Source organism: Candidatus Neomarinimicrobiota bacterium (assembly GCA_021734025.1).
Lineage (GTDB): Bacteria > Fidelibacterota > JAANXI01 > JAANXI01 > JAANXI01 > JAANXI01.
In genome coordinates this window covers 57672-519044 of record JAIPJS010000001.1, presented here as the reverse complement: position 1 = coordinate 519044, position 461373 = coordinate 57672, and the positions used below count along the sequence as shown (strand labels likewise).

The 461373-nt window shown below is 47.8% G+C and carries 356 protein-coding genes, 8 tRNA genes and 1 pseudogene (2 of these 365 running past the window's edge); 48 read left to right on the top strand and 317 right to left on the bottom strand.

What is annotated here, in order from left to right; all coding sequences use genetic code 11:
- From K9N57_02055 to K9N57_01870, 38 genes are all read right to left on the bottom strand, one after another.
- Positions 1-1822, bottom strand: partial view of a family 43 glycosylhydrolase gene (locus tag K9N57_02055; protein MCF7802951.1) — the 5' portion only. It extends 467 nt beyond the left edge of the window; 1822 of the gene's 2289 nt are visible here — the first part of the coding sequence; the start codon lies at positions 1820-1822; the stop codon falls past the left edge of the window.
- Between the two features lie 85 nt (positions 1823-1907).
- On the bottom strand, positions 1908-3836 hold the full coding sequence (locus K9N57_02050) for a T9SS type A sorting domain-containing protein (GenBank protein MCF7802950.1): 1929 nt from the start codon (positions 3834-3836) through the stop codon (positions 1908-1910).
- A gap of 164 nt (positions 3837-4000) precedes the next feature.
- Positions 4001-6724 (bottom strand): DUF4982 domain-containing protein, encoded by a 2724-nt coding sequence (locus K9N57_02045; GenBank protein ID MCF7802949.1) that lies wholly within the window; start codon positions 6722-6724, stop codon positions 4001-4003.
- A 128-nt stretch (positions 6725-6852) separates the two neighbouring features.
- Entirely contained in the window at positions 6853-8709 is a 1857-nt protein-coding gene (locus tag K9N57_02040; protein ID MCF7802948.1) for a sialate O-acetylesterase, read from the bottom strand.
- Positions 8710-8926: 217 nt separating this feature from the next.
- Positions 8927-10453 carry a T9SS type A sorting domain-containing protein gene (locus K9N57_02035; protein MCF7802947.1) on the bottom strand — a complete coding sequence of 509 codons (1527 nt, stop codon included), beginning with the start codon at positions 10451-10453 and terminating at the stop codon, positions 8927-8929.
- Positions 10454-11048: 595 nt separating this feature from the next.
- Positions 11049-14966 (bottom strand): T9SS type A sorting domain-containing protein, encoded by a 3918-nt coding sequence (locus K9N57_02030; GenBank protein ID MCF7802946.1) that lies wholly within the window; start codon positions 14964-14966, stop codon positions 11049-11051.
- A 29-nt stretch (positions 14967-14995) separates the two neighbouring features.
- Positions 14996-16765 (bottom strand): T9SS type A sorting domain-containing protein, encoded by a 1770-nt coding sequence (locus K9N57_02025; protein ID MCF7802945.1) that lies wholly within the window; start codon positions 16763-16765, stop codon positions 14996-14998.
- A 74-nt stretch (positions 16766-16839) separates the two neighbouring features.
- Positions 16840-19857, bottom strand: coding sequence for a TonB-dependent receptor (locus K9N57_02020; GenBank protein ID MCF7802944.1), 3018 nt, complete (start codon positions 19855-19857; stop codon positions 16840-16842).
- Between the two features lie 824 nt (positions 19858-20681).
- A complete protein-coding gene (locus tag K9N57_02015) occupies positions 20682-21713 on the bottom strand; it encodes a LacI family transcriptional regulator (GenBank protein MCF7802943.1) in 1032 nt (343 codons plus the stop codon).
- 173 nt (positions 21714-21886) lie between these two features.
- Positions 21887-21960, bottom strand: a tRNA-Arg gene (locus tag K9N57_02010).
- 106 nt (positions 21961-22066) lie between these two features.
- Positions 22067-22621: an HDIG domain-containing protein gene (locus K9N57_02005; protein ID MCF7802942.1), complete on the bottom strand. Its 555-nt coding sequence runs from the start codon at positions 22619-22621 to the stop codon at positions 22067-22069.
- A 1-nt stretch (position 22622) separates the two neighbouring features.
- A complete protein-coding gene (locus K9N57_02000; GenBank protein ID MCF7802941.1) occupies positions 22623-23501 on the bottom strand; it encodes an alpha/beta fold hydrolase in 879 nt (292 codons plus the stop codon).
- 256 nt (positions 23502-23757) lie between these two features.
- Positions 23758-24195, bottom strand: a complete 438-nt coding sequence (locus tag K9N57_01995; protein ID MCF7802940.1) for a hypothetical protein — start codon at positions 24193-24195, stop codon at positions 23758-23760.
- A gap of 11 nt (positions 24196-24206) precedes the next feature.
- Positions 24207-24497 carry a hypothetical protein gene (locus K9N57_01990; protein ID MCF7802939.1) on the bottom strand — a complete coding sequence of 97 codons (291 nt, stop codon included), beginning with the start codon at positions 24495-24497 and terminating at the stop codon, positions 24207-24209.
- Positions 24498-24809: 312 nt separating this feature from the next.
- Positions 24810-25823 carry an ABC transporter ATP-binding protein gene (locus tag K9N57_01985; protein MCF7802938.1) on the bottom strand — a complete coding sequence of 338 codons (1014 nt, stop codon included), beginning with the start codon at positions 25821-25823 and terminating at the stop codon, positions 24810-24812.
- Between the two features lie 495 nt (positions 25824-26318).
- On the bottom strand, positions 26319-27050 hold the full coding sequence (locus K9N57_01980; protein MCF7802937.1) for a hypothetical protein: 732 nt from the start codon (positions 27048-27050) through the stop codon (positions 26319-26321).
- Positions 27050-27931 (bottom strand): hypothetical protein, encoded by an 882-nt coding sequence (locus tag K9N57_01975; protein ID MCF7802936.1) that lies wholly within the window; start codon positions 27929-27931, stop codon positions 27050-27052. The genes K9N57_01980 and K9N57_01975 overlap by 1 nt, the downstream gene beginning before the upstream one ends.
- Positions 27932-27934: 3 nt before the next feature.
- On the bottom strand, positions 27935-28573 hold the full coding sequence (locus K9N57_01970; GenBank protein MCF7802935.1) for a hypothetical protein: 639 nt from the start codon (positions 28571-28573) through the stop codon (positions 27935-27937).
- An 8-nt stretch (positions 28574-28581) separates the two neighbouring features.
- Positions 28582-29769, bottom strand: a complete 1188-nt coding sequence (locus tag K9N57_01965) for a hypothetical protein (protein MCF7802934.1) — start codon at positions 29767-29769, stop codon at positions 28582-28584.
- 15 nt (positions 29770-29784) lie between these two features.
- Positions 29785-30912, bottom strand: a complete 1128-nt coding sequence (locus K9N57_01960) for a hypothetical protein (protein ID MCF7802933.1) — start codon at positions 30910-30912, stop codon at positions 29785-29787.
- Complete coding sequence (locus tag K9N57_01955) at positions 30912-32720, bottom strand: glutamate mutase L (GenBank protein MCF7802932.1); 1809 nt, start codon at positions 32718-32720, stop codon at positions 30912-30914. Before K9N57_01955 ends, K9N57_01960 begins: the two co-directional genes overlap by 1 nt.
- Positions 32721-33063: 343 nt before the next feature.
- On the bottom strand, positions 33064-33348 hold the full coding sequence (locus K9N57_01950; GenBank protein MCF7802931.1) for a hypothetical protein: 285 nt from the start codon (positions 33346-33348) through the stop codon (positions 33064-33066).
- Positions 33348-33773 (bottom strand): hypothetical protein, encoded by a 426-nt coding sequence (locus tag K9N57_01945; protein MCF7802930.1) that lies wholly within the window; start codon positions 33771-33773, stop codon positions 33348-33350. Before K9N57_01945 ends, K9N57_01950 begins: the two co-directional genes overlap by 1 nt.
- A gap of 11 nt (positions 33774-33784) precedes the next feature.
- Entirely contained in the window at positions 33785-34816 is a 1032-nt protein-coding gene (locus K9N57_01940) for an ABC transporter permease (GenBank protein ID MCF7802929.1), read from the bottom strand.
- Between the two features lie 115 nt (positions 34817-34931).
- A complete protein-coding gene (locus tag K9N57_01935) occupies positions 34932-35915 on the bottom strand; it encodes an ABC transporter permease (GenBank protein ID MCF7802928.1) in 984 nt (327 codons plus the stop codon).
- Between the two features lie 30 nt (positions 35916-35945).
- On the bottom strand, positions 35946-37661 hold the full coding sequence (locus tag K9N57_01930) for a peptide-binding protein (GenBank protein ID MCF7802927.1): 1716 nt from the start codon (positions 37659-37661) through the stop codon (positions 35946-35948).
- Between the two features lie 16 nt (positions 37662-37677).
- Positions 37678-38496, bottom strand: coding sequence for a phosphatidate cytidylyltransferase (locus tag K9N57_01925; protein ID MCF7802926.1), 819 nt, complete (start codon positions 38494-38496; stop codon positions 37678-37680).
- A gap of 155 nt (positions 38497-38651) precedes the next feature.
- A complete protein-coding gene (locus tag K9N57_01920; GenBank protein ID MCF7802925.1) occupies positions 38652-39179 on the bottom strand; it encodes a septal ring lytic transglycosylase RlpA family protein in 528 nt (175 codons plus the stop codon).
- The gene (locus K9N57_01915) at positions 39127-40038 is read right to left on the bottom strand and encodes a dihydroorotate dehydrogenase (protein ID MCF7802924.1); all 912 of its coding nucleotides are present in this window, start codon (positions 40036-40038) and stop codon (positions 39127-39129) included. The genes K9N57_01920 and K9N57_01915 overlap by 53 nt, the downstream gene beginning before the upstream one ends.
- A 3-nt stretch (positions 40039-40041) precedes the next feature.
- A complete protein-coding gene (locus tag K9N57_01910; protein MCF7802923.1) occupies positions 40042-40833 on the bottom strand; it encodes a dihydroorotate dehydrogenase electron transfer subunit in 792 nt (263 codons plus the stop codon).
- On the bottom strand, positions 40826-42814 hold the full coding sequence (locus K9N57_01905) for a tetratricopeptide repeat protein (protein ID MCF7802922.1): 1989 nt from the start codon (positions 42812-42814) through the stop codon (positions 40826-40828). Before K9N57_01905 ends, K9N57_01910 begins: the two co-directional genes overlap by 8 nt.
- Complete coding sequence (locus K9N57_01900; protein MCF7802921.1) at positions 42807-43556, bottom strand: NAD-dependent deacylase; 750 nt, start codon at positions 43554-43556, stop codon at positions 42807-42809. The genes K9N57_01905 and K9N57_01900 overlap by 8 nt, the downstream gene beginning before the upstream one ends.
- Positions 43557-43619: 63 nt before the next feature.
- Positions 43620-44855 (bottom strand): amidohydrolase family protein, encoded by a 1236-nt coding sequence (locus tag K9N57_01895; GenBank protein ID MCF7802920.1) that lies wholly within the window; start codon positions 44853-44855, stop codon positions 43620-43622.
- Positions 44840-45904 carry a hypothetical protein gene (locus K9N57_01890; GenBank protein MCF7802919.1) on the bottom strand — a complete coding sequence of 355 codons (1065 nt, stop codon included), beginning with the start codon at positions 45902-45904 and terminating at the stop codon, positions 44840-44842. The genes K9N57_01895 and K9N57_01890 overlap by 16 nt, the downstream gene beginning before the upstream one ends.
- Before the next feature lie 165 nt (positions 45905-46069).
- Positions 46070-48328 (bottom strand): hypothetical protein, encoded by a 2259-nt coding sequence (locus K9N57_01885; protein ID MCF7802918.1) that lies wholly within the window; start codon positions 48326-48328, stop codon positions 46070-46072.
- Entirely contained in the window at positions 48329-50230 is a 1902-nt protein-coding gene (locus K9N57_01880; GenBank protein ID MCF7802917.1) for a diguanylate cyclase, read from the bottom strand.
- Positions 50231-50269: 39 nt separating this feature from the next.
- Positions 50270-51253, bottom strand: coding sequence for a methylenetetrahydrofolate reductase [NAD(P)H] (gene metF, locus K9N57_01875; GenBank protein MCF7802916.1), 984 nt, complete (start codon positions 51251-51253; stop codon positions 50270-50272).
- 119 nt (positions 51254-51372) lie between these two features.
- Complete coding sequence (locus K9N57_01870; GenBank protein ID MCF7802915.1) at positions 51373-52509, bottom strand: hypothetical protein; 1137 nt, start codon at positions 52507-52509, stop codon at positions 51373-51375.
- Between the two features lie 262 nt (positions 52510-52771).
- Here K9N57_01870 and K9N57_01865 point away from each other — a divergent pair, with 262 nt between their 5' ends.
- The 16 genes from K9N57_01865 to idi all read left to right on the top strand — a co-directional run bounded on the left by K9N57_01865 (position 52772) and on the right by idi (position 70925).
- Positions 52772-54163, top strand: a complete 1392-nt coding sequence (locus K9N57_01865) for a sigma-54 dependent transcriptional regulator (GenBank protein ID MCF7802914.1) — start codon at positions 52772-52774, stop codon at positions 54161-54163.
- A gap of 319 nt (positions 54164-54482) precedes the next feature.
- On the top strand, positions 54483-54893 hold the full coding sequence (locus tag K9N57_01860) for a hypothetical protein (GenBank protein ID MCF7802913.1): 411 nt from the start codon (positions 54483-54485) through the stop codon (positions 54891-54893).
- 60 nt (positions 54894-54953) lie between these two features.
- Entirely contained in the window at positions 54954-56291 is a 1338-nt protein-coding gene (locus tag K9N57_01855; protein ID MCF7802912.1) for a type II secretion system F family protein, read from the top strand.
- Position 56292: 1 nt separating this feature from the next.
- Positions 56293-58152: a Flp pilus assembly complex ATPase component TadA gene (tadA, locus tag K9N57_01850; protein ID MCF7802911.1), complete on the top strand. Its 1860-nt coding sequence runs from the start codon at positions 56293-56295 to the stop codon at positions 58150-58152.
- Positions 58153-58155: 3 nt separating this feature from the next.
- Positions 58156-58659, top strand: coding sequence for a hypothetical protein (locus K9N57_01845; GenBank protein ID MCF7802910.1), 504 nt, complete (start codon positions 58156-58158; stop codon positions 58657-58659).
- Positions 58660-58673: 14 nt separating this feature from the next.
- Positions 58674-59228 carry a hypothetical protein gene (locus K9N57_01840; GenBank protein MCF7802909.1) on the top strand — a complete coding sequence of 185 codons (555 nt, stop codon included), beginning with the start codon at positions 58674-58676 and terminating at the stop codon, positions 59226-59228.
- A gap of 8 nt (positions 59229-59236) precedes the next feature.
- Positions 59237-60289 carry a hypothetical protein gene (locus K9N57_01835; protein MCF7802908.1) on the top strand — a complete coding sequence of 351 codons (1053 nt, stop codon included), beginning with the start codon at positions 59237-59239 and terminating at the stop codon, positions 60287-60289.
- Entirely contained in the window at positions 60282-61544 is a 1263-nt protein-coding gene (gene tadA, locus K9N57_01830; protein MCF7802907.1) for a Flp pilus assembly complex ATPase component TadA, read from the top strand. Before K9N57_01835 ends, tadA (K9N57_01830) begins: the two co-directional genes overlap by 8 nt.
- A 17-nt stretch (positions 61545-61561) precedes the next feature.
- On the top strand, positions 61562-63199 hold the full coding sequence (locus K9N57_01825) for a hypothetical protein (GenBank protein ID MCF7802906.1): 1638 nt from the start codon (positions 61562-61564) through the stop codon (positions 63197-63199).
- Positions 63196-64251 carry a hypothetical protein gene (locus K9N57_01820; protein ID MCF7802905.1) on the top strand — a complete coding sequence of 352 codons (1056 nt, stop codon included), beginning with the start codon at positions 63196-63198 and terminating at the stop codon, positions 64249-64251. Before K9N57_01825 ends, K9N57_01820 begins: the two co-directional genes overlap by 4 nt.
- A 22-nt stretch (positions 64252-64273) precedes the next feature.
- Positions 64274-65407, top strand: coding sequence for a type II and III secretion system protein (locus tag K9N57_01815; protein ID MCF7802904.1), 1134 nt, complete (start codon positions 64274-64276; stop codon positions 65405-65407).
- Between the two features lie 63 nt (positions 65408-65470).
- Entirely contained in the window at positions 65471-65881 is a 411-nt protein-coding gene (locus K9N57_01810; GenBank protein ID MCF7802903.1) for a response regulator, read from the top strand.
- A 103-nt stretch (positions 65882-65984) separates the two neighbouring features.
- Positions 65985-66971, top strand: coding sequence for a diphosphomevalonate decarboxylase (gene mvaD, locus K9N57_01805; protein MCF7802902.1), 987 nt, complete (start codon positions 65985-65987; stop codon positions 66969-66971).
- Complete coding sequence (locus K9N57_01800; protein MCF7802901.1) at positions 66968-68047, top strand: hypothetical protein; 1080 nt, start codon at positions 66968-66970, stop codon at positions 68045-68047. The genes mvaD and K9N57_01800 overlap by 4 nt, the downstream gene beginning before the upstream one ends.
- Positions 68048-70324: a hydroxymethylglutaryl-CoA reductase, degradative gene (locus K9N57_01795; GenBank protein ID MCF7802900.1), complete on the top strand. Its 2277-nt coding sequence runs from the start codon at positions 68048-68050 to the stop codon at positions 70322-70324. It abuts the gene before it with no gap.
- Between the two features lie 43 nt (positions 70325-70367).
- Positions 70368-70925, top strand: coding sequence for an isopentenyl-diphosphate Delta-isomerase (idi, locus tag K9N57_01790; protein ID MCF7802899.1), 558 nt, complete (start codon positions 70368-70370; stop codon positions 70923-70925).
- Positions 70926-71225: 300 nt separating this feature from the next.
- On the opposite strand, the gene K9N57_01785 is transcribed toward idi, so the two are convergent.
- Positions 71226-72089 carry a mechanosensitive ion channel gene (locus K9N57_01785; protein ID MCF7802898.1) on the bottom strand — a complete coding sequence of 288 codons (864 nt, stop codon included), beginning with the start codon at positions 72087-72089 and terminating at the stop codon, positions 71226-71228.
- A gap of 648 nt (positions 72090-72737) precedes the next feature.
- On the opposite strand from K9N57_01785, the gene K9N57_01780 reads away from it, so the two are divergent.
- Complete coding sequence (locus K9N57_01780) at positions 72738-74285, top strand: hypothetical protein (GenBank protein ID MCF7802897.1); 1548 nt, start codon at positions 72738-72740, stop codon at positions 74283-74285.
- 567 nt (positions 74286-74852) lie between these two features.
- On the opposite strand, the gene K9N57_01775 is transcribed toward K9N57_01780, so the two are convergent.
- The 84 genes from K9N57_01775 to larE form a co-directional block, all read right to left on the bottom strand.
- Positions 74853-75554 (bottom strand): flagellar motor protein MotB, encoded by a 702-nt coding sequence (locus K9N57_01775; GenBank protein ID MCF7802896.1) that lies wholly within the window; start codon positions 75552-75554, stop codon positions 74853-74855.
- A 13-nt stretch (positions 75555-75567) separates the two neighbouring features.
- Positions 75568-76404 carry a MotA/TolQ/ExbB proton channel family protein gene (locus K9N57_01770; protein MCF7802895.1) on the bottom strand — a complete coding sequence of 279 codons (837 nt, stop codon included), beginning with the start codon at positions 76402-76404 and terminating at the stop codon, positions 75568-75570.
- A gap of 6 nt (positions 76405-76410) precedes the next feature.
- Positions 76411-77517, bottom strand: a complete 1107-nt coding sequence (locus K9N57_01765; protein MCF7802894.1) for an HD-GYP domain-containing protein — start codon at positions 77515-77517, stop codon at positions 76411-76413.
- Positions 77518-77529: 12 nt separating this feature from the next.
- Positions 77530-78135 carry a protein phosphatase CheZ gene (locus tag K9N57_01760; GenBank protein MCF7802893.1) on the bottom strand — a complete coding sequence of 202 codons (606 nt, stop codon included), beginning with the start codon at positions 78133-78135 and terminating at the stop codon, positions 77530-77532.
- The gene (locus K9N57_01755) at positions 78128-78508 is read right to left on the bottom strand and encodes a response regulator (protein MCF7802892.1); all 381 of its coding nucleotides are present in this window, start codon (positions 78506-78508) and stop codon (positions 78128-78130) included. Before K9N57_01755 ends, K9N57_01760 begins: the two co-directional genes overlap by 8 nt.
- Before the next feature lie 51 nt (positions 78509-78559).
- Positions 78560-79420 carry a hypothetical protein gene (locus K9N57_01750; GenBank protein ID MCF7802891.1) on the bottom strand — a complete coding sequence of 287 codons (861 nt, stop codon included), beginning with the start codon at positions 79418-79420 and terminating at the stop codon, positions 78560-78562.
- Positions 79420-80343, bottom strand: a complete 924-nt coding sequence (locus K9N57_01745; protein MCF7802890.1) for an HDOD domain-containing protein — start codon at positions 80341-80343, stop codon at positions 79420-79422. Before K9N57_01745 ends, K9N57_01750 begins: the two co-directional genes overlap by 1 nt.
- Before the next feature lie 75 nt (positions 80344-80418).
- A complete protein-coding gene (locus K9N57_01740; protein MCF7802889.1) occupies positions 80419-80622 on the bottom strand; it encodes a helix-turn-helix domain-containing protein in 204 nt (67 codons plus the stop codon).
- A gap of 172 nt (positions 80623-80794) precedes the next feature.
- Positions 80795-81319 (bottom strand): flagellar biosynthesis anti-sigma factor FlgM, encoded by a 525-nt coding sequence (locus tag K9N57_01735; GenBank protein MCF7802888.1) that lies wholly within the window; start codon positions 81317-81319, stop codon positions 80795-80797.
- A gap of 15 nt (positions 81320-81334) precedes the next feature.
- Positions 81335-81802 (bottom strand): flagellar protein FlgN, encoded by a 468-nt coding sequence (locus tag K9N57_01730; GenBank protein MCF7802887.1) that lies wholly within the window; start codon positions 81800-81802, stop codon positions 81335-81337.
- A gap of 4 nt (positions 81803-81806) precedes the next feature.
- Positions 81807-82202 (bottom strand): flagellar export chaperone FliS, encoded by a 396-nt coding sequence (gene fliS / locus K9N57_01725; protein MCF7802886.1) that lies wholly within the window; start codon positions 82200-82202, stop codon positions 81807-81809.
- A gap of 35 nt (positions 82203-82237) precedes the next feature.
- Positions 82238-85312 (bottom strand): flagellar filament capping protein FliD, encoded by a 3075-nt coding sequence (gene fliD, locus K9N57_01720; protein MCF7802885.1) that lies wholly within the window; start codon positions 85310-85312, stop codon positions 82238-82240.
- Between the two features lie 2 nt (positions 85313-85314).
- Entirely contained in the window at positions 85315-85710 is a 396-nt protein-coding gene (locus K9N57_01715; protein ID MCF7802884.1) for a flagellar protein FlaG, read from the bottom strand.
- A 105-nt stretch (positions 85711-85815) separates the two neighbouring features.
- Complete coding sequence (locus K9N57_01710; protein MCF7802883.1) at positions 85816-86928, bottom strand: flagellin; 1113 nt, start codon at positions 86926-86928, stop codon at positions 85816-85818.
- Between the two features lie 207 nt (positions 86929-87135).
- Complete coding sequence (locus K9N57_01705) at positions 87136-89094, bottom strand: glycosyltransferase (GenBank protein MCF7802882.1); 1959 nt, start codon at positions 89092-89094, stop codon at positions 87136-87138.
- Positions 89095-89099: 5 nt separating this feature from the next.
- The gene (locus tag K9N57_01700) at positions 89100-92876 is read right to left on the bottom strand and encodes a GSCFA domain-containing protein (GenBank protein MCF7802881.1); all 3777 of its coding nucleotides are present in this window, start codon (positions 92874-92876) and stop codon (positions 89100-89102) included.
- A gap of 303 nt (positions 92877-93179) precedes the next feature.
- Positions 93180-94058: a flagellar hook-associated protein FlgL gene (gene flgL, locus K9N57_01695; GenBank protein ID MCF7802880.1), complete on the bottom strand. Its 879-nt coding sequence runs from the start codon at positions 94056-94058 to the stop codon at positions 93180-93182.
- Positions 94058-94324 carry a carbon storage regulator CsrA gene (gene csrA / locus K9N57_01690; protein MCF7802879.1) on the bottom strand — a complete coding sequence of 89 codons (267 nt, stop codon included), beginning with the start codon at positions 94322-94324 and terminating at the stop codon, positions 94058-94060. Before csrA ends, flgL begins: the two co-directional genes overlap by 1 nt.
- A complete protein-coding gene (locus K9N57_01685; GenBank protein MCF7802878.1) occupies positions 94324-94770 on the bottom strand; it encodes a flagellar assembly protein FliW in 447 nt (148 codons plus the stop codon). The genes csrA and K9N57_01685 overlap by 1 nt, the downstream gene beginning before the upstream one ends.
- Positions 94771-94777: 7 nt before the next feature.
- Positions 94778-96187: a flagellar hook-associated protein FlgK gene (gene flgK, locus K9N57_01680; protein MCF7802877.1), complete on the bottom strand. Its 1410-nt coding sequence runs from the start codon at positions 96185-96187 to the stop codon at positions 94778-94780.
- 9 nt (positions 96188-96196) lie between these two features.
- Entirely contained in the window at positions 96197-96715 is a 519-nt protein-coding gene (locus tag K9N57_01675; GenBank protein MCF7802876.1) for a flagellar protein FlgN, read from the bottom strand.
- On the bottom strand, positions 96712-97149 hold the full coding sequence (locus K9N57_01670) for a rod-binding protein (protein MCF7802875.1): 438 nt from the start codon (positions 97147-97149) through the stop codon (positions 96712-96714). The genes K9N57_01675 and K9N57_01670 overlap by 4 nt, the downstream gene beginning before the upstream one ends.
- Before the next feature lie 10 nt (positions 97150-97159).
- The gene (locus K9N57_01665) at positions 97160-98284 is read right to left on the bottom strand and encodes a flagellar basal body P-ring protein FlgI (protein ID MCF7802874.1); all 1125 of its coding nucleotides are present in this window, start codon (positions 98282-98284) and stop codon (positions 97160-97162) included.
- A gap of 2 nt (positions 98285-98286) precedes the next feature.
- Positions 98287-98853 carry a flagellar basal body L-ring protein FlgH gene (locus K9N57_01660; GenBank protein ID MCF7802873.1) on the bottom strand — a complete coding sequence of 189 codons (567 nt, stop codon included), beginning with the start codon at positions 98851-98853 and terminating at the stop codon, positions 98287-98289.
- Positions 98850-99722, bottom strand: a complete 873-nt coding sequence (gene flgA / locus K9N57_01655) for a flagellar basal body P-ring formation chaperone FlgA (protein MCF7802872.1) — start codon at positions 99720-99722, stop codon at positions 98850-98852. Before flgA ends, K9N57_01660 begins: the two co-directional genes overlap by 4 nt.
- A 129-nt stretch (positions 99723-99851) precedes the next feature.
- Complete coding sequence (gene flgG / locus K9N57_01650) at positions 99852-100640, bottom strand: flagellar basal-body rod protein FlgG (GenBank protein MCF7802871.1); 789 nt, start codon at positions 100638-100640, stop codon at positions 99852-99854.
- Positions 100641-100662: 22 nt separating this feature from the next.
- Entirely contained in the window at positions 100663-101397 is a 735-nt protein-coding gene (locus tag K9N57_01645) for a flagellar hook-basal body protein (GenBank protein ID MCF7802870.1), read from the bottom strand.
- A 223-nt stretch (positions 101398-101620) separates the two neighbouring features.
- Positions 101621-103132: a response regulator gene (locus K9N57_01640; protein ID MCF7802869.1), complete on the bottom strand. Its 1512-nt coding sequence runs from the start codon at positions 103130-103132 to the stop codon at positions 101621-101623.
- A gap of 6 nt (positions 103133-103138) precedes the next feature.
- Positions 103139-103504, bottom strand: a complete 366-nt coding sequence (locus K9N57_01635; protein ID MCF7802868.1) for a response regulator — start codon at positions 103502-103504, stop codon at positions 103139-103141.
- Positions 103494-106064, bottom strand: coding sequence for a PAS domain S-box protein (locus K9N57_01630; GenBank protein MCF7802867.1), 2571 nt, complete (start codon positions 106062-106064; stop codon positions 103494-103496). The genes K9N57_01635 and K9N57_01630 overlap by 11 nt, the downstream gene beginning before the upstream one ends.
- A complete protein-coding gene (locus K9N57_01625; GenBank protein ID MCF7802866.1) occupies positions 106057-106905 on the bottom strand; it encodes a GAF domain-containing protein in 849 nt (282 codons plus the stop codon). Before K9N57_01625 ends, K9N57_01630 begins: the two co-directional genes overlap by 8 nt.
- Positions 106906-107037: 132 nt before the next feature.
- Positions 107038-108306: a response regulator gene (locus K9N57_01620; protein MCF7802865.1), complete on the bottom strand. Its 1269-nt coding sequence runs from the start codon at positions 108304-108306 to the stop codon at positions 107038-107040.
- A gap of 1 nt (position 108307) precedes the next feature.
- Positions 108308-109393, bottom strand: a complete 1086-nt coding sequence (locus K9N57_01615; protein MCF7802864.1) for a hypothetical protein — start codon at positions 109391-109393, stop codon at positions 108308-108310.
- Between the two features lie 7 nt (positions 109394-109400).
- A complete protein-coding gene (locus tag K9N57_01610) occupies positions 109401-110771 on the bottom strand; it encodes a hypothetical protein (GenBank protein ID MCF7802863.1) in 1371 nt (456 codons plus the stop codon).
- Between the two features lie 16 nt (positions 110772-110787).
- Positions 110788-111087 carry a hypothetical protein gene (locus K9N57_01605; protein MCF7802862.1) on the bottom strand — a complete coding sequence of 100 codons (300 nt, stop codon included), beginning with the start codon at positions 111085-111087 and terminating at the stop codon, positions 110788-110790.
- Between the two features lie 6 nt (positions 111088-111093).
- Positions 111094-111876: a FliA/WhiG family RNA polymerase sigma factor gene (locus tag K9N57_01600; protein MCF7802861.1), complete on the bottom strand. Its 783-nt coding sequence runs from the start codon at positions 111874-111876 to the stop codon at positions 111094-111096.
- Positions 111877-111890: 14 nt separating this feature from the next.
- A complete protein-coding gene (locus K9N57_01595; protein ID MCF7802860.1) occupies positions 111891-112127 on the bottom strand; it encodes a hypothetical protein in 237 nt (78 codons plus the stop codon).
- A gap of 4 nt (positions 112128-112131) precedes the next feature.
- The gene (locus K9N57_01590) at positions 112132-112986 is read right to left on the bottom strand and encodes a P-loop NTPase (protein MCF7802859.1); all 855 of its coding nucleotides are present in this window, start codon (positions 112984-112986) and stop codon (positions 112132-112134) included.
- Positions 112983-114089, bottom strand: coding sequence for a flagellar biosynthesis protein FlhF (flhF, locus tag K9N57_01585; protein MCF7802858.1), 1107 nt, complete (start codon positions 114087-114089; stop codon positions 112983-112985). Before flhF ends, K9N57_01590 begins: the two co-directional genes overlap by 4 nt.
- Positions 114086-116143, bottom strand: coding sequence for a flagellar biosynthesis protein FlhA (flhA, locus tag K9N57_01580; GenBank protein ID MCF7802857.1), 2058 nt, complete (start codon positions 116141-116143; stop codon positions 114086-114088). The genes flhF and flhA overlap by 4 nt, the downstream gene beginning before the upstream one ends.
- 2 nt (positions 116144-116145) lie before the next feature.
- Positions 116146-117207 (bottom strand): flagellar biosynthesis protein FlhB, encoded by a 1062-nt coding sequence (flhB, locus tag K9N57_01575; protein ID MCF7802856.1) that lies wholly within the window; start codon positions 117205-117207, stop codon positions 116146-116148.
- Between the two features lies 1 nt (position 117208).
- Complete coding sequence (gene fliR, locus K9N57_01570) at positions 117209-117979, bottom strand: flagellar biosynthetic protein FliR (protein ID MCF7802855.1); 771 nt, start codon at positions 117977-117979, stop codon at positions 117209-117211.
- 2 nt (positions 117980-117981) lie between these two features.
- Complete coding sequence (fliQ, locus tag K9N57_01565) at positions 117982-118245, bottom strand: flagellar biosynthesis protein FliQ (GenBank protein ID MCF7802854.1); 264 nt, start codon at positions 118243-118245, stop codon at positions 117982-117984.
- A 9-nt stretch (positions 118246-118254) separates the two neighbouring features.
- Complete coding sequence (gene fliP, locus K9N57_01560) at positions 118255-119031, bottom strand: flagellar type III secretion system pore protein FliP (protein ID MCF7802853.1); 777 nt, start codon at positions 119029-119031, stop codon at positions 118255-118257.
- A complete protein-coding gene (locus tag K9N57_01555; GenBank protein MCF7802852.1) occupies positions 119028-119486 on the bottom strand; it encodes a flagellar biosynthetic protein FliO in 459 nt (152 codons plus the stop codon). The genes fliP and K9N57_01555 overlap by 4 nt, the downstream gene beginning before the upstream one ends.
- A 459-nt stretch (positions 119487-119945) precedes the next feature.
- The gene (gene fliN, locus K9N57_01550) at positions 119946-120857 is read right to left on the bottom strand and encodes a flagellar motor switch protein FliN (GenBank protein ID MCF7802851.1); all 912 of its coding nucleotides are present in this window, start codon (positions 120855-120857) and stop codon (positions 119946-119948) included.
- Positions 120850-121887 carry a flagellar motor switch protein FliM gene (fliM, locus tag K9N57_01545; GenBank protein ID MCF7802850.1) on the bottom strand — a complete coding sequence of 346 codons (1038 nt, stop codon included), beginning with the start codon at positions 121885-121887 and terminating at the stop codon, positions 120850-120852. The genes fliN and fliM overlap by 8 nt, the downstream gene beginning before the upstream one ends.
- Positions 121888-121895: 8 nt before the next feature.
- Positions 121896-122456, bottom strand: a complete 561-nt coding sequence (locus K9N57_01540) for a flagellar basal body-associated FliL family protein (protein MCF7802849.1) — start codon at positions 122454-122456, stop codon at positions 121896-121898.
- Positions 122449-123210, bottom strand: coding sequence for a flagellar motor protein MotB (locus K9N57_01535; GenBank protein MCF7802848.1), 762 nt, complete (start codon positions 123208-123210; stop codon positions 122449-122451). The genes K9N57_01540 and K9N57_01535 overlap by 8 nt, the downstream gene beginning before the upstream one ends.
- Entirely contained in the window at positions 123191-123997 is an 807-nt protein-coding gene (locus K9N57_01530) for a flagellar motor protein (protein ID MCF7802847.1), read from the bottom strand. Before K9N57_01530 ends, K9N57_01535 begins: the two co-directional genes overlap by 20 nt.
- 77 nt (positions 123998-124074) lie before the next feature.
- Positions 124075-126153 carry a flagellar hook-basal body complex protein gene (locus K9N57_01525; GenBank protein ID MCF7802846.1) on the bottom strand — a complete coding sequence of 693 codons (2079 nt, stop codon included), beginning with the start codon at positions 126151-126153 and terminating at the stop codon, positions 124075-124077.
- Positions 126154-126273: 120 nt separating this feature from the next.
- On the bottom strand, positions 126274-126678 hold the full coding sequence (locus K9N57_01520; protein ID MCF7802845.1) for a hypothetical protein: 405 nt from the start codon (positions 126676-126678) through the stop codon (positions 126274-126276).
- Between the two features lie 31 nt (positions 126679-126709).
- Positions 126710-127408, bottom strand: a complete 699-nt coding sequence (locus K9N57_01515) for a flagellar hook assembly protein FlgD (GenBank protein ID MCF7802844.1) — start codon at positions 127406-127408, stop codon at positions 126710-126712.
- Between the two features lie 460 nt (positions 127409-127868).
- Positions 127869-130631 carry a flagellar hook-length control protein FliK gene (locus K9N57_01510; GenBank protein ID MCF7802843.1) on the bottom strand — a complete coding sequence of 921 codons (2763 nt, stop codon included), beginning with the start codon at positions 130629-130631 and terminating at the stop codon, positions 127869-127871.
- On the bottom strand, positions 130628-131275 hold the full coding sequence (locus K9N57_01505) for a hypothetical protein (GenBank protein MCF7802842.1): 648 nt from the start codon (positions 131273-131275) through the stop codon (positions 130628-130630). The genes K9N57_01510 and K9N57_01505 overlap by 4 nt, the downstream gene beginning before the upstream one ends.
- Positions 131276-131278: 3 nt before the next feature.
- Complete coding sequence (fliJ, locus tag K9N57_01500) at positions 131279-131731, bottom strand: flagellar export protein FliJ (GenBank protein ID MCF7802841.1); 453 nt, start codon at positions 131729-131731, stop codon at positions 131279-131281.
- A complete protein-coding gene (fliI, locus tag K9N57_01495) occupies positions 131728-133041 on the bottom strand; it encodes a flagellar protein export ATPase FliI (GenBank protein ID MCF7802840.1) in 1314 nt (437 codons plus the stop codon). The genes fliJ and fliI overlap by 4 nt, the downstream gene beginning before the upstream one ends.
- Positions 133042-133047: 6 nt before the next feature.
- On the bottom strand, positions 133048-133779 hold the full coding sequence (locus K9N57_01490) for a hypothetical protein (protein MCF7802839.1): 732 nt from the start codon (positions 133777-133779) through the stop codon (positions 133048-133050).
- Positions 133763-134788, bottom strand: a complete 1026-nt coding sequence (gene fliG / locus K9N57_01485; protein MCF7802838.1) for a flagellar motor switch protein FliG — start codon at positions 134786-134788, stop codon at positions 133763-133765. The genes K9N57_01490 and fliG overlap by 17 nt, the downstream gene beginning before the upstream one ends.
- 5 nt (positions 134789-134793) lie before the next feature.
- Positions 134794-136344 carry a flagellar M-ring protein FliF gene (fliF, locus tag K9N57_01480; GenBank protein ID MCF7802837.1) on the bottom strand — a complete coding sequence of 517 codons (1551 nt, stop codon included), beginning with the start codon at positions 136342-136344 and terminating at the stop codon, positions 134794-134796.
- A 16-nt stretch (positions 136345-136360) separates the two neighbouring features.
- Complete coding sequence (gene fliE / locus K9N57_01475) at positions 136361-136681, bottom strand: flagellar hook-basal body complex protein FliE (protein MCF7802836.1); 321 nt, start codon at positions 136679-136681, stop codon at positions 136361-136363.
- The gene (locus K9N57_01470) at positions 136681-137028 is read right to left on the bottom strand and encodes a hypothetical protein (GenBank protein ID MCF7802835.1); all 348 of its coding nucleotides are present in this window, start codon (positions 137026-137028) and stop codon (positions 136681-136683) included. The genes fliE and K9N57_01470 overlap by 1 nt, the downstream gene beginning before the upstream one ends.
- A complete protein-coding gene (gene flgC, locus K9N57_01465) occupies positions 137029-137529 on the bottom strand; it encodes a flagellar basal body rod protein FlgC (GenBank protein ID MCF7802834.1) in 501 nt (166 codons plus the stop codon).
- 15 nt (positions 137530-137544) lie between these two features.
- Positions 137545-137946: a flagellar basal body rod protein FlgB gene (gene flgB / locus K9N57_01460; protein ID MCF7802833.1), complete on the bottom strand. Its 402-nt coding sequence runs from the start codon at positions 137944-137946 to the stop codon at positions 137545-137547.
- 201 nt (positions 137947-138147) lie between these two features.
- Complete coding sequence (locus K9N57_01455) at positions 138148-139527, bottom strand: sigma-54 dependent transcriptional regulator (GenBank protein ID MCF7802832.1); 1380 nt, start codon at positions 139525-139527, stop codon at positions 138148-138150.
- Between the two features lie 105 nt (positions 139528-139632).
- A complete protein-coding gene (locus K9N57_01450; protein MCF7802831.1) occupies positions 139633-141303 on the bottom strand; it encodes a FapA family protein in 1671 nt (556 codons plus the stop codon).
- Entirely contained in the window at positions 141287-141553 is a 267-nt protein-coding gene (locus K9N57_01445) for a hypothetical protein (protein MCF7802830.1), read from the bottom strand. The genes K9N57_01450 and K9N57_01445 overlap by 17 nt, the downstream gene beginning before the upstream one ends.
- 190 nt (positions 141554-141743) lie before the next feature.
- Positions 141744-142814, bottom strand: coding sequence for a chemotaxis response regulator protein-glutamate methylesterase (locus tag K9N57_01440; protein ID MCF7802829.1), 1071 nt, complete (start codon positions 142812-142814; stop codon positions 141744-141746).
- Positions 142811-143257: a chemotaxis protein CheX gene (locus K9N57_01435; GenBank protein MCF7802828.1), complete on the bottom strand. Its 447-nt coding sequence runs from the start codon at positions 143255-143257 to the stop codon at positions 142811-142813. Before K9N57_01435 ends, K9N57_01440 begins: the two co-directional genes overlap by 4 nt.
- Entirely contained in the window at positions 143217-143639 is a 423-nt protein-coding gene (locus K9N57_01430) for a response regulator (protein MCF7802827.1), read from the bottom strand. Before K9N57_01430 ends, K9N57_01435 begins: the two co-directional genes overlap by 41 nt.
- A 20-nt stretch (positions 143640-143659) precedes the next feature.
- A complete protein-coding gene (locus K9N57_01425) occupies positions 143660-144499 on the bottom strand; it encodes an HDOD domain-containing protein (GenBank protein MCF7802826.1) in 840 nt (279 codons plus the stop codon).
- Entirely contained in the window at positions 144496-145002 is a 507-nt protein-coding gene (locus K9N57_01420) for a chemotaxis protein CheD (GenBank protein MCF7802825.1), read from the bottom strand. Before K9N57_01420 ends, K9N57_01425 begins: the two co-directional genes overlap by 4 nt.
- Positions 145003-145015: 13 nt before the next feature.
- Positions 145016-145864 (bottom strand): protein-glutamate O-methyltransferase, encoded by an 849-nt coding sequence (locus K9N57_01415; protein MCF7802824.1) that lies wholly within the window; start codon positions 145862-145864, stop codon positions 145016-145018.
- Between the two features lie 117 nt (positions 145865-145981).
- The gene (locus K9N57_01410) at positions 145982-147883 is read right to left on the bottom strand and encodes a response regulator (GenBank protein ID MCF7802823.1); all 1902 of its coding nucleotides are present in this window, start codon (positions 147881-147883) and stop codon (positions 145982-145984) included.
- A gap of 244 nt (positions 147884-148127) precedes the next feature.
- Positions 148128-150110, bottom strand: coding sequence for a hypothetical protein (locus K9N57_01405; protein ID MCF7802822.1), 1983 nt, complete (start codon positions 150108-150110; stop codon positions 148128-148130).
- A gap of 6 nt (positions 150111-150116) precedes the next feature.
- Positions 150117-151763 (bottom strand): MCP four helix bundle domain-containing protein, encoded by a 1647-nt coding sequence (locus K9N57_01400; GenBank protein ID MCF7802821.1) that lies wholly within the window; start codon positions 151761-151763, stop codon positions 150117-150119.
- A 134-nt stretch (positions 151764-151897) separates the two neighbouring features.
- Positions 151898-152416 carry a chemotaxis protein CheW gene (locus K9N57_01395; protein ID MCF7802820.1) on the bottom strand — a complete coding sequence of 173 codons (519 nt, stop codon included), beginning with the start codon at positions 152414-152416 and terminating at the stop codon, positions 151898-151900.
- Positions 152417-152450: 34 nt separating this feature from the next.
- Entirely contained in the window at positions 152451-155189 is a 2739-nt protein-coding gene (locus K9N57_01390; protein ID MCF7802819.1) for a chemotaxis protein CheA, read from the bottom strand.
- Positions 155190-155443: 254 nt separating this feature from the next.
- Complete coding sequence (locus K9N57_01385) at positions 155444-157192, bottom strand: response regulator (protein ID MCF7802818.1); 1749 nt, start codon at positions 157190-157192, stop codon at positions 155444-155446.
- Positions 157182-158168: an HDOD domain-containing protein gene (locus tag K9N57_01380; protein MCF7802817.1), complete on the bottom strand. Its 987-nt coding sequence runs from the start codon at positions 158166-158168 to the stop codon at positions 157182-157184. The genes K9N57_01385 and K9N57_01380 overlap by 11 nt, the downstream gene beginning before the upstream one ends.
- A gap of 330 nt (positions 158169-158498) precedes the next feature.
- Entirely contained in the window at positions 158499-159494 is a 996-nt protein-coding gene (locus tag K9N57_01375) for a Gfo/Idh/MocA family oxidoreductase (protein MCF7802816.1), read from the bottom strand.
- Positions 159495-159517: 23 nt separating this feature from the next.
- The gene (gene larC / locus K9N57_01370) at positions 159518-160753 is read right to left on the bottom strand and encodes a nickel pincer cofactor biosynthesis protein LarC (GenBank protein MCF7802815.1); all 1236 of its coding nucleotides are present in this window, start codon (positions 160751-160753) and stop codon (positions 159518-159520) included.
- A gap of 9 nt (positions 160754-160762) precedes the next feature.
- Entirely contained in the window at positions 160763-161560 is a 798-nt protein-coding gene (gene larB, locus K9N57_01365) for a nickel pincer cofactor biosynthesis protein LarB (protein MCF7802814.1), read from the bottom strand.
- On the bottom strand, positions 161557-162408 hold the full coding sequence (gene larE, locus K9N57_01360) for an ATP-dependent sacrificial sulfur transferase LarE (protein MCF7802813.1): 852 nt from the start codon (positions 162406-162408) through the stop codon (positions 161557-161559). The genes larB and larE overlap by 4 nt, the downstream gene beginning before the upstream one ends.
- Positions 162409-162844: 436 nt before the next feature.
- Between larE and K9N57_01355 the strand changes: the two genes are divergently transcribed.
- A complete protein-coding gene (locus K9N57_01355; protein ID MCF7802812.1) occupies positions 162845-164431 on the top strand; it encodes an OmpA family protein in 1587 nt (528 codons plus the stop codon).
- A gap of 80 nt (positions 164432-164511) precedes the next feature.
- Here K9N57_01355 and K9N57_01350 read toward each other — a convergent pair whose 3' ends face one another.
- The 5 genes from K9N57_01350 to K9N57_01330 all read right to left on the bottom strand — a co-directional run bounded on the left by K9N57_01350 (position 164512) and on the right by K9N57_01330 (position 168583).
- A complete protein-coding gene (locus K9N57_01350; protein ID MCF7802811.1) occupies positions 164512-165447 on the bottom strand; it encodes a hypothetical protein in 936 nt (311 codons plus the stop codon).
- A gap of 172 nt (positions 165448-165619) precedes the next feature.
- Positions 165620-166861, bottom strand: a complete 1242-nt coding sequence (locus K9N57_01345) for a DUF418 domain-containing protein (GenBank protein ID MCF7802810.1) — start codon at positions 166859-166861, stop codon at positions 165620-165622.
- A 61-nt stretch (positions 166862-166922) separates the two neighbouring features.
- Positions 166923-167795 (bottom strand): alpha/beta hydrolase, encoded by an 873-nt coding sequence (locus K9N57_01340; GenBank protein MCF7802809.1) that lies wholly within the window; start codon positions 167793-167795, stop codon positions 166923-166925.
- 518 nt (positions 167796-168313) lie between these two features.
- Positions 168314-168445, bottom strand: coding sequence for a GIY-YIG nuclease family protein (locus K9N57_01335; protein MCF7802808.1), 132 nt, complete (start codon positions 168443-168445; stop codon positions 168314-168316).
- A gap of 65 nt (positions 168446-168510) precedes the next feature.
- Positions 168511-168583, bottom strand: a tRNA-Ala gene (locus K9N57_01330).
- A gap of 202 nt (positions 168584-168785) precedes the next feature.
- Between K9N57_01330 and K9N57_01325 the strand changes: the two genes are divergently transcribed.
- Positions 168786-170597: a peptidylprolyl isomerase gene (locus K9N57_01325; protein MCF7802807.1), complete on the top strand. Its 1812-nt coding sequence runs from the start codon at positions 168786-168788 to the stop codon at positions 170595-170597.
- Between the two features lie 87 nt (positions 170598-170684).
- Here K9N57_01325 and K9N57_01320 read toward each other — a convergent pair whose 3' ends face one another.
- The 3 genes from K9N57_01320 to K9N57_01310 all read right to left on the bottom strand — a co-directional run bounded on the left by K9N57_01320 (position 170685) and on the right by K9N57_01310 (position 174339).
- Positions 170685-172748 (bottom strand): amino acid permease, encoded by a 2064-nt coding sequence (locus K9N57_01320; protein MCF7802806.1) that lies wholly within the window; start codon positions 172746-172748, stop codon positions 170685-170687.
- A 50-nt stretch (positions 172749-172798) separates the two neighbouring features.
- On the bottom strand, positions 172799-173284 hold the full coding sequence (locus tag K9N57_01315; protein MCF7802805.1) for a dCMP deaminase family protein: 486 nt from the start codon (positions 173282-173284) through the stop codon (positions 172799-172801).
- Between the two features lie 266 nt (positions 173285-173550).
- A complete protein-coding gene (locus tag K9N57_01310; GenBank protein MCF7802804.1) occupies positions 173551-174339 on the bottom strand; it encodes an SDR family oxidoreductase in 789 nt (262 codons plus the stop codon).
- A gap of 316 nt (positions 174340-174655) precedes the next feature.
- Here K9N57_01310 and K9N57_01305 point away from each other — a divergent pair, with 316 nt between their 5' ends.
- Entirely contained in the window at positions 174656-175711 is a 1056-nt protein-coding gene (locus K9N57_01305) for a flippase-like domain-containing protein (GenBank protein ID MCF7802803.1), read from the top strand.
- A gap of 208 nt (positions 175712-175919) precedes the next feature.
- On the opposite strand, the gene K9N57_01300 is transcribed toward K9N57_01305, so the two are convergent.
- The 30 genes from K9N57_01300 to K9N57_01155 form a co-directional block, all read right to left on the bottom strand.
- Positions 175920-176405 carry a hypothetical protein gene (locus K9N57_01300; GenBank protein ID MCF7802802.1) on the bottom strand — a complete coding sequence of 162 codons (486 nt, stop codon included), beginning with the start codon at positions 176403-176405 and terminating at the stop codon, positions 175920-175922.
- Between the two features lie 253 nt (positions 176406-176658).
- On the bottom strand, positions 176659-177660 hold the full coding sequence (locus K9N57_01295) for a prenyltransferase (GenBank protein ID MCF7802801.1): 1002 nt from the start codon (positions 177658-177660) through the stop codon (positions 176659-176661).
- 46 nt (positions 177661-177706) lie between these two features.
- A complete protein-coding gene (locus K9N57_01290; protein ID MCF7802800.1) occupies positions 177707-178666 on the bottom strand; it encodes a calcium/sodium antiporter in 960 nt (319 codons plus the stop codon).
- A 46-nt stretch (positions 178667-178712) separates the two neighbouring features.
- Positions 178713-179492 (bottom strand): enoyl-CoA hydratase/isomerase family protein, encoded by a 780-nt coding sequence (locus tag K9N57_01285; GenBank protein MCF7802799.1) that lies wholly within the window; start codon positions 179490-179492, stop codon positions 178713-178715.
- 38 nt (positions 179493-179530) lie between these two features.
- A complete protein-coding gene (gene ltaE, locus K9N57_01280; GenBank protein ID MCF7802798.1) occupies positions 179531-180556 on the bottom strand; it encodes a low-specificity L-threonine aldolase in 1026 nt (341 codons plus the stop codon).
- A 254-nt stretch (positions 180557-180810) separates the two neighbouring features.
- On the bottom strand, positions 180811-182064 hold the full coding sequence (gene murA / locus K9N57_01275) for a UDP-N-acetylglucosamine 1-carboxyvinyltransferase (protein ID MCF7802797.1): 1254 nt from the start codon (positions 182062-182064) through the stop codon (positions 180811-180813).
- 11 nt (positions 182065-182075) lie between these two features.
- Positions 182076-183785: a DNA repair protein RecN gene (gene recN / locus K9N57_01270; protein MCF7802796.1), complete on the bottom strand. Its 1710-nt coding sequence runs from the start codon at positions 183783-183785 to the stop codon at positions 182076-182078.
- Positions 183782-184186, bottom strand: a complete 405-nt coding sequence (locus tag K9N57_01265) for a VanZ family protein (GenBank protein ID MCF7802795.1) — start codon at positions 184184-184186, stop codon at positions 183782-183784. The genes recN and K9N57_01265 overlap by 4 nt, the downstream gene beginning before the upstream one ends.
- Positions 184173-185744, bottom strand: coding sequence for an NAD(P)H-hydrate dehydratase (locus tag K9N57_01260; protein ID MCF7802794.1), 1572 nt, complete (start codon positions 185742-185744; stop codon positions 184173-184175). The genes K9N57_01265 and K9N57_01260 overlap by 14 nt, the downstream gene beginning before the upstream one ends.
- 4 nt (positions 185745-185748) lie before the next feature.
- Positions 185749-186114, bottom strand: coding sequence for a holo-ACP synthase (acpS, locus tag K9N57_01255; GenBank protein ID MCF7802793.1), 366 nt, complete (start codon positions 186112-186114; stop codon positions 185749-185751).
- 218 nt (positions 186115-186332) lie between these two features.
- Positions 186333-187703: a tetratricopeptide repeat protein gene (locus tag K9N57_01250; protein ID MCF7802792.1), complete on the bottom strand. Its 1371-nt coding sequence runs from the start codon at positions 187701-187703 to the stop codon at positions 186333-186335.
- A 122-nt stretch (positions 187704-187825) separates the two neighbouring features.
- Positions 187826-187909 (bottom strand) — tRNA-Leu (locus K9N57_01245).
- Positions 187910-187922: 13 nt separating this feature from the next.
- Positions 187923-188342 carry a preprotein translocase subunit SecG gene (gene secG, locus K9N57_01240; protein MCF7802791.1) on the bottom strand — a complete coding sequence of 140 codons (420 nt, stop codon included), beginning with the start codon at positions 188340-188342 and terminating at the stop codon, positions 187923-187925.
- A gap of 10 nt (positions 188343-188352) precedes the next feature.
- Positions 188353-189123: a triose-phosphate isomerase gene (gene tpiA / locus K9N57_01235; GenBank protein MCF7802790.1), complete on the bottom strand. Its 771-nt coding sequence runs from the start codon at positions 189121-189123 to the stop codon at positions 188353-188355.
- 28 nt (positions 189124-189151) lie between these two features.
- Entirely contained in the window at positions 189152-190345 is a 1194-nt protein-coding gene (locus K9N57_01230; protein MCF7802789.1) for a phosphoglycerate kinase, read from the bottom strand.
- Positions 190346-190360: 15 nt separating this feature from the next.
- Complete coding sequence (locus tag K9N57_01225; GenBank protein MCF7802788.1) at positions 190361-191395, bottom strand: 6-phosphofructokinase; 1035 nt, start codon at positions 191393-191395, stop codon at positions 190361-190363.
- A 117-nt stretch (positions 191396-191512) separates the two neighbouring features.
- Entirely contained in the window at positions 191513-192007 is a 495-nt protein-coding gene (locus K9N57_01220; GenBank protein MCF7802787.1) for a ComF family protein, read from the bottom strand.
- A 233-nt stretch (positions 192008-192240) separates the two neighbouring features.
- Positions 192241-193122 (bottom strand): ROK family protein, encoded by an 882-nt coding sequence (locus K9N57_01215; GenBank protein MCF7802786.1) that lies wholly within the window; start codon positions 193120-193122, stop codon positions 192241-192243.
- 54 nt (positions 193123-193176) lie between these two features.
- On the bottom strand, positions 193177-194616 hold the full coding sequence (locus K9N57_01210; GenBank protein MCF7802785.1) for a GWxTD domain-containing protein: 1440 nt from the start codon (positions 194614-194616) through the stop codon (positions 193177-193179).
- A 13-nt stretch (positions 194617-194629) separates the two neighbouring features.
- A complete protein-coding gene (smc, locus tag K9N57_01205) occupies positions 194630-198157 on the bottom strand; it encodes a chromosome segregation protein SMC (GenBank protein MCF7802784.1) in 3528 nt (1175 codons plus the stop codon).
- Between the two features lie 23 nt (positions 198158-198180).
- Positions 198181-198525 carry a histidine triad nucleotide-binding protein gene (locus tag K9N57_01200; GenBank protein MCF7802783.1) on the bottom strand — a complete coding sequence of 115 codons (345 nt, stop codon included), beginning with the start codon at positions 198523-198525 and terminating at the stop codon, positions 198181-198183.
- The gene (locus K9N57_01195; protein MCF7802782.1) at positions 198522-199268 is read right to left on the bottom strand and encodes a 16S rRNA (uracil(1498)-N(3))-methyltransferase; all 747 of its coding nucleotides are present in this window, start codon (positions 199266-199268) and stop codon (positions 198522-198524) included. Before K9N57_01195 ends, K9N57_01200 begins: the two co-directional genes overlap by 4 nt.
- A 7-nt stretch (positions 199269-199275) precedes the next feature.
- A complete protein-coding gene (locus K9N57_01190) occupies positions 199276-199908 on the bottom strand; it encodes a hypothetical protein (GenBank protein MCF7802781.1) in 633 nt (210 codons plus the stop codon).
- Positions 199898-200317 (bottom strand): ATP-binding protein, encoded by a 420-nt coding sequence (locus K9N57_01185; GenBank protein MCF7802780.1) that lies wholly within the window; start codon positions 200315-200317, stop codon positions 199898-199900. Before K9N57_01185 ends, K9N57_01190 begins: the two co-directional genes overlap by 11 nt.
- Before the next feature lie 221 nt (positions 200318-200538).
- Positions 200539-202119 (bottom strand): PAS domain S-box protein, encoded by a 1581-nt coding sequence (locus K9N57_01180; protein MCF7802779.1) that lies wholly within the window; start codon positions 202117-202119, stop codon positions 200539-200541.
- A 56-nt stretch (positions 202120-202175) separates the two neighbouring features.
- Positions 202176-202249 (bottom strand) — tRNA-Thr (locus K9N57_01175).
- A 662-nt stretch (positions 202250-202911) separates the two neighbouring features.
- Positions 202912-202984, bottom strand: a tRNA-Ala gene (locus K9N57_01170).
- A 69-nt stretch (positions 202985-203053) separates the two neighbouring features.
- Entirely contained in the window at positions 203054-204487 is a 1434-nt protein-coding gene (locus K9N57_01165) for an insulinase family protein (protein MCF7802778.1), read from the bottom strand.
- A 74-nt stretch (positions 204488-204561) separates the two neighbouring features.
- A complete protein-coding gene (locus tag K9N57_01160) occupies positions 204562-205908 on the bottom strand; it encodes an insulinase family protein (GenBank protein MCF7802777.1) in 1347 nt (448 codons plus the stop codon).
- A gap of 107 nt (positions 205909-206015) precedes the next feature.
- Positions 206016-207164 carry a phosphodiester glycosidase family protein gene (locus K9N57_01155; protein MCF7802776.1) on the bottom strand — a complete coding sequence of 383 codons (1149 nt, stop codon included), beginning with the start codon at positions 207162-207164 and terminating at the stop codon, positions 206016-206018.
- Between the two features lie 149 nt (positions 207165-207313).
- On the opposite strand from K9N57_01155, the gene trmB reads away from it, so the two are divergent.
- A complete protein-coding gene (gene trmB / locus K9N57_01150) occupies positions 207314-207994 on the top strand; it encodes a tRNA (guanosine(46)-N7)-methyltransferase TrmB (protein ID MCF7802775.1) in 681 nt (226 codons plus the stop codon).
- A 189-nt stretch (positions 207995-208183) separates the two neighbouring features.
- Entirely contained in the window at positions 208184-209407 is a 1224-nt protein-coding gene (lhgO, locus tag K9N57_01145; protein MCF7802774.1) for an L-2-hydroxyglutarate oxidase, read from the top strand.
- A 607-nt stretch (positions 209408-210014) separates the two neighbouring features.
- On the opposite strand, the gene K9N57_01140 is transcribed toward lhgO, so the two are convergent.
- The 6 genes from K9N57_01140 to mce form a co-directional block, all read right to left on the bottom strand.
- Positions 210015-210683, bottom strand: coding sequence for a fumarylacetoacetate hydrolase family protein (locus K9N57_01140; GenBank protein MCF7802773.1), 669 nt, complete (start codon positions 210681-210683; stop codon positions 210015-210017).
- Positions 210680-212932, bottom strand: coding sequence for a phosphoribosylformylglycinamidine synthase subunit PurL (purL, locus tag K9N57_01135; GenBank protein MCF7802772.1), 2253 nt, complete (start codon positions 212930-212932; stop codon positions 210680-210682). The genes K9N57_01140 and purL overlap by 4 nt, the downstream gene beginning before the upstream one ends.
- A gap of 27 nt (positions 212933-212959) precedes the next feature.
- Positions 212960-214084: a hypothetical protein gene (locus K9N57_01130; protein ID MCF7802771.1), complete on the bottom strand. Its 1125-nt coding sequence runs from the start codon at positions 214082-214084 to the stop codon at positions 212960-212962.
- A 373-nt stretch (positions 214085-214457) separates the two neighbouring features.
- Positions 214458-215471: a M20/M25/M40 family metallo-hydrolase gene (locus tag K9N57_01125; protein MCF7802770.1), complete on the bottom strand. Its 1014-nt coding sequence runs from the start codon at positions 215469-215471 to the stop codon at positions 214458-214460.
- A gap of 1186 nt (positions 215472-216657) precedes the next feature.
- A complete protein-coding gene (gene uvrC, locus K9N57_01120; protein MCF7802769.1) occupies positions 216658-218514 on the bottom strand; it encodes an excinuclease ABC subunit UvrC in 1857 nt (618 codons plus the stop codon).
- A gap of 42 nt (positions 218515-218556) precedes the next feature.
- Positions 218557-218967 carry a methylmalonyl-CoA epimerase gene (gene mce, locus K9N57_01115; GenBank protein MCF7802768.1) on the bottom strand — a complete coding sequence of 137 codons (411 nt, stop codon included), beginning with the start codon at positions 218965-218967 and terminating at the stop codon, positions 218557-218559.
- A 224-nt stretch (positions 218968-219191) separates the two neighbouring features.
- Here mce and K9N57_01110 point away from each other — a divergent pair, with 224 nt between their 5' ends.
- The 3 genes from K9N57_01110 (at position 219192) to K9N57_01100 (ending at position 222191) form a co-directional block, all read left to right on the top strand.
- Complete coding sequence (locus tag K9N57_01110) at positions 219192-219371, top strand: hypothetical protein (GenBank protein ID MCF7802767.1); 180 nt, start codon at positions 219192-219194, stop codon at positions 219369-219371.
- A 117-nt stretch (positions 219372-219488) separates the two neighbouring features.
- Positions 219489-220817 (top strand): BNR repeat-containing protein, encoded by a 1329-nt coding sequence (locus tag K9N57_01105; GenBank protein MCF7802766.1) that lies wholly within the window; start codon positions 219489-219491, stop codon positions 220815-220817.
- Between the two features lie 168 nt (positions 220818-220985).
- Positions 220986-222191 carry a glycoside hydrolase family 88 protein gene (locus K9N57_01100; GenBank protein MCF7802765.1) on the top strand — a complete coding sequence of 402 codons (1206 nt, stop codon included), beginning with the start codon at positions 220986-220988 and terminating at the stop codon, positions 222189-222191.
- Here the strand turns inward: K9N57_01100 and K9N57_01095 are convergent.
- The 14 genes and pseudogenes from K9N57_01095 to K9N57_01030 form a co-directional block, all read right to left on the bottom strand.
- Positions 222170-222343 carry a hypothetical protein gene (locus K9N57_01095; GenBank protein MCF7802764.1) on the bottom strand — a complete coding sequence of 58 codons (174 nt, stop codon included), beginning with the start codon at positions 222341-222343 and terminating at the stop codon, positions 222170-222172. The genes K9N57_01100 and K9N57_01095 overlap by 22 nt on opposite strands.
- A gap of 75 nt (positions 222344-222418) precedes the next feature.
- Positions 222419-224368 carry a glycoside hydrolase family 97 protein gene (locus K9N57_01090; protein MCF7802763.1) on the bottom strand — a complete coding sequence of 650 codons (1950 nt, stop codon included), beginning with the start codon at positions 224366-224368 and terminating at the stop codon, positions 222419-222421.
- Between the two features lie 142 nt (positions 224369-224510).
- Positions 224511-226451 (bottom strand): alpha-N-arabinofuranosidase, encoded by a 1941-nt coding sequence (locus tag K9N57_01085; protein ID MCF7802762.1) that lies wholly within the window; start codon positions 226449-226451, stop codon positions 224511-224513.
- A gap of 76 nt (positions 226452-226527) precedes the next feature.
- The gene (locus K9N57_01080) at positions 226528-228534 is read right to left on the bottom strand and encodes an alpha-L-arabinofuranosidase (GenBank protein MCF7802761.1); all 2007 of its coding nucleotides are present in this window, start codon (positions 228532-228534) and stop codon (positions 226528-226530) included.
- Between the two features lie 448 nt (positions 228535-228982).
- The gene (locus K9N57_01075) at positions 228983-230041 is read right to left on the bottom strand and encodes an arabinan endo-1,5-alpha-L-arabinosidase (GenBank protein ID MCF7802760.1); all 1059 of its coding nucleotides are present in this window, start codon (positions 230039-230041) and stop codon (positions 228983-228985) included.
- A gap of 477 nt (positions 230042-230518) precedes the next feature.
- Positions 230519-231559 carry an arabinan endo-1,5-alpha-L-arabinosidase gene (locus tag K9N57_01070; GenBank protein MCF7802759.1) on the bottom strand — a complete coding sequence of 347 codons (1041 nt, stop codon included), beginning with the start codon at positions 231557-231559 and terminating at the stop codon, positions 230519-230521.
- A 74-nt stretch (positions 231560-231633) separates the two neighbouring features.
- Positions 231634-234189, bottom strand: coding sequence for a tetratricopeptide repeat protein (locus K9N57_01065; protein ID MCF7802758.1), 2556 nt, complete (start codon positions 234187-234189; stop codon positions 231634-231636).
- 123 nt (positions 234190-234312) lie between these two features.
- The gene (locus tag K9N57_01060; GenBank protein MCF7802757.1) at positions 234313-235989 is read right to left on the bottom strand and encodes an alpha-N-arabinofuranosidase; all 1677 of its coding nucleotides are present in this window, start codon (positions 235987-235989) and stop codon (positions 234313-234315) included.
- A gap of 229 nt (positions 235990-236218) precedes the next feature.
- Positions 236219-237772, bottom strand: coding sequence for an alpha-N-arabinofuranosidase (locus K9N57_01055; protein MCF7802756.1), 1554 nt, complete (start codon positions 237770-237772; stop codon positions 236219-236221).
- 408 nt (positions 237773-238180) lie between these two features.
- The gene (locus K9N57_01050; GenBank protein ID MCF7802755.1) at positions 238181-239170 is read right to left on the bottom strand and encodes a PorV/PorQ family protein; all 990 of its coding nucleotides are present in this window, start codon (positions 239168-239170) and stop codon (positions 238181-238183) included.
- Positions 239171-239264: 94 nt separating this feature from the next.
- The gene (locus tag K9N57_01045; protein ID MCF7802754.1) at positions 239265-241493 is read right to left on the bottom strand and encodes a fibronectin type III domain-containing protein; all 2229 of its coding nucleotides are present in this window, start codon (positions 241491-241493) and stop codon (positions 239265-239267) included.
- A 73-nt stretch (positions 241494-241566) separates the two neighbouring features.
- Positions 241567-244593, bottom strand: coding sequence for a TonB-dependent receptor (locus K9N57_01040; protein ID MCF7802753.1), 3027 nt, complete (start codon positions 244591-244593; stop codon positions 241567-241569).
- 765 nt (positions 244594-245358) lie between these two features.
- Positions 245359-246498: a galactose mutarotase gene (locus K9N57_01035; GenBank protein ID MCF7802752.1), complete on the bottom strand. Its 1140-nt coding sequence runs from the start codon at positions 246496-246498 to the stop codon at positions 245359-245361.
- An 81-nt stretch (positions 246499-246579) separates the two neighbouring features.
- Positions 246580-248157: pseudogene (locus K9N57_01030) on the bottom strand (alpha-N-arabinofuranosidase).
- A 491-nt stretch (positions 248158-248648) separates the two neighbouring features.
- On the opposite strand from K9N57_01030, the gene K9N57_01025 reads away from it, so the two are divergent.
- On the top strand, positions 248649-249689 hold the full coding sequence (locus tag K9N57_01025; protein MCF7802751.1) for a LacI family transcriptional regulator: 1041 nt from the start codon (positions 248649-248651) through the stop codon (positions 249687-249689).
- Between the two features lie 47 nt (positions 249690-249736).
- Here the strand turns inward: K9N57_01025 and cydB are convergent, their stop codons facing one another.
- The 24 genes from cydB to K9N57_00905 all read right to left on the bottom strand — a co-directional run bounded on the left by cydB (position 249737) and on the right by K9N57_00905 (position 280165).
- Complete coding sequence (gene cydB, locus K9N57_01020; GenBank protein MCF7802750.1) at positions 249737-250753, bottom strand: cytochrome d ubiquinol oxidase subunit II; 1017 nt, start codon at positions 250751-250753, stop codon at positions 249737-249739.
- 9 nt (positions 250754-250762) lie between these two features.
- The gene (locus K9N57_01015; protein ID MCF7802749.1) at positions 250763-252118 is read right to left on the bottom strand and encodes a cytochrome ubiquinol oxidase subunit I; all 1356 of its coding nucleotides are present in this window, start codon (positions 252116-252118) and stop codon (positions 250763-250765) included.
- 539 nt (positions 252119-252657) lie between these two features.
- Positions 252658-253515, bottom strand: a complete 858-nt coding sequence (gene tatC, locus K9N57_01010) for a twin-arginine translocase subunit TatC (GenBank protein ID MCF7802748.1) — start codon at positions 253513-253515, stop codon at positions 252658-252660.
- A gap of 2 nt (positions 253516-253517) precedes the next feature.
- Positions 253518-254060: a hypothetical protein gene (locus K9N57_01005; protein MCF7802747.1), complete on the bottom strand. Its 543-nt coding sequence runs from the start codon at positions 254058-254060 to the stop codon at positions 253518-253520.
- Positions 254047-255114: a PQQ-binding-like beta-propeller repeat protein gene (locus tag K9N57_01000; GenBank protein MCF7802746.1), complete on the bottom strand. Its 1068-nt coding sequence runs from the start codon at positions 255112-255114 to the stop codon at positions 254047-254049. Before K9N57_01000 ends, K9N57_01005 begins: the two co-directional genes overlap by 14 nt.
- Positions 255114-257936, bottom strand: a complete 2823-nt coding sequence (locus tag K9N57_00995; GenBank protein MCF7802745.1) for a BamA/TamA family outer membrane protein — start codon at positions 257934-257936, stop codon at positions 255114-255116. Before K9N57_00995 ends, K9N57_01000 begins: the two co-directional genes overlap by 1 nt.
- A gap of 7 nt (positions 257937-257943) precedes the next feature.
- Positions 257944-258888 carry a methylmalonyl Co-A mutase-associated GTPase MeaB gene (meaB, locus tag K9N57_00990; protein ID MCF7802744.1) on the bottom strand — a complete coding sequence of 315 codons (945 nt, stop codon included), beginning with the start codon at positions 258886-258888 and terminating at the stop codon, positions 257944-257946.
- 99 nt (positions 258889-258987) lie between these two features.
- Entirely contained in the window at positions 258988-259947 is a 960-nt protein-coding gene (locus K9N57_00985; GenBank protein ID MCF7802743.1) for an acetyl-CoA carboxylase carboxyltransferase subunit alpha, read from the bottom strand.
- Between the two features lie 126 nt (positions 259948-260073).
- Positions 260074-262119, bottom strand: a complete 2046-nt coding sequence (locus K9N57_00980) for a glycosyltransferase (protein MCF7802742.1) — start codon at positions 262117-262119, stop codon at positions 260074-260076.
- A gap of 10 nt (positions 262120-262129) precedes the next feature.
- Entirely contained in the window at positions 262130-262843 is a 714-nt protein-coding gene (locus K9N57_00975) for a polyprenol monophosphomannose synthase (GenBank protein MCF7802741.1), read from the bottom strand.
- A complete protein-coding gene (gene rfbD / locus K9N57_00970) occupies positions 262831-263748 on the bottom strand; it encodes a dTDP-4-dehydrorhamnose reductase (protein MCF7802740.1) in 918 nt (305 codons plus the stop codon). Before rfbD ends, K9N57_00975 begins: the two co-directional genes overlap by 13 nt.
- 26 nt (positions 263749-263774) lie before the next feature.
- Entirely contained in the window at positions 263775-264242 is a 468-nt protein-coding gene (purE, locus tag K9N57_00965) for a 5-(carboxyamino)imidazole ribonucleotide mutase (GenBank protein MCF7802739.1), read from the bottom strand.
- A gap of 86 nt (positions 264243-264328) precedes the next feature.
- Complete coding sequence (locus tag K9N57_00960) at positions 264329-265339, bottom strand: DUF4837 family protein (protein MCF7802738.1); 1011 nt, start codon at positions 265337-265339, stop codon at positions 264329-264331.
- Positions 265332-266219, bottom strand: coding sequence for a class I SAM-dependent methyltransferase (locus K9N57_00955; protein MCF7802737.1), 888 nt, complete (start codon positions 266217-266219; stop codon positions 265332-265334). Before K9N57_00955 ends, K9N57_00960 begins: the two co-directional genes overlap by 8 nt.
- Positions 266212-268359 carry a ribonuclease R gene (gene rnr, locus K9N57_00950; GenBank protein MCF7802736.1) on the bottom strand — a complete coding sequence of 716 codons (2148 nt, stop codon included), beginning with the start codon at positions 268357-268359 and terminating at the stop codon, positions 266212-266214. The genes K9N57_00955 and rnr overlap by 8 nt, the downstream gene beginning before the upstream one ends.
- A 137-nt stretch (positions 268360-268496) precedes the next feature.
- On the bottom strand, positions 268497-270215 hold the full coding sequence (locus K9N57_00945; GenBank protein MCF7802735.1) for a BamA/TamA family outer membrane protein: 1719 nt from the start codon (positions 270213-270215) through the stop codon (positions 268497-268499).
- Entirely contained in the window at positions 270154-273600 is a 3447-nt protein-coding gene (locus tag K9N57_00940) for a hypothetical protein (protein ID MCF7802734.1), read from the bottom strand. The genes K9N57_00945 and K9N57_00940 overlap by 62 nt, the downstream gene beginning before the upstream one ends.
- Before the next feature lie 20 nt (positions 273601-273620).
- The gene (locus K9N57_00935; protein ID MCF7802733.1) at positions 273621-274583 is read right to left on the bottom strand and encodes an NHL repeat-containing protein; all 963 of its coding nucleotides are present in this window, start codon (positions 274581-274583) and stop codon (positions 273621-273623) included.
- On the bottom strand, positions 274561-275505 hold the full coding sequence (locus K9N57_00930; protein MCF7802732.1) for a zinc ribbon domain-containing protein: 945 nt from the start codon (positions 275503-275505) through the stop codon (positions 274561-274563). The genes K9N57_00935 and K9N57_00930 overlap by 23 nt, the downstream gene beginning before the upstream one ends.
- A gap of 140 nt (positions 275506-275645) precedes the next feature.
- Complete coding sequence (locus K9N57_00925) at positions 275646-276530, bottom strand: DUF2520 domain-containing protein (protein MCF7802731.1); 885 nt, start codon at positions 276528-276530, stop codon at positions 275646-275648.
- Between the two features lie 11 nt (positions 276531-276541).
- Positions 276542-277081, bottom strand: a complete 540-nt coding sequence (gene amrA / locus K9N57_00920; protein MCF7802730.1) for an AmmeMemoRadiSam system protein A — start codon at positions 277079-277081, stop codon at positions 276542-276544.
- Positions 277078-277914, bottom strand: a complete 837-nt coding sequence (gene amrB, locus K9N57_00915; GenBank protein MCF7802729.1) for an AmmeMemoRadiSam system protein B — start codon at positions 277912-277914, stop codon at positions 277078-277080. The genes amrA and amrB overlap by 4 nt, the downstream gene beginning before the upstream one ends.
- Before the next feature lie 13 nt (positions 277915-277927).
- Complete coding sequence (locus K9N57_00910) at positions 277928-279118, bottom strand: outer membrane protein transport protein (protein ID MCF7802728.1); 1191 nt, start codon at positions 279116-279118, stop codon at positions 277928-277930.
- 42 nt (positions 279119-279160) lie between these two features.
- Entirely contained in the window at positions 279161-280165 is a 1005-nt protein-coding gene (locus K9N57_00905; GenBank protein MCF7802727.1) for a hypothetical protein, read from the bottom strand.
- Between the two features lie 149 nt (positions 280166-280314).
- Here K9N57_00905 and K9N57_00900 point away from each other — a divergent pair, with 149 nt between their 5' ends.
- The 6 genes from K9N57_00900 to K9N57_00875 all read left to right on the top strand — a co-directional run bounded on the left by K9N57_00900 (position 280315) and on the right by K9N57_00875 (position 283314).
- Entirely contained in the window at positions 280315-280464 is a 150-nt protein-coding gene (locus K9N57_00900; protein ID MCF7802726.1) for a hypothetical protein, read from the top strand.
- Between the two features lie 72 nt (positions 280465-280536).
- A complete protein-coding gene (locus K9N57_00895; protein ID MCF7802725.1) occupies positions 280537-281436 on the top strand; it encodes a hypothetical protein in 900 nt (299 codons plus the stop codon).
- An 81-nt stretch (positions 281437-281517) separates the two neighbouring features.
- Positions 281518-281590: transfer RNA gene (locus tag K9N57_00890), tRNA-Gly, on the top strand.
- 135 nt (positions 281591-281725) lie between these two features.
- Positions 281726-281799, top strand: a tRNA-Cys gene (locus K9N57_00885).
- Between the two features lie 35 nt (positions 281800-281834).
- Positions 281835-281920 (top strand) — tRNA-Leu (locus K9N57_00880).
- A gap of 200 nt (positions 281921-282120) precedes the next feature.
- Positions 282121-283314 (top strand): tyrosine-type recombinase/integrase, encoded by a 1194-nt coding sequence (locus K9N57_00875; protein MCF7802724.1) that lies wholly within the window; start codon positions 282121-282123, stop codon positions 283312-283314.
- A gap of 514 nt (positions 283315-283828) precedes the next feature.
- On the opposite strand, the gene K9N57_00870 is transcribed toward K9N57_00875, so the two are convergent.
- From K9N57_00870 to K9N57_00815, 12 genes are all read right to left on the bottom strand, one after another.
- On the bottom strand, positions 283829-286474 hold the full coding sequence (locus K9N57_00870) for an Ig-like domain-containing protein (protein ID MCF7802723.1): 2646 nt from the start codon (positions 286472-286474) through the stop codon (positions 283829-283831).
- Between the two features lie 33 nt (positions 286475-286507).
- Entirely contained in the window at positions 286508-287335 is an 828-nt protein-coding gene (locus tag K9N57_00865; GenBank protein MCF7802722.1) for a PorV/PorQ family protein, read from the bottom strand.
- Positions 287336-287498: 163 nt separating this feature from the next.
- Entirely contained in the window at positions 287499-291833 is a 4335-nt protein-coding gene (locus K9N57_00860; protein MCF7802721.1) for a VWA domain-containing protein, read from the bottom strand.
- Positions 291834-292096: 263 nt separating this feature from the next.
- Complete coding sequence (locus tag K9N57_00855; GenBank protein MCF7802720.1) at positions 292097-294997, bottom strand: T9SS type A sorting domain-containing protein; 2901 nt, start codon at positions 294995-294997, stop codon at positions 292097-292099.
- Entirely contained in the window at positions 294987-296318 is a 1332-nt protein-coding gene (locus tag K9N57_00850) for an O-antigen ligase family protein (protein ID MCF7802719.1), read from the bottom strand. The genes K9N57_00855 and K9N57_00850 overlap by 11 nt, the downstream gene beginning before the upstream one ends.
- Positions 296319-296858: 540 nt before the next feature.
- Positions 296859-300497 (bottom strand): S8 family serine peptidase, encoded by a 3639-nt coding sequence (locus K9N57_00845; GenBank protein MCF7802718.1) that lies wholly within the window; start codon positions 300495-300497, stop codon positions 296859-296861.
- A gap of 164 nt (positions 300498-300661) precedes the next feature.
- Positions 300662-303853, bottom strand: coding sequence for a T9SS type A sorting domain-containing protein (locus tag K9N57_00840; GenBank protein ID MCF7802717.1), 3192 nt, complete (start codon positions 303851-303853; stop codon positions 300662-300664).
- Positions 303854-304142: 289 nt separating this feature from the next.
- Entirely contained in the window at positions 304143-306983 is a 2841-nt protein-coding gene (locus K9N57_00835) for a T9SS type A sorting domain-containing protein (GenBank protein MCF7802716.1), read from the bottom strand.
- 56 nt (positions 306984-307039) lie between these two features.
- Positions 307040-307375, bottom strand: a complete 336-nt coding sequence (locus K9N57_00830) for a T9SS type A sorting domain-containing protein (GenBank protein ID MCF7802715.1) — start codon at positions 307373-307375, stop codon at positions 307040-307042.
- A 1115-nt stretch (positions 307376-308490) separates the two neighbouring features.
- Positions 308491-311913, bottom strand: a complete 3423-nt coding sequence (locus K9N57_00825) for a T9SS type A sorting domain-containing protein (protein ID MCF7802714.1) — start codon at positions 311911-311913, stop codon at positions 308491-308493.
- A 284-nt stretch (positions 311914-312197) separates the two neighbouring features.
- Positions 312198-314888, bottom strand: coding sequence for a PQQ-binding-like beta-propeller repeat protein (locus K9N57_00820; GenBank protein MCF7802713.1), 2691 nt, complete (start codon positions 314886-314888; stop codon positions 312198-312200).
- Between the two features lie 340 nt (positions 314889-315228).
- Positions 315229-315561: a hypothetical protein gene (locus tag K9N57_00815; GenBank protein ID MCF7802712.1), complete on the bottom strand. Its 333-nt coding sequence runs from the start codon at positions 315559-315561 to the stop codon at positions 315229-315231.
- Between the two features lie 134 nt (positions 315562-315695).
- Here K9N57_00815 and K9N57_00810 point away from each other — a divergent pair, with 134 nt between their 5' ends.
- Entirely contained in the window at positions 315696-316439 is a 744-nt protein-coding gene (locus K9N57_00810) for an abortive infection family protein (protein MCF7802711.1), read from the top strand.
- Positions 316440-316618: 179 nt separating this feature from the next.
- Here K9N57_00810 and K9N57_00805 read toward each other — a convergent pair whose 3' ends face one another.
- From K9N57_00805 to K9N57_00795, 3 genes are all read right to left on the bottom strand, one after another.
- Positions 316619-317527, bottom strand: a complete 909-nt coding sequence (locus tag K9N57_00805; protein ID MCF7802710.1) for a homocysteine S-methyltransferase family protein — start codon at positions 317525-317527, stop codon at positions 316619-316621.
- 154 nt (positions 317528-317681) lie between these two features.
- Positions 317682-318554 carry a hypothetical protein gene (locus K9N57_00800; protein MCF7802709.1) on the bottom strand — a complete coding sequence of 291 codons (873 nt, stop codon included), beginning with the start codon at positions 318552-318554 and terminating at the stop codon, positions 317682-317684.
- Positions 318555-318618: 64 nt separating this feature from the next.
- The gene (locus K9N57_00795; GenBank protein MCF7802708.1) at positions 318619-319008 is read right to left on the bottom strand and encodes a hypothetical protein; all 390 of its coding nucleotides are present in this window, start codon (positions 319006-319008) and stop codon (positions 318619-318621) included.
- 338 nt (positions 319009-319346) lie between these two features.
- Between K9N57_00795 and K9N57_00790 the strand changes: the two genes are divergently transcribed.
- From K9N57_00790 to K9N57_00780, 3 genes are all read left to right on the top strand, one after another.
- Complete coding sequence (locus tag K9N57_00790; protein ID MCF7802707.1) at positions 319347-319826, top strand: hypothetical protein; 480 nt, start codon at positions 319347-319349, stop codon at positions 319824-319826.
- Positions 319827-319957: 131 nt separating this feature from the next.
- Positions 319958-320578, top strand: coding sequence for a hypothetical protein (locus K9N57_00785; GenBank protein ID MCF7802706.1), 621 nt, complete (start codon positions 319958-319960; stop codon positions 320576-320578).
- A complete protein-coding gene (locus tag K9N57_00780; protein ID MCF7802705.1) occupies positions 320557-322041 on the top strand; it encodes a DUF2779 domain-containing protein in 1485 nt (494 codons plus the stop codon). The genes K9N57_00785 and K9N57_00780 overlap by 22 nt, the downstream gene beginning before the upstream one ends.
- A 56-nt stretch (positions 322042-322097) precedes the next feature.
- On the opposite strand, the gene K9N57_00775 is transcribed toward K9N57_00780, so the two are convergent.
- The 13 genes from K9N57_00775 to K9N57_00715 all read right to left on the bottom strand — a co-directional run bounded on the left by K9N57_00775 (position 322098) and on the right by K9N57_00715 (position 337389).
- Complete coding sequence (locus tag K9N57_00775) at positions 322098-323078, bottom strand: hypothetical protein (GenBank protein ID MCF7802704.1); 981 nt, start codon at positions 323076-323078, stop codon at positions 322098-322100.
- On the bottom strand, positions 323078-324964 hold the full coding sequence (locus tag K9N57_00770; protein MCF7802703.1) for a DUF3696 domain-containing protein: 1887 nt from the start codon (positions 324962-324964) through the stop codon (positions 323078-323080). Before K9N57_00770 ends, K9N57_00775 begins: the two co-directional genes overlap by 1 nt.
- Before the next feature lie 57 nt (positions 324965-325021).
- The gene (locus K9N57_00765) at positions 325022-325291 is read right to left on the bottom strand and encodes a transposase (protein MCF7802702.1); all 270 of its coding nucleotides are present in this window, start codon (positions 325289-325291) and stop codon (positions 325022-325024) included.
- 112 nt (positions 325292-325403) lie between these two features.
- The gene (locus tag K9N57_00760; protein MCF7802701.1) at positions 325404-326456 is read right to left on the bottom strand and encodes a hypothetical protein; all 1053 of its coding nucleotides are present in this window, start codon (positions 326454-326456) and stop codon (positions 325404-325406) included.
- Positions 326453-329599, bottom strand: coding sequence for an EVE domain-containing protein (locus tag K9N57_00755; GenBank protein ID MCF7802700.1), 3147 nt, complete (start codon positions 329597-329599; stop codon positions 326453-326455). Before K9N57_00755 ends, K9N57_00760 begins: the two co-directional genes overlap by 4 nt.
- A gap of 60 nt (positions 329600-329659) precedes the next feature.
- Entirely contained in the window at positions 329660-330691 is a 1032-nt protein-coding gene (locus K9N57_00750; GenBank protein ID MCF7802699.1) for a hypothetical protein, read from the bottom strand.
- A 116-nt stretch (positions 330692-330807) separates the two neighbouring features.
- The gene (locus K9N57_00745; GenBank protein MCF7802698.1) at positions 330808-331329 is read right to left on the bottom strand and encodes a GIY-YIG nuclease family protein; all 522 of its coding nucleotides are present in this window, start codon (positions 331327-331329) and stop codon (positions 330808-330810) included.
- Positions 331330-331387: 58 nt separating this feature from the next.
- On the bottom strand, positions 331388-332767 hold the full coding sequence (locus K9N57_00740; GenBank protein ID MCF7802697.1) for a hypothetical protein: 1380 nt from the start codon (positions 332765-332767) through the stop codon (positions 331388-331390).
- Between the two features lie 35 nt (positions 332768-332802).
- Entirely contained in the window at positions 332803-333093 is a 291-nt protein-coding gene (locus tag K9N57_00735; GenBank protein MCF7802696.1) for a DUF4145 domain-containing protein, read from the bottom strand.
- A gap of 18 nt (positions 333094-333111) precedes the next feature.
- On the bottom strand, positions 333112-333513 hold the full coding sequence (locus K9N57_00730; protein MCF7802695.1) for a hypothetical protein: 402 nt from the start codon (positions 333511-333513) through the stop codon (positions 333112-333114).
- 61 nt (positions 333514-333574) lie between these two features.
- Positions 333575-334036 carry a DNA-processing protein DprA gene (locus K9N57_00725; protein MCF7802694.1) on the bottom strand — a complete coding sequence of 154 codons (462 nt, stop codon included), beginning with the start codon at positions 334034-334036 and terminating at the stop codon, positions 333575-333577.
- Between the two features lie 67 nt (positions 334037-334103).
- A complete protein-coding gene (locus K9N57_00720; protein MCF7802693.1) occupies positions 334104-334325 on the bottom strand; it encodes a hypothetical protein in 222 nt (73 codons plus the stop codon).
- 43 nt (positions 334326-334368) lie between these two features.
- A complete protein-coding gene (locus tag K9N57_00715; protein MCF7802692.1) occupies positions 334369-337389 on the bottom strand; it encodes a hypothetical protein in 3021 nt (1006 codons plus the stop codon).
- 138 nt (positions 337390-337527) lie between these two features.
- Between K9N57_00715 and K9N57_00710 the strand changes: the two genes are divergently transcribed.
- Entirely contained in the window at positions 337528-337674 is a 147-nt protein-coding gene (locus K9N57_00710; protein MCF7802691.1) for a hypothetical protein, read from the top strand.
- 34 nt (positions 337675-337708) lie between these two features.
- Here the strand turns inward: K9N57_00710 and K9N57_00705 are convergent, their stop codons facing one another.
- The 3 genes from K9N57_00705 to K9N57_00695 form a co-directional block, all read right to left on the bottom strand.
- Positions 337709-341038, bottom strand: a complete 3330-nt coding sequence (locus K9N57_00705) for an NgoFVII family restriction endonuclease (protein MCF7802690.1) — start codon at positions 341036-341038, stop codon at positions 337709-337711.
- Between the two features lie 178 nt (positions 341039-341216).
- Positions 341217-346775 (bottom strand): PKD domain-containing protein, encoded by a 5559-nt coding sequence (locus K9N57_00700; protein MCF7802689.1) that lies wholly within the window; start codon positions 346773-346775, stop codon positions 341217-341219.
- A 285-nt stretch (positions 346776-347060) separates the two neighbouring features.
- Positions 347061-347483, bottom strand: a complete 423-nt coding sequence (locus K9N57_00695; GenBank protein ID MCF7802688.1) for a DUF1232 domain-containing protein — start codon at positions 347481-347483, stop codon at positions 347061-347063.
- Positions 347484-347630: 147 nt separating this feature from the next.
- On the opposite strand from K9N57_00695, the gene K9N57_00690 reads away from it, so the two are divergent.
- The gene (locus tag K9N57_00690) at positions 347631-347870 is read left to right on the top strand and encodes a helix-turn-helix domain-containing protein (GenBank protein MCF7802687.1); all 240 of its coding nucleotides are present in this window, start codon (positions 347631-347633) and stop codon (positions 347868-347870) included.
- 40 nt (positions 347871-347910) lie between these two features.
- Here the strand turns inward: K9N57_00690 and K9N57_00685 are convergent, their stop codons facing one another.
- From K9N57_00685 to K9N57_00620, 14 genes are all read right to left on the bottom strand, one after another.
- Positions 347911-348528, bottom strand: coding sequence for a tyrosine-type recombinase/integrase (locus tag K9N57_00685; GenBank protein MCF7802686.1), 618 nt, complete (start codon positions 348526-348528; stop codon positions 347911-347913).
- Positions 348525-348677 carry a hypothetical protein gene (locus tag K9N57_00680; GenBank protein ID MCF7802685.1) on the bottom strand — a complete coding sequence of 51 codons (153 nt, stop codon included), beginning with the start codon at positions 348675-348677 and terminating at the stop codon, positions 348525-348527. The genes K9N57_00685 and K9N57_00680 overlap by 4 nt, the downstream gene beginning before the upstream one ends.
- Positions 348678-348680: 3 nt before the next feature.
- The gene (locus K9N57_00675; GenBank protein MCF7802684.1) at positions 348681-348884 is read right to left on the bottom strand and encodes a zinc ribbon domain-containing protein; all 204 of its coding nucleotides are present in this window, start codon (positions 348882-348884) and stop codon (positions 348681-348683) included.
- Complete coding sequence (locus K9N57_00670; protein MCF7802683.1) at positions 348884-349195, bottom strand: hypothetical protein; 312 nt, start codon at positions 349193-349195, stop codon at positions 348884-348886. The genes K9N57_00675 and K9N57_00670 overlap by 1 nt, the downstream gene beginning before the upstream one ends.
- Positions 349173-349967 carry a hypothetical protein gene (locus tag K9N57_00665; protein ID MCF7802682.1) on the bottom strand — a complete coding sequence of 265 codons (795 nt, stop codon included), beginning with the start codon at positions 349965-349967 and terminating at the stop codon, positions 349173-349175. The genes K9N57_00670 and K9N57_00665 overlap by 23 nt, the downstream gene beginning before the upstream one ends.
- Positions 349945-351072, bottom strand: a complete 1128-nt coding sequence (locus K9N57_00660; GenBank protein MCF7802681.1) for a hypothetical protein — start codon at positions 351070-351072, stop codon at positions 349945-349947. The genes K9N57_00665 and K9N57_00660 overlap by 23 nt, the downstream gene beginning before the upstream one ends.
- A gap of 19 nt (positions 351073-351091) precedes the next feature.
- Positions 351092-351928, bottom strand: coding sequence for a hypothetical protein (locus K9N57_00655; GenBank protein ID MCF7802680.1), 837 nt, complete (start codon positions 351926-351928; stop codon positions 351092-351094).
- Positions 351925-352197 carry a hypothetical protein gene (locus tag K9N57_00650; GenBank protein MCF7802679.1) on the bottom strand — a complete coding sequence of 91 codons (273 nt, stop codon included), beginning with the start codon at positions 352195-352197 and terminating at the stop codon, positions 351925-351927. Before K9N57_00650 ends, K9N57_00655 begins: the two co-directional genes overlap by 4 nt.
- A gap of 312 nt (positions 352198-352509) precedes the next feature.
- Positions 352510-353037, bottom strand: coding sequence for a hypothetical protein (locus K9N57_00645; GenBank protein MCF7802678.1), 528 nt, complete (start codon positions 353035-353037; stop codon positions 352510-352512).
- Complete coding sequence (locus K9N57_00640; protein ID MCF7802677.1) at positions 353030-353269, bottom strand: hypothetical protein; 240 nt, start codon at positions 353267-353269, stop codon at positions 353030-353032. The genes K9N57_00645 and K9N57_00640 overlap by 8 nt, the downstream gene beginning before the upstream one ends.
- Positions 353238-353519: a hypothetical protein gene (locus K9N57_00635; protein MCF7802676.1), complete on the bottom strand. Its 282-nt coding sequence runs from the start codon at positions 353517-353519 to the stop codon at positions 353238-353240. The genes K9N57_00640 and K9N57_00635 overlap by 32 nt, the downstream gene beginning before the upstream one ends.
- Positions 353516-353659 carry a hypothetical protein gene (locus tag K9N57_00630; protein MCF7802675.1) on the bottom strand — a complete coding sequence of 48 codons (144 nt, stop codon included), beginning with the start codon at positions 353657-353659 and terminating at the stop codon, positions 353516-353518. The genes K9N57_00635 and K9N57_00630 overlap by 4 nt, the downstream gene beginning before the upstream one ends.
- Positions 353660-354034: 375 nt before the next feature.
- Positions 354035-354640, bottom strand: coding sequence for a hypothetical protein (locus tag K9N57_00625; protein MCF7802674.1), 606 nt, complete (start codon positions 354638-354640; stop codon positions 354035-354037).
- Between the two features lie 118 nt (positions 354641-354758).
- The gene (locus K9N57_00620; GenBank protein ID MCF7802673.1) at positions 354759-355127 is read right to left on the bottom strand and encodes a hypothetical protein; all 369 of its coding nucleotides are present in this window, start codon (positions 355125-355127) and stop codon (positions 354759-354761) included.
- 242 nt (positions 355128-355369) lie between these two features.
- Between K9N57_00620 and K9N57_00615 the strand changes: the two genes are divergently transcribed.
- Positions 355370-355666 (top strand): transposase, encoded by a 297-nt coding sequence (locus K9N57_00615; protein ID MCF7802672.1) that lies wholly within the window; start codon positions 355370-355372, stop codon positions 355664-355666.
- A gap of 217 nt (positions 355667-355883) precedes the next feature.
- Here K9N57_00615 and K9N57_00610 read toward each other — a convergent pair whose 3' ends face one another.
- The 3 genes from K9N57_00610 to K9N57_00600 form a co-directional block, all read right to left on the bottom strand.
- Positions 355884-356174 (bottom strand): hypothetical protein, encoded by a 291-nt coding sequence (locus K9N57_00610; GenBank protein MCF7802671.1) that lies wholly within the window; start codon positions 356172-356174, stop codon positions 355884-355886.
- Positions 356175-356335: 161 nt separating this feature from the next.
- On the bottom strand, positions 356336-357721 hold the full coding sequence (locus K9N57_00605) for a DUF3987 domain-containing protein (GenBank protein ID MCF7802670.1): 1386 nt from the start codon (positions 357719-357721) through the stop codon (positions 356336-356338).
- An 11-nt stretch (positions 357722-357732) separates the two neighbouring features.
- Positions 357733-358647 (bottom strand): DUF6371 domain-containing protein, encoded by a 915-nt coding sequence (locus K9N57_00600; protein ID MCF7802669.1) that lies wholly within the window; start codon positions 358645-358647, stop codon positions 357733-357735.
- A gap of 342 nt (positions 358648-358989) precedes the next feature.
- On the opposite strand from K9N57_00600, the gene K9N57_00595 reads away from it, so the two are divergent.
- Positions 358990-360312 (top strand): hypothetical protein, encoded by a 1323-nt coding sequence (locus tag K9N57_00595; GenBank protein MCF7802668.1) that lies wholly within the window; start codon positions 358990-358992, stop codon positions 360310-360312.
- A gap of 490 nt (positions 360313-360802) precedes the next feature.
- Here the strand turns inward: K9N57_00595 and K9N57_00590 are convergent, their stop codons facing one another.
- The 36 genes from K9N57_00590 to K9N57_00415 all read right to left on the bottom strand — a co-directional run bounded on the left by K9N57_00590 (position 360803) and on the right by K9N57_00415 (position 413051).
- The gene (locus K9N57_00590) at positions 360803-362011 is read right to left on the bottom strand and encodes an anaerobic sulfatase maturase (GenBank protein MCF7802667.1); all 1209 of its coding nucleotides are present in this window, start codon (positions 362009-362011) and stop codon (positions 360803-360805) included.
- A gap of 166 nt (positions 362012-362177) precedes the next feature.
- Entirely contained in the window at positions 362178-363215 is a 1038-nt protein-coding gene (locus K9N57_00585; GenBank protein MCF7802666.1) for an alcohol dehydrogenase catalytic domain-containing protein, read from the bottom strand.
- A gap of 46 nt (positions 363216-363261) precedes the next feature.
- Positions 363262-364260, bottom strand: coding sequence for an aldo/keto reductase (locus K9N57_00580; protein MCF7802665.1), 999 nt, complete (start codon positions 364258-364260; stop codon positions 363262-363264).
- A 39-nt stretch (positions 364261-364299) separates the two neighbouring features.
- On the bottom strand, positions 364300-365331 hold the full coding sequence (locus K9N57_00575) for an aldo/keto reductase (protein MCF7802664.1): 1032 nt from the start codon (positions 365329-365331) through the stop codon (positions 364300-364302).
- Positions 365332-365383: 52 nt separating this feature from the next.
- Entirely contained in the window at positions 365384-366598 is a 1215-nt protein-coding gene (locus K9N57_00570) for an ABC transporter substrate-binding protein (protein ID MCF7802663.1), read from the bottom strand.
- A 334-nt stretch (positions 366599-366932) separates the two neighbouring features.
- Positions 366933-367517 carry a cupin domain-containing protein gene (locus K9N57_00565; GenBank protein MCF7802662.1) on the bottom strand — a complete coding sequence of 195 codons (585 nt, stop codon included), beginning with the start codon at positions 367515-367517 and terminating at the stop codon, positions 366933-366935.
- A gap of 10 nt (positions 367518-367527) precedes the next feature.
- Positions 367528-368736 carry a hypothetical protein gene (locus K9N57_00560; protein MCF7802661.1) on the bottom strand — a complete coding sequence of 403 codons (1209 nt, stop codon included), beginning with the start codon at positions 368734-368736 and terminating at the stop codon, positions 367528-367530.
- On the bottom strand, positions 368729-369802 hold the full coding sequence (locus K9N57_00555; protein MCF7802660.1) for an NAD-dependent epimerase/dehydratase family protein: 1074 nt from the start codon (positions 369800-369802) through the stop codon (positions 368729-368731). The genes K9N57_00560 and K9N57_00555 overlap by 8 nt, the downstream gene beginning before the upstream one ends.
- Before the next feature lie 25 nt (positions 369803-369827).
- Positions 369828-370910 (bottom strand): hypothetical protein, encoded by a 1083-nt coding sequence (locus tag K9N57_00550; GenBank protein MCF7802659.1) that lies wholly within the window; start codon positions 370908-370910, stop codon positions 369828-369830.
- Positions 370911-370928: 18 nt separating this feature from the next.
- Entirely contained in the window at positions 370929-373277 is a 2349-nt protein-coding gene (locus K9N57_00545; GenBank protein ID MCF7802658.1) for a T9SS type A sorting domain-containing protein, read from the bottom strand.
- Positions 373278-373328: 51 nt separating this feature from the next.
- The gene (locus K9N57_00540; protein MCF7802657.1) at positions 373329-374978 is read right to left on the bottom strand and encodes an endo-1,4-beta-xylanase; all 1650 of its coding nucleotides are present in this window, start codon (positions 374976-374978) and stop codon (positions 373329-373331) included.
- 30 nt (positions 374979-375008) lie between these two features.
- Positions 375009-376484, bottom strand: a complete 1476-nt coding sequence (locus K9N57_00535) for a sulfatase-like hydrolase/transferase (GenBank protein MCF7802656.1) — start codon at positions 376482-376484, stop codon at positions 375009-375011.
- A gap of 22 nt (positions 376485-376506) precedes the next feature.
- Entirely contained in the window at positions 376507-378051 is a 1545-nt protein-coding gene (locus K9N57_00530) for an endo-1,4-beta-xylanase (protein MCF7802655.1), read from the bottom strand.
- 196 nt (positions 378052-378247) lie between these two features.
- Positions 378248-379921: an endo-1,4-beta-xylanase gene (locus K9N57_00525; protein ID MCF7802654.1), complete on the bottom strand. Its 1674-nt coding sequence runs from the start codon at positions 379919-379921 to the stop codon at positions 378248-378250.
- A 2-nt stretch (positions 379922-379923) separates the two neighbouring features.
- Positions 379924-381591: an endo-1,4-beta-xylanase gene (locus K9N57_00520; protein MCF7802653.1), complete on the bottom strand. Its 1668-nt coding sequence runs from the start codon at positions 381589-381591 to the stop codon at positions 379924-379926.
- Between the two features lie 306 nt (positions 381592-381897).
- Positions 381898-384108, bottom strand: coding sequence for a GH92 family glycosyl hydrolase (locus tag K9N57_00515; protein ID MCF7802652.1), 2211 nt, complete (start codon positions 384106-384108; stop codon positions 381898-381900).
- A gap of 113 nt (positions 384109-384221) precedes the next feature.
- Complete coding sequence (locus tag K9N57_00510) at positions 384222-385505, bottom strand: MFS transporter (protein MCF7802651.1); 1284 nt, start codon at positions 385503-385505, stop codon at positions 384222-384224.
- The gene (locus K9N57_00505; GenBank protein ID MCF7802650.1) at positions 385498-387630 is read right to left on the bottom strand and encodes a beta-galactosidase; all 2133 of its coding nucleotides are present in this window, start codon (positions 387628-387630) and stop codon (positions 385498-385500) included. Before K9N57_00505 ends, K9N57_00510 begins: the two co-directional genes overlap by 8 nt.
- Positions 387631-387661: 31 nt before the next feature.
- Entirely contained in the window at positions 387662-388588 is a 927-nt protein-coding gene (locus K9N57_00500; GenBank protein ID MCF7802649.1) for a sugar phosphate isomerase/epimerase, read from the bottom strand.
- Positions 388589-389070: 482 nt separating this feature from the next.
- A complete protein-coding gene (locus K9N57_00495; GenBank protein ID MCF7802648.1) occupies positions 389071-390231 on the bottom strand; it encodes a Gfo/Idh/MocA family oxidoreductase in 1161 nt (386 codons plus the stop codon).
- Positions 390228-391793, bottom strand: a complete 1566-nt coding sequence (locus tag K9N57_00490; GenBank protein ID MCF7802647.1) for a DUF6259 domain-containing protein — start codon at positions 391791-391793, stop codon at positions 390228-390230. The genes K9N57_00495 and K9N57_00490 overlap by 4 nt, the downstream gene beginning before the upstream one ends.
- Positions 391794-391933: 140 nt before the next feature.
- The gene (locus K9N57_00485) at positions 391934-392398 is read right to left on the bottom strand and encodes an ureidoglycolate lyase (GenBank protein MCF7802646.1); all 465 of its coding nucleotides are present in this window, start codon (positions 392396-392398) and stop codon (positions 391934-391936) included.
- 16 nt (positions 392399-392414) lie between these two features.
- A complete protein-coding gene (locus K9N57_00480) occupies positions 392415-393869 on the bottom strand; it encodes a beta-galactosidase (GenBank protein MCF7802645.1) in 1455 nt (484 codons plus the stop codon).
- A 62-nt stretch (positions 393870-393931) separates the two neighbouring features.
- Positions 393932-394345: a D-ribose pyranase gene (gene rbsD, locus K9N57_00475; GenBank protein MCF7802644.1), complete on the bottom strand. Its 414-nt coding sequence runs from the start codon at positions 394343-394345 to the stop codon at positions 393932-393934.
- 15 nt (positions 394346-394360) lie between these two features.
- Entirely contained in the window at positions 394361-395293 is a 933-nt protein-coding gene (gene rbsK, locus K9N57_00470) for a ribokinase (GenBank protein ID MCF7802643.1), read from the bottom strand.
- Between the two features lie 21 nt (positions 395294-395314).
- Entirely contained in the window at positions 395315-398578 is a 3264-nt protein-coding gene (locus tag K9N57_00465; protein MCF7802642.1) for a hypothetical protein, read from the bottom strand.
- A gap of 34 nt (positions 398579-398612) precedes the next feature.
- The gene (locus K9N57_00460; protein ID MCF7802641.1) at positions 398613-399620 is read right to left on the bottom strand and encodes a PorV/PorQ family protein; all 1008 of its coding nucleotides are present in this window, start codon (positions 399618-399620) and stop codon (positions 398613-398615) included.
- A gap of 62 nt (positions 399621-399682) precedes the next feature.
- Positions 399683-401884 carry a hypothetical protein gene (locus K9N57_00455; protein MCF7802640.1) on the bottom strand — a complete coding sequence of 734 codons (2202 nt, stop codon included), beginning with the start codon at positions 401882-401884 and terminating at the stop codon, positions 399683-399685.
- 50 nt (positions 401885-401934) lie between these two features.
- On the bottom strand, positions 401935-404727 hold the full coding sequence (locus tag K9N57_00450) for a TonB-dependent receptor (GenBank protein MCF7802639.1): 2793 nt from the start codon (positions 404725-404727) through the stop codon (positions 401935-401937).
- Positions 404728-404830: 103 nt separating this feature from the next.
- Positions 404831-405784 (bottom strand): zinc-binding dehydrogenase, encoded by a 954-nt coding sequence (locus tag K9N57_00445; protein ID MCF7802638.1) that lies wholly within the window; start codon positions 405782-405784, stop codon positions 404831-404833.
- 143 nt (positions 405785-405927) lie between these two features.
- Positions 405928-407739 (bottom strand): T9SS type A sorting domain-containing protein, encoded by a 1812-nt coding sequence (locus K9N57_00440; GenBank protein MCF7802637.1) that lies wholly within the window; start codon positions 407737-407739, stop codon positions 405928-405930.
- A gap of 122 nt (positions 407740-407861) precedes the next feature.
- On the bottom strand, positions 407862-408683 hold the full coding sequence (locus tag K9N57_00435) for a carbohydrate ABC transporter permease (GenBank protein MCF7802636.1): 822 nt from the start codon (positions 408681-408683) through the stop codon (positions 407862-407864).
- 29 nt (positions 408684-408712) lie between these two features.
- A complete protein-coding gene (locus K9N57_00430) occupies positions 408713-409705 on the bottom strand; it encodes a sugar ABC transporter permease (protein MCF7802635.1) in 993 nt (330 codons plus the stop codon).
- Positions 409706-409711: 6 nt separating this feature from the next.
- Positions 409712-411046 carry an ABC transporter substrate-binding protein gene (locus tag K9N57_00425; protein ID MCF7802634.1) on the bottom strand — a complete coding sequence of 445 codons (1335 nt, stop codon included), beginning with the start codon at positions 411044-411046 and terminating at the stop codon, positions 409712-409714.
- A 16-nt stretch (positions 411047-411062) separates the two neighbouring features.
- Positions 411063-411908: a hypothetical protein gene (locus K9N57_00420; GenBank protein MCF7802633.1), complete on the bottom strand. Its 846-nt coding sequence runs from the start codon at positions 411906-411908 to the stop codon at positions 411063-411065.
- Between the two features lie 96 nt (positions 411909-412004).
- Entirely contained in the window at positions 412005-413051 is a 1047-nt protein-coding gene (locus K9N57_00415; protein ID MCF7802632.1) for a LacI family transcriptional regulator, read from the bottom strand.
- Positions 413052-413328: 277 nt separating this feature from the next.
- Between K9N57_00415 and K9N57_00410 the strand changes: the two genes are divergently transcribed.
- From K9N57_00410 to K9N57_00390, 5 genes are read left to right on the top strand one after another with little or no spacing between them, the layout of a single operon-like run.
- Positions 413329-413835: a flavodoxin domain-containing protein gene (locus K9N57_00410; protein MCF7802631.1), complete on the top strand. Its 507-nt coding sequence runs from the start codon at positions 413329-413331 to the stop codon at positions 413833-413835.
- A 25-nt stretch (positions 413836-413860) separates the two neighbouring features.
- Complete coding sequence (locus tag K9N57_00405) at positions 413861-414862, top strand: aldo/keto reductase (GenBank protein MCF7802630.1); 1002 nt, start codon at positions 413861-413863, stop codon at positions 414860-414862.
- Between the two features lie 36 nt (positions 414863-414898).
- Entirely contained in the window at positions 414899-415999 is a 1101-nt protein-coding gene (gene ugpC / locus K9N57_00400; GenBank protein MCF7802629.1) for a sn-glycerol-3-phosphate ABC transporter ATP-binding protein UgpC, read from the top strand.
- 26 nt (positions 416000-416025) lie between these two features.
- Positions 416026-417009: a ketol-acid reductoisomerase gene (gene ilvC / locus K9N57_00395; GenBank protein MCF7802628.1), complete on the top strand. Its 984-nt coding sequence runs from the start codon at positions 416026-416028 to the stop codon at positions 417007-417009.
- 11 nt (positions 417010-417020) lie between these two features.
- Positions 417021-417992 carry an aldo/keto reductase gene (locus K9N57_00390; protein MCF7802627.1) on the top strand — a complete coding sequence of 324 codons (972 nt, stop codon included), beginning with the start codon at positions 417021-417023 and terminating at the stop codon, positions 417990-417992.
- A 20-nt stretch (positions 417993-418012) separates the two neighbouring features.
- Here the strand turns inward: K9N57_00390 and K9N57_00385 are convergent, their stop codons facing one another.
- The 4 genes from K9N57_00385 to K9N57_00370 form a co-directional block, all read right to left on the bottom strand.
- Entirely contained in the window at positions 418013-420619 is a 2607-nt protein-coding gene (locus tag K9N57_00385; protein ID MCF7802626.1) for a hypothetical protein, read from the bottom strand.
- Positions 420620-420810: 191 nt separating this feature from the next.
- Positions 420811-421680 carry a sugar phosphate isomerase/epimerase gene (locus K9N57_00380; protein ID MCF7802625.1) on the bottom strand — a complete coding sequence of 290 codons (870 nt, stop codon included), beginning with the start codon at positions 421678-421680 and terminating at the stop codon, positions 420811-420813.
- A gap of 22 nt (positions 421681-421702) precedes the next feature.
- Positions 421703-422458 carry a phytanoyl-CoA dioxygenase family protein gene (locus tag K9N57_00375; protein MCF7802624.1) on the bottom strand — a complete coding sequence of 252 codons (756 nt, stop codon included), beginning with the start codon at positions 422456-422458 and terminating at the stop codon, positions 421703-421705.
- A 60-nt stretch (positions 422459-422518) separates the two neighbouring features.
- Positions 422519-423361, bottom strand: coding sequence for an AraC family transcriptional regulator (locus K9N57_00370; protein ID MCF7802623.1), 843 nt, complete (start codon positions 423359-423361; stop codon positions 422519-422521).
- Between the two features lie 147 nt (positions 423362-423508).
- Here K9N57_00370 and K9N57_00365 point away from each other — a divergent pair, with 147 nt between their 5' ends.
- Both K9N57_00365 and K9N57_00360 read left to right on the top strand, forming a co-directional pair.
- Positions 423509-425761, top strand: coding sequence for a hypothetical protein (locus K9N57_00365; GenBank protein ID MCF7802622.1), 2253 nt, complete (start codon positions 423509-423511; stop codon positions 425759-425761).
- Entirely contained in the window at positions 425758-426678 is a 921-nt protein-coding gene (locus tag K9N57_00360) for a glycyl-radical enzyme activating protein (protein ID MCF7802621.1), read from the top strand. The genes K9N57_00365 and K9N57_00360 overlap by 4 nt, the downstream gene beginning before the upstream one ends.
- Positions 426679-427079: 401 nt before the next feature.
- Here the strand turns inward: K9N57_00360 and K9N57_00355 are convergent, their stop codons facing one another.
- The 17 genes from K9N57_00355 to katG all read right to left on the bottom strand — a co-directional run bounded on the left by K9N57_00355 (position 427080) and on the right by katG (position 448570).
- Positions 427080-429557 (bottom strand): chitobiase/beta-hexosaminidase C-terminal domain-containing protein, encoded by a 2478-nt coding sequence (locus K9N57_00355; GenBank protein ID MCF7802620.1) that lies wholly within the window; start codon positions 429555-429557, stop codon positions 427080-427082.
- Between the two features lie 42 nt (positions 429558-429599).
- On the bottom strand, positions 429600-430679 hold the full coding sequence (locus tag K9N57_00350) for a glycoside hydrolase family 43 protein (GenBank protein ID MCF7802619.1): 1080 nt from the start codon (positions 430677-430679) through the stop codon (positions 429600-429602).
- Positions 430680-430715: 36 nt separating this feature from the next.
- Positions 430716-431708: a nucleoside hydrolase gene (locus K9N57_00345; protein ID MCF7802618.1), complete on the bottom strand. Its 993-nt coding sequence runs from the start codon at positions 431706-431708 to the stop codon at positions 430716-430718.
- Positions 431709-431802: 94 nt separating this feature from the next.
- Positions 431803-431919 carry an MscL family protein gene (locus K9N57_00340; protein ID MCF7802617.1) on the bottom strand — a complete coding sequence of 39 codons (117 nt, stop codon included), beginning with the start codon at positions 431917-431919 and terminating at the stop codon, positions 431803-431805.
- The gene (gene mscL, locus K9N57_00335) at positions 431919-432173 is read right to left on the bottom strand and encodes a large conductance mechanosensitive channel protein MscL (protein ID MCF7802616.1); all 255 of its coding nucleotides are present in this window, start codon (positions 432171-432173) and stop codon (positions 431919-431921) included. The genes K9N57_00340 and mscL overlap by 1 nt, the downstream gene beginning before the upstream one ends.
- 336 nt (positions 432174-432509) lie before the next feature.
- Entirely contained in the window at positions 432510-432776 is a 267-nt protein-coding gene (locus tag K9N57_00330; protein ID MCF7802615.1) for a hypothetical protein, read from the bottom strand.
- Entirely contained in the window at positions 432773-433195 is a 423-nt protein-coding gene (locus tag K9N57_00325; GenBank protein ID MCF7802614.1) for a GAF domain-containing protein, read from the bottom strand. Before K9N57_00325 ends, K9N57_00330 begins: the two co-directional genes overlap by 4 nt.
- A 26-nt stretch (positions 433196-433221) precedes the next feature.
- On the bottom strand, positions 433222-435321 hold the full coding sequence (locus K9N57_00320) for an AAA family ATPase (protein MCF7802613.1): 2100 nt from the start codon (positions 435319-435321) through the stop codon (positions 433222-433224).
- A gap of 27 nt (positions 435322-435348) precedes the next feature.
- Positions 435349-438990, bottom strand: a complete 3642-nt coding sequence (locus K9N57_00315; protein ID MCF7802612.1) for a PAS domain S-box protein — start codon at positions 438988-438990, stop codon at positions 435349-435351.
- A 142-nt stretch (positions 438991-439132) separates the two neighbouring features.
- Positions 439133-439510, bottom strand: coding sequence for a response regulator (locus tag K9N57_00310; protein MCF7802611.1), 378 nt, complete (start codon positions 439508-439510; stop codon positions 439133-439135).
- A 130-nt stretch (positions 439511-439640) separates the two neighbouring features.
- On the bottom strand, positions 439641-440276 hold the full coding sequence (locus K9N57_00305) for a response regulator transcription factor (protein ID MCF7802610.1): 636 nt from the start codon (positions 440274-440276) through the stop codon (positions 439641-439643).
- Between the two features lie 16 nt (positions 440277-440292).
- Entirely contained in the window at positions 440293-442860 is a 2568-nt protein-coding gene (locus K9N57_00300) for a PAS domain S-box protein (GenBank protein ID MCF7802609.1), read from the bottom strand.
- A gap of 261 nt (positions 442861-443121) precedes the next feature.
- Positions 443122-443259 carry a hypothetical protein gene (locus K9N57_00295; protein MCF7802608.1) on the bottom strand — a complete coding sequence of 46 codons (138 nt, stop codon included), beginning with the start codon at positions 443257-443259 and terminating at the stop codon, positions 443122-443124.
- Positions 443256-443621 (bottom strand): DUF2200 domain-containing protein, encoded by a 366-nt coding sequence (locus tag K9N57_00290; protein MCF7802607.1) that lies wholly within the window; start codon positions 443619-443621, stop codon positions 443256-443258. Before K9N57_00290 ends, K9N57_00295 begins: the two co-directional genes overlap by 4 nt.
- 91 nt (positions 443622-443712) lie before the next feature.
- Positions 443713-443982: a hypothetical protein gene (locus K9N57_00285; GenBank protein MCF7802606.1), complete on the bottom strand. Its 270-nt coding sequence runs from the start codon at positions 443980-443982 to the stop codon at positions 443713-443715.
- A gap of 79 nt (positions 443983-444061) precedes the next feature.
- Entirely contained in the window at positions 444062-445321 is a 1260-nt protein-coding gene (locus tag K9N57_00280; GenBank protein ID MCF7802605.1) for a DUF4153 domain-containing protein, read from the bottom strand.
- Positions 445322-446368: 1047 nt separating this feature from the next.
- Complete coding sequence (katG, locus tag K9N57_00275; GenBank protein MCF7802604.1) at positions 446369-448570, bottom strand: catalase/peroxidase HPI; 2202 nt, start codon at positions 448568-448570, stop codon at positions 446369-446371.
- A 562-nt stretch (positions 448571-449132) separates the two neighbouring features.
- Here katG and K9N57_00270 point away from each other — a divergent pair.
- Entirely contained in the window at positions 449133-449606 is a 474-nt protein-coding gene (locus K9N57_00270) for a PAS domain-containing protein (protein ID MCF7802603.1), read from the top strand.
- Between the two features lie 437 nt (positions 449607-450043).
- Here the strand turns inward: K9N57_00270 and K9N57_00265 are convergent, their stop codons facing one another.
- The 7 genes from K9N57_00265 to K9N57_00235 form a co-directional block, all read right to left on the bottom strand.
- Positions 450044-451387, bottom strand: a complete 1344-nt coding sequence (locus K9N57_00265) for a hypothetical protein (protein MCF7802602.1) — start codon at positions 451385-451387, stop codon at positions 450044-450046.
- A gap of 351 nt (positions 451388-451738) precedes the next feature.
- Positions 451739-454609: a S8 family serine peptidase gene (locus tag K9N57_00260; protein MCF7802601.1), complete on the bottom strand. Its 2871-nt coding sequence runs from the start codon at positions 454607-454609 to the stop codon at positions 451739-451741.
- Positions 454610-455078: 469 nt separating this feature from the next.
- On the bottom strand, positions 455079-456821 hold the full coding sequence (locus K9N57_00255) for a PAS domain-containing protein (protein MCF7802600.1): 1743 nt from the start codon (positions 456819-456821) through the stop codon (positions 455079-455081).
- 16 nt (positions 456822-456837) lie between these two features.
- Positions 456838-457473, bottom strand: a complete 636-nt coding sequence (locus tag K9N57_00250; protein MCF7802599.1) for a response regulator transcription factor — start codon at positions 457471-457473, stop codon at positions 456838-456840.
- 71 nt (positions 457474-457544) lie between these two features.
- Entirely contained in the window at positions 457545-458192 is a 648-nt protein-coding gene (locus tag K9N57_00245) for a response regulator transcription factor (protein MCF7802598.1), read from the bottom strand.
- Between the two features lie 363 nt (positions 458193-458555).
- A complete protein-coding gene (locus K9N57_00240; protein ID MCF7802597.1) occupies positions 458556-459227 on the bottom strand; it encodes a response regulator transcription factor in 672 nt (223 codons plus the stop codon).
- Positions 459208-461373, bottom strand: partial view of a PAS domain-containing protein gene (locus K9N57_00235; GenBank protein ID MCF7802596.1) — the 3' portion only. Its footprint extends 429 nt past the window's final position; 2166 of the gene's 2595 nt are visible here — the last part of the coding sequence; its start codon lies beyond the right edge, outside the window; its stop codon occupies positions 459208-459210. Before K9N57_00235 ends, K9N57_00240 begins: the two co-directional genes overlap by 20 nt.

Here is a 461373-nt window from a genome sequence, read left to right as displayed (position 1 = left end):
ATTCCGCGATTTTCCGGCCAGTATCAATAGAGTCAAGCCACACTTCTACGACTCCGCCGCCCGTTGCAACCGTGGCTGATATATACAGGGAATCCGGCGCCCGGTGATAATCGGTACCAAACTCCGGATATACCGAGCTTCCAAATTCCACACCCGCATACATGGCCCAGTCCCCGGAATGAATATATCTCAAAACGTTCCCATCCCGCGCAACACCAGTTTTGTTTGCGGGATATTCGGCTTCGACAGGTGAATAGGCATCCCGATAAATATAGAGGTCGAAAACGGCTTCCTCTCTTCCGCGAACATACAATCCCTGCTGGTTCCCGGTGAAATCATTGAATTGCGTCTGCTCCCTGTCTAACTCAACCGCATTTATCGGTTCTCCGATTTGCGTCCACTGGTCACCTCCTGCACTATAATAACCGGAAATTGTGTGACCATGTCGGATCAATCGCAACCATACAACTGAACCGATCGTGTTTTCAACTTCATAGACTGTCGAATTAAAACTGAACCCCAGGACTGGCCCCGTACTATCAAGAGAGGTGTACACTTTTGCTTTGAGGTTTTCAGGCCCGTTAATAATCCGGAGACCGGCATTTTCCGAACTAGTATTCGGCTCAAAGTCCACCCTGGTTATCAAGGAATAATTATGCTCGCCGTCATTTTTTACTACAGTGGTCTCCCCCCGGTACGGAGTTAAAGTCAGCCATCCCGGCCTGTCAGTCAACGACCAGGAATTATCGGGCGTATATCCCAGAAAGGACCACTCCGGATTCAACGTAGTAGTTCTGAACATATCTGATTTGGGCACCATCCAGGGAATCCCGCTACTAGGCAGATCGGGGGTTGACACGGCCTTGCTCGACGGGAAATCAATATTAGGATCGCCGTTCACATCATACTGAAGCTGGCTCAGGAGTCCCTGACGCCCATGTGCCATCCAGTCGCTGCCAATACCCTGATAATATGCGTGCGATATCACCCAGCTGGTCCCGTCATCCAACATGACTGCCGGCGAAATATGGTTCGGCCTGTTAAATTCATCCGGTGTTCCAGAAAATATATCGGATCCACGCTGCAGGATTTTCCAATCGGATTCATCCTGTGATAAGGTATCGCTACGCATAGCGTACTGGGCGCCGGCCAGATGCTGCGCGAAACTATAGTAATAATACCCATTGTACTTCCACATAACCGGACCTTCAGCCCAGCCATAGGGATTCCCTTCAGAGTCCGGATTCAGCCAGGTTAAATCCAGGACTTTGCCCGTGGGTTGACCTTCGTCATTCAGTTCAACGATATGATTATTCTCACGGCCGTGTTTCACCAACAAATACCAGGTATTATAATCGTCATCGATAAAGATCGAATTATCAACCCCTAGTCCCGAGAGTTCTTGAGGTACTTGAACACGGGTGGGGCTACTCCAGGGACCTTCCGGCTGCTCTGCTGTGACGAAATACATACTACCACCTCCGCGGCCGAAGAAATGCCAGTATTGGTCGTTATACCGAATCAGATGCCCACCCCAGATGCCGCCGCCCGGCTCGTCACCATATTCGCTCCATGACGCCGAAACCGGCTGCGAAATTACCTCCCAGTGCACCAGATCAGTCGAATGGTATATTTTAGGGGTGGGATTAAACGAAGAGCCCGAAGTATAAAAATGATTCCAGACTTTCGTCAGCGTGGGATCCGGGTGATCACCCGGGATAACCGGATTGACGAAGGTGTCAAAAGAGGGGGATCGCGGAAAGGCGTTTGGCAGGAAGACTGCCATCATAATCACTGCAAGTATGATCTCTGTTTTTCGCATAGATGAAACTCCCCGATGTAGTTATCCTGCTTATGTGATAGCTTCAGAACCCGCAACAATATGGAAGTTCCTCTGCATTAATTTTTCATCTGGAAACAACAGTCGTGATACTCATCGGTGGTAATGTTGCCGTGAAATTTCCGTCTGTAACCTGGATTGGGGTGCGTTCTTCGACATTTTGTGTCTTTGTTGTTGTATACGGGATCACACTATTAATCACCCCGCCATTAAACTCGAATTGCTGATCGACTGCTTGCTCCCCATTGTTAATCGCAACTATCACAGCGGTGTCACCCTTGTACGCAGACACAGAGACATATTTAGTGGGATGTTCTGTCACGTCCACTCTATGGTAGCCGGGACGGATAAACCTACTAAATTGTGACATCACGTAACCCTTTTTCGTGATTGCCCCTTTTCTAAGATATGTTCCATCGCCAATTGGTCCATAATACCGCACTATGTACCACCAAACATATGCACTCATATTTGCATTCATACTTTTCAAGATGCTTTCGGCAGTCTGCATGGCACCAGTCCACCCTGTGTCAACGCTAACGTTGGTTGGGGGATTACCGCTGTTTATCAAATATTCAGTCATCCATACTTCTTTTTCCTTTTGTTCAGCGAGTGGATAAGATTCCAAGCCTCCTCCGTAGATATGTCCGCAGATTATATCTGTATTCGCAGAGGCTTGGGAATCGTTTAAAATGGGATCGGAATAGGATCGATCGAAATGGTACGATTCCGGAGCCATAACGTTCGTACCCGTGATAGCATGGGCATGGTCTCTCATGAACGTGAACATTTCACCCGAAGTCCATTGCGTCCATTCTCCAATATCCGGTTCATTTTGAACTGAAATCCCATAAACAGGTACGTCATTATCAGCCATATAAGCGACAAAAGAATCCAGATGGGCTGCATATGCATCATACATATCATACCGGACCCTGTAGTCACCCTCTTCATTAAATGTTTCCCGCATTTCAACCGGGGCATGCCAGGGAGAAGCAATGATAGTGGCGCCCATTTTATGAGCCGTCTTTGCCGCGGCAATACTTCGGCTCCAATTATCACTGTTTGATTCAACCATAAGCCGTAAAATCGTAAATCCGAGCTGCCCCTCTCCGATACCGAATGCAGTTTCAACTTCACCCGAAGTCATATCGGGACGCCATGCAAGTATATTTGATCCTCCGAACCCCCGGATAAGTTGATGAGTGCTGTCCAACTGGACAACTGCCGGTTTCACAATGATTTTTTCGTCCACGGTAAAATCAATGGTGGTATCATTCCTGACGGATATTCCGGTGAACTCTGTCGTTTCAATCCTGGGATAAGATCGGTCCGTGCTTTCTATGCGGACGTTATAATCTGATGCGCGGATTCCCGATACCGGTTTTTCGAAGCCGGAGAGATGAGAATCAATGCCTGGAGTAAATAAGACGTCCGGACTTCGGAATCCGGTTCCCATCACCATTTTTTTCACCTGTGTTTCATGACCAGCCTGTAATCGATAAAAGTACACTCCTGCCGGAACGCTTCGGCCGAATTTATTGAGTCCGTCCCACATTACGCTGTATGCTCCCCTGGATCTTTCGCCCAGAGAAATACTCCGGACTTCCCTTCCGAGCAGGTCATAGATAGTCAACCGTACCTCAGCGGAGTTCTTTAATTGGTACGGTATGGATGTAGTCGATGTAAACGGATTAGGGTAATTTTGCGCCAACTCAAAGCTAGTCGGCTGAGTATCTTCGCGATCGATTGATGTAGGAATCTGCAATGAATATTGGCCCGACCTGTCGGTGGTGGCAGAATGCTGAATCGTGGTATCACTCAAGTCGATAAATGTCACCAGGGCATTCCGGGCCGCGTCCGCAGGGGTGGTGACTGTTCCGTTGACATCCAGGGATTGTGCCAGCAACAGGAGCACCGGGGCAAATAATATAGCCCAAAAAATCATTGGCCGGAGGATAACACATGATGATTTATACGGTTTAAAAACACTCATAGCATTCCATTAATTAATTGAACTACTCAGGATAATACCCAGGTAATTCACCATTTAAATAAATCAATCCGCTCACAGAATTCATTGCATTGAAATTCACAATTGGATTCCAAAAGAAGTTTTGGCTAAAAGCCCTTCAAATTTCCTCAAAACTCCTGCTACAATTATTCTACGAACACAGTAACCCGGGACTTTTTCAATCCCGGCGATTCTATCGTCACTGTCACTTCCCCAGCATTCACTGACCCCGAGCGCACGATTGCAAGTACCCGCCCGTTGAATGCGTGACGCTCATGTGAGGGGAACGGCGTCATGTTGGTTGGGTCTCCATTATCGGTAGCGACTATTTCTCCCGGTCCTTCAATGGAGAAGGTGATTTTGTTATCTGCCGTAGGTACGGTTAAGCCGTTGCTGTCCGCCACTGTCACTTCGATGAAAGACAGGTCCCTGCCATCGGCTTTAATCACCGAGCGGTCGGCTGCGGCCACAAGGTGAGAAGGCTCCCCTGTTGTAATCACAACATCCTCAGCCCACTGTTTTCCATCCTTGTATGCAACCACCCGCAGTTCACCTGGTTGATATTTCACATCATCCCAGCGAAGACGGTATTGGTACTCATCCTTCGACTCGCGTCCGAGTGATCTGTCATTCAGGAACAATTCTGCCTCATCTCCTGACGTAAAAACGTGCACTGGCGTGACCTCCCCAATCCGATCCGGCCAGTTCCAATGCGGCAGGATGTGCGCCATTTTGTGATCCGGGCGCCAGCGGGATTGATACAGGTAGAACCTGTCTTTTTTAAATCCGGCCAGATCGATGATGCCAAAATATGAGCTGCGGGCACCGTAATATGGCGTTGGTTCGCCCAGGTAATCCCAGCCAGCCCATACGAACCCGCCTGCTACGTAGGGATGCTGTTCCAAGGATCGAAAAACCTTGTCTGCCGATGACCCAAACTCAGCGGTATACAATTCATACGCGCTGACATACTGGTTTTCCGGATCACCACCGGTGCTGTCGCTTACCGGAGCGCTAATTCCGTCGTAGACCGGGAATATATATGTTCCACGGGAACTGAGTGCGGCGGCATTTTCGCTGCTGATAATTACCTTCTCCGGATACGTCTGGTGAAATGATGGATAAAGCGGCTCCGTATTAATGCCTTCCAGATGATCGTACGCCGGTGCATTCCGGATTCCCTCTCCCTGATAATTCAGGCTGATAATCTCAACAGGATCGGGGAATCCCATTGGTGGTTTGGCAAAGTTCATAGACGTGGTGGTCGGACGGGTTGGGTCTTCCCCCTTTACGATATTATTCAGGCTGTCGGCCAATTTTGCGCCCTCCCTGTCTGTGTACTGCTCACCCACCTCGTTACCGGTACTCCACATGATGACCGATGGGTGGTTTCGGTCGCGACGTACAAGGGCACGCAAGTCCTGCTCGTGCCAGTCCGGGAAGATGAGGTGGAAATCCAGAGGTGTTTTCTTCCGTTTCCAGACGTCAAAGGTTTCATCTATGACAAGAAAGCCCATTCGGTCGGTCAACTCTAAAAATTCCGGAGCAGGCGGATTATGGGCCGTACGGATGGCATTTACGCCCATCTCCCTGAATTTTTCGAGCTGCCGCTCGGCCGCTCGTTTGTTGAAAGCCGCTCCCAATGCACCGAGATCATGATGTTTATTCACCCCCTTGATGTAAATATGTTCGCCATTGACAAACAGACCTTTGTTTGGATCGAATTTCAGCGACCGGATACCGAACTTTGTCTCATACCGGTCAACTATTTTATCTTTTTGTTTAAGGGTGGTAACCGCTACGTACATACGGGGCGTTTGGCTGGGCGGCGGACCCCAAAGATTTGGATCTTCAATAGTAACAGACCCGTTAATTTGACCATTTCCATTAGCTGATATTTTCGCCTCCATTGGATTCACTGAGGCGACCTGTTTTCTGCTATTCTCATTATTTTTGTCTATAGCAAAGATGTCTGTTAGGGCTACTACTTTGGCTGATCTGCTAGATTCATTATCGATGGTAACTTTTACGCTAATCGTAGCTGAATTTTCGGTAACGTCGGGGGTAGTGACAAATGTTCCCCAGTGCCCTATGTGAACTGGATTGGTTTTCACCAACCAGACATTTCGATACATTCCTCCGCCAGGATACCAGCGCGAGGAGTGGTTCGGATTATCCAGCCTGATAGCCAGTTGATTTACCCTGCCAGGTTTCATGTACGGCGTCAGATCCAGGCGCCAGGACGCATAACCAAATGGCCAGCCGCCTACCAGGCGCCCGTTCAGCCAGACCATGGCGTAGGACATAGCACCGTCGACATCCAGGAAGAACAATTTATTTGCATCAGATGCCGGGATCTCCAGTTTCTTGCGGTACCAAGCCACGCCGGGACTGGGCAAGCGTCCCATACCACCACTGACTTCGGTATCCCAACCCTCCAGAAAAGGTCCATCGATAGCCCAATCATGTGGCAAATCGACCTGTTCCCATGCATTGTCATCAAAATTAAGTTGAACGAACGGAAAATCGCCTCCCGGATTACCTTCCGGGCGCTCATACCGTTTGGCGGGATCAGCGATAAAATCGTTGCCGGTAGGTATAATCCAGGGTTTCAGCACTTTGTTTTTCGAGACTACTCCCTCCGCTTCAGTAGGTTTGGAGTCTGCTGGTTTATCGTCATCGTGCTCTTTAACCTCGGGCCGCACGTCGTATATCAGGCTGTCCGCCATGGCCCGCGAGTCGTATTTAAAAAAACGCCAGCCTTTATTGATCGCAATACGTTCTCGGGGAACGTTCCCGGAGTTTGTCGCGGTAATTTGTGCAAACGGAATGGTTGCCAGGCATAGCAGGATAGTCATTACCTTCCACATATTCGAACCTCTGGCTCGACCCAAGGATTTTAGGAATCCGATGGATTCATACGGATTTTGTACCATTTTAATCCTTTTGATGAGCAGGAATGGCAAAATTGACGGTTTATCTCTGTATTTTCTATGGATCACTTCTCAATGCCTTCCCAGGAATCCGTCCTGAAGGGTGCGGCAGGCAGGCCTTCCTTGTTATACAGATTGGCATCCTTTGGATTATCCGCCCAGGCATACCGCACGGCCACCGGATTTTCCACCTGCTCACTCCAGACGACAACCTGATCTCCTCTGATTTTGGCATCGGCCCAGACGAATTTTTTATCGGGGCCGGCAATCGCAAAGCCATGGAGTGCTTCATCGCCTATAGCCACCAAGCCGCTCCCGGTATGTGTGAAGGACAGAATTATCTTTTGACCCTCTTTCGTCAAAGATTCGTAAATCGGCCCCGAGTACACGATATCATCGTTACCGTAGGCCACCTTTTGCGCAACACGGGCCAGCCGGTCTCCCACATCCTTTTTGTTTAGGGGATGGATATCGTTCCACTCACCGATATCGATCGTTACTGCCATCCCGGTATTCGGCAGCGACAAGGCCTTCATCTGGGATTCCCGGAGCAGGGCCCAGTTACTTTCGGTGGGTTGCGGGTTGGCCTCCATAAAATTCGGGAGCTGAACAAAGAGGAACGGTAATGTTTCCTGGTGCCAGTGCCCGCGCCAATCCCGGATTAATGAGGTGAAGAGCTCCCTGTATTCAACTGGCCTGCTGGTATTCGACTCCCCCTGATACCAGATAACACCCTTGATACGAAAATCCAGAAGAGGAGCAATCATTGCGTTGTATAATCCCACCGGTTTCCAGCGAATAAAAGTCTGGCCCCGCAGCGGTTCCATCCTGGCACCAAGTTTATATTGCCACTCCCCCTTCAAATCTATGGTATCGCCTGCTGCAATAATCTTGTAAGGCTTGTCGACCGCGAACCCGCCTCGACCGCGGTTGTTAATGACCCTGAGCACAATCACATTTGTACCTTCTTTCAGAACGCCAGCAGGAATTGCGTATCGTCGCGGCGGATATTGATAACTTGTAGTCCCGACGAATTCCCCGTTTACAAAAGTCGAATCCGCATCGATAATTCTTCCGAGTTTTAAACGGGCCGGATTATTGGCCATGGACGCCGGGACCTCCACTTCCTTTCGAAACCAAACAACACCATTCACTGATCCCAGACTTTCGTTCGCCCAGTAACCCGGTATCGACATGGTTGACCAATTCGTGGGGTGAAACTCGGAGCTATACCACGGTCCTGTCGGGTTTTTGTAGCCCCTATCTTTTTCGCGTAATACTTGATACCATTGATCGATCCGTTTCTGATCTTCCCTGCGTATTCTCTGTATCAGCGTACTATCCTTGAATCGCTGAGCTTCATTGTAGTATTCCGGAAACTGCTTCAGCCCCTCTTCGCTAATCCATGCCTGGGCCGGCGATCCGCCTAACGCAGAATTGATTAATCCGACCGGTATTTCATATTGTTCATGTATCGCTTTGCCGAAAAAGTAGGATACCGCTGAAAAATTCAGCACCTGATCAGGTGTCGTTTTTTTCCATTTTCCACCAGGAAGATCAGATTGCGGACCGCTGAAATTATAGGTATCCGGTACTTCGAAATACCGAATCTCGGGATATTTTGCAGTGGCTATCTCGTCTTCATAGAGCGGACTCACCCGCTGCATGTTTAGTTCCATATTGGACTGGCCTGAACAGACCCAGATGTCGCCGATTAATATATCCCGAATCTTCAGCCTGTTATCGCCGCTGATTTCCATGGTATACGGTCCACCGGCACGCATTTTTGGTAAAGTAATCTGCCAGCGCCCCTCACTGTCTGCATTGGTGGTATAGGTCGAATCGATAAAATGGAGAGTGACCTCTTCACCCTGTGATGCCCATCCCCAAATATCGACGGCCGTATCTCTCTGCAAAACCATACCGTCACTAATCAGCTTGGGGAGTTGCACCGCTCCATCTGCAACAGAAAGGGACAGAGTGAGAACAGCGATAGTCAGGAAATGGAATTTTAATAAACGCTTCACGATAACACTCTCATTTCTTTTTCAAAAAAAACAGGATCCAGTCTATTCTCTCCGCTGTCCGGAGGGGCTCATTTGATAAACAATCGCAATACGTTTTCACTGGTATTAGTTTTTATTTTAGTAACACCAATTTTTTCATTTGGGTATGTCCCCCGGCCATCATTTTGTAAAAATAAATCCCCGACGGAAGGTCGAAGGCGTGAAAGGTCACTTTATGCTGTCCGGCGGAATACTTCCCGTTGGCTAATTGGGCAACCTGCCTTCCGAGAGAATTATATACCACGAGGGTCACATCTCTATCCTGATTCAGCATAAATTCAATCGTTGTCTCCGGATTAAACGGGTTCGGGTAGTTTTGGGACAGGTGAAATGTCTTAGGAACTTTGGAAGATTCGGTTACCCCGGTTACTCTATCTTCAGAAACAAATGTTGTAACACTCTCTTTGTCAAGAGTGGCGGTGAAACTACCCCCGGATACAGTGATATCTGTTACCTGTTCGGCATTTTTCCTTTCAGAGGTCACATATCGGCTGAAATACGAAGCCGATCCACCATCCAGGGTGAAGGTCTGTTCTTGTGAAGAATCACCAGTATTGATGGCTACGATTACAATTGTGGAATCGGTTGTATAGGCACTCACATATACCTGTGCCCTTGGTTCAACTGAGGCATTCACCCGGATATATCCCGGACGTATAAACCGGGAATATTGTGACATAATATTGCCGCGCTTTGTAATTTCACCTTTTTCCGAATTATCTTCAATATCATCTCCCTGCCAGTCTTCCCCATCGTGGATTGGACCGTAAAACCGGACGATGTACCACCAGATATACGCGTTCATACCCGAGACCATACAATCATGAATTTCTTTCCCGGTACCTAATACGGCGCTCCACGAAATGTCGGTATCCAAGTGCTCGGTCATCCACAATTCTTTCCCCTTTTCCCACGCTAACGGGTACGGATCAAGCCCTCCTCCGTATAAATGGCCGCCAACAATAGATAAGTGGGCGGCAGCAATAGAGTCATTCAGAATCAAATTTGAAATCGTCTTGTTGAAATTATAGGATTCAGGAGCAATTACGGGAACACCGATTGATTCGGCATTCTCTTTCAAAAACCGCGTCATCTCCTCGGCATTCCAGTCGCAAGATTCATAGCTCACTTCAACATCAGGTTCGTTCTGAACCGAAATAGCGTACAACGGCACACCATTGTCAGCCATATAATCGGCGAATGATTTTAAATGTGCTGCATAATCGTCGTAAGAATTTTCACTGAGCCTGCCACCGATCGTGCTATTATTGGATTTCATATGCGCCGGAGGCGACCACGGTGAGGCTATGATTTTTGCTCCCATAGAATGAGCAGCCTGGGCCGTAGCCAGGTTTTGGCTGTATTCATTTTCCTGGAGAGGAATTCTGAGCCGAAGGATTGAAAAGCCTAACTGTCCCTCGGCAGTTCCAAAGGCCTTTTGAATCTCTCCGGATGTCATATCTGGTCGCCACGGAAGTATATTTGCCGCCCCAAATCCACGGATAACCTGTTCCGTGCTGTCCAGATAAATTGTTGCCGGACTACTGGTCCTTGCATCAACCTGTACCGCACATATTAATACTGCGGTAATTGAAAACAAATACGTCCGGATACTTATTCTTAGCCATCTCCCTTGATTTTTCAACTAAAGCCGTCCTTTCCACTACGTCGGCAATCTGTGGTAAAATAATTAGAGTCTCTTATGACTGAAGCACCTTTGGTGAAGTCGTATTTCTATTTTGCATATTCAAGACTTTTGTTCTTTCCCGGAAGATCCTGTGAGCGAATGCGTTCTCAGCCAACGGACTCCATATCGAATCACTTATAGTTCAAATTCTTAAATAAGAAGCCTGTCCTCCCCTAAGATGTAATAGCATCCTAACTTGGTATTTTGAGATTTGGCAATTGGATAAAAACAAAAAATAGCGGGAGTAAAAAAATACCGATGAAGCAATAGAGTAAAAACAATTATGAACCATAGCTCCCAACGCTACCCCATGAGATGAATATACTGGTGACTACGACAATGATTGTCATTGCAGCCCTGAGTTACAGGTAATTTTCATTCTTTGATTCAAACCAACCCCTTACACGATAGTAAATAGCCTGTCCATTAACTGGACAGGCTACTTACTTCGTGATATGTTACCGATTTCTTCCCTACAAGGGAGAGAGCGATAACATGATGAAAGACATTATTTCAGCAGAGTTAGCTTCTTCACACTCTCAAAGTCACCAGCGGTGATCTTATAGAAATAGATACCAGAGGCTAAATGAGAAGCGTTGAAGTTTATTGAATGATACCCTGCATCCATATTGGTATTGACAAGTTTTTCTACCATCTGTCCCCGGATATCATACACCACCAGGCTAACATCGGCCTGCTTCGGTAATGCGAAGTCAATGGTCGTGACCGGGTTGAACGGGTTCGGATAGTTCTGATTTAACGCAAACTCATCGGGAATTGCGTTATCACCAGGATCAATACCAGTCGGAACTTCTATCGGATCCCCAAGGTCTACAAATACATCCCTGATTTCCAGTGCGGTGGTTGTACTATTGTTCGTGGCAAACGCAATGGAATTGAACATATCAGTAGCCAGCGGGTCGTGATCGTCGATAGCTGTGCTCCAGAACTTATAGTTATCATCATCCTTGATCAGCTTGAACCGGAGTTCGCTGGTTCCGTCACTTTGAGGTTGGACGGAGATCTCGAAATTATATGTTCCTGCGCCTGCAACAGCGTCCGCCGGCCATTGCATTTTGCTGCCCAGGACATAATCATTCGAACCGTTTGTGCTCAGCCACGGTCTGTCAACCACGGCACCAAAGGTTCCGGTTTCTCCAATACCCTGCCAGCTGACCAGATCGGCATCGCCGCTCAGCGGAAGAAGCAGGTAACCGGAGCTATAATCCTCAGTACCATTCCAGACATAGCCATGCGCTTCTGTTGAATCCAGGGTACCGGCGCTGTCGCTCTGAAAGAGCCCGAACCGGAAACTGCTCCAGTCTTCAAATCCGCCATCTACGAATGTGACGCTACCCTTGACAATGATTGCTTCCTCCGTTGACGGTTTGACCGGTCCACCAAAACCACCCCGGACCGCTGACCAATTGGTAGCAGCATCACCGGAAATCGTTGTGTTGCCATCAAGTTCTCCAGGAGTCAGAGTCCAGGTTCCACCACCGAACCGATCGCCGATAAAGCCCCAGTCTTCAACGTAAAAGGCTTCAAACGGAGGCTCAGGTACCGTGATTGGGTCACCACGATCAACCTGTACAGCCATCAGGTTGAATGCACTCATGTTTGTTTCAATACCATCACCAACACCAAAAGCAACACCGTTGAACTTCGTGGAGACCTGCGCAGTGTCGATAACTGTTCCGCCGAACCAGTAGAGCGAATCCACATGATACATGAACCAACGGACTTCATTTGTGCCATCGCCCTGCGGCTGCACGGAAAAAGCGAAGTCATAGACGCCCTCGGCAATCTCTGCCCGGCGTGGTGCCTGATTGATTGCGGCAATAGGCCCACCGTTATTACTCCAGGTACTGTTCCAGCCGCCACCACCATTAATCGTCCAGATCGTCCCTGCTCCACCGCCGCCGTTGGCCATGTCGGTCGTTCCAGAGCGTGGTGTCAGTTCGTAGCCGTAATGGAGATTGCCTTCCAGTTCCCACATCGCCGAGTCGGTATATTGATAATTCAACGTACCGCCATCAGGATTGCTAAGAGAATCCGTCTGGAGGGTCAGCGCATACCGTAAAGGAACATAGCTAGCGCCAGGTCCACCATCGACATACTCAAACTGACCATTTACAATAATTGCCTCTTCGGTTGTGGCTTCAACTTCGGTTCCAAAACCGCCACGAATAGTCGCCCAGGTCGGCGGTGGTCCATCGGATCCCATACCGGCATCCCCTACACGCGTGGTTGAGTCATTCAGGATTGGCCAGCCGTCTCCGCGGTTGGTTGCACCCCAGTCAGATACATAAAAGGACTGGAACGGTGCCTCTGGTACGATGATGGGAGCACCACGGTCTACTTGGACGGCCATGACGTTAAATGCGCTCATGTTTGTTTCAATACCGTCACCGACACCAAATGCGATACCGTTAAATTGCGTGGTAACCTGTGCAGTATCAATGACTGTACCACCAAACCAGTAGCTCTCCTTATCCGTATGGAACATATACCAACGGACTTCATTGGTGCCGTCGCCCTGCGGCTGCACGGAAAAGGCGAAGTCATAGACGCCTTCGGCAATCACTGCCCGGCGTGGTGCCTGCTCGATCGCGGCAATTGGCCCACCGTTATTACTCCAGGTACTGTTCCAGCCACCGCCACCATTAATCGTCCAGATCGTTCCTGCTCCACCGGCGCCGTTAGCCATGTCAGTCGTTCCAGAGCGTGGTGTCAGTTCGTAGCCGTAGTGGAGATTGCCTTCCAGTTCCCACTTCGCCGAGTCGGTATATTGATAATTCAACGTGCCACCATCCGGATTACTCAGTGAATCCGTTTGCAGGGTCAATGCATAGCGCAGGGGAACGTAGCTTGTACCTGGGCCTCCATCGACATATTCAAACTGTCCACTTACAATAATGGCTTCCTGGGTGGTTGCCTGGACTTCTGTCCCGAATCCACCACGAATCGTTGCCCAGCTCGGCGGCGGTCCATCGGATCCCATGCCACCATCTCCAACACGGGTGGTGGAATCGTTTAAAATCGGCCAGCCGTCTCCGCGGTTGGTTGCTCCCCAGTCTGATACATAAAAGGAGCTGAACGGTTTTGTTGGAATAGCAATGGGACTTCCAAGTTCGGCTTTGACATCACTGAGGCTAACGCTGTTAAGAGTAGACTCTGAGATACCGTTTCCGCCGTTGATGCCAACGCATATCCCGTTCAGTTTTGTTGTTACTTGCATCGTATCGATTGCGCTACCGGCGAACCAATAGCTGTTGTCCGGTTTCGTCAAGAACCATCTTACCTCATTAGTACCATCACCCTGCGGCTGGATGGAGAAGGCAAAATCGTATACACCGGCAGTCATTTCCGCACGGCGAGGAGCCTGGTCATAGACGCCCATAGTCATGGTACCTCCACTCCAGGTGCTGATCCAGCTGCCACCATTAACTGCCCAAACAGAGCCGTTTCCACCCTGTCCGCTGGTCTGATCGTTCGCACCAACACGTGGTGAAAACATGTAACCGAAGGTCGTATCTTCCCTGCCGGTCCATGCAACAGAGTCTGTGCCTGTATACTGCAATACTCCGGCGCTGTCATGGTGGAACAGTCCGTACCGAAGCGGACTCCAGCTTGTCAGGCCACCGCCAACTAACTCCAGTTTTCCCGTAACTACGATGGCTTCACTCGTAGTCGCCGTCAATGTATCAGAAAAGGCGCCGCGGATCGCAGCCCACTGACCATCCGGCGGGCCACCGTCTCCCATAGTAACTTCGCCGGCTCCAACGCCGCTAATTCCCCAATCGGCATTACCGCCTGATCTGCCACCAAGGAATCCCCAAGTATTGACTTCCGTGTTTCTTAATTCTATATCGTCCAAGTAATAAATAGTGGTATTACCGTCGCCATCAGCACCGGAGGCGTGCATGCCCAGCGCTATGTAAACAGTATCGGTCAGGCTAGAACTATTGGCAATATCGATACGAATGGTTTCCCAGTCCGTGGATGCGCCTTTCGCACGGTAATACGATCCGAGCGCAACGTCCGCCTCACTATTATTAAACACAGCGGACGGCTCGGTATCATACGCTTCAACGTAGATATCCTTCCAGCCGACGTCCCCCTGGGCAAAGAATCCCTTGAATTTTATTTGGGTATAATCAGCCAGAGTTGCACCGGACGGCAGGACAACCTCCATTACCGGAGCGGCATTATAGTTGTGTACGATACATTTGAGCGCGTTGCTTCCAGACGCAACGGTATCATCCACCACCACTGCTTCGAGATCGGTCTCATACCACCCGATCGTGTGGAGGGAATCACCAACGGTGTACTCCTCAAAATTCTCACCCTGTGCCTGGAGTGAACCAGCACTTAAAAACATTACGGAGAAAATGAGGGTAAATAAAACGCTAATCCGTTTCATAGATTTACCTCTTTCCTTTTATGGTTTAGTTATTTTAAGAGAACCAGTTTCTTGGTAAACGATACGTCATCACTCTGCAGACGGTAGAAATAGACCCCGCTGGGCAAATCGGTTCCATCAAAAGTTGCCGTATATGTACCCGCTGCTTTCCGGCCTTCATACAGCGTTACAACTTCTTGACCAAGACTGTTGTAGACAGCCAATACCACATGATCCGTCTTAGGAACGCTGTATTTTATACTGGTGGTCGGATTAAATGGATTGGGGTAGTTCTGTTCCAGAGTAAACGCCGTAATGGTTCCATCAGATTGTGGAGAAAGTCCAGTTGTCGGATCTTTACCGGTTTCCATCCAGGTATGTATGCGATCGACTTCGTCAGATCTCTGTGCTTTCCACTCTTCATATTTATCCGGGAACCAGTGATACAGGTCACCAAGCGGAAATTCTCCCATACCGGCTGTCAGCAGGGTATCATTTTCGTATGCCATATTTTCCGGGAGTGGCCAGGTTTGATTATATCCTGCTTCCGGCTTATAAGCCCAATTCGTATCTTCGTTCGTATCCCATTTTTTCAGGAGCCAGGCCTTCAGGCTATCATGGTTGGTTGCCGGTTCAATGAACCGTGGATTCACATCTTCATAGAGAAAAGCTCTGTTCATCAGGGGGTGCACCCTGTTCCCATCTGCATCGGTGGAATCCATAAAATCCATCGTCGCCTGGTTTAACATTGGCTGGGGCATTGGAATTAAATCTTCTTCCCTGTTTTGGTATTTTTCTTTGCTATACGGATTATTTTCCATCCAGTCTAACAGCCAATCTTCATAGATATAGCTGGAATGGGTATATAATATCTGCCGTTCAGGATCGGTAAAATCCACCTCAAAACCGAAGGAATCGACCTCTGCAATTGAAAAAACGCCGCCGTTCGGTTCTGCGCCCTCCGGTACCTGTGCCGGGATATATCCATACATAAACGGATTCACAAAGATAGAATTCGTCACATGCATGTTATGCCACCAGCCGGATTCCAAAGAAAACATGGCAATATTCAGGAAGGTACAGTGGTTAAAATGGACATTATCGCTCCATTCGGCGCCTTCCTGCATGAGTACATAACCCATATTTGCGAAGGTGGTGTTTTCAAACAGGACACTATCAATATGCCAGCCGCTGGATTGATACGGAAACGAAACCGCGCGGCCGTAATACCTGAAATGCGGATCGACGTTATTCCTGAAATAGCTATTTTTGAAAATCCCCACAAAGTGATCGGCTGTTATACTGACCGAACCGCTGCCATTTGTTGTGCTAGGGGCATAATCAAAAATGACTCCCTCAAAAACACCGCGTTCCTGTTCGTCCGGATCAGGATCATCGGCAAAACGTAATGCCGAACCGATCTGGTTTCCCTGCACGTCGGCATATCGCAGCCAGACGTTCTTCAGGGTAATATCTCCATAGGTAAGAATATTGTATTCCGTATCGATACCACCGCTGGAGGTCCACATAATCTGCGGAGGAGCACTCGCCTGGGTGGTTCCGGGTGTCGGCCCGACGATTTCCAGCGTTTCTCCGACGTCAATCTCTATGGTGGATGTTAATACGTAATAATCATACGAGGTCAATTTAAATACCGTGTTATTAATTGACCCATCAGCTTGGGCGGCTTCAATTGCATCATTCAGGGTACCCTCCTGACCGGATTCAATTGCCCCTTGTACATACACTGTATCCTTCTGTGCATGCAAGGGCACCGCTCCTATCACTGTAATACACAGCAATATTAGCAATTTCCTCATAGTTCTCTCCTCCTTTACTGAGTTCTCATTATCCCCGCAACACCGACATTTTTTTCACACGTTCGACAGCCGTATTAATACCTGAGGCGAATGCCTAAATTTGCTGTCATACCATAATTTTGGACATTAGTAAATCCGTCAATCGACCGTTGTGCTGAAATATTTCTCTCATCGTTCAGGTTGGTAATATCCAGGAAAATTTCTGTTCCCTGCCACGGCAGCTGCTGCCGCGCCGACAAATCAACACGAAAATAATCTTTTGTATAACCGTCCTGTTGTGGATACCGGCCGACATAGCTCACGGAATTCCCCTGATAGATAATCGACAACCGGGTGGAAAACCCTTTGTAGTCGTATCCGATATATGAGTTAACAACATTCTCCGGCTGATCGACGAGACGACCGGTTCTGGAACTGTCGATAAAGGTAAATGTTGGTGGCCGGGTAGTATAATCGGCAATCAGGTCATATAATGGATAGCGGGTTTCCGATTCGATATAGCTGTAGTTTACACCGAAAACCATGCCATCGAACGGAAAAGGGAGATACCATAAACTTGTCTGGAGATCCAACTCCAGCCCCTGTACCGTCGCTTTATATGGGCTATTGATATATTTATGGAGGGTAATTCTGGCGTCTGGATTCGGTCCCGGATTTTGAAATCGCTCAATAGAATCGAGCCCGGCTTCTTTTGTATATTCATTCAGTTCAAAAGAGGAACTATAGGTAAAATCTTCGATAGTTTTATGAAACGCACCAATGGAAAGTAAGCCCAACTTACTTCCATGAAACGAAACATTCACATCATGATTAAAAGCCTCAGCAGGTTTCAGATTGGGATTACCTGCATATACCTGGTTGCTTTGGGTAATAGTATATTTTGGGGATAACTGATGGTAGTCAGGTCTGGCAAGGGTTTGAGTATAGGCATATCGGATATCCATCCAACCGAATGGAGAATATCGAACCTGCCCCATCGGAAGCCAGAATTCGTTTTCAGGCTTAGCGGTAACAGGGTACATGACCTGAGTCTGGGGATTTCTTCTGTCCCGGGCATTGTATGCAAAATATTCCGACGTGACCTTCTCATAGCGCGCGCCGCCGATTATCATGAATTTCAGGATGTTAATCCGCGACATCAGGTACCCGGCATAGTAGTTCTCCGTATATTCGTAATCATTAGCCAGCCGCTGATAGGGACCATCAAACCATCCACCGGGATCTGTGGCGGAGCCAGCCGACTCGAACTCTGGGTTGCCGTGGAGATAATCTATCATATTGTTCAGCATGCCAGCGCGTGGCGCATAATAGAATTGGCCAAACCTGTCATTCAGGAATGGAGAATAGAGATCATCGTCTCTCGCAGTGAATTCAGCCGCGGGAAAGAGGCCGTTTGAATTCGACTCTAAATCAAAATTGGAGGCCAGGGAGTCCATCATCCTGTATTGAATAGAACCGGGATTGTTCGCTCCACTTAAGCCGGCGTACGGCGTCGACTGATCATTTGTGTTTACCTGGTAATCATACTGTCCGCCGAATTTGATATATCCATTAATGCGAGAAAACAGATTAAACGGAACGATAAAATCACCCTTAAATGTAGATTTTTGTTCTTGATACGTACTGTTAAACAGGCTAACTGAGCGGACAACAGCCGTTGAATCACCGAAATAATTCACCAGGTGCGGCAGACTGTCCGGTACCACGTTATCTTCGACATTATTTGATTGTATTCCACCGGTCTGGTTAAAAGAATAATACGGCGAATCATTTAGTTTATTGGTGGATGATGTATAGGCGACAGCTATATCGGTCGACATAAACCCTAAATCGTAATCGAGCTTCAGGGAATTTACCTGCTGGTCGATGGTATTTTTCCCATGGCGGAATGACCAATTAATATCACCGCCCGAATAATCCAGTCCCTGGTTATAATCGTTATAATCCGAATTCAACCGGGCAAACATATTTACGGCTTTGAGATTTCCGGAAGGCAACATATAGTCCAATATCAGATTTGCCCCATATCGGTTCCTTCTTTCAATATGCCGGTTCATGGTAACACTTGACACCCGGACCGGGGGAAAACCATTCGGTGAAATCTCTGTAGAACGTGTACTATACGAGGCAGTCATGTTATCTGCATCCCGGTCGTATGATTCGGCATTGACCAGCGCATAAACGCCGAGTAATTCGTTATAGAACCGATCGCTTCCAGACAGGACCGCACGATAATTTCCGTATGTATTACTTTTTGCGGTGTACCCAGATTGCCAAAGCATGTTGAAATGTCGCTCAGAGGGTGCTTCCCGCAGCTCCATATTTACTGTACCACCTATGGAGTTTGCATTCATATCGGGCGTCAGGGATTTAAAAAGTGAAATTGTTCTTATCATATAAGGAGTTACCATTGTGAGATCGACACTTCGGTCATTATTCAGGTTGCCTGAAGTGTTTTCGAGTGAAGATACTCCAATCTGTGAACTTCCCGTGGCGGAGAGCTTAATCCCTTCGATTTCAATGGAATTATACTTCGGCGAGAGCCCCCTGATGACAACCTTATTTGCTTCGCCTGAACTTTTCTGCGTTGAAACCCCCGGCAACCGTCCGATGGCTTGTGCAGCGTTAAAATCCGGCAGTTCCCTGATTTTTGCCTCTGACACGACATTGGATATTTTATCGGATGAGAGTTGCTGGTTAATCGCCTGTAACTGTCCTTTCGACTGCGCAGTCACCACAACCTCTTCTCCGCGCACGGTCTCATGTACCATCTCAAAATTCACTATCGTCCGTTCGCCCGCCTCAACAGTTATCTCTCTCTCTATTCGCTTGTACCCGATATAGGCGACAGTTAAAGTGTGTGTACCGGCGGGAACCCCATTAATCTGATATTGACCATGGAGATCGGTCGCCGCCCCCATAGGATTATTACCAAGAATTACGACATTGGCACCGGCCAGCGGTTCTCCGGATTCTGAATCCTGGACGAGACCTCGTACTGTTCCTGACTGGGCTTGCAGGGAGTAAGCTGTAATGAAGATTGTTAATACACTTATGCCAAATACCTGCGTAATTTTCTTAAATCTTTTCATCGGAAATTTCCCCTACCTGTTGGATAAAAGAGGTAATCAGAACGAAATGGATTCTCTCAAACAAATATGAAAAACCTAAAACGGTTGTCGTCATATTGTTCCCAATTTTTCAGAATGTTATATCAGGGTCTGGTATACGCAGATTGTCAGCACCAGATTTATATACCGAGCGCCTATGCTCTCAATCTTAAATTGTTTAGAAACGCGGAATCAGACATGGAAGAGCTCCCATGCTTTTTGTCACGTTAGTACGGACATTGCAATGAATAACTCTGATTATTCACCCATAAAACCCGTACTAACAAATTGATAAATAATAGGATAGCCACCTATTATATCAAAAAAGTAGTCTCATTTATGGTGCAGGGAGATTAAATAGGTTCGATCCTTATTGAACCGTTTCAATAATGAGGAATTTTAACGAAAAAGGCAAGTAAAAAATGTCAAAGGTGAATCAAATATGGTGCCCGGTAAAGCAATTGGGATACACTTTTAATCCCTGCCTCATAGAATGTTTAGTATATTGCCTCGTCTGATTAGCCTGCACACAGAAATTATTTCCTCATCAAGTGAAACCACATAAGTGAATTTGTAGGTGCAGGACTTTCATGGCGGAATCCGCCCAGATGCTGTCCCTGAAGGGTGACGGACAAGGAACTCAGGCTGTGAAGCTTTGAAACTGCAATTTATCTGTTTCAGTTACAAATGTTTACCGAATTAACGTAGAATTATAGAACACAGCAAATAATATTGGATAATTATTGGTTAGATGATTACAGGATTGTTTGTTACAAATTATTAGTAAACCGCACCTCACGGAAAAGTCAGGACTCGATACTCCGTGTCGAATCCCGAACTACAAATTCAGTTTCCAGTACAGTGCGCTCAACCGGGAGTATTTTTGGCGACTCGATATTCTTTATTAGAAGCTCGGCCGCCTTCTGCCCTATCTCGTATTGAGGAGCCCTGATGGTGGTGAGCGGCACGGGATAATTCCTGGCGTAGTAGATATCATCGTTGCCGATAATTGAGACCTCATCAGGCACCTTGATATCTAATTCTTTCAGCGCCATAATGACCGCAAGTGCCTGCTGATCATTGAAACAGACAATCCCAGTTGGATATTCGGATCTTTCCCTCTTTTGAAAATATTCTTTTGTCTTTACAAAACTTTCGTCATAACTGGAGCCAACCGATACAATCATATCATTGGAAAACACCAACGAACTTTCGCTGAACGCGTGACGAAAGCCCTCTATGCGTTCTTGCGTGTGTGATGACTGTGGCGGTCCGGCAAAATGGACAATATCTCTGTGGCCATTATCAATCAGATATTTGACGGCTTTCTTTATCGCAGCAATATTATCAATCGCAACCACATTTGCATGAATACCCTTAACATCTTCCAGCAGGACAAACGGAAAATTAATGCGTTTCAGTTTAAACAGGTGCTCAATCTCTACGGTGCCCTCTACAATAGGGGCAATAATTGCCCCGCGAATATCTTTGGCTGAAAATAGATGAGAGAACTGCTGCTCGCTTTCATGATCATTTTCGGAACTGGTCACAACAAGTGAGTATCCCTTACTTTTCGCATAATCACGGACACCGGTGGCAATTGAGGTATAAAACGGATAATTCAAATCTTTAATTATGATACCGATACTTTTAAGGAGTTTCCCGTTTTTTAAATTTCGCGCAACGCCTTTGGGACGGAAATTTAATTCCTTCATTATTGCCAGAATCCGATCCCGGGTGGCGGGTTTTACAATATTTTTTCCATTAATAACGGCGGACACTGTCCCTTTGGAAACACCCGCCTTATTGGCTACATCTTCGATAGTGACCTTGTTCATTTTAAAACCTGCTAGTGTAATTATTGAACTGCATCAAAACGTTTCAAATTTTCCAAATTTTATATTAATCGGATGAGCGCAGATTATCAACATATTTCTAAAATAATGATTCCAGCGATGGTTCAGATATTTATGCGTAATCCGAATAATGTGAAAAAATATTTTGCTCATTGTACCCATAGCAGGATTCGAACCTGCGACACCCGGCTTAGGAAGCCGGTGCTCTATCCAACTGAGCTATATGGGCGTGTTTTAGAACTTCAGTGTTATCGTGTTCAGGTATTCACGTGTTAAAGTGCTTCATCCCGAACGGCAAAAATATACACTCAATACTGGTCGATTTGAAGCGAAAACTAAATCTCCAGGTCTTCACGCACACTCTGCAGCGCTTCGATGACATGCCGGATATGGTCATTCAGATTAATCCCAAGATCATCGGCTCCTGCGCGGATGGCGTCCCTGTCCACGGAGGCGGCAAAGCTGGATTGCTTCAGCTTTTTTGTTACCGATTTGACCTTCATATCACCAATACCGTTGGGGCGAACCAGCGCGACTGCAACGATAAATCCCGAGAGCTCATCGACGGCGTAAAGCGTTTTCTCCATCAGCGTCTCCCGGCTAACGCCTGTGTAATCCGCGTGGCTCAGGATTGCACGGGTAATCTCTTCGGGATAGCCATGATCCCTGAGTATCTCCACACCGACGAACGGATGTTCATCCTTGGTCGGGTGTTTCTCATAATCCATGTCATGCAGCAGACCGACGATGCGCCATTTCTCCACATCTTCATCGAAATACTCAGCATACCATTGCATCCCAGCCTCGACCGCCAAAGCATGTTTACGCAGGTTTGTCGATTTAGTCTGTTCATGCAGTAATGTCAATGCATCTTCTCGTGAAAATTCCATATCATCTCCCTTCCCTGTGCATGAATTTGTCAATTATTCGAATATCCGGCATACTCAATTCCTCCGGAACATAATGATTGGCGCCAAAGATACGGTGCACCTCCGCATCCGGATATATTGTCCGCCAAATCGCTAATTGGTATCTGTCAAATATAAGATCCTGCATTCCCCAGAGAAATAGTTTCGGGATATTATCCAGCCGGGTCCGGGATTCCCAGAGATGGCGGAGCCAATTTTCAGATGAATGCAGTGAGCGGAGCATTTGCCAGGTGGCGTATCTTGACTCCCTGGAATGTAGTGGGCGTGTGTATTGTGAACGGGTTTTCCGGATAAAGTGCAACGGATTTGAAAATCCGAACGGCATGATAAATTTGGCAAAAACGTTTTGTTGAATATGCAATTGAAGCGTCCATCCAGAACCGAGAAGCGAGCTAAACAGATTAAACTTAGCGAACTGTCTGACAGGCCACATGAAACTATTAAAAACCAGTATATTACGGATTTCTTCGGGGTGACTTAAAGCATAGGATAGCCCAATTGGTCCACCCCAATCATGTACTACAAGAGTAACCTGCGGAAAACTAAAGTGTTGAATGAACTCGGCAATAACTTTCGCCTGATTTTCCGGAGCATAAGAAAAAGTTTTTGGGGCTTCTGACAAGCCAAACCCCAACAAGTCCGGTGCGATGCATCGGAAGTTCTTCGAGAGCTTCCGGATTAATATACGGTACAAAAAAGACCAGGTAGGATTGCCGTGGATAAAAACAATGACGGGGCCGCTGCCTTCGTCAACGTAATTTATTTCACCGAATGAACCGTTGAAACGACGTGGATTGAACGGATATTGGTTTCTATCGAGCCATTCGGGGAGTGGACTCATTTTTTAAAATCCAAGTTATTGCATGGAGGGAAGGGATTGTGTCTATTCAACAAAGAGCATTTTCGTACAGGTCACTGTCGTTGCACTTAAATCGCTTTACGCAGGGATACGCCATGGCGTGTCCCTGCAGATGGTGCTTCCAATGCCCTCGAGTTGAAGCTGTTATCCAAGTAAATGAGTTCTTATGAAGTTCCTAGTTGATATCATTTTTCTTGTAGCACAGGTTTATGATACGGCTCTACACAATATTTTATGCTCACCCCACCGTATCCGCCGCCGGAAACCATTGCAGGCTTTCGATATACGGTAAATAGCGGAGCGCCGACTTCTTGCGGCGTTTCATAAACAGATACCAGGTATCGCCTGTTCGTTCGACGTGATAACAGTCCCAGCGATTACGACCTGCCTCCGCAAGCGTCGAATCGATGACCGCCACATCAGACGTGCTGATTTTCAGGGTCTTGTATTCGATGGCAAACAGGTTTTCCACCTGCTCTTCGGTGAGGTTCTTCAACCGATCTGGCAAGGGTTCGGCCTTTTTTGACAATTTATCTATGGATTTTTTCGCTTGCTCCCGGACGGTGTCCACCGCTTCTTCGGTGGTCGTGTCACATCCGGCAACTATCATAATAAGTAAAGTAATACTTAAGGTAACAAGGCGGATTCTACTCTTTTTACGCAAAGTTTTCGTCATATTCGTTCGCTTTAATTTCCGGCAAGCAGTACCCCGATTTTATTTTCGTACTCTGGAAAGTACCGGGCAATCACCGGCAGTTCGAATTGACTCAGAATCGCCTCCTTCGGCTCACGCGCCAGCAGAAACTCGAAGGAGGTCTCCACCAGCTGCTCCGGAGTATAGTCCCCACTGGTCAACTTCCGGCAGTATGATTTATCTACTTTTACTGTGTGGCTGCTTGACGAATCGGATTCGGAAACGGTCACGTTTGCAGTCCAGCCGGTGTCGGATTCGGAAATATCTACGGAGATATGTGCCATGGTTTATCTCAGTGTTACGGTTTAAGGTGTTACAGTGTTCATGTGTTCAAGTTAAAAGCGTGTTAAAGTGTTTTCAGCAGGCTTTGTTCGTAGTTCGTAGTTGGTAGTTAGTTTGTTTGTTGTTGGAGTATTTAATTCGCGTATTATTCGTGTCTCTTCGCTGCTAAATGCTGTTGTTTCCAAATTTCGAGTTTCCTGTGTCCATTCTCCCTTTTCCTATCTCCGTCCAAACAACATCGATTAAGAGTACGATTAAGAGTAAGATTAAGAAACAGCACCACCCTTATACCCTTATATACCCTTATACCCGTTTTACGAGTATTCCTCCCACTCCCGCAGTTCCGTTGTTGCCTTGTTGATATAGTGACATCGCGCCGTGTGCTCGGGATCTCCGCCATTGCTCTGCAGTTCCGGCTCACGATTCTCACAATCTGCGCCATCATTCAGTGGACAACGCGTATGGAATTTACATCCGCTGGGGAAATCCGTGGGATTCGGGACCACGCCTTCGATGACAGCCAGACGATCCTTTTTCTGGTTCAGCACAGGCATGGATTTTAGCAACCCGATGGTATACGGATGCTTGGGCTCTTTAAAAATCTGTTCCGTGGTTCCCTGCTCCACGACTTTTCCGGCATACATGACCATCACCCGGTCCGCCACCTCGGCAATCACGCCGAGATCATGCGTAATCATAATGACGGCCATTTCGAGGCGCTCCTGAAGTTCCTCGATTAAATCGAGGATTTGGGCCTGTACCGTAACATCCAGCGCGGTAGTCGGCTCGTCGGCAATCAGGAGATTCGGATTACACGACAATGCCATGGCAATCATCACCCGCTGGCGCATGCCGCCGGAAAGTTGGTGCGGATACTCGTCTATACGCTGTTCCGGTGCCGGAATTCCCACCATGTTGAGCATTTCAATGGCGCGTTTCCTGGCTTCCTTCTTTCCCACCTTCTGATGCAACCTGACGGCCTCCATAATCTGGCTGCCACAGGTGAAGACCGGATTCAGCGACGTCATTGGTTCCTGAAATATCATCGAAATCTCGTTGCCACGGATCTGCCGGAGGTGTGAATCCTTCAGCGCAAGAACATCTCTGCCATTAAAGGTAATCTGCCCTTCGACAATCTTCCCGGGAGGCTCAGGAATCAAGCGCATTACCGAAAGATTCGTAACACTCTTACCGCAGCCGGATTCGCCAACGATACCCAGCGTCTCGCCCTTATCGACATAAAACGAGACGCCGTCAACCGCTTTGGACGTCCCCTCATCCGTGTAGAAATATGTTTTTAAATCAGTAACTTCGAGTAAGTGAGTCATTTAACACCAGTGTTTTAGTGTTTTTTTAAAAAAGTGTGTTTCAGTGTTAAAGTGTTACTGTGCTATCGTTTAAAACTGCCACGTGTCCGATGTCCATAGTCTCGCGCTTAATGGGTTTTGTTAATTGTTAGTAGTAATTCTTCATTTATATTGCATTTTTTTAACCTGTATTATTCATAAATGTGGTTTTGGAACATACAAGCCAAATGCCGGCAACGCTTTCGATACGAATTTCCGTATATCGGTGACCAAGGTACTCTCAGTAGAGACACGCCATGGCGTGTCTCTACAACAGCTTGTTTTTCCATCAGGTCCCGTAATTAGTTCTATGCGATAATTCCAATTTCATGAATTATTCAGGTTAATTAAAAAGTTTTCCCTCAACAAGCAACAACTATCCTCGAACAGATTTTTCCTTTCTTCCTTTATCCCTATCCCCCTTATACCCTTATACCCTATTCCCATTATTACCCTTATTCCCCTATACCTTTTCTATCAAAATTGCTCCTTTGGATCGACCTTGCCCGTAATCGCCAATACAATAAACGCAATAATCATCAAGACGCCGATAATTACCGTCGGGATCCAGTTGACGATGCCGAACTGCGCCCGGTCAATGAACAGCGAAATTCGCGCCATCACCGTGTTACCATAGGATGCGCCGAAGGAAATCATCAACAGGTAAATCCCGATTTTTGAGACGATCCCCAGTGCGCCGGTGTGCTCTTTCGAGAAGAAAAAGTAGAACAATACGCAAATGACTCCAAGGATAAAGATCGGGTTGGAGAGAATTTCCAGAAACGTAATGAGCCCGGCATTCTCCGTAAATGCGGCAATCGCTTCCCGATCGATAAACGGCAGGATATTGCTCCGTATCTGAATAATCAGATCCCCACCGCCGAAGCCGAAAATGGCGAGTCCCGCAAAGATTCCGACCACCGCTGCCATGCCCCAGCGACTCAGGTAACTGTATCTGTCCGAGAGACGCATAAAGAGCACCAATCCCAGGAACAAGGGGAGTAATAACCACGGATCGGAAAACCGCAGCAGCGGCTCGAACAGGTTCGGCAACAGCACGTTCCGCACCTGCAGCACTACCCAGTATCCGGTGGCCACGCCGACGAACAGGTGCTCGGCGAATTTATAAAAGGGATTATCCCGGTAGAGAAAGCTGAAAATCGCCAGCGTCAGGAAGACCTGAATCCATATGCCCAGTGTTTCCCACATCAGAAGCGCCCTCCCCGGTTTCGGTTTTTGTTACGTCTATTCAGGATGTACAGGATATTCCCGAGCAGAATAAACAGTATGATCACAAGATGTCCCAGCGATTGGGCATCCATACCACTGGTGGCAATACCCTGTTTTCCGATAAGCTCCTCATATTCAGCCGCACCCTTGAGCCCCTCTAGCATTCCGGCCAGCTGTCCGGAGTTATAATAGGGATAGTACTCCGGAGCACTCACGCCGGTGGTGCCGCTTACCATCAATACGTCAAATACGGAGACCACCTGCTGCACCCATTCCTTGGTGCCGGGATAGCCGGCGGAGACGTTCACCAGGATGGCGATGTCTCTGTAATTCTTAATGCCTTCCATGATCGGAAGCGAATCAATCGGCGTCCCAAAGAAGTCTGTCGGGAACGTCTTCGGGATACTCTCCCCCATACTTGCCATAACAATCTCACGACCTTCCTTGTAACCAAGGTTGACGTAATCCACACCGTATTCCGCACCATACTGCTCTTCAGCAACTTCCTCAAAAGCACGCTGCAGCAATGGCGGGCCGGCTGGAAATAGGCCGAGGCCAATAATTTTCAATCCACGATCTTCCGAGAAGAAATGATGCAGAATCGCTTCAGTCATCGGATACAATTCAGCTTTCGATGCCGGGTCATAATCGTTCGGAAAAAGCACCACCGAGCTGTCCGGAATACTTTCGATAGCATCGTGAAAGTCCTCCACCTGCGGACTCACCTGAATCGGAAGACCCAGTGGCCATATCAGCGGGAGAATGATCGTGATGGCGATCGCCAAAAACACGATCCGGCGATCCATGCGTTCAATCTTTTCCAGCATAGTCGGTTCGGTATTCCTGTTTCGGTTGGCCATGACTTAATCCCTCCCGTAGGGACGTTCAATCCCCAGTATAATCTTCAAGCTGGTCGAGATTGCCCCGAGCGCTACGCCGATCATGATGCCCCGCTTTCCTACATTCTGCAAGGTTTCCATAATCCAGGTCCGCAGTTCCATGGAACCCGGCAGGAGAATTCCACCTAACGGCACGGCGCCAATCATTACAATCACAGCGGTAACCGCCAATAGCGTGGCCTCCAGCGATCGCACTTTAAACGCCCTGAACGCCGCGGAGGCGATAAAAAATGCCAGCAGACTGTACATGGTTGCCATCATTGGAACGTACATATTGTCGAACATCCAGAGGAACGGACTCCCCTTTTCCATGCCACCGATTCCCCAGGCCTCCGGGAGCAGACCAAAGGTCAGCATTACAATCATTGTTATGATCGTAACGATGCTAAACCGCCAGTCCTCGTCTTTGCGCTGAACTTTGTGCCCATGCACGCGCATCACATTGAGCGCACCAAGAATGTATGCGAACGCCACGACGATAAGTCCCCACTCCTGCACCTGGTTGGCGCGGTCGGAGAACCATCCCCACGGCACGAAATAGTTAATGACCATCATCGCCCCAAAAAAGAAAGCGATCATCGTCGGTATGGATCGTCTGGCCATAATTTATCCTATATCTGCAGTAGTTGACTGAACAAGTGAATGCCAAATGTTTCGAGAATGGCGCCGATTCCAATGAAGCCGATAGCCAGGATTTTCATCCAGTCTGCGGCTTTGAGCGGACCAAGCAGTTTGGGATCATCGCTGAGATAGGCCGATGCTGCGTAGAACTCCTCACCAATGAGAGTGTAATCGCACGCCACCACGAAGAACGGCAACTGGTGGATGTTCCCGGTTCCGGCAATCTGGATTGAACCGGTCAAAAAGCCGGTTTCCGCCAAAATCAGGGACTCGGCATAAAATGACCCCAGGTAGATGTTGGTAGCCGGCTTCTCCCGGAGAATGACCCCTGAGACACCAGCTGCCGCCGCAAACTGTTCATCGGAATAATACCGTACGATGTCCTGGTTATACAGATCCGGACGACCGGCATCCATGTAGCCCTGGCGGACGGTCTCCTCGGCCAGCGGGACGACAAACGCCTTCCCCACCGTCACGATGAGCGGCGTCTCGTATTCTGCCACGAGCTGAGTGACATAGCGTAAAATTACCATACTGTAGAGCGTCTGGATATTGTTCGCCTCATCGATGCCCGGCATGTATAGTACCGGTTTTCCCATCTCCGTGGCGCGTCCCACCGACTCTTCCAGCGCCTCAAGTCCCGGCAATGTCCGGATATAAATTTCCCGGCCCTTCCGGGATGCGCGGATAAAATACAGGGTTAGTACAAAATATATCCCAAGGATGATGAAGACGTTCAGGCGCCCCCAGTTGAAAAACGATATTTGCGGAGAGATCCCTTCACTTGCAGCGGACATGGCCTGATATGAACCGTCATATAATCCGACTTTATAAAAATACGTCTCCTTTGGGCTGACGAGATAGTCATTTTCCTCATCAGCTTCATCCGTGTATGAGTTGGTCAACGGGGGGACGGTTCCGACCTGCTCAAACGGGCCGGACTGATTTGTTGACCGGTAGATACGCACCCGTATCAGGTCGTCTGCCGAAACGCCTTCAGGCAGTTCCCATGATATTTCCACCGCATCCCCGGCATCGTTGGGAACATCGCTGACCTCCACATTTTGTGCCGGTTTCAGGGTGGACTGTCCTTGCCCGCCGATCTGTATCTGTGCCAGGCCCATCGCCGGGATAAGCAACAAAATTAACCAGATATATGTGAATCTCGCCCGCAGCATAGGCGATCCTTTCGGTTAGTCTTTCTCGATGATTTCCACGTTGGCGCGGGGGATGGTAACTTCTTCTCCGTTTTCGAATTTTGCTTTAAGCGTCCGGACTTTGGCTTCCGTTGGCAGTGCCACCAGCTCAGAGGGTAATTCCGTCACCGTACCGATATGTCCAAAATACGGCTCGCGAATGGCCCGGATCTGTGTACCGACTGACATGGAACCGGCCACGATGTCTTCCGTCGCCTCAGACTCGTCTGATATGTCCTGGGTAATAATTACCTCCGGGCGAATGACCCCCGCCCGAATTTGCGTGGCGCCATTAATTGACGCCTTCTTTCCTTCATGCTGCCTGAGCAGCTGAAAAGTCCTGTTCGCCATGGCAATTTTGCCAAATCCCTCGGTAATCACTATCGAAAGCGGAATATCTTCCGAACCGGTAATTGCTACGCCGATATCGTATCCCAGCAATTCTTTTAAATCCGTATCATCGATTCCCCCGGCGACAATGCCCTTGACACCAGCCTTTTTCGCCTTTTGAATGGCCCCAAGGGTCACCATATCTCCGCCGATAATAATCTTCCCGGCATGCGAATCCTTGATCATTGTACCGGTGAGCGTCCGTTCCGGCGCATTTACGACGACAGCGATTTCTCCGTTTGTTTCACCACCGATTCCAAATATCCCCTGAATAAAGGCACAATTCGTTTCGAGTACCACGCCTTCGTTCTCTAAAATATCGACGACTTTGCCATCGACATACGCTTTTAACTCAACGGGTACTGGCGCCTGCCGTATAATCACCTGTCCGGTGACGTCCGAAACACTTTCGATGGTTCCATCCACGGGTGCTTTTGCCGTACTGGTGAACAACCCAAAGAAGGAGGACGATTCAGCGATAACTTCGTTCATCTCGACCTTTTCCCCGATTTCTTTGGTCATGCAGTGGGGTGCATCCTCGGCAACAATCCCGAGCCGGTTTACGATGTTCAGCGGAGTAACCGCACCCGGCAGTTCTGTCCTGGCGACTATGTCATCGGCTTTGACTTGATCGCCTACCTCAACTATTACATCACCTGTTAAGGGTAATCGCCTGGTTTTACGTAATTTTGTGCGTGCCGTAACGCGTAAACCTGGAGTATATGCGTGTGCCATTATTCCTCGTCCGGATAAATATTCATCGATTCATACCAGTGAAGCAATTTGGATAATCGTTCGCTTTCGTCGTCTGGTAAGCCAAATGGACGACGCCCCCTGGCGTCAAAAGTCAATCCGACGATGCCGCCCCGGAGTTCAACCTTGATCGGCGAGTTTTTGCCTTTGCCCAGATCGAGTCCGTTCAGCGGCGTAATTTCTCCGGTGGCTGTACCTTCAAAGGTTAACGGATATGTAATTAAGTCACCATAGGGCAAAGTCTCAGATATCGATTCTCCGGATGAGAGTTCCAGATCTATCTTCAGTGCCTCCTTTGGCTTTCTCATACTGCCAAACGGTGCGATGCAGGTGCCCAGCCGGATCAAGCAGTCTTTTTCAAAAACCTGTGTAGCCGCTTGTCGGTGTAGCGTGGATAAAACGCCGAGTTGGGGCATCATAAATATGGAATCTACGGCGAGTTCGGTGATCCCTTCCGGCAGAAACGCATCGATCATCATAAGCATGGCCTGTTGCCGGCGTGGCGCGTGAGACAACACGCCACCGCTGCCAACGATGAGGTCAAGCGATTCCAAATTCACAAGTGTTTCCCCGGCCATGCTCTGGTCGAATGTATCAGAGATATCTCTGGCGCGTTGTACGCCCTTCAGGCTGGTTGCGAATGATTTATGTTGCTCAAACGCCAGACGGAGTGCTTCGCGGGCTATGGCCTGCTCTATTTTCAACTCTGTGAGTGTCTGAGGAATAGTTGTTGGCCGGATCATTTTGTTGACGATCCGATTCCGGAGATCCGCGTTGTCGATTTCGAACGGCACCCAGCGCAGGATATTTTCCAGGCCGGATTCCGCCAACACATTCGCCACGCTGTAGCTCATGCCGAGATTGGCGCTCACCGTTCGATTAAAGGTCTCTTCAAACACGCTAAAGACATCCGTCGTAGCTCCACCGATGTCTACGCCCACAACATCGATTTCTTCATCTTCCGCGATAGCCTGGATGAGCAGCCCCACCGCGCCTGGAGTCGGCATAATCGGCGCATCTGTCAGATGCATTAGCTTTTTATAGCCCGGCGCCTGCGCCATCACGTGCTCCATAAAGAGATCGTGTATTTTTTCCCTGGCCGGAGCGAGGTTTTCTTCTTCCAGCGTCGGCCGGAGGTTATCCACCACCTGCAGGTCGGTGACGTCTTCCAGTCTCTCGCGAATTTTATCTCTGGCTTCCTTATTACCTGCGTAAATCACCGGAAGCTTGTATCCGGAGCCCAGCCTCGGCTGCGGTTTAGCGGCTTCGATCAGTTCCGCCAGCTCCACCACATGCTTCACTGTGCCGCCGTCGATGCCCCCGGAGAGCAAAATCATATCCGGGCGAAGGTGACGGATGCGTTCGATGCGCTCGTGCGGCAGGCGCCCGTCATTGGAGGCAATCACATCCATCACGATTGATCCGGCGCCAAGGGCTGCCCGTTCGGCGGATTCGGCGGTCATGGTTTTGACGACGCCGGAGACCATCATCTGGAGGCCACCACCGGCAGAGCTGGTGGAAATATAGATGTCCACACCGTTCATGCCATCGCTGGGAGTCTGTATGTCACTGTTTTTGAGGATTTGCCGGCCACTAAGTTCTTCCACTTCCTCAATTGCATTGATGACGCCCCGGGTGACGTCCTCAAACGGCGCCTCTACCGTGGTTGGCGCCTCGCCGCGCACCCGCAAGCGGAATTCATCTCCGACTTTTTCGATCAGGATGGCTTTGGTGGTCGTACTGCCACAATCGGTAGCGAGAATTACATTAATATTTTCTGGTATGCTCATTTATCCTATTCTTTTAGAAGTTATTCTATCTATAGGTTAGGCTATAACCCTTGTAACGAAATTTTAATAACCTCACCCTCAATCCCTCTACTTTATAAAGAGAGGGAAGTAAGTTTTATTTGACATTGAAAAAGTTTTAAAGTCCCTTTCCTCATCATCCAAAATTCGTTTTAATCTCAGAGAATCCTTGGTGGAATCCCCTGGGATGAACCACGTAAGGGTTTTTCCTTTCTCCTTTCTCCTTTCTCCTTCCTCCCTTTTCCCTTCTTTTCTCCTCCGTTTCGCCCGCTTCAACCCGCCGCGCGGACTTAAATCGGAAGACCAAGGTTTGTACCCCTATACCTTATACCTCTATACCCTTTTTCCCTTCTTCCTTTTCCTCTATAGCTCGCATCAAATATTCCAGGTTTTCACGCTTCTCCAGGAACTTCCGAAAGGCATCGATATCGGCGGCATTGAAAAAAACGTTCAGAAACGGATGGAACATCAGCATGGCCTGGCTCCCGATAAAATTCAGCGGGCGGACGCTCTCCAGGAAAAGCAGCATCGGAACGGTCATCTTGTATTTGACGACCTTTTCCGCAACGGTATCAACCAGTTTTTGCTGATGTGCCGTAACTTCAGCCATTAGTCAGTTCTCTTAAGTTGTGATTCCAGGATTGACGCGACTTCTTTCTTCTTTCGGTTTGTCATCAGATATACGCCGCGAATCCGGTCGTACATCGTATCCCCTTGCATCCGGTTCAACTGTATTCCGTTTTCTGCTACTGTGAATGAGCGGTAATCTTCTAATGTATATTCGTATTGCCTCCACGGACGCCGGACGGTTATTCCATCTTTGGAAACCGTGTAATGCGTTGAAAAAAAATATCGGTGCAGCGAGAGCAAAAAAATTCCCAGATAGAGTAATGTCCAGTTGGCGCTGCCGGTCAGAAGTGCCAGACTGTAAGCCACGCCGATGACGATGATGCTGACCATCAATGTCTGCAATAGATTCCTTCGCATGGGATGGATAGTCCACTCCACGGTTTCGTTGTCAGCCAGTCCTGTCACGTTATAATTTGTCAGTCACGGAGCCGGGGATCGAATGCATCCCGGAGCGCATCGCCGACGATATTAAACGAAACAACGGTCAGAACGATGGCAAAGCCCGGAAATGTTGCGATCCACCAGGCATCTATGAGATTCTTCCGGCCGAGGTCCACAATATTGCCCCAACTCGGCGTCGGAGGTTGTACTCCAAGTCCCAAAAAGCTTAAGCCTGCTTCCACCAAAATTACAATCCCGATGTTGAGCGTGGCGTAAACGATAATCGGCGCCATGGTATTCGGTATCAGGTGTTTAATCAGGATTTTTATGGTGCGCTGCCCCAGTGCCCGGGTTGCAAGAATAAATTCCTGCTCTTTGAGCGAGAGCACCTGTCCCCTGACGAGACGGGCGACGCCCATCCAGCCAGTCAGGCCAAGGACTGCAATAATCCAGAAAATAGATGGCCCCACAAAGGCAATTACAATCAGGATCAGAAAAAGCCGCGGAAATCCGAGCATCAAATCGACCAGTCGCATGAGTGCGCTGTCGATCCATTTACCGAAGTACCCGGCTACCACCCCGATGATTGAGCCGATGCCCACGGACAGTGTCATCGAAACAAAGCCGATGAACAGCGAAATCCGCGATCCGTAGATAATCCGGCTCAGGAGATCCCGGCCAAAACCGTCTGTGCCCAACAGATAGCCTGAAGTCAGCGACGGCGCTAAAAACCGCGTATTGAGTACATCCGCCTGGGATATGGGATCATGGGGCGAAATCAGGGGCGCCAAAAGCGCAACGCTATAGAGAATTCCCAAAATCACGATTCCCCACATCCCGCGTCGGTTCTTTTTAAATCGCCGGATTCCAATCTGCCATTCACTGATACCTGCGTCAGCGTCGGGCGTGACAAAATCCTGCAATAATTTAATATTGAGCCAAAACGAAGTCAGAAAAAGAGCAAACAAATAGATGCTCGCCAGATAGATATCCCAGGCTGCCCCGGTGAAGACACTAAAGACCGTTTCCGGTTGCCAAATAAAGAATATCACCGGGAGAAAAAACATGCCGGATAATACTGCGCCACTTCCCCTGCTTCCCCGCCTCATTAAACTGATACCGGGCAGCAGATATTCCCATGCTGCGAAACTCATATTTGACTGTCGATATGTAATTTCCGGATTATTCACCACCGCCTCCGTCTCCGTAGCGAACCCGGGGATCAACGGCTGCGTACAATATATCCGCAAGGAGATTCCCGAGGGTGACCATAATATAAATAATAGCAACGACGGCAATAGCCACAGGATAATCTCTGGCAAAAATTGCTGTCAGCATGACCCGCCCCATTCCTGGCCAGGCAAACACAATCTCCGTAATAATGCTGCCACTGAAAATAAAGGGAATGGAGAGACCGAACAGGGTTACGACGGGTAATATGGCATTTCGGGTGGCATGTTTAAAATTTACGACGCGCTCACTGAGTCCCTTGGCCCGGGCTGTCCGGATAAAATCCTGCCGGATAGTCTCCAACATGCTGCCGCGCATATACCGCATTGTACTGGCTGCGGATGCGACACCAAGCACGAACACCGGCAATATCAGATGCACCACCCTGTCCCAGAATTGTCCCCAGGCCGACATGTACTCGTAATTAATGGAGGTCATTCCCCCTGTGGGCAGCCATCCAAGAACATACGAGAATATAAGGATCAGCATCAGGCCAAGCCAAAATCGAGGCATCGAGTAGAAAAATAGCGAGACAATGGTCATAACATCATCGGATTTTGAATACTGTTTTATGGCGGAAAATATCCCGAGTACCACTCCGATCAGCAGCGCTACCATCAGCGCTAATCCGTTCAGGATAAGCGTATTGTAGATTGCATCTTCGATAACATCCGCAACCGGACGGGACCGGTCAAAGGAAATACCGAAGTCTCCCTGCACGAATGAGGTAAGCCACCGCCAGTACTGGACATGCAACGGCTTGTCCAGTCCAAATTTCTTCAGCATGAGTTCTTTAACTTCCGGGTCAAAATCCGGATTAATATACTGTGTTGTGGGATCACCTGGCGCCAGCCGCATGATAAAAAAGGTCAGAGTCAATCCCAGCCAAATCATCGGGATCGCGACTCCGATGCGGCGAATAACATATGTCAACATAAGCGGTTTACCCGTCCGGCGTTCAGAATTTTAATATTTCCGCTCATCTGCCGGAACCCACCAGTCCCGAACATTCACATACGTGCCACGCTGATCCATGATCACGTCTTTGAAGCGCTTGTGCAGACCGTGACCGGATTTTGTATAGAAAAGCCAGGTGTAAGGCTGATCTTCGATAAGGATACGCTGCGCCTTACTCCAAAGTTCTTTTGCTCTCTCGCGATCCATCTCAAATTTGGCCTGATCGTTAATCCGATCGAACTCCGGATTGCGGTAGGAGGGGAAGTTAAATTTATCCAGCACGGACCTGGAATGGAAGGTAGTGGTCATATCCACTTTCAGGCCGACGCTCCATCCGGCAAGTGCGGCTTCAAACTGCTTCTGATCCAGGTTGTCAAAGAAGGTCACGCCCTCTTCCATACGGATTTCCATCTTGACCCCCACCTTGGACAACATATCCTGGATCAGCGTACAAGCCTGCTCCCTGCGCTCGTTCCCCGTATTTGTTTTCATAATGAATTGAAATTTCCGGCCGTCTTTGTCCCGAATACCATCTCCGTTGCTGTCTATCCATCCAGCATCTGAAAGGAGCTGCCTGGCCTGCTCTGGATCGTATTCGATCCTGGGGAGGCTTTCATCGTACGCCCAGAGGATTGGCGCAATCGGTCCGCGCATTTCCACGAGCAACCCGTAACCGATAGCTTCCCGGATGAGCTCCCGGTCAATAGCGTGAGTCATTGCACGCCGTATTTTCGCATCGGCAAAAAATGGATTCGGGATCTGATCAAACGATTCAACCGTCGTATGGACATCCGGGTCATATTTTTCCGGATCGATAGTATTCCAGGCCACATAATCGTAGGTCCGGCCCATGAATTCATAGGGCTTGATGTCGGTCTTCCCGGCTTTGAAGTTTTTCTTCAGCTGCTGGAATTCTTTCATTGGCACATTTTCCAACATATCGATTTCGCCGGTTTTGAGTTGGGTCAATAAGGCCGTTCTGTCCGGAACGATTCGGTAGACAATGCGGTCCAGGTGCGGTTTGCCTTCTTCGTAATAATCAGGATTTGCCTCTAGTTCGATCTGCTGCTGCTGGCGCCAGCTCTTCAACTTGTAAGGACCATTACCTATGGGATCTAAATTGTATTCGGCCGTCGCAAGATTTTCGGGCTTAATATCTCCCAGAAGATGTTCCGGGATAATGGGGCCGACGGTTGCGTCCATCATTTGATACGGGTACACGCGATCAAAGGTAAAAACAACTGTCGTGTCGTCAACGGCGGTTACATCTGTAATATAATCTTTCCAGCGAATAGCACTCCAGGCAACCCTGGGATCGACGGCAACCTCATGAGAAAATACCACATCTTTGGCAGTCGTCTTTTCCCCGTCCGCCCAGTAGACGTCGTTACGGAGATGGAAAGTCAGTGTTTTCCGGTCCTCTGAGAATTCCCACGATTTTGCCAGCCGGGGAGAATATGTCAATAAATCCTTATTGATGTCCGCCAGCGTCATAAAAATCAGGCTTTCGATATTACTTGCTTGTACAGTGGTAGATATATAGGGATTGAGCGCCTTTACATCGCTGATCAACCCGACAATAAGCGTACCGCCCTGCGGAATCCTTTGGCCATCCGGCATCGTAACAAACCGGATATCCTCAGACATTTTTTTATCACCACCGCCGCCACACGCCATAAAAACGACACCGGCGAGCGCAACCAGAATAATAAGTGATTTACGCATAACTCCCCTCCATCTCTTAAAATACGTCAAGTTGAATTGCGATAAATATTAACGGACTGACGACCAGCAACGAATCAAACCGATCCAATACCCCGCCATGCCCCGGTATCAGTGAGGACGAATCCTTGATATCCGTCCGGCGCTTCAGCCAGGATTCCATAAGATCACCGGCTTGTCCGGAGATTCCAATGATTATCGCAAGTATGACTGCCATCCGTAGTGTAATTCCCGGGACCAACTCCGAAAAATAGACCCCAAAAACGAATGCCATTGCACCTAACAATCCGGCGACAGCCCCCTCCACTGATTTTTTTGGACTCACTTTTTCGAATAGCCGGTGTTTCCCGAATCGAATTCCAAGAAAATATGCTACGGTATCACAGATCCAGACCCCAGCGAAAATTAAAATTACTAGCTGTCCGGTGAAAATGTAGTCGTTGAATACCCCACTTTCCCTGATACCTATCATGCTTCCGGCACCAACCCCGAGATACAATAACCCAAACAGGGTTACTGATACATTCTGAAGGGGCTGCTCCGAAGTTGTGACCATCTCAAGGAAAAGGCTAAGAAGAGTTGCACTGATTAAAATAGTTATGATTAAGGCAGGGGTTCCGATATAAAATGCCCAGAGGATACCAAGAGTAGCGATCCCTCCAATAAAACGGCTCGGAACGATATCCAATGTTTTTGCCATGGAAAATAATTCAGACAGGCCAAGGAGCGCCACTGCCGCAACGAAGGCCAGAAAATAATACTGCCCAAACCAGATGGCGGCAAGTATCAGCGGTATACCGATAATGGAAACTGTGATCCGTTGAATCGCTTCGCTCAAGAATGCTCCGATATATTCCAACAACCAGGCAAGCCAGGTTTTAACACGTCCGATTCTTTACGGAAACAACTGACTTTGCGGCGCTTTATTCGGGTTATTTGAAGAACTGATATTAACGAAATTCGCTGCTGTTTTCAAGAATATTCCACCCAAATTCACCGGGCATATTTTCCGTCCCCCAGCTCCACGATTTCGATTCGTACCTTCCCGGTACCGGCCGCGACCATCCCCAATTTTTTTGCGGCTCCATAGGATAAATCCAGCACGCGTCCGGGAATAAATGGCCCCCGATCATTTATGCGTACCAGAACAGACATTTCGTTATTGAGGTTTGTCACCCGTACAACAGTATTAAACGGTAACGTCTTGTGCGCGGCAGTAATGCCGTACATATCGAAGGTTTCTCCATTGGCGGTTTGCTTCCCGTGAAAATCATCGGCGTAATAGGAAGCGATTCCGACGAAGGACTGTCCTACGCGAAATTTTGAGCTCAGTTTAGGCGGCGATTGTTTCTTGGTCTTCTTAGTTGTCTTTGACTTTGATTTGGACGGCGTCGATGTGAACCGCGGCGATGGTGTGCAGTCATATAATCCGGCGGCAACAACCAACAGCACACCTATTTTAATAAACCTATTCATGTGCGATTCCGATAATTTCTTCCAGAGTGGTAAAATCGTGTTCATCGAGCCACTTGGTAATCTCCGGGACCAATTTGGGACCCAGTCCGGGATCGCGATAATTCAAGGTCCCGATCTCTATGGCCGACGCACCAGCCATCAGGAATTCGATAATGTCTGCGGCCGTTTTAATGCCTCCGATGCCTATAATCGGCACGTCCACCGCTTCAGATACCTTAAAAACCTGGGCAATCGCCACCGGCTTTATTGCGGGTCCTGAGAGCCCGCCAAACACCGTACTCAGCACCGGCTCCTGTCGTTCAATGTCTATTTTACTACCGACAAGCGTATTAACCAGAGAAAGTATATCCGTTCCCCCGTTTACAGCCGCCTTTGCCATAGACTGAATCGAAGTCACGTTAGGCGAGAGCTTAGTTATAATCGGACGGTCTGTCAATGCCCGGAGTTGTGAGATGAGCTTTTCCAGATGAGGCTCCGATACCCCGAATTCCATGCCGCCCTCTTTTACATTCGGACACGACACGTTGATTTCATATCCGTCAATACCCTCTTCGGCATCCAGCAGCTCCAGCACCCGGCAATACTCTTCCATTTTGCTCCCGGCAATGTTGACAATCAACACCATATCTTTTTCACGGACAATCGGCAATTTCTCCCGGATGAATGCCTCGACACCAATATTCGCCAATCCGATGGAATTAAGCATGCCGCTGGATGTTTCCACGATTCGCGGCGGCGCATTCCCTTCCCTGGGCTGCCCTGTTAGTGATTTGGTGACAATGCCACCAAATGCGCCGAGGTCCACGTAGTCCGGCAGCTCATCGCCATATCCAAAGGTGCCACTGGCGGTCATAACAGGGTTTTTGAGCGTCAATTGGTCAAGATAGGTCGTGAGGTCTGCCATAGACTATTCCGTAAAAGCCAGATTTTCAGCGTTGAAGATAGGACCGTCCTTGCACACCAGCGCATACGTCTTGTGCGGCGGCCGCTGTTCGATTGAGCAGCCCTGGCACAGTCCGATACCGCATGCCATTTCCCGCTCTATAGATAATTGGAGTGAAATATTGCGATCTGCACAAATTCGCGCAACCGCTTTCATCATTGGTTCGGGGCCGCAGCTATACGCGACGAATTTTTGTCCGCCCGGGGCCTTGTCCAGATATTCAACCAACTGCTCCGTCACCAGTCCATGGTACCCCAGGGAGCCGTCATCGGTTGTCAGGAATAATTCGGTATCGGGATCCTCCCGGTAATAATGCTCATTTTTGTTTAAGGCTCCCATGAATAGTACCGGATGAATCCCTTTTTCAACGAAGAAGTCCCGTAGTATTACGAGCGGAGCGAAGCCAAGACCGCCACCAATCAGAAGCGGAATGCCCTCCTCTTCCGGATTAACGGAAAACTGATTTCCCAGTGGGCCAATGATGTTCGCCGTGTCTCCCGGTTGCAACCCCGCCATTTGATAGGTTCCGATACCAATAGCCTTGTAAATGATTTCAATCAGTTCGCCCGAGACTCTGGCCACGCTAAATGGGCGTCGCCACAGGGGTTCTCCGTCGGGATTTGTGAGAATATTGATAAACTGTCCTGGTTGGTTTACTGCGGAAATTTGCGGGGCTTTGAGCCTCATCCAGAAAATTTCGTTGGCTACTTCGTCATTTGCAACGACAGGCGCCTGGCGTAAAACGGTATTATTCATTTTCAAGTATTGTATCCGTGGTATCAGAGGTAACCGGCAAATCGGAGACGCCGCCGGAGCCAGTATCAGGTTCAGCTGGTGTGGCCAGTGCGGTTTGGATAGATGTCAAATCCCGGAGTCGGGCGGAAACAGTACTAGACATTTCGTGCTGCGGATATTGGTCCCGGAATTGCTGATATCGTGATACAGCCGAATCCAGCACCATGAGTTTGTTTTCGTAAAGCCATCCCGTAACATAAAGCGCTTTGGGGCCGTATTTAGACTCCGGATAGCTCCTGTAAATAGATTCGAGGAGTTCCCTGGCCTTAGAATATTGATTCCGGACAATGAGGGAATCAGCCGTATTATATCGCTGCTTTAAATCGGATACCACAGACGGCGTTGTCGGTTTCTCTATCAAGTCTTTTCCATCGTACTCAATGAGTGCCCTGGCATCCGGATAGTTTTCACGGACCCGCATTACTAAGTTCTCCGCCCGTTCAGGCCTGTTCAGGACGTTTTGATAGGTGTATGCCTGCAATAGCAGCGCTTTTGCCTTAAATTCAGTATCTGGCGCAATGTTCAGTAAACTGTCACAGATTGCGAGACCTCTGTGTGGTTTATTTAAATCGAATATGAATAACTCGGCGATAGCGTATCTTTTCTCAAGATAACTGTCCAATCCCTGGATAGAGTCCTGCTTCATCAACCATGGACGGATTTCGTCGAAGGTAAATGCTGCTGTTTCTTCCTCTTCGCCCTGTCCCAGGGATAGAAACTCGGAACCTGACTCCGAGCCGACCGGTGCATCGGATACAGTAGATTCTTCTTTCTCCATCAGTGAATCTGACTCCGCACTCACCGTATCCTGCTTGGATTCCAGCATCTCCGGATGTTCTTTAGCAATATACGTCTGAATAAAATTGTCCCGATGGGTTTTCTGCAGAGTTTCTAACTTTTGCAATTGCCCGATTGACCGGCTTTTTTCCCGGGCTTCGGTTATAAACCTGTTCTCTTTGCCGATTCTAACTGTGTTGTCGAAATGCACCTTGGCCGAGTCATATTCCATCTGCTCAAATGCAATCTTTCCAAGATAATAATACCCGGTTGCTGCGGAAACAGTATTGGGATAATTCTGTGTCACATATTGATAGGAGCTTTTGGCTTTTACCGTATCGCCTGTCTGCTCATAAATCAATCCGCGTTCAATTTCCAGTTGGGGATAAAACTCCTGGTACTCCTCACCGGCCAGCCACGATTGTAGTCGCTCCATAGCCCTGTCATATTTCCCCTGTTTTCTGTACACCGTTACCATTTGGACGCGGATTTGGCGATCAAACTGAGGTTTGCGTGTAAAATCCGCAGCCTGATTAAAAAAGCGTTCCGCCTCGTCATACTGATTGTTATCCATCGCCCACTGCCCGGTACGCCAAGCGGCGTCCGCCTTTACTTCGTTATCCTCGGCGATGGCAATAGCGGACTGTACGGCTTCCAGCATCAGATCGGAATTGCCTTCGGCCTTTTCTAAATCCGACAAAGCTAACCAGGCCTGAGCCCGAAGCGACTTCTGATCGCTATTTTCTATGATAGATTCGAACTCATGCCGCGCTAACGGATATTCCTCCAACTGGAAATAGGCTTTCCCAAGAAAAAGCCTGGCTTCTCCCCGCAATGAACTGTTAGGAAAGTTACTGTTTAAATCGTTGAGATAATCACGCGCCAACCCGGGTTTGTCCAGATAATAGTACGATTTCCCGATTAACAGATAGGCCTCAGCCACATACTTTGAATCCGGATATTCAGTCAGGATTTTTTTTCCTTTCTGGACGGCACGCTGAAAATGGTCTTCTGTCTCGCGGGAGACCGTGCTGCTCTGGCGGAGATCCTTCCGGTAGGATTCATACCCTGTATTGTAGGCGGTTCGGGCGTTATAGACGGTATTAAAGTAGATACATCCGGTGAGAAACAATGTAATAAGAATTAATGGTAAGAATTTATTCACTCTGTATCCAGTGTCTATATTGATTCATAAGTTCAGGTAAAGCTATACCAGATTGTTCCCGAATTGTTTCATCGGCGATCAAAGAAATATCGGTATGCTCCGGGTTGATTTCAACCAGATAAGCATCGTGCCCTTTCGCCGTCCGTGGAATCCCTGCAGCGGGATAGACAACAGCTGAGGTTCCGATTGAAAAAAGCACATCTGCGGTCGCTGCGTGACGCTCCGCTTCCTGGATAGCATCCACTGGTAACGATTCGCCAAACCATACGACATCCGGGCGAATATATCCCTCGCATTCATCGCACGTCGGGACACCCTGGCCGTTTTTCATATTTCCGTAATCGTATCGCTTGCCACAATCAATGCAATAATTTCTGTAGATGTTTCCGTGCAGTTCAATCACATTATTGCTCCCGGCACGCTGATGCAGTCCGTCCACATTCTGAGTAATAATTGTGACGTAATCGAACAAGGTCTCCATCTCCGCCAATGCTTGGTGCCCCGGATTAGGTTTGACGTTATCGATGATCTCACGTCGATGAGCGTACCATTCAGAAACCCGGTCCGGATTATCCATAAATGCATCGAAGTTGGCCAGTTCTTCCGGCTTCATCTTTTTCCAGAGCCCCTCTTCACCGCGAAATGTCGGGATGCCGCTTTCGGCTGAAATCCCCGCCCCTGTCAAAGCGACTATATGTTTCGCAGATTCTAACTGTTCAAACAGAAATGGATCGACCTCCATAGTTTGTTCAGGCATCTTTTGGTCCTTCATAAATTGTCTGAGTAATGATTTAAACATAACATCCTATCGATATGACTCATTTACGATATGACCATTAACCATGACTATATCCGGTAAGGATAATGATTCCAACGGCGGTTCGCTAAAAATATTCAAATCGGCATCTTTGCCGACCTCGATTGTGCCCAGTCTGTCCTCCACATGTAACATTTCTGCTGGGATTGTTGTTATGGTTTTCAACGCCTGTTCCGTGGACATGCCAAGCCGTTGAAGCAATGCAGCTTGATATACCAGGTTTTGCACGCCGGCGAGACCGTCGTCGTTGTATTGGTCAACCTGGAGATGGAACCGAAAGTTCCGCTGAAATAAGGAATCGGCTTTCTCTATTGATACGGCCGGTAGAAATCCTTCCGGGTTATATTGAGTCAATGGGCCGGTAATAATCTGAGGCTGCCAGTCCGAAAATCGCTCCCAAAACATATCGATCTGTTCCATTCCGACAAAAACCGGGGAGAAATCATAGTCTTCCCGCAGCGACAGTCCACGCTCAATCTCCGTGGGCGTATTTGCATAGATAAAGACGGGAATTTCCTGGTTTATGGTCCGAATAAGCATTTGGGTGTGCCCGTCGATATCAAAATCGGAATAGCCCGATTGAAAGTCTTCCCGCGCTTCCCGAATTCGGTTGGCCTCCCGAAGCCAGTTTCTAATCAGAATTATGGATTCCACCTCCGAGGCTAAACTTCGTTCCCGTGCTTGTACGTTGGGGTGCGAGGCCCGGATTAAATTGATACTCAACGCGCTCATTTCATTTACAACCCGGTCCAGATACCGGTCGCCAGCAGTCTTCACTAAGGTACCAACCCCAGGGATGGGGCGATCCGGTTGGGGCATTATGTTGGCGGCGGTTATCCCATGCAGTATAGCTTCCGAAAATGCCGGATTGCTGATATCTACTACATCCATCATCCGGAATCCTGGAGTTATCGGCTGACGATTTACCAGATCCGTTTCGTTGTCGGTATCCAATCCAAGGGTAGTGTTGGCGAGAATAAATCCCGGGGTAATATATTTGCCGACAGCTTCCAGGACTATGGCATCTTTGGGGATAGTAATCCGACGGCCAACATAGGTAATTTTGCCGTTTTCCAGCCGGATAATGCCATTTTCGATAATTTCGTCGTTCAGAGTGTAAATCGTGCCGCCTTCGATATACATCGGCTCTGGCTGCGCATTCGCCAGGATCGAAAGGCCAAGGCCTACCGCCAGTAATATTACGAATTTTAGTCTCTGGCCCATACCTGTCTTCCCTGAACAATAGTCATCGAAATTTTGCTCATCATATCCATCGGCGTTCCGGATAGTACCAGTAGATTTGCTCTGGCGCCCTTCTGCAAAACCCCGACGGGATGTACCAAATCTACCAATTGATTGCTGACCGAGGTGACTGCCCGCAGAGCCTCACCTGGTGGAATGCCGTACTGAACAGTCTGCTGTGCCTGGTAGTAAAGCGTCCATTCCGGTTGGGTTGGCGCAAACGTAGCTATGGCAAACGGAATACCGTATTCCAGCAATTGGGACGGAATTGAATAATACCTGTTCTTTTCTGTATCAAGACTCAATGTGGACGGCCCGATGATTAATGGGGGAAAAGTCTCCAAATCTCTAGTGGACAACGTACGGATATATTCCGTACTCCGGTTGCCACCGCCAAAATAATACTGAACATCATGTGGCGCCAGCATTTCAGTAACCAGGGAATAGTGCACCGGATTATCCAATACAAGATACAGGGGTATCCCCTTCTGTACGGTTTTTACGAGGAATTCCTTCTCGCTCAAGGGGGTAAAATCCAGCCCCTGGTATGCCGGATTCCTCAACTGGCGTATTGCTTCCCGCAATCGATACATCTTTTGCAGCGAATTGAATTGGAGCGAGGCATCGTCAGTGCCAACAAGGGATATCTGGTAGTCCAAAGTATCTACGAGAATGTTGGGCCCCCCAAGGGAATCCGGAGCTATTTCCACTAGTGATGAATAGCCACCAAAGAGGGAATCTGTTGGCGGGCGAACAGCGACGGTTGTGATTCCATGCGATAACAGTGACTGGATTTGTTCGCCGGTAAAATTCATCCAGTCCGAGACGGACAAATCGTAAAGGTTGCGTCGGCCGGATTCCTGCATACTCACTGATGTGTGTAAGTCCACTAACCCCGGAGAAACAACTTTCCCTTTCAGATCGATATACGTGGCAGCTGTATCAGAAGTATCCAACTGAGTACCGACATAACTGATTAATCCGTCTTTTACCTTTAGAACTCCGTTTTCGATAATTCCGGCATCAGTCATTGTGTACAGCGTACAGTTATGGTAAACGGTGGAGAGACTATCAGCAAAAGATTCACCACAAGGGAAACTCGTCGCGAAAACCAGAAGGAACATGAATATGGAGAGCCGCGTTCGCAAAAGTCTTGTCTTTATGTTATATCGTGATGTGCATTTAACACGTTCAATTTATCTATTTTCTGCTCTGTTCTGTAACGTCAGAAGATAGGCCCCGGCGCCAAAACCGACCATCGGAAACGCCCCGCGATAGTCTGTGGTGTATTCGTCATACAACTCACCAATCAAGCCGTAATTCGCCAGAGACTGTTCGGTGACCCAGTCAAGGACTTCCGTACCCCGGAACCGTTCGCCCAGCAGGAACCAGCCCCCCGCCATCCGTAAATCCAAAAATACCCATTCCTGTGTATCATACCATTCCTTGCTGGCAAGTCGCATGTATCCGGGACCGGTTCTCGGCATTTTAAGATAGGTGTTGAAGGCCTGCATTGTATTCCGTAGTCGTGGTTCGAAATCCTCTCCTGCCAACCAGTGGATAGCGGACACAGCAGAGCCATCAACATATTCCTCCGGCAGCGAAGATTCCAAATTCCCCTTTATGACGTCTTTTTTCGAATCAACAAGATAGAGCCGAAATCCCTGGGACAGTCGGTTTGCCGCCTTCAAATACCGGCTAGCAGCAGATTCATCATTTACCGCCAGTGCCATATTGGCTGCCGCATCCAAACCCTGGATAGCCCAAACTGTGGTAAAGGTAAAATGTTTTCCCGGCAGATGGCGCTCCCAGGGACCGCTCTCACTCCTGATTAATCCGTAACTGTCAATACTTTTGACGAGCGGGTCTGCAATCTCCCCTGCAATAGTGTCCCAGTGCTCACGCAGAAATGCCACATCACTGGTAGCGTCGAAATAATTACCCAGCGTGGACAGAAACAATCCAAATCCGTCAAGTTCAATATTGGGACCGTCATCATTCTGACCCGACCATTCGGCTCCATTCCCGTAATACCGGCAAACGGAAATCCGGTACGGCGTCTGTATTCCGTAATCTTTTCCCTGCCAGAGGAAGTGCTGATACTTCCCCGCATCTGCTCGGAGTTGAAAACGGAGCGCATCACGCGCCTCAGAAAAGTGTCCAGTCTGGATCAAAGCCTCCACCGCATAGGCCATATCCCGAACCCATGTGATATTCCATTTGCCCGGTGGCAGTGATGCCAAAATTTGTCCGTGTGAGGCCCCCTGCTCCCGGACCTGTGCCATCTTCAATATCGCCGATGACTGCCTGGCTAATTTTTCTTCCATTTTATTTAATCCGGACGGAAGCCTCTCCTGCCCATGCCATTCTGCCCAGAATTCGCGTTCAGTGTACAAACTGTTCATGCCGGGATATTTGGTCATATATTCCCGGACAATCGGCAGGATGACGTTCTTCCCCTTGGGATGCATACCAAGGATATCGACCTGGACGGATCGATCCGCACTATACTCGTAGGTTTGGCTTAAATGGACGGCCGCCGGATCGAGATCGGAAATATTGAAGTCAATCCGGGAATTCCGGGCACCGGGACCAGTGAGTTCAGCAATATTGACAACCAATCTATCCCCGGAGGTGAGCGGAGTAAAGTGATAGGTGCTTAAGGTCAGAGAAGAATTCAATTGAAATTTTCCGCTGATAATTCCTGTTCCGGATTCATAGCGTACCTGATCCGGGGAAAAAGACGAGAGCTGATACTGCCCGGTATCGGTGTAAACAGTGAATCCTGCTTCAGACAGTAAATCCAGTGTGGGAGTTTCCGGATTGTACTGTTGGTAAATATGGTCCAACCACTGAGTAATTCTATGTTTTTCAGCGTTATAGACTATTGCAGTTAAACCATTGCTTGAAGGAATTTTATAGATAGATTTATGTGGTATAGAATTCACCTGATGCACTTTTTTAATTTGCTCTTCTGTATAGAGGCCGACAGGTCCGCGATAAATTCCGCCGGTTCCCCCGGTATCATACACCCTAATTGCCAGAAGGTTTTCAGTTTTAAGCAGCCCGGACGACAGCGGATATTTCCGGAACGAATAATGTTCAGACTGGACTTTCGGGGGAAATTTACCGGTTTGACCGAGTAATCCCCCGTTGAGATAAACCTGATCCACATCCGAGATAAACCCCGCTACCAGATAATACCTTTTATTCGATTCCCTGATATGTTCGGGCGCCACAAACCGGACCCGATACCAGCCATATCCGTTAAATTCTTCACCTAAACTTTCCGGCACTTTTACCGATTGCCAGACAGAGTCGGACTCAAATGCCGGTGAGGACCAGCTCGGATCGTCACCTGCATGAAATTTCCAGTTTCCCTGGATTGGAAATTGACCGTACCCGTACGACATCACACCGAGGAAAACGATGAAGACAGTAATGTGTCTTAACATCTAGGCTACCTCAGCTGCAATGCGGTCATAATCAATAACCCGGTTTCTGCCACTTTCTTTGGCATAATACAGCGCCTTGTCTCCCTGCTCTACCAGATCCTGTGTATTGACATGCTCTTCTTTGGCTAAATGACTGATTCCGATACTCACCGTGATTTGAATCTCAGGAGTATTTTTCGCCGCATCGCCTGTAAGCTCAAACGCATGCTCTTCGATGCGTTTTCTGAGACGCTCGGCAAATATCTGTGCTCCCTCAATATTCGTCTCCGGCAGAATCATTGCGAACTCTTCACCACCATAGCGGATCGGGATATCGATATTCCGGGATGAATCACGGATAATCCAGGCAAGGTTTTTAATGATTTCATCGCCATTCAGATGGCCGTATGTGTCGTTGACCGATTTAAAGTGATCGATATCCAGGATCAGAAACGAGAGCGGATTTTCATATCGCTGGGAACGCTCGATTTCCTTTTGAATTTGCTCTTCGAAGAAGCGTCGGTTGTATAAGCCGGTCAGACTGTCTTTTATCGCGAGCTCCTTGACCTGCTGGAATACTTCCAGGTTGTTTATGACGTGCAACACCAGCGCTACGCGGGCACTAAAGGTGGCAAACAGACGGATTTCTTCGGTGGTATAGCTGTTCTTACCGCACGAGCTGATGAATAGTAACCCGAGCAGTTCCTGATCCGGAGTCTTCAGCGGAATACTGATATTCGCCTTCCAGGGAGACGGGATTTCAGGAGCCGAATCCGGCAACGGCTCGCCATCCCACCCATGTATTTTCTTATGGATAGGTTTATCATCGAAATCTTCACCCGTTTCATTCTCAAACTGTCGTATAACTTCGCCGGTAATTGATTCCTCTACCGGATCGTTCAAGTGGTAATTCGTGTGGATAAATATTTTGGTATTGGTTTCCTGATAAACGCTAAGGAAGCCCAGATCGAACCCGATTATTTCTTTCAGATCGTCAAATATGGACTCTACAAATTCTTCGAAATCCTGCGTCGTGGCTACCTTTTTGCTCATCTCATACAAAAACTTTAGTCCGCGATCCTTGAGCTCGGCAGAATCTTCGAGTTCTTTCACATAGTTATAGAGGTTTATTTCCGTCTCACTCAGTGGAAAATTCGGAGAAAAAATCAGGGAGACCTGCCCAAACTTTTCGGAACTAATGTCTTCGTTTGACGCGACCGGGATCGCAGTCACATTATATAGTAAATCCCGTTCCGAATTTCTAAGATCAATCTGAGTATAGCCCACGCCAAATTCTCTTATCTCGCTTAAAACATCCCCGGTAAACTGGTCGAAATCCAGATCCGGAAAAACGTCCATAAACTTTTTCTTTCCAATTCCCTGCTGTTCGAAATGGCAGAGATTAAGTCCTGCCTCATTTCCATCCAGAATTTCGCCGGATTCCAAATCGACCCGGATCGTTGCCAGCTGGGATGCAATCTGCTTTTGTTCCCCCTCGGAACGCGGGTCCATATTTTCAAGTTGCTCTAGCAGTAACTCTCTTGCCCGTTTCCGGTCATATTCCTTCGCTGCCGCATTCAGGATATCCTTGAGTTGTTCGATCTGGAAAGGCTTCCGGAAAAACCGAAATACCGCACCCTGATTGATAGCATCCATTGCCGACTCGAGATCAGCGTAACCGGTCATCATTATTCTGACAATCTGCGGATATTGTTCTTTCAGGATATTTAACAGCTCAATACCGGTCATTTCCGGCATTTTATGATCCGCAACTACGATATGGATATCGCTTTCTTCAACTATTTCCAGGGCCTTTTGCGGCGAATCCACTGTGCGGGTCGGATACGTCCAGTTATGGGCAAGCTCTTCCAGAAACTGCAAAAAGTCTGTATCGTCGTCTACAAACAAAATAGCATGTTTCATGAATCGATGGCCCTTGACTTGATATGAGACGCTGTCGGCTTAACCCTTGCCTGGCACAGCGAATAACTCACTGGTGCCGGTAACCTTTCGGACAACCTGCGAGGCGACTGTAGAGCTTTGCATTATGTAAAAATGGATTGCCGGTACCCCGGCTTCTAACAATTCCATGGTTTGGTTTAACGCCCATTCAATGCCGATTTCACTCACCGAAGCGCCCTCGGCAGCCGCAACTTCCTGTGATAATTCCTCCGGCAGATCAATATGAAAGTACCGGGGTAAAAAACTAATGTGACGCTTGGAGGTTAATATTTTCAGGCCGGGGATGATCGGAACCTCAATTCCGGCTTCCCGACAGCGGTCCAAATAATCAAAGTATCGCTGATTATCGAAAAACATTTGCGTCACAATATAATCCGCACCGGCTTCAATCTTGGCTTTTGTCTGTTGGATGTCCCAGTCGAGATTGGGCGCCTCGAAATGCTTTTCCGGATAACCGGCGACTCCGATACAAAAGTCAGTTGGCGTTGCATTGGCGAGATCTTCCAGGTAATTGCCATTATTCATTTCATGGATCTGATTAACCAGGTCTATGGCATATTCATTCCGGGTACGGCCATCCTGCAACTCTTTTTGGTAACCGGGATCGTCACCGCGGATTGCCAGCACATTTTCAATGCCGAGGTAGTTCAGTTCAATGAGCGCATCTTCGGTCTCCTGGCGGGTGAACCCCTGGCAGAGCAAGTGCGGAACCGCATCAACCTTGAACCGGTGCTCGATGGCTGCGCACAGGCCGATGGTACCTGGGCGTTTCCGCTTAATCCGCTTTTTATAGACTCCGCCCGGTTGTTTCTGTAGGTCTATTTCGGCTGCATGGCTTGTTACATCAATGAATGGCGGGTTAAACGGCATGATACTTTCAATGGTATCAAAGACTCCCTGGATGCTCCCGCCGCGTTTCGGTGGGATAATTTCGTAGCTGATCAACGGCTCCGACGCGCGTTCGAGATGCTCTATAACCTTCATTCGGAATCCTGTGTCTGGATGTCAGATGATTCTCCCTGAAACCCTGATATATCATACCAGTTCGGGCAGTACAAAAATATAGATTTTTACTACTGTAGAATCAACTTGATTTCACCGGATCAAAACCAGAAATGTCCCTGTAATATCACCTCGGAATGGGCGTAATCGGGATCCGCTGCTACCCGGACTAATCGGAACTGTGGTTTAAATTCTACATAGGCCACCGGAATAATATCGAGCCCGAATCCGATCCGGGTGAGACTGTTCTCCGTGAATTCTATATTTTCGTCGTAAAAATGGTGCTCAATCCCGACATCGAGTCCGTCCATCACCTTATACGTGATCTCCGAGTACGTGGCCATCCCGGTCGCGTCCGGTTCCGCATAATCAGCAGTTACATCCACCTCTCCGAGGAGCGTGAATTTTCCCCAATTAATACCGCCATAGATGCCGGCCATGGAATAAGTCCTTCCTATCCCGATAGCATCCCCGTTATAAAGGCTCCCGCCTACCAATGCATTTATATCGCCAACCCAGAAGGCGTGCTTTACCGACAGCGTCGTCGAATAGGATGTTCCGTTGCGAGGCTTGCCCAGGCTACCGGTAACCTCTAGTCCAAAAGGCTTGAGGGTCGCTTCTACACCAACGGTTTGATTTGTTGGCTTCCAGTGCAGGCCCTGTCGATCTGTTGGGATATTTGCGACCGGTTCCGGTGTTGCAATCCCGCCGACGTTTCCGCCGCGGACAAATGCAGTATGGTCCTCAAGCCGTAATCCATATGCGGGTAAAAATTGCCCCAGACGAAAATATCCGTTATCGTTGTCAAATTCGTATTGCCCCCATACATCCGTGGCGGCAAAATTTCGAAAAAGCGATTGTTCGAGGAAGAGTTGAAACCGTTCAGCAGGAACAATGTTGAGGTAGGCGTCTGCCTGCATCGGAAAAAACGCGTGCTCAGAACTCCCGTTTTGATTGTACCGATAGTACTGTACTCGGATGTCAGTGCCCAGCCGGACAAATTCATTGAGTTGTCCTGTGAAGTCTTCGCTGCCAAAATCGCCCCATTCTTCCATGGGAAGCACCTGGCGGGAATAGTAATCCGAACCGTAACTATTCCGCAGCCCACTTCCCTGGCTGTTGACGTGACACTGTCCGCAGGTCACGCCATCTCTGACCGCAAATTTGGGCAGACTATACGCAAAAGTAAATATTCCCGTTATCAGGACAACAAAACCGATTGTGATGACAGATCTCATAGGGGAACCCTTTTTGTCTGTGAGTTGAAACAAAAAATGCTGAAGTAATTTTTATTAAGCAATTTTCAGATTACAATCAAATTGATTTTCCTTTGGGAGTCGTCATTATCAGGTTTTATTTTATCCTTGAACATGGGAAGGTGTGATTCAAGACAAACGTTCATTTTATATATACGCTCTTTGCTTGTGAACTAATCTATCGAGAACTAAATTAACTTCACTTTTTAGAAACCAATGATATTCAGGAATATCGTTCCAGCCCATGAATCAAAGCGCAAGGCAACATAAGCGAAATAAGGTGCTCGTTGTCGACGATGATGCGTCGATAACCGAGATTATTGAAGAACACCTGTCCGACCTTGGATACCGGGTCTTCACAGCGGCCGATGCGCCGTCTGCCCGAGACAAGTTCAGTGAACATGCCATCGATGTTGCCCTGCTTGATATTAATCTGAAAAAAGACAGCGGGCTGGATCTCTTACGGGATTTCAAATCCGAGCGACCGGAAATCGTCGTAATCATGATCAGCGCTATTTCCGATATCAAGACCGTCGTAAAATCGATTCAGCAAGGTGCATACGATTATTTAGTCAAACCGATCATCGACCTGAATCAGGTCAACCTCCGCATCGAAAAAGCGTTCTCCGAGCAGGAACTCAAGTCCGAAAATTTGGCGCTGAAAAACGAACTCTCCCGGCAGAAGGATATTCCGGAGATGCAGAGCCGGTCCCCCGCCATGGCCAAGGTGAAGGACATGATCAAAACCGTCGCACAGTACGATTCCACGGTATTAATTACCGGCGAGTCCGGTACCGGCAAAGAAGTCGCCGCCCGCAACGTCCACAAACACAGCGACCGGGCGGAAAAGCCGTTTATTGCAGTTAACTGTGGCGGTATTCCATCAAGCCTTCTTGAGAGCACGCTCTTCGGGTACGAAAAAGGCGCCTTTACCGGGGCGAATAAGCGCACACGGGGTCTGTTTGAAGAGTCAAATAACGGGACCATTTTCCTGGATGAGGTTACCGAAACAGATGCAGACTTCCAGGTAAAATTGTTGCGGGTGCTCGAAGATAGTACTATCAGGCGGGTTGGCGGGACCGAGGAAATTACACTTGATCTCCGCGTTATTGCCGCAACCAATAAAGATTTGAAGCAGTATGTGGATGACGGCAAATTCCGCGAGGACCTCTATTACAGATTGCACGTAGTGAATATTTCGCTACCGCCGCTCCGGCAGCGCACCGAAGATATCCCGCTCATCGTGGATTACCAGGTGGATCGCCTTGCAGAAAAGTTAGGACGTGAGAATTTGACCATCGAACCCGAGGTGATGGAGAAATTTCAGGAATACAACTGGCCCGGGAATATCCGCGAGCTGATTAATATTCTGGAAAGCGCGATTATCATGTCCAATTCCGAGGCCATTACTTACTCGGATCTTCCCTCCCATTTTAAGACCGAACTGCAGAGTCAGTCATTCACGCCGATTGACGGGAACGACTATCAATCGGCGAAGACGGAATTTGAGCGCGTGTACTTTACCTCACTTTTAAGTACGGCCGATAATAACATTACCAAAGCGGCAGAAATCGCAGGGATCACCCGCCAGCATCTGTACCACAAGATGAAGGAACTGGATATTAAGAAGAACTGATTCCAATTAAGTAATTCCCGCCTCCCCTTCTTCACTTTTTTCTGCACCTCATTTTTTAGTCAAAAGAGTTTTCCTCTTATTTCTTACCTGCACACTGATTACAAATCTTGACTTGTGTTAAAAAATATTTACACACCCCGCCAAGTGTAAGATTTATATGACGTCCTCTAAAAGACATATCGACCGAAAGGAAGAAAATTAAAAATTTTATCTCCTTGTTTTTATAAGTACTTAAAACTACCCAAAATATGTTTGGCATACGGTTTGAAAATGTAAATAGTGAATATGTGACACAACAACCCAAACAAGGAGAAATGAAATGGGACAGCAACAATTACTCTTAATCGTTCTCGGCGCAATCATCGTTGGTATCTCAGTAGTCGTTGGAATTAACATGATGGGAACCGCCTCGGACAACGCCAACCTGGATGCAGTCAGGGCGGACCTTCTGAATATAGGTAGTTCAGCACAGGGATGGTTTAAGCGACCTGAAATGATGGAAGGGGGCGGGAATTCGTTTAATGGATTGGATTTCAGCTATATCACTTTCGGTAGTGATACAACTTACAACAACAATCTTACTGCTAAAAACCAAAATGGAGTATATGATATGGTTGCAGACTCAGCACAAGTTACTGTGACTGCGACTCCCGCATCAGGTGGAGCGCAAAGTATTACTGCGACTGTAACTGCAGGCAATGTTGAAATTGTAACAACTCCTAACCCTTAAAAGATAGTTAAAATTTTGAAGCCTCTCCATTTCATTGGAGGGGCTTCTTTCCTTATGCCTATGACCAAATATAGATATACAGGTAATACCAGGCAGAATAAAACTATTCAGATAGAGTTTGAAGCTGCCAAAAAAAATGAAGCCAGAAAAAAAGTAGCCCTTTTTGAAAAAAAGAGGGGACTTGTTGATGGCAATTTAGAAGAAGAACGTATCTTCATCTATAAAGTCAGCAAAAACGGCGGAAAGCCCGTCAAGGGTGAACAGCGCGCCTACAACGCCACCGAACTCACTAATGCGTTAGAAAACCTTGGTTATGAAGTTCACCGGGTAGAGAAGAAGCTTTTCAACTTTAAGGGAAGCGTACCGACTTCTGAAGTCGTCTCCTTTATTAGTTTGTCTGCCGATCTCCTGAAACAAAAACTCAGATTTGACGAAATCCTGAAGTTAATTAGTGAAGATGTCACTAATAAGCGGATGAAGCAGACAATCAAGGAGATAGAAAAGGATTTAAAGGACGGAAAAGACGGTGACCAGGTTTACGGCAAACACCAGGGTATTTTCGGCAAATTTACCACCTATATGCTGAGTGTTGCCTCCACCAGTGGAAACATGGCAGAGGTGTTCGAGAGTACCGCAAAATTTTTGGAGCGGGATGCCGAATTTAAAAAGAACCTTCGAAAATCATTATTAATGCCAATGATAACCCTTTTTGCGGTCTTCGGCGTAGTGATTGCCTATGTCGCGTATATATTCCCCAAAACAGCGGAAATGTTCGTCAAGTTCGATATTGATCTGCCGCCGATGACAGCAGCGACGATGGATTTCAGCAACTATTTAGAAGCCAACTGGATCATTTTAACTATCAGCACTCTTCTCCCCATCATTATTGCTGTAATATTTTTCCAGACTAAAAAGGGGCGGCTCTGGTTTGACAAACATATCATTAAAATTCCTATCATCGGTACTCTTCTCCATCGCACAAGTATCGAAATTTTTTCGCGGGTTTTTTACACCCTATACAGTGGTTCTGGTGAAAATGTCGATGTGATTCGAATTGCAGCTGAAGCCAGCAGAAACAATTACATCGAGCACCGGATCAAATCTATTGCCATACCAATGATGCTTAAGGACGGCGCCGGTCTTCTGGAATCACTGGAAGCTACCGGGGTATTTCCAAAGACAGCCCTCAGCCGGTACCGGCTTGGCTTTGAATCGGGCACCCTGAAAGACAATGCGAAGCAGCTTGCGGATTATTACGAGGCACAGACCTCTCACAAAATGGAACAGACCATAACGTCAATCAATGCCGTAATTAGTCTCTTTATAATGATAGTGATGATCGCCATTACTGTAATTTCCTCTGAGACAGCGGTTATACAACCTAACTCACCAATTTAATATGAACTTTCGCTTTTCAAAACAGCCGGAAATAGACGACTCCCCTTCCCTGGATTTTCCGAAATCCAGGGGGACGGATGTACGGGTCCCCTCCACCGAAAAACCCAGGCATCTCGGCCGTATTTTGCTACGACGTGGAATTATTACCGAGTCCCAACTCCAAACGGCATTGTCGGTTCAGGAAAGGGAATCCGGGGACAGCCAGCGGAGCCTGGGATTAATTCTCAATAACGACCTGGGCGTCGATCGCCATGAAGTAATGTCCGAAATTGCACGAATTTACGCCTTCCGTATCGTGGGACAGCGCGGTGAGTCCTTTCCGGAAGAGCAGATAGAATTCATTAAGGGGATCCTTGAAGATCTTGACAAGGATACCGTCTCACGGATGGTGCATCACAAGGTTATTCCGTACGAGATGAACCGGAACGCCCTGGTTTTTGCCGCAGCCGATCCGACGGCGCCCGGTATCTCCCCCATTATTTCCGATCTCAATTTTAAGCAGTACGAAATCGCGTACTGCCGGCTGGAAGTCCTGAACCATCTAATCGAGCAGGTCTACGAGGAGAAGAATGAATATCTGGATCTGCTGGATGACATGGAGTTCACGGATGCGGAGGTGGCCGAGCAAACCAATCAAATTGACGAAGAGGAACTGGACGCCGAGATCAACCGGAGCATGCTCAATTCCCTGGTGGAAGGTATGCTGCTGGAATCGGTCCGGCGCGGTGTCAGCGATATCCATGTGTTGCCCAAAGAAGGCAACGTCACCGAAGTCCATTTCAGAATCGACGGAAAACTCCAACTCTGGCACCGACAGGAAGGGGTAAAGCCGGAGGCGATCTCAGCCGTAATCAAGGATAAAACCCGGAACGTGGATCGATTCGAGCGGGATTCATCGCAGGACGGGTTCATCCAGCGTGTCGTGGATAACCATCAGATCCGGTATCGTGTCTCAATCCTCCCAATCGTTGGACAGGAATTCAGCCGGAAGCTTGAATCAGTCGTTATCAGGGTTCTCGATGACCGAAAAGTCATCACGGACCTGAACAAGCTCGGTCTCCAGGAACAGGCGCATAGCGACTTTCTCAAGGCGATCACCAAGCCGTCCGGTATCGTAATTATTACCGGGCCAACTGGTAGCGGTAAGTCCACTACCCTGGTCGCGGCGATTTCCCATATCATCGATCCCAGTATCAATGTGCTTACCGTGGAAGAGCCGGTGGAATATTTAATCCGGGGCGCCCGGCAGCTGAAACTGGGCGACCATATGACCTTCGATCAGTCGCTCCGCGGCATCCTCCGGCACGATCCGGATGTGGTGTTGGTCGGGGAGATCAGGGATCTGAAGACGGCAGAGATTTCCATCAAACTGGCGAACACGGGACATCTTACTTTTTCAACTCTGCATACGAATGATGCACCGAGCGCGATCTCCCGTCTCTACAAGATGGGCGTTGAGCCGTTTCTAATCGCCAATGCCGTGAACCTGGTGATGGCCCAGCGGCTTGTCAGAAAACTTTGCGATCATTGCAAAACCCCCATCGAAGATATGCACCCCGATGTGCCGTTGAACCTCGGCTTCACCGAAGAGGAAGTGTTGGAAACCACATTCTATAAACCGGTCGGCTGTGATAAATGCCATAACGGCTACAAAGGCAGAACCGCCATCATGGAAGCCCTCTCCTTCACGAAAGGCATCAGGAATGCCATCCTGAATGCAGGCGAGCAGATCGACGAGGAGCGGATAAAATCCATGGCCATTGGCAACGGAATGCTCACGCTGCGTGCGTCCGGAAGAGAACGTGTGAAGGAAGGCGTCACTTCCCTGGAAGAAGTTGCAGCTATTACGGTGGAGGATTGATTTATGAGCAGCGGCGCAGAACTTTTACTAGTGCTCGGAGCTCTGACCATCTTTTCTTTATCTACGTTGAACATCAACGCAGTACTGAGCCAAAACAACGAAATGATGGTGGAACAGGAATACTCCTATGCCGCCATTGCCCTGGGACAAAGCTATATTGATTCATTCCGTTCCCTGGCGTTTGATGAAGCGACACTTGGCGGAACGATTCCGACAAACATCCCGAACGATTTTTCCAATTCCAGCAATTTTGGCGGCAACGGCGAAGGCGAAGATATCCCTGATTTCGATGACTTTGATGACTACGATGAGTATCAGGTGGCTGATACGACCCAGCACGGCGTATTCCAGATATCGGTTGATGTTATTTATGTCGACGCTTCCGCCCCGGATTTGAATGCCGGGACAAAAACATCACATAAACGAATGTTTGTGACTATTGATAGTCCGTATCTGAATGACACAATCACCCTGAGTTACATGAAAAGCTACTACCAAAACCTTTAAATGACCGAATCGCAATGAATCTTAACCTGATCGCAAGTTTCGTTATCGGAGGGCTCATACTCCTCTCCATCCTGGATGTAAATAACAATATCCGGGAACAGGGAGTTGTGAGCGCCGCCGATTATCAGGTCAAAACACATACATCGACAGTCGCTGAAGTACTGAGCGAGGATATCCGAAAGGTCGGATACCTGTACGACGGCAACTCTCCCGTTGAAACTATTACTGCCACCAGTATCACATTTCATGCGGACGTTACCGGGGATGACTCCTCTGATACGATTAAATGGATTTTCGATACCTCCAGACCGGATATGGCCACCTCAAATCCCAGCGATACAGTCCTCCATCGGATTGTCAACGCCGATTCCACCGATTTTTCCGGCGGAGTTAACGGATTTGCGCTGACCTTTTATGACAGCCTGGGTGTGCAGACAACAAATCCGGCTACCGTAAAAAAAATACGGATCGTTTTGACCTGTGAGAGTCTGATGCCGATGGACGGTACCCGATATGCGAGATCCGGGTGGCAAAAGACCTTTCGCCCAATCAATCTGGATAAACTGTAGGGAAATAAATGGGACGCGCACTTCTACTCATCGTATTAGGACTTATGGTAGCATCGGCGATCGCGCAGATGTCTTTTCAGGATCGCCAGCAAATGCTTCTTGACCGTTCTGCGACGTATGCCAGAGATGCCGAAACGCGCAATCTTGCAAACTCCGGACTAGAGATCGCTCTGAAGGAACTCGCCGATGACAATTCATGGCGGACCGGTATCAGTAACCTCTCCATTGGGAACGGGACGGTTAACGTGACTGTTGACGATGAATCCACAAATCCCCAACTCCTGGCAAACCAGGTACAGATAACGTCGGTTGCTGATATTGACGGCGAATCATCACAAGTCCGGGGGACCCTTGAATTTGACGGGGGGATTCCTCCAATCCCTGCTCCTATGGGAATTTACAGCAATAACATCACGTTTAACATGAGTGGTAATTCCATATTGATCGACGGCAATGATACGAATGCTGATGGATCTGCGGGGCCGGAAGATGGAGTTCCGGGACTGACTGTGGGTGGGCAAGCCGCAGAAGATTCAATTTATAGTACTTTGACGAGCAGTCAGTTAAATAATATACGTGGCCCGAATGGGTCGCCGAGTATCGAGCAAAGTCCCGGGGACAACTCTGACCTGCAGGGGTACATCGATACCTACACAACCTATGCCGATACGGTAATCTCCTCAGATCTAAATAGTACAACGATTGGCACACCAGGCAATCCAATGATCTCCGTTGTGAATGGCGATGTGCATATTTCGTCAGTACATGGCGCAGGCGTATTGGTTGTCACGGAGGGGAACTCTATCCGGATCACCGGGGATTTTAATTACAAAGGTCTGATTATCCTTCAGGGGAATACAAACTTTGAGGCCGATATCTATGGCAACACAAATATTAACGGGGCGATTCTGTTTTCCTCCACAGATCCAACAGCTAATTTTGATCTCGACCTTCGCGGGAATGTCAACATGATCTACGGAAGTCAATCATTGGTGAAATTAGAAAAAGAATTGTCAGATCAAATTGACAGCGAATTACGGCAGGTTTCACGGTATGAATAATACGATACAACAGCAGAAAATTCCTGATATCTCTGATATTATCGGTAGAACAAAAAAATTGACCTCAGAGATTTCGGATCATGTATCGGGAGCGGAACTCCAGGAGCAGATCGGGCAGATTTATCTCGCCCAGCCGGAGACATTCCGCAGCTCTCTCAGGAGATTTTTGCACGACTCCCTGCGGCAGATGGAGCCCCAGGATGCCTCTGATATGGACATTGGCGGTCCGGGATGCGCGGGTAAAATCTGGTACCGAATCCATGGCGAGAAGAAACCCGTCTCAAATAACACACCACTCCCTCACATCACCACTGATTTTTTATGCCAGGCATTATTGACGGGACGCCAGCGTGCTCTGCTTTTAGAGGGCAAGAATGTTGATTTCTCTTATTCCCTGCCCTCCCTCAATGGAAAAGCCTCCCAACGATTTCGCGCAGACATGTATTTTGATCTGGGACATCTCGCGCTGAATGTCCGAAGAATTTCGTCGGAAATCCGGCCCTTTAAATCGCTGGGATTTCATCCGGCCGTGGCGCAATTACTCAGTGTAGATTATCAATCCTCCGGGTTAATTCTGGTGACGGGAATATCGGGGGCCGGAAAGTCCTCGACTCTGGATACAATCATAGATGCCAATAACCGGACTGCCAATACGCATATCGTCATCATCGCTTCCCCGGTGGAACTCGTCCATACACCACAGAAAGCCATTATTCGTCACCGGGAGGTCGGGCGGGATGTGCGTTCCTTTAAGTCAGGGACCGTGGAAGCCCTGCGCCAGGATCCCGATATCATCGTCATCGGTGAGTTACGCGACCCTGAGACGATCATCACCGCCCTGGAGGTTGCGGATTCCGGGCATAAGACTTTCAGCACCTTACACACAGCCTCCGCGATTGAAAGTATTGACCGGATTGTGGCGGAAACGCCCCCAACCGAACAGGATCGGGTCCGCCACAGACTGGCCGATGTCCTTACGGTGGTCATCAGTCAAAAACTTATCCGGGATAAAGCCGGCAAGCCGGTATTAGCTAAAGAAGTTCTGGTAAATAATTCTTCTGTTCGGGCTGCAATCCAGAATAATAACACAAACGACATTTACCAGATATTACAGGAAGGCAGCGAGTCGGGCATGCACACCCTGGAACAGGATCTGAAACGATTGGTGGATCAGGGGACAATTGAGGCCAAAACAGCCATCAGCCATGCCAACAATAAGAAACGAATGCGTCAGTTACTGCAATATCTTGATTAATTTTAACGGGATTATACGTGGGTAAAAAACAAATTACAGGTTTATGTATAGATGGCCCCAATCTTCGGGTCGCGGTTCTTGAACAGCGGAAAAACCAGTTACACCTGGTGAAGCTTAAGACGGTAGAATTCCAGCAGCCGGTGATGGCGTATCCGTTTGAGGAATCTGTACCGGAACCGGTTGAAGCCGGTATAGAAGAGGAAAATCCCGGAGACTTCTCCTTTGAAGAGGCCTCGAACGGAGCCTTTGAATCAGAGTCAGCGGAGGACGATCTATTTGATCTTGAAGCAGCATACGACGATGCTGATGTAGAGGTCGATCAGGACACCGATCAGCTGGTCCGACTGCTGCAGTCCCTGGATTCCAAAAAGCACAAATTTGCGATGAGTCTCCCGCTGGGCTCCACAATCATCCACCCCATAGAGCGCCGTAATTTCCAGGAGGCTAAGAAAAAGGAGATTCGCCATACCGTCGAGGAACGCATTAAATCGGTGTACGAGCCATCGGAGGCTAATGTCCAATACGCGTATGACGTTCAGGATGATGGTCAGATGCTCCTGGTCTCCCGGGAAGGTGAAATTCCGCAAATTGAACACCTGGATCGGGTGGCTGAACTTCAGTCTTCAAAAATTCATTACGAAACCATTCACCCGGATGAAGCCGGGATCATCGGCCTGGTTCGGACTAATTATGACCTGGCACCTGGGACAATCTCGGCGATTGTCCATACCGGGTTTGAATCCAGTCGGATCATATTTTTACGCGGCAAGGAAGTACTAACTATTCTGCCGCTTATTCATCGGGGACAGCAGTCCGACGACGTGGTGCAAGCCTGCCTGAGTAAAATCCTGCTGGAACTGGATCAGAACAACCTCCCTGGCCTCCACCAAATAATCATGGTCAATGGGAGTCTGCGGGAGCGTCATTTCGAATTTATCCAGGATCATCTTCCGGAAGTCACCCTGGAACCGCTGAAATTTGACCCGGAACTTATCCAAATTGATGGAGAGCATCAGCAGCAGCTTCGGTTTTATCTCCCGGCGATTGCAGCGGCATGGAAGGCACAGAATTTCCAGGCTGATGACTTCCCTGTACTCTCTCTAATTCCGGACCGGATTCGTGAACGCCAAAAAACGTTTAAGCTGGCCTGGCATGGTATGGTATTGCTTCTCTTGATTGCCCTGACCCCCATTTTGTTTAACAAGGTGTATCAGGATAAAATGACGGAGCGACAGCAAACCGCCCAGCAGGCGATGAACGCCTGGCGACAAGCTGAGATTTCCAGACCGTTTGTCTCAGAGGTCGATGCACTCGTCTCCTCAATCTCCTCTATAAATGCAGACATGGAAATGCTTGATACACTGAGCATTGGAAGCAAGCAGTGGACCCGGGATCTTTCCTGGATCAGCGAAGCAGTCGAAAGCGTGAACAGCTGCTGGATTGATAAAATGGTCACCGTCGACGACGAGGTCATAATCGAAGGATTTGCACGGTATAGAAACAGAGTTCCTCGTCTGGCTGCAATGTTTTCCGGTGTGGAAATAAAAGAAGTCGTGGAGGTGAGTCGTCGGGACGTTCAAGTCTACAAATTTATCCTGCGAATCAATGATATTACGAAAGCACCCGAATCTTTGGAAATGGACGGCAACTCATGAAACATGCGATACGTAATTCACTGATTCTATTCGGGATATTGGTTTTACTCTATGCTGGTGGTTGGGCGTATCTCCACTACATCATTGAGCCAAAAATCCAGGCAGTGAAAGAAACGAAAACGACGCGGGAACAGGAATTGGCAGAGATTAATAATACCATCTCGAGATATGGCGACATGAAGCTGAAATTAAGCGAGATCCAGCAACGGTACACCAAATTTCCCAAAGACCTTTTCCCCGCACCGGAACAAAGTGTGATTTACGGGTTTATAAACGCGCTGAGCACAGGTCGGGCGTATATCGATTATAATCTGAAATACGTAAATACTGAATACCACGATGGCTACGGCATTGTAAAAACCAGTCTGGTAGGAAACGGCTACTTCCATAACCTTTTTCGATTTATATCGGCTATCGAAGGGTCACGCCCCCTGACTAAAATTACGGCGTTATCTGTGACGTCCATAGACGAAACCGGCTCCCTTGGCAAGGTCGATATCCGCATGGAGATCAAGAGTTACTTTTACCATCAGAAGTCCGATAAGAGTGATTCTCAGAGATGGATCAAAACGGCATCCTCCACCGTTTGGGATGGACAGAATTCAGAGAATCCCCCCGTTGATGTATTAAAGCGTGGTTTGCCGATTGCTGCTGTTGCCTCGGATGGTGACTGGACCAAGGTCAGCACGAATAACAGCACTGGTTGGGTACAATCAGAAAACCTGACCAGCAATCCCGGCGACATTCCATATCCCTCTTCCAGGGTTGCCTCAAGCACCGGGTATAATCCATTTTATCCGCATATCCATACCGTACCAAAGAATCAGGAAAATCTGGTCGATGTGTCAAAAAGCAGTCTGCTCGGATTAACGGCCGAAACCGCGTACCTCATCGATCAGAACAATCAGATGCGACAGATTTCCAGAGGAGACGAAGTCTACCTCGGATACTTCGCTAGCATCAATCAAAAGGAACAAACGGCGACATTTCGCCTGAATAAAGGCGGTATACGTGAGCGGGTAACGTTGCAGGTTGACCAAAAATCTAATTGACATTTTTAGCAAGGAATTCCTAATGAAGAAATCGATATTATTCGCAATTTGCTTTCTTGTAATCAGAGCATTGTTTGCTCAGCCGGCCAATATCCCGGTCGAGCCCCGGAATCCCGATGAAATTGTGACTCTCAGCCGGGAAACTACCTTCGATCAGGCCATTCAGATACTGAATAGCTTTGCCCGGGAATATGAACAGCGCATCATTATTAATAGAACCTCCTTTCAACAGCCTATCGGTGTCAATATCCCGGCGATGCCCTGGCAACAAGCACTCCGCTATATCACAGCCGCGAATGGCCTCATCCTCGAGGAAAAAAAGGATTATTACGAAATCCTGCCTCAAACTCCTGAGCAGGCAGCGTCTAAATCATCGGCATCCCGCCAGTCCTTTTACGGGACGGATTCCAAAGAAATAAGAATCTCTGCGACCTTTTTTGAGGGGCAGCGACGACTCCTGCGTGAAATCGGGGTAGACTGGTCGACGCTGAATAACGGGAAAGTGTCTATTGCAAGTCAGGGTGCGCAAAATGTTTCATCTCCCATGTTCGAGGTCGGGATCCCATCACTGAATCCGGGTGATTTAGCCAGAATTGCCGGTACCGGCTGGGATATCAGAGCTCTGTTCAGCACGTTTGAAGCAGCGAATAAGGGTGAAATCCTGTCGTCTCCGACAATAAAGGTTCTAGACGGGGAAACCGGGCGAATTCAGGTCGGCCAGGATTTCTCCATTAACCAGGTCGATTTTGCCGGGAACACGGTAACCCAGTTCTTTAGCACCGGAACCATACTAGATGTCACACCAGAAGTCGTGGAAATCAACGATACAACGTTTATTCACATGGACATCAGTGCGGAAAAAAGTTCGGCCCAGCCCGACCCCGTCAGCACGATTATCAACAAGCAACAGGCGAGTACCCAGATCTTGCTGCTCAGCGGCGAGGAGACTCTCATCGCTGGGTTGTACCGAAACGAAGAATCATCAGTCAGGCGCGGAATTCCCTATCTGAAAAATCTTCCGTGGTGGTTCTTTGGGCTCCGGTTTCTGTTTGGATATGATTCCAAAGATAGTATTGAGCAGGAGTTGGTTATCCTGATTAAAGCCGAGTTGATTCCGAGTATCTCCGAGCGCTACAGCGATAAGTCTAAACCTTAATCTGACTATCCCCCACGCATCTCTATACGCTGCGCGTAATAGACAAGATGCGGGAAATGGGCAATGGAAACAAAAATCTTGGTCGTGAATAAAGATGAAGCAACCCGTAAACTATTTCTCGGTATTTCGGAGGAATTTGAAGTGCCGATTGATGTTTTCGCCAACTGGTACGACGGGCTGACTGCGCTGCTGAAAAAGGAATATGGCCTCATTTTCATCGATACGAATTTGGGGGACCTAACCGGGTTGGAATTTCTCCGGCTGGTGAACGGACTAGATTTGAGTGCGGCGACTGTTTTACTTTCTGCATCTCTGGAGAAGGAACTTTTCCATGAACGATCCGACATCAGAGCCGATGTTTATCTGGAGCGCCCCATTTCCGTTATCGATGTACTCAATAATATCGTAACCTTCACACAATCAGATAGATTGCAACAGCTTCTGAAAAAGAAAAACATTCCCCGAAAACGTTAATTCCATCGCCTGTTCAGTCCCCCTTTTCCTCATAGAAATTTAGTAGTTACTCTCTTCCGAAATCTTTTTACATTTCAAATTGATAATTAAACGGAACGGCCAGATGCAGGCAACAGCCAAAGCACATCCAAACATTGCTCTCATCAAGTATTGGGGGAAGCGAAATGCAGAACTCAACCTGCCCGCAACCGGTTCGATATCAATGACGCTGGATGCACTTTGGACTGAAACGACTGCGCGGTTTGACAAGACTTTTGATCAGGATATCTTAATTTTAGATGGCACCCAAGCAACGCAAAATGCCACATCCCGGGTGAGTCAATTTCTTGATATATTTCGCAGTCTATCCGGTACAGACCAGTTTGCACGTGTCGAATCCGTAAACAACTTCCCTACTGCTGCCGGACTGGCTTCATCGGCATCAGGATTTGCTGCACTTGCTCTCGCTGCCTCTACATCACTGGGGTTGGACTTAGCGCCAACTAAACTATCCGAGTTAGCACGACGGGGATCGGGTTCCGCCGCACGCTCGATCTATGGCGGATTTGTGGAAATGTCCCCAGGCGAAAAATCAGACGGTGCTGACGCATTTGCAACACAACTCTATGCAGAGTCCTTTTGGGATGTTCGTCTCCTGGTGCTTATCATGTCCGATGCAAGCAAACAGGTGAGCAGCACGGATGGTATGAACCGCACAATGGCAACGTCGCCCTATTACTCCGCCTGGAAAAGCACAATTCCCACAGATCTTGATGAGATGCGGGTGGCTCTCAAGAGGAAAGATATTCACCGGGTCGGTGAACTCGCTGAACATAGCTGTTTGAAAATGCACGCCTCTTCCATGGCGTCCAGGCCGGGTATTATCTATTGGAACAAAGGAACGGTGGAAGCCATGAACAAGGTCCGGGAATTACGTAATGATGGTATTCCGGCGTATTTTACCATTGACGCCGGACCGCAGGTAAAGGTGCTCTGTCTTCCTGAAGATGAGGAAAAGTTAACGACTCATTTTCAACAACTTCCCGGCGTCGAAAAGGTAATTACAGCATCGCCCGGTCCGGGTGTATCAATTGTCGGGGAATCACCATGATGGTAACCTGCCATACCCCGGGGAAAATGATACTACTTGGCGAGTATGCCGTATTAGACGGCGCCCCTGCCCTGGTCACAGCTGTCGATAAATATGCGAAAGTAAGCATTCAAGAGGCAGAAAATGGTCACTGGTCAGTCAGCGCTCCTACTCTCCATATTTCAAGGGTGGGGTTTTCCACAGATGCCGGGAGAATTTCCTTTGAAGCCGGAATTGATTCCGAACACCGGATCCAGTTGCAGTTTTTTAAAAAGGCCGTGGAGACCAGTTTCGCTGATTTAGAGGGTACCCTTCCTCCTGCCAATATTCGCCTCGATACAGACGATTTTTATGCAAACGACGGGAGAAAATACGGATTTGGCGGGAGCGCTGCGCTTACTGTTGCGCTTGTATCTGCATTGGCCGTTTACAGCGGTGCAAAACCGTTACCGAGCGAAAACTCACTTTTTTCCAGGGCCTACCGGTCGCATTCGGAAGCCCAGGGAAAATTCGGCAGCGGTATTGATATTGCGACCAGTATATACGGCGGGATTATCGAGTACACTCGTGCTGAGCCTGCGAACAAGACAGCGCCGATATCTATGGATTTACCAGAAAATTTTTATATTCTCCCTGTCTGGACTGGCAAATCAGCCTCAACCTCCAGGATATTGAAGCGACTGGAAAATTACCGGGTTGAACGTGCGAAGGATTACCGGCGAATTTTCAAAAACCTCAACGCGATATCCCGGGATGGTTGCCGGGCTTTCCATCATCAGGATATTCAAAGGTTTTTCACTGATGTGGATAAATTCTATCACAGTATGGAAAGACTCGGTGAACTGATAGATATCCCGGTTGTCTCTGCCGAGCATAAGGCAATCTACCATTTGGTCAGAGATACCGGTGGATACTATAAACCATCGGGCGCCGGCAACGGCGATATCGGCATTGCTTTTACTGATTCAAAAACGATTATGCAGGATATTAAGACCTCGATCATAGACAGTAATTTTACGCTTCCCGGGGCACGCATTTCCCATCAGGGTGTTCATGTCAGCAACAACGAATCTACCGTAGCAAAGGAAGTGCATTAGATGAGCGCGAAATCCCGTATTCCCAAGTTTTACCGGCGTTCCATTGAAGAACGGCTGGATTTGCTCCATGAGGAGGAGTTGATTTCCGAGGAAGACTATATCTCCCTTCGGAATAATTTGAATATTTTGAAGCCGGATCAGGCTGATCGCATGATTGAAAATGTTATCGGCATTTTCGGTCTTCCCCTGGGGCTCGGCTTGAACTTTTTGATTAACGGCAAACCGTACGTTGTACCGATGGTAGTGGAGGAACCTTCAATCGTGGCTGCTGTCAGTGCGGCGGCCAAGACAGTGCTGGGCGCCGGCGGATTCCACAGTAAAAGTACTGATCCAATACTCATTGGTCAGGTACAGGTGGTGGAAATGGAAAACCCGTCCAGGGCAAAACAGGCAATTCTCCAGAATAAAGAGGAGATCCTGAACCTGGCGAACAGTCTCCACCCTAATATGGTGGCCCGGGGTGGCGGTGCAATTGACGTGGAAGTTGCCATTCATCCTAATTCTTCCCACAAAGGTGACATGGTTGTCACTCACCTGCTTGTTGATACCAGAGATGCTATGGGTGCGAATTTGGTCAACAGCATGTGTGAAGGCATTGCGCCACTGATAGAAAAAATTACTGACGGAAAGGTGTTTCTCAGGATCCTCAGCAATCTCACGGATCGGGCACTGGTGAAAGCCAAGTGCAAAATCCCGGAGGAACTCCTCGATTTTAACGGGACCCCCGGCGCAGAAGTCCGGGACGGTGTAATTCTGGCAAATGAATTTGCCTCTGTTGATCCGTATCGTGCGGCCACCCATAACAAAGGAATCATGAATGGGATTGATCCGGTCGCCATCGCCACTGGCAATGACTGGCGCGCCCTGGAGGCTTCGGCCCATGCCTATGCGGCCCGAGGGAGTTCCTACACTGCTCTGACATCGTGGGAAAAAAACGAAGATGGCGATTTGGTCGGGTCGATTGAGTTGCCGATTAAGGTGGGTATCGTCGGGGGCTCGCTCAAGGCCAATCCTTCTGTGGAAACATCCCTCAGGCTACTTGGGGTAGAGTCCGCTGTTGAACTGGCAGAAGTGATGGGAGCTGTCGGTCTCGCGCAGAACTTTTCGGCACTGCGGGCTCTTGTGACAGAAGGGATCCAGCGGGGGCATATGACCTTACACGCCAGAAGCGTGGCCAATGCCGCGGGCGCCTATCCGGAAATTTTCGAGCGCGTGGTGGAACTGCTCATCGAGAGTAGTGATATCAAGGTCTGGAAGGCTAAAGAAATCATTAATGATTTGGAGAAACGCAAAGAAGTACAGTTCACCGAAGGTCTCGTTGAGGAAGAGAAGGAAAAACTTCCCGCGGGCCACGGGAAGGTAATTCTCCTCGGGGAACACTCTGTTGTTTATGGGTCGCATGCGGTTGCAGCTCCAATACAACTGGCGATGCAGGCCAAGGTCTGGGATAGCCGAGACGGCATTCACCTGCTTATTCCACGCTGGGGTGTTGAAGAAAAAATCCATAAAGGCGCCAACCACCGGTATTCGATTTATCAGTCGTTGGATCTCATTTTGGAGACGCTGGAACTGGACGAGGAAAGCATGAAAATCGAGGTGTTTCCGAATGTGCCGCGTGCCATGGGACTCGGTGGCTCTGCCGCCCTGGCGGTCGCTATTATCCGTGCGCTGGATGAGCATTTCCGCCTGGGCCTCTCCGAAGAGGAGATCTACGATCTCTCCTACGAATCGGAAAAGATCGCACATGGTAATCCATCCGGAATCGATAACACCCTGGCGACCTATGGAGATTTTATCCTGTTTAAGCGCGGCGAACCTCCGTTTATGCAGGAACTCAACGTTCCGGAGCCCATCAAAATAGTCGTCGGACTGACGGGCGTGGAGAGCCTGACTGCCAAAATGGTAGCAAAAGTACGCAAGGCCTGGGAAAACAATACCTCCCATTACGAGAAAATTTTTAATCAGATAAACGATTTGGCGGTAGAATCGGTAGAGGCCATTGAAAACCACGATCTGGAACAACTCGGTGAATTAATGAATATTAATCAGGGATTACTCAATGCCCTGCAGGTATCCAGCCGGGAAATCGAGGAATTGATTGAAATTGCCCGCCGCAATGGTGCCCTGGGTGCGAAACTGACCGGCGGCGGTGGTGGAGGCGCAATAATCGCACTCTGCCCCGACAACCCCGAGGGTGTGGCCTTTGCCATGCGCAAATCCGGCTATGAAGCTATGGTCAGTACCATTGGCGGTAAATCCCAAGCGATAGATGTTTGAAATTTTCCGCAACAGCCAACAATAAACAACAGGACGCACATATATGAACAATGATATAGTTTCGTTTGACGATGAAATGCTTATCTGCGTTGATGAAAATGACACCGTCACCGGCTATATGTCCAAAGATGAATGTCACGACGGTGAAGCGATACTCCACCGGGCGTTTTCTATTTTTATCTTTAATGACCATAATGAACTTCTGATGCAGAAACGCAGTGATGACAAACGGCTCTGGCCGCTTTACTGGTCAAACAGCTGCTGTAGCCATCCCCGGAAGGGTGAGTCCATGGATCTCGCAACAGAGCGTCGGTTGCAGGAAGAGCTGGGGTTGAGTTCCGACTTGCACTATCTCTATAAATTCCAGTATCATGCCTCCTTCGGTGATGCGGGTTCCGAACGTGAGGTCTGCTCGGTGTATATTGGAAGACAGACCGATGATCTGAATATCAACCCGAATGAGATTGCGGAGTGGAAATATATCGCTCCTGATGACCTGGAAATGGATATGCAGGAAAACCCGGAAAAGTACACGCCCTGGTTTCACATGGAATGGAAACGCATCCGGGAGGAGTATTGGGATCAGGTTCTGTCCCTGTAATACTCTTTTTCCAATAGATACAAATAAAGCCCGCTGTTAAGATAGCGGGCCCTTTTTACTTTTATCCGTGATTTATCCGGCATTATTCACAAATTCGAAGAAGAACGAGCGCTTCCGAAGCGCCCCGCCCGTAGACAACCCTCATTCTCACCTTCCGGGCAGCTGTTTTTTCCCGGAAGGTGGCTAGCTTGTTGAAGCTACCCGCAAGGAAAAACGAGCTACCTGGCGGGTAAAGTATTGGCTCTCTCCTCCCAGGAAGGAGGCTTACCTGATTCCGTTCAAATGCATGATTAATCCAGGTTATGATTGCTGAAACAGATGGACATCCCTTTGCGGGTACGGAAACGATATCCCCTCTTCATCGAACCGAAGTTTAATTTTTTCAGTCAGAGCGAATTTTAGTGGAAAATAATCACTGGTATTGATATACGGCCGGACTCCCAGGTTAACGCTGTTATCCCCCAGTTCCTTTACGACGATTGATGGGGGCGGATCGTCCAGTATCCGGCTTTCGGAATCCAGAATATCTTTGAGGACTTTCTTTGCCTTGGGAATGTCATCATCGTATCCGATTCCAACGGTCAAATCCAAACGACGCACATCCTTGGCAGTATGGTTTACGATGTTATCGTTCATCACCTTGGAATTTGGAAGGATGATCTTTTTATTATCGAACGATCGAATGATCGTTTTGAATATCTGAATTTCCTCCACATACCCCTCTGTCCCGGCTGCCTCGATGTGATCGTCCACCTTAAACGGTTTGAACAGGATAATCAGGACGCCGGCAGCAAAGTTGGAGAGGGAGCCCTGGAGCGCAAAACCAATGGCCAAGCCGGCGGCACCCAATACAGCAATAAAAGAGGCCGTCTCGATTCCAAGATTGGACATGGCTGCAATGATAACGAAAACGAACAGACCGTAATATGTAATATTACGCAAAAAGGTTCGTAGGGTTTTATCGATTCCCGACTTATTCAGAGCCCGGCTAAGGAGTTTTGTCAGTAACCCTGCCACCCATTTTCCAACGATAAATATGAGTATCGACCCGATAATCCTCAGCCCGTAGGTCGAGACCAGCGTCACTATTCGTTGATAAATTTCCTGAAATTCCACGGCATCCTCCCTGCTGTTGTTGATTTTGAATGATTTTAAAATAAACATCAGGGCACGCAAATCATAATGCGATGGATTCACATCTGCGGAAGTTGTAAACCAGCAGGTTACTAATTGTTATTTCCCGTATCGACCGTACTGCTAATTTCTCCCGTCATCTCGCCCTGGCGGGATGCTTGATATTCTAAGCAAGGTTCCGTAGTGGAAAAAACCTATCCAACACTACTTCTATGGGATAATATTTTCTAATAGCATAGTTGTCTATAATATTGGTCAAATGACGGCTTTTCCCGGCATGGTGCATAATTGCAGGCTTATGTGGAATTCCGACTGTATATGTAAAATTTTGCACTTTATTGCTAAAGAAATTGTCCCAATGGTCGATATAACACCTGTAAAGATGGGAATCATCCGTCTTTGTAAACAATTTCATGGGAATCAACATGGCTTTGGCACACAGATTCAATCCATGGAAGGGCTCTCTCTCTTGTACCAGCCATGCACGGTGAGCGGAATGCTAACAGCGATATTTCCAATGTTACTGTCAATGCAGATGGAGCGGGTAGAATCCTTTTTGAATCCGTAATAATTCAACAACTATGGTAGAAACTTCATTAAAAATACTTATTTCGCCTCGCCGGATTAATGATTTCGGCGAAAACATAACAGGGGAATGATTTAAAGAGGGGTATCAATATGAATATCGTAGAGAAGCTTTCGATTAAGCAGATTATAATTTTTGCCGGGGTTGGATTAATTGCCGCGGTTGCGGTATTTATTTTCCTGTATTTTCCGTCCAGGATGCAATCGCAAAAACTCGAGAGTATTGAACAGACAGGGAAACAGCTTTCCGAGTTACTTGGATATTCCTGTGCAGTGGGACTCGAATTCGATGATAAAATGTCGGTTCAGTCCGCCACCGAAGGTGTGAAGCAAAATGATGAAATTGCCTTTGTCATGGTTTTCAATAACGAAGGTGAAGTGTACAGTAGTTATAATGCTTCTCAATTCAATGCCCTGAACCTGGCAAAATCCGTGAATAAAGAAAAGGTTAAATTCACGGAGGAAAACTGTGTTGTCCTCCATCCTATTACCAGTGAAGGGAGCCAACTCGGTACTCTTGCCCTGGGGATTTCTCTGGATGCTGCACGAAAGGCAAAAGCGGAGAACCGGAGGATGGTACTCATCGTGAGCCTGTTGATTATCGGAGTGGGATCAGGGGCACTTTATCTGGTTGGTGATGCTATCGGCAAGGCCATTTCCGGGGTTGTCGAGACACTTACCAAGCAGTCTGATGACACTGCGCACGCCTCTGATGAGGTGACGAATGCCTCCCAGCGCCTGGCCGATGGTGCGTCGAATCAGGCATCCGCACTTGAGGAGACCTCCTCTTCCCTGGAAGAGATGAGCGCCGTTACAAGTCAAAACGCTGAAAGCGCGACTGAAGCTAATAAACTCAGCAGCGAATCCAGCAAACTGGCCGGTAAGGGTAACCAGGCCATGGATCGTATGAAAACAGCTATTGAGGATATTAAAAAATCAGCCCATGAATCTTCGAAAGTCATCGGCGCTATCGATGAAATCGCGTTTCAGACAAACCTGTTAGCCCTGAATGCAGCCGTTGAAGCCGCCCGGGCCGGAGAGGCCGGACAGGGTTTTGCGGTAGTGGCGGATGAGGTGCGAAGCCTGGCACAGAAAGCCGCAGATGCAGCGAAGACAACCGGAGAAATGATTGAAGAGTCTGCTCAACACGCCAATAACGGTGTGGAGATTGTCAAAGAAGTCGCTGAACACCTGGCGCAGATTACCTCCAGAATTCAACAGGTCGATCAGCTGGTGAACGAAATTGCCGCCGCATCACAGGAACAGGCTGACGGAATCAAACAGATCAACCGCGCAATTCACGATGTGGATAGTATTACCCAGACCAACGCTGCCTCCTCCGAGGAGCTTGCCTCCGCCTCAGAGCAGCTGCGTGCACAGTCCAATGCTCTGAAACGTGCGGTCAAAAAACTTAACTTTATCGTCTATTCCCGGTCGGCTGCCGATGAAAATATCCGGAATTCTAATAGAGGTAATGACAGACAGCAGAAGACAACGGCCAAAAAACGGAATGGTTCCTCCACACAGAAACACCAAAACCGGGATCTCTCTGACGAAGAAGCATTTGAGAGGGAGATGAACGACTATAGCGAATTCAATTCCAACGGCAATGAATTGGACGAGGAGTTTAACTCGTTTTAAACCCTTTGCCATGTGGAGAATGGGGGTTCTCTCCGGCAATTCCTTACCAGTTCTCTTGTCAAACAGAAAGAGCGCCAGCAATCTGGCGCTCTTTTTTTATTTGTACTTATGAGTTCGGTCTAAGAAGTAACCAGTGGTTTTCTTGTTTAAGTAATATCGTGAAAATAGAAAATATTTGAATAGCCCCGCCATTTATATGGGGAAACAAGGTCCTCGTTAAACGTTTCAGGGGCCTCAGCCCTTCTCAGACTAGGCTCACTTATTCCCTCTTCTGTTTTGTAAGGAGCGAGACAGCAAGTACCATCTGTATAGTGCTGGTTTATCCCGCTATCCGGAAATCACGTATGTGAATGCGTGAATAAAAGAAAGAGTTTACTCCAAAAAGGGCTGAAGCCTCCCCCGACATATCCCATGGGGATCCCTCCGGGGAATGCCGGGGCTATTCAAACTCCCATGGATTTTCATATATTTCCTATACATCAAAATAGCAGTAGGCTTTTTTAAAATGCACTCAAGGGATATAAGAAAAAGTACTCTACAATGATGAAAGTATACTTTGCTCAAATTTCAGTTAAACGAGGACCCGAGAAAGACTATTTCCACACGCCGGTTCATCGCCTGGTGTTCTTTTACAGGATTGCCCCGCACATCTTCATTTGGCCGTAAGGGTTTGGTGTCTGCCCTGCCAACGGCGCGCAACTTGTGCGGTAACACCCCTTCATCCAGGAAAAATCTTACTACACTTGATGCCCTGGCTGCACTGAGCTCCCAGTTTGACGGATACAGCGCCGTCACAATCGGCCGATTATCCGTGTGACCTTCCACATCAATGCGATACGGCTTTGCCCGGATTTCCTTTGCCAATTTCCGCAGCACCGAGACCGCCTTCGGCTGGATATCGGCAGACGCGGTCCGGAACAACATATTCCCCTTGAAGCGCATCACGACACCCACAGGTGAATAATTAACCTCCGCCTGACCGGTCAGTCCTTCTTCCTCAATTATCTTCTCAAGGCTCGTATAGATTTCTGCCAGGGAGAAATCCATCTCCTGGTTATATTTTTTCCCGACAGAGGTGGCCATTGATTGCGATACGCGCTGGAGCTTTACCGGATCGACCTGTGATATTGCCACAATGACGACGAAAAAAGCGAATAAGAGGGTAATCATATCCGAATAGGTTATGAGCCAATCTTCCCCATCATCTTCATTTTGGTTGTTCCGAAATACCAGGAAGGATTGCTTTGGTTTTTGACCGTTGGTATTCATCGCGGAAGCTTGGCTATCCGTTTACATCGTCGATGACCGGGGAAATATTGCGCTTGGGCTTGCCGCCGAAGAGTTTCTTTCGATCCGGGATAGAGCGCTCACCCGGCTTCAGGAACGAGTTCAGATAATCTTCGACTTTGATGGGGTGCCACTGTTCGGCGATCATAATCATACTCTCTTTCACCATCCGCATCATAATGCTCTGCTCCTTAGTCCGGCGCTCGAGCTTCACCGCGAACGGCTTAAATATCAAATTGGAAAACAGTACGCCATAAAAGGTCGTTACCAACGCGACAGCCATCCCGGTGCCCAAGGAGTCAAGCCCGGAGCTCCCCATATGCACCATGAGGAGGATTAGGCCAATCAATGTTCCAATCATCCCAAATGCCGGGGCGAACTTTGCCATAGTACGAAAGACTTCAGCTTCGCTGAACTCGCGTTCCTGTTTGTACAATATTCGTTCATCCAGGATTTCCGTAATTTCCTGGGTTGAATACCCGTCAGCCAGCATTTGTACCGCATCTTTCAGGAACAGGTTCGAGATATTCGGGACTTCCTTTTCCAGCCCCAGGTTCCCCTTCCTCCGGGCAATGCGAACCAGGTCCAATATCTGACCGAGGTACTCTTGCAGCTGCGGCGGTTCCCGTTTGAGCACAATAAATCCGATGCGCATCACGTCAAACACATCTTTGATAGGAAAACTCACGAAGGTCGCGGCCGCTGTCCCGCCAACGACAATAACCAACCCTGACACATTGATGAAATATATAAACGTACCGGCCTCATGATATATAGCCCCGGAGACGAGCCCAATCCCCATTACAATCCCAATAATTGTGGCAATATTCATGGTAGGTTATCCGTGTATTTCGCCGGCAGATTCCGGCAAAGATGAATGAAGCGCTGTGGTTATTTCAATCTCATCCTGATGTTGTGCAAGTTCATATATTAGTCCAGCCTGTGTTTCCGGTTTGACCACCTTCACCGTCGGCATTTGTGGTGTCTTGGGGTGATTTGTGACAACGATGGCAGTCGTTCTGTTGCTCAGTGCAACTTTGGTTCCGGTAGGATAGGGATAAATGATGGCTGATAATATATCAACCAGCATTGGATCAAACTCAGTCCCACTCAGGCTTTCGATATGCGCCAGCACAACGTCATTGCCCTGGGCCCTGTGATAGACCCGGTCGGAGGTCATGGCATCGAATACATCGATAATAGATACAATACGACCATAGATATGAATTTCCTCACCGGCCATACCGTTGGGATATCCGGAACCATCCCACCGTTCATGGTGCAAATGGCTTCCTATGCTAATCATTGGCGACATATTATATTGGTTCATCAACATCCGAAATCCCGTCTTCGGATGCTTCCTGATTTCCTCCATTTCGTCTTCTGTCAGAGAAGCCGGTTTCTCCAGAATATCATTCTTGACAAATGTTTTCCCGATATCATGATAAATACCGGATTTAATAATTTCCCGAACCTGCTTCATGTTCAAACCGCTTTCCATCCCAAGATACCCGGACATTATCCCTACATTCACCGAATGCTCCAGAGTATACTCGTTTACACATTTCAGGTTAATCAAATCCGCCTTCAGCGAACTTTGATTTTCGAGATCCTCCAGGATTTCCCAGGAGAGGTCATCCAGTTTTTTCGTGGATTCCTGCCACTTTTTCCGGGAGTGTCCGTGTTTGGAGACGGTAGTAAACGTCTCCCGCAGGGACATCACAGCCTTGTTTCTGACTTGTGGGGAAACCACGTCCTGCATCTCCACCTCATCTTCCGGACTTTCCTGTACATACAGACTTTTGTATCCTCGCATGTGCAGCTTCCGGATGAAACTATCGCTGAGTTCAACCCCTTTATTTAAAAGAACCGAACCACTTTCAGAGAAAATGGTGTGGCCGAGGTAACTACCGGGCTTTACATCCTCAATTGGTAAATATGGCATGGGAGGTCCGGGTCATTGATTGTTACTCCCTTTTCGAGCCTGCTCCTGGGATTTAATCAACTCATCAACATGCTTTTGCCGGGCTTCACCACCCTCGGTTGTTGCCTCCGGGTCAAAATGCCTGGAAATTCGCGAATTCATCTGGAATGTTTCCCCGGTAAGTTCCAACAGCGACAACAGTTTTTTTTCGATTTCTTCCAGGATGGAATTGGCATGGTTTATCTGCTGCGCCGTAATATCCTGGAACTGGAGAGCATCCATAATCAGGAAGCCGTCTTCCTGTGATTGTTCCGCATTTGCGACGATCCGGTCGAGATCTTCCTTTGCGGCATCGAAATTCCCATCCAGCTCCTTTTTTACGCTTTTCGCCCGCTGAATACTATCCGCGCCACGGTCGGTAATTCCTTCGACCAAATCGAGCATTTGGTGGGTCGCCTTTTCAGTTTCCGCCGTCACCTTATCCAGCTGCTGGGTGGCCACCGGCATAGAATTGGACGACTCAACAATCGGCGCCCGTATTGACTTAAACTTTTCTATCATACTATTGACAGATTTTACCAGCTGAATAAAATCCTGCATGACCTTGGACGGGATTCCGTTAAAGTCAGTGTCACTCATTATCGCCTCCCTGTTTCAGGATCTCGTCGATCTTTTCTTTCATTACTTGTGGTGTAAACGGTTTCACAATGTAGCTTGCTGCGCCCGCTTCGAAAGCATCCAGCACATCCTGCTCCACGCTTCGGGTTGTCACCATTAATATTGGAACATCGCCATAGTCCGGATTTGATTTAACCCGTTTGGTAAAATCCAGGCCACTCATCTTCGGCATATTCCAGTCAGTAATAATGAAATCAATTTTTGCGTTTCCCAGCGCCGCCAATGCTTCGACGCCATCCTCCGCTTCTTCCACATCCTCGTACCCGATGCGCTTTAAGGTGTTTTTTATGATTCGCCGCATCGTCGGCGAATCCTCAACGATTAAAATTTTCATAATCCCCTCTCAATTTTTTCTGCATTTCTTTCGGTTCTTGAGCTCCCTGGTTTACGTCTCCCCCTGTACCTGTTTTACGTAAGACAATGTATTCGGAAAGTGACACAACTGAAGATCATGTTGTATCTTGTGCAGTGTCTCCATTTGGCCAAGGAATAAAAAGCCGTTTAAGGCCAGAGTCCTGGTAATATCAGTAACAAACTTCTGTTTTTTAAGATGCTCCATAGTTATAAGCCTGTTCCGACAATACATAACGTTTATCGGATCAGAATTCTGTCTCAACCAGATGTCCGGGGCACTATTGACAAAGGTGATCCTGGAGTTGATCTGCTCTTTTATTCGAAATTTATTGCCCAGATGGGAAAAATATTTCAGGATCAGCCGGCGGGGCATATTCCGGATGGAATACGAATCGTATTCGCCTTCTCTGGCATGTGCAACCAGATCAGGATTTTCTTCTATTCCGATCAGTTCCACATCCCAGTCCTGCCCGGCTTCCTCAATATATTCCTGCAATACGATCGCAAGTGTGTAGATATCTTCCCCTTGCCGGGATGCAAGACTCACCAACCGTAATTGCGGCGTGGAATTTAGCTCCTTTAATTCCGGGAGAATCCATTTGGTCAGGGCATCCAGTTGAGGTGTGTTCTGAAAAAAATAAGCCTCACTTTTAGCAATATCCCGGAGAACGTTTTGGAGTTCCGGACCATTCCCGGTGCCGTTTTTGATATATCGGTAATATTCCTGGAACGTATTCAGATTCAATGCATTCAGTCTGGCCAGCAGCCGCCCTTCCAGGAGATATTTTTTGTAATCAGCATAATACAGACCGGATTTCTCATACAAGTAATCCCGAACCGCCGTGAACAGACCGGGCGACAACTGGATATTTTGCTGAGACAATTGCTCCATCAGACTGCACTTTCCTGTTTGTTTTTCCAGAGGCTTTGCTGAGACAGAGTCACAAATTCCACCGATTTCCGGACGTCGGTCCCGAGCTCCAGGGTAAATCGTTCCCAATCGATAGATTCAAATCCGATAGTATTGTCCATCAACATCTGCATCGCCGGATGCTCTTTCAGAATAAACGCCTCAAACGGAGCATCCGGGTTCGCCCCTGCGGCCCGTGTCAACGCACTTGCAAGGCTCACGATCCCGACGAGTTGCTGGTATTCCGGCGTCTTTTTCGGATTGTTGTGATATACGACCGTGGCGATCAGTTTTTTTGGAAGATGCCATTTTTCTCCAAGCCATCCACCAACATGTCCGTGATGGAAACCGAAAGTATCCATTTCCACCTGGTGCAACCGGGCGCGCTTTTCTCTGGCATACTTCATAACTTCGATATATTCATCATCCAGTGTTTTGAATAATACCACTTTGCCGATATCATGTATGAGTCCGCCGACAAACTCTTCTCCAGCGAACTGCAGATTCAGTCTTTGCGAAAGAGTTTTGGCAATTTGTCCGGTGGTTGCAGAATGATGCCAAAAGTCTTTCAGGTTAAAGTCCTGTTTATAGGTTTTTCCTGAAAACAACCGGAAAACCGACAGGGATAATACCAGGTTTTTAATTTCCTTGATACCCAGGATAACCAGGGCCAGGCGAAGCGCACTAATTTCCTGTGCCATGCCGTAGAACGATGAATTGACGACCTTGAGTACTGTGGATGAGAGCACGGGATCAACTTCGATAACTGATTCAATTTGGCGCATAGACGAATTCGGACTATTCACCAATTCGGTGATTTTCACCACCACATCCGGCAGGGTTGGTAATGACCCCACATTACCGATTTTTGTTTCTATCTGTTCCCGCTGTTCGTCACTTATCACAATTATATCCTGGTATTTATATTCCTGGCAGCCAGACTATCTGTAATTATCCGGCAGGCACTCCCCCGGAATAAATTACTTGTGCTTGTCGGAAGGAAAATTATCAGCTTCGGACTTCGGCGCTTTAAACAATTCAAGTAATTGTTCGCGGTAAAAACGCCACTGTCCGCCAATTTTTGCCGCAGGAATTTCCCCGTCTTTTACGAGTTTATACATCGTACGCTTCTTTATTCCCAAAAACTCTGCTGCGGCTTCGATATCCAGAATTTCATTATCCATAGTTCAATCCTCTTTACTGGGAGTCAAAGTTATTATCGGCAACTGTTTGGAAATATTTAGCGTTTTATGTAAAAACTTGCAGGTTTGCGGAATGACAAATATTTACGTAATTAATTTAAAAATTACTGAATTTTACTTATAGGGAAAAAGTGCTCTCGACTACTTTCCTAATTTATTCTTCTGATCGAACTTGTCCAAGAAAACGATAGATCCGATCGGCGACCTGTTCAACGACCTCGCGATTCTGGTAAAATCCCTTTTCAAGATTTTCTTGAATCATCTGAAGATCTTCTCTGGTCAGATCGGCGTTTTCCGGCGAGATATTCGCAATGATGTCGGTGGCGAGATCTGTGGATGACACCGGACTCTCGGCAGTTAAGTGGTTTTCGATAATCCCGGCAACTGCATGTAACACCTCCGGCTTGTCATAATAACCGGATTCGACCCGGGTTTTGGCCATCGCCACCGCGTCCTCACGTATTCCCGGCATGGATTTCAGGATCTCTACGGATTCCTGAATTAGCTGGGCTGCCTGTTGCAGCTCCCTGGCTTCGCTGGAAATTTCCGTAGTATCCGTCTTCCGTACCGGGTCCGAGCTCTGGGATTTTTGGTCTGGCGAGACGGCCCTGGGACCGTCTTTATCTTTGGTCCGACCCGTCTTTTGAAAACTACCGGTCAGAATATCTTTGATTCGCATAGCTGACTCTCTTTGTTAGTGCGCTTTATCGATAAAGTGAGCATTGACTGCCGGTTTTCGAAAGTAATTAGCCAGCAGTTTACTACCCTGGCTTAGCTGATTCAAGTCTTCCTGAATCGCTTTCTTATTGCTTTGGGCAATCTCCCGATTGTTCTCTTCATAATCAATAATGTTTTGTAGTAACTCTACAATCAGGTGAATTGTCCCATTGAATTCCACCTTTTGTTCGCTGTTCATTTGATTGATGAACAGTGGGTGGCGGTTCTCCAGGCGGTGAATTTGATGCTCAATCTGGTTGATCTTTTGCTGTAGTTTGCCTTTTTGCTTCAAAATCGAGGCAAGCCCCACCGTATCCTCCCGCTTCAGTGAATCCCGCTCTTCTACAGAGAGGTCGTAAAATTTCTGAAAGTTCAACAATTTATCCTGAAGCAGATCCAGGAAGATTTCGCTCAGTGTCCAGTTATCCGGCTGATTCGTTCCCATAGTATTATCCCGTTTTCGCCTGCATTCCGTCCTGATTTTTTACGATGGCAGCAAAAGACTCCCTTAGTTCAGAAAGAATATTTCTTGTTTCATCTATCGCTTTCAGATCTTTCTTGATGTCCGCATCCAGCAGACGACGCATCACATACGTATAGAGCGACTGTAGCCGTTCTGCGATCTCGCCGCCCTGTTCGAAATTCAGTGCATTCATCAGCTCCACGATAATATCCTGGGTTTTGGTGATCGCCGACGATTTTCGCTCGTAATCTTTCGCTTCGTACGCCGCTTCCGCTGCGTTCAGATTCTTGATAGCACCATCGTATAACAATACGATAATTTTCCCGGGACTCGCCGTCTGAATTTCCTGTCGTTTGTAATGTGAAGCGTATTGTCGATACATATGCTGTCTGCTCCTTCGTTGGTGGTTCAAGATTCCTACAGATACTGAGTCAGGAGTCCGTTGAGCTGACTTTGCAGCCAGTTGCTCTGGGCATTCAACCCACTGATTGTCGACTCCATCGAGAGGAATTTTCGGACCAACTCCCGGCGCTTAATCTCAAGCCGGCCTTCTTTGTCTTCAATGTCCGCATCGAAATCCTTAATAGAGTCTTGAAGTGAATCAATCTTCTGACTAACGTATCCATCATATATATCGACAACATTGTACAATTCTTGATACATTAATTCGGAGATACCGTAGGTCAGCGTGAGGTTGCCGACCGCCCCCGTAGTGGTTCCGGTGTACTCGATGGTCAGGTCTTCCACATTGGATTCGCCCTCGTCGCCGGTAAGGACTTGTCCGTCACCGGTTGCGGCTTCCCCGTTGATTGTCCCGGCCACATCCTGCCCTGTATAGACGCCGTCCGTGATACCGAATTCCGCATCGGCGGTCACGGTAAAACTGTTGCTGCCGTAGCTGCCATGGGAGATATCCAGTTCCCCGCCAGAAGACTTCGACGCTTCCAGATCCATCCGATATCTTCCGGTCACTGTTGAGGCCAAAGTATCAAAAGCCAGTGAACCTGAACCGTCGTATGCCAGAGATATCGAAAGCTGACTGGGGCCTGCAGAATCGTCTTCAATCTGTATCTGACCATTAGAATCCACAGAGGCCGTCACATTATCGTTATATGCGTTTTCTATGGTGCTGAGAATATCTCCAACCGTTTGCGTTGTGATATCGGTGAATTCGAAGGAACCGGAAACGGTATCACCGTTGCGCGCTGTCCCTGTGAACGTAATTTTTTCGCCGTCACTCAGGTCGTTCGTTGCAGTTCCTGTTGTATCAATTTCATTCAATGTTGTACTTGAAGTGATCGCACTGCCGCTCGTATTTAAATGACCTGTTGCTTCCGTGAACGCTTCCTGATAGGCGGTATCAAACTCCGAATTCAGCGCGGCAACGATTGCATCGATGTCAGTGCCGGCATCAAATGTCAGCGCCGCGGTTGCCGTTCCCTCTTCGAGTGTAATAGTCTGCTGACTTGTAAGTCCGGTGCTCAGGTTTGCAATGCCCTGCACTTCAGCTTTGGTTGCCGCCTGGGTAATGTTCACCTCGTACACCCCGGCATTTGTATCTCTGGTATGATTGATATACCGCAGTTGACTATTTTCAGACGTTCCATCCCCGATAAAAAGGCGTTGGACATCATTGAAATTATTCTGAAGCGCTGCTGTAAACTCTGTTTTGTCCAGACTGAGCTGTCCTTCATTATCCAGATTGATTCCAACCATACCAAAGGTGCTGAAATCTTCCGCGACATTTTCAACCTGCTGAATGATTATATTCCGGACATCGGACTGCACAGACCGAAGCGTCCCGTCACCGAACAACATCCCGCCGGTACCGTCCTCTTCGGAATAGGAAAATTGCTGGCTGATGGTGCCCATAACCTTGTTATAATTCGAAATAAACTTGTTTACCTCTTTGGTAATCGCTTCTGTATCCCGCCCAATAGATAAATCCATTGAGGTCCCGGAATCGGCGCTCAGCAAGTCAAGGGTAACTCCCTCGATGACATCGGTAATGGTATTGTCCGAGCGTGTAATAGTCACGCCATCGACATTGAGAGAAGCATCCGTACCGGATTGCAACTCCATTGCGCGCCCCTCGGTGTCAACGCTAACCGTTCCGAAGTCCAGTGAGCCACCGCCCTCATTATTGGAGGTGATATCCACACTTAGCTGGCTGTCGCCGCTGACCTGGTCTTCGACAACGAGTGTACCGGCGGTGAAGCCGTCAGTGCCATCGCTGATGTACGCATCCACTGCTCCGCTCCCACCGAAGGTGCTTTCGATCTCCGAAAGAAAATCGCCGATGGTATCGGTGGATGTGTCAGCAATTGTAAATGTTCCCGAGACCGTATTCCCGGAATGGTCTGTTCCGGAGATTGAGATGGTATCTCCATTCGTTACATCATTGGCGTCTACGCCGGTATCTATTTCTCCGAATGTCGTTGCCGACGTAACTGCGCCGCCCCCCGCGACGGACGTAGCCTGAAGTGCGGTATCACTGGCATGGATTTCTGCGATGGATGAAAATCCGTTTTCCACAAATCCGAGTGTCTGCAGGATATTATTTGAATCCGTAAACGATGTTGAACCGGATACGTCCAGCCGGTATACGGTGTCCCCGGCATCATTCTCTTCTGTAACAACTGAAGCGCTTAACCCGGCCGCTCCATCTATGGCGTTGGCAATGTCCACGAGAGAATCAGACGCCAGGTCGATAGAGATGGCCTGTCCGCCGATGGTAACGCTTCCGCTCTGGGCATTCGATAAGCCCAATACATCGGCGACAGCTGTATTTGCATTGGAGAACTCATTGGATTTTGCCCCGTCACTGGTCTGGAATCGGAGTGAACTGGTACTGTCAACAAGCCCCATATCCTGCAATAACGTGGTGTTATCCGCTGCCAGCAGGTCGAACCCATCACGCCCCGAGTTGTCGCTGGTGAGGACCAGCCGAAAATCATTATCCGCCGTTTCCAGGATGGTTGCGGTCACATCGGAGGCCGTACTGCCGGAATTGGCCGTATTTATTTTATTTTTGATATTTTGAAGCGTATCGGTCGTATTGACAGAAACTACACTGCCGTTAATAAGGATTTCCCCTGAGAGGTTCAGGGCGGTATCCTTTTCCGTAAAACTTTGGGAAGAAATTTTCTGCTTTAGTGCCACCTGGTTAATTGTAATATCATATGATCCAACTGACGCATCTTCGGAAGTTGAGATGGATAAAAGGTCTTCAGCATCCGTGCTGGATGAAGAGCTCAGACTACTGTTAAATTTGTTAAATGCGTCTGCGGTACGGAGTGTATCTGCCGAGGATCGTAGATTCGTGATCTGGCTGTTAATATCCTGCCAGAGATTTATCTTGGCCTCGTATTCAGACTGCTTTCGCTCAATTCTGCGGATGGGGGTCCGCTCAATTTCCATCAACTGGGCGACAATATTCGCCCAGTCAAACCCTGACGCTAATCCACTGACACTCGCCACACCGTCCGCCATGATCAGACCTCCGCGTCCACGAGAGCGCCGACCGCTTCCCGGATTTTCCCGAGGCTATCCAGGAGTTGCTCCGGGGGAATAGCGCGGATGATTTCACCGGTAGCCATATCCTGGACCTCCACCACGAGCTGCCCGCTACTCTCATGCACCCGGAAGTGTAAACTCTCCCGGACATAATTCACCTGACTGTTCAGATCCTGGATCATCCCCTGTATTTCCGACATGCGCCTGAGTGGATTTTCATTTGATGCATTCGAATTTTGGGAGTTTTGTACATGAGCAGACGGATTTGGCGCCATAACCTTGTTCACCTTTAATTGCCCTGAATGCAGGTGAGTATTTGACTTTGCCGGAAAACCGCCAGTCGCATCACCAATCGGTTTTATTGCATTCATCATAGCCCCTGTTCTCATATACCAGAATAGGGAGAGAGCCTTCCGACCCTCTCCCGTATTCCGAGTTCCCGCCCTGTTGCGGGATTAGTTGTCCATCTGGTTTTCAGCTTAACCCAGAAGCGAAAGGGCCGCCTGCGGCAGCGCATTAGCCTGAGCCAACATCGCAGTACCCGCCTGCTGCAGAATCTGTGACTTGGTGAACTGAGTCATCTCGGATGCTATATCCGTGTCACGGATGACCGATTCGGCTGCAGTCGCATTCTCAATCGATGTTGCCAGGTTTGCAGAGGCATAACTGAGCCGGTTCTGGTTAGCACCAATCGATGCACGGGCTGTGTTGACAGTACTTATAGCTGTGTCAACAAGATCCATTGCGTCCTGTGCACTGGCGAGGGTAGTCAAATTAAGACTATTAACCCCAAGGTCAGAGGACTGCACACTGTCGATACTAAAGTTGACCCTGTTATTACCATCATTGTCAGCGCCGATTTGGAAGGTACCACCAGAAGCATTTACCGTAATAGTACCTGCTAAATCACCTGCGATTCCACTCGCTGAGGCGTCAGAACTAAGCGTCAAACTAATATCAAACGCGTCGAAATCAGCAGTTGAATCTGCGGCAAGCGTTACTGTTTGACTCAAAGTTCCACTTTCAACCGCCTGAGTTATTGTGAGTTCAGCACCAGATGCTGTGACTGTATAATCTCCAGCGTCTGCACCAGACACATCATAACTCGAAATATCAACAGTACCGGATTGTACGTTAGTCTCAGCAGTGTCAAAAGCCGATGTCGATTTACCGTAACCATCCAGTAATGCTGTTCCAGAGTATTTAGTGGAATTTGCAATTCTGTCGATTTCTGTAATCAGCTGCTGTGCTTCTGCATTTATATCGCTTCGATTACCAGTTACGTTATCGGAAGCAGCCTGCGTCGACAGTTCTTTCAACCTTGTCAACATGTTATGGATCTGATCCATACCGCCTTCAGCAGTCTGAAGCATTGCAGTCGCCTGGGAGGCATTCTTAGATGCCATCTTAAACGAAGCAATATCAGCCCTGAAGTTTTGAGAGATTGAAAGACCAGCCGCATCATCAGAAGCCTTATTAATCCTCAGCCCAGAGCTAAGGCGTTCCAATGAAGTGGCCAGCATATTCTGACTTTTGTTCAGGTTCCTCTGCGCATTAATTGCAGATACGTTATTTGCTACTCGAAGTGCCATTTGTCATTCCTCCTTGAATGAGATTAGTAGTATTTGCTTCCTTGCAAATTGATGTTGGCCAACATCCTTTCTAAGAGTATTATCGGCTAGATATTTTAAACCTTTAGAACAAATTTCAACTATTTGTTTTTATTAAATTTGTAACAACTATTTGATGTGCTTACAATACCAAGATGACAATGTGATATTCCATGAGCTCGCCGGAAGTCATGGTGAGGAAGTTAGGGTTCCAATTAATTCATTACATTTTGCTACACCATCATGATTATCAATAGCGACAAATGACTTCCTTAAATTTTGTAATATTTGTGCATCAACAGCATTATTTTGTAATAGGAGGTTATAGTATTTTATACTCTTATTATATATATCCGCTTTAAAATAGTAATCGCCAATTTTTCTGATTATTTCGAAATCACCGGTGATTTTATAAGATAATTCCAATGATAAATTCATACAAAAATATGCGTTATTCTGTAGATAGTTTTCACCCAGCACTTCATATACAGGAGCAAAATCACGAAGCCCATCAATTACCCTATTGTATTGGATACCCGATATTTCTATTAAAATCTCTGTAACTTGAACAAAATTCTCTACCAAGTCATTTTGCAATAAGAAATGACTAATTATTAATAAAATGTAATCAGGTAAATTATTATAAGAGCTTACAGTGTCCAGAATAGTAGAGATTTGTTCTTCCAATAGTTCAGTTTTATTTAATTCGTACGCTGCCTGAATTAATAAGTACTGAAACTCCCTTGTCTTGACCAAATCTGAATTAAATTTTTCAAAAGTATCTATTATATGTTCTTGTTGGTTTTGTTTTTGTAGAGTTTTGAGTACTCCTAAAAATATATCATTGAAGAAATCAAGGTGACTTTGCTGTATGTGGCTAAACAGATTAATAATTTCGTCTGTCGCATTCTCACTTTCTAAAATAAACTTGGTTAAAGGTAAAAATACATCAGAGTGGTTTTCTCCAATTGATTGGTAAATATCACCTGTTAACCGTAAAAGTAATGGACCATTTTTAGTCGTTTCTGCATTTTTCAATAATTCCTTCCAAAGTTTTTCTTTTGCATATACTATCATTTGTACTGCCGACCAGAGCTCCCAAAACTTATCAGTATCTCCTAATACTAAATAAGCACTTAGTAGCCAATATTGTATTCCCTCCCTACTCGATTCATCAACATGAAAAATAAACTGTCCACCGGACTCGACAGGATCCTTTGCTATAAGGTCATATGACTCTAAATAAAATTCCCCGTATCGTTTTACAGACTCATAATCTTTCTCTTTCAAGGCAATATTTGTTAAAAGAAAATACAGACCTATATCGTGTTTATTCTTTTGCACCCCCTTTTTCGCCCAATATTTGGCGGCCTTATAATCATCTTTTACCAAGTAACTCCCAGTTAAGGTAAAATATGCTGAATTATATAGCCGCTTGTCTTTGCCGTCATCGGGCATCAATTCAAGGGATTTCTCGGCATATTGTATGGTTTTTTCGAGATCATTTATTGAACCATATGCATTTGACAAATAAAAATAAGCCTCAAAATCCTCAGGATTTTCATCAATACGCTTTTTTAGCAGTTCGGAAGTTCGTTGAAATTTTGCATCCATTTTTTCTGGATCTAAATCATACCCATAATGGTGTATTTCGAGATTTGAATTTTTAGGGATACCGTCATAAACAGCTTTATTATGCACAATTCCTTCATAATGAACCCCGACTCCATTTCGGAAAATCCTTGCACTTTTGAAACGTACAGTTTCTGTTTCATCGCTTTTATGGTCAACCACAGTTGCCATTACTGCATGCACTTCCTCATTCATTTCCCTTAGGTGTGATTTCATTTTATGTACCGACACTTTTTCTGAATCGATTTTTTCATCAGCATCAATAATTAAGAACCAATCTCCCGTCGCGTAGGAAATCGATTGGTTACGGTGTTTACTAAAATCATTCTCCCAAGGGTGGTAATAAATCTTTGCGCCATAAGATTTTGAAATTTCAACGGTTCCGTCATCCGAACCCGTGTCCACTACTATGATTTCATCCACAATATCTTTGATGCTCTCAAGGCATTGCGGCAGGAGTTCCTCTTCGTTTTTGACCATCATGCAGGCGGAGATTTTTATATTATTTTTTAACATGACGTTTATTGTTCTTTCTTTACAAATTTTTTTTCAAAAATTGACATTACCTCATTAATTGCTGCTTGCTTTACATGCCTACCATCATCTTCGAAGGGAGCCGGGCAGGCATTCATTACGATTTCATAGGATGGAAAATAGTGTACATTATTATGCTGAAATGAAAAATAATCGGCTGCTACACGTAAGGTAGATTTTGAAAGAGTATTGGCAGTAACTACGTCCACATCCATTCGGAAAGTCGCAAATAGCGGTACAGGGGAAACAGTTATAATTATATCTGCATTTGGATTATGTAAACTTACAATTTCCCACACCTTATCCAGATCATTTAGACAGTCGTCAACTGTTTGTACGTAAAACTCATGTATATCCGGGTTATATATTCTGGGAGATGGAACCCTATAATATGTCATGCCATCTCGCTTATCTCGCCACGTCTCAATTAAGCCTAATGTTATTATCACAACGTCCGATTGGACCAATGCATTCCGTGATGCAGCCCTATGATTTTCAAAGTCCTCCTCGGCCGTGTTTTTATTATATAATATGTCTCTCCGAAAAGGGTCTTGTAACATTTCTCCCTTCGGCCACCATCGTGTCAATGGATTCCAATTTTGGTCAAATGTATATTCAAAAATTTGTCGTATAGAGGCGGTATTAAAAACCTGATCCCAATGGGCTGAGGCTTGCTGAAAAGGTTTTTCTGTGACTAAATAGTTAAATCCTTTACTCATTAAATATTTTGCAACATTTCTCGCAAAACAGCTACCCATTGAAGTAATAGGAGTTGATTTTGAAATAAAATTTACGTTATTATCTTTATCAATATTTGTGAATAATTTTGGTTTGATGTTGGGTGGATATTTTTGATGATTAAATTTTTTAAAATCCCAAATAGTAGTTGTCTGAACTAATTGCTTATTGGAGTTTCTTACAGGACGATACTGTTCATCATAATTAAAATTGATCAAACTCACCTTGCATTGTTTTAATAAGGTATAGTGATAATTCTGTGCCCACTCCTCCGGCTTCGGAAAGCTCCCTCCCGTCTGCTTATTCAGTGGCGTCTCCAGGATGGACTGAATCTCTTCCTCATCAAAACCTGTAAGTCCCAGGAAGTCAAAGAGTTCTTTGGAAACCTCCGGATTCTCAATCATATCCTCGAATCGCACGATATGATACCGGTCGTTCGGGATGTCCTCCAGGTATTGCTGAATCCTCGTATACGTCTCATTCCACAGCCAGCAGACCTTCTCGAACTGGGACATGGCCTGCCAGCGCTCGAAATCAGGATGGGACGGTTCGGGGCGCAGGCGTCCGGAATCCCAGGGATGGCCGTTATAATAATTCCGGCGCATACCCGACCGAACAAAATCCCAGGGATTGCGGACGAGTACAATAAATTTGGAATCAGGAATTTCCTCAGTGATTGCAGTGGTGAACGGCGTCATGTTGTGATCCAGTTCGCCGAAAATAAGGTCATGCTGCCAGGCCTCAGTGATCACCGATTTTCTGGCCTGCCAGAACGTTTCTGCGGTGTCGATATTCTCGTGATAAGCTGCTAATGTCTGGTCTACAAGGTACGGCTGCGGATGATGATACACCCTGGCGTTCGTCGCCGTATCCAGAATATGAGAGAGGGTCATCGTCCCGCAACGGCCTGATGACAGCGTGAAAAAGGCTTGTCCGGTGTCCGCAGGTTGCGTTGACCTTTTGGGATTCAGCTTATTATTTAATTCATCAATGCCGGCCAAGATAACTTTTTCTATGTCCGGGCTGAATGCCGCCGGATGGCTATACACGTATTTCGCTGTATCGGCTTCGTAGCCGCGCTCTTTGACCTGGGTACTGTTCGGGAGATAAGCCTGTAACCCGTTTGTATATCCCAGGATAAATTGTGTGGTTGAATTTTCTGTTCGGGATAAAATTGATCGGGCGAGTTCACCAACCGGCTCACCGGGGAATGTCAATATTTTGACAGAGCCTCCGAGGGAAAGTTTACTCATTTCCATATCAAATGATTCTTTCGACGCTTCTCCGTTTGATGCCTCCAGGATATCCGCCCATTGGGTTTGGAGACTCGGCCCATCCGATAATTCCCGTATTTGCGCTATTTCCGAGTTAATATCAACTGCCTGATACGGGATTTCTAAAGTGGTGAGCGCCGCGGTTACCTTCCCCTCTGTCCGCATTAACACATTCTCCTTTGCCTCGAGAACCACCTCAGCTAATTTCTTCCCATTGCGGGCAACATCTTGAGGCGACTGCGCAAATTGTGGGGTTTTTGCATCACCATTGACTTCTTTCACAGATCCTGCCGCGCCCTGGAGAAACATGACATCGATGGAATCTACAGTGGATTTTACGAACTCCCGAAGATACGCGGGATAATCTGCGGTAATAACAGCCGATCCACCTAAACCGGTGGGATGACAGCCGTGATTGACAAGCAGTATATTTTTTTCATCCTGAACCAAATTGATTTCAAGAAATGGAGTTTTCCGTGGATAATACCCGTCAGGATTGACACCAAACTCCACAGTTCCGTTCCGGTTCAGACGCCGGTTGACTCCAATCTGAGCGTCAAACTCACCGGAATAGATGTAACAGGGCTGCAGACTGTTCCAGAGGGATTCCATCTGCTGGGCAATTGCCTGGACAATCTGGGTAGCATACTGCTCATAATATGGACCTAATGCCGGTGGTAATCCGCTCACGGTACCAGGCGCGTAGTGTGTGTGCGATGCGTTCAGGATAATCCGCTCTGCAGGTATTCCCCACGGTTTCAACAATTCCCTTACCTTTGAAACCATCTTCTGACCAAACCCGAAAATATCGGCAGAGACGAGGAGTGTTTTTTCGTATTCGGAATCTTCAATCAGCAACATCTGCATTGTGAGCGGAGTCAGGACTTCGTTCGTCTCACGAGGCGGCCCGGCGTAACCCTGCAGTGCGATTGATTGTCCATTTGAAACATCTGGTGTGATATTAATTGAGGTAAAAGCCGCCCTGTACTCAGTTTCTTGTTCTAACAGATTAGTTAAAATTCCAAAGATAATTCGGTCGTCTTGATCCAGATACTTAGCCTGCTCAAGTGAATGATACCGCACCTGAAGTAACTCGCGTCCTTTATCGAATGAGGACATATCGATCAGGTTATTTCGAACATCCTGATGATTTGGAGCACTTGCCAAAGCCCGGAGAAAATAGTCTATTGCTGCCTCATAGTTTTCATCGGCTGAGGAGATTACACCCAAATCATTCAGAACCTCCAGATGTTCAGGATGATCCCTATAAAGTTCTTTTAATAATTTGGTGGCCTTCTCTGTATCACCCTGCTGGAAAAGCTGCTCAACCTCAGCAATTTGTTCATCAATGTCGTTGTTATTGTCATTGTCAATAAATCCATCTGCACCTAATTCCAAAGCCTCACGATATTGGTCTTTAACAGCAGAATCGTTTATGTCACCAGCAAATTTTTCAAATATGGAACGGGCTTTACTCTTCTGATTTTGACTGAAATACTGATCCAACAAATTATAAAACGCATTCTCATTGGACGGCTGGAGGGCCAGAACTTTTTCGAAATATTCTATGGCTTGTTCGGTCTGTCCCAGTTCGGAATTGACGACGCCGGCATCGTTTAGGGCTTCAGTATTTTCGGGCTCCTCCTGGATTACCGAGGTGAATAGTTCGAGGGCTTTCTCAAGTTCGCCGTTTTGAAAATGTTGTTCTCCGGCGATGATATCGTCTTTATATGCGTTGGCAGTGGTGGTCATGGATTTACCAGTGTTATAGTGTTCAGGTGTTTAAGTGTTCAGGTTGAAAACCGTGTTAAAGTGTTAGTGTGTTAATGTGTTCCAGTTGGAACCTTCCATAGGTCATTAGCATAATTTCTACCCCGATCATTCAGGGCGGGGGTTACAATTCCCGATCCGTTTTTCGTAATTAAACTCTTCCTCTGTTTGTTCTGTATCAGTCGGTGTAATCTGTGGACCATTTTTTTCAGTGTTGCTCAGTGGCAGTTTTCGGTGTTTTTCAGTGTTCAATTAGTGGTTTGTACCGTGTTAACCTATGTTCTTTTATAGCAGTTGTGAAAGGTTCATTTGTGAAATTGTTTTAGCGCCAGAGAGTGCAGTTTGATAGGTGTTGCGGGCGGATTCCAGCCCGATCACCGCTTCTACCAAATCGATCTCCTCAACTTCCCCCAGATGTTCCTTATGGCGAATCTTTTCTTCTTCTGACATTTCCCTAACATTCTCCACCTGGTTGTGGAGTGAACCGATAAATGAGATGTTCCTGTTTACATTCTGGAACGTTGTATCAATCTCATCGATTTTTTCCCGGATAGTCTCTCCGTCGTTATTCTCCAGAGCGGTCACTAGCTCATTCACCGTTTCGAAGATGTTTTTATAAGTATCGGACTTGAAAATCTCTTCCCCGGTATGATTCACCTTCAGAGCGATCCCCTCCTTGATGTTCAGGTAAATGTTTCCGTCATCCCCGCCATAAGTTCCGTCCCCAGCGAAGGTAGTGGAACCGGTTTGATGTCCGGCAAAGATAGAACGATTACTCACTTTGGTATTCGCAAGTGAAAGTAACTGATCCTTGAGAGTGCGTACCTCTTCGGCCGCAATTTCCCTGGTATTTTCATTGGAGTTTGAGCTACCCTGGGCAAGGGTAATCTCCTTGAGACGTACCAGAAGATCGCTGCTCTGTGACAGTGCCGCTTCCGATGCGTTTAACCAGGTTTTCGCGTAAGTGTGATTCCGGGAGAATTGATCGATTTTATTCAGACTGGTATGCAGTTGCTGCGCCTTCATTGCACCCAGCGGATCGTCAGACGGCCGGTTGATTCGCTTTCCGGACGCGATCTGTTCCTGGTATTTATAGACATTCTCGGATGACTTCTGAACATTCCGCTTGATTGCCCGATACAATATGGAGTTGGTAATTCGCATTAGTCTTCTTTGGAATCCAGGTCTTGTTGCGATTGGTTTTTGTTCCGTAATGCCTCGGCGATTCCCTTCATGGAATCAGGCAGGGATTGCATAGCTGCCAGGTTTTCTTCCTTAATTTCTTCGTACAGTTCACTTCGGACTATCGGGACCGACCTGGGCGCTTCAATGCCGAGTTTGACCGAATCTCCCTGGACTTCCAGAACTTTGACGACAATGTCCTGCCCAATAATGATTGATTCTTCCTTCTGCCGCGTGAGTACCAGCATCAGCCCGTTTTTACCTCCGTCCCGTTTTTCGACCAGTCGTACCGAATTGGCAGGGATTCATCCGGTAGAATTACCTGGAGTGCCAGGCGCTTATTCGGATTAATTATAATCGGGCTTCGCAGGTTTATGGTTGGGGCAGCATTTTCTCTGGGATGTGCAACACACATTAACGCAAGATCTTCAGAGGTGTCCGATTCCAGGGTTTCAAAGGCGTCATCCGGAATGGACATCTCATAGCGGTCAACAACCAGAAATGGATCCAGCAGCGGGAGCGCTTCTCCCACATTTTCTTCGAGTATAAACCATTTGATGGGATCAAATTCCGGATCGGAGACCCAGACGGCATGCCGGACATCTTCAAAGCCTGGTATGCCCCGTGGGAGGGTAATCCGGTTCTCCGTTTCGTATTCGATTTCTCCTATCGGGCTCTTGATTGTCCGTTTCATTGTTCTTCTATCCTACCAGGTTTATGAGTGTGGTCATCATTTCATTGGCCACGGATACCAGCCGGGCGGCTGCCGTGTAACTATGCTGAAATTTCATCATATCCGCCATCTCTTCGTCGACGGAAACGCCAACGGTTGAATCGCGATAATTCTCCAATTGATCGACCAGCAGTTGATGGTTTTCCTCATTTTGCTGAGAATCCACCGTATCAAATCCGACGTCGGCATAGAGGGAATTGTAATAATCACTGAAAGTCGTGCTCCGATCCTGCAACACCTTGATGTCCCGCAGATTGGCAATCCGGCGGGCAATTGTATTATCACCGGGCCCATTAGATGTATGCACATTGTTGACCCAGTCATGAGCCCCCTCAGCCGTCGCGATTTTTGAGGCATCATTCAGGATATCCAGGTTTATTTCGATACTGTCGGCGTTCGTGACATTCGGGTTGAAAAAATTGATATCCGTATCGCCGTTCAAATCGAATCCCAGCGAATGATGGCTGTTTACGTTATCCACCAGGCTGGATGCGATATCATCAATCGTATTCGTATATCCGGTCAAATATGAATCCCGCACCTGAAGCAGGCCGCCAATTTCCCCGCCGGTGACCGTAAGTTCGTGACCGCTTGCTATAATTTTCGTAGAACTTTGTGTTCCGTCCGATACAGTGGTCGCGTCGAGTTCCGTCAGGCTTCGCCTGTCCAGCAATATTATCCCATCATATGATACCTGGACTGCCCCGGCACTGGTCTCCTGTACGTCCACATCCATCTTTTTGGAGAGTTCTTTCAGCAGGAGATTTCGGGAGTCCCGTAAATCATTGGCTGTATTTCCGTTGGACTCCGCATACTCAATTGTTTCATTCAGATCGTAGATCTGGCTCAGGATTCTGTTCACATCTTTCACGGAGCTGCCAATTTCGAAATTGATATTTTTCCGCACCTCATTCATTCCGCTTGCCATTGAATGAAATTTATCCACCAGCGTTCTGGCCTTCTGAATCACCTGTGCCCTGAATTCCATACTCTCCGGATTACTGCTCAAATCTTCCCAGGAGTTGAAAAATTTATTCATAACGGCGTTCAGGTCGGATTCACCGACCCCGGCAAACAGCGTTTCGATCTGTTCTAAAATCCGGCGGCTGGTTTCTGAGTGACCCAGCAGTCCCATCTCTGACCGGATCCTTCGATCAGCAAATTCCGCTTGTCGCTGACGGACCCTGCCGGCATCAACTCCCTGTCCGATTATATTTTCAATATTTTGCAGCCCCGGTCGGCCGGAAAAGCTGATTTCCTGCCTGGAATATCCCTCGGTATTGGCATTGGCAATATTATGACTGACCACATTCATCCCGGCCTGCTGAGCCAGGATTGCCGATTTTGCTATGTTTAGTAGTCCGGTTATTCCGCTCATAGAAGAGCCCTAAATGGCGCCATCGATCAGATGTTTTTCAACGTTGCTGTTCACGTCGCCTGCCGCGTTATAGGTATTAGCGAGCTTATCCGATTGGGCATAGATATTCAGATTCGCATTCACGATTTCCAGAGATCGTTTGAGCAGTACCTGGTTTTTATAATTCGTGGTGGTTACATCCTTCACTACGACGGCTAAACTTTTCTGCAGATTCCTGAGGTTTTCTCCCTCTGGCTTGCCCATCATGGTGATTATATCGGAAAGTTTAATGGAATCTTCACCATTCCCGGCTGGGAGTCCCAGCGAATTCAAATCCTCCTGAATCGATGAGAGAAAGTCCATTCGCTTTTTCTCAAGTCGGGTCACCTGTTCCAGCTGCCGATCCTTGCGTTCAACGATAGCCTGGAGCTCCCCCACATACCAGTTGACCAGGGCATCCTGCTCTTCATGTAAAATTTCGAGCAATTTATCGTACGCTTTCAGTTCAACATTCAGGATGTTGACAAGGCGATTCGTCAGCTGTTTCATAATTTTGTACCCTTCTCCGTTGATATAGAGCGCTGCTTCAAGACTTCGATTGTATTCTGCTTCAATGGGAAATATTTCTCCTTCTGTTGGATCGACTTTTCCCGGATGTCGCCGTTTTCCGGACCAGCCTGGGCGGCGCTGCCCAACCGCATATTATTTTCAATGATTTCTGCCAGGCCGATACCGCCGGACCCGGAAATCTGAGACGCCAGTTTTTCCGTGAACAGTCCCTGCCAGACTTTCCCCTGCTCACTGCTTCCGAAGAGTCCGTCAGACAGCATGGATTTATTCATCTGCTGGAGCATTTGCTGGAGTAAAACGCCTTCCAGCATTTCACCGAATCCCCTGGTGCCCTTCATCTCCAGTTCCCGGCGTACATGGTCGTATCGATTGGGCGCTGGTTGCTGCCCCTGTATTAAAAGTGAATTATCCATATTCATCCCGTTACATGATTACTAATTCTGCCTGGAGTGAGCCTGCAGTTTTTAAGGCCTGAAAAATGCCGATCAGATCCCGCGGCTTCACACCGAGCGCATTCAAAGCTGTGGCCACTTCCCCGACTGTGGCACTCTGTTCCAGTACCTTTACCGCCGGTTCGTCCTCATCTCCCTCCTCATTGACCTGGATTTGCGCATCGGGCACCACAGCTGTTTGGCCCTGGGGACTAAACGGTGCCGGCTGGGAAATGAGAGGTCGTTGCTGTATTTCTATAGTAATGGACCCGTGAGAAATTGCCGCAGCACTCAACCGTACATTGGTCCCAACAACGATGGTTCCGGTTCGTTCGTTGATCACGACTCTGGCTGGTGCATCCACATCCACTTCCAGTGTTTCCAACACTGCGACAAACGAAACCGGGTTGATATCACCACCGGCCTCAGGGAATTGTACCTGGATCGTGGCTTGATCCACAGGTTCGGCGACGGCTTCTTCGAAATAGGCATTAATCCTATCGGAAATGTTCAAGGCCGTGGAAAAATCGGGATCATTAATCGCCAATGAGACGGAATTATTATTCACATAATTTACACGGCGTCCCCGCAGCATGGTTGCACCGCGGACAACGCGCCCCACAAGCGTATGATTTTTCTTCACACGATCCCCCATACCTGATCCAACGGAAAAACCTCCAACTGTCACAGGACCCTGTGCCTGTGAGTAGACATTCCCGTTCGGCGCAGTGAGCGGTGTGATAAGCAGTGTTCCGCCCTCAAGACTTGTTGCATCACCTATACTCGATACCGTTGCATCGATTTGCGTTCCCTGCTGAATAAATGGTGGTACATTGGCTGTGACCATCACTGCCGCCACATTTCTCAAGCGCAGCTGCTCGGGAGAGACAGTCAGGCCAAATCGTTCCAGCATATTGGTAAGGGATTGGGTTGCAATCCGGGCAGTCTGCAGATTTCGATCCCCGGTTCCGTCAAGACCAATAACCAGACCATACCCAATGACCTGCAAATCGGATAATCCTACGACCTTTGCGACATCTTTAATACGTGAAGGTGCCGCAATAATCTGAACCGAGAAAACCATTAAAGCAATTATTGAGATGAATCGCTTAATCATCTTTAAAATAACCAGTTAAGTATTCTTCGAATTATACCGGGTTTATGGCCTGCTGCCACAACACCACGGCCTTCATACGTGATCTCCGCATCGGCGACCAGATACGAATAGACCGTATTATCCGGCTGGATATCCCGTGGGCGAACCATCTCCCGAAGCTGCATTATTTGCTTCTCTTTATTGACGTCAATAATACGCTGACCACTGATCCAATAAGTCCCACCTGGCATGATAGAATCGATACGCACCGTTATTTTCCCGGAAAGTGACCCAGTCCGCGAATTCGATCCGGATCCTGAATAGGAATTTGATATACTGCCACCCGCCCCGGCTTCCGGGATGAAGCCGAGAAATCCTGTGCCTTGTGACAGGGAGACCGCCGCTTCATCTTCGGATTCGGTCTCTGTCTGTGCCTGGTTTTCTCCCTCAGCAAATTCCATAATAAGCACAGTGATCAGATCGCCGGGCTGGCGCGCTTTATGGTCAGTATAAAGCGAGTTGAGGGACTGTCCCAATAGTCCGACACCCGTCAATAGCATTACTGCGATTGGAAAAATTTTCCTGATCATAGGTTTTGCATGGTTTGGATTTGGATTGTTGAAGGATTAATCACAGTGCCGGTGACGATTTTCCCGCTCTGGCGCTCTTTTACTCTGATTTGTTCAGTCAGTGCACCTGAATCCACCGCCCGTCCGTAACTTTGTACCGTAATGTTGCCGTGTCGAAGTACTACCTGTACCGTCTGTCCGGAGGAAATCACCTGTCGCTTCCGTACCATGGTTGAAACCACCACGTCACCCTTTCGGATATTCCTTCGCGCCTGGAGACCGATTTCGGGCTCAATTGATGTAATCGCGTATTGCGATTCACGTAGTCCCAGGGATCGTGGCTCCCGCAGGGTATTTGTATCTGTAATCATCTCGCCACGCGGGATATCGCTGGCTGCAATAAAAACGTGTTGGGTGATTTTAATGTCCAGGAGGAGTGAAAAGGCTTTTTGATATCCACCATTGATAACCGAGCCTGACAGTGCAAAACGCCCTGGGCGTATCGGCCCCTGACGGGTGAAATGGACCGTGAAGTCACCTTCCGGGAATACAGTGATTTGCGGCTCCCGGATGTACGCCCACCTAACGCTGCGTTCCTGACCTGGATCTTTTCTCGACTGGAGATACCTGTCAATGAATGGTTTCATGTCGGCGCCGGAAAGGGCCCGGGCATCAGATTCTATGGTAATAGGAAAATTGGCATCTATTTTGACATGGTTTTCCAGGCTATGGGTTTTGAGCTGCTTAATCACCTGGTACTCATATATTTGTTGGTCGTTACCGGGATTTCGCAATTCAATAAGGGTGATCTTTTTCACCTGGTCAGCAAGTGGAGAACTCACTGGGGATACAGAAAATACTTCACCAAGCAAAACAGTTGATGATTTCACAGTAACCTTGCCTGACGTTTTGGGGCTGATGACAATACCCTGGGCACGCACAATACCGCAGAATATTGTCACCAGCAGGAGAACTGTACCCCAAAATCTAATTATCGGTCTTCGCATATCCCGTATGGACTATCTCTTCAGGTTGTTAATGGTTGCCAGCATCTGCTCAGCTGTTGTAATAACCTTGGAATTAATTTCATAGGCCCGCTGGGCCATAATCATCTCAACCATTTCATTGACCACATCCACATTGGCTGCCTCCAGATATCCCTGGAGCAGCACACCGGTATTATTTTCCCCGGGTGGTAAAATTTCCGGCTGTCCTGTCGCGGCAGTCTCCTTATACATGTTTCCACCCATATTCTCCAGCCCGGCGGGATTCATAAAGGTTGCCAGATTGATTTGTCCAAGCCCGATAGGTTCCGGATCGCCGGGTACCAGTACGCTCACGGTCCCGGTTTTGCCGATACTAACGTTGGTGGCTTCCCTGGGAATCACAATATTTGGCTCTACTTTATAGCCCTCCGAGGTCACCAGCGTCCCGTCACTCGACAGTTTGAGACTTCCGTCCCGCGTGTATCCGTTACTCCCGTCCGGCAACGACACCTGGATAAATCCCCGCCCCTGAATGGCCACGTCCAGCGGATTGTCGGTCTGCCGCATTTCTCCCTGGGCGAAACTCTTTTGCGTGGCAATTGGTCTGGTACCATACCCAACCTGAAGCTGTGTTGGCGTGTACCGCTGGAGATCATCGGCAACACCCGTCGTCCGCAAGGTCTCGTACAACAGATCCTGGAATTCAATGGACGATCGTTTGTATCCCGTTGTGTTCACATTCGCCAGGTTGTTGGCTATAACATCGATATAGTTTTTTTGAGCAGACATCCCTGTGGATGCGGTTTTCAGTGCTCGTATCATGCGTAATTACTCCCTGCGGCTGTTAAATTCGGCCCACATCGTTGGCGGACACTTTATTAATATCATCAAACGACTGAACCATCTTCTGATTCGAGTCAAAATCCCGTTGCAATGCAACCAATTTTACTATGGCTGAGATAGGATTGACGTTGCTTTGCTCCAGGAATCCCTGAACGAGTACCCCGTGGTCCTCTTCGGAATTCACCGGCTGAGCTTCGAATTGGTATTCACTGTTTCCTAATTTGATGATGTCTGTTCCCTCCTCCGGCAACACCAGTCGAAGCTTGTCAATCAGATCCCCGTTGACGGAAATATTTCCCTCTTTTGAAATCCGAACCTCGCCGTTTTCCAGGTATATTTCGCCCCCATCGCCTAGCACTCGCTTCCCGGAACTTGTTGTGAGATATCCTTCATCATTCACCTGAAAGCTGCCATTCCGCGTATACAGATCTCCGGCGTCCTCATCCTGGATCACAAAAAAGCCTTTCCCATTGATACCCAAATCAAGCGGGTTTCCGGTTTTATGAAGGGATCCCTGGGACAAGTCGACGATATTGCGCTCAACCATCTTTAATCCGGCTTTATCGGTTGCGGTTTGATTGGCGCCGGTTGCCTGTTGCGCATCCTCCAGGATATTGGCAAAATATTGATCCCGCTTATATCCTGGCGTATTGACGTTGGAAATATTGTTTGCGGTAATTTCCAGTTCCCGAATCCTGGCGAGCATATTTGATGTTGCAGCCAAGACTTGCTTCATAGGTGTTCCCTTCCTGCCCGGTCGGCATCGGATGTTTCTGACGTGTCACTGAATTACTATTCAAAGACAATGCCAAGAGCATTCAGAAATTACGGAACCTTGGTATTCCCTACATATCAACGGATTACAGTGATTATCTAAAACACAGGAGAAAAGTAAGTGAGGTAAAAAGGAGGAAATTATTTCATGGGTACCTGATGGGACAGGAGGATTTTTCCGTTTCCTATTTCAGAAAGTCTGTTGCTTCCTTCATCGTATTAAAAACTTTCACCCCGGCGGTTTCCTGAAATGAATGAAACGTTTCCGTAATTTTTTCCGACTGACTCACAATACACATACGAACACCAAACCGGGTTTGGTAATTGGTGACCTGACCAAGGTACTGCAGTTCCTCGAACTCGACAGAATCGACTTTCCTATAATCGACGATAAACTTTTGGAAACCATCCTTCCGCTTATTCACAATCCGGTGCAGAATTTCCCGGCCCGCCAGGTTGTTCTTCATTGGCCGGCGCTTCAGGTGGACATAGGTGTCTTCCTGGATCTCCTCAATCATATTGACGCCAAACCGTTCATCCAGGAGTTGAACCAGGTCAACGTTCGTATCATCATATACAACGACTTCTTCAAAGCCGGCATTCTTTAATCCCTGCACCTGGTGCTCCGCCATTGCCTCTCTGGAAAACAGGTAAAACGGCATGGAGGACCCCCTAAGCGCTGTATGGCAGCGTTTCAGAATACCTTTCACATCGTCCTTCAATTCGTCATAATTCATCAGGATAAAATCTGGCTTCCAGGTAAGAATATCACCGATGAGATCCGTGCTGTTGTCCACCAACTTGGTATTGTAAGCTTCCCCGATCCTGTTCCGTATCCATTTTTCTGCGGATTCCGTCTCGGTCATGTAGAGTAGTCGATAATTGGTGACTTTGGCGCCGCCGGATTCTCCAACATCCCCGTTTGCCTCATATCTTTCCTGCCAGAGTTTTTCAATTCTGTTGAGGATGTCGGTGTCATCCGTGTTGAGGCTAAGCGAATTTTTAAACCCGTTCGTGGTTTCGGAAATCCCGATCATCGGAATTGTTTTCCAGGACGAGTTCTGCCGAACCTTTTCCTCGAATTCCGGACCGGTAAATAGGTTGAGATTTTTATCAATAATGATCATATCCGGAGTACTTGAACCAAGTAGCCGGAGCCCTTCGATAGCTCCATCAGCATGCACTAGCCTGATACCCCGTTTTCGGAACAGTCGAAATAATCGGTTGCGGGTTTGATCGTTTGTCGAAACAACCATCACCATACCTGGCCGGTTCCCGGCAGCTCCTGTCAATTTTTCCGCCCTGACCCTTGCCCGGCGTGACTTGGTCGGATTTTCGACTATTTGTTTCACTTTTTCCTGCACCGTCCTGAGACGAAATGGTTTGAGGAGATAATCCGTTGCACCGAGTTCCAAAGCTTCTTTCACCCGTTTTTCCTCAGAGACTGCCGAAAACATTATGATCGGGATGGAACGCCATTCCCGGTGGGCTTTAATTTTCTTCAGGACCTCAAAACCATTGAGTACCGGCATCATAATATCCAAAAGAATGAGCTGCGGATGATGTTTTTCCAGATAATTCAGCCCTTCGATACCGCTGGGGACCTCAACGCTGGAACAATTCAGCGATTGCATTGCCTTGTTCACGAGCTTCCGGACAATTGGGTCGTCATCGATGGTAAGGATAACAGGCTTCATAACATTTTATTCGAGGTATTGTTTAATATCGCTTGCCAGAGTCCGGGTGTTAATCGGTTTTCCAATAAATCCATCACAACCGGCTTCCCGGGCCTTGGTTTTATCCTCTTCTCTGACATTGGCAGAAATCGCCACCAGCGGTGTTGATTGAAATCCGTCAATCCGGCGGACCTGGCGGGCAAAGTCATAGCCGCTGATCCCGGGAAGCTGGAGATCAAGCAGGATCAACTGGGGATGAACTTTTTGCAAGACCTCCAATGCCGCTTCTGCACTGTCATACAGATGTACGGTAATACCGGCGGATTCCAGCACTTTTTGGGTCAGGCGCGAGTTCATTACATTGTCCTCCACCAGCATTATCTCAATAGGCATATATTTCCTCAGATGAATCTGGTTCAAACCGAATCTCATCGGGATCTGTGGGTAAAATGAAGGAAAATGTTGCGCCCTGATTCACTTCGCTCTCCACCCAAATTCGCCCGCCGTGCAATTCTACCAATTTCTTTGCAATGGGAAGCCCGAGGCCGGTACCATCGTATTCCCGGCTGTGGGAGCCGTCCACCTGCCGGAACTCGTCAAAAATATTTTCCCGTTCATCCTCCGGAATCCCAATACCGGTATCTGAAACAGCGAACTGAATGTAATCGGTACCATCTCTGGTGACCGGCTGTATTTGAAGACGGATTGTCCCTTGTTTCGGGGTGAATTTGTTGGCGTTCCCAAGGAGATTCAGCAATACCTGCTTTATTTTCTTTTTATCGATACTCAGTGTCGTTATTTCGGGATCGATCTCATGAATATATTCCTGCTGTTTGCCGCGGATAACACCGGAGAGCGTCTGATTCAACTCATCGATAAGCGCCTGACAGTCCGTCTCCTCCAGCATCAATTCCATCTGGCCGGACCGAATCTTGGACATATCCAAAATATCATTAATCAACGATAACAGGTGCTGACCACTGCCAAGAATATTCTCCAGAAATTCATACTGTTCCTCGTTGACATCACCTGCTAGCCCGTCGATAAGGACTTCACTGAATCCAATGATGGAGTTTAGCGGTGTCCGGAGCTCATGGCTCATATTTGCCAGGAATTCGTCTTTAAATTTGTTCATCTTGGCCAGTTCGGTAAAGGATTCTTCCAGCGCCTTTTTCGACTGATTCAAATCCTCGATCTGATTGACATGGTTAATACCGATGGCCATCTGATTGCTCAGGGCTTCCATGGTGCGAAATTCCTGATCGCTCAGAGGGGTGGAATGGTATTTCGCACACAGAAAGATGCCGAGCACCTTATCATTTAAAGCAATAGGCATGGCAATCCAGGTACCTTTTGTGGTAAACCGCCAACTGCCATTATTCTTGTAATCTCTGAGAAATGGCTCCAGGTCTTTTAACACAATCGCCTGGTTTTTCATAAACGATTCCACAAGGAAATGGGACTCGGATTCACCCACCGGAATTGTGCGAAAATGGTGAAGCCAATCCGGTTGCAGACCGTTTCCGTATCCATACCGGAGAGTCATGTGCTCCTTGTCATACATATAGAGTGCAGCCGCGTCGACCTCCAGGATCTGCAGCGCATTTCCGATAAGGTGCTGGAGCACCTTTTCCAGTTCCGTCTCCGCCAGAATGATCCGGTTGATCTTATTTTTGACTTCTAATTCCCGGTTTGCCTGGCGCAGGGAGATCTCCAGCTGACGCTTTTCGGTAATATCCTCGACTAATCCTTCGTACACTGGCTCTCCGTGGAGCCCATCCTCTACCTTTTGGACGTTGACCAGTACAACAATTTCTTTCCCGTCCTTTTTCAGCAGCGTCAACTCTTCATCATTAATCACAGGATGACGACTAATCCGCTCGACCAGTCGCTTAGTGTCGTCACGGTCCTTGAATAACGACAGGATGTTGCCCAAACCGTATAACTCCTGTTCGGAATCGTATCCGAGGATTTCAACCAGGCGGGGATTCACCGTGGAAAAGCGCCCCCGGTGCGTCACCCGAAAAATGCCAATAAGCGAATTATTGACCAGCGAGCGGTACTTTTTTTCTGACTCCCGGAGTTCAAATTCCAGTTGCTTCCGCTGGGTGATATCGTGGAGCACATGAAAATATCCCTCCACATCACTCTCTTCATTGGACGAAACGGGCTGGCTGCTGACCAGCGCCTTGATTTTATCCCCTTCTTTGGTCAGGAAGGTGAGCTCGTTTTGCGTTGCGATGCCATGCTGGAGATTTTCGATGGAAATGGTGAAATATTTTTTCCGGCTTTCCGAATCCATATACTTGTAGATCGGCTGGGAAATCAGCTCATCAGCTGTGTAGCCCAGCACATCCAGCAATGCGGGATTCATATCCTGGGTTTGGTCCTTCCGATCAACCACCCAGAGGGCATCAACCATATTTTCGATATATTGATCCCGGCGCTGGAGCTCCCGGTTCAGGCGCTTCATCTCGTCGTTGACTTCGGTAAGCGCCTCAATACGATCCTGAAGTTTCTTCACCAACTCTTCGCTATACTGTTGGAAATACTCCGTGCGCTTTTCGTCAGTGGTCTCCTCCACCTTTCCGGACAGGTATTCGGATATTTGCTCCGGGAGCGCGAACAGGTCGATGGGTTTCGGGATGAATCCCCGGCAGCCGGCCGCGAGCGTCTTTTCGCGCTCTTCTTCCGTATTATTGCCTGTGACAGCAACAATCGGCAAATCCTTGAGCTCTTCAATGGAATGAATTCTTGTCGTGGCTTCGTATCCGCTCATACTGGGAAGCTGAAGATCCATCAGGATGAGATCGGGGCGAAACTCCTGCGCCGCTTTAATCCCCTCCAACCCGGTCGAGGCTCCCGCAATTTCGAACTCATCTTCCAGCACCCGGGTCACAAGTTCCCGGATGTTGGGATCGTCTTCTATATGTAATATTTTCGGTTTACTCATGGGTAGGATCGAGGACAAGCATGTTCGTCCCATCAGACGAATATTGCTCGATCTGCACAGATTTTAGCTGCACCAGCTTGTCCAAAACATCTCCGATACGCTTAATTTGCGTTTCTATCACCTTGAATTGCCCTTTAATATCGACATTCCCTGTGAAATCTTTAGAGGATTCAATATCCCCCATGAGCAATTCCAGGGTACCGGAGATAATCGTAAGCGGATTATTGACCTCATGGCTGAGACGGACAGCCATTTGTCCCACAGTGGCCAACTTTTCCGATGAGATTAGTTGCGACTGTGTTTCCTGTAATTCGGTGTTCAGCTGCTCCAACTCGATATTTTTTTCCATCAGCTGAATTGTAGATCGCGCATGCTCCACAATCCCGGCAATCTGACTTCCAACGATCTGTAAACGCGCCAGGTCATTATCGTCAAAGGCATTGGTTTCAGGATGTCCGCAATTTAGCACCCCGATAAGGGAGTCGTTTAACATCAGCGGTACACTCAGAAAACTATGTATTGTCTCGCCATCGTATGTTCCGTTCCGGCGGATATCTCCCAGGATGATTGGCCGCTTCACATGGGCGGTCCAGGCGGACATACCCGATCCCCGGGTAAATTTAAACAGCTGGGCCAGCTCAATTTCTTCGCCGATGGAGGCTACCTGTTCCAGCTGCTCTGTACGGCTGTCCCAGAGATACAGTGTACTCCGCTCAAACGGGATAACCTGCCGGGTAAGCCGTAATACATTTTCAAAAACCTCACCCGGCTCCTGGTCGATCTGAAGCAGTTTGGATATGTCAAAAAGTACAGATTGTAATACTTGCTGCGTTTCCTTCATTCGACTTCCTCTGAATTTTGTACTGCCCTGGATAAATATGTAAAAAATGCATCGAAAACACGTTGGGCATCCTCAGAAACGGATCGTTGCCATTCTGGTGACAACCCGGAATGTTCCTTCGAATCCATGGAATTACTCTCCATTAGTCGCCCCGTGTTCAGGATAATTCATCACAAAGGATGTGCCTTTGTCAATCGTACTAAAAACATCGATATGCCCATTGTGTTCTTCTACAATTCGATAACAGATATTGAGACCCAGTCCGGTGCCCTCGTCTTTTGTTGTATAAAATGCGTCAAAAATTTCGTCCAGTTTTTCCTGTGGAATTCCACTCCCCGTATCGGTGATGGTGACCTGCCAGGACGGTATCGGCCCATCTTCACCATTGAAAGACACGTGTTCGATTTCACAGGTTAACGTACCATCGTCCTCCATGGCCTGTACGCCGTTCTGGATGATATTCATGAAGACCTGTTCAATCTGATTTTGATTTCCATAAATGTACGGGATGTTCTCCGGATAATGGGTGACAACTTCGATATTTTTCACGTTGATCATCTTCCGGGTGAGCACAAACGATTCTTCCAGCGCGTCAATCAGATTCAGTTTCTCAAAATTGCCCGCAGATTTTTTGGAATAATTCCTGATACTCTGAACCAGGGACTCAATGCGCCGAATCTGTTCCTTGATTTTTTGGAGAATCTCCCGATCAGCCGGCTGGATGTAATCCCTGATACTCAGAATTTCCACATTGCCCTGAATCACAAACAAGGGATTACTGATATCGTGCGCCAGGGTACCGGCCATTAATCCCAGCGAGGCCATCTTGTCGGACTGCAGTAGTTGTTGATGGGTAGCAGCCAGTTTCTCATTTCGCTTTTGCAGCTCATTGATAACCAGCGAAAGTTCCTTTGTGCGCTCTCTGACACGCTGCTCCATCTCACGGGCGTGAGATATATACTTCCGCTCCATGTTTTTCTGCTCATTCTGAGAGCGCGAAAGTTCAAATGCCCCGTGTACCGCATCAAGGAACTCGTTGCGATCCCACGGTTTCTGGAGGATCTTGAAAATCCGGCCCTGATTAATGGCGTCCGTCATCACATTCACATTGGCAAACCCGGTGACCATCATCCGGATAATATCCGGATACTTTTTCTCTACCAGGCTTAAAAACTCGATACCGTCCATTCCCTCCATCTTGTAATCGGAGATGACCAGGACGACTGACTTATCCTTTAATATCTTAAGGCCTTCTTCTCCGGATTCCGCGAGCAATACGGTATACGGCTGCTTTTTGAGGAGTGAACGCACAATTTTGCGGATGATCGGTTCGTCATCCACAAATAATATTGTATTATTTTCCTGTGTGGGATGATTTTCTGAATTAGTTCCGTTTGGCATATTACACCGTGATAGTCTGTTGAGAATTGTTTGCTGGAAATATTATCGCTGGGTCTATACTGAAATTATATATGTAATTACACCTGACGTGCACCGTTCGGAATCCTTCCGACTGAAGGGCGGTGCGGAAAACAGGCAGATTCTCTTCAAATGCCTGCTGTAGCGATTGGGAATTGCAGTCGATTACCCCGGCGAGTTCATCCTCCCTGAACTCAAGCACAACATGGAAACAACGGCCGTCTGTCAAAACTCCTAACAGCGTCAGTTGTGTGGGGGTATTCCTCCCATCGGACCGGTCCGGATTCCATAACCCAAATCCCGCCAATCCGGAATATTCACCATATGCAAACGGCAGCAGTCCCCCGATCCAATATCCCGTATCCCAGCCGATAGAAAGTAACTGCTCCCAAAGATGCAGGTACTGTGACATACCTCCGGAAGTATTCTCCCCCGCTGACAGGTTGGAGTTGTAGAGCGAATGTACAGCCTGAATCATCTCATTAAATGACTGAATCTGGTATCCGGAAAAAAATTCATGAAAGTGATTCCTGATCCATTCCGGGGAAAATACAATTTGGGTCTGTTCAATCCATTCCACAACAGCGGAGAGCGCAGGCTTGCCCGGCAATGATGCATTCCAAAGCAATCGTCTCCAGATATCCGGGGCCGCCTCAAAGGAATCCAAAAGCCGGCTAAAACCGCCATGTCTCTGCCTTTCCCCGAGCAGTGCAGAATACACAGCCGGGGTGACTGGCAAATTATATCTTTGGAAGGTCTCCAAAACTGTTTTGAGTTTCTTCTCGCCAGCGGAAGATCTTTTCTCGGATTTAATCTGCTGTACCACTTTGAGCCGGGGCTTGGGTCTGACCGATTTCACCTGCATCAGAAGCTGCTCCCCTACATTTACAGAAATCTGAGAGCTTGCAATAATCGGTTTTCCCTGGATGGTTGTCATAACCTGATTTTTACCAAGGTGGCGATTAACTGTACCGGAGACGAACTGTCCGACCCGAAGCATCAGGCGCGGCTGCCCGGTGTTCCCATACTGTCCGGCTAAAATTGCAGCGACAGAAGACATTCCCGACATGCGTTACTCAGGCTCCCTTACCACGCATGCGGATCAGTTTGGCCTCCTCTTCGGAAACGGCAAGTTCCCGGGCGATCTCCCGTACGGACATTCCTGCAAACGACTGCGCGTTTACCCGGTTGGCACCGGGCCCAGCAGATTTTGTCTTTTGGGAAACCTTTAACAACAATTCAACTTCCCCTTTGCTCAGATTGAGCTCCCGGGCAATCATTTCTCTGGAGAGCCCCTTCTTGTGGAGTCGTGCTACTTCTTTTCGTTTACGACTTATCTGATTATTATCTGAAGGCTTATTGGCTTCGGCAAACCCGGAAAAAGATACGGAATCACCCGAGGCATTTCCCTGATCAATTTCGGTTACCGGGGATTTTTTGGATTGTGTGTTCATTGAATCCATCTCTTCCCCTCCGGTCCCTGAGACTTCCGCACCCATCTGGGATTGTAACGCGGAGAGAAAATCGCGGGATTGTTCTTTTGGAATATCCTGGAATTCTACCTCGCCGGAATTGCGGGAAACAGTCAGATAATATCCACCTGTTGAGATCATGCTTAGTAACAGAAAAATTCCGATAGTCACGCGGTTTTCATTTAAATAATTGACTGCGGCAAGTGTTTGAGCTTCGATATTAGACCTTGCGCGCTCCTCACCCGGCAGTGCGTCAACATATGGGGATGAATTCTGATTAATTTTCGCTTTGTAATAAGCAATCCACATCTGCTCAGATTCTGTGCTCAATCCCCGTGCATCGTAAAATTCGGCCAAATCTTTCATTACCGATGGCGTCAGGGCATCCCGGTTGACAAATTCCGTATGCAGCGCCTGTACCGTTGATAAGTCATTTTCTCCAATGTGTTTTTCTAGTGAGCGGTTGAGGTTTTTAACGGAATATTTTGAGTATTTTTCTCCAATGTTAGTGGTTTTAAAGATATTTTCATCAAGTAATACTTTAGCTAAGTTATTGCTCCTGTTTTGGCCCTTTTGAGTCAGATACCTCCCAATCGGTTCTCCTGAGAATGACAACCTGATCCCGTTTTCCACATGCGTATGTTTCAGCGTAAAGTCTTCCAAGGAGTTTAACTGAATGGCGAGATAGATATTTTTGTATTGTTGAGACAGTGAGATATCGCCAAACGGCGCGTGTGTCCACAGCGGATTATCGGATCTGTGGAAATCATATCCGGCAGCGTCATCAATACGGATTCGAATGGTGCCATTTTTCGGCCCAATGACCTGGTATTCCGGAGTCCCGTCCGTGGCTATAATCAGATCGATATTTTTTTCTGCGAAGTCAATATCGATACTTTCAACAGAAGTTTCAGCCACTGCCTGGGATATAGAAGTGCAGAAAAGTAAACCGATAATCAGATGTACGTAACGCATATCTCTTTCCCTCGTGTTAAACCGTAATGTCCAGATTTGTCCCTAACGTCCCCTCATCGTCTCCGGGGATATCTTTATCATTACCCAATTTTTTTCTATCCACATTTTCCCCGGTATCTGGCGGGGAAGTCTTTTTCTTCTCTTTCTTTTCCTTCGATTCTTCCTCATTATCCGTCTGGGAAGCCAGGTCGAGCTGATCCTTGAAACGCTTGCCGTTCTGCTCGGCTTCGTCCTTGTTTGGCTTTTGGACACGCTTAGATCGGTCAACCGAACCGACCTGCCTGTTGGGATCAATCCTGTTGAAGTTGATATCCATTGCATATCAGCGCAAAACGCTCTCCAGATAAAGTAAAACTTTAGTATGGATCTGGGAGACCCGAGATTCAGACACTCCAATCACTTCGCCGATTTCCCGGAGGGTTAACTCCTCGTAATAGTAGAGGGCGATCACCATCTTTTCCTGGTCAGGCAGGTGATCGATAATTTTGACAAGACGCTCCTTTTCTTCCGCTTTGACCAGCGCATCAAGGGGTTCGTCATGTTCAGTTTGCTCAATTGACTTTTTGATGGTGAAGGATTCGTCGTCCTCGCCGTCATCATACATATAATCCAGAGAAAGCATATACCGCTTTGATACGGAATGCAGCATTTCATAGTACTCATCTATAGTCACATCCAATGCTTCAGCAATCTGTTCATCTGTGGGATAGGTATTCAGTTCACTCTGCAACTCCTCAATAGTTGCTTCCAGTCGTTTGTGAGCATCCCGTAACGACCTTGGTCCCCACTCCACACGCCGTAGCTCATCGATCATTGCGCCACGGATTCTGGTGTATGCAAAGGTTTTAAATTTCACCTGCTGACTGGGATCAAAGCGATCCACCGCCTCTATGAGCCCTACGACGCCGCTGTGGAACAGATCGTCCCAGCTCATCACCGAGGGCAAATTCCCCGTAATCCTTCCTGCGATGTATTTGACCAGCGGCAGATACTGCTTCACGAGTTCGCTTCTCACCTCGTGGGTCGGATTCTCCACGTAACTCTGCCAGAGATTGGCTACCTGCTCCTCGGACTTCTGCTCAACCTGAATGTCCATTGCACTCATAGCTCATCATCCATTTATTTCTGTTCGCCCCCGCCGGTCTGGGCTCCTTCCGGCTCTGGTTGTTTTTGCGCCAGGGCATTATCAATAATCCAGTTGTATCCGGTAATTCCAATGAGAATCAGAATAAGAATCGCGGCAATGAAAATCGCAGAACGCCAGGCGCCGGTGAAATAAGAATAACCGAGCAATTTATGGACAAAGACAACGCCCAAATAGACCAGCAAAATGAGGTTTGTTACAAGGTCTTTCATATTATTATCCTATTGTCTCAGTAATGAGATCTGCGGCTTGAGTTCCGGGGTTAATTGCTCCGATAGCATTATCAAATGGCGGAAGCGAAAGTGCGTCCCCTTCGTGGAAGGTTTTTAATGGTGCTTGGCTTCGGCTGGCCGTGATAATTTCGTGTGACCAGGGAACGGTCCCATAATTTACTATTGCGTAGTCCAAAAATCGCTTGGTCATCGTTTCAATCTGATTAAATACATCGTCAGGATCGTCTTCCGGCAAAAATTGGTTTACCACTAATCCGATATCCCGGACCCGGTTGGTCAGATGGAGCGCCTTTATGAGTGCATACGCATCGGTGCAGGCGGCAGGATCCGGCGTTGTTACAACCATTACACGGTTCGCCGCAAGGCACCAGTCAATGACCTGGGCGGCTAAGCCGGTGGCGGTATCAATGATTATTAATTCATAGTTCTCCCGCCACTGGTGTAGTAATCTGGTAATCCGGGAACTGTACGGGAGGTTTTGTGCTGTTTCTCTGCCCGAAGTAACCGGAACCAGCACGTCTGTGGAGTCATTGACAGGCTGAGTATATCGTGGCCAGGATTTCGGGTTTTTAAAAATAGTAGTCCAGTCTCCGGAGGGTGTCAGGTTTAATAGTGTCGCCAAATCCCCCAGTACAAAGTCCCCATCGATAACAAGGGCCCGAGCCTCTGTTCGCAGAGCCAGGTGCAGGGCAATAGTTGATTTACCGACACCTCCTTTGCCGCTGCTGACAGTTACCACCTGCCCCGCAGCGGTTTCCGAAGAATCCCGTTCCTGAGTTACCTGCCCAAGATTCTTCCGACGGATGTATTCCCGGAGCGCTGTGGCCTGCCCGTTCATCCCATTTCCCCAAACAACCGCTCGCTGTACAGTGTCGCGTTGCCAAGGACAACATCCTCCGGAACGTTCTGACCATTGGTGAAATAGCTCACCGGCCAACCATGTTGGTGTAACATAGTCAAAACCGTCCCCATGGTTTCGGCTTCATCAATCTTTGAAATAATCAGATCGGTGATATCAAAGATGGAAAATCGTTCCGCGGCAGCAAGGATTGTCGCGGATGAGGTGGTCGCACTCAGCATTAAATGGACTTCCTCCGGCTGGGCAGCCCGCACCAATCGCCGCATCACTGAAAGGCTCTCATGGTCATGCTGACTCCGGCCGGTGGTATCCACATAGATGTAATCGTAATCGTCGAATTTTCGGATCGCCTCACGCATCTCAATAGGGGTATAGACAATTTCCAGCGGCACATCGATTAGGTCTGCAAATACCCGCAACTGGTCTGTGGCTGCCACCCGGAAAGTATCGGCGGTGATGAGCGCGACGGTTCTTCCTTCCTCGATAGTCTTCTGAGTCGCCAGTTTTGCGATGGTGGTGGTCTTACCTACCCCCGTCGGCCCGATAATCGCTATTCGTCGCTGACCCTGCCCTGCTTCCTGCGGGATCGACTGAGAAAAAATGTTGTCTACCGCACAGTCCATATGATGGCGGACATCCATATGTGAGGCATCATCTCCAAGCGATTTTCTGGCGCCACGAATCAGTTCTTTCAGCAGTGGCATGTCCACTTCCTGGGCGACCAGGTGCATATACCATTCACGATATACATCCGGCAACATCTGGACGTCCGGGTACTGTAATTCCTTAGTCAATTTTGTGATGATCTGCTGCATCTGCCGCATCTCTTCCCGGATCTCGCTGGTTTCATCGGGAGTTGGTTTTTCTTCCCTGCGAGCATCTGGCTGAGCCTGTTGTCCTTTTGGTGAGATAGTGCCATCACTATCAATACCCGCGGTCACCTCAACCTGTTGTCCATCGACCGCCCCGTTCGCTTCAAGTTTCCGGGTATGCAGTATCACTGCCTCCGGACCAAATTCCTGCCGGATCTTTGTGAGGGCCTCCTGAACTGTCTCAGCCTGGATTTTTTTTATTCGCATCATGATAATTCCACCATTCCTATTGCTTCCACTTCGATTTGCATTGTTAATTCACCATATGACATCACCACGACATCAGGAAATTCCGGTTCGATTAACATCCTGAAATAGGGCCGCAGCGTCGGAGAGCAGAGTATCAGCGGCTGGTACCCCTCTGCGTTCATCCGGTCCTTCACTTCAGTTATCCTGTCGTAGAGCTCCTGGACTTGATCCGGTGTCAGGCCCAGCGTGCCCATGGTCTCCATCTGGCCGTTCCGGATGGAATCCGACAGATTTTGCTCCAGGGTCGGCTCCAGGGTGGCGCAATAGAGTTTTCCGTCCGGCGCTTTGAACTCGTTACAGATGACGTCGGACAGCGAGCCGCGCACAAACTCCAGCAGCGCCTGCGGATCTTTGGTCTGCGGTGCGTAGTCCGCCAGCGCTTCCAGAATCTGCACCAAATTTTTGATCGGAATTTTTTCCTGCAGCAGGCTCTGGAGCACCTTCTGGACTCCACCAACGGACAATGTATTCGGCACCAGTTCATCGATCACCGTGGGATGTTCCTCTTTCACGGCATCAAGCAAATTCTGGACTTCCTGCCGTGTAAGAAGCTCATGTGCATGCTGTTTAACGATTTCCATCAGATGCGTTGCCAGTACGGCCTCTGCTTCTACCACGGTGTATCCACGCTGCTCCGCCCGATCCTGTTGATTTTCCGTGATCCAGACGGCGGGCATCTCGAAGGTCGGCTCCACCGTTTCGATCCCGTCGATCTTCTGGGTGACTGTTCCTGGGTCGAGTGCCATGAGATAACCGGGCATGAGTTCGGCTTCCGTTGCGGGTGTTCCCCGCACTAGCACCCGATATTGATTTGACGAGAGTTGCAGATTGTCCCTAATACGAATTGGCGGGACCATCACGCCGAGTTCGGTGGCCACTTGTCTCCGAAGTGACGTGATTCTATCCAGCAGATCGCCTCCCTGTGATTCATCTACCAGCGATATCAAGCCGTATCCAATTTCGATTTCCAGCGGATCGACCTGGAGGTATGCCTTAATATTTTCTGCCGGCGGGAGCTGTTCTGCTTCTTCCTCTTCCTCCTCCGGGAGTAGTTCGTGTGGCGGCGGTTGTCGAAATTTCCGGACAGCGACCACACCAACGCCTGCTGAAATCATCAGGAACGGAAAGGTCGGAAATCCCGGAGTAAACCCGAAGATCAGGATAATAACCGCTGCCGCTATTAACGCCTGGGGATTGGCGGTGAACTGCCTGACGATTGTCTGTCCCAGGTTATCTTTGGAATCAGAGGCATTCCGCGTAATTACAATACCGGCGGCAGTGGAAATGACAATCGCCGGAATCTGGCTAACCAGTCCGTCTCCAACCGTCAGCAACGTGTAGGTCTGCAGCGCTTCCCCGACGCCCATGTTATTTTGCACGGCGCCGATTATGAGCCCGCCGATAATGTTGATCATTGTAATAATAAGCCCGGCAATGGCGTCTCCACGGACAAATTTACTTGCCCCGTCCATAGCTCCGAAAAAGTCTGCCTCCCTGGAAATTTTTTCCCGTCGGGTTTTCGCTTCCCGCTCATCGATTAGCCCGGCATTCAGATCGGCGTCGATGCTCATCTGCTTACCTGGCATGGCATCCAGGGTAAAACGGGCTGATACCTCAGCAACACGCTCCGCACCTTTCGTAATAACGATGAAGTTGATAATCACCAGGATGAGAAAGATGATAAAGCCGACGACATAGTTGCCTTTGACGACAAACTGGCCAAACGTCTCGATGATCTGCCCAGCATACGCGTCACCAAGGATCAGGCGGGTGGTAGCGATATTTAACGACAGCCGAAACAGTGTTATCAATAGCAGGAGTCCCGGAAAAACAGAGAACTGCAACGGCTCAGTAATGTACATGGCGCTGACAAGAATCAGCAACGCCAACGCGATATTCAGCGCCAGAAAAAGGTCCAGCATACTCGTTGGCAGCGGGACGATCATGATCCCCAGGATCAAAATGACTCCGAAGATCACCAGCATTCCTGGTAATTCTTGTAGGCGGCTCAACATAGTTATCCTGTCTGCTTCATCCGGTATATCCGGGCTAATATTTCAGCGATAGCCTGGTAAAATTTTGCCGGGATTTCCTGGCCGATTTCCACCAAATCGAACAACGAACGTGCCAGGGGTTTGTTTTCAATGATCGGGATATCATGTTCTTTGGCAATTTCCTTAATCCGTTCTGCGATTTTTCGCATTCCCTTGGCCAGAACCCGGGGCGCTTCCATTTCGTCAGGATTGTATTTAATGGCAATTGCATAGTGCGTTGGGTTGGTAATGACCACATCCGCCTCCGGTACGTCCTGCATCATCCGGTTCCGCGCCATCTCCTGCTGGAGATTCCTGATTCTAGATTTCACCAACGGATCACCCTCGGTCTGCTTATGCTCCTCTTTCACTTCCTGCTTGGACATCTTTAACTGCTTGGTATGGCGATATTTCTGATAGGCGTAGTCAACAGCCGCCAGAAACATTACTGCGATAGCCACTTTGCTACCGAGTTCAAATCCGACGCTGCCGAGGTAACTCAGCAAGGCATGGATCCCCATATCTCCGAGGTGAAAAAACTCTTCGAGATGGCCGGCCAGGACAAAATACCCCACTGTGCCGACGAGAATCATTTTGAACAGATTTTTCAGCAGTTCAAAAGGAGCTCGCGTGACCAATTCCTTCATCCCCTTCAACGGGTTCATTTTCCCCCAGTTGGGTTTAAATGCTTCCTCGGACACGCGGATCCCCACCTGTCCAAAATTGACGGCGAGCCCCATCACGAACATGACCGCCAAAAACGGGAATATTGCTTTAAACACTTGCAAGGTGCCTCCCCAAACCAACCCGGGGAGTGTATCAACGTTAATTTCATAGGTGCTGATGTTGCCAAAAACCTCGGTGCTGATATCCTCAAATGTGCCAAAGATTGCAGGACCGGTATAGAGCATCATCATCACTCCTGCCAGGAGCATAAATGCGGTATTAACTTCCATACTCTTTGCGACCTCTCCCTTTTTCCGCGCATCTTCTTTTCGCTTTGGAGTAGGTTGTTCCGTTTTTTCCTGTGCGCCTTGATCCGGCATACTAAGGTCCTATCAGTCCGATGATGCTGTAGATGTTCAATTCCGATGTCTGGTATAAGGCCTGAAACACTCTGCCAAAGATGGGCATGGAAATGGCGATCATCAGCAGACCCGTCAAAATCTTCAGCGGGAAGCCGAAGATAAAGATGTTCATCTGTGGCACAAGCCGCGCGATGAGCCCGAGAGCCATCTCGGTGAGCAGAATGGTGATAAAAATGGGTGCACCTATTTTCAGGGCGATCACGAATACATCAGCGGTCAACCGGGTTAAATGCTCGAAAAAATTCTCATGAAACACCAGTCCCCCCAGCGGTACCGCCGTAAAGCTACCCTGTAATGCTTCCAAAAGATGGCCATGGCCGCCGATTGCCATGTATATCAGGATGGCAACGATGTAGTAGAACTCCCCGATAACCGGTACATTATTTTCGGTGCTGGGATCGAACAACTGTGCCGCAGCAAATCCCATCTGCAAACTCATGAATTGTCCGGAGAACTGCACGCCCATGAATAAAAGATTTGCCACGAACCCAATAACCACACCGACCAGGACTTCGAGTCCTGCCGCGAGAATGAAACCCGGAATACTCGTATAATGGGACGGCGCTAAATCCATCACCGGGATAATAAGTATTCCGAGGAGCACACCCAGTCCAACTTTCAAAATCGTTGGTATCCGGCGATCACTGAATAAGGGAGCCACAGCAATCAGTGCGGTAATCCGGATGAAAACCAGCAGGATGGATTGATATTCGTACCAGGTGAAGGGCATAATTAGAATCCTGAAATCAGCGTGAACAGTTCACGAGTATACTCGACGATGATCTTGACGTACCACGGCATGAAAATCAGGATAACCAGCGCGACTACGACAATCTTTGGAATAAATGTCAAGGTCATTTCCTGTATGGAGGTGGCGGCCTGGAAGATGCCAACGGCCAGACCGATTATCAGACTAAAAATTAGAACCGGACCGATGAGCTTAAAGCCCAAGAACATTGCCGATTGTCCCAAATCCAATGCCATTTGTACAGACATTCTATCCTCCTAAAAAAACCCGTTTACCACCGAGCCGACCAACAGATTCCAGCCGTCGACCAGGATAAAGAGGAGTATTTTAAACGGCAGTGAAATCATTACCGGGGGAAGCATCATCATTCCCATGGACATGAGGACACCGGCAACCACCATATCGATGACCAGAAACGGGATGTAGAGCACAAACCCGATCTGGAATGCCGTGCGCAGCTCGCTGATGACGAAACTCGGAATCAGGACGCTGTTGGAGACATCATCGATAGTATTTGGTTTATTGCTCTGGCTTATTTTCATAAACAGTCCAAGATCTTTTTCGTCAGTCTGCTCCACCATGAACTCCCGCAGCGGCTCCATTGCATTGGCAAACGCTTCCTGCTGTGTGATTTCTTCCTGCATATAAGGCTGGAGTGCACTGGTGTTCATCTTATTAAGCACCGGACTCATAATGAAAAACGTCAGGAATAATGCCAGGCCGATGAGCAGCTGGTTCGGCGGCATTTGATTCGTACCAAGGGCCTGACGCACAAAAAAGAATACCACAATAATCCGTGTAAAGCTGGTCATCAGAATAAGGATAGCCGGTGCCAGCGCCAGCACGGTCATCATCAGCAAAATCTGGAGCGTTGTTGATACGTCTTCCGGATTGTTGGCCTGATCAACCCCTAGTGTGATTTTCGGAATGCCTTGTGCTTGTAATATTTCAGCTGGCAGTAATGTGAAAATAACTACTAACAAGCCAGCTATAGCCCCCCACGTCAGAAGTCTTTTTTTGGTTCCCCTTTTCATGAAGATTTCGTCCCCGTTCCACCAATGGCCCGTTTCAAAATCTGTCCGAATTTCTGATTTACCTGTGGGCTATTATCCTCCAGCGCATCCCACTCACGAAAATCGGGATATTTATGGATCAGGGTCATCCCGTTTTCACCTTCGCCAAGGAGAAGGAGATCGTTGAAAAACCTGACAGCAAACAACGAATGATTGGCGGTTAAGTCCACCTGGTGTAAGACGCGAAATTCCGGTGTACGTTGTGCCGACGGTGATCCCTGGGCCCTGTTCATAAACTGCCTGAGTACCCAGACTACCAGTACAATCCCACCAATGACCAGCGCCAACGCAAAAATCGATTGAATTATAATCCAGAGAAAGGACGGCTGGTTCCCACCGGTTTCCTGGAATGATTCCTGGGCTGCGAGAATCCCGGGGAGGAGTACCGTGACGAGAAGTATGGATTTATTTTTCATCGGTGTCCTGAATGAATGGTTTTCGTTCAGGATACCTTTTGCAAGGCGTATGCCAGTATCTGACTCCGGATCCGGCTATTCGGTAAACCCGCTGTTCACAGGGGATGTAGAGATATCGTTACAATTGGGAAAAATTATGGAGATAACTTGAAACTGGAATAAATTTCCTTAGGTGCCACTCCCGGGTGCAATATTTTCCTGTTGGATTAAGACCGTGTTGGTGTGTTCAGGTGTTACAGTGGTATTGACCAGACCGTCGTGGGTCTTGGGTCCTCAGTCTTCTTTTCCCCAGACCGTCGTTTTCGTCTCCGGACTGCTGGTTCCGAACTTCGGTTATATACTTCTTCAATCTTCATTTTTCATTCTACAATTCCCTTTTTGCCAAATAACCGCTAAAGCGGTCACTACCAACAAGTTTCCCCTATTCCCTATACCTTTTTCCCCTATACCCCTTTGTTGTCACTGGAGCGACTTGATCTTCTCTGCCGGGGAGACGATTTCGGTAATCCTGACACCGAAGTTTTCATCCACGACGACAACCTCCCCTTCAGCGAATTTGCGATCGTTGATATACACATCCACGGGATCACCTGACAGCTTGTCCAGTTCGATGATTGAACCCTGTCCCAGTTGCAGGATATTTTTGATGGTAAGCTTCGTCCGCCCCAGTTCGATGGTGATTGGCATCTGCAGATCCATGAGCATGTCCAAATTCGCACCTTTGCCGTTGGTGCCTTTATTCCGGAACTGCTGGAATTGTGTTTCGTCCATTTCGACCTGCTGCTCGCCGGCCTCTGTCTCATCTTGGGCCGGGGTTTCTGCGTCCGGTTCCTCGTCGCCGGCATCAATGAGACTGGTCAGGGTTTTCGGGACCACTTTGTAAAACGAGAATTTGTGATCCGGTGCTACGGAAACCTGGTACGAGAATATTGCGGATTCTTCCGAAAGGTCCGGTTGCTCCGTCGATTGTGTAATGGTAATTTCGGATGCATCAACCTGCTCACCGGCAATAGAACTCAACTCGGAGAGGTATGGACTCATTATCTGTGCCATTAGTTCCTGAAGCGGTTCTGTCTGGTTCTCCGGATCGAATTCAAGAGACGGATCTTCGCCAATCATCGTACTTGCCAGAAACGCCCCTAAATCGCCGGGAAGAAATATCTGCCAGGGATCGTATTCTTCATTTTCGAAGACGACCGTGGTGCGGACTTCACTGGACGTCAACAGCTGGATAATCTCCGGGGTATATTCCTCCACGTGTTCAATTTCCACCGTAAACTGTTGCCCGGTAATTATTTCCAGGTTATCGCTGGTAATATCTATTATTTTTTCTTCGAATTCCCGCAGGCCTGTAAATTGATCGTCAGCCATGAGATGACTCCTTTACTTGCTGTTGTTCCGGCTGTTCATGCCCTGTATCATCGGGATCATCCATGCGGCTTTTGCGCGTAATCCTGACCGCTTTAGATTTCTCCTGGATACCGGGCTTTGCCCAAAATTTTTGTTTGCCGGAGATAATTATCGGCAGTTCATTGGTAATTTTTGAATCGGTGGTCAGTACATCGCCAACTTCCAGGTTAATAAAATCTTTAATAGTGATATCGACCTTCCCCAATTCCACCCGGACCGGGAGATGAGTATTATTCAGGTTGTATTCAATATCCCGGCGAATTTCCGGTGTCTGCTGTTTTTGGGTCAAAGCAATGTAACTATGGATATTCAACTTGCTCATCACCTTTTCCAGCGCAATAAACGGGATACAGAGATTCAGCGAGTAAGTGCGCTCTCCAATAATTACATCGAACAAAATTACGATGACGGTTTCGCTGGCCGGAGCAATCTGAACAAACTGAGGATTTGTCTCAAACGAGCTGAGTTCCGGCTTAAGACTGGTTACGTCTTCCCAGGCTTCATCCAGGTCCTTCAACCCCCGGATGATAATCTTTTCCATCACCTTTTGCTCAATGGTGGTCACCTCGCGGTGGCTATCCACCACCTTGCCGGCCCCGCCGAGCAATCGGTCAATCAGGAAAAAGAATAGATTCGGTGGGACCTCGAATATCGAACTGCCGCCAAGCTTCGTCATATTAAAGATGAACAGGCTGCTCGGCACGGAAACCGACAGCGTGTACTCAGAATAAGTGACCTGATCAATAGTATTAACCTTGACATCAACCATCGTTCTCAGGGTATTTGAAAGATAGGTGCCAAACGTCCGGGCAAACCGATCGTTGATGGTCCGGAGCGTCCGCATCTGCTCCTTGGAGACTCGGTTGGGATGGCGAAAATCGTATACGTTGACCTCCTGCGATCGTTCATAGGACTCCGGTACCTCATGCGAGGCGGCCTGGGTCATCAGAGCATCGATTTCCTTCTGTGAGAGTAATTTACTTTTATTCATCGCTGTCCCTATTGAATCACGTATTCCGTAAAATAAATAGATTCCACTTCGTTGGGCCCAATTTTATCGTTAACCGTGTTCAGGATTTCCCGTTTCAGTTTAGGCCGGTTTTCCATATCCACGAATTCTCCCAGAGATTTATCAGCCAACAGAGCATTCATGGCGTCCCTGATCTGGATATCTCTGTTTTTCAGTTTTTCCAGGGTTCCCGGATCATTCACGCCCAGACCAACGGCCATTGCAATATAGCGGGTGCCATTCGTTCCTTTTGGATTAATAACAATATTATCCACCAGGTAAATGTTTGTATTGAGTTCAGCCTGCTCTGTTTCTTTCTTTTCCTCTTTCTTCTTTTTGCCATCTTGTCCCTTTGGCTTTTCTTTTACTTCAGAAAAGTATTTGGGTACTACCACCCGTTTATTCAGGACATACGATATTCCCAACTCAATCCCGATAACCAGTAATACTGCCCCAAACATCAACAACCGTTTTATCCAGGGATTAATCCCCTGGGTCTTCACTTCCCCGGATTCGGTATTCTCTCCATTTTGAATGTCATCATCAGCCATTTTTTTCGTTCCTAACTGATTCTCTCATTCCTTCATTATTACTGTTTTGCTCATACGGGATGAATACTTCAACCCTGCGATTTTTTGATCGCCCGTCACTGGTGAGATTAGATTTAAGGGGTTTGTATTCACCATATGCCACTGCGGAAAACCGTTCCGGGTTAATACCGAAATCTACAAATTGTTCTACCACAGCCACCGATCTTGCCGCTGATAATTCCCAGTTCGAATGGAACTGCTCATTGTAAATCGGCACATTATCTGTATGCCCCTCAATGATCACCTCAAACTCTGCTGTATCCAGCAGTGTGGCAATTTTATCGAGCACCGGCAGGATTTGTGGCTTCAGATTCGCCTTGCCGGTATCGAATAAAAGCGGGTTGCTTATCCGGACACGTACTCCATCCTCCCCTGATTCAAAGGAAATACTGTTTTCCAGCTCGGGAATATCCTTCATTGTCCGCAGAATCTCGTTAATTACCTGCCTCACCTCGGCCCGTGGCGGGATATAAATGGACTGAGTCGATGGTGTAATCAGTGCAACATTTGATTTGAGTAATCCAAGTGCTCTCTGCAAAGATCCCATCGCTTTCTGGAATTCGGATTCCTGAACCGAGGAAAAGGAGACAATCAAAATGAAGAAGACCAACAACAGCGACATCATATCCCCGTACGTGGTCATCCAGCCCGGTGCGGAATTCATGTCGTCCCCGCCGGAATCCTTTTTCTTTTTTCTACGCTGCTGCCTTGACATCTTCGGTATCCCGTGCTTTGTCCAGTACGCTCTTATCGCTGCGCATCTTCGGCGGGATATAGGTATTGAGTTTCTGCTCAATGACCCGCGGATTTTCGCCGCTCTGAATGCTCAGAATTCCCTCAATGATCATTTCCCGCTGTCCGACCTCCGCTTCGGAGAGTGTCTCGAGTTTTCCGGCGATAGGTAAAAATAACAGGTTGGCCAACAGTGCACCGTAAAAGGTCGTAACCAACGCAACTGCCATTCCGGCGCCAATTTGGGTGGGATCGTCCAGTGTCTGGAGCATCTTAATGAGCCCAATAAGCGTTCCAATCATTCCGAACGCCGGAGCATAGGTTCCCATGCTCTTCATAATCTGTTGACCGCGTCCATGTCGTTCCTCGAGGCTATTCACCTCCGACTCCATGATATTCCGGATCATTTCCGGCTCCAGACCATCGACTGACAGGAGCAGCCCCCGCTTCATAAACTCGTCATCCAGGTCTTCCGCCGCATTCTCGATGGCCAGGATTCCTTCGCGCCTGGCAATCATGGAGAGATTCACCATTTCTTCCAGAATTTGGTGATATACTACCTCCTGATTGGCGAAAGCATTTTTAACCACCGTAAAAACCCCCAACACATCCTTGATTTTAAAATTGATGAAAGTTGCCGAAAGCGTTCCCCCCAATACGATCAGAAGAGAATTTATTTCCAGGAATGTACTTCCCCCACCCCCATTGAAAATGGAGAAAAAAACCAGGGTGACCCCGGCTACCACTCCGATTAACGTCGCAAAATCCATAAACCCCAGCTGTATTGTGGGAGAGCGGCATCCCGCCTGATTAAAGCGGGATGCCGATCCACAGTGTTTATCTCAGGTTACCGTTTCAGCCCAACGACCTCCTGCAGCAGCTGGTCACTCACCGTGAGCACCCTGGCGTTTGCTTGGAAACCACGCTGGGCGACAATCATCTTGGTGAACTCTTCAGCCAGTTCCACATTGGACTGTTCCAACGATCCACTGGAAATGGAGGACTGAATTGTTTCACCCGGCTTTCCGACTACGGGCTGTCCGGAATTACCGGAGACCTCATACATATTATCGCCACTTCTGACCAAACCATTAGGATTGTTAAAGGAAGCCAGCACGATTTGCGCCAGATCTCTGGTGACACCATTGTTGAAAAAGCCGGTGACCTTTCCGGCGTCATCGATGGTCATATCGCTGAGATCGCCGGAAGTATACCCATCCTGGGAATCCACGATGGCATTCGCCGATCCTGCAAACTGGGAAAGTCCGTCGATGGTATCAAATGTTCCCGGATCAACATCCAGGTCCATGATGCCGGCGCCGTTGCCCGGAGCCATCTTCAGGGATTGGAAACCGCCATCGTAGGTGAAGGTATCCAGGTTACCGTCGCTGTCGAATGTGATAACCCCCGAACTTCCACTCAGGATGGAGGCGCCTTCTGTCCCTACCGAGGCTTCCCAACTCCATTTGTTCACTTCCACCGGATTTTTAGTGAATTCGAAGGTCAGGATATGGGAATCACCCTTGGAGTCGTAGATGGTGATCGAAGCGTTCTGGGTATAGTCCTGAGCATCCTGACGCGCGAAGTAGTTGCCTGTGGTGTCATCGAAGATGGCATTAAATGCTGTCACGGCGCTTCCACCGGAATCAGCGGAGATATCTACATCGGATATGGCATTCACTGTACCGCCATCCCCGTTTATTGTGACAGATCCGTCATCTTCATCAATTGCCACACCATCTGCGTTATTAATTCCCAATGCAATTTCTACGGCGTTGGCATATTCACCATATGTTGTTACATCAGTACCGACGGTTTTACTCGCAGTGGTAATGGACTCACCGCCGACTTTACCGTTGATGGTGATATCGTCACCTGTGGAGAGCCCAAGACTCACCCCCTGCAGATTCCGAAGGTCGATCAGGTTGTCGCCGGAAGTCGCCACGTGCGAAAACTCATCGCTTTGCTGACTCGAATCGCTATACGTGCCATTCAATGCTGACAGCGCTCTGTCCAGGTCCGAATTCGAGCTGGAAAAGTTTATCGTTTCGCCACTTCCACCGGCCTCGGTAATGTCGATTTGACCGCTACTATTCATTGCGATTGTATAATTCGCGGACAGATCGTTTTCGATTTCTGCCATCAAATCATCAATGGTATGAAAGAAATCATCATTTGTACCGATGTCGTTTTCTACGTAGGTATAAACTTTCGGATCGCCGTCGTCGATTCGGAGCGTCACCGTGGTTGAATTCGGCGCCATACCCTGGATCTGTGAGTAATCGCCATTGCTGGCATCGACGCGTAAGAGTCCGTTGATGTCAGATGCCCCACCTTCCACGGCATAAATGCCATCGGAGTCAAGGATTGTGCCCTTGGCAGGCCCGGCTGCATCCAGGTTTCCGGAGAGGCTCACTTCGCTGGTCGCCTTTGCAGGGATCTTTGTACCAAAAGGCAAAACAATGTCATCCACAGCCGTTCCTTCGGAGATACTCCCCTGGGAATCAGCCATTTTCCCTTGCAACACAAAGCCGTTATTGGGGTTCACAAGCCGGCCGTTCGCGTCGAGTTGAAAGTTGCCGGCCCGGGTGAAATACTGCCGGTTACCGTCGCTCACCACAAAGAAACTGTCACCCTGAATTGCCATGTCGGTCGTTTGACCGGTATTCTCGAGGTTTCCCTGGGAAAAGACCGAGTCGATACTGCCGACTTCCATCCCCAGGCCAATCTGGACCGGGTTTTTTCCACCGATGTTTTCCGTCGCGCTCTGGGCTCCCTGCATCATCAGCGCCAGCGATTCCTTGAATGTGACGCGACCTTTTTTAAATCCTACGGTGTTCACGTTAGCGATGTTGTTACCAATTACATCCATCAGCGTCTGATGGTTGCGTAATCCCGATACTCCACCAAAAAGGGATCGTATCATTTCTGACCTCCTGTTGCTTTCCCGGTCACGGTGTTCCGCGTCAATCGGTCGGCGGAAACAGACTTCCTCATAGAGGTCCAGTCACTTTGCGCCGGGATGTTTTTCTGTTAGTATTTTCATTTACAGCAATACTGTGGAATCGATGTTCGTAAAGACATTGTCCTGCATTTGCGCCCGATCCACAGCCGTTATAACCGTTCGATTGGGTACACTGACAACAAATGCCTTACTGTCCATCAGTACCAGCGACTCTTTTGAACCTTTCTCCGCAGCTTTCGTGATCGCATCGGAGAGCAGGTTCAGGTCGTCGGGACCGAACGGAATTTTTCGCTGCTGAATTCGCTGTTGCGCGTGGGAGGAGAATTTGACTGTCTCCTCCTGGCCGGCAATGCGTTCGTTCAACAGTTCCTGGAAACTCTTCCCATCAGATGTCTTGGTGGGCTGAGCAGTTCCAGGCAAATCCGGCCGCTGAATCCTGCCAATATTCCGGCCCTGCTGAATCTGTTGTAATTGCTGGATTTCCACGTATTTTCTCCTTTGTCAGGCTCTGTAGGAACTAGCCACCATCGTAAATCCGGTGAACGTTCCCGGCCGAGACCCGCATGTTGCCCAGCAGAAAGTAGAGCTGACCGCCGTTCCCATACTCCACCGCCGAAATTTTTCCCTGGGTAAAGGTATTGGTGCTTACCTTGTTCCCTTCTCGATCGGTGGCTTCGATGGTGTAGGTAAACGTCTCACCATCATCCGCGCGTCCCAACAAATTATACCGGCCATTCCACTGGTATTCCTGCTCACCGGCCAGCATACTTCCGAGATTTTCAGTTTTTACCACTTGGTCGTTGCTGTCCCGGATGGTGAGTTTTACCTCCTTAGCAGCATTTTCCAGGTTGAAACGTATCGATGTATCCTCACCCTCATTGTAAGCGACGGCGTTACCAACTGCCTGAATCCGCTTTCCAACGATGGTCGCCGCCAGGGTATTGGAAATAGAACGGCTTAACTGCACATTACTCTGTTGCATCTGATCAAACCGATCGTTCAGGTTTGTCAGCTGTTCCACCGAACTAAACTGGGCAAGCTGGGCTGCGTACTCCTGGCCTTTCATCGGATCCATCGGATCCTGGTGCCGCATCTGCGTTACCAGGAGCTGGAGAAATGCCTGTTTATCCATTTCGCCTCCCGGAACTGACTCCGACTGCCCGGACTGTCCGGACTGGGAAGTGTTCCCGGTGCCTCCTACTAATGGAATCTGCATTACTGCTCCTTTCGTTTTATTCTCTCGTACAATAATTAGGCAAGCCGTATGCCAAAGATGGTCGTTTCGCAAAATTAATTGCTACATACTGTGATTACTGGAGTTAGCGGATAGAGTTTTTGGGAAATATCGGGCGAATTTTATTCCGGCCGGAAGATTATTCCTTCTCCCCGGCGCTGTGCTGTAAAAATTTCCACACTGGTCTAACCTGCTATTCCGGATAGGTTAGTTTTTCCGGTGAGGAGGTCGGGTAAAACATATAAATAGGTATAGGGGTATAGGGGAAACCTGTTGACGGTGACCGCTTTAGCGGTTATTCGGCATGAAGGAAATTGTAGAATGGAAAATGAAGATTGAAGAGATAAAAGGAAATAATTTATGAAACCAAAATTGAACAGGAATAGCCGAAAACGGATGCGCAGTGCTCGAGACTTATAATACTAAAATACTCTGCCTCTCGTCAGGCGTAAAACTCAATACTCCCACCGGTGCCTGTGGGATGAAACGGTTGAGTGGGTTCCTGATCGACCTGGGTTTCGATTCCGGTACCGCGGTTGAGTGACGACCCGGCCGCCTGGCGTGCATCTCGTTCGGTCCCGGACTGGGAGTGTTCCCGCATGAATTGATCGGCAAAGGACTGGCGCTGTTCCTGTTGCATATCCGGGCGTACTTCCACCTTGATATCATTGAGCGCCACGTTGTGGTGTTGGATCGCTTCCCGGATGACCGGCATCTGTTTTTCGATGGTCTGCTTTGTTTCATTTGATGAGGTGTATATCGTTCCCTGCAGAGTATTTTCGCTGAATTTCAGGCTTAAGAGTACAGAACCCAGAGTGGCCGGCTTCAGCTGAATTTGTGCGTTAATATTCTGCACCTGTTGTGAGGCGTTAAACGATTTCACCTGTTGCGTAATAGATTGTATACGTTCAATGACCTGAGTCATAATGGATTGTTCGGGAGCCATTTTCGCCATTCCGGCATTCTGGCCTGCGTCGGACAACGCCTGGGAAAATAATCCACTCTGGCTGCTGCTTTCACCGTCGACCAAACCCAATGCATCTTTTATCGCAGACAGGCTCGTCTCTTTTTCGCTTGAATCGGACCGGGCAATTTCAGCTGCTGATATGGGCTGGTAGGATTTGTCTGCCAATGGAAATCGGTATTGGCGCTTTTCGGCGGGCCCGGATTGCGGTTTTTCGGTGACAGCCCGAAAACCATGCTTTTTTTCACCTTTCGGATTCTCGGTTTTTACCGAAGGTTTCATTTTCAATGGCGTTTCCGCCTGCACCATCGCCGCGTTGGCTTTGGTCGTGATTACCTGGAATTGCTGTGTCACATTTTTTGTCGTATTTTTTTGGTCAACCGTATCCTGTGCTTGTACTGGATGAGCAACATGCCCGGTTCGTATTGGATCAGTTCCAGACGATTGTACTGCTCTGTGTAAAATTCGGTGATCGCCGTCTGCGGATCCCCCACTTTTTGGTATATGAACGGAGGTTAAATCGGACACCGTGCTTTCGTTGGGTTTCCTTTGGATCGCTGCTTTCACCGACCGCTTTGACGAACCGAGCAAAACCTGTCTTTCCATATCCGGTCGATCGAATTTTTCTTTGGTAGTTATAATACCGTTCATTTTTTCCAGAAGATTCGACAAGCTCCGAAGCTCATAGTCATTGATCTGAGATACTGCGCCTTTGCTGCTGGTAACGACTTTTGCAGACTGGATAGGTATCTCGTCTTTTGTCATCGGAGTGGAAAGTTCCGTTTTAGGAATCCGGCTCGTATCAACGTTCAGCGATTCTGTCGTTTTCGTTTTAAAAGTCAGTGTACTTTTCGTGGTAGTAGCTTTTTCCGTATTTTTAAGGGGTATAGCTGGGCTATATTGATTTTTATCAACCTTAAGTAATTCTTTAGATAATCCAGAAGTATCACCTGATTTTATGGCGGTTTGTTGTATTTTAACATCTTCACTTTTGGTGGATGCGTTTGGCTGAATGTTCGCTGTACTAAGGGACGATGTATTGTCCAGTTTCCGGGAATCCGGGCTTTGTATTCCCTGGTATCCATCTAAAGGTTTCCACGAATTATCAGCACCGTTTAACGCAGCTTGATATTTTTTACTACGCAATGAATTCGGCTGTTTTCCATCAGTATTCCTGTCACCACTTTTCACTATCGTGGCAAAGCCGTCGGGTTTTGCTTTCCCGATTTTTGGGTTTGCGGGTGACTCGATTTCGAATTTCTTCGCCTTCTTCGATGCATCAGAAGGTTCAGCGTTATCCTCAGTGGGCATCGTGGTCATTTCACTGTTTTCCGGAGTTATCCTGAGCAGAGTAAATTTGACTGATTTATTTTCAGAGATTTCCCTCCGTGATGCCCGGGGATCCCCGAGATCTGTCGATGAATCGCTGTTTGTCCTAAGCACACCAACTAAAATAATTTTTGTTTCTTTCGATTCAGGCGTTAATGTCTTTTTGCTGTGTTCAGTCAGCCCCAATTGGAGTAAGCCCTTTTCCCCTGGTATTAACTGTAAACTGTGATTCGTCGAAGATCTGGCTGGTGTTTCTCGTTGAATCATCTGTGACGGAGCGGAAGATGGTTTGTCCGACTTGTATCTATTGCGCAAGGCGATTTCAGGACGGACCAGAAAAACATGAAAATCATGCGATGTGGTTTTCGGCTTTTTTTGATCAGGAGAAACTGCCTTGCGTATGTACAGTAGACCGTACTTCTGCTCTGGACGGTTTTGCTGTTCGACTGCATCAGCTGTAGTAGTTTTCTCCGGCAATTTCACCGGGATGACAATTCCCTCGGCTTCTTTCCCAACAGACCGAAGTAAATCCTGGCCAAATTTTCCGGATTCCAGAAGGTTAATCAGTTGCTCGACAAGTCCATCGAGCATTTTACTCGTACCGTTTATTCCCAGCACCGCCCCCAGCTCTTTACCGGAAATCCCGGTTATATCGATAATCTGGTTGGCTATCAAATTTTTACCCAGTTTCTGCTGACTTTCCTCGCCGACACTTAACTTATTTATAACTTTAGATAATTCGTTTAACTTACTATCTAAAAGATGGTTACCCGTATCATTATTCAGTACTTTCGTACCGGTTAATTTGCCCAGTAATGCGGCAAACAGATCGCCGGACTTCCCCACAGGCTCTGGTGTATATCCAGATTTATCGGTTAACTCATTGGTAATATTTTGAGTGGAAAATCTCATAAATTATTGGTCGGGAATTGGCTGAGTTCCTGGCTTAATCTTGCTGCCCGGGTTGCACTGAATGCCGTCAATAGTTCCGCGGCATTTCGGTCCCGCATTTGATTTAAAATCCCTACAACAGTTTTGTCATCCATCCGTGCCAAAATCTGTGCGGCTGCGCCGGCATCCATCTGGCTGTAAATTTTTGCTAATTTTTTATAGTCCTTCGGGGGTTTTTGGGATTCGGTCGTGGGCGGTTCCTGACCTGCGATTTCTTGCTCAGGCTGGTATTCCTGATATCTCATGGCCGGTTGCGGTTCCGGTGACTGTTCCTGCTGCTCTATCTGCGCTGGTTGTCCGGCATTACTGTCCTGCTGAACAGTTTCTGACATATTTTCCGGTTTGGGCTGCGCTTCCGATTCAGGTGCCACAGTTTTATTGGATATGGATTCACCGGTTTCCTCTATTTCGGGTGAATCAGCTGCGACCGTTTCCACTGCGGCTTCTTGCTGCGCTGGGTTTTCAACGTATACTATCCATGCGAGACTCCCGGCATAGGAGATGACAAATGATCCTAAAATTATCAGGACCCATTTCAGGATGCCGGACTTCTTTTTTCCCTCGGCTACGGCTGGTAAGTTTTCGGTTTCCTGCTGTGGTGCCATACGCTACTCGTCGCGATCCTTCCTGAAAGGTTCAAATTGTGAAAGTTCGTCTACCCGTTTTTGTTCATGTTTGTTGACGCGCTGTAAATATTTTTGGTAATCCTGTTCTTTTAATTTATCAAGCATCTCGGTTTCCTGGGTTGCGTCAATGAGGGTTTCTCTCTGCTCCTCAACCTCCTGCTGCGCTGAAGCCACCTTTTTATCCTGCTGCTCCACATATTTTTGCACTTGCCGTTGATAGGCGGAATCGTTACGGATTTCATGTCCCCGGGTCGGCTTCAACCGCTTTTGCCTCAATTTGCTCAAAAACTCCTGTTCCGTCTGTTTCAATTCCTTCAATTCCAACTCCTCAGTCTCAAGGTCCTGTTGCCGCTCGGCCAGTTTCCGCTGTTCGACCTTTTTCTTGATTTCTTTGGCTTTCAACACCTTTTGGAGCCTGAATTGATGCTTACTCATGCTGTCGCGCTCCCGAGGATTTCCTGCATCCGTTGCAGTGATTTGTCGAAGTCCACCATCTCATCGATATCTTGCTGTAAAAGATCCTTCAAATCATCGATAAGGGCGATAGAACGGTCGATACGGGGATTACTCCCCTTGACATAGGCTCCGATATTAATCAAATCTTCGGCTTCCTCATATGTCGCCAGAACCTCAACAAGACGGTTCGCCAGTTTCCGGTGGTCCTCGTTTACCACATCAATCATGACCCGGCTGACACTTTGCAATACATCGATGGCGGGGTAGTGTCCCAGCGATGCCAGTTTCCGGGAGAGAATGATGTGCCCATCCAGGATGGATCTGACGGTATCAGCGACCGGATCATTCATATCATCGCCTTCCACCAGTACCGTGTACATTCCGGTGATACTTCCCTGCCCGGCAGCACCGGCTCGCTCAAGCAATTTTGGTAGCATACCGAAAACCGATGGTGTATATCCCTTGGATGCCGGCAGCTCCCCAACGGAGAGACCAATTTCCCGTTGCGCCATCGCGACACGGGTAACCGAATCCATCATCAGCATCACATTTTGTCCCCGGTCGCGGAAATATTCTGCAATAGTTGTGGCGATCAGGCTTCCCTTGATCCTGATTAAGGGCGCCTGATCGGAGGTCACGGCAATGACCACCGAACGCTTCAGACCTTCCTCGCCCAGATCTTTTTCGATAAAATCCCGGACTTCGCGCCCACGTTCACCAATCAGGGCTATTACATTAACGTCAGCAGAGGTATTTCTGGCAACCATGCCCAGGAGCACGCTCTTCCCTACGCCACTTCCTGCAAAGATGCCGACCCGCTGCCCTCGACCGCAGGTCAAAAACATATCAATTGCTCGAATACCTGTCAGCAGTGGTTTGGTTATTCTTGTCCGGTCCAGAGGTTCAGGCGGGTCGTTATGGATCGGTTGCATAGCACTGCCGATGATCGGCCCTTTTCCATCTATGGGATGTCCCAGGCCGTTCAGCACCCGGCCGAGGAGCTGTTCACCGACCGGAATTTCCGTAGAATTAGAATTAATAGTGACAATATCGTCAGACGAGATCCCGTTGACGTCGGCATACGGCACAAGGAGCACCTGATCTTCGCGAAAGCCGACCACCTCGGCTGTGATGGTTTTCCCACTGTGTTGCGCCAGGATGTTACACGTCTGTCCCACAGATGCCCTGGGGCCGGTGGCCTCAACCACCTGGCCTACAATCCTGCGAACCCGGCCACGCCGCTGAATAATTGGCGTTGAATCCACAATGTCTAATAAATGGGTATGCATCAGTATTTATTCCTCATCACCGGGTAAATTGGCATAAAGGCTGCCTGCAATTTGCTCCAGTTTGGTCTCCACTGTCGCGTCGATGGATTCCATATTGGTATTCACGATACATCCGCCACGGTTCATCGTAGTTACTTTTTTCACCTTCACTTCGTTTGGCAACTCCTCCAAAATCGCCGACTGATAAATAATATACTCATGGTCGTCCGGATTCAGGAGAATTTCCAGGACTTCATCCTGCTCAATCTGGTGTATTGTTTCCCTGATGACATTTTCAATCTTTGTTTTGTCATTGTGCAACTCGCTGTTAATGACTCGCCGTGAAATCCTGAGCACCAACTCAATCAGGTTTAGTTCTGCCTCTTTCTCCAGGCGCCACCGGCTTTCGGCAAGTCCTGTCATCACGTCCTTTAGCGCCGTCACGTCTTCGCGGTATTGGTTCTCCATGGCACTTTTCCCGGCTTCATACCCGGCGTTATATCCGGACTGGTAGATGTTTTCCCGTTCACCTTTGTAATTGTTTTCCAGTTGAGCCAGGATGTCAGACAGGCCAGCCTGATCTTCCATATTGTACAGGCGATCCATATTTCGTTCGAAATCCGTTAAGGGCAATTCATCCGGCTCCGGCGCATGCTGATCGGCATGGCTGGAGTCCGGCTCAGGACGGAAGTCACCAGTGTGGATTGCGATGACGGGTTGGTCCGTGCCCAGGGAGATGGTGTTATTCGATAATTTCATCGGCCACCGTTCCGGAGGAGATTACGATCTCCCCTTCTTCATCCAGACGTAGGATCACCTCGATAATCTGTCGCTGGGCGCTTTCTACTTCACTCAACCGAACCGGCCCCATAAATTCCATTTCCTCTTCGATCATCTCGGCGGCCCGCTGTGACATATTCTGCAGAATACGCGATTTCACATCGTCGCTGACTGCTTTGAGCGCCAGTGTTAATTCCTGGGTATCGATCTCCTTCAGCACGCGCTGTATCGAACGATCGTCCAGGAGTACAATGTCTTCAAACACGAACATGAGATTTTTGATTTCGGTCGCCAGTTCCGGTTCTTCCTGCGCAATTGATTCCAGGATCTTTTTCTCCGAGCTCCGCCCCAGCATATTCAGGATTTCGGCAGTCGGCTTGACACCGCCTAACTTCTCTCCGCCCTGGGAGAAGTCGATCCGCGATTCCAAAATAGTCTCCACTTCTTTGACCATATCCTGGGAAACGCTGTCCATCGTCGCAAACCGAAACAGCACCTCTTCCTGTAAATCAATGGGCAGGTCAGCCAACAGTGAAGCAGCCTGATCCGGTTCAATCTGTGTGAGCACCAGGGCGATGGTCTGTGGATGTTCCTTCTGGATAAAACTCAACAACTGGTTCGGGTCGACCTCCTTCAACACATTGAACCCCTTAACCTGCAGGGATCTTCTGATGCGGTGGAGGATGTCCATCGCCTTATCCGGGCCCAACGCCTTTTCCAGGACTTCCTGGGCATAATCCATACCGCCAGCGGCAATATACTCCTGAGCCCGGACCATCTGATAAAATTCCTGGGTCACACCCTGGAGTACACTGGATGACACATTTTCCAGCTTAGAAATCTCTTTTGTTAAAAGCTCTACTTCATCCGGATGTAACTGCTGGAAGACCTTGGAAGACGTTTGGCTTCCAAGTGCCACCAGCAGAATTGCGGCCTTCTTTGGGCCAATAATTGTGCTATCCTGTGTCCGTACGGATTTCTCTGACATATGCTCTATTCCTCAACTAACCAGCTGCGAATCAGGCTGGTTACCTGTTGTGGATTTTCTTCCGAATAGTTTCGTATCGCTTCCTGCATCTGGGTTTTTTCCAGGACCTCATCATCCATTTCTATCTCGAAGTCCGGCAGATCCCGGCGTTTTTTCTTCGTAAATTGTTTCTGTGAGGCGCCACTACTGCTGCTGTATTTTCTCGGGCGTGAACTCTGGAATGGCATTTCTCCGATGATGACTTTGGAGCGTTTCACCACATTTCGCAGCAGAAACAGGAAAAACACTACCAGGCCGACACTGAGGCCTTTGTTCAATAAATTTTCCCAGAATTGCCGCCGTTGCATCACGGCAAACTGCTCTTCCTGCTGCTCATAATCGGAGAGGTCAAACTGGAGATTCGAGATTTCGAACTGGTCGCCACGGGGCTGATTAAAGCCAACTGCCGCCTTCACGATGCGCTCAAGCCGTTGCAACTCTTGCTGCTCCCTTGGTTGATAATGCCGCTCGCCATCCTCGCCTTCCTGATAGGTACCATCTATCAGCACTGCCACATGCAGCCGTTTAATATCCCCCACCTCATTCATCACGCTTTGCACCGTTTTATTCATCTCGTAATTAGTAATGAGATGCTCCTGCTGGCTACTGGAGGTATCGACTCCCATGGATGCAGACTCAATCCGTTCTTCGCTCCGGATTACCTGACTGTCAGGGTCGTAGATCTCTTCGGTCTTTTGAATCTGTTCAAAGTTTATGTCCGCGGTTACACGTACAATAGATCGACCATATCCCAATACACCATCCAGCATGCTCTGGGCTTTTTGGCTGAGATATTCTTCTATTTTTTTCTGATTTGAGTATTGCGTTGTAGCCTGGGAGACGCCTTCCCGGTCGCTTCCGGTTTCCGTCAGAAGATTACCGGAGGCATCCAATATTGAAACCGACTGGGCTTCCAGGTTTTCCACGCTGTTAGCCACCAGATACTGAATCCCTTCTATTTGACTGTTATCCAGCCTTGAATGCGACTTCAGTTTCAGGATAACTGCTGCGGTCGGCTCACCCTGATCTTCCTTGAAAATAGCTTCCTTGGGCAAGACAAGGTGGACCCGGGCGGCTTCAACCTCATTCATCTGCTGTACGGTACGCTGAAGCTCGCCTTCGAGTGCGCGCTTGTAGTTCACCTGTTGCACATACTCGGTCATTCCAAAATTGTTTTCGTCAAAAATTTCGTAGCCGATAACGCCATCATTGGGAATACCGGCGTTGGCAAGCTGTAGCCGCATATCGTACACCCGGTTGCTCGGCACCATGATGGTGCTGCCGGCATGATCGTATTTGTATTTGACGTTTTGTTCCTGCAGATATTCGACGACCTTACCCGCATCCTCTGACGCGAGGCTGCTGTAAAGTACCCGATAATCCGGTTTGTTAAGCCAGGAGATAACGAGAATGAATGCGGTGATAACGACTACAAACATAATTCCCATGGTGATTTTACTGCGGAGCGGTAAGTCGGCAAGACCGTCCTGGATCTGTGAGAGTAATCCCTGAAACATTGGCATCTACCTGTGGCTAAAACCTGAGGTTCATAATTTCACGATATCCGTCCATCAGCCGGTTCCGTACTTCGATGGCCATTTTCAGACTGATATCCGCTTTCCGAAGTGCAACCATGACATCATGGACATTTTCTACTTTTCCGGCCGAGAAATCAAAAACGATCTCATCCGCCTCTTTTTGCATAGTGTCAACCTGAGATAGCGCATCTGACAGTACATTTTTGAATGATTGAGACTGGGCCTGATCCATCTCATCGAAATTCGCCCGTCTTTCCAGATTGCGAATCTGGTTATTGGCATTGAGCTGGTTATATATCAGGTTGATGTTCCTCATTAGTATTTGAGATCCAGTAACCCACCTTTGGCAGGTTTCGTTCTTTGTGATTGCTTCTGTGCATCGGCAGTATAGGAGGTGTTCGTCTCCGGAAATATCCGGGCCAGAACAGACTCCTCATCTTCGCTTAAAATGGTTCGCAGGTTCTCCAGAGTCCCGGTCTCCCGTAACTGACGTAACTGTCGTTGTTGGTCCCCTGTGCGCTGGCTGGTTGGTGCCGACTGGACGGAGTTCTGAGACTTGTTCTTCGAATTACTTTGCCGCACAGATGGCGGCTGCTGCGACTCCTGTTGCCGCTGAATCCGATGGCTGAACTGCTGGTACGCCGAGGTAATTTTTCCGGTCATTTAGATCTCCAGCGCCTTTTGAGACATTTCTTTGGCTGCGTTCATCGCGGTAACGCTAGCCTCAAACGAGCGTGAGATATTCATCAGCTGTACCATTTCTTCTAGTATATTAATCTTAGGAAATCGGACATAGCCTTGCTGGTCAGCATCAGGATGACTCGGCTCGTAGACTAGTCGATATTCCTGATCTGCCGGTCGCAGAGCAGTTACTTCAACGCCGTCTGTTCCCTCTTCTGACGGAAGGGAGCCGGTATTGGAACCGCGAATATGCCCGGACCGGGTTCCGACAACCCGGGATACCGTATCGGCCATCACCGCTTTAAAAGAGGTGGCATCCAATTCCGTGTAAATCGGCGTTTGCTTTTGATAGGGCGTTCCATCTTTGGTTCGTGTGGTATTCACGTTGGCGATATTTTCCGAAACAATCTCCATCCCCCGGCGATGAGCCCGAAGGGCTGTTGCCGAGATATCGATACCGCGAAACAGACTGTTCAGTTTCATTGGCTATTTTCCTTCTTACCTTGTCTGTCCTGTAATACTGTTGTTTAATTTCTGGAAGCGCCCCCGCATCACTCGTGTCAACACCTGATAATAGAGTTGGGTTTTAGCCATGACGCCCATTTCCGTGTCCAAATCCACATTGTTGACTTTGCCCTCCTCAATGGGATCGCCCGAGTCGACAGCCTTGACCTGTTCTGCCTGGCGATCGCGCAGAGCCGCGAGGTGTTGGACTTTTGTCCCTTCGAGTTTAACGGTCTGTGTGTTATTAACGCTCCGGAGGACTTCCCTGAAGTCTACTTCAATCCGGCGATATCCGGGGGTGTTTTGATTTGCGATATTTTTCGCTGCCGCCCGTTGCTGAGAAACTGATGCGCCCATCAGTTTTTGAATCGACGATATAAAAGGTCTCTCTGCCATGGTTCTCCGTTCCCTGGTCTTTTGACTCGTTAGTATTTTTACAATCATTATGCCAATTAGGGCAGAAATTTTAGATCAAAGATAAAAGGGGATGAAAGTGTTGAATTGGCGGGTTTTTATAATAGATGGGAATAAAAATCCCCATCAACGAAAGTCGATGGGGACTGGAAAATATTGCCGGTGGGACGTGGATTTTTTCCGCTAGTCGCTGAAAAACGAGTCGGAAATTATGCCGTCCTCCTTATACTGGTTTATTTTATTCCGGAGTGTCCGGACATTGATGCCCAGGCTCTCGGCGCTTTTCGTCCGGCTGTAGTCGTGGTACTCGAGGGTTTGCAAAATTAAATCCCGCTCCATCTCTTCAATCGTGACGGGGTTACCAAAGTTGACGACTCCGTGCAACTCCGCATCCGTTTCCTGATCCTCTATGAACAGGACGTCTTCCGTCAGCAGCTTGCTCTGGCTAAGGATGGTGGCACGCAGTATCCGGTTTTCCAGTTCGCGTACGTTGCCCGGGAATTCTTCCTGAAGGAGACGGCGGATAGCATTGTCCTCAATATCCTCCACCTCGCTGCCATATTCCTCTGTGAATTTATCAATAAAGTGATAGACCAGCGGCTCAATATCTTCGCGGCGTTCCGAGAGGGGTGGCAGAACGATTGGAATGGTATTCAAACGATAATACAGATCTTCGCGAAGATGGCCTTCTTCAATCGCCTGTTGCAGATCACGGTTGCTAGTTGCAAGAATCCGGACGTCCACTTTAATTTCTTCATCGCCTCCGACGCGGTGAAACTCCTTTTCCTGGATGGCCCGCAGCAGTTTTGCCTGCAAGCCGATATCCATTTCGGTGATCTCGTCCAGCAGCAACGTGCCGGTATCCGCCAGCTCGAATTTACCCACATTTTTCCGGATGGCACCGGTAAACGCACCCTTTTCATGGCCGAAAAGTTCACTTTCCATCAGTGATTCCGGCAACGCAGCACAATTTACACGGATAAACGGTTTGTCCGCCCGATCGGAATTATAATGAATTGCCCTGGCAACCAGCTCCTTTCCCGTGCCTCTCGGCCCCTGTATAAACACTGAAGCGCGGCTGTTGGACACCAGGGAAATAGTCCGGTAAATCTTCTGCATCTGTGGGCTTTTCCCGATGAGCTCGCCAAACCGATCTTCCCCGCGGACCGATATATTTTTTTCTTTTTGTTCTGCGGATTCAAAAAAATTCTGAATAACCTGATAAATGTCATCAACGGAAAAGGGTTTGGTTATATAGTCTGCCGCACCGAGTTTTAGCGCCTTGACAGCACTTTCGATCGTCCCGTAAGCCGTCATCATAATAACACCGATATCCGGAGACTTGGTTTTAACTTTTTCCAACAGTTCGATGCCGAGCATTTCCGGCATTTTATAGTCCGTTAGGATGAGATCAATGGAATTTGATAATAGGTATTCTAATGCATCGGGGCCCGAGGTTACCCCCTTCACCTTATAATCTTTCTTCGTTAGCGCTTGCTGTAAAAAGTTAACCATGTATGGTTCGTCATCTACAACGAGCACTGAAAAATCCTGATTTTCCATGGATGATCTTCCTCCTGTAACGTGGCGGGATCGACTAACAGGGTCAGTCTGGCTATTTATGATACCAGCTTCTTTTTTCCCTGTCATATTATATAGAGAAGTCATTCAGAAATCAATGTTCCTTTCAAATGAATACTGTGTTTTTCTCTTTTGATATTCAATATTTCGTCTAATAAACAATTGATCGTTAATCAAATGGACAACACCACCTGGAATTTCTTCCTGGATGAGCAGTTCATGGTTGCCGATAATAAACCGCACTCCCGGATAAATTTTATTATGAATCACAATAAACGGGACTTCGCTTTCCAGTGCTCTGGTCCGTACCGATTGGATGGTTTCCAGTTCATTTTGCAGATGGACAATCTCTTCTGAAAGACTCACCAGTTTATCCGCATGCAATTCTGCCTCGTTGCGATGGTTTGCGTCGAGTCGTCGTTGCCGTTTTTCAAGCAGCGTCAGATATTCCAGTCGCCGCCGAACCTGGTTTTGGGTTTGCTCTACTCCGGCAAGTTTCTGTTGAATTGATTCCAGCTGTTGCAGTTGGGCTTTCGTCAGATTCGGCCGAATGATAAACGTGGTGGGAATACAGGCCGTTGAACCAGCTACATTCATCCGGATTTGGGTTTCGCTCCAGGTTGTGCCGCCGCGGATCAGACCGGCATGGCCTTCCACGATAATTTTTCCCTTTGCCTGAATATTGCCCCGGGAGATATATCGGTGTACCGTCACAGAACCGCCGGCTTCGATGGTTGCATCCTGGATATAATCTACCGAAACGTTACCACCCGACGTCACCTGAGAGTGTTCCAGCCCATTGATCCCACTCTTGATATTAATGTCTTCTCCGGCTGTTACGTCAGCGCCTTCAATGCATCCCCGTACCTCAATACTGTTCTCTGAGCGAACGGAATGCCCTGACCGAATATCTCCCTCCACCAGGATACTACCGCAATAATCAATATTGCCGGAATTAAAATCCACATCACCTGAAATTCGCAGCACCTCGCGCACCGATAATTCATCCTGTTCCCAGTAGATATATCCATCGGTACTTGCATAAAGGGTTAACCCGTCGTCCGCAACGTACGTATTTTCTCCCGGCGGAAATTCCGGATCCAGGACAGATGCATCCAGATGTTTTCCGAGAACGGTGAATCCAACCTCCCCCGATACTGCCGGAAGCTTTTGTGCCAAAATTTCGTTTTCATGTACGGTGACGACATTAAAGGGGTGCCAGGAATTTGACGCCTCCTCCCCGTTCAATGCATCATGGTATAAAATTTCCCCATCTTCACCGGATCGGGCCGGTTGACCTATGGCCGCAACCAGTTTGTAAATAGGGAGGTCCCCCTGGAGCGCCTTCTCAATTGCCCTGGCCTGAAAACCTGCTTTCACGCCGTTCTGCAGTAGATAGAACAGGCAGTCATCGGCGGTCAACGGTACACCGGCTGGTGGTGCTTTAACGTGTATCCATGCCCGCATCTCATCGTCCGCAATCTCGACTTTCATCAGCTGTTCCGTTTCAGCACGAAAGTGCTGCAGAACCGTACCGATTGGGATGGGCTCTTTTATATCATTGGAATATTTGTTAAGGAATATTTTGGACAAGAGTGGAATATCGAGTCCGACAATCTCTGCGGAAATGATCCAGCCAAGAATCTGCTCGGCCTGTTTTTCCGGATTACCTGTGAGCGAGAGGGTGTACTTTCCCTCCCTTTCAGCAAGTCCAAGGCCGGGCGGCAGAGAGATCTGGTTTTTACTCGGTGGATTCATATTCCAGCGTGATTCGTTCTTCGTTTCCGCAATCACATTGTATATCTATCGCAATGACAACACCGTTTTCCATCACTGGTTTACATTCGAAGTTCCTGGAACTGTGTTGTTCTTCATGCTGGATTACTCGTCTGCTTTTTTTTGTGACACTTCCTTTTTTCAGGATTTTATTATTGCGCGATTGGAGGAGCACTTCTTCGCCATCCTGTTGAGTAATTTGATCAAGCGGCATGAAGGAATTTTCTTCCATTATCATTTTTTTCCGGTAATTTTTTCCTGTTTATCTCAATGAATAAATTTTGAGGACAAGGCTTCAGGCCTTAGTAATCCAAGAGAGCAGGCATTTTCTGTTTGCTCTGTTGCGTGTCCGGTACCATATTCATTGCAAATTATATGCCTGCGAAAACTTGTAGCCTTCCGAATAAATCCACACGACTTGTTCAGGCAGAGGGGGTTTTGGATGTATTGGTGGTGGAAAAATGGGCAATAACCAGGCCGGCAATATCATCCAGCGATGCGCTCATTTGGGAAGCACCAAGTTTAACGGCCTCCGCCGGCATCCCGTACACAATGCAGGATTTTTCATCCTGTGTGATAGTATGGGCACCGGACTCTTTCATATCCAATAAACCCTCAGCACCATCAGAGCCCATCCCTGTTAACAGGATCCCCAACGCGTTTTTACCGGCAGATCTAGCTACGGATTTAAACAAAATATCCACTGCCGGTCGCTGATGATGAATTCGTGGCCCCTGTTTAATGTCGACGTAATATTTTGCACCACTCCGTCGAAGCAGCATGTGGTAGTTCCCGGGTGCAATCAATGCCCGCCCGGGATAAACGGAATCCCCGGGAGCGGCTTCTTTCACTTCGAATGGGCACAGGGAGTTGAGTCGCTCTGAGAAGGCGGTGGTAAACTTTGGAGGCATATGCTGAACGATCACTGTGCCGAGAGAGTTTGGTGGCAATGCAGTCAGAATTCTCTTGATGGCTTCGGTTCCGCCGGTGGAGGCACCGATTGCTAATATTTTGTTGGTTGTGGTATCCAGTAACGGCGATGGCCGGATCCCGACAGCTGGCCGGACTTCCTGTGAAGCTGCTTTTGTCTGGATTTTTGAGACCTGAGTTGCTGCTGCTGCTCGTATTTTGTGGGATAATTCCTTACTTAGCTCCCCTACTGAATAGCTTGAACCCGGTTTGGACAGCACCTCAACCGCACCGGATTCAACGGCCTGGAGTGCCAGGCGGCTTTTATCTTGGGTCAGGGAGCTGACAACAATCACGGGCACTGGATAGTACCGCATGAGTTTCCGGAGAAACGTCAGGCCGTCCATCCGGGGCATTTCCAGATCAAGGGTGATGACATCTGGTTTGGATTTTACGATCTTGTCGCGCGCCACGTACGGATCCATGGCGGTGCCTACTACTTCGATATCTGCCTCTTTTTCCAACTCTTCGGTAAATATCTTCCGCACGATAGCGGAATCGTCGACAATCAAGACACGTATCATTTTCGCTGCTCGATAATGGTTAGATCCAATGGATAGTTATTAATGTAAAGTGTTGTCGAATTGACTGCGTTTTCCGGTTTTAGATACTGTTCCATGTCACCATCGGTAATCGGAGCGGGGATGGACAATTTGGCATCAGTGGCCATCTCCATTTGATTCATAAAGTTGCCCCCTATCATATTGGTAACTTCCTGTACGGCAGACTGGACTAACTCCCGATTTAATTTCTTTGCAGGGATGCCCATTAAATTTTCGGCAATAGTAACGGAAAGGTTTTCGTCAACCGTTACGATGACTACATATTCCTGGCCACATTCAATTTTAATTGACCGGGGGGACTCGAAGTCCTGCCGGCTTATCTCTGGCGCCGTTTCCAGCAGAAAACACATATCCTCCAGGATTTCAAAAGTCAACTTCTTCAGTATCGAGAGTTTCGGTTCCATGGGAATTTTCTCCCAGTAGTTCTTTTAAAGTATTTGAAATTAGTTCGGGTTGAAATGGCTTTTGCAGATATTGTACCACTCCCAGTTTTCTGGCCTGTTCCACCACCGCCGTCCGACCTTCTGTACTCACTACGACAACAGGGATCATCTTTAACGCAGGATCCGCCTGTAACTTTTGGATGAATGTCAGCCCATCCATCTCTGGCATATTGATATCAGTGACAATAACATCGATCCAGTTTTCCTGGCAAACTTCCAACCCCTCCACCCCATTTTCGGCTTCATGATATTCGCCAATGGGGAAATTTGACATTTTGATGATTTTAGTCATGACTTTACGCATGGACGACGAGTCATCAACAATCAGTATATTATAGGCCACCGTTCTCATTCTCCGATCATTTAATTCTGCTCGTACGTCATTTTTATATTGGCAAGGTTTTCGGCTGTGTGGGCCAAAAGCATTTCAACATCATCACCGGTTAAACCAAAATGCTGACTTAATTCCACAGTCCCGTGATAGGCCATTCCGTCGTTGAGGGTCCCGGCGCCCATAATAGACGATAACCGATCGGCGAGCGCAACGGCCAGGACCGAAGATGGCATCTCAACCTCAAACGCATGATGACAGGACGCCGCATTCACGATATTTTGGGAGAAGTTCCATTCCTCCAGGACAATTTTCCCGACTAATGCGTGATCAATACCCAGTACTTCCTGTTCCGCCTCGTCAAAAGCATACCCCTTCTCGGCCACCAATTCCACTATGCCCGCGTACTCATCCCGGACATAATGACTGAGGATCAGCTTACCGACGTCGTGTAATAGTCCGGCTACAAACAAATCATCATCTTTATTATCGGTTTTTGCTCCGATGGCCTGAGCCAACAGCGCCGTGGCGATGGAATGCCGCCACAATTCTCCGTATTCTCCTTCGTATCCGGGCTGTTTCCCTTCAAAGTATGTCAGAGAGCCACTTAGCGTCAGCAGTTTCCTGAGCTCCCGGTGTCCGAGTACCACAATCGCCTGCTGTAGACTATTGACCGTTTTAACGAGTCCGTAATACGGGGAATTGCAAATCTTCAGGATATTCGTCGTGATCCCCACATCAAACTTCAGCACCTCCGCCAATTCACTGGCGTTAACCGATGAATCAGCCAGCATACTCCGCGCTTTCATGATAGTTTGTCGGAACGGTGGCAAGCTCGTCACTTCCTCTTTTATTTGCCGGATTTTAATCATAATTGAATAGTCTCTCCGGAGCTGAGTTTTAACGTAATTTTCCCTGTCGCAACTTCTATCCGTACAGTCCGGTTAATTCGCCCTCCGACATGTTTCTTATGGATGAGCACGTTATTTTTCCAAAACACCTTGCGGAGAGCGGCGTAATTCTTGTTCCCGATATTAAAAAAATTCTGATCATCCATAATTTTACTGCCACCGATAATTGCGTTTTTTATCCGCTCTTTCTTGGCGCCGAGTGTATACATTTTCTTATATAACACCGGGACGCCTGTGTCGATGTATTTATTCAGATTTGTTGAGGTATTCCCGTCTTCGATTGCCGAGTCGGGGAGCATTATATGTGCTAGTCCTGCGACTTTTACCCCGGGATCATATACAGCAATCCCCAGGCAAGAACCCAGAGCGAAAGTCACGAGCACTTCACCGGGATTATTCGAGACTTTGATGTCAGCGATATCCACAATATGCTCTTTTAATTTTATAGCGGTACGACTATTCATCCTCAGAATCGAATCAAAGTGGTTTCTTGTATATCGTTGGCGCGATGTATGAGAAATCGTGCGTCACACCGCTCAGGCTTTCCGAGTGCCCAACGACGAAATACCCGCCTGGCATAAGCACATCAAACATCTTTTGCACAACACGTTCTTGTACCTGCCTGTCAAAGTAAATCATCACGTTCCGGCAGAAGACCAGAGCAAACTGCTTCCTGAATGGAAAAGTATCCAACAAATTCAACTTCCGGAATGTGATCAATTGTCGTATGTGCTCCTGAACCCTGTAATAGCCGGCGGACTTCCCCTTACCTTTGGAGAAATACTTCAGCAGGACTGCCCTAGGGACTGTCCGGACTTTCTCTTCAGGATAGACACCTTGTTCTGCAATCCGGATCACCTTGGTCGATAAATCCGTCGCCAGAATTTTCAGCCGGTATTTCTCAGGAAACTGACAATTATCCAATATATGAAGAGCCAGTGTGTACGGTTCCTCCCCCGTCGAACATCCGGCACTCCAGACCCGCATCTCCTTTTCCTCCCGAATCTTGTCCAGTTCAGTGATTTCTGGAAGAATTGTCCTGTTCAACCACTGAAGATGATCCTCTTCCCGGAAAAAATACGTATGGTTTGTCGAAATGGTATCCAGCAGTTCAACCAGCTTGTTGCCAGTCCGATCATGGATGATCCGGCGGTAATATTCGTTGAATCCGGCCAGTTTATCCCGCCGGATTATTTTTCCGAGCCGAGCCTGAACGAGCGTCTTTTTACCCTCATGTAAATTAATCCCCGCCTTTTCGTACACTAGATCCCGGATTTTTTGAAATTCTTTATCTGAAAGTGTGACTGTTGCTATCGAATCATTCATGCGTAGCCCGGTACCTGCGTTGCGGCATAGATAGTCCTCCCCTACAGTTTCATACCTATTATCGGCAGGATTCAATAAAAATTAAGAGAGAAAAACCGTTGATTTGGAAGATTCAAATTAACTAACAATTTGTTGCTTGGGGGTACGATCGGATAATATACGAATGAGGCGATCAGTCAGGTTATTAAATGAATACGGTTTTTCCAGAAAACCAGCCACGCCAAAATTTTGGCATTCGCGCTTTTCTTCTTCTGTAATGTACCCGGTGACAATTAACACCGGGATGTCGGGTTCAAATTTACGGAGATTTCTGAGCATCTCGACGCCTGTCATCCGTGGCATCTTTATATCCAACAGTATCAAATCGATGATATCGCTATGCACTTCACAGAAATCGAGCCCTTTCCGGCCATCTTCAGCCGTCAATACGTTTTGCCCAAGGGAAGTTAAAAACTGTTCCTGCATTTCCCGGAGATGCAATTCATCATCGACAACCAGAATGGTGAACACTTCTTTCAGGGCGTAATTGAAACCGGGATCAATGATCCGGTCACTTTTTGCGTGATCTTCTGTGTAGCGGGGCATATATAACGAGAATGTCGTTCCCTTGCCGGGCTCTGATTCCACGTGAACCCCTGAATGATAATTCTCCAAAATGGATTTTGTGATAGCTAAACCGAGCCCGGTGCCCTTCTCTGCCTGCTTCGTGGTGTAAAAAGGATCGAAGACCCGGCGGAGTGTGCGCTCATCCATGCCCATCCCGTGATCCTGGATATCGACTTTCACGTATTCCCCGGGCAAGACATTCAGTGGATAACATTCCATCTCCTCGTCGAATTGAACGGATTTGGTCTGAATAAAGAGTTCTTTGGAATCCTCCATGGCATCCCAGGCATTAAGCGCCAGGTTCATCAATACCTGTTGAAACTCCACCGGATTAATTTTGGCGGTGACGTACTCCGAGTCAAAATTGATATGGATATTCAATTCTTTGGAGGTGGTATGTTTCAGCATTTCCGCCACCTCCTGAATCGCGCCGTTCACCTGACATCTGGAATTACCTGGATCAGGCTGTCGTGTAAACCTGGACAGCTTTTGGACGAGGTCTACCGCCCGATGGCTCATTTCCAGTATCCTGAGTAAGTTTTTATGTGACTGCTGGTCTGACCGCACCAGGTCATCCATCTGCAGTAATTGCGTGTAGCCAATTATGGCATTCATGATATTCTTAAAATCATGGGCAATCCCGCTGGATAATCGACCTGCCGCCTCCATCTTTTGTGCCTGAAGCAGTTCCCGCTCTAATTCTTTGACCACCGTAATATCCTGAAAAAATAACCGGTACACGGGCCGTGTTCCCCCGGGAATTTCCTGGTGACCTGTAATACGGAAATACCGCATCCGGTCTTTTGGTAATACACGAACCGAACGAATATCGGAGAACACTTTTCCATCGTTATCCTTTTGGGTATACTTTTGCCACCAGGTTGGCGTCACGATGCCCATATCGATTATCGACTGCCCCACTAATCCGTTACCCTTTTCCTGGCCGAACATTGTGTTACAAAAAGTACCTGATTCAATAATCTGCCCATGCTCATCGACCCGACATATCCCTAACTCGATATAATTCAAAATCTCGATATTACCAGGAATACTAAGGTGTTCAAATCCACCTGACTCCGGCAGCATCGATTGGTGGGTTCCTATTTTGACGATGCAGATGAGCCTGTCCGGTGGAGATTCACCGGAATAGCCCTGAATAACCCGCAGCGATAATTTTGAATTCTGGTATCTGCCATAAAATTCCAGCGACGTTTTTTTGGATAAGTCAGAACCTTCCTTCTCAATTAAAAACTGCGTAAGATCGGCACAAGCGTTTTCCAGCAACAATTTAAACACCGACAAACCGATTAAATCGTCAGCAGCGGTACCGAAGTACTGTCGGGTTACGTTATCTATTGAATGGATGACACCACGGGTGCTAATTATCCAGAATCCAGTCATTGAGTCATTCATGTTTGATAGTCATCTGAGAACCGGTTAAGCAGTCCATATTTAGCAAATTGATTGCGGGGAAATGGAGTTTGTTAATTTACAATTTTGACTGAAGAAAACACCAGTAAAATTCTAAAGACTTCAACCGGGATTTCTGAAGAAATTATAATAGACAGTGTTGAACAGACGAATCAACCAGAGGGCAGTTCACGGGGATACGAGGCTTTTGACGGTAACCTTATCCTGACATTGCTAAATGGTGATTTTAAAATTCAGAAAATTCTCGGGAGGTTTTTTGGGCGTTCCCGGCAAATGGAATCAATTCTTCTGCCGAATCTTTGGCTCGTGCTGAATCTCTAGAAGAATACTCATGTGCCTTTGAACGAAGGTGTTGGTTATTAGGGCCGGAAGTCCGTGCCTCGCCATCGTTATAATTCGCTTTTTTCAAGCCGTATACCAGTGTCTGCAGGCGCTGAACAATGTTTAACAGGGATTCGGCTTCGTTATTCAGTTGTCCCGCCGATTCGCTCGAAGCCTCAGCTTCTGTGGTATTCGCTTGCGTTACCTTGTCTATTTGGGCCACAGCAGCGCTGATCTCCCTGACGCCATCGCGTTGTTCTCCGGACGCGACAGAAATTTCGCCTATCAGTTCGTTGACCTTTATGGTCCGTTCTTCCATCTCATTGAGTTCTGCCGCCATATTTTTGACGATTTCGACGCTGCGTTCCGCATTTTCCAGCGAATTTTCCAATAATTCTGAAGTTGAATTCGCTGCCTGTGACGCCCGCTGTGCCAGGTTCCTGACCTCATTTGCCACAACGGCGAATCCCTGGCCAGCTTCTCCTGCCCGGGCGGCTTCTACCGAAGCATTGAGCGCCAGCAGATTGGTCTGAAAGGCAATCTCATCGATGGTTTTGATAATTTTTGAGGTCTCCTCAGCTGAACCCCGAACTTCGTGAATCGCCTCCTGCATCTCTATCATTGTCCGGTTCCCGCGATTTGCGGTTTCTTTGGTCTCTTTTGCCAAAGTATTCGCCTGGTTTGCGCCATCAGCATTTTGCTGCGCCATGGCATTTAATTCTTCCAAACTCACACTCACCTGCTCCAGAGATGCTGCCTGCTTTGATGATCCTTCTGCCACAACCTGGCTGGTTTCGGCGATTTGAGTTGAAGCGCCGCTCACGGACATGGAACCATCGGACAATTGGCTGATTGCCTCTTTGACGGGACTGGTAATGGAACCAGTCAGGAACCACCCCATTATTCCAATGAGAAAAAGCCCGATTGCCCCGGCGATAAGCAACAATTTTCCGGTGTTTGATGACAGGGACCTGTTAGACGCCAGGACGTTTTCAATGTATTCCCCGATCTCTTTTTTGTGCTGATTCAATGTCTTAGTCGCCTCGCCGGTCCCGGCATTCAAGTCTGCCATTACACGCAGTTTATTTGAATTCTCATGCTGGTATTTAGTTTTGGTAAGGTCGGTCATCTCTGACAATAGCGAGACAATTTGTTTATATATTGGTTCTATCCGCTGCTGGTAAGTGTTGATGCTCATTCCCACGGTTGCTGCCGGCTGAGCTGCCGTGTGTAGTTCACCATGGACATCGATGATCGAGGTCAGGAGTGTCCGAATTTCCTCATTATCGGTGGTAAACTCCAAAAGGAATTGCCCAAGTTGGCATTGGTTCGGATCAAGCTCCCCGGCAAAATTTTTGCGATCTGATACCGCGGTTTTCAGTGCCTTCATCCAGTTATGGTGATTCACTATCCTGGATTCCAGTATTTGGTGAATAGGCTCTGGCTGACCATCCACCACCATACTATACCTTTGAATTTGAGTCTGAATATCTTCAACCGGGACGATTTTAGTGAGTATTTCACGGATTTGGGGAACACTCTGCTTTGCCTGTCGCCTTACTATGTCAGAAGAGCTATTTTCTAATTCGTGAAGGGTGGTCCTGATATTCGGGATGTGTGTTTCCTGAATTTCAACCGAAACCCTGTGAATTTCATCGGATTCCCAGGTATTAAACAGGCGATGTAACTCGTTTTGCAGGGCAAGTATTTGTATCTCAGCCTTGGTAATACTGTTTGCAGCCGGATACTCCACATAGGAAATTTCTTGAGTGGTTTTTTCAATAACCTGTACGGCATACCAGCCAATAAAGGTCCCCACCGTAATCATTGCACCGAACAGGATGGAAAAACCTGTCAACTTTTGACCCAGACTTAACTTTTTTAACATAATTCGTTACCGCCTCACATATTCACATGAATAGAACATATCTTCCGAAACCGCTGATTGTTTGCTGTCTCCATTTGTGCTGTCTATCCAGTCTCTTTCCCCTTTATTCCCACTCGAATACCGCATCCTTATTTTTCCGTCAGCCGTTGATAATCCATTATTTGACTTTTCCATACCGTCTCTGCTCTTCCCGTTTGCAGTCCCAGATCCGTATGCCAGTATTTCTAGATCTTCCACTACCATACTAAGATCCTTCGCCCGAGAGTTCATTTCCCTGGCAGCCGCAGCAGCCTCCTCCGCCTCGGCCGCATTTTGCTGGGCAACCGCATCCACCTGATTGACAGCCTGGGAGATCTGTTTAATTCCGTGGGACTGTTCCCGGGATGCCGTGGACACTTCATCTACCATTTCCGTAACTTTTCTTGCGATTTTTTCATTTTTCTGTAAGGCGTCCTCCACCTGTTCATTCAAAGAGGCCGACTCTTCAATGCGGTCGTTGGCGCTGGCGATCAAATCCGATGTCTTTCGTGCCGCCTCTGCCGCCCGTTGTGCAAGGTTTCTCACTTCGTTTGCCACCACGGAAAAGCCCTGTCCCGCCGCACCGGCCCTGGCAGCCTCTACCGACGCGTTCAATGCCAAAAGATTCGTCTGGAATGCGATTTCATCAATAGTTCTGATAACGTCACCGGTCTTTTTACTTGCGTCGACCGTTTTCCGCAACGCGGTTTTCATATCCTGCATTCGTTCGGATATAACCTGAAAGTTGGTGGCAGCATCGGAGGTCATCAGTTTATAGATCACATCGCTGTTTTCAGCCATCTGGCGCGACATCGCCGTCAGTTGCTCGAGTGTCGCGCTGGTTTCTTCCACGGAAGCCGCCTGTTCCGTGGCGCCCTCCGACAGGATTTCGCTCGACTGTGAGAATTGTTCAGCCGCATCGACCGTCTGTGTAGCGCCCTCTTTCAATGTATTGGCCGAATGGATAACCGGTGCTGTGATTTTTCTGCTCATGTACCAGGCGATGAACATCCCACTGAGTAAAGCAATCAGAGTAACAATATTTATCGCCAATGATGCGCGGCTGGAACTGCGCTCCCCGAATTCCCGGGCTTCAGTAATCAGTTCCTCGTTCACCCTCTCCAACTCATCGATGTGACTCCTCATCCTGGCAAACTGCTCCATCCCGCTGCCATTCGACAGCTCCAGCGCCTGAGCCCGTTGGCTGCTGTCGGCAGTCTGGGCTAACCGGATGACCCGGGCTGAAGTACTGCTCCACTCCTTCCGCGCCTGACGGTATTGGTCATACAGGTTCTGTTCTTTCGTGGTCGTAATAAATTCGCTATATGCAGCCATCCGTTCTTTTGACTGCTGCATGTTTTCTTCATAAGTATCGAAAAACTCTTTAAACTGACGGCTGTTCAATTCCACAAGGAAGAGAGAGCGTTCCGCCACTAATAATTGCTGCAGATCCCGGTCCGCCTGAAGCAGATAATTCTGCATTGGCAAATGATCCCTGGTCACATCCTCCAGGGATTCCCCCATGTCAGATAATCCCAACAATCCCGTTCCGCCAATTAGCAGCATCAATACCAGTAATACGGTAACACTTCCCCATAAGTAGACGCTAATCTTTACACCTTTTCCTGAATTCATTCTCCTCTTCCCGCCCCTGTCAGATAATTTACGGTGCTATCCGTAGTCGTGCCCGGATTTGCAATGTTTCCGTATTTTGACCGGTTGCTTTGAAATTTCCCTGAAGTTTCCCACATCATAGGTACAATGCCGGCCTACTGTTCAGCCGTTGCTTCCAGGACTACCAGGTCTTCGCTGGTCAGGACTTTATTTATATCCAGCAGAGTTTTTATCCCCTCCGCGACTTTGGCCATTCCGAGGATGAATTTTGTGTCTACATCCACGCCAAATGATGGTGTTTCTTCGATATCCTCACCGGTTACCTGAATCACCTCGGAGACCGCATCAACGACAATCCCGATCTGCACGATAGTCTCGGCACCTTCGATTTCTACCACAATAATAGGTGTTCTGTCGTCCGATTCCTTGAACTCCAGCCCAAACCGCGTGCGCAAATCGATCACCGGAATAACCTTACCACGGAGATTCACCACGCCGCGAACGAATTCTGGGGTACGCGGTACAGGCGTAACCTTCATCATGCCGATTATTTCCCGCACGTTCAGGATCGGGATTCCGTATTCTTCGCCGTCCAGGTGAAACGTGATATATTTTCCTTCAAGCCGCTCCAGCTTGGAGTCCTGGACAGCCGTGGCTTCTGCAGTGTTACTCATAACATTCCTCTCCTTTTTTCTCACATAAACCTATTTATTTCGATTGAACAGATTCTGTCGCTTCGTCTGCTCCCTCAGTTTCAGCTGTAGTTACCGGTTCTATATCTGCGCCGTTGAGCGAATCTCCATTTCGCTTAGCGTGGTGTCTTTCACGAAGCCGTGAATCCCGGATTTGTAATAAGCTTGGGACATCCAGTATTAACCCTACTGTCCCGTCTCCAAGGATGGCCCCACCGCTGATTCCCGGGAGTGCCTGTAATTGTTCTCCCATGGATTTAATCACGATCTCCTGTTTATCCACCAATTGATCAACCAGGATGCCGATATTCTCGCCCCCGGCATCAACGAGCATTACTATCCCTTCCCATGGATCCGTAATGCTGTTTTTGACACCGAATAAGTCATGCAGACGGACCAGTGGAAATATCTTATCCCGCACCATGATAGTTTCTCCGCGCCCGGCAATAAAATTATAGTCAGATTTAGACGGCTGGACGGATTCTTCTATGGATAGCGTCGGTATGACGTATCGCTCGGTTCCAACTTCAACAATAACTCCGTCGATGATTGCCAGAGTGAGCGGAAGTTTAATGTAGAACGCTGACCCTTCGCCCTGTTTGGATTCCACGTCAATCTGACCGCGGAGCTTTTCGATGGTTCGCTTGACCACATCCATCCCAACGCCACGGCCGGAAACATCGGTGACGGATTTGGCCGTCGAAAATCCCGGCTGAAACAGGAGTTCATAAATTTGCCTGTCGGTGAGGACCTCATCTTCATTGAGGAGGTCCCGCGATCTCGCCTTTTCCATAATGGCTTCTTTGTCCAACCCCGCACCATCGTCTGAAATTTCAATGACAACATTCCCGCCCTTATGGTAGGCATTCAGGATGACTTCACCCTCCGGAGCCTTTCCGGCGGCTTCTCTCTCTTCCGGTAATTCGATACCGTGATCACAGGCGTTCCGGACCATATGGACCAGTGGATCGTACAGGGTTTCCACCATATTTCTATCAATTTCCGTCTGCTCACCTTCAAGACGTAATTCTATCTGTTTTCCCGATTTATGCGCGAGATCCCGAACGATACGCTGCATCTTGCGGAATGTGGCTTCAATCGGTATCATCCGGAGGGACATCGAGATATTCTGCAGCGTTGAGGTAATTCGTTTCAGCTGGGCCATGTCGCCGGCCAATCGCTTGTTAGCGGTATCCCGGACAATTCGGTTTTGTGCCACCATATTCTGTGTAATTACCAGTTCTCCCACCATATCGATCAGGTAATCCATTTTCTCGGTTTCCACCTTGATAGCCCCTGATCGGCGGCGTTGCGCCGCCGCTTTCTCCTGTATATCTTTCCCGGTCGAAGGATCAGCTGACGGTTTTTCCTCCACCTTATCTGGCTCAGCATTGTTTTTAACAGAGGCTTCCTTTTGAGTATCGGTGTAGACGGTACCTTTTCCAGGCGATTTATTTTCCGCTTCCGGATCAAATTTTTGCACCGTGGATAACAGGCTATCGACATCAACCGGGTGTGAAACCCGTTCCCCGGATTCTATGCTCTCTGCGACCGCCCCATTCATTGCGCGCAGAGCATCCACCCCGCTGAGAATAACATCCGTAACCGCGGTGGTTAAACTCAGGTTTCCGGATCTGGCTTCGTCCAGTAAATTTTCGAATTCGTGAGAGACACGGTTAATGTCTGTAAGGTTAAGAAATCCTGCCACCCCTTTGATGGTATGGAATCCCCGAAAGATGGTGTCCACATACTCCAGGTTGTCAGGGTCGTTTTCCCATTTGATTAGGTGCTGCTCAATAGACTGGAGGTGATCTTCGCCTTCTTGCAGATAATCCTGTACCAATTCCGGGTCGGTCAGGAAATCAGCCCCAAGGTCATCGAAGTCATCTTCATCAGATTCTTCTGGCGGGTTCGTTGTCGCTTCCTCCGTTTCCGGATTGCGCTCATTTTCCGGTCTGGATTCCGGAGCACTATTTTTTTCTGTATGAGGAGACTCAGATTGGCCGGTTTTTGTAGTGTGCGCTACAGATACACCACCGAGTTTAGCCCGGGCCTGATTAATTATATGGCCCACATCGATGTTATGTGGAATATGCTCTCCGGCTTCCATGCTTTCACCAACGGCATCCAGCATGCCACGGAGAGAATCAACTCCTGTGAGGATGAGATCCGTCAGCTCTGGCGACTGTGATAATGATCCGTTCCGTACCTCTTCTAGTAAATCCTCAAACAGGTGTGCAAAATCCTGAATCTCATATAAACCAAGAAATCCTGCTACACCTTTGATGGTGTGGAATGGCCGAAAAATGGAATCTATGAGTGCGGTGTCACCAGGAGCATTCTCCAGCGCAATAAGATTTTCCTCCACTACCTGGAGGTATTCCTCTCCTTCCTGCAAAAAATCTTCGACCAATTCGGTTTCACTCAAATACCCCGGTTTCTCCTCCCCGGCCTTTTCCCGCTCACCGGATAGCGACCTATCTTCTGTACCTCCGGTTGTATAATATTGTCGGAGCGATTCAACACTTTCCTGGAATTTCCGAATAGACTCGTCCATTCCCTCAACGGATTTCTCTGCCATCATCTCGTCGAGGTATCTGGAGAGTTCATTATGCTGCTCCGGAGAAACCGACTGCTCTAACTCCTGAAGCAATCCACGCAGGTGCTTAAAATCAGTTTCGCTGTTGGGATCAAATAGAATGATTTCTTCGATAAGCCTGTTGAGTTCATCCACAATAAGCTGTCTCTTTTCCATAGGATTTTACCAGAGTTATCACACGAATAAACCACGTGTTTATATTGGACACCATGCTGTTCATCATATCGACATCGTCCCAAAAAACTTTAGCCATTATTTTCAATTATTTGCAAAGAAAGGGTAAAGAAGTTCAATGGAAATGGAATGATATCAGGCAAGATTCGGAAGGTACCGAGAGAGAGCGAACCCCATTCACTGGAATTCGAATGTTACCAAAAAATATCAAAACGACTGTCTGTATAATTATGGATTTACGCTTTGGAATTCGTGTCAAGTACTTCGCGGATTTTGGCAAGCAGTGCCTGGAATTTGATAGGCTTTTGCAGCAATGCATCAAAACGGACTGACTCATCATTTTCCACATTATTCTGCTCAACAATACCTGTCAGTGCCATGCAACGGAGGTCCGGGTATATCGCATGAATCCGCCTGTACAATGCAATCCCGTCCATGTTAGGCATTTTGATATCCGTAATGACCAGATCTACTGAATCGCCTATTTCATGAATGATTTCCAGGGCGCGTTCTCCGTCTTCAGCGCTGGAGATACGATATCCGTGTATTTGTAAACGTTCTGCGACTAACTGTAATAGAGGTGCCTCGTCATCGACCAAGACAATATGTTCACCATGCCCTCCAAGGGTTCCCGATTTATCTTCGAGTTCGGACGACCCTGTCTGGACAGGCGCCCTGGGAACCCCCAGGGTAAAAGTCGTCCCTTCCCCAACCTCGCTCCGAACGTCAATCCATCCCTTGTGTTGTTGGAGGATCCGGTAGGCTACCGAAAGCCCAAGACCGGTTCCCTTGCCGGGCTCTTTTGTTGTGTAAAACGGTTCAAAAATTCGGGATTGCTCTTCAGGTTCTATTCCGGTGCCGGTATCGGATACGGTGATATAGTAATAATCATAATCATCAGGTCTTCCATACTTTTCAACCAACTCCCGGTCTGCCTCTTTAATACCCAGACGGATTTCACCGCCATCCGGCATTGCATCAACCGCGTTGATGCAGAGATTTAACATCACCTGTTGTAGCTGACTGGGATCGCCAAAAAGTTTTACATCTTCCAGATCCGATTCCACCTCGATGGCGATATCCTGAGAGAGGGTGTGTCCCATTATCTCTTTGATACCTTCCAGATGTCTGATGCCGGAGAACGGCTTAAACTGTGGCGAATTCGATCGCGAAAATGACAAAACCCGATCGGTAATAGACTGACCGCGTGTGATGCTGGCATTAATCATATCCGTATATCTGGACAGATTTTCGTCCTCCTGGTACAATTCCAGAAATTGCGTCGCACCGGAAATCGTCGCCAAAATATTATTAAAATCGTGAGCAATACCTCCGGCGAGTACACCGATCGACTCTAACTTCTGCGCCTGTACGAGCTGATCTTCAAGATCCTGCTTTTCAGATTTCGCCTTTTTTAACTCAGTCACATCCTGGGCGAATCCAATAATCCCGATCACTTCGTCGCTCAGATCCCGGTAGGGGATTCTGTCGATAACTATCTGACGTTCTCCGGTGGCGGTTTCGATAATTTGCGTCCGTTTTTTAACCGGTTCTCCGTAGTCCAGGACGTATCGATCGTACTGCGCTCCGTGATCCGTGCCAGAGGGGATCAGCTCCGTGTATGTTTTTCCTATAATCTCCTGAATCGGGAGACCTATGGTCTCCGCAAACCGCTTATTCACCCGGATATACCGGCGTTTCGTATCTTTGTAAAAGATGAGTGCAGGCGAGGAATCCAGCATGACCTGCAATTCCTGTCCCTTTTGTTCCAGAATTTGTTTGGAGTGCTCCAGCTCGGCAGTACGCTCTTTTACCATTTCTTCAAGATTCGTATAAATCTTGAAATATTCCCGGGTCGAATTTTCGTATTCCCTGCGAGTCAACTTCAGATCGTTGGTGATATGCTTTAACTGAATCTCCAGCGACTCGATCTGGTCAAGGAGTTCCTGTTTACTGGCATCATTCATCTGGTCATCACTGGTCATATTGAAACCAACCGTCATCTTCCAGTTTTCGTATCTCAGTTTTTACTTCCTTGGTGATATATTCCAGTGCCTTCCCTCGAATATTCAATCGCTTGAGGTATTTCCGGAAGCCTTTCTCGTTATGATACGGCGCATCGGTGTATCCGATTTCGTTTCTATGACAAATGTAATCGGAAATATATAGCGTCATTGTCATCCGTTCAAATTCCTGGTTCATCACTAGGTCAGGATTGTGATGCATTCCCACCGCTTCCACCAGCTCATCCGGTAAATCCCAGCTGTTGGTGAGGGCCTGCCCGATGTCGGCGTGATTATAGCCAAAAACTTCCTGCTCAATGTCCGGAAAATTACGGCGATTTTCCTGCCGGCTTTTCAATATTCTTAGAAATTTATTATGCAGCAACTGGTCCTCGATAATGATGCCGATATCATGCAGGAGTCCGGCGGCGTACATATCATCCCCACGTTTGCCAAATTCCCGCCGATAAATAAATTTTCCAAATAAAGCCGAACCTACGCTGTGCTTCCAGAGTTCCAGCCGTGAATACCCATAATTGGTATCATCCTTCTCGAAGAGTTCACATACTTTTTGACTGAGTGCAATCTCCTTCAGCGCATCGAATCCAATCCAGATAATAGCCTGCTGGATTTCACTAATCCGGCGTACCCGCCCGAAATAGGCAGAGTTGGCGAACCGCAGCACCTTGGCCGTCAGTGGTGGATCGAGTTCGATGATCTCCTTCAGGTCCTTTGCTGTGGAAGAGGGATCATTGATCACCCGTACAATTTCCTTCACAACCCGCTTCACCGAAGAAATCTGGGAGGCTTTTATCCGCTCCAGGAGCAGCTGGAGTTTTTTTTCCTTCGGCGAGACCGAGGAATCGTCATCGGGTATTTTCGGTGCATTACTGACATCGGCCAGATCGCCTGAAGGTTCTTCCTTATTAGGATGCTCGTGCGATACATTTTTATCCATAACTTCCTCAGTCTGCTGCGGTTAGACACTCCATTCCTACTAACGCAGGGAACGTTTACGCCTATTATCGGCTTAATTTTGGAGAGCATTAGCAATTCTTTGCTGTCACATGTAAAAATTTCGAATGAAGTGAGATACAGTGGTTTCAACTTGAATATTACATGCAATTACACAAGAAATTACAAATGGAACCTTCCGGCTTTACAGCCAGGGTTTTCTTGATGGCAGGATAAAGGTAAACGTCTTTCCCAGGAAGGAAAAACCTCTGCTATTTACGTCAGGATAGGCGGCAGTACGCCAAAATATTTCAGCGCAGGGTTACTTAAAAAATCAGGATTCCAGTGGAATCCATTCGCCGGTTTTAGAACTATCGACGACTCCGTCGATCACAATCATATTATGGAGGGCATCATCCAATGGAGTCGGAACCGGTGTATCATCCAGAATTGCTCCGGAAAAAAGATCGCCTTGCAGAGTATAGTGGTTTTTCGGCTCTGTCAGTATTTCGTCGGACTGGCCATCATAGTGATACCAAATTCTCGCCGGTTTGTCTCCCGCGGGTGTAAAAGGCATTTCGACTTCTATGCGACCTTCGGTACCTATGATGTTCGCATGCTGGAAAGCCGCCTGTTGTGTTCCGCAGGTAAAAGTAGCTGTCCCCTTGTCGAATTCAAGTATTCCGGAGGTCCGGAAATCGGTCCCCATGGCCGGGTCTATGTCCATCTTGCCAAACACCTTACGGGGCTCGGCCTCATACAGGTAGCGAGAGATGGAAATACAATAGCAACCGATGTCCATCAAACCACCCCCTCCGTATTCGGGGATATTACGGATATTGTCCGGATCGGTGTTGTAATACGAAAACTCCGAGTGAATGGTCTGTATCTGGCCAATGGCGCCATCGTTGAGGAGCTTTTTTACCCGATCCATCTGCGGATGAAACCGGTACATAAAGGCCTCCATCACTTTTGTCTCAGGGTATTGCGAGGCAAACTGGCGCAAATCGTCGGCTTCAGCGGCATTTAACCCTAACGGTTTTTCACACAACACATGCTTACCGGCCTCGATCGCCCGCTTTGCCCACTCCACATGTAAATGATTTGGCAGCGGAATATAAATAGCTTCGACATCCACATCTGTCAGGAGCGCATCATAGGAACTATAGGACACTGGAATACCCAATTCTGTAGCAACTTCGGAGGCCCGCTCCCCGTTCCGGGAGGCAATGGCGTGGATCTCACACAATTCCCCCTGCTGCATCGCCGGGATCACCAGTTCGGTTCCGATATTTGCCGTGCTCATAATTCCCCACCGAACTTTACTCATAATCTACTCCCTGCCTCGTTACTTTAATTATTTTCATCTTCAGGGTGATAATTCGGATGTTGTTGCCAGATCTTTTCCAGATCGTCAAATTCCGGTTTTGATTTTAAGTCTTCGTTCTCTGTAGTCATACCAATTTTATATCGGACTGCACCAAAATCTGTCTGTCGCTCCTCGATCCGACGCTTAAGTTCCAGTTTACTATTGATCGAGTATCGGATACCAAATGTAGACGTATGCCGGAGAATCCAATCACTGATCCTGGGGGCATCTTCTTCTGTAGCCAACACGGTAAAAACCACGGCAGGCCGGTTCTTTTTCCCGGTCACCGGGATAAACCAGGCATCCAAAGCCCCCCTATTCATCACCTCCTGCAGCGCCCAGGCCGATCGCTCCGGCGTCTGGTCATCGATGTTGCACTTCATTTCTACGATAGTCCCATCGATGTACGGAAGTGACTGCATACCGGGTGCGTCATCAGTTTCATCTTCAAATACGCTGATCCTGAAAATATTGGGATAGCTATCAAACTGACGGTGACCGCAACCATTTCCCACATAGAGCAGAGTGCCGCCCTGCCAGCCGGACACGAAGTTCGGCTGAAGACTTTTCATAATGGCCATACCGGTGGGCGTGGATAATTCCACATTTTCATCGGGGATCGCGTCCGGCACAGAGTCAACCGGCATCCCACGAATCATTAACGTCGTCGCGGGAGGCGGTACCGGATAGGTTCCGTGCTGAATCTCGACCGTCCCTCTGCCGAGCTTCACTGGTGTTGAGACGACTTTATTTGCCCCAATCTTTGCCAGACAGTACCCGGCCATCACCACATCCATAATCGAGTCAACATCTCCGACTTCGTGGAACCCGACTTCCGAGAGCGGAACACCATGTACCTCCGCTTCGGCCCGGGCCAGGTGCCCCAGGATATCAAGGGCTATCGTTTTGGTATCATCATCCAGGTCCGACTCGTTAATCAGATTGACGATAGATGTATAATGAATATGAGAATGGTGATCTGCTGTGCCGCTGGCTCCGGTTATTGCATCAAGTGTGGTGTCTCCCCAGGTGATTTTAATAACGGTGCCAGAGATACCGGCGCGTTGTTCTTTGCGCAACTCAATATTGACATCTATCAGGCCAAGTTTTTCCGGCAACGTCCTTAGTTCCTCCGGAGAGACCAAGTCCGCATCAAGGAATGCCGCCACAAACATATCTCCGGCAATTCCGGCAATCGGTTCCAGAAACAAAGTACTCACGTTTGGCCTTTATCCTGTTGTATCAGTGGTTTGTTTTGCAACCGTTTCGACTTCGCGAATCACCTTGCACGCGGAATATGCCGCAGAAAAACCGCTGTCGATATTCACGACCGCTACGCCGGAGGCGCAGGAGTTCAGCATCGTAAATAGTGCAGCGAACCCGTTAAGATTGGTTCCGTATCCCACGCTTGTCGGCACTGCAAATATCGGTTTCCCCACCATGCCGGCCACCACACCAGGCAGTGCTCCTTCCATCCCCGCAACGACGATGATCGCTGAGGCCTCATTTAAAGTGTTCAGGTGGTTATACAGCCGGTGAATTCCCGCAATCCCCACATCGTGAATTTTGGTAAACGCAACTTCGGAGGCCCGGCACACTTCAGCGGCTTCCTCGACCATTGGCCTGTCGCTGGTGCCGGCCGAGACGATGGCAATGTAGGGATGATTTTCAGGAGATTTCAGATCTGGCGGAAATAGCAATAATGTTCGCGCAGACGGATTAACCCGCGCTTCCGGAAATACCTTTGATAAGTCTGCCAGTTTTTCTTCATCCAGACGCGTGATCAGTACCGGTTTTTTTGCTTCAGCGAGTTCTTCGGCGATGGTTCGGATTTGATCGGAGGTCTTGGACTCGCCATAAATGACTTCGGATAACCCATGTCGCAGCAGCCGGTGGTGATCAACGGTGTTCTCCGCATCTTTGGCAAGTTTGAACGGTCCGGATTTTAGCTGGGATAGCGCCTCATCTATTGGCAGATCCCCGGAGGCGACCAACTGAAGAAGCTGCTGCATCTCCTGTTCGTTCATTTCACTGCGCCTCCGGTTTTGTATCCTTCGAGATCCAGGGTAACCCATCGAAAGTTCTCCGCTTTCGCCCTTTCGACGAACTGGTCTTTCACATTCAGAAATGCGTCGATTTCGTCCGGCGCCACTTCAACCCGAACAAACGGGAGGTCGTCATCTTCATGATATCTGACCCGGAAAATCCGCAATCCGTTTTCGCGTAAAAACGTCTCCAGGACTTCTATGGAATGCAGTTTTTCCGGGGTAACCTTTACGCCAGTCATTATTCTGGAGCTCAGACAGGGGCTCGCGGGCTTTTCTGCTAAATCAAACCCGTTCTCGTCCATTATAGTGCGAATTTCCTCTTTGGTAAACCCGGTAGTCAGCAGCGGGTACAGAATATTATGCTCCTTTGCTGCCTGGTGTCCCGGCCGGACATCTCCGGTGTCGGTGGCATTGTACCCATACGCGATATTCGCGAATCCATCCGTGGCGGCAATGTCATCCGCAATTTCAAAAAGCGTGGATTTACAGTGATAACATCGTAATCCAAGGTTTTCCGTGTAGCCTTCCTTTTCGAATTCATAGCTGTCAATACACTGATGTTCCACGCCGATTTGCCGGGCAAAGGCCTTAGCATCCTCAAGATCTTTGGATGGAACACTCGGACTCACTGTCGTGATGGCCCGGACGTTACCGGTAGTTTCATCGGCAGCCTCACTCGCTGCCCAGAGAAGAAACGCGCTGTCTATCCCACCGGAAAATGCCACCAACAATCCATTGGACACGTAAGGCCTTAACGTTTCAATGAGTTTATCCCATTTACCATCAAGGGAAGCAGGACTTCTTTTTACTGCGGCAAATGTATTCATAATACCTGTTGTATTTGACGTTGTATGAAGTCTCTAATCAGGAATAAATATGCGAAGAACCGCCCCAAAATGAAACGACTAAATACACAACTCAGCGCACTTTATCTGGAGAATTCATTCCCTTTAATTGAATACCAAAATTGTGGCTATCCGTTTTCCTCCGTGTTGGATAAGGCACGGTATGTGTCCAATTAAACACATTAAGCCTTCAAATCCTGGTTTATTTATTCGTTACACTTAATACCTTTAACTTATTTTATTTCAATGACTTACAATGATATATTGCTCGCCGTGTTAGGTCTTGGAATAATTATTGGAACTATAGTTACTGTGTGAACGCGGTAATTTTCACGAAATGAAAACAAGAAAGTGAACTCAGTCAACAGTTCAAACCAAAGCTTGAGGTCGTTACCACACAATGAAGGAGGAGCTCACCATGCAAAAACTCAGAAGTATACTCTTTGGAATAGCGATTATGTTGGTTGCTATTCAACTATCCGGTCTCCACGCACAGGATACTGTTGCGCGGGAAATCCGCACTATTCCGGACCTCACGGGTAAAACCAGTGTCGGATTTGACCTGAGTGCGGCTCATTTTCTGTGGAGCGAATCGGACAACAGTATGATTGCTCCCTGGGGTGGTATTGAGCTGGCCTACATGTTTAATGAGTCAATGGCTGGTGAACTTTATGCCGGTCTTGGCTGGGACAGACCACGAGATATAACACGGAGTGGATTTTCCAGTTTTATATACGCCCGTCCAGGAACACCATATTTGACTCATGTTGTACCGATCCTCATTAACATGAAGTTTTTTCTGAGCCCGGGACAACCCGTTAATCCGTATGCCATCCTTGGCTCAGGTGTTATTGTCTGGGAAGCCAGGAATACATCGACGGACCAAATTGTGAGCGGAACGAATGGGAATCTGACCTTCAATATAGGCTTTGGGAGTGAATTTTTCTTCAATGATGAAATGAGTTTTGATTTAAGTTTTCGGTACCATCAGATGGTGAACCAAACAAAGGATATGACTGGTCTTGGCGATGTAAACACCGGTAATATCGAAGCCAGAACCGGCATTAATTGGTACTTTGGCGGCAAAGCTGCTGATGCGGACAATGATGGTGTACCGGATGATAAGGATTTGTGTCCGCAAAAGCCGGAGGATCAAGATGGGTTTGAAGACAATGATGGATGTCCGGATCTCGATAATGACAAAGATGGTATCCCGGATAGTAACGATGAATGTCCGAACCAGGCAGAGGATGTAGACGAATACCAGGACCAAGACGGTTGCCCGGACCCGGATAATGACGGGGATGGTATTCCGGACACCAAGGATCAGTGCCCGAACGATCCGGAAGATATAGACGGATTTGAAGATCAGGACGGTTGCCCGGATTTGGATAATGACGGTGACAGCATCCCGGATTCCGTGGACAATTGCATCGGCCAGGCTGAGGACATGGACGGTTACCAGGATGAAGACGGCTGTCCTGACCTGGACAATGACGGCGATGGTATCCCGGATACCAGGGATCAGTGTCCGGATAAGCCCGAGACAGACAACGGGTATGAAGATGAAGACGGCTGTCCTGATGAAAAGCCTGATCAAACGTTGAATATCCGGAAAGAAAAACCTGTCATCCTGGATGGCGTTCACTTTGAGTTCGACAGCGCGCGATTAAAGCCTAACAGCGCCACCATTCTGGATTACGTGGCGGAGACACTGCAGAACCACCCGGATATGGAGGTGCGCATCAGCGGTCATACGGATAACATCGGAAGCGATAGTTATAACAAATGGCTCTCCGAGCGCCGCGCAGTCTCTGTTAAGCAGTATCTCGTGGAACAGGGTATAAAGCGTGCCCGGATTGAAACCGTGGGATATGGTGAAGAACGCCCCATTGCCGACAATTCCAGTCCTGACGGGCGCGAGAAAAACCGGCGAATCGAAATTATCCGGATTGATGATGGCGACTCATCTACAGAAGATGATCAGGCAAATGCCAGCTCATAAAAAAGATCAACAACCCGACTGATTATAAAAATGTCCCCGCAATTTCGATTGCGGGGACATTTTTATAAGAGATTCCTACCTTAAAACGAACTATAAACTTCTCTCACTCCCCTGGTGAAGCCAGCCGGAAATACGCTGTTGTGCGTTTCATTGGAGAAAATTTGGCTTTCAATATCCAATCCCGGAATTTGATATCCCCGTAGAAGCCCGACCATCTTTCGCATATCGTCAATCATTGGCCAGCCTCTGGATGGTTGGTTTTCGTGAGAACCGACACCAAAGAAAACGGCCATTTTACTCCCTTTCAACTTTCGGAGATTCGTATGATCTATTTCAAAGATCATCCCGTCGTCGTACCAGAGCGATGGGCTGATAATGATATATCGGTTAAATGTTGTGGGCGAGGTCAAAAGCGTCCAGGTGGCAAACAACCCTCCAAGCGAATGCCCGACAATACCACGATCGGCTGACGTTCTGTATTCTTGTCCTATAAATGGGATGAGCTCCTGTTGAATGAATTGCAGAAATTGCTCTCCGCCTCCGGAATATACGGAAATGTCCTTTGAGTATACCCCGGAATCTATTGCCGACGGTGAATAATCCCGGACCCGATTAATCCGATAGGTTCGCATGTCCTGGCTCTTCCCGGGATAAGCGATCCCAACCAATATCATTGCCTCCAGATTATCGCGACGCACAAAGTGTTCGACGACATTATGGGCAATGGCAAAGGAGTAATCCGCATCTAGCATGAAGAGCACCGGGTATCCCCGGGAGGTTTTCTCATAATTATGTGGCAGACTAACGTATAGCACATAAGAAATCCCGGTCGCCCTAGAATGGATTTGTCTCACCTCCGTATTTGGAAGCGAAAAGGGTTGAATATTCTGAGCCATCCCGATTGTGGTATCCTGCGCTATCGTCCACGGCTGGCCCATTGCACCAGAGTATAACACTATCAGGGGTAGTATAGCTCCCAAAAAGATATACGTGTACTTTATTTGTGTAATCTTCACAGAGTATTCCCTCTTACAGTATGATTATTGCGAACTCTAACCGAGGAGGAGAAGTTACTATCCAGAAATTAATATACCAGAAAAGATATATATATTGAAACAGGACATTCGGGAAGAAATTAAACGGAAAACCAAAAAAAGTAATTTACTCACTACAAGTCTGACCTTTTCTTTACACGGAGGATGAATCAGCCACTTCAATAGATTGGACTGCAGGTCGAATCTTCCTGAAGGCAATGTCAAAATCAAAATATGTAATCGCCCGCCAGAGCCACTCCAGTGGCCCGTAATTATAGTACCGGAGCCAGATTCTACAGAAGGAAATCTGGATCAGGAAAAAGAGGACGCCGTAGATAATGCTCATCGTATGCCCGAAGTAGTGGTACATGGCCAGTCCGTACCCGTAAAAAAATGGCGCACCGATCACCCCCTGCGTCACATAACTGGTCAGGCTCATCTTGCCATAGGCTGCAAGACCGGAGAACTTGTTTTCGTACCGGATTCTCTGATATACCAGAACAAAAGATGTCATAAGAATAAACGTAAGTGCAAAGTTTGAATACGAATTAATTAGAGTCCCTAAAAGTCCCGCTTGCGTGTTAGTGAGTTCAAGACCGCCCGTATGCGAACCGATAGCCAACAGAATCCCGTATACCAGCACGCTGCTGCCGAGGACGTGCTTTGTCTGACGCGAATATTCTCCAACGTTTTCGAAATACCGGCTCTTCCCTATGAGTAACCCAAGGATAAAAAATCCGATGAGCTGCAAATACCTTCCGTTGAAATACATCCATGCCCAAACAGCCATGATACCTTTCCAGGCGTTAAAACGCACCACCTCCAGGAAGGTCCCGGAACCAAAGGTCTGATTTGCCTGTCCCCAGAGCGAGCCGAGAATACTTCGGTCGAAGACGTACTCCGGATGCAGGAAGGAATAAATCAGATTATAAATCGTTGGTACCTGCAAAATTATTAACAATGCCAATCCGAGCAGAAATTTATTGTTCCGATTGTACAGGAGTACCAGTGGGACACCCAGGACAGCGTAAATTTTCAGGATATCCCCGGAGTAGATTAATCCATGGAGGTATCCAAAGACAAACAGAATAGCCAGTCTCCACAGAAAAGTTCTGCGGAAGTCCACGCCGCGCTGCTCCTGCCGGTCCATCTGGATGAAAAAGCTCAATCCGAACATGATGGAAAACATGGAATACGCCTTCCCGGCGAAGAGGAATCGGATAATCCGGTCAACGTAGGGGTCGAGAGGCGCAAAAATGGCCGGATTCATGTCTGCCGCGCGCAGGAAGTCGTAGTGCTCGATAGAATGGAGCAACAGGATCCCAAGGAGGGCAAATCCCCGGATGGCATCAACAACCTGGATTCGCGGCTTTCGGTTGTAGGCAATCTCCCGCATCAGTCTCTATCCTTATTCGGCTTCAACTTATCATCCGGACCGGGAATACTCAGATCCCGATTTATTGATTTTTCAGGGTTCGTTCAAAGAAGGCTTCGATGGCCGGATCGGTTTGATCCAGATGATACTCATAGGCTACACCATGATTGCCGCTATCGATACGCATGTATGTTAAATCATCCATTCCGGCAGACCTCATCTGTTTAACGAACTCGTCCACCGGGTCTATCGGAACGATCTTATCTGCCGTCCCGTGGATGAGGAGCATCGGCGGATGATCGGCAGCGATATAATTGATAGGCCAATATTTGGGTGAAGCAATGTCACCTTCCCATTTAATCTCCGTCGGCGTTGAGCCTCCGACCACGGACGTGACGTGGCTGGAATACTCACTCCACTCCTCAGTCTTGAATCCTTCTATGTCCGGCGTCATGGCGACCATCATCGCAAGATGCGCTCCGGCCGAATGTCCGAAGGCTCCAATCCGATCCGAATCCACGTTTAACTCATCAGCATGTGCCCGGAGCCAGCGAACAGCGGTTTTGACGTCTTCGATGCAGGCCGGAAACGGCGCTTCATCGATGAGCCGGTATTCCACGGAGATGGTGACATACCCCTTGAAGGCATAATCCACCAGCATTTTCCGATAGACGTTCACATCCTTTGCACCAGCTCGCCAGCCACCGCCATGAATAATGACGATCGCCGGTCGCGGTGTTTCTCCAAAGTTCTCCGGAACCGCCAGGTCCAAGAGCCAGGCGTCGGTGTCCCCAGATCGATATCGGATATTATCCGTCACGCGGACGCTCTTTTTACCGGTTTCCACGCTAGAAGTCTTGATATTATTCTGTTGGCTACAGGTGAACAGGATAAATGCCAACATTAATGGTAGAATACTGGATACAGCCCTGCCAGTAATTTGATGCATTGTCATAACTAACCACCTCTGATTTATTGTAGATGCTTTTCTATCCGCGAAGTTATATCAGACTATTTTAACAACCCGAAAATGTGTTTACATAATTGTGATATATTTAAAATTTGCCCTGACATGCGGCAATTGTATATAGCAAAAAATCGAAAGAATGTACGCATTCTTTAAAAGAGAAAGCAACGGGTAAATTGTGAATATGCGGGTGTCGAGTCCGGCTACAGTAAGTCATAATATCCGAAGATAAATAGTTCAATCTCCATAATTGAAATACAACAAGCCAAAACCAAAGAATACATTGGAATATGTTATTTTCGAGACTGTTTGCTGCGTAATTTCCTCATATCGATCATATTTCAATCATTTTTATTTTAATCGAACGGTCAACAGATAAAAAAATATCGGACTATCCTACTTATTGAGCTGACTCGATAAGTATAGTATGCCAAACCACCTGCCACATCTCGGAAATCATTGATATTATCAGGAGATCTTTACCAGCTTCGTGGTAGGTCTTTTATTTAACCCCGTACAGGGCCATGGACGGACTTACCGCTGTTGTGTTCGGTTAGGCGGTGTTCCACGTCGTCGGAGACGCCAATATAAAACCGATCGGCCTTCTCGCAATAGAGGATGAAAAGGGAGTAATACATCTTGCACTCGTCAAATTAAAACACAAAAACCCGCATGACCTATAACCATGCGGGTTCTGAAGGTGTGGAGCCACGGGGGCTCGAACCCCGGACCTCGTGAATGCCATTCACGCGCTCTCCCAGCTGAGCTATGGCCCCAAGTGTTTCTCTCAAAAAGCGACAAAAATGTACATTGATTTCCCTGCATTGTCAACGGGCGAAATGAAAATTTCTCCTATTCACTGGGAAATCAGGGGTTTTCTGTATTGCAGACGCCGGTAACATATGATATATTTTTTGATGCTTATGCTATCATAGAAATTTTCGGAGCACTGACACACAGATGGAGGAAATAGTTTAAATGGGTTTAATGACAAATCTTCGCAGTAACACCAAAATAATGCTCTGGATACTGATCCTGGCATTTGTTGGCCTCATCGTATTCGAATGGGGTGCAAGTTTTAGCGGGCAAGGTGGTCAACAGGGACAACCGAAAAACATCGCGGTGATTAATGGCCGCGAAATCACCCCGCAGCAGTATTACCGCCTGCTGCAAAATGAATACGAACGTGTGCGCCAGCAATCGCAGAATAGTGCTCTGACCGAACAACAGCGTAATCAGATTGAACAGCAGTTGTGGGATCAACTTGTCACGGAGACGCTGGTCAGGCAAGCTGTGGAAGAGCGAAATATCCAGGTAACCAATCAGGATATTTTACGGGAGCTCCGGACCAATCCTCCGCAGGCGATTCGGAACGTGGAAGCGTTTCAGACGGATGGTCAGTTCGATCGGAATAAATACCTGGAAGCGCTAAATAACCCAGTTGGTGACGAGTGGGTCGCTGTGGAAAATATGGTCCGCGCTTCCCTGCCGGCCCAGAAACTTCAGAGTATGTTACTCGCATCGGTCAATGTGTACCAGGACGAAATTCGCCAGGCATATGTCGATCAGAATATCAATTTCACCATTGAATACCTCCAGGTGCCGCTCAGGAATATTTCCGATGAGGAAGCACAACCGGCCGAAGCAGAAATCAAAGAATATTACCAGAGCCATATCGATGAATATCGCGTACCGGAAAAACGTGTACTGGAATATGCGGAATTTCCCAAAACCCCTGCCAACGATGACACAGCCGCCGCACTGAATACTGCCAGGGATGTTCTTGAGCAGGCACGTAACGGCGCAGATTTTGCCGAATTAGCCCGTCAGTACTCAGAAGGCCCCTCCGCAAGCCAGGGTGGCGATCTCGGGTGGTTTGGCGAAGGCCAGATGGTACCGGGATTTGAGGAAGCAGCATTTGATGCTGACGCTGGAGCCGTTGTCGGACCCGTCCAAACGCGGTTCGGCTATCATGTGATCAAGGTCCACGATAAACGGGTCCAGGATGGCGAAAACCAGATTAAAGCCAGCCACGTACTCATCGAGGTCACCCCAAGCCCCACAACATTGGAGGAGCAGCGCTCTCAGGCTAATCTCTTTCTTTTCGACGCCCAGGATTACAGCTTCCAGAAAAGCGCCGATTCCAACGACGTCACTATCCAATCTACAAACCCATTTGCCCGGGATGCCGGATTCGTTCCCGGTCTCGGTCAGTTTGAAGAAGCACTCCGGTTCGCCTTTTCCAATCCCGTCGGATCTATAAGCGATGTCATCGAAAATGATAATGGCTATTATGTCTTCCGGGTCGCAGAAATACAGCAACCGTTTGTTCGTCCACTCGAGGATCTCAGAGACAGAATCTCCAGAACCCTGGTAAGTGAAAATAAACGTAAAATCGCATTCCAGCGGATCCAGGAGGTACACGGTCAGGTTTCAACAGAGATCTCCCTGGAGGAGCTCGCTGAATCAAATGAACTGCTTGTCTACGAAAGCACGGAAAGCTTTACCCTCTCCGGAAATATTCCGGGTCTCGGTGAGGCTCCGGCACTTAAAGGTGCTATTCGAGCCCTGGATGGCGGTGAAATTTCACCTGCGATTCGTACCAGTCGGGGTGGGTTTATTATAAAAGTGCTGGAACGTTCTGAATTAAACGAAGAAGATTACGCAGAGAAAAAGCAACAGATTCGCCAGCGCCTGCTCAATCAAAAACAGAATCAGTTTATGACCAACTGGATTGAGTCACTCAGGAACGAAGCAAAAATTGTCGATAACCGGGAACAGATTCTGTAGTATCGCTCATTTTCATTTAGGGAATAAAAAAGCCCCGGTCAACGCCGGGGCTTTTTTTATCTACCGAACTATTTTTTTTCTGTGACCTTATCCCTTGTTCCCCTGCCCGAGGATATATCTCTCCATCTCCTGCACGGCTTTTTCATCACCGATGATAGTAAGTCTGTCACCCTGCTCAAGGGTTGTGCTGCCGTGCGGCACTATCATGGAATTTTGGCGATTAATCAGTGCAATAAGACATTGGTCATGGACCTGGATATCGCTAATCCTTTTTCCAATAAAACGCGATTCCGTCAGGGTTACCTCAGTCACTTCGCCTGATCTTACAAATTGATTTCGGATATCGTCCTGACTGGTCAGGTAACGCCACTCTCCACCAAAATCGAGGCCTTCTGCCCTGTTGGCCAGTTCCGCAAGGAATCGCAGGTGCTCACCCGGATCCTCCTTTGGGCTAATCAGGATAAATAATGCATGGATTGCCGCCGATGATTCATCCACCTCCACACCCTCACGGGAATGGACAATTACCAGTCCATGGGTGTCCACGTTCTCCAGACGGGCATGTGGAAGCGCAATGTGCTTCCCAATCGGAGTATCTCCCATCTGATTTGTCTTGCTCAGTGCCTCGTATATCGTTTCATCGGATAACCCCAGTTTCTCCGCAAGCGCGCCGGATGCCCTCCGCAAGATCTTATCATACGAATCTTTCGGCTCGTGGAACAGAATTGATGCCGTCAAAATACTCTCTTCAAATTCATCTTCCTTCCGCAATCCTTTTTCACGCAGGATCTGACGGAGTTCTTGATCCAGCTGAGGCGTCGCTGCCCGTCCTAATCTCTGGAACACATGGGTCATGGCGCCGCTTCGTTCCACACGTTTCTGGCCGTAAAAGAAATACCAAAGAATACCAAATACCACTATACCGCCAGAGAAAAAGAGCGGGATCGCTCCCAGAAACGGGATAAGGACTATTGGTGCTAAAATACCGATAATCTGCGGCCATGGATACCAGAGAGACTTAAATGAGGGATCGTACGATTCAATCTTACTCTCACGCATCGCCACAACAGCCAGATTCACCAGGCCGAAAATTAACAGTTTAAAGGCGCTGGCTACCTTGGCAATTCCCTCCGGGCTTAGAATAATAATAAACAAAATCATCACGCTGATGGTAAATATGATTGAATTGGTAGGCGTCTGGAACCGGCCCAATTTTTTAAACACCGGGGCCATCAGATTATCGCGGCTCATCGCCAACGGATAACGGGATGCCGCCGTTATGCCCACATTGGCCGAAGCAATAAAGGCAAGCACTGCACCTGCGGCCAGTAAAATCTTGCCCGCCAGCCCCATGAAACCCTGGGCGGAATCCGTGAGTGGCGTGAGCGTGTTTTTCAGCGTTTCTGCCGGGACAGTCCCAACCAAAACGATCATCACCAGTACGTAGATTATCAAACTGATGAAAAGGGCCAGGATCATGCCCAGCGGAATATTCCGTTCCAGGTTATCCACCTCTTCCGCCACGCTGGCAATTTTTGTAAGACCAGCAAATCCGACGAAAACAAACCCCACTGCAGCCAGGAAGGAATCCGAGCCCTTCACGAAAAACGGCGTATAACTGTCAGCGTCGATATGAAGAAAACCACGGGCGGTAAAATACGCTAGAATCCCCAGCAGAATGGACACCAGGATGGCTTGCACCCGACCGACGTTTTTCACACCGCTGATATTTAGCACACCAAAGACCACACAAAGTGCAATCGCCACAGGCTTCACCGGCAAGTGAAAGAAAATCACCAGATATGCGCCAAGCCCGATGAGCTCGAACGCCGCCTTAAAGGAGAGAGATAACCATGTACCGAATCCGGAGATGGTACCGATAAGCGGCCCCATACTCCGATCGAGAAAGTAGTAGGTCCCACCGGCGCGTGGCATGGCAGTCGCCAGTTCCGCCTTACTCATCAAGGATGGCAGGATCAACAATCCGGCAACAATATAGGCAAGGATGCCGGCCGGGCCGACCTTGCCGTACACCATTCCCGGGAGAAGAAAAACGCCGGAACTCAGCATCGGGCCGATGCCGAAAGCGATAACCGCCGGTAGTTTTAGATGTTTTTCTAACGTGTCTTTGGGGCCGACTTGCTGCGCCATAAAGTGTCCTTAATACCTCGGTAATCTACGAAGTTGTAAGTCAAAGTTACTCAAGAATATTCTAACTGATCTCCCTCATTCAGAACAAAATAGGGAATCTGTAGTTGATTGAACAAAATTTTACTCTTCTCGCTGCTCTGGTAGTCAAATTCAGCGATGATACGGTTGATCCCAACATTCACCAGCATTTTTGCACAGGTATAACACGGAAACATGGTACAGTACAGGGTTGCCCCTTCGACGGCAATACCAAATTTCGCTGCCTGGCTGATGGCGTTCTGTTCAGCGTGCACGGTACGGACACAGTGTTGACGGAGCTCGATTTCTCCGGCATCGTTCTTTTCGTAGCTATCAATAAATTCATGGCCCACCTCGCTGCAATGGTCAATACCGGCCGGACTCCCAACATAACCGGTGCTTAGAATGTGATTATTCTTTACCAGCAAGGCCGCCGACCGACCACGATCGCACGTTGCCCGCTCCCGCGCAGAATGCAGGATATCGATAAAATATTCATCCCAGGATTTTCGCGCCATATTCGGTTCTTCCCATATGTAATTTGATTGGAAAAAATACAAATAAAAAAGGGGCATTTATAACCCCTTTTTACGGACCAGACATTATCCCGGTCTTCACTTACATCGCCTCGATAATGGAGCCCCCCGGCTTTACAGCCGGGGTTCTTGCCAGTTCAAATTTCGTTTGTCCTTTGGCTTTTGAATTTTTCAAAAACTCACAAGTAGGTGCTCTCCTCGCCAACTTTACAGTTGAGGATTTCCCAATAGAGGTTAAAACGGTCTCGCTAAATTCCTTTGACGAGCCCACCGTCCACCTGGATGGATGTCCCGGTGATGTAACTGGCGCGTTCGGATGCCAGGAACGCAATGGTATCTGCCATTTCCTGCGGTTCGCCGTAGCGGTTCAGCGGTACGGCCGAAACCCGCTGGGCTTCCATCTCTTCCGGCGTAATTCCGGCGTCTTCTGCCCACTTGTTAAGCAGGTCGATACTTCTTTGCGTCCGGAAATTTCCGGGACAGACGACGTTAACCGTAATACCGACCTCTCCGACGGAGTTCGCCAGCGTCTTGCAGAAAGAAACTACGCCGGCCCGCGCCGTATTCGAGAGAATCAAATTATCGATGGGCTGCTTCACCGAAACGGAGGTAATCGCAATAATCCGTCCCCACTCGTGCTTTTTCATAAGCGGCAGCGCCCGGTATGTCATCTCTATTGTGCTCTGGAGATTTAAATCAGTGGCGTCGCGATACTGTGCCGGTTCCACCTGCTCATAGGTGCCGGCAGGCGGTCCGCCGGCATTGGTTACCAATATATCGAGCCGGTGCCATTCCTTTTCGATGGCATCGAAAATCTCGTCCAAATCGATGGTATTGCTCACGTCGCCCGGGAGAGTTAAAACCTCCACATCCGTCTCTGACCGGATAGATTCAGCCGCTTCATGCAGGTCCGATTCCGTCCGTGCACAGATGGCGACATTCGCCCCTTCTCTGGCCAGTTGCAACGCCGTAGCGTATCCGAGGCCTTTACTGGCACCGGCAATAAATGCACATTTGCCCTGTAATCCTAAATCCATATGTCCTCCAAAAACTGTGTTACGGTGTTAGCGTGTTCACGTGTTCACGAAAAACGTCATTAGTCCAGTGTCTTAGTTGTTGATAGTCTCCGCTTTGGCGGTTTTTCCCTTCTACTTTCTCCGTTATAACTTCGCTTTGCGGACTTAAGGCGAGAGCTACCTCATACCCTTCCTATACCTTAAACCTATTATCCGTGGTCCTATATGGACATCCGTTGCTCCAGCATTCAACCACTTTTGAAGTTATTAAGTATAACCCAAAATTATAAAAGAATCATTTGTCCGGATCGTTGACGAATTGTACTTTTCTGTTTCTATGCGAAAACGGATAATACAGATCAGCATCGGTTTGGCTTTGAGCGGGGTGTTCGCCTGGCTGGCGGTCAGGAATATCCAGTGGCATGAATTTATTAAGACGCTCCAGCAGGATAAGGACTGGTGGTATCTGTTGCCGGCCATCATTCTGTTTATGGCGAGTTTTTTCGTCCGCGCCTGGCGATGGCACTACTTCCTGCAGCCGGTGAAATCCATCCGGTTTCATCCGCTGTTTAGTGCTACGATGGTTGGGTACATGGGCAATAACATTTTGCCGGTACGCCTTGGCGAAATCCTCCGGGTGTACGCTCTGGATCGAAGTACCGGTGTCTCAAAATCAGCCGGGCTGGCAACGGTGGTCGTTGAGCGCCTGGTGGACGTCATCGGGTTGCTCGCCTTCCTGATTATTGCGATAATATTTACGTCATTGCCCTCCCGCTTTCAATCGGTGGTTACGATTGTCTCCATCGTCTCGATCGGTTTACTGACACTCCTGCTTGGCCTGACATTCTTTGAACGCCGGACACAAAATATTCTCGAGCGGATTTACAATGTATTCCCGGACGTGCTGGCTGAAAAACTGGGGACTATTACCGAATCGTTCCTAGAGGGACTCAGCGGTCTGCGACAAACGCAACACTATGGGAAAATAATTTTTCAGACACTATTTATTTGGACACTTTTCGCATTCTCGGTCTACTTTATATTACTCGCGTTTCGCTTTGACACGTTGTACGACATGACCTTCGTATCAGGCATTGTCGTGTTCCTCATTGGTACGGCCGGTGTCCTGATACCCTCCTCACCCGGCTATGTCGGAACCTTCCATTTTGCTATCGTGCAGGCATTGGCTCTGTATGGTGTGCCAAACGAAGGCGCGTTGGGATTTGCAATTGTGAACCACTTATTAAACTATATCCCGGTGACAGCGCTGGGTCTGGTCTACTTTTTCAGGGAAGGCCTCCGCTTCGAACAGGTGTCCGAGGCTGCAGAAGAAGTGGAATCCGTGGAGCCGGCCGACCTTTCTGCCGATTCCATTGACAAAGGATCCGGCTGAGGTTTCTCAAACTAATTCTTCTTGTCCGCCTTCTCTATCTTTGTGATAGTCTCCAATAATGGGTATCATCGGACGCCATAAATGGCGTCCCTACAAATTATCCACTGACAACTCCGTGAAATAATATTTATCATTTTCCCAATTGACCGTATTATCTCTGATATAATCACGGATTCGTCTTAATTCTCGCTTGTCACGAATTCTTCGGTCATAATACCTCGATTGCCATCCGAATTCCCTCTTGTTGATGAATTTCATATGTGCATCGTCCCTTAAACCACTGAATAATTCTACCTAAATGCCTTTGTGTTGCCATCGGATTTTTTTGTCCTGTTACTCCGCCCGAATTCCCATGCTGCCCCGTCTGGACGCGATTTACCGCGTCGGCTTTTTTAAAATCATCTAGGGTTATTCCCCTATCTAAAATTCGAATAATACCGTGCACATGATTTGGCATGACAACAAACATATCAATCAAAACCATATTAAATTGCTGAGGGAGTTGGCGCCAAACCTCCCACACAATGGATCCTGTTGGAGACAGACCAATGATTTTATGCTGAATTTCACCGAAAAATGGATATCGATCCTGTGTGCAAATTGTCACAAAATACCACCCCGCTTTTGAATAATCCCATCCGGATAATCGCGACGATTCACGATATGGTAATCCGTCAATAGCTTCTGAATTCACTGGCTATCACCTTTCACCATCATGCAGGGACGCGATTTATCGCGTCCGGGAATTAGACTTGGGTGATGTCGATGATTATCCTGTATCATCGGACGTCATAAATGGCGTCCCTACATCCGCTGATTATTTGGTGGTTCATTGAAGAGACATTTCAGTGGTTTTTTCCCTGTCTTACATATACAATTAAATTCGGGTGCCCCCAATTGAACTGAGTCCAGTTCCACCTCATATTACTTTTTCCAAATAATATGACCTAACCAATCGGTAATAACAAATTCAGTATCAATCCGAGTATGAAGAGTCCGCCGGCCTGGCGGTTGTACCGAAACGCCCAGGAGACAAACCACAATGGCCACACCGGATATTTCTCCGGCTTCTCCGTCGGCCGTGGCTCGGAGTATTTCGGCCAGGTTTCGCGCACGAGCCTGGGCAGTGAAAGCAGTGAAATCAACACCCAAAATCCCAGGGTATCCGTGAGCACAAGGACGATAACAATCAGGTGAAACGCAATAAACAGGATCTTGTTGAGAAATAGTGCCTTCGCTTCTCCAAGGATGACTGGCAATGTGTGGACACCGTTGTCTTGATCGGGTTTAATTTTATCAATGTGCTTTCCGATGAGTACGGTGGTCACCGTTAACCCGTACGGGATCGATGCCGCAAAAGCCCAGCCCGGCACGTATCCGCTCACTACGAAAAAGGTGCCGCCAATCATCAACGGTCCCCAAATAAGGAATACGCCGAGTTCACCTAATCCTCGCTTTTTCAGGTTAATCGGCTGCGCCACATAAAAGACGCTGACGAACAGTCCCGCAAGTGCAAAGATAAACACCTCCCAGCCAACCTGCACTGCCAGGTAGATTGCAATGACCAAATCGAGAAAATTCACGATTAAAATCGCGTTCATCAGCTTGGTAGGACTCAGCCATCCGGAATATATCGGGTGCGGCGAGTAGAGTCCCCGGGGATAATCTTCCGACTCATCCGTACCGTTGCGATAGTCGAAATAGTCGTTAATCATGTTATTAGAGGCGTGGGCCAGTATCAATCCGATAACCGCTATCAGCCAATACCACCAATTAATAGCACCTGCTGTCAGGGCCAGTAAACCTCCTATAATTCCGGATGTCAGGGTCATGGAAAAGACACACGCCCGCGTAATCACAAGCCACCGGCTGATGAAATCTACTTCATCCATGGTAACACCTTCCGGGAGATTACATCCCTGGAAAATGGCTATCCATCTACTCAACATAACTTTCCTCCGGCTATACAATTCGTATCCAATTTCATATCCTTTCCTACATCCTGGTAAAGTAAAGCATTATAATATACCCAATATAAATCAGCAGAAAAAACGCACCCTCCCAGCGATCAATACGCCCTCGTTTTCCACTGAACATAAAACCAAACAGTATGACAACTGCAAGAGTTGCCATCAACAGATCTATGTTAAAATCCAGGTGGTATGGGATGTCCTTGATTGTACTGCTGACTCCGAGAACCAGCGCTATGTTAAAGATGTTGGAACCGACGATATTTCCGACCGCAATGTCGGAGTTGGATTTTGATGCGGCATTCAGTGAAGTGATGAGTTCCGGAAGTGATGTCCCAAGCGCCACTGCAGTTAATCCAATGAAGGCATCACTGATGCCCAGAGAAAGAGCTGCTGACTCAGCACTCTCCACAACCATTTTTCCGCCAATTGCCAGGCCAATAATGCCGAAGATTACAAACAGAGTCGACTTCCGTAATGACAAGGCCGGTAATTCTCCAATAAGTTCTTTGTCCAGGCTGGAATTGTAAGTGTAGTACATAAAAAACCCGAAGAAGGTCAACAGTATCAATCCATCGCCGTTACTCAATATGTTGTCGCCGCTGTCCACGAAATACAAATCATTCAGAAGGATTGCCAGTACCAACGTGATAATCAGGGCAAACGGGATTTCCTTCCAGATGGTCCGTCCTTTCAGTGTTAACGGCTTATACAAAGCCGCCGCCCCGAGTACCAGGAATACATTGGCCACATTACTTCCAAAGATATTTCCAAGTGCGATGTTTTCCACTTCCGCAAATGAGGCGTAAATATTCACCAATAACTCGGGAGCCGAAGTCCCGAACGAGACAACTGTTAATCCGATAACAAGGTCAGAGATATTGAAGCGTTTTGCCAGGGCCGATGCGCCATCTACCAGCCAATCGCCCCCCTTCACCAAGAGAATGAATCCGAACACAAATCCCAAAAAATTCAACCACAACATACGTCAATTGCCTATCCGCTTTCGCGTTAATAACACTCCGGTTCAATCAAGAAAAATCCGGCTTCCGCTTTTCGATGAATGCCTGAGTCCCTTCGGTGCTCTCCTGGGAACTGAACGCCAGCCCAAACAAGTCAGCTTCCAGGTGAAGTCCCTCGGCGAGGGTCATATTCATACCCCGGTTAATCGCTTCCAGAGAAAGCGACACCGCATTCGGACTCTGCTGGCGTACACCCGCCAGGAACTCGATCGTTTTATCCAGCAATTCATCCTGGCTGTAAATTTCGTTCACTAATCCGATATTTTTAGCAGTGGCAGCATCGATTTTCTTCCCGGAGATAATCAACTCTGTCGCTAAACCGGAACCAATGAGCCGTGCCAATCGCTGGGTGCCGCCCCAGCCGGGAATTAAACCGAGACCGACTTCCGGCTGGCCAAAAATTGCATTCGCCGAAGCGAATCGCAGATGACACGCCAGGGCAACCTCACATCCGCCACCTAACGCGTATCCGTTGACAGCAGCCACGACCGGCTTTCCGAGATGCTGAATCAGATTCGTCAGCTTTTGACCGCGGAGCGCAAACTCTTTGGCCTCCTGTGAACTCATACCGGACATTTCCTTAATATCCGCTCCGGCGGCAAACGCTTTCTCGCCATCGCCGGTCAGGATGACCGCTCTTACCGTCTCGTCATCACCGATATTTTCGAAGTATCGGATAAGTTCACCAATTAATTCCGCATTAAACGCATTTAACGAATTGGGACGGAACAGTGCCGCCGTAGCAATTCCGTTCTCCCGGACATCGGTTTTAATGAGATTAAAGTCCATGGTTGGCCTCCCCTGTTGAGCTGAAAAGATATTTCGGATTACTTTTGAAGGTCTTGGATAGTGGAAATGGTCTTTTCCATATCCTTTTTTGAGACCATAAGATTGGTGACTGCCCGGATCTTTTGTGTGGCCATGGGTAGCAGCAGGATATCTTGTTCTCCGAGTTTATGGCACAATTCTTTTGCGGTCATCCAGGCCGGATCCACATCGAAGATCACGATATTTGTCTGCACCCATTCCGGGTCGATACCAATTTCATCGATTCCGGCGATCCCCTCTGCCAGCCTGTTTGCGTTTTGATGATCCTCCGCAAGCCGCTCCACATTATTTTGGATAGCATAAAGGGCACCTGCCGCTATAATGCCGGCCTGGCGCATCCCACCGCCATAAATCTTCCGGTACCGATGCACCCGCTGAATGAAATCAGCGTTTCCAGCCACAATAGATCCGACCGGCGCACCGAGCCCCTTGCTGAAGCAGAGCGTTACCGAATCGAAATATTGCGTGTACTCCTTCGGATTGATTCCTGCAGCTACGACCGCATTCATCAGCCGGGCACCATCCAGATGCATAATCAGGTCATGGTTACGCGCCACTTCTGCAATTTCCCGAATTGTCTCCAGCGGATAAATCACTCCGCCAGCCCGGTTATGCGTATTCTCCAGAGCCACAACTTTCGTCGAAGCATGATGAACATTCCCCGGGCGAATAGCTGCCTCTACCTGATCAGCACTCAGGAGACCATGGTTACCGGGTAATGGATTCAGCTGAATGCCACTAAGCAGCGCCGGCGCGCCGCTTTCGTAATTGAAGATGTGGCATCCGTTTTCACATATAACCTCGTCGCCAGGCTGGGTATGGGCATTCAGGCTGGTCTGATTGGCCATAGTTCCGCTGGGAACATAGAGTGCTCGATCCTTCCCGAGCAGATCGGCGCAATATTCCTGTAAAGCATTAATGGTCGGATCTTCGGCAAAGACATCATCGCCCACCTCTGCCGCTGCCATGGCTTTTCGCATTGCTTCGGATGGTTTGGTTACGGTATCGCTGCGTAAATCAATCATAATGAAGAGTAACTCCTAAAACCGTGTTAGCGTGTTACAGTGTTATTGTTAAGACCGTCATAAGTCTTGCGTTTAGTGTCCGGTTATCAGTACCCATTTGTCAGTTCGACTTTAATGTTGGTAGAATCCATTTGACTTGTCGTTCCTTATTTCATCACCACATTCAGACTTCGGAGTGGAAACGACGAGATCCCTCGGTTCGGCTCGCTCGCCTGGGATGACTCATTTTTCCTTTTACATGGCCATTTTTACCCTTACGCACTTTCCCGCACAATATCGGCGCCGATGCCCTGCAGTTTCTTTTCGATCTGTTCATAGCCGCGATCGATATGATAGATACGCTGGATGTCTGAACGTCCCTCCGCGACCAGCGCTGCCAGAATAAGCGATGCGCTTGCCCTGATATCCGTAGACATCACCGGCGCCCCTTTGAGGGAATTTACACCTTTGACGACAGCAACATTTCCCTCCAGAGATATGTTGGCGCCCAGACGATTCAGTTCAGCCACGTGAGTAAACCGGTCCTGATAGATCTCTTCCGTGATCACGGCACTTCCATCAGCCGTCGCCATAAACGCCATCCACTGGGCCTGCATATCCGTCGGGTATCCCGGGAATATTGCGGTAGTAATATCAATTCCCTGAATTTTATCTGCACGGGTGACTGTGATTTTCTCATCACTGATTTTGACGATTGCCCCTGCGTTCCGCACCTTTTCGATGATCGCTTTCATATGTTTGGGGACCACCGGACTTATCTCAAGATTCTCGCCAATCATTGCACCTGCCACGAGATAGGTTCCCGCTTCAATTCGATCCGGAATCACCGTAAAATCCGTGGGATGCAGATCATTGACGCCACGTACCTCCAGGACGTCCGTACCGATCCCGGATATATCAGCCCCCATTTCATTCAGGAAACGCCCCAGAGCGGCTATTTCCGGCTCCCTGGCGGCGTTTTCGATGGTGGTTACGCCGTCTGCCAGCACCGCAGCCATCATAGTATTACCGGTGGCACCGACACTGGAGATATCCATGGTGAATTCGGCCCCAGTCAGTTGATCACCCCTTGCGATAATATAACCGCTGTCCAACTCAATATTTGCACCGAGAGCCTCCATGCCTCGCAAATGCAGATCGACCGGCCGTGGTCCCCATGCACATCCTCCCGGAAGCGAAACCCGTGCCTCGCCGAACCGCGCCAGCAGCGGCCCCAATACATAAAAGGAGGCCCGCATGGTTTTCACCAGGTCGTAGGGCGCCTCAGGATTGTTCACTCCCGAGGTATCCAATTCCATAGTCCCGGAGTCCAGTTTGACCGTTCCGCCAATAATTTCAATTAACTTTGACATGGTCCGCGTATCCCGGAGATTCGGGACGTTCCGTATCGTGTATTTTCCGGGAGCCAATATCGCCGCCGTCATAATGGGCAAAACCGCATTTTTGGCACCGCTAACCGGAATATGCCCGGTCAAAATATTACCGCCGTGTGCAACTAATTTATCCAAACTTCTACTCCCTAGTCATTTGCTCGTTGTAATAATTCTCGTGCGTTCTGAAGCGTTGTCTCCGAAATTGAGGTCCCGCCAACTAATGAGGCGATTTCCTCAATCCGTTCTTCGTATTCAAGCGGTCTGATCTCCGTGCTGGTTCGATCGCCTGTCACCTGTTTTCTCACCACATAGTGTGTATCGCCCAGACTGGCAATCTGCGGCAGGTGAGTAATACACAGTACCTGGTGGTATTTCGCCAGCGACCTGAGCTGTTCGGCGACAATTCTGGAAATCCTCCCGGAGATTCCGATATCGATTTCATCAAAGATGACACTACTGATGCCATCTTTTCCTGCCAGGACGGACTTAATCGCCAACATCGTGCGTGAAATTTCCCCGCCGGATGCGATTTGAGCGAGTGGTTTTTCCCCCTCGCCTGGATTGGTTGTCACATAAAACTCGATATCGTCCGCGCCGGATTTGTCCACCTGTACCGGCGTTTCATCAATCCGGACATCCCCCTCTTCCAGCGTCCGATATTCCACATTCACCCTGAAGGATGAGTTTTCCATCCCCAATGTGTGTAATATTTCTTCGATGGAATCCGCCATCTGATTTGCAGCATCGGTTCTGGCTTTATGCAAGGATTCGCAGGCGTCCGCCAGTTGGTTCGCCGACTCGGTTTTTTTGCGGGAGAGTCGCTTTATCTCTGCATCGAAACTTTCGAAGTCATCCAGTTGTGACTGAATTTTATCACGGTATGCCAGTACGTCTTCCAGGCTGGGCCCGTATTTTTTCATCAACTTCCGGAGCGCCACAATACGCTCCTCTATTTGGTTTAACCGGCCAGGCTCGTTTTCGATATCGTTACCATAGCGGTTCAGATAATTTCCGATCTCCTTGACGGTCACCGTTGCCGAATTGCATTCGTCTGCATATTCGGAGACCGAATCATCAATATTTGCCAGCTCCCGGAGATTGTGTTCCGCCATCACCAGCTGATCGTAAACCGAGGAATCCCCCTCATACAGCATTTGCTGGAGCTGTTGTACCAATTCAGCAATACGCTGGCTGTTGGAGAGAATTTTTCGTTCCTGCTCCAATTCGTCCATTTCACCAGGGTTTGGCTTGACGGAGTTGATCTCTTTGAGCTGAAACTTGTACAAATCCTCTTTTTCCGAAAGTTCCCGTTGTCGTTTTTTCAACGCCTTAAATTCGGCTTCCACTTCGTTCCAGCCCTGATATTTTTCTCTTACGGTCTCCAGTAAATCCGGCTGGCTAAGATATTCATCCAAAAAGGTGATATGGACATCCGAATCCAGTAACGACTGATGCTCATGCTGCCCATGCATGTCCACAACCAGATCACCGACACCCTTCAGCACCTGGACGGTACACGGAGTATCGTTGATAAACGCTCTGGAGCGACCGTTATTCCGGAGCTCACGCCGCATTATCAGGGGAAATTCACCGGGAATGTCTTCTGCCTCCAGAATACTCTGGATTTGAGGCCGCTGGGTGTCGGATACGCTGGCCTCACATTCCACAATAGTTCGGTTGGTTCCGGTCCGAATCATGTCTGTATTCCCGCGCTCCCCCAGGGCAAGCCCCAACGCCTCAATGACAATGGACTTCCCGGCGCCAGTCTCACCAGTAATAACGTTAAAGCCCTCCTGAAAGGTGACCTCAATCCGGTCGATAATGGCAAAGTTTTCTACAATTAGACGGGTTATCATGCTGTCGAACCCTGTTTAACGAAGATTTTTTTCATAACCCACCGATAGGCAACGACTCCAAGCACTACCCCGACGGCATCCGCGATGAAATCGTTCATCTCCATCATTCGCCCAGGCACAAAGTATTGATGAATTTCATCAAACACCGCATAGGTCCAGCCGATACCGATCGCCAGGGCGTAATCCATCCGTACCACAGAACCGGCCTCCATTTTCTCCGGATGCAGAACCAATAAAGCACTCAAGCTCCCGAGAAAACCGTATTCAATCAGATGCAATAATTTATCATGATGGAAGAAACCCGTCTCCTGCAACGTGTTCCCCGGAATGGAAGAGAGCACGAAAATAATCAACATGTAACCGAGGAGACCACCCCATCGCAGCTTTTTAGATATGGTCATAAAACTCACCGACATGGGTCAGCGCTTCTGGCAAGTAGTCGATCAACGCGCCGGCGGTGACGCTATACCGGGTCAGGTTTTCTGCGGCGAGATCTCCCGCAAGACCGTGCAGGTACATTCCCACCAGTGCGGCATCGACTGCCGGTAATCCCTGGGCGGCAAATCCCGCAATCATCCCGGTGAGCACGTCCCCGGTACCGGCTGTCGCCATCCCTGCGTTGCCTGTCGTATTAATAAAAAGCGTCCCGTTGTTGCTGGCGAGGATAGTCGGTGCGCCCTTCAGTACGAGGGTAACCTCGTAATCCCTGGCAAAATCCTGAGCAATCTGCAACCGGTCTTCCGTGATGGCTTCTTTGGAATAACCGGTTATTCTGGCGAATTCTCCCCAATGCGGTGTTAAAATAAGGTCAGCCGGAGAATCCTTTAATTGCGGCAGGGTTTCCCCGGAGAAATAGGTCGCGGCGTCAGCATCGACTACGGCCGTTTTCCGGTAGTTACTTAACACACGGGACACCATTTCCATGGTATCTTCATTTCCGGTGATCCCCGAACCGATTGCAAGGACATCGCTCCAATCCAGATTTTCCTTTATCTGCTCCATTCCCTTTGCAGAAAAGGTTCCCAGGGATGTTTCAGGCAGTGGTACTGTAATTACCTCGGTCATCTTCGTTTCCAGGATATTGTTCAGACTCTCCGGTACACCGGCAAACAGTAGTCCCGCCCCTGAAACCAACGCCGCGCGATTCACCAGGGCTGCTGCACCGGTAAATCCCCTGGCGCCACAGAGTGAAAAAAACTTTCCCACGCGATGCTTATAGGTATCGGACGCATGAACCGGTAATCGGTAGTAGATATCATCAGCCTCAGGCAGATGGTAAATATTACCTACCTGATCCAGTGCACTTTCCGGAATGCCAATATCGGCAACGTGTACTTCCCCGGCGATATCGCGTCCCGGAGAAAAAAGTAAACCGGCTTTTAAAAAGCCCATAGTGACCGTCGCGACCGCCGAGACTGCTGTCCCTGGCATCTGTCCCGTATTGGCATCGATACCGGATGGAATATCAATACTGACCGTCGGTGCATTATAGGAATTTAACCATTCGATAAAGTAGTTATACGGTTCCCGGGGCGCTCCGGTTATTCCGGTTCCGAGCAGCCCGTCGATAAGTACATCGGCTGCGAACAGGTCTTCGGTGTACTCATTCAGAGCTGCAACACTTTCGATATGGTAAAGATTATTAGTGCTCTGCTTCAGTATCCGAAAATTGGTTAGGGCATCCCCGGAGTATTCCTGTTCTGCCGCCGTATGGAATGTGACTGTTTCGACGCCGGCCTCCAGGAGATACCGGGCAACGACAAACCCATCGCCTCCGTTATTCCCTTTTCCGGCGAGGATATAGGCGGTAAATCCTCCGCGGTCATCCAGAATATCCAGCGCAATATCAACGACAGCTCGGCCGGCGCTTTCCATCAGAACCATTCCCGGCAGTCCAAGCTCGTTAATTGTAAAGTTGTCCGCTGCCCTGGAGCCTTCTCTGGTCAGTGCATATTTCATGGTGTTATTTCTCCTCCGCAAGAGCACATGCCACTGCGTGATTTTTCTCGTGAGAAATTGAAAGAGAAATGTTCTTTAATTTTTGATTAATGCCCGAACGAGTGATTGTAGAAACCGGGACCCCATTTTCGCCCGGGAGGATTTCCATTTCCAGAAAAGGGAGATAATTCAGGGTCGTCATTGGCTGCAGGGCTTTCCGGATGGCCTCTTTAGCGGCGAATCGTCCGGCGTAACTGGCGTATGGGCTTCCCGTATTCTCACAATATTTTTGTTCAGCTTCAGTAAAAACTTTATTTAAAAAACGGGTGGAATACGTGTCTATGAGGTATTGTATCCGTTGAGTTTCGACAATATCGATACCTACATTCACTGATAATTACTCAAATCTCATTGTTAGCACGGAGTAACATACCCTGCTTATTTTTTGCACCATTAATCCCTTACATCGATTAAAAAATTAGACGATACCCGAAATCTATGCAACTTGTTTTTCCCGCGAGAATTGGAGCATGACCCGGTTCTCCCATAAATAGAAAAGGGCAGGAATCACCTGCCCTTTTCTAGATAATTACTCACTCTTACCGGATGTTATTCACATTCGCCGGCCTTCTCGATAACTTCAATCTTATGTTCCGCTACGGGCCGCCACTGGGGGTTGGATTGTGCCTTTTCCCATGCCGTAATGGCGGCATCAACATTACCAAGATGACATTCGGCATCCCCGAGGGTAACCAATGCCGGTGCATAGTTGGGTTTAATGTCCAGGGCTTTCCGTGCAGATTCCTTTTGGTTTTGATATTCGCCTAATTCGTGATAAGCATCCGCCATCCTGTAATGAATGTTGTGGTTGCTCTGATCGAAAGCGAGGGCTGTTGAAAACCTTTCAATAGCCTGCTGATATTTGCCCATTTTCATGTAAACCAGGCCAAGGCCTTCATAGGCATTCGGATTTTGGGGATTCACCTGGGTCGCCTTAGTCAGTGACTCCTCAGCTTCCTCAAACCGTTCCATCTTTAGTAGCATTAACCCCTTTTCCACAAAGGCCTTGTCATAATTCGCGTTAATTTCTCCGGCCTTGGTGAAGGCATTGAGCGCTTGTTGATCCCTGGCAGTACTCTTATAAGCAATCCCTAAAGCAAACCAAGCTTGTGCATAGCTGCTGTCGATTTCGATCGCTGCCTGATACCGGTCTATGGCTTCCTGTACATTTCCACGCCGCCGGGCAATTATACCGAGCATATACTGCGCCTGCCTGAAGTCCGGATCGATCTGCAATGCGGTTTCAAACCCGTCTGTTGCCCCGGTAAGGTTTCCGCGCCGATAGGCGTCAACCCCTTCCTGGAAATTCGTTTTTGCCAGATTCTCCATCGCCTGACCGTATTTTTCGTTGTTGGGGTCGGCGTCTATGGCCTTTTTAAAATTTTCGATCGATTGGTCAGTTTTGTCCTGTGCCCTGTAAACCAATCCTTTGTGGTAGAAGGCCGGAGCAAAGTTCGGAAATGCCTTGAGCACTTCGTCAAATTTATTCAGTGCTTCCTCATGATTTTGAGACCGGAGCGCCTCGACACCATCCTGGAACGTCTGGACTAATTCAGAGAGACTTTTGAACCTTACCCTGTAATCTTCGTTTGCCGGTTCAACTTCAATGGCCTGGCGCAAGTATTTTTGAGCCTGTGTAAGATCAAAGAGGTTGTATTCCACATCACTCAGGCGGGAATACGCACCAGCCTGGGTACTATCTTTCTTTACTACAGCAAGATAATATGGTCTGGCTTCTCTGTACTCGCCTTCGTTGAAAAGCCGGTTCCCTTCTTCCATTAGTGATTGAACCGACTGGTTCATTAACTCAGGCGGCACCTGAGTGGACTCTTCCTGCGCAAAGCCCGTCGTTGCGCAGAGTGCAAGTAGCACCACCAGAACAACCGGTTGAATTATATATCGTTTTACTAGCCTGTTCATGCATCTACCTCCTTGGTTGAGTCAATACACCATATTTCCAAGCGCTGCTAGAAAAATAACTGCTGCTGATTAAAATAGGATTGTCCGTCTATCACAACGGAAATGGTGCCATCATTGTCCAGTGCCGAAGGCGGGATTCGAACCCGCACACCCGTTAGGGTACTGCCCCCTCAAGACAGCGTGTCTGCCAGTTCCACCACTTCGGCTCTTACCCGGTTGCTACTCAGAACCTTCATTACCGGGCGTCTGTTGCGGGACTGGTGTACCCTGACTCCCGGGAGTTTCCATGGGAGCAAGCCCCTGCTGTCCTTCAGTGCCGGAAGGTTTTGGCAACGACGTTCCCGGACTTAATTCCTGCTGCTGTGCTGCCTGCTGTACCACGCTCTGTTGCGTCGTGGTATCATCACCGATTAAATTAATGACGAGTGCCAATAACATAAAAATAACGGCGAGACCAACAGTCACCTTTTGTAGAAAACTGGCCGCACCGCGACCACCGAACAGCGCTTGCTGTCCGCCACCGCCACCACCGCCGCCAAAGGCGCCGGCAAGGCCACCGCCCTTACTGGATTGCATCAGGATAACTACAATCAACAGTAGGGCTACAAAGACGTGTACAATTATTAAAAAGGTGTACAAAAAATACCTCCTAGCTGAGATCTGTTGCTATTGAAACTAATTCCGAGAATTTTTCGACATCCAGGCTTGCTCCACCGATCAATCCACCGTCGATATCGGAGTTTTCCAGCAGCGATTGCGCGTTTGCCGGTTTCATGCTCCCACCGTAAAGGATCGTCATCTGTTGTCCGGCGCCATCCTGGATGTTGCTATCCAGCCATCCCCGGATAAATTGATGGGCTTCCACAGCCTGGTCCGGAGTAGCATTAACACCAGTCCCGATGGCCCACACCGGCTCATACGCCAGAATGATTTCATCAATCTGATTTTGCCCAGTCAAATTCTCTATCGCTCCCGAGAGCTGTTGATCCAAAACTTCTTCCACCCGATTCGCTTCGCGCTCTTCCAGTGTTTCCCCGATACAGACGATCGGCTTGAGATCATGCTTCAACGCCGCCCGCACTTTTTTCCCGACGGTCTCGTTCGTTTCACTAAAAATCTGCCGGCGCTCAGAGTGACCGAGAATCACGTAATCACATCCGGTCGAAACAAGCATCTCCGGGGAAATTTCCCCGGTATAGGCTCCGGATTCCTCCCAGTACATATTCTCGGCCCCAAGGCCGATATTTGATCCGGCTCGCGTCTCATTCATTTGAAATAGCGAAACAAACGGAGCACATAATATAACATCAACCGGACTGTCGTCCAATAACTTGTTCTTTAAATTGTTGACGAACTCTACAGATTCCGGCACCGTTTTATGCATCTTCCAATTTCCGGCTATAACTTTGTTCCGTTGCATCCTCAATCCTTACCTTCAGTAGTTTCAGTTAATTTTTCAATGCTTCAATTCCGGGGAGCTTGTTTCCGCTGAGCAATTCCAAAGATGCCCCCCCACCGGTCGAGACATGTGATACCTTGTCCATCAAATTAAACTGGCGTATCGCCGATGCGCTGTCACCTCCACCAATAATGGTCGTCGCTCCCTTTTCGGTGGCTTCCGCAAGGGCTCCGGCTATCGCCTGTGTTCCCTCAACAAATTCGGGGACCTCGAAAACACCCATTGGCCCATTCCAGAGAATGGTCTTTGCGTTCAGTATCTTTTCGGTAAATGTTTCAATGGTTTGCGGACCGATGTCCAAACCCATTTCGTGCTCTGCTATGTGATCAACAGCGAGCGTCGAAGTCGGAATTCCCTCTTCAGGATGCGTAGCCGCTATACAATCCGACGGTAGCAGAAAATCAAGGTTCTCTTTTTCCACCCGGGCCAGGACATCTTTGGCTACATCGAGCTTGCCCTCTTCCAACAGCGAACCGCCGATTTCTATGCCCTTCGCCTTGAGAAAGGTATATGCCATTCCACCACCAACCAAGAGAGAATCCACGGAGTTAAGCAGCTTGTCAATCAGGTCAATTTTGCCGGAAATCTTGGCTCCGCCCATAATGGCAATATATGGGGAATCAGGATTTTCGAGCCCGTCGACCATAAATTCCACTTCCTTTTGGATAAGATATCCGGCAACCTTTTCGTCAAAATACTCCGTCACGCCAACTGTCGAGGCATGCGCCCGGTGGGCTGTACCGAAGGCATCGTTGACGTATACATCAGCGAGCTTTGCCAGATCCTTGGAAAATCCGGGATCGTTTGCTTTTTCCTCGGTATGGAATCGCAGGTTTTCCAGCAGAAGGACTGAACCCGGTTCCAGGTTATTAGCAAAATTTTCAGCAATCGTACCAACGCAGTCATCCGCAAATTCTACGGGACAATCCAGGATTTCCTGAAGATGTTTGTATACCGGCACCAGACTTAACTCCGGATCAACCTTCCCGGAAGGCCGCCCCAAATGCGACATCAAGATCGCAAGCCCACCATCATCGACCACTTTTTTTATTGTGGGCAGAGCAGAACGAATCCGGTAATCATCGGTAATTTTCCCGGATTTGTCCAGCGGAACATTAAAGTCAACCCGAATGAGTGCTCGTTTACCATCAAAATTGATATCGTCTACCGTTTTAAAGGTCATTGTCCTTACTTTCGGCTATACTGTTAAATACTTAGTTAAATCGTATAATTCTTTCGTAACCACTTTGAGTTCGCCGGTGGCTTCCGTAAGGGGAACGTTGACAATATTGTCCCCCTGCAACGCAGCCATCTGACCGAAATTCTTGTTGGCCACCATATCTGCGGCCTTCAGCCCAAATCGGGTTGAAAGGACACGATCCCTGGCAGTCGGCGTTCCCCCGCGTTGAATATGGCCAAGGATTACGGACCGCGTTTCCAGCCCAACGGACTTTTCAATTTGATCCGCGAGTAGATCGGCAATACCGCCCAGTTTTACATGACCGAATTCGTCAACGGATTGATCTTTGGTGATAAAGTCATCCTGGTCTTCCATGGTAGCGCCCTCGGCCACGACCACGATATGGTTCTTTTGACCAGCCTCTGTGGACTTCCTCAAGCGCTCATTCACATCTTTCATGGAGAACGGGAATTCCGGCAGCAGAATGATATCTGCACCACTGGCAATGCCGCTGTGCAGGGCAATCCATCCAGCGTGACGTCCCATAACTTCCACGACAAGAGTTCGGTGATGCGAGGCGGCTGTCGTGCGACACCGATCTATGGCATCTGTGGCGATGCTGACAGCGGTATCGAATCCGAAGGTATAATCGGTACCGTTCAGATCGTTATCGATAGTTTTCGGGACACCAACGGTAGGAATATCATGTTCTTCATACAGTCGCGTGGCGGCTCCAAGGGTATCATCACCGCCGATGGCCATAACTGCGTCAAAATTGTTATTCTTAATCGTTTCCAGCGTACTCTTGAGTTGGGATTCGTCTTTAAACGGGTTTGTTCGGGAAGTATTCAGCATGGTGCCGCCCTGCTTCAGAACTCCCTCGACATCGGCGATATTTAACGGAAATGTTTCGTCATCGACTAATCCGCGCCATCCATCACGAATGCCGTGGACTTCGTACCCGTATTCACTAATCATTTTCTTGGTCGCGGCCCGAATAACAGCATTTAATCCCGGACAGTCACCGCCACCGGTCAGAATTCCAACTTTCATGCCTTCCTCCATGGATTACATTTCGCAAATTTTTAAAATCTTCATAATCATAAAAGCTTACTCAGGTATGTCTGAAATTACAAGTAAAATTCCCATTTTTCCTTAAGAATATCCGTTTCAAATCGGGGCACTGGCGAGGGTGAATCCGAAGACTTCTTTCGCGCCGGTTTCCTGTAAACTTTCGGCTGCATTTTCCAGGGTCGCTCCTGTAGTGAATACATCATCAACGAGCAAGACAGATTTACCCTTTAATTGTCCGGCACTTTTCCGTGTGGTGACAAAGGCCGCGGCCAAATTTTCCTGCCGTTCGGCACGGGTTAGTGTCGTCTGAGAAGCAGTGTACTTCTGGCGGACTAATACATCGGTCATTATTGGTGCGCTACAGAGCGTGGCAACTCCTTTCGCAATGCTGACGGCCTGGTTATATCCCCTGTCCCGACGTTTTGTTTTATGCAATGGGACAGGAATTACGACATCCACTGACGTCATCCAGGCGGGTAATTTCCAGGCTCCGATAATACTCACCAAAGATTGTCCCAGTGTTGGCTTCCGCCGGTACTTCATGGCATGGATAATTTGCTGAAGATCCTCCGTGAAATCCCAGCAGCTCATTGCGTTCGCCAGAGATGAATTCTCTTGAGGTTGCCATCCGTATGGCAGATGCGGATACGGTGTGGTTGGTAGCGAATGAAGACACGAGTCACATACTAAAGATTGATGTTTCGGTAAATACCGCTCACAAATCAAGCAACTGGATAAAAACAGGTGGGTATTTAGAAATGACCGAATGCCCGCCAGGGATTGATATATTAACTGCCGCATTTTGTATGACGACGAGAACTAAGTCAGGTTGACGTAATTAATCCGGCAGCTCCGATAATGGCGGCTGACTCACCAAGTTGAGATTGGACAATCTTCATATGGGCTTTCGGATTTGGATTTATATACTGATCCATTGTTGCTTTCAGAGTGGGATAAAAATAATCCCAGTTTTGTGCAATGGACCCTCCAATAACTATGTAATCTGGATCCAGTAAATTGATAAACCACGCAAACGAACGACCGATATGTTCACCGAATTCTTCAAAGGCGCCGAGTGCCTCTTCATCACCAGTTGCGGCCAACCGTGCAATGGCTTTACCTTCTGCTTCTTTCCCTGCGCGTTTTTTATATGCCCAGCTTAATCCTCGCCCTGAAATGTGCGACTCCAGCGTGGAATCCCGATACGGACACATAGCGATTTCCGCAGCGGTTCCTGTGGCGCCCGTATGTAGCTGTTTATTGAGTACAATCCCGCAACCGTAACCGGTACCGAGCGTCACCCCCACCACATATTCACCATGGCGTGCCTCTCCAGCCAATGCTTCCCCCAGAACAAAGCAGTTCGCGTCGTTATTTAATTCTGTGGGAAATCCTGATTTCTCCCGGATAGAATCCCGGAGTGCATAGTTCACCAGGATTGGCGTGTTTGGCGTATTGCGAATCGTGCCTGTCTCAAGGTCCATCGGACCTGGCGCACCGACGCCAAACCCAGTCACATTTTGTTCCGTAAAACCTTCAGCATTCAGTAACGCCTTGGCTTCAATAACCATCTGTGAGACCAAACCATCTCCATCCTGAAACTGTTTTACCGGAAACCGTACAATCTCACTTATAATGGAGTTGGATTCATCAACAAGACCAATTGCTACTTTCGTTCCTCCGACATCCGCTCCGATGCGCACCATACAAAGAACCTTTCTAGGTCAAGGGTGAAGAAACTTCAGATTCCGAAATCAACATTAGAAGCCCTGAAAGCTTCCACCTGAAGGGGAAGACTCGATAAACCGACGCCAGTTGGGATCGTATATTTCGTTCCGTACGGTGGAATGCACCAATTCGTAAGTACCAAACCCGGTTTTATCGACGAAAACGAACTGGGAGCCACCTTCCAGGCTATGGTAATACCAGGTTTCATACGGTTTCACATCCACACTGACCGGATTCCGTTCAATTTCGTCCGGTTCGCCATATACCAGGAACACCCGGCCGCGATCCGTTTCATAGCCCGGAGTCTGTACGCCACCAAACCGCTCATTGGTTGTTTCAAGCCGACGCATATACTCTATTCGTAATTCATTCACATCTGTCGTCTGGTCCGGGTCCCTCACTTCCCAGAACTCGGTGAGTAAATTCTGTTTTCCTTCCTTGGAGGCATCTTTATAGGACTTTTTCTCTTTACTGGACAAAATCGGGACAAGCGCCTCAAAGGTCTCGTCCAGTTCTGCTTCAGTCATGGAGTCATAATCCTGACCCAGATCAGCCGAGGCCACCTCACGCATTTTCTCGCCTTGCTTATACACATAGAATTTTTTGGACCTGGTCGCCACGTCGCCTGTAGCCAGGTCTGTGACACGAATCCGGTAATAATAAATTCCTGACGATAATCCAACCACGTTCATCCCGCCAATATCTACGCTGGAATTCCCCACTTTCCCTCGCGTAATCTCCGCGGGACTTTTTATCGCTTTGTTATTCAGATCCAGAATGGAATACTGCACAGAGTAACTGTCCGGGCTGCTGGGATAGTTCATGTTATATATTTCAGCATAACTGTACAAAATTGGTTGAGAAACACCGAAAGTTAAACTTGCGTTCGGAACTACATCCCTGCTGTACTTGGTAAAGACCGTTTTTGAATTTGATTCCTTCACAATTGACGCAAACTCGATATCACTGATCGTCATAGAGCTATCGCTGAATGAAGCCAAATTAATCTGCTGGCGATATGTACCCCGGGTATCCGTATTCATGTCGATAACCTGTACGATCAGTTGGTATTCACCGGGCTCCGCCTCAAATACCGAAATATCCGGGATATTCTGGGAATCCAGGACCTGGCTGGTATCGTCCACGCTATCCGAAATTGGCCAGCGATCCAGCAGGCGGACCGAGTCATTTTGTGCCAGCGCCACCTGGACAAAGCCCCTGGCTATAAATTTATCTAGCGTATCCGGCTTGACAAAATCCAGCTGTGTCCGGGGCAGCATGAGGTAAACTTCCAGAACAACATTATCATCTTTGCCCCGGAATTGCGCCCAGTCGACGAAAAACTGGATCTCAGCCGTTTCTCTGGGCATATCCATCCTTTGTTGCAAGGAATCCTGCGCCGATCCGATTTCAGGCAACAGCAGAGTGCCCCCAACGAACATTATAACAATTGTACATATTATTCTTCTCATAACGATACCTCTGTTAATCAAATTGTACAGAAACTACTTTTGAGACCCCCTCATCCTGCATGGTGATCCCGTACATGTAATTTGCTGCTTCCATCGTGATTTTATTGTGTGTAACAATGATAAACTGGGTGTCCTCGGCGAAATCTTCAACCACCCCGGTAAATATCTGGCTGTTCCGATCGTCCAGCGGTGCATCCACCTCATCCAGGATACAAAAGGGGCTCGGCTTGACCAGATAAATAGCAAACAGCAAGGCGATTGCCGTCAGTGTTTTTTCCCCTGCAGAGAGCACGCGCAATGACTGTAATTTTTTTCCTCCCGGGTTTGCACTGATTACGATGTCCGCCTCCAGGGGGTCGGAATCCCCTTCAAGTTGGAGATCCGCTTCTCCCCCTGGGAAAAATTTAATGAATGTCTGCTGGAAGTGTTTCCGGATTTCCTGGAAAATTTCATTAAACTGCGAATTCGCCTGGGTGTCAATTCGCTGAATCGTTTCAAGCAGGTCCTCTTCAGCTTCTAACAGATCGTCCCGTTGCTCTGTAAGGAAATCCAGGCGCTCTTGCTCTTCCTCGTATTCCTCTTTCACTGCAAGATTCACAGGTCCCATCCGGTCAATCCGGGATCGCAAGGATTCTATTTCCTGTGACAATTCTTCAGGCGAAGTCTCTTTCTCGTCATCCATCTGTTCTGGTTTGGCATCAATACCGTAACGATCCCGCATCCGCTCCTTAATTGAACGCTCCTCGCTCTCTAGTTCGCTGATTTGGCGCTCTATGTTCCGGATGCGGTCGTATTGCGATTCGCGCTCCCGGTGCTTTTCCTTGATCCGAGCTTCAACCTCTTCCATCTCGGCCTGTCTCTTCTTGAGTACCCCGTGCTCCTCTTCCCGGCGTTGCTTTAGCTGCCGATACTGCTCTTCCAGTTCCGATAATTTCTCCCGTTCGGATTCCAGCGATTCCTTCCGCTCCTGAATCGTTGTGCGGGCTGCATCGCGCTCCTTCTGGATACTCTCAAATCGATCGGAAATGTCCTGCAGCGTCTCCTTTGAATTGCTTAACCGGATAGAGAGCGTCTTCTGCTCATTCTCAACAGAGGCGACTTCCAGCCGAAGGTCCTGAAGCTTATTATTTTCCGTGGTACGCCGCTCGCTGATTTCCTCCAGATCTTCTTCTGCTTCATCCACGCGCTGTTGTAACTGCTGCCTTCGCTCCTGCAACTCCGTTAACGCCGGCTCAATCTCCTTCAGTGCGCCCTCAATTTCCTGAATCTGTGACTGGAAATCCTCGATGCGCTGGTCATGCTCCTGCCGCTGCTGCTTCGTTCGTTTGATGTCGTAATCCAGTCGCGAAATGGACTGGTCCAGTTCACGGCGCTTGCTGACCTGCTCCTGCTCCGCTGACTCCAGATCGTTCAGGCTGTTTTGGATCGCCTCGTATTCCTCCCGGAGTTTGGACAGTTTGCCCTTAATATCTTCCTGGCCAGAAAGGTTCTTTTCCAGCTCTTCCTGTAATTCATCCAGCGTTTCCTGCCGGCCGACCCGGGAAGAGTATTCCGAGTCAGATTTTCCACCCCGCATAATCGAGGAGCGCTCCAATACTTCACCTGAGCGGGTAACATACCGCCACTTCCCCTGGTCTTCCCCATCTGTGGATACAGATTGGAGTGAATCTGTCAACAGCACATCGCCAAGCAGCAATTGCACCACACCGGAATACTTATCATCATAATCCAGGAAATCGGTCAGCCGGGTTGCCCCGTTATCCGGCGGGTCTGACGGAATAGAAAGGTTTTTCACCATATCCAGCGGTATAACCGATACGCGGCCCCGCTTGCTCCGGGTTACGACGTCGATGGCGCCAAGAGCGGCATCCCGGGTCGTGGCCAACAGATATTCCGCCTGATCACCGAGTGCGTTTTCAACCGCCAACTGGTAATCGTCATCCACTTTCAGAATATCCGCCACCGTTCCAATAATTCCATCAACCTTGGTATGCTCACCGGTGAGGAATTGCACCGCAGAAGAGAATCCTTCCCGGTTTTCGATTAATTCCTGATAAAAATCGATCTTTGAGCGCAGGACATCCTCTGTCGATTCCTTTTTGAGCAGTGATTCCCGCGTTTTATCTATGGATTCCTGAAGCGTTTCCTGTTGGTCACGGAACTCCGCAACGCGTTCTTCTCGATCAACATCCCCGGTTTCCAAGACTTCCAACTCCTGTTGAAGATCACGGAATTTACGCTCTTTTTCGTGTAATTCCTCGCCCAGCGATTCGATGGACTCTCGCAATGAAACAATTTCGCTGTTTGCCCGATCCCGGTTTTCGATGAGCCGCTCACGTTTATTCCGCAGGTCCGCCAGTTCAGTGATAGATTCAATTTTTTCGTCCTGGTACTCATTCAGGGTGTCGCGAATTTCCTGATATTTCCCATCGATCTGTTGATAAACTTCCTGCTGATCGGCATATCGGGACTGGATTTCCCGGAGTTTGGGCTCCATCTCTTCCAGAGATTGATTCAGCTCTTTAATCTGAACTTTCGTCTGCTTTTGACGATCTTCCAGATTAGATTCTTCCTGGCGCAGGCGTTCCAGCGATTTTTCGGCGGCGCTTTTCTGCTCTTCCCAGACGAGGATATTGCGCTGGGAGTTTTGCCGCTGCTCATCGATCTCGCCGAGGTCCTGATCCAACCCCTCAACCCGGGCCTCCTGCTTTTGAATTTTTTGCTTGAGTGATTCCTGCAATGCTTCGTCAATTTCCAGCTGTTCAGCTGAGCTACTCTGAAAATCCTTGCCCTGCTCCAGTTGCTGTTCCAGCGGGTGAATATCCCGCTCGATTTTCCATAATTTGTGCCCGGCCAGATCTATCTCTTTTGTTTTCAGATCGTTCTGATATCGCTGGTACCGCTCGTATTTCCGCATTTGTCGCTTGAGGGAACTGACATTCTTCTCGATTTCATAGAGGATGTCATTGAGCCGGAGCAGATCCTCTTTGGTGGCATCAAGCTTCCGGCGGGCCGCTCTCCGTTCCTGCTTATACTTATTGACACCTGCGGCCTCTTCGAACATGCGGGTGCGCTCATCTTTTGTATCACTCAGGATATCCTCAACCATCTTTAACTCGATAACCGAATAGGCATCTGACCCCATTCCCGTATCGATAAACAGGTTTTGGATATCCTTAAGGCGGCAGACCTTTTTGTTGAGGAGATATTCGCTCTGACCATCCCTGTAAAGTCGCCGGGTAACGACAACATCATTAAACTCAATCGGGAGGATCCCTTTATTATTGTGAATGGTCAGGGAGACTTCGCACATTCCCAATGGCTTCATAGTTTTTGAGCCGTTGAAAATGACTTCCGACATATTATCGCTGCGAAGTACGGTCGTTTTCTGTTCCCCGAGTACCCAGCGAATAGCATCCACCACGTTGGTCTTGCCACAGCCGTTGGGACCAACAATGCCGGTAGTTCCGGGACCGAATTTCAGTTCGGTTTTTTTCGCAAACGACTTAAATCCAAATATTTCCAGCTTTGATATGTACATTGAATACTACTATTCCTCGATTATCAACCCGGCGGCCAGGTGAGTTGCCTTCCGCCAAGTAAGTGCAGATGAATATGTTCCACAGCCTGGCCCCCATGAGCACCATTATTAAACACCAGCCGGTAACCATCCTCACTTATGCCCTCATCGTCAGCGATTTTCCGGGCTAAAAGAATAAGTTCACCCAGCAATTCCTGGTCAGTGTCTTCGGCTTCAGATATCCTGGCAATATGCTTGCGTGGAATGACCAAAATATGGGTCGGTGCCTGTGGATTAATGTCACGAAAGGCGACGGCGTTTTCCTCTTCTAAAACTATATCACTATCAATTTTTCCAGCGGCAATATTGCAAAAAAGACAATCACTCATACTGCCTCCTGTTGTCTTGAATGGTCGGAATCCCAGAGTAGTGCTATTTGACTCATTGCAGTTACGGCCGCCGTTTCGGTTCGGAGCCGTCTTGCACCTAATGATAGAGGCCGAAACTCGTGTGATTCAAAATTATCCAGTTCTTTGTCACTCCAGCCCCCCTCCGGTCCAATAAGAACCGTAATGTGGTGAAAAGTACTATTATCCTGATAATTACTCAACATCGGAAATGATTGATTTTGCCTTGCATAAAATGCACTGTCTGCGGAAAGGGTCTCCAGATATTCGGCTAATTCGACCGGACCTCGTATCGCTGGTAAAACGGCCCGTTCGGATTGCTTCATGGCAGCGATGGCTTTTTTTCTGAGTCGATCCCCACGAAATCCGGATCGTACTACCCGATCGGTGTTTAATGGTTGTATTTCTGCCACCCCCATCTCGGTGGCTTTCTCAACCATCCACTCATATCGTTGATTTTTAATGAGTGCGACGGCAAGGGTAACATGTACTGGGAGTTCATTATCGGGTAACTCAACATCATCTATGGAACATGTAACGGAGTCTTTTTGGATATCAATAATGGTCGAATGGAGAATTCTTCCGGTGCCGTCAACCACCTCAAGTGGATCATCAACTGATTTTCGTAACGCTTTGACTATATGGTCATACTCGCTTCCTGAAATTTGGTATACATCGCCGGGAAGGCCCTGTACCGGCATATAAAACAGTGTACGATCCGGCATGAATACGCTATAATCGTTCCCCGAAGCTGAAGAGCACCATAACACCGCTGTAATTCTGCAGCCCGTCAACTTGTTCCGGAAAGTACATAACCTCATATCCCACAGTTAACGAAAACTGACTGGAGCGGCTGTATACAAAATCAACGCCAGCGCCGGCAAACAGGTTGGCTGTATAGCTGACGGTAGTTTTCTGCCAGCGGGTAATAAAGGAATGGTTGGTGTTATTGCCCGGGTCCAGCGCAATAGAAGGTCCTCCACTCGCAAACAGATACGGCTGCACGTTCTGGGCAATATCATCAGCCCAGATCCGATGCTGAAACCCGGAGCGGAGATTCAAAAACACAATCTTTTTCGAGGGTGGATTGATATAATACCCGGTTCGGTAGTCATAGACTGGAATTTTATTGGATTCCCGGAAAAAAAGCGCGCTGATTTGTACCGGAGTACTCTGCACCCGGTTCCAGCTGTGACGCCAGGTTCCACCAACCGCAATACCCCGGTTGGTCAGCCCCATATCTAGGGAACGTACCTTCCAGAGACTCTGCTGATTCTGGGAATTCATCTGGCTATACCCTTCCAGTGGCAAAAATAGCGCTGCCAAAAGCAGGATCAGACCAAAATGTATTAGTTTATGCTTCATGCTTCCGTAACCAATATTTGCGCATGATAATTTCGCTGCCGGAATTATTGGAGTTGATCTCCACTTCGTCCATCAATTGTCGAATGAAATACAGCCCTCGGCCACTGGGACGGAATATATTTTCCGGCCTGCTGGGATCATCCAGTTTTGAGGGATCGAACCCTGTGCCTTCATCCATAACCACCAGCTCAATCTTTTGATCGGCAATAGTGATGCGGACAGTGACGTACTTATTATAATTCCGCTGATTGCCGTGGATAATAGCGTTGTTCACTGCTTCCAGCAATGCGATTGCAACATCATCGGCAATCTCGCCTGGGATGCTGGCGTCGATGATTTTTTGCTCGGCAGTTTCTATAAGTTCTTGGACATGTTGCGGATCATTTGATATAGCAATTTCTTCTGTCATCTCCACAAATCATGCACCTTACGCTTATTAAGCCTCACCGATTTCAATATAACATGAAAACCCGCGTAACAAAAGCACAAATAGCGGGGTATTCAAGACATAATTATCAGGAAATATTCCGATCCTGACTACCTGTTTTTCAGCAAAAATTCGTATACTATATTCTGCGTAAAATGTGTACTACGGGATTTTAACAATGGAAAACATAAGGGGCCGGGTGTTTATTTTCCTTTAAGATCAGACAGCTTTTGCTTTAACTGCTCCTCTAGATTAATTATGTAACTTGTATTATAGTAGGGAGTTGCAATAAACTCTTTCATCTCGGAAATAGTACTAATTACCTCCTGGATTTTTTGTGTAGTCTCGAGGCTGACCTGGATTAACGTATCCACATTATCCTCTGTCCGTTGCATTTGAGCAATCTGAGCCCGGCCGTTCAGCGGCGTAATGGCATTGTTGATATAGTGCGTCACGGTGGAGATGAGAGTTTTAGCCGAATCAAGTTTTGTGGCCTGCTTGATATAGGTGAGGTCTTTTTCAATAATACTTATGCCGATAATTCCCGAATCATCACGCAGCAAAGTGTATGTTGGCGTTGCGGGGAACGTCTCACCGCTTTTTCTTCGGCGTATAATTTCGTCTTCGTGATATATGCCATTATTTTCTTTGACAAGTTGAAGTACCTCCTCTGTTGTCCTTTTGTGATCTTCCGGATCAACCAAGTCATCGACCTGTTGGCCAAGTGCTTCTTCCCGAGAATATCCGTAAATGCGCTCTGCGCCTATGTTCCAGGTTGTGATTTTGCCTTGTGTGTTAATCGCAAAAATGGCATCTCCGGAGCTATCCACGATACTATCCAAATAATTCTTTGTGGATTGCAGGTCTTCAATCAACCGTCCATTTTGGATTGCTACGGCAGATAACCGCGCGATCACATGAAGAAAATTCACATCGGATTCATCGAAAGCTCCTGTGACCGTCGATTGTGCGTCAAGTACTCCAAGCACTTCCCCATCCAGATGGATTGGTACAGTCATTTCAGACCGTATATCATCCTCGCCAGCCGGAAGAAAATCTTCGTCTTCGAGAACATCCTCGACGTTCTGGCTTTTCATTTCCCGGACAGCTCTGCCAGTAATGCCTTTATTAATATCGAAGGTATAACCAATAAGGTGATTTTGGGAGAAACCTTCTGCTGCAGCAATCTTTAGCTGTGTATCTTCTTTTATCAGTACAGCCACCCGGGAATATTTAAACCGGTGATACAGCTCCTGAACTAATTTTTTCAGTACGGCATTAAGATTCGTTTGGGAGGTAAAAATTTCGCCGGCTTCCACCAGGCTATGGAGCCGCTTGTTCTGCCGTTCCGATTCCAGCAAATTTTGCCGATGCTCCAATCCGATACTGAGAAATTTGGCAATCTTTTGGATCGCCTTCCTGGAGAGATTTTGAGGTGCGGGGTACAGCCAAATCCCCCGGCAGTCATTTCTGTGTATCAATGGAATTGCCTGGATTTCCTTCTGAAATAACTCCTCCAGCGAAACAACGAAATCCTGTTCTGACTCCTTCCAGGACGCCCCATTCTTTATTTTCCCGACTATTTTCGGATCAATTTCGGATGGTAAATTTTCATTCTCCGGAAGTATCAGGCGATAATGCCCCTTTAGGTCCGTCCAATAAATGATTGATTTTCGGAATACTGATTCACCGGTGAGGCTAGAAAGTGCTCCGGGAACGTGCTCAACTGAGTCGTGCAGATCCAGTATGGATGTGACCAAATCTACTTGTGGCGTGAATCCCATATTGTGCGCCCTGGATATTAATTCTTTCCCTGCATCCCAGACTGGTATGTGCTCAGAGCCACCCTCCGGATTCGAACCGGAGACCTGCTCATTACGAGTGAGCTGCTCTGGCCAGCTGAGCTAGGGTGGCTTATTTTATCAAAGCAAGAAAAAGTAATTAGAATTCCTTTGTTTTACAAGAAGAATGGTGAGAAATGGTACAGACCAGAGTTATAGAATGGAGAACGGAGACGGGAGGCAGGAGACCAGCAAAGATGACCCTTCCGTTTGAAGTCCGATGCATTCGGGTTCAAGCGGAGGACTCGATTCAGAACACTTTTTATGTCCGCTTAAAGCCGGATTTGCCGGGACTTTAAGCGGGAACGGCACCATCTTTGGGGAAAGTCACTCTAAGATCCGAACATCCCTGGCGGGACTTTGGTGATTTACCTTGTATTAGATCCCACCAATAGATTAGTGGGCTATTCGCCACGACGAAGCAACCGTCCCTCCGGGACTCATTTTCTTTTTCCCATTTTCCCTTCTCGATACGAGAATGTGCTCTGCTATCGTGAAGCCTGATAAAAGGATACAATCAGAACCAAAACAAACTACGAACAACCAACAACAAAAAAATCGGAGTAAGATTAAGAGTAGGATTAAGAGTAAGAAATAGCTACTTGAACACCCGTCCCGAAGGGATCCCTTTGGGGAACACTCAAACACTGTCTTTCCCTATCCCCCTATACCTTTTTCCACCTAACCCGCTCAAAAACAAAAAGGGAACCCTTTTTACAGGATTCCCTTCGGTAGTGGAGCTGATCGGGATCGAACCGACGACCCCCACGTTGCGAACGTGGTGCTCTCCCAGCTGAGCTACAGCCCCATTTTCAATGACCGCGTCCAATATATGCGGCTATGCAATGCATATCAATATTTAATTGGGGTCCTCGGCCTACTCGAACATCTCCTCCACTTTTGTTATGGTGACATCGTCTGCAGAAATGTCCAACGGGTAGGATTGGATTTTTTCATCCTCTTCATACACGGACTCATCTTTCGGAGTTGAATATTCGATTGGGCTCTGCTCCTCATTAATCAAGGCATCCTTCAACTGCTCTGCATCCGGCACAACCATTGCAATTTTCATGTTTTTATACTGCAGATGTTGCCGAATGGCCTGGTTCACCTCTTCCCTGGTCAATTCTGGTATAATTGTTCGTAAATTTTCTAAGTGGCTGCCGGAGATGCCGTAAAACTCGTCATCCAGGGCATACCCGAGTCGCGCCATTGTCGTGGGCGCGTAGTGCAGAACATATTTGCTGAAGAACTCCTGTGTCAGTTGGAATTGTTCTTCGGTTAATCCGTTTTCCACCAACTGTTCCAGCTCCCGAATAGCCGCACGCAACGCAAAATGCCCGTTTTCGTTCGGTACGGGACGAATCCATATTTCGAACATCTGCTGCCTCAAACTCACATTCTGTGGCGGTTTCGACCGGCTGCCACCGTTGGGATACCGCTCGATGTATGAGTAGTCACCATAGTTTAATCCCCGGGCCTCCCGAATCACCTGGTACAGGTGACTGCTGGAATTCCGGTGCTCGCCAAACCATGAGTTCGCCAGCGCCAGCGCGTACCATTCTCTGCTGCCGCGCAGAATATCTATGGGGAATCCGATACTGATAGCTGTAGCGTTGGCATCTTTCTCCACGAGTATCAGTTCTTTGCCAGTGATTTCATCCGGTGACGGTGTAGCGATTACGTTAGACTTCCCGTCGGGCAGCTGCCCCAGATCATTTTGTAACTTCAACACCAATGACTGGTTGAATCCCCCTCCAATCCCGATGACCACATTATCTTTGGTATAATATTTCTCGTAAAAATCTCTGACATCCTCCACTGTAATACTCTCAATACTCGACACGGTCCCCTCAGGAATGTGACCGTACGGGGTTCCATTATATACAAAGTTATAAAGCGCTGCCTTCCCCAGTTCTTCATCACTGGAATACCGTAGTGTATTTTTCAGATAATTGAGTACGCGGCTCTTCAAACGGTCCAAATCCTCCTTTACAAACGCAGGATTCAAGAGTGCGTCCAGATATAGGTCGTAATACTTATCGAGTTTATCCGAATGCACCCGACCGTAAAAAATCGACTGCTCCACGTGAGTATTCGCGTGATATGAAGCTGCAAGCGGATAAAGCGCTTCTACTATTTCATCATATGAGCGCGATTCCGTGGCTCCTTCCGCCAGCATCATGGAAGTGAGATTGGCCAGCCCTTCTTTGCCGACCGGATCATTTTGGGAGCCGACCTTAAACCACAGCCGAAACGAAATGGTCGGGTCGTTTTCCGCTGGCAGGAGAACCGTTTGTTTATCTGGCACAGGCTGACCTCCGAAACTAGAACTACTGATTCCCGTTAGAAAGATGAATAACGAAGCAAGCATTGTGTAGTATTTCATTGCTGTGCTCCTTTGAGCACCAGCTCGTTTCGGTTTGTTTCTACAAAATAAGTATTCACGACTTCTAAGATATCCCGGGGAGTCACCCGTTCAAGTGCAGAATAATACTCGTTCACTATCTGTACACCTCCCGTTAATGCCACAAATCTGGCGAGATTATGCGCCACGTTCGATGGCGTATCAAGATCCAAGAGGAACTGATATTTCTGCCGGCTTTTTAACTCAGTGAGTTCGGACTCATCCACGAATGTCTCCCGGTACGTGTTTACTGTCGCTAGAATCTGCTCCCGGACATATTCGACATCCTCCTCATCTTTCACCATGCTAAAAATATGGAGCAACCCGGGATCCCGGTTATTGTCGAAACTGGGCGCGACAAACTGAACTTTTTGCTCCTGGAGTACAAGTTGTTTGTAGAGTGTGCTATTCTCGCCAAAAGCCATCTCACCGAACAGGCTGATGGCAGCCATTTCTTTGACGTTTTCCGGAAATGCCGGGCCTTTGTATGCAATGTCGATAATCGGAAGCGTACGACCGCTGTAATCCACCTCGGTGCTCCGTGGTTCTTGCTGCGGCGGCTCATCTTTGATCTTTGGTTTTTCGTATCCGGACTCCCATTCCCCATAATATGTTTTTACCAATGGACTCACCTGCTCGGGACTCACATCTCCCACCACCATCAGCACCACATTTTCCGGCTTGTAATACCGGTTGAAAAAACTCAGGCTATAGTCGTACATGGTCGGCATGGCTTTGATGTCTTCCTCGAATCCGATGGTCGTATGTTGATAAGTATGCTCATCGTACGCCATATCGTAAATCTCTTCGTACAATACCGACCAGGGATTGGTCCGTCCTTTCCGGTATTCCCCGTAGACGGCGCCCGTTTCAGTCTGGAATTCCGCCTCGGAATACTCCAGGTTCTGAAACCGGTCGCTCTCCAGATGAACAACTTTTTCCAGATCGGACGCCGAGAATGTCATGTAGTATAATGTGTAATCATCGGTGGTATATGCGTTCCCGTCGGCGCCGATCTGGGTGACCATCCGGTCATAGACTTCACCGGGAAAATTTTTGGTGCCCCGGAACATCATATGCTCAAAGAGATGAGCAAATCCTGAATGTCCCGGTTCGTATTCGTCCCGACTTCCGGTTCTCACCACACTGAAATAGGACACCAGCCCCGGACTTTCCATGGGAATAACAAAGTATTTTAATCCGTTATCCAGTGTCCGGACTTCATAATCATACGGAAAAATATCCGCTGAAACTGCCTGATTCATACCCACTCCGGTCAATAAAATTCCAAATAATCCAAAGATGCTCACAAGCAACGTACGCATTCAACTCTCCTGTCGATGTTGTATTGTCATACGGAAAATCAGGGATTTCCTGCCCCCTGAGAGCCGGGAAAAAGATACAGGATTCATAAGGAAAATCCAGAACAATTTTACGGTTCCTCCGGATACTTTTCGAGAATTGAGTCCGGTGCGCTGGAAACCAGCAGCAACGCATTTGCCACCGGACGCTCGCCTGTGATGTCAGATGGAGTGTTGACGATCGTATCCCAGATCACCATCGTCGTGGATCCGCCACCATCCAGGTTCAGCGCAGTGTGGGCCCCAAATTGTTTTTTTAGAAACTGTCCGACCTCCTGAAGCGTCATCCCTGCACTGACGTCGCTGCGGCCGTCTACAGTGAACAAAAGCACCTTATTGGTATCCTGGGTTATTGCCACACAAGTTCGCGGGTGGCGTTCTCCGGCGGAAGCAGTCACTCTACCATCCTGTAGAATCATCTCCCCACCGCCGAGTGCTTCGGTGATACCTCCGATTTCCTTGCGAAATCCCAGCGAAATCAAGATCGTATCCCCGTTTTCCACCTGGTTATTCAGGAAAATACTCGCCACATGATGCCCGGACAACACGACACCGTCACGCGGGATTTGCATGTTTCCCTTCCCGATTTCCCGGCCGGTGACGACCGCAGGTACAGGCGAATTCAACTGCCAGTCCTCCAGCGGTTCCAGGGAAATTTCGGTCCCATAGGCATTAGTTTTGGTTGTATTACCGCGATACCGATTATACAAAATCAACTGGTCGGACCCGCGGCCGGCATTCACCCCGCTCAGTCTATATCTGCGCCCATTTGGCGCCTCGATATACCCATCAAAAGTAAGAGTGCCAAGATGAATCCGGTTTTCCAATGTGAGTGCAAAGTAATTCCTATCCGTCGGATTCGTGGCAATTTCACCACGCTGGATATGGAGACTGACCGGCGCCCCATCTCTGGCTAAATCAAAATAGTCACCATTGATAGCAGCAATCACCCGGTGTCCGGCGCTGTCATGATCCGCGGCAATACCAGACGTCATCTGGATCTGGTTGCCATCAAGAGTATCCCTGGCCATAGCAGTTTTAAGGGTGATATATTTGTTCGGCCACTCGATTTCCAACACGTCTATAGTCCACGGTTTCTCCGGGATCGTAAAACTGTGATGAGTGACGCCCGGTGCAACCTCTATGGAAAGGCTGGAAGTCTGTGGAAAGGCAACATTACAGATAAAAAGTAGAAGGAAACCTGGCAGTAAACGTTTCAATTTATCCCCGTAAAAAAATATATCGATCACCCTGAGTCGGGAATTTGAGGGAAGACAACGCCGTTGGCAAGGGAAAAGACGTCAAATTTCGAATCGTGTGGTGGATCGAACCTTTGAAACAACGACGGGACTGATTAATTTTCGGAACTATGAATGACGGATTCCCCTTTCAAAAGCAGCCGCTCCTCGAATTAAAGGACGAAGACAAGATTAATGAAGCCCGCCGGATGAAGCATCCCCACGGCTGGTCTAGGGAAATTCGTCCGTTGCATGATGTGGATACCTTCCTCTCCCCCGAGGTATTGAAGACAAAGCCGCTTTACCTGGAGATCGGATGCGGCCACGGGAACTTTATGGAAAAGCGGGCTTCCGAGGATCCGGACGGTCACTATATCGGCATCGAGAACGTCCACCTGTTTGCAGTCACCGCCGCCGAGCGGATCGAGAAAGCCGGATTGACCAACGTGCTTATCATCAATCAGGATGCAAATGTAGTGCTGGAACAGGTCTTTCCGCCGGAGTCACTGGACAAGATTTTCATCATGTATCCGGATCCCTGGCCCAAGAACCGGCACGAAAAGCGCCGGCTCATCCGGGAAAGCACGTATGAGCGCTATCACGACGTGCTAAAGCCCGGCGGTCTCATCAATATCTGGACGGATGCGCCAAAATGGGTGGAACTCTCTTTTCCGTGGCTTGAAGAATTGCCCGGCGAGATTACAAAAGAGGAAGTTTCCGACGAGATTTCTAAACAACGGACACTGTTCGAGCGAAAGGCCAAGTCCAAGCAGCATCAGATTTTTCATATTACATATACGAAAAGTACGTAGTGCCAAGGCCAATTATATTTATCTGTTGTAGAGACGTGCCATGCAGGCTGTGTGGAAACAGAAAAACAAGGGAAAATTGGGAGTAATCATCGCATTTTCTTTCTAGTAGAGACGTTCCATGAAACGTCTCTACTATTCAACTTGGTGAAGGCCAAAAAAAAATTCATTAAACCATTCTCCGGAGTAAAAATGCCAAAAACCTACGACATCGCAATCATCGGCGGCGGAATAGTTGGAGCCGCAACGGCGAATCAACTAACCTCCCAAACATCAGCCTCGGTAGTCATTCTTGAAGCGGAAGACCACCTGGCGGCGCATCAGACCGGCAATAACAGCGGCGTGGTGCATTCGGGGCTCTACTACAAACCCGGCTCACTCAAAGCGACCACCTGTACCAGCGGGCGCAAGGCGCTATACGAATTTTGTGAGGACTACGATATTCCACATGATCGTTGCGGGAAGGTCGTCGTAGCGACCTCGGAAGAAGAGATCCCCCGCCTGGACGAGCTGGAGCGCCGTGGACGCGCAAACGGTCTGCAGGGAATCAGGCGGCTCTCACCGGAAGAAATCCGGGAGTACGAGCCGCACGTCGCCGGTGTGGATGGTCTGCACGTTCCGGAAACCGGCATCGTCGATTTTTCAAAGGTCACCGAGACATATGCGAAACTGTCACAGGATCGCGGTGCAGAAATCCGGTTAAATTCCGAGGTGACCGGTTTCGCCAAAGATGGTGACGAGTTCGTGCTGGAAACCAAATCCGGTGAAGTTCGGTGTAAAAATCTCATCAACTGCGGTGGACTCCAGTGCGACCGGATCGCCCGGATGTGCGGCGTGGAGCCGGACATCAGGATTGTGCCGTTCCGGGGCGAATATTACGAACTGGTACCGGAATCCCACTCGCTGGTGAACGACCTGATCTATCCGGTGCCCGATCCGGAGTTTCCGTTTCTCGGCGTCCATTTCACCAGAATGGTACACGGCGGTGTTGAGGCCGGGCCGAATGCGGTGCTGGCATTCAAACGGGAAGGCTACAATAAGCTCAGTTTCTCCCTAAAAGATACGCTCTCCACCTTCGGATACGACGGCTTCTGGAAACTGGCGGGACAGTACTGGCAGACCGGCATTGGAGAGTTTTATCGATCCTTTAGTAAGTCGGCATTCGTGAAGGCGCTTCAGAAATTGATTCCGGAAATTCAGGAGTCCGATTTGCGCGCCGGAGACGCCGGCGTCCGCGCCCAGGCGTTGGATAAGGAGGGCAACCTCATCGACGATTTTCATATCCTCCAGGAGCGCGGAATGATTCACGTCCTCAACGCCCCGTCCCCCGCCGCGACTGCCTCTCTGAGTATCGGCCAGCGCATCGCGGATCTGGCGGAGGAGCATTTCGGGTTAAATGAAGGGAATATGGTATAGGGGAAGACAGTATTAGAGTGTTCCCCAAAGGGATCCCTTCGGGACGGGTGTTCAAGTAGCTATTTCTTAATCTTAATCCTACTCTTAATCTTACTCCGATTTTGTTTGTTGTTCGTTGTTCGTAGTTGGTTGTAGTTCTGGTTGTATCCTTTTATCAGGCTTCGCGATAGCAGAGCACATTCTCGTATGGAGAAAGGAGAAGGGAGAAGGGAAAAAGATAATGAGACCCGGAGGGACGATTGCCTTCAGCCCACCAATTTATTGGTGGGTACGTGATACAAGGTAAATCACCAAAGTCCCGCCAGGGACGGCCAAATCTTAGAAGGATTTCTAACCAAAAGTAGTAAGGCTCTCGTTTAATGTCCCGGCAAAGCCGGTTTTAAGCGGGCATACCGAGTATTCGGAGTTGTACCGTCCGCTTGAACCCGATTGCATCGGACTTCAAGCGGACGGTCATTTTGTTTTTTTCCGGTCTCCTGTCTCCGGTCTTCATTGTAGAAACAGCGATTATCCCAAGGGAATCCCTCTGGGAAGATTAGGATTAAGATTAAGAAACGAGAAACGGTAACACATTAACACAGTAACACTCTAACACAGCAACACGGCGTTAACCTACAGTAAACGTCTCCTCCAACACACCATCAATACCAATTGTGATTTCATCATGAGTACGAACCCTGCTCACTCCCGCGGGAGTACCGGTATAAATAAGATCCCCCTCTTCGAGGGTAATTGTCCGTGAGAGAAAGGTAATAATCGTCGGGATATCGAATACCATGTCACTCACGAGCCCGGTTTGCCGGTTCTTCCCGTTGAGTTTGAGCCAGAATTCCGTCTGATTAAATTTATCCTGTGATGGAATCGGCAGGAACTTCGTGATTCCGGCGGAGTGGTCAAATCCCTTGCAAAGCAGCCACGGGAGACCTTTTTCACGTAAATCCGACTGTAACTGCCTGAGCGTAAAATCGATGCCCAGCGCGTATCCATCGATATGATTCCACGCCTCTTCCTTGTTGATGCGCCTGCCGGTTTGGCCTATAAGGAGCACAATCTCCACCTCGTGGTGGACGACGCCCTTTTCGATGGGAAACGTCAAAACCGTATCCGGGCCGACCAGCGCCGACGTTGGCTTGGTGAAGATCACCGGCGCGTCCGGGATCTTGCTCTGCAACTCCTGGATATGCGGGAGATAATTTTTCCCGACGCAATAGATGGTTCCCACATCTCTGGATTCTGGTTCGGACTCTCCGTCTGCGTATTGAACCTGATGACTCATGCCGCCTCCTCTTGACTTGTGGAGATCGGCTGTTCCATGTAGGACGGTATGGTGTTATCGTACCACTCCCGGAAATCTTCGACGCTTACGTCGATCTTGTCATTAAACGAGAATCGCTCGCCACGCACCCGACCAATTGTTGTACACGGCACACTATACTGGGACGCGATGCGTTCGATGGCCAGCAGGTTATCTTCTGAAAGACTCACAACGACCAGGGACTGGTTTTCCGAGAACATTAATTCGTCATCCCGGATTTTCCGGTGGACGTGAACATCGGCACCAAACAGCCGCTCAGGATTGCCAAGACAACACTCGGCGACTGCTACGGCGAGTCCGCCATCGGAAACATCGTGTGCTGAGTGAATAACCTCTTTCTGTATCGCTACCCTGAGCGCTTCCTGGACGCGCTGCTCGAAGTCCAGATCGATATCCGGCGTGTCGGCCACCAGGCTGTCATGCTGAGCCTGGAGATAAGTGCTGCCACCGAGATCGCCCTTCAGCGTCCCCATAATCATAATAAAGTCGTTTTCCCGCTTGAAATACGGCGTCATAATCTTACTCACGTCATCGATGATCCCGACCATCCCGATGACCGGTGTGGGATAGACCGCCGAATCCGGGCTTTCATTATAGAAACTCACGTTTCCGCCGGTGACCGGCGTCTGCAGGATTTCGCAGGCGCTGCCGATGCCGCCGATGGCCTCCTTGAACTGGTAGTAATTCTCCGGATCGTACGGATTGCCGAAGTTCAGGCAGTTGGTGATGGCCACCGGTTTGGCGCCGACGCACGAAACGTTCCGCGCGGACTCGGCCACCGCGATTTTGCCGCCCTTACGGGGATTGAGATACACATATTTGCCGTTCCCGTCCACAGAAATTGCGAGCGCCCGATTTGTATCCTTGATCCGCACGACCGCTGCATCTCCACCAGGGCCAATTACAGTATTGGTACGCACGGTATGATCGTATTGCTCATACACCCATCGCTTACTGGCGATATTCGGGTGCGACATCATGGATTGGAAGACTGCGTTGTAATCCTCCGGCTCATCGTAATCTTCCACAGAGTACTGCGGCAAATCGTCCAGATATTTCGGTCGTTCACTCTCCCGGTGGTACACCGGCGCGCCGCCACCCAACACCAGATCCCACGCGGGGACTTCGCCGGCATCTTTGCTCTTATGGGTTAGGGAAATTTTGCCGGTATCGGTCACCTCGCCAACGATGGCATAATCAATATCCCACTTTTCAAAGATTTTGATGGCTTCGTCCTCGAACCCGTCTTTGATGACCGTCAGCATTCGTTCCTGGGACTCGGAAAGCATGATCTCGTACGGAATCATCCCCTCTTCCCGCTGGTGCACCTTGTCCAGATCCACGTTCATGCCGACGCCTGTTCTGGCGGACATCTCAGAGGTACAGCATGTGATGCCGGCGGCGCCCATATCCTGGATGCCCACCACGTACGGCTTCCGCGCCAGTTCCAGTGTGGCTTCCAGGATCGACTTCTCCGCGAACGGATCGCCCACCTGGACCGCGGGACGACGCTCTTCCGATTCCTCAGTTAATTCTTCGGAAGCAAAGGTGGCGCCGTGAATGCCATCCCTTCCGGTGGCGGATCCGTAAATAATGACGGGATTCCCGACACCGTCCGCAATTGCGCTCATCGTGTACTCCGTCTGAACGATTCCGACGGTCATGGCGTTCACCAGCGGATTACCGGAGTAGTGCTCGTCGAAGACTACTTCCCCGCCCACGGTGGGGACACCGACCGAATTCCCGTAGTCGCCGATGCCTTTTACGACATTCTTGAACAGGTATCTATTCCGCTCCTCTGTTAACGGGCCGAATCGTAGCGAATTCATGGAGGCGATTGGCCGGGCTCCCATGGAGAAGACGTCCCGCAGGATCCCGCCAACGCCGGTGGCCGCCCCCTGGTACGGCTCGATGGCGGACGGATGATTGTGGCTCTCAATCTTGAATGAGACGGCCAATCCGTTTCCGATATCGACCAACCCGGCATTCTCCTCGCCGGCTCCGGCCAGAATGTCCTCACCTTCGCTGGGCAGCTGCTTAATCAGGGCAATCGAATTCTTGTAACTGCAATGCTCGCTCCACATCACCGAAAAAATGCCCAATTCGGTATAGTTCGGCGTCCGGCCGAGTATCTCCAGTATCTTCTCGTACTCCTCCTGGGAAAGGCCGTGTTCCTTCGCTAATTCCAGTGTTACTTCCGGTTCACTCATGCGTATCCTCGTAATCTGATGGTTCGGTTAATTATGCTTAAAATCCCGGCGAATCACCCGATTCGCCCGAAAAAATTTGGTCGACGAATAGCTCGGCACCGCAGAAATCCTGAACACGTATTCCCCTTCTCTGGCATTCTCTGGTATTTCCCAGCGATGGGTAAATCCGCCCTGGGGCACGCGTCGGTCATCCACCAATGTATCGACCTCCGACTTCCCCGGCTGCATGACGGTGATAGTGACATCCGCTCGCTCGGTCAGCTCAAATGAGAGCCGGAGCGTCTCCCCATTTCTGGAAAGATCGGTGGCCAGAATATCGGTTCCGATGAGGTAGTATTGTGCGGCGTAGGATTCGGCAACACAGACCTGTCCGAAGCGCTTCCAGACGGCAATCCCCTGGGGATGCTGAAACTGGTAATCCCCTTTCCCCTCGCTTCCGATGGTGTCGATCAATTTGCCGTGGCGGTCGATTTTGATAATTCTCCCGTTTGCCGCGTCCGTGAGATAATAATTGTTGTAATAATCGGTAGCAATATAACGAAGCGCCGCGTTTTTTTCTTCCGGTTTATAGCCCGATAATTTACGACCTTCAAAATCAGTTATAACCACTTTTTTCCCGTTTTCACAGATGATGCCCAGCCGGGACTGTTTATAGCGCGTCCACTCGTCGTTCCGGTCGTACGACACAATCCCAAGCGGCGTATCAATACTGTCAATAAGCACTTTCCAATGATGGGTAGAGCTGTCCCAGGTCCAGATTTTCGATCCGGCGCTATCACTGACGAACAGGTCTCCTCCGGAAGCAAGCGTAACGTCGAACGGACGAAAGTTTTCTGCATTTGGCCGGGAATCGGAGCGATAAACGAGATTTTTTCCCTCCTCGTTGAACAGATGGGCGATCCGGCCGTTATCTTTGTCTGCCACGTAAACGTCACCGCTGGCGTTGCACGCAATACCCCGGGGATTCTGGAGCGATTCCGGAGTTCCGGGCTCCCCGCGATAGATCTCGATATTCAGGAGCGACGTGTTATAAATAATTTCATTTTTCCCGGCATTCACACCGTAGACGGAGAGTTCGTCGTCATCATCCTCCGTGTCCGGATCGTCTTGACCGCGTAATTTCGTGAGCGCTACTCCTTGTGGATTGTCCACCGACGTGGCTGTCCCCACCGCAAAAAAGAGGTGCGTCCCGGTGGCTTTCCGGAGTGGCGCGTGGGATTTAGTTGGGAATACGAGAGAGGTGGAGTGGTCGCGGTCGTTATTTTGGGCATATATAGAAGAAGCTAAACAAAGTATAAAAATGAGAATCCCGACTTTTGCTCGATTGTAATAAAAAATCATAATTGCAGAGGAATAATAGGTGTGTAAATCAGCACGTTTAGTAGAGACACGCCATGCAGCGTGTGTAAAAACAATAAATCAAGGAAAAATTCGACCGGTTTGTCACTGGTAGAGACACGCCATGGCGTGTTTCTACAATGCTCTTCATAACTATTGAATCGTATCGCCCATGAAATAACGTCATTTAAGATTCCATGTGGTCATTCAAATACTCAACAATATCCATATACTTCTCCACCGCCTCCAGGATCTCCGATTTTTCGATTTTCTCCTCTTGGGTGTGCGCATCGTGGATAGACCCAGGCCCCAGGAGCAGCGGCGTCCCCCAGTTCCCGAGGAACGGGATGTCCGTGCTGAAGGCGACGATTTCGTTTTCGTAGCCCGGAATATTCATCATCTGCTGGGGCTCGCACTGGCTGATCTCTTTGACCGTGCCCTCACCATTCACCGCGTTTCGGACAATCGTCTTCACATTCGCCAAAGATGTTGAAACCCGAAACAGCAGCGATGCCCCGGCCTCGTTGGGGATGACGTTGTACCGGTCGCCTCCGTACAAATTGCTGATATTGACCGTGGTGTCGCCTAATTCCGGATGGGAAGGCAATGTTGTTTCACGCAATCGTTCAAGGATATTCAGCAATTTCTCCACCGCAGAATCACCAAGTTCCGGGTAGGCAGAGTGTGCGGACTTCCCCTCCGCGGTAATTTCAACGATATAAATGCCCTTTTGTCCAGCAACCAGCCGATTTTCGGTCGGTTCGCCAACAATCAAATACTCCACCCCGTCCGGCGGATTTTCATTCTCCACCTTCGCGCCTATGCTGTCGATTTCTTCCCCTACGGTAAACAGGAATCCGATATTGTCCGTACCGGAATGTACCAGCTGAAACGCCGCCCCAATCATGGCAGCAATGACGCCCTTGGTATCGCACGCACCCCGGCCGTAGAGGTAGTCGTCATCCTCGGAGAACTCAACGAACGGCGCCACCGTATCCAGATGGGAGCAGAAGTATATTTCCGGCTCGGCATCTCTAGATGGCTTCGTTAAGAGATTCCAGCGATCGTCGGTTATTTGAGTGCGCTCCGTCTCCCATCCGTGTCCGTCGAAGAACGATTGCAGATACCCGGCAAACGGCGCCTCGTTCTCCGAGATAGATTCGATTCTGATAAAGTCGCGTGCCAGGTCAATGACATCCATAATTCAATAATTTCCTGTAATAGTAATTTCAACAATCATAGGAAAAAAGTACCTGTAGGACGGGAGTTGTGCAAGATTAAAGACAGTGTGAGAGTGTTCGGGTGTTCGAGTGTTCAAGTTGGAAGGCGTGTTAGAGGAATCCAGTTAGTAGTCGCGGCTTTAGCCGCTTTTGATCTTTGTTCGTGGTTCGTTGTTGGTAGTTTACCGGACAGATTCAGTTCTTATAAATTTATCGTTGGATTTTAATCCAATTTGAGATGTTGAATTATTAAATAATTTTAAATTCCGGCTAGACGGTACATGAATAGCCCCGGGTTTTAACCCGGGGATTTAAAGTCCCAATAATGACTAAAGTAAGTAGCCCAATTAATTCAACCGACCACAAACCACACATATCTAACAAAATTGCTAAATCCAACATTTATTATCTCCCATAAACACAATTCCATCCCTCTCAACAGAGACTCCTCCCGGAGCTGTCTCCTACCTCTTCGAAGAGAGGGAGAACAAGTGGGTGAGTTGTGTCAGTAAACGGAATTCGGCAGATATTATGTTTTTCTCACAATAGATAACAAATCACCATACTATCCAGGAATAAAAACCGGGTTTTATTTGACCAGTTAGTAGTCGCGGCTTTAGCCGCTGTTGATCTTTGTTAGTGGTTCGTGGTTCGTTGTTAGTAGTTATAATTTTATTTGTCTCCATTTAATGGGATTTACAAATTAAAGATTTTATCCGATCGGAGAAGAGAGAGGAATGGGAAAGGGGTTTTAGAATGCCAATATGACGCCCACCAAATAGCCCCGTCAGGGGCGGCTGCAGTCAGTCCACCAATTTATTGGTGGGCACAGGAATTACAAGCATTCCACAAGTCCCGGCAGGGACGGCCGGTATTTATCAATATTTTCATTCGTCCCTTGCGGGACTCTTCCATTATTCGAAATATTCGATCCCCGGGATAAATCCCGGGGCTATTCATGTAACGCCCTCCCAAGGTTCAAGATCTTTTTGCCATTCTGCTTACTCCCTTCTCCACCACGGCGTACACGAAAAAAGTCCCACCCTGTAATTGATTCATATAGATAATACAACTTACAACGAACCACTAACAAAAATCAGAGTAAGATTAAGAATCAGGACAACCTGAACACCCGAACACCGGAACACTGTTGTTGCCTTTACTGCTTCACTCCTGGTGTACAATCTCCTCGCCGGTGAGCTGCTCCTTGATCTTCACCGCCAGCGATTCGGAGATGCCCTGCACTTCCTCGATCTCCTTGATGGTGGCTTCCTTCAGCTTCTTCACGCTCCGGAACCGCTTCATCAGGCGCTCCTTACGGATCTTGCCCACGCCTTCGATGTTATCCAGATCCGAGACCACCATAGTCTTGCCTCGGAGTTTCCGGTGATACGCCACCGCAAACCGGTGTGCCTCGTCCCGGATGCGTTGCAGTAAAATGAGTCCCGGCGAGCTCTTGGCGATAAACAGCGGTTCCGAGTGCTGTGGGATGTAGACCTCCTCCAGCCGCTTGGCCAAACCGATGACCGTCACCGGAGGAAATTCCAACTCGTTTAATGTCTCCACCGCGATATTCAGCTGTCCTTTGCCACCGTCGATTAAAACCAAGTCTGGTACCGGAAGTTTTTCCTCCAGCACGCGGCTGTACCGCCTGTTGATAACCTCCCGCATGCTGGCGAAGTCGTCGTTGCCTTTCACGGTCTTAATCTTGAACCGCCGATACTCCCCTTTCCGCGGCTGGCCGTCGATGAAGGTAACCATGGACGCTACGATATTCGTTCCACCGATATGTGAAATGTCGAACGCCTCGATGCGACGTGGCGGCGCTTCCATCTGGAGTTCTTCCTGCAGGGTCGAGACGGTCTTGGGGATGTACTCGGCCTTTTTCTTCTTCTGGAGGGTCAACTCGCCCAGCAGCAGTTTGGCGTTCTTCTCCGCCAGTCCCTGGAGCTTCTTCTTATCGCCAATCTTGGGTTCCTTGAAGTAGACCCGTAGATCCGAACGCTCCGAGAGCCACGTCTCCAGCGGTTCCTGATTTTCCGGGAGCACCGGAAACAGGATTTCCCTGGGGACGAAGTCCACCTTCATGTAGTACTGCTTCACGAAATCCTCAAGGATGGCCGACTCTTCTTTATTTTCCACGCCGGATAGATAAAAGTGCTCCCGTCCGATGAGCTTGCCGTTCCGGAGTCGCAGAACGACCACGGCGCAGTCATCATCCTCCGCCGCCATGGCCAGCACGTCCCTATCTTCAAAATCGCCGGTTTCCACCCGCTGTTTCTTGGCGTAATTCTTCACCGCATTGATTTGGTCTCTGACCCGGGCTGCCTCTTCATATTCAAACTCATCTGCTGCCTGGTTCATCTTGGTTTCCAGGTATTCCACCACCTCATCAGTGCGGCCGTTCAGAAAGTCGATGACCTTGTCGATCATCGCGTTATAGTGCTCCTTGCTCACCAGTCCCTCGCACGGCCCTTCGCACTTCTTGATATGGTAATCCAGGCAGACGGACACCTTGTTCTGCTCGATGGTTTCCTGGTCTATGTGATATCGGCAACTCCGGATGGGAAAGATCTTCTTCACCACCCGCATGGTGGAGCGCAGCGAGGTGACGTCCGTGTACGGCCCGTAATACTTGGAGCCATCTTTGATCACATCCCTGGTGATAAACACCCGCGGATACGGCTCGTCAGTGATCCGGACGTACGGGTACGACTTGTCGTCCTTCAGCCGTACGTTGTACCTCGGACGGTGCTCTTTGACCAGGTTCGCTTCCAGGAGCAGCGATTCAACCTCGGAATCGGTGACAATAAAGTCGATATCCCGGATCTGGTTCACCATGGTCTGGGTCTTCGGGTCGCGCTTGTCAGCCTTCCCGCGAAAGTACGAGCGCACCCGGTTCCGTAACACCTTGGCCTTCCCGATGTACAGGATGACGTCCTTCTTGTCCTTAAAAAGGTATACGCCAGGCGACTTGGGCGCGTTTATCAGTAGCGATTCGATATGTTCCGTCGGTTCAGGCATCAGATATAAAAATTCACTGCTTAAACAATTGTTCCAAAGATGTCATGAGCGGTCGGCTGGTTCACTGAGTTCAATCAACACCCCGTGCGTGCTTTTCGGATGCAGAAACGCGATCTTGTTCCCTCCGGCGCCGAGAGTTGGTTCCTCGTTGATGAGTTCGATTCCGGCGTCTTTCAGGGATTGTAGCATCTCTTCGATATCAGTTACCTCAAAGCAGATGTGGTGAATTCCCTCACCCTTCTTCTCAAGGAATTTCCCCACGGGAGAGTCCGGATCCGTTGGCTCCATCACCTCCAGCTTCGTCTCACCGGGATCGTAGATATCGGTGGTAATTCCCTGCTCCTCCACCGTCTCCCGGGGTTCGATATCGATACCCAGCAGCTCATTGAACATGCGTTTGGCACCTTCAATATCATTGGAGGCAATAGCGATATGATCGATTTTTTTAATCATAATTTAGAGGATAGCACGCTGATGACGCAGATTCGGCAGATAACCGAAGATAAAAACATATCATCTTAATTTGCGGTAATCCGTGCCGTTTCAGCGAATCCCGGCTTGCCGGGATCAGTGTGCTATTGTTTTATCCGAATCTAACTGCTACGCATGGATTTGCCAACGGGGAATTTTGTATTCTTTCCAATCATTCAGTCGTCCCTGGCGGGACTTTCTTGTTTATGGTACCATTATTCCCCGGGCTAGCGCCCGGGGCTGAAAGCGATCCGTCCCGTTCGGGACGGATAACCCATGGCTATCTTGACCAAAGAGTCCCGGAGGGACGATTGCATTTAGCCCGCCACGTCAGTGGTGGGACACCGGACATTAATAAACCAAAGTCCCGCCAGGGACGACTGTAACCCCCCATTTTCACTGGGAATGTTCTCCCGCAAATGTTAAACTTTCCTCAATTCATTTAACCCTCACACGGCCAAAATCCATTGACTGATTTTCGTTTCATACGCAGCACTTTATTGATGAAGGCACAACATCTCATCCTCGCGGTGGGTTTTGCTCTTTTCCTGGGCACCGTCGGCTGCAATCAATCAAAACAGATTGATGCGACTCCCCGGATTTCCGCCGTTGGCGATGGCTGGGCGAAGAACTCCGTCAACGCCGTGATTTTCAGGAAGAATTCGCTGGTGACGCATCATAGGACCCAATTTATCGCTTACTACGATTCTGCGGAGAATGTCATCCTTGGCAAGAGAAAGGTCGGTACGGACGAGTGGACGCTTCGGAAAACCCGATACTTGGGAAACGCCGAGGATGCGCACAATTCCATCAGTATGATGGTGGACGGCGACGGTTACCTCCATATGGCGTGGGATCACCATAATACACCACTGCGATATTGTCGGAGTGAAAGTCCCGGTTCGCTGGAGATGTCGGACGAATTGGCCATGACTGGAAAGGCCGAGTCCAGGGTGTCTTATCCGGAGTTTTACCGGCTGCCGGATGGTGATTTGCTTTTCTTTTACCGGGATGGTGAATCGGGTCGTGGAAATCTGGTCATCAATAAATACGATGTAGAAACTCAAGAGTGGACGCAAATCCAAGACAACCTGATCAGCGGTGAGAGCGAACGAAACGCTTATTGGCAGGTGTGTGTGGGCGCGCAGGGTGCGATTCATATCTCCTGGGTCTGGCGCGAAAGCCCGGACGTAGCCAGCAATCACGATCTCTGCTATGCGAAATCGACGGATGGTGGCGTTACCTGGATGCGTTCGACCGGTAAAGAATATGCTCTCCCCATTACTGCTTCAACTGCCGAATATGCGCTCAAAATTCCGCAGCAGAGCGAACTCATTAATCAGACCTCTATGACTACGGATGCCGCAGGAAATCCATATATCGCCAGTTATTGGCGTGCGCAAGGTGATTCCGTCCCACAATTTCAGTTGGTCTACCGCCGGAACAATCGCTGGGAGCATCAGAACACCGGGTTCCGGGAGACACCGTTCAGCCTGAGCGGCGCCGGCACCAAGCAGATTCCCATCTCCCGTCCTCAGATCGTCGTCTCCGGAAAGAAGGCGGATATCAAAGCCTATATTATTTTCAGAGACGCGGAAAGAGGTAATCGTGTGTCCGTCGCGATGAACGGCGACCTTACAAAAAACGAGTGGGAGGTCATCGACCTGACGCACACCGGCTACGGTTCCTGGGAGCCAACTTACGATACCGAACTCTGGAAATCTCAGGGAATTCTAAGTCTATTCCTGCAAAACGTTACACAGATAGACAGCGAGGGATTGGCCAAAGTTTCAGCCCAGCCAGTGAAGGTGTTGGACTGGCGGGTGGAATGACCAGGTTTAATCCCTTTAATAGAGTGACGCCATGGCGTCACTCTACGCAAGATGTTTTCGTGGATCACAAAAAAATGAAATACTTCGGTAGAGACGTTTCATTCCTGTCCCGAATCGTCTGGGAAACGTCTCTACATACTTGAGAAACACTAAACCGAGAGAAAAACCATGAATCCCAAATCATCTCACAGAGTCTTCCCCATTCTTTTCTTCACCGTCTTACTAGGTGGATTACTCATTCGGTGCCAGTCCCAGCAGTCATTGCAGCAAACCATCGACACCAACTTCTCCGTGGCGGCCGATCAATACCGCCACATGATGGAGCTGCTCCCGGACGACCGGTTTCCACAGAACTATGATTACAATACCGGAGAGATGGAAACCAGCGGCTCCGGCTGGTGGTGCAGCGGTTTCTATCCCGGCACCTTGTTCTACCTGTACGAGGAGACCGGGGCCGAAGACTTGTACAATGAGGCGACAAGAATACTCAGCCACCTCGAAAAAGAGCAACACAATACCTCCACCCATGATCTGGGATTTATGATGTACTGCAGCTTTGGCAATGCGCATCGCATCAACCCGAAGCCGGAGTATCGCGAAATCCTGATCAACAGCGCCAAATCGCTCTCGACCCGGTTTAATCCGACAGTCGGCTGCATAAAGTCGTGGGATTCTGATCCAGACGACTTCCTGGTGATCATCGACAATATGATGAATCTGGAGTTGCTGTTCTGGGCGACCGAAGCAACCGGCGATTCTTCTTTCTATGATATTGCCGTCACTCATGCGAACACGACTATCGAGAACCATTTCCGCGAGGATACCAGTTCCTGGCATGTGCTGAATTACGATCCTGATACCGGTGAAATCCAGGAGAAGCGCACCGCCCAGGGTTACTCGGACGAATCGGCGTGGTCCCGGGGACAGTCGTGGGGATTGTATGGGTTTACGGTTACCTACCGGGAGACCGGGGACAAGAAATATTTACGACAGGCGGAGGGGATCGCCAATTTTCTTCTGAATCATCCGAATCTGCCAGAGGACAAAATCCCGTATTGGGACTATAATGCCCCGAACATCCCGGATGCCAAGCGTGATGCCTCTGCGGGGGCGATCATGGCTTCTGGTCTGCTTGAATTGAGCCAGTATGCGTCTCCGGAGGATTCGGCGACCTATTTCGCGACCGCGGAGACGATTATCCGGACGTTATCGACGGATGAGTATATGGCGAATGTCGGTACCAACGGCGGATTTATCCTGAAACACAGTGTTGGTAGTAAGCCGGCAGATTCAGAAGTAGACGTCGCCATCACCTATGCGGATTATTATTTCGTGGAGGCGATGCGGCGGTATCAGGATTTGACTGTGGAGTAGACGAGTCTGATTTCAGTCGTCCCTGGCGGGACTTTGCGATTTTTCATCAATTCAATCCCCGGGATAAATCCCGGGGCTGAAAGCATTCCGTCCCTGCCGGGACGGAAACCCATAGGAATTTCCACCGGATAGTCCCGAAGGGACGGTTGCATTTAGCCCACCACGTCAGTGGTGGGTATGCGTGATCTTAGAAACCGCAAAGTCCCGTCAGGGACGATTGGCATTTCTTACTTTCCGCCAAACTTCATCAAAAATCCGCCATATCCAGATAAATCTACGGAATACTGCTTGCCCCCGGATAATTCCACTTTCTCCTGACGAAAATCCCGGTTGGTCTCGCCGTCGGCGATCAACATGCCTTCGGTGGAAGCGAGAAATGACAGATCCAGGGTCACCTCTTTTTGCCGGTCTTCCCCGTTAATCCCGGCGACATACCAGGCATTCCCCTTTTTCCGGGCCAAGACTGCCAGTTTTCCGGGATAACCTGCGACGAATTCCGTCTGATCCCAGGCTACCGGAATTTCTTTCATCACCCGCTTCACATAAGAAGGAACAGAATTCATCCCTTTCGGGATGGCGGCGAAGTGTTGGACTCCGGAATGAAAGATAACCCCCGTGGCCAGCTCAAAGGCATTGGAGGTTCGCCGCTCAATGTTCGGAATCTCAGAAAATCCGACTGGTGTAAAGTCCATGGGATCGAACACATTCCTCGTAAACGGGATCACACACGATTTCATCGGCTGGCGGTTAGCATTCTGCTGTTCGAAAGTGACGAACTCGAATCCCATGATCGATTCCATGGTCACCAGATTCGGATATGTCCGCTGCCATCCCCTGGGGAGCGTGGTTCCGTGACAGTTCACCACTAGGTCATACTTCGCCGCATCCGTGAAAATATCCTGGTAGTATACCATCATGGAACGGGCATCCCCGCCAAAGAAGTCCACCTTGATTCCGGCGATGTCCATCTCCTGCAGCTTGGTGAACTCCGCTATTCTACTATCATGGGTCAGCAGTTTATCTCTGGGAGTGTACGGAGTCGTATTCCAGCTGCCAGCGGAGTTGTACCACAGAAGGAGTCCGACACCTTTATCCTGTGCGTATGCCGACAATTCCGCTATACCGTCATACCCGATGTTTCGATCCCAGTCCGCGTCAACGAGACAGTACTCCCATCCCATCTCGGCGGCATAATCGATGAAACGTTTTTGGGTATCGTAATTGACCGAGTTATCCTTTAGCATGACCCAGCTCCAGGACGCACGGCCCGGCTCGACGAAGGAGAAATCAGCCTCAACTGGCGGATCGGCTAAATCCGTTCCCAGAGTCGATTCAGCAATGGTCTCCAGATCGCCGATTGCGATAATCCGCCAGGGGCTGGACATGGGTAAAGTTCCGACCGGTTTAGCCCCGCCATCGGGAAATGACTCTACGACAGTGGGATAAACAATACTGAATTGCTGCGCTCCGGGGACATACGAAATCCGGGATCCACAGTAGTTATATCCGGGTGCTGTTTCTGAAATCAGTATCCAGGTCTCACCGGTTTTAAACAGTGCAGGATACACCCATCCGTGGGGATTATCCGGCAGCTCCCTGATATTCACATCGTGTATATAGTGCTCTTCGTAGCTGGGATTGGATTTTTGCCAACCGGACTTCGGTTCGGCCAGCGGCTGTATCCAGGCGTGGGTTTCTTCTAAAAACCGAAAGGTCGTATACTCTTTCAGAATCGTCCTCACATCCGGAGTCTTTTCCGGAAAGTGGTACCGAAACGCCACGCCATCATTGGAAACCTGAAAAATGATGTCCAACGGATTCCCGGCATCATTTCGCAGGTGAAAAACACGCCGGTTGGCCTGATACCGGATTTCCGACTGCTTGCCGGTGCGCATGGAGTATTTGTCATCGACCGGAGTCACCGCCGATGCCGTATCAACTCGGAGTGCGGTAAACAGATCGGCATCCATACGCTCAACACCCAGTCGGCTATTCTCAAGAACTGTTGTCCCCTGATAAGCCACCGAATAGTACGCAAATTGATCTCCGCCAACCTCAAAGGTGACGACTATACCCTGATCCGGACTCACAATCCTATAAGATCTTTCACCATCCTGCGCAAATCCCGGCATTCCCGCCACCAAAATAATGACTAAAATGATACCCCAGCGTTTCATCGCATAACTCCTTACAAAAAACTCCCGCTCCGGATTGGGATCGGAGCGGGAGTTTTATTTTTTGGCCGAACTTGGTTATCAATCATTTTCGCACGTGTGTAGAGACGTGCCATGGCACGTCTCTACATTGGGCTGCTAGTTTCTACAGCTGCACCTTAAACAAAGTAATGCTCAGCGGTTCGACTTCCACTGTATTCGTCAAATCGGTGTTCCCGGCTTCTTCGATATCGACGTTCCGTTCTTCACCGGGGACGTTATAGGCCCGCGGATCGTGGTCATCACTGGTGATTATCCACGTAGTCGCGTCGCTGGCTGGATCGATCCCCTCGAAGTTGAGATCGACGCTCTCTTTGTTCATGTTGACGACGCCGATAGTCAGGGCGTTTCCATCTTTGGTAAGCGCCGCGCTGATGTCGACATTTTTCGCACCATTCTCAACCATTACCGGCGTCTTGCCGAACTCCTTGCGGTACAGCATCAGTGGCAACCCGGTAGTGGCAAACTCTGCTTCGGTTTTGGTGGTCTTAATGGCGCCGATGACGTTCACCGTCTGGGCATAATTAGCCCCCCAATAGATATCGGAATTGCGGAAATATTCGTGCAGACCGGCTGCGATACCGAGCGCATCTTTGAGATGATACCGGACACCCAGTTCGCCGTAGCGATACGGGCCGTACCAGTAGTTCCATTCGTCCAGGGCAACTTTGATATCCTTCTCGGCGATGCCGGGGATCTCTTTCCGGAATTTCCGGTGGTAATCGGCAATCCGCTTGATGTTGCCCGTAATCTGTGCCACGTGCGCCGGAATATCACTGGTATCGTTCCACGCATAGAAGTGCTCGCTCATGAGATCCATGTGATCTGCGCTGTTTTCCAGCATTTCCCGTGACCATTCGCCATCATCGCCTATCTCACCGACACCGATAGTGGTGATGGAGGGATCAACTTCGCGCATTTTTTCTTCAACCAGGTTATGCTTCAGCACATAATCATCGATTTCCATGTAACCCAACTGCCAGCGACCAAACATTTCGTTCCCCACACACCAGTATTCCACATCATACGGTTCCGGATGGCCGTTCCGGGCACGCCATTCTCCGTATTCCGTTGAAGGATCACCGTTGGCATACTCAACTTCAGCCGCAGCCGAATAGGCATCGCCAAAACCGGTATTTACGGCAATCATCGGCTCGGTATCCAGGAGTCTGCAAAGATGGATAAACTCATCCAGCCCCATATCGTTGGTCTCGATACCCGTCCACGCCGGATTCGTCCGCGTAGGACGTTTATCTCTGGGCCCGATACCATCCCGCCAGTCATATCCGCTGACGAAATTTCCGCCGGGCCAGCGATAAACCGGCGAGTCAAGTGCCTGCAGGAGTTCGAAGGTATCCCGCCGAAAACCGTCGATATTATCTGCCGGCATAATTGAAGCCGTGGCGATCTTCAGAGTTCCCTGACCTTTCGCGGTAATCTCCAGCCGGGCGTTGTCGGTACTTGCCCCGGCAGTGAACATGAACGGCACCTTCACGTATTCTTCGTACACTTCTTCGATGACATGCGATTCACTGCCGCCATCCCATGCCAATGAGACTGTCACAGGGCCAACGTCACTTCCACCGGATAAAATAACATATCCGCTGTACTGCTTATCCTCCACCACGCCGAGTTCTCCCTGGAAAATCCCGACTGCGTCGCTGCCGGCCACGTTGATATGTGGTGTGTGTCGGCCGACATAAGAATTCTCCTTTACCATGGTGACCGTGCCTTCCGGCCCGATAACCTGCCACGGAGAAGCATTCAACACCCGCGCCTGCCGATCGGTTATGCGCCAGATGGCGTCTTCGCTCTCGGCCGGCACCGGATAGTAAAATTTGCGATCTTCCAGCATCTCGGCCCAGATGCCGCCATAGATGCATTGTCCAAGGTGCTCTATGAACTGGCCATAGATATACTTACTGATCTCCTCGCGCGTTTCTGTCTGATCGATAGTGACCGTTGCCGGCTGACTAAAGGCGCTGGTCACAAACAGAAAGCTGAGGCAGAACAGTACTGCCAGTTTCGTGCGTGATAATTCCCTCATGAATCCTCCCTTGCTGTGGTTCGCTCTGACATTTTGTTTACTTGTTTTCCCTGTTTATCTCTAATCTTCATACAATTTACTCCACAGGCACCCTGATGATAGTGAACGATAAAGGTGCAAATTCATACTCAAAATCCGGCCCGGTCACCGATGCCGTAAACTCTTCCGGATAAATCTTCTTCTGGTTATCGATGGTATTGAAGTCCTTCAGCGATCCGGACTTTAAGATGATGACTTTCGCCTCACCCCCAACCTCACCGGCGCCGCTGAGGTTGACGGATGTTTTCTGTGCCTTCTTCGTTGCATTGGCTACTTTGATAATGACCTCACCAGCATCTTTATCCAGCTGAGCGCTGGCGTGGAGGCCTTCAATTCCGTCGCTCGTCTTAGGCTTATCATCTACAGTCGCGGTCAACATATGCGTTCCCGGATTAGTACTGAACATCTTATGGACGTAATAGTTGGCGCTGCCGAACACATCAAGGTTATTAAAATAGATCAGATCCGGCTTCCACTGCCAAGCATCCAGGTGCCCGAACAGCGGTGCATACGATGACAGCCGCACCAGGTCGGCGTTCCTCTCAAACCCTATAAGAAACGCGGCTTCGTAGAGTGCCGTCCGCCAGGTATTCTCGTTATCCGGACTGGCCACACCGACGCTCTGGGCGCCGTATTCACCGACGAACAGTTTGGGACCGCTCCGGTCGTAATCGTCGTACCAGTCCACATTTTCCAGATAGAAGTCCGGCGTCCGGTAGAAATGCTCATCCACGATTTCCGGATCGAGCTTCATCCATTGTTTCCAGAGATAGTCTATTTCTTCTTCCCCGTTGGGGAATATCGTGGCATCCGAGCCGGTGGCCGCAACGATCTGTATGTCCGGATAATGCGCCTTGATGGAATCGACAAACGGTTTATACCGTTCGATGTACTGCGGGCCCCACTGCTCGTTACCGGCGCCCAGCATTTTCATGTTAAACGGTTCGGGATGTCCCATCTCCGCACGGACACTCCCCCACTCACTGTCTGCGGGGCCGTTGGCAAATTCGATGAGATCCAGGGCATCCTGGATATACGGGCCGAGTTCATCCACCGGGACTAACTCGCCGGTGTTAAACTGGCAGGCCATCCCGATATTCAGGATTGGCATGGGCTCGGCGTTTAAATCTTCGGCGAGCTGGAAATATTCGTAGTAGCCGAGTCCGTAGGATTGATAGTAATCCGGAGCCGGCTTGTGTTGGAATTCGAAGTTCCACCTGTTGATAGTCACCACCCGTTCGTCCAGCGGGCCGATGGTGTTTTTCCATTGATATCGCTGGGACAGGTCAAATCCTTCTACGATACATCCACCGGGGAAACGCAGAAATCCCGGCTTCATGTCTTCCATCATTTTTACGAGATCCGGACGGAGTCCGTTTTCCCGATCTTTGTAAGTATCGTGCGGAAACAGAGATACCATGTCGAAATCCAGTTTGCCGGTGCCTTCCACCCAGAGATTCATGGTGGCTTTTGCAGCAGTTTCAGTGGCAGTCAACTCGGTTTCATAGGTCTTCCATTTCCCCGCTTCAAAGCCGGAGACTTTACCCTTACCGATAACTTTCCCCTCGCTATTGATAATTTCCACGCGCAGAGCGGAGATGCTTCCCTCGACCTTTCTGGCCTGAATGGTGAAGTCAAATCCGGCGCCTTTCCGGATCCCCATGCCCCGGAATCCTTCATTATTCAGCCCGAAGCCACCACCGGTCTCTTTAACCCGGAACTGGGCATAGTTGGGATTCCGGGGCTGTTTATCGTACCGATAGAGCAAAACATCCCCTTTAGCACCATCTTTTCGGAGAATTTGCCATCCCATCATGGGGCGCTCGAACTCAAAAGAGCGATTTTTCACCTTTTCCGGATAGAGCCCGCCGTCACCGGCGAAGTTGATATCCTCGATAAATAGTCCCCACATAAGAGGACTAATATCCACTGCGGGATCATCTTCTACCTCGACGGTTATCCTGGGAACGGCTCCCAGGCTAACTGTCACGGTAGCCATAACTACAGTGACTAGTATGAGTTTAAGAACGCGATCGATTTGCATGCGAGTTGCCTGCCTTTCTTTAGGTATGTGTTTCGCTATATTTCTGAAGACCTATCATCAAAATTTATTGTCTAATATTACCTCGAAATCCGATTCTACAATATCCTCTTCCAATTTAACTATTTTAATTCGTCCTTTTGTCTTGACACCCTTGTGTGGAACACCTGGACACTAAAAGGACTTAAAAAGTCAAGGCTGCGCATTTCATTTCGACCATGCTTACGGCTCTTTCCAGGCCAGAATCAGAACTCCCTCCTCATCTACTTTTTTTGCGTTAATTATTACCGTTTTCATTCTCTCGTAATCTGGTCAACAAACAAAAGCACCAGTCAAACAGCTGATTTTGGCTTTTCTTCCAGTCGCCGAGCATGAAGGCGAAATGAAATGCGAGGCCAAATAATTTTTACTCATATTATCAGATTACATCCCCATTTATCTATTTATCCAATCAATTCGACGGCAAACCGTCCACGGACGGCCAACCTTCGTCTTCCCATTGAATTTCGGAGATCCAGAGTTTGGCATTTCCGTCATCTGAGACATCGTATCCGTGGAATATCAGATAATCTGTTCCATCAAAGGTGTAGGCCGCCTGATGTCCAACGGCCGCCCATTCCGCGTTGCCTTTGGCTACCAATGTGCCGCCGCCGTGAATCATCTTTTGGTTGGCGCGGTCAAGATACGGGCCGGTAATATCCTTGGAACGCCCGACCTTGATTTTATAGGTACTCTCTTCGCCACGGCAGCAGCGGTCCATGGAGACAAAGAGATAGTACCAGCCGTTTTTCCGAAAGATGAACGGTGCTTCTATGGCGCCGTTTTCCATATTCCGGTTCATCTCCAGGATTGCCTCCGGGTAGAGTATCTCATAATTCAGTTCAGGATTTGCGGCATCACCGGCATCTCGTTCGTCCAGCTTCCAGTAGCGATGCCGGGCGGCGATGGTGTGCCATTCTCTGGCATTGCCTTCTGCCACATGGATTAAATCATCCTGCATTTTGACGATTTTGAGTCCCATCCAGAAGGAGCCGAAACTGAGCCACGGCGTGCCGTCCTTATCGAAAGCGAGATTCGGATCGATGGCGTTCCACATATCACGACCGGGGATCGATTCTATCACTTTACCGTGATCCACCCACTCAAAATCAGGATCATCAGGATGAAGGGTGGTATTCGTCGCAACGCCCATGGCGGAGCGATTCCGCCCAAACGCCGAGACCGAGTAATAAAGATAATACGTACCGTCGTGAAAAGCGATATCCGGCGCCCAGATGTGGTTCCGAAATCCAGGTAACATCTCCATTACCCAGTCCGGTGCAGCGTCGAATACCTGGTCTTCCTCTTTCCAGCTTTCCATATCGGTGGAGGACTTTACCGAGATACCCCGTCCGGTGTGAAAGATGTAATATGTGTCGTCCTGTTTAATCATCACCGGATCGTGGACTCCGACGTCTCTGGGCTGGGCGTTGGTGATTCCTCCGGACAAAAAGCAGGCGAAAATTATCATAGCAACAATTTTTTTGATCATGATTCTCCTCAGAAGGTCGAAATTAATTCTCGCTCAATTGCACTCGGAATTATGCTAAGTGTTGCGTATTGCGTATTACGTATTGCGTAAGGTTTCCTTTTTCTGTCGGTAACCGCTCCATACGTCGCCAGCAGGTTGCGTAAATGTCTTTTCCAGCTTTCCATCTTTCCAGGCTCCTGTCTCCGGCCTCCAGTTTCCAATCTTTTCCGCAATAGGCATTGTCATTTATTTTTTAATCAATCTTCATTCTACATTTTTTTTTAATCCTAGCACCGTCACCGACGCTTTGAGCGATCAGCGACGGAAGTGCTTCCCTTATACCTTATACCCTATACCATTATACCTTATCCCATCTTTCCTATCTCCGGTCTCTGGCTACACGTCTCTTTTTTCATTTCAAGGGCCAAAACCTGCTAAAGCAGGAACTACCAACCGGTTGTTCCTATACCCTATACCCTACTTTACTGTAACCTGCGGCCAGCCGTCGTCATCCCAGGTCATTTCCATGATGAGCAGCTTGGAGTTTCCGTCGTCGGACAGGTCATAGCCGTGAGCGATGAGATAATCTTTGCCATCGAAGGTGTAGGCCGCCTGATGCCCGATGCCGGCGTAATCCTCGTTCCCGCCGACAACCAGCGTGCCACCGCCGTGAATCATCTTTTGTCCGGCTCTGTCCACGTAGGGCCCGGTAATATCCTTGGAGCGGCCAACCACGACTTTGTAGGTGCTCTCCTCGCCGGCGCAGCAGCGATCCCAGGAGACGAAGAGGTAATACCAGCCATTCTTCCTGAAAATGAACGGGGCTTCCACGTCTCCGTTCTCTGAATTCCCGGCAGCTCGCTCATCCAGCTTCCAATAGCGGTGCCGCGCAGCAATAGTATGCCATTCCAGAGATGTATCCGTCACGACGGAAGTCAGATTATCCTGCAATTTCACCAGTTTCATCCCGAGCCAATATGAGCCGAATGTGAGCCAGGGAGTTCCATCCTCTTCGAACGCCAGATTCGGATCAATTGCATTCCAGAGATCTCTCCCCGGCACGGATTCAACCACCGGGCCATGGTCGATCCATTCGTAATCCGGATCGTCCTGGTGGAGGGTGGTATTGGTCGCAACACCTATGGCTGACGTATTTCTGCCAAAAGCCGACACGGAATAGTAGAGATAGTATTTCCCGTCATGGTACGCAATGTCCGGGGCCCAGATGTGTCCGCGAAACCGCTCAATGGAATTCAGGGCCCACTCCGGCGGATCCTCGAAAACACGACCGGCGTCCTCCCAGGTGACCATATCCTCGGATTTTTTAATGGAGATTCCCCATCCTGTGTGAAAAATGTAGTACGTACCGTCCTGCTGAATCATCACCGGATCATGGACTCCAATGTCACCCTGTTGAGTAATACCCTTTCCAGGCAGTACAATCAGCAGTACAATGGTGAACAATACACACAACCCTAATCGATGAATCCTTAACCCGGTGTTACTTTGACTTTCCATCCTGCCCTCATCTTTCATAATGATTACATACACTAACCCCAATGGAAATTTCACGCTTATCCAAAGGAGAAACATTACCCATCATCATTCTCCAAAAGCGATAGAGCATAATTCAGATTATTTTTTGCGCTGTACAGATCGGGGTCGAGTTCTAATGCCTTTTTAAAGTGTGTGATGGCTTCCTCAACTTTTCCGGCATTCAATAACTGTGCCCCCAGATTATTGTGAATACTGGGATTGTTCGGGTTGAACCGTATCGCTCCTTCGAGCTGGGTGATAGCCTCGTCATTGCGTCCCACCCGGCTGAGTGCGCCGGCGAGATTCCCGCGCGCCGCGAGATAATCAGGGCGACTTTCCACGGCCTTTCGAAAGTGCGGAATTGCCTCGGCAAATTTACCCTGCTGAACCAGGGCCAATCCCAGATTGTTTTGCACCTCCGGCAGGTCCGGTGATAGTTCCAATGCGCGCTTATAATGGTTTTCAGCCTCGGGGTAATTCTCCCGCTTAAACAATAACGTTCCCAGGTCTATATGCGCCTTAGTATTTTCCGAACCGAGTCGCACCGCCTCCGACAAATATTTAATAGCTGAGTCCGGGTGTCCCGTATTCTCGTACAAATTCCCGAGCATTAAATAGGCCTTTGGGGAATTCGGTGTACGGTGAATTGCTTCGCGGAGGCGCATCACCGCCTGGTCTCTCTGCCCTGTTTCTGAAAGGTATTGTGCATACCGGATGTAGAGATCGGTCATCTCTTCCGGAGTCAGGTGGGCCTGGTTATAATGCGTATGAGCTTCTTCATACCTGTCCTGTTGCTCAAGAATTCGCGCTATATTGAAATGCGCCTCTGTGAAACCGGGTTTGAGCTCCAATGCTTGCTCAAACCGGCCAATAGCATCATGGAGTTTCCCCTGACGTGCGTAAGCCATTCCGAGATTATTCTGGGAGAGATAGTCGTACGGAAAGCGCTCCAACACAAACCGGAACTGCTCCTCTGCGAGGTCAGGCTTATTCCTCGCCTCCAGGAGAAAGAGTCCGTAATTTTTCCGCAGAATCCAGTCCTGTTCATTAAGAGCAATTGCCTGTTTATATTCATTTTCTACTGTGGCCAGCCGAACATCTGCGCGTAACCGGTTTTGCTTTTGTTCCAGGTTCGCCTCCGCCTCCCGAACAGCCTCCTCGTTATCCATCCGGTTGGCAAACGCCGGGGACTGCAACCTGTTCAGGATTTCCCGTTCTATTCGCACCTGATCATAGAGTGTAAATGCCAGACGATTTTCACATTCCTCCTGAGTCAGCACTTCCCCGGACTCTCCAAGGTCAAGCAGTTCGGCAGCCTGTTTCGCCAACTTTTTAGCGAGGAGATAATTTCCACGAAAATTCATGTGGACATGGTCATAAAACAGGTTTTCCCCGGGGATGCCATCGTCTGAGTCGGATTGGAAAATGTTTGTCGCATTCGTTAAGGCGGCAGTCTTTTCACCAAATCCTTCTGCAACTTCCTCAACGATCTTATTGATACGGCTGTCAGCACGGAACCGCAGCGCGTCCCGGTCGCGCGCCCTTATATAATGTGCTTTGGCAGAATCGTTCTGGTTCACCTCTGTATGGCTCTCTGCCAGCCGGAAATGCAGATCGGCATAAACTCCATCAATTTTGGCAGCATCCTGGTAGAGACCGATTGCACTTTCGTAATCTTGAGATTCCTCTGCCGATAATCCCTGCTGATATAGATTTTCCCATTGAAGCAAGGACGCGCTGTCCACTTGGTTGGAATGCAGTGCAGCAAACGGCGGGCAGCCCTGCAGGTTTGTTCCAACAGTTGAAAGGATCACCTTTGCTCCGACATCGGTTCCGGCCTCTGAAATATCCTGCAAATTCTTTTGAAAATGGTTGTATACGTTTTCCATCCGTGGATCGGAGTGACGAATCCGGTTAGCAGTGAACATATCTACGCCGCCCCATGTCTCCTGTTTTACTTCTCCTGATTGCAGCCCGCGGCTGATATCGTTTACCATTTGCCCAATCTTTGTAGATTTCAGGAAAATATTGGCGCGGATGAGTCCCAGATTCGCCGCGAACGGGGCGAATACTGTTCCCGGGCCGTACGGCCCGATCACCTCGTTATTGCCGAGGTACACAATCAGCACATCCGGCTCCAATTTGGCGATATCTCTGGCAATCGGCAGTACAACATTGCTGTTAATCGCCGTAATCGCCGCATTGATTACCCGGATCTTCCTTTCCTGATATTGATGTTGCAGCAGTTCCTCCAGGATACGACTGACCCCAAAGGAATAGTCCGGATCGCCCATAGCGGCTGAGGCCCCCAGCACAACGATACGAAATTCGTCAGGCGATTTATCGATCGGTATAGCCAATCGTTGCGCCGGACGGGCTAATTCCCTGGGGAAAAACCGATAACTGAATTGTGTATTATCGGTGAAAAATTCCTGGCCGTTGATTGTCTGCTTCACCAAAAAGTCCGGAGAATATCCGTAGCCGGTAATTCTTAATCCGGCCTCAAGCAGGAGCAGTAAAATGAGCGGGATAATAACTATCAGTACAAAGGTAAACAGCCAGCGTTTTCCACGTGACAGGTTTTTCCCGGCATACTCCCTGGCTTTTGACACCGATTGCTCCAAATAAATAAAAAGTGGTTTTGAGATTGCACCGACTCATCAATTAACCGTGATGGGGCGCTTGATTTTAACAGAAAAACGATCTCAAAACCACTTTTTTAGTTCAGATTAACACTATTGAACTTCCAGCACCACCACTGACATGGCCGGAAGTGTTGCAGTCAACATTCCTTTGTTCAATTTAACGTTATCAAATTTTTCCGGTTTGACCACATCAGGATTGTCAAACGTATTGTGCGCATTCATATCTGATGCAGTCAGAACTCTGCCGGAGACCTTTTTGGCACTCATCCCCCGAAGGTCACACTCCAGGTCCGCAGATTCATTGGGGTTAAGGTTACAGACGGTGATATGCACTTTGCCGTCGGCATTTCTGGATGCAGAAGCGTTCAGGGTCGGGACAGAATTTTGTCCTGCTCCCATGCGACCCCAGAACCCTCGGCCTTGTTCCTCTTCAGAATCTGTTTCCAATGAATATGTTCCCGTTTCCATATCCAGCGGAAGCAGAGTCGCCTCCTGGTGGACCTTGTACATCTCGAATACGTGATACGTCGGCGTCAACACCATCTTTTCCTCGTCCGTCAGGATCATCGCCTGGAGGACGTTCACGGTCTGGGCAATATTCGCCATGGTAACCCGGTCAGCGTGCTCATTAAATATGTTGAGTGAAACGCCGGCTACCAGCGCATCCCGAAGGGTATTCTGCTGATACAGAAAACCGGGGTTGGTTCCGGGTTCCACCTCGTGCCAGGTGCCCCACTCACCAACGTACAGCCCAACCTGCTTCTGCGGATCATACCTGTCCATAATGGTGCTATGGTTTTCGATAATCTCATCAATCCGCAACGCCTGATTCAGGGTAACGAACCATTCCTGTTCGCCGAATTCGGTGGCAGATCGGCTGAGCTCCGGGCCGGAGCGATCGATAATCATCATATCGCCCAACATCTGGAAACCACCACGTGTTCGGGTGTAATAGTGCAGATCCATTGCATCCATAGACGGACGCCAACCGCTGGTGGTTTCCTTCATCAGGGTTTCGGTCCATTCGTAATCGGTGCTGTTCGGACCGCTGCCGATTTTCACCACATCGATATCGCCGTAATCCTCTACAAAGCTGGCGTACTGGCGAAATTCATCGGCGTATTGTTTGGCGGTCATATCGCCACCACAGCCCCACATCTCGTTGCCGATGCCCCAATACTTCACTTTCCACGGATCATCGCGACCGTTCGCCCGGCGAAGATCGGCCATTGGGCTCTTACCATCAAAATTGACGTATTCTACCCATTCGGCCATTTCGCGGACGGTTCCGCTGCCCATGTTTGCGCAGATTAGCGGTTCAGTATCCAGTTGCTCACACAGTTCCAGAAACTCATGCGTACCGAAATGATTATTTTCGGTCACACCGCCCCAGTGGACATTCACGATTGTGGGACGCTCTTCTTTGGGACCGATTCCGTCTTTCCAATGATAGGTATCGGCAAAACAGCCACCGGGCCAGCGCAGATTCGGGATATCGATTCCACGAAGCGCTTTCACTACGTCATTCCGGATACCGTTCGTATTTGGTATCGGGGAATCCTCCCCAACCCATATACCGCCGTAAATACACCGGCCAAGATGCTCGGCAAAATGCCCGTAAATGTGTTTACTGATAGTTTTTTCGCCAAGGTCGGCATTAATCACCATCTTGTTCGAAGCATCTGCAGCTTCCAGAGAATGTGGTCCCAGTAGTAATAAAACCACCGACAGAATAATCGCGCCTCCCGAAGCCAATCTGTGTGGCATCCAGGATCGGTTGTTCGTGGACTCCATAATCGTCCCTTTCCTTAAGTTGTGAATAACATGCACGGACGAGCGGATTCTGCTCACGTGCATTCTCGTATGTTACGGAACCGTTTTAGACTAATTACCGCACTTCAATCCCTATCAGACAGAGATATCACTTTTTAAGCGGAAGCACAAAATAACTAACCTTTGACGCCGGCTCCCTTGTGTCCACTCCCGAAAATGGTTGTTACTTAATTTTGCCCTTGATCATCGTGTATGAGTGCGGCGGAAATTCATAGGTAAAACTTTCGCCATTCGCCTTGAAGGACGGTTTTTCCACCGTTTGAACCGGCTCTTCATCAAAGTTATTCCGTGTTTTGATGTCCGGTCCATTCACTTCAAACACTTCAAAAGTCCCTGCAAATTCGCCGGTCTGGCTTATGACATCCGTCTCTATCGTGTTTTCCAGATGCCGGTTCACCACATTGATGACCACTGTATTGTCATCGTCATACGCAACAGAGACGTCCAGGTAGGGAACGTCTTCGTAATCCTCGGTATCGTAGGTCGCTACATCAACATACGCATCCAGGGAAGTCCCGAACGAATTGTTGGCAAACAATTGTACCGGATAATAGATTGTCTGGTGATACATATCCGTTTCATTGGTAAATATCGGCGCAATGACATTTACCAGCTGAGCCATATTCGCCATTTTTACAATATCGGCATTCCGTATAAACGCATTCATAAACTGTGCAATAACGATGGCATCTTCGAGGTTGTACTTCTCCTCCAGCGCATGACGTCCTCTGGAATCTTCTCCGCCGCGGGCGCGGTACCATACGTTGTATTCATCCCAGGCAACATAAATTGGCTCATTACGCTCAGCCTTGTCCAGCGCCGCCCCAATCTGTCCCCGGACAATATCCGTTCGTTTCTCGATTTCAAGCGGTGAAGCCACAAAGTTATAATAATTATTATCGTTATTTCTCACGTACAGGTGGAGCGCAATATAATCTACATATTCGACCAAGTAGTCCAGAATCGTAGCGTTCCAGTCGTGGGGACTGGCGCCTTCATAGAAGTTTGATGAGCCAGCGGCAATCAGCTTGATGCTGGGATCAGTCCATTTCATCAGTTTCGCTGCTTCGCGGGCAAATTTCCCGTAATCCGTGGCGTTCTTGTGCCCCATTTGCCACCACCCGTCCATCTCGTTACCGAGTGACCAGTACTTCACATTATGCGGCTCTTCGTGACCGTATTTTTTCCGTAATTCCGCGTAATATGGGCCAGATTCGATGTTACAGTATTCCACCCAACGACGGGCTTCGTCCAGCGTACCTGTCCCAAGATTCACGGCAAAATACGGTTCGGTTCCGAGCGCACGACAATATTCGATAAATTCATCAGTACCAAAGGTATTGAATTCCGGCGTACGCCAGGCTAAATCAGTTCGCTGCGGGCGATCTTCTTTTGGGCCGATTCCATCCTGCCAGTGATAACCAGAGACAAAATTACCACCCGGCCATCTAAGCAATGAAACATTTAAGCCCTTGGCCGCTTCCAGGACATCTTTGCGAAAGCCTTCCTCTGTTGAATTCTTAAAGTCAGGATCATAGATGCCGCCATAGATACATCTGCCGAGATGTTCGGCGAAATTTCCATAGATATGTTTATGGATGTCACCGATCTGACGCTCTGTATCGATCTTTATCCTGGCAGAGTTTACATCCGCCTGGGCAAGAACCAGCGACCCTATTAACAGAGAAATACTAAAAATAATTAACTTTTTTCCCATAGAAAACCCCCTCCGGTTAAGTGTCCTTTGACGTTCCTCGTTATCCCGTATCTCTTCGGATTACTGACTCAATTGCCTTTGAGTGACAGACTGCAAGACGTCGTTCTCTTGTCTCGTATTAAATTGCATATACCGCTCACCAACTGTTCACGCTATAGTCCCCCAGGCTCCCTCTGTATCTCAATTCCTTACCTCCATGATATAAAACAGACCCCGGCAAAATTGTATGCGTTATCTCATCTTCCTTTAAGAATCACTACAATCGGGCCGGGGTCTGCTTTTGGGAGGGCTTTTTTACAGCATAATTCTTTTCTCCCGTGAGAAGGATATACCACCTTAAAACATGTAATGTATCCATTCTCGTAAAGCCTCACATGCAACCGCATGTGAAAATTTATATCCGGTCAATTAAAACTGCAGACCGAATGAAAACCTGTTCACCGAGTCGAACAGATCAAACGCGCTGTATGCATAGTCAATCTTGACATTTATGCCCGCCAGGCTCTGTTTGAAACCGAATCCGGCAGTCAGGCTTTCTTCGTCGTAATTGAACTTGTATCCAGCACGGAGGGCAATCATATTGTTGTACCAGTATTCACCCCCAACATGCACACGTTCCGTATAGTCACGTGGATGGACCGCATCAATGGAAAGCACTAACGGATTCTGGTGACTCGGCATGACCAGATCCATGATGTTCATAGCGGTGCCGATATTGAAGGTCAGCGGCAGATCAAATGGCGTTTCCTCGTATTCGAATTGCGGCGAGAAATTCCGGATGCTCATGCCGATTCTATGGCTTTTGAAACCGGTGTAAAAGATAGTTCCAAAATCATAGACAAGACCGGACACTTCATTTTTGATCGATTCTCCGCCTGTCTCAACAACATTACTTCCCAGATGCTGGTAGGCATATTTAACTTGGCCACCGATACTGAAAGCCGCTGTCAGTGCGCGGGCATAACTTACACCAACAGCATATGCTCCGACATCGACGTTTCCTTCATCGGTATATCCCTGGGTATTATTGGCCACCATAGTACCTTCAATGTCACCATAATCGGCAAACACAGCACTCACACCGACAGCCCCGAAGATGCCGAGGTTTTTCACTACGGCAGCGGAGCTATAGTTAATATCGGCTATCCACTGGGTCATCCCGGACGTAAAGTCCAAACTTTCGTCCATATTTGCGATGCCAGCAGGGTTGTGAAATAGTGCATTGGCATCATTCCCTACCATGGTAAAAGCTCCGCCCATGGCAGATGCCCTTGCACTCGTGCCAATTTTGAGAAACTGGAGTCCGGTCTGCCCGACCTTTTTTATATCTGAATGGGCCGGGCTGGCCAGGCCAGCTATGAGTAAAGCAACTGTTAATATCTTAATAGCGTGTTTCATTGTCGTATAACCCCCGGTTTTTATTCCGGGCCTTACCTGGGTAAGGTTAGTGGTAAAGCCCGGAAAGTTCATATCTCATTCCGCACATACATCTTTACCTGACGATAACGAACTTCTTGTAAATGCTGTCACCGTCCGGAGTTTCAATATGTGCAATATAGATACCACTGACGACGATCTGATCATCCGAGGAGGTCATATGCCGGGTGACAAGTCTGCCCCACGGTTCATCACCAGATCCATCAGTATGCTCGAGAGTTTTCACCAAATCGCCGCTCTCAGTAAAAATCCTGATCGTACACTCAGGAGGCAGATTGAGAAACATTATTTTATCCGGCTCTCCTGGGAACTGCAACTCTGCTGCGGAGATATTGTATGGATTGGGTACAATCCGGATGTCTTCAAGGCTACTACCAGCGGGTCTGGTCAGATGCGCAGCCTGTGTGGTAATGTTCATCCATTTTCCACTTTCCATCACCTTGCTCTGACCACTCCAACCCGGAGGATCGCTGCCATCGTCAACAGCTGTTACATAGTAAAAATATGCAACACCTCGCTGGACGTCTGTATCGCGATAACTGGTTTCACCAGGTCCGAATTCTGCGATCATTTCCCAATCGCCGTGGACCTTCTCCCGCGTGTCGTAGATGTATCCTTCATAGTAATGTGCCTCTGACCGATAGAGCCTGTAACCCGCAAAGTCACTTACGGCTTCAGACTGTGTTCCGTCCCACTCAACCAATATCTCATCCGGCAAGGATGAGACAGAGATTGACGGTGCAGGGGGTGCGCTCGGCACATCGTAATTGTTATCATTAATCCACTGAGCAATGCTCATGTTCTTCATCAAGGAGTCAATCCCGGTGAAGACCCAGGCATCTTTGGCCCAGTCGTTTTTGTTATTATTGTAGACTTCAGGAAATGCATCGTATATGCCAGTCATGTTATCCACATCACCCTGGTTGTTCGCGGCATCCCAGGTCATACCCGGAGGCGGATTGTCGCCAGCGGTACCGGCACTCCATGCTTCGCCAACTTCCCAAATCTTAATCGGGTCCATCGTACCGTATCCGTTAGCGAATACGATCCGGATGGACTCTCCCGGATTCAGGGTGTAGGGGCCGGCTGACCAAAAATAGCTGGCACCGTAGGTCACCCATTCCAGGTCATAAATATCCATAGCGCCACGTTCGGCACCGAGATCTTCCATCCGAACCATATGCTTGCCAGGACGCAGGGTTTTACCAGGATATCGCGATCCATCCATTTCGGGTACGTTCCCTCTCCAGCCCCAGCCTTCACTCATGACGGTGTAAACCTTTTCCCAGGCATCTGGACCGGTTGCAGACGGATCATTCCGGATCCAGAGTAAATCACTGTTTTCTGTAGCAGTCATAAACGGCTGATTTGGGTCATTCGTCGGATCCGTTGGTGAGGTGTCGACATGCAGGATAGCTTCCCCAACGGAGTGTGCATTCCAGAGCCACCCGGGCATTGGATCGCCGCCACCGTGCTGCGGTGTGTTTCCAGTCAGGTCACGACCACCAAACAGATCGCCGGGATATGCAAACCGAATGCGAAGTGAATCTTCTTCAAATTCACCACGTCCACTATACCAATAGTCTGAATTCCACAATTCGAGACGTGCGGCTCTCAGATAGTACAGGTCATCCAACACCTGGTTCGGCAGTTCGACTTCAGGATCCGTGTCGATATTGCCGGTATTGGTGAATGTCCAGTCATGGATGACGAAGTTGTTATAGTCGTCTTCATCCCAGGCCAACACCTTCTGGTGAATAGTCACACCCAAGTCGGTATTGAGTTTACTTTCAACCATAACATCGGCCGTTCCAGGGATTTTGTCCGGCGCGTTAAAGACTTCTCCATCAAGCAGTTCAAACGGCGTGCTTATCGGAACCCCATCCACATCGATGGTTGGTGGCTCCTGAGCCCAGTACCGGCGAATCAATAAATCACTACCCTCTTCCACAGGTATTGGCATAGTGACTTCCAATTCATTAGCCGTTACCGGCGCGGCGCCGGTGAGTTTCACTGGCCAGGTTTCACCTGCCTCGTCAACCCAGTCGGCTTCTCCCATGTACCACCCTTCGTTCTGGAAAGCCGGGATAGGCCACCTTAAATGACCAACATGTGCCATTTGTCCGTGATCGGGGACCGACCCCTCACCGACAAATGTATTATTCATAACAATTGCCCAATAGTCACCGATTTGTATAGCCTTCCGTTCAGCGGCGTCTGCAATTGAGAGAAACGCAAATACGCAGAGCAATAAGCCGAACGTTAGCATATTACGTTTTTTCATCGCTGTATTCCTTCCATTTCAAGAATTGTACTCATAATAATATTATTACCTTTCCGTATGAAATTCGCCTTCATCAGAAGTTAACCCGGAGACCAAGAGTCACCGTTCTCGGGTTGAAGAAGGTCAGGAATTCACGATTCGGCATGTTGATATAATCCTGTTTGTAATCGCCCGGTTGATCGTCTCCTTCCACCAGATCAGGATTATCTGCATATGCGTCTTTCCCATACAGCGGCAGGTGCAGGGATTCCATATAGTCATTGTAATCCTGCGCACTTGCGAAACCGGAAGTTTCGAGATATTTAAAATCAAACACATTCGCGATATCTACGAACAGACCAACACTGTAATTTTCGAAATTAAAGCGTTTGTTGAATCGCAGATCCGCATTTTGGCGTGCTTTCCACTGCACGTTGTTCTCTTCCGGATTCCCCTGCGGATAGGTGAAATAGTCACCAGAACGATAACTATACAACAGACTCGCCTGAATCCCGCCAAGCGGATTCATTCCGCCAAGCGCCGGCCCGAAATCATCCGGGCTCATCACGCGGAGATTTGCCTGGGCCACTGGTTCGGGAAGCGGTCTTTCCTGATATGGATTGGTCAGACCTTCCAACCGCTGCCTTCTGGGGTCCTCAAAATAATTCGCACGGCCGACATAACCTGTCGTCACAACCATGTAATCATAGTTAACCCAGCCGGTTACCCATTGACCAAACCGTTTTTCCAGGCGGACTTCAAAACCTTTAATATCCTGGTAGTTATTATTCGTATAGGTTCCGTAATCAACAGCACCCGTGTAATCTTCGAAGGTGATGTAGTTAATCTGCTGGGTGATATCTTTATAATAACCCGAGAGATGCAGCATGTACGCATTGAACAAGCTATATTCAACACCGAGCTCGTAAGCGATGGTTTTCTGCATCTGCAAATCCGCATTACCAACCTCGGCTGTTCCGCGGGCATCCTTCCGGATTGTATACAATTCGTTGGAAGTCGGATTCGAATAGAAATGGCCATAGTTGAAATACAGCTTGGCTGTCTCTGCAATCGGATGCGAGATACCCAGCCGCGGACTCAGGTTAATTTTTGTTTCAGCCTCTTCCGTCGGAACCAGTGATTCAAAGCTGTCACGGTATTCCTTTTTAAAATAATCCGAGTACCGATTGGCGCTGTATGCTCCGGCGTTGGGGTCGAGATAATCAGCACGCAAACCAACATTGGCAATCATCCCCTGGAATTCCAGCTTATTCTGGAGATATGCTCCAAAGCGATGCGGGTATTTTCTGGATTTTGCGACCCAGTTATTCCCAACATCACCGGGCTGATTGTGCTCGTAATGAATGTTCAGATCATCATAGGTAAAGTCGATACCGGTCTTAATCTGGTTATTATTATTGATCTGACTTACCAAATCAAATTTAAAGTTAAAGGTCGTCGCGTCAGAATAATCTCTGGTTGCGCCTTCGCCGGTATAATCCATTCCGTCAAACATACTCATAATACCAACTTCATACCCGAGGGGCTCTTCCCCGACAGGTACATCGCCAAAGTAGCGGAGCACCTCATCGCTTCGCGGACGGCCAACCGTATCAGCCACATTCGAGGCCATCGTCTGCGAAATTCGGATATTATAGAAGGTTGACTGGCTCAGGACGTGTTCAAACGAGAGCCCAACCATTGAGGTATAAATATCGAACGGATTCAATGCGCTTGGATAGTAGAGGGACCCGTTCTGGCCAAGGACGTAATCATAACCCGTTGCAATAGGTGAGTACAGGATGGAATTCCCTCCAACCATGTACTGATCCATGCCCGAGGCACGAGGCGCGGATGAGACCGTATTAGTCTCGCCATAGAGGCCTTCAACCGTCAATTTCATGTTCGTGGTCAGACTCGAGGTCAATTTCAGCTGCGAAGTCTTTTCGCTGAAGTAGTCACGGATTGTCGGCAAACCGAACGCTTCGTTACTTGTGCGATGAGAAGCGAAAAACCGCAGGTCGCCGAGCGGATCGCTGATAAACGGAACCGGACCACCAAAACTCGCATCGATATTATAGTCTGGAATGTCGCCATAGGATCCAGGCTGCCGGCTCACCCCTTCAAAATCCTCAACCCCTTCGGCCCGGTGACGCCACATAAACATCTTCTGGGCTTCTTCGGGACTCATTGCCAGATCTTGTGCAAACTGATTCCATCCGCCAAAATCGTTATACTGTTCCCGCAGTTCCGGTTTGTCTTCCCAACCTTTTGCCGTACCAACAAAAGCAACTTCAGGATCCAGGTACGGGCGCAGGAAGTAGTTCCGATGATCAAAGATAGAATACCCACGATGTTTGTAATGCGCCGGGGTATACTGCATGTCAATTGATCCACTGTAACTTTCTGCAGGACCATTCTTTGTTACAACATTTATAACCCCAGATCGAACATTACCGTATTCAGCGTTAAAACCACCTTTTACGACATTAATGGACTGGACGGCACTGAGATTAATCATATTGAACATCGGGCGATTTGACTGATTGTCAACCATCGTCTGACCATCAACCATCAGTAAGTTCTGCCCGCGGCCACCACCACGTACCATTACGTCAGGATTCGAACTCGTCGGGCTTACATCCACACCAACCATCTGTGTGAGTGCGCCTTCCATATTGGTAATCGACGGCATCGACGTTACTTCTTCAACGCCTACGCTGATCTGACTGGCAGACATATCAAATTGAATAACATCTCGTTGAGCTGTAGCCGTAATCTCGACTGCCTCGCCGGTAATCGCCGAGGATTCTAATTCAAAATTTACTGTTGAAGTATGATCAACCGTCACCCGTACATCTGTTTTTTGAGTTCGGGCATACCCCATCATTGATACAGTTACCGAATAGGTACCAGGTGGGACATTTAAGATAAAATACTCACCTTCAGCGTCAGTCGCCGCACCCTGGTCGGTTCCATCGACAACTACATTTGCCCCGACTAAAGGCTCACCGGTTTCGGCATCGGTTACCGTCCCGGATATCTTACCGGTGGTTGCACCGAAAAGATGAGGTACCATACCGATCACTAACAGCGTGATAAACAGTAGCTTCTTGTTCATTTTACCCCCTCCGTTTGTTAGGCCACTTCGTTTACTGTGGTTATCAAAACATGTTGTAAATCAATCAGTTGAAAAAGCGCAATCATCACTCCCCACAACTGGATAAATTCCACCAAATCGCTCTTAAATTAAACAACTCGGACTTAACCAATAATTCAGAGGCAAATCTCTCATAGTTTAGTATGATTCGCCGATGAGGTATTTTGCCTGCAATCTGCATTGCTTTCTTAATCTCCGAGAGATAATCAAAGCCTCAATTTTAATCTGTGTTCGGCTTTTTGGCTTAGCCTATTAAACTGATGTAAACAGATTTACCAGCAAGGCTTGTTATCTATTTCTATCAGTCCTACAACCGGCAAAAGATCCATAATAATGTAATATGAATCCTTTTGTGCAGAATGCACCTCCGGAAACAATCATGGAAGACAGTATGGGTCTCCCATTAATTGTAATTTCCACGCTATGTAAAGTGTGTCTCGCATTCAATAAAGGTAGGGCGTTTTTTCGTCACGCTATTCAGCTATAGCGGACAATTAAAAAATTGTGCTAGAAGCCTTTCGCTTTGAACCATTTAAACCGTTTAAATGATGTTTAAATTGGTTTAGACAAAGATAATACAGGGATTCGCATAAATCAAGCATTAATGTACGTCCGATTTTAGATTTTCTCCAGGATACCGCTGGACGGTAAACATATCCTGTCACCGCTTTCCGATGGTACCAAAACCGGTGACAGGATATGTATATTTCACTCTGTTAACCGGGCTTACTCAGTAATGAATTTATAGATCGTCGTCTGGCTATACTCTTCCCCCGGATTCAGAACGGTGGATGGAAAGTTCGGATGATTCGGGGAATCCGGAAAATGTTGGGCTTCGACAACAACCGCTTCTCTGTATTCGTACATTTCCCCGTCTTTTCCGGTTATACTGCCATCAAGGAAGTTCCCTGAGTAAAACTGCAGACCGGGCTCGGTGGTCATGACCTCCAATATCCGCCCTGACTCTTCTTCAGAAATTCTGCATGCCAGGACCATTTCACCTGGTTCGTCCTGATTTAATACCCAGTTATGGTCATAACCATTGCCGTATTCGATTTGCTGATTATCGGCATCGATCCGTTTCCCGATTTTGGTTGGTTCTGTAAAGTCGAAGGGCGTCCCTTCTACGCTCCGAATTTTACCGGTCGGAATCAAAGTTTCGTCGATCGGAGTAAAATGGTCTGCATTAATCATCATAATATGGTCAAGAACCGGCTCGGCACCCTGCCCTGCCAAATTCCAATAGGGATGGCTGGTAAGATTAATTATGGTTTTCTCATCAGTCGTTGCCGCATAATCCAGACGGAGTTCATCATTCGAATTCAGGGAGTACGTCACTTCCACAGTCACTTCTCCGGGATAATTCTCTTCACCATCCGCACTGACATACCGAAGCCGTACACCAACGCTGTCGGCTTCCTGAAACGTCTGGGCATCCCATACGACCTTATCAAAACCTTTGTCCCCGCCATGTAAGTGATTCGGTCCGTCATTTGTTGCGAGTTGGTACGATTCACCATCCAGAGCAAACTGCCCTTCATCTATCCGATTTGCATATCGACCGATAATGCCGCCGAAATACGGATTGTCCTCGAGGTAGCCCTCCAATGTGCGGTGACCTAACAAGACGTCTTCTACCTCTCCATTTTTGTCCGCCCACTTAACTGAGACGAGCGTACCGCCATAATTTGTGATCTGTGCGGTGACTCCCTCCTGATTAGTCAAAGTAAACAGTGAGACTGGACGGCCGTCGTCCAAGGCTCCCCAGTTTTCTTCAGAAATGGTGAGGGTCGGCTGGTTGGCACATCCCAGCAGAAACAATACCATGCTGAGAATTAACCCAACGTATAAATAGCGCGTACGCATAATTTCACTCCTGTCAATCTGATTAGTTTTTGTTTAAAAATGCTGTTTCCCTGTATAACCCTGGTATTTTTGGTGCTGTGATTATTTCACCGTAAGCACCACGACAGATTTCGATGGTAAGGTCACATCAAGCCCACCATTCGTTGTTTCATAGTCACTGAATGATGTTGGCTTAATATTCTCAGGTGAATCAAAGGTATTGTGCGTGTTAATTTTATCTGCGGTGAGCACACGACCGTTGATATTTCGAACGTTGGCATTTTTCACCAGGCACGAGACAGTGACGCTGTTATTCGGATCAAAATTGCAGAAGGACATATTGATCTGCCCGTTACTGCCTTTTGAGACAGACACACTCACCTGCGGGATTTCTTCGTCTTCATAGGAATATTCCGGGGTCTCCAGTGCAATATCCAGCAATTTCGCATCCTGGTGTACCTTCATCATCTCAAACGCGTGGTAAGTCGGTGTCAGCACCATATCTTCACCGTCTGTCAGGATCATCGCCTGGAGCACGTTTACTGTCTGAGCGATGTTTGCCATTTTAACGCGCCGCGCATAATCATTAAAGATATTCAGTGTTGCCGCGGCGACCAATGCATCCCGCAGGGTATTTTGCTGGCGCAAAAAGGCTGGATTTGTCCCGGGAAGCGGATCGTACCAGGTTCCCCACTCGTCAACCATCAGCCCAACCTCGTTATCAGGATCGTACCGGTCCATAATTTCGACGTATTCCTGCAGGATGTCTTCCATAACCAGCGCTTTCCGGAGGGTGATGAACCATTCATCTTCCTTGAAATCCGTTGAAGAGCCCTTGTTGCTTCAGGTGTTTGGCACCGTATAGTAATGCATGGAGATCCCGTCCATCTCGTTGCCGGCTTCGCGCATCAGGACTTCCAGCCAGTCCGCATCGCGCCCACCGGGTCCGCCGGCGATCAGGTACAAATTGCTCTCCCCATAGTCACGAAGGTAGGTAGCAAATCTCTTATACAGGTCGGCATAATATCCAGCCGTCATTTCACCACCGCAGCCCCAGTTTTCATTGCCAACGCCCCAGTAGGTAATATTCCATGGATCATCCTGACCGTTTGCCCGGCGCATATTCGCCAGCGTGCTCTCGCCCGGATACGTCATGTATTCCACCCATTCGTTCATCTCTTGGGGGGAACCCGAGCCGACATTCCCGGCCATATACGGTTCCGTGTTTAACTGTTCGCACAGATCCATGAATTCGTGTGTGCCAAATGCGTTCGTTTCGAGTACATTCCCCCAGAACATGTTGACGCGGGTTGGCCGTTCATCCCTGGGACCTATTCCATCCTTCCAATGATAGGTGTCGGCAAAACAGCCGCCGGGCCACCGCAATACGGGAACCTGCGCCCTTTTCAGCGCATCGACGACATCATTCCTTATCCCGCGGGTGTTTGGGATGTCGCTATCCTCCCCAACCCAGAACCCCTTATAAATACAATACCCGAGATGTTCGGCAAAATGGCCGTAAATGTTCTTATTAATCGTTTCGAGCTCTTTCTGTGCGTCCACAACCAGCGTGGCTTCACCCTCTGCCGCAAATAATTGCGTTCCGGGAATCAGCGCAAGCGCCAATACCACGATAAACAGGATTGCCCAAAAATTCCGACGCTGTGTTGATGTACTCATGTGCGGTCCCTCCTTCACTTAATTAATGTCATGTTAGAGAAATAGAAACGGATTATTCACCTAGGCGTCTTGTTAAAATAAGAAGCTTATTAATTCACCGGGCAGTTGGATCCCGGATTATCCGTAAGCTCGGCTCAGGTGCATGAAGGGTGGCAATATAGGAGCCTTATGCCATCTTCTAGTAACCAGTATACTGTCGACGACTCAGGTAAAATCTGCTGGCGTCCGCTCAACAGTATTACTATATTAAATTAAACCGATTTTATTGTTAATAAATTGGTTAATAAAAAGGTAATATGAACTACAGGTTAATTCAAGATATTTCGGAATGAAACTTTGCAATAAAATACATTCCATGTTAATTTCAGCCGGTGTTTTGGAACAATTTCTCCTGACACTTCATTCCTGCCTGAAATCCTAATGGCAGACTTTTACTGAACACAATTATGCTGTTTTAACATAGTGGTATACTGAATACGGGATAGAATATTATGGCCAACACAACGATAAGCGACGTCGCCAAGCGTGCCGGAGTATCTACAGCGACGGTTTCCAATGTTATTAATAATAAACCGGGCGTAACTCAGATTACCCGTGATACGGTTATTGAGGCGATGAACGAATTAAACTATCGCCCACGGGGCACAGCCAGAAACCTGAAACGCGAACGCTCGTTCCCCTGCATTGGTGTGGTAGTTAAAGAGCTGGATAACCCGTATTATACCGATGTCGTCTCTGGCATCCGTCAATATGCCAAATCCAAGGGTTATACAGTATTCGTCACCAGTTCCGAGGGAAATTTCCGGCAGGAAAAGGTTATCATCGATCAGCTGACGAACAAAGACGTGAACGGAGTGATTATTGCGCCGTCACTGAGCGATCCTGATGCAGAATTTTCCCACCTGTTCCAGCTCCAGAGCTTGAATTATCCTTTTGTTCTCCTGGAAAAAGTGCAGGGAATCCATGCTTCGGTCGTAGATATCGATCACGTGTCTTCAACTAAAAGTGCAGTAAAATATCTTATCGACTCCGGCCACTCGAAAATCATCCACTTTTCCGGGCCGGAATATACTTCGCACACTATGGATCGAATTCGTGGCGTTCGTGAAGCTTACAGCGAAAGTTCTCTCGTCTTCCAGGAGGATAAGGTGCTCGTCTCCTCGGGCTCCCGGCTGGAGGGCGGATACGAAACCGCCATGTCCTACTTCCGGGATCTTCCTACCGATGAATATCCCACGGCCATCGTATGTTATAACGACCTTATCGCATTGGGGGCTATTGCTGCATTGACTGAATTAGGCATCGACGTTCCAGGAGACGTATCCGTGATCGGCGATGATGATATTGAATTTGCCAAACGGTTCCCAATTCCACTTACGACGATCCATACGCCCAAGATAGAATTGGGCCAAAAAGCCGCGGAATTACTCATTGATGCAATCGAGGCGTCCGAACAACTGCCCCCGCAGAAATTATTGCTGCGTCCGGAATTAATAGTGCGAAAATCTACAAGAAAGTTGGTTTCGGACTAATCAAGTAATCAGAACTACCCTCTTAAACTACGTCCGTAGTTTTCTCTCTAATAACTTTCTTCGGTTATCTTAACCTTTCCCCGGAATATATAATAAATACTTGATGTGTAGCCGATCACCAGCGGCATACCTATGGATGCAATGATGAGCATTATCTTTAGTGTTTTCTGTGAGGACGCCGCATTGTAGATAGTCAGACTGTGCTCCGGGTTTGGAAATGAGTACACCATGTTCGGATATATCCCCAACCCGAATAATGCCAGTAGCGATAGTACTGCTGCGATGGAACTCAGGAATGCACGGAAATCATTATTCTTCGTGTATTCTCTGGGAATATTCGCAATCGCTAATACGGTAATGAGCGGCACAACAAACAGCATTGGATGTTGTTCTATCAGCGCTGTCATCTGCGGGACATATAATAAGGTATATATTGTCGTAACGGCATAACTCAGGATGAAAAAAACAATGGTATTCTGTACCCAGCTCCGGAGTTTATCGTGGAGCTCCCCTTCGGTTTTCAGGACACCATAAATTGCACCGTGCATCATAAACAGGGCGACGGTGGTGATCCCGGTAAATACGGTATACGGCCGTATTAAATCAAAGAACGAACCGGCGAAGACATGATTTTCGGTGAGCGGGATTCCGTAGGCGATATTCCCCATAGCAACGCCCAGGAGAAATGCTGCCAGCACACTGCCAAACGCAAATCCCCTATCCCACATCTGTCGCCACCATTTCATGGGCTGCTTACTCCGGAATTCAATGGCAACCGCCCGGAAAATCAGTGCGAGCAGGAATGCCATAAACGCGATATAAAACCCGGAGAATACAGTAGCATAGGCTTCGGGAAAAGCGGCAAACAATGCCCCACCACCGGTCACCAGCCACACCTCATTCCCGTCCCATACCGGACCGATGGAGTTAATCATCAGCCGTCGCTCTTTATCGGATTTCGTAAACAGATGCAGCGCACCGATGCCCAGGTCAAACCCATCCAGCATGGCATAACCTGCGAATAATATTCCGACCAAAATAAACCAAATAATATTCAAATCCATTATCGTATCCTATGCCCTGTGTCCAGAAATGACCGATTCTTCTTCTACCGCATCCGGGCCATGCTGAATTTTTTCGTTGAGGAGATAAACAAACACGGCGAACAGCAGCAAATAAATCAGCGTAAACATTACCAGCGATCCCATCACCATGTTGGCGGTGACCGCTTCGGATATCCCCTCTGACGTCCTCAACAGCCCATAGACTATCCACGGCTGCCGGCCAACCTCTGCCGCTATCCACCCAACCTGGTTCGCGATATGGGGTAACAATACGGCAAATACAAAAATCCAGAGAAGCCATTTGTGCTCAAAGAGGTCATCCCGCCACCAGTAAAATATGCCGAGGATGCTCAGGAGAATCAGTGTCATACCGATTGCTACCATCAGATGGTACGACTGAAAGACGATATTCACTGGCGGCCTGTTTTCCGGCGAAAAGGATCGAAGGCCCTGGATCGGTGTGTTGGCATCACCTGTAATGAGCCAGCTCAACATTCCCGGAATTTCCAGTCCAAACTTTACTTCCTGCTGGTTATCATTCACCCATCCAAACAGGTACATTGGTGCAGGGGCGGATTCCCCATAATGTCCTTCCATGGCAGCCATCTTTGCCGGCTGGGTTTCACTGACGCCAATGGCACTGGAATGTCCCGACCAGAGCTGAAGCAGAGAGGCTACCAGCGCCACACTCAACGCAATTTTGATCGAAGACCGCGCGAAATCCTTATGCTTTTTCTTTATGAGATAAAAGGCACTCACACTGATCACCAACCAGGCACCGGCCTGCCAGGATCCCATGAGCACATGCCAGAGTCTGTCCATGGAAGACGGATTAAAAACCATTGCCCAGAAATCAGTAATTTCTGCGCGGGCATCCATACCGGTACCGACAATGTGAAAGCCGGCCGGTGTCTGCTGCCAGGAATTAGCCACCACAATCCAAACAGCGCTGAAATGCGCGCCGAATGCGACTAACACTGTCGAGATAAAGTGCATGGTTTTGCTCACCTTGTCCCACCCGAATAACAGGATGGCCAGGAATCCGGATTCGAGAAAAAAGGCAAACACCCCCTCGGCAGCTAAAGCACTCCCGAACACATCCCCTACATACCTTGAGTACACCGCCCAGTTGGTGCCGAACTCAAATTCCATTACGATGCCGGTGGCAACGCCAATTGCGAAGATGAGCCCAAAGATCTTCACCCAGAATTTGGTCATGTTGTGATACTTCTGAAGCCCCGTTTTCATGTACATCCCCTCCATGATGACCAGGATCACACCAAGTCCGATACTCATGGGGGGATAGATGTAATGAAAACCGATGGTCAGGGCAAACTGCAAGCGGGAAAGAAAGAGAACATCCATAGGTGGTCTCACTCTGAATCTGGTTTAATAGAGAAATAATTTAGCAATTTTTGGAATCAGTTTGCAAGGGATACTACAGTATTAAAGTGTTCAGGTGTTCAGGTGTTCAGGTGTTCAGGTGTTCAGGTGTTCAGGTGTTCAGGTGTTCAAGTGTTCAGGTAGTGGCACCTTTTTATTATACATCCAAATGAATAGTTCGGAGATCCAATAAATAGATACCCCCACCTTAACAGGTGGGGTACTTCTCACAGTTCAAGCGCTGCTTGTCTGGTGTTTTCCCGTCCCTGGAAATCGATAGAACACTGATTAATCGCTTCATCTATACCGACCGTTGATACAAAATAAACCCGCCCCAAAATACCGCCCCTGTCTCTGGCTAGACTGGTAGCCGGATTTGATTGTCTCTGGCACCCCACGACTAACGAGGTAGGCGAAAGACATTCGCCCCTGGGGACTTGAAAGACGTTCAAGCTATCGATTACCGTGCCGGGATTAGAAACCATTTCACACCGTTCCCGACATATCCGGGCATTAGTATACTATTTGTTCTGGTTTTTCCGTTGCTTTTTAGCCTGCTTTCGGGCTTTCTTCCTCTGTTTCCTGGCCTGGTTTAGGGCCTGCCTGGTCTCTTTCGAGAGTGCCAGGAATGAGACGAGAATACTTATCTCGTACAGAAGCAGAATCGGAACTCCCATGAGAACCATACTTGCCGGATCAGGCGGTGTGATAAAAGCGGCGAGTACGAAAGTCAATACCACCGCGTATTTCCGGATATGACGTAATACCGCGGGTGTGACCAGGCCGATCTTCGTGAGGAAAAACGACAGGACCGGGAGTTCAAAAATGAGTCCGGTGATAAAAATGATGCGAGTGACAAAACTGACATAGGCATCCAGGGCAAAATTGTTCTGGATCTGAATCAACCCGAGGCCGGTTAAGAATTCCAGGGCCACCGGAAGCAGGGCAAAATATCCAAACGCCCCTCCAATCAAAAAGCAGATCGTAATAACAAACACTGTCGTCGGAACGTACTGTTTCTCCTTGGGCAGCAAACCGGGTGCAATAAACTTCCATATCTGGTACGCGATAATCGGGAGTGCGCCGATAACGCCGGTAAACAGCCCGATCTTTATCTTGACCATCAGCATGTCGGGTACTTTGAGGATCTGAAGGTCAAACGGGGTTTTTAAATCTTTGGTCGGATAGATCAAAAATGCCAGAATTTGATCGGAAAAAATATACGCAACAATACCTACCGCGACAATACCGATGAGAATCTTGATGAGACGCCATCGGAGTTCTTCCAGGTGCTCCAGAAATGTCATGCCACCACTTTCACTAAAATCGGTCTCCGCTTCAGTCTCGGAATCTCGTTGTCGGTAGGTTTCGTCAGCCATTGTCACCATAAAAGTTTATATGAAAGCCATCCAAAGCTCGCCTGTAAAAGTACAAAAGAAATTGCCGAGTAGGAATCGTATTTCCGGGTACGATTGTAATACTTGCGGATAGTAGCGCGATCAATCGATTCCTGATATCGCGCATAGGCACTGTTCGCCTGTAATTTGAAATAGGCGCTTGCGGTACCGGTGAGCGTCAACGCCAGCACCGGCTGCCAGATATTCTCGTATTGTGGCGCTAACTGTTGCGGGTTGTGATAGGTAACCTGCGCAGCTTTCAGGAACTCCCGTACGTCCGGCGCAAAAGCGATACTGTCCCTCGAGAACACCGGTCGGCGTAAAAGAGCAAGATACTCCTGCTCCGTCAAATATTGCGGAAAACGATTCAACGAATCGGGCTGCTGGCCAAAGATGTTCACATACCGGAGCGTGTCACCATCACTGGTAATATTCCAGAGATGCTGCCCTGCGGTGATCTCCGGTCGCCCCAGCGTTCCAACCACAATCAACGCGGCACCCAGGATGACAAGTTTATTCCAACGCATAAAGCCAGTAGTCCTCCATCGTAACATACCACTTATCATTCATGAAAAACGGGGTACAACGCAGCCGCCCGGAAAATTTGAGGGTATCAAGAAAGCCGCCATCGCTGTAGTTCACATGGTACAGGGTACCGTCCATCCCGGCAAATAGTAATCCTTGTTCTGTACGGGCCGGTTTTCCGGAGACCGGTGTTTCCAGAGAAATCAATTGGTCTGCGGCGCCACCCGTTTTATCAATCTGGTATACCTCTCCGCCGGCATTCACCCAGTACACCCGTTCATTATCAATGAAGGGCGCATTTCTGACCGGGTACTTTGTTTGAACTCTCCAGGAAAATTCCCTATCCGGTATCCGGAACCGGGTCATTGCCCCGTCCAGAGTACCGCAATAAAGTACGTCTCCGGAGATGGAAGCAACCTGAAATGATTCGCCGGTATTTTTCTTCCACTCGATGGAGCCATCGGAACTGTTCAGTGCAAAAATTACCCCCGAATCGCCTATTAACAAAATAGACTGCCCATACTGGAGCGGATTGAGATAGATCCGATCTTCCACACTAATTTTCCAAATTTCTTTCCCGGTTTCGATGGAATAGGCCCCAATGGTTCCATGGATCCCGGCAACCACGACCATTGTATCCACTATCAAGGGCTGGGTTGTCGATTCCGGCGCTGGTGCCCGCCATAAGGTTTCCACTTGTTCAAAATCGTACCGGACTAAATTTTGCTCCTTTTCTTCCTCAATCCAGTAGAAGGAAGTGCTCCGATGGGTGAAGCTAGTAATGCCCTCCTTTCCCTCATAGTGCGATATCACTTTCTGTTTTTTGTGATCCAGTACAAAAATTTCACCTCGGGTGGATAGCCAGGCAGTGGTAACAGGATCCAGTATTACCGGATCGCCAATAGACATATCCCGCAATCTGGTCTTGTCGAGTTTATTACTGTGGAATGCCGGGGATTCCGGCGAGCTGGGCTGAACATCGGAAAGATAAATGGGACTTGTACACGTTGCGAGAACCAGGCTAGCCAATAACATTATGGAAAAATAAACTCTCATCAGTAGTCCCATCCAAAAAAGAATTGATAGAATGTATCATTGCTGATGCTCTCGAAATCCGTCCGACGACCAATATCATAGCGTAAAACCAACATGCCACCGAGGTTAATCCGGAATCCGATACCAAAACTACCTCGCAGACCATTGAATTCATTCTCCCAGGCATTGCCGGCATCAAAAAATAGCGCCCCGCGCAACTGCCGGAAACCGATTCCGCCGAAGGGAAACTGGATACCGATTTGGTCAATCAATGGGAACCGCAGTTCGTTATTCCAGAGCGCCACGCTCTTGCCCCAGATTCGAAACCGGGGATATCCGCGGAGTGTCCAGCTGCCGCCAATGTAAAATCGCTGGGCTTCATACCCGTCGCTCCGGAGCGCCATCAGGCGGACGGCATAGCTCGACCGTTGCGTCAGCCGGAAATAATGGCGGTAGTCGCCAATCAGCGTGTAATAATTTACGTTATTGAACCGAATATCGTTGGTAAAGCCAGCCCGGACTAAAAACCGGTGCCCATCCATGGGCCCAGTCGGTCCCCAGATGGAATTATCTTTAACATAGCTGATAAAGTTAGACGTTAGGATGGCTTCGCGCGGACCGCGTGAGGTAAATTTATCCTTTTCCGAGCGATTGATGGTGAACGACGCTTCCACCCGGCGAAATTGGCTAAACGGGTACCGGAGCATAAACATTCCGCCGTACCTGCGCTCGTTGTAATACCCTTCCCTGGGAGTATAATACAGATTATTAAAGTGAAAGATCCCGTACCCGAAGTTCGCGCGCTGGGATAAGTTAAATTTTGAAATCAATACGTTGAACCGCTCCCAAAAATCCGCGGATGACTGGGCCGTATTATATACCAGTACCTCCCAGCGATGGTTGCCCATGATGTCAGAGAAGGCTATCTGCCCACCACCGGAAGTCCCGAAAATGGGATCGTTGGAAATCTGGCTTGCCGCGATATCCAGAGAGTATTTCCGGGAATACTCTCTGACCCGGGTAGAATCTCTGGTAGAAAACCGCGGATAATTCCAGAAATTGTTCAGAGGTGCGGACTGAACGATCCGATTCCGTTGTTTTATCTCCGCTTCAACCAAATGTAGCTGAAACTGATATTCGTCAAACGCCGTGCACACCAGGGTAGAATCGTTCAGCCAGTCCGGATGCAGCGCGGCAGTGGCAAAGTTCGTGAGTTGCTCCACCTCGTATTTGATGGAATCAGTAGCGGTATCGCCGCGGAGATCCAGGAGCCAGATATTGTTGGTGCCGCCCCGGTCGGAGATGAATGCCAGCCGGGATCCGTCCGGTGAAATAGCCGGATTGCCGTCCCGCGACCGCTCATGCGTCACATACTCGATATCGCCGTTAGAGAGGTCAAACCGAAAGATGTCAGAGTATCCTGCGTCTCCGTATTCCGTCCGGTCGGAACTGAAATAAACATACTCCCCATCCGGGCTGAACACTGGCGATCGGTCGTTGTAAAAATCCTTCATGAGCCGGACCAACTGGCCGGACTCAAGATCGTATATATACAGGTCAACCAATCCGGAGAACGCCATACCAGAGAAAACGATACGCTCGCCGGACTTACTCCAATGCGGTGCGGAGATGCCGACAATATTCGGAAACCGGATAGACTCTACCCGCTCTTCTTTTTCAAGTTCCCAGAGATGGAGCGCATCCTGTTCCCCGCTCTTGGTGACAAACGCCATAATATTGTCCGATGATACCGATAATTCGGAATCCATAAAATGGAAAGCTTCGTACTGCTGGCTGCGCTCGCCTTCCACTAAAAGTTTCGACTTTTTCTCACCTCTGCCCCCAACAGGCTTGGAATATATATTGGTATAGCCGGTGCGGTTTGAGACGAAGGCCACCCGGCTTTTTCCGTCCAGTTCATACGTGGCGGGACTCATATTCACGCCGGTTTCGGTGATCATTTCGGTGGTTGGTTGTGGCAATGATTCATCTTCCAGCAGTGGATAAATCTTCTGCTTCAGCCAAAAATGCCACTGGCGGCTTACCTTTTCAATGGGTTCGCCCAGGACAAATTCGATGACCTCGTTAAAATTTTCGTACCGCCAGATGTTTTCGATGATGCGGAGTAGTTTATCCTCACCATATCTCTCGGTGATATAGGTGAGGGCGCTTTCTCCCTCCTTATACATCAGGTATGAGCCCCGGATTCGATAAATTTGCGTGAGGGGCACGTAATAATTATTCAGGATAGCATCTCTGAGGATCATCTTGGACTGGGGATCCAGGTTTTCAGTTGACCAATATTCGGACAGCCCCTCCACGAACCAGAGTGGAGGCCCCGAATGAGAGTACATCCCCCTGTCTTTCATAATGCGATTCACCTTACTCATCAGGAAAACATGGATCAGCTCGTGCTCAATGACCCGTCTGAATTGGTGCATGGAGCCGTTACTCGGCACCACCACACGCCCCTTGATGAATTCAAAAAATCCACCGACGCCTTCCGGGATAAAGCCCGGCGTAATATTCGTCTGCTGAAACAACAAATGCGAACTATAGAAAATCAGAGGTACGCGTTTGGTCAGGGTGTGATCAAATTTCGCAGAGAGCTCGGTGTAGCTGCTTTCGGCCTTGGCCGCTCCGATTTCCGCGACCTCGCGCATGCCGGGATAAAAGTAAATATTAAAGTGTTCAGTCTGGAGGACATGCCAATCCAGGTCTGTGTACTGCACCTTATTCCGTCCAAAATAATGATACTGAGCCTCAGCCGCCTGCCCGACAAATAGCACGATAACAAGTAACACGAGGAACCAGCGCATATTATGCGAAGCGATTTTTAACATGAATCACTTAAATGGATAAATCATTAATCAGTTCCCGTGCAAGTCCGTACGGGCTAGTCCCGGAGGTCTCGATTTTTTCGATGGCCTCCCTGAGCCGACTCTCTCGTTTAGCATCCCAAAACATCGAAGTTAAGCGGGAATGGATAACTCGTTCCACCCGCATCCGGTAGCGTCGCTTACGGTTGCTTCGGAATTTCCCTGAATCGTTCAGATAGTCCGCATGATCCTGAATAGATCCGTAGAGTTCTTCGATGCCTTCGTCATTAATTGCGGCAGTCTTCAGAATGCTAAGGCTCCAGGCCGTCTCTTCCGTGGATTTCAGGTCCAGAATACTCCGTAACTCCAGGTGCGCCCGGTTAGCCCCTTCCCGGTCGGACTTATTCAGTACAAAGATGTCGGCAATCTCCATGAGCCCGGATTTCAATGCCTGTACTTCATCGCCGCTCTCAGGCACCAGCACCACCACCGTCGTATCGGCCGCCTCGGCCACATCAAATTCGATCTGACCGACTCCCACCGTCTCATAGATGACAACATCCCTTCCAGCCGCATCCAGGATATCACCGGCTTCCTCGGCCTTTACGGCCAGGCCCCCCGTCGATCCTCTGGAAGCCATGCTCCGGATGTACACCCCTTCATCGCCGGTATGCCGGCTCATCCGGATACGATCGCCGAGTAAGGCGCCTCCGGTAAACGGACTCGTCGGATCAATGGAAATGATACCAACTGTTTTCCCGTCATTTCGATACCGCTGGACAAGCCGATCCACCAGCGTACTTTTTCCGGCGCCCGGCGGACCTGTCATACCTATCCGATACGCATTACCGGTCTTTCCATAGATGCCATCAAGGAGCTCCTCGTAGCCAGACTCACTATTTTCTACCAGGGTGATTGCCCGGGAAATCTCACGGATATTTCCACGGAGTACTTTATCGACATCAACGGTGAGCATTGATTTATTCATTCGGTTTGATTAAGACTATTGAAGAAAAGCAGCACATTGGCGCTGTGATTTCCTGCAGCCGGGGCTCCGCTGCAACGTGTGAAGCAACTACTCTTCCCAGGCCCCCATTTTACTATACTTCTCAATCCTGTTCTGTAGGCGCACCTCAATATCCATGGCCTGGAGTTTTTCAATTTCTTCCAAAATAACATCCTGAAGCACTATGGCAGTGTCCTCGTAATTCCGGTGGGCCCCGCCGATGGGTTCGTCAATGATGCGATCCGCAATTCCCATATCCATGAGGTCCTTCGCGGTGATCTTCATGGCCTCGGCGGCCTCCGGCGCCTTTGACGCCCCTTCATCTTTGAACAGAATAGAAGCGCATCCCTCGGGTGAGATCACCGAATACCACGTATTTTCAAGCATGAGGATCCGGTCACCCACCCCGATTCCGAGAGCTCCGCCGCTGGCGCCTTCGCCGATGACGACAATCAGCACAGGCACCTTCAAATGAGACATCTCTGCAAGATTGGTGGCGATCGCTTCGGCCTGGCCGCGTTCCTCCGCCCCGATGCCAGGGTACGCTCCCGGCGTGTCAATGAGACACACGATGGGTCGGTTAAATTTCTCCGCAATTTTCATCACCCGGAGCGCCTTACGGTATCCCTCGGGATTCGGCATACCGAAGTTTCGATACACATTCTGCTTGGTATTTCGCCCCTTTTGGTGCCCGACGATGGCGACTTTTTGATTACCGATGGTGCCGATCCCACTGATAATTGCCTTGTCATCGCCGAACCGGCGGTCGCCGTGCAATTCCAGGAAATCATCGCACATACGTTCAACGTAATCATTGGTGTACGGCCTGTCCGGATGCTTCGCCAGCTGATACCGCTGCCAACGGGTCAAATTGCTGTAAACCTTCGTGGAGAGTTTCTTCAGCTTCTCCTGAAGTCGCTGCACCTCATCATCGATATCCACATCGTCCGCTGCGGAGAGTCCCTGCATCTCCTCAATCTTCTGCTCCAGTTCCACAATCGGCTTTTCAAAGTCTAAGACGGTCTGCATAATCCCCTCATTTATCTGACCGTGAAATATTCAAGTTCTGATAATAGTTATTTCCCATGGAAAATAATAGTATAACGGATAGATTGAAGACGCGCTACAGATTATCTTTGGCTGATTTCGCAAAAATCACTGTAATATCCGGTCAAACAGCCCTCTGAATAGTATTTGCAGATCGAAGGAGAGCGAATAGTGCTGCATATAATACTGGTTGTACTGCTGCTGTTCATCCGGATCATCCGATTCGATCCCCCAGAGGCTAAAAATCCCCGGTTTAAACAATTGTTCTTCCTTGCGCTCTTCCAGAGAATGCAACGGCACGCCAACCAAGCTCATGTTTCCCTTGAGAATGTTCCAGAGAAGTGGAGTCTTTTTACAGAATCCCGTGGAATTGTTACCATCGGTGAAGTACCGCCCTCTAAATTCCGTCCATCGGATTCCAGCGAATACTTCGCGTTTCAGTCGGTACCCTTTTATCGCGGCAACGGTGAAACATATCGGGATAAGAACCGGTATTGCTGCCAGGGCGACGCCTACATCCATCATTCGTTTCATTACGCGAAAAAACCGGTTGGAGAGCGGAAAGTCCAGTTCCACAAGTGGAATATCACCCAGATCTTCTACCGTCGCCTTTCCCAGGATGAACTCCAGGCTGTGTGGGACGATCTTCAGTTCGACCCGGTGATCCTTGAGCTGGTCCACCATCCCGAGGATTTCGATGTTTCGATAGACATCGGAAGTGAAAATGACATCGGTCAGGTTATGGACTCTCACCAGTTCCGGCAGCTCACGACTGGCCCCAAGAATGTCCGCCCGGTCGTTTTCATCGGCTGCATCATCGATAAATCCTACAATTTCGTACCCATGTGCCAGCTGGGAACGGAGTTTTTCATAGATGCGGCCACCTTCGTTCCCTGCGCCCACAATGGCGGCACGCCGCTGACGTACCGGTTTCCCGATAATGTTTCCGGACTGCCGTCTTACGATAATCCGCCAGGCTGGCAATGCGATCGCAGAAAAAAGCAATGCCAGGACGAGCACCGCTCTGGAATAGGCAAATTGATTAAAGAAAAAGGTCAGCGCGCTGATTACCACAAAACCGAGTCCTAATCCCGAGAGCGCCTTCCCGATGGAAAACTCCCGCAAGGTGTACGCCCGAGTAAAGGTGAGTGACCCCAGCCAGATACCGGTGTAAACCAACGGCAAAAATGAATAATCCAGGATGTACTGGAAGTCGCCGAATTTTATGAGAATGGCGACTACAAATCCTACCAGGATAAGCAGTCCGTCTGCGAGCTGTGGCGCGAACCGCTGAACGATCGACGCCAGCAATCCCACCGATCCCCGCATGAATATCCCGATCCGGATGAAAAAGTTAAAGATGAATGTCCACCGGCGGCTGAAGTGTTTCTTGACGAACAGATCCATCGCGCGGTAGAACGCGATGTAGCTGTCGAACGGGGCAAATTTACTGCTTTCCCCTTTGTAATGGATAATCTTCGTAATCGGGAGATACCGGACAATCCATCCGGCCTGGTTGAACCGGTAACACCAGTCCAGGTCCTCCCCGTACATAAAGAAAGTTTCGTCCAGCAGACCGACCTCATCCAGCGCTGCCCGGCGTACCATCATAAACGATCCGCTAACCGCATCCACATCGGTGATCTCATCTGGATCGAGATAAGTCAGGTTATACCTGGCAAAAATTCTACTGCGGGGAAAAAGTTTATCGAGCCCTAAGATCTTTGGTAAGGCGGTTCTGATGGTGGGAAAACTGCGACGACAGGCCAACTGCAGGGAGCCGTCCGGATTCAGAATCTTGCATCCGGCCATCCCGACATCCGGGTGATCATCAAGATAGTTGATCATGCTGGTAAACGTATCCTCCTGAACCAGCGTGTCCGGATTCAGTAGCAGCACGTATTCCCCGGTTGAGGCCCTGATGCCCTGATTACTGGCGACGGCAAATCCGCGGTTTTCGTCATTGGTGATAAGGGTGACCCAGGAAAACTTCGACCGAAGCATTTCGGCGGAACCGTCAACGGAATGGTTATCGACGACGATTACTTCCGTCTCCAAACCGACGGACGCCTTCCGAATCGCCTGAAGCGATTGTTCCAGAAATTCTTTCACATTGTAGTTGACTATGACGATTGAAAGGCGCGGACTCGCCATGGGTTGGTCCCTACAATCGACGGAAAATGCTGCGTAGTTTAAACGCCCAGACCTTGAATACCGCCTCGATAATAATCTTTTTGGACATCTTTGACTTGCCTACCACCCGGTCATGGAAGATGATCGAATGTTCTTTGATCGTAAAACCGTTCTTCCAGGCGCGGAAGTTCATCTCAATCTGGAACGCGTACCCCTCGGAGGAAACCTTCCCTAAATCAATGGTCTTCAACACATCGGCACGCCAGGCTTTGAATCCGCTGGTACCGTCCGAAACCGGCATCCCGGTGATAATTCTGGTGTACAGGTTAGCGCCGTAGCTCAGAATGAGCCGGCGAATCGGCCAATGCACCACGGAAACGCCCCGGTTGTATCGGGAACCGATGACGAGGTCATATTCCTTGAGTTCCTCCAACATCTCCGGAATCTCTTCCGGATCGTGGGAGAGGTCGGCATCCATCTGGATAATATTATCGTATCCCCGTTCCAGGGCATAGATAAACCCGACACAATATGCGGTACCCAGACCGTCCTTGCTCTTCCGCTTCATGAGATAGAGCCGGGAATACCGAAGGATTAACTCCTCGATCAATTCCCCGGTTCCGTCAGGAGAATTATCATCAACGACTAAAATGTCTGTGGTAATCGGCAGCTGAAATATCTGTTCAATCAGCGTTTTAATATTTTCCGATTCATTATAGGTAGGAATAACAATTAAATTTCGCACTGCTGTAAATCCTTTTCCACTTGCTGCAATCCCGCTTCCGTATCGTACAGTTGGATGTGTAAATTCTTCACAACTTTGTCGGTTAATAATCCGCTCCGGAGCGGTCGTTCTGCAGTCTGATTCAAATCTTTAGTTTTGCACGGGGAAATCAGGTCGACATTATACCCGAAATAGTCCGCGATCTTCAACGCGAATTCGTACCGGTTAATCAAATCCGTTCCGGCATAGTTATACACGCCTTTGGCGTTCATCACACATCCGATAGCGATGCATTCCGCCAGTCCGTTGGCCAGGGTGGCGTTATTAATCTGGTCATCCACCACCTGGATCGGTTCGTTTTCTTCCAGAGATTTCATCACCCAGAGCACAAAATTTGGCGTGATGCTCTCGGCGGCACCATAGAGGACGTTAGTCCGGAATATCACGTGGTCAATTCCGGATGCCTTGATCTCATTCTCCGCCGCCAGTTTGCTGGTGCCGTAATAATTCACCGGTTCCGGCCTGGCCGATTCATCATACGGCCCGTCTTCCCCGCTAAAAATGTAATCTGTCGATATCTGGACAAACTTGGTGCCCATGCGACGCAGAATGCGCACCATGCGTTTGACGGCCAGCGCATTCACCTGCCAGGCCGTCTCTTTTTCGTTTTCGGCCCCATCCACGTCGGTATATGCTGCACAATTCACCACGATGTCGGGACGATACTCGTCAAAGCAATCTTTCAGCTGGTCATGATCTGTTAAGTCCAGCCGTTGATAGGAAGCCGGGTCTATGGAGCGGACAGACTGTTTTTCCAATCCTGTGGCAATGACGCTGAAATGCGGCTTAAATGCATCAACGACCTTCTGCCCCAGCAGTCCGTTCGCTCCGGTGACCAGCACCTGCTTGTCTGTTTGCATCGACATAAGAATTCGCTTTGGCGCCGTGTCCGTTACGCTTTCTTGATCCGGCATCCGTTTGCTTTAAACTCGTCAAGACGGTTGGCGATTTCATTATTGCTCAGCGCCAGAATCTGCGCAGCGAGGACGGCTGAATTCCTGGCACCGTGCTTTCCGATAGCCACTGTCCCTACCGGCACACCACCTGGCATCTGCACTATTGAGTAGAGTGCATCCAACCCCTGCATCGAACCGGCATCAATAGGTACACCAAGCACCGGTAGTGTGGTGTATGCGGCGATTACGCCCGGGAGATGGGCTGCCAGCCCTGCCCCGGCTATGATCACCCGAAAGCCATTCGACCTGGCATTGGAGGCAAACTCTTTAACCTCATCCGGCGTCCGATGTGCCGAAGCAATCTTGAGCTCATACTCAATACCAAATCCATCCAGGTATTCAAAACAATCTTCCATCGTGTCCTGGTCCGATGCCGAACCAAGGACTACTGCAACATCTGCCATCTGTTTCCTCCGGTTTTTTTCAATCGATTTGAAAGATACAAAAGCTCCGCGCAAGCCGCAAAAACTAAAATCCTCAACGGCACGGCTTACTTTTTCTCGCCGGTGGTAAAGGTTGACAAAATAATTTCCATTCGCCGCAAGAACACCAGTTTCTTCATGCCCGGGGCAAAGATCTGCCCGTCAAGATAGAATAACCGGTTTGTGAATTCATCATAGTATGCAAACCCGACAAATGCCCCACCCTTTGGATCGTCGTTGTGGGACCAAATCCCGTTGATCCGGATGGCATGCTGGCCGTCGATTTCTGCGGCTTCTGTACGTACATACGCGGTATCGATACTGATATTTCCGTAATGCTCCTGGCCTACGGTTCGTCGAAGCCTTAATGCCACCGATGAATCCACCGCGACCGGAGAATCGACATCTTCCCAGTAAACACTTATCCAGCGAATCGGGAGATGACGACCGATCCACACAAAATTGGAATCCGGGCGTTCATGGATAACGATATAATCCCTGGGTACCCTGAATTTCCAGTCGTACTCCCCCTGGAACCGGCGGCTCAGTTTCTTCTGTTCATGTCGATCATAGAGATATTTCATTTGACGCTGGACAAACATCTCGTCAAAATACGAACGGAGCTCTTCATCGCGATTTGCGAGAACTTCACTAAACTGGGGAGCATCCGGAACGGTCAAAATCATCAAAAGTTGTTGCTCCCGCCATTGATTCCGCTTGAGTGCCACCGGTTGGTTCCCGGAGCGCATAGCCTGAACCAGGTTATCGGAAAACAGGCTCTGAATTAAGTCCAGAGACGGGGAACCGTCCCGCAGGAGTGACACCAACAAAATATTCTTATAGTTAAAAAAGTTGCTGGCATTTTTTGGAGAGACACGCCGGATATTGTACCACGGTTCATCCTGGGGCGTATACACTTCCGGTGCAAAGGCATTCCTGATTTGGTCTTCAATCAGCGTCCAGTCGACTGAGTCTGCGATAACGATCAGTTCATCCGGTTCTCCGATGGCGTCCCGCTTGACGCCACAGCTCACAATCACAGCGATCACCAGTATTAATACAGGAATGAATTTACGCATTGCAATTCTCCTTTCGAAAAATGTAGACGGACTCAGGTGCCTGCCTCACCTGCTGCTGCCGGTCATTCAGATATGATCCCAATAGTGTATTCATCATATATATTACTCGTATCCGGGACTGTTCCCGGTGGCGGTGTCGCAACTCACTTTCCATGGTTTGCCTGACAGCATCCGACCAAACTGATCTGGTCGTCACCAACCGAAACGGTGCTCCACTAAACAGTTTCTTAATGTCCTTCTCAGTGAACCATGTTATCCGCCGGGGAACCTCAAATCCCGCCCAGTCAACCTGGTATCGTTTCGCCTCCCAGGAGTCGATGGCCGGGACGCTGAGCAATAAAAATCCTCCCGGCAATGTATGGCCTGCCAGAGATTCCACAAGTCCAGTCAAATTCTCAAATTGTCCCAGTGAATCCCAGACTGTTACTACATCATATTGATCAGATGGCAGGCTTTCCATGTTTTCAAATACCTGAATTCCCAGCGGGGTTAACGCCTCGTGGAAATCTCCGAATTGCTGCACAGCAGTCACATCCCAATGATATCTGTGCATATATACCGGAAATCCTGCGTCTACACCGACGTCCAACAAACGCGCACCAGACTGAAATTCCTCGATGATCAGACGCTTACGCCAGAGTGACCACTGACGAAGGATATGAGTGATCCAATTGGTATCCGATGATTCAAATTCCCGACTCCGGATTTCCCAGGGTGGACGGGGATTTAAATACCGCAGACCGCAATCCTCACAACTGACAATTGTATATGGTTCACTGGAAGATGATGTATCGACTCCGCCGACTGTACGCCAGGTCCTGAAATTTTTGCTGGTGCAATAGGGACAATCAACCCGGAACCAACCGCTTTGCTCAGGCATCCTCTGTATCCAGGAAGATAAAAACCGCCTCCCGATCGTCTACCGACACATCGTGAACTTTTACTCTGACCCGATCTCCAAGCCGGTATCGCTTGCCGGTTTTCCGTCCCACCAGGCGATAATTATCCTTATCGTATTCGTAATAATCATCATCCATCCGGGACATGGGCACCAGGCCTTCCACCAGATAATGCGTGAGCTCGACAAAGGCTCCGAATGAGGTGATTCCTGAGATAATACCATCGAACGTCTCGCCAACTTTCTGGGCAAGGAATTCCATCGATTTAATCTTGGCGTACTCCCGTTCCGCCTCCATCGCATTCCGTTCACGCTCGGAGCTATGCACACATGTTTCTTCCAGATACTGTTCCAGCGAGTCGGGATCCTGCGGTTTGCCCTGCTCAATGTACTGTTTCAGCAGCCGATGGACTACTAAATCAGGATACCGGCGAATCGGCGATGTAAAATGGGTGTATTTATCAAACGCCAGCCCAAAGTGCCCCAAATTTTCCGGACTATATTTCGCCTTGGTCATGGACCGCAGCGCCACCTTTTCGATAAAATCCTTAAACTCCAGATTTTCCACGATTTCCAGGATATGGCGGTAATCTTCCGGTTCCACTTTCCCCTCGATATGATACGTGATTCCCAGATTTTTCAGCAAGGTCAGAAAGGCTTCAATATCCTCGCGGGGCGGATTCTCATGCACCCGGTAGACGAAGGGCCATCGTTCGTTCTTCCCGGTATTTTTCCCGGCGATATGCTGTGCGACGGTGCGATTGGCCCGGAGCATGAACTCCTCAATCAGTCTGTGGGCGTGCAGGCGTTCGCTGGGACGCACCTCGTATGGAACACCGTTTTCATCCAGTGAAAATATCGGTTCGGGGATATCGAAATCGATGCTACCCAGATCTTCACGCTCCCGCTGTAACGCCTGACTCATCATCTGCATCAGGTGGATCGTATCAGCATATTCGTGGTCCTTCCCCTTGATGATCTCCTCAACTTCCTCATAGGAAAACCGGTGATCGCTCCGGATGACGCTCTCCCGGATGGAATAATCATGTACCTGTCCGCTCGAGTCCATCTCCATGATGACGCTGAACGCCAGTTTATCCTCATTCGGCCGGAGGCTGCATAATTCGTTGGAAAGTCGCTCCGGCAGCATGGGAATCACGTGGCGTACAAAGTACACCGAGGTACCGCGTTCCCAGGCCTCTTTATCTATTGTGCTGCCCCGATTCACAAAATAGCTGACGTCAGCGATGTGTACACCCAGCTCGAATCGTCCATTACTCAGCTGACGAAACGACACAGCATCGTCAAAGTCCTTGGCGTCCTCGGGATCGATAGTAAAGCAGAGCTGATCTCTGAGATCAACCCGCCGTTTTAACTCGTGCTTCCAGTCTGGCTCAGGGATATCGCTGGCAGACTGTTCTACGTTCTGTGGGAATTCCAGATCCAATTCTTTGGACTTGGCCACAATCTTGAGATCCATCTTTTTTTCACCGGGAAAACCCAGTATTTCCACAATGTATCCCTGCGGGTTATCCTTGGGATCGGCCCAGTCCTCCAGGTGTGCTACGACAATTTGACCATCTTTCGGGCGGGTTTTCCCATCCGGCAGTTTGGCCTTTTCCGGTGGAATGTACAGCGACGATTTCAACCGGTCGTCCTCTGGCACAACATGCCCGCCTACATCGTCCTCGTGGTAAATGCCAACGATGTTTTCGGTGGTGCGCTCCAGAACGTCCAGGACCTTGCCTTCCGGATTTTTCCCGAAGGATTTCCTGAAGACTAACGCCTTCACCACATCCCCGTCCATGGCATTTTTCAGGTTATCGTATCCGATGAAAATGTCCGACCCCTCATCCACCAACACGAAGCCAAATCCCTTAGACGTGACCGAGAGTTTCCCTTCCACGATCTGCTTCTCCTGGGGATAGCCGTAGGTGTTCTTTCGGAATCGTTCTATCTTGCCCTGATCGCTCAAATCTTTCAGCCACTGCTTAAAATCCCGATACTGATCCCTGGGAACGTTCAGCGACTGGGACAGGTCTTTCGGTTTAAAGGTTTTACCCTTTCTGTTCTTCAAATATCCAATTACTTCTTCGCGAATTTCTTTTCCTGATCTACTCATAACTTCTCTATTTACTCTTTCCTCATTAAGTCACAATAATCTTTAAAAATATTACTGCTCAGCTTAATTCTGTATCAATGATTTTATGTGTTAAATGTCATTCGTGTTTAATCGTATCTGTTTGTGGTTAATTCTACTTAAAAATAGTTAAAAAATCTTACATGAATCCTCCCGTTCTGCCATCCTCCATCTCGCGGAATGCCGTAATCAATGCCAAGTTGTCCGACTGCTGTTTGCAAACGGAGCCCAAATCCGAAGCTGTCCATGGATTGACTGGATTTTCTCCTCCCAATAAATCGTTCACGATACCCATAATCGTAGAAGGTAACGATTCTTGATCCCTTTTCAAATAACAAGCGGTATTCCAGATTGACCCAACCGACAGCCGTTCCCAGGAAGGCTGATTCGTCGTATCCCCGGACAGAACTCGCCCCGCCAAACCGGTAGAGTTCCGGTACTGGTACCGATGATGGCGGATCAACGATATTGTGGGTTGTAAGTTTTCCGCTGAGTACGTGTGGGCCATTCACGGTACGTACCGCCTGAAATTCAAAGTCAATAGTTCGCAAGGGATCCTGAATACCGGAGATACCGTTTCGCTGGGCGATGGAATTGGAAAAAAAGACGCCGGAACGTGGATTACGGGGATCGTCCAGTGTCGAAAATTCCACACCGGCTGTATAGTCGTACCGGCGGTAACTCCGGATACCGGATAACGCCCGCCCGCTCGGCGTGCTGATGACCTCTGTGGCCGTGACCTCACCGAAAACGTTCCAGAGCCAGTTCAGTTGGTAATCCAGAACCAGTGTGGTGTGCCGTCGAATGTAGCTACTGTCCTGAACGAGTTGCCGGAATCCGGCCGTTCCGTTCAGCGGGTAACCGGCAATCCATGGTTCGGTATACGAAACCGCCATCTCCTGTGTAATTACGTTCTGTTTATCCCAGAAGATATTGAGTTGCCGCGCGGTCCCGAACAGATTGACAAAGTCGAACTGGAGCTGCCCGGTAAAGAATCCCTGTTGAGATTGAGTGGCCGGCACATATCCAAGAATACCGTTGAAGGTGTTGGCGCGGCGTTCCCGGATTTCCCACAGCAGGCCATAATCGCCATCGATCGATCTGAATAGTTTTGGCGAAGCAATACTTTCTACAAAATCAAACTGCCGCAGCCTCCGTTGTGCGGCCCGGATATCCGTCCTGCTGTAAGGCGTCCCGGGTGGAATTCTCATTTCTCTGAGAAAAATACGGTCTTGTGTTTCCCCTGAGTTCCTCACCACCATCGTATCCAGGATGATTTTACTCCCGGGATCGATAACACCTGAGACGGTAATATCTCCGTCCTCTGCCGTAATACCTCTTGCCGCCCATTTGGCAATTGGGAATCCCCGATCGGCATAGTCCGCGATTTGCGATTTGATGCGGACCTCCCAGATTTGCGGCGGCGTCGTCAATTCTCCCGACAGCCGAAACTCAGGAGTTCGCTCCTCAGTGGAATCAGGGCGCCCCGTCGTATAGAGACGATTGATTTGCTCCCCTGATTCAATGAACACTTCAATGGAGCTCGCTTTATCGGCGGGAATCACAATCGAATCCACCTTGCTGGAGAGATAGCCTTCCTGCTCCATTGCCTGTAATAATCTTGGCATTGCAACAGTAACGTAATCAGACAGATCGGAAAACCGGAGCACTGTGGAATCCCGAACCGTGACCTGTTCCGGCAAGCCATAGAACTCCACCGGTCGGGACTGCGCCAGGAGCGTAGTGCCCAGCACCATAATAACTGGTAATAGTAATTTAAAATACCGCACGAAATTCTCCCGATCCCTGGTGATAGACAGCACTCCGATACGGCTCATCCCGGCCCCGATACTGGAGCCGGAACGTCAGAAACTCGTTTATCCGATAGTCTCCGTGGAAGCGCCATTCCCAGGATGTCCCGAGATGGTTGCCGCCGGCGACTTCGAAGGGTAAAAACCGCAAATCCGTCTCCCCGGTCAAATTTTGTACGTTGATCCACCTGAGTTCTGCGGTGAGCCTGCCCTTTTCTGAAATTTGATAGGTATACTCCTCAGCCAGCTCGGTCAGCCGCACATCGATATCCTGTTGCGCTACGGCTCCCTGATTGTTTTCCCAGGTGATCTCTGTCCGGAACAGGTGCGGACGTGTCGGATGATACCCAAAAATCCCGGAGAAACTTCGCTGCCGGACCTCCCTGTTTCGCAATGACTCAAAATAGGATTGCCTCGATAATTGCCGCTGTTCGACCGTTACTTCTACCGTCCATGGCTGAAACGCCGTCGCTCTCCAGCGTACACTGTGCTCCAGTTCATCCTGACTCTCCGTTCCCCGGACATCGAGTCCATTCAGTGAAGCCCGGTGAAGAAATCTGTACCGTACCGCGTAATAGGGCGAATTCGGAAACAGGTACAGTTCTTCCTGCAGAAGTTGTGATTGCTGAACAACCCCGGAATCCGGATTTGTGATTTCCTCCCAGCGAAAGTGAAACGCAGGCGTGTTCATACGAGTCTGTTCTTCGTATCGCCACCGGGTAACAGATCGCATTTTTGACGCGATGTGGTGAAAAATTGTAGTCGGTTTGTTACTGAGATACCGCTTGGGATCGAGACGGATTTCGCTTCCGAGCTGAATCCCGGTGACCGGCTCATATTCATCGCTGGGCAAGACACGGAGAATATAATTCCCCCGATCGTCGGGATAATAATCCGCAAAGGTGGTATCATAGCTGTAATTGCCCAATCCCTCTTCCACCTGGATATATTGATACTCCTGCCTGGCAACCTGCTCCTTTTTCCAAAGAGCGTCCCAGTTATAGCCGAGTTCAAACAGTTTAATATCCGCATCCCGTAGCGCACCGGACCAGTCCGCCAGGATGAACCTGGCATCGCGCCGGTTTCGGTTTTCCTCGTAGTACGTGGAATAATCGCGTTGCCGGTGCGTAATATTCACGCGGGTATTGACGTGTCGTCCAACCCGAACTTGCCCAGTGAGATTTATAGTTTCTCCCACGGATTTATCTATCCGTCCCATCCCGGAATCCGGGCGCTCGGCAATCTGTTCATTTTTATAGGATACGGTTGCCTGTGAACCTGCCTGGTTCATTAGCGTGATTCCACCGCCGGGCTCCCGCAGTACCACCGATGTATCGCCGTCAAACTCCTGAAAATTCCATGTGGTAAACGGGTGAACCCATCCGCTTCCAACCTGGAGTTTTCCCTGCTGAGATTCCCTTGTATTACCGTTTCCCGCGTTCGCATAATCCCGGCTGAAGTTCAGGGTCTCCAGGTATTTGTAACGTCCCTGGATCCGCTGCTCATTTCTCATGGATCTACGTAGCCCGCCTTGCTCCAATGCGCCCCACTCCACGTGGCCGGTCAGATACCGGTTATCGAAAACTGACATCCCGACGGTGCTGCGTATATCGTCGTCTGAAATCCGGCGTTCTGAGATATTCCACTGCCGCGCAAATTCCACCGGATTGGCCCGGTCTATGGGATTAAAACGCCGATTCCTGTTTTGGTAATTTCCATAGATGGTGAGGCCATTTTGGCGTCTGGTGTTCTGCCGCTCACCCCAATCCAGGATTCGGTATTCTCCGGAGGCGCTTCCGGCAAAACCGGTATTGTCACTGTCACCAATGCCGGAGAAGGTGTTGGCATCAAAGCGACTGGCTGCAAATTCAGCGGAAACACTCGCCCGGTCATTTGGTTCCGCAGTCACCTCAATTGTTTGGGCTAAGCGGGATACCGGTGCCTGCACCCGGATAGTCGGCGAGTATTTAATCTGGTTGCTCGATGGATTATATTGATAGTAAAATTGTCCCGATTGCGTTGATGTTCTAATATATTTTCCGCTTATATCTCTGCTGAAATAGATGCTGTATTCTCCGGCCTCTTCCCCGACATAATTAAAGAATGTCACCCCGTTGCTATCCGCCTGTACGTAAGCACCAGCCGTATCCGGTGTCGCCGACGATATCCTGAGATCGCCGATCGCATCTCCCGAGTCCCGTAACGAATCCCGCACCGCATCATTTATAACCGGGTTAAGCGGATTGTCCCTGTCATCACTTTCAGAGGCAAACATTCCTCGTATTTGGACTCTATCATTCCAAAGGGATGATTGTACCTGCCCGGCATAAATAGATCGGGAATACTGGAAATCTGCATATTGAAAGTCCACGACAATCCGGCTCTCTCCGGTAATGAGCTGTTGGGGAGTGAACGTCAGCTCCGCCGTGCTGTAATCGATGGTATAATCCTGGGTCGCACCACGGGTCAGCCTGGTGCCGTTAAGCCAGACGGTCTCTGTTCCCGCCAGAACCACGATATCCCGGCTGCCATCTCTGCCTGTTAAGCGGTATGGGCCCTGGTTGCCCTCCTCGCCCCGGAATTGCTGAGTGCGGTACTGTCCTTTAGACACGGCACCGGCAAGCATCGCATCCTGGTTTTTGTAATTCCCGGAGACGGTTACACCTTCCAGCTTTCTACGGAATTGGCCGAAGGTGCCCACGTTGATATCCGTGGAAAAGTCGCCAAAGGTTGCCGCGCCATTGGGGTGCTCCAGATTAATGAATACCCGATCGACTTCCTCCAGGCGCTGGGTCGTTCCCTCAGGCTGGAGGGGTGTACTTTGATCCGTCAGGGCGGCCGTAACGCCGATATTCGTTCCGATCGTCCCGTCGAGTTGCATCCGGAGGCCGGAATTCAGGGAGAGCCCCTTCCCGGTGGTCAGATCCAGCTCCCGGAAGATACTCCCGTGACTGATAAGGTTTGTCGAACCGGCGTACTGGGCGGCATGCATGTCCTGCTCTCCATCCGTACGACTCTCTGTTGTTACTGAATCACGCAAGAGAATCGGCAAGAGCAAGGGTTCAGGCCGCCACTGCACCTGTTGTGGGACGGATACCGGATAATATCGATAGGTTATCGTGACATAACCGGAATCTGCGGGCCAGGATCTAAATCGGAGCGTCCCTGTGACTTCCTCTATGGAATATTCGGAGGAATTCAACAAGCTATCGTGGTGCTCAACACGAACGGAACCGGAATCTACCCAGGAGTGCCGAAGGGAATATGCGGTTTTGCCGGATTGGATTCGGATGCTTTCAGTGGTGGTGTTCACCTGCCCCTGGTCAAGTGGCAGGTGGTAGGTTCGGGTGGTATCGCTTTGGCCGAACGCCAACCCAATGAGGTTTGCCATCACCACTAAGGCGAAGCTCATATTCCGGACTATCCGCTGCATTATTCGCCCCGGCTGGCATCGATACGATACACGTAAATTTCGGGAGGATTCGTAGCGAGAATATAGAGCACTCCCCTGGCAGCAGTTATATCCGTGGCATTTTGCGACTCTTCCAACTGCAGGGCTAATGTCTTTTCTGGAAAAAAATCTTTGGAACTAATTCGAGTTAATACTCTCGTCCGATTGAGTACATAATTGGATTTCGGAGCGAATGCAACCCCGACCGGCGATGTGATGGACGAATCCCGGACTGTTCTTTTTAGAGTACCGAACCTGTCAAAAATCAGGATTTTTCCAGTTCGCTCCGCAAGTACCCAGAGATTACCTTTGGGAGAAACTTGCATCTTGCTGGCGTTTTGCATAAATCGGCCGAGTTCGGTGAATGTCCCCAGCGATTGCAGGAGATTCCCCTGAGGATTCAGTTGGAGAATTTGATTCTGTTCGGTATCCAGCACGTACAGCCATCCGCCGGGCGCCTGGTCAACGCTAAGGGGATAGTACACGACCCCCTCGTCAGCATTTTCCAGCGGTACGGTCCGGATAAAATTCATGTTCCGATCGTACATCTGAAGCCGGGAATTGTTATAGTCGGCCACGTACAAATTCAGGTTTTGCGCCAGAGCGATATCTGCCGGGACGTCATACTCCTCCGGCTGCCAGCCAAACCGGCCCCTCGTATCGAGGACTCGCCCATCAGGAGCGAGTTTGAGAATCCGGTTTCTCCCCGGATCGGTAAGATAGATGACGCCGTCCGTGGTAACTGCAATGGCGCCGGGGTTGATTTCTCCGGTTTCCTCATCTCCCCGGGGGATGATTGTTTCTACCAGGATAGGTGAAGAGGCGAAGACCGCATATGGAATTACGGAATAAAGACAGACGAGGAAAAGCCACAGGAGGATGTAGCTCTTCCCTGATTGATTGCGGTGAAAATTTGGGACGTTATTCCCCTTGTTTTTTTCCACATTTCGTGCAAAAGTTGGCTTTCGCCGGAATCTGGCTGCCGCAATGAATACAATATCTGGTATCGCCCGAGGCCTGTTGCTTGTCCGCAGGCTCAACCGACTGAGGTTCACCACCCTGTTCCGGTACAGCGGCACTTTCCTCCCGTGGCGTTCGCTCTTTCCCCGAAGTGGTGACGTAATAAAGGACTGCCAGGATGACTAACACTAACCCAATAATTATCCAAAGCGAGTTATTCGATTCCCCTGATCTTCCTGAAGCCTGCCCGGTACCTCCCTGCATACCACCGCCCATCTGGCCTCCACCCTCACCCATTTGGCTCTGGAGCAGATTGTTCGTCATCTCTCCCTGGGGATTATCATAGTGCGCCTCGATGTGTACCTGTTCGCCTGCCGCTACTCCCATATAATGTGCCCGGTGATATTTAATGCCGTGCGAGTCTTCCATTTGATGATCTGTTTGTATCTCCGGCTGGAAATTCTGTGCGGCGAGCGGCTGCTGTAAATCGACAATAAGAGAATCTATGGGATGATTTGTCGCAAAATCGTACGAGTAGTGCCGATGCGCATTTCCCTCCTGGAAGGGGTTATAGTAGAACTCCACGTGAAAAGAAGGCTTTACTGCGGAAAAAGTGATCTGCTTTCCGTTTTCGCCGTCTTCAATTGGCACCGGGATCATAGAATTTGCTGTTGTGTCAGTCGAACCGGCAACCAATGCAAATCGGGACTGCTCCGGAATAGGAAACGAGACCTCCATGGGAAGATCGGCCTCGTTGACTTCCCCGTTAAAAATAACCAGCACGCCGGGATGATCGTATTCCGGCCAAACGGAAATCAGGAAATTCTGAATAGGAGCCTGGGCAAATCCCATATTGGCGACCAATAAGGCTAAGGCTAATGTCAGGGTTTTCCAGGTAACTCTCATATGGTGTTCCTTTCTATGCAAAAATAATTCTCCTTAAGCGTTCAGAACCAAACCGGCTGCATCGGATAGCCGGTTTTCCGGTATCCGGATAAAGCAGGTGGATAAAAATTGATGAAAACTACAAGGGTGGGTGTACTGTTTCAAGCGGAATCGTCCAGGATCTGGGTAAGTTCATCGACATCCTGCAGCGTAATGGTATCTTCCGCCAGCAACACTTCCATCAGATAATGTGAGAGCTCGGAATACACTGTCCTGTATTTTTGGTCCCGATCGTTCAGCCAGGCGAGATGCTTATCGATGGTGCTGGAATCGGCGCGTTTGAGGGGGCCGGTGATGGCCTGTTCCGGCGATTGCTCCAGGACGTTATCCAGACTCCGGCGGATCAGTGGCGCAAACATCTGCAGAAATTTATCCTGGGAAATACCCGCTTCTCCGGCAATATCAACCGCCATGGCTTCCAGCGCCACCAGCATGTTGGAGGCAAATACGGCTGCCAGATGATACGGCACCTTGTTCTCTGCGGTGAGTTCGGTCATGCTTCCGTGCAGGGTGTCCACGAGCCTCTGGCACAGTTCTTTGGAATCGCCCTCAAAAGCCCAAGCGCATCCCAGCAATCCCTTTCGCCCACTCTTGACGGTCGGGACAGATTGCAGCGGATGAAACGAAGCCGCCCTGTATCCATGTTCCCGCAGCGGTTGGAATACTTCCGAACTCTGGATTCCGGAAAAATGGATAAAGGTGGAATCGGCCTGTTCTGCGTCGAGATATTTTTGCGCGAGTTGCACGCCGATTTCTTCCAGCGTATCATCCGGAGTTGCCACCAGTATAAAATCACTGGGAACTGGCTCCCAGTCCTCCCAAATATGGATTGAGACCTGCTCTCCGAGTTGTTGTCGGATCTCCTCTTCACCGTCCGGCGTACGCGATATGACCCCGTCGCAATAATAATCCCGCTCCATTAATAACGAAGTGATACTTAGTCCAATATTGCCAGGGCCGATTAGAATAAACGAGTTTGTATCCATCGGTTAGACAGTTACTCCTTAATTATTTGTGCAGAGAATTTTGATACTTTAGCGTCGCTCCTGGTATAGGCATCTTCCGGTAGCTGCGCCTTTCGACAGGTTTCTCGTAAAAATTCTTCTGTGGTCCATTCATATCGGGTGGCAACCTGCGGCAACAGCAACCCACGGGCCTCTCCCACCTGAATAAACAGACCGTGTTCTCCTACTTTAATGGTTGTAAAATCTATTGTCAACTCCATGGGCGATAACACAGAAATTTCGAAACGAACATCGGGAAGTTCATTTTTCTCAATGGGATTAAACCGGGGATCCTGCGTTGCAGCATGAACGGCCATTTCCGCAACTATGTTTGCGAGCGGCATATCGGCCTCTATGTGTCCGATACAACCACGGAGTTCGTCATCCATGTAAATGCTGATAAAAACCCCGGCCTTCTCCGACAGTTCGGGGTAGTCTTCAATCCTGACCCCGACGGTCGGCTTTTCGCCAAAATGCCTGTATAATGCCTGCCTGGCGATATCAACTATTGCCTTCTTGCACTGAGTAGTCATTCTATTTCTTCCCGAATAATTGCAGCAAGATATCCCACGACCCGCCGGGTATCGCCGGTCACGTCGCCGGAATGGGCGTACCGGAGTATTTCGCACTTTGTTGCACCCCGCTCCCTGGCAAATGTTAACAGCGTGAGTACCGGCCCAAATCCACAAGCCTCAATCTCATGTTGATCCAGTGCGTTCCAGAGATCATCCACTTCCAGCGATTCAACAAGCTCCGCAAATCGGTTGTCCATCAACTCTGCCTTTCGGGCACTGTAGAAATGGGAGAGATCGGAGCTGCTCACCACGAGCATTTTATCGGTCCGGTACTTCCCAATCACTGCAGCTAACAGCTCGACATTTTCCCGGGATTGATCCCCCATAGTGACCGGGAGGATGGAGTAATCATGTGTATAAATGGTTTGGAGAAATGGTATCTGCACCTCAAGAGCATGCTCCTCCCCGTGACCACCTTTGGCCGACTTAATCCCGCCTTCACTGGTAATCTTATCCCTCAAATCCCGATCGATTGGAACCGTTCCGAGGGGCGTCTTAAACCCGTCGCCCGAATATACGGAAATATACGGAAAGTATTCCCGGTGACTCGGTCCGATAAGGATGACAGTTTCAGGCTTTATTGATTGAATGCTCCGATAAGTGTGCGCGGCAACCTCTCCGGAAAACCGGATTCCCGCATGAGGGACAATTCCGCCGAGTATCCGGGAACCTGAGACTTCATGATCTTCGGCCGAGGCTAACTGTGCCTTAATTAGTTGGGTAAGTTCGGTGGCATCCTCAGGATAAAACTGCCCTGCGACGGCCGGAGTTCGAATATGTTGTTGTGGCATAAACTACAGTGATCTAAAACCGATATGAAAAATTGATAGTGGACCAGGTATTGATAATGTCAGCGGATTCCTGTTGGTTATAGATTTCAGCCCAGCTGGCACGGCTGATTGACCAATCAACTTTGAATTGCTGCGCTAAAATGACACTTACGCCACCAGAAAGCACCAACCGGTCTCCCACGCTATCGTCATTGCGGTAACTGGGTACGTGATGGACCCCTCCCCGGATCTTTGCATCCATTATCGGGAGGAGGTATTCTGCTCCAGCAGCCAGTTCCAATACCGATGCGAAGTCATTCTGGATATTATGGTTCACCTCAATATCAATCGGGACGCCGTTATATCCCGGGATATCTGCCGACATCTCACTGCTTGACCAGTCCTTCCAGACGACACTACCTGCCACCAGAAAATTACCAAGGGTGACCGACTGTCCGAGTTGCACTTCCGGCGGTGACTGGATCTGGTAGTTGCCGTTCCAATCGCCCCAGGTTCCGGTCAAAGTTTCATCCACGTCCAGATATTTTGGGCTTTTAAATGAGAATCCGGTGCGAAGAAAATCTATTGGCGCCCATAAAATTCCCAGGGTAAATCCAACCCCGGAATAGTGAGAGTCGATCTCGTAGGCGCTGTTGGTTTCTCCCACTCGGTACATTTGACTGGAATACACATTATCGCCCCGGTACAAATGCAGACCAATTCCAACTGACAGTTCCTTTTGCAGCTGATAGCCGCCAGCAATCGTGTACGCCCCGAGATTAGATTCTTCATTGGTAAATTCTGTAGAATCCTGCCATTGGATTCGTAGCGCCTGATCCGTGAGCGCTACGGTATTGTACCCGACTCCCAGTGTAAATTTTAATCCGTATACCGGCCAAACGTATCCCAGTGAATTCGTATGGAAATAGTTCCGGGTAGTGTTAGCCGTCACTGTTTCGTTTTTCGTGGTCGTCACGGAATTATCTAACGAAAAATAGGTGCCACCCAGCGAGAGTTCTGCCCAGGTGATGTGGGCAAGGCCGGCGGGGTTATAGTGTATTGCAGAAAAATCATCGGCGATACCGGCATACGCTTGCCCGATACCATCTGCCCGGCTCCCTGGACCAGCCATGCCAATAAAGGGAGCGACCACATCTTCCGCATTTTGTGACAGGAGTAATCCGGGGAGACACAGCAGGATAAGGTACAAGCTGAGTTTTTTCATAATCTATTTACCTGGTTTAGTCTATCGTTTCTTTTGCCGCGCTTACCGTCGGCGGTTTTTAGGTCGCTGGTTGTCACTATCGCTCGAACTACCGGAATCTGACGATTTACTGCTGCTCGATGATCTCCGGGCGGATTTCGAGGAGGATCCGCTACTGCCTGACGAACTGCTGGACGCCGGCGGCGAATATGTCCGGGATCGTACTCTCCGGTTTGTGGTATTATCGTCAGAGGATCTGGGTTCAGCGCGCCCCCGGGTCACTGGTCGCTGCAGACTTTGTGGTAGTGTCCGCTGGCGCAGACGATCCCGGTCGATGACTGCTGGCGTCAACTTTCTGCCCCGCGATTCAGGCCTCGGCCCGATTGCGCGACCTGATGGACTACTCCCGATGCTCGCATTGGAGCCATTACTGGAAACACTACGGGAAAACCGATCCCGGTTTACCGGGCGTGGGCTATCAGGCTGTTGCTCGCCGTCAACCACGTAATAATAGTCAGGATACCAATGCCCGTACCCGTAGTCGTACCACGGATCGTAATAATAACCGCTGGAGTAATACCATGGTGAATAGTAGTTATAATTGTACCGATTCCATCCCCCATAGTACTGATCCCAGAGGTAGTCATCTGCCCACCAGGAATCTACGAACACGGGTTGATTTGAGTAACTGAAATAAAAGCTGGTACGGTAATTCCTTCTGTAATATGGATGGTGCCATCTGTTGGAGCGATAATAATACGGATTATGGGAATAGAAAGGATACCGATTCCCATAGAAGTTATACTGATTAAAATTCATTCCGCCGGACAGTATGGATTCGCGGTACTGTTCCCGGTATTCGTTGCGTAATGAGTCCTGAATTTGGGCCCGTTCTTCCAGCATTGCCTGCTCTTCTTCCCAGTCCTGGTACTCCTCTTCGACCTCCTGGGCATCCCTGGCATGATAACCCGGATAATACGGATTCGTGGTTGGGGGATGCATTGAGCCACAGCTGACTAAGAACCCAACGCCGATTAATATGATTGAATACTGTGTAAAATTTTTCATGTCCGCCTCCTTACGCCTACTTAGACGCACTGTCGGGTCGAAAGTTTCATACCCGTCGAGAGTTACGGTATAAATTGGCAGTTGCGGACAGAAATTACAATGGATATTTTACGGTCCAACTGAACTTAAAGTGGAGCCCAAAGAATACGATGCAATTAACACAAAAGAAATTAGCTATTTTCCTGGTTGGAGCGGCTGTATTTTTCATTTCCTGTTCCCTCTCTTCCCAGTCTGCCCAGCAGACACTTACATTGGCGATAAGCGGCGGCGTCTACGGTGAACTCGAACCGTGCGGGTGACCAACTAATCCAGCTGGCGGGGTCGCCAGAAAGTCCACCTTTTTAGAAAAAATTCGCGAGACGAGTCCGGATTTGGTCACGGTTGACGCGGGAGATTTATTCTTTAAAGTCCCCCGGCCGGCCAGTAACGCCCGGGCTGTCGCCGATCGTAAGGCAGATCTGTTTATTAAGGCGTACAATGATTTCCAATATGATGCGTTTAACGTCGGGATTAACGATCTTGCGCTTGGCGCCGATTTTATTAAAGCCCGAGAAGCCAATGCAGAGTTTCCGTTTCTGTCTGGCACGGTGATGGACTCTGATGGCGAACTGCTGTTTGATCCGTACACCGTGATTTCCCGGGGCGGACAAAAAATCGGCATTGTTGGAGTTACCACGGGCAACGAGCATGTAGATGACTTCACCTATGCCGACGTTGTAGAAGCGGCAAAGCAATATCAGTCGGAGCTAGCTGACAAAACGGATTATCTTATTCTCCTGGCGAGTGTGTTCAACGTAGATGCCAATAAACTCCAGAATGCTGATTTGGGCTATGATCTCATTATCAGGTCCCATACCAGCCGGTTCTCCCGAAATGCCCAAAAGACTTCCGGGGGTTTTTACATGTCCACAGGGAAGCAAGGCAAATACATCCAGCTTGTTACGTTCCATCAGGAAGATCCGAAGGAACCGTTCGTAGACATTTCCCGGAAGAAACAGCGTTTGGATTTTATCAAACACCGGCTCCGGAGTTACAGGGATCAGGCCGGTGATCAATCGCTGGAAGAAGCGTTTGGAGACAAAAAGCAGACACTGGCATTTATTCAGAATATGCAGGAACAGCAGGGTGAACTACAGAATGAAATCAAAGAGGTTTCAAACTATATCGCAGTGCAGGTTCAGTCCCTCAATCCGGACGTTCCTGACGATGAAAAATGGCTGAAAGAAGTTCAGGAATTTAACCAATATTCCCAAACGGTCCGGAATCAATAACCGGAATGTAAAGTGGCCGTTTTTCCCCTTGCATGGAGGGCATATGCATCCTATATTTTCCACGCTTTTTGAGGACGGAGTGCGAGAGTAGCTCAGTTGGTAGAGCCTCACGTTGCCAACGTGATTGTCGCCGGTTCGAGTCCGGTCTCTCGCTCACATAAACCCTCCGGTTACGCCGGAGGGTTTTTTTTATGTCATTTCCCTATGCAAATGCGTCGTAATTAGCACTGAATTATAGTTGCGTTTCGCTGCCGGAAATTGTTAACTTCATATGCTTTTTGAGAAACACGGCGACGTACCCAAGTGGCTTAAGGGAGCGGTCTGCAAAACCGCGATTCGTCGGTTCGAATCCGACCGTCGCCTCTCTAACATTCCCATATAATGTTTGACCAGATATTGCCGGAGTGGCGGAATTGGCAGACGCAACGGACTTAAAATCCGTTGGTGATTTTTCACCGTGTGGGTTCGAGTCCCTCCTCCGGCACCCATCAGAACCCCTCTGTAACCCCTGTTAGAGAGGGGTTTTATTTTTACCGTTGGAAATTTTTATCCGTTTTTCACCACTTCCCAAAAACGCACCTTACGCACAAATTACGTCCAAATGACAAAATATTCGTTACATATTCGTTACATAAACTCCTATATTATTATGTCAATTTGACATGAGTCATTTGTGAGGTGGATATGGGATTATTCCAACGTGCAAATTCGGATAAATGGTATGCCCGATTCAAAAATGCAAACGGACAATGGGTAAATCGGTCGACGGGCACATCCAATAAACAGCTGGCCAAAGAAATCTTAACCAAATGGGAATATGATGCGACCCAGGTGAGTAAAACCGGGAGAAAAGAACTTCCCTCCCTTCCCTGTTATGAATTTATGGAGAAGTATCTTCAGCATCGGGAAAAAGGGAAAAACAGTGAGACGGTCAAATTAGATAGATTAGCGCTCGAGGAGTTTATCAAAAATGTTGGGCCAACCACCCTTATAAAACACATCTCCTCTCAGGATATTGAACAATATCTTGAGACATTACACTCCAGGGATTTATCACCATATACTCTCCGCCAGAGATTGACCCATTTAAAACGAGCATTAAATTGGGCTATCGAAAGTGATCTGCTTTATCTTAATCCGGCCTCCAAAGTATCCCCTCCTCCCATTCCTCAGCAAAGTATACTCGAAATCCCAAGAAAGGATATCCGACTGCTGCTAGATAATTCGCAGGGGACTTGGATTGGTGATTATATTGCTGCTGCCGCCTATGGCGGTTTCAGGTCAAGTGAAATTACGCATATCAAGGAAGATGATATTCACTGGGACGATAACTATGTGTCTGTGGTAGGAAAATTCGACAAAAGGCGTTCTGTCCCCCTTTTTCCTTCACTAAAGACCTTATTTACCAGAATCTTGGAATATACACCCACATCAGATCCGAGAATTACAGCCTGGAACAATGGAAAAAATGATCCTTTTTTATTTTACCAAGTCAATGATAATTCACTAGTGTCACAGGCGTTTAAGGGTATAGTTCGTTCTATCTGGAGTAAAGACAAATATGAAGTGACCTCATCAGAGATTAAGAGGACAACCGGGGAGATGATAAGCCAAGATGAACTTTTCATACCCACTGAAGAGGAAAAAAAGAGGTTGGGTCGAAGTATTAAAAAAGTTGCGGTGGAGCATCATGATGAGAAAGACCGATATAAATTCCATGACCTGCGCCATACCTTCGCAACCAATTACCTCAGGAATGGTGGCTCTATTGAAAAGTTACGGAAAATATTAGGACACAAACAAATTAGTACTACTCTAAAATATGAACATTTAGTTATCAATGATTTACAGGAAGATGAAGACCCCGTTACCTATTAACTGAAAACACTCTTCACCACACGATTTACTCCCTTCGTAGAATTATCAAATTTTCACCACATTTGATGTCATATGTAGTGAATCGTACTAGTGCCAACTATTTGGTACCAACCTTCAGCATGGTGACGATGGTTTGGGTTATCTCATTTTACAAGTTCCCGTTCTTCATAGGATTCCTCCTGTGTTTGGATTGGCAATTGGACGGGAAAAAAGCCCCACTCGAATCAACGGATGCGGTGTTGGTGTACCCAAAAATGCTTACACGAGTATGTTTCAATAATCTCTTGGAATACAAGACATACTACATATCGATCATCAATTAGTAGTGCTTCCATCGACATTCCGGACAGATCCCATGGGAAATGGTAATATCGGGATGATTTACAAAATACTTCTCCATCAGATGCCAATAGCCGTCGTCATCCCGGCTACTATAAACCACACAGGATGTCCCGAGAAATTGGTAAGGAGACATCCTGCAATGTTTAGAGGAATTATCATAACTTTTTAGGTGTTAAAACAAAGTTATATCGATCGACTCTAACATGGTATTCTCGCTAGAATCATCAAGATTCTGGATAGAGAATATATCTCCGGATCCATTTTCTCCTGCAGGTATTTCAATAGTAAATTCCCCTCCGGTATAATTACTGTTCCACTCAAATGAAACATTTGAGCTAGGAATTTTATAATTACTATCTCCACCGGCTTCAACAATATTGAAATGAGCACCTGGGCTCTCTGCAGGGTCTAAATATTCGCTGGCAGTGAAGCTAATGAAAATCGTTTTTGATTCGGTTTGTCCGCTATTATCTGCACTTCCTGTCTGGTTTGCACTTCCTTCTGGTGGCATTTGGTCAGAAAGTTCGATTGCCGAGGATAGTTCCCCTTTGCCTGCAGTATTTGAAGCAACTATATAGAAGCTTATAGTATTACCAGCAACAAATGGGGTTATCCCTGGTTGGTCTTTGACCACATCAAATTGCTGAGGGATTGAAATTGTAGTACTCTGGGTTGGGAGGAATGTGTTTGCTTGAACAGTTCTTATTTTCACCAAGTCTGTATTCTCTTTTGTATCGCTGGCATAAATAAGATATTCCTCTACATCATCCATGGTTTCCCAGCCGAAAGTGAGGTTCTGGGTATCCCAGTCGACGGAATCCGCTGTGAAATCATCCATATTAAGTTCAAAGTCCCGTACGATACTGGGTACAGATTGACTTATCTCTGTAGTAAATGAAAAGTTTTGATTAACATTATCTTCTTCAATTGTCGAATATACCCTGAAATTCAGTGAATATATCTGGCCGGGTTCAAGAGTATTATTTGGTGTTATAAACAAGATGGAATCATCAGAGGTTGATATTGAGGTGAATACCTCAAGGTTATCTTGATCTTCAAGAATTACATAACCATCCGAATTTGAAATGTTAATAGGTTTTGAGAATTCAATTTGGATTTCCTCATCAATTGGAAATTGGTCAAATACGCCATCCAACCGCTCCAAATTCGTCCCTATGATTTCGATTCCATCCTCTGTTTCAAAACTAAGCGTATCTGAATATTTAATACCTCTGGTACTTGAATAAGCATTAATGCTCAGGTAGTATTCCGTTTCTATCTGTAATTGAACCTTTGGTGTAATCGTCAAGACTTGATTTTGACTTCCGAATTCATAACTCATAAGCGTTTTGGTTGAGAAGTCTGGCTGTCGGGAGAGAGAAATTTCCAATGTCGTATCCGGATTTAGAGGCTCTGAAAATTGCATCCAGATATCCGATTGCACTTCTACCTTTTGATCTTCATTAGTGAAGTTACTATTAGTAACAAACGGCACATTATACGATACTGTTTGAAAATTCAGAGGGCTAAACACATCTTCATCCCGAACGAATGAATCCGTAGAATCAGAATACACTTTGAAATCAAGTGTATATACGGTACTTGGTTCTAAAGGCTCTGAGGGTTCAATATTCAGTGTTTTATCATTATCGGTTAACGTAGTTTTAACTTGGACCAATTGATTATTCTGAAAAAGATCAATATAGCCTCTATCATTATCAATATTAACCGCTGAAGAGAATTCAAATTGAATGATACCGTCAACTGGAAATTCATCAACTATCCCATCTGTAGCCATGAGGTTGGTGCTAAGTATTTCGAGCCCTTTTTCAGTGATGAATCTCAAAGTATTTTCGAAGTAATTTCCGTCAGAAGAATTCCCGCGTATCCTTAAAATATATTCTGAATCCTTTCTTAAGGAAACATTGGGATGAATCGATACTTTTATGCTATCCTCCCAAGTTGATTGGATCGCTACCGGATTTGCGCCGGATTGATTTCGCTGTAATGATATATTTACAGTTTCAATATCTATTGATTTTGAGTACGTTAATTTTATATCCTCATTAATTCCAAACTTCGTATTGTTATTCACATTATTTCGTATAATTATAGGCGTATCTTGTGCTATATTCAGTACGACGTTTCCGGAGTTTACTGTATTCCCCGGAATTAGAGAAATTTGATTTGCTTGTCCAGCGAATAATTTCCCTTCAAATTCAATTGGTAATATTCTTACAACTACATCCTCTGTCGCCGGAATATTTTGGAAGTTAAAAATACCGCTATCACCGATGGAAGTTGTATATAATTTCGGTGAAATATCATAGCCGCCATAATCCAAGACTACTTCCCCGGACTGTGCTGGTATAACCGAGTTCTTGTCCCTATTAATAAAAACATGCCCACTCAATCCCGCATTACTTTGATATAGATTGACATTCTGAGTAATACTGAGATCTTCAGACAAATCCTGACCAACTGGTACATTCAAGCTACTTAATTCATCTTTTAATGACGGTACTTCAACATTTACTTTTGTCAGTGAATATCCGTTTGGGCCTTGAAATGTAAGGCTATATTCTCCTGGGTCCAAATTCGTGGTTGAAAAATAACCTAAATCATCTGTGTAGACAAACTGCCTGCTTCCATCCTCCATCCAGGACACTTGGACAGTGTCTATTCGTTCATTCGTATTAGCATCTGTTACGATGCCTTGGATATAACGATTTGGTGGTTCGGGTGAGGTCGCCTCCTCAATACACCCAATAATCAAAATACTAAAAATCGTCACAGTTAACATCTGGAGTGCTCTCATGATATCCTCCGGTTACTTTTCTTTTTTTGTTTACTAAAAACGGAATTGAAATCCGAACTTATGCATTCCAGTAATACTTAACACATCAGTATTATAGGCATATTCAACCACCAAAGGGCTAACCCGCAAAGAACAACCAAAATTAATACTATTTATCCCAATAGTATTAATCTCGATGTTTTTAATACCTCCTCTAATGCCGAGAACGTCATATAACCACAGTTCTGTTCCTCCGCTGAACTGGATATTTTCCACCTGAATTTGATGAGTAGAATTCAGCATCATGTCCCCTGCATAAATTATCTTAAGGAACCCCAACCGCATATCGATGGCAGCTCCTATGTGGCCTGTCATTGGAATATGATCCATATTCCCAGATCCCGTATTCCATCTTATGATGCCCGCCAGGTTTTTAGCTGCAATACCTATTCGTATCCTCTCGATAGTGAGGAAATGAATTGGTATGGTTGTATGAATTCCAGCATCAAAGGCATACCCATGGGCTGAATAATGAGATAGAACGTGGTTAATATATTTTACACTTCCTCCTATCCCAATAGCCGGAAATACCCGTAATGCATATCCAAGGGAGAATGCATTTTCATAATCATTGAAAGTGCCGGTTTTGTAACCCAGCATATTCCGTTGCTCAATACCTGTTACCGCAAATCCTTGCCCCATTACTCCGATGGTACCGAATCGTTTTGAACCATATACTAGCGAGCCATAATAATGTTGTCGGTCAAACATCATATACGAATACATCCCGCCAAACACGGTTCCCTGAATTTGCGAAAGTCCTGCAGGGTTGTAGTACATTGAACTCGCATCATCTGCGACACCGGTAAAGGCGTTGCCCATTCCATCCGCCCGGACCCCAACAGGTAATCGGAGAAATGCTCCCCCCTTCCCACTAATATCCGATTGTCCAAGTAAAAACATCGGAAAAAGTAATAGAAGTGGTATTATCAATCGGACTTGCTTCATCATTTCAATTCTATTGGTTTAAGGTTGCGCTAAATTGTTATTTCAATATTGCAATCTTACCCACGGCCCGCTCACCACGGTTGGATTCAATTACATAGAAGTACACGCCATTTGCAACGGGGTCTCCATTTTCATTTCGACCATCCCACGTTTCTGACAATTCAGTATTAGCGGGTTTGGGCTGATTCTCAATTAGTGTTTTTACCAGTCTATTGGATGCATCATAGATGTTAATTGTTATTGCCCCTGAGCTACTTAGGCTATAGCGGATTGTCCCGGAGGTATATTCCGGATTGAATGGGTTCGGATAGAAGTAGGTGTTTTCGTCATCTAGCTTGAATCCGGTATTGGGGGAAGCATTTTGTGCTTTATTCGATTGCAGGTTGAAAAAACGTCCACCTGAATGGCTATTTAAATTTTGATTAATTTCTCCCTCTACTAAATGATCCCGCGTATAAATATACCCACTTATCCTAGTAGCAGTATTAATCGACATCGGGAAACGAACTATTTTAACTGCATTTGACCCTATTGAAATCGTTTTGATTGTATCCTCACTTGTCGAAAAATCGGAATCTAATACAACATCAATTTGACCAACAGCCGGATTTGGACTAACATTCTCGATATCAACTGTAAGGACAAAAGTCCCTGTACTTGTAAACTTTTGTAACCCAACGTCTTTAATAAAAATTGCTGGGGGGATTGGTAGGTTATTTTGAGTTGCAATACTGTCGATAGAATTCTGATAATTTTGTATTTTAGATAAAAATTCTATATAGGTATTTGTGAAATCTTTTATTTCACTCTTTAATGAATCATTTTTTATCCCGCTTTCCCACAAAAGGGAGTAAATATCCATTGCACAAGAGGCACTATTCCTTGCTGCCACGAAGTTATTAAAGGAATTTAATTTATTGATGTATGATGAATCTAGTTGACTTGCAGTATCGGCAATTGATCTAAATATTGTCCCAACTCTATCCTCATAAATAGCACTACTATCGTAATGAGACGAAATCAATTCGGGATCCTCCAGAAACGAATAATCCCCATTGTCCATTTCCGCTCTTATATTACTATAAAAATTGTATTCTTTAAGAAACATATTCGAACCCAAATTAACTGAGTTGTAACTTTTAAATGGTGTCAAAGTCTTATGTAATGTTCTATATCTATCAGTTGAAACTGTTACTATCTGCTGATTTTCAATTGTGGGTTTTGTAAAATTGTCATCGTCTCCAAAAGCAATATCAACTGATTCGTTAACAAAGTTCGGTACAGCTAAATATGTGTAGGCCAAAGAAGTTGCGGCTTCAGTGCCTGCTGAGAATTGACTTACTAAAAAACTTATCTTTACTGCTACAGCAGCAAAACTTCCAATCGAAACGATTAAAGAGGCCCCAGCAGAAGGGATTGCGGCTAAAATTCCCGCAACGGTTAAAACAATCCCAGTACCTATTAAAACAGCCCATTCAGAATATTCATTAATAGTATTTAAAAAATTGGCCGCGTCCTTCATTTGATTATTTTCAGAAATCATAACATTTTCATGACGGGCCATGTCTTGTTCCACAGTATAAAAATGGCCATACCCGAAATTTTCTTCCATGGTTTTTTGAACGGCTATTTCCTGATTTTCATCAGTAAAAAATTCATATGGCTCAAGAAAAAGAAATTCTTGAATGAAATCGTCAGCCTTATCAAACACACTCACATCAAACTTTTTATCTACCGCATTGTCACCTGTTTCAAGTAATCTTTGAGTGGCTGATCCCATGGCATCATAAATTATTTTTGGTTCTTCCATTGTCCCTACTAAATTAACAAATCTATCAAATAGTTTGTTGGCTACTCGCAACATCTTTTGTGAAATATTGTTACTTACATTTGCAGCCTTATTACCAACCAACTTAATATGTTTTACTTTATCGGCAATTTTTCTAAACGCACCACTTAATAATGTTGTTACTGCAATAGATCTTAATGACTTAGCTCCATATTCACTTATATCTAATACATCTCTAATTGCCTGTTCAGAAAGGTCCTCAGTAAGGTATAACCTGGCTATCGCCTCTATTTCACTTTCATGGTAGGTATCTTTCTCTATTTTCTCTGAAATGTTATCTAAATGGGTCTTTGCCTTATTCTCAATATCATTATAAAATGGATGGGAATATCTATAAAAAGGACGCTCAATATTTTTAATATCTTCAATTATGCTATATTTTTTATCTATATATGGAATTAATTCGGATTCCGCTTTTATTATATGCGGTTCATCCTTTGTCCCACTATTACCACTAATTCCAAAATCATCCTTAGCTTCAATGTAGTATTCAACGCCATCTTTCGTCACAACTTCAGAAGGGATTGTTCCTTCATAATTGTTTCCATATACATTGGTCATCTCAACTTCGGTATAGAGGAGCTGTCCGATTTTCCGATAATACAATTGCGTACTTATAAGTTCATTTGTCCTGTCCCGAATAGAAGCGCTTACGACAATTCGTACGCCGGGATTTAATTCGGTTACCGGAGTATGTTCAATTGCAGGTGCTTCATTAGGCAAGATCGCAATCTGGTACGGTTTACTGCGCGGATTAACTGACGGATCTGAAGCAGTATTTTCTCCGTCACTGGCTGTGATATAGTAATCCAGTCCCGGGGGGGATACCACAGCCGGCGGGATACTTCCTTCCCATAAAATACCTGATGTATTATTCATCGATTGGGATGTATATGTATTACTACTCGTGTTTTTATAATATATGATTGCGTTATTTACAAACGGTTCAACATTGTCCTGAATCTCTACCTGTATTGTGAACTCCGTTTCCTCGGCCCACGGTTTTGTATGTAACTGCCGCGTTTGATATGTTCTAGATATCTTTGGAATAGCTCCGGGGAAATACGTTCCTTGCACTATTGCCTGTTCTCCCATATAGTTTGTCTCAATCCGAACATCTCGCTGGGTGCCATCTTTTGCGGGGTTACTTGATTGATACCTAATAAGATAGTTACTTGAGACTTCCTCAGAAATGTAGTTTAATATATCAGTAAATTCTGAGTATATGTCATAATGGGCGCCATTCGTAGCATTTGTAATTGGTTCAAATTTTGGGAATAAATCCGTACTTGTCAGGGCAAATAGTGTAATGGAATTGTTCACACAAATAGTCTGAGCCTCCTCAAGCGTTGCCCCGCCTTGATCAGGGGTTTCATCTGTAATTTCGATTAAGATTTTTTGGGACCCTGGACGAAAGTTAAAACCTGCCGCAGATTGGGTAATTGCATAATATCCCGGCTCATTACCACCCGCAGTCACATTCCTATTCCATATTTCATTCTTAAAATATTCTGTATCATCGGTCAACTGGCCATCATCTTCAATAATTGGCATGCCATCCCCGTCACTCTGCCCATAGCGACATAATCCCAATGTAAAGTCTACTCCAGAATTGCTGAGTGAATTAACAAAATCGATCACATTATTCCTGACATCGTTCTGTTCATCACTCATACTCCCGCTATTGTCCATAAGAAAAACAATATCAGCCACTCGGGAACCACCCCCCGTCTCAGGAGGCGTGACTTCGAAATAATCCGTCTGTAAATTATCATTTTCGAACACCTGGAAATTACTCTTAGTTAATTCTGTTAACGCTTCCCCATTACGAAGTACCCGAACATTTGAATAAATAAAAGGAAAATTTTGGTGGTTAAGGTTCACAAGAGCAGCTTCTAAACCTGAATTATCAGTTCCATGATTTGTTGGATGCTTTTTAGAGATAATACTGATTCTCGAAGTCCTGATTTTCCATCCTCCAAAAACAATACTTTCATCGGAAGAGAACTGAAATTTAAAGCGAACAGATTGACCTTCATAGGCAGTGATATCGATAGCGGTAGTTCTCCAATCACTTTTTCCCGTTGAGGCATGTAATTCTTTCCAGTTATTTTCATTTTCTGTAGAAATCAATACACGACCAAAATCATGGAGTGATTCAATTGCAAACCATTCTTCAAATATCAACTTTAATTGGGAATTAGATTCTTGGGTTATGGGTAAACGAAATTCGGGCGTGACCAACGAACTACTGCTATTATTCTGATACTGCTTCCCATTACCAAATTTAGCTATATTCTTCCTGTCTACCTCATCTAACAACCATCCCTTATCTACTTGCCATTTTTCTGAACTTTTTCCGAACAAATCCTCTTCAATAACATGCTCTACTTTCCCACTCATTGACCAGGAGCTAGGGGCGAGTTTCAGTTTCCCTTTTTCCGATATATTATCATCGGTCAATGAGAAAACGGAATACGGGATTAACATGAAGCAGAATAAGGCAATATACAAATTTTTCATTCTACAATACTTTAACTAAAAAGTTATAGCACGATTAACAAATTTATTCAGTTCAAACTTAAAATTGTAAGTGCCCCGCGAAAACTTAAAAAAATTATAGACTACGATGGCAGTTCTATTTTAGCCTATTTTAAAAGGATTAGCAAGTAATATTATTATATGTGAGTATTCTTGGAGTTATAAATATTTTATATAAATTTCTCGTGCCTGATAGGTGAGGCTTCTCCAGACTTATTCCGAAGCAATATGTGTCTGATGTATGATCACTTGATAAAAATGATCTTTTTTATTGCATGGAATTTCTCAGTTTCTAATCTATAAAAATACACGCCCGTACTAACAGGTTCACCAAATTCATTCTCTCCAGTCCAGTTAATAGAGTGCCATCCGGCTCCCCTTTCAGACTCAATTAGTTTAGCCACCTCCCTTCCTGCAATATCATATATCGTTAATGTTATATGTGCGTTTTCAGGAAGACCAAATTTAATCGTGGTACTTGGATTAAATGGATTAGGATGATTTTGCTCTAAGATATATTTATCCGGGATTTGGTTCTCAGTAATTCCAGTAGTCCTGGTTAACCTGGCAACAGCGACATCTGTTAAGACAGAATTTTCGTTTAATCTTACTTTACTTAATGTCACCTCAGCCTCCCAGACATCTATTTCGTCAGAAGCCCTAAATTGGATATTTCCGAGAGTTTTACTCGCTGGCAAGTAACCGGGTTGAGCTACACCGAACTCCAAATGCCCAGAATTATCTCGATATCGCGCCAAAGTTTCGTCCGGCAAGTTATTCCATATAATTTTATTGAATTCAAGGTGCGATGGATCATATTTGAAAATTCCTTCAATGGATATCAATGAATTCGTATTAGTCAATATTAATGGAATATTGACTAACTCACCGGCTTTCATTTCCACATCAGATAGCTGTATCTCACTCTGCGCCTTTAAATTTCCATTAGAGGTATCATACGGCAAAGCGTCGATTTGCCCCATCCAATACTGGAGTATTAATGCACCATCCAATGCCGAAATTGTGTGATCTCGTGTTATATCTGCTGCCAGACTATCATTTGCAGACAATGTATCCAGCTTAATAACATGGCCCAAAACCACAAAAGCATCATATTTAGTAACTTGTTCATTTCCGTCCACATCGCCATAAACGAATGAGGATTCAATATCAATTCCACCGTTTGTAATATTGATTTCATTGCCACCATCGTTAACGATGATTGAATCCATTTTTATCGGAACAAATGTTCCCATTTCACTATTGACCTTGAATTTTAAGCGCGTTAATAATCCATTATGGGTGATTGGATCTGCTCCCGCTGCCCAATGTAACACCAGACTATCTGCTGTATTCCATTCAATCATCCACCCAAATTCACCCACAAGAGTCTCCATTGTATCTATACCTAAAAATTTCAATGCTGGCGAATTCTGGGTCATGTACATTTCAAGCGCTTTGATTGAAGTTTGGTAGGGCGCATCCAAATAAATTGGTACCGATACTGTATCAGACGGATTTGCTGTGACACTATCTATTTTAAAAGATATAGTCGGGGTGCCAACCAGAAAGCCGTTACCTAAAGAGTACGACTCATCAGTTCCATCCCCATCATTCCAATAATGCACTGTAACATCTCTGGTGCCAAGTTGAGCGGAATTACTGATATTGAATGTTGAGTTTATCTTTGTCGAATTCTCTATTGAAGTATTATCGGAATTTATCCCGCCGTCCGAAAAAGTTATATCAATACCATAACCATAGGGAGAAGTTTGCCAATCTGTATTTAATCCGTTTATAGTAACAGGTATGTTGTCACCGGGTTCTCCGAATCCAGGGGTAATACTTAACAGTTGTGGAGGGGCAGCTTCGACATAAAGAGCGTTTTCCAGTGTCAACAAATCTATACGGCTGTTCCCTGCAAATTTCTCAACAATTAGTTTATACATTCCTGGTTCTACATCATATCCAATTGATACCTTCGCACTTAATTCGTTTGCGGATTTAACGGAAACATCTGAGATCTGTATATTACTATTCTCCAAATCGACCGAGACACTTGAGTCGTCAACCGAGGACCAATAGGTTTCTTCTCCAATAATTGAAATATTAGTATCGAATGCTCCCTGCATAATGACATCTGGATTGACACCCATAATTGTTGGGATTAATGAATCAAGAACTGTAAACTCATTTTCCTTTCTTATTGTATAATTTCTTCCCTGAGATGAATTATAATAATCTACCACCACTGTATATTGGCCGACGGGGGCATTATTTGCAATCGACCATGTTGATATAAGAGTTGTATCATTAACAAGTGTATTTTCTGAAGTTGATATCTTGTTAGTATTTTCAGCCATCACCTGGATATAACCGTATGGTGAATTAGCCCAATATGTTGCCTCACCAGTTATAGTAACGTCAAGCGTTTCCCCCTGTTTACCGTCCTGTGGTTGTATATATGCTATTTTTGGTACTGGATAATCCACGGTAAATGCGTTCTCCAATACCAACTCTTCTTGCAATACTCCGGTATCATAAGTTTTCACTTCAACTGAATAAGTACCAGTTATATCCGTTTCAGGTATATAAACCAGGCATTGAATGTGAGTATTCGAATGTATTTGTACACTGCCAGAGACGATCGGTGCATTAATAAAATCGACTATGATGGAATCATACTGGGAATTATTCCATTGGGTTTCTTCGCCATAAATATGAAGGTCAAGAGCTGTTTCACCCAGAACACCATTATTTGGAGATATTGACAGGATAGCAGGTATAATTGAATCATTTACAAAAAAACCGTTAGTTAAAGAGGTTTTATAATATGATCCATTATTATATTCCAACGATATGGTATGATCGCCCGTCGGTGCCGTTTGCGATATATGAAATTCAGTAACAACCACTGTATCATTCAAGATGGAATAATTGTTTTGATTTATTCCCCCCTGCTCAGAATAAATTTCCAAATAAGAGTAAGGAGAATCCCAATTTGTCTGGGTACCTGTAATCGTAACATCTAAAACTCTACCCTGGGTACTTGTATCCGGTTGAATTGATTTTAATGATTGGGCAAATAGACAGGACGAAAAGAACCCAAAAATTAGTAAAAATATAACCTGATTTCTAAAATACATTGTAAACCTCCCGAAGTTCCTGGAAACGTTTATTATTATTGACATGAGGTGCCAATTCCCTTATTAAATTTTTAGCTTTTTTCGTTTTTCCACCTTGGTGAAATAACACTATTAAATTCAGCTGAGGTTCTAGGTAATTTGGAAACGTTTTTTTCATCAACTGATACAATTTTATAGCCTTGTTTTCGTGGCCCAATCTATAATCGGTCGAAGCAATATTATTTAAAATAAGTGGATTCCAGGGTGCAATTTGTTCTGCAATACGAAACTGTGTAAGTGCCTCCTGAAATTTACTCTGAACATAATATCCCACACCGTGATAGTAGGCTGGTGGCATACCGTTGGGATCCAAGGGATACACCGCAGGTTTTATATTATTTAGTGATTCATTCATTTCCGCATATTTTTTTTCGAACTTTAGTTGAAGGCTCCTGACATAATATTTCTCAGATTGCAATCTATTAAAGTTAAAGAACGCTCCACTAATACTGATTAAGACAAGCATTATCATTAGTCGGTTTGCTGCCTTTTTACTGAAAGTCCAGGAAGGTTGTTGCTGGGCAAATGCAATTCCAATAATGGAAAACATAATTAGCATAGGAGCAGCTCGCTCCTTGACAAATGTGAAATTTGAAATTAGCACCAATGCCAAGAAAGAGAGAAAGAGAAACAGATAATCTCCGTTCTCCCTGGAGATTGAGAGTAGTGAGCGCGCAGCGAATACGATTAATGAAAGATAAATGAGGAATGAAAGTGAACCATGTTCAGTTAGGATTTCCAGGTAATCATTATGGGGATTAACCGCTTTGGTAAAATAAATAGTATCATCAGTGTACTCAGAACCATTATACCTTGGATACACACCGGACCATCTTCCTCCCCCTATTCCGAGCACCGGATTATCCAGAAACATTTGAATAGATGCAAAAGCAAATTGAACCCGATCATCTGATGAAGATATTTTATAGGTTTTTTCAATTGTTTTAAGAAAACTACGCCTTGAAAAATGGACGTTTTTAGGAGAGAGAAAACCCAAACCAAGTGAAATAATTATCACTATTATTAAAACAGAGTGTCGTTGTAAAAACTTCATACCGTTGAAGTCTTCATGGCGATAAATGGAGATAGCCATCGTTACTAATATTATACAAAATAATGTGACGTACACTGAACGCGCACGAAGTATCATTGCATAAGATAATTGTAATAAAATAATACCAGCGATTAGAAACCTAATTTTCTTCGATTGCAATTTACTCCAAAGAATAAATCCCCATGGCAATGCACCAACAATATATTGGCCTGCAAAGTTTCGACTCATAAGAGTCGACCCAGGCGGCGAAAGTTCTGGTAAATTAATGATATAGATGTTATATGCCTGTAAAATTCCGACTGTCGAAATAATTCCGGAAACTACAAGAATACTCCAAGCCGTGTATCGAATAAAAACTTCTGAATTGTAGATGTTTATATAAATCATTACAAAAAAACTAAGGAAAAAAAGTTGTATAGGTATCGAAACACTTGATAAAAGTAATAACGGAGACCCTTTTATTATTGTAGAAATAAATATAAGTAGAATATATAAACAACTAATAGTAACTAGAGTTTTGGGGAGATGGATTCTGGACCAATTACCGCTTTGTGTTAATAATAAAATCCCAAACATTAATAAGGACACTGAAAACGCAAACCATTGTAAGCTATTTGAATCCAGAATAGCTGTAGAAAAATAGAGCGGGACAGTTTGAACAAGAAAGGGAGGGGCGAACCTGACAAACTGCCCCGCTATTGATTTTTCAGATGTTTTTAACACTATATTATTTCTGTTAATCAACGTTAATGCAAACCATTTAAACCATTATTTCATGAAAACCATCTTTTGTTTTGACTGAAAATTCAGCGTTTCGATTCGATAAAAATAAACGCCTGTACTCACCGATACACCGTCCTGCCCCAGACCATCCCACTGTACAGTATACCATCCTGCTTGTTGCTGGCCCCTTGCTAACACAGCAACCTGCCGTCCCATCAGATCATAGACGGTAAGTGTAACGTAGGATGCTTCCGGCAACCCGTATCTGATTGTAGTCGTGGGATTAAACGGATTCGGGTGATTTTGCTGGAGTGTATAGGTATCCGGGATATTCCCGTCCCGGTCGATGCTGGTCGGTGTACTGAGAGTGGCAGTTGATACATCAGTCTGCACCGGGTTTTCATTTAGACGCAGTTTGGCTAAAGTGACTGTACTTTCACCGGCATTGAAATCTTCCTGTACATGGAACCGGAGATGGGCGAGTACACCGACATCTGCAATTGCTTCGGTAGTCGTGAGCGCGAGTGTCACTTTGCCATGTTCATCCCGTACTTTATGCATGGTTCCATTCGCCACGTCAGTCCACTCGACTTCTGTGAATTCCAGATGATCCGGATTAAACTCGAAGACTGCCTTGAAACCCAGCAGGTTATTTGTTTCCTGCACAGATACAGGAACTGAAACAACAGCACCCGGCTCAATGCCCTGATCTGTCAACTGGAGTTCGCCGCCGGCAAGCAGTTGTCCTGCTGTCGTGTCACACGGAAGTGAATCGATGATACCGACGCCATACTGGAGTAATATCGAGGCGTCCAGGCTGGAAATTGATTGGTCCAAGGTAAGATCGGCTGCCAGTGAATCATTTCCAGACAATGCCAGCATCCCTGCCACATGCTGCAGGATTACTGACGCATCATATGCCTGGATTACTCCATTGCCGTCCACATCTCCATACGCAAACGATGTTTCTTCAATCCAGACTCCTCCATTGGTGCTGACAATTGAATCTTCGCCGGTGTCGAACACCGCCGATTCGATGTTTATTGGTACAAACGTATCCATCTCGCCTGTGACCTCAAATTCCAATCGCATAAATACACCGCTGTCACTCACTGCTTCTGCTCCGGCAACCCAGCTCATTAATGAAATATCATCCTCATTCACTATTAATTCCCATTCGACATCGCCGACCATTGTATTACTTGTATCCATGCCGATGAATTGCAGTCCGTTGTGATATCCGGTGAAGGTAAACTCGGCTGCGGTATATTCAGCATTAGACGGAAAGACCACGGAAAGCGGCAGAGAAACCGCATCATTGGCATTGGCCGTTACCGTGTCAACTGCCACCTGGATGACGGAGGACGGCGGGATTACGGTCGTCGTGTCCGTCGTTACGCGGAAATGGTCAACCCAGATGTTATCCGAATTTGTTCCGGAGGAACCGCCACCTTCGATATAATAGTTAACCCCCACATAAATATCTTTGCCATCAAAGTCGGACAGATCATAGGTATACTCATGCCAACTTCCAGTTGGTCCCCCCACCCTGAAATAATCCAATTCGTGGGTAAAGTCGGTCACGTTGTTGCCCGTTGTTGAGACGAATACGCGGAGCGAATCATCGTAATTCCCGGCGATTGCTCCGGCCCAGAATGACAGACTATCTCCCGCTTCGATCTCTGGGATCAGGGGACTGATGAGCCATTCGTCAATAAGTCCGATACTGTTTGCGTTTGTGTAATTGCTATACCAAAAACTCTGTCCGGCTTCCGGAAGTACAATATCCCCTTCTCCGAAATCAAGTGATTGCCAAAATGTATATGCTGCTCCACTTCCGTCTTCATCTACCACATTCCAACCTGCCGGTGGTACCGAGGTGTTAAATCGCTCTTCCCATTTGATGTTCGTGGCAACTGCTTGCCCGCCGTGGTTAATTAACAGTGAATACTGCTGGGAACCGTTGGTTAATGTCCCTTTATGATCAACTGTGATTGTATAGGTGTCTCCAACCGGATTGGAGATGTAAATCTTTTCCACGTTGTCCGTGATATTGTCCCCGGTAGTTGCAGCGGCTACCAGAACCGCCGGATCAAGCATATACGGGAAATACGTGTCATTGGCACTGTTCTCAATTCGGAGATCGAGATCATTTACCAAAGCCTTGTCTGTCGGATCCAGGGTAAACGGAGCTTCCGTTCCGGCAGGATCGGTCCAGGCAAGGGTGACAACCAATGGCTCTCCGGGATTCACCGGAACATCCACAGAATAAACTCCGCCGTCCGCAAGTGTTCGTTCCAGGATTTGAGTAGTGGTACCATCCTGCTCGATAAATTCGGCAGCGGTCTGGGCGTTCAACAAACCCCAGCCGTATTTGTAATCAGGTCCGTCAGAGGTACCCGCTTCATCCGCTGTCTGGATTACCAGCCCCTTCAACGTGGCAGACCGCATAGTAGCACCATTGTGAGTATTTTGAAAATGTTCCTGAAGCAATAACAAGGATCCCGCGGTATTAGGAGATGCCATCGAGGTTCCGGAATAATTGTCATAATCGGCATCGCCCGTGCTCACAGAGGAATACAGGTCATAGCCATTCGCCACGATATCCGGTTTAATCCGTCCATCATCCACCGGCCCCCAGGAACTAAAGGAGGTCATGACGACATCTGTGGGTTGGGCATATCCACTTGTTATATCTTCGATAGCGCCAACTGTAAGTCCATTTTTTGCACTTCCTGCTCCGCCTGAAATACAATCAAACGGTCCATCTTGTGGTCGCTGAGTTGTAGTTAAAGTCCACTCGTCGTTAATCCATGCCCAATGTTCTACGGCAGTGGTTGGGCCATAATTCCGATCGTTGCCTGCGGACTTCACAATTAAATAGTTCGGGGCATTATATGCGATCGCATCCCAGGTACTCGCCTGGGCATCATACCGACCAAAGCTATAATCCTCTGATTCACTGATGGCGGGAACCCCAAACCAGACCCACCGGTCATCATCGAAATAATTCCAGTACCAGCCGGAGATAAAACTGTAGGAATGGTTCGAAATTAGTAACCCACTACCGGCAGCAGTGCTCATTTCGGCGTCATCATTGTCCCAGTCATAGGCATCCAACCCGGCTTCGTATGCCATACCCTTTGCTGCGTTGATGACGCCACTGCCAATGAGTGTACCAGCGACATGGGTGGCGTGGTCACTCAGCGAAGTAGCGCCATCGACCTGAGTGACCCGTCCGGTGAGCTCTTGGTGCATCGCTCGGACTGCTCCACCATCCCACTCCCCGAGAACCATTCCCGATCCTGTCAGCCCAAATCCGGTGCTCCCACCTGGCCAAAGAGTATTTGTGGAAACCGTCGCCGCCGCATCGATATTGGTCGTTGTGTAGTAGAGGGGCATTCCGTTCGGTGCAAGTTTCTGTAATTCAAACACTCGCCCGTCTTTGGTCTCAACGCGAATTGGCCATCCTCTCCGATTCGCTTTCGCAAGCGCTTCCTGTTTCTTTGCAGTAGCCGTGCGTTCAAACTCATCTGCCATGTCCTGCAAGGTTTGCCGATTTTCTTGAGGACTTTGTCCAACAACCCTTGCTTTTTGAGCAAACAATTCTTCTGAAATAACCTGAAGAAAGAGAGTTGCCAGCAATACCATTGCGAAGTATTTGACGAGTGATTTACTATTCATAATGGACTCCACTCCTGGATTTTACCAGGGATTATGGCGTTGCAATTGATTCCTTGAAAAAATTTCATTTGTGGTAAATCCCGGTCTCCATGCACGGCACAAGAGCGAATGGAGACCGGCTTCTACTGGTTCACTGATGCTGATTTATCTGAATGACAGAAGTATTATTTCAGATAGATCATCTTCTGCATTGCCTGGTAGGCAGGTGTTTCGAACCGATACAAATACATACCCGCACTCACAGACTGTCCCTCCTCATTGGTACCATCCCAGTGTACCGTGTACCATCCTGCCTGCTGTTCCATATCAGCCAGTGTGGTGACCTTCCGTCCCATGAGATCATAGACCGTCAGCATTACTTGTGCTGCCTCCGGTAAGCCGTAACGGATGGTTGTCGTGGGGTTAAATGGATTGGGGTGATTTTGCCGGAGCGTATAGGTATCCGGGATATTTCCGGCCCGGTCGATACCGGTGGATGTAGTTAACGTAGCCGTCGAAACATTGGTCTGCACCGGATTTTCGTTGAGGTGCAGCTTCGACAGCGTGACACTACTCTCACCGCCATTGAAATCTTCTCGCACCTGAAACCGGAGCCGGGCGAGAGTTCCGGATTGATCAAGAGCTTCGACCTTCGCCATCGCAACAATGATTGTTCCGTTCTCTTCCTGTACCTGGGATATTGCTCCATCAGCTAACCCTGACCACTCGACTCCTGTAAATTCCAGATGAGCAGGATTGTATTCGAAGACGCCCTTGATACCAAAGAGATTATCTGTATCGTTAATCGACAGAGGAATTGAGAGCGTTATCCCAGGTTCAATGCTCTGATCCGTTAACTGAAGATCACCACTTGCCAGCAATTGGCCTTCCGTCGTGTCATACGGCAAGGAGTCTATCAATCCGACACCATATTGCATCAGCAACGAAGCGTCCAGACTGGAGATGGACTGATCAAGCGTAAGATCAGCCGCAACGGAATCTTCGCCAGTTAGGGTGATCATTTCTGCGAGATGCTGCAGGATAAGTGACGCATCGTATGCCTGAATCTGCCCATTGCCGTCCACATCGCCGTAGGCAAACGGCGCATTAATCCAAACTCCTCCGTCTTCAGTGACGACAGAATCCTTACCTGTATCAAAGACGGCCGATTCTACCGAAACAGGAATAAAGGTTTCTGATTCGCCAGTCACATTAAATTCCAGGCGAGCCAGCACTCCACTTCCACTTATAGGTTCAGTGCCTGCTGACCAGCTAATAAACAACCCATCATTCTCGTTTGCCACAAAGGACCATCCGGCTTCACCAGGGAGTGTGTTACTCGTGTCTATGCCGGAAAATACCAGTCCGGATTGGTATCCGGTCAAACTTACTTCTGCGGACTGGTAGGAGGAATCCGTGGGAAAATCAACATAGATGGGCACGCTTACTACATCCCCTGGTGCGGTGTCAACGGAATCGACAGTTAGTTTGATTATTGGCATTACTGAGGTTGAATCTAAATCGAATTCATCCAACACCGCATTCATCAGTGCTGTAAACTCATCTTTGGGGACGACCTCTCCGTCTACAGTTGTATCGACTGCCGCGCCAGCCGTGAAGGACAGGTATATCGTCGTTCCACCACCATCTGTTGTAGTTTGTACTCCGTAGTTTTCACCGTCATTTAGTCCAACAAATAATTCAGTTGCACCCTGACTGGCACTCACATAGTCACTCCAGTTGCTACCCACGAGATCCCAGATGCCTAATCCCCCCTCGAGGCTATATTCGCTAATACTGGAAGCCACACCAGCAAGACCGGTAAAAAGACTGTCACCAATTGGATCATTGCTTGCGTCTACCGGATCATTCGTGTAGTCTCCGAGACTAAAATAATCGTAGGCAAAGTCGCCTGGCTGAAATGTACCGGTTGCTGGGAGACCATGCGCATAAAAATAATCCATATCGGAAAAAAATAAATTGCCGCTGTTATCCAGGAATGTGGCATACCCGGGATCTTCTTCATCTGTGGCAGGGATGGTAGAGGCACCCCAGCCAAAAAGAATGATGTTATTCCATCCATAATTGATAACAGATGCATCGATACCGTTTTCAGCGCCCAGATCGGCATTCCAGGTATCATACACGAGGCCGTTTTCATCCAGCGCATGAAGATATGGAGCAGCACGGTCTGCCCCACCATCCATGATCACGAGTAGATCGGCATTCGGATGTTCGGGTTGTTTCACAGTAAATGAGCGAACTTTACTCTCTGATGTATAACCCTGATTATCAGTCGCTTCGAGCCAGTAAGAGATTTCATCTCCTACTGTAAAGGGTAAGCCGGTGATTTCCGCAGTGTACCAGCCGTTACCGTTGGACTCAACATCGTTCGCGGTAAATGCTGAAAAGGGCACACTAATGGTGCTTATGCTATCCGATGCATAAAGGGTAATGTTATCATCGCTTGAGATTGCGGTCCCGTTATCATCATCGTCAAGCAATCTGAACCGCACAGTAAACGGACCGGATGTGTTGTATGTATTGGGAAGCTGATCCACGCTAAATGCGATCGGAGCGCCCCAGGGATAGGTGACATACACTGCCATGTTGATATCGACAGCATCGGAATACCTGCCCCACTGTCCGCCTGTCCAGGGACCGCCGAACCACGTATAAGTGATTGGAGCCTGGTCGCCATCAGCCAGCGGATGCGGCTGTTCACCACCTTTGACAAAGCCAATTAGGAACGGTTCGGCGGTAAGCTCGGTTTCACTCCCAACCTGGAACCCCCCGATATCATCCGGCATTCGCTGATACATACCATAATCAGATACGGAACCAGGAGTATAGGGTGCCAGGAGATCACCGATAGGTGATCCGTCAAAACTGCCGCGGGGGATGGTTCCTGCTTCACCATCGGGAGAAATTGCCTTTGCCTCTTCCGAGTATTTTGCAGCAAACGCGGTATAATTCCCGGCTGTATACCAAGACGTTTCGACAAATTTGACTGAGCACGGCGCGGACGGCGCAAAAACAATCGCGAAGGTGTCTCCGGCGGCGCCACTAGATCCGAGGTAGTATTCTGCCACTCCATCGGTATGGTCTAACGTCCACAGCGTGGACGCGGAACTAGAACTCCGAAGCTCCGGATCATTCGATTTCTGTGGTGCCTTGAAGTGTACAAATTCCAAACCGTTTCCCTTTTTTTCCTGATTGAATTGTTGCACAGAAATGTCCCTCTGGGCCGGGGTTAAAACACGGTATTGGTCAGCCTTACCAACGGAGAGGGTCTTCTCTTTCGGACTGGCTTGAACGGCCATTGTCAAAAAAAGCAAAAGGCCGATTGGTATCATTGCTAAGGTAGTTTTTTGCATATTACTTTCCTCCTCTGTCGATTATTGCCTTGGAAGAATTATCGTTCACCAAAATAAAAGGGGTAAAAACTAATATGTTCTTAAGTATGCGTGTCCTCCTCAATATTGTTAAACATACCCTTATTCAAAGCGGTGAATTTTATACTCTATTATTTTTTACCCAGACTGATTGATGCGATGAAAATTTCATCAAGGGCCGTTCTATTCAAGCTTACATTCAAATACATTGAAGCCCTTATTCCCATCGGCCAATTTTCTGATGAATTCACCATCACACAGCGGTATTCATTTATTTCATATACACCATTTTCCTTATAGCCTTAAAATCCAGCGTCTCAATCCGATAAAAATAGACGCCTGTACTGACCGGCTGTCCGGTCTGGCTGTGCCCATCCCAGTGCACAGTATACCACCCTGTTTGTTGCTGGCCATTTGCTAACACGGCAACTGGCCGTCCCATTAGATCATAGACTGTAAGAGTGACGTGTGCACCTTCCGGTAATCCGTAGCGGATTGTTGTGGTCGGATTGAACGGGTTGGGATGGTTTTGGTGTAGGACATAGGTATCAGGGATTGCAGAGTCATCGCCAATCCCGGTAGTACTTGAGAGCGTCGCCGTCGTCACATCGGTCTGTACCGGATTTTCATTAAGGCGGAGTCGTTTCAGAGTCACCTTACTTTCGTTTACACGCAGGTTCTCATGCACGTGAAACTGAAGCCGGGCAATCTCCCCGGTGGCTGCTAAGGTTTGCGTGCCTGCAGCTGTCATGACAAGTCGCCCATTTTTCTCGTGGATCTGACGGAGGGTCCCGTTAAACTCGTCGGCCCATCGGACGCCGGCATACTCCAGATGATTTGGATTATACTCAACTGTGGATTCCAAGCCAAGCAGATTGGCGCCATTTTCCATGGTGAGCGGAAGAGAGATGGCACTCCCTGGTGTCATGGGTTGATCGCTCATCGCAATCTGTCCGGAAGCCACCACCGACTGGTCCGTCGTATCGTACGGCAGGGAATCAACTAAGCCGACGCCATATTGGAGCAGGATGGAGGCATCGAACGCTGAGAGACTGCCATCCAGCGTCACATCGGCTGCTATGGAATCACCGGCCGTCAAGGTAATCATCCCGGCTACGTGTTGGAGAATGAGTGAGGCGTCATACGCCTGAATTCGGCCATTCCCATCCACATCTCCATACACATAGGATGCCTCGATGTGAACTCCGCCATTGGTAATTGTGACTAACTCTTTACCTGTATCAAAGGTTGCAGACTCGACGATGATTGGTGCATATGTCCCGGGGGCGCCGGTAACCTCGAATACTAGATTCACAAATACACCACTATCACTGATGGTGTTAGCTCCGGCTGACCAATTCAGCAGAAGACTATCCGTTTCGTTAACAGTGAATGCCCACCCAGCCTTTCCAGTAAGGGTATTTGATGTGTCAATCCCAGAAAAGACTAAACCCGATTCATATCCATGAATGCCTAATTCTGCCGAGGTATAGGAGGAGTCTGTTGGGAATTTTGTGAACACGGGGATACTTACTGTATCTCTTGCCAGAGCTACAATATCAGGGATAGTTAAAACTATGTGGATGGCGGTATCCGGATACACTGTAATATAATTCTGTTTCACAACCGTGGCCGTGTCTACGCCATCACTGACCACCAACCTTACATCATAGTTCGATGCTCTGGTGTAAGTGTATGACGGATTCTGGATTGTCGCATCAACCGTCCCGTCGTTCTGAAAATCCCATTGCCAACTTACTAGCCCCGAGCTCTCCGGAGTTGTAGATTCATCCGTAAAGTTGACAATAAGCGGCTCCTTTCCTTTTACTGGCGTTGCTGTGAACTCTCCTGTTAATCCGAAAAATTCATAAATGATCACTATCCGCCAGTCATTCTCCCACGCCCCGTTTATCCAGTCCTGGCTCAAATATTCAGTCTGATACCCATTAGTATCATAGGTGTAGAGGTTCCGCCAGTCATTCTCCCACGCCCCGTTTATCCAGTCCTGGTTGAGAGATTCAGTCCGATACCCATTAGTATCATAGGTGTAGAGGTACTGCCAGGCATGCTCCCACGCCCCGTTTATCCAGTCCTGCCTCAAATATTCAGTCTGATACCCATTAGTATCATAGGTGTAGAGGTACTGCCAGGCATGCTCCCACGCCCCGTTTATCCAGTCCTGCCTCAAATATTCAGTTTGATACCCATTAGTATCATAGGTGTAGAGGTACTGCCAGGTATGCTCCCACGCCCCGTTTATCCAGTCCTGGCCGAGAGATTCAGTCCGATACCCATTAGTATCATAGGTGTAGAGGTTCCGCCAGGTATGCTCCCACGCCCCGTTTATCCAGTCCTGGCCGAGAGATTCAGTCCGATACCCATTAGTATCATAGGTGTAGAGGTTCCGCCAGGCATGCTCCCACGCTCCGTTTATCCAGTCCTGGCCGAGAGATTCAGTCCGATACCCATTAGTATCATAGGTGTAGAGGTACTGCCAGGCATGCTCCCACGCTCCGTTTATCCAGTCCTGCCTCAAATATTCAGTCTGATACCCATTAGTATCATAGGTGTAGAGGTTCCGCCAGTCATTCTCCCACGCCCCGTTTATCCAGTCCTGGCTCAAATATTCAGTCTGATACCCATTAGTATCATAGGTGTAGAGGTTCCGCCCGGTATGCTCCCACGCCCCGTTTGTCGAATCCTGCCATAATCTTTCAATTGGCCGTCCCTCAGCATTATAAGTTATTTGGTAACGATACGTATCCTCCTGCCACGCACTCCCAGTCCACTGATAATACCGGTAGAACTCAATCCATCCACCGGAACTTGTTGCCGCCCGCCCCGTCCGGGTAGCATAGCGCGTTTGAAAGACATTGTCCATCTCATGTTTATATTCAGGCATCATATCCCTCTCCCCACGCGTCAGCGGTAAAACCGACTTTTCTTGAGGCGAAGCAACAATCTCATCCGGCGTATAGTCTGCCATCTCTGGAGGAACGAATCTAGTCGGTGGTCCCTCTCCCGCCATGAGTACATTATTAATGGACCCCACAAAAATAAAAACACTCATCAAGAATAGACTATAAATCAGGTAAATGTTTCTCTGTATCATATTCCTGTCTCCTTGTGTAGTGACTCAGTATTATTCCTTTAGGAATTGATAACTGGCTATTTCAATATCACTATTGATTTTGTCTCCTGGTATTTGCCGGCACGCAGATGATATAAATACACCCCATTTCCTACAAGGTACCCAGCGGTATTCCTGCCGTTCCACTTTACCTTTTGCCATCCTACCTGCTGGTGAGAGTTCGTTAACACAGCCACTTTTCTACCAACCAAATCATAAATTGTCAGGGTGACATGGGTATCTTCTGGCAATCCATACCGAATAGTGGTGGTTGGGTTGAACGTATTGGGATGGTTCTGGTGCAGTACATACGTGCCTGGAATTGCGGAGTCATCGGCTATGCCAGTAGTAATGGAGAGAGTTGCCGTTGCCACATCGGTTTGCTCTTTGTTTTAGTTGAGTCGGAGGCATTTGAGTGTTACGGGACTCTCCTGGGTATATATTTCATCTCGAAACTTGAAACGGAGGTGAGCCATAGTTTCTGGGAGTGCCCCACCTTTCGGTTGTGCTAATGACAAATTAATGTGATCATTATCCTCATTGATCTGCGTCATAGCACCGTCCGGTAGATCGTTCCATTTTATCTCCAGATCGGTGGCTTTATAGTTGTATATTAAAGTTGTATTATACCTAATCGGAATAAAACTACTCCAAAAACAGAATAGTTAATTATTGTTCCGCTGGAATATTCATAATTGGAAGATGTACTAATATAGAAATACGGCCCGAAATTCATCTCCCAACTACGAGATTAGGCTTTTCTAAGTATAATAAAACTCTAATTAGGGAAAATGTGTATTTCCCAAATATTAGTACTACATTTTAAACACGTCACCGGTCAGCAGATATCAATTTAGTACTAACGAGAGGGTTCAAAACAACAAATAGGTCGCGATGTTACCGAGCAAAAATCAATTGGTTTTTGCTCATATTATGTACTAAAAACCTATGATAAATTTCATACCAACCTTAAATAAAAGATATCTTTAAACAAATTAGATGTCAAGATGTATATGACACAGTCTGTCGTATTTTTTTCTACAAATCAAAATTAATTATGCTGAATTGTTCTAAAATTTAAGCAAAACCGCTCTGATTTTTCTTTATCAAATTTTTTAGGTACAGTAATATTCAGCCAGTCTCGGTTACTTGTTTCACCAAAATATATATTTTTCATTTATACCTTGTCTCTTAAATTGCATTGAAAGGTTATTAATTCTTAATTAATCCAGGTGAGAGAGAGCCCATAACACCTTCACTATATTATCGATAGGCGGAAACCTAGATACCGAATCACTGGACAATATTCCCAAGGTATGTTTAAAGAAATGTAAAGAAAGCCCTGGGAGTAATTAATGTGCTTCCAAAATTCACTTGCCAACTTAGCGGTGAAAAGAATTGGCATGATGAATTTGATTAGCATTATGAAAAAAGAGCCCAATGCTAAGAAAGAATGGGGCTCTGCTGTACCCATTTATGGGTAGAATAGTTACTTCATATACACCATCTTCTTCACATCCATAAACTCCCCGGCCTCCAGGCGATAAAAGTAGACACCGGTACTGACAGTCTGACCAAACTCATTCCTGCCATTCCACTGCACCTGATGCCAACCTGCATTCTGGTAGGTATTCACAAGCGTACAAATCTTTTTACCAGAAACATCATATATCACCAACTGAACATTTGAGTCTTCCGGGATCCCATATTGTAACGTGGTAAAGGGATTAAAGGGATTCGGATAATTATGTGCAAGTTGATATTTCGTTGGAGTATTCACGATCATGTGGTTTTCATCCGGCGTTCTCCGCTGTGCTTGTGGAGCGGCCAATTGTTGTTTCAATAATTGCGCTAAATCATGGATATCACCACGGAGTTGTTGACGATTTTCATCATCCTGAATCCAGACATTGTTTCCCTGTTTACCCCTTACTCTCAAGTGGTTGGTCACTGCATCCTCTAAAATCTGAATAGCCCCAGTGAAATCATTTTCAAGGAAATGATGTTGAGCTTGCTCAATCAAATGGGTGAGTTGCTTTTTCCGCTTATCATCTGGATTTTTAAAATTTTCAAGGGCCAACGAGTGAACAAACTCAATACTCTGCTCAAACCGGACTTCAGGATAGTGAGGACGTGCCAGTATTTTTACCGTTCCAACATGGTAAGCATCTGTAGACACTGTTCCCTCATATAGTGTCTCCCCGATTGTTACATCCTGGGTATCAACCACTGTTCCAGAGTTTCCTCTTCCATAATCATCTGCAGGATTCTCTCCATAAATAGTCCAGTCATTTCTCACGCCGTTCCAATACCCCAATCCCTGGATATCTTTTTCCAGAATTCGTGTCTCCTGCAGATGTTTTAGCGAATAATAATTTTTGACCCTTATCGGCCATGCGATATCTCCGAGTGTCACAATTTCTACGGACTTTCCAAACGATGCTGTTGTTTCTGGATTCGGTGGCATCACTCCGGGCGGTTCCTCTGAATAGGATGTCAATTCTACTTGTACTTCTTCCTCCTCTGCCGAGACCTGTATTGTGGTATTTGAGTTTTCTACATCATCAATAACTGATTCACCTCCTGATTCGATTGTCTCGGAAACGATAGATTCCACGGCACTCCCAAGAATACTTCCTTCATCGAAGAGCATCTGTACTGCATCAGACCGGTCAAATAAATCCTGCACACTTGCAATATTGTTACTACCTTGCCCCACTATAATTGCAGTAAATATATTTTTGGACTGATTGGGATCGAGATCAAACGGCCCTGTCACAACCACAAATCTACGATCTTCCGGTTGTGCATCTAACCATCCATCTCCACTTACGGGATTCCCAGAGACTGGAAATTTAGTAGGTTCCGCAGTTATGGGATCGATTCGAGGTGTCCCATCCAACAGTAGTCCCTGCATCAAGTTATAATATTCTTCAAAAGAAGAGGGATCGCCATCCGGATACTCTTGGTATGCAGTAAAATAGCCGAAGGCATTTAACGGCTCGTTTCTCAATCCACCCTGAAGGATATCAAATCCGACAGCCGGTGGCGTATCCCCATACCCGTCAATTGAGGCAGTACTTTCATCAAATGTATCCCCATTATAGGCATATCCAAGATTTCGAAACGTATCTACACCCACGACATCATCAGCATAATACCCGATATCCGGATCACACCATAATGATAAATATGCATCTTCCCACGCCTCGTCACTCGTATTCACAATCTCAAACTGCATAAATTCGGTGTTTGTTAGTGCCGAAGATGCATACCCGAATGAAGTCTGTTGAACTTCGACGCCTAAAGGATTTGAACCATCAAAATGGTTATCTGGATCTGCATCGTTGTAGACACAAAACAGCGTCTGATCTCCGACATGCTTAGGACTGCCATCGGGATTCACTGGGGCCCCCATTTCAACAGGCCATTCCGCATAATCGGGATTAGATTCGGTATCACCTTTTTCAATTTTATAGACACGATATTTTAACTGGCTCGGGTTGGCGGGTTCTCCAGCAGCAATTACCCCAGCCTCAAATTCTGAGCCATAAGACGCTATACCCGTACGTATCTCTCCGTTAACTTTCGCCCCAAGCCACAGTCCTGAGCTATAGATAGCATATTTGTTTGATCCAATGGGATAATTCAATCCACCATTTTTCGATAGCAAAGGATCTCCCGCAAATCTTCCATTCCGTAAAACCCACATCGCAATATTATTAACATCAAGTTGTTGGAGTGGAATTGCTATGAGATTGTACGGAATTTCCTGAGCCGGATTATCTGGATTATTATCGGAGAGTAAAAACGTTCCACTAATATCGCCATTGACAAGCGGCATCACTTTAAGACTCAATTCTGCCTGTGCCTGAGGATCAACAAAATAGTAGAGAGCGTATTTTTTTATCCACAAACTCTCATAAGAAAAGGCAATATTTGAATTATCTGCTGTGAGTTTCCCAAATGCAGATCGGTCATTAGAATTTTGGAAAACTATCTGTTGCGGATCTGTTATTTGTCCGGGTTCAAGGATGCCAAAATCAATAGAGGTGGGCTCAAAAGTGATGTGAGCTGATGTTGGATTATGGGACATATTTGTATACGCTGATTCGACGAAATCGATATCGTACTGGACGTGGAAATGGTTTTCATTCTGAGTCAAGTCAGGTGTCAGATTGCCTTCTTCTTTCCTATACACTTCATCTAATGGCCAATAGCCCGCAAGTCCCGATTCATTGCCAACTAAGGTGGTATTGGAGTATCCTTGTATTTCACTAGCCAGAAGTGCTCGGTCCCATAACCGGATTTCATCAAGCAATCCGCTATATTGGTCACCGAGGTGAAAGTTATTCCATGAATATCCTGCATAAATTCCAATTGAATTTGAGACGATATCATAATGCCAGGGGACACTTACATCGAATGTCCCATTAATATACATTTTTATAGAAGTGCCATCATACGTCACTGAAATTTGAGACCATTGTTCTTGGGGTATGGAGGCATTAGAAATAAAACTTATAGATTGCCCCCCTGATTTACCATCTGTTAAGGAAAATTCCACATGGGTATTCTGGAAAGTCTCATCCGTAATAAGTAACATTAAAAAATCAAAAAATGGGGGGTTAGAGGGATCTAAATTCACATTATTGGGAGGGTCTAGAATAGGTGCTGAAATCACATAGATTTCTTTGCCTAGCTCTCCCAAATCAAGGGGGAAAATCCGTATTTCCAGGGTAAATTCGTGCCCATTAATATGAGATGCATCTGGGTTGTTTGCATAAACATCATTCATATTTAAACGGCTAGGCATTCCCTTAAAAAATGCAGATCCATCCTGTCCGTTAATCATTGTAGAATCAAAGAGTAGCAATCCACAAATAATAGAAAAACTCATTAGGTATTTCACGGCGACCTCCTGTATCGATTCGGAAGCAAATCAATCCCGAGAACAACCTGTGTATCTGGTTTATATACGTATCTGGTAAAGATTACCAGTTGATTTTATACGCCGTCGACTCATCCCTGTATTAGATTAGATGTATCTCAATAGAGGGAAAACTAAGGAAAATGTAAATTGATTTGGTGTTTTGCTTTTATCTTCAAATAAATTATAGGTTAATTGCCTAGCCAAAACAAGGAAAATTCATAGAATCAATAATTATTTTAATATTTTTTTTATAATGATAGGTGTTACTTCATAAACACCATCTTTTTCACGTCGACAAACTCCCCGGCCTCCAATCGATAAAAGTAGACGCCTGTGCTGACACTTTGCCCAAACTGGCCAGTCCCACCCCATGAGACTTGATGCCAACCTGCCGATTGCTGTTCCTGAACAAGCGTCTTTACTTTCCTCCCAGCGAGGTCATAGATGACTAACCTAACATCCGCATCCTGAGGCAAGCCATATTTGAGTGTGGTAGTTGGGTTGAAGGGGTTGGGAAAGTTTTGCGAGAGAGTAAATTGTTGTGGCAACGCAGACTGGTCTCCCTCCTCGGGGTCAACAGCGGTTACAATATCTGCCAAATTACCTGTTCGAGCATTATTGCCCTGAAAGGTGGGCCAGTAACCGGCGAAATGGGCATCAGTTGTTTTCTGGAATCCACCAGCAGAGATATCCGCAAACCCATAAATCGTCCCTTCATCACTTCCAATATACATCCGCCCCGTCGATGTAATCAGTGGGGGTGCCACCAATGGACCCTGGGTTTGAAAATACCACTGGTAGTCACCTGCAGTCGTCAATACATGGAGTTTACCGTTCTGACTCCCAATATAAAAGTTCCCGTTCGGTGACAGTCCCCCGGTCCCATACACCGGAGCATCAACATCTGTCTCCCAGACTAGAGTTCCAGAGTCCGACACGCAATAAATGGTACTATCACCTGAGCCAAAGTAGATGCAGTTTTGTCCATCAATCACTGGTGACGACCGAACCGGTCCTGCCGTTTGAAATGCCCAGCGGTCCTCTCCTTCTGGTGTCAGACTATACAACTTCCCGTCATCACTCCCGACATAGATATTCCCGGCAGAATCAAACGCAGCGGAAGAACGAACTCGACCATCCGTATTGAGCCGCCATTGGATAGTACCGTCTGCTTGGAGAGCATACAAGGTCCCGTCATCACTCCCGATATAAATATCCCCTTCCTCATCAACTGCTGCCGAAGCATGGATCGAATCACCTGTGATAATATTCCATTCTGGAGTACCATTAGGAGTGACTTTATAGATCCGGTTGGTGTTGGTCCCCACATACAAATTGCCTTGAGCATCTAATGCCGGCGAGGCGGTGATTTCCCCGCCCATCGGGAGGTCCCAGCGGAAATTGCCAGTCAAATCAAAAGCATACAACCGGGTATCGGATGACCCGACATAGATCACAGAATCCCCACTCACCGTGGTCGTGGACCGAATTTCGCCCCCAGTGTACAGAGTCCAATTCACTTCTCCAGTTTCATCGAAGTGGATAATCTCTTCATCAGTCGAACTGACAAAAAACAGTGAGTCGTCAATGGTACTAATAGCCGAGGTTATTGAGCCGCCTGTTTCAATATTCTCAGAATTAACATTAATTTGGTAAAAAGCAGTATCGGTTACCCCGGAGGCGTCGGAGACCGCCAACTCAATCTCATGGGTACCTACGGGGAGCGAATAATCTAACACACTCTCCTGGCCCGATTCATGTCCATCGATAAACCAGGAATAACTGAAAATAGTATCGGCTTCATAACTCACGCTATTGCTCCCATCAAGCGTACCAGAAGCCATCCCATCCCAATTGTCATCTAAGGTAATTTGAGAGCCAACTATTTTTGCCGTAGGCGTCGAAGAAAGTTTGAATAATACCAAAGTATCTTCCGGAGCTGTTAAAGTTCCAATATTTAGATACTTCCCATCTAATAAGTACAAGAGGTCATGACTTATATCTAGTCCATTGTGTATGTATTCTATTGCCCAAAGCGGGTTACCTATGGAATCAACTCGAAGGGTTGTAATATTAGTAACATCTGGAGCAGTTTCTTGACCAAATGAAATAGCAAAGCCTTCGAAGGTTGATACTAAATCTGTAAAATTATCATAATGTAATTGATAATCCCAGAAGGATGGTCCTTCAACAAAAGATAGATCATTATTCATTATTAGAAAACAGAGGCTTAAATAATTTGTATTTTCTCGGCACACGGGTACTACTACCCCAAAATAGTTGTTTTGAACGGCGATGAATGTTGCGTAACTGGGGTCTCCTGAAATTGCGAATTGCTCAGTGTTTAAATAATTGCCATTACTATCAAATTGGTATATGTATAAAAATGAACCTTCATCCCTGCGAGCACTGATGGGGATTATATAATTATTATTTGAAAGTTGGGCTATTGAGAATCCCCCATTTAAATTAGTACTTTTTTCCCATTCAATTTGTCCTTGTGAGTCTAATTTGGTAAATAAATAATCAGAAAAAGAATGAAAAATAATAAGACCACCATCATTAGTCACTTCAGCATCATATAAATATCCAATCGGAGTTTCCTGTTCAATTGACAAATTATTGTCAAATTTATATACAACTGAATCCGTTATGACAAAAACACCATTATATTCACCACCAAGAATTTCGATTTTTCCGATTTGATCCTGCATTGATAATGATGATACAATATTTCCATTACTATCCAATTTTAATAACATCCATTCAGTATTACTCACTGGGCCTGCCGCCCAATATCCTTGTGAGGTTTCTGTCAAACTCCAGCCATTTATACTACCAGATCTCTCTATATAAATATCGTATTTTTTTACCCACTCAATATGTGGCTGGGCGTGAGCATCAAGAGCGATGAAACACGTAAAAACACTCAATAGTAAAAAAGAGAATCTCATGGACATCTCTCCATCATATTTAATAACAAATTGACAGGAGTGGTGACTACATAAATGTAATGTCCTCTGATAGGAATTTAGATGCAATAGAAAATATCATCGGTATATGTTAAAAAAACATAGCAATCAACAATTGAAAAATCTCCCGAACACCAGTGAGTATTTGCGGAGCTGTGTCGTTGAGTGCACCCAGGAAGGGTGCATTTTTAGAATAATGGAAAACCCGGCCGGTAGCAACTTTATTCTTGCTACATAAGGAGTGTTATGTAGCCAGTTTTCCTCAAAATCCTATGGTAATATCGCCAATCGGTGATGTAATGTGGTGAGATCTTAAAAGATTTCACGGCACAAACACACCGACATCCTGCAAGGCATCCAAAATCTGTGATGGATTAAAGTCTCGGAGTGGCACCCCATATTTTATATACTCTTGGATTTGTTCAGTATCCCGAACAATCCAACTGACTTTCTCGGTAGTCCCATCGGACATCTGCACCCAACAAAAGAATGAGCGGTCCTCGCCTTCGACGATGATGGCATAGTCCAGTGTCCGATCCCATTCAAATCGCCAGTCAGTGATGCGGGGGTTATCTTGGACCCGGTCATCCAGAAATGTGGTAATCCGCTTGCGGGTGACTGTATAAAGGGTTTCGATATCCGGGGATCGTGTCATGGGGTTATTGAGGTGTTCGTTTTTCGGGTACAATGGTGGTTTAGGTAGAGTTATATTTTAGATAGTTAGGTCCTAATGCTTTTGAATTTTATTTTATTCAAAATTAATGCAATTCAATGCGAGGCAAATAAAAAATGTTTGAAGATTATTCATTATTCGAAAAAGTTGAAGTATTACAAAACATTTTAATTGACCGGGCTACCGGTAATTATCCTGAAGAGGAAGAATACAAGACCCTTCGCCGTGAATTACTAAGTAACCCAGAAATAAAAGACTTACTTCCCCCATTTTTAAAAACTTCACGCAATTTAAATCAATTTTGGGGCTTTATTAAACCCAAGTTTGAAACTTACAAAGAGAGGAGGAAATTCTTATGGGATTCTTTTCAACCCGTACTAGATAAATTAGAAAAATTTCCAGAGTCACCTGCCGAACAAACTATATCAAACAAATTATCAGCATTTGATGAAGATTACATACACACTCTTTGGCAGAGAGCACTAAAACGCAAATCAGAAGATCCCGAAGGTGCTATAACCCTTGCTCGTACACTGTTAGAAGGTGTTTGTAAGCACATTCTAGAGGCGCTGAAAATAGATTATAGTAATAATTCAACACTACCAAATTTATACAACGATACTGCCAATGCGTTGAATCTTGCACCCAGCCAACACTCCGAGAAAATTTTCAAACAAATATTAGGTGGTTGCTATTCAATTGTCGGTGGTCTCGGTGCGTTACGAAATAAAATCGGAGACGCTCATGGTCAAGGAAGAAATGGAGTCAAACCATCTGGTAGGCATGCCGAGTTAGCAGTAAATCTTGCCGGTACCGTGAGTGTATTTTTGCACGAAACCTGGAAGAATACGATCGAATAATAATTCAAAAACATAACTCTACCTAGCGGCCCCACTTCAACGTCATCTTGTAGTCATGCTGTCCGGTGGAACGTGAGGTTGGATGGCTTCTTATGATGTGAATCGGATTTAACAGTCAAGTATAAGCGGAGTGCGAACGCTTCGAGAGTATTTTCGCCCATATATTGTTCGCTGTGTTCTTATGGACGAGAGACTATTGTATAATTCTCTGATTGTAATTGTTGAAAGATATAATCAATATATGACGGTCCGACTTCACAACATCCCCCAATGACAGTCGCTCCCGTTTGTATCCAATCCATGATATGCGACGCATATTTTTTTTCGTCCAGATCCGTTCGGGCCGAAAGTTGGTCCGCCGTTCCGCCTGGCTGAAGCGGGTCAACAGAAGTAAAGCCATTGGCGTACCCTCCATATGGCATATCCAGATGCGTTATTGACAATAAACCCTGACCTATTGTCTCTGGGAAAGAGCAATTGAACAAGAGCGCTCCCAAAGGGTACTTTTTTAATGAGTGCAGCGCTTCATCAATAGTTTCCCCTGAACGTAATTGATTCGGATTATCATCTGACAGAGTGAAACTGAGCCATACAGGTTTGCCGCCGTGCCGTGCTGCCTCAACTGCCGCTTTGGCTTCCTTTACATTTGAGATTGTTTCAATGAGAAAGAGATCGACATGTGGTGCCTGGATGGCTACTATTTGTTCGTACTCACTTTTCAATTCAGAAAAAGTCCGCTCATCTACTGTGTAGCTGCCAATTAAGGGAGGGAGGCACCCGGCAATCGAGACATGTTCAGCGCTCACCCCAAGTTCCTCTCTTGCACGAGAGGCAATATCTAAGGCTTGTAGCTGGAGTGTTTCAAACAATTGCACTTGCCCATCTCGCTTCAGACGAGTGGGGGTGCACGTGTAACTGTTCATTGTAATGATACTCGCCCCTGCTTTTATAAAATCTTGATGGACGTCTTTTACCACTTCGGGGTTGTCCATCATGACTTGAGCGGACCACATGGGTGTCGCAGGTTTTCCGGCTCGCTTATATATTTCTTGGCCAACGCCACCATCTAAAAGAACAATGTTTTTCATATAATCACTATTGAATTGTAGTGTCTGCCTCTTGGCATGTTACGATTAATATAGTATAAACAACGTGAATTATCCTTCACAAATCTCCCTGAAGCCCCTTAACAGCCCCAGTTATCGTGCATTTTGTCCGGTGGAATGGGGGTTAGGTAGTCCGTTAAATAAATTTTAAACTTTCGATAAAATCTTTAGTCGAGAGGTAATTTTTACCAGAGTTTCCATATAAGTAATCGAACGCAAAACTCATAAATCTTGTATCATTTGAAACAATTATATCTGCATCCGTCAAATACATCAAAATTCCAACATCTGCAAGCGCATTTTTATCAAGACGTTGATTTGGTTCACCAAAGGCATATACAGCGGAATACATTATTCCTTTAGCATAGTTAGTAAAATAAGGATATTTATCCTTATCTTTTTTCCAGTTTACATAAGCAATATCTGGTAAATTTGGCAATCGTTTCTTGATAAATTTTTCAGCAAATGAATCAATATGTTCTTTGACATACCAATCAATTAATTTCTCCCTCTCATCTGGTGTATGAATATTGTCAGTAAATTCACTCGTGTACTCATCTCTAAGCCATTTATAGAGTTCTCTATGTTCTATAGCAGATTTTTCAGATTCCATTGATTTACGGCGAATTTGATTTAATTCTTTACCACCTAATTTTTCGGTCATGATTAGTGAGCTAACATTTTCTTTAAATAGATCTTCATCCTCATCTGAAAGAAAATATTTATCCTCATAAGACAAGTCTTTTTCCCCTAATTCATTTTTCCAAACCTCGAATTTATGACGAAAATATTTACCATTACAAATTCGTAAAATGAATGGAAGTTCTTTCTTCAATTGGGGTAACAGATTGTTATTGTAATACATTTGCAAAGTTTCTTCTAAGAAAATCGGAGAATGGTGTACGATGATTCTCTCGTCCTTTAGAAGAGATAACAATCTATCGTCGTGTAATTCCTCGATCGAATTGGATGCAAAGGCTGACCTGTCGAAAATTACTTTAGTGCACATTTAATCTCCTTTCTATAAAAATTGAAGGGCTACCTAACGGCCTCAGTTCACCAGCAATATCCATTTAAAACTCCACCTCAAATCTATCCTTTTCATTAAATCGCACTCGACCATTAAATCGCTTAACAGCCCCGAGCAAAGGTTCTTGAACAGATAACTCATACGTATGATGGTGAACCTCTTCCCAATCAATTTCCCAGTAATAATTACCCCGGCTATTGGTTTCAGCAGTATAGGTAGTCTGTGATTTAGTATAGGAGGCATGGTGGATATATAACTCGAGTTGAGCATTTTCTAAGGGCACATCGTCTTTTTCCACATGGATACTTACTACATAAGACTTGTAGGTTGGTGCAAGGATTTGCCCCGTTTCGAAATCAGGTTGAGAAGGTACTTCGACACATTGCAAGAGGAGAAAAAAGACAAGAAAGAATGTAATGCGAATGAATAGCATTGGAATAATTACCTATGATAGTTCAAACCTTTTTAAGCCCCAGTTCACCTCACGTAAATACACCAATCTTTTAATATCTTCCCAAAGAAAGACTGTACCCTCAACAATGTTTGAACAGATAAAAAATCGGCCATCAAACTATAGATTAACTTCCCACGACCGGTTCGCAGAATCAAGGAGTTTTCGCTACATAATTGCTGAATTGTAGCAAAACTATGTTCCTTTCCCGGTTGTTTGAATCCTGCATTCTCAAGGAAAATTTCTGCCTGTCAATTAATCACACATAAACCTATTTTAGATTTGGTAATATATGGTAGTCTCTTTTTAAAGGGATAATTATGCCTCGACATCAAAGACGCAATGCAGAAAGTAATGCCCAAGTTGGTAAAGATTTTGAAGACCTGGCGTATGAGCATTTCAGGAATGATATCCCTGACTTAACACCAAATTTTGAAATTCCCATTGGTATCTATGCACAAAAGCCCCATCGATTTGACTTGGGCAGTCATGCACATAAAACCCTCATTGAGTGCAAGTCCCATACCTGGACTGCAGGCGGGAACGTTCCTTCAGCGAAATTAACCGGATGGGATCAGGCCATGCTCTACTTTTATCTGGCTCCCCGAAGTTATCGTAAAATTATGTTTGTCAAGTACGTTTGGAGTGAGAAAAAACAGGAGTCTCTTTGCGAATACTACCTGCGTACCCATCCCCATGTTATCCCAGATGAAGTAGAATTTTGGGAAGCGAACGAAGGAGAAGATACAATCTCGAGAGTGTCCTTTGACTTGACGGCAAAAAAATACAAGACCGAATAATCTACATTTCTCCTGCTTTAGTCCTGACGTATTTCCAGTTCTTGGGTTGACTCTTGACGTCCACAGGCAAATATTATACGTAGTCTTTTAATCCTTCTACGTGCCACAAAAAGTCCATGGAGAGCATAACAATGATTAATGTATCCTCTGAATACCACCTGGAGCCTAAAGACATCCATGATATTGTTGATTCCATATGGGAACAGGATATTCCCGCAGCGCGTGATTCAGAAGAATTGCAATGGTATCATAACCGGTTAAGCAAATGGTGGGTTACCAATTTAGCATTGGCTTTCCAGGCAAAGTATGGTGGTGAGAAGCGCGTCTGCGCATTCTATCGTGATAGAAAGAGGAAGTCAAAACCTGTTCCAAATGTGGCCGAATTCCTTTTTGATATCACAATTGCCAAGTATCGAACATTCACAAGCTCTTCAAATCGTGTGGACTTCGATTATATTCTCCCGCCGATCTGGCAAATTGAGTCAGAGTTCAAAGGAGATATGCGTGAGATATCCAAGGACTTCCAGAAGCTTCTTGCCGGCAATGCCCCGTACAAAATGATGGTCGGTCCACTGAGGACTAATCAATCCCAAGCGTACCGGGAGGACATGAAGCACCTTGCCCGATATGTTACGGCCGAGGCGCTCTATTTTCTGTTCCTCCCACATCCGGATTCTTGGGCAACCCAGCAACCAGAGGATTGGCTCCTGTTTCTATGGGAGGATAACGAATGGCAAAAGGTAACACCATGACCCACCGCCTTTCCAAATCCCGGTTCCTGTCCGGGATCCAATGTACCAAGAAACTCTGGATCGAAACGTACAACCGGGCCCTCATTCCTCCCCCTTCACCGGCGGACCAGCGAATATTTGATCAGGGCCATCAGGTGGGACAACTGGCCCGGGACGATTACACGGACGGCGTGCTCATCGAACCCGACCATTTCCACATACCCGAGGCGATGGCGCAGACTGAACAGGCAATAGATTCTGGAGTGAAGGTCCTCTTTGAAGGCGCCTTTGCCCATGAAGAGGTTTTGGTGCGGCCGGACATCCTGCGCCGGACCGAGGACGACACCTGGCAACTCATGGAGGTGAAATCCTCCACCCGGGTCAAGGACGAACACATCCAGGACGTGGCCATCCAGGAGTATGTGCTTGAGGGGGCCGGCCTCCCCATTGCGAGCACCCACCTCATGCACGTCAACCGGGAGTGTGTATATCCCGACCTGTCCAACTTCTTTACGACAGCTGATATCACAACGGATGTAGCAGGCTTTCTTCCGGAGGTTCCCGATATCCTTGCGCACTTGTTCGCTACTCTGGACCGGGAGAACAAACCGGTAGTCCCGATTGGCAAGCATTGTACTTCGCCATATGACTGTCCCCTGGTTGAGTACTGCTGGGATCACGTCCCGGAGTATTCCATCTTTACCGTCCCTCGATTGAACTGGGATAAAAAGGACCAGTTGATGGCAGATGACATTCTGGCCATCACCGATATCCCGGACGCGTTTCCCCTCTCAGATACTCAGCAGGAATATGTGGACTGTGTCCAGGCGGAAGACGCCAGCATCGATTGGGAGGGCATCCGGCAGGAATTAGCACGATTGGAATACCCCCTGTACTTCCTGGACTTTGAAACCGACAATCCGGCCGTACCGCGATTCGAGGGGATGCGTCCGTACGATCAGTTTCCGTTTCAATACAGCTGTCATATTCTCCAGGAGGACGGCTCCCTGGATCATGTGGAGTACCTACACACCGACCAAACCGATCCCCGGGGACCCGTGGCGGAACACCTGGTCAAGAGCATTGGAGCAATGGGATCGGTCATTGCGTACAATGCCGGATTCGAAAAACGAATCCTCGCCGACCTCCGGGATCGCTTTTCGACGCTCCAGGAGCCGCTCCAAGGCATGATTGACCGCCTCTGGGACCAGTTGGTCATCTTTCGGAAACATTACACGGATTATCGCTTTCGGGGCTCCAATAGTATCAAAGCGGTGCTGCCGGTCCTTGTACCCGAGTTGGCGTATGAGGATTTGGAAATTCAGGGTGGTGAGGTGGCCCAGGTGGCCTGGAATGAACTGTTGGACACAGAGGATGAAGCACAAAGAAAGGAACTAATTCAGAGCCTGCTTGCGTACTGCCGGCGGGATACGCTGGGGATGGTGGAGATTTATCGCCAGTTAGTCGATTTGAATACGCAATGAACAACCCAATGTTGGGATGGCATACCTTAGTTCGGCCTATTTTATGGGTAGTAGGCTTATATAGTAATACTCAGTGTATCCGAGGCATTGACGACCTCAAGTACATCTGATTTCAATCGTAGAAAATTCTGTGATTTTTTAATTTCCGCATGAAATACGGAACGAATGGATGGTTCTGTATCCTCGAGAGCTTGCCCCTGAGCATTCAAAATATCTAATCCTTTGGGAATATTTAACAAACAAAACTTGGTAAAAATTCGTCTATCATGCTTTATTTTCCGTTTGGGAAGAAATAGGAATGTGACCTTTAATCTGTCCTCGAATTCCCGGTTAAGCCATTCTTCCAGATATGTTTGATACTCGGTAAGGTCATTAAATTCAGATGATCCATAGACTTGGCGCTCTTGAGCTGCTTTACTGCTGGAGAGAATAATCACAGGGACCGTTTGAGTTGAAATCTCGGAGAAATGCTCTAAGATTGGAATGATGTTGTTTTTAATTTTCTCTTGATCACTTCCGATATACCGGTCACTAATGATAATCGCATTTGAAGGTAAATCGAAAATCGCTAAGATATCTGTCCATTGGTAAAATTTATCTTTTACAATATCGACCGAATGCTTTCCACTGTATTTTGCCCAATTTTCTTGCACTTCTTTTGAACTAAATATGGGGGTAAAATATTGTGATCGATAGGAATTGCAAACCGCGGGGCTGAAACTATCTGAGAATGCAGCAAAGCAATTCGTTATAGCCTCCTTTTGCGTATTAATATACCGGTTTGAGGTATCTTGACTTTTGTTATCCATTGGTCGATATGGGGGATTGGAAGGCTGGCCTATCACTTTGCGTGGAATTGCAAGGGTCATCAGGTCCTTCATACGTCCATCGTTTAATACATACCCAGTTCTTGATTCAAAAAAATATACAAACTCCTGTTGATGACTGTTTAACTTTCCATTAATCTCTTTATCCTCGTCAGCCTGCTTGAAAAAGTTATACAAAAAGGATGTAGTAAAGAAAAACTCAGGTTGCATTAGTTTAAATTCCTGGGTTTCCACAGATCATCAATTAAACTGGGGGTTTCATCAAAAAATCCCTTTCCCCAATCATCTAAGAAGAATCCGCGCTCGTCAATCCGAATTTTATCAATGTTACTCACACCATTGGCGTTCTGATGGATATAGTAGAAAGCAATTTGGTCTTTGGTCAATCGTCCGTTGGCTACTAGTACCTGTAATTTTCGGATTAAGTACTCGCTGTGCGTTTCAATGAAATATTGTTTTTTAGGGACTCCGTTCTCATAAAATAATTCATCCACAAAAAACTCCGCGAGGTTCGATTGGAATTTAGGGTGTAATTGCATTTCCGGTTCTTCTAGGAGGTAGAAATAATCATTCCATATCGTCTCGGCAATAATAGGAATAATTTGGGAATACCCCGCCCCTACCTCATCAAGCGTCAACTGCATATCGGATTTTTTATCTTTCAAATAGTAGTACCAGTCAGTCTTGCCTAATGGGTTTTCTTGTGGCACGAGTTTAAACTCAAACCCTATCTGAAACCGCTCAAAATATTTATTAATCCGCTCTTCAATTTTAGCGGCCTGTTTTTTCAGATGTCGATCGGTAATACTCTTGACCAATTTTTGTTCGAAGTTCTTATAAAAATCACTGTGTTCTCTATTTGAGGTAATTCGATGTAATTGCCAATATAATTTTTTCTCTTCTGGTGGAGGTTCCGGGAAGAAAAACTCTTGAACATCTAGAATCCTTTCATTTAACAGTGCCTCCAATGGCCGGATGATTTCTTCGTAAAACTCTAACACAATCCATATGACGACGCTTTTCACATAATCTTCAGTCTGCCAATGCTCCGGCAATAACTGTAGTGACCTTTCTAACTCTTGTAATTTACCTGCCATATTGAGGAAGTGTTTATCGATTTCAGCATACCCGAAAATATCTCGGTCTGGTGGATTCTCCCGAATATTTATATCGATACCCGGTGAAGGCATGCGGCCCTTGTATCCATGGCGGAACAAAGTGAATCCCTGTTGTTTGGCAAATCCGAATTTTGCCAACCCAAATTCCTCCAATTTTTCTTCCACATATCGTTTATTTTTGTCCGAATTGGCTCCTTCGAATAGATCCTCATCGATATTTTTAGCCAGACTTTCTGATACATCGTAAAAATTTTGGGATCTCAACCTCAGATTATCTTCTTCTCCAGGAGGATTAAACGATACGTTTTCAAATAACATTTCCTTGTCTATATCAATTAAACTACCACCTAAACTAATTCTTTTGGGAATCAGTCCGACCGTCTCTCCCATATCAGCACTAAATACTGAACCGGCGATAGTAAATGGGCCTACCTCATAGATCTTAGAAAAAAAATTATTAATGAGGCTACTTTCAACACCAAACTCCTTTCTGAGATATCCTTTTTCAAGTTCAAAGGAGATGGGAAAACTATTCAAATTTGTAATATCTAATATTCCATTCTCGCCTTGGGCTTCGATTAGGATATCGTCTTGTGCTGATCTTAATTTATAGTTTTCCCATCCTTTTCTCATTCCCACAGACACATCGTAAGGAGCACTTTTTTTCTTAACACTTACAACCCCTGGTATCTGGAACCCTTTATACTCTGTAGTCTCATCATGATCCAGATATGCACCCTGGAAAAGCGGGATTAACTCCAGGTCTATCGAAATTTTTTCATCCTGTAAGCGTTGAAACGCATCATCCGGATAGTGAATATTAAATTCTTGAGGATTCTTGAGCATACCGGAAATCAATGAAAGGAGTGAACTCTTTCCACTATTGTTGGGGCCAACAAAAATGGTTATCGGTTTACAATCTAATGAAACTTGCTCTCGAAAACTTCGGAAGTTCTTAAACTGTATTTTAGTAAGCATTTTCCACCTTTTACTATGAGCAAAAACGTAAAAGACAATTGAATTATTCAGAATCGATTAAATATAAAGTGTGTAGTAATTTCTGCAAGGGAGTAATCTAACTATCAACCGTGAGACATATTTTTTTGAATCGGAATATATAATGAGGTAGCGAGTGATGAGCCAGAGATAGGACGCCATATTCAGAAACAGTGAGGACACACGAGACCGCCGATGGATTTCCCGGTTGAGTCGTTCCAAGACATTTGTGGAACTCACCAGATGCGCATCCAGGTGTGGTAATACATAAAATTGCTCAATGTCTTTAAGCCCCTCGAGGTGCACCATTGCCTTCGGGAAGGCACTGATGATTCTCTCCTCTCTTTTATCGGAATTGCGAACATCAATTTACATAACCGGGCTAGTTGTGGTGTATCAGAAATCTAACCGAAGTTGCTATTTACTTTTGCCCTTCGTTTAATAACACACATGTTAACAATTCACTCTCAATCCCCCGCCATGGCTGATCCAACGGAATCGTCTTTAAGGTGAGTTTCTGCTCTTCCCAAGTATACTCAGCGTGTATCGAATCGCCGACATCGGGATAGAGTAGCATGCCTTCTATCGCTTTATTCCGAGGATTTGAAATATGCTGCATGTAGGCAAAAATCTGATAGAGATTTGGAGACTTAAACTTGATTGTGTTGAAATCGGACCGTCGTGCTAAGGTTTCCGAATAGTACTTCGTATCAATGATCAATATGCGTTCTTCGTCCTGAAGCACAATGTCGGTACGCATAATTGGGAGTAGATCATTATGTGCAGGTATCTCAGAATAAAACGGCCAGTTGATAGTTGGTCGTGAGACGGAATAGTGTGTTTGTTCTTTTTCGTAAAAGTTGTAGATAAACGCCTCAAAGAGCGTGGCCAGTTTCTGATGGTCTCTGGTGAAATCCCGAAACTGATAACGATCTCCTTTTTCATGCATGGCCGTCGACTCAAAAATGAGCCGGCAGACTTGTAAAAGGAAGCCATAAAAAGCATTATTTCGGTGAATCCGGACCTGAGTAAAATTTTGCCGCTGGAGTTGAATGGTATCAATCCCGGTAAATCTTTCATAAATGACTTTCAGTTCCCCATGAAGCTTCGCCTCGACTTCTTCTGTCTGCAATAATCTGAGGACTGTGGCTTTCAGGATCTTATTTGGGAGAACATTGTGATCTAACTCATCATGACGGCACCATGCCTTTTTGTTTTGGAAAGAAAGCTTCCGTAATGACTCATCGATGAGTAACCGTCCCCGGATACCCGGAATCTCCTCTTCAATTTCATGGTAATTCCGGTAGAGTCCCATTTTAAACAGGCGTGTACATCCGTTAGCCAGTACCTTCCCTAACAGGTTGGCTACATCCTCGAAATCATCTGGATTAATCCCAATGAGTTCTGCCTCATCCAGTTTATCCCAGGCGTAGCTGAGGAGGTAATAGATATTTTCAATAGGGATCTGGGTCATATTGAGAGTAGCTCGTCCTGCAACGATTTGACCTTCTCTGGCTTATCAAACCAGTATTCATTGAGCAGTGGGATGATTTCATACTCGATGATATTCCGATACCATTGTGTATCGTTCCCGTTCGGCCGACAAAAGTAACTATGGCCAATTTGAAATCCTTTCCCAAGACCGGATTCCCTGGCAATCTCCGTATTGAGAGTCCGCAATCGTTCAACAATAAGATCAATGGTCCCATCATCCACTCCGAATGATCGCAGATGCCGCTGAAACTTCTCACCGAAATTGGGCATGAGGTCAATGAACACGAACCGGCGGCGCAGCGCATAGTCAACGAGCGCTAATGACCGGTCGGCTGTATTCATGGTCCCGATGAGATAGAGATTCTCCGGGATGTAGAAGTCGGATTCATCCTGCTTTGTATACGGCAAAGTGACCTTGAATTCCGGGCCGCGTTTATCCTTTTCAATGAGCATCATGAGCTCACCAAAGATCTTGGAAAGGTTGCCCCGATTGATCTCATCGATAATCAGATAGTACGGATTCTCCGGATCGGATTTTGCCTGTTTGCAGATGTCCAAAAAGAGTCCATCTTTTAATTCAAAATGGTCTTCTGTCGGGCGATAGCCCCGTATAAAGTCCTCGTAGGAATACGACGGGTGAAACTGGATGGTTGATATTCGGCTCTCATCTTTGGCGCCAAGTTGTAGCCATGCCAAACGTTTGGCAAGGAAAGTTTTGCCTGTTCCGGGCGGGCCTTGCAAAATGATGTTTTTCTTGTACTCCAACAGATTGAGAATACGTACCAATTCTTCTTCCGGAAGGAAAAGTTCATCGAGGGCTTCATCCCTGGAATAGGTGGGATAGGCAGTCACATCTTTGAAAGCTAAATCATAGATTGTCTCAAATTCTGAGGCAGTAAGTTGGAAAAGGCTCCCCTGGTTATTTTTTAAGACTGAGCAATCCGCAAGGGACTCATGAGATTTGAGTTCCTCCCACGTCGGTTGGTTTGGAGTAAATTGATTCAGTTTGAAGGAAAACTTCTCTACCTCTTCGTCATCTGTGTGCAACGGTTCAGTGATTTCAAGGATGGCTTTCACCTTTTTCACCGGGGTAGATTCGTACCCGATAACCAAATCACCGGGTTGCACCTGTTCAAAGTTTTTATAGATCTGGCGTTTATTCCCCCTGGAATTGCGGGAGGTATAGGTTTGCTCCTGGCCGACTTCCTTTTCTGCAAAGCGCCAGATATCCGGGTTTGCGTTTAACCACCAGTAATTTCCTTTTTCTCCATTACCGTTGGGTTGTATTTCCCCGGATCCTTTCTTCACATAGTTTTCATAAACCCAGCTGAAAAACTGATCGAGTTCCAGCGGGATGGTTGTTTCGGTTCGTTGTCCAACAATATCTTTATACAACGATTTCAACGGTTCAATTTCCTGATTATAGCGGATAAAGAAATCGCCGAATTGCTCTTTGGATTTCCGCTCGATATCCAAATCAAGGAAGCTGATGGCCTCCTTATCCCTGGTATTATAGAACACATATTTTTCCGGATAGATGTATCCGATAACCTCCGCATAAAAGGATTCGCCAATATATTTTAAATGATATTCACTCTGTTTATCCAGCAAGGTATTGATCCTGATCGCAAGATCATCTTCTCCGTAGGCAAGGTAGAGAAAACTTTTGCGATACCGTTCAATGTCATGGTTTTGATCACCAAAAGCGTTCTTGCCAGCAATGTTGAGTGAGGTGTAGGCATGGGTATTTTCGGGTATTTCCTGAAAGTCGCTCCATTTAGCATTTTTTAAGTGCTCTTTTTGAAAGAACTTCTGGAAAAATGTGTATCGTTCTTGGAGCCAGTCTTTCCCCTCAAAATGTTCCTCCGCAACTTTTGCAAAATTTTGCAGGTAAGTAGTCGCTTTATTATGCTGTTTTATTTCCAATTTATCTGACTCCTCTTCCGGCGGATATTTGGTTCTCCAAAGGATATCCTGAAAGACCAGCCACTTGGGATCGCCCTGGAAGCAATCATCATCAAGGGTGCTTTGGACTAATTGTTTTAGCTCATTATCATTGGTGATGAATGGTAACAACCGATTGCCGACTTCAATGTAATGGAGGTATTTATCCCCTGCGCGTTTTGAATTCTCTTCAGTGACGACTTCCAGCAGATACTGGTAAATATCATCTTTATAAATGGGATACTTTTCCGGGTATCGCATTGCGAGGTAATAGGATATCGTTCGTTCATCCTGATACGCGTTCAACTCTTTGCCGTGAGCCTCTGAGACCTTTGGGGCTAATTCATCCGCTTGCTGGTTAAAATTGTCGACCCGATCCTGCAAATCTTTCTCTTCGTCGTATAGCTCCCAGAACATCTCCCGGACTTCTTCCGGGTAATATTGGGCAGCCTTTTTTATAAACGACAGTGACAGTTGATAGACTAGATTTTGGGCTTTGGACAGGGCGGACTTCAGCGATGCATGAAAATCGTCGGCGTCAATATCAAACTCCGCCTGATAGTGATTCACATTGCGCCATTTATACAATTCAGGGCGATTTTGGTCCTCTCTGACTAATTCCTTATACTTCTCGATAAGTTGTGAAAAATAGTATTCTTCTGGATGCTCCAATAAGCGTTCAAAGGCATTGTTGTTAAATGTTAATTCCGTGAGCAACGGGGAGTGAAATCGCCGAAGGTTGGACTTTTCCTGCCGGGGTAAATAATCTTTGGCGCAACGTAACACCCATTCCTGGATATCCGCCTGGTGCTTCTGATAAGTTTCCATGGAAAGGATAACGATATATGATGGCTCTTCATCCCCTATTTGCGTGAATTTTGAATTATCCTTGCGGAAATTCGCCACTTCGGGTTCAATTTTTTCGGCATCCTTTTCAAACATTGTTGCCAAGAGCGTATCTTCTCCGTCCTCGTTCGTCAGTCCTAAAAACAGTCGAGCATTGAGATTCACCGTCAATCGCATATACTGATCGGTGCGAATGGTTTGAACAATATTTCCTGTGTCTTTCTTGAGTCCTAATTCCGAATAAATATCATGCACAAATTCGAAGTATGATTTAATACTCTCAGAATTTTCAATTGTCGATACAACCTGTTTTAACTTCTGTACATCATTCATAAGTCATCCTGTAAGTATTTTAGTAATTACCGTGCTTGCATAAGAAGCCATTGCAGGTTTTTATTTCCTGCGTATCCTGTTCATTACTTTTCGGTAGAATGGAATCCTTGCCTTTTCTTCATTCGCTGCCAGTTCTACTTCAATATCTAAACCGGTGTCTTCATCTGACTTGCTGTTAAAGGATTCTGTGATAATTTTGTATACCACATTTTCAGTGAGCAGATTCTTACTCTTTTCCCCGATATATTTTTTTGAGTTCCGTCTGATTTTCTTCCAGACATCGGAAGTAATACTCTCCGCAGTTTCAATCACAAATTTACGGGAGGGATACAGGTCCTTCTGGGAGTTTATATACAGTGTGGTGCAATAATTTTCAGTGATAAGTGCGATTCGGGTCAGTAGAGTCGCGTTGATAAAACCATCGGCTAATGAGGATGTGAGTCGGCTGACAAAAGGAATACCCCCTCCAAAATCCCTCCCAAGTTTTGTTACAATTTCCTCCGTGGCATATTCCACACTCTCCGTGCCTCCAATCGCAATAGAGTAATAGACGTGTTTCCCAATCGCAAAGAGGTCTTTGTTGGACACACGCCCATTAAATAAGCGGAAGGTTTCTTTCACCACATTTATTGATGCAGAAAGAATCAGAATCGCATCGATGAATCCGTTTTGGGCTAAGGCAGAACTATAGAATAACTCGCGAACTCGTTTTTTCCGAATAACGCTATTCTTTTTTTTGAGTGTTTCAATGGCCTGCTCATATGTTTGTTGATCATTATTTTCGGTGGGAATTTTTACGCCGAGTTTTTTTAGGTAGGGATTTTTCTGAAATTCGTGCAATCGGTTTATTCGCAGTTCGTCTACTTTATCCTTATCTGTTGTCGGGCCAAAAGACTTCGGAAGCAGGAGAATTCTGTAGAGCGGGATACCAACAAAATACACGATAATTCCAGCGACCAGGATTAAAAATACAAGCCCTGCAACCGGATGCATACTGTTAATAGAATTGTATAATAGCAGAAATTCTCTGGCAATCACCAAAACCAGAAAGATGCTCAGGAAGCCTATGAGTCGCTTAATATACTGCATCATATATTGTTAATTTCAGTTCTTCAATAGTTACAATAATGCGTTTTAATTTTTGGACATCAAATATAATTTACCTGAGATTTTTTCACTCAACTTTACCTCCATTTATTCCGTATAAATCAATGCGTCTCAAACGTATTCCACCGTGACGTGTCTAACTCCATGGCGCAATAGATTTCAAACAGATACCGTTCCACCGGGTTGTCTATCTCGATAAATGCGACGTCAAGTTCTGACAAATATTTTTTCTTTTGTTCGAAGAGTGTGCGAAATTTATCCATATTCATCAGTTGCTTGCGTGTATACTGTTCCGTCTCACCGTCATAGGATTCCATAGTCATACGGTAGGCAAGGCTAGCACTAAAATGGCTTTTACCGTTAACATGCTGGTTAATCCGCGTCACCAGCTTTTGAGATATCCCAACATAAATTGGATCCTCTTTTTCAATGAACACATAACAGCCAGGGAAATCTGATTGAAACCCGAATTGTTTCAGTAGCGTCCGGATTCCGATGCCCTTTTCGGTAAACCGGCTCATGGGAATAGGCGCATCTATTTGTTGTTTCAGTGTTTTTAGATACTCGGGTAAAACAGTTTCCGTGAGTTCGTTGTAACAGTAGTGGCAATTGTCTATTGGCATGGAGTATCCTTAATTATTGTCAAGGATAGCACAATGTACTAAGCTTTTAATTTTCAACTTATCCGAGAATCCGAACAATCTCCTCTAACAACACATCCAAATCATTAGAAAAATTGACCTGAGTTTTATTTGGTAAGTTCTCTTTCTTCCTTATTGGCTCATGTAAATGCCTATCTGCAATATTTCGCGATGATTTTTCGAGATGTTGCATCGATTTACGAAAGGATTTCCCACTACCACTAAAATTATTTGCCACTTCAGTAAATTTCTTGTATCCAAAAATTGGCGGTACATGATCCAACAGACTTCTAGTTAGCATAGCTAACGCTAAATAGCATTGTTTTTGATGACATACAATCATTTCTTCGCAAAGCCGGATGACTTTTTTCAAATCGAATTCATCCGATTGGATTGCTCTTAATTCGGCCAGCCGTCCCTCATCTATAAAGGAATAAAAATACATATTCCAACTACGAGAAGTGTCACCATTTAAAATAGTATCATACAGTTCTGCAGAGAGTGAAATCATCTGGGAACTCTCCGGCCCTAATGGTATTCCCAATTCGAAATGACTGAATGCATTATCAAGAATGTATGAGCTGAAATCTTTTATTGATGGTAAATCATCAACCTCACGTGGAAAAGTCACATACCAGTTACCTTTACCATCGGTTCCTCTACTACTACCGCTGAAATCACTCTCTCCTAAAACCAACTCAAAGTTGTTGAGCTCATCATCCGTTATACCAAGTGCGTTCTGAATTTCATCACTGTTTATTTTCTCTCTCTCTGGTTCTTCGTAGTAAATTTCTAGCACAAAGGTCAAATACTGAGAGAGTAATTCTAAATATTTTTTGCCCCTACTTGACAATAACATCCCAAGATAGGTAAGCCGGTATTTGCTTTCATTGCGTTCATCTGATTCTTGGACAACGCTCCTCCCTATAGGCTCAAGGGCACTCCGGACCACAGGTTTCCCATATCTGCTGTGAACCACCCTAGTAAGCACCCCTCTCTTCTTTTCGCCATAGTTCTCAAACAAATAGTCCAGTATTGCTTGCTGTGATTCAGTGATTTTACTCCTTAATTCACTAAAATTTTTACAAGATTTGAACTGTTTGATTTTGAATAACGCATATTCTTCGAAAGCACGAGTATTTAGTTTAAAATAAATGGATCCAGAACTGTGTTTTCTATCTATATAATCGTGTTCGGATAATTGATCCAGATTTTGGGGTTCAAAACCAGTGAGATTTTTCGTTTTTTCTTCGGTCCTATTAACAAGAACAGCGCGATACTGGCCTTCAGGGTATTTATCCCGTTTCAGTCCAACAGAGTGAAAAAACTTTATTTCAAATTCATACTTCCCACTCTGTAATAATTCGATTACTTCTATGAGCAATCTTTTGGATTTTTCTGAAAGTTCATCGAATGCCATTTTCGAAACACCTACCTTACTAAACTGTTTCTTTATCACTTATAAAGCCCCTCAATCACATCCTTGGTTTGCATAATGATATTGTAGGCCTCGTCTTCGCCAATAGATTCTAACTCATGCACAACACGATTCCGGGATTTTCGGATTTTATGCAATGTATTTGAGGTTGCTTTGTCAATAAGATTTATATGGTTTGCCGTATTAATCAGGTCGATAAAGTTTTTCTCCTTCCTGGTTTTATGACCATTACTTTCCTTGAATAATAAATCTTCATCCTCAGAGGTCAACCTATCTTTTAGAGTAGATTCCAGTATGGATGCACACAATATTAAAGCTGCTCGGTTTTACCCAAACAACCAGCACTGCATTGCTTCCTCAAAGTATACTTTAAACTCAGTGCTCGCAGGATCTACGGAAATGAATGTTGGTTTTAATTTAACGATTCTATCTGTGTAGGGACCCATTATATAAATTAAGGCGTCCGTATCTCCGCTTATCATTTCGTCAAAAATTTTAGTAGCCTCCTCGCCTTCCCAAATGGATTCCACTACTGTTTTTGCCAATTCTAATCTAATCGAATCCTCATAATGGATGAGAGTCCCGGGGTTGAACACAAGTCTTTCTTTAATCTGCCGGATTAACTCATTGCCCCTTTTTCGCTTTTCTTCCTGGGAGGTTTGATTCCATCCTTCTGTATCATGCACTTCACCTACGATTTTCATCAATTCATCAATGAGTTTTTTCATAGTAATTCAACCTGCGATTAGGTTTTTGTACACTTTACTGAGTAAAGACGAGTCCTTGTTATTAAAGAAAGTACACTGGCTTATTTATCGCCAACCCCGCAATCATCCCGCCCTCACTTTGATGCGCAATCACAACCTCATCAGATAGATCGACCATGAACTCATTTCGTTTGCGGCTGTGGTAGGTGCTAGATCGTTTGACGTTGTCAGGGAATGGCGAGACAATCAGCAGGTTGCCCTTCTCAATGCCGGACTTTAATTCCTCGTCAGGGAGTCGCTTATACATTGACCGGGCAAGTACCATAATAACTGGTTGATCGCCCTTCAGCAGGAAATGTAGCACGTCTCGTTCGATCTGAGAATGGAATCCCGACACGACACAATTGCCGGCATTTTTCTGTTCCAACGCCCATTCATAGGACTTTTGTACAACTGATGCCGGATAATCCCGCGAACAGAGAAATGCTATCTTGTGTTTTGCATTGAAAAGGGCTTCATCACCTCGAAACGTCAGTTCAGGCATATACATAAGGGTATTACTGCTAAATTTTGTGGCAAGTGGTATAAAATGCCGGTACCGATGGTCCAAACTACTTATTTAATAATGTGAGGAGTTCCTCAATCAGTTCATCACCGGGCCACTTCCCAATAATACTATCGAGTTTGGTTCCTGTATATTTCTGCTCTTTACGCAGTTCAATAATATCCAACTTTTCAGGGAGAGGCACAGACTGCGTTAAGGTTGAGGAAAAAACTTTACCCTCCTCTAGCGGAAATTCCTGCGGGGTAATCCCATGTTTCTTGGTCTTCAAATTGTCGAATCCTTACCTCCTTATAATAGAACTAAATAACGATTTAATCGTCATTTAGTTCGTCCCCCATTCTATATTTGATATCATAATTTATTAAATAATCAAGTTCCTGTTGGGTAAAATCATAATGCGAAGCTATCGTTTGATCAAATTTGTCAATAATTTCTTTTGAATATTTTGGAAAATATTCTTCATAAACAACTTTCCCAGTAGTTTTATAATTTGCTTCCTTACGGTTAGAGTTATTCCTTAAATCTTCCATTAATTCATTTCTGATTTCCTCAAACTCTTCAACTCTTTCTTGATCAATTCTATCTATTGAAATCGGAAAATTTTCAACTTCCCTTTTATTTAAATGTCTACCGTCAGATAGCATAACATACCACCAATAAAACAAATTACTATTCAGTAATCCAAGAGTAATAACCGCATTGTGACGATCTATAAATGATAAAATTTTGACCTGAGATGACAACTTCTCACCATCCCTCTCATTCCAAAAGTAAGGACGAAAATCTGTACATCTCACCCAGTATTGTGGAGCATTATGGTAGTAAATTTCGTGCTTTCCACCATTGGGTAAGTTAATTCCTAATTTCTTATTAGTTTCTATTTTGTTAATAATTGATTTATCTAGTGCGTTACCAATTTTTAGAATGCTCCCATCGAATAGGTTATTTTCAATCGCAATGAAAGATAAACTTTGAAATAGAAATTTACGGTTTTCAGAATACCATCTTTTGTAATTTGTAGATAGTAATTCTCTTGCATTTTTTGATTTATCCATTAGGATAATTGTTGCTCTAATATGTTGAAGGTCATTAAATAACTTTCCAGGTCTATCATCAAAATTTGCAAAAAGCAAATAGTTGTAATTGTTCATTAAAAATTTCTGAATTGGTGTCATTCTATCAGTACATACAATAGATAATTGAACAATCATTCCGTTCAAAGAAGTTTTATTCGAGATCTTATTGGTTCTTTCAAGAACGTAGGCATAGAGATTACCACATTGGATAGTTTTATATCCATTTAAGGAATACTCATCATTAATGTCAGAATATTCTACATAGGGTGGATTCCCTATAACTATGTCAAACCCTCCATTATCTTCGATAATATCATAGAATTCGGCAAACCAATGAAAAGGTTGGTGACTCTCAAGCCAACTTTGATACCGGTTTTCTGAATAATTCGATTTTAAATAATCCTTTGCTAAATACCGGTTTAATTGATCATTCAACTCGTCCAACGTTTGATTAACCATTTCCTTAGCACTCTTATAGTCGGTACTCTCATAGTCCTCTGTCAGCTGTTTCTCTTTGAAGCGCTGGTAAGAAAGCCTGACTAAGTCAGCCTGATCAAAAATGGATTGTTTTACATCGCCGAAGTCAATTTCCCCGGAGGTCAACTGTTCGAATTCATCTTTGGATGCGTACCCCACCAGGGTGTTCCCGGCCCGGATATTGAAATCGATATCCGGCAAAGGTTCCAACCCGAGATTAGGTCGTGAATAATCCACATCCACCGTTGCCATTAACTTCAGAAACAGACGCAGTTTGGCTATCTCCACCGCTTCGTGCATAATGTCCACGCCATACAGATTATTCAGGATGATGGATTTGAAAATGAAATATTCCCTGTTCGGATGCTCCGGAGCATTTACCTTCTCCAACTCTTCATGAAAGAACTGGTATTTTTCTTTTCCACTATCTTCAATAAAGGACTCCATCTTTTGGAGCGTAGATGCATAAAGAGGTTCAAGAATGTTCAGTGCTGCAAACAGAAATGCCCCGGAACCGCAGGTCGGGTCTAATACGGTTATTTTTGATAGTGCTTTCCAGCAGGCTTTAATGAGCTCCGGATCATCGGTATTTTCGACAAGATCCTGACTGAACTGTTTGATATCCAGGTTGTAGGTGATGAAATCGTTTATCTCATCAATCTCGCCTGCTGCAATCCTTGACTTTATATCAAAATAACGTTCCCACCGCTCAATAGTCTCTCGCCAGATTTCAGTGGGTAATCCATGCTCACCGGGAGTGGGTGTATTCCATTCTTCTCTGCGTTCAAGCAAGTCTGGGGCATCAGTATCAATACCACGAGCAATATGCTCCGGGATATCTAAATGGTCAATACTTTCAGGATTCTCGACTTCCGCCGCAGTGTCGACGCCAGTTTTCACTGCACCATAAATGTAGGTATCCCCGCTGCTCCTCAGTTTGTCCCACACTTCGCCCTTGTCACCGAACGGCTTCGGGTAGATTCGCTTTATTTCATCAAACATCCATGGCAGTATACTGTTTTTACTGATATAGTCGGTGATGTCTTCCTGTGTATAGTACGCACCCATTTGGGCCCGGTCGTTAATGTACTTCTCAAAGATATATCCAATAACATCAGGATTAATATCTTTACCGGTAGCGGTCTTACGTGTATCCAGGTACCAGTTGTATTCATCGAAAAAATCGAAGAGTCGCTCAAAGGCATCATCTTTTATCTGAAGTTCAGGATACGTTGCTTCCAGTTCATGCACATCAAACAGCCCACCGTTCAGGTACGGTACACGTCCAAGCTTTTCTTCAAGATTCTCTGTTCTGTCGGGGTGCCCAAGTCCCTTGTGAAAGAGTACTTTGAGGAAATCCTTATAAAAGCCGTAAAATTCGTTCTCCCCTTCGTTTTCCTGTACCTCATTCAACTTGGTACGAAGGTAGTCTCTGTCTTCATTCAAGAATCCTTTTTTCTGGATAAAGTAAATGAACATGAGGCGGTTGAGCATCAGTGACGCATACCAGTCCTTATCCACCTGCTCGTCAATGCCCTCGATGAAGTCGCGGAATGCCCTGTGTTCGGTTTTGAACTTCCGGTAAAACTTTTTGGTGACTTTTTCGTAATTCTGATCGAACTGCTCTGCCACTCGTTTCTTCACATCGATAATAGAGATGTTTTCCTCTTCATCGATACTAAAAAAGAGCCCTTCCAGTTTGTGGAAGAGTATTTCCGGATCCTGGTGGACGTAATATTCCTGCCGTCTCCGGCGGTCAGGCTGGTTCGGTTCCTTCAACCGGTATTCCCACAACTGCTTTGTCTGTTCCGTATCGGAATAAATGACCAGATGCTCATTGTGTAATCGGGTTAGTCGCCGGTCGAGCTTATCCCGGTCGGATGCCTTGGGAAACCGCCCATCCTCGTCCGGTTCGCAATGAAATATGGCAAATCCCCGCTTTTCAACGATACCCTTGAAGTGAAAGACGTGGCCATCGGATTCTATCGGAATAGTTTTATCAAAGCGATCCCACCCGAGTTCAATAAAGAGGTCTTCAAAATTGAAATTCCGGAGGTACTGTGAGAATTCCTGTTTTGGAAGCGACATACGACCCTTTCTAATTTTTCAATCCCAGAGAACAGATGATCTTTGGCGTCCCGTCGTGTTCGGCGACCTGCTCATCCACTAAGCAGAGTTCTTTATTTTCATGTAGTGATAACACCAAGTCTGCAAATTCCTCATCACTGGCGCTCGACTTCAACAGATTTTGTAACCGGCTTTTCGCAAATTCCTTAAGCGGATATGTATAGATTTGATCCACCGCTTCCCGGAGCTCGTTTCGCTGGAAGATTGTCCCTTCCACATTCTCTATATGTCGCTCTAACAAGTGAAAAGTCCGGTATCTAATACTCCGTTTACTTCCAAGCTGTCCGCCGGTCTTTTTGGATTGATCATTGATGTGATCAATCCCTTCTTTCACAAGGGCATGATGATTTGTTAACGGTTGCAGCGGTTCTTCCTCAGGCGCACATTCGGCGGCTTTCAGTATTTTATACTGGGAATGGGTGACAATTTCATTTTGCTGGTTCACCCAGGTCAACACATCATTATCCTGGATCGTTTTTGCATACATGAGTACGCCGCTATCGTCTGTATCTTTGCTGGGATTCTCTTTGGTCGAATAAATGACATCAGGCATATTCCGGATGGTTTTCTCCAACCCCGGTTCCTTCTCAATCGCTTTATTCCAGATTTCAAAGGCATAGGATGCCAGATCGACTTCCTCGTCTTCTTCCTCTTCCAGAATACTGGAATTCTCATTGTAGATATCCCGTATGATAACCGGGTCTCCCTCAAAGAAGGTTTCGTCAGAACCAACGACTTCGGCATTTTGCTGAATACGATTTTCAAGGCGGCCACGCAGTCGGATAATTTCGTTGACGCCATCTTCCGGAAGAATGGAATAGCAGTAAATCTCTTCGGCCTCCTGGCCAATTCGGTCAATTCGTCCCGCCCGTTGTATCAAACGGATAAGCGCCCACGGTAAATCGTAGTTAATAATGATATGACAATCCTGGAGGTTTTGTCCCTCACTCAATACATCCGTGGAGATAAGTACCCGGATTTGATCCTCCGGGGCAATCTTCTTCTCGTTGCTTTTTGGACTAAATTTGTAGGCCAATTTTGTGGGATCGTCGGAATCTCCGGTGACACAGCTGACCTTTTTCAAGCCCATGTTCTCAAGATGTTCGTACAGATAGTATGCCGTATCTGAGTACTGCGTGAAGACTAATATTTTATCATCCGGATACTCATTTTTGCAAAAATCGAATAGGGCATTCAGTTGCCGGTCATTCTCTGCGGTCCATGTTTTCCCGATATCCAGGATTTCTAACAGGCTTTCGCAATCCTTTTGGAGTTTTTCCTTCAGGGAATCCTGGAAGAGTTCTGAACGAATCCAGTCATACTGGTGCCGGTATTTCACACTGAGGAGGTTATAGGTTTTCTTCGCCTGTGATAAAAAGTTCTCTTTCTTGGTAATCATCTGGAGTTCAAGATTACCGTCTTCAAGATCCGTGTCTCCAAGGAACTCGTCAATCATTCCCGATTCCTGGCTGCCAATAGGCAACGGTTCCCCGGCTTCAATGGCTGCCAGAAAGATGTAGTTTCGATAGGCATGCCGGGCAATGGAGAGTAAAAAGGCATGTCCACTGCTCTCAAGCCGCTTAAACAGATTTGTCCGGCAAAATCCCATCAACCGCTTCCCGGCTCGGGAGAGGTTCTCGACAATTCGATCCTCGCCGTCCTCCAGTTTGTCATCGAGGTTGTCTTGTAATTCGAGTGCCAGTCCGTATCGCGGCAGTTGTAGACCGTTAATCAGGTTTACGACCTTCTCGGAATAGAGTTGTGCATACTGGTCATCCGGGTCATCTGAATTAAAAGGATATTCGAATTTTTTCGCAATCCGCTCCGGAAAGTACGAACGTTCTCCCCCTTCAAACTCTAGATAGTACCTCTCATTATCCTGTTTGGCGTAGTTCTCTTTTATAAATGTCCGTGTACGGCGGACAAGATAATGGCGCATCAATTCCTGCCAGTCTTCAATGTACTCACTCTTTTCAAATGCCTTCAGGGACCGGCTGTGCGTTTGATGCTTGGCTATAAATTCATCCTCGCCACCAACTGAACTGAGATATTGCTCAGGGGCGATACCTAAGTCAGCATCCTCTTTAATGAAAAGCGCAAGTTGGCTTGACAGGTCTAAGAGGGTTTTATTGTACGGAGTAGCGGTGAGCAGAATGACATTGGAGTCATTTTCTGCAATATAGTCTTTGATGATACTATACCGTTTCCCTTCTGGATTTCGCAGGTTATGACTTTCATCGATGATGACCAACTGGTATCGTTTTAAATCTTTTAGTCTGTTATGTACCATCGAAATCTTCAGGATATCGGCACGGAGGTTGAATTTTTGGCGATAATCCATCCACATTCGGTCGAGGTTCGCCGGACAGATAATGAGGGTACGGTAGAAAAACTCTTCTTCAAAAATATGGGCCAATGCGCAAGCAGTGTAGGTCTTGCCGAGGCCGACGACATCACCTATCATAACTCCGTTTCGTCTTTGAATATGCTTTGCTGCGTGGTACACAGCTTGTCGCTGGAATTGTAACAATTTCTTCTTGATTGGGTCTTTTAATTCAAATTCCTGAACTCCAGCCCGTGCGTCCCGTGAGAGATGATACGCCATTTTCAGGTAAATATGATAAGGAGAAATGAGTCGTTCGCCTGCCCAGCTCTCTTCCAGGATTGCAATGAGTTCATCGGTAATATCGATGGAAAATCGATCTTCCCACCGATCTTGAAACCACTTGCTTAACTTGCCAGCCGCATCCTGGTCCACAACATCGATATTCAACTCACCTTGAGAATTGAGTCCGGAAAAGGTCAGATTACTACTCCCGAGGAAACCGACCTGTTTCGCAACCTTCTGGCCTGCATCGTAGATAAGATAGAGTTTGGCATGGAGGGAGGTCCTGGTAAACAGTTTGACACGAACCATGCCCTTTTTGAGTTGTTTTGCCAGTTTCCGGAGGTCTCTTTCATCCCGATTCGTTGGCACTCCAACCGTGAGTTGCTCCTTTAATCTTCGGGCGAGCTCTTTTTTGAGTGCAAGAGCGCGCTTCTGGTCAATTCGGTTCGGATTATCCTTCCCGTATAACTCTCGTATTGCATTGCGATTTTCTCCGTACATCCCAAGGAGAATTCTGCAATCGGGTAACTCGGGATCATCAACACCATTCAGTTTATCCACCAACGATGACAATTGCCCCCAACCACGCAGGTTAAAATACCCGATACAAAAATCAGCACGGTCAGCGTCGGTTAAATTGTCTTTAAGCGCATCACTCAGCTGCAACTCAATGTTATCATAAATGGTTGGCATAGAGACTTTCTGTCTTTAGGTAACTACCGATAAATCATGTTAAAAAGGGCCGAAAGAATTCACACAAAACTGACTTGTGAATTTATACCGGCTACTAGTGGATTACAATGGGTTTTTGGTGAAGTAACAGGCTAAAAAAAAGAGCCACTAATTACAGTGGCTCTTTTCCATTGTCCAGTTACTTCAAATAGATCATCTTCCGCACTTCAGTAAACTCCTCCGCCCGTATCCGGTAAAAGTATACACCATTACTCACCTGATGGCCAACATCGTCAGTCCCCTCCCATTCCAGGTGATACCAACCCGGTGCTTTGTGTTCGTTGACCAACGTAGCAATACGTTGGCCGGTGACGTTATATACTACTAACCGGACATCGGCTGCTTTCGGCAATCCGTATTTGATGGTGGTGCTGGGATTGAAGGGATTCGGATAGTTTTGCCGTAAGGTGAACTCTGTTGGTAGCGTCGACTCTTCTCCCGTTGCCAAGGCAGTTTGGCCAGCCACTACCTGGAACTCGGTCGATGTTAAGTCCTCCGGAAATGTGTACGATTCCTGACTCAGCATATCGACGGTCAGGTCGGTAATCCGGAGTCCGAGTTCCATTCCTGCTGGAAATTGTTCGGTCGTCCATTCCAGGGTGACCGGTTCAGAAATGCCTTCATTCTGGAGGTTGACCTCCCAAACTTTGTTCACTTCTTCGGTGAGCGGACTGCGGATATCGATCATGTACTTGTCTCCGAAGACCGGATGCCAGCCGGGATGCTGGATATCCATATAGGTGTAGGACGGCGTTGGCGGAATCGGTGGCTTTGGCGCATCCTCTTCCGAACCGAAGGCATCCGTAGCGTCGGGATGTGCTCCCAGGAGAATATCATCGGTCACCTCTCCGGAGGTCACATGCAATTGGACATACCAACCCAACGAGTCCTGCTGCTGTATTCCTTCCGGGGCGGTCTGTTGTGGAGAAGTGACTTGAATAACCGGAAACTGGAGCGATACCCCGCTCGCCGCTATAGCAGTCCAGTAGCCTCCCCAGGGTTGCAGGGTATCCTCCAGCGTATAGCCGCCCTGACTCGGATTGTAATGGTAAAAACTATTCGACACCCAACCGCTGTCCAGTGCCGCATCAAATGAGACGGTCGACTGGTCTTTACTCACGAGTAGACTGTCCTTCGGCATGGGAATCACCAACGGATTGGTGACAAGGTTCCAGCCCTGGGGTGTCTCGATTAACATTTCCGTTGTTGCGGGATCGCCAGTCACATCGACGGTCGCTCCGTTTTCGACAGCCAGCCAGTAACCTGCGCCGAAGTGGAGATTGTTCTCGATGGTATATCCACCATCGCTGTATCCGTAAGCCCAATAGCCACCGGAAAAGTCATTCTCAAGGTTGCCGATCATCGTAGTATCTGTCGGGTCGAGAGGTACACCCCAGAGCGTCCAGCCTGTCTGCACATCTGTAGAAAGGGTATTTGCGACAATGACAAAGGGATTCGGAGATTCATCCGAGTGGATATTCCCGGCTTCATCCTTAATCCGAACCCGGACTCTGGCATTATAATTCAAAATCTCACTCGCAACTCGCCATGAGTAGTTATCGAATGTCGTAGTTGTATCTGACGGATAGTAAGTCCCCCCGTTGTCACCAGAATAGTCAATGAATAACGTCTCAACGAAGGCTTTGTTGGTTATCGTCCAGTCCATTGAGTACAGACTTTCATCAAGCACGATTTCCGGACCGGAAGGGGCATGCAATGTTATGGTCGGATATGCACCGGTGATGCCGGTAGCCGTCTGACTCAAATCGGTCTCCACCAAGTCCCCGTTGCGGGTGAGTGTCTGGACGTTATATGTCGTGACGGGGGTTAGATCCACGGCGGTAACGGTATCCCACACGATAGCCGTCGCCCAGGCGGGATTCTCACCGTTTAATGTGCCATCCGGATTGAGATAGTCCATAGGTCCACCGGATGCTTCACCGATGGCTATGGCGTATTCCGTGGAATCCGGATTGTCGTCGGTAGCCAGGGTGATGTCTAAGGTGGTCAGCGTCGAATCTACGATGATCGGAGCATCAGGCGTGAGAGCCAGCGTGTAGAGACTGTCATACTGCATGGCGCTGGCGTCCACCACATTATACGCCTGCACGCCAAACCAGTATCGGGTATTCGGTTCCAATGATTGCAGCGTATCGCCAGTATATGTCGTCGCGTTGGCAGTCAGCGAATCCAGGATGGAATATGTGCTTCCATCACTGGAGCCGTAAACCAGAAATCCCCCTTCAATGATTGCATTATCTGTCCAGGATAAGGAGCCGAAGCCGGTAGTTGCCGGAGCATTGATAGTAAAGTCCGTAGGGGCTTTCGGGACGTTATTCCCGATCCGGACGGTAAAACTCTTGGTGGTATTCGCGTCCAGGTCAAACGTGCAGGTGTCGCCGGAAGAAATTAGTAAAGCCTCGCTGGTCTGCTGGTTGGTGAGTAGCATGGTTGCACCATCCGGAAAGCCGTCGCTGGGCAGAAAGGTCAGCGTGACCGAATCCGCGTGATCGGCGGTGACGTCGAAGGCCCAGATCTGGTGCGTATCGCTCAGGCTGACGGTCGGTTTGACATCCTGGGTGAAATCATCGCCGAGTGAATAATTCCATTCCGGATGCGGGAAGGCGAGGGACAGATACGTATCCGGTGGGGACGGCGGTTCCACGATATCATAGTTGGAATCATGCGCATTGGTGGCATCCGAAGCAGTTCCAAGAAAGTTATCGTTGTCGTTGACACCGTCCATAGTCTCTGCCCGGATATTCACAAACCAGTCCAGATTGGTGTTATCGATCAGGACTTCGTTGGTGGGCGGGCTCTCATTGCCGGCGTCATCCACTGAGTTGACGGTATAATAGAGCGGCGTGTCAAAACTGGTCGGCGCATCGGTGTATTCCGAGGCGGTTTGTTCTTGCACCGTGACCCAGTTCCGCTGCACCTTGTAGTACATAAAGTTAGACTCGTTGCTTGATCCCCACTGGAGGTCGACGTTCTCGCCGTTGAGCGAGGCCAGCAGTTGGCCGGGCGCTGCCGGCGGGACGTTATCTACCGAATAGCCGCTGTCCACCGGACTGGTATAATAGGTGGACGGTGTCGACGTATGGGCGATGATCTTGAACTTCGACCAGTGGATGCCTGCCGTAGTGGAATCGCCGAAGGTATTCGCCAGATAGGTGTAGGTGCTGGATTGTGTCGCCAGAGTATTATTGATGCTGACCCATTCATCCTCGTAGCGCTGCCAGAGGGAGTATTGGTTCACTGAAGTGCCGACTGGCCCATCAAAGCCGCTGGGTTCCCAACGCAAGAGCACTTTCCCGCCCTGGTCATTCGGAACATCCGCTACCTCTGTGATCACCGGCCGGGCGTCGTACACCGTAATGAGTGATTCTTTAGTGAGTGAATCGGTATTCACCTGACCGTAAACTATAAGAGTGACCGAATACGTTCCAGCGGACTGGTATTCATGGGCGGGATTCAACACAGTAGACGAAGCACCGTCTCCGAAATCCCACAGCACCGAATCGATCGTCCCGACAGAGGTATTCGTAAACTGAACGCCCATGGGAGCCACCCCTTCCGTTGGCAGGGCGGTAAAGTCAGCAGATACTTGTTCCGGAGAGAAAACGGAAATGTAGTCGGTCTTGGTTTCGGTATCTTCGCCGTACGGACCGTAGGCAGTGAGTGTCACAGTAAAGGTTCCGGCAGTTGAATAGGTATATGAGGGATTGGCAGCTGTTGATGTACCACCGTCGCCAAAATACCACCGGAGGGAGTCTACGTCGTTTTCGACGGTGGAGGTGAAATCGACGGTAAAGGGTGAGGTGCCACTGGTGGCTGACGCACTGAAGTTCACCACCGGCGTATTCTGGGGTGGGTTGACGGTGATGTAGTCGGTTTTGACGTCAGTGTCGACGCCGCCCGGGCCTGAAACAGTCAAACTTACCGAGTACACACCGGAATCCTGGTAGGCATGAACTGGGTTCGCCATGGATGAGCTGGTATTGTCGCCGAAGTTCCAGTTGAAGCCGGTAACGGGCCCGGTTGAGGCGTTCTGGAACTGCACAAACAACGGCTGTGTCCCTTCCAGAGGATCGGCGGAAAAGTCTGCCACCGGAGGATCAATCGTGCCACCACCGCCTTGGTCGAAAAAGAATGCACCTATATCCCGTATAGTACTGTCTGCATCCAATGAATCAGGATGGCCAGCATCGATTGCTGGGGAGGTGCTGCTCAGGTGGAGGAAGTTGTCGCTGGCGGTGTCGGTGCTGACGAACTGAGGATCCATGAAAAGGTTGTAGTAGGTGTCTGTGGAGTCACCGTTTTGGTTGGTAGTGATAACTTCCCCGAACCCTCCATATGTTTGGTCATAATTCTGAAGATTGGAACCAAATAAATTATATTGGAAAACATCATCTGAACTCATATTTGAAATACCTATATCCGAATTTGAAATAATGTTCATTATATAGGTATGAGCATATCCGCCTTTTATACCAATAGTATTATTTTCTAATGTATTGTTTACTGCTTCTTGACAATAAATTAACCCAACTTCATTTGAAAAAATTTTATTTCCATGTACTAGATTACCAGAACGTATCCCCTCATAGTTATTATAAACTATATTATTCTTTATATAGCTATGATATGCCTGTATTCCAACATCTTCATAACCATTATGTCCAAACACCTTATTTCCCGTTATAACATTAAAAGGCTCACCTGTATAACTCCCAGTTTTATAAATACCGCCACGTATATTATTGAAAATAATATTGTTATTAATAATGAATCCTGAAGGATCGTCAATCGCTACATAATTATTATAAATTTTATTTTCTTGTATTAACAAATAATCACTGTTCCCATCAATTCCTTCATAATTATTTGAAATTTTGTTATTAATAATAAAGACGGAATCCCCACTGGCTATGTTTATACCGTCTTGATTTGAATTAGAAATATTAGAATTTTCAATAACTATGGAAGCATTATCGATAGCAATCATTTCACCATTATTATTTGAATAGGATTCACTACCACCGTATTCAAATCTGCAATATGATAATATTCTGCCCTTAGTGGACCAACCATCAATAATTAGATTTTTCCAATCCCCTGGAGCTGGATTTTCAGAATTGGAAGTAAAAACTATTGAATCAGATTCCGTGCCGACTGCTAATAAATATCCCCCAATCCAAAATGAATAATTGCCATTAAATTTCACCTTTACCCCTGGCTCGATAATTAGTGTATCATCCCAACTCAAAGAAATATCGTCTTCGACTAGAATTGTACTTCCTTCTTCCCAAACTTCATCCCAAATATTTCCACTTACAACAATCCCAGCCTGCAACGTCACATCATTTAATGTCTCATCACCGGACAAAGTCGGTGTTTCGGGGTAAGTATAGGTGAGATAGCCATCTTTGCTGAACTTGATTTCGTAGACGCCATCGGCAACGGAGAATGTGTAACTTCCGTCAGAGGTTGTATATGCTGTATCAGTAATTGCGCTTGGTGATTCTGCAATGAATTCAATCATTATGCCGCTGTGATCGGTTTCGCCTTCAAGGTAGGCGTAGCCACCAATATTGGCGGCTAATGCGATATCGCCATCATCGCTGGCAGCCTGCAAATGGAATGGAAGAATGGTTAGAACAATGATACTACTGAGGATCAGTGAACGGAAAGACATATAACGCCTCCTGTTTCAGAATCGAGTGAAATACACCATTGACCTGTACTATTTGCTGACAGGTGAAAATCTATAATTATCTATAAAGATTGTTACCTACTTGAGACCCATAGAAAGCCTATGAGCCTACTCATGATCTCTAAGTGAATACAACCCGAATGCCAGATAAACACTCTTGAAATGTACTAAAGGTTATCTATCATGAGCAGTAAATGCAAAGAAAATCACCAGGAGAGAACGTTCGAAAATCTATATTAAGAGACCACCATCAGAACAGACAAACGATCAATCCGAACTCTGAGCCCCTTCGGCAGCTATTTTCCATTCATTGTATTTATGGAGTTCTTTCTCCACCAGGTTCAAACATATGCCTACGACGGCGGCGTCATCGACATACCCAACAAATGGGATAAAATCCGGGATGAGATCGACGGGGTTAATCACATACAATAGAGTGAAGACGATGGCGCTGAGCGCCCACCACGGGATCTCCTTATAATTCCCATTCCAATAATCACCAATAAGGGAGAAAAGCAGTTTGACATCCTCAATAAATCGAGCCAACGGGCCTTTCTTTTCGAATGTTTCTCTAATCTCCTTCTCACGGTCTAACACCTTTTGGACATCATCTTCATCAATATTCTTCGCACCCTTTTTGACGAATTCCTCGTCGATCCCGTCTTTCTTGTTCTGGCCTTTTTTGCCCATGAGTCGCTCCATTGTCTAAAAGATTACACTGGTCGGTTTCATACAGATTGACAAATAATCTATGGCTGAAGTCAGGAAAAGAAAAGCCTTTTTACATACTATGGTATGTAGACTATCTGTATCACCTCTCGTAATCTGCTGGCAGTTATGGCTACATCAAATGATATCAAAACCGTATTTGGTCAGGTCCTCCGTACCTACCGTCAGAATGCCGGATTGTCCCAGGAAGCCCTGGCATTTGAATGCGATCTCCACCGGACCTTTATTGGGATGTTAGAGCGCGGAGAACGCCGGGCAACCATTGACACCCTCTTTGCGCTTGCCTCCGCCCTCGACGTATCTCCCCATGCACTAATCCAGGATCTGGAACAACGGCTTTCATCCTAACCACCTCAATTAATTCAATCCCATACCTAAAAAGAAGAGCTCATAAGAGCCCTTCTTCATGCAACCTTTCTACGGCATCTTCTACATCCGCATCCGTTATATCGGCATAGACCTGGGTGGTCTGTACACTGGCGTGACCGAGTTGCTTCTGGACCAGCCGCAGGTTGTGCCCGCTCGCCTTATACAGCCGTGTGGCGTATGTATGCCGCAGTGAATGCACACTGTAGTGGCCGGGCAGCCCGGCGTCCTCCATCCACTTCTTCACCATCTTCTGGATGGCCGACCGGGACATCCGCGCCTGCCGAGAGGATGGGAACACGTACTCACTGTCTGAGGGTCTGCTGTCCAGGTACTCTTTGATATGTCGCTTCACCTCCGAACCGAACTTCACCACCCGGTCTTTCCCGCCTTTGCCGTTACGGACAGTCAGCGACTTCTCGCCATAGTCCAGATGCAGGTCTCCTACTCGCAGATTTGAAAGTTCCGCCACCCGGAGGCCGGTATGCAGGGCTAGGTCGATCACCATCCAATCCCGCACTGCAATCCAGTTACCCTTTTCCTTGGCCAGTTGAGCCGCATCCCGACAGGTCTTGACCAGACTCTTCACTTCCTCCTCAGAGAGGTATTTCTCCGGCGTAATGACCCAGTTATTACTCATGGCTGGTCTCCATACAGTGAGTGGACTGCGTCTCGGATGAGCACGGTGATTGGCTTGCCAGTCTTTTTCCGCTCCCGAACGAGCATTTGCATATCCTCCCGGCTGAGTTTGGATGCCGGCCATTGATATTTCTTGGGGAAGTCAGTCATGTGTTATCTCTCCTTTCTGTCTTTTGGACCGTGTCGTGTATAGTCAGTGGAATGAAACCCGCTTCCCTTGAACCGGAACGCCGGCGGGCTGAACAGGCGCTGGCCTGGACAGCCACATTCTGGGCAAACGGGGTTTGGATCGGTTCTATCGACCAACTTTTCAAAGAGATGGTCATGGGGGCATCGATATTCATATATGGGCATCATTACTGCGCTCCGTTTCCTTGATTTTGTGGTTGTTTATCTTCCAGCATTGCCTTGAGCGATTTGTAGATCACAGCCTGCTGCTCCCTCGCTTTCACTGGCTCTATGAGTTTCAACACCGATTCCTGGAACTCGCTCAGGTGCTGTGGTCGGACCACGCCCCGCTGGGTCTTCGCGATGAAGATAGAGGTGGTGATCTCCCGGAGCTGGCTTTCGTCCAATCCCTCTTCCTGGAGGTTCTTGTTCAACTTCCGGACCTCCAGGTAGGTACTGAACCAGAGGCCTTCAAAATCATACCTCTTGGACGAACTCATGGTCCCTCCCTTCCAGCCGCTTCGGCAGTCTGATTTTCGAGGCTGTCTCGCTGAACACGATCCTGGAGACCGCCCCGACGCGGGACTGCAAGTATTCCATCTCTTCCTTCAACTCCAGGTAGGATTGAATCAGAGCGTCCGGCAGGGATTCTTGCGCAAGTCGCTGTTCAAAGGCTGCATCGGAGAGCGTGTCGTTAAGTACAGGCGGGTCAAATGCCTGCATCATTACCTTTTTTAATTGGGCATATCTGTTCTCTACTCCGGCAAGACGGCCTTTTAACTGTATCGCATCCTCGGCGATGTCTTCCAGGTAGGGGTTTGCCCCTACCGACTCAATGCCCTGGAAATCCTCAGCCAGGCCATCCACCTGCACGCCCACATCCTCCAGAAACGTGGCGGTGTCCTCATCCAGGAACAGGTTCATGGACTGCGAGTGGATATCCGTCAGCGGACTGTAGTCCGGAATCTCATCCTTATGCGCCAGGATGGTGTCTTCGAACTTCCGCTCCAGGGCCGTATCAGCGGCGGCTTCGATGTTGCTCGGAGTAAACACCTTGATGAGTTGCCGCCGTCCAAACGGATCGTTCGGGGATTTATGGTTCCGGGTCAACTCCTGTGTGTAGAACAGATAAGGCTCCTCGGTCTCCGGATTTCGGGTCAGACGGATCCTAGATGCGGTGTAGTTTTCTTTTCTGTCTAACCGATTCAACCGAAAGTCCTGGATGTCCTCCTCGATGCGTTCCGGGCGGTCAATGGTCACCGTTGGTTTCATTGTCTTCTCCTTTCTCGAGGGGTTGCCCCTCGTCTAACCGGATCGGCATCAACAGGCTGATGGGGCCCTCCCCATTCCGGGTTGATTCGGTGAATAACGATGCACTGATTGGCGACTTGTACCGCCATTCCACGGTCTCGTCGTCCATGGACTTGAGGAGTCGCTCGAAGTACAGGAGATTAAATCCCATTGGGATTCTGTCTCCGTCTCGTTGTTTGACCGGGACGTCGGTCTCGAACCACACATCCTTTTCCGGGTCCTCCGCAATCAGGTGAATGTCCTGCTCACGCATCTTCACAACACCCTGGTATGTGGATTTATTCGTGAAGGGCTTGGCTGACTGGATGGCGTCCAGCAGTGGTTGCTTCTCCACCTTTAACGTATTCGGGGTATCGATGTCCAGGAGCGGCTTAAAGTCCGGGAACCGTTCGTCAATCTTTTTGACAATGATTTCCACCTTATTCGGGAGCGTGAACTTCATGGTCTCTTCACTTCCCTGGACTTTGACCGGTCCCTTGGCAAACCGCGCCAAAATCTTCACCGTCTTCGTCGGCAGGATGCCGCTGTAGTCCTTGCCGTTTTCCGTAAGTGCATCGGCTTGCAATTGAGGATAGTATTTCAACATGTGCCCATCAGTCGAACACGTTTCCAGTTGCCCATTCTGTTGAATCCAGACGCCATTGAGGGCTGGCTTGAGGTCGTCAGTTGAGGCATACTGAGTTTGGGCCTTCATCACCTGGAACGTCTCCGGGAGCCATGTGCCGAGTTCCTGGAACGGCACCAGATCCAGTCCGGGATATTCATCAGGGTCAATCGTCGGACACGTGAGCGTATTACCGTCGTAGACGATTTGGAGTTGCCCGGGTGTCTCATCGGACAGGTGGACTGCAAATGACTCCGGCTTCGTCTTCAATACCTGGTAGAGCACCTGCACCGGCAACGTATACGCCCGGATATCGTCGATGGGCATCCGGACGGTGGTCTCCAGGTCTGTCATGCGGATAAATCCACTATCCACAAGGCAGTGGTTGAGGATGGGTAACTTGGTTCGTCTATTATGGACCTTCCGTGCGATGGGCAGGAAGGTGTGTAAGGTTTGTAACATGTATGGTTTCCTCCTTCGGTTAATCAGGTTGTGATGAGGTAAATTTCAGGGTGGACCGGGGGCAGGTTGACCGGTAGGGTTTCTTCGAACAGTACGTTTCCTGGCACCATCCCTTCCGATTTAACTCGACAGGTTTGGCTTTGTAGGTGCACCAATCCTGCAGGGTATCGTTCTCCTTCAGGTACTCGGTGTAGTCCCCAAAGAACTCCGCCAGGGACGCGTTCCCGTTGTGTTGTCGGCTATACTTGATGTACGTGTCTGCCATTTTATTCAACAACTGGTCCCGAATCTCTGTGTCGCGCAGATTGATGAACCAGTCCGGCAGGTCATCATGGCGCAGGATGGCTTTCCGGACCTGCTCGAGTTGTTTCGAGGAACCTGTGTGAAGCGAACCCGGTGTCTGCGGTTCTGGAGATCCTGAGCGCCCGGAGAACGTACGCTGTGGTCCCGTGGTTGGTATGCCCTCCTGTGAGGACAGCCCGGTGCTCAGAAAGCCGTTGAGGGCCTCGAACATGGCATTCATCAGTTCCAGCGAATTATTGAGTGACGGGGGGTTCTTTGAGGTGGGTTGGGGTGCCTGATATGGTTCATTTTTCGGCACGAACTCCATGGCCTCTAGATCCAGTTCGAACGACGGCGGCACCACCAGGTGCAGTTCGCCGATGCAGTACGGACCATCTTTGGTCGTGGTCGTCACCGGGATCACGTTATTCCCCTCTTGGAAGCCATCCGGCCATTGTAACTGCCACTGGTTCGTATACAGCCGATCGGGGTGGGCTTCCTTCAGGTGAGCGATCCGCTGCTGGATCACGTCCCTGACATAATTCGTAATTTCCTTTTTGTAATCGTCTGTCATAGATCCTCCACGGCTTGCCGCAGCATTCGGGCTCTGGATGTTTCCTCAAAGGGGTTCAGCACAATCTCCGCCGGGCTCCCGCATCGCTCGCATGTAATTCCCTGAGGCATGCCCGTGGCCTGTTCAGTGAGTTTTTCTTCCAGAGATTCCAGGGGCTGAACATGCAGCAGGCTGATGGTGCCGTCCGGGTTAAACGTGAACGTGGTCTTCACCCACAGCGGGAGTCTAAAATCATTTGACTGTTTACACTTCGTGCACACAAGTTCCATGCAAGGGTCACTCCTTTCTGGTGTATTGGTTAGGGTTGACAGTGAGCACACTGGATGTCGGCTGGTTGGAGTCCGGTGCCGATGAGGTCCATCAGGAGATCCGGAAATCGGATCATCACTTGTCCCTCCGGAGACACTGTGACATGACAGGTTGTTTTGACTGTCTTTATATAGGTACGATCCGGATGCTCGCAGATTGGACATATTGGTAGCCAAATCATGTTCGTCATGGGATACTCCAATAAAAAAGCCGACAGGTCGGGGAGAAACCTGCCGGCTCGTAGGGTGAGGGGTACTGGGTGTGGTGGGAAGTTAGGTGTAGCCCATCTCCTGTTTCAAATCCTCCAGGGTGAAATCATGATGGGCTCTGACCTCCCCAAGGCCGTCGGCCGTCCAGGGACACGACATCAGACAATCCTCTTCCGTGAGATCGCCGTCATGGTCCAGGAGGCACTCCGAACAGATTTCTTTCACATCCAATTCAGACATATACTTCCCGCACACTTCGCAGCCCGGGCAACCAAAGTGAAAACAGAGATCGTGGAGACGCTCCTGGAAGTCGACAAAGCCGGTCTCACAGTTGGCGCATTTGATTGTGTTTTCCCCGTGGAAAATATCTCGATCCATGAGGGCCCACAGGTTCTTTCCGAGGCTTTTGAAGATCCGCTGCAGCCGGTGTTCATCCGGGCCAGACTGGATACCCTGACTGGTGACAGACAAGGTATAAGGTATCCGGAGGTTCAGCGTGAAAGCCTTCGTATTTCCACAGTCGACACATTGAAGGGCATTACCGTAGAAATACGTACGATCCTTTGGCGGGTAATATTTACTTCTACTCATGGTATCGCCTCCACACCCCGGCCAGCGTCTGCACCACCTGCGCCCCGGCTGTCGCCACCTCCGCTGCGGACTGGAGTTGTTCCAGTCGTTGGTTCTGCTGGCGCTGGCGTTGCTGCTGCACGAGCGATCGGCTCAGCAGGTACGCATTGCTCGCCACGGTGACGCCATTGGCAATGAGCGAGGCTGTGGTCGTAAGGGTTTTACTGCTCATCCGCAATCGTAATCGAGCCACTTTTGACCTCCTTTCCAGTTGGGGATTCGAGTAATACTGTGCCGACCAGCCGTTCAATCCGGTCGAACCACTGGCGGACGTTCTTCCGTTTTTGAGTGTGGACGTAGCCAATGAGCCCACCCCCGATGACGAGGATGCTCAGGCTAAGGAGCGTCCCTCCGATTAACACTTCTCGAAGGGACACTTCAATCACCTGCGCTTCTTCATGTGGCGGGAGTTGCCGTGTTGGTTGGATGGCGGTTTCAGTCATGACTCGTCAGGGGTCTGCACAGGTTTGGAGCGGCCATTCCCGCGGACCAGATCATAGACCTGGACCCCGAGATAGAGAGCGGCGCCGACCAAATTTGAAACTTTAGACGCTTGTTCAACATGCTGCCGTTTGATGTGCATAGATTACTCCTTTGTTTGAGTTTAACAAGTAATTTTCCTTCCACTTTTCATATGCGAAAAAAGCGGTAAATTTTGCGTGGAAACGGGCGAAAATTTTCGGTCGGAAGGGTGATTAAATATGGGAGTCCAGCGCCGGATCAGGGCCAGGGAAGTTTTCGGGAGATGAGCCGGATGCTCCCCGGGAAAAGAAAAACGCGCCCCCTATTTTCTCCTTTTCTATTCCTTTATTATAAGGGTCAAATACGGGGGTGTGGGCTTTGTACGTCAACCCGGTGCCCCCCCAATGCAGACAAGGGATACGACCGGTTTTACCCCTTATTACGTGTCGGGTTTTCCTGTCCCAATTGACGGTCTCTCCAGAGACTTCGAGGGGGGTTAATCTCCCGTATTTTCCGCGGAGGTAGTCGAAAACCAGACCTCCCGCGACCGGCCTTTTGTCGGGATTTTATGGCCGATGGCTCGGTCCGTTTTCTCAAGTTTTTTGAGCGCTTGCTCGATAAATTTCCGCTGGATATTGTTGGAATAGAGATCACGATAGATGACGGTCCGGGACATGCCCTTGGGACGAGATTCCAGGGCGGTGGCAATCTCCTCGGCCAACGCATCAATATCCGGGGAGGCGCCCCTAGTTTTGCGAGCGATGGCCCGGCTGGTCTTGGCCAACTCTTCATCGACTTTGTCGCGAGTCGCTTCTAATCGTTTCTTGTGCAGGCGCAGGTCGGCGAGTGTGTTTTTAATTTTCGGGGGTTTTTTCCGGATCGTGATCGGCAAGGGGCACCAGTCCGGGCGCGTGTCGATTGTATTGGTCCAGGCCATCTTTTTATTTACAGGTATTAACCGGAGCTCCCGGTGATTCGTCAAAATGTTTTGGGGCCAGGGGATCTCAGGGATATAGTGCTTCGCAGCGCAGGCCGGTTTGCCAGCATATGTGTGTGTGAAAAAGGGACATTCGGTACAAATATTGATAACGGTTGATCTCATGACAACTCTCCTTGGAATTCTTGCTACATTCCATTGACTTTTCGCTATAACACCGTATTATTTCCGGATTTATTCACTACATAACACATACTTTATAGTGAGAAAATTATTTTGCCAGTCAAGTGGTCCTATCCTCTGTCTGTTTTTCGTGTGCTGTGAGGTATTTTTCGTATTCCTCCGCTGTTGCAAGGCGAAAACATATTAAAGTTACCCCGCCAAAAATGAGGACCACTTCATGGGACTGGGGCCTTTGTTTCAATTGAAAATCACACCCTCTGTCCTCAATATAGTAGCCGATACACGTATTCCCGACCACGTCATTAATTGTTTTGTCATCCAATCCCGCAAGTTCTTTAAAATCCATGGCGGTCTGGATGGTCTGACAATGGGGACAGACAAACGCCCATCGCAGGCGATCCCCATATGTCTCGCGTCCCTGTTTTTTAAATTCCTCCAGAGTTAAATAATGTACGCTGTGTGAATCCATTTGAGTCACTCCCCGGGTGTTTTTGGTTGTGAATTCACCTGTGTAATGAAAGATTGGCCCACACAGCTAAATTCGTAATTTTTTCGTCATTAAATTTTCTCGTATCCTCAATAAAAACATAATACTTCGTTTTTTTCGTTTTTTTCGTACTATCTTGTAGTATATAATTTGAAAATTCCTTGGGCTTGCCCCAGAGTGACCGATTATCTGTTTGTGGCAGATGGGGGAGTTTGTTTGTCTTCATGGGTCCACCAAGCGAAGTCAAAAAGGGCAATCATTATGCGTATGAGATTCACTATCTCCTGGTTTTTACAGTAAAATATCGCAAAGCGCTCTTAAAAGGTGAAGTGGAGCAGGTCATCATCGAGACCGCTCGCGGGATCATGGAACGGTATGACATCGTGATGGAGGCGCTTGGCATGGATCACGATCACTTGCATCTGTTATGTGGGTCGCATCTGAAGCCCCCCGGGGGGAGTTGGTGCGGATTTTCAAGAGTATCACTGCCCGGCAGATTTTCCAGCGCAAACCCGCGGTAAAAGTGGAACTCTGGGGTGGGAATTCTGGTCGGATGGCTACTAGGCGGCGTCGGTGAGCGAACGCAGCAACTGGGAGGTAGTGGAGGAATATGTACAGCAGCACGGCAAGCCGACCGACGAGCTAACCCAGTTAGAAATCGTTTGATACCCTGTAGCTTGCCATAGGGTATTTCATTAAGGATCTCACCTACCATGATTTGCTATTAGAACCTTTGACCTATATTTCCGAAAACCCCTCTGTCCATTCCTTGAGGGTAGAATCTTCGTCTCGGATTTGTTCAATATGATTCATGATTTCCGACAGGTGATAACAGGTGCTTCGCCATTCAGTCAATTTCGGATCTGTCATCATCGCCGGGTATCCGATGGCACTTAGATAGATTTCCAACGCCTGCTCTTTTTGCAGTAACTGGTTATACTCCTGTTTTAATCGGAGAAGTTCATTCCCGTTTTTATCATGATCTAATCGACTTTGTGCTCGGTAAAATTCCTCCAAATATTTCCCCATATATCTTCTCCTATTACGAATAATACGAATAATACGAAAAATGCTTAACCATAATACTTCGAGCCACCTTCTCCCATATATCCCAAGTACGAATTAAGTCTATTTCCATCGCTGAATTTAGCAATACAACCATATTTAACATCGCCCGAATGCTCGTCCATTTATACGAGTTTCCAGATTTCAGATGTGTGGCCGCTTGGGCTTGTCCTTTCCTCAGTCATTTTTGCTCGATTGTATGCTGCGAGCAAATCTAATGCTTCGTCAATTTCCTGTTTCGATTTGTTCCGGTTAAAAAGGTCACTACTGATTTCAGTCCTTGACAACCCATCTGGCTGTTGGCGAAGGCCGTCAAAGATCTTTTCCGCCATTGGATTTCCCATTTTATCCTGGAAGATATACTGCGTTGAAGCCTCGCAGTACTCCCATACAGCGAGTGCCGCTTCCAGGTGTTCCGGCTCAATAAATATTTTTTTATCGAGAAGTGTATATGTCGCCGCTAGGCGAGTCACATATGCCTCTGCGCGGGAGGTCACGGCTCCAACCAAACCGGGCTTCCCAGCAGATAAGTCCGGATAAATCTCCGCCCAAAGTGGCTTGGTCCTATCATGCCACTGGACTTGCCCTGCAGACTGGCACCACGTAATGATGTCTTTATATTTTTTTTGAAGGTGGGCCCATTCCGGTTGTGGAATATCTCCGCCGAAGGGCAAAGTCTTTGAGCGACGCACACATACAAACAAAAAGCGGTTTGCAAACCCATTCGCCGTCTCAGTTTCTTGTAAATATCGGAGCAACTCTTCCTTGGTGATGTGGCCGATAATCGATATATGCGCTGCTGTAGCCTTGTTATCGCCCTTCCGCTGGGCTTTCACGGTCAGGACATTCAGATTACCGCTGTCCCATGCCTGGCGGATAAGTGGTGAAAGGGTATTTCCTTTCCGTTCAATGCGTTTTAATATCGATGCAAACTCGGATTCAATAACGAGCAGGCGTTTTCGCTTTTTATTTTGGGTCTGTTGATCCCGGATGGCACGCCATGATTTTTTGGGAGCGTCTGGATCATCGGTGGCCTTTTCATCCTCATCCTGGTCGCTTACGGCCAGAATCAATCCCTCGCCAGAGGACATCCCGCTTACGATGCGATCCCTCCAATTCTGGTCCGCGATTTTGCAAAACCGCCTAACGTGATTCCAGGACACACCTTTCCTCCCTTTGGCTGTTTCTCCCACAAGCAGCGGGAACAGACGCATGGCATGACGATCTGATTCGACTGTAAAATGTGGTCGAGATCCCATCAGATTTCCGGACGCAGCCAAAAAACTCAGCAGGAGTGCTGCTGGGTCTGCTTCCGAATGCGGGGAAATAAGATGGACAAATTCTCCAGCAATACCATGATACGCTGGCGCAGCAATTGGAGCCGGATAATCAAGGGCAAAAGGTTCATCTATAGTATTCTGGTCCTCTTTATCTTGCGCCCTGATTTGTGTTTGAATTTTGTTTAATTCCTGCTGCATTTCAGTGTTACTGATCGGTGTTGACTCTGACATAAAATACCTCACTATAAAAATTGTTCATAGCTCTCTCCAACGCTGTAGTCCTTTCCCTGGGGCCAGTCCTTATGCAAATCGATCCAGAGATCCGCGATATCATACCCGTCATTGCGATTGGGGAAAAGGTCCTTGATGATTACCCGGCACCCCATTGATTCAATTAGACTTTTATCTTGCACCGCTGTCTTTCGGCCTGCGTCATCGGCATCTATCAGCAGAGTGACATCTCGATTCTGAAGGGGCTGCGCTTTTTCTTTGGTTAGTCCATGTGCAGACCCTTTCGCTATCCATACAAAATCCGTGCGCCACTGCGACATGATGACCGCCGTTTTTTCCGACTCAACGAGCATAACTGGCCTATCGCAGGGTAATTGCCATAGCCCATATAAAATCTGTCGGCCACCTTCAGATTTCTTAATCAGCGGGAACCCTGTCTGGTTTTTAATCCGATGGCCTCTATTATCATATTTTATCTGTTTCGCATTGATGATTTGGAGATTTTGATCAACTTGAAAAAAAACAGTAAATCCATTTTCCAGATATCCTATATGGAAACGTCGTTGTGTTTCAAGTGAGCAAAAAGCGTCATTGGCGAGAAACTTTGCGAAGGGATTTAATGCTTGCTGCGACAAACATTTTTCGTAGAGTGAATTGTCAACAAATTTGGACGAGGACATTCGATGCTGCTGGGATTCCTTTCGGTGCTTGTTCTTAAACAAATCAGAAACTTGTATTCCGATGGATTGACAAATTGCCTCAACTGAACACCCGGTGAAACACTTCAATAACATAGTCCCATCCTGCGTTTGTTTAACGGATAAGCTCGGCTCATGGTCTTTATGTGCCGGACATAAGGCCGTGAATTGGCCTCCCTGTCCCTCCTTTACCCCCTGAAGATTGCTAAGTAGCTCTTCAAATTTCATTTTGTTTCAATTCTTTTAATTATTGCTTTCATGTCAATGAATCGATTTCCATTTTCCCAGAGCCGAACCGTGGGGAGTTTTCCGGCGTGGATGAGGTTACGCACATACTGTTCGGATAGGTTAGCATAGGCCGCAAATTCTTGATAATTCAAGAACCGTTTGTGGGCGATTAGCATCGATTTTTCAATTGATTTGAGGACAGATTTGTCAGACATTTTCGTTGTCGTTTTTTTTCATTTTCCCAGTGCAATTAATATGGTGCCTGATTTGCTTTAACATACTTTCTGCGCAAGATGAATCAATTACCGGGAAATTACTCGATAGATCGAAGGAGAGATGTGTATGCGTTTTTGGACCCCCTACAAAAGTCGCAGCAAATGGTGGAAGGCTACTGAATATGAGGTTTACAGCAATGGGGTAGTGGCACCCGCCCGCAATAATGATTCGGCAACAGATATTAAAGAATATCGGCCCTTGGAATTATTCAATTTTTTAGGTCAGGATGATAGGGAATACCAAAGACCAGGATTTTTACCCCCAGAGAGTCTGCCCCATCTTGAGCTGTTAAATCTCGATAGATCAAATAATGATGCCATCCTGCAATTTGTATATGATTGGGGCCTATTGGGTCTTGGATTTCGGTATGACCAGGAAATACCTCCACAAGGACCAAATCCGACGTATGGACAAACCAAAATTTTAAAGTTGGACCTATACGATGAGAATATAAAAAAAATAAATGATACGACGTTTGCTACAGGGCATCATTATGATTCGTTTTCACTTGAACAGACAAACGAAAGTACATTCATAGGGTATCGATTTGAATCTGGTACCACATTTTTTCATGAATTATTTTCGCTTCCGCCTACAGAGGTCACCTATTCTACCACAGCAAAACAGTTGTATTATGGTGAGAAATTCGATGTCGAAGATTATGAGGGTTCAAGACGAGCATTAGATAAACTCTGGCCCCCTTCCCTTCGATTGGGAATCAAAATATTTCAGGAGGAAGTTCAAAAGTTTTCCAAAGATGTGTATACTCAAAATTCGGTACAATTGAAACGGTTGTGGCGAAGGCGGGCGTTACGTTTCAGAACAATAATTGATTTTGACCAAAATAACGTCCCCCATTTAAATCTAGTCTTCTCATCTTTGTGGGATGCTGCTTTCCTAATGGCAGTCCAGGATATAAGTAAAAATTATCTTGTCGTCTGCCCGGAATGCGGCCGATATTTTCGCAGTGAGGAAAATCGGAAATACTGTGCAAAAGAAATTCCCGAAGACAAACTCAACCATTATGATATAATGTCAGATTACCGCAATAAATGTGCAAAGGCTGCCCATCGGCGAAAAACAGAGCAAAAGGAAAGGTGGAATACTTTTTTAGAATCGCAGGAATTTGATTCGGCATTGGAAAAGCACTTATTAGGGGATGGAGGCAAATACAAATTTGCTCATCCCTTTGATCTCATCGAATATTCAGATCGAGATTTTAATAAACTTCGATTCATATCCAATTTTAAATTAAGAGACGATGTCCCAAAACAAGTGATTCCCCTCATCCAAAAGTGGCTTAAAGAGTATTCGCCCCGCAAAGATTATGACATGTGGATCCGGCCGTTACAAATTCTGATAAAAAAGTATTCAAAAGACAGCGGATAATTTTTGTTATAGGTGATCCATGTATGCCCTAAAACCCTTGTAAATAAAGGGTCTTATTTTTTAAAACAGCGGACTTCTAATACTCTGTCCGGTATAAATAGGCCGAAATTAAAATAATGAAGAGTTTATTTCATTTTTAAGGATATAGAAATTTTGGCAGGACATAAAATCCGCGAAACTCGTTACATATTCGTTACATAGACAATTTTTCAAATTTATAAATATCTGTTATTACAACAGTTTAAGTGTTTGATAATAACGGACTTAAAATCCGTTGGTGATTTTTCACCGTGTGGGTTCGAGTCCCTCCTCCGGCACTTATACTCTCTACAATCGCTGTCGTTACAGGGTTTTAGGCTTTTTTGTAAAGCATAGGTAAAACAAAGTCGGGGAATACTTTTTCAATTCGTTCTGTCATCTAAAAATTAGAACATCAATTAAGCAAAAAACTTTATTTGCCACATTTGAAGGCATATATAGAAAATTTTAACTATTGCAAACAACACATCTTATATTTCTTCCCGCTTCCGCAATAACAGAGAGCATTCCTTTTTGGTTCTACCACAAATTGTTCCGGATGATTCCGAATGTATGCCATCATCATTTCGGGCGTATTTCCTGCCTTATATTTCTCAGCCAGGTATCGCATATGGGGATCGATATAAGTAAAAAATTTCTTATAGCCAGCGCACAGATAATTCAAACCGGGTTCCCCCTCCGGTGTTCTAATAAACCGGTTTTTCGGGCAGCCGCCGTTACAAATGAATTGTACTTCACAATTACGGCAATATTGTGGCAGAGTTGCTTTTTTATCCTGACCAAATTGATTTTGCACCGGTAACGCCACCATCTCATTTAATGTTCTTTCTCCAATGTTGCCAAGATGATGCTCGGTTTCCACAAAATGGTCACAACTGTACAGATCACCGTTGTGTTCGATAGCCAGGGCATTCCCGCAAGTTTCGTCAAATAAGCACAACCCGGCATTCATGCCGAGATAGACCCGAAAGGCTACATCAAAGATCTGCACGGAAATTTTTCCGATGTCATTGCGAACCCATCGATCAAAGATCCTGATGAGAAAGTCACCGTACTGCTCTGCACTGACGCTGTATTCAGTAACATCCCTGTCTCTGTTATGGTGCCGTTCAACGATCGGGATAAACTGCCAGTATTGCGTTTCTGCTTCATCCCGGTAAAAATCGTAAATTTTATAGGGAAACTGAGCACTGTAATCGCTGACACATCCGAGGATATTAAATTTAACATCGTATTTTTGCAGACAATCCATTCCGCGTCTGACCTGAGTAAAACTGTCCCCTCCATTTTTGTATTTCCGGTACCTGTTGTGGATATGCTCCGGTCCATCGAGGCTGAGTCCAATGAGAAAGTCATGATCCCGGAAAAATTGCGCCCAGGAATCGTCAATTTTTAATCCATTGGTTTGCAGCGTATTGCGTACAACTTTGTTTGCTGTATTGTATTCTTCCTGAAACGACAGTGCCTTTTCATAGAAATCTAATCCCAGCAGGGTAGGCTCGCCCCCCTGCCAGGTGAAAGTCACTTCACCGCCGGGCTTGGCCAGGTATTGGCGGGTATACTCTCGGAGCACTGCCTCGGGCATCTTAAAACCGGATGTATCGGGATAGAGAAACTCTTTTCCCAGGTAAAAACAATACCGGCAGGACAGATTACACATTGGCCCCGTGGGCTTCGTCACAATGTGATACGGAGATGGGCCAATCACGGGATACTGATTCAATTGATCGCCGTTTCTATTCTTTGGAGTACACTAAATTTTTTACGAACCGGAGTCAACTCCCCGTAATTAACACACTTTTCTGCAGGACAATACCCCAACGTCGCTATGAAATATGGATCATTGCCTTCATAACCCTGTCACGGTAACCGGAGACAATTTCAAATGCCTCCCCCGTATCCTCCAATTGAAAGCCATGGGTGTACATCCGGTTCTCGATCTCCGGATTGTTGTGAATGAGATCGATTGCCGGTTCAACGCAATGATTTTGCCTTCTCACATTCTTTATCGTTATTTCCTTCCTCCGGATTTTACTGATATCAAACGAGATACGGTCCTCACTGGGGATTCCTACAATCAGTAATTCTCCACCCGGTTTCAGCAAATCGATAGCCTGATCCAGGGCCTCCTGATCTCCGCAGCATTCGAACACGCTGTCGAGCCCGAGCGGTTCCAGCGCTCTAACTTCCTTAACAATATCGCATTTATCAGGATTCCCGGTCCATCCGGCCCCGGCATCACTAGCGAGGGACAATCGGTAGTCCAGCTTATCCGTGGCATAAATAGTATCAGGGCTAAGTTCTTTTAAGGCTTCCAGTACACTCAATCCAATGGGCCCCGCGCCCAATATAGCCGCTGTTTTCCCCTTTTGCTTCCGAGCAAGTTCGACGGCATAGCATCCGATGGATAATGGTTCCACCAGGCACGCGGCTTCCGGAGACATTCCGTTAGGCACGGGAAAACAGTTTTCTGCAGGGAGCACGATATACTCCTTCATCGCACCGGAGAGTTGACTGGGTGCACCGATGAACTTTAACTTTCTGCAGGTGTGTGGCCGACCTTCCCGGCACTGGTCGCATTGCCCGCACGAGACGGCCGGTTCAACCGCAACCAGGTCACCTTGTTTTACGTTTGTCACACCAGCCCCGGTCTCCTCGACTGCACCAGAGAATTCATGCCCCACCGTATAGGGAAAATCAATAACCTGCTCACCGATTCCCCCTTCCAGGTAGTAATGGATATCAGAACCGCATATACCAACCCGCTGCACTTTTAACAGAACTTCACCGGCCCCGGGTGACGACGGGGGTGGCTCATCCATAACTTTAAACTTTTTCAAATCGATCAGATTGACTACTTGCATACCAAATCTTTCGTTTTGCTAAGAGTTATTCTGGCTCAATTCACCGTTATCGGTAGGTGTTTGCACTAAAATCCGCATCGTAATAAGGAACAGTCGCGCGTCCGGGTTCTGCCACCTCGTCAATTTTGTCCAGATCCTCCTGAGTAAGGGTAAGATCAATAGCCCCCAGATTATCCTCCAGTTGTGGGATCGTCCGCGGACCGATAATTGGACTGGTTACTCCGTCCTGTTGCGCACACCAGGCCAGCGCAAGCTGACTGGTTGCACATCCTTTGGCTGATGCCATCTTTACTATTGTCTCGGCAATTGTGAATGCCGGATCGATAAAGTGATTCCGGTTCCATTCATTATCTTCAGAGAGTCGCCCCGCGTCACCGGTTGACTTCCGCTTATATTTCCCGGTCAGGAATCCGCCGGCCAGGGGTGACCACGGGAGAATCGCCAGCCCGTATTGCTTTGCCACCGGTAGTAATTCACGCTCTACTCGTCTGTCTAAAAGATGGTATGGCGGCTGCTCACTTACGAACCGGTTCAGTCCCAATTCTTTGGCAATATAGATACTTTCGACCACCTGCCAGGCTGCGAATGTACTTGTGCCGACATATCTCACCTTGCCCGCACTAATGAGATCATCCAGCGCGCGGAGGGTTTCATCTATGGGAATATCAGATTGGGGACGGTGAATCTGGTATAGATCGATGTAATCGGTCTGCAAGCGTTTCAGCGAGGCTTCACACTGCTCAACGATATGCCGGCGACTGTTGCCCCAGGCATTCGGATCGTCGTCGTTCATGCCGCCATGGACTTTGGTTGCCAACACGATTTCATTTCTTTTGCCGTTTCGCTGCAGCGCTTTGCCGACATATTCCTCACTGGTTCCCCGGCTATATACGTTGGCGGTATCGATGAAGTTAATCCCACCTTCAATCGCCCTGTCAACGATGTCCATCGAGTCCTTCTCTTCGGTTTTCCAGCCAAACATCATTGTGCCGAGACACAGCGGACTGACCTTCACACCGGTTCTGCCGAGATTTCTGTATTCCATGCTCTTACTCCAGTCTTTTCTTTAAATGCATAGGTATTATTAGTTGTAGCGATTTAAATCCATCTCCTCTTTGCGAAAAATATCGAAATACCAGTGGGGATACGGCTTATACGGCTCGCTTACCTCATTGAGTCTCTCTACTTCATCCTCCGATAGTTTCCAGTCGACGGTCGCCAAGTTATCTTTCAGTTGTTTTTCATTCTGGGCGCCGATGACGACGGTAGACACTCCTTGCTTTCTCAGAAGATAGTTCAGAGAAACCTGTGCCAGGGAGACTCCGCGCTCATCTGCGATTTCTTTTACTGCCCGCAGCACCTTTTCGCCCTGCTCCCGGTCGTATGGAGTTTGGTCGTCGGGTTCCTGAATTCGCGTGCCGTCCGGCCACTCGTCGGAAAAGTGATACTTGCCGGTGAGAACGCCGCCGTGCAGGGGACTCCAAACCATGATACCGATCTCCTGATCCTGACAAACGGGCACGAGTTCGAACTCCAGATCACGTCCAAGGAGCGAGTAATAGGCCTGTAGACTTATTAACCGTTCATTTCCGTATTTCTCCGACGTGGCCATCGCCTTCATCAGCTGCCAACCGGTAAAATTGGAGCATCCGATATATCGCACCTTGCCCTGTTCAATGAGCTGGTTCAGCGCCTGCAACGTTTCCTCGATTGGCGTGATGAAATCGTAGGAATGGATTTGGTAGAGGTCGATGTAATCCGTCTGCAATCGCTTCAAACTCGCTTCGCAGGCTTCCACAATCCGCTTGCGGGACAATCCCACACCGTTCGGGCCTTCGTCGCCCATCCGGAATCCGAACTTCGTGGCGATCAGATATTTATCCCGCCTGCCTTTCAGGGCTTGGCCAAGCATCTCCTCCGATCGCCCGCCGGCGTAGATATCTGCGGTATCAAAGATGTTGATACCTTTGTCGATCGCCATATCCACCAGATTGTTCGCGTCCGCCTGAGACATGGTTGCGATGTGCGACCATTCCTCCTGATCGTTGAACGACATGACTCCGAAACAGAGTTCGGAGACGCGCAATCCGGATCGCCCAAGAAAATGGTACTCCATTATTGACCTCCGTTGGGATTATTCAAATAATTCATATTACACGGATGGGTACTCATTTTTCACCAGCAAGTAGTTCGGTATTAATTTTCCGCACAGATTGTCTTAGTACTTTTTCCGGACTTTTCTCTCCAATGACTGATCTCTCAATTGCCTCCCCAAGCAGACGATTGACCTCCATCCAGCTCCGGTCGAACCGATGCCGAACCCGAGCATTCCCGAGTAATTTGACAAAACCGGCGTATTGAGGATCCTGCTCCAGAAATTCCTGAAATTCCGGCAGATGCAACGCTTGCTTTGAAACTGGTAGATAACCGGAGTTCATAGCAAACCTGGCTTGTACTTCCGGCTGGGTTACCCAGGACAGGAATTCCCAGGCTGCGTCCGGGTGCTCAGTGCTTCTGAAGACGGCAAGGTGTTCGCCGCCGAGATAGGTAAAATCGCCAGCAGGCCCGGAAGGTAAGGGTGCAATATTCCAATGAAACTCGTCAATTTTACGATATGTCGGGAGATTCCACGGGCCGTCGATAACCATAGCCACTGTCTGACTCACAAAACCGTTATCGTGGCTCAGGGAAAATTGAGTAAAATTTTGCATCTCCCATAATTCTTTCCAGAACGCGAGTGCTTGAATTCCCGGGGGCGAATCGAACAACACTTTTGTCTCATCTGCGTTTACCTCCTGTCCCCCTGCCTGCCAATAGAACGGCATCCACTGCATAATCATCCACATATTCAGCGGCCCGGAGGCTGTGAAAACGGGGACATAAAAGCCGTATCGCTCCAAAATCCCGTCTTCATTTTTATCCAGGGATAACCGTGCTGTGTATTCTTTCAACTCTGCCCAGGTTTCCGGTGGCTTCGGAGGCAATCCGGCTTTCCGTAGCAGTGATTCATTATATACGAGCGCAAGGGTTGAGGCTTCCATAGGCAATGCGTACAACGTATCATTCCAGGAGGCTGAAGTGAGGAGCCCCTCGCGTATATCACCAAACAGTTGCTGTTCGCCGGAACCGTATTCATCGGCCAACTCCCGTATCGGATAGATTCGTCCAGAGGCGGCCAACTTGTTCAGGAAGTCGCTGTGCACCCAGGCGATATCCGGAGTCGTGCCGCTCTGAATCGTTGACAGCAGTTTGTAGGCCAGCGCATCACCGGTCTGAATGTACTGTGGCTCGAGTGAAATGTGCGGATGACTCTGCTCGAACTCATGCACGAGTGTATCTAACGCCGGACGAGTTGCTGAGACGAAACTGTGCCAGAAAGTCAAAGTTCTCTTGTCGGAATCCTCGTTTTCTTTTTGTCCGCATGCCGATAGGATCAAAATGACAACAAGTAGTAAAATACCGGAAAACTTTACGGACATTTTCATACGGAGAGATGTTTTATGGGGGATGTGTGAAAATGCTGTGTCAAGGATTTTTTCTCATGACTTTTCATATTACTACCCAGTGTAAAAAATATGATAACCCATTGATATTATTGACTGTAGAGTCGTGCCATGGCACGTCTCTACTCGGAAAAAAATGCGATGATTACTCACAATTTTTCCCTTGTTTGTTTTTACGCCGCCTCCATGAACCATTTCTACTGCCAGATGTTTCTCACTTAGCATACAGGTGCCCCAGTCGCTTTTCCCCGTGCAGTGTGGTTTCAAAATACACACCGCGAATTGTTTCAAACACCAGCGGAAAATCGTGGTGTTCACCGCGCTTCGTCAGCACACAATCCCCTGATTCCACACTATAACGGTTCCCTTCTGTCACGACTTTTCCGGAACCTTTGATAATAAACCAGCACTCGTTGCAGTCATGAAAGTGGTTGTCAAAATCGGTGTTGCGCTCGTATTCAACCGGATCTCCGTCGTTTTTCGGTTGTGGTGCACTTTCAAGAGAAAAGACTCCGGCGCCTCCGATCTCTTCGCCCCAGTCTCCCTGGACGATTAAGACGATGGAGTCTTTTTCATCATTGACAAGTGTAACCTTTCTTCTGCCACCAAAGCTGATCGAACCCCCTTCGGATAAAGAGACTTTGTCGTAGCTGATTGATCCTTCGACGACAAATAAAGCAGCTTTAGTAAATCTGAGCGACACGACGGACCGCTCTCCCGCATCAAGGTGCAGAATGCGGTAATGCCTGACTTCGCTCCATTCCGGGAAATTTTGATTATCCTGTTTTATAAGCGGCATCGGAATGCACTCATTCTTTCGGATATTTTTCCAGCATCGGCACATCCTTATTCACATCCGGGCCGAAGAACTTATAGATCATCAGATCCGACTTTCCGGTATTGACCACTTCTATCTCCTTAGTCGCTATCGAATGGCACACCAATAGTTCGTCCTGGCCAAAATTGCCGGCTTCCATATCAAATCCGTGGAATGTACCCTTGCCCTGCCAGACGAGGATGTTGTAGACCCCATTATCCCTGGAAATGAACGTCTCGCCCGGTGGAATTACGAGCTTTTTACCGCTGAATTTCGTCGTGTTATAGAATATCCAATACTCCCGCGCAGCGGTATCCTGTTCGTTGTCAATTTCGATCGGAGGCGTATGCCGATTTTCGTAAAAGTAAGGATCCCCGCTGATTTCCCAGTTCACCATCTCAAGGATGGCCGCTTCACCTTTTTGCTCTCTCTCCTCTTCGCGGACGTCTTTGTACAGGAGATCTTTGGAAATGTCGCAGTCCTCAACTTTGGCCTGAAGCATGGCAAACACATCGGAATCCTCCTGCAACTCGATTGTAAGTGCAGATCCGGGCGCATGAAGCGTTCCGGACGGCACGTGAAACCCGTCGCCGGGATACTGCTTGTATCCCCGGGCAAACCGCAGGATGGAATCGTCCTTCCACTCTTTGAGGGCATCCAACAGCAAATCGTACTTTTCCCAGGCGGCGATGTAGGGATGGACTCCAAAAAATGTCACCGGCTGCGGCCCCGGATCGACTCCTTCCGGAAAATAGTAGGCTTCCTCCTTGGAGTTGCATCCGACAAGTTTCGCATGGTGCTCCATCTGGTGGAGGTGATACGGCAGGCGCCATTTGTAATCGAAAATCTTCGGGAGCCGCCCCAGGCCGTCATGGGAATTGGCATAATTCTCTCCCAGGATTAATTCTGGCGCTTCCTCCACGGCCTTCTTGAGCGTGATAGTTTCATCTGAGGCTCCTAGAGACAACACGCTCAAACCCTCATTTTCCACCTTCACCGCATTGTCTGCGGGCGTTGTCGAGCCAACCCACCGCTCGCAGATTCCGCCGCGTTCGCCCAGTTCGTATTGCGAGTCGGGCAAGCCCAGGCGCCTGCCCGGCGGCAGGAAATCCCTGGCAACCCAGGCGGGCTCCAATCGGAGAACTCCGTCATTGCTTTCGATTTCACGCTCGACGATTGAACGTGTGGACTTGTTATTCATTGGTCGAATCTCCGATATATTTTTGTTGAATATTTGTGGTAAACTTTTGCTTCTCTCGTTTCCAGTGTTCTGCAAATTCGATTTCCTGCGCTCGGTTTTCATAGCCGAGTGAATGGCCATCATACTTCTCAGAAAACCAGCGAATCGTCTTTAACATCCACTCTTCAAATGGTGTGGAACTAAAATGTAAATCGCGTTTTATCCGATCGAGACTGAAGACGGATGTCCGTCTGGTATTAAATGTAAACACATCGCCATTAGGGGAAACGCTGAACGGCAGTTTATCGAATACCTCCTGATCGACGTGGAACAGCTCCGGGTCTTTCCCCAGCAACGTTCCCAGCTTCCGGAGATAATCATTCAGTGAAAAGATCTCCTCTGCCGCAACGTTGTAGGCTTTGCCGATACTTTCCGGATAATCGAGGAGATCGGTGAACGCTCTTGCCACATCGTTGACATACACCTGCTGGAAGGCAAAGTGGCCGCTTCCAGGCACCAACAGCGGCTTGCCGTCGAGAATTCGCTGGATCCAAAAATAATCGCGCATGGCGGGATCTTCGGGACCGGAAATATATGTGGGACGCAGCATACTCACGGGGAAAGTATTCTCATCGTGCGCATCCCAGAGGATATCTTCACACTTTCTCTTATCAATGCCGTATTGCATCCCGAACGGATTTCTCGGGAAAAACTCCATGAGCGGTCCCTTGTCCTGGTCTTCCGTAATCGGACACCGGACCTCATTGGAGACCATGTAGACTGAAATTGTGCTGCAATGGATGAAACGGTCAACCTTACCACGGAATACGTCCACTGCTATTTGTGTGGATTCGGGCTCATACGCGACAAAATCGTACACGGCATCATAGGTTTTACCTTCCGCGGTTTCGCGTAGCTCATCAATATTATTCCGGTCGCCGCGTTTCCAGGTCAAATTTCCGTTCTTCCGGAATGGATTCTCCCTGTTGCCTCTCGTGAACATGGTGACGTCATGCCCGCGCTCTAAGAGTATTTCCACCACATGGCTGCTCAGAAATCCGGTTCCACCTATGATAAATATCTTCATAACTTTCGTCTTTTATTTTTCGCTATCATGTCCAGTTAGTAACCCTATTCAAAACAAACTCTGCCTCGTCAACCGTATCGCAGGCCGCATGAATTAAGACTCCTTCCGGTGACAGGACCTCCATTACCGCATCCAAATCCCTGGGATCAAGCCATTTGAGCACCAATAGTTTTCCTCCTTCCTGAATGCGTTTGTAGAGCGGAAACCACTTTTCCGATCCAACTCCCGGCTCGCCGGCGCCCGGTGTCCACTGGATGCCATCCAGATCCGGCAATTCCAGCAGATGCTCCAGGTGAATTATCTGTCCGGGGCCATCCCAGTGATATACGGAGTACTCGAGATGTCTGGTGAGTTGTTCCAGAGATGGCACCACAAACTGCTGAAACATGTCCGGCGAAATCATTGCAGAGAAGTCGCACTGAACGTCAGAGCCCTTTCCAGGCGCCCAGAGTCCCAGCCACGTGATGCTTCCGAACATCGAGGTGTTCGTTACCGCGTAGAGATTATCATAACAGTCCGTCCAAAACTCTGCCATATTTTTTGCAGCTGCCTGAATCTCATCGGGATAAAAGATGACGTCCGTCAGTAGTTGCTGGGTCGTTCGGAGTGCCCCCAGATTATTGAGCATACTATTCAGGTCGGTGATGCTTGTAAAATATCTGCTGCGTCCGCGGTCCGCTGCAAGCCGTGTTAATTCCAGTGTCTTTTCCCACCAGTAATTCTCCGGATTCAATTCCCCATGAATGATCGGCTCCCACTCTATCGGTTCATCTCGTTCAATCCAGACGGTGTCCGGCGCGATTTTCGGTTCAATACCTAAATCAAGAAAAGCAGCCAGAATCGCCGGGCCCAGGTTAATCCAGAGGTACGGAAAGGCTTCTCCGCCAAAGAAGGTGTCACTGCACCAGGTTTCGAACTTATCCAGTGCACGTTCGGGTTGCTCCAAACTGTTCACCAGTTCCCATTCATTCCAGAATTTGGGCGTTTTAGCGGGATGCTTCGGCGCAGTCACCTGCACTACCGGCCGGTCGATAATTGCACCATGCCACCAGGCCTTCATCCGGCTCTCGGCGCGGTCCCAATCCTCTTTGAAAACTTCTGATGTCATAGTTTATTTCAACTTCGATTATTTGACCAGAATCATTTTTCTCGTTTGCGCATGTCCGGCGGCCGTGAGTCGATAAAAATACATGCCACTGGGATACCGTTGTCCATTGAACTTGACAGTATATTGTCCCTGTGATTGGTCCTTTTTCACCAACGTTTCCACAATCCGCCCGGATACATCGTAGACAGTCAGGGTTACATCGGTAGCTTCGGGCAGGAGGTATTGAATAGTCGTCGCCGGATTAAACGGGTTCGGATAATTCTGAGCCAGCATTATCTCTGTCGGCAGGGATACCGGCTCCGGTGCGGTCTCGACAGTAACGACGGAATCCGCCAGCACAAACATCTTTGCCTGATATCCCAGCATTACCATATTAAGAGAGTCCAATTCTGCTGGCTTCCCGGAATACACCTGTCCGGTCAGCTGCTCCGTGAGATAGTAGGTTTTTTCCGCGTCAAGGTTTAGGTCGGACATTGGCAGGTACAGGGTCGTGAGAGCATACTCATCCTGCATATTTAACAGGCAAAAGACCGACTGATCTTCTTGCCATCGCCTGAATGCAAAGATGTGATCACCGGGAGTGGCTGTCACTTCCTGAAAATTGTCGGATTGCAACGCAGGCAAGCCCTTTCGCAGCGAAATGAGCGATCGGTAATACGGATACAATCCGGACTCGTCCTGACTGCTGATACTTTCTCCATTCTCAAAGAGGCGATACGTTTCATACGGATGACTGGTTGCGCCGATCTCCTGGCCATTGTACATCATCGGAACGCCATCCAGGTTGAACAGAAGGGTCGCTACCATCTTGGTTCTCCGGGTTTCATGGTGCGGTAAAAACCGCTCGGTGTCGTTATTCTCCATGAATCGAAAGATTTTCGCCCGGGGGTGATAGCCGTTTCCATCGTTGGTCAGCGCATTCCGCAGCATGGAGACTCTGGCATCGGCATTCGGGTGGTTAAAGACCGTCGGGTTGTCTCCGGGACTGTAATTGTACTGCCATGTCCAGTGTGAGACCCATGACTCCTCGGGCGCCCAATCGTAGGCCACATCAAACCGTTCGTCAAAGGATTCCGGCCAGGTAGCCTTATCCTCGCCAAGCATCAGAAACTCAGGTTTGATTCTCTTAATTTTGCGTCGCAGATTCTGCATAAACGTCGGACGCCGGGCATTGACGCCCCAAATGGCATCGAACCGGTAGCCGTCGATATCGAACTCTTTAATCCAATACAGGGCGGCCTCACTTATCCATTTCCGGACTTCCGGATTATCGTAATTCAGGCTGGGCAGATCCTCCCAGAAATAGTAGACAAAACCGTCCGGATGATTATGATAATGCTGAGAATACGGCGCATCGCCAAACTCGCGCTGGTAGAAATCGTAGTAGTGCGACTGCTGGCCGAATTGAACGGAATGTTCGGCATACGGGTGCGCAATCGAACTGTGATTTGCCACAAAGTCAAACATCACGCGCAACCCCAGAGATTTTGCAGTTTGGACAAGTTCCCTGAGTTCACCCGGCGTTCCCAGATCGCCTCTCACCGCAAAATAATCGATAATATCGTAGCCCTGTCCGCCGTATTCGGTTTCCATCACCGGCTGTATCCAGATAGCAGTGACGCCGAAGTCTGCCAGTTCGGGCAACCGGGCCGTGATATCGGTAAATCGCCCGTTGGCTTCGAAGATGTATGGTGTGATTTCGTAGACCACAGCGGAATCGATCCAGGCCGCATAATCGGTCGCGATTCGAAACGGGTAAATGGAATCCGGTGTCACAGTCACGAAGGTTCTGGCGCGGACGGTATCGCCGTCGGAGCACACGCCGCGAACATCAAAGTAATATTCCCCTACTTTTGCTTCATCTGGGATGGTGGCATTTGCAGACGAATCGCCGCTGGATGTCAGACCGAGGTTCTGGGGATTCCCGGGATCTTCAGACCATTGGAAATCTATGGTAACCGATCCGGGATTTGATACGAGATGTAGATTCAGATCCACAGTACTTCCGGAAATTTCCGGGACGATCTCAAGTTCGGGCTGAATGTTGTAGCCAAGTGTCAACCGTAATGAATCGGAGTATATGGGCGTCCCCTGACTGTCGACAGTTGCAACGATGGTATTTTCGCCATCCCCTAGCATCACTTCTGCCGAAAACGAACTATCGGATTGAGAGACGGTAAAAGTTTGCCCTTCCCCGTTAATGTAAAGTGTCCCACTTGCAGCCTCAGGTGGAATCACTTTCCCCGTTACGGTTTGCGTCGGCGACCAGACGGTGACATCCTGGTGCTCAATTGTCACTTCTGTCGCTTCGGACACAGAAACGGAGCTGGCGAGGATAACAAATAGTGCAACTATAAAGCGATTCACAAAGAGACGCCTTCCTGGTTTTCGATTCAGTTTGCTCCTGTAGGACTTCTCTTATCCTTTATCCGAATGTCCCCACTGGTCGATGAGGTTTTGCAGCCGGTAATATGATTTTTTACGCCGGCCATTCACCTTAATGAGCCCACCGTTATGGATAAACGTCCGAAAATCGGCAAAATCGTACCAGTTCAGTGCTTTGATGGATGGCCGGGCGTACAACACAGTGTAAAGTTGCTCCAGCCAGTCTGCCTGTAACTCCTCGTCCCAGCGACGGTGCCACTCGTACGGCTCCTGGGAGATTCCGAGATCGCCAGTCTGCACTGATTCCTCTGTTGCCCCTGATGAAGCTCCGATTTCTGAGATATATATCGGCTTGCCGAATTTCTCAAATCGCTCGACATGGCGTACAATCTCAGCCAGATCCCGTCGAGGGAAATACATCTGCAGCCCGATAACGTCGAAATCCACCTCCGCCTCGGTAATATCCTCCAGATACTTACGCGGCGAACGCAGCTGCCGGTCTGTTTGTCCATCAGCCGAGCCTCCCCATGCGGCATAGCCTGCCCAGGGGCAGCAATTGTTTATGATGCGGGTGACCTCCGGATCGACGTCTTTTACCGTATCACAGGCCAGGCGGGTGATCTCAGTAATTTGCTCCGGCGTGTGGTCGTGAATATTCGCCCAGTCGTGGTATTCGTTGATGACCGACCACTGTTTTACCTTGTCCCCATAGTGGTTCACCATCGCCGTGACGTGGCGCTTCACGTAATCCTGTAACTCCGGATACGATTTCTCCGCCAGCCAGTCCGGCGTCACATCGGGATGAAACCAGAACATCGGTCGCCCCTGGATGGTGATGTCATTCTCCATGAGCCAGTCCACAATCTCGTCTTTAATTCCCCAGCGATGCTCGCCCTCACGTGGCTCAAATACCGGATACCAGGTATCCCAGATATAGTGTGTTACGGTGGCAAAATTAAATAAATCTTCGAATCGTTCGGTGAATACTTCGGATTTCGCCCAGATGTATTGTCGTGTTTCGCACCCGAAATAGAACTGCTCTCTGGCCTGTTTCAATATCTGCTGGCGGGCGTGCTCCAATTCGATTTTCTCACTGGCCCACATCGCATATTCCAGGGATTTATCGGCATTTTTTGCACAGGCTTCTCCTTGTCCCAATAACTTCTCCGCCTGCTGGAAATAATCGTCAGAGAGTGCGATGAGAGTTTTCACTTCATTGGAGAATTCGGTTCCCGTTTTCCTGTATCTGCTCATCACCCGCCGATTTTGGAGCACCCTGGATCTGGCCAGCTCATAATTCAGATTCAGTTGCCGGCGTTGAGAAAACCCCTCAGCAGTATAAAATTCACCGCCGTTATCCGCGCGGAGTTCCACAAAGCCGAATCCCTCGACAAACCACCGGGTGTTGACGGCAAACTTGCGGTCACCGACATCTCTGGGGACAACTATGCCGTCCTGGGTGACATTGATCGGTGACTTGAAGGGATCGGCGTGCTCATTCGTGGTGAACGCCCAGGTCATTTCCGGCATCCATTGATGCGGGTAGGGACGGAACGTCAGTTCCTGGCCGGTTTTCGCAAGGATGTTTGATTTTCCGGGAAAGATTGACGGCAGTGCAAGAGTGGTGGCGCCAAGTACCGAGGCTTTTATGAAGTTCCGTCGTGTGCGATCTATGTTCGACATGTATTATCCGTTTGTTTGAATTAGTGATTGCTATACCAGATGATGCGGATATCGGTTTGCTATTCTCTCGGCCACCTCTTCACGATTGGTGTTACGCAATCGCTCGAGATAGTCGTTGAGGTTCGTTCGCGTATGCAGCGGTAGGCCTTCCTCCATTACAGTCCAGAGCGGGTCCCGCTTGTAATCGGATTTTCGTTCCATTTCGGCGCGCCATTGATCCAGATAATTCAGGGCGGTAGCCTGGATTTCCGGGGACTCATCAAAAATATTATTTTGCTCATGCGGATCATGCTCAAGATTAAAGAGCATGCTTTCGGGATAGTCATGATAGGCATCAAAATACGACCGGATGAACAGGTACGGACCAAACCGGACTGACCGCTGACAGGTATGCGCTGCCTGCGTCAATACCAGGTAATCTCTCCCGAACGATTTTCCCGATTTGATTTCTGTGGCGAAACTCTTTCCATCCCAGTTATCGGGGACTTTCTCACCCAGCAACTCGATTATTGTTGCAGCCATATCGTACTGATAAATAAGATGGTCACAAGTATTATCTAAAGTATCACTTAAATATGACCACTTGATGATCAAAGGAACCCGGCTAGTGTGCTGATCAGCCGTCTGATGATCAAAGTGCACATTCAGCTCGCCCAGATTTTCACCGTGATCGGCCGAGATGATGATCGCCGTCTCCTCGTAAATCCCCAATTCTTTCAGACGGTCAAAAAGCAACCCGAGATAATCATCCATATACAGGATGCCGCAGTCGTACCCGTCAAACATGCGGCGGACTTCCTCCATGGAATGCATTGTATTCGGCTGCCGTGGATACTGCGGCCCAACGTACGGATGTGGTCCTCCGTAGCCCATCCCCTCCTGGGCAGACCACGGTCCACTTCCATTCCAGTTTCTACGGCGAACTTCCTCTGTATACCATTCAGGTATGGGTTCGTTCTCGAACGGATTGCCGAACGATTCCGGCGTCCGGTATGGCGTATGGGGATCCCAGAAGTTGACGTGCAGAAACCAGTCATCATCCCTGCCGTTCCGCTTTAGCCAGTCGTCTGCATACGGGAATATTTCGTCCGCCCGTTCTTCCCCGTGCTTGCCGGGATTATAGATCTCGGAAAAATTGGCATACCAGTGCCAGGCAGAGTGTCGCTCCCCAAACGGGCTCACAGTGACCGTCCGCAGCCCGGCATTCCGCAATTGCCGCATCCAACTTGTGCGACCAAGTACGGAGTCGAAGCCGCGTGAATCGCCGTCGAGGCGCATATCCGCTGCAGTGCCTCCGTGGCTCACCACACCGGTGCGCATTCCGTCCCGGCCACTGAACAGTGCCGTCCGACTGGGCAGGCACGGCCCGTTAGAGACATAGCAGTTCTCGAACCGGATACCCTGCTCCGCCACCGAGTCAATGTTGGGACTAGTCTCCCTGTGATAACCGTAACAGCCCAGGTGATCCGGGCGCAGGGTATCGATGTCGATGTAAAGAATTCGCATAGTTACCTTTTTTGGGTCTTTATTACTTCGCCCATTTTTCCTTCAGGTTTTGGAGCCGATCGACGGCAGCTTTGGTCTCACCGTCCACTGACCGCAGCAGGCCGCCCTTTTTCAGGAATCCGTACGGGTCAACGAAATCATACCAATTTGCCGCCTCCACGGCGGGATTACTGTAGGCATAAGTAAAAATGTACTCCAGCCAGTCGGCCTGCAGCTCTTCATCCCAGTGCCTGCGCCAGTCGTACGGCTTAGTAGTGGGATCAACGTCCTCGTCTACAAATTCCTGCTTAATGCCGGCGGACGGCGCACCGATTTCGGCGATCTGCACATCAATATTCAAATCAGCATAGCGTTCGATCACCCGGACTGCCTCTGCCACCGGATGGCGGACGAAATACTCCTGTACGCCGATCAGGTCAAAATCCACTTCCGCGTCTAAGAGGTCGGTAGTAAACTGATGCGGCGTCCGCTGAGGATATTTGGCCTCTTTCTCATGCCATTTGCGTTTTTGGATGTACGGAGCAAACGGACAACAGTTATTTATCAGCAACTTTACATCGGAATTCACATCTCTGGCGACCTCACACGCAAATTTGGTCAATTCAATAAACTGATCCGGTGTAAACTCCAATTCGTTCGCCCAGTCGTGGACTTCATTCACCACTTCCCACACTTTAATCCGGTCACCGTAATGTCCCACCACTTTCCTGATATGATCTTCAAGGTATGTCAAGGTCTGATCGAAGGATTTCTCCTTGAGCCAGTCCGGAGTGACCCAGCTGTGCGTCCAGAAGAGCGGACGCCCTTCCACGGTAATTCCCTTCTCCAGGAGGATATCCAGGAGCCTGTCCCGCTCGGCGAACTGTTTGTCCCCTTCGTTCGGTTCAAAATTGATATGGTCACCGATGAGGTAGTGGGTGATGGTCGCGTAATTGAATAGCGGCGTAAACCGTTCCAGGAAGAGGTGCTCGTCCATCTGGAAGAATCCCCGGGTATCACAGCCGAACAGGAAATCCGGTCTGGGCGGTTGATTCCTGATGTCGAACCGGGCTTTCTCCAGCTCCAGCAGGTCGCTGGCATACATGGCGAATTTCAGGGACTGTTGTGAGTATTGGGCGCACTGCACAGGCTCCGATTGGGCTTTACCGGCGTCTTCGAGATACTCCTCTCCCAGATCCAGGTAGGCCTTCAGTTCCCGCGATGGTCTCCAGGTGGTATCCTCCTGAAAACTCTGCAGGCGCTTCCGGTTTCGCATCACCCGTGTGAGCGCCAGCTCGTAATTCAGGTTGTAATCCGCACCTGAGGGCTCATCGGCAGGATAGTACTCGCCGCCGTTATCTGCGGGCAGATACAGATATCCAAAGCCTTCTACATTCCAGCGGACGTACAGGCCGAATTGCTCCTGGCCATGAGTGTTTTGAATGCGGATCCCTTGTTCGTCGACCTCCATATCGGAGTAGAAGACATCTTCGTTCGTATCGAATGTGCGCACAAAGTCGCCCATGTGCGGCCCTCTGCCCTGTTGGACAAAATAGGGGCGGAATATTATTTCACCATCAGCCATCATTTCCCGAATACTCCTATGTTTTCAAGCCTAAAAAATTTTGGAGTTCCTTCCCTGGTAATTCTCTAATATTGATCCTCATGCAGGTCAGCCACTCTTCGACAAGCTCAGAGTGACTTTTCCGGCGTCATCACTTACCAGAGGCTCCTTCTGGGGCTGAGCTTGTCGAAGGGTAGACGCCGGAACTCAAACTCAGCACTCACCCCAGCGATTTCCACTCGTCTTGCAACTTCAGCAGCCGATGGAATGCCGCCTTTTTCTCGCCATCCCTGGAGCGGAGTAATCCGCCGGTATCAATCCAGGAATGCGGATCGACGAAGTCGTACCAGTTGACCGCTTCGATCCATGGTTTACTGTATGCGAGGGTATAGAGCCCCTCCAGCCAGTCGGCCTGCAGGTCCTCATCCCAGTGGCGGTGCCAGATGTACGGTTCCTCAGGCAATCCTACCCAACCGGAATTAATGGAATCCTTGGTGGGCCCGGAACTGGCGCCGACTTCGGTCAATTGCACCGGACGACCGTACTGCTCGTATTTCTCGATGAGCAGGATGGTATCCTGGAGGTCACGATACGGGAAGTACATCTGCTGGCCGGAGATGGTAAAGTCCACATCAGCATCCACCAGATCCTGCATAAACTCCCTGGGAGTCCGCTGGGGATATTTGGCATCGACGTCCTTCCATTTCCCTAACTGCACATATTCGGCAAACGGGCAGCAATTGTTAATCAGACGATGCACGTTCGGGTTGGTATCTTTGGCGACATCACACGCCAGTTTCGCCACTTCCACAATCTGCTCCGGTTTCAATTCCAGAACATTCGCCCAGTCGTGTGCCTCATTCATCACCTCCCAGGCGTACATCTGATCGCCGTAATGCCCCACGACTTCTCTGGTATGCGATTCTACGTATTTCAGCAGATCGCTGTACGACATATCCATGAACCAGTCCGGAGTCACCGTGGGATAAAACCAGAACAACGGTCGGCCCTCTACTGTGATGTCATTACGCTTCAGGACTTTCATCACGGTGTCTCTGCGGGTGAACTGCTTCTGCCCCTTCACCGGCTCAAAATCTTCCGCGTAACCGCTCTTCAGGTAATGCGTAATGGTGGCGTAATTGAACGCCTCGGTGAACCGCTCCGTAAACAGGTCGGGATCCATTTGGAAGTAACCGCGTGCATCGCAACCGGTGAAAAAGTCCGGGCGGTACCCCTGTCGTTTGATGCGAAATTGTGCATAATCGAGTTCCATCTTTTCGCCGCCATGCATGGCGTATAATAGCGCCTTCTGCCCATATTCCGCGGCAGCGCTGTTATCCGGCAGGGCTTTTTTTGCATCTTCGTACAAATTATCGGACAACGCAAGTAACCCCTGAACTTCTCCGGAAGGCTGCCAGCCGTCCTTTTGCAGAGATTTCAGTCTGCGGCGATTTCGCAGCACCCGGCTCTTTGCCAATTCGTAGTTCAGATTCAGTTTCCGGGATTTCCCTTTTGGAGGCAAAGTGTAATATTTTCCGCCGTTATCTGCGGTAATGAAAATGTAGCCAAAGCCCTCCACATTCCACCGGACGTCGATACCGAATTTCTCTGTGCCTTCCGTGTCAGATATTTTCACTCCGTCCCTTGAGGCGGTGATATTGGAATGGATCGCTTCCCAATATTGATCGCTGGAATACGCCCAGTCCAGGAGATGAGGGCCCTCACCCCGCTGGACAAAATACGGCTGAAACAGTAATTCGCCCTGCTCGGTGTTTTTATCAGTTCTGGAGCCGGTGAGCACCAGCGGGCTGCCCAGGGCGCTGCCGGCGACCAGGGAGCCAGCTCCGATTAACGCACTATTTTTCAGGAATTTTCGTCGGGTTATATCTGTCATGTTTACTCCTTCGTTTGCATTGATTTCCAGCGCTTTTTGAGCCTATCCAGCCGATAATAGCTGGGTTTTTTCGTACCGTCGAGATCCTTTAAAAGGCCCCCATTTTCTATGTAGGCAAAGGGATCGATGAAATCGAACCAGTTTGCCGCTTTGACGAATGGCAAACTGTATGCGAGTTGATAAATTCCTTCCAGCCAGTCCGCCTGTAATTCCTCATCCCAGGGACGGTGCCAGCCGTACGGGCCCTGCGGGATCTCCTGTTCACCGGTTTTGACATCTATCTCGCTCACACCGGAGGTCACCCCGATCTCCGAAATATGCACCGGTTTGTCCAGTTCTTCGTAGCGTTCAATCATTACGGTGATATCCTGCAAATCCCTGCCCGGATAATACATCTGCTGTCCGATAATGTCGAAGTCGACGCCTGCATCGATGAGATCCCTGGTAAAAAGCCACGGAGTCCGCTGGGGGTATTTTGCCTCGCCACCCGACCACTCTTCCATGTGAACGTATTCCGCGAAGGGACAGCAATTGTTCACGACGCGTTTTACGTTGGGCGCCACCTCTTTGGCCACATCACAAGCCAGCCTCGTAATTTCCACTGCCTGCTCCGGAGTCAGCCGGACGGCATTTGCCCAATCGTGCATCTCATTCACTATTTCCCAGGCGTACATTCTGTCGCCGTAGTATCCGAGGACCTCCCTGGTGTGGCTTTCCACGTATTTCCTCAACTCGTCATACGACTTTTCCCTGAGCCAGTCCGGCGTCACCCACTTGTGAAACCAGAAGAGTGCCCGGCCTTCCACGGTAATATTTTTTGCAGAGAGTCTCTCCAACAATATGTTGCGGAGGTCAAAATTCAGTTTCCCCTCCTCTTCTTCGAAGAGTCCCATAACCGGATCGCCGTTTACCACATGGGTGATGGTGGCGTAGTCAAACAACGGTGGGAACCGATCCAGAAAAATGTCATTCGGCAACTGATAAAAGGACTTGGCGTCACATCCGACCGCAAAATCACTCCGGTATCCCTGTTTGCGAATGCGATACTCGGCGGCATCCAATTCCATCATTTCGCCCGCCCATAAGGCATAATACAGCGATTTTTGCGCGATATTGGCGCAGGACTTGGACATGCGCACCTTTTTTCCGGCATCTGCAAGGAGTTCCTCGGACAGGGCATGATAGGATGCAACTTCTCTGGATGGTTGCCATCCCTGTTTCTCAAATTTCTCTTTTCTCCGGCGGTTTCTGGCAACCCGGCTCAACGCGAGTTCGTAGTTCAAGTTATAGACTACCTCATCACCGGGATCGGGCAGTGCATAGAATTCTCCGCCCCGATCAGCCGTCATAAACGTGTATCCGAAGCCCTCCACATTCCAGCAGGCGTTGACTCCGAAGCGTGAAATGCCTCTCGTATCCGACACCCGGATTCCATCCTCAGCAATCTCCGCGTTCGAAGGCCGTGTATCCCATAACTCATCGGTGATATAGGTAAAAGGATACAGGTGCGGCCCCGTACCTTTTTGCACCTCAAACGGCCGAAAAAGCAGCGTACCTTTTTGCGTGGTAGCGTTTCCCCGAGAAGCGGTAATAACGGTCGCGGCCGCCAGTGGCTCTGTGCCTGACTTCCCTTCCTTCTCCGGTATCGGACAATCACATGATCCTGGCATATTAGTTTGTTTTCCTTCTCATCAGAGGTATTTACCTGCAATCCTTTTTAATATTAAGACTTCCTGAATTTATTTATTACCAGGCTTTGCGACGTGCTTCAAAACTATCGGTGACCTGCACAAGCCACCCTTCGACAAGCTCAGAGTGACTTGCCTAGGCGTCATCCTGAGCTTGTCGAAGGGTGAACGCCGAAAAATGGCTAAATACATTGATACACAAATTTCCTCCCGGAATTACATAAATTTATTTTCAATATATATGATGCCTTCAGGTTTATATTATTTTCTTCACTATAGTAAACTTTATTACTCATGAATTTTAAATCCCAATTTACCACCGGAGGTGAGCCTCGAGTGATCTATTCGATAGGTATCCAGAGTCTTGTCATTCCATTTGATGCCTGGTTTGCCTTCATTTTTAACCCGTTCAATAATCAGGCTGTCTCCGGAATAATATTGCTCGTCCAGAGTGACAACCGCCTTCCTTACCTGCGGTTCACCCAGGACATATTCGGAGGTAGCGAGCTCAACCGGGTAAAATCCCAGGGAAGAAAATAAATACCAGGCGGAAATGGTTCCTGCGTCGTCATTACCGGGTAATCCATCGGGTCCCGTTCCAAATGAAGTTTCCATAATCTCCCGGATAAGCGCCGGAGTACTTCCTGCCTGTTCCGGGACGTAACGGAAGAGATACGGATAGGCGATATCCGGCTCGTTATTAATAGTGAAGTGGCCTTCATCGAAGCAGCTGGACAGTTTCTCCGAGAACGGTTTTTCTCCACCGAAGAGATCGATTAATCCGGGGACATCATGCTGGACAAACCACGTATACTGCCAGGCGTTGCCCTCGACGTATCCCGGGCCGCCGGATCCTTCCCAGTATCCTGAACCTTCTGTGGCAAGCGGATCAAACGGATCGAGCCAGGTACTATCTGCTTTGCGGGGTCGCATAAACAACGACTGCTTATCGAACAGGTTACGGTAGAGTTTTGCTCTGTCCGAGAACTCCTGTGCGATTGAAGTCCGGCCAAGGGTTTGGGCCATTTGCGAAATCGCAAAATCGGACAGGTTATATTCCAGAGAAGTGGAGACCGGCCCCCAGACCCACCAGTCCTCGCTGGTATCCTGGTCGAACGGGATGTACCCGTATTCCAGTAACTCATGATACCCTGCTCGTATCGGTGGCGCATCCTGTCCGGCTTCCAACTGAGCCGGTTTCAGCATCGCCTCAAACGCCAGGCTATCGTCAAACCCTCTAACCCCTTTGATGTAACTATCTGCAATGACAATTGGGGCAGGATCTCCGACCATCATATATGTCTCATTGCTCACCAACTCCCACTTCGGGAGATATCCCGACTCCAGGTACATATCCAGCATAGATTGGATAATCTCTTCCTGCCGCTGCGGATACACGAGGGTTAAAAAAGGATGGAGCGTCCGATAGGTATCCCAGAGGGAGAGAACTGAATACCTGGGACGCTCCGTGTTCCTTCCAACGTCGTGATGTCCCATCTCCGGGTACTCCCCGTTGACATCGCTGATGATGTTCGGGTGAATTAGCGCATGATAAAGGGCCGTGTAAAATTTTGTTTTCTCACCTTTGCTGGCCTTAATACGGATTTTCGACAGCACCTCCTGCCAATGGTCTGACGCCTGAGAACGGACACTTTCGAAATCCCAGCCGGGCATCTCCTCACGCAGGTTTTCCCGGGCATTTTCTATGCTGACATACGATATCCCAACTTTCACGAGCAGTGGCGTCTCTGCGCTCCCGCTGAACCGCATCCACGCGCCGACAGGCATCTCCTCCGAGATGGAAAGCTTCTCGTTACTTAGCTCTCCTCCAGCCCAGGTGCCGACTTTTGATGCCGATCTGTTAAATCGTGCGACAAAAAACACTTTCTGCCGGTTATCCTCTCCACAAAATCCACCGGAGATATTATAGCCCTCTATTTCGTTTGCTGAGACAACGGAGACCTCTCCCCCTTCAACTCCACCAAGGCTTCTTCCGGCATCCAGTATGATGTGAAATTGTCCTTCTTTATGGGATGTAATTCGGGTCAGCCCCACCCGCAGACTAGCTGAGGATTCCAAAGATATCATGTGCTCCGGAAGGTCAACTGCATAATATCCAGGCGCCGCGATTTCGTTATCGTATTTAGTTCTATATTGATCAGGAAACGGTGATATATTTCCCCGGCCAGCTGTGAGGATTATGCTCCCCAGGTCTGCGCATCCTGTTCCACTCAGATGCGCATGGCCCAAACCATAAAACCACGGTTCACCATAAATATAGCCGGAAGGAGCCCCGGGATCGGTGTGCGGACTTATGGATACTAACCCCCATGGCCGCACAGCCCCGGGAAAAGTATTTCCCCCTCCGGCGGTTCCAATAAAGGGATTAATATATGAAGTAAGACGATCCCCGGATTCGTCAGCACGACCGTCAATGGGTAATACCAACACTACAGAAATGAATGCCAAAAGCGCCACCTGATATATACGGGTCCCCATTATTCTATCACCCATACAGCTTGCCACCATAAGGACAATTAGATGGACATTTTTCCTGATACTCAAAATCCAAAAACGATCCTTCATTCATGGTGATCATAAATCAATTAACCTCATAATTCAGCAATTGCCGGAGCCGGTGGATTGGTCCGCGGCTCTTGCACCATAATGGCGAGCCAGAGCACGGCGAGCAGCGCAAAGCCGCCAGCCACATAAAAAATGGTGTCGTACCCGAAGGAATCGGCCAGCCAGCCCCCGAGGATGCCGGAAAAAACGAAGGGCGCGGTGATGAGATTGGTTAAAGCCACGTATGTTGTGCGCTCGCTTTCGCCACTCAGTTCCGCAATGATGGTCAGCCGGCTGATCTGAATCAGTGAAATCGTAAATGCCGACCCTATGAAGGCCAGGTAGTATAACTCGACCGCTGGCGCAACTAAGGCGATGAGACAAGCCACAACAGTCGAACCGGCTGCAAGAATCAGATTAAGCCGGTGCCCGTACTGATCCGCGAGATAACCAAACAGCACATTTCCTGCAATCATGCTTACCGTCATCACAATCGTAAACGTTCCGGCATAGCTTTCTGCCAACGAGAACGTTTTCAACGCATGGACCGTATAAAAGGCGTTTGCCATCACGGCCACCATGATTAATGCATCTGCCACCAGATAGGACGTGAAGTTGGAGTTATTCTTCAGAATCTTCGGTAATATTCTGAAAAACTCCCGATTTCGCAGAATCTGTTTCGGGGCATTCGGTTCCTCTTCCTTCACCAATGCAAGAAAGATATACGACCCCATCATCACGAGGAATGCCAGTAAAAACAGGAGAGCGAAGTTTTCGGGAAAATTCATGGTTTCCAGCACGATTTTTATGATCCAGCCGGCGAGGATTCCCAATATCGCTCCGAGAATCGTCCGAAACGCGAACAGGCGTCCCCTCAGCCGGACCGGCGTGACTTTATTGATAAGGTCAAACCACCCGGGCATGTTCAGACTACCCCCGACGGCCGCGATTGTGAGTCCGGCAAAGAACAGAATCAATCCGGGGAGCGTGTTGATCTCGTCAAACCAGAAAAAGCACAGCGCGGCCAGGACCAGCCATGGAATCCGCTGAATCAGCGCCGTTTTCAGGACAAACGGCTTTTTATACGGCTGCCTCCGCGCGGTATTGGCAATGAAAATCTGCGGCAGGTTAAATCCCGTGTTCCAGAGAACCGGAATCATGCCCACCGCTACATTGGTTCCGCCCAATTTTTGCACCAGAACCGGCAGCACCGTGACCAGGGACACGAACTTCAGCCCGAAGGCAAACAGCGCTCCATCCATGGTATTGGCAAAAAAGTTCCGGCGGACGAACCGATCCTGGTATTCGGAAAAGTCCAGCCATTTAGGCACGATAGACCTGCACCTCACCCGGCTGAAAGTCCATTTCTACGGATATCCCGGTATCATCAGTGTTGAGTTCGAGCGTTTTGCCGGAAAATTGCTCTGTCAGGCTATCCGCCTGCAGGTCCGGGATAGTTACTGTTGCATGGACGGCTTCCTGTTCCAGGTTTTGCAGTATAACCAATTGCTCATCCTGATGAGTGAGCATATCGACCCGAATTCTTTTGTCAGTGTCCACGGAGGGTCGGGCTATCTCTATGGTACTTGAAACCAAAGCCCCGATAAAATCGCGATTCGGCTTAAAGCCGGTCCGCTGATACGGCAGCCCGATATACGAGCCGATCAATATCGCTTTGCCGGCCCCGTACTCCGCCTGAGTAACGGCAGGATCTCCTGTGTCAAACTTCGCCAGCACTTCTGCGCCTTCGAGTGTCAAAACTTCCTTGACGATGCTTGCCTTAATTTTCTCTTTGCCGCCAAAAATATTACTATTCGGCTCAATAACCTCGGTATCACTTCCATGGATGGGCAGTGCGTCCAGTTGCCGAACCTGGAATACCTCGTGAAGCCCGTACCCCGGTACTACGGTATTGTGGTGACCGTTTTCGGAATTCCATCCGCCGAAATATGCCTCGCCAATCAGCACTCCGCCGCTGTGGACCCACTCTTTGATAATTGTTGCCATGTCCTCATTCAGCCGGTACGGAAACGGGATATATAACACCTTATACTGGCTTAAGAGGTGCTCAGTAAATTCCTTCGGATGAATGAAATCCATATTATAATTGTGCTCGTAGAGCGCCTTGTGGGTGCCCAGCAGAGAATCCGTGGCGGTTTTTTCGTTGCCGGTCGCCATCCAGGCAAAAACCTGGTTCTCCGGGCTGTAGAGCATGGCAATGTCCGCTGGTCGCGGGGTTGCGTCCAGCAGGAAATCGGCATTGGATTGCAGAACATCGCCACATTCGGCAAATGCTTTTAACCGCTCCGTTTCGCCGCCGTCCAACGTGGTTAATCCCCAGGTAGGCGTTTCACGCCCCAGGATTTCCGGCCGGTACTGCCAGTTGATAAAACCCTTCAGGTTCCCGGCGACACCGCTGAAGATAAACCGCTTGATATCGTTTTCATCGATGGGTTCGGGCATGTCCAAAGTATACCCCGGCAGCATCAACATCTCTGCGGAGATGACCGGTTTGTCCCGGGCACAGGAGCGAAGGATGTCGATCATAGCGGTATCGTCCCGCTGGGTGAATCCGTGGAGATCGCCGTACTGGCCGACATTCCACGGGTCACTGGCGGTGGAGGTGACCGGAAAACCCTGAATGAACACATGGTGACACATCAACGGATGCGCTCCCTGATCAACCTCTTGCGCCACCTCGAAACGGCGTCTGACATTTTCACCAAGAGAATGCACAAAAAACATGCGCCAGTCCGTGATATCGTTGATGGTATTGCGAGTCTTGGGAACCTCGACCTCATCAAAGGACTGATAATTGCGGTTCCAGGAATTATTCAGGGATCCGATATCTCCGTATTTTTCCCGGAGCCATTGTGGGAACTTCCGCTGACAATTGTCACAGTAACATAGCATCTCATCGATTCTGTCCGCGTCATCCGCCCAGAGCCGCATTTCTGACATACTGCTGGTGAGTTCAGGCTCGCTACCCACGTTCCAAATATCCAGCGCCGGGTGATCCTTGTATCGCTTTACTGTCTCTTCCAGAAAGTGAAAAAAGTGCTCCATAATTCCATCATGATTGTAGCAGTATCCCAAACCACCGATCTGCCGGTGCGGCTGCGATTGCGGGCCGATCTCCTTTCCGCCAAGGGTAATCATGCTGGCGTCAGGAAACTTTTTATAAATCCATGCCGGCGCTATATCAAAGATGGTATTGAGCATAACTTTGAGGTTGTGCTTCCTGGAAAGTTCCATCAGCTCGTCGATGTCCGAAAAGTCGTACCGGTTTTCCTCGGGGTGATTCCAGCGCCACTGGACCCAGAATTTCACCATGTTGAACCCCAGATCGGCCATTTTTGCCAGATCTCTGTCCCAGTCTTCTCGTTTCGGAGAGGGCGCCCGATAATATTGGGAGCCGAAGGGGATGTACGTTTCTCCTTTGAGTAAATCGCGCATATATGTCCTTTCTACAATCAGTTATTCAGTTTCAGACTACAAACTGTTCCAGGTGCTTTAATCCGAGTTTCAGACCGTCTTTGACTTTCTCCACAGAGCCCTCCCACACCGGGTCTTCGTGCTCGATGGATAGCACATAGTCGTAACCGTATTCCTGCAGCGTGGTGATAAACCGCTTCCAGTCGATTTCGCCCCAACCGGGCATCCGATAGCGCCACCAGCCGGAGACCCAGGGCGTTGGATCAACCTGCTCTCCGAAGAGTCCGTACCGGTACTCTCCTTCCGGGAGTATTTCGGCATCCTTGGCGTGGGCGTGGAAAATTTTATCCGCGTAATCCTTTAATACCTGGATATAGTCGATGCCAAGCCAGTACAGGTGCGACGGGTCCATGTTCAGCCCAAAATTCTCCTGGGGGAGTTCATTGAACAGAGCATCCCAGAGCTCGGGTGAGTATGCATAGTTCCCAGGGAGGCCGAATTTTACCCAGTTCTCCATGGGACAATTTTCGATCATAATTTTGACGTTTTTATCCGCCGCGTACTTCAGGATATCCGGAAATACTTTACCGGCTTCCTTGATATTTTCCTTCGGCGATTTGTTAGGATCGCTCCCAATAAAGGTGCCCACAAGTTCAACGTCCAAGAGTGATGCCGTGTCAATGACATTTCGCAAATGATTGAGATTGTATTCCCGCTTGTCTTTGTCCGGGTGGATATTGTTCTCGTAGAACGCAAATCCGCTGATTTCCAGATTGTGTTCCTCGAACAGATCATTCACCCGCTTTGCATCATCCCTGGAAAAATTCGCTGCATCAATTTGACGGGCCTGATAATCCCGGTCGGAATCGACTGGCCAGGCCGCGAGTTCGAGGCTCTGGAACCCCTGGGCGGCCGTCCATTTCACTACTTCTTCCAGGCTCAATTGCGGTACACAGGCCGTCAGAAAACCTAATTTCATATTTTGTCCTCCTTCATATCTGCTTTCATCACATAAATTTCATTTACGGCTATTAAATTGGCTCAAGGTATTCACACCGTCCGGAAGAACTCGTCATCCTTGTGCTCCCAACGGCTGAACAGATGCCGGGAATCGGCACGGCTAATGCCAAGCCCTGCATTCTCACTGTTGTCCATTCTTGGAGAGGAGACAAGTCATTGTTGCAACCCCCGCTTTCTTGTTCCCCCTTTTTTCTTGATAAAAAAGGGGGAGAAAAAATCAAGAAAACTTCGAACTCGCACTTCTTGATACCGACAAAATTTTTTGTAGACGGAACTCGGAAAGAAAATTCATTATTCGAGATTTCCCAAACGGTGCTCAAACACGAAGTTTTCGACCAAACGATCACCTTGGATGAGGTGTTCAAATCCAGAACCTCACTGGGTAAGCTCTGTATATATCCGGAACAATCAGTTTCTTGAGCGAATTTAATAGTCATATTTTTATTCGACTGAAACCCACTGCTGTTTTTCGTTGCTCTCCAGGACCGCTTCCACAATCTTGTTTTCGTAATGACCGTCGGCGAATGTCGGGAAGCTCACTTCTTCTGTTATGGGATCACCACCCCGGCGGATGAAATCGTAGACATCTCTGAACAGGTTTTTTGGACCGTCGGGATATCCCTCCGGGTGTCCCCCCGGAAAGTGTGCGTATCGCCTGGCGTCGTCATCCAGAAGCGAGGGATCTTTAATCATAACCTCGTTTGCCTTTTCGCGGTGCCCAATCCAGAGTGAGTTGGGCTCCTCCTGATCCCAGGAGAGGGCCTTTTTACTGCCGTCCACCTCGAACCAAAAGTGGTTCTTGCGCCCGGCACTCACCTGTGATACGGTAAACACTCCTTGCGCACCGTTGTCAAAGTGGACCAAAATTGAACCGGCGTCTTCCGTGTTGACCGGGACTTCCGTATAATCGTCAGACGGGCCTTCTTCCTTGCCCTTAAATGTTTCCGTATGCTTTCCCGGTTTTTTGCGGGTTTTGTGAATCGTGGCCAAATCGGCGAATACTTCCGTTATTTTGCTGCCGGTGACGAACTGCACCATATCGCACCAGTGCGAACCGATATCCGCCACTGCTCTGGATTTGCCGCTAATTTCCGGTTCGAGGCGCCAGTTGTAATCCGTGTCATAGTACAGCCAATCCTGCAGGTAGTGTCCGTGCACCAAGTAGATACTGCCAACTTCTCCATTAGTAACCAAATTCCGGGCCTGTCTGATAAGCGGGTAGAACCGGTAATTGAAATCGATGGCGGTCACCAGACCGGTTTCCTCTGCAATTTTCACCAAATCTGCGGATTCTTTCGCTGTCAGAGTAAGCGGTTTCTCAGAGATGACATGTTTTCCGGCCTGCAGAGCGGCCTTATTTATCTCGTAATGGAGATTATTCGGCGTACAATTGTGGATGACCTGTACACTTTCATTTTTCAGCACCATTTCCCAGTTCCCGAAGGCTTCGGGGACATTGAACATCTCTGCAATATTTTGTGCTGAGGTTAACTCGCTGTCAACGATGGCTTCAATTTCGACGCCGCCAATTCGCTTGAGCGCTTCAATGTGCGATCGTCCCATGAATCCACCGCCGATAATGGCTGCTTTGACAGACTTCATGCTTCCTCCACTCTGCTTTGTTTCAATCGATTGGCTCTTTCGATAACCCGGCGAACATTCGGAGTATCCAGCGGCTGCGTATTTTCGTACAAACACACCACAGGCATCACATCCAGCTTTTCGTAAACGGATTCCTGGAGTTTGAAATCCGGATGATCCGGATGCTTGGTGAGCAGGTGCGCCATGAATTTGGTTGAGGGATTAAACAAATACGATGATACCGGATGCGCGAGCCGCCAGCCGACCTGTCCCTCCTGTCCGTGGACACCGGAGATACTATCAATCCCGTGAATTTGTGTAAACGGAAGCGGCGCCAGCATATGCTCATGTAACCCCTCTCCCGCGAACAGCGTGTTTGGAAATCGGCTCTGCAGCGTCTGAACATGTTTTCTCATCCCTTCCACGAAATTCGGCCCCTTGCTGTTATTAAAAGCCAGCAGGGTTTGATCCAGGAAAACCGCGTCAACTTCGAATGAGTCAATTAACTCGCCAAGTATTTCCGACATTAAATCCGTCCAGGCGTCTTCCCCGGGATTCATATATGCAAAATACGGCTCAGTGAGCCAGTCCCCGTCCATATCGAGGCCCCACGTTTGAGGGCGATCCCAGGGATCAACAACCTGATATTGACGGAATTTTTCGTATTTCGGATGTGTGAAGGCCATCGCGAGGACGTTAGTATGCACCATGACCCTGAATCCCAACTTATGGGCGTGGTCAACCAATTTTTTGAATTGGGATTTGCCGCCCAATAGTTCGCTGGGATTATAACTAGGGGCGTTGGAATCGATGCCGTGTTCGGCAAAACCAGGCAGATACACTAGCGTATTTTCAGGCGGATGTAACTCCTTCCACTCGTTCAATCTGTCAATCATCTGGGAAAAAGTATGTCTGGGGGTATTAGAGCGCTTATCGGCTCCCCACATCTCCAACAGGATATTGATATCCCGGGTCCACGCCGGATTGTTCGGTTTCGACTCAAATTCCGGCACCTGAAATGCGGTTTGCATCCAGTTACGATGCGCGTCGACGGGACGCTTCCAACTTCCCTGAAATCCCCGTAAAAACCAATCAAATTCGAGTGTGGTCTCCCGAATAGGCGCCTGCGCTTCATAGCCGAACGTAATGGTAAATGCCTCATTTTCCCGCTTCAGCCGGAAAAGTTTCAGGTTTGGCTTTGTGTCTCTACTCTGAAGCCAGACTCCGCCATCGGCGTTTTGTCCAACGGCAAACTGCGCATTCCACCAGAAGGGATATTTGTAGGACACTTCATTTTTATCCGGCATTGAATCCGAAAGGATCTGGCCCCCGAGTGCTGGAATTATGAAGTTTTCCAACTGCAAGCCGGACAGCGACCACTCAGCGAGCCATATCGGTTGTGAGCCGGAAACTTTAAGTCGGAACCGGAGCCCGTCGGCTTCCACTTCGCACTTCAGGATGCCTGTAAACGATTCAACTGGACCCTGCAATCGCCAGGTTAACTTTCCGTCCTCACAGGATTCCAAGGTAAAATGGTCCAGGATATTCGGCTCGGAGACTGCCTGGGGCGTTCGAACTCGCACAAGCTGCTTCCCGGCAGCACAAACGTTTGTGCTCTCAGGGAAATAAAAAAGGGCCGAAACCCGTGCGGGTTCCGCCTTATCCACCTGCAATCGTAGCCCCTCAGAAATAAGGTCTGTTGTCGTGCTTCCGTCAGTAGCCATCATTCAATCCTAACCGGTTCGATTTCGGTACTTTCTACATCCTCATAAGGAGTGTTGTGCCGGAAGATCACAAAATAGGTTGCCTCTTCGGTCCTATCAGGGATGCACGGGCCATGCCAACCCCCCGGATCGATAACAACCGCCTGCCCGATATCCACTCGAAATGCATCAATTCCGTCTTCCGGATTCTCCGATTTTAACACCGGAAGCACAAAAGGGGCGTCGACAGGGATGAGTATTTCCGGCGTGTGCAGGTGGCGTTCGATACCGGTGACTTGCTGTATCTCCTGTCTGTAAACCGTACAAAGCCCGATCTCCGTCCTGCCGTCGATTTCGTAATTGGCGATATCCGACCAGAACTTGTATGTCTCGTCCTGGGAAGTCGGTTTACCCGCAGTACCCTCAACGACTTTGCCGTACTCCCTGAAATTATCGACGCTGACCTTTTGTGCTGAAATCTTCACGGTGTTTGTATCCCCGTTATTTACTGAGTTCTATAATCGTTATTTCGCCGCCCTTCATGGTAAATTCCGGAAGGACTGTTTTGCCTTTTTTCCGCTCGACTTTTTTGTACTTGCTTGCCTCTCCGAGTTCATTGTACAGAGTTGCATCCCCTTTGAGAGCTTTCTTAATTGCCACCCGCACAGTCTCTTCTCTGGTATCTTTGACGCTTCCGTCGCGGACATCGCCGGTTTTACCCGGTACATGGGTATTGACCCAGCCGACCACGATTACATCGCCATTTTTCTTTTCAAATACCCGCAATGTGTTTTCGGCACCCAACGGCTTCTCAATAATGACTTCATCCGTTAGAGGTTTGTAGTCACCTGCGAACAGGTCGATGAAAAATGAAAGCGCCTTTTGTGCCGGTTTTGGCGAATGGTCTTCGTAGGCAACGCCCAAATATCTGTTGTTGTATTCGTCGCCAATCACTTCTTCCGACTGGGGCAAATCTTTGATCTCGTACCAGGCGATAGCGGTCATATTTTTCGTTGCCACGGAGAGTGCCAGCCGTTTAAAAAGATCGACTGCCTGGTATTCCGGAGAGTGTTCATAATCGTAATATGTTTCGTATACGCTGGAGACATAACTGTCCTGTCGAAACGTGCTATAGCCCACTTCAGCCATCCACAGCGGCTGTCCGTCACCCCATCGCCAGATGATATCGTGGATGTCGTTGATATACTCGTCGATGTTTTCCACCGGATCCTGATGCCAGGTTTCGAAGTAGTTGTGAATGTTGACGATGTCCACGTAGTCGCTGATGTCGTAATCCCGGAACAGTTCGCGGGTGAACTGGATTCGGTGAGCTAATCCGGCCAGGACAACTTTGGCGTCAGGATCGGCTTCTTTCACTGCTCTTGATCCAATCTTGGTAAACTCAGCAAACTCTGCAGTCGTTCCCTGCCAGTAAACGCTGATATCCGGTTCGTTCCATAACTCCCAGGTTTTGATATAATCTTCATATCGATTCACCAGGTCGCCCATAAATTCGCCGAATTCATTGAAATCTTTGGGCGGATGGTTCCAGAAGTATAACGAATCCTCGACAGAAGCCGTGGAGTTCCACTGGGGAGTGTAGCAAATGTAAGGTATCAGGGTTAAGCCATATTCTTCCACTGCGGTTTTAACGAAATCATCCCAGAAAAGCCAATCGTACTTATCTTCTTCATACTCAATGGCGTCCCACCCGAAGGAAATGCGTAAATATTTTACGCCGGACTCTTTCAATAATTCGAAATCTTTGCGGTAGGTTTCTTTGGTCGTGGTCTCTTCCGGATAGTCTTCACACAACCCTATAGGCACGTGATAATACTCACCGGATGGAGCCGTTGTGAGTTGATCATAGATTAAAGACTCAGTCTGAGCTTGGCTTGTGCCGAATAACCCGACAACAATAAACGATATAGTAATAAAAAACCCAATTTTCTTCACGGGACCCACTCCTCTGTTGTTAGTTGTACACCATTAGCTTCTGCTTCAATTAAAGAATGCTCTCAGGGAAATGTTACCCCGGAAATCAACACAATATTTGCGTACGGGGTAGCCTCCCCGGTCCGCACAAAGGCGATATTTCCATTTTGCGTTGCATCCCGGGTGAGCTGTTTAAACCGCTCATGCGGAACTTCTTCGAAATCGACACCCGGCATCAGGTCCTGCACAGATGTCATTAACCCATTGGAGATGGTTTTCATTTCCTGGGCGACGATGGCACCCTCGACCTGTAATTCTTCGAGAATGACCTCTAACGTTTCAATAAATCCGGGCAAATTTTTCCGAAGTGCCAGATCGACGATTTCTGCATCCCTTGGAATTGGCAATCCGCTGTCACAGATAACCAACTTATCTTTGTGTCCCATGGACGCGATAATACGCGATAATTGAGAATTCAGCGTTCCGATTTTTTTCATACGATAATCCACTCATCAGTTGTTAACGAAATCCAGTCCTCTATATTCGACTTCCGCCAGTGTTGGCATAGAAGTTTGTGCGCCCATACGAGTTACGGATTGCGACGCCACCCGGTTTGCAAAATCTACAGATTTATCCAAAGACATTTCCCTGGAGAGTCCGAATGCCAGCGCCCCATTAAAGGCATCACCAGCAGCGGTGGAATCCACCACCTCTACTTTTATGCCTGGAATATGACGAGTGCGATCAGCCTCCACGAGGACCGCGCCATTTTCCCCAACTGTCACTATGATCTGGTTCACCCCTTTCGCCAGCACAGATCTCGCAGCATTGATGGCATCGTCGATTCCGGTAATCTCATTTCCGCTCAGGTATTCCAGTTCGGTTTCGTTCGGCGTCAATATATCTATATCCGGAAAGAGCGATGTCGGCAGCTGTTGTGCCGGCGCCGGATTGAGTACTGTCGTAAGTCCGGACTTCTTTGCTACCCTGAATGCTTCTTCAACAGTCCCCATCGGGATTTCGAGCTGAGCCAGTAATACATTGACGCGCTCAAACAAGCCCGAATGTTCCTGAATGTTCTCCGGCGTTAACTCAGAATTACTGCCCGGTACCACCACTATCTCGTTTTCACCGTCACCATCTATGGTTATAGAAGCAACGCCTGTGGACACATCTTTGGCATTCAACAGACCGTTCAAATCGACGCCGTCGCTCTCCATCGTCTTCTGCAGACGCTGTGCAAACATATCATCTCCCATTTTGCCCAGGAAATAGGACGGCCCACCGAGTTTCGCCACACAAACTGCCTGATTCGCACCTTTCCCTCCCGGGAACATATCGAAACTTGAGCCCAGGACAGTCTCCCCGGGCTTTGGAAAATGGCCGGTCCGCACCACCATGTCCATATTCGCGCTGCCGACAATAAGTACACCCTGCTTTGCCACAATAACCTCCGTCAACTTCCTCTATCTGGATAACCGGTATTCATTCGCGGGAATAATTCTGACCGCTGCTCTCAGTCCGGAAGGATGCTCCTTGCCTTCCAGGATATTTATGGACGTATTGGTAACCTTTAATTCAAATCGGTTTTTCCCGGCAGAGATTTGATCGGTGACGTCGATGACATACGGATGCCAGGGTACTATCACCGGTTCTCCGCCGTTCACCTGACATTCCAGGACATCTTCGCCGCAATCCACTTCCAAAAACAGGCGACATCCTTCGGTATACTCTTCTGAGATCTCCACAGAAGTTGTATACACGCCAGTCCCGGAGTAATACGGCAATCCCTGTGTTGTCCAGTCACCAATCTCAATTGACGATTTCGGCTCTACAATAGACTGTGCCTCGGAAACGCTAAAGTCGCCCACAATTTTCAGCAGATCCAGCAGGCCGTGGGTACGCTTCGAAACCGTTAAACGCAGTGCCACGACGTTCGTCCCTTCTTGCAGGTATTTATACACCGGCACTTCTTTTATCTCCGCATCGATGCTACTCCTCGTGCCCTCTTCGGTAACTTCTTCGCCATTGATGTACAGAGTAAAGTCTTCTCCGGAAAACCCATCAATGAGGAGCCGCATATTCTCGGTCAGATATTCGGCCTCAAACGGGACTCGATACCAGACATCGACCGGGTAGGTTTCCTCTTCCCGTTCTTGCGGGAGCTGCATTTCCCAGGCGCCCATGGTCACATTCAGCCAGTCGGAATCGTCAAAGTCTTTGGCGAAGTACTGACGTTCAACTCCAACGCCCTCCTCATCGGGCTGCATGCGCCATTCGCTAATGCATAAAACATTATCGTCTTCCATTGCAAAATCAAATTCAGGGCCGACTTCGATTGGTGGCTTCTGCGATTGCGTCGCTGCCGAAAGTCGCTCTGTTGTATCATCGGAATACACTTCTGCGAAAACTTCGTCAACATCATCAGCCATATATCCAGCAACTGTTGTCCCGTCGAAGTCCGTCACGTTGAGGTTCGTATTCCTGACATGCGAGTTCGGTAACTCATCGCTTAACAGTACGAAATGGGATTCCGTCGCCGGAAATTCGAGGGTGACCGCCAACCGGCCATCAACTATGTCAAAGGTATGGATGGGCGTAATTTCGCCGGTATCCGGATTCCAGAGTTCGGGCTTTGCCAACTGTTCGAATGTGATTTGCACCTCGCCCTTGTCCTCCTGCGCCGTATTGGCAAAGAAGTACAGGTCATATTCATCTTTGACACGATGCAGATAGAATACATCATCTTCATCAATGGTCACATCCGGGGTTATCACATTGCGAAGGGCCTCATCCAGTTCATCCCGCTTCCGTTCCTGGCTCATTCCTTTACCATGGATGACCGTAACTGAGCCCGATTCACGATAGTGCCGGACATCAAATTGCGCCCCATTCGAAAAATCAGCATAGATTTCTTTGGGATCAGTATGGAAAAGCTCTTTCACTTCATCCACTGCGCCGTTTTGCTCCGTTTCCAGGAATTCGTACGGGAGCAGCGTGTCCGCGATGACATGCCCGCCGGATGCCACAAAGTCACTGATCTTGTCGAATACGGCCCTGGTGATATGCGTGGTCGGTGGCAGGATAAGTACCGAATAGGCTTCCTCGTTTATAAGGATTTTTCCGTCTTCGACCTTTGCATCTTTCAGGATCGGTTCATCCGTATAATCGAAATCGTAATGGAGCCGGAGCAGCGCATCGGTCAAATAGTAGAAGTCATTTTCAATGACGTCACCGACCGCAGTCCGTTTCTGAGGCGTATAATTCGCCCACAAACTATTCAGCGGATAGAGCATCAATACTTTGGCCACGTGGGTGCCGCCCGAAAGCATATGCCCCAGGCGCGCCATATACTCGGTGAATTTATCGTAATACTTCCACCATGTGTGATGGTAAAACTGGGACGGCGGCCAGTCGCGCTTCCGCTCGCCTTCGATGGAATAATGATAGCCGTGATTGTTAAACAGATTTACGCCGAGGACGTACTCCCAGTCCGCAATCCACTTCATGCGCTCCAGGCTGCAATCCCAGTACGAACCACCCATGGATTCACATAACAACCGGTTGCTACCAAAATGGTGTGCTGCTGAGCTGCCGATTTTCAATGCAATGTGTTCCGCCGGCGCCTCTTCCGTCCCGATTTTCGGGTAGAGGTGATCCACACCGGTGATATGCATCTGCTCCAGATGACGGAAGATATTTCCCTCTGCCCGGGTTGACGCCCTGAGCCAATCTTCAAAAAGGACATGTCCGGTAAAGAGGACATTGTTGTCCTCACACCAGTCCCGGATCCGCTTGTAATATGTGTTTGTATATTGTTCGGACAGGGTATTCCAGAAGTCGTAACGAATTTGGCTGGTTTTTTCTCCCATATCCAGGAACAACGCGGGGAGATGCGGTTTTAGGTCGTACCCGCAACGCTCCCGAAAGATTTTGAACATCTTTTTTGTCCACGGCACCACATAATTATCGGTCCCGACGTGATAATAATGCATCGCCGGCTCATCTGTGTAAAAACCGGGCATAATACTGTTGAAATCATCACCAATAGCCGATTTGTACTGCTCATGAGTGTATTCAATAAATTTGTCGGTCGCATCAGGATTTAGCGCATCGATATAGTAATCAACTTCTTTTTCGAGGAAATACAAAAGTTTCCAGTGACCTTCAGGCGCTTCCCATGGGATAATTTTATCAAAGGATAAATTCGGCGTCAGATCTATAAGATTTTCGATACCGTTCTGAAACTCTTCTTCCGAACAGGCATACGCGACGATCGGTTTGGAATCGCCCGTGTTGACATAGCGCTCATCCCGTGCTTCGAGATAGGTAAATAAGGGACCATAGACATCCAATGGGACCAATTCCAAATACTTTTGACGCAACTCCGGATGGTTCTGTGGCACCTTGCGATCGGCCGTGCCGCTTGGCCAGTTCATTTCATCGTACACCCAGATATCGACACCGACATCTTTGGCAAGTTCGACCACATATTTTACCCTGTCGAACCACCCCTCGGAGAGATACGGTACCTTCAGCCCGAATCTGCCGTGAAGGAATAACCCGGTGACTCCTTTATCTTTGTATTCCCGGAGCTGCCACTCCATTTCCTTTTTATCCAGTTCACCGTTCCAAAACCAAAACGGCAGGATCCCCATCTCCATCGGTGGAGACTGAAAATTTTCTCGGGTGAGTGTATGACCTTCCATAACAAGTTTTGCGTACGACATGTAACCTGTGTCCTCTCTATCTAGATTTTTTTATTTATAGTGTAAATGATACAGTAAAGCGATGTGGTGCATTCAGGTATTTGTAATTCATAAAAGCGTAGTCAATTTTGACACCCTTCCCGGCGAATTCGGTATTAATTCCGAACCCGAATGTGAGATTTCCGTCAGCATAGTTAAAACGATATCCGGCCCGCAGTGCAACAAAATCACTGAACCAATATTCGGTTCCCAAATTATAGCGTTCACCGTAATCGTTGGTGTTCTGCGCATCAAAACTCAATGCAAGGCTATTGCTATTTCCCAGCGAGACAAATCCATTGGATGCTCCGACAAGCTGTACAGATGTACCGACTTTGAAGACCAGTGGGATATCATATCCCTGATCTCCTCGGTCACTCAAATCCTCACTGAGAAACTGAGCGGATTCCGTCGCGAAATTTTGCGCACTCATACCGATGGTAATACCTTTGACTCCGGTCTCGTAATATGTTCCGATGTCGAACGCATATAGGTTGTCTGTATATTTGTACAGTGTCTCCTGTAGATATTTACCCGTTAATCCAATCGACAATTTATCGGTGAATCGCTTCGAATAAGTCAGGCCGATCATCATATCACCACCTGTAAAAGTATTGCCCGTTCTGGCGTCACTTGTACCGCCCTGTCCGGTGACCATTGCTTCATCAAGTTCCCCATAATCCAGGGTTGTTGCGCTTAGGGCAAATGTGCCAATTCCATCCCAGGTATATCCAACAACAGCGGCTGAATAGTTCAAATCTGCCAGCCAGTTTGCGTAGGAAACTGACACCGAGAGCCCTTCAACCCCGGTAATGGCTGCCGGATTCCAGAAGACACCGTTCACATCTTTAACAAGGGCTGTTGTGGCCTCACCAATGGCCACCTGCCTTGCCCCAACCCCAATTTTCGTAAACTGGTATGCTGTTCGTCCACCTTTATTAAAATCCTGGCCCAATACAGAAACCGTAAACGAGAGGAATAAAACAAAGAGCCCAAGACGTGTTCCGTTTTTCCAGTTATTCATAAGACACCTACTTTGATGCTTTCATTAGTTTTGCAATTGTCGGTGTTTCGTTTTGGTTTGATTCACCGGATTAACATCAATTTTCCTGTAAATTCCCTGTTTAATCCTTCGGTCTGCGATTGCACATGGTACACATATAATCCGGGAGCGACGAGTAACCCGGAATCACTCTTTTGGTCCCAAGACTCACTACCGGATAAATTGCCGACGGCATCAGGTTGATGTCGCAGGGTTCTCACCAGGTCTCCGGCAACTGTGTAAATCCGGATGGTACAGCGTTCCGGCAAGTTACGAAATTCCAATTTGTAGGGATCAGACCTACCGAAGCTTCGATCTGCCTCGTTAAAAACGAACGGATTCGGGGCAACATATATATCAAAGTTCTCCACTGGCCCGGGAGCAGCTGAAGTTGGCGGCGTCCGGTTAGTACTTCCGCTTGCCAGTTCGGGAAGATTCTGCACGGTGGTCCCATTTGCTGAGGTCCAGTCATTGGGATCGGAATCGTAGGCGGAAACATAATAGCCGTATCGCCGTCCGAATTCGACGTTCTCGTCGACGAATCTGTATAAGCCGAGGTCCGGATCCCAGTAATTATCGAATTCTGCGCTGGGTATGTCTTTTAACAAATTCCAATAGGCGCCGCGCAAAACGGGCTGCTGCGTATCGCTTACATACTGGAAGTCCCGGGAGCGATACACCCGATAACCATCCAAATCCGTTGAACCATCGTAATAGGTGTTGCCGGTGCCATCCTGTAAGACTGAGTTTTCGGCTAATTTATCCCACGTCACTGCTATTGCAGGATTTTCGCTCCCTTCGGATGCATTCGCAGCGTTGGTTGTTGGATAGGGTGGAGGTTCCGGCACATCAGCGGCCAGAGCAAGAGTATCTACCTGAGCCCCCATGCCCCATTTGACGGCTTCCCGGGCAGCTTCCGCATTTCTCCGGATTGCGGCTATGGTGCTGTCCGGAAAAATGGTTGTATCGCCAGCCACAACATTCGCATAATCCATAACACCTGCAATTTCTGCAATCACGAACCGGACGGATTCACCTGGGGCTAACGTATAAGGTCCGTATGAGAGCGAATAGAAATTCATTCGGTTTCCTTCGTTTCCCAGGACGCCTTCCTGCAAATCAGGAGTTTTTGCAAATTCGTAGAAGTCCCTCTCTGGCCGGATTCCGACATTAAACCGCTCCAAATCCAAATCGTTGCCCATGAAGGTTCCCCCTTTATGGGAATCGATACGCAATACATCCGGAGCCGGAGAGGTTCGCGGGGTTCCATCGGTAGAGCTCGCATAGAGCGCAAGCCAGCCAAAAGCTGCGGGACTCAGCATCTCATCGCCGAATTTTTGTTTCCAAAATTCATTATCCTTTATCTGATAGGGATCCCACGGCATCGGTTCGATTCCAGCATTATAGTTAGTGGAGTATACCAATGCTCCCCCATCTTCATTATGATAATAATCGTGATACGACTCGGGCTGCCAGCCAAACCCACCGGCTTGTACCGCAGTGAGTTCTGTGTGGAAATTAATTTGGTGTTTCGTCGAAACGGAGATACCGGAATGAAAGACGAAGTATACCCCCTCCAGGGTCTGCTCGGGGAAATCCCTCACCAGAGTGTCCGCCAAGGTAGAGACCATTTCCCCGGTATTTGTGAACGTGTAATCATAAATGATAAAATCATCATATCTGGGATAACTCCACACATAGCTGCGCCTGTTGACACTGATACCAGTATTTGTATGCCATGTGGCCGTTGTCATCTCCTCGGGTAAATTGGGGTCGAAATCCGGCTCCTCTATGAAATTTTGCATCTGTTGGATTGGCGTTCTGTTTGACAAGATCCCGTACGCATTGCCTTGTAATCCTGCCGCGTATACTTCATAATCCGTTGGCGTAGGATTAAAATCCGGTGGGTTCCCCGGGGTAAGAAGATCCTTCGTCACAATCCAGACGCCACTTCGGAAATTGTGATAGTTTGCGTTAGAGAATGTATTAACAGCGTTGAACTCCGAACCGACCGGATGGTGATATCCCTCGAATCCCGGATAGAGCCCAAGCGGTGAAGAAACAAGATAATCCCAGGCTCCCAGACTGCCGATCCATCCGTCATTGCGCAGATTTTCCCAAAGCAGTCCTCGTCTGTGGGAGGTCTCATCCAATCCCTGGGAATATCCCAGGGACCCAATACATAGGAGGAGTAGACCCAGGAGAAATTTTTGTATGATGGAACCGTAATTAAAATCTGCCCTCATAATAATCCTCATTCTTTTAAAAACTTCCACTTTATTAAATCATGCGTCATTTATAATTGCACGGTTATCCCGAAGAGTATTTCCCTCGGTAGATTTCTGTACTTCCCTATATCCAGGATTGGTTCACCATTGGCTTTGTAATCAGGCAGATACTCGAAATCACTCTCAACAAATTTTTTCTGATCTGCCCGGGAAGCGCTTTCAAATGCTCCGAGGTAAATCCATTTATTGTTAAACACATTCCGTACTTCTATATAAGGACTCAACGCAATATTGTTGTTTGACCCAATCTGGAACCTCTTCTTCATCCGTAAGTCAGCATTTTGATCCGGTGGGCGTAGATATTTTTCACCCTCAAACAGAAAATAATCGGACCGAAGGTGTTCGTTAGGAAAGACGGACAGATAATCCAGGGAAAAGGTAATTTCACCCAGGATTGAACTTAAAAACGGCATTTGGCGCGGTGTCCGGTAATAAATGCCTGCTTTTAGGCGGGGGTTATTATAGACAATATAGTCACCGCTGGGAGCATATCGAACGGTTCCATCGTATCTCCGCACAACCGGATCGCCGCTGCGCCCATCAATCCCACGCTGCGTGGTAAAGTTCAAATATCCCCAGAGATTACCGTAGGGCGTAGGCCGCGGCGTTTTTCTCAGGGATAATTCAACACCACGTACATCGGCATAATTCCCATTGCCATTAGTTGAGTAGACACCATCAGGTGTTTCGATGGTGGTAACCCGTACGGTATTTCTGATGTCCTTGTAATAAAGAGTGGACCGTGCCAGAAACATGTCGAAGAAGTTACGCTCAAGCCCCACTTCAAAGGCGACCGTTTTTCTCGGTTCGAGTTGTCTGTTCCCGAGCACCCAGGGAACGTCTGAGCCCTCGACAACGAATGTTGTCAGGCTGCCCTGCGCTCCACTGGCGCTATTCCCTTCGCCGTAATCACCAAAATTGGCCCGTTGAAAGAAATGACCATAGGAGAAATGGAGAACAGTCTGTTCGTTGATGGGATGGGATACCCCCAGTCTCGGGCTCAGTTGCCAAAAGGTTTCCGTTGGTTTGGTTTCAGCGTTTAAGGGGTCAAACGGATTAGTATATACGGTATCGTTGGGGTTGTAGAAATCCAGACGCATCCCGATGTTCATTATAAACCCGCCAAACTCCAGCTTATTCTGGAAATAGCCTGCGCCCTGATACGGCCGGTAAATTCTGTCATCGTACCGGGTCGGATATTTTGCTTCGTTATAGTGGTCCAGAATGTAGTACGTGTAATCGAATCCTGTTTTGATTTGCCAGAATTTATTGACCTGACTACTGAGGTCGCCGGAAACATTCCACTCCTGGTTCTCATCATCATACCGGTAGAAATATCCGGTTGTATGATATCCAATCCGATTTTTATAGCCACCAGGAATAGGGGCCCCTGAAGAGTCGACGGCCCGGAGATTATCTCTTGTGGCGTCTGAAGCCTGCCATCCAATGGAATCTTCCGGAAAAACGGTCACTGAGCGATTGGCCTGTACTCTGCTTACTTTGATATCGTACAGGGTCTGGGAACTCAGTGTATGAGAAAACTTTGCCGTGGTTCCAAAGGTGCTAGAATGAGGGAGACCAGGAAAATCAAAATATGCATAGCGCGAACTAACGCCATAATTCAGGGCATAGAAATAATCTGGGCCACCCCCTACTCCCCAGGAGGTTTTTTCCTGTCCGTAAAAGCTCGATAAGTTAATCTTCATTTGAGGAGTGATCTTGTATGTCAACTTAAGGTTGCCATCATAAAAAAGGCCCTGACTCCTGTATGAATTTCCAAAGAGGGGTGCTTCGGATTCGTATTTACCTGTTGCAAAGAATGATAAGTCTTCGGAAAATGGCACCGGTCCACCAAGGCTAATCTCCGTTTGGTAACCTGGTGTTTCTGTATAATTGTTCAGGGGTTGGTGAGTATTTAAGTAGTTTTGGTATGCTTCCTCGGGCGTCCATTCATTCCGCGGATCATATCCGTAATAACCGTTGTTATCCACCCACTGATCAGTATTTTCAATCCACCAATCCTGATGTCTGGCGTGGGTATTTTCCCAGTATAATGTAGTACTGCGATCATACAGAGACGTCCCCCAGTGTTTTTTCCCAGGAGGTGTATACCGCGTATCCATAAAAAAGCTGTAGTCTTTTCCACCCTCCTTTGTCACAACATTTACCACACCGGAAAGTGCCTCACCATACTCAGCATTGAAGGAACCAGTGATGACTTCCACCTCTTCAATTGAACTCAGGTTGATATTGGTGTAGGGATCATGATTTATCGGGTTCCGCACCCGGGCACCATCAACCATAAATGCTACCTCATCCAGAGTCCCTCCACGGATCTTCATTTCACCGTTTTCTTCGTTAATACTTGGCAGAGAAGTCAGGATTTGCTGGAAATTCGTTGTCGGCCTGTCAGCGATCTCTTCGCTCCCCATTATGCGGACGGTGGAAGTTTTATCTTTTTCGACCAATGGTCGTTCGGCCACCACCACAACCTCATTGGATTCAAGTGCCTGCTGCTGCAAGGAGACATCAATTCGTGTGGTCAGATTCATCGAAACTTTGACACCCTTCACTGTCGTCCTTTTATATCCGATCATCGTAATCGTCAGGGAATATTCACCGGTCGGAACATTTGCAATAAAATAATCTCCCTGTTCATCAGTAGCTGCCCCCATTGAGGTTCCGGTAAGGACTACATTCACGCCCGGAAGCGGATCGCCGGTTTGCGCATCAGTTACCGTGCCTGCGATTTTCCCTCTTCCCTGGGGAAACAGGAGACCCGGTAACAGGACGAGCGCCATAAAGCACAATACTTTTATGTCTATTCTAGCTGAGTGGATCACATTCCTGTATTTGGAAGCGCTACTCATGATTACCCTCAATCGGTTGGTTCGTTCATATTTGTTATTCGAATACAATGACGCTTTTGACAAAATCGTCGGCCTTTTTGGTTGCCATTCGAAATGCGTTGTTTATCTCAGTAAGCGGGAGACGATGCGTTACAAGATCATCCATCTCCAGCTTTCCGGCTTCTAATAGCTGTAACCCCGTATTCATTCCATCCATGTATATGTGTGAACTCCTGGAATGCCCGTTTACGATCTGAAAAGCCATCCAATTCCAATGTGCAAGATTAATATTTCTCGGATCTCCCTGATGGAAGCCAAAAATCTCCAGTTTCCCCTCCATGCGCACTAACTGGGCTGCCGTATCCAGTGTCACCTGCTTTCCCGCTGCCTCAATCCCAATATCAACCCCCACACCATCAGTCAGGTTTTTGACTTCGGACACCACATCCTGATCGGTGGGATTCAACATATGCGTTGCCCCACAATTTTTGGCGAGCGTTAACATACTATCACGGGTATCAATCGCGATAATTTTACCGGCGCCCCGGATTTTGAACAATTGAATCATAATCAATCCCATAAAGCCGGTTCCAACAATGGCGATGTTATCATTAAACTGTGGATCCAATTTTGTGACACCATTCACGGAACAGGCTATCGGCTCTCCTAATGCTATATCAAAAGGCGTGTCATCCTGTAATACATACAGACGATCGATATCCTCAGTGATATATTCTGCGTAACCGCGCCCTTCAGCAAATACCGCAACCCGATCGCCGGGTGTGATATCCGTTACCCCGTCTCCGACCTCGACTACGGTTCCAGCCACTTCATGCCCGATAAATCGTGGATATTCCAGCCCTTTTGCATCACCAGTCCACATATCCAGTTCCGAAGTACAGACGCCACAAACGCCCGTCTTGATCAGCGCCTGGAAGTGACCAGGCGTGGGGATGTCTCTTGTTTCAATCTCAAATTTACCCGGCTCCTGTAAAATTGCCGCTTTCATTTTCTGTGCATTTCCCACTCGGACCTGCCTTATTTTTTTGGATACTGCTTCAGTATTTCATTGTGAAACTTGAAATTTACAGGAAGGAACCCGGCACCAATTCCAGGGGAACCGGCGCCGGAAATCCCCACTGTATTTTCATTCTACTTCATCAACAGCGCTTTTCTCGTTGCAACCGTCTTTCCGTCAACTTCCAGTATGTAGAAGTACAATCCACTCGACAGGTTTCCTGCGTTCCAGTCGACTGAATACTCGCCTGGCGACTGGGTCGCACGAACCAATGTTGAGACTTGCTGGCCTAACGCGTTGTAGATGGTTAGGTTGACGTGTCCCTTTTCAATGAGTGAATATCCGATTGTCGTACTCGGATTAAACGGATTCGGATAGTTCTGCTTCAGTTGAAATGCTGTTGGCATATATTCTGAAACCGGATCAATGGCAACACCAAACCCAAGGTTCAGCGTACTAAAGGAGGAACCATCGATATTAATATTCCCCGGATCACCTTCCTGGTGGTAGGCAAAATAGGCATATTCCGCCGCACCGTAATCCGGATCGTACATGTATGCAGAGTCCGGATGTGCCGTAGCACCGCCAACATTAAAGCCGACCTGATTCCCGGATTCAACCTGAGGTAAGTAGATGGCCATTTCAACAGCCCAATAAAAATTGGCGTCATCAACAGAGACCGTACCTCGGACCCAGCCAGAATCTACCGGAGAAATACCATCATAACCCCAATTTAGTGTAATGCCATCCTTATTGATCTTATAGACAGTCGGACCTAAATCCGGGGCATTGCCTGGCCAACCGTGGTATTCTGAATTGGTTTGATCGTCACCAGCGTGGGTACCATCCACACCAATAAAAATCTGCTCACCACCCCACGGGTTGCCTTCGCCGCCCCAGTAGAGTTCCTGGTAATCCTGGAAATCAGCGAACACATAAAGCGTGTCAGTGGCAAACAGGAGCTTGGTGTTAAAACCGATGTCGATGTTCTCACCGTAATCATCGTTCCATCCACCGCTCCAGTTGGTAAAGTTTCCTTCGCCCAGTGTTAAAGTAGTCGCATCACTCCATGCACCTTCATCGGCGGTACCATCAAGGGTGAGGTCCCCTGAAGCAACTTCCGTAATACCGACCTCTACTCCGGTACCGTAGGAGTCGCTACCACCGGCAAATTGCAGAGTGCTAAATGTCGACGCATCAATGTTGATGCTTCCGGGATCGCCTTCCTGATGATACGCGAAATAGGCGTATTCAGCCGCGCCGTAATCGGTATCGTACATATACGCGGAGTCCGGATGTGCTGTTGCCCCGCCAAGGTTAAAACCAATTTGCCCCCCTGCTTCGATCTGTGGGACGTAAATTGCCATTTCGACGGTCCAGGAAAAATTCGCATCATCTACTGCTACCGTTCCGCGAGTCCATCCTGAATCTGTAGGAGCAACGCCGTCATATCCCCAATTTAGAGTAATGCCATCCTTATTGATCTTATAGACAGTCGGACCTTTGTCCGGTGCATTACCCGGCCAACCGTGATATTCTTCGTTGGTCAGTGTATCCAACTCATGGGTTCCGTCAACTCCGAAAAAGATCTGTTCACCACCCCATGGATTGCCTTCGCCCCCCCAGTAAAGTTCCTGATAGTCCTGAAATTCCACATAGACATACAGGGTTTCGGGCGCAAAGAGCATTTTGGCCGAGTATCCAATATCAATATTTTCGCCATAGCCGTCGTTCCAGCCGCCTCCCCAGTTGGTGAAATTGCCTTCGCCCAGCGTTAATGTTGTGGCGTCAGCCCACACACTCTCATCGGCATTTCCGTCCAATGTAAGTGCGGCAGGATCTACTTGTGAGACGTCAACCGTCACGCCAGTCCCGTACTGCCCGAAAGCAAGTCCGGCCACAAGCAAAACCACTGCACCGATTGTTAATCGTGAAAAATGTCGCATCGTATAACCTCCTTGGTTATTGTAACAATGTTGTTTGAATTACAGTTTTCTCAGCGAAAACTGCACTCCCGCTGAACGCCTACACCTCCTTTCGTAATCCCCTTTTAGATTTACGTTCGCTACTATTCTTTTAATCCCGAAAGTGCTATCCCCTTAATGAAGTATTTCTGCCCAAAGAAAAAAGCGATGAGAATGGGCAAAGTCGCCGTAACCGAACCAGCCATTAGCAGGTCCCACTGGGTCGTATAGCGATCCCGGAAGATGGCCAGTCCAAGCTGCACCGTATACATCTCTTCAGAATTCAACACAATTAACGCCCAAATAAAATCGTTGAAGACACCCATAAAAGTGAATATCGCCAACGTTGCCAACGCCGGTTTTGCCAGGGGAATAATTATGCGCCATAACACCCCGAATCGGCTGCAACCATCCAGGTAAGCGGCATCTTCCAAATCCTTGGGAATGGTCATAAAAAATTGCCGGAGCAGGAACGTTCCGAACGCGGAGGCCAATCCGGGGACTATCAAAGCCGGATACGAATCGATCCATCCAAGCCAGTGCAGTACCAGAAAGCTTGGTATCATGGTGACCTGGTACGGAATCATCATAGTTGCGAGGAACAGATAAAACAGAACGTCACGCCCCCAGAATTTAAGTCGCGCAAATGCATACGCCGCCATTGAACAGGTTATGAGCTGACCTACGGTCACCGTGATCGCAACGAAAAGACTGTTAAAATAGAACCGACCGAACGGTGCGGCTTCGAAGGCATTCTTATAGTTCTCGAAGTGAAATTCTTCCGGCCACCAGGTGGGTGGATAGGAAAAAATTTCTCCCAGATCCTTGACGGACGTTAGCACCATCCAGAGAAACGGCGCGATAGTCATCAATGCCAACCCATAGATCAGTATGTGGAGCATGACAGACTTCAAGCGCTCCATCATTACACGATCGTCTTTCAGCTCGGTTAATTTCATATTGCCTTATACACCTTGCTTTTCATGTATTTTACCTGAACGAGCGTCAGAACAATCAGGATAGCAAACATGACATAGGCCACGGCTGAGGCATATCCCATGTTGAAGAATTTGAAGGCATGGTCATACAGATAGACGACCAACACTTCCGTCGATCCCAGCGGCCCGCCTGATGTCAGCACATACACCAGGTCAAAAACCTGGATTGAGGTAATCATGGACATGATCAGGATAAAAAAGGTGGTGGGCGCCAACAGTGGCAGCGTAATATTCCAAAACTTGGCAAATCGACCAGCACCGTCTATTTCCGCCGCTTCATAATAATGCTCCGGGATAGCCTGTAACCCCGCAGAAAAAAGCACCATGTTGATGCCGAAATATTTCCAGATGCCAACGATAATTAGCGCTGCCATAGCGCCCTGCGGATGTTTGAGCCAGTTGATGGGATCGATACCGAAAATGTTCAGTGAATAGTTAACCAGTCCGTAGTTCGGGTCGTATAACCATCGCCATATGACAGCCGCCGCAACGGGAGAAATAATGACCGGCGCAAAAAACATAGTCCGGAGAAGTTTCCGCCCTTTGATTTTCTGCAACAAGGCATAGGCGACTGCCAGGGAAAAAGCCATATTCACCGGAACTGTGCCAATAGTATAGATCAGTGTATTTTTGAGTACCTGCCAAAATTCCGGATCAGATAATAGACGGATATAGTTTTCCAGGCCAACGAACTTTTGGTTCGTGCTGAACATATTCCACTCATGGAAACTCAGATAGAACGAGAAAAAGATGGGAAAGACGATAAATGTCAGTACTATCACCAGGGTTGGCGAGAGGAACAAGAACGCCTGTATTCCGCTTTTATCCAGGCGGTTCTCATTATACTCGACCGCTTCGCTTTCCCGCTGAGTTTCGGGACTCAGGGAATCCGTAGGCAGATTCGGCTGCTCCGGATTATTCAGTTCGTCTGTGGGAAGGTTTGGTACCATTTCAGTTTATCGCTCCACCCGATCCAGCAAATCATTGGATTTTTTCGCAGAGATGTTGAGGGCTTCCTGAGGGGATCGCTCACCAACGGTTGCCATCTCAATTGCTTCCCCAATGTGCCGCAGGATTTGCATGCTGTAATAGTCCAGCGACCGTTGGGCCTGAGCATATTCCATCTGTTCCACGAACACCTTGAAATTCGGATTTTCATCAAGGTACTCCTGGAATTCAGGCACGTCCAGCACCGCATGGCGAATAGGCAAATACCCGGAATCCATAGACCATTTTGCCTGGGTTTCCGGCCGGGTCATCCATTTCAGGAATTGCCAGGCCGCATCCGGATGTTCACTCTGTTTGAAAATTACCAGATATTCCCCACCGGCGATTGTCGCCCGTTTTTCCTCCCCGGCAGGCAACGGTGCAAATGCCCAATCCAGGTTTTGTAACAGATCCTTATACCGGGGAAGGTTCCAGGGGCCATCCATGGCCATGGCAAGATGTCCGGCAGAAAACGCCGCATCAAAATCCGTACTAAATGTACTCAGGTCCAATGCAAAATAGAGATCCTGCCACAACTTGAGTGCCTGCGCGCCGGCGGAACTATTATAGAGGACTCTGGTTTGTTCATTATTGACAATGTATCCACCCGACTGCCAGAGAAAGGGCATCCATTGCCATACCATCCATCCGCTTTGGGGACCTCCGGCAGGATATATGGGCACAAAGAACCCGATTTGATCATTTCTCCCGTCACCGTCCTCATCAAACGTTAACTTTTTCGCGTAAGATTTAAGTTCCTCCCAGGTCTGCGGCGGTTGCTCCGGATCAAGCCCCGCTTCCCTGAACATGGTTTTGTTATATAACAACGCAAGGTTCGTCGCTTCCATGGGCAGACTGTACAGCGTATCCTTCCAGGAGGCATACTGAAGAAGTGCCGGATAGATATCATTCATCGTCTCCTCGGAGAGTCCGTTTTCTCCGTCAATGAAATGATCCATCCTGTAAATGGCTTTTGATTGTACCAAATCCTGAAGGTAGTGCGCATGGATCCATGAAATATCCGGTGCGGTATTGCTTTGTACGGATGTGATTAATTTTTGAGCGAGCGCATCTCCCGTGGGGACGTATTGGGCATTGACATCTATGCCTGGAAACTCTTTTTCGAATTCGTCGATCAAACTATTGAGTGCGGGAACAGTTGACGATACAAAACTGTGCCAGAAGGTAATTTGGACCTTGTCACCTGATGAATTGCTTTTATCAGAACTGCATCCCACGAAGCCCATCAGTAACAAGCTCGCAATTAACAACTTTGTGATAATATTTTTATTATAAAGTCTCACTGTGGAATCCCTTTCCTTAAAGTGGAAACATCCGAAACCAGCCATACCCAGGCGCTCCCGGGCTGAATGTATTATTCCAATTACTGTTTACCATCCATATAAAGTGAACTTGTCCTTCTTTAAACCCTCCTTCAGGCCAGGCTACCGCAACATTGGCTCCTTCAGGCGTTTCACCAAGTACTACCGGGGGTGAAATGCTGTCTTCCACGGAGTCCGGCAATACCACGTGCCAGATTAAATCCTGGAATCCCCCGCTCGCACTTGCACGGATCGCGATACGCCTGACCAGCGTGTCTTCCGGTGTCCAACTGAGCACGAATTTATCTTTCAATAGAGTTTCATCCCGTACGAGCGAGATATCCAGATCCAGCCCTCCTCCTGATAATCCGCGTGGAACTAATGCTGTGGTCATCGTTGTATCGGTAAAGTTCATACTATCGATTGCAGAAGAGTCAAGGTTTGCCGCAAAAACCGATTTTTCCGCAATCCAAAAAGTATATGTTTCTCCGTCAGACAAACTGTCAGCAGGTTCGCCCCCATACGATTGGATTAAATCAGAATCCGGCTCAACGGAAAAGGATACGGGAGAACCAATAATGTCATCGTCGGCTGTATAGATCCAAATCAGGGTTGAATCTAATGCCGCTGTACCGCCTTTGTTTACTCCTGCTGATGCAACCCTGCCGCCCAACCATTGAATATCAGGCGTAAAGCTTTGCGTGACCTTTAAGAGTTCCAGTGCACGATGCCCCTTGTAGGGAGCAAGCACATCATTTTTCGTTTCGTCGCTACATTGGAGCAGCAACAGAGAAAAACACATAACGACTAGTGTTTTGATATAAGGTTTTAAAGGCGTTTTCATACTCTCTTCCCCCAATTATAAACAGCACAATCGTTTGCACTAATTATGCCAAAAAAAAGTTCGCTAAAAAGGCTCAGCCGCGGATGGGTATGTTTCCTACCCCGCAGGCTTTTCTATTGTCTTAATTTCTTTTATGTATCTGACCGAATTTCTCTGAATCAATTCCGGCTTGAGCACTATCCGTGATTTTTTCGCAGCCCCATTTTGGTCTATATCCTCCAGAAGCAGTTTAACCGCCATCTCCCCCATCAGGTCTTTTGGCTGAGCGATCGCGGTGAGTGGCGCTGCAAGGAACGCACCAAAATCGACGTCATCAAAGGAAACAATCGAAATGTGATCCGGAATTGATAACCCTTCCTCATAGACGGCGTGGAACACGCCAAGTGTAATTAAATCGCTGGTAGCAAAGATTGCAGAGGGTGGATCATCCAGGTTTAATAATAGTTTTGTCTCGAGATACCCGCTTTTTTGCCCAAAACTTTTTCCCACAATAAGTGAAGTGGATATAGGAATGCCGTAGTCATTTAAGGCTTGTTTATAGCCAGCAACACGAGAATTATTCGTTGAGGTGTTCCTGAGTCCCTGGATAATTGAAATTCGGGAATGGCCGTTTTTAATAAGGTGCTCAGTAGCCATATAGGCACCTTTAAAATTATTGACCACAACGGAATTGGTATTTAGATCGTCGAAACAGCGATCAAGCAGTACCAGGGGAGTATTCTCGGAGAGCAATTCCTTGATATGGGCTGATTCCAATCCCACAGGCATTATAACAAAGCCGTCCACCCCTTTACTCCTCAACAGTTTGATCTGCTCAATTTCCGTCTCGATATTTTCGTCAGTATTCGCTACGAGGGTACTATATCCGTTCTCATAGGCCTGGACCTGAATCGACCTGGAGATATTTGCAAAAAATGGATTCGAAATGTCGGGTACAATCAGACCGATGGTATGAGTCTTCTGAAGGCGGAGCCCCCGCGCCAATTCGTTTGGCCGGTAATTCAGTCTCTCAGCCGCCGCGATAACCTTTTGCTGTGTATCCGCGCTAATACGATGTTTTTCACTTTTCCCGTTTAATACCCGCGACACGGTTGATACGGATACGCCAGCGATTTCCGAAATGTCAGTAAGTGTTACCGCCATATGAAGGAGCTCTTGCCTTTTTCAGTGTTCATCAGATAAATAAATCCAAGTCAATCAGAATTGTGCTGTTGGGAAGGAATTATTTGCACAATCGTTTGCATTAAAGATAATCGATCACTATAATTATTGTCAAGAAGAAATTAATATTTTATTGCTAACCTGCTTTTGATGAATATAGCAACATTAATTGCAAACTATATATCCCGTATATATAAATAATTATTAGTGTTAGCGATATGAGTCTTATTTTAATTAATAATTGCTGGAGATGGCAGGAATGTCGAATGTATTAGTATTATTTGATTCTCATACGGGCAACACCGAAAAAATGGCTTATTTCGTCCATAAAGGTGTACAAACGATTGCGGAAATCAGCTCCAAAATCAAATCTGTACACGAAGTAATCCCCGACGATGTCTTGTGGTGTGACGGCCTTGCCGTCGGTTCTCCGACGAATATGGGATTACTCTCCTGGGAAATGAAGAAATTCTGGGATGAGGATATGCAGGAACACTGGGGGAAAATCGATGGGAAAATTGGCTGTGCCTTTTCCTCATCCGGCGGCTGGGGTGGCGGCAATGAACTCACTTGTATGTCTATTCTGACTGTGCTTATGAACTTCGGATTTCTTGTCTTTGGCGTTACGGACTATGTCGCGCAACAATTTACGCTCCACTATGGCGCGGTCAATGCAGGAGCACCGCGGACAGAAAAGGCTGAAAAAGCCTGTGTAAAATTAGGTGAAATGCTTGCTATGCATGTGAAAAACAGAGGAAATCAATAACTGACTAACCGGGAGTATTATCACAATGCAATACCGGCGATTTGAATCACTGGACTGGAAAACATCGGAAATCGGATTTGGCGCATGGGCGATTGGTGGTGATGCGTGGGGTGAACAGGATGACTCAGAAAGTCTGAAGGCCCTGAATAAGGCTTTGGATTTGGGAGTCAACTTCATTGATACCGCCCAGGCCTATGGCAACGGACATAGTGAGGAACTTATCGGAAAGGTGTTACGGAACCGTGGCCAGACTGTTGGCGGGGGCTCCGTAAAAGTCGCAACGAAAATCCCTCCGAAACCCGGCCATTGGCCCCCCTTCCCCGACGACAATTGGCAGGATCGGTTTCCGGAAGATTATTTAAGGGAGCGCGTTGAGTTTAGCCTGAAAAAACTGGGCGCCGAAACATTGGATATTGTTCAACTGCACAGTTGGACCCGTGCCTGGAATGCGGATCCTGTTCCGCTACACATATTGAATGAACTAAAAGAAGAGGGAAAAATCTCAGGTGTTGGTATTTCCACTCCTGAACACGACCAAAATTCTGTAATCCGCCCGATGCGGGAAGACCTGTTGGATTCGGTGCAACTCATTTATAATATCTTTGAACAGGAACCGCAGGCCGAACTCCTCCCGGCTGCCCAGGAAAATGGAGTCGGTGTTATCGTCAGGGTGGTGTTTGACGAGGGCTCGCTCACGGGGAAATTCACGAAGGATACCACTTTTCCGGATGGTGATTTTCGAAATCGGTATTTTAGCGGGGACAGACTCGAACGAACTGTTGAGCGAGTGAACAAGATCCAGCAAGTGCTCGCGGAATATTCTGATGAGGCAGATCTCGATATGCCGACACTTGCCATTCGGTTTGCCTTGCGTCATCCAGCCGTTTCTGTGGTGATTCCGGGTATTCGGAATGAATGGCAGGCGAAAATGAATTGTCAGGCCTCTGATGCTGATGATATTCCTGAGGACTTATACAATGAACTTAAGCTGCACAATTGGCGTAAAGCGTTTTGGTATGGTGGTTAATTAGTAAATATTATCTCAATAAGGAGAAGATGGCTCATGGGCTCTGTCACAATTGAAAATGTTACCAAAATCTATGATGAAGATGTGGTGGCGATCGATAATGCGTCGCTGGAAATCGAGGATAAAGACTTTTTAGTCCTGGTTGGGCCTTCGGGATGCGGAAAGTCTACCCTGCTCCGGATGATAGCCGGCCTCGAAAATATAACCAAGGGTTCTATCTACATTGATGAAGAACGGATAAACAATGTCGCCCCAAAGAACCGGGATATTGCGATGGTCTTCCAAAATTATGCGCTCTATCCTCATATGACGGTCTATGACAATATGGGATTCGGCCTGAAACTCCGCAAATTCGATAAAGAAACTATCGAAAAACGGGTCAGGGAAACCGCTGAAATCCTTGAAATCGAACCGTTACTGGATCGGCGACCAAAAGCACTTTCCGGGGGGCAGCGGCAGCGGGTTGCGCTGGGACGCGCCATCGTACGGGACCCGAAGGTCTTCCTGTTTGATGAACCGCTGTCAAACCTCGATGCCAAACTGAGAGTCCAGATGCGCATTGAGATTAAGCGGCTATACAATGAGTTAAACACGACCATGATTTACGTCACCCATGATCAGGTGGAAGCGATGACCATGGGGAACAAAATCGCTGTCCTTCGGGATGGGCGGATTCAACAGGTGGATTCCCCGCTCAACCTCTACAACGACCCGCAAAATAAGTTTGTAGCCGATTTTATCGGGAGTCCCTCTATGAATTTTATCGAGGGTACCATAGAATTAAATGGTTCCTTAGAATTCAGGTCTCCCCTGATAACCTTTCCAATTCCGGATTCAATTGGCAGGGACCTAGAATCGCATAAGGATTCAACAGTTATTTTGGGAGTCCGGCCTGAAGACATGTATGATACAGTACATCCACGATCGAAAAATTTGACTCAGGCCCAGGAAGTCCCGATTGATGTGGTGGAACCCATGGGGAATGAAATCTATCTCTATTTTGGCGGCAAGGAACACAGCTATTGTATGCGTACGCCAGCAGATCGGCAGTATCAGTCGCAAGATACATTATCGCTGGGACTGGACTTCGACAAACTCTACTTTTTTGATTCCGATTCGGAAGAACGCCTCCATTAAACGCCCTCAATCGCATAGGAAGAGTTATGGCAACCATTTACTATGATAAAGATGTCAGTCTTGATCCCATCACTGGAAAGACCATTGCAATAATAGGATACGGCAACCAGGGACGCGCACAAGCCCTCAATTTGCAGGACAGCGGCCTGGAGGTTATCATCGGGAATATTGAGGATGACTTTGCCCGGGCTGCAGCAGAGGACGGGTTTTCTGTATTTGATATCGCCTCAGCCGCGAAACGGGCTGATATCCTTTCAATCACTGTTCCGGATGAGATTCAGCCGGACGTCTTTCAACAGAGCATCATACCGCAATTACGACCAAATCAGGTCGTGAATTTTTCCCATGGATACAATATTCGCTACGGGAAACTGGATCTTCCGGAAAGTGTTGATATTACCCTCGTTGCCCCACGAATGATAGGTGTAGGGGTGCGGGAAACATTTCAGGAAGGAAGTGGTGCCCCGGCGTTTATTGCGGTTGAACAGGACTTTTCGGGGCAGGCCTGGGAGGTCACGTTGGCTCTGGCTAAAGGAATTGGAGCAACGCAGGCCGGGGCCCTCAAATCGACCTTTGCGGAGGAGACTGAACTGGATCTGTTCTCTGAACAGGCAGTCTGGCCCGCCTTTATCAGGATATTGACACTCTCCTACGAATTGCTCAGCAGCAAAGGCTATCAGCCTGAAGCGATCTTAACCGAATTGTACGCCTCGGGCGAAGCGGCCCGGGTATTCCGGAAGATGGCGGATGTCGGCCTGTTTCAGCAGATGAATTTTCATTCTCAAACCAGCCAGTACGGTACACTCACCCGATCGGATCGGGTGATACCTGATGAGTTCATGGAGGTACTGAAGGAATCCCTCACCGAAATCCGGGATGATAGCTTTGCGAAAGAGTGGGAACACGAAAAAGATTCCGGTTATCCCCGGTTCAAAAAGCTGAAAGAACAAGCCTTTCAGCACGAGATAAACTCCATTGAAGAAGCGCTTCACAATCAATTAGAGGAATAACAGGCGGAATTATGGAGTATACGTATTTAGGACGTTCAGGGTTGCAGATCAGCCGACTCGCGCTTGGGACGATGAATCTCGGTGATTATACCTCTAAAACCGAGAGTATCGCAATTATGGATAATGCGTTCGGTTCGGGCATTAATTTCATTGATACTGCTAATCGATACGGGAATCCCAAGGGTGATGGTATCACCGAAACAATCATCGGAGACTGGCTGTCTGAGAATCCGGGAAAGCGGGAGAAAATTGTGCTGGCAACGAAGCTGCACAACCCCATGGGTGATGGCCCGAACGATCGCGGGCTTTCGGCCTATCACATTAAAAAGGCCTGCGAAGACAGCCTGCGCCGGCTGCAGACCGATCACATTGATCTATATCAAATGCATCACGTCGATCGGAATACGCCGTGGGAGGAGATCTGGCAGGCCATGGAACAATTGGTGCGGGAAGGCAAGGTGTTGTATGTCGGCAGTAGCAACTTTGGCGCCTGGCACATTGTGAAGGCGCAGGAACGAGCAATGGCCAGAAATTTCATGGGCCTGGTTTCAGAACAAAGCCTGTATAACCTCACCACCAGAACTATCGAACTTGAACTGCTGCCTGCATGTCAGGAGTACGGGATAGGTGTGCTCCCCTGGAGTCCGCGGGGCGGCGGCGTACTGGCAGGAGTATTGAAAAAATTAGACGAAGGTCGCCGCACGGAAGACTGGATCAACGAATATGTGGAAAATCATCGCTCTCAGTTACAAGCCTATGAAGATCTTTGCGATGAATTGGGTGAACACCCGGCAGATGTTTCGATAGCCTGGTTATTGCATCAGTCTGGCGTCACTGCACCAATTATTGGCCCCCGAACCGTGGAACAATTGGCCGCGAGCGTAAAAGCCCTTGAAATTCACCTCGATGATGAGGTTTTAACCCGGTTAGATTCGATTTTTCCCGGTCCGGGCGGTGAAGCGCCCGAGGCGTATGCCTGGTAAGCTTTAAGTTTACTGGATTCTTAGGACGATTCGGGATTTTCCCTTCGTTCACTTGATTTCGATGGAATATATTCTCCATACAGTTCCTCCATACAGTCCGGGCAAATCCCGTGACTAAATTGAGCTGAAGAATGCTCGGAAATATACCCTTCCAGCTGGTTCCAATATCCCTTGTCATCCCTGATTTTCTTACACGAAGCACAAATAGGTAGCAGCCCGCTGAGTTCCTTGACTTCAGCGATAGCAGCGGCAACTCTCCGTTCCAGTTCTCGTTCTCTGCGTTCCAGCTGCCATATTCTTCCGTAAAAAATAAGTCCCAGCAGCCCGATGATCCCAACCCCCACTGCAAATTTGAACCAGAGAGTCTGATAATACTTCGGCAATACTCTCACACGCACCTGGTCACCGATGCTGTTCAATCCCCCGCTTCCCGTATGGGCGATGACACTGAATGTATAATCGCCGGGAGGCAGATTCGTATAATACGCTTCCCGCCGGGCGCCGGCGTCCTTCCAGTCTGAATCAAACCCCTCAAGCTGATAATGAAAGGTGATTTCGTTCGGGCTGATATAACTCAATGCGGTATATCGAATTTCAAATTCGTTGTATTGAGGTTGGATCACGATTAACGAATCTGCGTTGCAGAGGCTATCGCCAACGACGGCGCTCTCAATTTTTACCGGAGGTGCATTGCGGTCTGGTGCAACCTCTGCGGGATCGATCCTAACAACACCACTCATAGTCGGGAAGTAAAGAAAACCTTCTTCCGATTTCCAGACAGAAGGGCTTCCGTAATTGCACTCTTCCGTTTTCATTCCCTCTGCAGCCCCGAAATGGAGAATGCCTTTTGTTGTGTTTTTTTCCGTGTGATGAATTGCCGCCCCATCTTGTTGCATCCGAAAAATCCCCTGGGGAGTGCTAAACCACATATTCCTGACATTATCTTCGACGATCCCATAGATGGGGATATTCAATGGTTCAGGATTGGCGAAATCCTTCACGACCTTACCGTTGTCCACCTGTGCCACCCCATTATTTGTCCCGACCCAGAGTACACCCGATTGCCCCTGATAAATAGTCCAAACAATGTCGCTTGGAAGCCCGTCTTCCACGGTTAACTCATGAAAAATATCCGAATATTCATCATACCAGGCAATTCCGTTATCCCTGGTCGTCACCCATAGGGTCCCATCCTTGTCCCGGATAATCTTTGAAATAAACTCTCCATGCAAACCCGTATCAGGGTAATACCGGACGTTCTCCCCGTCCGGCTCCCGTGAGAACAGACCAGCGCCCCCTGTTCCAATCCAAAGTTTCCCGTCATCATCCTGGTGTAACGCCCAAATCGTATTGGGGCCGACTCCCTCTCCGATTGAAATATGCCGCACCTCGCCGTCCTGAACCATGTTAAGTCCCGCTCCATCCGTACCCAACCATAGCACCCCACTGTGACCTTCCTCAATTGCAAAGATAATATTGTTCGATAACTCGTCCGCAAACCGGACTTGTTGAATGGCGCCGTCCTGCAAATTATATACGCCGCCACTCACGGTCCCCACCAGTAAACCACCGGTCTGCAGCCCGTGCACAGTATACACCAAATCATGGAACAGCCCTTCCTGGTTTGCAAAGGTAGTGACAAGGCCGTCGCGAAACCGGTTCAGACCGCCGCCCTTGGTCCCCGCCCATATATTCCCCTCCCTATCCTGATGTAAGGAGGTAATGAGAGCACTATGCAGTCCATCCACCGTCCGGAAGGTGGAATAGCCTCTGTTTTCTATCCGGAAAAGGCCGTCTCCTTCAGTTCCTACCCACAACTCCCCGTTTTGGGTTCGAAGTATCGACCATCCTATAAACTCAGATAATCCAAGTTTCTGATTGATATCCGAAAAAACCCCATCTGCGTATTCAAACACTCCCATTTCGGTGCCAAACCATAGGTTTCCCAGAGAATCCCCGGTGATATCAAAAATATATCCGGCCCCGAACCCCAATGAAGTGTTGAACCGTATCTCTGGATCATCCATGGTGATTCGGGTCAATCCGTCCCCGTCGGTTCCGACCCAAATTTTCCCGGATTTATCCTCATATACAGACCAAATATAATTGCCGGACAACCCGTCATTCGCAGTATAGGTCGTGAAATCCCCATTTTTATAATGGGAAACTCCACCACCGGACGTTCCGATCCAGAGCGATCGATCCCGCGCCTGATAAATTTCCCAGATACCGTTATCGGCTAATCCGTCCTTCACAGTAAACACCCTGAATTGTCCATCATTATAGCGGATCAGGCCGCCCTGGCTAGTGCCGGCCCAAAATCCGCCGCGAACATCCGGGCAAATCGTCCAGATATAATCATCAGTCAGCCCGGGAATATCGTTTTTTGTAAATTGTTGGAATTTGACACCATCAAACCTGATTAAACCGGCCCGGGATCCCAGCCAAATATACCCGTCGTTCGTCTGGGTAATTGCGGTAATCGTGTTTTGAGGCAGGCCGTCCCGTGTCAACCAACTTTGATGGACGAATTGCGAGAGATTTTTCTGGAATTTTTCCTGTCCGGAAGCGAGCACGCTTGCTCCGATCACCAGTAATCCGACCGTTAGTATTCGGATCCGGCTCATGAATATTTTTTTGTGTGGTTGGGATGCATGATAGATTTGGATTAGTTGTCCCTATTTTATAAAAACTTGTATCTGTTTCCAACAACTTGCAGGATTAACAGTCGGTTCTCAGGCATCCTTCCGGGATTCGAAGTACTTGCCCCGCACCTCGTCAATGGTTTTATTAGCCCTGGCGTGGAGTATATGAAAGCCTATACCGATTTGGTATTCCGGCGCTTAAATCGCAATCCTTCTTTTTCCGCCAGATAGTGCAGCCGTGTAAAGTTAAGCACGTACTCCTGTTCTTCGGACATGTGCTCGCAAAAGCACGGCGTATATTCCGGCAGCTCTGACAGCTGGTTCAAAAGCGACTGAATATCCAATACGCCGTCGCCGATATCCACTTCGTCATATTTGAGGAACATGTACTCGTGATCCATTCGGATGTCTTTTATATGGGCGGCCGTAATATCTTCAGCCAGAAGATCGAAAGTATTCTCGATAAGTTCGGTGGTCCGAAAATACGTAGCCTGCGACACCATATTCATCTGGTCCAGGTGTAATCCAAAAGATGGATGATCTACGGAATCGATAAATTCCCTGATAGGCTCGGGCTGGTAAAAAAACGAATTGTGAAACGGCTCAATACTGTATGTTGTATTTTGCAGATTTAATCCGTCTAAGATCCGCAATACAACTTCTCTGAAATCCGCCCGGAATTCAGGTGTGTAATTGGCAGGATCGGGGGCAAGCATGTGTCCGGAGGAATGCCGGCTTCCAGCCAGCGACACCACTGTTTTGCAGCCCATCAGATCAGCTCTTTGTAAGAGCGTTCTGATCTCATCGATACGCCGGCTTTGCAGTTCAGAGTCAGTGACCATCAAATTCTCCCAATAGCCCGCTTCACCGACAACAATATCCAGTGAATTTGCCACCTCCCCAAACTCCGAACTCTCCTCATCGGACATCTCTGCCAGATTCCACGGAGCCTGGATCGCCGACAAGCCGTAACAATCGAGTTTTTCGGTAACCGTTCTGAGCTCTTCGATTGAATTTGCTACAAAATGCCCTCCGAGACGCATAACTTGCCTCCTGCCTTTTTATTTACCGTACCCGTTTTCCGTTCTCCAGAAACGGTTCAGCGATCCCTTTCACTGATCCATCCGGCTCATAGATAGTTTCCGGCGCCCACTGGACAGCATAGGCACGACGGGGCTTATCCGTTTTGTTCGGCCCGGAGCGATGAAAACTGGTACTTGAGAACACAGCAATAGAACCAGCAGGTACGTTCACCTCTTCTCCCGGATCGTCACCGGAATAGCCGACGCGATCGTCCGAACCCTCAACCTTTCTGTGTTCAACTTTTTCCGACGTGCCTGCCCGCGAATACGGGATGATATGAATGGTACCATTCTCATCCGAAACATCGTCGAGCGGTATCCAGGCGTTCACGTACTTTTTGTGGGGCGTATCCACATAGCCCGAATCCTGATGCCAGGTGAATTCCGCGCCCTGTTTTTTAGTACCTTTCACCACAAATTGCTCCCAGAACAGATTTGCGGTGTCGCCGATGGTTGCCTTGCAGATCTCCTCCATGAGATCGCTGAATACGAAGTCACCCAGCTCCGGATGGTCCTGGTATGCCAGAAACACGAAATACCGACTATCTTTTCTGCTCAACTCTAGTTCATCCGTCCCCAACTCCTCCATTTTTTCATCCTGCTCTGCAACCAGCTCGTCCGCCTTCTGCTGCAAGAACCTTAGATCCTCCTGGGGAATTACATCCCTGAGAATGAAATACCCCTCCTCCTGGTACTGCTGTTTTAGCTCATCGGAAATGGCAATTGATGTATTTGACATCGTTTTTACTCCATCGTTTGTTGTTAGCGGTTGTTACTTTTCAAGAACAATTTCAATGACCTATGGTATCGCCGATTTGTGATGGCCCTTCCGGAAATCGCCCGGGGACATCTGGTATTCGTTTTTAAACAAATGATAAAAGTGGCTCAGATTGTTAAACCCACAATCCATGGCTATTTCTGTAATAGATTCGGTCGAAAACGACAGTTTATTCGCAGCATAATTCAACCTGAGATTGTTGATGTATTGAGTCGGGGTTACTCCAAAAAATTTCCGGAATACCCGGGCAAGATGCTCAGGCGTGTGCGGAGACATCTCATACAGCGCATCGATCCCCCGGATAAAATTTTCCTTCTCACTCAATTTGCTGATGAGTCGCTCAAGCCACTCAGGGATATTCGCGTGCTCTTCTTCGGACTCCTGCTGAAAATATTCTACAAAAATATCCACCAGTAATGCCCGGAAATATCCTTTGATTTTAGAGGTACGCTCACGGCTAAGAGTGTTGAGGTTTTCCAGTTTTCTGGTGAGCACTTCCTTTTCCACATCTTCAAGAGAGACACAATAGGGAAATTTACTTTCCATCAAATTGGCTTTATCAACCGATTCGCCCAGAAAATCGAACAATTGCCCCTGCACTTCTTTTGAAAAGGCGAGATTAATCAGCTCACACTGCCTTCCGTTTTCCGGGGAATAGTAATGCATATCTTCCGGGCGGATGAAGACCAGATCCCCTTCCTCCAACTGCCGTTCTTCCGAATTTATCATATGTTTCACCCCACCACGGGTGATAAGAAATACCTCATAAAAGTCATGGGTGTGCGGGACGGTGATCTCCTGTAGCGACCTGTGAAACGCGTAATGAAAATCCCGATCCAGGTCGAATATTTCCTCTTGTTTCATACGAATTATCTGAGGATTTGATAACGTAGCCATAACCTAATATCAATATATTACAATTAAATTATCATCATAGAACAAGATTCCATCGCCTCAATATGTTATAATTAAGGCAAATATAAGTCAAACGGTTTTTTGGAGATATCAAATATGTTGAACTTAAAGGAAATAGCGATTGAGCGCGGCGTTTCGATTGAACAACAATTTACTGATACGTATAAGCAGCACATGGATTCCCATAAATCCATCCGGGAAGCCAAGTGTCTCGAGGTATTATTCCCCGCGTCATTGGGTGATATTCAGGAGGGAGACCTATTCGCCGGACGCATAGAGCCTCCCCTGATAGGATTCAGTCCCGACGAGTGGGGACAAACCGCATTCGGCTATTACTGTGAAAAGGATGCAATCAAAGAGTTATTAAACGGCGACTCGATATCTGCTCAGGATAAAGAGACCCTAAGCGAACTCTTGGAATTCTGGAAGACCGAAAATACCTCGACCAAACTACGGAACCGCTATCCGGACAAGATGAGCGAGTACCTCCCCTCCGATAACTGGATGGGCGATTCCGGCATCGCGTTTCCCCTCTATCGGTTGACCGGCGGCAATATTAATTATCGGAAACTCCTCTCTCTCGGTATCCCAGGGATGATGGAGGAAATCCAGCGACAAAAGGCTTCCGCAAACGGCGATCCCGAATTTTACGATGGCGCCAGGATCGTCATGGAGGCCTTCATCAACTCGGCCCACTGGTATGCTGAACAGGCACGGTCCAAGGCAGACAAAACTTCGGATGATCAACGGGCAGCTGATCTCCGGGACATGGCTCAGGCGCTTGAGAATATCACCCAGCGGACTCCCGAAACGTTCAGAGAAGCCATACAACTTTTCTGGCTCTACTCCACCATTTCCGACGTCAGGAACCATGGCCGAATGGACGTGTATCTCGGAGATTTTCTTGCGAATGATCTTAATCAGGGACGGTTAACTGACGCGGAAGCACTGCGACTGTTACAGTCTCTCTGGCAGCTTATGGCAGACAAGGATACGGTCGTTCACAACCGGGTCATCATTGGAGGAAAAGGCAGACCAAATGAAGAAAACGCAGACCGGTTTGCACTATTGGCGATGGAAGCCACCCGAACGGTGCTGGAAGCGGAGCCACAGCTCTCGCTCAGATTTTACGATGGGCAAAACCCCGAACTCATGGAAAAAGCACTGGACGTAATCGCCGAGGGACGCACATTTCCGATGCTGTATAACGATGACGTAAACATCCCTTCGGTACAAAAGGCATTCGGTTTTTCGGAAGACCTCGCCGAACAGTATGTGCCCTACGGGTGTGGCGAATATATCATCGACCACAAAAGCTTCGGGACGCCGAGCGGTGTGATTAACCTGCTCAAGGCGCTGGAGGTCACCCTCCACAACGGCTGGGATCCGTATGACGAACGGAAGATGGGCCTATCACTCGGCACGTTCGAGGAGTTCAGGACCTTTGAAGATCTCTGGGATGCTTACAAAGAACAGGTCGAGCATTCCGTGGAAATTATGGCGGATCAGGAATCTCTGGAATATGAGGTGGCAGGCGAAGAGGCTTCCTATCTCTACATGAGCCTCCTGTATGACGGATGCCTGGAGCGCGGCAAAGGGATGTTTTCCGGCGGCATCGATTACCTAGGCGGGACGCTGGAGACCTACGGCAACACCAATATTGCGGACAGCCTGACGGCGATCAAACAGCTGGTGTATGAAGATGAGCGGATGTCAAAGTCCGAACTATTAGAGGCGCTTGACTCCAATTTTGAAAGATACGAAGACGTCCGGCGGCTTCTCCGGAACGCGCCGAAATACGGCAATGACGATCCGGTGGCCGATGAGATGTATCTTCGTGTACACAATCATGTCTGTAATTACGTCCGCAAGCAGAAGGACCGCACCGACCTTCACTCTTATCTGGTGGTAAACATCAATAACAGCGCCAATACCCTTATGGGACGGCAAACCTCCGCTTCCGCTGATGGCCGGCTGGCAGGCACATCCATGGCAAACGGCAATAATCCCACCAGTGGATACGACGAAAATGGGATCACTGCATTTCTTAATTCCATAGCCAAACCCGCCACGGATATCCATGCAGGCGCTGTACAGAATATGAAATTCGGTCCTGAGATGTTCACCAAGCACCGGGAGAAATTGGAATCCCTGCTCGAGACGCATTTTGACAACGGCGCTCAACAAGCCATGATTTCCGTCGTTGATAAGAACATACTGGAGCAGGCTTTGAATGAACCTGAAAAATATCGCCATGTGTTTGTCCGTGTCGGTGGGTTCAGTGCAAGATTTGTAGACCTGGACCGCGATGTCCAGCAGGAAATCCTGGAGAGGACGCTGTATCAATGACCAATGGCAGTAAAACCACGGGTACCGTTTTCGATATCCAGCGGGGCGCCGTCACCGACGGCCCGGGTATCCGGACTACTGTCTTCCTGAAGGGGTGTCCCCTCCGCTGTACCTGGTGCCATAATCCCGAGTCCCAACCGATAAAGCCGCAACTCCGGTTTTACGCCGACAAATGCCAGAACTGTTTCGAGTGTGTTTCAGCCTGTCCCACTGGGACTCATATCGATAGTAATGGTAAGCATTCGGTCCGATTTGACCGGTGTGACCTTACCGGGAATTGCGTTACTGCCTGCCCCAACGAGGCGCTGGAAATTGTGGGGCAGAGCATGACAGTGGACGATGTTATGCAGGTTGTGAGGCGTGACATCGCCTATTACAGAAATTCAGGCGGTGGACTGACCCTCTCCGGCGGCGAACCGATGCTGCAGTTTGAATTTGCGAAAGCGCTGTTCTCTGCTGCAAAGCAGGAAGGTATCCACACGACGCTTGATACCAGCGGATACGCCTCCTGCAGACATTTTCAGGAGATACTCCCTATCACTGACCTGTTTCTCTTCGATTACAAGGCCACGGAACCCGAACTGCATGAACGGACCACCGGCGTTTCGAATCAACTCATTTTTGAGAACCTCGACTTTCTCTACCAACAAAAAGCGAATATCCTGCTGCGCTGCCCTATGATACCGACCGTCAATGATACCGAAGAACATCTCCGGGCAATTGCTGCTCTCCAAGAAAAATACCCGAACCTTGCGGGTATCGAGATTATGCCCTACCACAACATGGGACGGAAAAAAGGGCAGGAAGTCGGTCTTGAACGGGATAAACTTCAGGTAGGGACAACTCCCGGCGAAACAAAATCCAGATGGAGAAAACAACTGGAAGAATTCGGTTTAGCGGAAGTAATGATGAATTAAGGTTCTCCTAAATTGTATTTTCGATGCTGGTATTTTCAAGAATTTTAACGGAAACAGGTACCCTCCCTCCTAAGGAAAACCCTGCGACTTTTTTCTCCTGTTTTTCTCGGCCTTGCCATGCGGTTCTTAGAACTGCTGCCGAATTGACGTCACGAAAACCAGCTGTCTGACCGACACCCTGGTTTTAAGGGTGGAGGGAGTTCTGGTTTTCGTAGGCTGTTCGGTGTAGGAGTTCTTGAACCGGATGGCATCGCCGGATTTTTGCACACTTTTTTTAAAAAAGTGTGAGAGAAAGGAGTCTTAAGTGCATAAAAATTTACGATTAGATGTTTGGGAGTTTACGGCTGAAAGCCTGCGAACGCTGGCTTTCAGCCGGTACTACTCGAAAGGATTTTGACACCTTATTTCCCTGAATGAAAGAAAAATTCCTGAGGAACAATCTGCTTCTCAAATCCCGGGCCGCTCCACCGGACTACCAATCCATGGCCGAGCACCGTTTCAAAGTACTCGATTTTCAGGGGATGAAATCCTTCTTCCAGCGCGATCTGTCCGCTCCGTGCACGCATTCCGTGGACGCCGTCGTTCCGGACGACTTCTTCTTCCCCGATAATTAGTTTGCTGCCGTCATCAGAAGTCAACTCAAACGTGTATACCCCGGACTGCTCGATCTTCAGATAACCTCCGAAGGTAAACCCAAAGTGATCCTCGCTTCTGGTGAGCGAAATGTCCGGCGTGGGTGTAGTTCCTGTTTCTATTGAATGCAGCTGCGAAAAGTCGGGTAAACTGTCCCACTCACCTTCATAGTGGGTAAACCGGAGTCTTGGCTCGGGCTTTTGCAGCGACTCAGATTTCCTGAGCGAAGTCTCCTGAAACTTGGCAGCGTATATCCTGCTTCGCTTGTCCACCTCACCGAAGGAGGCCGCTTTTAAGGTTGTCTCTTCCGTGATAAGGACTGGAGACGTATACCTGGTCGATTGGATCGTCGGTTCACCTCCGTCAAGGGTATACCGTATGACTTCACCCTTGCGGTTATGCAGTTTCACTCGCAGAGAATCCAGGAACAGCGATCCGTCCGGATCGATGACCGGCGGAGAAACCATAGTATCCCTGTGGTAGGCTGCGAGCTCTTCCGATGGTAATTTTTGTACTTTTCTGTCATAGGTCAGAAGGCCGTTGACCTCGGTTTCCACGTCGGTTGTTTGAGTATAGACCGCGGCACTCAGGCCCGGGTTCTTTTCAAGCGGCCACAGCGCGTCAAAGAGCTGCTCGTACCGTTTTACGAACTGCTGCTTGTCCTGAAAGTCCTCATATCCCCAGTTTTCACTGCTCCAGGTATGGCCATCGATGAACAGTCCTAATCCCCCGAACTCACCGAGCACGCTCGCCCGGCGTTCTTCAGGCGCAGGGGCATCCGGACCGGGATAGATATGCCAATCGATGACATCCCCCACTCCCTTGTCCGTGTATCCGCTGGCGTTATTCACCAGCCGCGTAGGATCTAACTCCTGCACCATCTTGGTAAGCTTTTCCGTATTGTGTTGTCCCCACCCTTCGTTGAAGACGACCCACATGACAATCGAAGGATGATTCGAGAGAGTCTGCACCATCTGGCGGAGTTCGTATTCGAACTGCTGATCGGCTTCATCCGACCGGAACTGCTCGTAAGTGTTCGGATTGGGACTTGGCATATCCTGCCACACGAGCACGCCGAGTCTGTCGCACCAGTAGTACCACCGGGCAGGCTCCACCTTCACGTGCTTGCGAATCATATTAAAGCCGAATTCCTTTGCCTTTTCAATATCGAACCGCAGCGCCTCATCCGTGGGTGCCGTATACAATCCGTCCGGCCAGTATCCCTGATCCAGCGGGCCCATCTGGAAGACGTACTCACCGTTCAGCAGCATACGTGTGATACCGTCTTCATCTGTGCCTAAACTAATCTCCCGCATACCGAAATAACTAGTGACCTCGTCCATCGGTTTACCGGTGTCATCAAGTAACTCAATTTTCAAATCATACAAGAACGGGTCCTCCGGTTCCCAGAGATGGGGCTGCGGAATCGGAATTTCCACCAGTTCACCTGGTGCCCCATCGGCTTCGGCAATCGTTTTCTCGTTTTCAACCACATTAATGCGGATTTGAAAAGACGGACTGCGTTTGTTAGTCGCTACCCTGATTTTTACCATTTCCCTGTCGATATCACTGCTGATGTTAATGTCATCGATATAAACATCGGGAACCGGCTCCAGCCAGACAGTCTGCCAGATTCCAGTTACGGAGGTGTACCAGATTCCGCTGGGATCCAGCACCTGCTTCCCCACCGGATTCGCGCTCTGGTCCGACGGGTCGAAAACACCGACAATTATTTCCAGGGATCCGGATTCTGTATTAGCATCGGTAATATCTATGGTAAAAGGATCGTATCCCCCCTGGTGCTCGCCAACTTTGTTCCCATTCACATAGACGACTGTTTGCCAATCCACGGCGCCGAAGTGGAGCAGAAGGCGCTGGCCATTCCATTCCTCCGGGAATGAAAAAGTCCGGCGATACCAGAGATATTCAGTGGAATCCTTAACTCCTGATAACGCTGATTCTACGGCAAAAGGCACAAGGATGTGTCCGGACAATTCCTGTCCGAACGGCGGGTTTTTCAGATTATCTGCGAAGGAATACTCCCACAGACCATTCAAATTTTTCCATTCTGAGCGTCGCATCTGGGGGCGCGGATACTCCGGTAAAACATTGTCAGGGGTTACCTCCGCCGCCCAGGGTGTCATCACCGGGACATCTTTCGGTGCCCATTGCCCTGCCAACGATTGGTTCATAACCATTAGAATAATAGCCAGGCTAAAGAGAATGATCTTCGAAGGTATGTGCATATCAGTTCCATAGTTAAAAAGTTAAGTGGATATGAGAGTTGTTCACTGTTCTCCGGACGGTACCGATAGAGAATCGCCCGGCGCCACCGGCGTACCAAATTCGGGCGTGCCGTCAGCATTCCAGGTAAACGGCTGCATCCGGACATCCCGATCCCAGCCCGGTGTCGTTTCCTTTTTGGAATGGTAGATAATCCAGTCCTCCGTCCCGTCCGGGGACTTGACATACGAGGCATGTCCAACGCCATACACGTCTTCCGTCCCCTGAAAGACCGGCTCGGACGCTTTCGTCCAGTGTGCGGGATTCAGTGGATTTCCGCCATTGTCCAGCCGTAACATACCCAGTTTATATGTGGTTTGCCACGACCCGCTGCAGGAATAAATTACGAAGACATGTTCCCCGTTTTTCAATACCTGCGGCGCCTCGTTCAGTCCGCGTTGTCCCGGATCTTCCCCGACCCGTTCCCAGATATAATCATCATTGTCTGCGAGCCGCACCCGGTTTCCTGAGATTGTCCACGGGTTGCTCATCGGGGCAATATACAGATACTGGTTGTCATGAGTTGATTCCCAGCCCGACCAGATAAAATACAGTTGCCCATCGAACTCCAGCACCGTACCGTCGATGGCCCACCGGTTCAGGGAATCGGATTCGATGTAGTCGCCGGTATACAGCATCCCCTTGTCATTGTAATCCCCCTGGGGATCCTGGCTTGTGCTTTCCAGGACTCCCATCCGGTGGTCGCGGTTGGCCCCGGAATCGGCGGCATAATAGATGTACCACTTGTCTTCCAGAAAATGTAACTCCGGCGCCCAGATTTCGTCGGTATTCCAGCCGGTGTCCGGCGGAGTCCAGACAATACGCCTTGCGCCCCGCTCCGTCATTTTCCCGGATTTCCAGACCGCTATCCCATCCCGGCCCAGGGATTCGATGTAATAATAGGAGTCGGCGTGTTTTACCATAAAAGGATCGGCGCCATCCCAAAGCGGATTGGTGAACTTCTTAACTGTGCCAGAAGTATCTTGTCCTGATTCTTCTGCCGGTATGACTTTGACATCACAGCTTATTAGCAGGAGCGCTATTAATCCGACCACAACGTTAAACCGGGAAGATATAATTTTCATGTACTCGACCGCGCTAAGAAATAATTCAAATTCATGTTAAAAATCTCCGAGCATAAAATATTCAATTTTCCTCGCAATCTTCTCTTCATCCATTGTCAATTGAAGGTACGAATGTTTGGACTGTACCCCCTCAATCCACGTGTTTCCGCCGTTGTTATCCGGGACACAGACGCCATTTGATATTCTATCCCAATAGGTTCCAACACCATTTCTGACCGCATATAAAACGGCCGTTTGGTCATACGTCGCATTATCCAGGATTTTGCCAGTGAAATTTTCTCTGTCCCAGTGAGCATGTTCGCTGAAATGTCGATAGCCTTTAGTGAGCGGGTTCTCCGGATCGATGGTGTTCAACACCTTCCCTGTTTTGATAGCCATGCCCACTTCGTAGCCGGTAAAAGTAATAGGGACAGTTAATTGAGAAATAACAAACTTCGTGACCCCAGGCATATCCCCTGAAAAGTTCCACTCCCAATCGCCCTGGGGAAATTTGCCGCCCATGATGACAAACTCTTTAACTTTCTTCTCGATCAATTCCTTCCCGCTTAAAGTAGAAATTGTATCACCTTCGGATTTGAGCAAATCAGCAATATTCTTCAGCGGACCGACTGTCACAATAGTGACGCTGGAGTCAGGGTTCTCTGATAATAACTCCCGGTACAGTGTCGTGGCATCGGGGACATCCTCGTAATTGCATTTGTATGGAAAATTATCAGTAATCGGTTTACTGTAATTCCAATCATCAAAACGGAGTGAATCCTTTCTCGTGCCAATAGGAATATCCGGATGTCCGTAGAATTGATTGACCGCATCGATGGCCGGAACAGTATATTTATCCATGGACCAGCTCATAATACCGAGTAGGTAGCATTCTCCCTGATCGACAAAGTGGTGCAACATGACCAACGCCCCCAGGTCATCGGCATCTCCGCCGAAATCGGTATCGAATATTATTTTCGGTTGTGAATGCACGGAATGTGTTAAAAATACAGTCACGATGACAAAAAGAAGTAATCTTGTAATCTTCAATTAGAACCTGCTATCAAATTTCCGCAAACAGAACAGGTAATATACTGCAGTTATGAGGACACTCAAAGCAGAGAACTGCCTGATTTCGGGTTGGTCAATTCTCCCGGGCATGAATTATTCGATTCTTAACTTTCACCACTATAAATATGGAGAAGGCAATAATAATAAAATGCACGACAGTTGTCAGAAATTGATCATATCGGATCGACACTAGGGGGACATTTCACCGGTGGCGCTGTCAGCGGATTCCCGAAAGACAATAGCCAGGTCGGCAAATTCCACCCCACCAAGCAAATACCCAATCGGCGGCATAATAATATCGGTGACGAGCGAATTCACAATTCGATTGAATGCCGTCCCCAGGATGATCCCGACTGCCATATCCACTGCATTTCCCTTGATGGAAAATTCTTTAAATTCCTGCCAAAATCCCATATGCAATTCCGCGGTTTCTTGATCATTCACAGTCCTTGCCCATCCTGAGTAACTCAGGAAAATAATTGGGCTCTGGTAGGGAAATCCACTGAAGCGAATGATAAGTCTGTTGACTCTTACGATGTTAGACGGATTTCACTGGAGGGACTTTTCTTGGAGGGTGTGTGAGTATGCCAAGTCAATGAATATTTTTATAATAACCCCGGAAACCTTGTATCACAGAAAACACTGTAACCCATAGATATTGTTGTATGTAGAGGCGTTTAATGGAGCGGCTCTACTTCGTTGGTAATATTGATGTTAGCGCCGATAAAGACCATTCATTTGATCCAATTCATGAATAATCCAGACTATATTTTTTTGGGATTATTTGTAAACCAAAAGTTCCTTGCAGTTCGGGCAAACGGTATGAGAAAATACAATGTCCGGATGGTGTACAAAATATTCCTCTACCAAATGCCAGTAACCATCGTCGTCTCTGATATTTTTACATTGGACGCAAATCGGAATTAATCCTTGTAACTTATGTATTTCCTCTATATGACGGTCGAGCTCCTTTTTATGTTTTTGTAGTTTCTTAGCCATCTCCAGCAATTGTAACTGCTGCTCAATTTGTGTCTTCAGTTTTATCATAAACTGCTCATAAAGGGCAGAGTAATCATTTTTTTATTATCCAGGACACAAATAGTACCGAAGACCTCCCCATTTGGAAGAAAGATAGGATATCCCAAATACGAAATCATATTGAGCCGGATGTCAGGATTACTCTCCCATTTCGGATCACTCAACGCATCAGGGACCAAAAGTTTTTCTCTCGAATTAATAACGGTTTCGCAATACAGTCCCGAGCCGTTCCAAATCTCGGATTCACCGGGAGTATAGGGATTCCCCGGAGTTTGGCTCGCAACGAATACTTCGAGTTCCTCGCTGGAAACCCGCATGATCAGTCCGGCAGGGACTTCAATAATTTCCGCCATGATATTTACGATTTCCTGCCATTCCTCAACCAGGCTCTGCGGAATTTGAAGTGCCTTATTGATCAGGTTTTTCAATTTTTTATCCTTACACAATAATGTGGTTAGTGATCCACTGGTACGATTCCTCTGGCCGGATCAATTTCGAAGGATTGGGGGGTGGAGTCAGCCTTGATATCACGAGCCTTCGTAATCTGAAATTGTCGCTTGGCGTTTGCAGTAACCTCACCGGTTGCATACAAATCAATTACAATATCATACCCGTTTAACAGCGCCAGCGATTCTTCTCCCGCGTTGCGTTGGTAGAGATGTGTATCTAAAACAGTTACCTGGGGATGTCGCAGCATTCGGTTTTTTTGATGTATGAGTTCCACAAACCCCTCTAGATTGTTTCGAACTGAAAGCGGAGTAATTGAATCGAAAACCACCCGGATCGGGGTTTGCATTTGGGAAACACAACTGAAAATATAATATTTCAACACTTCGGGATCCGACAGGTTTAACTGAGGATTATTTCCGGAATAGGCATCCAACAACTTCAATTGTCCGGAATGTAGATATGGTTCCACATCCACACCTACCGTAGATAGCCGCCGAACCGTATCCTGCTCTGGAGCATCTGCGGTGATTAATAATACGGATTCCTGATTTTGTAATCCCTCCGCCACAAAATTCATGGCCATGGTTGATTTTCCCATGCCGGCTTCCCCCCGAATCAGCCATGCCGAATTATAACGCAGGGGGTTCTCGATTCTGGATTGAAGCGGTGTGAACGTAAAAGTGGTCCCCTCAGAGTCTGGGGTCTCCATCCATCCGGAGGTATAGAAGACTTCAATTCCATTCTCTCCGATGATCATGCGGTGCATCCCTTTGACGTGATTTATGCGGCGCATTTTGTACACTTCCAAATACCGACAGCGGTTATTGTGCTCCAAATTGCTCCGGAGAACAATTGTCCCATCTGCAACGGTTTCCTCCACTCCAGCTCGCGATAATTGAGTCGTAGCGTGTGCCGGGATATCAGAAATTAATAACCCTGTCACATCATGGTGTTGAAGCAACGAACGAATTTGGTACATTTTTTCCCGGATAATCGCAGGCTCCTCCACGCGATGTAAATAGACAGAAAATGAATCCATGATGAGCCATTGCGGTTGATAACGTTCAATCTCCTGTTCCAATCTGGAAATCACCTCCTCGATCCTGATAGCCGTCTGGGGAATATAAAAAAAATGGCCCCTGTCTTCTGCAATGGCCTGTTCAAACGACCAACCAAAATGGGTTGCCGTTCTCAATAAGGCCCGCCGAGATTCCTCAAAAGAGTAATACAGACCGGTGTCTCCCCGCTGTAATGCATTATGGAGTATTTGCAATGCCAGGGTTGTTTTCCCGGTCCCGGATACTCCCGAAATCAGTAGAGTCTGACCGGACGCCAATCCCCCATCCACCAATTCGTCAAACGCCGTAATTCCAGTTGAGCGGATTTGCTCTTCTGCTTTGTCCTCACTGTCCGCCACCGTTGTTAAATATTGAATCTGTATTCCATCGGTATCAATATAAAATGGGAGAGGGGCAGTCACTGGATTTTGCCCCCGCAGTTTTCTGACCTGGAGCAACCGCTGGGGTTCTCCAGCCACCTGTCTCATCTCCAACAAGATAATTCCATCAGCGACGGCAAATTCAGCTCCCTGGCTAATTTCGCTGATATCATATTCCCCCACCAGAAAAGTGGTACATTGTTGTCCGTAGAGCCGAACTGCAACCTGATACACAAATTGCCGGAACTCATCAACTTGTCCCCCGATATCCCGAATGGCCTTGAAGGAGTCGATCACCAAGATATCCGGGCGGTATTGCTGGACTATTTCGAGTATTTTGTCGGAAATCTCACCAAATTTCTTCTCACGGATAGTCGGTCCGATATCATCCAATTGAAAACGGGTTTGAAAGAGGTCGCTCTGGAAAAACGAAAAATCCCGCATATACCGGATAATTTTTGCTGGGGGTTCTGACAGAGTCGTGAGATATAAGACCTTCGACTGTGGCTGTCTTTTCAAATGATGAAATAGCAAATGATGGGCAAAAATAGATTTTCCTGCGCCAGGGTGGCCAGCAAGGATATTCAGCGATTGTTTCGGAATGCCTCCCCCGAGGATTGCATCCAATTTGGGACTAAAGGTAGTATGCACATTGTGTTTATCCATTGTGTCATTTCCTTCCGTTTCTCTGAATTATGTAACGGCTATTTCAAAGGGTTTGGGATTTAATATGTTATACACCTGCCGGTTAAACTGTTCGATATTGAAGGGCTTGGTCACCACTGACCTGGCACCGGCACTCAAAAGTTCGTCCCGGGTTTGATTATCCACATATCCCGTCATTGCAATCACCGGGAGGTCCGGATTCGTCGCATGAATTTGCATTATTAACCTTCCTCCATTGATATCCGGAAGGCCAATATCGGTGAGCACAAGATCGATTTTAGGATTCGAGGTGGATACAATTTGAAAGGCTTCTTTGCCATTCGGTGCTGTCAATACCCTGTATCCCTGCGCCGTAAAGGACTCCTTCATCAACTGTCGCAACGGTTCTTCGTCATCGACTACGAGCAAATATTCTCCATCCCCATTGTACAATTCCCTCCGCGCTGGTATTTCATCGGAATCATCCCCCTCTTGTGTTGTATGCAGGGGCAATCCAAGTATAAACGTCGCGCCCTCACCTGGTGCGCTGGCGACAGTAATCCATCCGTCATGCAAATCCATAATTTTTTTGACCACTGCCAACCCCAGTCCCGTTCCCTTGGACGAAGATTTGGTGGTGTAGAATGGCTCAAATATCCTGGACTGAATTTCCTCGCTCATACCAAATCCTTCATCAATTACTGTCAGACACCAGTACTCCTGTGCTGTATTAGGACGGTACCGCTGAAGTTCATATTCCTCCGGTTTGCGGGTAGCGATATGGATGTTACCACCGTTTGGCATCGCGTCCGCTGCATTAATACAGAGGGTGAAAAGGACTTGCTGTAGCTGACTGGATTCCGCCAACACCTCAACAGAAGAATTAACATCAGCAAGATGCACATGAACATCCTTTGGCAAAGTATATTCGACCATACTTCCAAATTCCTGAAGTAATGGCATCAGACCCAATGGTTGCATTTCAGGTTTGGATGACCGGGTAAAGGTCAACATTCGATTGGTAACGGCATTCCCGCGCTCTACACTGGATTTAATAATCCGGAGATACTTCAGAAACTTCTCATCATCGGCTTGTAATTCTATCATTTGGTTGGCCCCGTCTATTGCTGCGAGGACATTATTAAAATCGTGGGCGATACCACCGGCAATTTGGCCCATGGCTTCCATTTTTTCAGTTTGAAAGAGTTGTTGTTCCATCTGTCTTCGTTCACTGATATCCGATATTACCGCAATGACTCCTGTCATATCGCCTGCTTTATTCCGGAGTGGAGCTGCGTTAATCGACAGGTAAGTTCTACACCCGTCTTTCGGCTCAATCGCATGTTGGTAGTCCCAAATTGCCTTGCCGGTTTGACGGACCTGCGAAAAAGGTAACTGTTCAGCGGGGATGGGATTCCCGGCATTATCAGTGATTTTCCATTCCGGAGCATCGTACGACCGGTGGTGCAGGTCACTTTCCCGCAGACCAAAAATCGCACGGGCATGACTATTTGCAGAATAGATGTTTCCGTCTAAATCGAACAGGGTGATTCCGACCGGGCTGGTTTCTGTAATTTGCCTGAGGGTCTCACTTTCCTCACGCAACGATGCTTCGGCCTTTTTCTGTTCGGTTATATCAGTGAATATCACTGCAACATAGGGGTATTCAGGCGAGTACGCCGTAATTTCGACCCATAGCCCCAGGGATTCGATATAGGTTGTGAGTTGTTCTTGTTGTCCGGTAGTGGCAACTCTGCTGTACAGTGCTATCAACTCTTTATCTGTCTCCCAAATCTCTGGAAAAACATCCGTGATCATTTTTCCTTCAATTTGGTCCCGAGATATCTTGAGGATGTGCTCGAAAGCAGAGTTCACCGTCAGGTATTCCAAATTCACTGGAGTACCAGTATCATCATACTCCATACGACACAAAGCAAAGCCGTTATGCATGGATTCAAAGAGCTGATGATACTGCTCCTCACTTTGTTGGAGCTCATGCTGGGATTCACGACGCCCGATAAACCTGGCAATTCGATCGGCAAGTGTATTAATTAGCCACCGTTCCTCCTCCAGAAACGGCCCCTCATCGGCTGTTGGAAATTCTTGCAGATAGGCCACTTCAATTTGGCCCCGAGGGCTATCACCAACTAGGATGTCGGCTGACTGGCACCAAGCGGTATCCTGGAATCCTGCAGTAGCATACTCTTGCCCATCCAACACAATTCTGACCACAGTCTGTTGGGGATACTGCCATGATCCAGCTATCACTTCAAGCAGATCTACCAGAGTCGTCTTAAGATCCAGTTCCTCGTTGATTATCCGGGAGGTTTCATAAAGACCTCGCAACTCTTTTACTCGCTGCTCAAGTGCATGGGTTTGCTTCAAAAGTTCCAACTGAGTTTGTTTTCTTTCAGTAATGTCCCTCCCCATGCCAAGATACCCCTCATCTTCATCCCGTGTATTCGTTAATCGTGAGATTGTCATGGAAATCCAGCGCTGTTGCCCGTCCTTCCTTTTTATCTGGATTTCCGCCTCAAATTTCCCTTTGGTGTGAATCGTTTCGAAAATGTGGCTCATTTCTAAAGATCTGGAATGAATCCAGGTAGAAGTAGGAATTGCCTGTGCCATTTCCTCTGCCGTATATCCAAAAATCTGTTCGGCGCCCTGATTCCAGAATTCAATGCGAAAATCGTTATCAGTTACAAACACAGCATCTTGCACATTTTTTAGTATTTGGGCTTGGCGAAAAATCTGCTTTTCATAGGTTTTTCGGCGCGAAATATCCCGCACGACACTCAAAATGACCTGTTGCCGTTGATACCGAACATAGCGGGAGTTAATCTCTACAGGCACAAGGGAGCCTCCTTTTCTGCGCAGAACGGTTTCAAACAGCACCTGCCCCTCCAGTTCCAACCTCTCCCCTACATCGTGATCTCCAACCACATCGATATCCTCCGGGTGCATTTCCTGGAACTCGTCTCTGGTATATCCCAACAATTCGACGGCTCGTTCATTCACATGGAGGAACGGCCCGTCTAATTTTCGCAGAATTATCGCATCCCCAGTGGATTCAATGATTAATTTCAGATTTTCTGCAGTTATTCGAATGTCCTGTTCCAACAGGAATCGTTTATACGCGGCCCCGATAGCCTCGGCAATCTCTTCGAGTCCATCGAGACAGTCAGAGCATTCGTCCATCCCCTTCCCGGCGAATTCCAGGAGCATAACGGGGACTCCTTTATGCAATATAGGGACGATAGCCAAGACCATATCTGAGGCAGAAAGCGTCTTCATAAAATCGCAATTACAATGGTTTTCCTGTGCAGTGATATCACGCGAAGAAACCAGGACGGTGCCAAATTCGGTTCGCCGATAGTTTTCCAGATTCTCATTTAGGAAAAAGTGATCGCATGTCCGTCCCTTCATGGCCTGTCGCAAGATATTTTCATTCGCCGATTGAATTTGATCCTGCAAAAACTGAAACTGGATATCTGCGGTCATAGGAGATTTTGCCTGATCCCCTTCGCGGTTGGGAGTTGGATATACGATTTGAAACCGGCGATACGGATTCTGCTCATACAATAGAGTAAAAATATCCCGGAGGAGATTTTGCCAATTATTCGGTCGATTTAATATATGGAGCATCGACTTGATAATAGAGTCTATAGTTGAATGGATAGAATCATGCATTGATTCACCTTGTCCCTTTGATAGAACGATCGAGGGAATGATACGGTAACACCCGATATGGGTAAATAGTCATTATCATGAATCTCGTGTCACACAAGAGGTGACAGGGAAAGTATAATTGGGATACTTCCGGAGATATTGACTATAATTCGGTTTGTAGTTCACTTAAAATGGTTCCCAACAGGGGAAGTACTTTCCGGAACTCCCCTGATTTATTGATATAATAGTCCGCTCCAGCCACCATCGCAGCCTTGCGATACCCTTCCTCGTTATAATTGGTCAAGATCACTATTTTCATTTCGTGTGAAATTTTTCTAATTCTCTCCGCGATATCAATCCCGTTCCCGTCGGGCAACTGGATGTCGAGTATCACGACATCAGGCAAGGGAGGCTGAAGCGCTTCCTCTGCCTGGTGAAACGTTTTGGCGCTGGTAATAACCACATCTGGATATTTCAATAAAATGAGCCGACGTAATCTGGACAGAATAAGTTCTGAATCATCTACTAGCAATATATGCACAAGGGCTCTCCTTTAGCCTGGCAATAGAGTAATTGAAAATACTTGAAAAATGTCGGTAAAGGCATCGTCGAATAAAGACAAACTGTGTCGTACAAATGACGACAGCATGCCGTCAATTTACTGACTTGACCTATCTATCCAAAAGGCGATTATCGATAGCATAATGGATAATATCACTGGTGCGACTTAAATCTAATTTCTCTAAAATACGACTCCGGTAGGTATTTATGGTGCTTCTGCTCAATGACAAGTTCCTGGCGATTTCTGCACTGCCCTTCCCTTCCGCAAACTGGATCATGACCTGGTATTCCCGGGTTGATAACCGGGAATGTGGAGCCTCAGAGGTCTCTTGTTGCAAGGCAAAGGCGAGTGCTTCAGCGAGAGACTCCGAAACATACCGACCTCCACGGGCAATTTTTCGGATGGCTTTCAGGAGTTCATCTCCGTGCCCGCTTTTCGTAATATATCCAGCGGCTCCGGCTTTTAAGGCTCGAATGGCATAGGAATCTTCAGGATGGACACTTTGGATTAATACACTTGTCTCCGGTGAAAACCTCTTGACCTCTTCCAGGAAATCCAGCCCGGATTTTCCCGGCATAGAAATATCCAGTACCATCACATCCACATCAGACGCCTGCAATGTGTGTAACGCCTCCCCCGCATTGCTGGCTTCTCCCACGAGATCCATATCTATCTCATTTTCTACGATCCTTCGAAATCCCTCGCGAATAAGCACATGATCATCAGCAATGAGCAACCGAATCATACTATTATCCTCCAGTTCATGACCCTAACGGGATACGAACGCTGACGGTCGTCCCAGATTCATCGTTCCGCGCCATAGTCATATCTCCCCCCGCGACTTTCGCTCGCTCCCGCATACCAATTACTCCAAAATGGTTTTTCGACGGAATTTCCGATTCTGAAATTCCAATGCCATCATCCTGAATCGAAACGTGTAATTCGTTCCCCTCTTCTTGTACCGTGATCGATACCTGAGAGGCTTTGGCGTGCCGCACAACATTTGTCAGCGCTTCCTGTACAATTCGGTATACGGCCAAATCGTTTTCCGAACCAAGTGTTACCCGGTTTATCCTATTGTCGTACAGTACCTGTAATGCCACTTCAGTTTGATAATGTTCCGTGAGTTGTTCCAAGGCGGCGCCCAATCCCAAATTTTCCAGGACGGTCGGCCGTAAGTTCATTAAAATCTGCCGCAATCGATGCATCGCCCCGTCGATGGTATGTGTCATCGAATGGATCTCGTCCAACACCATCGCCGTCTCCGTCGCAGGCAATTTGGCATTCTCAAGGGACTGTTCCAGGAACGAGAGATCCATATTGAGGGCGGTAAATACCTGGCCGGTATCATCATGGAGATCCCGCGCCAACGCTTGGCGTTCCTCCTCCCGCACCGATTGCAGGTGGGCGGCTAACGCGCGTAATTCCTGCCGGGATTCCGCCAGCTCTCTCAGACGCTTTTCCCGCGCGGTGACATCCCGTATCAACCCTATAAACCCAATGACTTTCCCATTCGGTTCCTGCAGGTAATTTGTTGCCGTTTCGCCGCGGAAGGTTTCACCGGACTTTTTCCGGAATTCAACCACCAGCGTAAATTCGGGATCCTCCATATGGTCGGCGAGTTGTGTCCCCATGCGCTGATAATCTTCCGAATTAGCATATACATACGCAGTTTGTTTTCCCTTGACTTCCTCCAGTGTATAGCCAAACAAGTGAGTGAAAGCCATATTGCAATCGATAATCTCCCGTTTTGTGTCGGCCACCAAAATCGCATCCTGTATGCTGTGGAAGAGGTCGCGGTATTTCTGTTCATTCGCCCGTAGCTCCTGTTCCGTCAGTTTGCGATTGGTGATATCGACCAAACTCCCCCGGACAATAATTCCTTCGCCCTGAGCATTGCGTTCTACGACTTCTCCGACAACCACGAGCCAATGAATCGACTCATCCGGGTAGATAATCCGAAAATCGAACTGATACCGGTCAGGCCCACCCGGTGCCACCGCTTCCTGTATTTTTCTGTTCGATAACTCACGATCGTCCGGATGCGTTGCATTCAGGAAAGTGTCAATTCTCCAGACATCCTGCCAATCTAATCCGTACAATTCGTCATGATTGTCGGATCTGGACATTTCATTGATGCGGAAATCGTATTCCCAGACGGCCACATTCGCCAGCTCGGTAGAAAGCCGTAGCCGCTCTTCACTCGCTGTCAACGCCTCATTCGCTCTCTTCTTGTCAGAGATATCCCGCAAAATCATACTCGTTCGCATTTTTCCGTCGCTGTCCTCGAAGACCGCGGAGGTAATTTCCACCGGAAATGGGGTGCCGTCCCGCCGAAACATCGTCAGTTCGCCACTTGTTTTCCCAGTCTTTTTTCGTTCCTCCAACATTTCGGCAAGTCGCGGATCGGACGAATCGACCAGTCCGGCCCGGCCCGCCCGGATAATCTCTTCTTCAGTGCGTTCGAACATGGCACACGCGGCGGGATTCGCTTCCAGGATGGTTCCGTCCGGCGCCGTCAACAGTATGGCATCCATGCTGTGCTCGAAGAAGGCGTGATACTGCTCCTCCGAGGCCCGGATTTTCTTCTGGGCTTCGCGCCTTTCCGTGATATCGGTAACAACCACCTGCACAGCAGGTTTGCCCCGATAGGTCAGCACAGTCGCCACCACCTCCACATGTAATGGCGTACCGTCCATTTTGATATAAACATCTTCGACGGGATACAATCCTTGTTTACCTGAAAGCATCCGTTGAATCCGTTGTCGGGCCTGTGCTAATCCATCGGGATGAATGATTGCACTAATCGGCTTTCCAACGAGATCCTCCGGCGATTGCGCACCCAGAATTCGGGCGCCCGCCGGATTCACAAACACAACCTTTCCGTCACAGTGCACAGCGATACCGGTCGGGGCGACGTCGATCAGGTTGCGGTACCGCGCCTCGCTCTCCTCCAGCGACTCCTGCGCCCGCTTCTGATCGGTGATGTCCTGCGTCGTGTTAAGAATAAATTGTTCACCATCGATGTCCAGGATGTCCATATTGACTAAAAATACCCGCTCGTCCCCTGATCTGGTCCGGAGCGGCATCTCCTCGCGGTGGACTGCACCGGTTTCCTGCAAAGATTTGAGAATCCGCTTCCGGGTTTCAGCATCAGGATTTATCCCTAACTCCCGGGTGGTTTTACCGAGCGCTTCCCCCCTGGAATAACCAAACGTCTGTTCAAATGCTTCATTGACATCAACCAATACTCCGTCGGGCATTCGGGATAAGGATGCTGGATACGCGGCTTTTTCGAACAGATTTGCATATTTTTTTGTATCCTGCATATTTTCCTTCACCCGTGAATACTTTACTAATTTTTTCCCTGGAGGAAGCCTCAGTAGACCACTCCCGATGAATCGAAACTTTCTATTAAATCGCTTCTAAGAACTGAAAAGGTGATAACTACCCACAAATGCTGCTAATTCAATGGATAAACTGGTTACATTCCCAAGGTAAGTCAAGGGCAATTGTTTAAATAAATTGCTGGAGTCTGGTAGTGTGCTTTCCCTTTCCGGATTATACTGAATTTGTTTCCGGTTGATTAATCAGTCATCTATATTTTCTGCGACTGAATATTCCTGAGCATAAATTAAGCACAGGCGATAGCAGTGACATTCAGGAGTGGAATTATAAATATCGCCGGGATGATATTTATCTGACTGCATCTGTGTGTCGATTTTCATGCACTCCGCATGATACTTTCCAGCTTTTTCCCTTTAGCCAATTCGTCCACCAATTTGTCTAAATACCGGACCTGTTTCGTTAACGGATTGTCAATTTCTTCTATCCGGTAGCCACAGATGACACCTGTAATAAGGTGGGCATTTGGATTGAGTGTTGCTTGCTGAAAAAAGATCTCAAACGTCACTTTCTCATCAATTATTTCTTGCAGTTTCTGTTCATTGAAGCCCGTCAACCACTCAATAACCTGCAATAACTCGTCTTTAGTACGGCCCTTTCGCTCAACTTTTGCAATATAGTGCGGATAGACTGAGGCAAACGTCATATTTGCGATGCGCTCATTGTGTTCCGGTGTTGTTTTCATCGTTTTGTCACCTTTCTCATTGCCGATGTCTTCTAATGTTTTTGGGGGTTCACCACGTTTTATCTGTCCATATACCTGCAGAACACGATCCCTACAGCCCGAACATTTCCGCAAGATCGCCCACGGCTAACGTTCCCCAGAGAATAACGAGCCCCAGATTGATTTTTACTCCGAACGGCATGAGGAGCCCAAACCTTTCTTTGAGAATAGTACTTCCCATTGGGGAGTATAGGAGAGCAACCAATAAGTAAAAAACACCTGGAACGGGATGGACTAACCACCCATTCAATACACCGAGAGTTAAGAATACCGCGCCAAATAGCCAACTGATAATATTTCGAATATTATCTTTAGTACTCATCAATTCCTCATTTTTTCTCACAACTTTAATTATTCTATTTACTTGGATTCTACGTAAATTTAAAGACAAACAAGGCCAGTTATTTCCATCCAAACATCAGCGGAAACCCAAAAACCACAACAACAGTCCAACCTGCGTAAATGGGCAGATATTTTGCTATAGTTATTTCGACCTGGTCAATCGCTCTGTTTTTGAAGTTAACTCCATAGAGATCACGCATGATGAGCACCAGGTTGCCGAAAATCAGGAGGTTAGCGCCCAGCACCGCCGTCCTGTTCGGAGTCAACCCGTATTCGCCGAGGCGATACAGGATTGCCGACAATGCAACTACATCAGTAATCAGTGTTGCGAGAACCAGTGCCAACAGAGTTATCCCGGTAAACCTGTGGGCACTCTTCATCGACGTCTCGGAAACAGCAAATGCAATAATCCCCATGACGCCCAGGAGCAGGAGATTGAAAACAAGTAAAAAATCCCGGTCATGATACGGGTCTTTTCCGGTGAGCACAATACTGATGAGATACACGACCAATGTTATCAGCACGAGCGGGCTAAAAATATTCGCAATAATCGGGACGATTTTATTGGCAACAAACGGGAATTTTCGCACAATAAACGTGGCGACGATCGGGGCGGACACGGCGCCCCAGATGACAATGTAATCGAAGTACCACTGCTCAATGTTAATTTCAATAGCAGCAAATAATCCAATGGTGACGCCAGTTAACATGCCCCCGGCAATAGCGATAAGGGCAACAAGAATCGCTAACTCCCCGTTGTACTTGATGTAATCGATCCGCTTGTGGGTATCCGCAAGGTCAAAGTCAATAAACACCAACCCGTAGAGACACCACAGCATCAACGGCAAATGGAGAAAGGCTAACAGGATGGAATCACTGCTCTGCTGTGTTGGGAGCAGATTGATGTATACAGCGGACAGAAGAAAGATAGCCGCGGTAATGAGGATGTCACGCGTCTTGAGGACGTTCTTTGTAAGGAATGCATAGAAGGATAATCCGAATAGGACAATGAGCCCGGCGTTTTTCTCATAGAATAACGCCTCCTCTGCATTGATGCCGAACCATTGCGGTATTTTAATAAGCAATCCGGTGAGGACGCAGGCGGCGATCAGATACAGGATATCCGTTGCCGATATGCGAACGGACGGTTCTGACCGTTCCTCGTAGTCCAACCGGGCTTTCCAGAATTCGGCCATCCTGGTATCTGCAATCTCCGGGAGGATGGCAAAGAAGGCGTTGGCAAATCCCTGTTGGTCGGACCGGTATAATTTTTCAAGTTGTTTCGCGTTGTCGACGTTCGCTGTAATCTTCTCTTTCATCGGGCGTGTCCTGTAGCGTTATCTACTAATCCCTCAGATATTTCCATACCACCCCGGCCATTACCGGTTTCCCTGGTCCTTTTCTGGGATTATGTGTTACTGCCAAAGAATATAACATGAATCAAGTGATGAATCCATGCGATGTTGCTTCCGTGAACAACATTTTATAACTGATGTTCCAAGCACGAGTTTACACATTCTACAGGCTTAAGGAGACCCCGATGAAGTGGAATTAAAAACCAGCAATTGGGTGATATTGATAATTGAAGGAAATTATTCAACGATTGTGGAAAGTGATATTACCCCGGTAAACTATTTTATATGGTATCACTAGACAATCTCTTCATAAAATAATCCAGCCGGTGATAAAGCCCATCCAATTTGATTATCTATACGGTAATTCGCCACATTTTCTATGGGATATAGCAAAAAGTCCTGAAAATCAATGGTAAGGTAGGAACGCATAACTGGAATACAGTTAAATTGTGTTTTTTTGGCGGTTTACTCCCCTGGCCCCATTGCCGCTCACTCCAGGGACTTCTTGGATGGTTTTCCTTTCAGTGTTTACCTGCTGATTTGTAAACAATCAAACCTCCTGGTTCAATTCTCAGCACCCCGGAATCCCCATCAATGCAAAATGTGTGGGTTCGAGTCCCTCCTCCGGCACCCGTCATAACCCCTCTGTAATACCTGCTTATAGAGGGGTTAAGTTTTGTCATCAGGTAATTTTTATCCGTTTTTTACCTCGTCCAAAAAAGCCGTCTTACGCACAAATTACGGCCAAATGACAAAATAATCGACGCTCCAACTTTTTTTATAACACTCCACAGAACAGGTGCACTCAACACTATTGTTAGTCATCAAGAAATATAGCGGAAGTGTGTGCGGTTTAAACAGATGTCTGCACAAACTGCCTTGGGCATATTGTCCATTCGCTCAAATGTTTTGGGAGATACTTAGTCGGCGCTCAATTACAAACGCAACAGCCTCGGTTTGAGGCTGTTGCGTCTGTATATCACTAACAGATGTTGTCACACTTACCTGTGGTTACTCCAGCTCAAACCGATCCAAATTCATGACTTTGTCCCATGCAGCGACAAAATCCTGAACGAATTTATCCTCAGCATCATCGGAAGCGTAGACTTCTGCCAGAGCCCGGAGTTCGGAATTCGAACCAAAGATCAGATCAGCTCGAGTTGCTGTCCATTTTCGCTCGCCGGTGTCACGATCAACGACTTCAAACAATTCCTCGTCATCATCGATTGGATTCCAGGTGGTATCCATATCCAACACGTTCACAAAAAAGTCGTTCGTCAGCGTTTCCGGATCTTCAGTGAAGACGCCATGCGCTGAACCGTCGTAGTTCGCGTCGAGTGCCCGCATACCGCCGACGAGTACCGTCATTTCGGGAGCAGTTAAAGTCAGTAACTGAGCTTTATCAATTAACATCGCTTCCGTAACGCAGTCATGATCCGCATCTTTGTAATTCCGGAATCCATCCGCCACCGGTTTAAGCACCTCAAAAGATTCCACATCCGTCTGTTCTTCAGTGGCATCGGCGCGTCCTGGAGTAAATGGCACTGTAATATCATGACCTGCATCTTTTGCCGCCTTTTCAACTGCGGCGCAGCCACCAAGTACGATCAGATCCGCCAGAGATACCTGTTTATCACCTGACTGGGCATTATTGAACCCTTCCTGAATACCTTCAAGCGACTCCAGGACTTTTGCCAGCTGTTTCGGATTATTGACTTCCCAACCCTTTTGAGGAGCCAGCCGCACACGGGCGCCATTTGCGCCACCGCGCTTATCGGAGCCACGGAAGGTAGATGCGGAAGCCCACGCAGTAGATACGAGCTCAGATACGGAGTGACCAGAGTTCAGGATTTTCCCTTTAAGATCCTCGATATCTTTATCATTGATTAGTTCATGATCCACTTCCGGGATCGGGTCCTGCCAGAGCAGATCTTCCTCAGGCACTTCCGGACCGAGATACCGGGACTTGGGCCCCATATCGCGATGCACCAGTTTAAACCATGCACGGGCAAAAGCATCTGCAAACTCATCCGGGTTCTCATAGAATCGCCTGGAGATCTTTTCGTATTCCGGATCAACTTTCAGCGCGAGATCCGTGGTGAGCATCATCGGAGCATTCTTCTTGTTAGGATCGTGCGCGTCAGGCACTGTATCTTTGGCGGCATCGTCTTTCGGTGTCCACTGGTATTTCCCGGCAGGACTTTTGGTCAGCTCCCATTCATATTCGAACAGGTTCTCAAAGAAGCCCATGTCCCAATCGGTCGGCTTATCGGTCCACGCGCCCTCCAGGCCACTAGTGATGGTGTCAGGGCCTTTACCAGTACCATAGTCATTCTTCCAACCCAATCCTTGCTGCTCGATAGGCGCCGCCTCGGGATCCGGGCCGTTGTGTTCTTCGGGAGCCGCACCGTGTACTTTGCCGAAGGTGTGTCCGCCGGCGATCAGTGCAACCGTTTCTTCATCGTTCATAGCCATGCGCTTAAAGGACTGACGAATGAATTTTGCGGATTTTTCCGGATCCGGTTCGCCGTTCGGACCTTCCGGGTTCACATAGATAAGCCCCATATGATCGGCAGCAAGCCGGCCTTCCAGATTGCCCTCGTCATCGTGGCGCTCGTCTGCCAGCCACTCGTGTTCCGGTCCCCAGTTGATATCTTTCTCCGGTTCCCAGACATCTTCACGTCCGCCCCCGAAACCAAAGGTTTCAAAGCCCATGGATTCCAGGGCGACATTCCCGGCCAGGATCATCAGGTCAGCCCAGGAAAGTTTTTTACCGTATTTCTGTTTAACAGGCCAGAGCAAACGACGCGCTTTGTCGAGGCTCACGTTATCAGGCCAGGCATTGACCGGAGCAAAACGCTGATTCCCGGTACTTCCGCCTCCGCGACCATCTGCCACGCGATAAGTACCTGCGCTGTGCCACGCCATCCGGATAAACAGCGGTCCGTAGTGTCCCCAGTCCGCAGGCCACCAATCTTTGGAATCGGTCATGACATCATGGAGATCCTGTTTCACGGCCTGAAAATCCAGTTTTTCAAATTCCTCGGCGTAGTTAAAATCCTCATCCAGGGGACTCGACAATGAGGAATGCTGGCGCAAAATATCCAGATTCAGTTTATTGGGCCACCAGTCTTCATTTGTTGTTCCTCCACCTGCTTCGGACATGGACTCTCCCTCGTGAAAAGGACAGCCGCCTACATTTGGTTCTTCCATAATATTTTCCTTTTTCCTTCATTGTTATGAATTACCGTTTACACTAAAATTTTACCACTGTCTTCTTATTGCCCTGTTCGAAAAGCAATATGAACCAGTGTATTGTCAGAATTGTAAAGATAATATGAAAAATTCAGATTTGATTTCCAAGCGGAAAATAGGAATTATTACTATTACTAATAGTTCCAGAATCAGTTTTCTGCACTCTGACTCAAATAAACTGCATCGGTTGTGGATTCGAGTCTCTACTTCATTATTTGAGTTGCATCCTCTCCTCACAAATTTACACTATTTTTCTGTTTTAAATCTCCTGTATCACCATGTTCGCCTGAGTTAATCATCGAGCGCTCGGACTATCTCTCACCCTGTATTCTATGGCAATTCTCGAAAGGACTGTGTACCACAATACACGACAATGTGTTATTTCTTACACTGTGGTCATAGTTTGTGCAATCCTATTCGCCCTGGTTTATTTATGTTAAACTTTTGTTTGTTTTATGTTTATGTATTCTCATAAATGACTGGTATGATAATTGAATTTCACTATACCAATTTGAGGATAATGTTACGAAACACTCTGAATAATTATACGGATGTCAATACAAATTTGAATAGCAGGGAAGATGGGGTTTATATGGACTTTATTCATAATCAACCGCAGTTTGAAATTTCAGGATTCGAGAGAGGTTTAACCATCTCCAAATCGTTCCAAAAACTTCCGGCACTCACAGTAACATCATCCGGTCGCATCTTTGACTATAACCAACAGATGGAAGAATTGCTGGGCGAAAGTATTGCTCATCCCCTGGAAAATCTCCACCTGTTTGATCTAGTCGACGGCGGTGATATTCGGCAGACCATGGAAACTATGTTACATATTTTACGACCGGAATCATCGGAAGATACATCCATAGAATTGCATTTACAGGGGAAGAATGACGGCCGAATCCCGATGCGTGTTGTAATACATAAAACAGTGCTCAACGGAAACCGAACCGGCCTGATTTTGACCTTTATCTCAGACTATCAAAGCTAGGCTAATTTAGCCTGCATTATTCACAAGTTCGAAGAAGGGCGAGCGTGCCGTACACTCCAATCTTCCGGGTAGCTGACTTTTCCCGGAAGGTTACTAGCGTAATAAGCTACCCGTCAGGAAAAACCGAGCGACCTGGCGGGTAAGACCTGTGCGCTCCTTTTTCCGGGCAGCATCTCCCCTTGGTAGGCTGGGTTATTTGATCCCGTTCAAATTCATGAATAATCCAGGTTAGTAAAGTAAATATGTACCATCAGTCGACAGTAATAATTCACATATTATTCCGCATTGGGTAACGTTGGTTTTTATATAATTGGGCTACAGTTGGAAATTTTTTTTATCCGAATTTTTGCATGTATTTATTGGACAAATAGGCCGGCTCTCCCCCGGTGGATCTTTGGGAGAAAACCGGCCTATCATCTTGGGGGAGCTCTTGAGAATCAGGTGGACATATTCACCAGAATCATTATACTCGCAACAGCCTGTACATCAGCATTTGAGGCAGAAGTCAGCGTCGATTCAACAATAGACTGTACCGAATTGTAGAACTGGACATAGGCGTCGACGACGGCACTGACGTCAATTCCGAGCGAAATCGCTGCGGAAATCGCTGCCTCCAGAGTCACCCGGGCACCGGAAGAGCTATTTACGGAAGTATCGATCTCTGCCACAAGATCCCCGCTCACGTTGATACTGGAGGAGTTACTCAGCTCTGTGAGCACAGCATTGTGGTATGTTTCAAATGCGGCTTTCACCTCACCCACTGTCGATGCGGTCTTGATTGAAGATTGGAGCGTTGCACCTGCACTTGCGACGGCATCGATTTCTCCTGAACTCGCTCCGAGGGCCTGCATCTGAGCGCGCACAGCTGCATCCAGTGCCGTAGCTGTCCGCAACGATGTTCGCTGGGCAAGAGCTCCCCGGGCACTCGAATTCAGACTTGAAGTACTTTGCAGCAACACTTTCCCGGAAATCGTATGTGTCCTGGCCCGGGCTTCGGCATCAGCGTTGTTGGATTCATATGCCTGCCGTACTTCAGCCTCCGCTTCCGCGTAAGCCTGTGTCGTCTGGGACTGGTTCCCGTAAGCGGCATACAGTTCCGACTCCAGATTTGCCTGTGCTTCCGCTTTAGCGCTGGCAATGGCATCAATTTGTGAGGAAGTGAGACCGACTGAAGAGTGTGAGAGCGCTTCGGCCTCCGCTTCGGTCTTATTCCGAAATGCGCTGGCGAGGTCTCCATAGGCGGTTGCACTTCCGTGGGTCGCCATGGCCACTTGCCTGTTCACGTCAGATTTCATTTCCGAAACCGACCAGGCATTGGCTTCTCCCCTGGCCACCATCCGGGCATACACTTCAGCCTCCACAGAGGTTTCGGTCGTCATGGGAGCAGTACGAACCGTTGAGCCACTCTCGACCGTGCCGCTAATGTGAGACCGCCAGGTCTGACTCCCCTTTTGGGCGCTCACAATCAGATTTTCTTCTCCTTCGACGTCAGCTTCCAGCGAAAAATGTCCGCTTGCATTGGTCGTAGCAGACGCGTCGGTAACCGATTCGAAATTGCCCTGGGCATTCGCCCGGACCATTGTAACGGTAGCACCTTCAACCCCGGAAGCTGGCTTCTCAAAGCCCTCGTTTCCGTTTTCGTCCGTGGCGTATCCCTCCACCCGGGCTTTGTCCCCGGAATCGCTGGGATTGCTGCACCCCGAGAGAATAAGCATTCCAAATCCACCCAGGAAACTGAGAGTGAGTAACATCCTTTTATATCTTCTAATATGTTGTATCATTACATATCTCCACTTTAGTTATCGTTCGGTTAATCGTTAGTTAAAGGGAACATCCCTTTGTCCCAGTGATATCAAATGCGGCTATTCCCGAAAGTGTATATCACCGAAATGATCTTTCATTCTTCTCATGAGCAAGTGTTCAATTTCATATTTTAAAATTTTAGTCATTTTGCGATAAAATATGATAATTCATTGTTTTTAATATATTTCCCCCAATTCATCTTCCTTTTTTGACCAAATAATTTGCACCTCTCTTAACCCGGTTTGAAGGTTCCACAGAAAATTATCAGGCCGCCCCGGTTGGGGTAAACCGGGACGGCCTGGTTTGTTCCTTTTCTCCCCTGTACCCCTTTAACGCATAAGCATCATTTTTTTCGTTTCGGTGTATTCCCCGGCTCGGATCCGGTAGAAGTAGACACCACTCGGAACGACGGATCCGTCTGCACTCGTCCCGTTCCATTGGACGGTATGATGTCCGTCGTCCTGCACCGAATTCTGCAGGGTGGTGACCTGCTGTCCCAGCGCATTGTAAACAGAGAGAGTGACGCGGGATTCTTCCGGCAGATTATAGGAAATGGTCGTGGACGGATTAAACGGGTTCGGATAGTTCTGTTCCAGCGAAAACCGTTCCGGGGTAGTAATTTCCCTGGCAGTTTGGTTGGAGGCCATACTCGCCTGGGCACCGCCTTCGGGGAGGGTAAATCCCTCCAGAAATGATGCGTAGAACCGTGTGCTAGCCACTGCATATTCACCCCGGTTTACTGTTTCCTGCGGTTCAAATGTGGCATGTACGGTGGGCTCAAGGTCGTACGGACCTTGCGTCAGCGAAAAGTGGGCGTTCATAATTCCCAGGTCTAAAGCCATCTGGACATAGCCCCGCATATCTTCCGGGATTTCGTCGGCATCTTCAACCGGGATACGTTCACCCTGATAATATACTGTGACCTGTTCATCATTCAGTGCAAGCGCCTGTGATTCCAGACCGAGGCTCTGCACCAGGCTATACGCCAATTCGTATCGTTCCACAGTGCGCCATGGCGAAAATTTTCCATCGGCTTCCGGAAGCATAACACCCCGGTGAACCTGGAAGGTATCCCGGATAGCTGCCCCTTTCGCAGCAACGGCTTCTGCAAAGGAAGCCCGCTCGCCCCATACATCCGAAAAGGTGGAGCTGTTATTCGGAGGGAGATACTGGCGGATATTCATCCCCATGGTCAGGTATTCGGCCAGATGGTACCGGCGCAGCGCCCGATCCGGCTTGTAGTCTCCATTATTTAGTCCGTCTGCCAGCCGCTCGCTCACTGCCACCTTGATGGCGTCCTCAGCCCGATGGCCATTGATATCGGAGAGCCCGTCAAAACCCACGACCTTCCGCAATGTCACAACGCCCGGAACGCCGTTCTCAGGCAGCGCCACTCCGTCTGTGGGATTGGCCTCGTCACCGCGGATTCCCCGCAGTTCGGCCGTCCATGTGCCGGGATCGGGGGATTCTACGACTATAGCCCGCTCATGATATAACGTAAATAGTACCGAAACCCCGGAGCTATACTCTGTGCCGTCCGGCGCTATCAGTACGAGGTTAATGATATTACCCAGATCATCGTAGCCGGATACATCGATCTTGACCTGCAGTTGTGAGACGTCCGACCGGTCCGGATTTTCCGGAGCCGAAGGAACCATAAACTGATACGAATTGTCCGAGATAAGCGTAATCGGATTATAATCAACTGTAAATCCGGTACGAAGAACATCGACCTGAGCATTACTGTTAAAAGTCCGAAGCGAATTCACCGTTTCCCCGTAGTCCGTCCGCAATCCCATCGCCTCACTCACGGCGGCAAACGCATTCACGTAGCCGGTGCCTGCTTCCCACCTCTGGCGGCCAGACATGTTGGTCGCGGTCTTCTCAAGGATTTCCTTCACCTCGGATGTCGAAAGGGTCGGATCAGCTTCCAGCATCAGGGCTACAATGCCTGCCACATGGGGTGTAGACATTGAGGTCCCGGAGATCCGTGTGTAAAACGGCAGAAAGGCTTCTTCAATAGCGCCGATGTCCTCTTCACCACCATTTGCAGAGAGATTAGTTGATGCCCGGGTGGAAATAATGTCCACGCCCGGGCCGGAGACAGTCGGCCGTTTGTGATAGGTAAATTGTTCGCCGTTATAGGTGAAATGGCCAGTACCATCCTGTACACCTCTGGAGGAAAAGTCCGCCAGTTTACCGGATTTATCTCCGGCGCCCACCGAGATAACCCACGGCGCCAAAGAATACGGATTGAGCGTATTTTCGCCAGGGCCTTCGTTGCCTGCGGCAAAAAGAACGTTAATATTGTGTTGGGTCGTCCAGTAACTAGCGACATTTATCGGATTAGTGGGATCGAAATTGCCCGTCGTTCCCCAGGAGTTACTGATCACCCGAATACCAAGACGCGGATGTGTGAGCGCATAATTAAACCCGCCAACTGCATCGAGAATAAGTAGGACACCACCAGAACCGTATCCCACGATGTCCGCCCCAGGGGCCACTCCGGCGTATTTACCGTTGGAGCGCGCTCCGGTCCCGCCAAATGTTCCGGCACAGTGAGTCCCGTGGCCGGAATTGGTATCCGTATTCAGCTGATCCTCCAGATACACAACCGGTGCCAAACCAACGACGGAATTCAAATTGGTCACTGCCTGAACGTTCTGTACAACGTGATCCCCATATTCCAGATCGCTGTGTGTGGCGTCGATCCCGGAATCATTAATCATAGCGGCCACCCCAGAGCCATCAATGGGAAACCCGCCGTTTTCTCCGATGATTTCATTATTTGTTCGTGCTCGAACAACGCCGGTTAAGTGCCGCCCCTCGTAATTGTAATACTCTAATTCTTTATTGGGCCAAATGGAGAGCACCTCAGTTTTTTCCGCCAGTGCCTGAATCTGCGTTTCCGTCGCTTTTACCCCCATAATAGGTAAGGCTTCGAACGTAATACCCTGGTCAATTCCCAGCGTACGGACGATATCCAGGTCATTCTTGGTTACACGATCTCCGGTGAATGTGAGGACCACAGTTAATTCTTCATCCCCGGTCAACGTTGCCAGCGAGTCGGTCAATCCAGGTCCTAAAACAGCAGCATTCACCTGACTTGTGCCGACTCCGGCCACTCCGATAGCGATAACACAAATTACCGCCAGAGATAGAAATCCCCGCCGCAGACTATTACCGAATAGTCTATTCATGGCATTGTACCTCCTCTTTAGTTGTGACTCATCTGTCCAGTGAGATTTGACCGAATCTTCTTTTCCCGCTGCCCGGATACAACCTGATTTATCCTGTTAAGGAAGGAAGTTCCGTAATCAAACTCGCTACGAGTATATGGTAAATTTCCGGTGGCTGGTATAGGTACAAACTTGAAAGTGGTGTAGGTAAAACTTGTATAGGTGTGGTAATTTTTACCACAGATATCGAATACAAAAAATGAAAGGGCTGCGGTGGCTAGAATTCAGCAAACATTATTGAGCTCAGGTAATCAATACAACGGGTATCAACTTTCATTTTTCTGTTGCCCCGGGCAGGACATTTCGCCCAAGGGCATGTAAACCGTAAATACGGAATGGAAGGTTTCACTCATATTTTCATTTGCCAACGACAATTGGTTGCACATATCTACCGATAATCTTTTGGAAAAGTAAAATTACTAAAACTTATTCAGGCAGTTTTGGAGGACACCTCATCGCCTTCCTGCACGGATTCATCAATGGGAAACTGGATATAGACCGTCGTGCCCTGTCCGGGACGGCCGTCGATTTTGACGGTTCCGTTACACTGGTTCGCCCGTTCTTTCATTCCAAGAATCCCCAGGGACTCGGTCTGTTCAATTTCCTTTGGATCGATACCGACTCCATTGTCTTGCACCAATAACCAGAGAATGCCGTCCCGTTTAAATTGTGATATGGTTACCTGAGATGCGTTGGCATGTCGGGTGATATTCGTGAGTGCTTCCTGGTAGATACGAAACATGGCAGTCCGGCGCTCGGCATCCATGATCCCTTCCTCGAGTTCCCCCTCAATGCGACAGGAAATCCCGGTTTTTGACTTGAATTCTTCAGCCTGCCATTCAATAGCGGCCGATAATCCGAATTTATCCAGCACACCCGGTCGCAGTTCCTCCGAAATCCGCCGTGTGGTATCGGTGGCTTCCTCGACTAATTCCAGCAGAGTGTCTGCTGTTTCACGCAAGGTTTTCTGTCCTTCCTCCAGCCGATCCCTAATCCATTCCACATCGATCCGGATGCCGGTAAGGATTTGTCCCAGTGTGTCGTGTACTTCCCTGGAAATCCGGGTACGCTCTTCCTCCCGCACAGACTCAAGCCTCGCAGCGAGATGCTGTAATTCTTTCTTACTCTTACGAAGTTGTTCATTGGCTTCCAGCTCTTTACTGATATCTTCTATTACGCAGACGTATCCTAATACTTCATCGCGGTTTTGGGGGTTTCTGATAGACGAAAGCTGGCATTTCACCGGTAAAGTCCCACCGTCCGCCGTGCGTAATTTGTGAGTGCGGTCTTGCGTTTGCAGATTCGTTAGTTGGGAACCGGTCGATTTATCATTGTAGAACAGGTCAGAAATATACCGGTTCAGGAGTTCCTCTTCCCGCTTCCGAACGAGCGATTCGAACATATCATTTACGAAGAGTATCTGAAAATCCGTGGAAGTGCCGATAATTCCGACTGGCATATTATGAAATACCTGTGGCAGCGCCAGATGTTGTCCGAAAAATACAAAGCCGTATCGCGTCATCGTGTAAGTCAGTATACCAATAAACGTCAGGATAAATACGTAGCCAATTGGTACGATGTCCACACCGAAGCACGGAACAAAGTCACTCACCGCAAGGAGTCCGATAATGACGCTGGCAGTAAATAGTCGTATTTGCTTTTTTTTCGTATGCCCCGGAATTTTTTCCATACTTACGAGCAAATCTGACAGGCCTTTTACAAAGAGACCAAACAGATAAATAATAAACAGAATTCCGAGCCAGCCGTATTGGGGATACCATCCCCAGGGATAGGCATGGTAGCCGGTAATAAGCGCATCGCTCACATTCGCCATCAGGAAGAAAAATGCGGAGAGAAGTCCCGTTATAATAATGAGGGTTTTGTTCTCACTGATTTGTTTTATCAGTGAGGAAGCAAAGATATAAAAGACCGACGGGATAAATGCCACACCAAGAAATCCCACCTTATTATACCAAAAGGAAGCGGTGGCTCCATCCGGAGCAGAAAGACTAAATCCCGTCCCGACTAACCAAAGAAATATAGCGAGTGTAAATAAAAAGAAGGAGCGATTTCCACTCGTGCTCGTAGAATGAAAGAGCACCAGGATCCCCTGAGCCAGCACAGCCAGTCCGATAAAAATATAGAATAAAGAAATTAAACTGAGAGTAGTCATATGCCCTTACTCCGCCCTATTCGAGCGGGATTTCCTTTTCAACAGCATACCGGATGATATCAGCATTCTTCTCTAGCTGCATCTTATCCATTATCCGTGAACGGTAGGTGCTGATTGTCTTTACGCTCAGGTGAAGATTTTCCGCAATATCTTTGACTTTTCGGCCTGCCGCCAATGCCTTGAAGACTTGCAACTCCCGTTCGGACAGTTGATCGTGCAGATCTCCGGATTCACCGGTATTCACCCATTCGGCCAACACCTCCCTCAGTTCCGGCGGAAGATACGTCCTGCCAAAGGAGGCCTTTCGGATGGCCGTGAGTAGTTCATCTTTGGGAGAACCTTTGGTCAGATAACCCGACGCGTTTGCCTGCATCGCTTCCACGATATACTGCTTGTCCTCATGCATGCTCAATATTAATACCGGCAGATCCGGATACTGTTTTTTGATACTTTTTAAAATGTCGATGCCGTTATCATCCGGAAACGATATATCCAAAAGTACAACATCCACCTCCAGCTCACTGAGCAGCGCATCGGCATCATTCCGTGAAGGGGCTTCCCCGATAATGGTGAAATCGACTTCATTCTCGAGCATTTTACGGATGCCCTGCCGAACCAACTCATGATCGTCAATGATGAGCACTTTAATCATTGTCGGTTCTCCCCCCTGAACTTCGTCCACCTTTTTCCATTATTAGGGTAAAATACATTTTTCAGGGCTTCTCAGAGCACGAGCCCCTGTTCATAGGCATACCTAGTCAGAAGTGCCGTACTATCTAAATCTAACTTTTTTAGTATCCGGTGTCGGTAAGTATTAATTGTCTTTTCACTCAACATCAATTCTTCTCCGATTTCCGACACTGTTTTTCCCTTTGCCAAATGATGGAATACTTCGTATTCCCTGTCAGTGAGCTTATTATGTGCCTGGGTCTGATCCATCTTCCCATTGTCATTGTTCTGAAGATCACTTAACAGGAGTTCACTGACTTGCTCGGTGATGTATTTTCCGCCGGACGCAACTTTTCGAATCGCATTTATTAATTCCCCGGAAATTTGGTCTTTGGTCAGGTATCCGGAGGCACCAGCCCGGATCGATCGGACGGCATACTGTTTTTCACTATGAACGCTCAACACCAGAATGGGGAGGTCTGGTTTGTCCTTTTTCATCTCCTTCATGACCTCGATTCCGTGGCGTCCCGGAAGTGAAATATCCAAAATCACCACGTCGTAGGAATTATTCCATACGAATTGCAACGCCTCGCTTCCTGTCTTGGCTTCGTCAACGATCTGCAATTCTTCGTCTTCGCCACAGACTTTTTGCAATCCCTGCCGGATAACAGTATGGTCATCAGCGATCAGAATGCGTATCATTCCATTTCCCCTCCGTATAATTCATGGTGATATCCATTCTTTGATAACGTTTTCCGGTCACTTTAGAAATTCTTCGGCTCCAATTCTACTTTTCACTGACGAAAGAAATGTTCGTAATCACCGTCTGTCCCGGCAAGCTGTATCCGACTCAGGCATTCCTCAATCGATCTCTTGTATCACACTTGTGCCTCTGATTTGTATCATTATAGAAATTCAATTTCTATAAATCTATTATATATATCACATTATTAATACAAGACTTATAATTCTCGCCCGTCGTCAGAAACATCCCATCACTTATCCAACGCCTTCCAACGCCTTCCAACGCATATTATCATATAATACACACAAATTCGATGTAAATCAGTCAATCAAATTATGCTTCAGCGCGTAATGGGTGAGCTCCACGTTTGTACTGAGATCCATTTTTTTCATCACACGGGAGCGATACGTATGAATGGTATGATTACTTAATTCCAGCTCGGCAGCGATCTCTTTCACTTTTTTTCCTGATGCAATCAGACACAGCACCTGGTACTCCCGGTCGGAAAGCAGCTGATGCGGCTGCTTTTTTCCGTTGTCATCCAGGTGATCTGCCATTTCCTCCGCGACACTCGGACTGATAAATCGCTTTTTATCTATAACGATGTGCTTAATTGCAGTTACGAGTTTTGTGGACACACTTTCTTTATTGAGATATCCGGCGGCGCCTGCCCGCAGAGTCCGGAGGGCAAACCGGTCCTCGGGATGCATACTCAGCATCAGCACCGGTAAGTTGGCATATGTTTCTTTTATATCTTTGAGTGTATCCAGTCCGTTTTGTCCCGGCATGGTAATATCCAAAATAACCAGATCCGGTACCGTGGTTGCGAGGACTTCCATCAGTTCCCCGGCATCAGAGGCTTCCTGGACTACCGTTATATTTTCACCACTGCGTTCGAGGACTTTTTTCACGCCTTCTCGTACGAGTGGATGATCGTCTGCTATGACCAATTGTATTTGCTTCACGTCGTGATCAATCTCCGTTGTTATCATCTCGGGTCTCCTGTTTGGAATTCGTTTCCATGGGTACGGTCACTGTGACTTTCGTACCCTCCCCCGGGATTCCATCGATTGTTAAATTTCCAGTCACAGAATGAATACGTTCTTGCATGCTTAAAATTCCCAGCGATGCAGTTCGCTCAATATCTTCATCGGTAATACCTTTTCCGTCGTCCTGTATAGATAAAACAAGTTCCGAATCGTTCTGATAAAATTCCACAGTAACCGTTTCCGCCTCAGCATGCTTGGCCACATTTGTCAAGGCCTCCTGATACACCCGAAACACGGCAGTTGCTGTTTTATCATTTAACTCTTTACCATTGAGTTCTGTGGTGACATTGACATCAATACCCGTGCGTTTTTCAAACTTTTCCGCCTGCCAGTCCACGGCTTCGCCCAGCCCCAGGTTATCCAGTATTTCCGGACGGAGATCGGTAACAATCCTCTTTACCGAATCCAGGACAGTATCCACAGTTTTCTTTGCATCCACCAGTTCCACGGGTAGGTTACCTTCATCGCCTTTCTTGGCAAACTGGCTCTCCAGCATACCAAGGTCCATCTTCAGAACCGTGAGTGTCTGACCGAGTTCGTCATGGATTTCACGGGCCATACGAATGCGTTCTTCTTCCCGGGTCTGCTCAAGCCGGGCAGAGAGCTGTCGTAACCGTTTGCTGTAGTTCTTTAATTTTTTCTCATATTCCCGTTGTTTGGTGATATCCTGGCACGTCCCCACTATCCGGACGGGTTCGCCCTTGTCGTCCGTTACCACTTTCCCTCTGCCAAAGAGGATGTGGGTCTCCCCGTTCGGCCAGTTCACCCGGTGCTCGTATTCGTATGAACCCCGCTCTTCTATCGCCTTTTTAATTACCGACCGAACATAATCCCGGTCGTCCGGATGCTGCAGTTGAATGTAATTTTCATAATTTAGGTCGAGACCTCCGGGCTCGTATCCGTATAGCCTGAAGAGTTCATCGGACCAGTAGAGTTCCCGGTCCCCCTGCAGTTCCCACCGCCAGTTTCCGATATGGGCAATCCGCTGGGCCTCTTCCAGCTCATGCTGTTTCTGCCGCAGTTGCCGTTCATATTCCTTCTGATCGGTAATATCCCGGCAGATCCCCCTGAACCGGACGGGATCCCCTTCAGCATTCCTGGTAACTTCTCCTTTACAATACGCCCAGCGAACTTCGCCACCCGGTCGAACAAGCCGGTGCTCATAATCGAAGGAGTCGTTTTCCTGAAACGCCTTTTCCACCGTATTATTGACGTGTTCACGATCGTCCTCGTGAATCATTTGCAGGTATAGTTCATACCTCAGTTCAATCTCATCCGGCTCATATCCGAAGATGCGATACACCTCTTCGGACCAGATCAGGTCGTTTTCCTCAACTTCCCACCGCCAGTTGCCGATATGGGCGATCCGCTGGGCTTCTTCCAGTTCCTGCTGTTTCTCATCAGCCTCTTTCCTGTACCGGTGTTTTTCGGTAATATCCCGGGAGTTGGCAATGTATTTCGTCTTGCTATCCTGATCAATAAATGTACGTACCCGCGTTTCCAAAACATGCCAGGAGCCATCCTTGTGTCTGTATCGCAAGTCTTCCTGCTTGGATTCGCCTGGGTTCTCGCCAGCCTGCTCGAGCATCCGGTACATTTTTTCTTCATCGTCCGGATGGACCAGATCGGTGGCTTCAATGTTGTCCAATTCCTCGGCATCGTAACCCAGGATCTCCGCTACTGCGGGGCTTCGAAAAATGACCTCTTCATTTTCCAGGTCAAGAACCGAAATACCGTCCAGTGAATTATTCAGGATCGTTTCATAAAACTCCCGCATCTGGTGTTTTTCGGTTATATCGCGGGAATTGGTGATAAAGCGCACTTTTCCGGTATGATCCCGAAATGACCGCACACGGACGTCCAGAGTTCGCCATGTTCCGTTTTTATGTTGGGCACGAACAACTGATTCAAATGACCTGTTCAGGTTCTCCCCGGCTTTTTCAATCAAGTCATCCAGTATTTTCCGGTCTTCATCATGAATCAATTCCCCCATTTGATAGTCTTCGAGCTCGTTACCACTGTATCCCAGGCTCTGGGTCAACGCCTCATTCCGGTATAGGATACGTTCTTCATCCAAATCAATGACGGC

What these genes read in the sequence shown, in the direction of transcription:
- K9N57_02050 (MCF7802950.1), bottom strand. Translation starts at nt 3,836, where the DNA reads ATGAGTGTTTTTAAACCGTATAAATCATCATGTGTTATCCTCCGGCCA.
- K9N57_02045 (MCF7802949.1), bottom strand. Translation starts at nt 6,724, where the DNA reads ATGTGGAAGGTAATGACTATCCTGCTATGCCTGGCAACCATTCCGTTT.
- K9N57_02040 (MCF7802948.1), bottom strand. Translation starts at nt 8,709, where the DNA reads ATGGTTTTGCAGAGAGATACGGCCGTCGATATTTGGGGATGGGCATCA.
- K9N57_02030 (MCF7802946.1), bottom strand. Translation starts at nt 14,966, where the DNA reads ATGAAACGGATTAGCGTTTTATTTACCCTCATTTTCTCCGTAATGTTT.
- K9N57_02025 (MCF7802945.1), bottom strand. Translation starts at nt 16,765, where the DNA reads ATGAGGAAATTGCTAATATTGCTGTGTATTACAGTGATAGGAGCGGTG.
- K9N57_02020 (MCF7802944.1), bottom strand. Translation starts at nt 19,857, where the DNA reads ATGAAAAGATTTAAGAAAATTACGCAGGTATTTGGCATAAGTGTATTA.
- K9N57_02015 (MCF7802943.1), bottom strand. Translation starts at nt 21,713, where the DNA reads ATGAACAAGGTCACTATCGAAGATGTAGCCAATAAGGCGGGTGTTTCC.
- K9N57_02005 (MCF7802942.1), bottom strand. Translation starts at nt 22,621, where the DNA reads ATGGAATTTTCACGAGAAGATGCATTGACATTACTGCATGAACAGACT.
- K9N57_02000 (MCF7802941.1), bottom strand. Translation starts at nt 23,501, where the DNA reads ATGAGTCCACTCCCCGAATGGCTCGATAGAAACCAATATCCGTTCAAT.
- K9N57_01995 (MCF7802940.1), bottom strand. Translation starts at nt 24,195, where the DNA reads ATGACGAAAACTTTGCGTAAAAAGAGTAGAATCCGCCTTGTTACCTTA.
- K9N57_01990 (MCF7802939.1), bottom strand. Translation starts at nt 24,497, where the DNA reads ATGGCACATATCTCCGTAGATATTTCCGAATCCGACACCGGCTGGACT.
- K9N57_01985 (MCF7802938.1), bottom strand. Translation starts at nt 25,823, where the DNA reads ATGACTCACTTACTCGAAGTTACTGATTTAAAAACATATTTCTACACG.
- K9N57_01980 (MCF7802937.1), bottom strand. Translation starts at nt 27,050, where the DNA reads ATGTGGGAAACACTGGGCATATGGATTCAGGTCTTCCTGACGCTGGCG.
- K9N57_01975 (MCF7802936.1), bottom strand. Translation starts at nt 27,931, where the DNA reads ATGGCCAACCGAAACAGGAATACCGAACCGACTATGCTGGAAAAGATT.
- K9N57_01970 (MCF7802935.1), bottom strand. Translation starts at nt 28,573, where the DNA reads ATGGCCAGACGATCCATACCGACGATGATCGCTTTCTTTTTTGGGGCG.
- K9N57_01965 (MCF7802934.1), bottom strand. Translation starts at nt 29,769, where the DNA reads ATGCTGCGGGCGAGATTCACATATATCTGGTTAATTTTGTTGCTTATC.
- K9N57_01960 (MCF7802933.1), bottom strand. Translation starts at nt 30,912, where the DNA reads ATGGCACACGCATATACTCCAGGTTTACGCGTTACGGCACGCACAAAA.
- K9N57_01955 (MCF7802932.1), bottom strand. Translation starts at nt 32,720, where the DNA reads ATGAGCATACCAGAAAATATTAATGTAATTCTCGCTACCGATTGTGGC.
- K9N57_01950 (MCF7802931.1), bottom strand. Translation starts at nt 33,348, where the DNA reads ATGGCTGAAGTTACGGCACATCAGCAAAAACTGGTTGATACCGTTGCG.
- K9N57_01940 (MCF7802929.1), bottom strand. Translation starts at nt 34,816, where the DNA reads ATGTTTTTTCTCCCGGTGATATTCTTTATTTGGCAACCGGAAACGGTC.
- K9N57_01935 (MCF7802928.1), bottom strand. Translation starts at nt 35,915, where the DNA reads ATGTTGACATATGTTATTCGCCGCATCGGAGTCGCGATCCCGATGATT.
- K9N57_01930 (MCF7802927.1), bottom strand. Translation starts at nt 37,661, where the DNA reads ATGCGTAAATCACTTATTATTCTGGTTGCGCTCGCCGGTGTCGTTTTT.
- K9N57_01920 (MCF7802925.1), bottom strand. Translation starts at nt 39,179, where the DNA reads ATGAACACGATTTTACCACTCTGGAAGAAATTATCGGAATCGCACATG.
- K9N57_01915 (MCF7802924.1), bottom strand. Translation starts at nt 40,038, where the DNA reads ATGGCAGACCTCACGACCTATCTTGACCAATTGACGCTCAAAAACCCT.
- K9N57_01910 (MCF7802923.1), bottom strand. Translation starts at nt 40,833, where the DNA reads ATGAATAATACCGTTTTACGCCAGGCGCCTGTCGTTGCAAATGACGAA.
- K9N57_01900 (MCF7802921.1), bottom strand. Translation starts at nt 43,556, where the DNA reads ATGGAGGTCGATCCATTTCTGTTTGAACAGTTAGAATCTGCGAAACAT.
- K9N57_01895 (MCF7802920.1), bottom strand. Translation starts at nt 44,855, where the DNA reads ATGGGCCAGAGACTAAAATTCGTAATATTACTGGCGGTAGGCCTTGGC.
- K9N57_01890 (MCF7802919.1), bottom strand. Translation starts at nt 45,904, where the DNA reads ATGACTGATGCCGGAATTATCGAAAACGGAGTTCTAAAGGTAAAAGAC.
- K9N57_01885 (MCF7802918.1), bottom strand. Translation starts at nt 48,328, where the DNA reads ATGTTAAGACACATTACTGTCTTCATCGTTTTCCTCGGTGTGATGTCG.
- K9N57_01880 (MCF7802917.1), bottom strand. Translation starts at nt 50,230, where the DNA reads ATGAAACATGCTATTTTGTTTGTAGACGACGATACAGACTTTTTGCAG.
- metF (MCF7802916.1), bottom strand. Translation starts at nt 51,253, where the DNA reads ATGAAGGTTATAGAGCATCTCGAACGCGCGTCGGAGCCGTTGATCAGC.
- K9N57_01870 (MCF7802915.1), bottom strand. Translation starts at nt 52,509, where the DNA reads ATGAGATCTGTCATCACAATCGGTTTTGTTGTCCTGATAACGGGAATA.
- K9N57_01865 (MCF7802914.1), top strand. Translation starts at nt 52,772, where the DNA reads ATGAATCAAAGCGCAAGGCAACATAAGCGAAATAAGGTGCTCGTTGTC.
- K9N57_01860 (MCF7802913.1), top strand. Translation starts at nt 54,483, where the DNA reads ATGGGACAGCAACAATTACTCTTAATCGTTCTCGGCGCAATCATCGTT.
- K9N57_01855 (MCF7802912.1), top strand. Translation starts at nt 54,954, where the DNA reads ATGACCAAATATAGATATACAGGTAATACCAGGCAGAATAAAACTATT.
- tadA (MCF7802911.1), top strand. Translation starts at nt 56,293, where the DNA reads ATGAACTTTCGCTTTTCAAAACAGCCGGAAATAGACGACTCCCCTTCC.
- K9N57_01845 (MCF7802910.1), top strand. Translation starts at nt 58,156, where the DNA reads ATGAGCAGCGGCGCAGAACTTTTACTAGTGCTCGGAGCTCTGACCATC.
- K9N57_01840 (MCF7802909.1), top strand. Translation starts at nt 58,674, where the DNA reads ATGAATCTTAACCTGATCGCAAGTTTCGTTATCGGAGGGCTCATACTC.
- K9N57_01835 (MCF7802908.1), top strand. Translation starts at nt 59,237, where the DNA reads ATGGGACGCGCACTTCTACTCATCGTATTAGGACTTATGGTAGCATCG.
- tadA (MCF7802907.1), top strand. Translation starts at nt 60,282, where the DNA reads ATGAATAATACGATACAACAGCAGAAAATTCCTGATATCTCTGATATT.
- K9N57_01820 (MCF7802905.1), top strand. Translation starts at nt 63,196, where the DNA reads ATGAAACATGCGATACGTAATTCACTGATTCTATTCGGGATATTGGTT.
- K9N57_01815 (MCF7802904.1), top strand. Translation starts at nt 64,274, where the DNA reads ATGAAGAAATCGATATTATTCGCAATTTGCTTTCTTGTAATCAGAGCA.
- K9N57_01810 (MCF7802903.1), top strand. Translation starts at nt 65,471, where the DNA reads ATGGAAACAAAAATCTTGGTCGTGAATAAAGATGAAGCAACCCGTAAA.
- mvaD (MCF7802902.1), top strand. Translation starts at nt 65,985, where the DNA reads ATGCAGGCAACAGCCAAAGCACATCCAAACATTGCTCTCATCAAGTAT.
- K9N57_01800 (MCF7802901.1), top strand. Translation starts at nt 66,968, where the DNA reads ATGATGGTAACCTGCCATACCCCGGGGAAAATGATACTACTTGGCGAG.
- K9N57_01795 (MCF7802900.1), top strand. Translation starts at nt 68,048, where the DNA reads ATGAGCGCGAAATCCCGTATTCCCAAGTTTTACCGGCGTTCCATTGAA.
- idi (MCF7802899.1), top strand. Translation starts at nt 70,368, where the DNA reads ATGAACAATGATATAGTTTCGTTTGACGATGAAATGCTTATCTGCGTT.
- K9N57_01785 (MCF7802898.1), bottom strand. Translation starts at nt 72,089, where the DNA reads ATGTTTATTTTAAAATCATTCAAAATCAACAACAGCAGGGAGGATGCC.
- K9N57_01780 (MCF7802897.1), top strand. Translation starts at nt 72,738, where the DNA reads ATGAATATCGTAGAGAAGCTTTCGATTAAGCAGATTATAATTTTTGCC.
- K9N57_01775 (MCF7802896.1), bottom strand. Translation starts at nt 75,554, where the DNA reads ATGAATACCAACGGTCAAAAACCAAAGCAATCCTTCCTGGTATTTCGG.
- K9N57_01770 (MCF7802895.1), bottom strand. Translation starts at nt 76,404, where the DNA reads ATGAATATTGCCACAATTATTGGGATTGTAATGGGGATTGGGCTCGTC.
- K9N57_01765 (MCF7802894.1), bottom strand. Translation starts at nt 77,517, where the DNA reads ATGCCATATTTACCAATTGAGGATGTAAAGCCCGGTAGTTACCTCGGC.
- K9N57_01760 (MCF7802893.1), bottom strand. Translation starts at nt 78,135, where the DNA reads ATGAGTGACACTGACTTTAACGGAATCCCGTCCAAGGTCATGCAGGAT.
- K9N57_01755 (MCF7802892.1), bottom strand. Translation starts at nt 78,508, where the DNA reads ATGAAAATTTTAATCGTTGAGGATTCGCCGACGATGCGGCGAATCATA.
- K9N57_01750 (MCF7802891.1), bottom strand. Translation starts at nt 79,420, where the DNA reads ATGGAGCAATTGTCTCAGCAAAATATCCAGTTGTCGCCCGGTCTGTTC.
- K9N57_01740 (MCF7802889.1), bottom strand. Translation starts at nt 80,622, where the DNA reads ATGGATAATGAAATTCTGGATATCGAAGCCGCAGCAGAGTTTTTGGGA.
- K9N57_01735 (MCF7802888.1), bottom strand. Translation starts at nt 81,319, where the DNA reads ATGCGAATCAAAGATATTCTGACCGGTAGTTTTCAAAAGACGGGTCGG.
- K9N57_01730 (MCF7802887.1), bottom strand. Translation starts at nt 81,802, where the DNA reads ATGGGAACGAATCAGCCGGATAACTGGACACTGAGCGAAATCTTCCTG.
- fliS (MCF7802886.1), bottom strand. Translation starts at nt 82,202, where the DNA reads ATGTATCGACAATACGCTTCACATTACAAACGACAGGAAATTCAGACG.
- fliD (MCF7802885.1), bottom strand. Translation starts at nt 85,312, where the DNA reads ATGGCGGACGGTGTGGCGAGTGTCAGTGGATTAGCGTCAGGGTTTGAC.
- K9N57_01715 (MCF7802884.1), bottom strand. Translation starts at nt 85,710, where the DNA reads ATGATGAATGCAATAAAACCGATTGGTGATGCGACTGGCGGTTTTCCG.
- K9N57_01710 (MCF7802883.1), bottom strand. Translation starts at nt 86,928, where the DNA reads ATGGCACTTCGAGTAGCAAATAACGTATCTGCAATTAATGCGCAGAGG.
- K9N57_01705 (MCF7802882.1), bottom strand. Translation starts at nt 89,094, where the DNA reads ATGTTAAAAAATAATATAAAAATCTCCGCCTGCATGATGGTCAAAAAC.
- K9N57_01700 (MCF7802881.1), bottom strand. Translation starts at nt 92,876, where the DNA reads ATGACCACCACTGCCAACGCATATAAAGACGATATCATCGCCGGAGAA.
- flgL (MCF7802880.1), bottom strand. Translation starts at nt 94,058, where the DNA reads ATGCGAATTACCAACTCCATATTGTATCGGGCAATCAAGCGGAATGTT.
- csrA (MCF7802879.1), bottom strand. Translation starts at nt 94,324, where the DNA reads ATGCTGGTACTCACGCGGCAGAAGGAAGAATCAATCATTATTGGGCAG.
- K9N57_01685 (MCF7802878.1), bottom strand. Translation starts at nt 94,770, where the DNA reads ATGAAACGGACAATCAAGAGCCCGATAGGAGAAATCGAATACGAAACG.
- flgK (MCF7802877.1), bottom strand. Translation starts at nt 96,187, where the DNA reads ATGAGCGGAATAACCGGACTACTAAACATAGCAAAATCGGCAATCCTG.
- K9N57_01675 (MCF7802876.1), bottom strand. Translation starts at nt 96,715, where the DNA reads ATGAAACAGCTGACGAATCGCCTTGTCAACATCCTGAATGTTGAACTG.
- K9N57_01670 (MCF7802875.1), bottom strand. Translation starts at nt 97,149, where the DNA reads ATGGATAATTCACTTTTAATACAGGGGCAGCAACCAGCGCCCAATCGA.
- K9N57_01665 (MCF7802874.1), bottom strand. Translation starts at nt 98,284, where the DNA reads ATGATTAAGCGATTCATCTCAATAATTGCTTTAATGGTTTTCTCGGTT.
- K9N57_01660 (MCF7802873.1), bottom strand. Translation starts at nt 98,853, where the DNA reads ATGATCAGGAAAATTTTTCCAATCGCAGTAATGCTATTGACGGGTGTC.
- flgG (MCF7802871.1), bottom strand. Translation starts at nt 100,640, where the DNA reads ATGATACGAGCACTGAAAACCGCATCCACAGGGATGTCTGCTCAAAAA.
- K9N57_01645 (MCF7802870.1), bottom strand. Translation starts at nt 101,397, where the DNA reads ATGAAGCAAGTCTTGGCTGCAACATCAAATATGCTCGCCAGGATTCGG.
- K9N57_01640 (MCF7802869.1), bottom strand. Translation starts at nt 103,132, where the DNA reads ATGAAGCCTGTTATCCTTACCATCGATGACGACCCAATTGTCCGGAAG.
- K9N57_01635 (MCF7802868.1), bottom strand. Translation starts at nt 103,504, where the DNA reads ATGCCTATTGAGATAATGCTGGTGGAGGACAATGTAATGAACTCGCGC.
- K9N57_01630 (MCF7802867.1), bottom strand. Translation starts at nt 106,064, where the DNA reads ATGAGTAAACCGAAAATATTACATATAGAAGACGATCCCAACATCCGG.
- K9N57_01625 (MCF7802866.1), bottom strand. Translation starts at nt 106,905, where the DNA reads ATGAAGGAAACGCAGCAAGTATTACAATCTGTACTTTTTGACATATCC.
- K9N57_01620 (MCF7802865.1), bottom strand. Translation starts at nt 108,306, where the DNA reads ATGCCAAACGGAACTAATTCAGAAAATCATCCCACACAGGAAAATAAT.
- K9N57_01615 (MCF7802864.1), bottom strand. Translation starts at nt 109,393, where the DNA reads ATGTCGGGAATGTCTTCTGTCGCTGCAATTTTAGCCGGACAGTATGGG.
- K9N57_01610 (MCF7802863.1), bottom strand. Translation starts at nt 110,771, where the DNA reads ATGCGTTACGTACATCTGATTATCGGTTTACTTTTCTGCACTTCTATA.
- K9N57_01605 (MCF7802862.1), bottom strand. Translation starts at nt 111,087, where the DNA reads ATGGATATCAACTTCAACAGGATTGATCCCAACAGGCAGGTCGGTTCG.
- K9N57_01600 (MCF7802861.1), bottom strand. Translation starts at nt 111,876, where the DNA reads ATGAGTGCAATGGACATTCAGGTTGAGCAGAAGTCCGAGGAGCAGGTA.
- K9N57_01595 (MCF7802860.1), bottom strand. Translation starts at nt 112,127, where the DNA reads ATGAAAGACCTTGTAACAAACCTCATTTTGCTGGTCTATTTGGGCGTT.
- K9N57_01590 (MCF7802859.1), bottom strand. Translation starts at nt 112,986, where the DNA reads ATGAACGGGCAGGCCACAGCGCTCCGGGAATACATCCGTCGGAAGAAT.
- flhF (MCF7802858.1), bottom strand. Translation starts at nt 114,089, where the DNA reads ATGATGCGAATAAAAAAAATCCAGGCTGAGACAGTTCAGGAGGCCCTC.
- flhA (MCF7802857.1), bottom strand. Translation starts at nt 116,143, where the DNA reads ATGTTGAGCCGCCTACAAGAATTACCAGGAATGCTGGTGATCTTCGGA.
- flhB (MCF7802856.1), bottom strand. Translation starts at nt 117,207, where the DNA reads ATGCCGGATCAAGGCGCACAGGAAAAAACGGAACAACCTACTCCAAAG.
- fliR (MCF7802855.1), bottom strand. Translation starts at nt 117,979, where the DNA reads ATGCCCTTCACCTGGTACGAATATCAATCCATCCTGCTGGTTTTCATC.
- fliQ (MCF7802854.1), bottom strand. Translation starts at nt 118,245, where the DNA reads ATGTCTGTACAAATGGCATTGGATTTGGGACAATCGGCAATGTTCTTG.
- fliP (MCF7802853.1), bottom strand. Translation starts at nt 119,031, where the DNA reads ATGAAAAGGGGAACCAAAAAAAGACTTCTGACGTGGGGGGCTATAGCT.
- K9N57_01555 (MCF7802852.1), bottom strand. Translation starts at nt 119,486, where the DNA reads ATGAAAAATAAATCCATACTTCTCGTCACGGTACTCCTCCCCGGGATT.
- fliN (MCF7802851.1), bottom strand. Translation starts at nt 120,857, where the DNA reads ATGGCTGACGATCAATTTACAGGCCTGCGGGAATTCGAAGAAAAAATA.
- fliM (MCF7802850.1), bottom strand. Translation starts at nt 121,887, where the DNA reads ATGAATAAAAGTAAATTACTCTCACAGAAGGAAATCGATGCTCTGATG.
- K9N57_01540 (MCF7802849.1), bottom strand. Translation starts at nt 122,456, where the DNA reads ATGGCTGATGATGACATTCAAAATGGAGAGAATACCGAATCCGGGGAA.
- K9N57_01535 (MCF7802848.1), bottom strand. Translation starts at nt 123,210, where the DNA reads ATGTCAAGGCAGCAGCGTAGAAAAAAGAAAAAGGATTCCGGCGGGGAC.
- K9N57_01530 (MCF7802847.1), bottom strand. Translation starts at nt 123,997, where the DNA reads ATGGATTTTGCGACGTTAATCGGAGTGGTAGCCGGGGTCACCCTGGTT.
- K9N57_01525 (MCF7802846.1), bottom strand. Translation starts at nt 126,153, where the DNA reads ATGATACGATCCCTTTTTGGTGGAGTATCGGGATTACGCAACCATCAG.
- K9N57_01515 (MCF7802844.1), bottom strand. Translation starts at nt 127,408, where the DNA reads ATGCAGATTCCATTAGTAGGAGGCACCGGGAACACTTCCCAGTCCGGA.
- K9N57_01510 (MCF7802843.1), bottom strand. Translation starts at nt 130,631, where the DNA reads ATGAGATTTTCCACTCAAAATATTACCAATGAGTTAACCGATAAATCT.
- K9N57_01505 (MCF7802842.1), bottom strand. Translation starts at nt 131,275, where the DNA reads ATGGCACCACAGCAGGAAACCGAAAACTTACCAGCCGTAGCCGAGGGA.
- fliJ (MCF7802841.1), bottom strand. Translation starts at nt 131,731, where the DNA reads ATGAGTAAGCATCAATTCAGGCTCCAAAAGGTGTTGAAAGCCAAAGAA.
- fliI (MCF7802840.1), bottom strand. Translation starts at nt 133,041, where the DNA reads ATGCATACCCATTTATTAGACATTGTGGATTCAACGCCAATTATTCAG.
- K9N57_01490 (MCF7802839.1), bottom strand. Translation starts at nt 133,779, where the DNA reads ATGAAATTATCGAATAACACCATCTCCCTGGGCACGGACCAACCCGTC.
- fliG (MCF7802838.1), bottom strand. Translation starts at nt 134,788, where the DNA reads ATGTCAGAGAAATCCGTACGGACACAGGATAGCACAATTATTGGCCCA.
- fliF (MCF7802837.1), bottom strand. Translation starts at nt 136,344, where the DNA reads ATGTTTCAGGGATTACTCTCACAGATCCAGGACGGTCTTGCCGACTTA.
- fliE (MCF7802836.1), bottom strand. Translation starts at nt 136,681, where the DNA reads ATGAGGAACATCAACCTGATATATAACCAGCTCAATGCCAATAACCAG.
- K9N57_01470 (MCF7802835.1), bottom strand. Translation starts at nt 137,028, where the DNA reads ATGACCGGAAAAATTACCTCGGCGTACCAGCAGTTCAGCCATCGGATT.
- flgC (MCF7802834.1), bottom strand. Translation starts at nt 137,529, where the DNA reads ATGAAACTGAACAGTCTGTTTCGCGGTATCGATATCTCGGCAACAGCC.
- flgB (MCF7802833.1), bottom strand. Translation starts at nt 137,946, where the DNA reads ATGGCAGAGAGACCTTTTATATCGTCGATTCAAAAACTGATGGGCGCA.
- K9N57_01455 (MCF7802832.1), bottom strand. Translation starts at nt 139,527, where the DNA reads ATGGAAAATCAGGATTTTTCAGTGCTCGTTGTAGATGACGAACCATAC.
- K9N57_01450 (MCF7802831.1), bottom strand. Translation starts at nt 141,303, where the DNA reads ATGAATCCACCGAGTAAAAACCAGATCTCTCTGCCGCCCGGCCTTGGA.
- K9N57_01445 (MCF7802830.1), bottom strand. Translation starts at nt 141,553, where the DNA reads ATGGAAGAAAATTCCTTCATGCCGCTTGATCAAATTACTCAACAGGAT.
- K9N57_01440 (MCF7802829.1), bottom strand. Translation starts at nt 142,814, where the DNA reads ATGATACGTGTCTTGATTGTCGACGATTCCGCTATCGTGCGGAAGATA.
- K9N57_01435 (MCF7802828.1), bottom strand. Translation starts at nt 143,257, where the DNA reads ATGGAACCGAAACTCTCGATACTGAAGAAGTTGACTTTTGAAATCCTG.
- K9N57_01425 (MCF7802826.1), bottom strand. Translation starts at nt 144,499, where the DNA reads ATGATTAAAATCCGGCAAATAAAAGAGGAAGTGACGAGCTTGCCACCG.
- K9N57_01420 (MCF7802825.1), bottom strand. Translation starts at nt 145,002, where the DNA reads ATGAATAGTCGTACCGCTATAAAATTAAAAGAGCATATTGTGGATATC.
- K9N57_01415 (MCF7802824.1), bottom strand. Translation starts at nt 145,864, where the DNA reads ATGAATGATTCGATAGCAACAGTCACACTTTCAGATAAAGAATTTCAA.
- K9N57_01410 (MCF7802823.1), bottom strand. Translation starts at nt 147,883, where the DNA reads ATGAATGACTCAATGACTGGATTCTGGATAATTAGCACCCGTGGTGTC.
- K9N57_01405 (MCF7802822.1), bottom strand. Translation starts at nt 150,110, where the DNA reads ATGTTAAAAAAGTTAAGTCTGGGTCAAAAGTTGACAGGTTTTTCCATC.
- K9N57_01400 (MCF7802821.1), bottom strand. Translation starts at nt 151,763, where the DNA reads ATGAATTCAGGAAAAGGTGTAAAGATTAGCGTCTACTTATGGGGAAGT.
- K9N57_01395 (MCF7802820.1), bottom strand. Translation starts at nt 152,416, where the DNA reads ATGAGTAACACTGCAGAAGCCACGGCTGTCCAGGACTCCAAGCTGGAG.
- K9N57_01390 (MCF7802819.1), bottom strand. Translation starts at nt 155,189, where the DNA reads ATGGAAAAGAGACAGCTTATTGTGGATGAACTCAACAGGCTTATCGAA.
- K9N57_01385 (MCF7802818.1), bottom strand. Translation starts at nt 157,192, where the DNA reads ATGACCAGTGATGACCAGATGAATGATGCCAGTAAACAGGAACTCCTT.
- K9N57_01380 (MCF7802817.1), bottom strand. Translation starts at nt 158,168, where the DNA reads ATGGATAAAAATGTATCGCACGAGCATCCTAATAAGGAAGAACCTTCA.
- K9N57_01375 (MCF7802816.1), bottom strand. Translation starts at nt 159,494, where the DNA reads ATGAGTAAAGTTCGGTGGGGAATTATGAGCACGGCAAATATCGGAACC.
- larB (MCF7802814.1), bottom strand. Translation starts at nt 161,560, where the DNA reads ATGAACGAACAGGAGATGCAGCAGCTTCTTCAGTTGGTCGCCTCCGGG.
- larE (MCF7802813.1), bottom strand. Translation starts at nt 162,408, where the DNA reads ATGAATACATTTGCCGCAGTAAAAAGAAGTCCTGCTTCCCTTGATGGT.
- K9N57_01355 (MCF7802812.1), top strand. Translation starts at nt 162,845, where the DNA reads ATGCAAAAACTCAGAAGTATACTCTTTGGAATAGCGATTATGTTGGTT.
- K9N57_01345 (MCF7802810.1), bottom strand. Translation starts at nt 166,861, where the DNA reads ATGCGGGAGATTGCCTACAACCGAAAGCCGCGAATCCAGGTTGTTGAT.
- K9N57_01340 (MCF7802809.1), bottom strand. Translation starts at nt 167,795, where the DNA reads ATGACAATGCATCAAATTACTGGCAGGGCTGTATCCAGTATTCTACCA.
- K9N57_01335 (MCF7802808.1), bottom strand. Translation starts at nt 168,445, where the DNA reads ATGTATTACTCCCTTTTCATCCTCTATTGCGAGAAGGCCGATCGGTTT.
- K9N57_01325 (MCF7802807.1), top strand. Translation starts at nt 168,786, where the DNA reads ATGGGTTTAATGACAAATCTTCGCAGTAACACCAAAATAATGCTCTGG.
- K9N57_01320 (MCF7802806.1), bottom strand. Translation starts at nt 172,748, where the DNA reads ATGGCGCAGCAAGTCGGCCCCAAAGACACGTTAGAAAAACATCTAAAA.
- K9N57_01315 (MCF7802805.1), bottom strand. Translation starts at nt 173,284, where the DNA reads ATGGCGCGAAAATCCTGGGATGAATATTTTATCGATATCCTGCATTCT.
- K9N57_01310 (MCF7802804.1), bottom strand. Translation starts at nt 174,339, where the DNA reads ATGGATTTAGGATTACAGGGCAAATGTGCATTTATTGCCGGTGCCAGT.
- K9N57_01305 (MCF7802803.1), top strand. Translation starts at nt 174,656, where the DNA reads ATGCGAAAACGGATAATACAGATCAGCATCGGTTTGGCTTTGAGCGGG.
- K9N57_01295 (MCF7802801.1), bottom strand. Translation starts at nt 177,660, where the DNA reads ATGTTGAGTAGATGGATAGCCATTTTCCAGGGATGTAATCTCCCGGAA.
- K9N57_01290 (MCF7802800.1), bottom strand. Translation starts at nt 178,666, where the DNA reads ATGTTGTGGTTGAATTTTTTGGGATTTGTGTTCGGATTCATTCTCTTG.
- K9N57_01285 (MCF7802799.1), bottom strand. Translation starts at nt 179,492, where the DNA reads ATGGACTTTAATCTCATTAAAACCGATGTCCGGGAGAACGGAATTGCT.
- ltaE (MCF7802798.1), bottom strand. Translation starts at nt 180,556, where the DNA reads ATGATTGATTTACGCAGCGATACCGTAACCAAACCATCCGAAGCAATG.
- recN (MCF7802796.1), bottom strand. Translation starts at nt 183,785, where the DNA reads ATGATAACCCGTCTAATTGTAGAAAACTTTGCCATTATCGACCGGATT.
- K9N57_01265 (MCF7802795.1), bottom strand. Translation starts at nt 184,186, where the DNA reads ATGACCATATCTAAAAAGCTGCGATGGGGTGGTCTCCTCGGTTACATG.
- K9N57_01260 (MCF7802794.1), bottom strand. Translation starts at nt 185,744, where the DNA reads ATGAAATATGCACTGACCAGAGAAGGCTCCAGGGCAGCGGACAACTTT.
- K9N57_01250 (MCF7802792.1), bottom strand. Translation starts at nt 187,703, where the DNA reads ATGAACAGGCTAGTAAAACGATATATAATTCAACCGGTTGTTCTGGTG.
- tpiA (MCF7802790.1), bottom strand. Translation starts at nt 189,123, where the DNA reads ATGCAACGGAACAAAGTTATAGCCGGAAATTGGAAGATGCATAAAACG.
- K9N57_01230 (MCF7802789.1), bottom strand. Translation starts at nt 190,345, where the DNA reads ATGACCTTTAAAACGGTAGACGATATCAATTTTGATGGTAAACGAGCA.
- K9N57_01225 (MCF7802788.1), bottom strand. Translation starts at nt 191,395, where the DNA reads ATGAAAGTTGGAATTCTGACCGGTGGCGGTGACTGTCCGGGATTAAAT.
- K9N57_01220 (MCF7802787.1), bottom strand. Translation starts at nt 192,007, where the DNA reads ATGAGCTGCTGGGATTTCACGGAGGATCTTCAGCAAATTATCCATGCC.
- K9N57_01215 (MCF7802786.1), bottom strand. Translation starts at nt 193,122, where the DNA reads ATGGTGCGCATCGGAGCGGATGTCGGAGGAACGAAAGTAGCAATTGGT.
- K9N57_01210 (MCF7802785.1), bottom strand. Translation starts at nt 194,616, where the DNA reads ATGAGAAGAATAATATGTACAATTGTTATAATGTTCGTTGGGGGCACT.
- smc (MCF7802784.1), bottom strand. Translation starts at nt 198,157, where the DNA reads ATGTACATATCAAAGCTGGAAATATTTGGATTTAAGTCGTTTGCGAAA.
- K9N57_01200 (MCF7802783.1), bottom strand. Translation starts at nt 198,525, where the DNA reads ATGAGTGATTGTCTTTTTTGCAATATTGCCGCTGGAAAAATTGATAGT.
- K9N57_01195 (MCF7802782.1), bottom strand. Translation starts at nt 199,268, where the DNA reads ATGCCGGATCGTACACTGTTTTATATGCCGGTACAGGGCCTTCCCGGC.
- K9N57_01190 (MCF7802781.1), bottom strand. Translation starts at nt 199,908, where the DNA reads ATGAAGCATAAACTAATACATTTTGGTCTGATCCTGCTTTTGGCAGCG.
- K9N57_01185 (MCF7802780.1), bottom strand. Translation starts at nt 200,317, where the DNA reads ATGACAGAAGAAATTGCTATATCAAATGATCCGCAACATGTCCAAGAA.
- K9N57_01180 (MCF7802779.1), bottom strand. Translation starts at nt 202,119, where the DNA reads ATGGGATTCACGCCACAAGTAGATTTGGTCACATCCATACTGGATCTG.
- K9N57_01160 (MCF7802777.1), bottom strand. Translation starts at nt 205,908, where the DNA reads ATGCGTACGTTGCTTGTGAGCATCTTTGGATTATTTGGAATTTTATTG.
- trmB (MCF7802775.1), top strand. Translation starts at nt 207,314, where the DNA reads ATGAATGACGGATTCCCCTTTCAAAAGCAGCCGCTCCTCGAATTAAAG.
- lhgO (MCF7802774.1), top strand. Translation starts at nt 208,184, where the DNA reads ATGCCAAAAACCTACGACATCGCAATCATCGGCGGCGGAATAGTTGGA.
- K9N57_01140 (MCF7802773.1), bottom strand. Translation starts at nt 210,683, where the DNA reads ATGAGTCATCAGGTTCAATACGCAGACGGAGAGTCCGAACCAGAATCC.
- purL (MCF7802772.1), bottom strand. Translation starts at nt 212,932, where the DNA reads ATGAGTGAACCGGAAGTAACACTGGAATTAGCGAAGGAACACGGCCTT.
- K9N57_01125 (MCF7802770.1), bottom strand. Translation starts at nt 215,471, where the DNA reads ATGGATGTCATTGACCTGGCACGCGACTTTATCAGAATCGAATCTATC.
- uvrC (MCF7802769.1), bottom strand. Translation starts at nt 218,514, where the DNA reads ATGCCTGAACCGACGGAACATATCGAATCGCTACTGATAAACGCGCCC.
- mce (MCF7802768.1), bottom strand. Translation starts at nt 218,967, where the DNA reads ATGATTAAAAAAATCGATCATATCGCTATTGCCTCCAATGATATTGAA.
- K9N57_01110 (MCF7802767.1), top strand. Translation starts at nt 219,192, where the DNA reads ATGGTACCATTATTCCCCGGGCTAGCGCCCGGGGCTGAAAGCGATCCG.
- K9N57_01105 (MCF7802766.1), top strand. Translation starts at nt 219,489, where the DNA reads ATGAAGGCACAACATCTCATCCTCGCGGTGGGTTTTGCTCTTTTCCTG.
- K9N57_01100 (MCF7802765.1), top strand. Translation starts at nt 220,986, where the DNA reads ATGAATCCCAAATCATCTCACAGAGTCTTCCCCATTCTTTTCTTCACC.
- K9N57_01095 (MCF7802764.1), bottom strand. Translation starts at nt 222,343, where the DNA reads ATGCAACCGTCCCTTCGGGACTATCCGGTGGAAATTCCTATGGGTTTC.
- K9N57_01090 (MCF7802763.1), bottom strand. Translation starts at nt 224,368, where the DNA reads ATGAAACGCTGGGGTATCATTTTAGTCATTATTTTGGTGGCGGGAATG.
- K9N57_01085 (MCF7802762.1), bottom strand. Translation starts at nt 226,451, where the DNA reads ATGAGGGAATTATCACGCACGAAACTGGCAGTACTGTTCTGCCTCAGC.
- K9N57_01080 (MCF7802761.1), bottom strand. Translation starts at nt 228,534, where the DNA reads ATGCAAATCGATCGCGTTCTTAAACTCATACTAGTCACTGTAGTTATG.
- K9N57_01075 (MCF7802760.1), bottom strand. Translation starts at nt 230,041, where the DNA reads ATGATAATTTTCGCCTGCTTTTTGTCCGGAGGAATCACCAACGCCCAG.
- K9N57_01070 (MCF7802759.1), bottom strand. Translation starts at nt 231,559, where the DNA reads ATGGAAAGTCAAAGTAACACCGGGTTAAGGATTCATCGATTAGGGTTG.
- K9N57_01060 (MCF7802757.1), bottom strand. Translation starts at nt 235,989, where the DNA reads ATGCCACACAGATTGGCTTCGGGAGGCGCGATTATTCTGTCGGTGGTT.
- K9N57_01055 (MCF7802756.1), bottom strand. Translation starts at nt 237,772, where the DNA reads ATGGGAAAAAAGTTAATTATTTTTAGTATTTCTCTGTTAATAGGGTCG.
- K9N57_01050 (MCF7802755.1), bottom strand. Translation starts at nt 239,170, where the DNA reads ATGAAACACGCTATTAAGATATTAACAGTTGCTTTACTCATAGCTGGC.
- K9N57_01045 (MCF7802754.1), bottom strand. Translation starts at nt 241,493, where the DNA reads ATGAAAAAACGTAATATGCTAACGTTCGGCTTATTGCTCTGCGTATTT.
- K9N57_01040 (MCF7802753.1), bottom strand. Translation starts at nt 244,593, where the DNA reads ATGAACAAGAAGCTACTGTTTATCACGCTGTTAGTGATCGGTATGGTA.
- K9N57_01035 (MCF7802752.1), bottom strand. Translation starts at nt 246,498, where the DNA reads ATGCGTACGCGCTATTTATACGTTGGGTTAATTCTCAGCATGGTATTG.
- K9N57_01025 (MCF7802751.1), top strand. Translation starts at nt 248,649, where the DNA reads ATGGCCAACACAACGATAAGCGACGTCGCCAAGCGTGCCGGAGTATCT.
- cydB (MCF7802750.1), bottom strand. Translation starts at nt 250,753, where the DNA reads ATGGATTTGAATATTATTTGGTTTATTTTGGTCGGAATATTATTCGCA.
- K9N57_01015 (MCF7802749.1), bottom strand. Translation starts at nt 252,118, where the DNA reads ATGGATGTTCTCTTTCTTTCCCGCTTGCAGTTTGCCCTGACCATCGGT.
- tatC (MCF7802748.1), bottom strand. Translation starts at nt 253,515, where the DNA reads ATGGCTGACGAAACCTACCGACAACGAGATTCCGAGACTGAAGCGGAG.
- K9N57_01005 (MCF7802747.1), bottom strand. Translation starts at nt 254,060, where the DNA reads ATGCGTTGGAATAAACTTGTCATCCTGGGTGCCGCGTTGATTGTGGTT.
- K9N57_01000 (MCF7802746.1), bottom strand. Translation starts at nt 255,114, where the DNA reads ATGAGAGTTTATTTTTCCATAATGTTATTGGCTAGCCTGGTTCTCGCA.
- K9N57_00995 (MCF7802745.1), bottom strand. Translation starts at nt 257,936, where the DNA reads ATGTTAAAAATCGCTTCGCATAATATGCGCTGGTTCCTCGTGTTACTT.
- meaB (MCF7802744.1), bottom strand. Translation starts at nt 258,888, where the DNA reads ATGCTCACCGTTGATGTCGATAAAGTACTCCGTGGAAATATCCGTGAG.
- K9N57_00985 (MCF7802743.1), bottom strand. Translation starts at nt 259,947, where the DNA reads ATGCAGACCGTCTTAGACTTTGAAAAGCCGATTGTGGAACTGGAGCAG.
- K9N57_00980 (MCF7802742.1), bottom strand. Translation starts at nt 262,119, where the DNA reads ATGGCGAGTCCGCGCCTTTCAATCGTCATAGTCAACTACAATGTGAAA.
- rfbD (MCF7802740.1), bottom strand. Translation starts at nt 263,748, where the DNA reads ATGTCGATGCAAACAGACAAGCAGGTGCTGGTCACCGGAGCGAACGGA.
- purE (MCF7802739.1), bottom strand. Translation starts at nt 264,242, where the DNA reads ATGGCAGATGTTGCAGTAGTCCTTGGTTCGGCATCGGACCAGGACACG.
- K9N57_00960 (MCF7802738.1), bottom strand. Translation starts at nt 265,339, where the DNA reads ATGCGTAAATTCATTCCTGTATTAATACTGGTGATCGCTGTGATTGTG.
- K9N57_00955 (MCF7802737.1), bottom strand. Translation starts at nt 266,219, where the DNA reads ATGCCTGAGCAAAGCGGTTGGTTCCGGGTTGATTGTCCCTATTGCACC.
- rnr (MCF7802736.1), bottom strand. Translation starts at nt 268,359, where the DNA reads ATGAGTAGATCAGGAAAAGAAATTCGCGAAGAAGTAATTGGATATTTG.
- K9N57_00945 (MCF7802735.1), bottom strand. Translation starts at nt 270,215, where the DNA reads ATGAGCCGTATCGGAGTGCTGTCTATCACCAGGGATCGGGAGAATTTC.
- K9N57_00940 (MCF7802734.1), bottom strand. Translation starts at nt 273,600, where the DNA reads ATGAGCTTCGCCTTAGTGGTGATGGCAAACCTCATTGGGTTGGCGTTC.
- K9N57_00930 (MCF7802732.1), bottom strand. Translation starts at nt 275,505, where the DNA reads ATGAGAGTTACCTGGAAAACCCTGACATTAGCCTTAGCCTTATTGGTC.
- K9N57_00925 (MCF7802731.1), bottom strand. Translation starts at nt 276,530, where the DNA reads ATGGATACAAACTCGTTTATTCTAATCGGCCCTGGCAATATTGGACTA.
- amrA (MCF7802730.1), bottom strand. Translation starts at nt 277,081, where the DNA reads ATGACTACTCAGTGCAAGAAGGCAATAGTTGATATCGCCAGGCAGGCA.
- amrB (MCF7802729.1), bottom strand. Translation starts at nt 277,914, where the DNA reads ATGCCACAACAACATATTCGAACTCCGGCCGTCGCAGGGCAGTTTTAT.
- K9N57_00910 (MCF7802728.1), bottom strand. Translation starts at nt 279,118, where the DNA reads ATGAAAAAACTCAGCTTGTACCTTATCCTGCTGTGTCTCCCCGGATTA.
- K9N57_00905 (MCF7802727.1), bottom strand. Translation starts at nt 280,165, where the DNA reads ATGAAAAATTTTACACAGTATTCAATCATATTAATCGGCGTTGGGTTC.
- K9N57_00900 (MCF7802726.1), top strand. Translation starts at nt 280,315, where the DNA reads ATGCAATTAACACAAAAGAAATTAGCTATTTTCCTGGTTGGAGCGGCT.
- K9N57_00875 (MCF7802724.1), top strand. Translation starts at nt 282,121, where the DNA reads ATGGGATTATTCCAACGTGCAAATTCGGATAAATGGTATGCCCGATTC.
- K9N57_00870 (MCF7802723.1), bottom strand. Translation starts at nt 286,474, where the DNA reads ATGAGAGCACTCCAGATGTTAACTGTGACGATTTTTAGTATTTTGATT.
- K9N57_00865 (MCF7802722.1), bottom strand. Translation starts at nt 287,335, where the DNA reads ATGGGCAACGCCTTTACCGGTGTCGCAGATGATGCGAGTTCAATGTAC.
- K9N57_00860 (MCF7802721.1), bottom strand. Translation starts at nt 291,833, where the DNA reads ATGAAAAATTTGTATATTGCCTTATTCTGCTTCATGTTAATCCCGTAT.
- K9N57_00855 (MCF7802720.1), bottom strand. Translation starts at nt 294,997, where the DNA reads ATGTATTTTAGAAATCAGGTTATATTTTTACTAATTTTTGGGTTCTTT.
- K9N57_00850 (MCF7802719.1), bottom strand. Translation starts at nt 296,318, where the DNA reads ATGAGTCGAAACTTTGCAGGCCAATATATTGTTGGTGCATTGCCATGG.
- K9N57_00845 (MCF7802718.1), bottom strand. Translation starts at nt 300,497, where the DNA reads ATGAATAGTAAATCACTCGTCAAATACTTCGCAATGGTATTGCTGGCA.
- K9N57_00840 (MCF7802717.1), bottom strand. Translation starts at nt 303,853, where the DNA reads ATGCAAAAAACTACCTTAGCAATGATACCAATCGGCCTTTTGCTTTTT.
- K9N57_00835 (MCF7802716.1), bottom strand. Translation starts at nt 306,983, where the DNA reads ATGATACAGAGAAACATTTACCTGATTTATAGTCTATTCTTGATGAGT.
- K9N57_00820 (MCF7802713.1), bottom strand. Translation starts at nt 314,888, where the DNA reads ATGAGATTCTCTTTTTTACTATTGAGTGTTTTTACGTGTTTCATCGCT.
- K9N57_00815 (MCF7802712.1), bottom strand. Translation starts at nt 315,561, where the DNA reads ATGACACGATCCCCGGATATCGAAACCCTTTATACAGTCACCCGCAAG.
- K9N57_00810 (MCF7802711.1), top strand. Translation starts at nt 315,696, where the DNA reads ATGTTTGAAGATTATTCATTATTCGAAAAAGTTGAAGTATTACAAAAC.
- K9N57_00805 (MCF7802710.1), bottom strand. Translation starts at nt 317,527, where the DNA reads ATGAAAAACATTGTTCTTTTAGATGGTGGCGTTGGCCAAGAAATATAT.
- K9N57_00800 (MCF7802709.1), bottom strand. Translation starts at nt 318,554, where the DNA reads ATGTGCACTAAAGTAATTTTCGACAGGTCAGCCTTTGCATCCAATTCG.
- K9N57_00795 (MCF7802708.1), bottom strand. Translation starts at nt 319,008, where the DNA reads ATGCTATTCATTCGCATTACATTCTTTCTTGTCTTTTTTCTCCTCTTG.
- K9N57_00790 (MCF7802707.1), top strand. Translation starts at nt 319,347, where the DNA reads ATGCCTCGACATCAAAGACGCAATGCAGAAAGTAATGCCCAAGTTGGT.
- K9N57_00785 (MCF7802706.1), top strand. Translation starts at nt 319,958, where the DNA reads ATGATTAATGTATCCTCTGAATACCACCTGGAGCCTAAAGACATCCAT.
- K9N57_00780 (MCF7802705.1), top strand. Translation starts at nt 320,557, where the DNA reads ATGGCAAAAGGTAACACCATGACCCACCGCCTTTCCAAATCCCGGTTC.
- K9N57_00775 (MCF7802704.1), bottom strand. Translation starts at nt 323,078, where the DNA reads ATGCAACCTGAGTTTTTCTTTACTACATCCTTTTTGTATAACTTTTTC.
- K9N57_00770 (MCF7802703.1), bottom strand. Translation starts at nt 324,964, where the DNA reads ATGCTTACTAAAATACAGTTTAAGAACTTCCGAAGTTTTCGAGAGCAA.
- K9N57_00765 (MCF7802702.1), bottom strand. Translation starts at nt 325,291, where the DNA reads ATGGTGCACCTCGAGGGGCTTAAAGACATTGAGCAATTTTATGTATTA.
- K9N57_00760 (MCF7802701.1), bottom strand. Translation starts at nt 326,456, where the DNA reads ATGACCCAGATCCCTATTGAAAATATCTATTACCTCCTCAGCTACGCC.
- K9N57_00755 (MCF7802700.1), bottom strand. Translation starts at nt 329,599, where the DNA reads ATGAATGATGTACAGAAGTTAAAACAGGTTGTATCGACAATTGAAAAT.
- K9N57_00750 (MCF7802699.1), bottom strand. Translation starts at nt 330,691, where the DNA reads ATGATGCAGTATATTAAGCGACTCATAGGCTTCCTGAGCATCTTTCTG.
- K9N57_00745 (MCF7802698.1), bottom strand. Translation starts at nt 331,329, where the DNA reads ATGCCAATAGACAATTGCCACTACTGTTACAACGAACTCACGGAAACT.
- K9N57_00740 (MCF7802697.1), bottom strand. Translation starts at nt 332,767, where the DNA reads ATGGCATTCGATGAACTTTCAGAAAAATCCAAAAGATTGCTCATAGAA.
- K9N57_00730 (MCF7802695.1), bottom strand. Translation starts at nt 333,513, where the DNA reads ATGAAAAAACTCATTGATGAATTGATGAAAATCGTAGGTGAAGTGCAT.
- K9N57_00725 (MCF7802694.1), bottom strand. Translation starts at nt 334,036, where the DNA reads ATGCCTGAACTGACGTTTCGAGGTGATGAAGCCCTTTTCAATGCAAAA.
- K9N57_00710 (MCF7802691.1), top strand. Translation starts at nt 337,528, where the DNA reads ATGAAATATGGCAAATCCCCGCTTTTCAACGATACCCTTGAAGTGAAA.
- K9N57_00705 (MCF7802690.1), bottom strand. Translation starts at nt 341,038, where the DNA reads ATGCCAACCATTTATGATAACATTGAGTTGCAGCTGAGTGATGCGCTT.
- K9N57_00700 (MCF7802689.1), bottom strand. Translation starts at nt 346,775, where the DNA reads ATGTCTTTCCGTTCACTGATCCTCAGTAGTATCATTGTTCTAACCATT.
- K9N57_00695 (MCF7802688.1), bottom strand. Translation starts at nt 347,483, where the DNA reads ATGGGCAAAAAAGGCCAGAACAAGAAAGACGGGATCGACGAGGAATTC.
- K9N57_00690 (MCF7802687.1), top strand. Translation starts at nt 347,631, where the DNA reads ATGGCTACATCAAATGATATCAAAACCGTATTTGGTCAGGTCCTCCGT.
- K9N57_00685 (MCF7802686.1), bottom strand. Translation starts at nt 348,528, where the DNA reads ATGAGTAATAACTGGGTCATTACGCCGGAGAAATACCTCTCTGAGGAG.
- K9N57_00680 (MCF7802685.1), bottom strand. Translation starts at nt 348,677, where the DNA reads ATGACTGACTTCCCCAAGAAATATCAATGGCCGGCATCCAAACTCAGC.
- K9N57_00675 (MCF7802684.1), bottom strand. Translation starts at nt 348,884, where the DNA reads ATGATGCCCATATATGAATATCGATGCCCCCATGACCATCTCTTTGAA.
- K9N57_00670 (MCF7802683.1), bottom strand. Translation starts at nt 349,195, where the DNA reads ATGAGTTCGTCCAAGAGGTATGATTTTGAAGGCCTCTGGTTCAGTACC.
- K9N57_00665 (MCF7802682.1), bottom strand. Translation starts at nt 349,967, where the DNA reads ATGAAACCAACGGTGACCATTGACCGCCCGGAACGCATCGAGGAGGAC.
- K9N57_00660 (MCF7802681.1), bottom strand. Translation starts at nt 351,072, where the DNA reads ATGTTACAAACCTTACACACCTTCCTGCCCATCGCACGGAAGGTCCAT.
- K9N57_00655 (MCF7802680.1), bottom strand. Translation starts at nt 351,928, where the DNA reads ATGACAGACGATTACAAAAAGGAAATTACGAATTATGTCAGGGACGTG.
- K9N57_00650 (MCF7802679.1), bottom strand. Translation starts at nt 352,197, where the DNA reads ATGGAACTTGTGTGCACGAAGTGTAAACAGTCAAATGATTTTAGACTC.
- K9N57_00645 (MCF7802678.1), bottom strand. Translation starts at nt 353,037, where the DNA reads ATGAGTAGAAGTAAATATTACCCGCCAAAGGATCGTACGTATTTCTAC.
- K9N57_00635 (MCF7802676.1), bottom strand. Translation starts at nt 353,519, where the DNA reads ATGACTGAAACCGCCATCCAACCAACACGGCAACTCCCGCCACATGAA.
- K9N57_00630 (MCF7802675.1), bottom strand. Translation starts at nt 353,659, where the DNA reads ATGCACATCAAACGGCAGCATGTTGAACAAGCGTCTAAAGTTTCAAAT.
- K9N57_00625 (MCF7802674.1), bottom strand. Translation starts at nt 354,640, where the DNA reads ATGAGATCAACCGTTATCAATATTTGTACCGAATGTCCCTTTTTCACA.
- K9N57_00620 (MCF7802673.1), bottom strand. Translation starts at nt 355,127, where the DNA reads ATGGATTCACACAGCGTACATTATTTAACTCTGGAGGAATTTAAAAAA.
- K9N57_00615 (MCF7802672.1), top strand. Translation starts at nt 355,370, where the DNA reads ATGGGTCCACCAAGCGAAGTCAAAAAGGGCAATCATTATGCGTATGAG.
- K9N57_00610 (MCF7802671.1), bottom strand. Translation starts at nt 356,174, where the DNA reads ATGGGGAAATATTTGGAGGAATTTTACCGAGCACAAAGTCGATTAGAT.
- K9N57_00605 (MCF7802670.1), bottom strand. Translation starts at nt 357,721, where the DNA reads ATGTCAGAGTCAACACCGATCAGTAACACTGAAATGCAGCAGGAATTA.
- K9N57_00600 (MCF7802669.1), bottom strand. Translation starts at nt 358,647, where the DNA reads ATGAAATTTGAAGAGCTACTTAGCAATCTTCAGGGGGTAAAGGAGGGA.
- K9N57_00595 (MCF7802668.1), top strand. Translation starts at nt 358,990, where the DNA reads ATGCGTTTTTGGACCCCCTACAAAAGTCGCAGCAAATGGTGGAAGGCT.
- K9N57_00590 (MCF7802667.1), bottom strand. Translation starts at nt 362,011, where the DNA reads ATGTGTAATCTGTCCTGCCGGTATTGTTTTTACCTGGGAAAAGAGTTT.
- K9N57_00585 (MCF7802666.1), bottom strand. Translation starts at nt 363,215, where the DNA reads ATGCAAGTAGTCAATCTGATCGATTTGAAAAAGTTTAAAGTTATGGAT.
- K9N57_00580 (MCF7802665.1), bottom strand. Translation starts at nt 364,260, where the DNA reads ATGGAATACAGAAATCTCGGCAGAACCGGTGTGAAGGTCAGTCCGCTG.
- K9N57_00575 (MCF7802664.1), bottom strand. Translation starts at nt 365,331, where the DNA reads ATGGAGTACCATTTTCTTGGGCGATCCGGATTGCGCGTCTCCGAACTC.
- K9N57_00565 (MCF7802662.1), bottom strand. Translation starts at nt 367,517, where the DNA reads ATGCCGCTTATAAAACAGGATAATCAAAATTTCCCGGAATGGAGCGAA.
- K9N57_00560 (MCF7802661.1), bottom strand. Translation starts at nt 368,736, where the DNA reads ATGAATAACAAGTCCACACGTTCAATCGTCGAGCGTGAAATCGAAAGC.
- K9N57_00555 (MCF7802660.1), bottom strand. Translation starts at nt 369,802, where the DNA reads ATGAAGATATTTATCATAGGTGGAACCGGATTTCTGAGCAGCCATGTG.
- K9N57_00550 (MCF7802659.1), bottom strand. Translation starts at nt 370,910, where the DNA reads ATGACATCAGAAGTTTTCAAAGAGGATTGGGACCGCGCCGAGAGCCGG.
- K9N57_00540 (MCF7802657.1), bottom strand. Translation starts at nt 374,978, where the DNA reads ATGTCGAACATAGATCGCACACGACGGAACTTCATAAAAGCCTCGGTA.
- K9N57_00535 (MCF7802656.1), bottom strand. Translation starts at nt 376,484, where the DNA reads ATGCGAATTCTTTACATCGACATCGATACCCTGCGCCCGGATCACCTG.
- K9N57_00530 (MCF7802655.1), bottom strand. Translation starts at nt 378,051, where the DNA reads ATGATGGCTGATGGTGAAATAATATTCCGCCCCTATTTTGTCCAACAG.
- K9N57_00525 (MCF7802654.1), bottom strand. Translation starts at nt 379,921, where the DNA reads ATGACAGATATAACCCGACGAAAATTCCTGAAAAATAGTGCGTTAATC.
- K9N57_00520 (MCF7802653.1), bottom strand. Translation starts at nt 381,591, where the DNA reads ATGCCAGGATCATGTGATTGTCCGATACCGGAGAAGGAAGGGAAGTCA.
- K9N57_00515 (MCF7802652.1), bottom strand. Translation starts at nt 384,108, where the DNA reads ATGGGGACCCGTATATATCAGGTGGCGCTTTTGGCATTCATTTCTGTA.
- K9N57_00505 (MCF7802650.1), bottom strand. Translation starts at nt 387,630, where the DNA reads ATGCGCGATTTACTCAAAGGAGAAACGTACATCCCCTTCGGCTCCCAA.
- K9N57_00500 (MCF7802649.1), bottom strand. Translation starts at nt 388,588, where the DNA reads ATGAAATTAGGTTTTCTGACGGCCTGTGTACCGCAATTGAGCCTGGAA.
- K9N57_00495 (MCF7802648.1), bottom strand. Translation starts at nt 390,231, where the DNA reads ATGAAGTCTGTCAAAGCAGCCATTATCGGCGGTGGATTCATGGGACGA.
- rbsD (MCF7802644.1), bottom strand. Translation starts at nt 394,345, where the DNA reads ATGAAAAAAATCGGAACGCTGAATTCTCAATTATCGCGTATTATCGCG.
- K9N57_00465 (MCF7802642.1), bottom strand. Translation starts at nt 398,578, where the DNA reads ATGTCGTACGCAAAACTTGTTATGGAAGGTCATACACTCACCCGAGAA.
- K9N57_00460 (MCF7802641.1), bottom strand. Translation starts at nt 399,620, where the DNA reads ATGAATAACTGGAAAAACGGAACACGTCTTGGGCTCTTTGTTTTATTC.
- K9N57_00455 (MCF7802640.1), bottom strand. Translation starts at nt 401,884, where the DNA reads ATGAGGGCAGATTTTAATTACGGTTCCATCATACAAAAATTTCTCCTG.
- K9N57_00450 (MCF7802639.1), bottom strand. Translation starts at nt 404,727, where the DNA reads ATGGCGCTCGTCCTGTTACCGGGTCTCCTGTTTCCCCAGGGAAGAGGG.
- K9N57_00445 (MCF7802638.1), bottom strand. Translation starts at nt 405,784, where the DNA reads ATGAAAGCGGCAATTTTACAGGAGCCGGGTAAATTTGAGATTGAAACA.
- K9N57_00440 (MCF7802637.1), bottom strand. Translation starts at nt 407,739, where the DNA reads ATGCGACATTTTTCACGATTAACAATCGGTGCAGTGGTTTTGCTTGTG.
- K9N57_00435 (MCF7802636.1), bottom strand. Translation starts at nt 408,683, where the DNA reads ATGATGGAGCGCTTGAAGTCTGTCATGCTCCACATACTGATCTATGGG.
- K9N57_00430 (MCF7802635.1), bottom strand. Translation starts at nt 409,705, where the DNA reads ATGGTACCAAACCTTCCCACAGACGAACTGAATAATCCGGAGCAGCCG.
- K9N57_00420 (MCF7802633.1), bottom strand. Translation starts at nt 411,908, where the DNA reads ATGAAAACGCCTTTAAAACCTTATATCAAAACACTAGTCGTTATGTGT.
- K9N57_00415 (MCF7802632.1), bottom strand. Translation starts at nt 413,051, where the DNA reads ATGGCGGTAACACTTACTGACATTTCGGAAATCGCTGGCGTATCCGTA.
- K9N57_00410 (MCF7802631.1), top strand. Translation starts at nt 413,329, where the DNA reads ATGTCGAATGTATTAGTATTATTTGATTCTCATACGGGCAACACCGAA.
- K9N57_00405 (MCF7802630.1), top strand. Translation starts at nt 413,861, where the DNA reads ATGCAATACCGGCGATTTGAATCACTGGACTGGAAAACATCGGAAATC.
- ugpC (MCF7802629.1), top strand. Translation starts at nt 414,899, where the DNA reads ATGGGCTCTGTCACAATTGAAAATGTTACCAAAATCTATGATGAAGAT.
- ilvC (MCF7802628.1), top strand. Translation starts at nt 416,026, where the DNA reads ATGGCAACCATTTACTATGATAAAGATGTCAGTCTTGATCCCATCACT.
- K9N57_00390 (MCF7802627.1), top strand. Translation starts at nt 417,021, where the DNA reads ATGGAGTATACGTATTTAGGACGTTCAGGGTTGCAGATCAGCCGACTC.
- K9N57_00385 (MCF7802626.1), bottom strand. Translation starts at nt 420,619, where the DNA reads ATGAGCCGGATCCGAATACTAACGGTCGGATTACTGGTGATCGGAGCA.
- K9N57_00380 (MCF7802625.1), bottom strand. Translation starts at nt 421,680, where the DNA reads ATGCGTCTCGGAGGGCATTTTGTAGCAAATTCAATCGAAGAGCTCAGA.
- K9N57_00375 (MCF7802624.1), bottom strand. Translation starts at nt 422,458, where the DNA reads ATGTCAAATACATCAATTGCCATTTCCGATGAGCTAAAACAGCAGTAC.
- K9N57_00370 (MCF7802623.1), bottom strand. Translation starts at nt 423,361, where the DNA reads ATGAAACAAGAGGAAATATTCGACCTGGATCGGGATTTTCATTACGCG.
- K9N57_00365 (MCF7802622.1), top strand. Translation starts at nt 423,509, where the DNA reads ATGTTGAACTTAAAGGAAATAGCGATTGAGCGCGGCGTTTCGATTGAA.
- K9N57_00360 (MCF7802621.1), top strand. Translation starts at nt 425,758, where the DNA reads ATGACCAATGGCAGTAAAACCACGGGTACCGTTTTCGATATCCAGCGG.
- K9N57_00355 (MCF7802620.1), bottom strand. Translation starts at nt 429,557, where the DNA reads ATGCACATACCTTCGAAGATCATTCTCTTTAGCCTGGCTATTATTCTA.
- K9N57_00350 (MCF7802619.1), bottom strand. Translation starts at nt 430,679, where the DNA reads ATGAAAATTATATCTTCCCGGTTTAACGTTGTGGTCGGATTAATAGCG.
- K9N57_00330 (MCF7802615.1), bottom strand. Translation starts at nt 432,776, where the DNA reads ATGATAAAACTGAAGACACAAATTGAGCAGCAGTTACAATTGCTGGAG.
- K9N57_00320 (MCF7802613.1), bottom strand. Translation starts at nt 435,321, where the DNA reads ATGGATAAACACAATGTGCATACTACCTTTAGTCCCAAATTGGATGCA.
- K9N57_00315 (MCF7802612.1), bottom strand. Translation starts at nt 438,990, where the DNA reads ATGCATGATTCTATCCATTCAACTATAGACTCTATTATCAAGTCGATG.
- K9N57_00305 (MCF7802610.1), bottom strand. Translation starts at nt 440,276, where the DNA reads ATGATTCGGTTGCTCATTGCTGATGATCATGTGCTTATTCGCGAGGGA.
- K9N57_00300 (MCF7802609.1), bottom strand. Translation starts at nt 442,860, where the DNA reads ATGCAGGATACAAAAAAATATGCAAATCTGTTCGAAAAAGCCGCGTAT.
- K9N57_00295 (MCF7802608.1), bottom strand. Translation starts at nt 443,259, where the DNA reads ATGAAAATCGACACACAGATGCAGTCAGATAAATATCATCCCGGCGAT.
- K9N57_00290 (MCF7802607.1), bottom strand. Translation starts at nt 443,621, where the DNA reads ATGAAAACAACACCGGAACACAATGAGCGCATCGCAAATATGACGTTT.
- K9N57_00285 (MCF7802606.1), bottom strand. Translation starts at nt 443,982, where the DNA reads ATGAGTACTAAAGATAATATTCGAAATATTATCAGTTGGCTATTTGGC.
- K9N57_00280 (MCF7802605.1), bottom strand. Translation starts at nt 445,321, where the DNA reads ATGAAAGAGAAGATTACAGCGAACGTCGACAACGCGAAACAACTTGAA.
- katG (MCF7802604.1), bottom strand. Translation starts at nt 448,570, where the DNA reads ATGGAAGAACCAAATGTAGGCGGCTGTCCTTTTCACGAGGGAGAGTCC.
- K9N57_00270 (MCF7802603.1), top strand. Translation starts at nt 449,133, where the DNA reads ATGTTACGAAACACTCTGAATAATTATACGGATGTCAATACAAATTTG.
- K9N57_00265 (MCF7802602.1), bottom strand. Translation starts at nt 451,387, where the DNA reads ATGATACAACATATTAGAAGATATAAAAGGATGTTACTCACTCTCAGT.
- K9N57_00260 (MCF7802601.1), bottom strand. Translation starts at nt 454,609, where the DNA reads ATGAATAGACTATTCGGTAATAGTCTGCGGCGGGGATTTCTATCTCTG.
- K9N57_00255 (MCF7802600.1), bottom strand. Translation starts at nt 456,821, where the DNA reads ATGACTACTCTCAGTTTAATTTCTTTATTCTATATTTTTATCGGACTG.
- K9N57_00250 (MCF7802599.1), bottom strand. Translation starts at nt 457,473, where the DNA reads ATGATTAAAGTGCTCATCATTGACGATCATGAGTTGGTTCGGCAGGGC.
- K9N57_00245 (MCF7802598.1), bottom strand. Translation starts at nt 458,192, where the DNA reads ATGATACGCATTCTGATCGCTGATGACCATACTGTTATCCGGCAGGGA.
- K9N57_00240 (MCF7802597.1), bottom strand. Translation starts at nt 459,227, where the DNA reads ATGATAACAACGGAGATTGATCACGACGTGAAGCAAATACAATTGGTC.